Genomic DNA, 461,373 nt, shown 5'->3' on the forward strand with positions numbered 1-461,373 from the left:
AGAGCGCTCCGGCGCTGAGTGCCAGGAGGACGACCTTGGGTGTCACCGCACCGCGGCCCTGCGAGTGGCCGAGGCTGACCAGGCCGATCGCCGCGATCGCGCAGACGGCACCGACGAGGGCGATCGGGTTGGGCCGCTCTCCCATCAGCAGGCCGCCGATGACCGGAATGAAAGCCGAGGTCACGGCCGTGATCGGTGCCACGACGGACATCGCGCCGCCGGAGAGCCCGCGGTAGAGCAGGACGATGCCGCCGAGACCGGCCACGCCTGCGGCCATGCCGTAAAGGATGTCGGTGAGGTGTGGCGTACCCGGGATGATCACCAAACCGAGTGCGATTATCGGTAGGCCGAGAATCTGTGACATGACGGTCACTGTGAGTGTGCTCGACCGTTGTGTCGCCTTTCCGCCACAGAAATCGGCGGCGCCCCACACCAGGGCGGAGGTCGCAGCGAGAACAATGGCGTACACACGGAATTCGTATCACAATATTGACCGTGGGGGACAGCGTGTTAACCGACACAAAGCTCGACCGCCTCGGCACGGCCGACGAACTCAACGCGGCCGTCGCCCTGCACTGCCGCGCACTCCGGCAGTCCCGGGGCTGGTCACTCGATGAACTCGCCGGTCGATCCGGCGTCAGCAAGGGCATGCTCGTGCAGATCGAGGCCGCGCGGACCAACCCCAGCGTGGGCACGCTCGCCCGGGTCGCCGACGCCTTCGGCGTCACCGTCTCCCGGCTGCTCGAACCCGCGCAGGACCGCACGGTGCACCTCAGCGACGCCGAGGAGGCGCCGGTGCTGTGGCGCGGTGGGCGCGGCGGCACCGCCCGCCTGCTGCGCGGGCTCAGCGAGCCCGACTTCGTGGAGCTCTGGGACTGGCGGCTCGCGCCGCACGAGGAGCACGTCTCCGACGACCACCAGCCGGGTACGCGAGAGGTGCTGCACATCCTCAGCGGCGTGCTGATCGTGACGGTGGGGACGGAGGAGTACACGGTCGGCCCCGGCCAGACGATCGACTACCTCGCCGATCGGGATCACAGCTACCGCAACGACTTCGACACTCCGACCCGCTTCCTCATGCTGGTCTGCATGCCCCCGCGCGAATACGACCGCCGAGTCCGCCCACCCCTCCCCCGCTGACCCGGCCGCCTCGCGTAGCCACCAAGATCGCCGCAACTCTTCAAGAGTTGCGGCGATCGTGGGTTACAGGCTGGGGATCGCGGGTTCGAGGACCGGCTCGGGCTTGCTGCGGGAGACCTTGTCAGCGGGCTTCAGCGCCTTCGCGGAGAGCGCGACGATCAGCACCAGCACCGTGACCACGCCGAACGAGACCGTCAGCGAGCTGACGTTGGCGATGCCGCCGACGATCCCCGGTGCGGCGAGCCCGGCGCCGTAGGCGACCGTCGCCACCCCGGCGATCGCGTTGGTGCTGGAGACACTGTCGGTCGTCGAATGCCCTGCGGCGGAGAACGCCAGCGGCACCACGGTGGCGATGCCGACGCCGATCAGCACGAATCCGGCCATCGCCACGACCGGAGTCCAGGAGACGACGACGAGGACACCGCCGACGGTCCCGACCGCACCGGCGACCTGGGTGGTGCGGACCGCTCCGAACCGGCGGACCACGGCATCGCCGACGAACCGGGCGATCGTCATGGCACCGGCGAAGAAAGCGTAGGCGAGCGCACCCGCCCCCTCCCCCGCATCAAGCACCTGCACGAGGTAGAGCGCGCTCCAGTCGGCCGAGGACGCCTCGGCGAAGACCGCGGCGAACCCGACGAGGCCGATGATGAGCACCGGGCCTCTCGGCAGCGAGAAAGCGGGGCCGGACTTCTCACCGACCGGCACCTTCCGCCCGGCCGGCAGGAAGCTGCCCGCGGTCACACCGACGATGATGAGGAAGACCGCGACCGCGGTGAAATGCAGGCGGGCGTCGATCGCCCGGTGCGCCAGCAGCGCGCCGAGCCCGCCGGCGAGGAAGCCGCCGACACTCCAACCACCGTGCAGGCTCGACATGATCGGCCGCCCGAGGAGTCCCTCCACCGCGACGCCTTCGGCGTTCATCGCCATGTCGGCGGTACCCGCGCAGGCACCGGCGAACAGCATCATGACGGACAGGACGACGAGGTTCGGCGCGAACGCGGGCAGGGCGAGTGTGGCGCACCAGGCCGAGATGAGCACCTGGGTGGCGAGCCGGCCGCCCATCAGCTGCACGAGTTTCGCGGAGAACTGCATCGCGCAGAGAGCACCGATCGCGGGCATGACGAGTGCGAAACCGAGCTGCCCCGATGTCACCCCGACATGGTCGGCGATCCACGGCAGTCGGGAGGCGAAGCTGCCCGTCACCGATCCATGGACGGCAAAAATGATCAGGACCGCCCACCGAGCACGGTTAGGGTTCACGCCAGCCTCCAGGGGTACCTGCGCCTTCCGTTGAGAGAGCGCTCTATAGGACCCTAGCTCCTGGCGGATCTTCTACGTCAGGGGCCGGAAGGTGGGCTGGCCGACTCGGGTCAGGCGGAGCGTTCTTCGCGGTGGCGGGCCGAACGGCGACCGCCGGCTTGAAAGTCGCGGGGAACGATCGTCGGGTAGACCTTCTCCAGCACCGTCGCCCGTGTGATCAGCACTCGCTCGGCGGTGGGGTCGCTGGGAACCTCATACATCACGGAGAGGAGGACCTCTTCCATGATCGCGCGAAGACCCCGGGCGCCCGTGCCGCGGAGCATCGCCTGATCGGCGATGGCTTCGAGAGCGGGCTGCTCGAACTCGAGCACGACGTTGTCGAGCTCGAAGAGGCGCTGGTATTGCTTGATGAGCGCGTTGCGGGGCTCGGCGAGGATGCGCACCAGCGCCGACCGGTCCAGGCTGCGGACGCTGGTCAGCACGGGCAACCGGCCGATGAACTCGGGGATCATGCCGAACTTGAGCAGGTCCTCCGGCATCACCTGGGCGAGGACGTCGTCGTTGACCCGCTCGTTGATCGCCCGCAGGTGAGAGCCGAAGCCCAGCCCGCCGCGCCCGATCCGGGTCTCGATGATGTCTTCCAGCCCGGCGAACGCTCCGCCGACGATGAAGAGGATGTTGGTCGTGTCGATCGACACGAACTCCTGATTGGGGTGCTTGCGACCGCCCTGCGGCGGAACGTTGGCGACCGTGCCCTCAAGGATCTTCAGCAGGGCCTGCTGGACACCCTCCCCGGAGACATCACGGGTGATCGAGGGGCTGTCGGACTTGCGGGAGATCTTGTCGATCTCGTCGATGTAGACGATGCCGGTCTCGGCGCGCTTGATGTCCCAGTCGGCGGCCTGGATCAGCTTGAGGAGGATGTTCTCCACATCCTCGCCCACATAGCCCGCCTCGGTCAGCGCCGTGGCGTCCGCGATGGCGAACGGGACGTTGAGCATCCGGGCCAGGGTCTGCGCCAGGTGGGTCTTGCCGCAGCCGGTCGGACCGATCATCAGGATGTTGGACTTCGCGAGCTCCACGGGCTCACCCTCGCGGGTGCGGCCGGGGCCGGTCTCGGCCTGGATGCGCTTGTAGTGGTTGTAGACCGCCACCGCGAGCGCCTTCTTGGCCTGGTCCTGACCGATCACATATTGGTCGAGGAACTGGCAGATCTCCACCGGCTTGGGGAGCTCCTCGAAGCGGACCTCGCCGCCCTCGGCGAGCTCTTCCTCGATGATCTCGTTGCAGAGATCTATGCACTCATCGCAGATATAGACCCCTGGTCCCGCGATGAGCTTCTTGACCTGCCGCTGCGACTTGCCGCAGAACGAGCACTTGAGCAGGTCGCCGCCGTCGCCGATCCGTGCCACCTACGACTCCCCCTGCCTAGCAGCGGACAAACAGTGCCGCCCTGACGTTACCTGGTCTTGCCGTGACACGCCCGCTCTGACTTCATCGGGGCGTGTCGCCCCTCCTCCATCATCACAGCCGGGTCTGACATCCCCCGCGCCGGGGCGGTGCCGGGCGGAAACCCGCCCGGCACCCCGGCAGTCTGACACGCTCCGTCGAACCCTCGCGGGCTATTTGACGGCGGTGAGCGCGGTCTTCTTGCGGCTCACCAGAACGGTGTCGACCAAACCATAGTCCTTGGCCTCCTGGGCCGTGAGGATTTTATCACGGTCGATGTCCTTGCGGACCTGCTCAATGGGGCGACCGGAGTGGTGCGAGAGCATCGTCTCCAGGTTGGTCCGCATCCGCATGATCTCGCGCGCCTGGATCTCGATGTCGGAACCCTGGCCGTAGCCGCCCTCGGTCGCCGGCTGGTGGATGATGATCCGCGAGTTCGGCAGGGCCATCCGCTTGCCCGGCGTGCCGGCGGCGAGCAGGACCGCGGCGGCGCTGGCCGCCTGGCCCATGCAGACCGTCTGGATGTCGGGGCGAACGTACTGCATCGTGTCGTAGATCGCCGTCAGGGCCGTGAAGCTGCCGCCGGGCGAGTTGATGTACATGATGATGTCGCGCTCGGGGTCGGTCGACTCCAGGACCAGCAGCTGGGCCATGATGTCGTTGGCCGAGGCGTCGTCGACCTGCACACCCAGGAAGATGATCCGGTCCTCGAACATCTTGTTGTACGGGTTGGATTCCTTGATCCCGTACGACGTCTTCTCGACAAAGGAGGGGATGATGTAGCGGTTGTGCACCGGTTCGAAGCCATTCATGGTCGTCATCTCCCTCAGTCCTCGCTCGGCGTCGGCGAACCGCCGGTAATCACGCGGTCGATGAAGCCGTACTGCTGGCCCTCCTCGGCGGTGAACCAGCGGTCGCGGTCACCATCCTCCTCGATCTGCGCCACCGTCTGACCGGTGTGCTTGGCGATGAGGTCGATCATGAGCTTCTTGGTGTGGATCATCTGCTGCGCCTGGATCGCGATGTCGGCCGCGGTGCCACCGATGCCACCGGACGCCTGGTGCATCATGATCCGCGCGTGCTGCAGCGCGTAGCGCTTGCCCTTCGCACCGGCGCAGAGCAGCATCTGACCCATCGACGCCGCCATGCCCAGGGCAATGGTGGAGACATCGTTGGTCACATACTGCATCGTGTCGTAGATCGCCATGCCGTCGTAGACGGAACCACCCGGCGAGTTGATGTAGAGAGTGATGTCGCGCTCGGAGTCTTCGGCTGCCAGCAGGAGCAACTGGGCGCAGATGCGGTTCGCGACCTGCGTGTTGACCTCGCTGCCGAGGAAGATGATCCGGTCCTTGAGCAGCCGGTTGTAGACGCTGTCGTCTAGACCGATGCCGATCTGATCGGAGCCCCGCAGTTGCGGTGGGAGATGCAGCTCGCTCATGCCAACCCTTCTTTGCGACCGTGCCGCCGGATCACCGGGTCTGTCCCGACGCCTCCGACGTGACCACATCCTGGAAGTCGAACCTATTGCCGACCCTAACCGGTCCCACCGACGAGAGCTTCCCACCGGAGGGCGTGTTCGCTGTGAGCGCACGCTGCCCGGCGTACCCCCCGCTGGGGTTGAACATGGCGCGGGCCGCGCGTCTGCACGCGCGGCCCGGCCCGAGTCACAGCTCAGTGGTTGTGACCGGTGTGGTCTTCCTCGTCGCCGCGCAGATCGTCGAGGGTCAGGACGTTGCCGTCGGTGTCCTTCATGATCACGCGCTCCATGACCATCGCCAGCGCCTTGCCCCGGCGGACATCGCCGAAGAGAGCGCCCGCGTTGCCGGTCTGGACGAGCTGGTCGTAATACTGCTGCGGCGGCATGCCCGCCCGCTGGGCGCGGTGCACGACCTCGTGGCCGAACTCGTCGTCGGAGACCTGGACATCCTCGGCGTCGGCGAGCGCGTCGAGCACGAGCTGGATCCGCACGCCCTCGGAAGCGGCCTCGGTCAGCTCGGCGTCGATCTGCTCCTCGGTCTTCTCCTCGGCGGCGAGGTACTCCGTCAGCGAGGCGCCGATGCGCTCCAGCTCCTGGGCCATCGACTGCTTGCGGTGCTCGACCTCCTCGGCGACGACACCCTCCGGCGCCGGCACGGCGGCCGCGGCGACGATCTCCTTGAGTGCTTTGTCGCGGGCGGCGTAGAGCTGCTCGACCTTCTTGATCCGGGTGAGCCGGTCCTTGAGGTCGTTGCGCAGCTCCTCGAGCGTGTCGAACTCGCTCGCGAGGCCCGCGAACTCGTCGTCCAGCTCCGGCAGCTGCTTCTCCTTGACGGCGCGCACCGTGACGGCGACATCGGCGTCCTTGCCCGCGAACTCGCCGCCGACGAGCTGCGTCTGGAAGGTCGTCGACTCCTCGGCGCTCAGGCCGACGATCGCCTCGTCCAAGCCCTGCAGGAGCTGGCCCGAACCGACCTCGTGCGAGATGTTGCTGGCCTGGCCGCCCTCGACGTCGGTGCCGTCGACCGTGGCGTTCAGGTCGATCTGCACGTAGTCGCCGGTCTCCACGGCGCGCTCGACGCCCTTGAGCGTCGCGAAGCGCTGGCGCAGGTTGTTGAGCTGCTCATCGATCTCGTTCTCGCCGAGCGCGATCGGGTCGACCTCGACGGAGATCGCCGACAGCTCCGGAAGGACGATCTCCGGACGGACGTCGACCTCGGCGGTGAACCGCAGCGGCTGGCCGTCGGCGAACTCCGTGATGTCGACGGTCGGGCGGCCGAGCAGCTTCACGTCGTGCTCGCGCACGGCCTCGAGAATCTGCGCCGGGATCGCCTCCTCGACGGCCTCCTGCAGCACGGTGCCCCGGCCGACACGCTGGTCGATCACCTGGGACGGGATCTTGCCCTTGCGGAAACCGGGGATGTTCACCTGGTTGGCGATCTCCCGGTACGCCTTCTTGAGGCTGGGCTCCAGCTCTTCGAACGGCACCTCGATGGCGAGCCGCACGCGGGTCGGGCTCAGAGTCTCGACGGTGCTCTTCACAGGCGTACTCCTTGACGATCTTGCGGGTCGAGTGGTTGGGCGCACGAAAGGGCCCGGTCGAGTGTAGGCGAATACATGACCGGTATCTCCCATCGGGGAGGGCCATCGCCGGAGATGTCACAGGGTGATCTCTGCCGCAGCGCTCAATCGCGCGCTCTTTCGGCCGTCACACCCGGTAGAGCCACGCCGATCTGACCGATACGAAGCCCTACCGGGGCAATCGCCATTCTCCTCGGGCGATGCCCGGGACGGCCTGAAATGCGAAGAATTGTCGGGGTGGCCGGATTTGAACCGACGGCCTTCCGCTCCCAAAGCGGACGCGCTACCAAACTGCGCCACACCCCGCAACTAACCGCGCTAGCGTAGCCGAACCGTACCCGTCACCCACCGTCGCGGTCCAGGTGATTTCAGTCGGCGGGTACGCGTGGCGCGGCACCCGGTAACCCGGAGGCGCGATCGACGGGGAACCCGCTAAGCTAGGAGCCGCGCCGGGAAGCCGGCGGCACGCGGGCGTAGCTCAATGGTAGAGCTTCAGTCTTCCAAACTGACTACGCGAGTTCGATTCTCGTCGCCCGCTCCACATCGGCAATGCCCCGGCCCGGATGGGTCGGGGCATTGCGTTTCCTGCCGTCAGCTCGCCTCGATCGCAAGGTCATCGATGCCGAGCTTGCGCGCGATCGCCGAGATGGCGGGCACGACGAACGCCAGCTGGCGGTCCACGGACGCGAAGCGCTGATCCATCCCGGTGAAGCGCTCGTCCATCTTGTCGAAGCGCTGATCCACCTTGTCGAACCGCTCACTCATCTCGGCGCGCAGTTCTTCCAGGTCAGCCCGCAGGACGCGCTGGCCGCCCGAGAGATCACCGATGGCATTCGTCAGGTGGTCCAGCCGCCCTTCGATGTTCTCCAGGCGCTGAGCGGGCACTGTCACAAACACGAGTCTCCTCCCCGTTGGTTGCAGGCGCAAAGCCGCACACACCATATAACCAATACCACTACTAGTAAACCCTGTAGGGATAACTCGTTAGTTCTTGATCATGATGGACCCACTTTTGGATATTGCAGCAAAAGTTAAGGCCATATCGCTGAAACATCTGGACACACAAAACGAAGGATCGTAGGGTGTGGATCGCCAGGCATCGGCGTGCCAGGCCAGCTTCAGGACCCAAGACAACGTTGTCCGCCCGCTGACCAGGTACGCCGTAGAGCGGTGTGCTGCCAGTCGACGGCACGTTGCCCCGCTCTCACTGGAGGAAAAGTGTCTGGTCCGTCCCGACGAGCGCGCCTGCCCATCGCGGGTGCCCTCGCCTCAGTCCTCACCGCCGCGAGCCTGTGGTTGCCCGCCACCGGTGCGGCCGCCGCTCCCCCGCCGCAGGAACCCGGCGTCACCCTGCGCACCTTCGACATGCAGGTCGCCCTCAGCGCCCTCTGCACCCTCAAGCCCGCCACGACGCCCAACGTCGACAAGCTCATGTCCACGATCAACTGGACGACCGCAGCCGAGTTCGGCCAGGAGGACAACTTCATGTCCCAGGCCATCGGCAACATCAACATCCCCACCGCCGGCAGCTACACCTTCCGCCTCACCAGCGACGACGGATCCCGCCTCACCATCGACAACACCGTCGTCATCAACCACGACGGCCTCCACGGCGCCACCGCCAAAGACGGCGCCATCACCCTCACCACCGGCTACCACTCCCTCTTCGTCGAATTCTTCGAAGCCGGCGGCGGCCAGCAGCTCACCCTGCAGTGGCAGACCCCCGGCTCGACGACCTTCGTCACCGTGCCCAATTCGGTCCTGAGCACCGACTCCGGCGTCGTCCGGGTCACCGCACCCGGCCGCAAGGAGTGCGAGGCCTCCGGCGACTCACCGGGTGACGGCCTGCCGCTCACCTCGGTGCACCCGAACTTCACCCTGACCGACCTGCGGCCGAACGCGGCCTTCCAGCCCCGGGTCACCGGCATGGACTGGCTGGCCGACGGTCGACTCGTCATCTGCACCTGGGGTGGCACCAACGACTCCGGCACCTCCCAGGCCGGTGAGGTCTACATCCTCGGCAACACCGGCGGCAACACCACGCCGGGAGCCGTCACCACCAAGCGGATCGGCAGCGCCCTCAAGGAGCCGATGGGCCTCAAGATCGTCGACGGCGTCGTCTACGTCTCCGAGAAGGGCAAGCTCACCCGGCTCGTCGACACCAACGGCGACGAGGTCGCCGACCAGTACCAGACGGTCGCCACCTGGCCCTACGGCGGCGCGTTCCACGAGTTCGCCTTCGGCCTGCTCTACGAGGCCGGGTACTTCTACGTGAACCTCTCCGTCGGGATCGACTACGGCGGCAACACGACGAACCCGCAGCTGGTCGCGAACCGCGGCACCACGATCAAGGTGAACAAGGACACCGGTGCCTTCACCTACGTCGCCGGCGGCCTGCGGACCCCGCACGGCATCGGCTGGGGACCCGAGGGCGGCATCTTCGTCACCGACAACCAGGGCGGCTGGCAGCCCGCGTCGAAGCTGGTCCACATCAAGCAGGGCCGCTTCTTCAACCACTACCTCAACCCGGCCGGCCCGTTCGACAACGCACCGGTGACCCCGCCGGTGATCTGGCTGCCGCAGAACGAGATCGGCAACTCGCCGAGCACCCCGCTCTACATGCCCAGCGGCCTCTACGCCGGGCAGTTCCTCATCGGTGACGTCACCTACGGCGGCCTCCAGCGGAGCTACGTCGAGAAGATCAACGGCGAGTACCAGGGTGCCCTCTTCCGCCTCACCCAGGGTCTGGAGGGCGGCGTCTCCGAGGTCGGCCTCGGACCGGACGGCGCGGTCTACGTCGGCGGCATCGGCGGCGGCGGCAACTGGGGCCAGACCGGCAAGCTCAACTGGGGCCTGCAGAAGCTGACCCCGAACGGCAACAACGTCTTCGACATGCTGGCGATGCGGGCTCAGCCCAACGGGTTCGAGATCGAGTACACCCAGCCGGTCTCGGCCGCGACGGCCACCGCGCTCGCCTCGAAGTACCGGGTGAAGCAGTGGCGCTATGTCCCGACGGCGGCATACGGCGGTCCGAAGATCGACGAGGAGACCCTGACGGTCTCGTCGGCGACGCTCTCGGCCGACGGCAAGAAGGTCACCCTGGTGATCAACGGCCTCAAGGCCGGCCGGGTCGTGCACATCCGCTCGCCCAAGCCGTTCTCCTCCAGCAACGGCCAGTCGCTGTGGAGCACCGAGGTCTGGTACACGCTCAACGCCATCCCCGGGCAGGCCGTCTCGACCAACCTCGCGCTCGGCAAGCCCGCGACCGCCGACAGCTCCTGCGCCACCTCCGAGGGCCCCGCGAAGGCGGTCAACGGCACCGCCAACGGCGGCAACGCGGACAAGTGGTGCTCGACGGGTGCCACCAAGTGGCTCCAGGTCGACCTCGGCTCCAACCAGAGCGTCAACAAGTTCGTCGTCCAGCACGCGGGTGCGGGTGGTGAGGACGCCGGGTGGAACACCCGGGACTTCAACATCCAGACCAGCACCAACGGCACCTCCTGGACGACGGCGGCGACGGTCACGGCGAATACGGCGAACATCACCACGCACAACATCACCGCCGTCTCCGCCCGGTACCTCCGCCTCAACGTCACCAACGGTGGTACGACCGGCAACGCCGCAGCCCGCATCTACGAGTTCGAGGCCTACGGGGCGACGGCACCGCCGCCCACGAACCTCGCGCTGGGCAAGGCAGCCTCGGCCGACAGCTCCTGCGGCACGACGGAGGGCCCGGAAAAGGCCGTCAACGGCAGCACGAGCGGCGGCAACGCCGACAAGTGGTGCTCGCTCGGTGCCACCAAGTGGCTCCAGGTCGACCTCGGCTCCAGCCAGACCGTGAGCCAGGTCGTCGTGAAGCACGCCGGATCGGGTGGTGAGAACGCCGCCTGGAACACGCGTGACTTCAACATCCAGACCAGCACCAACGGCACCTCCTGGACGACGGCGGCGACAGTCACCGCCAACACGGCGAACACCACCACGCACAACATCACCGCCGTCTCCGCCCGGTACCTCCGCCTCAACGTCACGACACCCAGCAGTGACGGCAACGGGGCGGCCCGGATCTACGAGTTCGAGGCGTACGGCACCGCCACCACCCCGACCCGGGTCGTGTTGTTCGACGGCACCAACATGAACAACTTCGTGGGTTCCGGCGGCGGCGCGGTCACCTGGCCGGTCAGCGGCGGCAGTGTCGAGGTGCTCGGCGGCGACATCAAGAGCCGCCAGGCCTTCGGCGACTTCAAGCTGCACATCGAGTTCTGGCTGCCCAACCTGCCGATCGACGTGACCGGGCAGCAGCGGGCCAACAGCGGGATCTACCTGCAGGACCGCTACGAGCTCCAGGTGCTGGACTCGTTCGGGGACACCACCCCGGCCAACAACGAGGCCGGTGCCATCTACGAGAAGCTGGCCCCGATCGTCAACGCCGCGACCGCCCCGGAGACGTGGCAGACCTATGAGGTGACCTTCCGCGCAGCCCGTTTCAACGCCTCCGGCGTCAAGACGGAGAACGCCCGGGTCACCATCTACTGGAACGGCGTAATGATCCACAACAACGCCGAGATCAACGGTTCCACCGGCAACGGTGCGGCGGAGGGGCCCTCCGTGGGCCCGTTCCGCCTGCAGGACCACGGCGACCCCGGCGCCAACGTGCGCTACCGCAACATCTGGGTCGAGCCGGCCGTCTAGCCCGACCGTCTGTCAGGGGCGGTGCGCGTCAGCGCACCGCCCCTGACTTTTGTTGCAGGTTTCGCGGCGTGTCCAGCATTAAAATTCAGGGTGGGAAAAGATTGGTCCTCCGGCCGGTGGAGCCCTTAGTGACCAGCGAGTAGTCTTCGCGAACGCCCTATGTGACCGACACGGTCCGCACGGTGATCGGGAGGATCCGGTATGAGGTCAGGCGCGGCTCGCGCAGCTTCTCTGCGCCGTTCGGTGGAGCTGTTCCAGGGGTTCCGCCGCGAGCAGTCAGACCCCGACTACTTCTACGCCCTGCTGGCGGCCGACTCGGTGCAGCAGCTCTCCGGCTATGTCGACCTGCCCGGACGGGTGGTGCTCGACGTCGGCGGCGGCGCCGGCTACTTCGCCGACGCGTTCCGAGGCGCCGGGGCGGCGTACTTCGGAATCGATCCCGACGTGGGCGAGCTGACCGCGCGGGGTGAGGCCGACGGCGGGATGCTCCGGGCGAGCGGCACCGAGCTGCCGATCCGCACTGGCTCGGTGGATGTCTGCTACTCGTCCAACGTGCTGGAGCACGTCCGGGAGCCGGAGCGGATGATGGCGGAGATGGCCCGGGTCACCAAGCCCGGCGGCATCGTCTTCGTCTCGTTCACGCCGTGGCTCTCCCCCTGGGGCGGCCACGAGACCTCACCGTGGCACTTCCTCGGCGGTGACTACGCGCGGCGGCGCTACCGCAGGCGGATGGGGAAGGAGCCGAAGAACGTCTTCGGCGAGAGCCTCTTCGCCGCGCGGGCCGGGGCGGCGATCCGCTGGGCCCGGCGCAGCGCGATCGTGGACGTGGTGCACATCCTGCCCCGATATCACCCCTGGTGGGCGCAGTGGATCGCACTGGTCCCGGGTGCCCGGGAGATCCTGTCCTGGAATGTGGTTCTGGTGCTGCGGCGCCGCGCGGTCGAGGCGGACGGCGCATGACCGTCGAAAGGATCACCCCCCGTCTGGTACGCCCACCCGGCCCCTCCCGGACCGTCCGCGCCCTGCGCGTGGTCGCGGTCTGCATGGGCCTGACGGCGCTGGCGTTCCGCCAGGACCCGGGTTGGATGACGCCCGACACGAAGATCGACCTGACCATCGACCCGTTCGGTTTCCTGACCCGCGCACTTCAGCTCTGGGAGCCCGCGGGCAACTTCGGCCAGCTCCAGAACCAGGCCTACGGGTACCTGTGGCCGATGGGGCCCTTCTACGCCCTCGGTGACACGCTCGGCCTGCCCGCCTGGGTGATCCAGCGGCTGTGGTGGGCGCTGCTGCTCTGCGTGGCGTTCACCGGCGTGGTCCGCCTCGCCGGCCGGCTGAACCTCGGTACGCCGGGCAGCCGGATCATCGCCGGGGTCGCCTTCGCGCTCTCCGTCCGGACCCTCACCGAGCTGGGCGGGATCTCGATCGAGGCGTGGCCGGGCGCGGTGGCACCGTGGGTGCTGGTGCCGCTCGTCGGCCTCCGCCACGGCCTCCCAGTACGCCGGCAGGTGGCTCTCTCCGCGCTCGCGGTCGCCTGCGCCGGTGGCGTGAACGCGACAGCCGTCATCGCCGTCGTGCCGCTCGCCGTGCTGTGGCTGTGGACCGTCAACCCGGTGCGGCGACGGATCGGCGCCCTGGTCGGCTGGGGCGCCTGCGTCGCGCTCGCCACCGCGTGGTGGACGCTGCCGCTGCTGCTGCTCGGCCGGTACGCACCGCCGTTCCTGGACTTCATCGAGACCGCAGCGGTCACGACAGAGGTCACCGACCTGCAGACCATGCTCCGCGGCGCCTCGCACTGGCAGGCGTACTTCACCGACATCTATGGACCGGTGTGGCCCGCCGGCCGCCGGCTGGGCACCGAGCCGCTGCTGGTCGCCGCGTCCGCCGTGGTGGCGGCGCTCGGCCTCGCCGGGCTTTCGCGCCGGGGCATGCCGCACCGGCGCTTCCTGATCACCGGAGTGCTGCTCGGCCTGGCGCTGGTCGGCTTCGGGCACGTCGCGCTCTTCGACGGCGGCTTCGCCGAGTTCCAGCGCAGCCTGCTCGACGGCCCCGCCGTGGCACTGCGCAACGTGCACAAGTTCGACGTGATCATCCGCTTGCCGCTCGCCCTGGGCCTGGCGCACCTGCTCGGCGTCTTCGCCCGGGCCGGGCTCCGGCACCGCTCACCGGCGCGGGCGCTGCTCGCCCGGCTGCGGTGGGTCGGCGTCACGGTGACGGCGATCGTCGCGATCCTCGGCGTGAGCGCGCCCGCGCTCGCCGGTGGCCTGGTGGCCCGCGGCACCTACATCTCGGTGCCCGCCTACTGGCGGCAGGCGGGTGCGTGGCTCGACCAGCACCTCGACAAGGACCGTGTCCTGATCATCCCGGGCGCCCGCTTCGGCGACTACCGCTGGGGCAGCACGGGTGACGAGGTCATCCAGACGATGACCCGGGGCCGGTGGGGTGTCCGCAACGTCATCCCGCTCGCCCCGCCCGGCACCATCCGGCTGCTGGACTCCATCGAGACCGCTCTCGCCACCGGCACGGGCTCCGACGGGCTCGCCGACCTGCTCGCCCGCTCCGGCGTGCGCTATCTGCTGGTCCGCGCCGACAGCGACTACGGCAAGGGCGGCGGAGTCGCCCCGATGATCGTCCGCGACGCGTTGAACCGCTCCCCCGGGCTCACCTCGGTCGCGGAGTTCGGTCCGCAGGTCGGCACCGAGGGCAAGCTCTCGGATCACGCGCTGAGCGGCCCGGTGCCCGCGCTGGAGATCTTCCGGGTGGATCGGGCCACCTCGCCCGTGGTCGCCTACGACACCTCGGCCGTGACCACGGTCGTCGGCGGTCCCGAATCACTGCTGCCACTCGCGGCGTCGGGGCGCCTGCCGACCGGGCCGACCGTCCTCGCGGGCGACGCGCCGGCCGGGCTGCGGACCGGCGCCACGGTCGTCACCGACGGCATGCGCCGCCGCGAGGTCAACTTCGGCACCGCCCGGGACAACCAGTCGCCCACGCTCACCGCGACGCAGTCGTTGCGAGGCACCGGGCCCGCTCCCGACTACCTCCCGGCATGGGCGTCGAAGTGGATGACGACCGCGCAGTACAGCGGCGTCTCCGCCGTGGTGGCGTCGAGCAGTTGGGCCGACTCGCAGGCGACCATGGGCAGCCGACCGGAGCACCAGCCCTTCGCCGCGGTCGACGGTGATCCGGCCACCTCCTGGCGTACGGTTCCGGGCAACCCGGCCGTCGGCCAGTGGTTGGAGCTGCGGTTCACCGGCCCGCGTACGGTCTCCCAGGTCACGGTGCACTTCGACTTCGGTGCCGAGGCGCTGCCGACCCGGATCACCATCGATGCCGGCGCCGAGCGGGCCCTCGTGGACAGCTTCGCACCCATGGTCACCGTGAAGATGCCGGGCAATCTCGCCACCACCAAGGTCCGGATTCTGATCAACGCGGCCGTTCCCCGGCCGGGTGGGATGGGCGGGGTGGGCATCTCCGAGGTGGAGATCCCCGGGGTCGAGGTGGAGCGGACCCTGCTGGTCCCGCAGGCACCGGCGACGGATTCCCCCGTGGGCATGCTCTTCACCGCCGCACCGGCCACCGCCTCCTGTTTCTTCACCGCGACGGGACCGCAGTGCGACCCGCAGCGGGTCCGGACCTCGGAGGACGGCACCACGATCGACCGCACGGCGTCGCTCGCCGAGACCGGTGACTACACGCGGGCGGTCTGGGCCCGGCCCCGGCCCGGAGCAGCGCTCGATCAGGCGCTCAGCCCGAGCCCGCTGCACCAGGTGAGCGCATCGTCGACCGCCTCGGCCGACCCGGCGGCGAGCGTCTGGGCCACGATCGACGGCGACATCAACACGGCCTGGTACCCCACGCTCGCCGACGAACACCCCTGGCTGCGGCTCAACTGGCCGGAGGCGCGAAAGATCACCGGGATCCGGCTGAACCTGCCGGATACGGTCGCCGCGAGTCGGCCCTGGGGCGTCCAGGTCGTCGGGGACGGCGGTCTGCGCGAAGGGGTCGTGGACTCCAACGGCGTGGTCAACTTCGCCCAGCCGATGACGACCGACGAGATCACCGTCTTCTTCCTCGGCGACCTCGCGGCATACTCCCGCAATCCCTATCTCAACACCGTCGAGCGGCTGCCGGTCGCCGTCAGCGAGCTGGTCGCCCTGCCGGACGAGCCCCGCCCGCTGCCCGATCCCGACCAGGTCGTCAAGCTGCCCTGCGGCAGCGGACCGACCCTGAACATCGACGGTGCGAAGTGGCGGACGTCGCTCACCGCCACCCGGCGGGAGCTGCGCGAGCTGCGGGAGGTGCCGGCCGCCTTCTGCGACAAGGAGGACCCGGGCACGATCACCCTCGCCACCGGCGACGTGCATCTGCGGGCGACCGCCAGCACGCTGAGCACGCCGGTCCGGGTCGCCCTGGACCCGGTGCCGGAGCGCACGAGCATCGACGCCGCCGACACCGGCGGGTCGCCGATCCGGATCGACCGCTGGGGCAGCGCGGAGCGGCGGCTCGACATCGCGGCGACGGGCAACGAGCGCATCCTCGCCGTCCGAGAGAACAGCAACCCCGGCTGGCAGGCCACGGTCAACGGCCAGGCGCTGCAGCCGATCGTCGTCGACGGCTGGCAGCAGGGCTGGGTCCTACCAGCCGGTGCCGGTGGAGCCGTGGTGCTCAGCTTCGCGCCGGAGCGCACCTTCCGCAACGCGCTCCTGCTCGGGGCCGGGCTGCTGGTGCTGGTCGTGGTGATCGCCGTACTGCCGGGGCGGAACCGAGGCGCGACCCACAAACCGGCCGGCCGTGCTCGGCGCCGCTTCACCGGTCGGCTGGTACCACTGCTCCTGGGCGGGCTGGCCCTGATCGGGTTCGGCGGGCCGATCGGCGGTGCCATGGCGCTCGGTGGCGTACTGCTCGCCCTCGTGGTGCGCATGCTGGCGGAGCGGCTGCCAGCTGACGACCGGCGCCGCCTCCACCGCGCCGCTCGCCTGCTGTGGCTGCTGCCACCAGCCATGTTCCTGCTGGGACACTGGCTCGCCGAGGGCGTGGTCTTCCGCCACACGGCGGCGGCGCCACAGCTGGTGACGCTCGCGGCGCTGACGGGGCTGTGGATCTCCGCCTGCTGGCCGGGCCGCCCGACGCGACCGGCCGACATTCCGGCCCCAGTTCACGATCGGCCGCTCCACGCCATACCAGCTCATCGCGGCGAGTAGCAGGGCCAGCACCATCGTCATCGCGAACATGGTGAGCGGGTCACGGCCGAACTGCGGCACCCCGCTCACCACCTCGATGATGTGCATGGCGAGCGGGTGCCAGAGGAAGAGACCGAAGGAGACCGTGCCGAGCCAGCGCATCGGCATGCTGCTGAGGAAGCCGTGCAGGCTGGTGCCCCGGCCGAACGCCACGGGCACCAGCAGGCACGAGGCCATCGTCATGTAGAGCAGCAGGCGGACGGCGTACTCGCTGCCGGTGGCGATGCCGATGCCGCCCTGCGGGCCCGCGATCGGGGTGGCGGTGAGGGCGAAGAGCCCCACGGTGAATCCGATGCAGGCCCAGGGCGCGGAGGCGAGGTCGTCCAGCAGCGCCCAGCGCCGCGGCGCCGTCCCGGTGTTCAGCGCGACGTGGGCGGTGGCGAGGGCCATGCCGACGCCGAAGCTCCCGGCGTGGCTGGGGAACCACAGCGGGTGTACGAAGATGTTGAGCTGCCCGTAGCCCAGTGCGAGTGCCCAGGCGACGGTGACCGGCACCAGCAGCAGGCAGATCGCGACCGTGCGGGCGGGCCGCCACCGCTTGCCCAGCGCCAGAATCGCGAAGAACGGCAGGAAGAGGTAGAAGACGACCTCGACGGTGAGGCTCCAGGCCTGGCCGATGCCGGGCATGAGCCCGCCCTGGCTGTAGAACTGCGTGAACGTGAAGTGCTGCACCCAGGTCTGCCAGGGCACCTGCCCGGGTGCGAGGAAGAGGAAGCAGGCCACGACCACCAGCCAGTACGCCGGGATGATCCGCAGCGACCGCCGCCAGAAGTGCCGGCCGAGGGTGGGTGCCGGGGTGCCCGTCGCGCGGGCGTGTGCGTAGGGCCGGAAGAGCACGAAGCCGGAGAGCACGAAGAAGACGCTGACGAAGACTTCGAGCCGCGAGAACCAGTAACCCCAGTAGGGCATGCCGACGGCGCCGGTGGCGAAGGTGACGTGCCCGGCCACGACCGCGGTCGCGCCGACGCCCCGCAGCGCGTCGAGGGTCGGCATCCGGGGCGCGCCGGCGGGCCTGGCTGACACGACGGAGGTCATGGGGATCCCTAAAGGGGTGTGAGGGCGGACGGGGCTCAGAACGGGTCGTAGGGGCCCGCGTGGCCCAGCGCTGCGGCGACGGGACGCAACCGTAGCCGCAGCAGCACCTTCAGCACGAAGTTCCGCGCGAACCACGGCACCTCGCGCAGGATCCGGGCCCGGTCGCGCAGGGTCGGCGCCCCCAGCCGGAAACGCGCCAGCGAACCGGCCCGGTCGAGGTAGATGTAGCGGCCGGTGGGCAGGATCCGCACGGTGACACCGAGCGTGACGCCGATCGAGGAGAAGCAGTCGTGCACCAGGATCTCGCCGCCGGGCTGCATGGAACGCGACCAGCGCAGGTCGTCGGAGAAGGTCCAGTAGTCGTGCTTGCCGTCGATGTAGAGCAGGTCGATGCCCTCGGTCCAGACCGGGCGCAGCCTGGTGCTGTACTCCGGCCGCAGGGTCACCACGTCGGCGAGCCGGTGCCGGGCGATGTTGGCCTCGAACCGGTCCCGGGTCGGGGTGCCGCCGAAGAGCCGGCCCTCCACGAAGGGGTCGATCGCGGTGACCCGCGCGCCGACCTGCCGTGCCGCGGCGCCGAGCACGACCGTGGAGCGGCCCTGGTGGCTGCCGATCTCGACGATGTGCGCGCCGGCGGGCTGCCGCAGGGCGGCCTCGTAGAGCGACAGGCCCTGCGCCCGCGTCAGCCAGCCCGGGATCTCCTCCGCCTCGGCCCAGACCTCGGCGAAGCCGGCCGCCTCGACCGCGTCGCCGCTCTGCACCGAACTGTCCTTCGCAACCATGGCAATCCGTTCACTCCGACCGGTCGGACCGGCCCGATGGCGGTTCCGCGTGCCAGGATCCTAATGCAGAAACGTGCGAACATCTCAGGTCCGTTCGGCGGTTTTCCCAGGTGGATCAGCGTTACTCACCGGTTGCCCTGACCAGCGACGTTGCGCCTCACGCTGGCTCGGCCGCCGAGATCGCCTGCTTGCGGACGGCCCAGACCCGCCACCAGCCACCAGCCAGGATGGCCGCCGTGCTGCCGACCGCCGTGCACATCGCCGCGACGACGATGCTCGTGATCCCCGGGTGCGGCAGCAGCGAGACCACCACCGCGAACCCGATCACCGCCGCCCACAGCGGTGCGGCCGGAGCCCGGACCCCGCTGGCGACCTCCGCGTTGGTCAGCACGAAGACCAGGGCGTAGAGCGCACCGGTCACCGCGAAGGCCCAGGCGTACCCGGAGAGGTGGGTGTATGCGGGGCCGCCCGCCAGCCGCAGCGCCAGCGGACCGGCGAGGGCGGCTGCGGCCACCAGCACGGCCCCGATGGCGGCGACGCCCAGCATCGCCGCGCCGCGAGCGCCCTTCACCCGCTTGGCGAGGTAGGGCAGCGCCATGATGGTGATCATCTGCGGTGCCCAGATCGCACCTTTGGAGAGCACGGTGAGCACGGCGTAATCGGCCGCCTCGGCAGCGGGCAGGAGCCGGCGGGCGGCGATCAGGTCGGCGTAGGAGAGGACGAACATGACCAGCGTGGCGCTGCTCGCCGCGATGAGGTCGCGACCGGCGCCGACGACGGACGACGGGATGATCCGGGTGGCCGTACGCGGCATGAGCAGGCCGATCAGGCCCGACGCGACGACCGAGACCACCGCACCGAGCACCAGGCAGCCGATCAGGCCCAGGCCGAACATCAGGCCGACGATGACGCCGCCGCAGCGGGCGGTGGCGAGCAGCAGCATCCCGGCGGCGACCCGGCGGAAGCGCATCTCCCCCTGCAGCCGGCCCAGCCACGCGCTGCTGGCGATGACCGGAGCGGTGATCACGGCGGCGAGCAGCAGCGAGGCCCAGGGCAAGTGCAGCAGGTGCGCCAGGAGCGGGGTGGACAGGATCAGCAGGCCCGCCGCGGCGGCCACGGTGATCAGGACGAGCCGGCCGAGCCGGTGCACGCCGCCGAAGCGGGCGAGGTGCATCGCGACCGCGGTCTGCAGGCCCAGGGCGGGCACGCCGGCGATCGCCGAGATCGCCATGACCGAGGCGAGGGCGCCGAACGCGTCCGCGTCGAGCCGTCGCGCCCCGAGCAGGAGCACCAGGTAGCCGAGGAGGTTGCCGAGCACGGAGGCGACCGCGACGACGGCTCCCGCCAGGCCGAGCCTGGAGATCCGGTCGCGCCACCGCCTGTCGGCCATCTGCGTCCTTACTCGGCTGCTCGGCGTGCATGACGCGTACAGTTCGACGCTGTCTCACCGGCGAGGGGGTTCGGGGTAATGCGGCACAGAGTAGCGCTCCATCTCGCCGCCGTCACGATGGCGATTCTGGTCTTCGCGCCGCTGCTCGCGCCGGGCTACGTCTTGAGCTACGACATGAACTTCGTGCCTGACCAGCCGATGCGGTGGGACCTGCTGGCTCCCGTCGACACCGCTCCCCGGGCGGTCCCGCTCGACGCCGCGGTGTCGCTCGCCAATCTGGTCCTGCCCGGCTGGCTGCTGCAGCGCGTGGTGCTGGTCGGCATCGTCTGGGCGGCGGTGGTGGGCGCGGGGCGGCTCGTGCCGGGGCGACGGCTCGCCACCGTGCTGATCGCGGGCGTCTGCTACGGGTGGACCCCGTTTCTCGCCGAGCGCCTCCTGATCGGGCAGTGGGGGCTGCTGCTCGCCTACGCGGCACTGCCGTGGCTGGTCCGGGCGGCGCTGGGGGTGCGGCAGGCGTACCCGTCTGGTGAAGATCTGTCGCTGCCGCAGGGGCGGCGGGCGATGGCGGGGCTCCTGCTCGCCGCCGGGGTGAGCGCGCTGACCCCGACGGGCGGGCTGATCGCGGCGGCCGTCTGCCTGGTCCTGCTCATCGGCGCACCGTGGCGGCGCTTCGCCGCCGTCGCCGCGGGCCTCGCCGTTCTCAACTCGCCCTGGCTGGTGGCGGCGCTCACGACCGGCGCGGGCACCCGGTCGGACCCGGACGGGGTGGCCGCCTTCGCGGCGCGGGCGGAGAACTGGTCCGGGCCGCTGGGCGCCCTGCTCGCCACCGGCGGCATCTGGAACGCGGACACCACCCCGGCCAGTCGCGGCTCGGTCGCGGCCCCGCTCGTCACGCTCGCGCTGCTGGTCCTGGCAGCAGGGGGGTACGCCGTCCTGCGCCGCCGTCTGCCCGAGCACGCGGGGACCCGGCTGGGCGTGATCGGCCTGGCCGGTCTCGTCATCGCCGCCCTGGCGACGGTCCCGCCGGGCGCCGCCCTGCTGCGATGGCTGATCGACTGGGCGCCGGGTGCCGGGCTGCTGCGGGACGGCCAGAAGTTCGTCCTCCCCTATGCCCTGCTGCTCGCCCTCTGCGTGGCCCTCGGCGCGGAGCGGCTCGCCGCGCGCATCGGCGAGCTGCCGGGACGGGTGGCGCTCGCCGGGGTGCTGCTGCTGCCGGTGGTCGGGATGGCGGACCTGGCCTACGGCGCCTCGGGTGCCCTGCGACCGGTGCACTACCCGGCCGACTGGGCGGCGGTCGAGTCGATCCTCGATGCGCAGAGCGGCGAGGTGCTGTCCCTGCCGCTGTCGGAGTACCGCCGCTACCCGTGGAACCGGGGCCGGGTGGTGATCGACCCCGCGCCGCGGTACCTGCCCCTGCCGGTGCTCACCGACGACGTGCTGGTCGTCGGCCCGATCGTGGTCGCCGGGGAGAATCCGCGGCTGGCCGAGGTCCGCCGCTCCATCGGCGCCGGGGAGCCGCTCGCCGCGACCGGCATCCGCTGGCTGCTGGTGCAGCACCGCCCCGCCGGCGACACCGGTGTCGCCGGCTCGGTGCTGTCCGGTCTGGAGCTGCGCTACGCGGGCGAATACCTCACCCTCTACCGCAATCCGCAGGGCGGCGCGGCGGCGTCGGGGCCCGGCGCGGGTCTGCCGGTCATCGCCGCCGAAGCCGCCGCGCTGGCGGTGCTGGCGATCTCGGCCGCCGCGCTCGCGTGGCCCGGGCGTCGGCGGCGGACGGCCGAAGAGCGGCGGGCGTGACGGTACGGTTGGCCATTTTCCACGGGCCTACCAAGTGGTAACGTGCGCCGCACGCACGAAACCATCGAGGGGAGACATTGGCATGGGCCGCTGGATACCTACTCTGCTGTTGACTGCCGTCGTCGCCGTCGCGCTGGGGGTCGTCGGGCTCACCGCTGTCCCCGGACTGGTCGCCGCGACATCTGCCGACGCGGCGAACTCGGCCGACGCGAAGGACGCCGCTGCGCCGGAAGGCTACGGCGTCCGCTGAGAGAACCGGCCCGGTGCGCAAGCGCCGGGCCGGTCATCAGCACTGCCACGTTGTGCAGCAAAGCGTGGCTATTTAGCTGCGCGAAGCCACGCTTTGCTGCACAACGTGACTCAGGCGCTCGTGACGGGCGCCGTCTCCGTGAGGCGCCTCGGCTCGGCCTGCGGGGCGAGGAGCGCCGCGAACCGGGTTCCCGATGTCTGCCAGGTGAACGACTTCGCGTGCAGCTCCGCGTCGGCACCCATGGCGAGCCGGCGGTCGTCGTCGGTCATCAGCTGCCGCACCAGCTCGATGAAGTGCGCCTCGTCTGTGGCGAGCAGGCCGGTGGAGCGGTCGACGAGCGCCTCGGTGACTCCCCCGGCGTCGGCGAAGGCGACGGTCGGCGTACGCCGTGCGCCGGCCTCGACGATGGTGAGCCCCCAGCCCTCCTTCAACGACGGGGTCAGCGCCACCCAGGCCTCGCTGAGGAGCCGGTGCTTCTCGTCCTCGGTGATGAACCCGGCGAACCGCACCGCGTCCGCGATGCCCAGCTCCACCGCGAGCTGCCGCAGGTTCGGCTCCCACCAGCCCTTGCCCGCCACGGTCAGCCGCAACCCGGGCAGACCGGGGCGCAGCGCGGCGACCGTCCGCAGGGCGATCTCGACCCGCTTGTGCGGCACGAGCCGGCCCAGCACCACCAGGTGGGGCTCGGGGTCGCGGTCGTGGACGGCATCCGGCACCGGCGGCGTGCCGTTGTGGACGATCGAGATCCGGTCCGCGTCCACCCCGAGCTCGGTGAGCTCGCCAGCGGTCGCCGCCGAGACGGTGACGTAGCGGCAGTCCCGGTAGACCCTGATCGCCAGCTTCGACTCGACCCACCAGCCGAACTTCGCGCCGAGGCGGCCGAGCACGACCGGCCACTGCTCCCGGTGGACGTGGTGGACCAGCGCCACGACGGGCCTGCGCGCGTAGGCGGCCGACAGGAAGGGCAGGCCGTTGCCCACGTCGACGATGGCGTCCGGCCGTCCCAGCGCGCGCCGGGAGAGCGGACCGACGCCGAGTGCGCCCGCGAGGTAGGTCAGGGCGGCCATGGCGTAGACGGTCTTGCGGCCGCCGCGGCGCACGATCTCAACCCCCTCGGGGGTACGCTGCCGCGCCGGAGCGGCATCGTGCGCGGCACACAGAATCGTGACCCGGTGACCCCTCGCCACGAGCTCTCCGGCGATCCGCTCGACGTAGACCTCAGACCCGCCACCCTCCGGATTGAGCGTGTCTCTCCAGTTGAGAAACAATATGTGGCGATCGATGCGACCCGTGGTCTGCACGCGCACCCCTACTCGTGAGTACGGCGGATGGTTGAGTCACCTTATGGCAGGTGAGAATGGCTCGCAATGGTCCGAGCGATCCCTGGCCGAAACGGTGGTTTTACACGATCCTTACAGGGGGTCGCGCAGAAGTTAACCGGGTAGTAACCTGCCGCCATCCTTTGTTTTCGATGGACCAGATCAAGTGGGCTACAGGTGTGGGGAGGACTACCGTGAAGCACCGCGTCATCGGCGTCGTATTGTTCGGTTTCGGCGTCCTGCTATTGGTTCTGGCGGTGGGACTGCCGGTGTACGTCGCGCCCGCCGTCGCAAAGCTTCCGTACGATTTGGACAAATCGACTTCGGTGGCCGAGGCGCAGAACGCGACGTTTCCGAAGGTGACCGCAGGCAAGATGGAGCTGCGGACCGGCCTGCTCCGCTCGACCACCAACGTCGTGCCGCAGGCCAAGCTGACCGAGGAGCGGTCCGACCAGCTCAAGGGCGACGCGGTCATCTGGGACGTCTACGGCATCGCCGTGGCCGGCTCCGACGGTGCGAAGGTCACCGAGTCCACGACCGAGCTGGCACTGGACCGGGTCTCGGGTGCCGCCTATGACTGGCCCGACGCCTGGGTCGACGAGGACAACCTCGGCAAGGGCAACGCCGAGAAGATCAAGTTCGTCGGGCACAGCTACAAGCTCCCGTTCGGCACCGAGAAGAAGGACTACCCCTTCTGGGACGCCGAGCTGCGCGCCGCCAACCCGATCAAGTTCAAGGGTGTCGAGGCGGTCGGCGGCCTGGAGGTCTACCGCTTCGAGCAGACGATCGACCTGCAGAAGATCTCCATGTCCGACGCCGCGAAGGGCCTGGTCATCAGCACCTTCACCCCCGGCGCCACCGGCGGCGACCTGTATTACAGCAACACCCGCACGATCTGGGTGGAGCCGGTCACCGGCCAGTTCCTGAACGTGCGGGAGGTACGCCACCAGGAGTTCCGGTCCGACACGGGTGTCACCAAGACCCTCCTGGACGCGGACTTCAACTACACGCAGGCGACGATCGACAAGGCCGTCGAAGGTGCGGGCGCCAACAGCTCGAAGATCAACCTGTTGAAGGTCTACGCGCCCATCGGCCTCGGCATCCTCGGACTGCTGCTGCTCGGCTTCGGACTGCTGCTCGTCGCGCGGACCCCACGGACGTCGCGGCACGGCGTCGACGCCGCCTGAGTACATACCGCGGAAGGGGGCGGTGTGCCGTGCGCACACCGCCCCCTTTCCTCGCTCAGTAGATCGGGTTCCAGCCGTCGTTCCCGGCCAGGTACGCCTGCGGGGTCAACGCCGCCGCCTGCGCCGAGCTGAGCTGGGGCCGGTCGACGCCGATCACGGAACCGGGACCGGTGTTGGCGTGTTCGAAGAAGCGCGCGTCCCGCCACGAGAAGCCGGACATGTCCGTCCACGGCGCGTCGAGGATGTGCGCGCCCAGCGTCGAGTCGCGGAAGACGACCTGCGCGATGGCGTTGACGTCGCCGCCGGGGTGCCACGGCCGGCCGAGGTAGACCGACTTCGCCGCTGCGGGGCTCGTCAGCGTGCAGTGCGTGAAGAGGTAGCCGTAGGGATTCGCGATCGAGGTCGAGGCGGCCGTCACGTAGCCGTTGTTCGACGACGATCCCCGGTCCAGTGACTTGATCTCGCACCGGTCGAAGACCCCGGTGCCGCGGCCGAAGATGAAGTCGACATCACCCTCCACATAGCACTGCCGGAAGTATGCCCGGCCGACGACATCCACGCTGGAGCTGTTGTGGTAGAGCGTGTCCTGGTTGCCGAGGAAGCGCACGTTGTCGAAGACGAGCCGGTCCGCCCTGGTCAGCACCGCGACCGCCTGCTTGTTGGCGATCTCCGGATGCCCGGCCTCGTCGAAGGTGTTGGCGAAGGTCAGGTTCCTGGCGGTGAAGCCGTCGCCGTCGATCGTCACCGAGGCGCTGCCCGACGTGCCGTAGGTCCCGCCCTCGGGCTTCGTGGTGCCGTTGGCCCGGTCGTAGCTGATCACCACGTCCGCCGGGCCCGCACCGAGGCCGAGGAAGGTGAGGTAGGTGCGGTCCGACGGGATCGTCACCGGCTCGTGATAGGTGCCGGGCTTGATCGCGATGACCCACGGCGTCGTCCGGTTCGCCGGTGCGGAGTCGACCGCGGCCTGGACCGTGGTGTGCGTACCCGAGCCGTCCTTCGCGACCACGGCCGACGACGCGGGCGGGACGCTCGGTGACGGGCTCGGCGGGATCGAGGCCGAGGCCGAAGGCGAGGCGGGGGGCGACGGCGAGGCCGAGCCGGAGGCCGGCGCGGAGGGTGAGGGTGTGACGCCCGTCGTCACGATGACGTCGTCGAATCTGGCTGTGGCATAACCGGTCTGTACTCCGATCCGTCCGGACGCGGCCGCGGTGCTGGTGCCCGTGGCGAAGAGGGTGCCGTTGAGGTAGCCCCGCACGGTGGTGCCGGAGACCTCGACCCCGACCTGGTACCACTCGCCGAGGGTGATGCTGCGGCTCAGGCTGCCGAGCACGGTGACGGTGCCGCTGCGCACGGCCTGCAGCTCCACGAGATTGCCCGAGCGCAGCGCGACCCGGTAGAAGGTGGTCGAACCCGCCGCGCGGGCGAGCACGGCCACGAACCCGCCGGAGCCGAAGCTGAGCGGCTTGACCCGGGCCTGGACCGTGTAGGCGGTCCAGCTCGCCGTGCCCGCGAAGAGCCGGGCGCTGTCGGTGTCCACCTTGGACTGGGTGAGCGCGTTGGAGCCGTCGGCGACGACGCTCCAGGCGCCGCCGGACTTCGACCAGCCGGCGGTGTCGCCGTCGGTGAAGTCGTCGCCGAAGAGCGTCGCGGCGTAAGCCGAGCGGCCGGTGAGGAGGCCGATCGCGGCGATCAGCACGACGGTGAGGACGGTCGCGAGCAGCGCGGCGATCGCCGGGCGATGGCGGCCCGGCGTGGGCGCGCCGGGGCGGGGAGCGGGGACGGTGTCCATGGGCGAAGACCCTCCGTTGGGTATGGACCACTGATGCGGAAAGCGCTTTCCGCATCAGGACGCTAGCCAGGTCAGCCATCCTTGTCAATATGAGGAGCCGCATGTGACCGGCGGATCCGCCGGCTCGGCACCCGACGGCGGAAGGCACGCAATTTAGGCCCGCACCAGGTGTCGGGCCGGAAGGTCGGCTGACGCCAAACCGTCATGATGCCGAAAGACGATCCTGCAACCGCTGTCGATCAGGGTGCGTGTATAGGCCAGATCGCCCGAGACCTCGGGCCCGACAGCTGGGAGCAAGCACAATGTTCAAGCACGGTTCGCGGCGCATCGGTGTCGCCGTCCTGGCGCTGGCCGCCGCAGGTGCTCTCAGCGCCTGCGACCCGGCGGCGGACCCGGCCCCCGCCGCGAGCACCCCACCGTCGGCGGCCTCGACGGCGAGCCCCGCGAAGACGTCGACACCGCAGGTGCTCGGCCCCGACGGCTACGGTGCCCTGAAGCTCGGGATGACACCGGCACAGGCCGACGCGACGGGGCTCGCGGCACCGTTCACCGGGATCTCCGACGGCTGCGGTCGTGTCTCCCACCTGATCGGTTCGCCGACGGCCGACGGCACCGCGGGCTCCGTCTACCACTCCGGCAAGCTCGGCGTCGCCGCGATCTACGCCGTCCCCGGAGTCAAGACGCCCGAGGGGGTCCAGCTCGGCACGACCTTCGCGGAGCTGAAGAAGGCCTACCCCTCGTGGAAGGCGGTCGACGGCGACACCGAGGACGGCCGGGGCTACGTCAAGGTGCCGGGCAGCACCAACGCCAACTACCGGATCGTCGTCTCCGGCGGCACGGTGAGCGAGCTCGACATCCAGTTCGTGAACCAGGACTGCTACGAGTAAGCGGTGATCACCCAGATCCCCGTGGGCAGATGATAGGCGGTCCCGTCGGCTCGGAAGCGTTCGAGCAGGCGGGACGTGCCGTTTCTCGCCGCTGCCCGGGCGGCCGGATCACCGGACCGGTAAGCCGCTCCGGCCGGACCGAGCTCGATCAGCCACTCGGCGACCACCTCCGCGGGCTCCGTGGCGATCAGGGTGACGTCGTGTGCGCGTACCCCCGGGTCGGCGAAGCCGGAGGCGGCCAGGACGCGGCGCACCCGGCTCTCGTCGGCGAAGGCGAACGGGCCGGGCTCGTCGCCGAGCGGGAGCGGCGGCAGCGGCCCGACGTGCGGCGCCGCACCGAGCAGCGCTGCCGCGAGCCACGGGGTCGACGCGCTGTCGCGGAAGACCGTCGCGGCGAGCCGGCCGCCCGGTCGCAGCGAGCGCCGGATGGTGGCGCACCCCGCGACCGGGTCGGCGAGCAGCATCAGCGCCATCCGTGAGAAGGCACCGTCGAAGGGCGCACCCGGAACCGCACCGACCGTCTCGATGTCGGCGGCGTGGAAGGTGAGGCCCGGGAAACGGCCCCGGGCCGCGCCGATCAGCGCCGCCGACAGGTCCAGGCCGACCGCCTCCCCGGTCGGCGAAACGGCGAGTGCGAGCTCGGCCGTGGTGCCACCGGCCGCGCAGCCGACATCGAGGATCCGCTCGCCGGGCACCGGATTCAGCGCCGCCATCGCGGCGGCGCCGAGCGGGCGCCCGGCGCTGTCGTGCCGCTCGGCGTGCCGGATCCACCCCGGCGCCGCCGCGTCCCAGAACTCGGCGTTGCGGGCCCGCAGGGCGTCGGTGGCGGCCATCAGAACGGCATCTCCGCGCCGTCCACGGTGTAGGACCGGAATCCGGCGGCCTTGCTCGCGTCGAAGCCGTCGCCCTGAGCGGCGAGCCCGGCGGCCCGCATCAGGCGCTCGCTCTGGAAGCGGCGGAAGGCGGCCTCGTTCTCCCAGACGTTGATGATGCGCCAGCCCTCCTCGGACGGGCCGGAGACGTGCGCCAGGAGACCCGGCGGCCGATCGGGGCCGAGGTGCTGCTCGACCAGGCGGTACTCCCCTTCGCTGACGTTGGGCATCTCCTGCATGACGGCGAACGGCATGGCAACCACCTTTTTCATTAGAGCACTACTCTATCTAATAGAGCACTACACTCCTGCCATGGTTGTCAAGCGGCAGTACGACGCGACGCGACGCCAGGAACAGGCGAGACTGACCAGACGCGCGATCCTCTCGGCAGCCGGGAAGCTCTTCGTCGACCCCGGCTACGCGGCCACTCCCCTGACCGCCGTCGCCGCCGAGGCGGGAGTCTCGGTGCAGACCGTCTACGCGATCTTCGGCAACAAGCGGCAGCTCCTCTCCGACCTCGTCGACGTGACGATCGCCGGGGACGACGAGGCGGTGGCGCTGCCCGACCGGGCGTTCGTCGTCGAGATCAACGCACTCGCCGACCCGGTGGCGAAGCTGACCCGCTACGCCGAGCACCTCGCCGAGATCCACGCCCGGCAGGCCGACATGATGATCGCGCTCGCGGGTGCGGCGACCGCCGAGCCGGACGCGGCGGCGATCTTCCAGAAGAACGCCGACGACCGGCGGCGCGGGATGACGATGTTCGCCGCGGAGCTCGCGTCGACCGGCCGGCTGCGCGCCGATCACGACGTCGAGAGCGCCGCCGACGTGCTCTGGCTCGCCATGGACGTGATCAATTACGACTGGCTGGTGCGGCAGCGGGGCTGGCCCGTCGAGCGCTACCGGCGGTGGTATGTCGAGACCGTCGCCGCCGCACTTCTGAATGCGGGTTGAGCGCGGCTCTGCGCGGTGGGGATGCGCAAGCTTGGAGGATGGCGCACCCCCACCGAGTCTCACCAATGTCCGTCGCTTTCACGCGATATCGGCGAGGCTATTCACCTCATGAATATCACGCCGCGACGGCATCGTGCCTCGCTGACTGGACAGTCTGCGAGAACCGTCCGGCCAGCCCCTGCGTCGGGGAGAACACAGGCATTGCCGCCTGGGAATGCAGCATTTCCATGGCCATTGCGCACCACGGTGAAGTCAGCCTATGGACGGCCACTCCCCGCGACAAGATCAATGACGGAACTGTCATTTTTGAGAGCCTCGGCCACGATCTCCTCGTCGGCCGAAGAGCGCATTATCGGGAACCGAAGAGTGACAATTGTTCCGGCACCCGGACGACCACGGAAGTGGAGCGATCCGCCCCACGCGCCCACGACGGTGCGGACCATCACCAGGCCCAGCCCGGTGCCCGACAGCTCCTGGCGCGATGTCGGCATCGCCGCTGTCAGCGCCTCCGCGTCCCGAGCCGTCAGGCCCACGCCCGTGTCGGCGATCTCGATCGTCCACGTCGTCTCGTCGACCGTACCGGTGATCCGAATGGCGTCGCCCGGCTCGGTGAAGCGGACCGCGTTGTCCAGCAGGCAGTCCAGCATCGCCTCGAGGCGGTCGCGGTTGGCGAGCACCTCGCCGCCGTCGCAGGTCACACTCCAGCGCCGGTCCGCGGCGGGGGTCCATCGGCGTACGACCCGGGTCAGCTCGGCGTCGAGGTGGACGGGCTGCCGGGCGTACTCCGCGTCGAGCTGGATCAGCGTGACGAGGCGCTGGGTGATCTGGGCCAGCTTGTCGAGCTCCTCCAGCACGATCGCGGTGTCCTCGGCGACCGTCTCGTCGTCGATCCGGTTGCGCACCAACTCGGTGTAGCCCCGGGCGATGGTGATCGGCGTACGCAGCTCGTGGGACACCTGGCGCACCATCACCTGACGGCTCTCGCTGCGCCGCCGGTCGTTCTCGGCGATCGCCGCCAGCTCCGCCAAGGCCATGTGCCGCCGCCGGAGATAGGCGGCGATGACCGCGGTGAGCGCCACGCTGAGCGGCACCTCGGCGAGCTCGGGCCAGTCGATCCAGCCGTTCGAGGCGTGGTGCACCATGATCGCGCCGGTGACGGCGGCGGTGACGCCGACCATCACCACCATCTCGACCGGCCGCCAGACGGTGAAGCCGTAGACGAGGGAGATGCCGATCCAGATCAGGTGGAACGGAATCGTCTCGCGGCCGGGCAGCAGGTACATCGCGATGGCGCAGACCGTCGCACCGGTCGCCCAGACGGCGCGGATGATCCAGCTAGTCAACGTTGAAGCGGTAGCCAACATTTCGCACCGTCTCGATCCGATCGGGGTGGTCGAGCTTGGCGCGCAGCCGCCGGACGGAGACGTCCACGACGTTGCTGCCCGGGTCGAAGCTCATCTCCCACACGTCCTCGAGCAGCTCCGCCCGGCTGCACGGGCGCCCCGCGCGCTGCATCAGGTGGCACAGGAGCATGAACTCGCGGTAGGAGAGGTTGACGAGCCGACCGCCGACCTCGGCGCGGTGCAGCCGCAGGTCGAGCCGGACCGGTCCGACGATGAGCACGTCGTTGGCGGGGCCGGGCGCGCGGACCCGGATGCGGGACCGGACCCGGGCGATCAGCTCGGCGATGGCGAAGGGCTTGCCGAGGAAGTCGGCGGCGCCCGCCTCCAGGCAGGCGACCCGGGTGGCGATCTCCGGCACCGCCGAGAGCACCAGGACGCGCTGCTCGGGCCGCTGCTCCAGCAGCCGCTGCAGAACGACGGTGCCGTCCATGCCCGGCAGCATCAGATCCAGGATGACCAGGTCGAACCCGCCCGCGAGCGCCGCGTCCAGCCCGCTCGGACCGGTCGCGGCCCGATCGAGGTGGTAGCCCTCGTCGGAGAGGGTGCGCGCGATGAGCCGGGCGATCCGGTCGTCGTCCTCGATCAGGAGGAGGCGGGCGGTCCGGGTCGTCTCGGCACGGGGCTCGGTCATGGTCTCGATCAGCCCATGATTGCCCGGCGATCGGGCAAACGGAAGGGCCGGGACCCTGTGATCCAGGATCCCGGCCCGCCAGTGCCGTCGAGCAGTGGTCAGCAGTCCGTCGGCTGAGGCCGGCGAACCACGATGCCGCTGTTCACCACGGTGACACCCGGCACGGTGGAGGCGACCATCTCACTGGTCACGGTGCCGGCGCCCGGAAGGATCCCGCGCAGCTTGACCGTGTAGGAGACGCTCGCACCCGGCGTCGGGTCGGTGCTGGTGACGACGAGGTCCTCCGTGGGGAGCACACCCGCCGGCAGCTGGGCACCGCCGCCGCCGTTCTCGTTCTCCGCGCCGACCAGGAACGGGTAACCCGAGGGGTCAGCCGGCAGGTTGGACGGGTCGTAGGTGAAGGAGATGTCCTGCACCCCGTTGGTCCCGATCCAGATCTGGAAGGTACGCGCGTCGGTCGCGCCGCAGCAGACGTTGACGTCCCACTGCAGAACGAGCCAGGTGTTGACGCCGTCAGTCAGCGTCGCCGCCCGGATGCCGTCCGCACCGTCACCGGTGAGGTCGGTCCAGAACGGCGCGAGGACGTTGTTCGGCCGGGCCGTGTCCGGGATCGTCGTCAGCGAACAGCAGTTGTTGTCCTCGGCCGTACCGCCACCGACCACGGCGTAGCCGTTGGAGTCGATGCCGATCGTGTCATAGGACTTGCCGTTGAAGACGAAGGACGGAACGGTGTAGTTGACGATGTCCTCGTCGCCGATCGGGTCCGGCGCGATGCCGAACAACTGCAGCGGCAGATAGCCCGCCGGAGTGACTCCGGGTGCGATCGACGGGACACCGGCGGTTGCACCGGCGAGGGCGACGTTGGACTTCTTCACCGTCCACGGGTTCTGCACGGTCGCCCCGGTCGCCCCGGTGACCAGCAGGTTGGCGTCAACCGTGGTCTTCAGGTCGGCCGTGGCGTCACCGAACGAGTTGTTCGTCGCGGTGACCGTGCAGGTGGCCTGGCCCAGCCAGGCAACGCTGGCGGGGGCACAGTCCTGGGCGAGGCTGACGCTGCCCTGCTTGGGCACGAAGGCGACCGGCAGGTGCAGCTTCGGCAGGCCGGCCCGCGACGGGGTCAGCTTGATCTCACCGAAGTACTGGCCCGTCGTCGCCGTCGAGCTGACGGTGATCTTCAGCGCCACGGAGGCACCCGGCGCCAGCGTGAAGCTGGTCGGGGACACCGTGATCTTGCTGTTCGCCGGCGCGGTCGTCGTCACCTTGTAGGTCTGCGACTTCGTGGTGACGTTCTTCGCCGTGCGGACCGTGGCGACGCGACCCGGCAGGACCGGGATGTTCACCGACGGCAGGTTGAGGTTGACGGCGTTCAGCGGGTCGTTGCCGAGCGCGAACATGCGCGCGGCGGACTCGTCGAACGTCAGACCCGGGTCATCGGCCACCGTCAGGTCGACCCGGCCGGAGCCGTAGTCGAACGGGTCGGCGGGGGTGACCGTGTCCTCCTTGACGACCGACTGCTTCGCAGTGGTCATCAGGGCGGACTTGATCTGGCCGGGCGTCCACGTCGGGTGCAGCGCCTTGAGCAGCGCGGCGGAGCCCGTGATGTGCGGCGCCGACATCGAGGTTCCGGCGATCGCCTGGAAGTACTCGCCGCTCGGGCCGGAGGTGTTGTCCTCGGGCGTCGGCGTCAGACCCGCGAGGATCTGCACACCGGGACCGGTGATGTCCGGCTTGATGCCGAACCCGCCGGGTCCGCGAGACGAGAACGACGCCATCACGTCAGCCTGCCCGTTGTGCTTGACGCCCGCGGTGAAGCTGGCGGTGAAGCTCGGGTGGGCCGTCGCGAAGGCCTTGAACGCCGTGCCGTCGGCGAGGTGCACCGTCGGCACCCAGTGGTTGTCGGTCTCCGTGTCGGCGAGGGTCGGGTTGTACAGGATCATGCCTGCCGCGCCGCCCTGCTTGACGTTGAAGCCCTTCTCCACGCGACCGTTGCCGCCACGCTGGCAGGCGACGATCTTGCCGGCGAAGATGCCCGGCGCTGCGGGTGCGTTGCACAGGTTGTTGCTGTACGGCGCAGCCGAGGAGAGAACCACGGGCAGCGGGCCTGCACCCGCGGTGATCGACGCGCCGGTGAGCACCAGCGAGTCGGCACCGCTGTTGAGCGTGAGCGTCGAGAGGAACTCACGCGTCTGGGTCGACGCGGCCACGGTGGTCACCCAGGGCGACACGTGGTCGGTCGTGGCCGCACCGGGGCCGGAGTTGCCGGCCGAGGCCGAGACGAACACGCCGGCGGCGTACGCGTCCAGGAAGGCCAACTCGGTCGAGTCGGTGTAGGGGTTGCTACCGCCCGAGATCGAGTAGTTGATGACGGAGACGCCGTCCTTGACCGCCTGCTGAACAGCAGCCGTCAGGTCCGACGCGTAACCGCCGTTGGCGCCCAGGGCCTTGTAGACCGAGACCCAGGCTCCGGGGGCGATGCCGTTCAGCGGCCCCCGCTCCACGCCGAAGACGGGCGCCGTCGCCAGGACGTTGCCGGCCGACGTCGACGCGGTGTGCGTGCCGTGGCCGTTGCTGTCGCGGGCGGTGGTGCCGTACATGTCCGGCGGGTTGATGATGTTGTAGGTGTTCAGGAACGCCGCACCGCCGATGAGCTTCTTGCCGCAGACGAAGACGTCGGCGGCGGGAGTCAGCGGGTTGTCACCGAAGTCGCAGGTGCGGGGCGTTCCGTCGGCCTTCGCCGGCGGCGTCGACAGGTTCCCCAGGTCCTTGAACGAGGGGTGCTCCGGCCAGGCGCCGCTGTCGATGATGCCGACGATGACGCCCTTGCCCGCGTTGGACTTGCCGCCCAGCACGGGGTAGAGCGTGTCGGCACCGATGAAGGAGCTGCTGGAGTCCGTGAGGGGCTTGCGGACGTCGTCCTTCTGGATCGCCGTCACCCCCGGGATCTTCAGCAGGTCAGCGATCTTGTTGGCCGGGACCACGGTGGCGACGCCGCCGTAGACCGTCCGAAGCCGCTGGGACACCTTCGCGTTCGGCACCTGCTTGGTCAACGCCTTGATGAAGGCGTCTTCCTTCTGCGCGAGGTACCCCTCGTACTTCTTCTCAGCCGTGTCGCCCGAGAGCTTGCGTCCCGTCACCGTCGGGCTCGTCGCGGCGTAGCCGCTGATCCCGCCGGCGTAAGTGGCAACCGAGTCGACGTCGAGCTTGACGACGATGGCCACGGATGTGGAGTCGGAACGTCCCAGGAGCGAGGGGTCGGTCTGCGCGAGCCTGCTGCTCGGCGTCTTGTCCCCCGTGTAGCGGCTGGTCGCCGCCACCTTGTTGGCCTTGAAGGGCGTGGCCGATGGTGCCGCTGAGCTCGGACTCACGAGCGTCGCGCTCGCCAGCGGCGTGACTAGGGCTACCGCGAAGGCAGCACCCAGCCATCTGGTTGGTCTCATCCGGACCCCTTTCTAGGGTATGAAAGGGCCGAAATGCGGCGTCGTAAGGCCTAATCCTCCACAGTAGACCCCACGGGATGGCAGTCGGCTTGGCCTGATCGTTACATGAGTCGATAGCCGCGCACCAGGGCCGAAGCGGACCGGATCCCTGGTCGAACATCTGATTGACCATTGGCCGGAAACGATCTCAGGACCCATCCGGTATTAGATCTATACATCTAAATTAGGTCGCACTAACCTCAGGGCCATCCCCACCTGAGGAGGCACCCCTTGAACCGACTCCACCGAGCCATCGTGGCCGGTGCCACCGGAATCGCCGCCGTCGTCGCGACCGTCACGGTCAGCGGCATCGGCGGCGCGCACGCCGAGACGACACTGCGCCTGCTCGCCCTGCCGGGCGAGTCCGAGCAGGTCCGGCTCACCACCACCGGCACGTTCCAGCTCAGCGCCGACAGCGGCCGCACCTGGAGCCGCGCACTCCCCGCGCCCACCCACATCCAGCTCCGGTCCCGCACCTTCGACCCGCTCTCCGCGTCCGGCGCCGGGCTCGCGGGCACCCTCACGGGTGCGAAGAGCGCATACATAGTCCAGTTCGCCGCCGCACCGCTCGACAGCCAGCGGCGCGACCTGGCGCGGTTGGGCGTACGCCTCGGGGCCTATCTGCCCGACGCGGCCTATGTCGCGCGGATGTCCACCGCGACCCGGGAAAAGGTCGCGGCCCTGCCCTACATCCGCTGGGTCGGCGGCTATGAGCCGACCGACCGGCTCGCCCCCGAGGCGAAGCCCGGCCGGCTGCGGATCTCGCTCGTCAATCGGGACCTCGCCGACCAGGCCGCGGTCATCAACCGGATCGAGGCGCTCGGCGGCACGGTGCACCTCGCCTCGGCGAGCAAGGGCCTGATCGAGGCGACGCTCACCGCGAAGCAGCTCGCGGCGGTCGCCGACTTCGGCGAGGTGCTCGCGATCGACGCGTGGTCGGCGCCGCAGACCGACATGAACCTCGCCCGGCAGGACGGCGGCGCCGACGCCATCGAGGCCGCACGCGGCTATCGCGGCCAGGGCGTCCGCGGCGAGGTGATGGACGGCGGCCTGCGCGTCACGCACCAGGAGTTCGCCGCCCGGCCGCCGCTGGTGCACGGCGGCAACAGCACCGACACCAGCCACGGCACCTCGACATACGGCCAGATCTTCGCGCAGGGCGTGGTCGCGCTCAACCGGGGCATGCTGCCCGAGGCGCAGGGCATGATCGCGGCCTACAGCGTCGTGACCGACCGCTACGCGCACACCGCGCAGCTCGTCAACCCGAGCCTCAACTACCGGGCCGTCTTCCAGAGCAACAGCTGGGGCGACGCGCTCACCACGAGCTACACCACCGTCTCCGCCAACCTCGACGACATCGTCTTCGACCACGACATCCTGATCTGCCAGTCCCAGAGCAACAACGGCAACCGCAGCTCGCGGCCGCAGGCGTGGTCCAAGAACGTCGTCTCCGTCGGCGGGCAGTACCACAAGAACACGCTGTCGCGTACCGACGACGCCTGGAGCGCGGGCGCCAGCATCGGTCCGGCGGCCGACGGCCGCCTCAAGCCCGACCTCTCCAACTACTACGACCAGATCAACACCACGTCGAGCACCAGCAACACGTCCTACACCAGCACTTTCGGGGGTACGAGCGGCGCCACCCCGATCACGTGCGGCAACTTCGGCCTGCTCTTCCAGATGTGGGCCGACGGCGTCTTCGCCGGCGCACCGGGGCAGAACCGCGACGTCTTCACCACCCGCCCGCACGCCGCCACCGCGAAGGCCTTGATGATCAATCAGGCCAACCAGTACACGTTCAGCGGCACCGCCGCCGACCTGACCCGGGTGCACCAGGGCTGGGGCACGGCGAGCGTCGGCAACCTCTACACCCAGGCCCAGGCGAACGGCTGGAGCCTGCCGATCCTGGTCAACGAGACCGATCTGCTGACGGTCGGCCAGAAGAAGACCTACACCGTCACCACCGACGGCACCCAGCCGTTGAAGGCCACCCTCGTCTACACCGACCCGGCCGGTTCGCCCTCGGCGGCGAAGGCTCAGGTCAACGACCTGACGCTGAAGGCGACCGCGCCCAACGGAACCGTCTACTGGGGCAACAACGGCCTCAACGCGGGCAACTGGTCGACCTCGGGCGGTGTCGCCAACACCGTCGACACGGTGGAGAACGTCTTCGTCCAGAGCCCCACCCCGGGCACCTGGACGATCGAGGTCTCCGCCGACACGGTCGGCAGCGACGGGCACGTCGAGACCACCGCCAGCGACGTCGACTACGCGCTGGTCGTCACCGCCAAGGTGGGTACGCCGCCGAGCACCTCGCCGAGCCCGACGGCCTCCACCAGCCCGTCCCCCGCACCCAAGAAGTTCACCAACGACACGGACTTCGCGATCGCCGACAACGCGACGATCGAGAGCCCGATCACGGTGACCGGCGTCGCGGGCAACGCACCCGCCACCCTGAAGGTGGACGTCAACATCACCCACACCTACATCGGTGACCTCGTGGTGACCCTGGTGGCTCCGGACGGCAGCCTCTACGTGCTGCACAACCGCACCGGGGGCAGCGCCGACAACATCGTCACGAGCTACACCGTCAACGCCTCCACCGAAGTCGCCAACGGGACGTGGAAGCTCCGCGTCGCCGATGCGGCATCAGCCGACACCGGAACGCTCAACACCTGGTCATTGACCTTCTGACCGGGCGGGCCGCTCGCGACACACCCGGGGTCGCGAGCGGTCCACAATGGACTTGACCATGCTCCGCAAGCGCAGCGCGTGACCGCACGAGACGAGAAATAATCGGGGCAAATCGTCGATAGCATCATGCACAGCGCAATCTAAAAGGAGCTGGGTATGACGTATGACCCGTCGACACCGACGACACCGGAGCTTCTGCGGTTCACCGCAACGACTGTCGACGGGACTCCCTTCGACGCCGCGACTCTGGTGGGCAAGCCCGCTGTGCTGTGGTTCTGGGCAGCCTGGTGCCCCAAGTGCCGAGCCGCCGCAGACGAGGTAGTCGCCGTCGCACACGACTATGCGGGCAAAGTCAATGTGATCGGAGTGGCCGGACTCGGCAGCGGCAACGCCGGTATGCAGAAGTTCATCGCCGACATGGGCCTCATCGAGCTCACCCACGTCGCCGACGACCTCGGCATGGTGCGCACCCGGTTCGGGATGACGCCGCAGGTGGACTTCGTCCTCCTCGACGCCGAAGGCGTTCTCGTCCACAAGAGCGCCTTCGTCCCGGCCGAGTTCCGCGCCCTCGTCGCAGCGCTCGCCAACTGACGATGCCGTCCGACCCTTCCTACCCGATGGCGGTGGCGGCCGGGGCGCTGGCGACGGTCAACCCGTGCGGCTTCGCGTTGCTTGCGGCGTACGCGTCGCTGGTCGTCCTCGGCGACGACGCGACGGCGCGCCCCGCGCCGCTCACCGCGGTCGCTCGCGCCCTGACCATGACCACGGCGATGACGCTCGGCTTCGTCACCGCGTTCGGCGCTTTCGCGCTGCTCGCCGAGCCGGTGGCGACGTGGATCGCCGAGCGGCTGCCGTGGCTGACCATCGGCACCGGGGTGGTCCTGGTGCTGCTCGGCGCCTGGGTGATAAGCGGTCGTGACCTGCCCTCTCCTGCCCCGCGACGGCGACACGCACCGCCGCTGCGGGGCAGGTTCGGACCCATGTACGCCTTCGGGCTCACCTATGCCATCGCATCGGTGAGCTGCGCGGTCAACCCATTCCTGGGGATGGTCAGGGACCGGCCGGCAGTGACCGGGTTCGGCCTGTTCCTGGCCTATGCGGCGGGGATCTCGCTGGTCGCGGCGACGATCTCCGTCGGGGTGGGCCTCATCCGGCACTCCACGGTGCCGCTGGTGCGGCGTCTCGCACCCACGCTGTTTCGGGCGGCGGGGGTCATGCTGATCGTGCCGGGCGGATACGTCGCCTGGTTCGGCTGGTACGAGATCCGGGTCGGCGGCGGGACCGTCGCCGACCCGGTCATCAACCTCGGGACCGCCGCCCAATCATGGCTCGCCACCGGTATCGACACGCTGGGACCGCTCGCCCTCGTCGCCACCTGCACATTGATGATCTCCATCGCCCTCGCGGCCCACCACCTTCGCCGCGCCACCTGACGTTCTCCTCTCCCCGCTTCGTGGTCCGGGCGTCCCTCTCCGACGCCCGGGCCACGAAGTCCATGCTCCGATAGGGTCGTGGGGTGCTGAGAGCTGCAGACGACACCGACCGCGACCTCGTCCTCGGGTGGCGCAACCACCCCCAGGTCCGCGGGGTCAGCCTGACCACCCACGAGATCACCCCCACCGAGCACGCGGCCTGGTGGAGCGCGGTCGCCGCCGACAGCCTGCGCCAGCTGCTGATCTTCGAGTGGGAGGGCGCGCCCGCAGGCGTCGTCATCTTCGACCGGCGCCGGGAGGCCGAGCGCGGCGTGATCTGGGGCTTCTACCTCGACATCGACGGGCTGACGGCACGCGAAGCGCTCATGCCGGCGTGGATCGGGCTGGAGCGCGACGCCATCGATTACGCGTTCGACGTGCTCGGTGCACAGACGCTCGGTGGCGAGACGCTGGCTTCCAATGTGCCGGTGCTGCAGCTGCACAAGCGGTTCGGGTTCACGGTGACGGAGAGCTACCCGACGACGATCAACGGCGAGGCGACCGAGGTCCTGTGGACCAGCCTGAACGTCGCCAACCGCAAGCCTTCGCGCCGCTGAATCGCGGCTCCTGCGGCTTCACGCTCGCAAGATCACGTCCGGTTCGGGGAAGTAGACGTGATCCAGGCTCATGATCACGTCTGCTTCCCCGAACCAGACGTGATCACTCCCGGTGCCCGCGCCCAGCGCGAGCGAAGCGAGGCGCGTGCGATCTCACGCAACCCTCGAGCCGCCTCTCCGCGCGCACATCGATTCAAGATCGCACCATCTTTGGGGAAGAAGGCCTGATCAAGGTGCTTGATCAGGCCTTCTTCCCCAAAGATGGTGCGATCACTGTGCGGGTGCCGCACCTCGTGCCATTCGTCCGCTCGCGGGTCCGCGCATCAGCGCGGGCTCGGCGGTGATCGCGCACGTTCCGGGAAATTAGCCCTACCACCGCGCAAGGTCGTGCTGATTCCCGGAAGTAAGCCCTACCGACACACCCCAAGGGGACTATTTCCCGGAAATAGAACGATCTTGCGCGATTTCGGGAGCCCTGGCCGGCAGCGGGAGCCCACTTCTAGCCCTCAGGGCTAGCGGCGGGGCGCGGCCACCACCCCGGCGCAGTCACCGCCGCGGCGCAGCCACTCCCCCGAGGCCCAGCCACCACCTGGGCCAAGCCACTATCCGGCCCAGCCACTACCGGAGCGCAGCCACCGCCGGGGGCGCAGTCACCGCCGGGAACGCAGCTACCGCTGGATTCGCAGCCACCGCCGGGGGCGCAGCCACCGCCGAGGACGCAGCCACCGCCGGATTCGCCGTAGCGCAAGCGCGTTAAGCCGCGAAACGCGCACCTCGGACCGTCATGCGTGTGATGATCGCGGATCTAGGCGGCGAGAGACCACCAGGGCGAGCCCGCTGCGCCATGATCTGCGATCAACCAGCCGGGTACGCGAGATCCTGGCATCAAGGGCACCGATGTCGAGCGGCGCTCCGTCAGGTGGTGATCGTTACCAGGCGGGTGAACTCGCGGGAGAGGTCGTAGCCGTCCCAGATACCCGCGAAGGCCAACGCCTGCCCGAACGGCACCATCCGGTCGACGCCCCGCCCGGCCACCGCACGCGCGAACCCCGTCAGCTCCTGCGCGTCGAAACCGAAGTGGCTCAGCGTCTGGTCCTTGCGCCGGATCAGCGGCACCAGGTCTGCCAACTGGGCGACGTTCGCGAACGCGAAGACCCCGGTCCCGAGCCAGTGCCGGGGCATCGCACCCGGACCGGTCAGCTCGACATCGGTGACCTCGTTGCCGTGGAAGGTGATCCGATCGGCGGCGCCGTCAGCGGCGAGCCCATAGACGCCGACCCGCTTCTCCACGGCCATCGCCGCGTCGAGCGCGGGCTCCGACCGGTCCCGCAGCGTCTTCTCGACGAGCGAGACCAGCTCGACCCGCACCGCGTCGGCGCCCGCCGGGTCACCCACGAGGAACACGGCCCGAGGCGACGCGCAGGCGGCCTGGTCGAACCAGTAGACGTCGTTGACGAGCCCTTCCGCAGCCAGCGCCCGGGTCCGGGCATCGGCAGCCTGCCATCCGGCGATGGAGACGACGGCGAACGAGGTCCGGTCGGGGAAGGTGACATCACGCGCGGCGGCGGCGAGCGGATGGCGGCGGATCTCGTGCACGGTCCGGTCGCCGCCCCAGATGACCCGCAGGTCGCAGGCGCGGCTGAGGGCTGCGGTGATCTCGTCGTCTCGCCCGTACGTGATCATGCGCTGGGTCTGGGCGATCGCCGGGTGCGCATCGGTGTCGTTGAGCGCGTCGAGGATCGCCGTCGCGGCACCGGCCGAGCGGGCGGAGACCCGGATGACGTTGGCGTTGCCCGCGAGCGCCGAGAGCGCCCAGGAGTAGACGAAGATCGTGTCGACGTTGGCCGGGGGCACGTGGAAGACGAGGCCGCGGGGCATGACGAGGGCGTCGGGGGTCGCCGCCTGCAGTCGCTCGACGGTCCGCCGCAGCTCCGCCTTGCGCAGGAAGAAGCCCAGCGAGGCGAGCTCGGGGAAGCGCCGGGCGAGCGACGGAGCGAGCAGCTTGCGGGACATGCCGAGCAGGAACTCGACGACCCGCTCGTCGCCGACGGTGAGGCGACCGTCGACGGGTTCGTCGGTGAGCGAGGCGAGCAGCGAATCGATCTCGACCGGCTCGCCGACCGGGTAGCGGAGGTCTACCTTCATGCGGCACCGCCGGTGAACGTGTCGCTGCAGCCGCGTGCCTCGGCGCGGGGCAGACGGCCGAGGATGCGCAGGCGCTTGCCCGGCCAGGGTCCGTCGTCGATCCCGTCGATCACGCCGAGGTCCTCGGTGAGCAGCACGTGCCCCGGGTACGAGGTCGGCAGCGTGCTGATCACCTCGATCAGACCGGGCGTGCCGATCGGCTGCTCCTCCCAGGTCACGGGGTCGCGGATGATGACATCGGCGAAGTCGGGGCAGTAGAGCGAGCCGCCCTCGGGGCCCTCCAGGAAGACCGTGCCGATCTGCTCGACCATGCCGTAGAAGTTGTAGACCTGGGTCAGGCCGGTGTCCTCGGCCAGGCGGCGGCGGAACTCCGCGTTGTCGACGGCCCGGTCGATCAGCTTCTTCCAGCCGCCGGAGTGGATCAGCAGGCCGTTGCTGAGGTCGAGCCCGTTGTCGCGAGCGGCTTCGTAAAGGTAGAGCCAGACCATGAACGTGAAGCCGAAGACGAGGAAGGGCGCGTCACCGTGCTTGGCGAGGAAGGTCTTGAGCGCCTCGACATCCGGCTCGCCGTTCTCATCGAGCAGGTAGACGTGGTCGCGACCGAAGTTGATCAGCCCGAGCATGCCCGCGCCCCGGGCGCTGAACTCGCGGCGGTTGCTCACCACGGCCCGGCTGTCGACGATCAGCATCGGCAGCCGCTTGGGGCCGAGCACGGTCTGCAGCGTGTTGGACAGGGCCTTGGTCTGCGCGGCGGCGGCGGTGCGGTCCAGGTAGATCCGGCTCACGTCACCCGTGGTGCCGCTCGACGTGAGGGTCTTGACCACCTCGTCGTCGGGGATGCTCTTGAGCGAGTGCGTCTTGAACATGCGCACCGGCAGCCAGGGCAGGTCGCGCAGGTCGGCATAGGGTCCGCCGGTGGCGTCGACGGCGCCGACGATGCGGTCGTAGGGAGCGCAGGCGGCCCGGTGGTGCGTGACGAGGTCGTTGAGGGCCGGCAGGAGCTGTGCTTCCTTCTCCGACTGGCTGAGCGTGAAGACACTCATCGCATTTCCTCCAACGCCCGATAATCGATCTTGCCGCTCGACATCAGTGGTAGCTCGGCGATGCCCCGCACGTCCAGCCCCGAGGAGTGGATGCCGAGCTGTTCGGCCAGGTCACGCTTGACCGCCGCCGGGTGATCTGTGTCGAGGGTCTCCACGAAGACGATGAGGCGGTCGTCCCCGGCGATCGCCGCGACCGGCACGTCACCGGCGAGCATCCGCTCCACGTCGTCGAGGTTGACCCGGACGCCGAAGACCTTGCCGAGCCGCTTCACCCGGCCGGTGATCCACAGGTAGCCGTCGTCGTCGAGGCGCCCGAGGTCGCCGGTGCGCAGCACGCCGCCGAGTTCGTCCGGCTTGGCGAGATCCTCGGCCTGCTCCGCGTAGCCCATCATCACGTTGGGCCCCTCGAAGACGACCTCGTCGTCGTCTATCCGCAGCTTGCCGCCGGGCAGCGCCGGTCCGGCCGAACCGAGCTTCTCCGCGAGCATCTCCGACGGCAGGATCGTCATCCGCGCGGTCGCCTCGGTCTGCCCGTACATGACGAACATCTTGCCGCCCACCTCCGCCATCCGCTGGCGGAAATCAGCCACAAGCTCCGTACGCAGCCGCCCGCCGGCCTGGGTGAGCGTCCGCAGCGTCGGGTGCTTCGCCGGGGTGAAGCGGAGCCGCTTGAGCATCTCGTACTGGTAGGGCACGGCGGCGAGGCTCGTGACACCGAAGCGGCCGAGGTCGGTCCAGAACTCGCGCTCCATGAAGGTGCGCTCGGTCAGCACGACCGTCGCCCCGCTCACCAGGTGCGAATTGAGCACCGAGAGGCCATAGGTGTAGAAGAGCGGCAGCGTCGTCATCGCCACGTCATCGGGGCCGAGCCCGAGTCCCTCGGCGATGGCGCGGGCATTGGCGTCGACCGCCGACGAGGAGAGCCGGACCAGCTTGGGGCTGCCCGTCGAGCCCGACGTGGTCAGCAGCAGCGCCAGCTCCGGGTCGGGCATCACGGTCGCCGGGCGGTGCCAGGCCGGCAGGCCGAGGTGCGTGCCGGCGGCGTACCCCGATGGGGGTGGGGCATCGACCCCGACGACGAGTGACGGCGCGAAGCGCTCGATGATCTCGGCGCGCGCGACATCGGCCTGCGGGTCGATGAGCGCGACCGGCCGCCGCGCCGCGAGCGCGCCCAGGTAGGCGAGGACCGCGTCGACCGTGGTCGGCATCGGCAGCAGGATCAGTCCGGCCTCGCCGCGCGTCGCGTCGGCGGCGGCTTCGATCCGCGCGCGCAGCCCGTCCCCGCCCAGCTCAGCGCCGCTCGCTGCGTCGATCAACTTCGCATTCGGGTGTACGCCGAGAGTCACCGCACCACGCCCCCGTCGACCCCGAGCACCTGCCCGGTGATGAAGGACGCCTGGTCGGAGAGGAGGAACGCGACGGCGCTCGCCACGTCACCGGCGTCCCCGAGGCGCCGCAGCGGTGTCGCCGCGACCGTCTCGGCCTGGCCCGCCTCGTCGAGGCTGCCCAGCATGTCGGTGGCGATGAAGCCCGGCGCGACGGCGTTGACCCGGATGCCCGCGGGCCCGAGCTCCTTCGCCGCCGAGAGGGTCAGCCCGATCACGGCGGCTTTCGTCGCGGCGTAAACGGCCTGACCGGCGCCGCCGACCCGGCCCATCACCGAGGCGGTGAGCACGACGGCCGGGCGCTCGCCGCGGCGCAGCAGCTTCACCGAGTGCTGCAGGGTGTGCACGGCACCGACCGCGTTGACGTCGAAGAGGCGCTGGGTGACGGCGTCCGAGGTCATCCCGAGCATGCCCGCCTCATGCTGCCCGGCATTGACGACCAGGGCGTCGAGGCGGCGGTAGGCGTCAAAGACCGCTCGCGCGAGAGCCTTCGCCGTCGCGGGGTCGCCGATGTCGCCGCCGAGGGCGAGGGTCGGCACGCCGTGCCGGTCCGCGAGCTCAGCCGCGACGGGCTCGGCCCGCTCGGCGGTGCTGGCGTGCACGGCGACCGCGTAACCGTCGGCCGCGAGGCGCTCGGCGATGGCCCGGCCGATGCCCCGGGAGGCACCCGTCACCAGGGCGACGCGGCGCGTCTCAGGCGACTGCGACACCGTACTTGCCCACGATCTCCCGAGCCTTGGCGAACGAGCTCATGTCGATCACGTCGTCGGTGTCGATCATGATGTCGAACTCGTCCTCGATCGCAGCGATCAGGGACATGTGTGCCAGGGAGTCCCACTTCTCGATGCCGCGGTATTCCAGCGTGTCCACGTCGGCATCGGCGGGCAGCTCCAGCGCGGTGCGGAAAACACCGCGTAGACGGTCGAGCTCCATGATCGAATGCCCCTTCTCGGCAGATCACAGCCTGTTGACGGCTGGCCGGTGGCCGAGTCTATCCGAGTATGTAAGCTGCCAAACCATGCGGATGCTCGGTGTGATCCAGGCCCGAATGGGCTCGACCCGCCTCCCCGGCAAGGTGCTGCACCCACTGGCCGGACGTACTGTGCTGTCGCGCGTCGTCCGCGCCGCACAGGAGAGCGGCGCGGTGGATGAGCTGGTCGTGGCCACCACCACCGAGATCACCGATGATCCGGTTGTCGCCGAGTGCGACGCCCTCGGCATCGCGGTGCACCGGGGTCCCGTCGACGACGTGCTGAGCCGCTTCCTCGGCGCGCTGGACAAGCACCCCGCCGATGCTGTGATGCGCTTCACCGCCGACTGCCCGTGGCTCGACCCCGAGATCATCAGCCTCGTGGCGCAGGTCTTCCGCAGCGTCCCCGGGCTCGACTACATCACCACCTCGATCACCCGGACGCTGCCGCGCGGGCTCGATGTCGAGGTGATCCGGGCCGACACGCTGCGCTCGCTCGACGGCCGCGCCAACGAATACCACCGCACCCACGTGACCTCGTATGTCTACACCCACCCGGAGGAGTTCCGGCTCTTCGGCATGACGCTGCTGCCGGACCGCTCGCACCTGCGCCTCACGCTGGACACGCCGGAGGACTGGGAGGTCATGCACGCGATCGCGGCCAACTTCGGCGACACGACCATGGCGATCTCGAAGCTCACCGAGTGGCTCGACGAGCACCCGGAGATCGCCTCCATCAACGCCGAGGTGGAGCAGAAACCCCTCCACGTCGGCTGAGCGCGGTGGTCAGCGCCCTAGCCGGCGCCGTTGAGCCACTTCCAGGCGTCGACGATCCACTGGACGCGCTGCAGGAAGCCGAAGCCCACCACCGCGAAGTAGCCACCGATGATCGCGTGCGACACCCAGGCCGAACGCCGCACCCGGTTGAACGTGCGCTCCAGCACCACCAGCCCGAGCAACCGGCACAGCGCGAAGAGGAAGACGCCCACCACCAGGGCGACCACCAGCGCGAGCGCGGCCACCGCGAGGTCGCCGTCGATCCCGGAGACGGCCCAGATCAGCCAGCAGAACGACAGGATCCCGGCGCCGATCGCGCTCCACCGGCTGCCCTTGCGGAGCTGGCGCAGGCGGGAGCGGAGCGGGATCTCCGGCTGCTTGAGGCCGCTGCGGCTCTGGATCGCCGAGCCGCCGATGTCGGTCGCGGTGGAATCACCGGCCTCGAAGGTCAGGGTGGGCTCGCGCTCGGCGCCGACCTGGGCCTTGCCCGGCTGGAACTCCCGCCGACCCTGCGCGGGGATCGGCGGCCCGGCCGATCCGTCGTGACGAACGGTCGCCTGGTCCTGCGGGCGATAGCCGGAGATGTCGAGGGTCTTGTCAGGCCACTGATTCTCGGTCACATCGGACAGCGTAGTGCGTGACTGCGACACCCCTGTCCGCATACCCTCGGAGCATGGAGCCTCATCACCGCCTCGGCGACGAGCGCGACGCCGAGCGCGGACTGCGCGGGCTGGTCGGTGCCGGATCGACGCAGGTCAGCGTCTCGGCCGCCATGCGCGCCCGCGATGCGGCGCGTCCCACGGCGGAGGACCTGGCCAGGGCCGAGGAGGAGCTGGTCATCGTCCGCCGCCACTGGGTCCCCCGCGAGGAGCTGCCGCGGCGGTGATCGCGCACCTTCCCGGAGGCTGAGCCTCCGCAGGCACCCTGAGGGGACTGTTTGCGGGAAGGTGCGCGATCACACCGCAAGCACTACGGCAGCTCGGGCAGCTCGCCCGACTTCTCGTAAGCGGTGACCTGGTTGATGCGGCGGGCATGGCGCTCGCTGCCGGAGAACGGGGTGACCAGGAAGGCCTCCACGATCGCCGTCGCCTCGTCGATCGTGTGCTGGCGAGCACCGATCCCGACCACGTTGGCGTCGTTGTGCTGGCGGCAGAGCTGGGCGATCTCCGTCGACCAGGCGAGCGCCGCCCGCACCCCGGCCACCTTGTTGGCGGCGATCTGCTCACCGTTGCCGGAGCCGCCGATCACGATGCCGAGGCTGCCGGGATCGGCGACGACGCGGGCGCCGGTGTGCAGGCAGAAGGACGGGTAGTCGTCCTCCGGGTCGAAGGCGTGCGGACCGACGTCGGTCACCTCATAACCGAGGTTGGCCAAATGCCCCGCGAGGTGCACCTTCAGCTCATAACCGGCGTGGTCGGATCCCAGGTAGACGCGCATGGTCGCCAGTCTCGCAGCCCGCTACAGCTCGACCGCGACCAGGCCCGCCCGGGCCTTCGGCGTGAACCAGGTGCTCTTGCGCGGCAGCTTCAACCGGGCCAGGTTGACCGCGACGAAGTCGTCGACGGTGACCGGCGCGATGAGGATGGCGAGCTCGGCCCGGCCCGCGTCGACCTCGCCCGCGAGCCAGCTCGCCGGGTAGTCGCCGCCGACATAGGTGATCCGCTTGTCGCCCGGGTCGAGGCCGAGCTGCTCACCGAAGAGCTGCTTCTCCACGAGCGCGTGGTCGAGGTTCTCCACCGACGAGGCGCCCTCGACCCGGGGCAGCTCGACGGTCCAGTAGCCGCGGTCACCGGCGTACACCCCGATGGAGCCGCCGGTGGCGGGGACCGTGACGGGGCCGCTCGCCTCGGCCACGACGGCGCCGGCCTGCTGGAGGCCTTCGATCAGGTCCGCGACGGGCGTGGTCAGCTCGTGCACCAGGCGGTTGTAGGGCTGGATCGCGACCGACCCGGGGGTGGTCACGACCGCGAGGAAGCGCGGCAGGTCGCCGGTCTGCGCGGCGAGGCTGCGGTGGTTGCCGTCGGCGACGACCAGGTCGCCCCCGCCGGCCAGCGCGCGCAGCTCGGCGCCGTCGGTCACGGGCCAGATCTCGTGGGTACGCCCAGCCGGGTCCACGTCCACCGAGAAGGGCGCACCGGCGCCGGCGCAGGCGGCGTCGAGGGCCGCGTGCAGCTCGTCACCGCGACCGGTCTGCAGCAGCAGCACGGGCGAGAGCAGGTGTCCGGTCGCCTGGAACAGCGCGACGCGCTCGCGCACCTTGGCGATGAAGACATCCTCGTTGCGGATGACGAGACCGGGCTCGTCGGCGCTGGTGGAGATCTGGTCGGTGTCGACGAGGCACCACAGGCCGAAGCCCTGCGCGCCGTCCGGACCGGTGATGCGGTAGAGCACCACCACGTCGTCGGACTCGGCGTAGGCACCGGCGGCCTTGGCGGCGGCGAGACGCTCCACGGCGGCGGGAAGCGCATCGGTGAAGCTCAGCCCCAACGAATCGGGTGCCTTGTGCGGCATCTCCACGCCGAGTGCGCTGAGCGGGCTCTCGGCGATGAGAGCGGTGATCTCGGCGTCGTCGGCGAACTCGTCGTAGTTCTGCGCGCCGGTGACGCTGCGACCAGTGCGCGGGTCAACCGTGGAGAGCCAGGCCTTGGGGATCGGATGCACGACCGTCATGGGTGCTGACGCTACGAGATCGCCGTCAGACCGACGCAAGCACCCTGTCCGGAGTCCGCCACGTGGGCTGGGCGGGGATCTCCATCCGCAGAGCCGGGCGCTCGTGGCGGTGCCGTCCCTCACGGAGCGAGACCGCGCTGACGGCGGGCCCGAGATATTCGTTGTCGTCGGCGGCCCGGGAGACGGTGAAGCGCGCGGTGCCCACACACTCCACCGTCATCTCGATCGGTGCCACCATCAACCAGGGTGCGTTGTTCGTCTCAGCCACGTCTGGTGCAACGATCCGGAGGCCTCGACGGCTGTGCACCTACTCGAAGATGGGTCCGAGAGTCCTGGAGCGCTTGAGTTCATAGAAGCCGGGCGTCGCCGCCACCAGCAGAACACCGTCCCAGAGCAGCCCGGCGGCCTCACCCTTGGGCGCCGGGGTAACGACCGGCCCGAAGAAGGCGACGGGCGAGCCGTCGGGGCCGGGCGCGTGGATGACCGGGGTGCCGACATCGGTGCCGACCGGCTTCATCCCGGCGTCGTGGCTGGCCCGCAGCGCCTGGTCGTAATCGGTGGAGTCCGCGGCCTCGGCGAGCGACGGGTCGAGCCCGACCTCCTCCAGCGCGCTGCGCAGCAGCGCGTCGCTGGTCTTCTCCTTGCCGAGGTGGATGCGGGTGCCGATCGCGGTGTAAAGGTCGCGGAGCACCTCGTCACCGTGCTTCTCGGCGGCGGCGATGCAGACCCGGACCGGACCCCACGCGGTGTCCAGCAGCGCGCGGTAGCTCTCCGGCAGGTCCCGACCCTCGTTGAGCACGGCGAGACTCATGACGCGGTAGTTCACCTGGACGGGTCGAACCTTCTCGACTTCAAGCAACCATCGGGACGTCATCCAAGCCCAAGGGCACAACGGATCGAAATACATATCGACAGAATTCACGATTGCCTCCGGAGCTGCGGGTGCTAACGTCCGAAGTCAACGTCGGGCCTTACCGATCTCATCGCAAAACGTGAGGCTGGCCACAACAACATATCCGCACAGAGCGTGGCACACTGCGCCTGAAGCGACACAGATGACAAAGGAGTTACTCCGTGGCTGGAGTGCGCAATCTAACCCAGGCCGAGGCGGCTGAGCGGGCTCGCCTGCTCGACGTGCGGTCCTACGACATCACTGTCGACCTGACCGACGGCTCCGGGAACCCCGGCGACGGCACGTTTCGAACGGTGACCGAAGTCATCTTCGACTGCACCGAACCCGGTGCGAGCACGTTCATCGAGGTCGCGGCACACGGCATCCGCTCAGCGGTGCTGAACGGCTCGCCCGTGGATCTCAGCGAGTGGGCCGCCGACCGCGGGCTCCCGCTGACCGGGCTGGCCGAGCACAACACCCTCGTCGTCGACGCGGACTACGACTTCTCCAACTCCGGCCAGGGCCTGCATCGCGCGGTCGACCCGGTGGACAAGGAGGTCTACCTCTACAGCCAGTTCGAGACGCAGGACGCGCAGAAGGTCTACGCCTGCTTCGACCAGCCCGACCTCAAGTCGCTCTACACGTGGCACGTGACCGCTCCGGGCCACTGGCGGGTCGTCTCCAACTCGGAGATCGAGCGCACGGAGAAGACCGAGAGCAGCGCGCAGGTCGTGCACTTCGCGCAGTCGGTGCGGATGAGCACCTACATCACCGCGCTCTGCGCCGGGCCCTACCACGAGGTCCGCGAAACCCACGACGGCATCGACCTCGGCCTCTTCGTGCGGCAGAGCATGGCGAAGTACCTCGACGCCGACGACATCTTCCTCATCACCAAGCAGGGCTTCGACTTCTTCCACGCCCAGTTCGGCGTGCGCTACCCCCTGCCGAAGTACGACCAGCTCTTCGTACCGGAGTTCAACGCGGGCGCGATGGAGAACTTCGGCTGCGTCACCAACGCCGAGCAGCACTACATCTTCCGCTCCCCGGTGACCGACTTCGAGTACGAGCAGCGCGCCAACACCATCCTCCACGAGATGGCGCACATGTGGTTCGGCGACCTCGTGACGATGACCTGGTGGGACGACCTCTGGCTCAACGAGAGCTTCGCCGAGTGGGCGTCGCACTGGGCCAACACCGAGGCCACCCGCTTCGGCGACGCGTGGACGACCTTCCTCTCGGTACGCAAGAACTGGGGCTACCGCCAGGACCAGCTCTCCAGCACCCACCCCGTCTACTGCGAAATGGAGGACGTGGCGGCGGTCGAGGTCAACTTCGACGGCATCACCTACGCCAAGGGCGCCAGCGTCATCAAGCAGCTCGTGGCGTACGTCGGCATCGACGCCTTCGTCCAGGGCCTGCGGCAGTATTTCGCGAAGCACGCCTTCAGCAACGCGACCTTCGGCGACCTGCTCACCGAGCTCTCCGCCGCCTCCGGGCGCGAACTGTCCGACTACGCCAACCAGTGGCTCTCCACCGCACAGGTCAACACGCTGCGCCCGGTGATCGAGATCGGCGAGGACGGCACCTACTCCTCCGTCGTCGTCGAGCAGACCGCACCCGAGAGCCACCCGACCCTGCGGCGCCACCGCATCGGCGTCGGCCTCTACGACCTGGTCGGCTCCGAGCTGATCCGCCGCGAGGTCCACTTCGTCGACATCGCCGGTCCCTCGACGGTGCTCTCGGAGTTGGCCGGATCCCGCGCCGCCGATGTACTGCTCCTCAACGACGAGGACCACTCCTACACCAAGCTGCGGCTCGACGAGCGGTCCATGGCGACCGTCATCGACCACATCGACGGCTTCGACTCCTCGCTCGCCCGGGCCCTGTGCTGGTCCGCCGCGTGGGACATGGTCCGCGACGGCGAGCTGTCGGCCCGGGACTACGTCGCGCTGATCGTCTCCGGCCTGCCCGCCGAGACCGACATCAACCTCGTCACCGCCACGCTGATCCAGGCCCGGTTCGCCGTCAGCACCTTCGCCGAGCCGAGCTGGCAGCCGACCGGTTGGAAGCTGCTCGCCGAGGCCGCCAAGCGGACCATGGAGGCGGCGCCGCCCGCGAGCGGCTTCCAGCTCGCCTGGGCCCGGACCTTCGCCTCGGCCGCCCGCAGCGACGAGGAGCTCGCGGTCGTCCGGGGCTGGCTCGACGGCGTCGGCGTACCCGAGGGCCTCTCGGTGATCAGCGACTTCCGCTGGCACCTCGTCGAGGTGCTCGCCGCCGAGGGCAAGATCGACGGTGAGTTCATCGCCGCCGAACACGCGAGCGACCAGACCGCCGCCGGTGACCGCGAGGCGGCGCTGGCGACCGCGCTGCTGCCGACCGCCGAGGGCAAGGCCGCCGTCTGGGCCGAGATCACCAACTCGGACCAAACCCCCAACTGGCGGCTGCGGGCCCTGCTGATGGGCTTCCACCACTCGTCTCAGCTCGAGGTGACCGAGCCTTATGTGGACCGGTTCTTCGAGGTGGCGGCCCGGATCTGGGCGGAGCAGGACAGCGAGCCGGCACAGGAGTTCATGGTGCTCGGGTACCCCCGCTTCCACATCTCCGACGAGCGGATCGCGCTCGCCGACGCGTGGCTGGCGCAGGAGGGGCACCCTGCCTCGCTGCGGCGCCTGATCGCCGAGGGCCGCGACGCCGTGGTCCGAGCAGTAGCCGCCCGCGCCTGCGACACCGCAGCGGCCTGATCTGTTCATAGGGCGGGCGCCTTTCGGGGTGCCCGCCCTTTCCCGTGTGCGCTGCTAGCTGCGCGCCGCGGGCTGCGCGCCGCGGGCGGCGGGCGGCGGGCGGCGGGCGGCGGGCATGATCGCGTTATTTCCCGGAAACCGGCCTCTCAACAGGTCCGCGAGGGGACTACTTCCCGGAAACAACGCGATCATGCGCCACATGAAGGGGCAGTGCGCGCCCGGCACGGACAGGAAGCTGGCGGTCCGATGTACCCACAGGGCGCGCCCAACCCACCCAACCCGGCCATGATCGCGCCGCTTCCCGGAAACCGGCCCCTCAACAGGTCCACGAGGGGACTACTTCCCGGAAACTGCGCGATCACACGCCGCATGAGCCATGATGCACGCGCAGCACGGACGCCCAGCGTGCGGTCTGGCATACCCCCGCAGGGCACACCAAGCCTGCCCAGCCCGACCATGATCGCGTTCCTTCCCGGAAGCCGGCCCCTCAACAGGTGCCCGAGGGGACAATTTCCCGGAACAACGCGATCATGCGCCGCACGAAGGGCGGCGCACGCCCGGCACGGACAGGAAACGGGCGGCCTGACGCACCCCGCAGAGCTCGCCCAACCCGGCCATGATCGCGCCGCTTCCCGGAAACCGGCCCCTCAACAGGCCCGCGAGGGGACTACTTCCCGGAAACAACGCGATCACGCGCGGCATAGCGAGCAGCGCACCGGCACCAGCGCGGAAGAGCGCACCGTCCGCGTACATGCCCAGGGAGCGCCCACCCACCTGGGGCGAACTTGCAAGCGGCCCCCTCCGGAAATACCCGGAGGGGGCCGCTTTCACGATGTCTGAGCGACGTGGCGCGCTCAGTCCTGGTGTTTGCCGGCGAAGTTGGTGAGCTGCGCGATGCCCGAGATGAGCCCGCCCGCCAGGTCGCCCCCGGCGAAAGCCGCCGCCATGGAGAGCGCGGCGAGCTTGCTGTCGCGGTCGCGGATGCGGCGCCGTGCGTGGTCGCCGGTCACGATCTCCAGCTGGCGCTGGTTGGGCGAGACCGCGATGAGCACGGAGTCGTCCGGGGAGGCCAGGTCGGCGTGGAGCTTCTCGGCGTCGGCGCGGACCTGCTCGGTGAGGTCACCGACGTAGACACTGAAGGTGAGGCCGGTGCTGCTGTCGGCGAGGCGGAGGGCCTCGTCGAGACGGAGCAGCTGCCGGGTGGTGAAGGGACTGTCCGGGGTGTCGTCACCAGCGGTCACTTGCGCCTCCCGTCCTGCCCTCGACGACCACGGCGGTCGGCGTCTCTGCCGTCGCCGCCCCGGTCACGGCCGCGTGGTCGTGGTCGTGCCCCGCGGTCAGCTCATGTGCACCGGCGGTGGCCGGTGCCGCGGTGAACCACACCGGCTTGAAGTCATACGGCCGTCCTGGCCGGTAACGCTTTGCTCGCCGACTTCCGCCGACGAGGATCAGTCCCGCCACGATGATGATCACCGCGGCCGGTATCCCCGCATAAACGAGGACCGTCTGTGCAATAGACAACGTCAACGCCCCCAAGGCGTCTCGCCCGACTCGGAACAACTAAACGCTAACGCCATCGTCGGTCACCCCAGGTCGCGGGGTGCTGAGTTTCACCAATTGCCACGCGGAAGCGGTGCACTCTGAGAGGATCCCAACAGGACGGTATGCGTCATTTAAGACGATACGTCCACAGGATCGAACTGAAGGGGTACCCATGCGGGCGTACAAGATCGCAACCAGGATCGCCGCCGCCGCCCTCGCGGCGGGAGGCTCCACGTTGCTCTTCGGGGCCGCTCCGGCCCGCGCCGACACCGTCTTTATCGAGGTCAACCCCTCGACGATCAACGCGGGCTTCTCCGTATCCCTCCGGGCGAGCTGCGGCTCCACCGTGAATCCCGCCACGGCCAAATCGGACGCGTTCGGCGTGATCACCCTTATGGCCGAGAAGAACTTCCTGATCGGTACGGCGACCATCCCCTCGGATACCAAGCCGCACGGCTATCCGGTCAAGCTGACCTGTGCGAGCGGGAGTACTGCGATCACCACGCTCTGGGTGATCAACCCGACCAAGCCCACCAAGGGGCCCAACACCGGTGGCGGCGCGCTCGCCCACCAGGGCAACGGACCGCTCGTGCTCGGCGGCAGCATCGCGGCGATCTGCGCGGGGCTGGGACTCGGAATCGTCACGCTGCGGCGCAGGCGCTCGGCGTACGAGGCATAAATGCCCCGCGACGAGCCGCCGCTCGGGGTGGCCCCCGTGCTGCGCGGGCCGCGCCGGGGCGGATTCACCGGGGTCCTCGCGGCGGTGCTGCTCATCGCCGGGATCTTCGGCGCCGGGATCGGCCTCGGCCAGGCGACCGGGACGCTGCACCTGCCGTCGTTCTTCGGCGGATCCGGCTCGAAGGCGCCGCCCGGGAAGTTCCCGGTGCTCGGGCCGAGCAAGCCGCTGCGCATCATCATCCCGTCGATCGGCGTCCGCGCGCCGATCCACAGCGTCGGGCTCGATGCCGCGGGAACGATCGCGGTCCCGGCGGTCACGCTCCGCAACGAAGCAGGTTGGTACGAGCAGGGCCCCACTCCGGGACAGTACGGACCGGCGATCATGGTGGGCCACGTCGACACGAAGGACAAGCCGGCCGTCTTCGCCCGTCTCGGGGAGCTGAAGGCCGGCGCCCGGATCGAGATCACCCGCCGGGATCGACAGGTGACGGTCTTCGAGGTCAACTCGGTCGAGTGGTTCGGCAAGACCAACATCCCGACCAAGCGCATCTACGACGACTACAGCCGCCCCGGCCTGCGCCTCATCACCTGCGGTGGCAGATGGGTAGGCGGCGAACTCGGCTACGCCAGCAACGTCGTCGTCTTCGCCAGCCTCGTCTCCACCCACAAGGCCTGATTTCAAGATCGGCGCAACTCTTCAAGAGTTGGTCCTAAACGGCGGCGGCCAACCAGTCGGACCAGCGGGGGTCGGGGGTCCGGTGACCGAGGACCCGCCAGGCGGCGCCCTTCGGTGCGGCCGGCTGGACGGGCAGGCGCCAGCCCATCTCGGCGACGCTCTTGTCACCCTTGCTGTGATTGCACCGGGCACAGGCTGCGACGACGTTCTCCCAGTGGTGCGGGCCGCCCTTGGACCGGGGAATGACGTGGTCGATCGTCTCGGCTGGCCCGGAGCAGTAGACACAGCGTCCGCCGTCGCGGGCGAAGATGGCCCGGCGGGACAGGCCGACGTGCCCCCGGTAGGGGACGCGGACATAGCGGGAGAGCCGGATGACGAGGGGAACGGCGATCTCCCGGCGGGAGCTGTGCAGGACGCCTTCGCCGTCGGCGACGCAGACGGCCTTCCCCGACAGGATCAGGATGGCGGCTCGGCGCACCGAGACGACACACAACGGCTCGTAGGTCGTGTTGAGAATGAGAGCGACCGAGCTGGTCGTGTGTCGTATGTCAGGCATCGCCGTTATCCTCTCTCGCAGCTCCACCTAAAGTGGGGCCCTGTGACAATCGTGGCCGACAGATGTGCTAAACGCACTAGCTTTTCGGTCCTTGAGCGCAAAAATTCACCAAGAGCCCTTGCAGTCGGGTATTCGCCCTGCTATATCCGTTCGTGCGGCAAAAGCGCCGAATGATCCGCTCGACTAGTCAAAACGCCACCCGATGGGGTAGTAACGACCGGTGATCACCGCACTCCTCGCCCTCGCACCAGATCCCGCCCCGTCGACGACCGCCGGTGCCGCCTGTCTCGACGACAAGGTCTGCAGCTGGTTCGACCAGGTCACCGGCATCACCTGGCTCGCCGAGAGCAGCCTCTACGTGGTGATCAAGCCGCTGCGGGTGGCGCTCATCGTGATCCTGGCGCTCGTCGTCCGGCACCTGCTCATCCGCACGATCAATCGGATGATCAACGGGGCGGCCGAGGGTCGCGTACCCACGATGCTCCGGCCTTTGAAGGAGCGCGTGCCTCGCGCGGTCACGCAGAGCGGGACCGCGATCTACCCGGAGCGCCGCCGCCAGCGGGCGGAGGCGATCGGCTCGGTGCTGCGCAGCATCACCACCGTCATGGTCTTCACCATCGCCGGCCTGCTCGTCGTCGGCGAGTTCGGTGTCAACCTGACCCCGCTCATCGCGGGCCTCGGCATCTTCGGCGCGGCGCTCGGCTTCGGCGCGCAGTCGCTCGTGAAGGACCTGCTGGCGGGCCTGTTCATGCTGCTGGAAGACCAGTACGGCGTGGGCGACTCCATCGACGTCGGTGAGGCGAGCGGCGTGGTCGAGGCGGTGGGCCTGCGTACGGTGACGGTCCGCGACTCCCGCGGCGTCATCTGGTATGTCCGCAATGGCGAGATCATCCGGGTCGGCAACAAGAGCCAGGGCTGGGCGGTCGTCAACGTCGACATCCCGGTCGGCTTCGCCGGGGTCGAAGAGGTGACCCGGGTGCTGCGGGGCGCGGCCGAGACCTTCGCCGCGGACACCGATTACCACGACGACTTCCTGGACCCGCCGCACGTCGTGGGCGTGGAGGAGATCACCGTCGACGGCGCCATCGTCCGGGTGACCGCACGGACCACGACCGAGGCTCAGCCCAGGGTCGCCCGCGAACTGCGGCGGCGCCTCACCGACGCGCTGGAGTCCTCGGGAGCGGCCGACGGCATGGGCGGAGCCAAGCGCGGTCTGCGTACGGCGAGGCCGCCGGCGGACGAGGACACGATCTAGGCCATCCGCCCGTCGGGCAACCGGGGTTATCCACAGGGACTAGCGATAACTCCGCCGATCGGGCAGAATTCTCCAACGAGCATCACGGCATTGCCGTCGTTTGTCGCAATGCGACAGGATGACGGGTCAACGACACCGATGTCGCGAACACATGGAGGACCCGGCGGTGTCCCACTCCCCCCATCCCGACCAGGGGAAACTCTCTGGTCAGAGTGGCACCAAGGAGCGTCCGGCAACATTTGGCGAAGTCTTCGCCAGTAGGGAGTTTCGCGCGCTTTTCGCGGCGAACCTCATCTCCTGGGTGGGTGATTACATCGCCAAGGTCGCCGTCAGCGCCCTCGTGTTTCAGCAGACCAATTCGGCCGCACTCGCCGCGGCCGCATTCGCGCTGACCTACCTGCCTTGGTTGGTCGCAGGACCGCTGCTGGCAACGCTTGCCGAGCGCTATCCATATCGCAATGTGATGATCATTTGCGACCTCGCGCGGATGGCGATGATCGGCATTGTCGCGATCCCCGGAATCCCGCTGCCGATCATGCTCGTGCTGCTGTTCCTGACCGCCCTGGCCAACCCGCCGGCTCAGGCCGCCAAGTCGGCCCTGATCCCCCAGGTGCTCACCGGGGACAAGCTCGTCGTGGGACTCTCGCTGCAGCTCACCGCCGGGCAGGCGGCCCAGGTCCTCGGCTACCTGAGCGGCGGCCTCGCCGCGGCCTACAGCCTGCGCGGCGGGCTGGTCTTCGACGCCGGGACGTTCGCGCTCTCGGCCCTGCTGCTCTGGCGCTTCGTCAAGCTGCGCCCCGCCGCCAACACCGAGCGCCGCAACCTGATCCGCGAGACCGGCGACGGTTTCCGGCTCGTCTTCGGCACGCCCGCCCTGCGGGCCATCGCCATCCTGGTCTTCTCCGCGATGCTCTTCGCGACGCTGCCGGAGGGCCTGGCCGCACCGTGGTCGAGCATGCTCTACCCGGGTGAGCAGCAGACGCAGAGCTTCGCGCAGGGCTTGATCATGCTCGCCAACCCGCTGGGCTACGTGGCGGGCGGCCTCATCGTCGGCCGGCTCGTCCCGCCCACGGTGCGGCGGCGGCTCATCCGGCCCTTCGCGGTGGCGGTTCCGCTGGCGCTCGTGCCCGGCCTGCTCGAGCCCGAACTCGTCGGGGTCTGCGTGATGGCGTTCGCCTGCGGGTTCGCCGTCGCGGCGATGGTGCCGGCCGCGAGCGGCTTCTTCGCCCAGGTGGTTCCCGACGGCTACCGGGCCCGCGCGTTCGGCGTGATGCAGATGGGCCTGCAGCTCAGCCAGGGCGCCGGGATCTTCGTCGTCGGCGTCCTCGCCGATCAGGCGTCGCTGCCCCGGGTCGTCGGCTGGTGGAGCATCTTCGGCGTCGGCCTGACCCTGATCGCGGTGGCCCTCTGGCCTCGCCGGGAGCGGTTCGAGGACGCTGTGGCGTCCGTCGCCTCACGCTCAGGCGTCCCCACCCACGCATAGTGGCAGAATTGGTCGGGTGACTAACCCCGATCCGACCACGCTCTTCGAACGCTTCGGCGGCGAGCCGACCTTTCGCAAGATCGTCGAGGTCTTCTACGCGGGGGTCGCCGACGATCCGCTGCTCCGCCCGATGTACCCGGAGGCCGACCTCGGCCCGGCGGCCGAGCGGTTCACCCTCTTCCTCATTCAGTACTGGGGCGGCCCCAAGACCTATTCGGAGGAGCGCGGTCACCCGCGGCTGCGGATGCGTCACGCGCCCTTCCAGGTCGACGTAGCGGCCCGGGACGCGTGGCTGAAGCACATGAGGGTGGCTGTCGACTCGGTCGACCTCACCGACGAGATGCGCACGATGCTCTGGGACTACCTCGTCAACGCGGCGGATTTCATGGTCAACAGCTAGCTCCGGCCGGTTCGAGCCCAGCGGGCCGCGTTCGTCGTTGAGCATGACGTGACCCGTCGCATCATGCTCGCGATCGCTCTCGCCGCGACGCTCGTCGTCGGCATCAGCCCGGCCGGTGCCGCGCCCGCGCTGGGGCGTGTCGTCAGCGAGAACCCCGTCGACTGGACGCCGCACATTCTCGACGGCTCGGTCTGGGCGATGACGGTCGTCGGCGACACCGTCGTCGTGGGCGGCGACTTCACGACGGTGAGCTCCAGCGACGGCTACACCGAGTTCGACCGGTGGTTCCTGATGGCGTTCAGCCTCTCCACCGGCGCGGTCACCAGGTTCGCGCCGTGGATCGACGGCCCCGTCTACGCCCTCACCCCCGGACCGGACGGCACGGTGCTCGTCGGCGGCGACTTCACCGAGGTCGAGGGGGTCCCCGCCCGCAGCCTCGCCCGGCTCGATGTCGCCACCGGCCGCGTCGTACCCGGCTTCACCGCGTCGCTGCGCGATGGAGATGTCCGCGCCCTGGCGGCGGGCGGCCAGTGGCTCTATGTGGGCGGGAGATTCGACACCATCGGGGGTACGCCGAGAGCAGCCCTCGCCCGCGTCGACATCCGGACCGGCGCGGTGGACCGGGGCTTCGATGCCGAACTCGACGCACCGGAGCTGGACCGGGTGAAGGTCGAGGACGTGGCGGTCTCCCCCGACGGCAAGCGGATGATCGCGGCCGGGGCACTGATGGACGCGATGGGCGAATACCGCCCGCAGCTGGCGATGTTCGACATCTCGGCGCCGACGGTGAAGCTCGCCGATTGGTACAGCTACGTCTACGAGCCGAAGTGCCGCAAGGGTTTCGACACCTACCTGCGGGCGGTGGACTTCTCCCCCGACGGCAGCTACTTCGTGGCGGTCTCGACGGGCCGGATGTCGAAGAGTGGGCTGCTCTGCGACACGGCCGCCCGCTTCGAGACCTACGGCAGCAACCCGCACCGCCCGACCTGGGTCAACTACACCGGCGGCGATTCGCTCTACGCCGTGGCGGTGACCGGCTCGGCGGTCTATGTCGGGGGCCACCAGCGCTGGCTGGACAACCCTTACGGGCACGAGTCGGCCGGGCCCGGCGCGGTCTCCCGCCCCGGCATCTCCGCGATCGATCCGAAGTCGGGTCGCGCCCTGGACTGGAACCCCACCCGCAGCCGGGGTCAGGGCCTACGCGCCTTCGCGGTCACCCCGAGAGGCCTCCTGGTCGGTTCCGACACCGACCGCCTGGCCACCGAATACCACGGCCGCGTAGGCCTCTTCCCGCCCGCATGACTCGCGTTCCGACAACAATTCCCGTTGATCAAGGGAAGACTCGCCATATCGACTGCCCGATATGCGGCGAGTCTTCCCTTGATCAACGGTCCGAGAAGGTTTACAGGAGAGCTGCTTCGCTGTGGAGCCATTCGACGAAGGCGGTCGCCACCGCTGCACCGCAGTCGACGAGTTCGACGACGAGCGCATCGTGAGCACCGGCTCGGAGCGGGACCTGCGTCTCGGCGTAGATCGGCAACTCACCGCGGAGGGTGGGGTCGCCGACATATGCCTTGGCGAATCTGTGCAGGTGGTTCCACTCGTTGACGGCCCGGTAGGCCCGATCGGCGAACTCGAACGCCACCGTGGCATGGGGCCTTGCGCGGATGACGAGGATCTCGTCCTCCGGCCCCTCCATCGTGAAGAGCACCGCATGGCGCTCCCACATGGCGAGCAGGTTGCCGTCTCCGTCGGAAAGGTAGCGGATGTCGAGCATATCCAGCGCCGTCCCGATCCGATCAAGCGTGACTCCGGCCGGCTCGTAGCCTCGGGACGCCATCGGAATTTTGTCTAATGTGGATAAATCATCGGGAACGCGAAGCCCTCCCAGTGTCGATCCCGAGCCATGATTTCGCGACTTGATGCCGTCCGCCTGCCCCTGCCCCCCCGGACGCCATGACCACCACGCCATCGCACTTCCCCTCGCTGACTGAACGTCTGCGCTGCCTTGAGGTCTTCGCACCGGGCGTATCGCTGCTCTACGGATCCGGGCGACTACCTTCCGTGTGACCTGAGGCTGAACGTTACCTTTACGGATGGATTCTGGCAGCCCCCAAATGGCCTCGTCCAGCCGTTTGGTCAATCTGCCGTCAGCCGAAAAGATTAGCCCTATAGCTCAGCTAGGGGAAGAGATGGGAAGCAAACTCGGCGCAGAAGGCCTGTACCAGGCAGTTCCGTTGCCGGTTGCGAGGCCGATCCAGCTGCCGACGGCGAGCACAGCAACCTCACCAATGTCATTAACCGGTAGAAATCCCATCCGAACCACCGCCTGAACCAACCGCTGCGGCACCTCGACCACTTTCCCGTCCACTGTAGAGGTTACGTAGACGGCGACGTGATCGAGGAGGGCGTCGCGCAGGGCACGGGCCCCGACGGCCTTGCCGTCCACACCGGACTCCGTCGCCTGGCGCAGCGTCGCGGCTGCCGCGTCGGCGAGACGGCGTACCAGCGAGGCGGGCAGGACCTCGACGGCGGCCGCACGCGCGGGCGGAAGCTGCCACCGCCACTCGTGGTCGCGCCGGGGGCCCTCGACGCGGGACAGGAGGTCCTCAGCGCGCACCGTGAGGTCCTGGGGCTCGTCGCTGTCGACGTCGCGGCAGACGAGCGTGCCCCACGGCAGCATCGCGTAGACGGTGACGCGGCCCGGCTCACCCGGCCGCAGCCGGACCAGCGCCTGCCGGTCCAGCCGGGTGAGACGGGCGAGGAAGACCTCGGCGTTGGCGTCGCTCAGCTGGACCACAGCGACAGGAACCTCTGCTCCTCGGCCGTCAGGCGCCTCGGCCGGCCCTTCGCGAGGTCGAACGGGACGAGAATCGACCGGGCCCGGCTCGCGAGCACGTCGCCGTCGAACATCTCGTAGGCGACCGTGAAGCGGCTGACCCGCATCTCCTCGACCCACAGCTCGATCCGGACCGGATCGCCGTAGTCGATCGGGCGGAGGTAGTCGATCTCGTGGCGGGAGATGACGACCCCCTCCTCGAAGGAGTCGAAGCCCGCCTCCTTCGCCCCGACGAAGATCAGGGCAACGCGCGCCTCCTCATAGAGCGTGAGGAAGCGCGCGTTGTTGACGTGCCCGTAAGCATCGAGATCCGACCAGCGGAGCCCGCAGTTGTAGACGAACCGACTAGTCACGCGTCAATTTCCGGTAGGTCACGCTGTGCGGACGGGCGGCCTCCTGGCCGAGCCGATCGATCTTGTTCTTCTCGTACGAGTCGAAGTTGCCCTCGAACCAGAACCACTTCGACGGCTCCTCCTCGGTGCCCTCCCAGGCGAGGATGTGCGTCGACACCCGGTCGAGGAACATCCGGTCGTGGGAGATGACCACGGCGCAGCCGGGGAACTCCAGCAGGGCGTTCTCCAGGCTGGAGAGGGTCTCCACGTCGAGGTCGTTGGTGGGCTCGTCGAGCAGCAGCACGTTGCCGCCGATCTTGAGCGTCAGCGCCAGGTTGAGGCGGTTGCGCTCACCGCCGGAGAGCACGTTGACCGGCTTCTGCTGGTCCGGCCCGCGGAAGCCGAAGGCCGCCACGTAGGCGCGCGACGGCATCTCGACCTTGCCGACCATCAGGTAGTCGAGGCCGTCGGAGACGACCTCCCAGACCGTCTTGGAGCTCTGCAGACCGGCCCGGGACTGGTCGACGTAGGAGAGCGTCACCGTCTCGCCGACCCGGACCGCACCGGCGTCCGGCTTCTCCAGCCCGACGATCGTCTTGAAGAGGGTGGTCTTGCCGACGCCGTTGGGGCCGATGATGCCGACGATGCCGTTGCGCGGGAGGCTGAAGCTCAGGTTGTCGATGAGCACCCGGTCGCCGAAGCCCTTGCGCAGGTCCTTCGCCTCGATCACCGTGTTGCCCAGGCGCGGGCCCGGCGGGATCTGGATCTCGTCGAAGTCGAGCTTGCGGGTCTTCTCCGCCTCGGCCGCCATCTCCTCGTAGCGCTCCAGACGCGAGCGGGACTTGGTCTGGCGGGCCTTGGCGTTGGAGCGCACCCACTCGAGCTCGTCGGTGAGGCGCTTCTTCATCTTGGCGTCCTTGCGGCCCTCGACCGCGAGGCGGGCGGCCTTCTTCTCCAGGTAGGTGGAGTAGTTGCCCTCGTAGGGGTAGGCGCGGCCGCGGTCGAGCTCGAGGATCCACTCGGCGACGTTGTCGAGGAAGTACCGGTCGTGGGTGATCGCGATCACCGTGCCGGGGTACTTCGCGAGGTGCTGCTCCAGCCAGAGCACGCTCTCGGCGTCGAGGTGGTTGGTGGGCTCGTCGAGCAGGAGCAGGTCGGGCTGCTCGAGCAGCAGCTTGCAGAGCGCGACGCGGCGCTTCTCGCCACCGGAGAGCGGTGCGGTCTCGGCGTCCGCCGGCGGGCAGCGCAGCGCGTCCATCGCCTGGAAGAGCTTCGAGTCGAGGTCCCACGCGTCGGCGTGGTCGAGCTCCTCCTGGAGCTGACCCATCTCGTTCATCAGCTCGTCGGAGTAGTCGGTCGCCATCAGCTCGGCGATCTCGTTGAACCGGGCGAGCTTCGCCTTGGTCCCCGCGACGGCGAGCTCGATGTTCTCCAGAACGGTCTTCGTCTCGTCCAGCCGGGGCTCCTGAGCCACCATGCCGACGGTGTAGCCGGGCATGAGGCGGGCCTCGCCGTTGCTGACCATGTCGAGCCCGGCCATGATCTTCAGCAGGCTGGACTTACCGGCGCCGTTCGGGCCCACCACACCGATCTTGACTCCGGGCAGGAACGACAGGGTCACATTGTCAAGAACGACCTTGTCGCCGTGCGCCTTGCGCGCCTTCTCCAGGGTGTAGATGTACTGAGCCACGCAGGTCCCCATCTCGGTGTAGTGAAGCTTCAATTCTCCCAGGTGCCCTCGGCGCGGCTGCGCGGGGGCAGCCTGTGAACTTTCGCACGAAATGCTGACGCTTGGCCTGCCCGTGGTGGGAGGCTGGCGTCATCAACGCCGTCGTACGGGCGCCACGCGGCCCGCGACGGACAACCGGGGACCGCATCCGAGCGGCCTCGAGTCAACCGAATGGGAGACAGCGATGTCCCTGCCATCCGACACCGTGACCAGCCTCTACGGCGGCCCGGCGACCAAGCGGGTCCGCGCGCACCATCTGCTCGCCGCCAAGGAGCGCGGCGAGCGCTGGGCGATGCTCACCTCTTATGACCAGTACACGGCGGCCCTCTTCGATCAGGCCGGGATCCCGGTGCTGCTCGTGGGCGACTCCGCCGCCAACAACGTCTTCGGCTACGAGACGACCCTGCCGGTCACCGTCGACGAGCTGCTGCCGCTCGTCCGGGCCGTCACGAAGGCCACTCAGCGCGCGCTCGTCGTCGGCGACCTGCCCTTCGGCTCCTACGAGGAGTCGCCGACGCAGGCGCTGCGCACCGCCGTCCGCTTCCTCAAGGAGGGCGGCTGCCACGCGGTGAAGCTGGAGGGCGGCAAGCGCAGTGCCGCCGCGATCGAGGCGATCACCAACGCCGGCATCCCGGTCATGGCCCACATCGGCTTCACCCCGCAGAGCGAGCACCAGCTCGGCGGTTACCGCGTGCAGGGCCGCGGCGACGCAGCACAGTCGATTGTGGACGACGCGATCGCCGTCGCCGAGGCGGGCGCCTTCTCCGTCGTGCTGGAGATGGTCCCGGGCGAGGTCGCCAAGAAGATCACCCACGATCTGGCGATCCCCACGATCGGCATCGGCGCCGGCGTCGACTGCGACGCCCAGGTGCTCGTCTGGCAGGACATGGCCGGGCTCCGGCAGGGCGCCGCGCCGCGCTTCGTCAAGCGCTACGCCGACCTCGCGGGCACCTTGACGGCGGCGGCTCAAAGCTTCGCCGAAGAGGTACGCGACGGAGCCTTCCCGGCCGCCGAGCACACCTTCTAGAGCGGTTTGATCGCGTCTGATTCGGTGCAGCAGACGTAATCACACTTCATGATTACGTCTGCTGCACCGAATCACGTGTGATCTCTAAGCTGCGACGACCTCGAAACGCACCGTTCGCTTCAGCGGATCCGCCTCCGTCAAGCGCACCTGGACCCGCTCCCCGATCGCCTTCGCGCCCGTGCACCGCGCCCGCACCGGCGGTGCGTCGATGGCGATCTGACCCTCGTCGAGGATGACGGCGTCGAAGACCTCCCCGATCCGGTCGTGCAGCAGCACGGCCTCGGTGAGGTCCACGGCGCCCCGCTCGGCTGCCGAGACGGCGCGACCGGTCTCCGCCATCACCTCCGGCAGCTTCGGCAGCGCCTCGCGGCACCACGGGGGCACCTCGCGCCCCTCGTAGAGCGCCAGGGCGGCCTCGGTGGCGTACCGGTCGGCGAGACGGCGCAGCGGGGCCGTGACGTGCGCGTAGGAGGATGCCACCCCGCCGTGGTCGGGCTGTTCCGGCGGAGCGCCGTCGAAGGCGGTGTAGCCCGCGCCCCGCATCGTCTCCTGGGCCTGGTCGACGAAGGCTGCCCCCTGCGGCGTGCCGGGGTCGAGCGCGGCGATGACCTGCCCGACGGTCGCACCCTGCGGCCACGCGATCCCCAGCCCGACGGCCGCCTTGCGCAGCTCCTCGACCGCCTCGGCTGCCGGGTAGGGCATCGTCCGCAGCAGGCCGATCCCGCCGTCGAGCATGATCCGAGCCGCCGAGACCCCGGTGAGCAGGGAGATCTGGGCGTTCCACTCCTCGACCGGCACGGGTGCGCGGAGCACGAGCTGCCAGCCGTCGCCGTCGGGCTCGACCTCCTGCTCGGGCGAGGGCAGGCTGATCGCGCCCCGGGCGAGGCCGCGGGCGACGAGCAGCGGGCCGATCGTCGGCAGCAGGGCGATGGAGTCGTGGACCTTGCCGGCGTCGACATCCGCCTGAACGCCGACATAGCTGAGCTTGGCGCGGCTGCGGACCCGGGCCCGCTCGACGTGCACGGCTGTGGTGGCACCGTCGGCGCCGAGGTCGATGGTCCAGACGACGGCGGCTCGCTCCTGGTCCGGCAGGAGGCTGACGGCGCCCTCGCTGAGGGTCGTCGGGTGCAGCGGCACGTTGCCGTCGGGCAGGTAGACGGTCTGACCGCGCTGCCAGGTGTCGGCCTCCAGCGGTCCGCCGGGGCGGACGAAGGCCGCCACGTCGGCGATGGCGTAGTGGACCCGGAATCCGCCGCCGGGGCGGGCCAGGAGCAGCACCGCCTGGTCGAGGTCCATCGAGCCGGCCGGGTCGATCGTGACGAACGGGAGGTCCGTGCGATCGAGCTTCGGCAGGGGGAGCTTGGCCGCCTCGTCGGCTTCCCGCTGCGCCGCGGGTGAGAACTGCTCGGGCAGTCTCAGCTCGCGGCGCAGCGGTCCAAAGTCGATGGCGGGGGCGAGTACGCGTCGGGTCACCACGGGTCCATTCCTACCAGTCGGCGGCTCCGACGCGTACTGCTACGCCTTTCGGGTGGTCGCCTTCTTCATGGCGGTCTTCTTCATCGTCGCCTTCTTGGCCGGGGCGCTCTTCGCCGCGGTCTTCTTGGCTGCGGTGACCTTGCTGGTGGCGGCCTTGCGGCTCGGAGCCTTGGTGGCGGCCTTCTTGGCGGCGACCTTCTTCGCGGCGGTCTTCTTGACCGCCGTCGACTTCGCCGCTGTCGTCTTCTTGGCAGCCGTGGCGAGGGTCTTCTTGGCCGGAGCCTTCTTGGCCACGGTCTTCTTCGCCGCAGTCGCCGTCGTCTTCTTCGCCGCGGTGGTGGTCTTCTTGACCGCCGCCGTGGTGGTGGCCTTGCGCGTCGTCGACTTCGTGGCCGCGGCCACCGTCTTCTTCGCCGGGGCCTTCTTCGCGACCGTCGTCGTCTTCTTCGCCGCCGTCTTCTTCACCGCCGAGGCACGGCTCGCGGGAGCCTTCTTCGCCGCGCTCTTCTTGGCGGGAGCGGTCTTGGTGGCCGTCGCGGTCTTCCTGGCCGTGGTGGTCTTCTTCGCTGCCACGGTCTTCTTCGCCGCGACGGTCTTCTTGACTGCGGCCTTCTTCGCCGGGGTCGCCTTGCTGGCGGCCTTTGTGGCCGTCCGGGTGGTGGCCTTCTTGGTAACGGCCATCGTCTCCTCCTTCAAGGATGTGTCCGACAGGCCCTTCGCCCGGTACGGACGCCGCGCAGCTTCGGCACTGTTGGACATACCGCTGCTGCTCATGACATCACTCTGCACCATAGAGAAGGATTTGTGCGACTAATTCGTCAAAAAGGGAGATGACTTCCATAATAGACCCCCCACACCTCCCGGCCCCTAAGGCGTTCAAACACGCTTGCGGCACCCTCTGCGGACCGCGTAGCGTTCGCACGCCTGAAGGGGGAGAAGAGTGGCAAAGCTCAACCAGATCATCGCCGTGGAGAAGGGCGTCAAGAGCAGGTCTTTTCAGGATCTGACCGATGCGCATCACACGGTGCAGAAGACCGCTCTGCTCACCGGAATCTCGCGCGTCTATCAGCCCAAGGACGAGGAGGGCGAGCAGCTGCCGCCCGAGTCGACCAAGGTGCAGATCCGCGCCGAGGACGTGCTGCGGCAGATGGCGACCACCCTCACCCGGCTCTTCGACGTGACCGCCACCAAGGACTCGGCCAACTGCACGGCCAAGGCGGACGTCACGATCGACGGCACCGTGCTCCTGCGCGATGTGCCCGTGACCTACCTGCTCTTCCTGGAGAAGCAGCTCACCGATCTGCGTACCTTCGTCAAGAAGCTGCCGGTGCTCGACGCCGCGGAGAGCTGGACCTTCAACGACTCGGCGGACTGCTGGTCGACGGAGCCGGTGCGCACCATCCGCACCAAGAAGGTGCCGCGCAACCACGTCAAGGCCGAGGCGACGGAGAAGCACCCGGCGCAGGTCGAGGTCTATTACGAGGACATCCCCGTCGGCTACTGGACGACGCTGAAGTTCTCCGGCTCCCTGCCCGCCAAGCGGGTCACGGAGCTGCTGGACCGCATCGAGAAGCTCCAGGCGGCGGTGAAGTTCTCCCGCGAGGAGGCCAATAACGCCGAGGTCACCGACGTCCACGTCGGGGACAAGGTTTTCGGCTATCTGTTCGGATAGCCGGGCAATGCCACCCCGCGGATCTCCATAGGGAGACCGTCGGGGCGGACAAGAGCACCAAGCTGAAACTGAGGTTCAGCCTGACTCACGCGGTCCAGTGGAGGTTCGAGCCCTCCTCCCGTCACTTTCCCGGCGGGGTAGCCCAATTGGCAGAGGCGCCGCGGTAAGACTCAGACTCTCGCTCCAGCTTCAGTATTCGCCACCGAACGCCAGGTCGACCGAGCGCTGACGGGGACGGTCGGATGCCAGTTCGAATCTGGTCAGCCGCTCCATCATGCGGCCGTAGTTTAACGGTAAAACCCGACGTCATAAGGGATGATCGGCGCTCTTCAAATGTGCTGGCGTGCGCAATTGGGTGGCAAAATGGGGCCCGGGGAATGGATACTTCCCCGGGTCCCACCAAGCTTCGTTTCCGGCGCGCTCAGCCCATCCAGGAGAACGTCGCCGGGTCCGGGCCGATCCGGCCGCCCGAGTCGAGGCCGTCGATCGCGGCGATCTGGTCCGCGCTGAGCTCGAAGTCGAAGACGTCGAAGTTCTCCGCGATCCGCGACGGGGTGACCGACTTCGGGATGACGATGTTGCCGATCTGCAGGTGCCAGCGCACGGTCACCTGTGCCGGCGTACGCCCCACGGCCGCCGCGATCTCCGCCAGCACCGGGTCGTTGAGCAGGCCCTTGCCCTGCCCCAGCGGGCTCCACGCCTCGGTGTGGATGCCATGCTCGGCGTGGAACACCCGCAGCTCACGCTGGGCGAACCGCGGGTGCAGCTCGATCTGGTTGACCGCCGGCACGATCCCGGTCTCGCCGATGAGCCGCTGCAGCGCCTCGACCGTGAAGTTGGAGACGCCGATCGCGCGCACCCTGCCGTCGGCGTAGAGCTTCTCCAGCGCCTTCCACGCCTCCACGTAGCGGTCCTGGCTCGGCACCGGCCAGTGGATCAGGTAGAGGTCGAGCACGTCGAGGCCCAGCTTGCCCAGGCTCGTGTCGAAGGCGCGCAGGGCGTCGTCGTAGGCGTGCTCGTTGTTCCAGAGCTTCGTGGTGATGAAGAGCTCCTCGCGCGGCACACCGCTCTTCGCGATGGCCCGCCCGACGCCGTCCTCGTTGAAGTAGAGCTTCGCGGTGTCGATGCTGCGGTAACCGACCTCGATCGCGGTCGTCACCGCCTGCTCGGCGATGTCGTCCTCGACCTGCCAGACACCGAAGCCGAGCTGCGGCATCGAGACCCCGTTGTTCAGGGTGACGTTCATTTTCATCCCCATCTTGTCGACTGACGGGCTCAACCGCGCTTGCGCCGCCGAAGTAGCGCTACGGCGAGCCCGATTATCAGCAACCCCGCAGCGGCGATGCCCATTCCGGCCAGCCCGCTCCGATTCGCCGCCCGCACCGCCACGACCTCTCCAGAAGCTGCCGGGCCGTCGCCGGTCCGACTGGGTGAAGGCCTGGGGGGTACGCCATAACGCGCGATCACGGTCCCCCCGGCCGGTTGGTCGCTGACGGTGAGGAAGCCGTCCCCGTCGACCGGGTAGGCGATCGACTCCCCCTGCGCCTCGTTGGGCAGCGCGGTGATCCGGGGCTTCCCCGTGGTGATCGCGGTCAGCACGTCGGTGGTCACATCCCACTCGAACGCGTCGGCATAGGTACGCAGGGCCACCCGGCTCCCGTCGGCGGTCTGGGCGGCTCCGGTGACGGTTCTGCGGCCGATCGAGTCGAAGGGGTTCGGGGTGAGGGTGGACGGGAGGCGTACCTCCCCGATCTTGTGAAGCGGGACGCCCTGCGCGGTCTTGGCCCGCGGCTTCTCGGCCGGAGCGTAGAGCGAGGCCGGACCGCCGAGCTCCTTCGTGACGATGATCGGGGAGCCGTCCCGCTCCAGCAGCAGCGCCTCGGCGTCGTGCGGCCCGTCGGGGTAGGTGAAGCGGTAGATGACCGGGGTCCTGCCGCCCGGGGCGAGCCGCCACAGCGCGATCGTGGTCCGCCGGGTGGCCGCGTTGAAGTTGTCCCCCACGTCGGCGATCCAGAGGGTTCCGTCTGCCGCCATGGCGAGGTCCTCGGGGTCCCGCGCCGAGGTGGGGTAGCCGACGGTCCGGGTGACCTTGCACGCCCGGTCCAGGAAGAAGATCTTGATGTCGCTCGGGTCCCAGTTGCTGTCGTTGATCGCGACATAGCCCGTGGCCGTGGCGACGAGCCCGGACAGTTCGCTCACCCGGCTGTCCTTCACGGTGCAGACGGCGACGGGTACCTCGTCTCCCTCAGCCGCGCCCGCAGGTGCTCCCGCCAGCACGAACGCGCTCACCACAGCCACAAACCGCACCAGACCCCACACGCCGCCCAGCATATGGCGCACCCCATCCCGCCGTGGGATTCACGCCACAGATCGCCAAGATCGCCGCAACTCTTCAAGAGTTGGTCCTAACGCGTTAGGACCAACTCTTGAAGAGTTGCGGCGATCTTGGACAGCGAACGGACGAAGAGCTAGGCGATCGACTGCCACCAGCCGTCGATCGGGGGTGGATCCGCGGCGTCGACGCGCTCGCCGGGCTTCGGCACCGCCATCGTCACGCCCCGGGCCTTCGCCTCGGCCCACAGCCGGTCCGGCGGCTCGCTCCACGAGTGCAGGGCCAGGTTGAAGGTCGCCCAGTGAACCGGGATCAGCAGCCCGCCGACGAGCTCCAGGTGCGCCTGGATCGCCTCCTCGGGGAACATGTGGATGTCCGGCCACGCCTTGTCATAGGCACCGATCTGCATCAGCGTCACGTCGAACGGGCCGTACTTGGCGCCGATCTCGGCGTAACCGGCGAAATACCCCGAGTCGCCCGTGTAGAAGACCCGGCGGTTCTTGCCGGCGATCACCCACGAGCTCCACAGCGTGCCGTTGCGGGTCAGCCCCCGACCCGAGAAGTGCTGCGCCTCGGTCGCGACCAGGTGCAGTCCGGCGATGTCGACGCTCTCGGCCCAGTCCAGCTCGATGATCCGGTGTGCCGGAACGCCCCAGCGGTGCAGGTGCGCACCGACGCCCAGCGGCACCAGGAACGGCGCGGTCTGGTTGACCGTGAGCGCCTTCACCGTCGCCATGTCCAGGTGGTCGTAGTGGTCGTGCGAGATGAGGATCGCGTCGAGCGGCGGGATCTCCTCCAGCGCCACCGGGACCGGGTGCAGCCGTTTCGGGCCGACCTTCCCCGACGGGGAGCACCGATCGCTCCAGATGGGGTCGATCAGGACCCGGGCACCCTCCAGCTCGACGAGGACCGACGCGTGCCCGTACCAGGTGATGTGCAGCGAGTCGGGCGACTGGCCGGCACCGAACCGGGGCGGAACGACCGGGACCCGGCCGGTGGGCTCGCGCCGCTGCCCGCCGAGGAGGAACTCCCGCATCGTCTTGGCGTCGGGCATCGCCACGCGCGTGGTGGCGGTGTTGTGGAAGGTGCCGTCCCGGTATTGGGGAGATCGGCGAACCCGGTCCGGGCTGGGACGGGCGCCCATGGCGGCGGGGATGTCACGGAAGGCCCATGCCGCCGCACCGACCGCCGCGGCCGCCACCGCCAGGAGGCCGACAGTTTTTGCCTGCATGATGGAGAGTATGTATGCCGTAACGGACCGAGGCGACTCATGACCGGTATTCGCCATTTCACGGCCGGCGCAATCGTCCTCGACGACCGTGATCGGGTACTGCTCATCCACCACAACCGGATCGACCAGTGGCTCTACCCCGGCGGTCACCTGGAGCCCGACGAGGACCCGGCCGAGGCGGCGCTGCGCGAAGTGCGCGAGGAGACCGGCATCGAGGCGGAGATCATCGGGCCGGAGCCGTTCCGTCACCCGTCCGTGCGCTCCATCCCGGTCCCGTTCGCGATCATCGAGATGCCGATCCCCAGCCATCGCGGCGGCCCGCAGAACCACATCGACTTCGTCTTCGTCTGCCGACCGGTCGGCGGGAGCCTGCACGCCCAGCTCGAAGAGGTGGGCGCCGCCCGCTGGACCCCGATCGCCGAGCTGCCCTCCCTCGACGCGGTCGACGACCTGGTGGCGATCGTCACCGCCGCCACCAGGTGGTCCGCCCGGTACGCCTGACCCGCCCTGGGCCACGTTTTGCAGCAAAGCGTGGCCATTTCGCGCCGCGAGGCCACGCTTTGCTGCGAAGCGTGGCGGGCCTCGGGTGCGTGCCCGACGAGGGCCTGACGCCGGGCACGGCGCGAGCGCGGGCCGCCAGGGCTGGGATGGCGGGGGCGCTAAGCTCGGCGGATGCTCATCCTGCTGCCGCCGTCGGAGGGTAAGGCCGCTCCCGGCGAGGGTTCGCCGATCAAGCTGGGCGACCTCTCCCTTCCGAAGCTGCGGCCCGCGCGGCGGCAGGTCTTCGACGCGCTGATCGCGCTCTGCCGCCCCCGCGACGACGAGCCCGCCCGCGCGGTCCTCGGACTCAGCCCCGGCCAGCGCGACGAGGTCCGGCTCAACGCGGGCCTGCGCAAGGCCGCCGCGATGCCGGCCGGCTCGGTCTACACGGGGGTCGTCTACGACGCGCTGGAGCTGAGCTCGCTGCCACCGGCGGCGCTGGCGCAGGCCGAGCGCTCGATCCTGATCTCCTCCGGCCTCTGGGGCGCGGTCCGGATCACCGATCTGATCCCGCCCTACCGCTGCCCGATCGGCGTCAACCTCCCCGGCGTCGGGCCGCTGGGGTCCTTCTGGCGCCAGGCCATGTCGGGGGTCATGGCGAAGACCGCGGCCGCCGGGCTGGTCCTCGATCTGCGATCCAGCGGGTACGCCACCATGTGGCAACCCGTACCCGCGGCCGCCGCCCAGGTCGCCGCTGTCCGGGTGCTGCACGAGCGGACGGTCGACGGCGTGACGAAGCGGTCGGTGGTGAGCCACTTCAACAAGGCGACCAAGGGCAGGCTCGTCCGGGACCTGCTCATCGCCGGTGTCGAGCCGACGACACCGCAGGACCTGATCGCGGCGCTCCGCGACCTCAAGCACACGGTCGAGGCCACGACACCGTCTGCCGGCAAGCCCTGGCTGATCGACCTCGTCGTCCCCGAGCTGTAGCCGCCCACCCCAAGATCGCCGCAACTCTTCAAGAGTTGCGGCGATCTTGGGGTCAGACCGAGAGCGGGAGGCTGCTCTGGAAGGTGACGCTGACCTGGCCGTAGGTGAAGCCGAGGTGCTCGTTGAGGCGCCGCATGTCGTCGTTGCCCCGCTGGGTCCAGGTGTAGATCTCGCGGATGCCGTGCTCGGCGGCCCACCACAGCGTCTGCCGCTTCAGCGTCGAGGCGACGCCGCGTCCGCGCCACGACCGCAGGCAGGCGGTGAAGCCCTGCTCGGCCCGGTCGGGTGCGTCCTCGTCGAGCATGAGCGAGGCGAGCCCGATCACCGCGCCGTCCACGACGGCGACGAAGGTCGCCTCCGGCGCGTTGATCCAGTCCCGCTCCCACTCGTCCAGCGAGACCTGCATCGGCGAGGTGACGGCCATGTCCTGCACCGCCTCGACGGCGACCTGGTGATAGGCCTGCGGCCACAGCTCGGGCCGGTCGGCGATGCTGACGATCTCGAAGCCGGGGTGCGGCAGCGGCGCGGGCTCGACGCCGACGGCTCTCACCTGCTCGACCTGCCGATCGACCTCGACGAAGCCGAACCTGACGGCGAACCCGGCCGACTCCGGCTCGTCGACGAGCGCCGCGACCGCCGGGTAGCCGAGCCCGCCGACGTGGTCGACGAGCGCGCGGAGCAGCGCCGTCCCGACTCCCCGCCGCCGGAATCCGGGCAGCACGCGGGGCGCGATCGAGGCCCGTCCGGCGAGGTCGGAACGGGCGGCGATGCCGTGCCCGGCGACGACGCCGTCGATCTCGGCGAGGATCATCAGCCGGTCCGGCCGGTTCATGGATCTGATCTCGGCGACGCTCGGCACCCGCTCGCCGGGGAGCAGAGTCAGCTTCACCTGCCGCCACTGCTCGATGTCTTCGTCGGTCCCGACGGTTCGCAAGGTCACCACGCGCCCACCGTAACCAGGCTCGCAACCAGTTTTAGCGGTCGCTCTCCACGTTGACGGCGGCCGCGAGCGCATACATCGAGGAGGTGAAGAGCCGCCGGGAAATGCCCTCGTACTCCGCCCGCACCGCCTCGTCGTCGAACCCCGCGTCGTTCCACGAACCCATCCCGCCGAAGACATTCGCGCGCGTCGCGAGCGCCAGCAGCCGTCGGCGCTCCAGGCTCACGCCGTGGTCCGGCACCATGTCCGGGTACGCCAGCAACGGCCGCTCCGCCACCCCCTGCGCGAGTGCCTCGGCGAAGACGCAGCCCCAGGGATTCATGCCGTGCGCACCCGCGAACGCCGCCGCCTCCTCGACAGCGGACCTCAGCTCCAACCACGTCGCACCGAACGGCGGGCAGTAGGCCCACATCGCCGTCGGCTCGCCCGAGTAGGTCACCAGCCACGGCGTGGCACTCGTCCGGTCGCCGACCTCCCAACCGGCCCGCCACAGCTCGCTGCCCCGCTGGGTCTGCACGAGGAGCCCGATCGGCAGCCCGCCGACGAACCCGATCCGGTGATGCCACGGCAGGCTCGGGTCCTCCGGTGGATCGGCGAAGTCCGGCATGACCACCTGGATCCGGCTCGCACCGTCGCGCGACAGGTAGGAAAGCCACGAAGCCACATCGCCGCAGGCCTCGGTGACCCCGTCGAACCGGACCGCGCCGACGTGCTGGAAGGTCGAATTGCCGTGCAGCGTCGGCGGCTCGACGCGATCTGCCTCGGCCAACCACACCGAGCCGTGCAGGGCGAGGGCGATCAGTTGCGCAAGCGTCCCGTCCATCGCCCGCAGCCTACCGCCGCTCCCGAACCCCGTCCGCCCCGATATTTCGGCCCCCGCTCTCCCCCTCCCCCTCACGTTGTGCAGCAAAGCGTGGCCATTCTCGCGTCGGAGGCCACGCTTTGCTGCAAAACGTGACGAGGGGGTGCTGGTCAGACTTGGAGCAACGGTTCACTGTGGAGGGTCACTGCTCGCATCGCGCCGTCGGCGAATCGATAGCGGACCAGCTCGACGGCGTTCAGGGTCGTCTCGCCGAGGACCAGATCGCGTCGTTCGTCACACCACGTCACCAGGGCGGCGATGTCGACGGGGGCGGCGAAGTGGAGGACGTTGCAGTACCAGATGTCGCGGTAACGGTCCTCGACATCCGTCAAGCCCCGCCGGGACAGGGCCTCGCCGACACGGCGGTAGAGGTCATCGAGCGCCCCGCCGACCGGGTGCACGTGGACGGCGATTCCCTGCGGGTGCGGGCTTACCGTCCTGACCGTCGCCCGGAACGCCGGGACCTGCGAGGCGGCCTCGTGGAGCGATTCGGCGTACCCGTCGAGGTCGGGGTTGTCGCGGTAGGGCTGCAGCGCGCGGAGCGAGACGTGCAGGAGGGCCGGACCGTGTGCCCAGTGACCGCCGCCGGCGACGATGCCGGCCGCGGCGGCGAAGGATGCGAGGGTGTCGAGCATCGCCGGGTCGGGGCGGAGCAGCATCGAGACACCCCAGCGGGGCCGCCCTTCGGCGGGTGGGAGCTCCACCGCCGTGTCGCCCGTGAGCAGCGCGGCGCGGCCCTTCTCGACCACGGCCAGGTGATCAACCATCCGGACATCATGCCGGGCTGGTCGGCTCCTCGCCGACCCTGCGCCAGTACTGCCGCTTCTTCTCGTCGCGGACCACGACACCCAGCCTGATCAGCTCGCGGCGCAGCTCGGCGGCATCGCCCGGCTTGTCCTTCTCGATCGCGGCCGCCCGTGCACTGAGGACCGCGTTGGCATTGCCGGGCAGGTCAGGGGTGCCCTCCACCCAGAGGCGATAATCCCCCGCATGCGGGTCGGCGTCGAGCCACGGGTAACCGTGCGCGACCAGGGCGGCCCTGATCCGCTGAGCGCTGAGGTCGCCGCTGGCGGAGGCCAGCTCCTCGCCCTCGCGGCCGAGCAGGCTGAGGCGCTTGCCGTCGACGAAGACCGCCGCGATGCGCGATCGCGGAACGGTGCTGGACTCGTCGCCGCGCTTGACAATGAGCTGCTCGCGGTCGGCCGAGACGATGACGTAGTCGTCCTCGGCGAGGAAGATGAAGACGACGCCCACGATGGCGCCGAGGATGAGGCTGACGATCGTGGCCTGCGGCTCGGCGAGCGAGTCGAGGAGCTTGAGCGGCCCCTGGAAGGGGAACCACGGCAGGTCGGCCGCCCACCCCGCGAGCGCCTTGAGCAGCCAGCCCGCACCGGCTCCCACCAGCGGAAAGCCGATCCAGACGAAGGCTCGCTCGGCGGCGCTCGGCCCGACGATGGTCCTGTCTCCCGGCTGCATCAAGCCTCCCCTGAGCTCGTGACGACGCTCAGCCTAATGCCGGGGTGCGACAGGAGAGAGCGACGGACGAGTCGATCTCTACGCCGGATTCTGTCCGCCGCGGGCCGAAGCCCACGACGAGGCGGTCATCCATCTCGGCGAGCCGTCGCCGACTCGCTCTAGCGACCTACCCGCAGGCTCGGGCGGGCAGCCCTCCTCCCGCGCCTTTTCGGCACGGGTGCACCTGCGCAGAGCCCGAAGGCCCCTTTTGGTCTTGCTCCGGGCGGGGTTTACCTAGCCATCCCGGTCACCCGGGATGCTGGTGGGCTCTTACCCCACCGTTTCACCCTTACCAGGACTACCAGCCTGGCGGTCTGTTCTCTGTGGCACTGTCCCGCGGGTCGCCCCGGGTTGCCGTTAACAACCACCCTGCCCTGTGGAGTCCGGACGTTCCTCGGCAGCGGCCGAGACCGCTGACGCGACCGCCCGATCCACTCGTCCGTCGCGCCCGAAATGCTACCGGTAGCGCCGCGCCCCGCCCGCGCCGCACACGGTGATCACACCTTCTTTGCGGAAAACGGGCTGATCAAGCCCCAAGATCACACCATCTTCAGCAAAAACGGTGTGATCACTGCCGCGCGGCGGCGCGAGGTCCGCGCGAGCACGGGCGAAACCCCTCGGCGGTACGATCAGCCGCGATGGACCTCTCCGGCGCAGCACTCCTGGTGGCGGCAGGTGTCGGGGCCGGCACGGTCAACGCCATCGCGGGCGGTGGCTCCCTGATGACCTTCCCCGCCCTGGTCGCGGTGGGCCTGCCACCGGTCGCCGCCAACGTCACCAACTCGATCGCGATCAGCCCCGGCTACCTCGCCAGCGTGGCGGGCAGCCACCGGGACCTCGCCGAGGAACGCACCCGCACCCTGCGGCTCATCCCGACCGTCATCGTCGGGACCGGCATCGGCTGTGCCCTGCTCCTGCTCACCCCGGCCGAGGCCTTCGAGAAGGTCGTTCCCTTCCTCGTCATCGGCGCCGCGGTCCTCCTCGCGCTCCAGGAGAAGATCAAGGCGAGGGTCGGCCATCCGCATCAGCTGTCCCACCGGACCCTCGCGACACACGCGATGGTGGGAGTTAGTTGTATCTATGGGGGGTACTTCGGCGCCGCGCTCGGCGTGATCCTGATGGCGCTCCTCGGTCTCGTCGTGGCGGCGCCGCTGCGGCGGATCAATGCCATGAAATATGTGATCACCGCAGTGTCCGGATTGACTACTGTGGCGATATTCGCGGTCGGCGGACCGGTGGACTGGGTGGCCGTCGCGGTGCTCGCACCGGCGGCGATGCTGGGCGGTTTCCTGGGTGCCAGGGTGGCCCGCAGGCTGCCCGCACGGGTCCTCCGAGTGGCCATAGTGATCTTTGCGATCATGATCGGGATAATCCTTTTCATAAAAGCCAACTAAGCTGGCAAGATGCCGACCTTCGCCTCGTACGACGGAACCCAGCTCGCCTACCGGATTGAGGGCGAGGGGGAACCACTCATCTGTGTCCCCGGCGGACCCGGACGGGCGGGTGTTTATCTGGGCAACCTCGGCGGCCTGGACGCCCATCGCCAACTCATCATCCTGGACAATCGGGGCACCGGTGACTCCGAGGTGCCGGCCGACCCCAGCACCTACCGCTGCGACAAGCTGCCGCTGGACATCGAGGCGCTCCGCGAGCACCTGGGCCTGGAGACGATCGACCTCCTCGGCCACTCCGCCGGCGCCCAGGTCGCGGTGCTCTACGCCACGGCGTACCCGGAGCGGGTTTCCCGGCTCGTGCTCGTGACCGGCGCGCACCGGACCGTGGGCGTCGCGATCGACGGTGCCTACCTCGCCACCTGCCAGGCGCGCGCCACGGCCGACACCGGCTATGTGCGCGCGTTCAAGTCGCTGCTCTCGTGGCGCGACGCCAAGACCTACGACGAGGGCACGCCGTTCCGCAAGGCGGCCACCCCGCTGCTCTACGGACCGTGGACCGAGGCGGCGAAGGCGCACTTCGCCGGTGAGGACGCGGAGTTCAGCCGCGCCGCCAACTTCGGCTACGGCAACGGCATCGCGCTCAACACGGTCGCGATCCGGCTGGCGCTGTCGAAGTTCGGAGTGCCGACGCTGGTCTACGCCGGTGAGCTCGACCCGGGCCCCACGGTGTCCGAGGCGACCTCGGTCGGCAAGTGCTTCCCCAACTCCCGTCTCGTCGTCCAGCCGGGCGCCGGGCATTTCCCCTGGGTCGACGACCCCGAGTTCTTCGCGGCCTCGGTCTCCCAGTTCCTCGCGGCCAAGTCGGCCTCGCTGCAGTCCAGCCGCCCGTAAGGCGGCCCGCCGACCGCCAGCCGGTCGGCAGGCCACCCGGAGTCCGCGCCCTTGCGGCTCAAGCGTGCACCGAGCCGCGCGGGGTGTCGGAGTCGACGAAGTAGTCGGCGGTCGTCGTGGCATCACGACCGTCGGCGATTTTCGCTGCCCGCAGCACTACGGTGGCGAGCGCGGCGACGACCAGGTTGACCACGACGGCGATCAGCCCAGCATAGACGGTCATCTTCGTGTCGAAGCCCAGTTCCGACAACGGGAAGGCCGAGCCGGCGAAGTGCGCCTTGCCGGTGACGGGGTTGGCGACCTGGTAGAGCATCCACATCCCGAAGCCCATGCCCGCGATCCACCCGGCGATGAGCGCGCCCCGGTGGAACCACCGGGTGAAGAGCCCCAGCGCGACCGACGGCAGCGTCTGCAGGATGATCACACCGCCGATGAGCTGCAGGTCGATGGAGAACTGCGGGTCGAGCAGGATGATGCAGGCGAGCGCGCCGACCTTCACCACGAGCGAAGCGATCTTGCTGACCTTCGCCTCCTGCGCGGGCGTGGCGTCCTTGCGGAGGTATTCGCGGTAGATGTTGCGGGTGAAGAGGTTCGCCGCCGCGATCGACATGATCGCCGCCGGGACCAGCGCGCCGATGCCGATCGCCGCGAACGCGACCCCGGCGAACCAGTCCGGGAACTGCCCGTCGAAGAGCTGCGGCACGATCGTGTTGGTGTCGACCGAGCCCGGCGTCGCGCCCGGCAGCGGCTTGACCTTCGCCGCGACCGCGGCATAGCCCAGCAGCGCGAGCAGGCCCAGGAGCAGGGAGTACGCGGGCAGCGCCGACATGTTGCGCTTGAGCACGTCCCGGTTGCGGGAGGCGAGCACGCCGGTGACCGAGTGCGGGTAGAGGAAGAGGGCGAGTGCCGATCCGAGCGCCAGTGAGACGTACTGGAGCTGGTTGTTGGCGTTGAGCAGCAGCCCGTCGGAGGGTGACGGCGACGCGGCGAACTTCGCCTCGGCGGCACCGAAGATCGAGCCCCAGCCGCCGAGCTTCGCCGGGAGCCAGAAGATCGCCACCAGGATCACGACGTAGATCAGCCCGTCCTTGACGAAGGCGATCAGCGCCGGTGCCCGCAGCCCGGACTGGTAGGTGTATGCGGCGAGGATGGCGAAGGCGATGATGATCGGCGCGTGCCGGGCGAGCGTCGAGGTGCCGGTGACGCCCATCGTCTTGAGCACCGCCTCGATGCCGACGAGCTGCAGCGCGATGTAGGGCATCGTCGCCACTATCCCGGTGATCGCGACGATCAGCGCGAGCGTGGGCGAGCCGAAGCGGGCCCGGACGAAGTCGGCGGGCGTGACGAGCCCGTGCTTGTGCGAGACCGACCAGAGCCGGATCAGCACGAGGAAGACCATCGGATAGATGATCACCGTGTACGGCACGGCGAAGAAGCCCATCGCGCCCGCCCCGAAGATCAGCGCGGGTACGGCGACGAACGTGTACGCCGTGTAGAGGTCGCCGCCGATGAGGAACCAGGTCACCCACGAGCCGAAGTTGCGCCCACCCAGACCCCATTCGTCCAGGTGAGCCATGGTCTGCGGGCGCCGCCACCGGGACGCGACGAAGCCCATCGCGCTGACACCCGCGAAGAGCACGGTGAAGATGATGATCTCGGTGAGATGATCGCGCCACATGGCCTACCCCCGCCGCTTCGTGACCTGGTAGACGAGGGTGGTGACCGAGACGCCGAGCACGATGTAGGCGAGCTGCAGCCAGTAGAAGCGCGGGAAGCCGAACAGGTCCGGCGGGATGGAGTTGAAGAGGATCGGGATCAGCGGCACGACGATCGGGATCACCAGCAGCCAGTGCCACGGGCTGCGATCAGTCCTGAGCGTGGGATCAACCATGGCGCGCAGGATATGCACGATTAGTCCACCTGATCGGCTGATCGGCGGCTATACGCGCTTAACGGTCTGCTTACTGCGCCAAACGGCTGATATGAGCGGTGTCATTGACGGTGCGGACCGCCACGCCGCCGTCGGCGTAGAGATCCACAATGGAGATTCCGGCGGGCTCCAGGTAGAGCCGGTGCAGCAGCGCGTCACCGGCCGCCAGCGCATCGCGCAGGATCAGCTTGATCGGCGACACGTGCGAAACCACCACCACGACCTTCCCCGGGTACGCGCTGCGCAGGCTCGCCACGGCACCCCGCACCCGCTTGCCCACCTGCTGAAACGACTCCCCCTTGGGCGGCGCGACAGCGGTGGAGTCGAGCCACTTCTGCAACTCCACCGGGAAGTCGGACCGCACCTCGGCGAAGGTCAGCCCCTCCCAGGCACCGAAGTCGCACTCGATCAGGTGCGGCTCGACCGTCACCTCGACGCCACCGCAGGCTGCCGCGATCGCCTCGGCGGTCTGCCGGCAGCGCCCCAGCGGCGAGGAGACCACGGCGGCCACCTCGCCGAAGGTGGAGATACGGGCGGCGGCCGCACCCGCCTGGGCTTCGCCCGCCTCGCTCAGCGGTACGTCACCGCGCCCGCTGTAGCGCTTCTGCGCGGTCAGCGGCGTCTCGCCGTGGCGGACCAGGATCAGCCGGGTCGGCGCGTCCGTACGCGGCTCCCAGGACGATCCGGGACGCGGGGCCGGGTGCTGCACGGCCGGGGCCGTCGTCACCGCGGTGCCCGCATCCATCGCCCGGTTGGCGAGCGCGTCCGCGTGCCGGTTCTCCTCCCTGGGGATCCACTGGTAGCGGACGGAGTCGAATCTGCGTACCAACGCTGCCGCCTGAGCCGCGAGCGGCCGCAAGCCGGGGTGCTTGATCTGCCACCGACCGGCCATCTGCTCCACCACGAGCTTGGAGTCCATCCGCACCTCGACCCGGCTGGCGCCGAGCTCCGCCGCGGCCTCCAGCCCGGCGATGAGCCCGGAGTACTCCGCGACGTTGTTCGTCGCGAACCCGAGTGCCTGGGACCGCTCCGCGAGCACCGTGCCGGTGGTCGCGTCCTTGACCACGGCGCCGTAGCCCGCCATCCCCGGATTCCCCCGCGCACCGCCGTCGGCCTCGATGACGACGTTGAGTCCGGGCACTACAGGCCGCTCTCGCTGGTGCGGATCATGATCCGGCTGCACTCCTCGCAGCGCACGATCTCGTCGGGCGCGGCGGCCCGGAGCCGGGCCTTCTCCGAGCCGGAGACATCGAGGCGGCAGCCACCACAGCGGCCGCCCTGCAGCAGGGCGGCACCGATGCCGCCGGACGAGTCCCGGATCCGGGTGTAGAGCGCGACCAGGTCGGCCGGGAGGTCCGCCGCGAGGGGTCCCCGGCCGGCGGCCTTGAACTCCTCCTCCTTGGCGATCTCGGCGAGCGTCTGGTCCCGCTTGAGCTCGGTCGCCTCCCGCTTGGCGAGGGTGGCGTCGCGGCGAGCGGTGATCTCCTCGAACGTCGCCTGCGCCGCCTCCCGCTTCTCCATCAGCTCCAGCTCGCTGTCCTCCAGGTCGGACTGGCGACGCTTGAGGCTGACCACCTCGTGCTGGAGCGCGGTGAGCTCGCGGGCTGGGCCGGTGCCCGCGTCGATGCGCTGCTGGTCCTTGGCGAGGCGCATGCGCACGGTGTCGACATCGCGCTCGATCCGGGTGATGTCGCGGTCCAGGTCGTCGACGTCCACCTGCGCGCGGACCCGCTCGTCGGAGAGGGCGGAGATCTCCCGCGCGAGTGCGGCGAGCTCGGCGAGCTCGGGCAGGTTCTTGCGGCGGTGCGCGAGCTGTGCCAGCGCGGTGTCCAACGCCTGCAGGTCGAGCAGGCGACGCTGAGCTTCTGGTTCGGCCTTCACGCTGGTATCCCCTCCGAAATAGCGGTTGTGCTGGGCTCGTGGAGCGTCCACGCGTCGGTGCACTGCCGCGAGACGATCGTCTCAACTCCGAGCCGCTCGTGCAGCATCGCCCCGAGCCGGGGCAGCCAGGGCCACTCGGTGGCCCAGTGCGCCGCCTCGACGAGGGCCGGGCCGCCGTCGGCGATGTGCTCGCTCGCGTAGTGGTGCTTGATGTCGCTGGTGATCACGGCGTCGGCGCCGGCACTCGCCGCCGCGGCGAGCTCGTCCGAGCCCGAACCGCCCAACACCGCCACCCTGCTGATGATTTTGTCCGGATCGCCGGCCGTGCGCACTCCCCACGCGGTCGCGGGCAGGACCCGTGCGGCGAGCCGGGTCAGCTCGGCCAGGGTCATCGGCACGGGCAGCATGCCAACCCTACCGAGCCCGATGTCGGGACGGCCCGGCCGGGGCGCCACGGGAACGGTCCCGATCAGCCCGAAGCACTCCGCGAGGGCCTCGTTGACCCCGTCGGCCGCGATGTCGGCGTTGGTGTGCGCCACGTGCAACGCGATCCCGGCCCGGATCAATTCCTGCACCACCCGCCCCTTGTAGGAGGTGGCAGCGACGGAGGTCACCCCGCCGAAGAGCAGCGGATGGTGCGCGATCATCAGCTGAGCGCCGCACTCGACGGCCTCGGCGACCGTCTCCGGCACCACGTCCATCACGCAGAGCACCCGCTGCACGGGCGCCGAAGGCTCGCCCACCACCAGCCCCACGGCGTCCCAGGAGGCAGCCCACTGCGGCGGGTACCACTCGTCCATCACACCGACGACATCACCGACCGTCCACGTCACGCGCAGACCTTACCGGTCGTGCTCGCCCAAATTCGCGTTGATCAAGGGAAGACTCGCCATCTCGGGGATCCGATTTGCGGCGAGTCTTCCCTTGATCAACGCGAATTTTCTGGGTGGGTCAGGCGGCCTGGCGTTTGCGGAGGGTCTCGATCGCGAGGTGCCAGGGGAAGAGGCTCAGGTGTCGGTCACCGGTCGTGGGGGCGAAGGGAGGCATGATGTCGTCGCCCCACAGCACGTCCACGCCCCAGGTGCGCAGCTTCGCCAGGTTTTCGCCGAAGGCCGGGTGGGCCGCCATGGCGCTGTTGGTGAAGGGCATCACCACCACCGGCGTACCCTTGCCGATCGCCTCGACCACCAGGCCCAGCGCCAGGGTGTCGGCGATGCCCGCACCCAGCTTGTTGACCGTGTTGACCGTCGCCGGTGCCACGATCATCGCGTCGGCGGGTGGCAGCACGTCCGGGTCGCCGGGGTTCTTGTACTGGCTGCGGACCGGGTGGCCGGTCTGCGCGGCGAGGCGGGGCAGGTCGATGAACTTGCGGCCGTCGGGGCTCGCCACGACGCAGACGGTCCACTGCTGCTCGTGCGCGAGGTCGACGAGGGTGCCGACATCACGGGCGAGCGGTGAACCGCAGACGATCACGTAGACGACCATCCGTCACACCCCGACACCCATCTGCTCGGCGAGTTCCGAGATCGAGTTGGAGGGCGTGCCGTTCGTACGCCGGAGCACGTCACTGAGGACCTCGTGCGCGATGGGCCGGCAGCGGATCTCGGCGGGTGCCAGCCGATCGCCCTCCAGCAGCATCTCCCCCGCGCGCTCCAGGTCGCCGACCTGGGCGAAACCGCGGGCCATGTCGAGGAAGTGGTGTGCCCGCCGCTCGGGCATCAGCCCGGCGAATCCGGCCGGGTCGATGTGCTGCTCATGGGTGAGGATCGCGACGCCGCCCTCGCCCAGCTCGACCGCGGCGGCGGCCCGGTGGAGCTGCACGTTGGTCGGGCCGAAGCAGGTCCAGTAGTGGTTCTTGTCCTCGCCGACCTGCTCGGCCGCCTCGGAGGCGCCGCTGAGCAGGTCGCGCATCGTGGCGCTGTCACCGATCCGGGACGCGGCCATCGCGCCCTGGAGCAGCAGCAGGCCGTAGACGGAGAGCTGCTCCGGCGTGGTGGTGCCGGTGCCGGGGGCGAGCCGGTTGGCGATGTTGACGGTCACCTCCAGCGCGGGGCGGGCCCGGCCGAGCGCGAGCAGCGAGGTGCCGATGCGGTGCGTGGCGATGCCAGCGAGGAGCTGGTCGCCGGCGCGCTGCGAGACGGCGATCGACCGGTCGGCGGCGAGCCAGGCGAGTTCGAGCTCGCCGAGCTTGCGCAGCACCGACGAGGAGATCTGGTAGACCTGCCCGAGCAGGTGCGCCGCGTCGCGCGCGTCGTCGCCCGCGGAGTAGGCCGCGTCGGCCGCCTGTGCGTCGCGCAGCAGCTTCGGCAGGGCACGCGCGAGCATGCCGTAGCGCGCGTGCTGGAAGGTCTGCCAGGCGTGCCCGACGGACTTGCGCATCTCGTCCATGGGCGGCGGCTCGGGCGGGGCGTAGAAGAAGGCGGAGATCTGGTCGTAGCGTTCCAGCGCCGCCCGGATCTCGGCCACCTCGATCTGGTCGATGCAGTTGACGCTCTCGACGCGCCGGTCCGGGTCCTTGCCCATGAGCAGTTGCACGTCGAGCGAGAGCACGTCGGCGATCTCATAGACCACGGAAAATTTGTCGAGGCGGCGGACTCCGCGCTCGACCTTGTCGACCCAGCTCTTCGACTTGCCCAGGCGGTCGGCGAAAACCTGCTGGGACATCTTCCGCCGGTTGCGCCAGTAGGCGACCCGGCGGCCGATAGGCAGCTCATCCATGCGCTCGACCTCCCCTGGGGGTGAAGGTTTGGGATCGTCGCACAATCTGTGCGCTGACCCTACCTCCGAGAATCGATATTTTCGATGCAAGTTGCACAGCCGTTGTCCTGAGCAACGACATCACCCCGTCGGGGTAACGGGTGATGTCGATGCCTTATATCGACCGTGGCAACAAGGGGGTTCGATCGTCATGCATTGGGGCTTTGACCGACAACTGACCAGGCTACGTCTGAGGACGGCCGCGCTGCGATTCGCAGACCACGGCTGGAGCGTGACACCCGGTGCCTGGCTGGCCGGTGATCGCTTCGACTGCATGCGCGCCGACTGTGCGACCCAGGCCTGCCATCCCGCACGTGCCGATTGGGCCGAATCGGCGACCACGAACGAGGCACACATCCACACCTGGTGGCGCGACGAGCCGCACAGCGTCCTGCTCGCGACCGGCGAGAGCGTCGACGTCATCGAGGTCTCCGCCCTGCTCGGGTCGCGCGCGGTGCGCGGCCCGGCGGCCGGGCCCGGTGAGGCCTCCGCGGTGGGCATGGCCCGCGGGCCCGTCGCGGTGACGCCGACCGGACGCTGGATGTTCCTGGTACGCCCGGGAGCCACCCTCCGACCGTCGCTGGAGCGGGAGTGCGACATCCTGCTGCACCAGGCGGGTTCCTGGGTGCCGCTGCCGCCGACGAGGCTGCGCCGGGGTCCCGTGCGGTGGGAGGTGGCGCCCACGGCGGTGGAGTGGATGCTGCCCGACCCCGAGGCGGTGCAGAGCGCGCTCGTCACCGCGATGATCTCGCTGGATGCGGCGGTCCTGGACGCCGGCGGCTTCGCCGAGCCGACCCCGCTGCACGCGGCACGAGTCGTCGCCCGCGTCCGCCCGATGCCGGTCTCGCGCATCTCCACAGTGGAAGGGCTGCGGCAGGCTGCCTGATTGTCGGGATTCATCACATACGCCAATATCCGACCGTCTCTGCGGTCGTTTGTCGGAGTATCGAAGGAGTCCATCATGACACCACACACCGTATGGCCCCGTTCGTGCAGCGTCGATTCCCTGATCGAGGTAGTTCTGTCCGCCCGGGCAGGCACCAGACCGATCGGTTCCCGGCCCGCGGGCTCCCGCCCGACCGGCTCCCGCCCACCGGCCACCCAGCGCCCGATCCGCTTCCTGTAGAAGAAGCCGCAACTCTTCAAGAGTTGGTGCTAAGGCCTGGCGGCCTGAAGCACCAACTCTTGAAGAGTTGCGGCTTTGGGGTCAGTTCATCGGAGCGGGACGTCGAGCCAGGAGGGACCGCTGAAGGTGGCGGCGCTGAGCAGCGAGTTCTCGTCGAGGTAGTAGCCGTCCTCGCCGTCGATGACGAGGGCGAGCTTGTGTCCGGCCGGAACGTCCCAGCTCACCGCGGGCAGCTTCAGGTCCAGCGTGCGCGCCGAGCCCGGTGTCGCGTCGAGCCACGAGATCGGCGCCTGGGTGATCAGCTCACCCGTACCGGCCCAGTCCACGTCGTAGAGGTAGGCGACCACGGTCCCCTTCGACTGGTTGGGCGTGAGCCGCAGGTGCAGGCTCGGGATACCCCGGACCTTCTGCGTGCTGCCGTAGCCGCCCGAGATCCAGACCCCCGCGTCGAGCCGGTTGACGGCCGGGATCCACGCCGTCGGGGCGATCCCGGTCAGTGCCTGCAAGCCGTTGGAGAGCAGGATGACGCCGCCCTTGGCGACGGTGTCCGAGCTGAGCCCGGTCCGCCGGGACCAGCCGGTCGCCGGGGTGCCACCGAGGTCACCCGTACCGTCCCACCAGTGGACCTCGCCGAGCCCCAGCCGGGAGGTGCTGGTCGCGGCCGCGGACCACGTCGGGTAGGACTCGGTGGCGCCGCCGGTCATCGAGCGGAGCACGACCGGCGCCTCGGTGTCGATGCCGTTGGCGACGCCCTGCAGGTAGCGGTCGAACCAGCGCCGGGTGGAGGTCCAGACGTGGTTGTCGAGCCCGATCAGGCCGGTCAGCTCCGGGATCGCGTGATCGCCGGGCGCGAACTCCAGCCGCTTCGGCCCGGTGAGGCCGCCGTAGAAGTCGACGAGCTGGTTGGGCGGGAAGATCGAGTCGCCGTACCCGTTGGCGAGCAGGACCGCCGGGGCGCTGGCGTTGAGCCCGGCGAGGTAGGTCCCGGCGGAGCGGATCCGGGCGAAGTCCTTGACCGCGCCGATGTTGCGGTTGGCGAAGAAGTCGCCGATCCGGGCGTCGAACTCGGGGCTCGTGTCGCCGAGCAGGGCGGCCGAGCCGACGAGCAGGCCGGACGACTGCAACCGCCGGGTGTCGCCGCCGTAGAGCGAGCCGACCAGATCGGACCAGCCGGAGAGCGCGGCGACGGCCCGGACCCGGCTGTCCTTGGCGGCGGTGATCAGGCTGATCCCGGCCCCGTAGGAGACACCGGCCATGCCGACGCGGGCGGCGTCGGCGGTGGTGTTGGCGATGGCCCAGTCGATCACGCGGGAGGCGTCCGCGATGTCCTTCGGGCCGGCGGTGTCGATCTCGCCACCGGAGCTCCACCAGCCGCGCGGGGTGTAGGAGACGACGGTGTAGCCGCCCTCGGCGAGCTTCGTCGCCTGGACGACGTACTCCAGGTCGTTGAGGGCCCAGCTGGACGGGAAGACGATCGCGGGGTGGCGGCCGGGGGTGGTCGGCTCGATGACGTTCGCCTTCAGGACGACGCTGTCGCTGGTGGTGATGTCGATGAAGCGGAAGCCGGTGGTGGGAGCGGCGTGAGCGGGTCCACTCAGGAACGTCGCGCCGAGCACGAGCCCGGCAGCGAGCGCCAGGGATCTGCGCATGGAAACCTCGTTTCAGGACGGTAACCGAAGTTACTGAGAGGTAACCATGCAGTGAGTCAGATCACAATACCCACAAGTAACATTTGTCACACCGAATACACCGAGGCGCAACTCTTCAAGAGTTGGTGCTTCAGGCCGCCGGGCCTTGACACCAACTCTTGAAGAGTTGCGCCGGTCGTGGACGACGTGATGGCGGGCCCCGAAACGCGGGCCCGCCATCACAGGGTCGTGCAGGAGCTAGACCCGGACGGTCCAGCCGAACGGGTCTTCGGCGCGTCCCCACTGGATGTCCATCAGGGACTGACGCAGCTCAGCAGTGATCGGGCCGGTGCCGCCATCACCGACGGTGAACTCCCCGTCGTGCGAGCGCACCGTGCCGATCGGCGTCAGCACCGCGGCCGTGCCGCACGCGAACGCCTCCACGATCCGGCCGCTGAGCGAACCGACCCGCCACTCGTCGATGCTGACCGGGCGCTCGGTGACCGTGCGCCCGCTCGCCTCGGCGAGCTTGATGAGCGAGTCCCGGGTGATGCCAGGCAGGATCGATCCATTGAGCGCCGGCGTCACCAGCGAGCCGTCGTCGAGGACGAAGAAGATGTTCATCCCGCCGAGCTCGTCGATGTATTTCCGCTCCACGGCATCGAGGAACACCGACTGATCGCAGCCGTGCTCGGTCGCCTGGGCCTGCGCGGCGAGCGACGCGGCGTAGTTGCCGCCGCACTTCGCCGCACCCGTGCCGCCCGGTGCCGCCCGGGTGAAGTCGCTCGACACCCAGATCGTCACGGGCTTGACGCCCTTGGCGAAGTAGGCGCCGACCGGCGAGGCGATCACCACGAAGAGGTACTCCTGGGACGGGCGCACACCGAGGAAGGCCTCGCTGGCGTACTGGAAGGGCCGCAGGTAGAGGCTGCCCTCCGTGCTCGTCGGGATCCACTGCCGATCGGCCTTGACCAGCTCTTTGACAGCGCCCAGGAAGAGCCCTTCGGGCAGTGTGGCCATCGACATCCGCTCCGCCGACGTGACGAAGCGCTGTGCGTTGGCCTGGGGGCGGAAGAGGCCCACCCCGCCGTCGGCCAACGCGTACGCCTTCAAGCCCTCGAAGATCTCCTGGCCGTAGTGCAGCACCGCAGACGCCGGGTCCATCGGGATCGGGCCCCTGGCCTCGACCCTCGCGTCATACCAGCCCTTACCCTCGGCGTATCGAATTGTGACCATATGGTCGGTGAAGATCCGTCCAAAACCGGGGTTGGCCATGAGCGCGGAGCGCTCGGCCTCTGATACCGGCGAGGGATTTTGACGAATCTCGAAGTCGAGGTTGTCACCGCCGCTCATCGCGCAGCCTCCATCGTTCGCTGGGTCTCGCTGAAACTTACCGCTAACGGTCGTTCAATAGCAGACCCGGGCGGCGGGAGATCGTCCCGGCCGCGGCCGGGACCGCGAACTACGACAGGGCTACAGCTACCCGGTCGCCCACCTCGTGAGTGACGATCTGCTGGCCGGGGGCACGGTTGGCCAGCTCGTGGGCCACCGCCTCCTCCACGCGCGCAGCGGCCTCGGGGTGACCGAGGTGGTCCAGGCAGAGTGCGACCGAGAGAATCGCCGCCACGGGGTCGGCGATGCCCTTTCCGGCGATGTCCGGCGCCGAGCCGTGCACGGGCTCGAACATCGACGGGTACGCCCGCGTCGGGTTGATGCAGCCGCTCGCCGCCAGCCCGATGCCACCGGTGACGGCGGCGGCGATATCGGTCAGGATGTCGCCGAACAGGTTGTCCGTGACGATCACGTCGTACCGCTGGGGGTTGGTGACGAGGAACATCGACGCGGCGTCGACGTGCTGGTACTCGGTTTCGACGTCGGGGAACTCGGCCGCGACGTCGGCGAAGGTGCGGGCCCAGAGGCCGCCCGCGTGGGTCAGCACATTGGTCTTGTGGACCATGGTGACCTTGCGGCGGGGACGCGCCGTCGCCCGGGTGAAGGCGTCGCGGATGACCCGCTCCACGCCGTGCCGGGTGTTGAGGCTCTCCTCGGTGGCGATCTCCGCCGGGGTGCCCCGGTGCAGCCCGCCGCCGGCACCGGCGTAGAGGCCCTCGGTGCCCTCGCGGACCACGACGAAGTCGATCTCGCCGGGCTTGATGTTGGCGAGCGGGCCGACGGTGCCGGGCCACAGCTTCGACGGGCGCAGGTTGACGAACTGGTCGAAGTCGAAGCGCAGCTTCAGCAGCAGGCCCCGCTCGAGCACGCCCGGCGGCACGGTCGGGTCGCCGACGGCACCGAGCAGGATCGCGTCGTGACCGGCGAGCTCGTCGCGCACGCTGTCGGGGAAGACCTCCCCGGTCCGGTGGTAACGTGCCGCACCCAGGTCGTAGTGCTCGGTCTCAACGCCCGGAAGCACCGCGTCCAGGACCTTCAGGCCCTCCGCGACGACCTCGGTCCCGATCCCGTCTCCTGCGACTACGGCGATGCGCGTCACGTCACGTCCCTTCGTCAAACCGTGTTTCCTGTCTACCGAACGTTAAGGCATCGTCCTAGCTAGCGGTACGCCCGGTCCACATAATGGAATGCCAACCGGGACAGCGCGGCTTGCCAGGATGAAGCACACTTGCTGACCATGAAGATCCCCGCAGGCCGCTCCGCAGCACGCGCCTGGAGAGCCCTGCCCGCCGACGTCCGTGAGCAGGCGATCGCTCTGGGGCGCGCCGGGCAACCCCACCCCGATCCGGCGATCCGGCGCATCATCGTCGACCACCTGGCCCACGGAGCCGCACCGAAGCGCGCCCTGGGCAGCACGATGGGCCTCGTCTTCAGCCTCAGCAGCCTCAGCATCATCGCGCCGTTCCGGTACAGCGCGCTCCGCCTCGTGGTCATCGCGGTGATGCTCATCGCCGTCGTGGCCATCATCGTCGTGGTCACCCGCTGGGGTCGGCTGCGCTACCTGGGCCCGAACGTCAGGGCGGTGGCGCTGGCGACACCCGCGCCCGCAGGACCGCTGATCCTGGTCCGGTCGACCGACTCCCTGGTCCAGGGCGCGGTCTTCCTCATCCTCCCGCTGGTGGCGTTCTGGCCGCCGGTGCTGGTCATGGGCCGGGAGGCGGCCCATGACGACGACGCCGCCACCTGGGTGGTCCACGCCGTCTTCACAGCGCTGGTCGCCGCCGTCGTCGTCACGATGATCGCCGGGGTCGTCGGCTACTTCGCGCTCGCGCTCGGCCCCGCAGGCGCGCGGCGCCAGCTCGGCGTGATCGACGCCGACGGCATCCGCATCCACCACCTGCGGCTCACCGTGCCGTGGCGGGACGTACGGAAGATCAACGGCAACGACGAGGACGGCGTGACCGGGCTCGGGATCTGGCTGGCCGATCCGGCGAGGACGCTGGCGACGGCCGAGCTGAGCCCGCTGCGACGCCGGATCTTCCTGCGCAGCGCGCCGGAGACTGGCTGGCTGCGGCTGCCCGCCGCACCCGTGACCGGCCCGGAAGGCACATCGACCGTCGTCCTGGCGATCGCGATGCACCGGGACCACCTCAACCAGCACGTGGAGGTTGCCGTATGACTGCTACCTGGCGGTCCCTGCCCGCCGCGACGCGCGCCGAGGCCCGGTCGCTCGCCGCGCGCGGTCTCCCCCACCCGGACCCCGCCGTCCAGGCCGCCGTCGCCGCACGGCACGCCCGCCTGGCCGACTCCTTCGCGCGCACCCGGCTGATCGCGTCGTTCTCCACACTGCTGGTGCTGCCCTGGTCCTTCCTGATCGAGGTCAGCACCACGACGCTCCTCATCATGCTGGGCCAGTTCCTGGTGGTGCTCGCGCTGACGATCGCCCAGCCCATCGGGCAGCTGCGATACCTGGCATCCGGACGGCTCTCGGCACCCAACATCTACGCCCTGGCCTGGGCCGCCGCCGCGGACCGACCGGCACAACCGCGGGAGTTCGGCCGGCCGCGGCGGCGGTTCGTCATGTGGCTCACGATCTCGGGTTCCCCGGTGATCATCGGCGCCGCGCTCACCGTCGCCATCGTGGTCGGCCTGGTCAGGGGCGACTGGCCGGGATGGCTCCTCGGTGCGTTGGCGCTGGTGCTCGTACTCATCGCGATGTTGATTTTGTGGGGCTGGCGGCTGACCCGGCGGATGGACCCGCGCGTCGCCGTGCGTCTCACCGCGAGCGGCATCCACCTGCCGGACAACCCGCTCACGCTGGCGTGGTCGGAGGTGGTCCGAGTGCACGCGGCACCGCAGGCGCCCGCACCGTGGCGCGGCATCGCCGGGCTCGCGATCCTGCTGCGCGATCCGGAGGCGGTCGGCGCGCGGCTGCCCGGCCGGCTGGTGCGCGGCGTCTCCCGGTGGGCGATGCGCCGGCAGCACGGCTGGGTCGTCGTCCAGGACACGATGCTCGGCGCGCCGGTGGCGGAGGTCGTCGCCGCGGCGATGGCGCTGCACCGAGCGGCGCTGGCCGAACAGCAGACAGCCGGGACTCGGCAAGCCCCGGCTGTCTGATCATGCTGGAGAAATGAGGTGAGTCACCCGAAGACGCACCTGATGTCCACTCGGGACACTATCCGGATACGACACGGAGCGCAAGCGTTAGATCACCCTGCGAAGTCGCGCCTCGGTAGGGCAACGCTCAATGCGAGCATGGCTCATGATGTCGGGCGTGACCTTGCCCAGCAGCCTGCACGCGGAGCGCACCTGGCTGCGCCGGTACCCGACCTGGCTCTTCTTCGTCTGCTTCATCATCGCCTACTGGTTGAACCGGCAGGATTCGTCGCTGAGCTTCCCGGTCCTGCTCGCCGGCGTCGGTGTCGCCGTCGGTCAGGCGGTGCTGGAGTTGCGCTACGACCGGCACGTCCGCGACGCCGCGCCCCAGCTCATCGCGCACGTCCTGGCCGCGCCGATCACCACCCCGCTCCGGGTACGCCGTTCCGCGCCCTCGGTCATCGCCAACCTCTTCCAGATCAGCCTCGCCGGCTGGATCGGCCTGGGCATCCCCGAGGTCGTCGCCGAGCTGAGGACGCACCGGTCGGCGGGCGCGGCCGGCATCCTGATGACCGCGACCATGGTGATCGTCCTCGTCGCGATGACCCTCATCGTGCTGGGGCTGGCCTGGTCGGCGCTGCGCCGGATCGTCCGGACGGTCACCGGCCGGGCACTGCTGGAGATCGACGAGGCGGGTATCCGCATCGACGACCTCGACCTCACCGTGGCCTGGACGGAGATCGACGGGATCTACTGCTTCCGCCTGGATCGGCTCAACCCCGGCCTCGCCCTGCGCCTGATCGACCCGGTCACGACGCTGGCGCGGAGCACGCGGTGGCCGCTGCCGCGACGCACCCGGCCGAGGCTCAGGACCGACTCGAACGGCTGGCTCCTCATCCCCGACAACGAGCTGCGCGAACCGCTCGCCGACGTGCTCGGCGCCGCGATCACCCAGCACCGGGCCGCGACCTCGTGACGCGAAGCGGCCCGGGAGAGGATCTCCCGGGCCGCTTCGCGTCACTTCGATGATCAGTCGTCGGTGAGGTCGACCGTCGCGGCGGCCGTGGCACCGATCGAGGCGGCGGCCTGCTGGAGCAGCTCGGCCGAGATGCCGGTGTCGACGGTGAGCGTCATCAGCGCCTCGCCGCCCGCGGCCCGCCGGGCCACCTGCATGGCACCGATGTTGACGCCGGCCTGGCCGAGGAAGGTGCCGACGGTGCCGACGATGCCCGGACGATCCGCGTAGCGGAAGAAGATCAGCACGCCCACGGCCTCGATCTCGAGGTCGAAGTCGTCCACAGAGGTCAGCTTGACGTGGTCACGGCCGCCGCTGTTGACGACCGTGCCGGCGACGGTGACGACGCGGCCGCTGGGCTTGGCGCCCCGGACCGTGACGAGGTTCTGGTGGACGCCCACCTCGGCGGAGGTGATCAGCTCGACCTCGACGCCGCGGTCGGCGGCGATGAGCGGCGCGTTGACATAGGTCACCTGCTCCTCGACGATCGAGGCGAAGAGCCCCTTCGTCGCGGCGAGCTTCAGAACCGAGACGTCGTGAGCGACGATGTCGCCCTTGACCTCGACCGTCACCGAGGCGGCGACGCCACCGGCGACACCGGTGAAGACCTTGCCCAGCTTCTCCGCGAGCGGGAGCAGCGGGCGCACCTCCTCGGCGACGACGCCACCGGCCTGCACGTTGACCGCGTCGGGCACGAACTCGCCCTGCAGGGCGAGCTTGACGCTCTTGGCGACCGCGAGACCGGCCTTGTCCTGCGCCTCGTGGGTCGAGGCGCCCAGGTGCGGTGTGGCGACGACGTTGTCGAACTTGAACAGCGGCGAGTCGGTGCACGGCTCCTTGAGGTAGACGTCGATGCCGGCACCGCCGACCCGGCCGTCTTCCAGCGCGTCGGCGAGCGCCTGCTCGTCGATGAGGCCGCCGCGGGCGGCGTTGACGATCCGCACACCCGGCTTGACGATCTTCAGCTCGTTGGCGCCGATCAGGCCCACGGTCTCCGGGGTCTTCGGCAGGTGGATCGAGATGAAGTCCGACTCGCGGAGCAGCTCCTCCAGCCCGACCAGGCGAACGCCGAGCTGGGCCGCACGGGCCGGCTGCACATAGGGGTCGTAGGCGATCAGGCGCGTGCCGAACGCCGCGATGCGCTGCGCGAAGAGCACGCCGATGCGGCCGAGGCCGACCACGCCGACCGTCTTGCCCTGCAGCTCGACACCCGTGTATTTCGAGCGCTTCCACTCGCCGTTCTTCAGCGCGGACGAGGCGCTCGCCGTGTTGCGGGCGACGGCGAGGAGCAGCGCGATCGCCTGCTCGGCGGCGGAGACGATGTTGGAGGTCGGCGCGTTGACGACCATGACGCCCTTGGCCGTGGCGGCTGCGGCGTCGACGTTGTCCAGGCCGACTCCGGCCCGAGCGACCACCTTGAGACGTGGCGCGGCGGCGATGGCCTCCGCGTCGATCTGCGTGGCGCTCCGAACGATCACCGCGTCGGCCTCGGCGAGCGCCGCGAGGAGCGCGGGCCGGTCGGTGCCGTCGACGTGACGCACATCGAAGTCATTGGCGAGAACGTCGAGCGCGGCCGGAGCGAGCTCTTCTGCGATCAGTACGACGGGAGTCACTGCTTGCCTCACGGATGGGTGTGGGATCCTCGCCGATCGCGAACGCGAACGGCGCGAGTGGGGTGAGTCCGCCCGGTCCGCCGCATCGCGCTCGGGCTCTCCCGGCGATCCTACGACTGCGGGTGCCAAAACGGACGTCCGGCCGCACCGTGACCGTGCTCACGTTATTGCTGGTCATCGCACCCAACGCGCAAGGTTGATCGACTCGTTGTTGCAGGTGCTCAGGCCCCCTCCGCCCGGGGTCACGTCGTGCTGCGAAGCGTGCCCTCGCCCCGTGAGATGGGCACGCTCTGCAGCACGATCGAGCCGTCATCCGGTGACCGGCGAGGCGCCCGGCGACGCCCGGTGCGGCCTTGGCGCGAGGCGGCGAGCGACGGCCTCCATACAGAGCCGGGCCGTGCGCGGGGGGTCACCCCGGCACGGCCCGGCGAACCTGACCGCCGTTGTCAGCGGATCAGGCGTTTTCTATGGGAGGAGAGGAATCAGGCGGTTTCGGTGATCGGCCGGTCGACCCAGCTCATCATGCCCCGCAGCTGACGGCCCACCTGCTCGATCGGGTGGTCCTCGCCCTGCTGCTGCAGCTTGGTGAAGTTGGGGCGGCCCGCGTCGTCCTCGGCGATCCACTCACGAGCGAATTCGCCGGACTGGATCTCCGACAGGATCTTGCGCATCTCGTCCTTGACCCGGGCGTCGATGACGCGGGGGCCGCGGGTGACATCGCCGTATTCGGCGGTGTCGGAGACGCTGTAGCGCATGCGGGCGATGCCGCCCTCGTACATGAGGTCGACGATGAGCTTCAGCTCGTGCAGGCACTCGAAGTAGGCGACCTCGGGGGTGTAACCCGCCTCGGTCAGCACCTCGAAACCGGTCTGGACCAGCGCCGCGGCGCCGCCGCAGAGGACGGCCTGCTCGCCGAAGAGGTCGGTCTCCGTCTCCTCCTTGAAGGTGGTCCGGATGACACCCGCGCGGGTGCCGCCGATCGCCTTCGCGTAGGACAGGGCCAGGGCGAGGGCGCCACCGGTGGCGTCCTGCTCGACGGCGACGAGGGCGGGCACGCCCTTGCCGTCGACATACTGCCGGCGCACCAGGTGACCCGGGCCCTTCGGCGCGACCATCGCCACGTCGACATCGGCCGGCGGCTTGATGAGCTCGAAGCGGATGTTGAGACCGTGCCCGAAGAAGAGCGCCTTGCCGGCGGTCAGGTTGGGCTCGATCGACTCGGCGTAGATCTTCCGCTGTGCGGTGTCCGGCGCGAGGATCATGATGACGTCGGCCTCAGCCGCCGCCTCGAAGGGGGTGACGACCCGCAGGCCCTGCTCGGCGGCCTTGGGCCGGCTCTTCGAGCCCTCGGGCAGACCGACCCGCACGTCGACGCCGGAGTCCCGCAGGCTCAGCGCGTGCGCGTGCCCCTGGCTGCCATAACCGATCACCGCGACCTTGCGGCCCGCGATCACCGAAAGGTCGGCGTCGTCGTCGTAGTAAACCTCGGTCACTTCATCTTTCCTTCCAACAAGGCGGCGCGGGGCCACGCCGGTAAGTCTGGCGAATATACGTAGGGGCTACCGCACCCTGGGATAAACTGTCCCAGGATGTGGAAACTAGGCGGCAACCCGGAGGGCCGGGACGGCGGTGATGGAGCGGGAGCCTCGACCGATCGCGACCATGCCCGACTGCACCATCTCCTTGATGCCGTAAGGCTCCAGATCGCGGATCAGCGCGTCCAGCTTCTCCGGCGTACCCGTGGCCTCGATCGTCAGGGCGTCCGGTGCCACGTCGACGACGCGAGCGCGGAAGAGCTGCACGGTCTCCAGCACCTGCGACCGGATCGCCCGATCGGCACGCACCTTGACCAGCAGCAACTCGCGCTGCACCGCCGCGCTCTGCTCCAGCTCGACGATCTTCAGTACGTTGATCAGCTTGTTGAGCTGCTTGGTCACCTGCTCCAGTGGCTGATCGTCGGCGTTGACGACGATCGTGATGCGCGACACCTCGGGGTGCTCGGTCTCGCCCACCGCCAGCGAATCTATGTTGAAGCCGCGCCGGGAGAAGAGTCCCGAGACCCGGGCCAGGACACCCGGCTTGTTCTCCACCAGGACAGACAGGGTGTGCTTCGCCATCACAGGTCATCCTCGTCAAAGATCGGGCGCACGTTGCGCGCGAACATGATCTCGTCGTTGCTCGTCCCGGCAGCGACCATCGGCCACACCATCGCGTCCGGGCCGACGACGAACTCGACGACCACCGGGGCGTCGTTGATCGCCATCGCCGCCTCGATCACGCCGTCGACGTCGGCGGCCGACTCGCAGCGCATGCCCACGCAGCCCAGCGCCTCGGCGAGCTTGACGAAGTCGGGGATGCGGTGCTTGTGCGTACCCAGGTCGGTGTTGGAGTAGCGCTCCTGGTAGAAGAGCGTCTGCCACTGCCGGACCATGCCCAGGTTGCCGTTGTTGATGATCGCGACCTTGATCGGGATGCCCTCCAGGGCGCAGGTGGCGAGCTCCTGGTTGGTCATCTGGAAACAGCCGTCGCCGTCGATCGCCCAGACCACCGTGTCGGGCCGGCCGACCTTGGCGCCCATCGCGGCCGGCACCGCGTAGCCCATCGTGCCGAGCCCGCCCGAGTTGAGCCAGGTGTTGGGCTTCTCGAACTTGATGAACTGGCTCGCCCACATCTGGTGCTGGCCGACGCCCGCGACATAGATCGAGTCGGGACCGGCGATCGCGCCGATCCGCGAGATCACGTAATGCGGGGAGAGGGTGCCGTCGGCCGACTCGTCCCAGCCCAGCGGGTAGGTCGTGCGCAGCTCGTCGAGCTGGGACCACCACTCGGCGAGGCGGGCGCGGGCAGTGTCGTCGAAGGCGGCGAGCGCGGTCACCAGCTCCTCGATGACGTGCTTGGCGTCGCCGACGATCGGCACGTCGGCCGCGCGGTTCTTGCCGATCTCGGCCGGGTCGATGTCGGCGTGGACGATCTGCGCCTCGGGGGCGAAGGACTCGAGCTTGCCGGTCACCCGGTCGTCGAAGCGGGCGCCGAGCGCCACGATCAGGTCCGCCTTCTGCAGCCCGTAGACCGCGGCGACCGTGCCGTGCATGCCGGGCATCCCGAGGTGCTGCGGGTGCGAGTCGGGGAAGGCGCCGAGGGCCATCAGCGTGGTGACGACGGGCGCTCCGGTCAGCTCGGCGAGCTGCTTGAGCGCCTCGGTCGCACCGGCCTTCAGCACGCCGCCGCCGACATAGAGCACCGGGCGCTTCGCGGCGGTGATCAGCCGGGCGGCCTCGCGGATCTGCTTGCCGTGCGGGTGCAGCGTGGGCCGGTAGCCCGGCAGCTCCAGCGTCGGCGGCCAGGAGAAGGTCGTCTGCGCGGTCAGCACGTCCTTGGGGATGTCGACGAGCACCGGCCCGGGACGCCCGGTGCCGGCGAGGTGGAAGGCCTCGGCCAGGATGCGCGGGATCTCCTCCGGCGTCTGCACCAGGTAGTTGTGCTTCGTGATCGGCAGGGTGATGCCCTGGATGTCCGCCTCCTGGAAGGCGTCCGTGCCGATCGACGGCCGGGGCACCTGGCCGGTGATGGCGACGAGCGGGACCGAGTCCATGTAGGCGTCGGCGATCGGCGTGACGAGGTTGGTCGCACCCGGACCGGAGGTGGCGAGGCACACACCGACCCGGCCGGTCGCCTGTGCGTAACCGGTCGCGGCGTGGCCGGCGCCCTGCTCGTGGCGGACCAGGATGTGGCGGACGGTCGAATCGAAGATCGGGTCGTAGGCCGGGAGGATCGCGCCACCCGGAATGCCGAACATCACGTCTACGCCGAGAGCCTCCAGCGACTTGACCAGGCTCTGAGCGCCGGTCACCGGAATCGGTGCGGCCTGAGGCGTGGTAGCCGCAGCTGTGGCGGGTCGGTGGGCTGGCGAGCGCTGTGCGAGCGTCTCGGGTGTGGGCCTGGTCATTGTTGGGTCACGCCTCCCGGTGTGGCGGCTTCATCAGGACAATAAAAAAGCCCTCGTGCAGGATGCACGGGGCCAGCGCACTCTCAACTGCGGAGAGTGCGCTCAGGTAAGTACTCGGTGAAGCCGGGTCGACATGTTCCTAAGCCTTGCGCATCTCACGCGCTGAGTCAACTTCTCTCACTGTTTGAGACGGCGGAGTCTTGATCGCAGCTCGGGGCACTGCGTCCAGGCCACGACCGGGCGGGCACGCCGCGAGCATCGCCTCGAAGTGCTCGGCCGGGACGCCCCAGCCGAAGAGGCTCCCCTGCCCGAGGTGGCACCCGGCCCGCTCCACCGTCGCCCGCTGCGCGGGGTCGCCGATGCCCTCGGCGATGACCTCCAGGCCGAGCCGCTGACCGAGGCGGACGACGACGTCGACCATCGGGCCGACGTGGCCCTGGGAGTTGACGGCCGGCTCGGCGACGAGGGCGTGGTCGATCTTGAGGATGTCGACCGGCAGGTGCCGGAGCTGGCCCAGCGAGGAGTAACCGGCGCCGAAGTCGTCGAGCGCGATCCGCGTACCCATGGCTCGCAGCGCGACGAGACGGGCCTTCAGCTCGTCGAGGTCTTCCGCCACGGCCTGCTCGGTGACCTCGAGGACCAGCCGCGACGCCGGTACGCGATGGGCGCGCAGGATCTCCGCGACGCGCGTCACGTACTCCTGGGGGTGCAGCTCCCGTGGCGATACGTTGACGGAGACCCAGACGTCGTGGCCCTCCTGGAGCCAGGCGCCGAGCTGCCGGCAGGCCTGGTGCAGCACCCAGGTGCCGAGCTGCTCGATGAGGCCGGTCTCCTCGGCGATCGGGATGAACTCGTCCGGGTTGATCTTGCCGAGGGTGCGGTTGTGCCAGCGCAGCAGCGCCTCCGCGCCGACCGGGCGCACCAGCGGGAAGGCGACCACCGGCTGGAAGACGAGGGTCAGCTCGTCGCGCTCGATGGCACCGCGCAGCTCGTGCTCGACATCGGTCCGCCGCCGCAGCCAGGTGTCGTATGCCTCGTCGTACTCCTCGACCCGGCTCTTGCCCCGCTGCTTGGCGAAGCGCAGTGCCAGGTCGGCGTTGCGCATGAGCTGCGGCACGTCGCTCGCGGACGCGCACCCGGCGAGGCCGAGGCTGGCGGTGAGGAAGACCTCGCCCTGGCGGGCCTGGTAGGGCTTGGAGAGCACGCCGAGCAGCCGGTCCGCGATCGCCTGCGACTCCGGCGGGCGGGCCCACATCAGCACCGCGAACTCGTCGCCGCCGAGCCGGGCCGCGAGGTCGCCGGGGCGCACGTTGGCCCGCAGCCGGTGCGCGACCTCCACCAGGACGTCGTCGCCGACATCGTGGCCGCGCATGTCGTTGATGTTCTTGAACCCGTCGAGGTCGATCGCGAGCAGCGTGCACGGCGGCCCGCCCACAGCGTCCTCGTAGAGGGTGCGCAGCAGGCCGCGGCGGTTGGCGAGGCCGGTGAGCGGGTCGGTGTGCGCGAGCTCCCGGAAGTGGCGCTCGCTCTCCTCCAGCCGGTCGGCATAGCGCTTGATGTCGATGAAGCCCAGGTACTGCCGGCTCACCAGCAGCAGACCGGTGATCATGCCCGCGGCGATCGTCGGCAGGTCGAGGCTGCCCTCATTGCCCGCCTGGTAGGCCACGGCCGCCAGGATCGCGAGCACCGGCGCGAGACCGGTGGCGAGGCCCGAGCCGGGCGTCGGCAGGCTCACCTCGGCCGGGCGCTCCCGGAACCGCGGCCGGAAGGCGAGCAGCCCGACGCCGAGCGGCAGCCCGATGCCACCCGCGACGACGGCCCACAGCTCGCCGTAGCAGATTCCGGCGGCGAGCCCGGCGTCGGCGAGCGCGATGACCGCGATCGCGACGGAGGCCCGGCGGATCGGCCCACGCGGCGCCGGAACCCGGAAGAAGAGGACGAGAGTCAGGCCGACCAGCAGCGGTGTCGCGGCACTCGCGAACGCGACCGGCCAGCATCCCGGCGGCGCGGGCGGGCTCTGGAACATCGGCGCGGGATGGATCAGCAGGACCCACGAGGCGATGAAGATCGCCATGCCGCCGGTCAGCCCGTCGATGAGGTGGCGGGGCTTGGTGCCGGGAGCGTCGCCGACGCCGGGCAGGTTGAGCAGGCCGATGGCGAACAGCGGCAGGCTCGCCAGGACGCTCAGCGCGATCGGCCCGGCGACGAACATGCGCAGGTGGGCGTCGTCGTCCCAGCCCGACGGCCGACCGGCCGCGACGAGGAGTCCGAGGAGCGGTCCGGCCAGGGCCACCACGACTCCGACTGCGAGCAGCCGGGGACCGCGGGAGGACCGGCCACTGGCGCGGACCGCCCACCAGAGGGACCAGGCGCTGGGTAGCGCGACAACACCACTCACCGTTGCGGCGATAGCGAGTCCCGAGGGGAGGAGCACGTTGAACACTTTGCCCTACCAGGGAGATCGTTTGCGGACACGAAGTGCGATCTCGGACAACAAGTCAGAGACAGTTAGCTGACAGTTCAATCACACGAGGTCCGATCACCTTAGTCCCGAGCAGTGGACGTGGCGCCTGTCTGATGCAGGGTTTTCACCGGGCGGTGGCAGACTTGGCACATGCCTGAGCTGCGATCGAGGACCTCCACTCACGGTCGGACGATGGCCGGGGCCCGCGCGCTGTGGCGCGCGACCGGCATGACCGACAACGACTTCGGTAAGCCGATCATCGCGATCGCCAACAGCTTCACCCAGTTCGTGCCTGGTCACGTGCACCTCAAAGACCTGGGCGGGCTCGTGGCGGAGTCGATTTTCGAGGCGGGCGGGATCGGCCGCGAGTTCAACACGATCGCCGTCGACGACGGCATCGCGATGGGCCACGGCGGCATGCTCTACTCCCTGCCGAGCCGCGAGCTCATCGCCGACGCCGTCGAGTACATGGTCAACGCGCACTGCGCCGACGCGCTCGTCTGCATCTCCAACTGCGACAAGATCACGCCGGGCATGCTGCTCGCCGCGCTGCGCCTCAACATCCCCACGGTCTTCGTCTCCGGCGGCCCGATGGAGGCCGGCAAGACCATCGCGGTCGACGGCGTCGTGCACGCGAAGCTCGACCTGATCGACGCGATGATCGCCGCCTCCGACGAGAGCGTCTCCGACGCCAAGCTCGGCGAGATCGAGCGGTCGGCCTGCCCGACCTGCGGCTCGTGTTCGGGCATGTTCACCGCCAACTCGATGAACTGCCTCACCGAGGCGATCGGCCTGGCCCTGCCCGGCAACGGCTCCACGCTCGCGACGCACGCCGCCCGCAAGCAGCTCTTCGAGCGCGCGGGCACGATCATCGTGGACCTGTGCAAGCGCTACTACGAGGGCGATGACGCATCCGTGCTGCCCCGGGCGATCGCCTCCCGCGAGGCCTTCGCCAACGCGGTCGCGCTCGATGTCGCGATGGGCGGCTCCACCAACACCGTGCTGCACCTGCTCGCCGCCGCCCGCGAGGCGGAGCTCGACTTCACCGTCTCCGACATCGACGCGATCTCGCGCAAGGTGCCGTGCCTGGCGAAGGTCGCGCCCAACTCGCCGAAATACCACATGGAGGACGTGCACCGGGCCGGCGGCATCCCCGCCCTGCTCGGCGAGCTCGACCGCGGCGGCCTGCTGCACCGCGACGTGCACTCCATCCACTCCCCCGACCTCACGTCGTGGCTCGCGGACTGGGACGTGCGCAGCGGCCGGTCCCTGCCGGAGGCGGCCGAGCTCTTCCACGCCGCGCCCGGCGGTGTCCGCACGACGCAGCCCTTCTCCACCGAGAACCGCTGGTCCACACTGGACCTCGACGGTGCCGAGGGCTGCATCCGCGACGTCGCCCACGCCTACTCCGCCGACGGCGGGCTCGCCGTGCTGCACGGCAACCTCGCCGAGGACGGCTGCGTGGTCAAGACCGCCGGCGTCAGCGACGACAACCTCGTCTTCACCGGCCCCGCGAAGGTCTTCGAGTCGCAGGACACCGCGGTCGAGGGCATCCTCGCCGGCAAGATCGTCGCCGGTGACGTGGTGGTCATCCGCTACGAGGGCCCCAAGGGCGGGCCGGGCATGCAGGAGATGCTCTACCCCACGTCGTTCCTCAAGGGACGCGGCCTCGGCAAGCTCTGCGCGCTCATCACCGACGGCCGCTTCTCCGGCGGCACCTCGGGCCTCTCCATCGGGCACGTCTCCCCCGAGGCGGCCGGTGGCGGGCTCATCGCGCTCGTCGAGGAGGGCGACCTGATCGCCATCGACATCCCGAAGCGCTCCATCGTGCTGCAGGTCTCCCCCGAGGAGCTGGAGGCCCGGCGGATCGCGCAGGAGAAGCGCGACAAGCCCTACACCCCGGTGGATCGCGAGCGGGTCGTCAGCGCAGCGCTGCGCGCTTACGCCTCCATGACCACCTCGGCCAGCGACGGCGCCTACCGCCGCGTCCCCGAATAACCCCTCAGCGGGTACGCCGAAGCATGATCGCGCTGTTTCCCGCAAACCTGGCGTTCCCGTCGGTGGGGAGGCCGTTGTTCCCCGGAAACAGCGCGATCACGATCTCGGCTACTCGGCGCGGATGTAATCCACGTCGAAGTCGCCGGGGCTGATGTAGATGAGCAGCCCGTGCACCTCGGCCAGGTCCGCCTGGGTGCACGACACGTCGTTGAAGAGATCGATCTGCAGCGTCGCGGCGGTGCCCTGGTTGACCCAGGTCCAGCTGCCCTGGCACCAGGCCCAGCCGGGTCCGACCTGCAGGGCCACCGTCGACGACGTTCCCGCCGCCGGTCCGGCGCTCACGTCGTACTTCAGATAGGTCTTGCCCGAGAGATTGAGCGGCTCGGTGAAGGTCGTGCCGAACCAGCCGCCGTCCGCCGCCGCGACATGCAGTCCGGCCGTGCCGTGGGTGTGGAAGCCGGTGGTCGGGGTGAGGGTGCCCGCGTTCTGCTGCCAGTTGCCGGGCGCCCAGGAACCGATGCCCGCCTCGAAGGAGTCGACGACGATCGCGGCGGTCGGATCGGGCTTGACCGTGACGACGAGGTCGGCGACGTTGGAGGTGCGTCCCGCGGCATCCCGGACCGTGTAGTGCGCGACAGCCTTGCCAACGAAACCGCTGGTCGGGGTGAAGGCGACGGAGCCGTTCGCCGCGACGGCGAAGGTGCCGCCGGTCGCCCCGGTGACCGCGAGCGTGGCGGGTTGGAGATGGGTGCGGTAGGCGATGTCGTTGGCGAGCGGCGTCAACGTCACCGCGGTGTCGAACTTGGTGACCGCCGTGTCGTGGTCGGCGACGGGCGGGCGGCTGGACTGGCCGTGCCGCAATTCGTCACCGGCGTTGCCGATGGTGAGGCAGACGGGGCTCGGGCAGTAGACGGTGAATCCGTCGTAGTCCGGGTAGAGGGCGCCGTCGTCCTGCACCCCGGAGAGGATCCAGTAGAGGAACCCGTTGCCGCCGGCCTTGCGGACCGCCTCGGTCCAGTCGCGGTAGATGACGTTGCGCTGCGCCTTGTCCTTGATGCCGAACTCGCCGACGACGACCGCCTTGCCGAGCCGGCGGGCCTTCTGGATGTGCGAGGTGATCCACTCGGTGCCCCAGGCCGGGGTCTTGCCCCAGCCGTCGGGGTAGAGGTGCAGCGAGGCGATGTCGACCGCCGGGAGCCGGGTGAGCGCCTCGTAGTCCATGCCCGGGCCGCAGTTGGTGGTCCAGTCGTCGGTGCCGGGGTTGTCGCAGGTGAAGCCCTCGTCGCCGACGCCGACCAGGTGCTTGGAGTCGATCGACTTGACGTGGCGGGTCAGCTGGTCGGCCCAGGCGGTGGTGACGGCGGGCGTGCACGACGCCGAGGTCGGGTAGACGCCGGAGCCCTGGCAGCGCGGCTCGTTGGCGAGTTCCCAGGCCATGATGGTCGGGTCGTCCTTGTACTTCACGCCGGTCAGGGTGTTGACGCGGTTGAGCAGGTGGGTGATCCAGTCGGCGTACCAGCCCTTGATCACGGGGTCGGCGTAGAAGTCGTCGTGGTGGGAGCCGCCGCGCCAGCGTACGTACTGGTCCATGCCGCCGAAGTCGCTCCAGTTGTTGGTGAAGGGGATGACGAGCTTCACCCCCGCCCGGCGCGCGGCGTAGAGGACGTAGTCGAGGCGCTCCAGGCCGTCCGCTCCATCGTTGTACGCCGGCGAGCTGCCGTTCCAGTACTGGAAGTAGACGCCCTCCTGCTTGCCCGCGATCGAGTTGCTGCCGTCGGCGTTGCCGATGTCGAGCCAGCCCCAGGTGCGGATGACGTTGAAGTCAGCCGCCGCGGCGTCGGCGAAGACGTCGTCGACCATCGCGCGCGACTTGTACATCAGGTAGTAGTTGTTGCTCCCGGCGACGCGGAACTCCTCGCTGCCGAGCTTGAGGTGGGTGCCGGTGCGGGTGACGAAGCCGTGCGCCCCGCCAGCCTGAGCCGGTGCCGCCGGGACCGCGAGGATGCCGAGCATCGCTGCCACGATCGCTGCGATCGTGGAGGGGCGTCGATGACGGTTCATGACTGCCTTTCGTAAGGGGCTTAACCGATTAAGCCCCTCACGCTATGAAGCAGTTTCAAATCTGTCAATGGGCGTCCCGTGAGCACCAACTGTTGAAGAGTTGCGGCGATCTCGGTCTCACGGCCCAGCCACCTGTCACGTTTTGCAGCAAAGCGTGGCCTCCGACGCGAGGATGGCCACGCTTTGCTGCAAAACGTGACCGGGCCGGAAGCACGGCGCGGCGGGGCGGATGGGGCCGGCGCGAGCAGGCCGGGGCTAGCCGAGCAGGGCGTAGACGGTGGTGGCATGGGCGGCGAGGCGGCCGTCGGCATGCATCGTGATGTCGGCGAAGGCGAGCGTGCGGCCGACCTTGCTGACCGTGGCGGTGATCAGCACGTCGGACTCCATCACCGGACGCTGGAAGGTCGTCGCGAGCTGGACCGTGGTCATGTCCACATAGGAACCACGGACGGCGCAGATCGCGAGCACCGTCGCGGTGTCGGCGGCGGCCATCAGGGCCTGGCCGCTGATCGCGCCGCCGTGCCGGGTCAGCCGGTCCGACCAGGGCAACCGCAGCACCGCCGAGGGCGCCTCGATCTCCTCGACGACCAGGCCCAGCTCCTGCACCCACGGCGCGAAGTTGGTGGTCAGCAGCTTCTTACCGTCAGCGGCAGAGAACGTCACGCCCCGTAGCGTAACGCCCGCCCCCGCTATTGGCTGGAAGTTGGACCTCCATAGGGGACTCCCCTCCCCGATATCGCGCAAGATCGTGTTGTTTCACGGAAACAGGCCCCTCGGAGTGCGCCGGTAGGGCTTGTTTCCGGGAAACAGCTCGATCTTGAGCGATTACCACCGAGCCCGCGACCCGCAGCAGCTCAGCCGAAGCGGCCGTTGACGTAGTCGGCGGTGCGGGAGTCGCGGGGGGCGTCGAAGATCTCCGTCGTCGGGCCGTGCTCGACGATGAAGCCGGGCGTACCCTGCTCGGCCAGGAAGAACGCGCAGCGGTCCGAGACGCGGGCGGCCTGCTGCATGTTGTGGGTCACGATCACGATGGTGACCTCGGCCTTCAGCTCCGCCATCGTCTCCTCGATGCGCCGGGTGGAGGTCGGGTCGAGCGCCGAGCAGGGCTCGTCCATCAGCAGCACCCGGGGCCGGACCGCCAGCGACCTGGCGATGCAGAGCCGCTGCTGCTGGCCGCCGGAGAGCGCGCCACCGGGCTTGCGCAGCCGGTCCTTGACCTCCTTCCAGAGGCCCGCCTTGGTGAGGCACTCCTCCACGAGGCCGTCCTTCTGGTCGCGGCCCGCGCGCAGGCCGGTGAGCTTGAGACCGGCCACGACGTTGTCGTAGATCGACATCGCCGGGAACGGGTTGGGCTTCTGGAAGACCATCCCGATCTGCCGCCGCGCGTCGGTGAGGCGGCGGCGGGCGGCGTAGATGTCCTCGCCGTCGAGGAGCACCTCGCCCGCGAGGCTCGCCGATCCGACCAGCTCGTGCATCCGGTTGAGGATGCGCAGGAAGGTCGACTTGCCGCAGCCCGACGGTCCGATCAGGGCGGTGACCCGCCCGGCCGGCATCTGCAGCCAGACCCGGTCGAGCACCTTGTGCTCGCCGAACCACGCGGAGACGGCTCGGGCTTCGAGCCCGCCGGGCAGGGTCGATCCCTCGGTGAACGCCACCGGCAGCGCGTCGATCGTCACGGTCTCATCCCTTCGACATCACATCAGGTTGGGGAGCAGGTAGGCGGCCCGGTCGGCGACGGCGATGCCCAGGCCGATCAGGATCGGCGCGCCCGCCAGCCAGGCCTGCCGGCGGCCCCAGCGCATCCGGGCCCACATCATCGCCCCGGCGATGAGCAGCAGCGCCTGTCCGAAAAGGACGATGCCGATCCACTCGTCGGGGTCGCCCGCGAGCGCCTTCTCCGAGCCGGCCAGCATCGCCGGGGTGACCGCGCGGCGCGGCGTCGGCTGGACCCTGCTGATCAGCTCGGCGTCGACCCGGACCAAGCCGGACGGGAAGAAGGCGGGTCCGTCGGCGGTGAGCAGGGTCAGCCGCCCCTGACCGGCGGTGAGTGCCGGTGGCGCCGGATCACCGGCGAAGCGGACGCCGAGGACCCGGTAGTCGTGCGCCGTCGGCCCCTGCCCCGTGTAGACCTGGAAGACATCGCCCCGGATCAGTCCGGTGAGGTCCGCGAAGGGACCGCCGAAGGCGGCGCGGCGGCCCATGATGACGCTCGTACCCGACTGGCCGGGCAGGACCGTGTCACGCCGGTGGCCGGGGCCGGAGGCGAGCACCCCGGCCGTCGTGCCCTCGAAGACCACCTCGCGCAGGCCGAGCTGCGGAATCTGCAGCACCGCGACCGGGCGGCCGAGCGCGAGCAGCCGGCCGCCCTCGTCGACCGGGCCAACGGGGGCGGTGGCGTTGGCGAACTCCTTGCGCACGTCGGCGTAGGCGACCTTCTGATCGCGGGCGTGCTGCAACCGGCCCATCAGGACGAGGTTGGCGAGAAAGCCCAGCAGCAGCGCGGCGACGATCGTCAGCGCGAGCCCGGGCAGGTAGCTCCACCTAGTCAAAGGTCAGCCCGCCCGGCTTGCGGCGGTAGAGCACTACCCCGCCGAGCAGCGCCACCAGCGCGGTCACGCCGATGACGATGATCCATACGTTCGCCGTGCTGATCGCCGCACCGGCCGCCTGCTTCGGGTCGCCCGAGGCCGCGGGCGCCACCGGCACCTCGGGCAGGGCCGCGGCGCCGTCGTCGGTCGCGGTCGGGTCCGGCGTCGGCGGCAGCGAGGGCCGCACACCCAGGAAGGTGTACGCCGTGGGCGACCCGAACCGCACCCTCCCGCTGAAGTCGCCGAGGCTCGTGCCCGGCAGCAGCCGTTGCACACAGCTGACCCGGAGTTCGTACTCCCCCGTCAGGCGTACGGGTGGGTTCTGGCGGCCCGCGAAGGACTGGAAGGTGTCGAGCAGCGGCACGATGAGCCCGCCGGACGAGGTCTTCGAATACTGCGTGATCGGGCTGTTGATCTGCACGGTCTGCCCTGCCGCCGGGAAGCCCTTCCCGAACATCCGGGTGATGATGTTGGTGCCGCCGGGGCAGGGTCCCGAGGTCACCACGTTGTTGCGGCTGGTGTCGACGCCGTCGAAGGGGTCGACGTAGAGGGAGCCGACCGTCGCGGCGGAGGCGGGGCTCGGCAGGGTGATCACGAGTACCGCGGCGGCGAACAGCACCCGCAGAATCGTCCTGGTCATGCGGTGCGCTCCTTCAGCTTCGTGACACGGCGGTTGCCCCGGCGCACGACGATGGTGACGCCGAGCGCGATGAGCAGCGCGAGGATCAGTGCGAGCAGGGTCCACGGGATCGCCCAGAAGGTCGCCTTGGCGCTCACCGGGAAGAGCTTGGGGTCCTTGTCGCCGGGCATCGCCACCGGATCGACGGTGATCGTCGCGCTCGTCCGCAGGGCCGGGAGGATGCCCTTGACCGGCACGACCACGTCGTAGGAGTTGCCCGGCAGCAGCTCGGGCAGCGGCTTGTCGCCGGGGCGCAGCGAGGTGCCGAAGAGGTTGCCGAGGCGGACGGCCTGCTTGCCCGCGAGGCGGACGTTGCCGACGTTGCGGACCGTATACCGGATCGTCAGGCCGCCCCGGCCGAACGGGTTGAGCGTGCCGAGGTAGTCCATCGAGACGTTCTCCAGCTTGAGCTCCGGCTTCAGCTCGCCCGCGACCCGCAGGTAGACGCGGATGCCGGTGCGCTGGTCGACCGTGATCACGTTGCCGGAGGCGTCCTTGACCTGGGTGGAGACCGAGGCGACGATGCCGCCGACGTGGTCGCCGGGCGTGACGATCGTCGGCACCGCGAGCGAGAAGGGCACGATCGCCGTGCCGCGCGCGGGAACCGTGATCTCGTTGCGGGCCAGCTTGATCCAGGAACCGGCGTCCTTCGGCGTCTCCGAGCGCGCCAGCAGGTCGAAACCGCCGGTCGCGGTGTTGAAGGCGTCCGAGGCGTAGAGCTTGAACGCGACCGGCTTCTCGCTGTAGTTGAGCACCGCGACGAAATCGGCGACACCGGCACCGGGCGTCGCGCTGTAAGCCAGGTAGGGGCGCTGATCCGGCTTCTTCGCCGTCGCGGCCTGCACACCGAAGGTCAGCTTGTCGTCGGCGAGGGCGGACCCCGCGAGCGTGCCGGCGGCGTACCCCCCGATGGTTGTGGCGGGCGCGCCCAGCGCGGGCGCTGCGGGAGTCAACGCGGTGAGCAGGCAGAGGGCCGCGGCCGCGCGGAGGATCGTGCGTGTCATGGGACTGCCGTTTCCGAGTCGTGGGATGAGAGGAGGTGGTGGAGCGGCCTGGCCTGCCGCCCCACCACCGGTGTGCTCGGCTAGATGACGGTGAGCGTCAGCGTCGCCGTGTAGGTGCCGGGCAGCGTCGAGGTCGGGGCGTTGAGCGCCAGCGACGCACCGAGGTGCGCCGTGCCCAGGCCGAGGCCGACGGCGAGGGTCCGAGAGACCTTGAGGCCCTCGGTGGAGGCGGCGCCGGGGGCGACACCGTGAGCGGCGGCGACCGTGGCACCGGGCGTCACCGTCTGAGCTGTGGCCTTGTCGATCAGGGTCGGACCCCAGCCCAGGTTGGCTCCGTTGATCGTGTTGGAGCCGCTGGAGAGGAAGTCCGTGACCTGGCCCGAGACGTTCCAGCCGAAGTTGCCCGCGCGGGTGTCCGTGATGGTTACCGGCTTGAGCTGGCCCGAGGTCACGAGCAGGTCACCCGCGGTGTTGAGCGTCGGCGACGCGAGCACCACGGAGCTGTCGGCCACGCTGATCACCAGGGCACCGGCTTCGACCGTCGTGGTGATGGTCTCCGAGGCCGTGGCCCCGGTGAAGGCGGTGATGGTGTAGTCGATCGCGGCCGACGTCGACGCCGTGAACGACGCCGGGTTGGCCGGGGTGAATGCCGCCACCAGCGAGTGCGAACCCAGCGCCAGCGTGCTGACGGTGAGGGTCGCGGTGCCGCCGGAGACGGCGACGGTGCCGAGCGCGGTCGCGCCGTCCAGGAACTGCACGGAGCCGGCCGCGGTCGGGGAGACCGTCACGGTGAGGGCCACGTTGCCGTACTGCTGGGAGGAGCTGGCCGGGCTGACCGCCAGAGCGGTCGTGGTCGGGGTGGCCGGACCGTTGACGACGAAGGTCTTGGGAGCCGAGGTCGAAGCCTCGAAGTTCCCGGTTCCCGTGAAGACCGCCGTCAGCGAGTGGCTGCCCGCCGTGAGCGCCGAGGTGGAGATCGACGCGGTGCCACCCGAAACCGGGCTGGTGCCCAGCGAGGCGGCGCCGTCGAAGAACTGCACCGAACCCGTCGCGGCGGCCGGAGCGACCGTCGCGGTGAGGGTCACGGACGTGCCGACGCTGACCGGACCGGCGGGCGTGGTGGCCAGCGTGGTCGTGGTCGGCGTGGTGGTCGGGTCGGTCGACTGGTAAGCGGTGTTGGAGGTGAACCACACCGAACCGACGAAGTCGCCCAGGCTCGTGCCCGGGGCCAGCGGCGCGATGCAGCTGATCACGATGTCGTACTTGCCGGCGAAGACGACCGGGGGGCTCTGCAGGTTGCCAAAGGCCCGGAACGTGTCAGCCAGCGGTACGACCAGCCCACCGGCGGCGTTCACCGAGTAGCTGGAGATCGGGGAGTTGTTGCGGACGGTCTGGGCGGTGGTGAACCCAGCGCCGGTGATCCGTCCGATGATGTTGGTCCCGGCCGGGCATGCGGCCGAGGTGTTCACCGTCGCCGGCGTGTTGTCGGTGCCCGTCGCCGGAGTCACCGTCAGGGTGCCGACCACGGCCGCACTCGCCGGAGCGGCGCTGAGGAGCAGGGAGCCGGTCATGGCCATCCCTGCTACGACAGCGACCCCGAGGGAACGCTTGAACGTCGAGAACATGAGCGCTCCTTAGGAGTGTGCGGACGTGTCGCCGCAGTTGGGGTTCGGCGCGAAGCCGTACTGCTGGATGATCGCGGACTGCTGGCAGATGAGAGATCCAGAGCCCACGAAGACCGTCGAGTAGGGCGCGTTGCCGATCTGCGACGTCGGGATGACGTTGTAGACGTTGCGGGTGAGCGGCACCGAGGTGTTCATGGTCAGCGGCGTGATGCCGTTGATGACACCGAGGACCGCGCGACCGCGGATGTCGGTCAGGGTTCCGGACGCCTGCGCGACGTACTGCGCGATGGAGAACGGGACGAGCGACGAACCGGTGAGAACCCGGCCGTCGTGCTCCTGGATCGGCTGGCCGCTCAGCGTCCCGTTCACGATGCACGGGTAGACGCCGCTGTTGACCTGGGCATCGGTGATGCCGATGATCCCCAGCCAGAACGACCGGGTGCCCGAACCAGCCTGGGGCAGAACCGGGGTGATGCCGCCGATCTCGCACTTGTAGATCGACTTCAGCTCGTCGAGCGTCAGGTTGCGCGGGATGGCGCTGTCGCCGGTGATGGCGAAGGTGACAGCGTCGACCGCGAACGGAACGTAGGTGATGCTCGGCGTGCTGGCGGTGAGGGTCAGGCTGGACGACCGTGCGTACTGCAGGCAGCCGTTGCCCGCCCCACCGTTGGCCTGCAGGGACGTGAGCAGGGCGGTCCGCCCGGCACCCGACCCGTTGGGGCGGTTGATGGTGCAGCCCGGCGTGGTGGCCGGGTCCTTCGTGGTGACCTGCGCGGAACCGTTGGCGTCGTAAGACCCGAGGACCTTGGTGCCACCGATGGTGACGTTGTTGGCGATCGCGTTCATGACGCCTTCGGTGGTGTCGGATCCGACACCCGCGAGCTGGCGGTACTGTGGCGCACCCGACGGGTCCGCCGAAGCGGGAGCTGCCGCGAGGATCGCGACGAGGCTCACGCCGAGCGCCATGATGACGCGCGCCCGCTTGGTAGCCCGTAGGTCTCGACGGAGGGCTTCAGGCCAGCGTTCGGTGGTGTGGACGTTCACGGTGTTGTACCCTCCACGTTGGTTGGGTGACATACATCCGGGACGGTCATCCCGGATCTGACCACCGAAGACGTGCCAGTCGACGGTGGGCCTTGCTTCACTGCTCTCCCCTCCCCGATTGCCGGAGGAGAATCGGCCCGGCACATGCCGCCAGGCCCCCGAGGACGAGCAACCACAGGACGATGCTTCTGATCGAGCCGACAGGCTCGTCGGGCGTCGTCTGTGCGACCACCACGGACTCGGTGCTCAGGTTCGGGCTCGGCAGCGCGAAGGGCGGGGAGAACCCCGGCGTCGCGGACTGGTTGCCCGATGTGTTGCCGTTGTTGCCGTTGCCGCCGTTCGGTCCCGGACTCGCCGACGGTCCCCCGGCCAGCGCCGACGCCACCGCCCTCGTCCTGGCCCGCAACGCCTCCGGCAGCGGCGCGTAACCGAGCGGAAGCTGCCCGATCGAGAAGCCCGGCGTCTGCCCGGCCCCCGCCGCGAAGCGCAGGAAGGTCGCGTAGTCGCGCTTCTGCTTCGCGGTCAGCGCCGCGGGCGCGGTCGCCGCATAGGTCACGGTTGTCAGGGGGTACGCCGCCGCGACGCGCCTGGGCGGATCGGGCTCCAGCACCCCGCCGACGGGGTTCGTCCGCATCGCCTCGACCCCGGCCAGGAGTGCCGCCGTCGTCGGTCCGACGAACTGGCCGGCCGCGTTGCGCAGCTTCGCCGTCGGCATGCCGTAGCGGGTCGCCGTCGCGGCGTCCATCAGCGCCATGAGCTGCCGGGAGCCGCTGGGCTGCGTCGGGTTCTTACGCCACACCGGCGGGAACGCCTCGGTGTCGGACTGCGCGTGGCCCAGCGGTTCACCACGGCTCGCCGCCCTGGCCGCATCGTGCATGTCGTCGGCGTAGGGGTAGGCGTCGAGTGTGCACAGTGGAGAGAGCCGCTCGTCGAGGATCACGCAGGCCAGGTCGGCCTTGGGGTAGTCGTCGACCGGCGGCGTGGGGATGACGAAGTTGGAGTTGATCCGCATCCCCCACTCGTCCGGGTGCCCGGTGAGGAAGGCGCTCGCCTCCTCGTCGGCCATGAGCCAGGCCCAGAGCTGCCCGTTGGCGTCGGAGAGCCCGATCGGCAGCACGATGTCGGCGATACCCGGCAGGGACAGGTTGGCGAAGGTCGGGTTGAGCGCCTTGAAGTCGGGGTCCCGCGTCATGTCCGACGGGTTGTTCGCCACCTGGGTCGCGCGCGGGTCGACCACGGCCTGCCGGTAGGACTGGGTGATCAGCTTCGCCACCAGGCGCGGCGTCAGGTTCAGCTCGTTGATCCGCTGGCCGTTGCGCGCCTTCACCTCCGGCGGCGCGTCGCCCCGGGACTGGCTGTCGATGTTGAAAGCGATCGTCAACCCGGTGAGCGCGATCGGCGCGTAGACGGGCGGCCGGGCGCTCGGCACGTCGGCGGTCGGCAGCGGACGGGTGAGGAAGACGAGCCCGGGGTCGGCGGTGACGAGCCGGGCCCGGGCGATGTCGTCCGAGGTCTGCGAGTAACCGAAGATCGCGCCACCGGCCTGCTGGCACAGGGAGGGCTGCCAGCGGCTGACCGCCTCGGCCGCGATCTCCTGCCCCATCACCGGGCGCTCGGCGGCGCCGAGCGGGCAGACCAGACCCAGCGGCAGGAAGGTGAGCGGCACGACGATCCGGTTGTTCCAGTTGGTCTGTGACAGCGGCGACGACTCCTGCCGGCTCGTGTTGGAGCCGGAACGCGCCGAGCCGTCGACCTCCGTGCGACCGCGCGGCACGATGACGAGCCAGCACGGGCGGCCGACCGTCTTGCCGCCGCGCACCACCGCCTCGCCGCAGCCCAGGCCCGGTGCCTCGCGGCCGGTCTGCATCTCGAAGAACTCCTGGCCGGTGCCGTCGGCCCGGGTCAGTCCGAAGGGCGCCTCGTTGGTCGTGTTGCCGTCGAAGAGGTCGTTGGACTGCCGGTCACCGGCGACGACCTTGCCCGTCACGGACCGGAACGGCACATACTCGGCGGTGATCGTCTCGGCCGGGTCGACGAGGCCGCGGCCATAGCGGACCTGCCGCGACGCCACCCAGGGACCGCCCCGGCCGTCGCCGGCGAGCCCGCCGAACTGGCACTGCTCCCGCGTCGGCCCGCTCGGGGCGTCGCCCCAGCACTGCATGATCTGGATGAAGTCGACGCCGAAGAGGCCGCTGCCGGGTGCGGTGGTCGCCGCGCCGCTCCACGAGACGGCGACCACCTGGTTCGTGAGGTTCTTCGTCTGGGCCACGGTGATCGAGAGGTCCGCGGCGGCACCTCGGCCGCGCACGACCAGCGGGGACGGGCCGCCATCGGCGGGCACCGGATCCGTCGGAGGCGGGATCGCGCCGACGGCGGCGGCTGTGGGCAGGGCCAGCACGAGCATGGATACCGCCACGGCAAGCAGGCTGTTACGACGCTTCGACATGTCAGAACCGCCGATCCGTGTTGTTGCGGTTGGCGAGGGCGCGGCCGATCAGCGGCGGGCCGAGGATGATCCCGAGCAGCAGGAAGACCGCGACGAGCATCAGCGTGTTCGTCTCGTCCCAGCCCGTCTCGGCGGGCAGCGCGACGGGTACGCCGAGGACCTCACCGTCGCCGCCGCCGTTGTCACCGCCGACGGGCAGACCCGTGTCGGGGTCGATCTGCGGTGCGCCGGTCGTCGTTCCGGGGACCGGCGAGGCGGTGCCGGTCGGTGCCGTGGAGGCGGTCGGGTTCGCCGTACCAGTGGGGACGGGCTGCTGGGGGACGGTGCCACCCGTACCCGTCGCGCATTGGCTTGATCCGACCTTGTCGCACGCGGCCGGTTGCGGCGTGTCCCGCGCGAGCACGTTGGTGCCGTCGGAGGAGAAGGTCGGGTTGTTGCACTTGGAGATGTCGATGGTCTTGGTGCTCGTGCCGGGGATGCGCGCGACCTGGGTGAGACCCGCCTGGACCAGGTTCTTCGGCAGCGGCGAGTAGCCGATGACCGAGACGTTGCGCTGCCCCTCGCAGAGGAAGTAGTAGGCGAAGTCGCGCAGCGTCTGACCCTTCGCCGTGTTGAAGGAGCCCTCGACCGCCCTCGGTACGATCATGTAGCTGTAGCTGGACAGCGGGTAGGCGCGGGCGTCGTTGCTGCGGTAGACGCCCTCCAGCCGCTGCGTCAGGTCGGTCGAGTCGATCGTCGCCCCGAGCAGCCCGACGGCGACGTTGCGGGCCGTCGGCTCGATGAAGTAGTCGCTCTTGTTGCGCAGCTTGACGACCGGGAAGCGGCTCTCCACGGCGTAGGAGTACTCGACATAGGTGATCGCGCCCTCGCTCTGCGCCTGCTTCACATAGGACGCGACACCGATCGAGCCGGAGGACGCGACGAAGGCGCCCTGCGGGGTCGGCAGCGGGTAGTAGGAGGTCAGCCCGCACGGCACCGACCGGCCCACCTGGCCGCAGTAGTCGTTCCAGAGGGAGCCGTATTCGCTGCTCATCCACTTGGTGAACTGCGCGGTCGTGCCCGAGCCGTCGGAGCGGACCACCGGCACGATCTTCTTGGCGGGCAGCGTCAGGTTGGGGTTGTCGGCCGCGATCGCCGGGTCGTCCCACTTCGTGATCTTGCCAGTGAAGATCTTCACGACGACGTCGCCGGACAGGCGCAGGTTCGTCACCCGCTTCGTGCCGATCTTCAGGTTGTACATGAACGCGGTGCCGCCGGCGACGATCGGCATGTACGCGTACTGGCGGGCCGGCGGCGGGTCCTGCACGTTGCGGTCGGCGAGGCCGTAGGGGATCTCCGAGACCGCGAAGTCGACGGTGCCGTTGCGGAACTGGGAGCGCCCGTCCGAGGAGCCGGTCGGCGCGTAGCTGATCGTCATGCCGTACTGGCGGACGTTGGTGCGCCACTGGTCCAGCGCGTTGAAGCTCCACGTCGAGCCGGCACCGCTGATCGCCACGTAGGCCGCCGCGTGCGCGGGGACCGGCAGCCCGGCGACGAGGAAGAGCACGGCCACCAGCGCGGCGACCCTTCTCAGGATGAACATCAGACGTGCTCCTTGATCTCGGCTGCCGGCTCGGCCCGTGCGGCGTCGCTGTCGGTGTGAGCGGCCGGCGCGGCTCCGGTGCGGTCGGCGCGGTCGGCGCGGTCGGCGAAACGCTCGGCGTCGCGCAGGGATCGCAGCACCCGGCGGTGCTCCTGGCGGCGGGTGAGCTGACCCGGTGCCCGGCCGCCGAGCATGCGGGCGACGACGAAGAGCACCAGCACCACGACCATCAGCAGCGCCGCGGCACCGAAGGCCCGCGCGTGCATCACTTCCTGCGGAAACTTGATGTAGTTGAACGTCGCCAGCGGCAGCGAGGTCATCGGCTGGTCCAGCGGGTTGAGGTTGAGGCTGGACGCGAAGCCCGCCGTCAGCAGCACCGGTGAGGTCTCGCCCACCCCGCGTGCCGTACCGAGGATGATCGCGGTCGTGAGCCCCGAGCGCGCCGTCGGCAGCGTCACGTGCCACACCGTGCGCCACTGCCCCGACCCCAGCGCGTAAGACGCCTCCTTCAACGTCCCCGGCACCAGCCGCAGCACCACGTCCGAGGCGCGGATGATGATCGGCAGCATCATCAGGCCGATCGCGAGCGCCGCGGCGAGACCAGATTTCGGGATGCCGAGGCCGATGATGAGGGTGGCGTAGATGAACAGGCCCGCCACGATCGACGGCAGTGCGGTCATCGCCTCGACGATGGTGCGGACGAACCGGCTGAACCGGCCCGGGATCTCGTTGAGGAAGACCGCGCAGAGCAGGCCCAGCGGCACGGTGATCGCGAGCGCGATGCCGGCCTGGATCAGCGTGCCCGCCACCGCGTGCAGCATGCCGCCCTCGTCGAGGCCCTGCTCGGAGGAGGCCCGGCTCATGTCCTCGGTGAAGAAGTTGAGGTGCGCCAGGGCGTGCCAGCCGTTGATGAAGGTGTATACGACCACGAAGCCCAGCGCCAGCAGCACCGTCGCGGCGAGCCCGTGCACCGCCACCGAGGCGATCCGGTCCCGGACGGCCGGGCCGCGCTCGTCGAAGAAGACGAGCGTGGCGTAGAAGCCGAGGAAGATCACCCAGGCGATCACGACGAACCCGACCACCCCGGTGAAGGGCGCGAACTCGGTGTAGATCAGCCAGCTCAGGCTCAGCGCACCCGTGATCGCGCCGAGCAGCGCCCAGATGTCGGACGAGCGCAGGGTGGTGGTGTTGCGGCGTACCTCGGGGACGGCGTGCTGCTGCGACATCACTCGCTCACCGCCCCGGAGCGGCTGCGGGCCACGATCGTCGAGGCGAGGAAGTTGACGACGAGCGTCATCAGGAACAGCGCCAGACCGGCCGCCATCAGCGCCGAGATCCCCATCTCGGTGGAGTCGCCGTAGCGCAGGGCGATCAGCGCGGAGACCGAGTTGGCGCCCTTCTCCAGGATGTGCGGCTGGATCGAGAAGACCGGCGAGATGATCAGGACGACCGCGATCGTCTCGCCCAGCGCCCGGCCGAGGCCGAGCATCGTGCCACCGATCATGGCGCCCCGACCGAAGGGCAGCACCACCGTGCGGATCATGCCCCAGCGGGTCGCACCCAGCGCGAACGCGCCCTCGCGCTCGCCGAGCGGTGCCTGGGTGAACGCCTCCCGCATCACCGAGCAGGCGATCGGCGTCACCATCATCGCCACCACGATCCCGGCGATGAAGGTCGACGAGGTGAAGACCGTGTCGGTCTCCAGCGGATTGCCGAACTCGTAGTTGTCGACGTGCAGGAACGGGATCCAGCCCAGGTAGGTCGCGATCCAGCGGGAGAGGTCGAGGACCTTCCACTGTAGAAAGATCATCCCCCAGATGCCGTAGACGACGCTCGGCACCGCCGCCATCAGGTCGACCATGCTGATCAGCCAGCCCTTGACCCGGCGGGGGGCGTACTCGGAGATGTAGAGGGCCGTGCCCACCGAGAGCGGCAGCGCGAACGCGATCGCGACCGCCGCGATCATCACGGAGCCCGCGAGGACCGCCGCGATGCCGAAGCCGCCGCCGTCCGGCTCCCACGACTGCGTGGTGATGAACGACCAGCCCTGCTTGCCCAGCGCCTGCCAGGCGCGGTAGAGCAGGAAGGCGCCGACGAGCAGCATCAGCACCAGCACCGTCGTGCCACCGGCCCGGGCGAGACCGCGGAAGCCGCGATCGCCGGGATTGAGCCCGGCACTGGGGCGCCACGGCGCATCGGACGGCTCCGGGCGGTCGATCACGGCTGCGGCGTGCCGTCCGACCTTGGGCTCGGGATCGGTCATCGGAGTGCCCGCCGGGTCAGAACGGAGGTCATCGCGGAGTGCGACCGGGCCGAGCGGGTCTCCATCGTGATCGCCTGGTCGCCGACCTGCGCGGTCGGCACGGCCATCAGGAAGGTCTTCAGGCTCGACTGGCACTCCCGCTCGCGCTGGTAGTGCCGCCCCCGGATCGCGAGGGTCACCGAATCCAGGCTGACCCGCCAGGTCCACTGGCCGCGCTCCGGGTCGACACCCGCCTCCGGCCTTATCCGTTCGAAACCGCTTCGCAACAGCTCCACGGCGGCCCGACAGGCCACAAATGTGGGGTACGCACCAGCGCCCCGCCCGATCTCACGATTGTTGGACCAGATGAGCCGCCAAATAAACTGTTCGGCGGATCGCGCATAGACCTTTTCGTCGAGCGAATCATCTGATACAAATGCATCACTAGCGGATCGGGCCATGAAGAGAAACCGCGGCGTCGACACTCGTCCCTCCCTGGATGCAGCGAGTGGTTCGCCGTAACCAGGCAGTAATTTCCAGGGCCCACGCAAAGCAGCGGACATGCGCACGCTAAGGCGAGACTGCGCCGAAGTGAATAATTCGAAGCCTATAAATAGTGCGTGGCAGTCCCGGATGTATCAGATCCCGTTAACACCGGCGTAATCGTCAAACTAGACGTACCGGTTGCTTATGCTCCGCCCGCAACGGACGGCAGCACCTGAATCTCCGCATCAGCCCCGACGGCTGTCGTGAGCCCGCCCGTGTAACGGCACTCCTCACCGTCCACATAGATGTTGACGAAGCGACGGAGCTCCCCGCGCTCGTCACGCAATCGACGGCCGAGCTTCGGCCACTGCTCATCCACGGCGTCGAGCACCTCGGCGAGCGTGCCCGATGCGTCGAGGCTCAGCGTCGCGGCGTCACCGGCCTCCGCCCGCAGCGCACCCGGCACCAGCAGGGTGACCGTCACAGCCGGACCGCCTTGACGTTGAAGACGGTCGGCAGGTGCGCCGCGACGAGGTGCCAGCTGTCGCCACCGTCGCCGCTGGCGAAGACCTCGCCCGCCTTGGAGCCGACGAAGAGCCCGTCACCCCCGTCGTGGCAGAGCGCATCGCGCAGCACCACCGGGTAGTAGGGGTCGGCCGGCAGACCGCCGGTCAACGCCGCCCAGGAGGCACCGGCGTCCTCGGAGCGGAAGACCCGGAACCGCCGGTCGACCGGCACCCGCCGGCTCTCCGACTGCAACGGGAAGCTGTAGATCACGCCGGGCCTCGTCGGGTGCGCCACGATGGCGAAGCCGAAGTCGCTGGGCAAGCCCGCGGCGATCGAGGTCCAGGTGACGCCCCCGTCGTCGGAGCGGTAGACGCCGTTGTGGTTCTGCAGGTAGAGCCGCTCCGGATCGCCGCAGTCGCGGGCGACCTTGTGCACGCACTGGCCGAACTCGGGGAACCGGTCCGGGGAGAAGGTCACCTGCACGCCGGTGTTGGTCGGGCGCCAGGAGCCGCCGCCGTCGTCGGTCTGATAGACGCCGCCCGTGGACATCGCCACCAGCACCCGCTGCGGATCGACCGGGTGCGGCAGGATCGTGTGGATCGCCTGGCCGCCGAAACCCTCGCCCCACTGGGTCCGGTGCGGGTGCTCCCACAGCGGCTTGACCAGCTCGAACGACTCGCCGCCATCGGCCGAGCGGAAGAGCGCGGAGGGCTGGGTGCCCGCATAGACCGTCGTGCCCGCCGAGGCGAACTGCCACACCTGGCGCAGGGCGGTGTCGGCGTCGGCCGGGAAGCGAATCGGCGCGTGCTCCGGCTCGTGCCAGCTCGCACCCAGGTCGTCGCTGCTCGCGACGCTCGGGCCGAAGTGGGAGCTGGTGATGTCGGCGAGCAGGCGGAGGCCCTGCGGCTGCTGGTGCACGCCGATCCCGTAGACCGTGCACTCCGGGAAGTGCGGGGCGCTCACGTGCCACGTCGCGTAGTCGTCGGAACGCGCCAGGAAGAGCCCTTTAGCGGTGCCGATCATCAGCAGAACGGACATGTCCACCTCCATCGCCTCTCAGTGGGGAGTATGCCGCTCCCCCCTGACAATGCAACCGCAAACGGCGGCCTGGCGGCGGGTTATGGGAGGATGGGCGGCGTGCAGAGCTCCGCGGTCATCCACTTCCGCCACAACACCGCCATGGCGATCGCCGGCCTGATCGTCGCGCTCGCCGCGATCTACCCGGCCGCCGATCTGGGCTGGGCGGGCTTGCCGCTCATTCTCGTGCCGCTCGCGTTCGCCGTCTGGGCCTGGCGTTCCGGCACCGACGCCGACGCCGACGGGCTGCGGGTGCGCGCGCTCCTCGGCAGCCGCGCCATCACGTGGTCCCAGGTCGCCGCCCTCGTCCCCGACGAGCGGGGCCGGGTGCTCGCGGCGCTCACCAACGGCAGCGCCGTGCCGCTCACCGCCGTCGTCGTGACCGACCTGCCGCGCCTCGTCGCCGCGAGCGGTCAGCCGCTGGCCGACACCGACACCGACACCGACGCGGTCCCCGCCCGCTAGCCCTCTTAGGGGCAACTCTTGAAGAGTTGCGACGATCTTGGGTTCATGATCCGGCCATCTCTGCTGAAGACGGCCGGATCATGGCGTTATCAAGCGGCTCAGTAGTCGCCGACGACCTGATTGATCAGCGGCTCGCCCGCGATGTGGCGGCGGAGTTGGACGCCGGCCAGGCGATAGGCCCGGCCGAAGAGGCCGTGGACCGAGCCGGCCGTGTGCGGGGTGATCAGCGTGTTCGGGGTGGTCCAGAGGGGGTGGCCCGGCGGGAGCGGCTCGGGGTCGGTCACATCCATCGCCGCGCGCAGGCGACCGCTCGACAGCTCCGCCACCAGGGCATCCGTCTGGACGACCGGTCCGCGGGCGGCGTTGACGAGCAGTGCTCCGTCGGGCATCGCGGCGAGGAACTTCTCGTCGACGAGGCCGCGCGTCTCCGAGGTGAGCGGGACGATGAGGATGACGATGTCGGCCGACGGGAGCAGATGGGGCAGGTCGTCGACGCCGTGTACGCCAGGGCGGGCCGACCGGGCCACCTCGGTGATCGTCACCTCGAAGGGCGCCAGCCGGGCTGCCGTGGCCCGACCGATCGAGCCCGCGCCGACGATGAGGACCCGCTTGCCTGCGAGCTCGTCCGTCGGGAGCAGCTCGGCACTGGCCCAGCGACCCTCGCCCTGTGCCCGGGCGGCGTCGTCGAAACGGCGCAGCGACGACAGGACCGCGGTGAGGATCCACTCGGAGGTCGGCGAGTCGTGCACGCCCCGGGCGTCGTGCAGGGTCACCCCGGCCGGAATCCGTCCCAGCCACGCGTCGGCACCGGCCGACAGCAGCTGGATGACCCGCAGATCCGGCATACCGGCGGCGAGGCCGACGACATCGCCCGAACCCAGGAACGGCGGGACCCAGAAGGTCACCCCGGCGGGGTCCGACGGTGGTGGGGCGGCCGGGTCGGCGTACACCTCGATATCGATCTCGGCCGGCAGCGGGCCGATATGCGCGAGTCCCTGCTCATGGGCTATCCAGACCTTCACGATCAATGACGATATCCCGTCGCGGGCGCGAAGGCGCTAGCGTGTGTCGGGTGCGACGCAGCCTCCCCCTCATCCTGACCGCGCTGATGGCCACCACGGCGGCCTGTTCGGCGACCGACACGCCGGCCCCGGCAGTCACCTCCGCGCCCGCGCCGACCACTCCGGCGGCAATCCCCTCCGCCAGTGGCGCGCGCGGGATCACGACCGTCGCGGAAGGGCTCGCGGTGCCGTGGGCCATCGGCTTCCTGCCCGATGGTTCGGCGCTCGTCACCGAGCGGGACAGCAAGCGGCTGCTGCAGATCGCGCCGGGCGGGAAGCCCACCGAGGTCGCGGTGATCGACGAGGCGGACGCCAACGGCGAGGGCGGCCTGATGGGCGTCGCGGTGTCGCCGAAGTACGCCGAGGACAAGTCGATCTTCCTTTACTACACGACCGGCACGGACAACCGCGTCTCCCGGCTGCGCCTCGGTGAGCGGCCGCAGCCGATCGTCACCGGCATCCCGATCTCGGGCATCCACAACGGCGGACGGCTCGCCTTCGGACCGGACGGCTACCTCTACGCCACCACCGGCGACGCCTCGCAGCGCGGCAACTCCCAGAACCTGAAGAGCCTCGGCGGCAAGATCCTGCGGATGACGCCGGACGGCAAGCCCGCGCCCGGCAACCCCTTCCCCGACTCGCTGGTCTGGTCCTACGGCCACCGCAACGTGCAGGGCATCGCCTGGAGCCCCGAGGGGCAGCTCTTCGCCACCGAGTTCGGCCAGAACACCTGGGACGAGGTCAACCGGATCGAGCCCGGCAAGAACTACGGCTGGCCGGTCGTCGAGGGCATCAGCAAGGACAGCCGCTACGTCAACCCGATCGCGCAGTGGACCACCGCCGAGGCCTCCTGCTCCGGCGCCGCGATGGTCGGGCACACCTTCGTCGCCGCCTGCCTGCGCGGCTCCCGGCTGTGGCTGCTGGACATCTCCACCACCGGCGAGCTCGTCGGCAAGCCGCGCGCCATCCTCACCGGCACCTACGGACGGATCCGTTCCGCCGCCACGGCTCCCGACGGATCGCTCTGGATCGGCACCTCGAACCAGGACGGCCGCGGCAAGCCCGCCGCCACCGACGACCGGATCCTGCGTCTCAACAACTACCTGTGACCGCGATTTGAGTGGTAGGACGCCGTGACAGCAGGACATGATGGGCCTATGCGAGTCCGTTGGCTGAGCTCTGCGGTCTGGACCGGCCACCCGAGGATCGGCCGCGCGCTGGCGCTGCTCGCCGTGACCATCGCGGGCGTCGTCATCGGCGTGCTGCTCGGCGGCCACACCTCGTCCGACGTGGGGCCGTTCCGCGCGACGATGACGATCACACCGACCCTCACCGGGGACACGGAGGTCGACATCCCGCCGCTCGGCGCGCTACTGCTCGACAGCCACGACGGTCCGGCGCACCTCACCGTGCGGCTCGACGCCCTCGACCGGGCCCGGACCCAGGCACTCATCACCGACCCGGCGGGCATCAGCCGGGCCAGCCAGAACGCCGTCACCGACGTCAGTTCGGGGCTGGTCCGGCTCGTCCTGAAGACGACCGGCATGGCGGTCGTCTGCACGATGATCCTGGCCGCTCTGATCTTCCGGCGGATCCGGCAGGTGGCGATCACGGGCCTCCTCGCGGTCGCGGTCGTCGGGGCCACCGTCGGCTCGGCAGCGCTCACGCTGCATCGCGACGCGCTCTCCCAACCCCGCTATGACGGCCTGCTCGCCTACGCACCGACCGTCGTGGGCGACGCCAAGAAGATCGCGGACAACTACGGCGCGTACGCCGATCAGCTCCAGAAGATGGTCGGCAACGTCTCCAAGCTCTACGCCAGCGTCTCCCGCCTGCCCGTCTTCGAGCCCGCGCCAGGCACCACCCGGGTGCTCCACATCTCCGACATGCACCTCAACCCGACCGCGTGGGAGGTCGTCCGCACCGTCGTCGAACAGTTCCAGATCGACGTCGTCGTCGACACCGGCGACATCACCGACTGGGGCAGCCAACCCGAGCGCAACTACGTCGCCTCGATCGCCCTGCTCGGCGTGCCCTACGTCTTCGTCCGCGGCAACCACGACTCGGAGGCGACCGCGCTCGCCGTGGCGGGCCAGCCCAACGCGATCGTCCTGGAGAACGGCATCGTCACCGTCGGCGGCATCACCTTCGCCGGCATCGGTGATCCGCGCTTCACCCCGGACAAGCAGTCCAACGCGAGCGACTCGATCGACTCCGAGGAGACGATCGACGAGGTCACCGGCGTGGGCAAGCAGCTGGCCGAGACGATCGACAAGCAGCTGACGAAGATCAATGTGGCGCTGGTGCACGACCCGCTCTCGGCCGAACCGCTGATCGGTCACTGCCCGCTGATCCTCGCCGGGCACCGGCACGAGCGTTCGGTGACGACGAAGACGAATGCCGACGGCAAGACCTCGATGGTGATGGTCCAGGGCTCGACGGGCGGTGCCGGGCTACGCGGTCTGGAATCCGCCGAGCCGCTGCCGCTGGCGATGTCGGTGCTCTACTTCGACGACCAGCACACCCTCCAGGCATACGACGACATCCGCGTCGGCGGCACCGGCCTGGCCCAGGTGAGCCTGGAACGAAAGCTCGTCCTCCCCCCGGTCCTAGCCACTCCCACTCCCACCGCCACCCGCTAAATTCGCGTTGATCAAGGGAAGACTCGCCGCATATCGGACACCCCCGATGGTGAGTCTTCCCTTGATCAACGCGAATTTTCAGCGGCGGTGGGTCAGGTCAGTGGTCTCGGCGGGCTCTCGATAGGGAGATGAGGAAGGCGCCTGCGGCCAGCAGCAGTCCGGCCAGCAGCAGCCAGCGGGCGATCGGGCCGCCGGTGACGGGCAGCGGCGGCGCGGGCGGCGGCATCGTCGGCGGCGCTGGCGCCACGGAGGGCGGCGGACCGGTCGGGCTGGGCGTCGCGGATGCGCTGGACGAGGGAGCGAGCGAGCCGTTCATCGATCGTGACGGGCTGGGTGATGCGCTCGCGGAGACCGATGCGCTCGGGGAAGGGGGCGCGGTGGCCGAGCTGCTCGGCGACGCCGAGGGACTCACGGAAGAGCTCGGTGACGCCGAAACAGACGGCGAAACTGACGGCGAGACAGACGCCGAAACAGACGGCGAGACGGACGGCGAGACAGACGGCGACGGGCTCGCCGAAGCGGAGGGCGACGCTGACGGGCTCACCAGCGGCGGTCCGCAGGTCACCGACGTGATGATCACCTCACCCACCCCGGGCGGGTCAGCGGTGAAGGTGAAGTGGACCGCGTTCACCGTCATCCCGCCCCCGGCCAGCGGAGTCTGCTCGTTGAGGATCAGCGTCCCGATCGGACTGCCGCCGAGCATCAGGTTGATCGTCGTGTTCGGCGCGGGATTCGCCGGAATGGGCACGCCGACACCGCCGATCGTCACATCGAGCGACGCGATGGCGACCTGCGGCGTGACCTGGCCGGCCGCGTAGGAGCAGACCGCCTGCGTCGAGCCGTTGGTGATGAGGACCGGCCCGGGGAAGGACGCGTTCACGTTGGCCGCGTTGGCCTGGGCCAGCGACGACTGGCTGATCGGGTCGCTCTGGGTGATCGACTGCATCGCACCGGTCGATCCGCCCGCGAAGATCAGCGACTGGGTCGACTCGTTGCCGGCGGCACCGCTGGCATAAGGCACCGGGCCGACGGCGGCCCCGCCGACCGTGATGAGCAGTCCGTAGGCTTCCGGTACTGCGGGCGCGGCCCAGGCGGGCCCGGTGAGCGTCATGGCGGTCATGCCGAGGGCGACGGCGGAAACGAGCGCGGCCCCTGCGGCCACAGCGATCTTGCGCAGCATGCACGCACGTTATTGCACCGACATACCAGACAAACAAGACACGCCCGGCGTACCTCGCTCAAGACGAGGACACCGGGCGCGCTGTGAGCGGGTTACTGCAGGCGAGAGATGATCAGCTCGCGCACGGCTGCGGCATCCGCCTGGCCGCGCGTGGCCTTCATGACAGCCCCGATGAGTACGCCGGCCGCCTCCACCTTGCCGTCGCGGATCTTGTCGGCGATCGCCGGGTTGGCGGCGATGGCGTCGTCGACGGCCTTGGTCAGCGCGCCGGTGTCGGAGACGACCTCGATGCCCCGAGCCGCCATGACCTGGATCGGACCGCCCTCACCCGCGATGACGCCCTCCAGCACCTGGCGGGCGAGCTTGTCGGTGAGCTTGCCGTCGTCGACCAGCTTCTGCAGCTCGGCGACGTGTGCCGGGGTCACGCCGACCTCGGCGAGCTCGCCGCCGGTCTCGTTGGTACGCCGGGACAGCTCACCGAGCCACCACTTGCGGGCGGCGTCGGGGGTGGTGCCCGCGGCGATGGTCGCCTCGATCAGCTCGACGGCACCGGCGTTGACGACGGACTGCATCTCCAGGTCGCTGATGTCCCAGGCGGCGCGCAGGCGCTCGCGGTGCACCCGGGGCGGCTCGGGGAGGGCCGCCTTGAGCTGCGCGACCCACTCGGCGTCGGGCGCGAGCGGCACCAGGTCGGGCTCGGGGAAGTAGCGGTAGTCCGTCGCCTCCTCCTTGGACCGTCCCGACGTGGTGTCGCCGGTGTCCTCGTGGAAGTGGCGCGTCTCCTGCGTGATCCGGCCGCCCGAGGAGAGGACGGAGGCCTGGCGGATCACCTCGGACCGCACGGCGCGCTCGACGCTGCGCAGGCTGTTGACGTTCTTCGTCTCGGTGCGGGTGCCCCACTCGGCGCCGGGCCGGTTGAGCGAGGTGTTGACGTCGCAGCGCATCGAGCCCTGCTCCATCCGCACGTCGGAGACGCCGAGGGTGCGGATCACGTCGCGCAGCTCCGCGACGTATGCCTTCGCCACCGCCGGTGCCAGCGCACCGGTGCCGACGACCGGGCGGGTCACGATCTCGACCAGAGGGATGCCGGCCCGGTTGTAGTCAACGAGGGACTGCGTCGCGCCGTGGATGCGACCGGTCGCGCCGCCGAGGTGCAGCGTCTTGCCGGTGTCCTCCTCCAGGTGCACCCGCTCGATCTCGACGCGCACCGTCTTGCCGTCGACCTCGACATCGAGGTAGCCGTCGACACAGAGGGGCTCGTCATACTGCGAGGTCTGGAAGTTCTTCGGCATGTCCGGGTAGAAGTAGTTCTTCCGGGCGAAGCGGCACCAGCTCGCGATGGAGCAGTTGAGCGCGAGGCCGATCCGGATCGTCGCCTCGATCGCCGCCTTGTTGGCGACCGGCAGCGCACCCGGCAGGCCCAGGCAGACCGGGCAGACCTGGGTGTTGGGCTCGGCGCCGAACTCGGTGGGGCAACCGCAGAACATCTTGGTATTGGTGCCCAGCTCGACGTGCGTCTCCAGGCCGATCACCGGCTCGAACACGGCGATGGCGTCCTCGTATGCGGGCAGCACGGCGGTGCTCATCGGGCACTCCTTCGTCAGAACAGACTTCAAATTGTGTCAAAAGCCGAGACGGCGCAGGAGCTTGGGGTCGCGCTGCCACTCCTTGGCGACGCGGACGTGGAGATCCAGGTAGACCTTGGTGCCGACGAGCTGCTCGATGTCGACCCGCGCCTTGGAGCCGACATCGCGCAGCCGCGACGCACCCGCCCCGATGACGATCGCCTTCTGGCTCGTGCGCTCCACGTAGATGTCGGCGAAGATCTTGGTCAGGTTGCCCTCGGGAATGATCTCCTCGACGAGCACCGCGATCGAGTGCGGCAGCTCGTCGCGGACGCCCTCGAGCGCCGCCTCCCGGATCATCTCCGCGATCAGCACGTGCTCGGGCTCGTCGGTGAGCATGTCGTCCGGGTAGAGCTGCGGCGAGCGCGGCAGATATTTCAGCATCACATCGACGAGCATGTCGAGCTGGTCGCCCGCGACGGCGCTCACCGGCACGATGTCGGCGAAGTCGCCGAGCCGGCTCACCGCGAGCAGCTGCTCCGCGAGGGCCTGCTTGCCGACGAGGTCGGTCTTGGTCACGACCGCGATCACCTTCGCCTTGAGCTCGGAGATCTCGGCGGTGATGAACTTGTCACCCTTGCCGACCGGCTCGTCGGCCGGGATGCAGAGGCCGATGACGTCGACCTCGCTCCAGGTCGAGCGGACGAGGTCGTTGAGGCGCTCGCCGAGCAGCGTCTTGGGCCGGTGCATTCCCGGCGTGTCGACGAGCACGAGCTGGGAGTCGGGCTTGTGCAGCACACCTCGGATGACGTGCCGGGTGGTCTGCGGTTTGCTCGACGTGATCGCGATCTTCTGTCCGATGATCGCGTTGGTCAGGGTGGACTTGCCGGCATTGGGTCGCCCGACGAAGCAGGCGAATCCGGCACGGTACGGCAGATCAGGCACGCACTCACGCTACTCGGCGGTGATGGTGGCGAACGGGCGGCCTGCTGGGGTGGCGAGATGCACGGGTGCCGAGGGGGCGATATCGCGTACCGCCGAATGGCCTGAAGCGTCCAGGGCCGACGCCTCGGTGACCACCGCCGCGGCCTCGAGCGTCGTCGCGCCGGCGGCGACCGCGGCCGCGACCGCGAGCTGCAGCGCGCCGATGCCGAAGGACGGCTGCGCGATCGTCACGCCCGTGTAGGTGCGGCCGTCGCCGTCACGCACGGCCGCGCCCTCCAGCGCGCCGATCCGGGCGCGGGCCTGGCGGGCCATCGTCACCAGCTTCGCGTCCTCGGCGACCAGCTCAATCTCGGACATCGGCGAGCTCCTTCTGCGGCGGCTCCACGAGCACGGTGTCAATGCGATTGCGCCGTCCGGTGGCGCCCTCCGCGGTCAGCGTCAGGCCGCCGACGGTCGCGGTCGCACCCGGGATGGGTACGCGACCGAGCGCCTGCGCCAGCAGTCCGGCGACCGTCTCCACCTCGTCGGCGGGGAGCTCCACGTCGAAGATCTCACCGAGGTCCTCGATCGGCAGCCGCGCCGAGACCCGGACCCGGCCCTGCTCCAGGTGCTCGATCGGCGGTCGTTCCACGTCGTATTCGTCGGTGATCTCGCCGACGATCTCCTCGAGGATGTCCTCGATCGCGATCAGGCCGGCCGTGCCGCCGTATTCGTCGATGACCACGGCGATGTGGGTGCGCGCGGCCTGCATCTCCGAGAGCAGGTCGTCGACCGGCTTGGACTCGGGCACGAAGACCGCCTCGCGCATGACCCTCGTCACCACGACCTTGTCGTCATAACCGCCGGTCAGCGAGCGTGCGATGTCCTTGAGATAGACGATGCCGAGCACGTCGTCGATCGACTCGCCGACGACCGGGATGCGGGAGAAGCCGGACTTCAACGCGAGCGCCAACGCGTGGCGAACCGTCTTGTCGGCCTCGATCCACACCATCTCCGTCCGCGGCACCATCACCTCGCGGGCGATCGTGTCGCCGAGCGCGAAGACCGAGTTGATCATCTGACGCTCGCCGTGCTCGACGACGCCGCGCTGCTCGGCGAGGTCGACGAGCTCGCGCAGCTCCACCTGGGAGGCGAAGGGCCCCTCACGGAAGCCCTTGCCGGGGGTGAGCGCGTTGCCGAGCAGGATCAGCAGCCGGGCCAGCGGGCCGAGCGCCTTGCCCAGCCACCGCACGATCGGCGCGGCGAACCGCCCCACCGAGTAGGCATGCTGGCGACCCAGCGTCCTCGGCGCGACACCGACCACGACGAAGCAGATCAGGGTCATCGCACCGGCGGCGATCAGCGCCGAGCCCCAGCCGGCGCCGAAGGTGTCGACGGCGACGAGCGCGACCAGCACCGTCGCGGTCAGCTCGCACGCCATCCGCAGCAGGAGCAGCAGGTTGAGGTGGCGCACCACGTCGGAGGCGACGGACTGCAGCGCGGTCGCGCCGCGAGCACCCTCCTTCGCCATCTCACCGGCGCGGGCGGCCGAGACCGCGCCGAGTGCCGCCTCGGTCATCGCCACCAGCCCGGCGAGGATCACCAGCCCCGCCGCGGTCCACAACAGGGTCCCGTCAGGAAGTCCGGCCGAGGCCATCAGCTGGCTCGCCCCCGCCAACTGGAGAGGAGCTTGGCCTGCAGGCCGAACATCTCGCGCTCCTCCTCCGGCTCGGCGTGATCGAAGCCGAGCAGGTGCAGCACGCCGTGCACGGTGAGCATCTGCAGCTCGTTGCCGGTCGTGTAGTCGGGAGAGGGGACGGGTGCGGGTGCTCCGGGGAGCCGCATCCGCGGATCGTCGCTGCCGAACTGGACGGCCTGCTTCTCGGCGATCTCGGGACAGAGCACGATGTCGCCGAGGAGCGCGGGCTCGGCCCGGCCGTCGGCGGGACCGTGGTCGATCGTCTCCTCGTCCATCGGGAAGGCGAGGACGTCCGTGGGACCCTCCCCGCCCATCCAGCGATGGTTGAGCTCCGTCATGTAGTCGACGTCGACGAGCAGGACCGACAGCTCGGCGAGCGGGTTGACCCCCATCTCGTCGAGGGCGTGGCGCGCGACGGCGACGATCTCATCGGCGTCGACCTGGAAGCCCGACTCGTTGGCGATCTCTATGGACACTGGTTCCCCTGATGAAGTTAGCGACGCCGTCCGGCACGGCGCTGCGGCACGGCGTGCACGCTAGCGCCGTTGGCCTGCTCCTGCTCGTCGTCCCAGCGAGCGTACGCGTCCACGATGGCCCCGACCAAGCTGTGCCGCACCACATCGGCGCTGCTCAACTGTGAGAAGTGGACGTCCTCGACGCCCTTGAGGATCTCGCGGACGATCCGCAGCCCGCTCATCGTGCCGCCGGGCAGGTCGACCTGGGTGACGTCACCCGTGACAACGATCTTCGAGCCGAAGCCGAGCCGGGTCAGGAACATCTTCATCTGCTCGGGCGTGGTGTTCTGCGCCTCGTCGAGAATGATGAACGCGTCGTTGAGCGTGCGGCCGCGCATGTAGGCGAGCGGGGCGACCTCGATGGTGCCCTGCGTCATCAACCGGGGGATCGACTCGGGGTCGATCATGTCGTGCAGCGCGTCGTAGAGCGGCCGGAGGTAAGGATCGATCTTCTCGTTGAGTGTGCCGGGCAGGAAGCCCAGCCGCTCACCCGCCTCGACGGCGGGCCGGGTCAGGATGATCCGGGTGACCTCCTTGGCCTGCAGCGCCTGGACCGCCTTCGCCATGGCGAGGTAGGTCTTGCCGGTGCCGGCCGGGCCGATGCCGAAGTTGATCGTGTGCGCGTCGATCGCGTCCACATATCGCTTCTGGCCGATCGTCTTGGGGCGGATGGTGCGCCCGCGACGGGAGAGGATGTTGAGCGTCAACACCTCGGCCGGACGCTCGTTCTCACCGGACGTAAGCATGCCCATGCTGCGCTTCACCACATCCTCAGTCAGTGCCTCACCCTTTTGGACCAGCTCGAGCAGCTCCATGAAGAGCCTCTCGGCGAGGGCGTTGTCGGCCGGGAATCCGGAGATGATGATCTCGTTGCCGCGCACCAGGATGTCGCTGACCAGCGCCTTTTCCAACAGTCGCAGCAGCTCGTCGCGAGGACCGAGCAGGTTGACCATGTGACGCGGGTCGGGGACCGTGAGCTTGGTCTTGACCCGCTGCGGAGTGATCTCTGAAGCTGGAACCGTGTCGGTCATGGGCTGGCCCGAGGGCCTATCGCCACCTGCTCTCCACCTCGTCGCGGCGCTGACCACCACATCGTATCCGCCCGGAGACACCATGCGCGATCACGTTCTTGCCCGCCCCTTACCGCGCCGTCGCCGCGCTACCGCCCGCCGAGGTCGCCGATCAGGGATTTTCGTGCAGGCCGGCCCTCATGGCGAGCGCCGAGATCCGCTATCCGCGGTCCCGCCAAGCGGGACAAATGGGCACACCGGCGCCGGATCGTGTGCGTTCTCCGTCGCCGGGACGACGGAGAACGCACACGATCGGGAAGCCGAACACCTAGCGCGCGAGCATCGGGCCGAGCGGAGCACCGCCGACGACGTGGGCGTGCACATGGGCGACCTCCTGGCCGCCGTGCTCGCCGGTGTTGAAGATCGTCCGGAAACCGCCCTTGAGCAGGCCCTCCGCCTCGGCCACCGCCGCGACGGCCGCGAGCACCTCGCCCGCGAGCCCGGGATCGGCCACGGCGAGCTCGGCCACGTCGGCGTAGTGCGCCTTCGGGATCACCAGCACGTGCGACGAGGCCTGCGGCCGGATGTCGCGGAACGCGAGCGTGGTGGCCGTCTCGTGCACCACGGTCGAGGGGATCTCACCGGCAACGATCCGGCAGAAGAGGCAATCGGTCACCGAAGCATCTTATGGGCAGATTCCCCGGCAGCCCTACCAGCGGTCGAGCCGGGTGGCGAGCAGGGAGAGGGCCGCGACACCCGCGGTCGACGTGCGCAGAACCGTCTCCCCGAGCCGCACCGGCGTCGCTCCGGCGGCGACGAAAGCAGCCAGCTCCCGGTCGTCGATGCCACCCTCGGGGCCCACGACCAGCACGATCTCTCCCGAGTTCGGCAGGTCGACCCGGCTGAGCCGCTCGGTCGCCTCCTCGTGCAGCACGAACCCGCCGGCGAGCCGCCCGGCCGCCTGAGCTGTCGAGACATCCGGCGCACCGCCGATCACCGGTACGAAGACCCGGCGCGCCTGCTTGGCCGCCTCCCGTGCCGTTGCGACCCACTTCTCCCGGGCCTTGGCACCCCGCTCGGCCCGCCACTGCGCCACGGACCGCGACGCCGCCCAGGGCACGATCTCGTCGACGCCGACCTCGGTCATCGCCTGCACGGCGAGTTCACCGCGATCACCCTTGGCGATGCCCTGGATGACGACGAGCCGTGGATCGGGTGCCGCGACCGTCTGCCGGGTGAGGATCTGCAGCTCCAGGCTCGCCTTCGCGGTGGCGGTGGCCCGGGCCGTGGCCGAACCGCCGCGCCCGTCGGCAAGGATCAGCTCCTCACCGACCCGCAGCCGCTGGACGCTCGCGGCGTGATGCCCCTCGGGCCCGTCGAGCGTGCAGGTGTCCCCGCCGGGCAGCGCATCGACCAGGAAGAGCGGTGCACTCACCGACTCAGTGGCCGTTGAACGCGTTGCGGATGCTGGTGAAGAAGCCGCCCTGCTTGGACAGCTCGGCCATCTCCTCGCCCCTGGCCTTGGCGAAGTCCCTCAGCATGCGTTCCTGGTCGGCGTCGAGCTTCGTGGGAGTCCGCACATCCAGGTGGACGAAGAGGTCGCCCCGGCCGGTGCCGCGCAGGTGCGGAACGCCCCGGCCCTTGACGCGCAGCGTGGAGCCCGGCTGGGTGCCCGACTTCACGTCGAGCGCCTCCTCGTTGTCGAGCGTCTTGATGGTGAGCCGGGTGCCGAGGGCTGCGGCGGTCATCGGGACCGTCACCTTGCAGTGCAGGTCGTCGCCCTTGCGGGCGTACACGTCGTGGGGTCGCTCGTGGATCTCGACGTACAGGTCGCCGGGCTGGCCGCCGCCGGGGCCGACCTCGCCCTGCTGGGCCAGGCGGATGCGCATGCCGTCCTCGACCCCGGACGGGATCTTGACGGTGAGCGAGCGGCGGGTGCGGACCCGGCCGTCACCGGCACAGGTGGCGCAGGGGTGCGGGATCGTCGTGCCGTAGCCCTGGCAGGCGGCGCAGGGGCGGGAGGAGACGACCTGGCCGAGGAAGGTGCGCTGCACCGACTGCACCTCGCCCTTGCCGTGGCAGATGTCGCACTGGGCCAGGTGGGTGCCGGCGGCGGTGCCCGCACCGGCGCAGGTGGCGCAGAGCACGGCGGTGTCGACGGTGATCGGCGCCTCGACGCCGAAGGCGGTCTCGTGCAGGTCGAGGTCGAGCCGGATGATCGCGTCGGCGCCGGGGCGGGTCCGCGGGCGCGGCCCGCGCGACGAGGTGCCGCCGAAGAAGGCGTCCATGATGTCCTGGAAGCCGACGAAGGGCCCACCGGGACCGCCGGGGCCGCCCATGCCGCCGCCGCCCGGGGCGAGCGGGTCGCCGCCGAGGTCGACCATCTGCCGCTTCTGGTCGTCGGAGAGGACCTCGTAGGCCGCGTTGATCTCCTTGAACTTCTCCTGCGAGGAGGGGTCCGGGTTGACGTCCGGATGGTACTGCCGGGCGAGCTTGCGGTAAGCGCGCTTGATGTCATCGGCCGTGGCGTCTTTGGGGACGCCGAGAATGCCGTAGTAGTCCTTAGCCACGAAGATCCTCTGTCGCAATATCGCAGGTCGCAGGTCGCTGTCGTTAGTGCTGTGCCAGCAGATCGCCGACGTAGCGTGCCACGGCGCGAACCGTGGCGATGGTGCCCGGATAGTCCATGCGGGTCGGGCCGAGCACGCCCAGGCCCCCGACGACGGTGTCCCCAGGACCGTAGCCGGTGCTGACTATCGAGGTGGCACGGAGATCGACGAACTCGTTCTCGTCGCCGATCCGCACGCGTGGTGCCATCTCCTGCTCGCCGATGAGCTTGAGCAGGATGACCTCCTCCTCCAGCGCCTCGAGCACGGGGCGCAGGGAGCCGGCGAAGTCCAGGATGCCACCCCGGGTGAGGTTGGCGGTGCCGGCGAGCGCGATGCGCTCCTCGCCGCGCTCGACCAATGTCTCCAGCAGCACCGTGGCGAGCACGGTCATGCTCGCCGAGAGGTGCGCGGGCACCTCGTCCAGGAGGGCCTGGACCAGCGGCGGCGCCGCCGAGAGCTGCTTGCCGCCGAGCTTGGCGTTGACCAGCCCGCGCAGCTCGGAGACGTCCTCGGGCGGGATCGGTGTGGGCAGCTCGAGCTGGCGCTGCTCCACCCGGCCGGTATCGGTGATCATGACGACCATCACCCGGGTGGTGCTGATCGGCACCAGCTCCAGGTGCCGGACGCTCGACCGGGAGAGTGACGGATATTGCACGACGGCGACCTGACGGGTGAGCTGCGCGAGCAGCCGGACCGTCCGATGCACGACATCATCGAGGTCGAGGGCGCCCATCAGGAATCGCTCGATCGCCCGGCGCTCGGCCGGCGAGAGCGGCTTGACCCGGGAGAGTCGATCGACGAAGAGGCGGTAGCCGCGGTCGGTCGGAACCCGGCCGGCGCTGGTGTGGGGCTGGCGGATATAGCCCTCCTCCTCCAGCACGGCCATGTCGTTTCGCACGGTCGCGGGAGAAACGCCCAGGCTGTGGCGCTCGACCAGGGACTTGCTGCCGACCGGCTCCTGCGTGGCGACGTAGTCCTCCACGATGGCGCGCAGGACGTCCAGCTTGCGATCGTCTAGACCCACACCGACTCCCTCCGCACGGATGACTGGCACTCTCGCTGAGCGAGTGCCAGTCTACTGGGGCGACGGTTCAGTGGCGACGGCAGGATTTTGATCACCATTCAACTCGGAAATGTCGGCTTTCCGTCAAGAGTGTTGTGTGGCGCTGGATGATCCATCGTCCTACCCTGACCGGCATGAGTGATACCCCCACCCCTCCGGGGCAGCCGGACCCGAATTCGCAGCCGCCGTCGGCGCCGTCGTTCGAAACCCCCCCGGCATACTCGGCGCCCTCCGCGCCGTTGGGCAACGCCGCCCCGTCGGGCTACGCCAACAGCGATGAGAAGACGTGGGCTCTCGTGGCCCACTTCGGCGGTGCCGCCGGCGCCGTCATCGGCAGTGGTGCGGGCGGCTGGGTCGCCCCGCTGATCGCGCTGCTCGCCAAGGGCAACGAGTCCCCCACGGTCCGCGCGCACGCGGTCGCCGCGCTGAACTTCCAGATCCTGGTCAGCATCATCGCGATCGTGAGCTGGATCCTGGTCTGCATCGTGATCGGCTTCGTCGGCGTCATCGCCGCCGTCATCGGTGGCGCGCTCTTCGGCATCCTCGCGGGTGTCAAGGCCAACGAAGGCGCGTTCTACAAGTACCCGATGTCCATCTCCCTGGTGAAGTGACTTACGCCAGAACCTCGCGGATAACCGCGTCGGCAAGGAGTCGGCCGCGCAGCGTCAGAGCTGCGCGGCCGTTCTTGTGCGCGGTCTCGTCGAGCAGGCCGTCGGCGAGCGCCTGTGCCACGGCGGCCGCGTCACGGATGGCGGTCAGGGGCATCCCCTCGGCCAGGCGCAGGCGCAGCATCACGTCCTCGACATAGCGGTCCTCGTCGGTGAGCAGCTCCCGGGCGTGGCCGGGCGAGACGCCGTCGTTGATGCGGTCGGCGTACGCGGCGGGGCGCTTCACGTTCCACCACCGGACGCCGCCGACGTGGCTGTGCGCGCCCGGCCCGATCCCCCACCAGTCGCCGCCGCGCCAGTAGAGCAGGTTGTGCTTGCACTGCCCGGCGGGTGTGGTCGCCCAGTTGGAGACCTCGTACCAGGAGAAGCCGGCGGCGCTGAGAGCCCGGTCGGCGGCGAGGTATCGGTCGGCCGCGACATCGTCGCTCGGCATCGGCAGGTCGCCCCGGCGCACCTGCTTCGCCAGGCGGGTGCCGTCCTCCACGATCAGGGAATAGGCACTCACGTGGTCGACTCCGGCGGCGATCGCGGAGGCGAGGGAGGCGGCGAAGTCGGCGGGGGTCTCGGTCGGCGTACCGTAGATCAAATCAAGATTGACATGCGCGAACCCGGCTTCGCGCGCCTCGGCCGCCGCGGCCCGCGCCCGGCCCGGCGTGTGGTTTCGCTCCAATATCTTGAGTACGCCCACCGCCGTCGACTGCATCCCCAGCGAGATCCGGGTGAACCCGGCCTGCCGCAGCCGCCGCAGCGAGGTGGCGTTGACCGACTCCGGATTCGCCTCCGTCGTGATCTCGGCGCCCCGAGCCAGCCCGAAGGCGTCCCCGACCGCGTCGAGCATCCGGGCGAGATCGTCGGCCGGGAGCAGGGTCGGCGTGCCGCCGCCGATGAAGACCGTCTGCACCTCGGGTGCCGAGCCGCCCAGCACCCGCTTGGCGAACGCGATCTCCTTCAGCGCCGCGCTCACATAGTCGCTCTGATCGAGCCCGCTCTCGCTCGGCGTGTAGGTGTTGAAGTCGCAGTAGCCGCAGCGGCTGGCGCAGAACGGCACGTGCAGATAGAAGCCGAAGCCCTTCCGACCCACGTCGGCGAGCGCGGCGTCGGGCAGCGCGCCGTCGGCCGGAACGGGCTCGCCCTCGGGAAGGTCTCCTGGCATACCACTAGTCTGCCCTGGTGACCTCAAATAGCGACCAGGCGGCCCGATTCGTTACGGTGACCAGCGCCCACGGCGTGACGACGATCACCCTCGACAGCCCGGCGAACCGCAACGCGCTCTCCATCGCGCTCATGACGCAACTGCTGGCGGCGCTCGACGAGGCGACCGCCGACGAGGCCTGCCGAGTGATCCAGCTCGATCACACGGGCCCGGTCTTCTGCTCCGGCGCGGACCTCAAGGAGACCCTCGCGTCGACCTCGGGTGGCGTACCGGTGCCGGTGTCGATGCTCGGCGATGTGCTCCTCGCTGTCGCCCAGTGCCCCAAGCCGGTGCTCGCGGTCGTCCGCGGACCGGCTCGCGCGGGCGGGCTGGGCCTGATCGCCGCCGCCGACCTCGCGATCTGCACCGATGAGGCGACCTTCGCCTTCTCCGAGGTGCGCCTGGGCGTCGTACCAGCGGTGATCTCAGCCACCGTCCTCCCCCGCCTGACTCCGCGCGCGGCGGCGGAGCTCTTCCTCACCGGCGACGTCTTCACCGGCCGCCGGGCCGCCGAGATCGGGCTGGTCACCGCATCCGTGCCGGGAGCTGAGCTGGACGAGGCGGCCGAGCGGCTGCGCGACTCGCTGCGGCGCGGCGGGCCGCAGGCGTTGCGCGCCACCAAGGAACTGCTGCGCGTCGACGGGCTGGCGGAGCGACTCGCCGCGCTGACCGAGCTCTCGGTCGCGTTCTTCGGCTCCGACGAGGGCCGGGAGGGCGTCGCTGCGATCCGCGAGAAGCGCAATCCGGCATGGGTGAGCCAAGGCCACTAAACTGACGCCGTGGTGGCGAAACGGCGCAAGGGTGCGGGCACGGTCTTCCTCGTGGTGGTCGCCCTCCTCGTCGCCGGTGGTTTCGCCGCCTATCTCGCCGGCCGCGATGGTGCCAAGCTGCCATTCCCACTGCCCAAGCTGTCCGGGTGCGTCGTCACGGCGGCCAACGACACGGGTCGCGACTCCTGGGCGCTCGACGTGACCCAGATGGCCAACGCGGCCACGATCGCCGCCGTCGGCATCCGCAAGAAGGTCCCCGACAAGGCGATCATCGTGGCGCTCGCCACCGCCCTGCAGGAGTCCAAGCTCGAAAACCTCGGCGGCGGCGACCGCGACTCCGTCGGTCTCTTCCAGCAGCGGCCCAGCCAGGGCTGGGGGACGGCGCAGCAGATCAGCGATCCGCGTTACGCCTCGACGAAGTTCTACAACGCGCTCGCCAAGGTGAAGGGCTGGGAGAAGCTCCGGGTCACCGAGGCGGCGCAGAAGGTGCAGCGCTCGGCCTTCCCCGAGGCGTACCAGAAGTGGGAGGACGAGGCCTCCGTTCTCGCCATGGCCCTGCTCGGCGGTGCCAAGGGTGCCGTGAGCTGCAACCTCCCGGACGACGATCCGGTCGTCAAGGGCTCCGCCGCCGTCGACCACGTCCTCACCGCGCTCGCGGCCGACTGGGCCGGCACAGCCACCACCTCCGCCGAGCCGGGCCTGCAGGGTGTCCGCATCGCCGCCGCCGACAACAAGCGCGGCTGGCAGCTCGCCCACTGGACCGTGGCCCAGGCCGCGGAGAACGGCGTGACCCGGGTCGCCTTCGACGGCCGGGAGTGGAGTACGGAATCAGGCGAATGGCGCGAATCCCAAGCCGTTGCGTCACATGTCCTCGTCGAGGTGTTTGCCTGATCGTGCCCTGGTGGGGCCAGGGCGGCATGCTCCGGAAACGCGAGATACCATCGGCTCTCGCGTGCCTGCACCCTCTTATTGTCGTGGGCTCGACCGGACACACCCCTAGGGGAGGACATGTCGAATTCGTCTTACTACGGCGACCTGACCGGTTATGAGCCGATCAGTGAAGTCGACCGCAAGGAGTTCCACGAGCAGGGCTTCCTGCTGCTGCGCAACGTTCTGACCGAGGAGCACCGGGCGGCCCTGGAGACAGCGGTCGACCGCGTCTACGCCGAGGAGGTGGCGGCCGGCAACGACAAGAACGGCACCGTCCACCTGCTGGGCTTCCTCAACCGTGACGAGCTCTTCGGCGAGCTGCTGACGCACCCGAAGGTGCTGCCCTACATGTGGGGCCTGGCGGGGTGGAACATCTACTCCCACCACAACCACCTCGACGTCACGCCCCCGGCCAAGGAGCCGGAGAAGCCCTACTGGGGCTGGCACCAGGACGGTTACCGGCAGAACTCCGACCCCGAGACCATGGACCCCAACCTGCCTCGGCCGATGTTCTCGCTGAAGATCGCCTATGTCCTCTCCGACCTGTCGGAGAACGGCCGCGGCGCCACCAAGGTCATCCCCGGCAGCCACCTGAAGAACTCGCTGCCGCGCCCGGCCGACCTGAGCGTGCACAACCCCGACCCCGAGGGCACCGTGGAGATCACGGCGAACCCGGGTGACGCGTTCATCTTCGACCGCCGCCAGTGGCACTCCCGCTCGACGAACCTGTCGACGATCACGCGCAAGATGCTCTTCGTCGGCTACACCTACCGCTGGATCCGTCACCTGGACGCGATCGATTTCGACCCCAACGGCGAGTGGTACGCCAACCGCACCCCCGTCCAGCGCCAACTCCTGGGCGAGGCCCCCCACAGCGCGAACTACTGGGGCATCAACTGGGACGGCTACGTGGACGACGAAATCCCCCTCCGCAAGGAACTTAAGACCAGAGGCCTACTAGACCGCAACATCCCCTGGCTGAGGTAAGCCCCCAAAATTCGCGTTGATCAAGGGAAGACTCGCCGCATATCGGGCACCCGGGATGGTGAGTCTTCCCTTGATCAACGCGAATTGATACGACGGCCCCCGCGCACCGGTAGGTGTGCGGGGGCCGTCGCGGTGTTCAGGTCAGCTGCCGTTGGTGATCAGCGAACCCTTGTCACAGCCACCGAAGACGTTGGCGGGGCTGTTGATGGCCGGAGACAGACCGACGATGCCGAGGAGCGAGTCCGACGCGCAGACCTGGATCGGCACCAGGTTGACGCCGGTGTTGCTGAGCAGCGGGATGACCGCCTGCTGCTCCCGGTCCTCGATGGTGGTCATGGCGTCCGTGCAGCTGCCGACGACGGTCGTCGGCGAGTTGAAGCCGGCCGCGGCGCCCACGCCCATCACCGCGGTCGAACCGCAGGTCTGCCAGGCGAGCGCGTCGAGCGAGGAGCCGCTGAAGAGCGAGAGCAGGCTCTTCGGCCCGTGCTCGTGATCCGGCGCCGTGATCTTGGTGCTGGCGTTGTCGCAGTCACCGGTGACGGTGTTGGGGGAGTTCAGCGCCACGGTGGCACCGACGCCGCCGACGACCGTCGAACCGCAGACCTGCCACGGCGCGAGGTTGACCGAGCTGTCGTCGAAGAGCGAGATCAGGGCCGGTGCCGTGTCCTGCTTGAGCTTCACGTTGGCGTTGGTGCAGTCGCCGAGGACGGTGTTGGGCGACGAAGCGGCGACGGCCGCACCGACCCCCGCCGTCGCGGTCGAGCCGCAGAACTGCCACGGCGCCACCAGCAGCGAAGACCCGCCGAAGACGGAGAGCAGCGGCTGCACCGTGTCGTTGGCGCCCAGACCGAACGCGTTCTTGGTGACCGCCTTCGTGATCGCCTGCGCACTCGAGTTCGGCGCGGTGAGCACCGACGCGGAGCCGAGCTGGGCCGGACCGGTGGTGGGCGAGGCAGCGGCCGAGGTACCCATCGCGGCTACCGTCGCGATCGCACCGACGGCGACAGCCCCCGCCTTCTTTATCTGCATACTCACTCCTATTTGGACAGGCCGCCCCGGCTGAGCACGCGCGGATAGCCAGAGCGGTGAACACTGCACACTGCGTAACGATGCTTGATCGTTGGAGTTACTCAACGTTGTGAAATGCAGTACGGGGCGAGTCCACAAGGGACTCGCCCCGTACGGGCGTTGCCACAGACCCCGAACTAGTCGATCGTCACGTTGGCGTTGTTGCAGTTGCCGAAGACGGTGTTCGGCGACTGCAGCGAAACGCCGGCCGCGATGACTCCGCCACCGATGGTGGAGCCACAGACCTGCCACGGCGCGATGTTGACCGAGGAGTTGTCGAGCACCGAGATGAGTGCCGTCGGGTCGTCCTGGTCGATCCACACGTTGGCGTTGTTGCAGTCCGAGAGGACCGTGTTCGGCGAGCTGGCCGAGGCCGCGACGGCGATGACGCCCATGCCGGCGGTCGAGGCGCAGACCTGCCAGCTCAGCGCCTGAGCCGCACTGCCGGTGCCGACCGACAGGAAGGTCATCGGCTCGACGTCCCACGGCGCGTCCCAGCCGCCGTGACGCGAGGCAGCCGCCGGAGCGGCCTTCGTCGCACCCCAGGTGTTGTAGCCACGGGTGGTCGCCGCCTTGACGGCCGGAACCTTCCGCAGTGCGGTCGCGTTCGCGACCTCCTCGAGGCTGGCGCTCTCCTCGTGGTGGGTGTTGTAGCCGTGGTCGTGCGTGATCACGATGTTGCTGTTGTCGCAAGAGCCCAGCACCGTGTTGGGCGACTGCAGCGCGGCACCAACGGCGATGACGCCGCCACCGATGACCGAGCCACAGGACTGCCACGACGCGACGGAGACCGCCGTGTCGCTGAGAACGCTGACGACGCCCGGGATGGTGTCCTGGCTCAGCTTGATGTTGGCGTTGGCGCAGTCACCAACGACCGTGTTCGGCGAGCTGGCTGCCACGCCTGCGGCGATGACGCCCCAGCCGCCGACGCCGCCACAGGCCTGCCACGAGGCTGCGGTCAGAGCGCTGCCCGTGCCGACCGAGAGCAGCGCCTGCTGCTCCTGGTCCCACGGCGCGTCCCAGCCGCCACGAGCGGTGCCGCCGCCGAGGAACTGGCTGCCCAGCGCCCGCATGGCCTGCGCCTTGTCCGCGGTGGGGGCGTGGCCATAGGTAGTGGCGGCGGCGGGCGCACCCATTGCCGCAACGGTCGCGAGCGCGCCAACGGCGACGGCCCCGGCCTTCTTGATCTGCATTGTCACTCCTTGTGCACATAGGACCGCCCTCGACCCGGTCATATCGGACGAAAGCGGCAAACACTGCACTTTGGGTAACGATGAGTTCAGAACCCCGTTACTCTCTGCGTGATCCTTTTTTGACCGTCGCACCGGCGACCATCGCCGCCGCGTCGCGCAGGGCGCGGTCCATGGTGCGGAAGGCCATCGCGGGCGGAGCGGCGAGCGGCAGCCACGACATCTCCGACGCCTCATCCGGGTCCAGCGTGATCGTCTCCCCCGGTGCCAGGGTCGCCAGCCAGAACGAGTCCAGCACCGGCAGCAGCTCGTCCTGGTAGAGGTACTCCCCCACGTACATGCCGACGAAGTCATGCAGGACCACCGCGGCGCCGAGCTCCTCGCGGCCCTCGCGCATCGCGGCGTCGAAGGGGGCTTCGAAGCCGTCGCAGAAGCCGCCGGGCAGCTCCCAGAGGCCCCGCTGAGGCTCGCGGGCGCGCAGCAACGACAGGAAGCACCCGGCGCCGTCCAGCAGGATCAGCGAGCCCGTGGGCCTGGCGTTGAGAAACATCCAGTAACCGCAGAGCGCGCAGGAGGCCGGCAGCTCAGCCCCGACCGACCCGCCGCACCGCGAGCAGAAGTTGACCCTCACACCAACCCTATTTCTTCTTGCCCTCCGACGAGGGCGCGTCCGACGTGGAGAGAGCTGCGATGAAGGCTTCCTGCGGCACCTCGACCCGGCCGACCATCTTCATGCGCTTCTTGCCCTCTTTCTGCTTCTCGAGCAGCTTGCGCTTGCGGGAGATGTCACCGCCGTAGCACTTGGCGAGCACGTCCTTGCGGATGGCGCGGACCGTCTCGCGGGCGATCACCCGGCTGCCGATCGCGGCCTGGATCGGCACCTCGAACTGCTGCCTCGGGATGAGCTTCTGCAGCTTGGCCGCCATCGACGTGCCGTAGGCATAGGCCTTGTCCTTGTGCACGATCGCGCTGAACGCGTCGACCGCGTCGCCGTGCAGCAGGATGTCGACCTTGACCAGATCGGCCTGCTGCTCGCCGCCGACCTCGTAGTCGAGCGATGCGTAGCCCTTGGTACGGCTCTTGAGCTGGTCGAAGAAGTCGAAGATGATCTCGCCGAGGGGCATCGTGTAGCGCAGCTCCACCCGGTCGGCGGAGAGGTAGTCCATGCCGAGCAGGACGCCGCGGCGGCCCTGGCAGAGCTCCATGATCGCGCCGACGTAGTCGTTGGGCGTGAGCACCGTGGCGCGGACGGTCGGTTCGTGCACCTCGGCGATCTTGCCAACCGGGTACTCGCTCGGGTTGGTGACCGTCGCCTCCTTGCCGTCCTCCATCACCACGCGGTAGACGACGTTGGGTGCGGTGGCGATCAGGTCGAGGCCGAACTCGCGCTCCAGCCGCTCCTGGATGATCTCCAGGTGGAGCAGGCCGAGGAAGCCGACGCGGAAGCCGAAGCCGAGCGCCGCCGAGGTCTCCGGCTCATAGGTGAGCGCCGCGTCGTTGAGCTTGAGCTTGTCGAGCGCGTCGCGCAGCTCGGGATAGTCGGAGCCGTCGATCGGATAGAGCCCCGAGTAGACCATCGGCTTGGGGTCCTTGTATCCCCCCAGCGCCTCCTTGGCCGGCCGCGCGTTGATCGTCACGGTGTCGCCGACGCGGGACTGGCGCACGTCCTTCACGCCGGTGATCAGGTATCCCACCTCGCCGACGCTGATCCCCTTCGCCGACTTGACCGGCTCCGGCGAGCTCACGCCGAGTTCGAGCAGCTCGTGCACGGCGCCCGTCGACATCATCTTGATCTTGTCGCGGGGCTCGATCCGCCCGTCGATGACCCGGACATAGGTGACGACGCCGCGATAGGTGTCGTACACGGAGTCGAAGATCATCGCCCGGGTGGGGGCGTCCACGTCGCCGACCGGCGCGGGAAGCTGGCGGACGATCACGTCCAGCAGCGCATCCACGCCCATCCCGGTCTTGCCGGAGACACGCAGGCAGTCGTCGGGCTCGCAGCCGATCAGGTGGGCGAGCTCCTCGGCGTACTTCTCCGGCTGGGCGGCCGGGAGGTCGATCTTGTTGAGCACCGGGATGACGGTGAGATTGTTCTCCATCGCCAGGTAGAGGTTGGCGAGCGTCTGCGCCTCGATCCCCTGCGCGGCGTCGACGAGCAGCACGGCACCCTCGCACGCGGCGAGCGAGCGCGACACCTCATAGGTGAAGTCGACGTGGCCCGGTGTATCGATCATGTTGAGCACGGCCTGCTCGCCGGCACGTTCGCCCTCACGGATCGTCCACGGCATGCGAACGGCCTGGCTCTTGATCGTGATGCCGCGCTCGCGCTCGATGTCCATCCGGTCGAGGTACTGCGCCCGCATCTGCCGGGGGTCGACCACCCCGGTGAGCTGCAACATGCGGTCGGCCAGCGTAGATTTTCCGTGGTCGATGTGCGCGATGATGCAGAAGTTGCGGATGGCACCGGGAAAGGTGTCACCGGGCGCATACGTACCGGGCGTCGGAGGCACGGGGTGTCCGTTTCGTCGTCTTCTAACTCGTCAGGCGCGCCGTCGGCGCGACCTACATCGTCCCATAGTCTCCGGCGCGCCCTGCGGGGCTTCGGTCGCTGCGCTCCCTGCACTCCTCGTGCCAGCGCCACAGTCCCCGGCGCGTCCTGCGGGGCTTACTCCCGATATCGGTTGCCACGGCATCACCCGGTCGTCGACCCTTTCAGGCATGACGGGGATCCCTTACACGCGTACCGCCCAGCGCCCCTCGTGGGAGTCCCTGCCGCAGGCGCTGCGCGATGCCGTCACCGCGCGGCTCGGCGCCCCGGTGGTCACCGCCCGCTCGGCGGGCGGCGGCTTCACCCCCGGCTTCGCCGCAACCCTGACCACCGCGGATGGTCGCGCTCATTTCGTCAAGGCAGCGCCGCTCGACTCCGACATCTCCGGCTGGTACGCCACCGAAGCCCGCATCACCGCCGCGCTCCCGGCGAGCATCCCCACCGCCCGGCTCCGCTGGACCGCCGAGCTCGCCGATCACCGGGTCCTCTGCCTCGACGCCATCGACGGCGCGATGCCCTCGCTGCCGTGGCAGCCCGCCCAGCTCGCCGCCGCCCTCGACGCCCAAGCGGTGATCGCCGAGGCTTTCGCGGCGGTCCCGGCCGAGCTGGAGCCGCTGGTGACGACCTCGTGGGCGGAGCGGATGACCGGCACGCTGGACCGCTGGCGCGACCCGGCCGGACCACCCGCCGCCGCGCCCGCCTGGGCGCTCGCCCGAGCCGACGAGCTGGCCGAGTTGGAGGGCGTGTTCTGGAACTTCGCCACGACCGCCGCCGGGCTGATCCACTGTGATCTGCGACTCGACAATGTCGTCATCGACGCGGCCGGGAAGGCCTGGGTCTGCGACTGGAACTTCCTCACCCGCGGCCCGGCGCTCCTGGACGCGATCTCCCTGCTTCTGACCGCGGTCCCCGACCACGACGTCGACGCCCTGGTCGCCGGGGAGGATCCGGTTCTGGTGGACGGTGCACTGGTCGCGTTCTCCGGGTACTACCTGACGGCAGGCGCCCGCGAGGAGATCCCCACGTCGCCGCACGTCCGTTCCCACCAGCGCTACTACGCGGAGCTGGCGCTGAGGTGGTTGTCCGCGCGGCGCCCCTGAACTTTAATGCCGGACACGCCGCCGCAGCCTCTCGCGCTGCGCATGATCGCGTTGTTTCCGCGAAACTGTCCCCTCAACACCGAGCGGAGGGCGTTGTTTCCGGGAAGCAACGCGATCAAGCGTTCCACGCTCACCCCACCGCAGCCGCCGCGACAGGCTCGCCTACCCGGACTGCCCCCGCTGGCTTGCGCCACGGGCGGAGCGCAGCGTGCTTGATCGCGCTGTTTCCCGGAAGCAAGCCCTTCAACGCCGGGGTGAAGGGGCTGTTCCGGCAAGCAGCGCGATCAAGCACGCAAGGAGAGCGCCCCGCCACGCTCACCTGATCTGAGCGCAGCGAGCATGATCGCGTTACTTCCCGGAAGCTGGCCGGTCGGCGACGGGGTGAGGGGACTGTTTCCCGGAAACACTGTGATCATGCGCGCCGAGTAGGGTGGCCACAGGGCGGGCGCGGGGGCCGTTTTGGCTGTCCGGGGCCCGGCCTGGTAATCTGGCACGTCGCGGCTGGTGGTCAAACGCCGGCCCATTCCTAGCAATCACCCGAAACGAGCAGGACGAGGCTGTCGCGTGGCGAACATCAAGTCCCAGATCAAGCGCAACCGGCAGAACGAAAAGGCCCGGCTGCGCAACAAGTCGGTCAAGTCGTCGCTGAAGACCGCCATCCGCAAGTTCAACGAGGCTTTCGCGGCGGGCGACGCCGAGCTGGCCAACACGCTTCAGCGTGATGCCGCTCGTGCACTCGACAAGGCCGCGAGCAAGGGCGTCATTCACAAGAACCAGGCGGCCAACCGTAAGTCGGCCATCGCCAAGAAGGTCGCCACTCCCGCCTGAACAGGCATTTCGATGCCCGGGCCACGCTCAGCGTGATCCCGGGCATCGGCGTTTCCCGACGCGCCCCCGGACGGGGAGGGCTCACTCGTAGCGGTACATCGCCGACTGGCGTGCCCGCTGTGCGGGATCGAGCGCCTCCAGCGGCTCATTGCGCTGGCGGGTGGGGCGCGAGGACTCCTCGTACTCGAAGGAGTCAGGATCGGCCTCGTCCTCCCGGTAGTCGGTGACTCCGCGATCGTCGTAGGCTGCCGCGCCGTTGTCGTGCTCTCCAGCACCGCCGTCAAAGTCGTCAGCAGCATTGTCGTAGTCGGGGACGACTCGGGAGGTGACGACGACCGCACGACCGGTCGCCGAGCGGTTACGCGGAGCGCGGACCTTCGGCACCGAGGGAGTCGACGTCGAGGGAGCACCCGCACCGGCTATCACGTCGTTGATCTTCACCATCACGGCGATCGCCAGCGGCAGCACTCCCACCGCGATCCAGTCGACGAGCTCCGCCAACGCGAGCAGCACCGCGAGCGCCACCGAGCCCTCGAAGAAGAAGAAGCACATCACGCCGCTGGGCCGGATGTGCTTGAGCTTCAACACCCGAGCGTAGAGCGGCTGCTGGCGCACCGCACCGGCATTGCCCGCCGCTCGCCGTGCTGCTCGTGCCTGGGATGATCGAATCTCGCTCATCGCCCGCCTCCCGCCTTCGCTGAGGCCACCGCCACAACCGCCCGCTCCAGCGCGTATCCCCGGTCGTCCGAGGCGCCCTTGACCGCCGCGTTGCATTCGGCCGCCGCCGTCATCGCATCCACCAGGCCCTCCGGACTCCAGCCCCGGGCGACCCTCTGCGCCTTCTCCACCTTCCAGGCGGGCATGCCGAGCCCGCTGGCCAGTTGATAAGCGTTGCCTCGCCCGGCCGACGCGACCCGCGCGATCGTCCGAACACCGTCGGCCAGCGCGTCCGCGATCGGCACTGGATCGACCCCCGTCGCCAGCGCCCAACGCAAAGCTTCCAACGCTGCGGGGACGTCTCCGGCAACGGCTGCGTCGGCAACGGCGAATCCGCTCACCTCCGCGCGACCCCGGTAGTAACGCTGGACCGTCGCGATCTCGATGTGGCCATCGGTGTCCGCCATGAGCTGCGCGGCGGCTGCGGCCAGCTCGCGGAGGTCGTTGCCGACCGCGTCGAGCAGGGCTTCAGCGGCATCGCCGGAGCATTTGCCGCCGAGTCGCCGGATCTCACCGCGGATGAACTCGACCTTGTCGCCGTGGCGGGACAGCTTCGCGGCGGGCAGGACGGTGACACCGGCCTTCTGCAGTCCGTCGGCGAACGCCTTTCCCTTGACGCCGCCGGCATGGCAGACGACCAGGGTCACCTCGGGGTCCGGCGCCGCGACATAGGCCATGACGGCCGTGACCAGCTCCTTCTTGGCGTCCTGGGCGCTGCGGAGAACCGCGACCCGGCGCCCGCCGAACAGCGACGGGCTCAGCATCTCGGCCAGCTCGCCAGGGTGCGTGCTGCTCGCCTCGAACTCACGAACGTCAGCGACCGGGTCGGCGGCGCGAGCAGCGGCTGCCGTCTCCGCCACCGCACGGGCGACCAGCAGCTCCTCATCGCCGAGCACGAGGAGTAAAGCGGGGGGATTCACTGAGTAATCGTCGCACGAGGACCCGACACACCACGAGCGGTCACTCCTATGGGTCGCTGAGACCTATCCATGGGTCACCACGCCCAGTTGCCCGGTGACCAGCCGGACCACCGCGATGTCTCCGTCGAGGTCGGTCCGGACGACGCGCGCACCGGCCCTGGTGAGACGGGTGAGCAGTGCCACGTTCGGGTGCCCGTAGTCGTTGCCGGTGCCGACGCTGACCAGCGCCACTCGGGGCGCCGAGGCGTCGAGCAGCTCCGGTGACTGGAATGCCGACCCGTGATGTGCCGTCTTCAACACGTCCACCCGGCCGACCACGCCGACCAGCTCCTCCTGCTCCTCGGTCTCGGCGTCCCCGGTGAGCAGGATGCCCACCCCGGCGACCGTGGCGTGCACGACGAGGGAGTTGTTGTTGGGGTCCGATCTGGTCCCGTGCAGCGGGACGACCGGGCCGACGACCCGCAGCGTCACCTCGCCGACGGTCAGCACCTCCCCCGCCACCCCGACGCGCAGGGCGGCCCCGCCGGCCGCAGCGGCACGGGCCACCGACTCCCGGCCCTCGACCGGTTCCGGCCAGCCGGTGGTGAGCACGGCACTCACTCGGCGACCGGCGAAGACACCGGCGATGCCACCGATGTGATCGAGGTGGAAATGGCTGACTATCAGCAGCGGGACTTCGGTGATGTCGAGCGCGTCGAGGCAGCTCTCGACGGCGGCCCGGTCCGGTCCGGCGTCGATCACGATCGCCCGGCCGGGTCCGGCGGGCAGCACCAGTGCGTCACCCTGACCGACGTCACACGCGACGACCACCCATCCCTCGGGTGGCCAACCGGGTGCCAGCAACCGGATCGGCAGCGCGCCCACGACACCGGCGAGGAGCACCACAACGGCGAGGCGGCGCAGGATCCGGTGCCGGAAGCCCAGCATCGCCAGGACCGTGACACCGGCGAGGAGCAGCGCGCCCGGCGTACCGTCGGGCCACGGCACGAGGCCGCCGGGCACGTCCGCGCCGGTGCCCGCCACCAGCACCAGCCCCCAGCACGGCCACCCGCCCAGCCAGGCGACGAAGGCCGCGCCCGTCGGCCAGACCGTCGAGAGCGCCGCCGCGGCGACACCGAGCACCGTGGCCGGTGCGATCGCCATCGTGGCGATCAGGTTGGCGGGAATCGCGACGAGGCTGACCGAGGCGGAGATCGCGGCGACCACCGGCGCGCACGCCACCTGGGCCGCGGCGGGCACGGCGACCGCCTCTGCGACGGCTCGCGGCCAGCGCCGTGCCACGAGGGCATCCCGCCAGCCCGGCGCGATCAGCAGGATTCCCGCCGTCGCGCAGACACTCAGGGCGAATCCGGCATCGGCCGCGAGCTCCGGGTCGGCCACGATCAGCAGGGTGATCGTGGCGGCCAGGGCCGGTAACGCCGCCCTGTTGCGCCCGCTGGAGAGCGCTATCAGCGCCAGGCCGCCCATCACGGCAGCTCGCAGCACACTCGGTGACGGCCGAGCGAGGATGACGAAGCCGACGACACCGATGGCGCAGATCATCGCGGTCAGCGCCGGACCGGCTCGGCACCAGCGGGCGAGCAGGAGCAGCGCGCCCACCACGATCGCGACGTTGCTGCCGCTGACTGCGGTGAGGTGGGTCATTCCGGTGTCGACGAAGTCCTGCGCGACCTCCGGGGAGAGCCGCGAGACGTCACCGACCACGAGCCCGGGAAGCAGGCCGCCCGGCCGCGGATCCAGCCCCGCACAGGCCTGGCGGAGCCCTTCCCGCAACCCTCCTGCCGCCCGCTGCACCCATGGCGCCGCGCCCATCAGCATCGGTTCGGCGGAGACGGTCACGACGGCGGCGCGCAGGTCGCCTCCGCGTGCGGCACCGAGGCGACCGGTGGTACGCACCCGCTGGCCGGGCAGCAGGCCCTCCCAGCGCGGATCCGTCGCCAGCAGCAGGACACTGGCTGCGATCCGCAGCGGCGGACGGTCCGGTGGCTCGACGACGACCAGGCGCGCGGGAACGGCCCAGCTCGCCTGCCGACCCGCCGTGAGATGCGGATCGTCGGAGACGACGAGCTCCAGACCGACCGTCGCCCGGGTCGAGATCAGCTCGTGGAGCGCGGGCGAGTCGCGGGTGACGAGTCGCGCACCGGTCGCGACGGCGCCGATCACCAGACCCAACAGCGCGGCCGCGGCGATGGAATGCCAGCCGCCCGGACCCGCACCGACGGCGGGCTCCGCGCTCTCGAGTCCGCTCGGGGCGTCCGCCAACGAGCGCTCGGCGGCGTTGCTCGTCGCCGTGGGTGCAGAACGCGCACGCGGCGGCACCGGGCGCCCTGCCGGCCACCCGCCGACGGACCTTCTCCCTCTCCGCGAGGTCGTCGGCCGAGCCGCGAAGCGCCACTGCCACCAGCCGATGACGCCTGCCGAGGCACCCGCGACCCCCGCACCGGCGAAGGCGGCCCACGCGGTGCCGTGCAGCGCCGCGTAGCCGCCGATCCACGCACCCAGCGCGATCGGTGCGAGCCGCAGATCGAGCCCGCCCGTCACACCGTCACCAGCTCTTTGAGGTCGTCGAACTTGGCCTCGCCGATGCCCTCGACCTGGCGGAGATCGGTGACGCTGCGGAAGCCGCCGCGTTTGTCGCGCCAGTCGATGATCCGCTGGGCGAGGACCGGCCCGACGCCGGGCAGCCCGTCGAGCTGCGCCAGGGTGGCGAGGTTGAGGTTGACCTTGCCACCACCAGCCACACCGCCGCCTCCACCGGCCACGCCACCGCCCCCGGCGGCACCGCCCGCCGGAGCTCCCACGGTGATGAGCTCGCCGTCGACGACCTTGCGGGCGAGGTTGAGGCCGGTCAGATCGGTCCCGGGCAGCACACCACCGGCGGCGGTGATCGCGTCGGCGACCCGCGAACCGGGGGTCAGGCGAACCAGACCCGGCGTCTTGACCTTGCCGCCGACCGCGACGACGAGCGCCACGCCGACATCGGCGGGAGCGGAGGCGGCGGTCGAGAAGGAGGGTGCCGGCGCGACCGGCTGCGCCGTCGGCCTGGTCCACCAGACGAAGGCCGCCGCGCCCACCACCACGACGGCAGCCACCGCAGCCAGTGCCTTCAGCCCAGGCCTGCCCGGATCGAAAGCGCCCGGCAGCGTTGTGGCGCCGGCCGTCCCATCGGCCCCTCTCCCATGGGACGGCCGGCCGCCGTGCGGAGATCCATCGCGATCGGGGACTCCTGCTTGGCCCTGAGCACCGCGGATGCCAGAGGCACCGCCGACCACGGCGTCGAGCCGGCGGCTCACCCAGTCATCGCGTTCCACCGAATCCCGCACACCGAGGACGCTAGGCGGGGCTACCCGATGGGCGACAGCGGAGAAACACGCCGCCTGTGGACAACGGAGCTATGTGGACAACGCGAAAGATCAGGCGCTGCGGCGGTGTATCACTATTCCTGCGACGCCCGGTCCGACGTGAGCGGCGATCGTCGCGCTGATCTCCGTCACGTGCAGGTCGCGGATGCGATCGCCGAGGCGGGCGCGGATGGCGTCGACGAGGAGGGAGGCACGATCGGGTGAGTCGAGATGCTGCACGGCGACATCGACCGGAGAGTCCTTCGCCGCCAGGGCGGCGAGGTCGACGAGGCGGTCGAGGGCCTTGGCCGTGGTGCGGACCCGGTCGCAGGAGACGATCGTGCCGTCCTCCACGTGCAGGATGGGCTTGACGGCGAGCGCGGTGCCGACGAGCTTCGACGCGGCGCCGATGCGCCCGCCCTGGCGCAGGTGCTCCAGGGTGTCGACATAGAAGTAGACATCGGTCTCCGAGGCCGCGAGCTCGGCGGCCCGACGGACGGCGGCGATCTCCTGCCCGAGGGCGGCTGCCGCCTGCGCCTCGATCGCGGCGAAGCCGAGACCCATGCCCGTCGACCCCGAGTCGACCACCTCGATCGCACCGCCGACCTCCGCCGCGGCGAGGTGTGCGGCCTCGATGGTGCCGGAGAGCCGGGCGGAGATGTGCACGGAGACGATCCCGGTCGCACCGGCCTCGAAGGCTGCGCGATAGGCGGCGGCGAACTCGCCCGGGGTCGGGCGCGAGGTGGTTATCTTCGTACGCCTGTCGGCGAGTGCCTTCGCCACCCCGACAGGCGTGACGTCGATCCCCTCCCGACCGGCCTGATCGTTGATGACCACCGAGAGCGGGACGACCGTTATCGACCCATTAGCCCCGGCAGGCAGCGCAGACGTGGAGTCAGTGACCACCGCGACCGTCATGGACGACAACGTAGCCGATCAAGCCGCCCTTGCCGAGAGCACCTCCAGCGGCGTCCCAATCTGGCATATCGTCGCGAGGTCGCTGCGGACCACACCGCGCACGACGACATCGGCGCCGTCACTGAGGATCGCGCGGTCGCCGCCGAGCAATTCATAGGTCTTGGTGCCGACCTTGAGCCCCCAGCAGCCGCCCTCGACCCCGGAGAAGACCACGGTGCCGGTGAGCGTGACCTCGCCGGCCACCGGCGAAGCGGCCGAAGGCGCTGCGGTCGGCGACGACATGGAAGGCTGCGAGCTGGGTGGACCGGTCACGATGCCTCCGGTGGGGGAGGGTGATCCCGTGGCCGACGGCGATGCCTGCTGGCAGGCCGCGACCGCGAGACCGGTGATCAGGAGAGCGACGGTGCTCCGACCGAGCTTCATACCTCGCAGACTACCTCGCGGAACCGGCAAGGGCAGCGGACGGACAGCGGGGAGGCCGGCACCGGAGAGCGCCGACCTCCCGCCGACAGGAACCCTTACCGCGTCACGACGAGCTGACGGATCTGGCGCAGCAGCACCGACAGCGCCGCCAGGTCCGCCCGAATGCCGTCGAGTTCACCGATGGCGTTCCGCGTACGCTGGATCGCCGAGTCGTTGAGCTGCTCCCACTTGTCCACCCTGGTGTGCGGGTCGTCCTCCGCCGAGCCGACCGCGAGCACCTCCGTGGTGAGCGCGGCGAGTGCGGCGTAGAGGTCGTAGCGCAGCGCCATCCGGGCCAGTGTCTGCCACCGGTCCTGCCGCGGCAGCATCGAGATCTTGGTGAGCAGGTCGTCGACCCGGAACCGCTCCGACAGGACGAAGTAGACACCCGCCACCTCCTCGACCGCGCGACCGGTGGCGATCGACACCTCGACGACATCGAGCAGGCAGAAGCTGTGCAGGATCCGGGTGCCCCAGTCGGCGAGCTTCACCGGCACACCACCCTCGACGAGCCGGGCCGCGTGGGCGACGATCGCCTCCCGCTCGGCACCGAGGAAGAGGGTGTCGAGGCGTGGCATGAGCGCCGCGACGCCGGGGTGGAGCCGCTCGACCTCGCCGGGCACGTCCATCGGCGAGCGCCGGGACTGGACGAGCCACCGCGAGGCGCGGTCCATCAGCCGTCGGGCTTCCAGGTAGATCGAGGTCTGCGCCTCGGTCGGCACCTGGTTGTCGAGCTTCTCGACCTCGTGCCACAGCGCGGGCAGGTCGTAGACGTCGCGGACCACGGCGTACGAGCGCAGCACGTCGGCGGCGGTTGCTCCGGTCTCCTCGACCGTCCGGAAGACCCAGGAGATGCCGCCCCGGTTGACCGCTTCGTTGACCATGACCGTGGTGACGATCTCCCGGCGCAGCGGGTGGTTCGCCATCGCACCGGCGTAGCGTTCCCGCAGCGGCGTGGGGAAGTAGTCCCGCAGCAGGTCGAAGGTCCACGCGTCGTCGGGCAGGCTGGAGTGCAGGATCTCCTCTTCGAGGGCGATCTTGACGTATGCCATGAGGACGGCGAACTCGGGACCGGTGAGCCCCTGCCCGGCCGCACCGCGGGCGGCGAGTTCCTCGTCGGTGGGGAGCGCCTCGAGTGCCCGGTTGAGCTTGCCGGACTGCTCCAGCGAGGTGATGAGCCGCCGGTGCACGGGGAGCAGAGAGTGCGCCTGCGCGTGCGCGTTGCCGAGTGCCGTGGCCTGCAGGTAGTTGTCCCGCAGCACCAGCGCCGCGACCTCGTCGGTCATCTCGGCGAGCAGCGCGTTGCGGTCCTCGGTCGCGAGGGAGGTGTCCGACGCGAGCAGGATCTTGATGTTGACCTCGTGGTCGGAGCAGTCGACACCCGCCGAGTTGTCGATGAAGTCGGCGAAGACGTGGCCGCCCGCCTGGGCGTACTCGATGCGGCCTTTTTGGGTGAGGCCGAGGTTGCCGCCCTCGCCGACCACCCGGGCGCGCAGATGCGCGCCGTTGACGCGGATGGCGTCGTTGGCCTTGTCGCCCACGTCGGCGTGCGACTCGGCGGCGGCCTTGACGTAGGTGCCGATGCCGCCGTTCCAGAGCAGGTCGACGGGGGCGAGCAGGATCGCCTTCATCAATTCGGGCGGGCTCATCGCGTCGACCCCGGCGCCGAGGCCGAGCGCGGCCCGGACCTCGGGGCTGATCGGGATCGATTTGGCCGTCCGCGGGAAGATGCCGCCGCCGGCCGAGATGAGCGTCTTGTCGTAGTCGTCCCACGAGGAGCGGGACAGCGCGAACATGCGGCGCCGCTCGGCGATCGAGGTCGCCGCGTCGGGGGTGGGGTCGAGGAAGATGTGCCGGTGGTCGAAGGCCGCGACGAGGCGGATGTGCTCGGAGAGCAGCATGCCGTTGCCGAAGACGTCGCCGGACATGTCGCCGACGCCGACCACGGTGAAGTCCTGCGTCTGGATGTCGGTGCCGAGGTCGCGGAAGTGCCGCTTCACCGACTCCCAGGCACCCTTCGCGGTGATCCCCATCCCCTTGTGGTCATAACCGGCCGAGCCTCCGGAAGCGAACGCGTCACCGAGCCAGTGGCCGTAGGCGACGGAGATCTCGTTGGCGATGTCGCTGAAGGTCGCCGTGCCCTTGTCGGCCGCGACGACCAGGTAGGCGTCGTCGCCGTCGTGGCGCACGACATCCTTGGGCGGCACGATCTCGCCGCCGACCAGGTTGTCGGTCACGTCGAGCAGCGCCGCGATGAAGAGCCGATAGCAGGTCACGCCCTCGGCCATGAACGCGTCGCGGTCCGACGACGGCGGCGCCTGCTTGAGCACGAAACCGCCCTTCGCGCCGACCGGCACGATCACCGCGTTCTTCACCATCTGGGCCTTGACCAGGCCCAAGACCTCGGTCCGGAAGTCGTCGCGCCGGTCGGACCAGCGCAGGCCGCCGCGCGCCACCGAACCGAACCGGAGGTGTACGCCTTCGAAGCGCGGCGAATACACGAAGATCTCGTACTTCGGCCGGGGTGCGGGCAGCTCCGGGATCGCCTGCGGGTCCAGCTTGAAGGCGACGTAGGACTTGGGCCGCGAGTCGTTGCCCTTCTGATAGAAGCTGGTCCGCAGCGTCGCTTGGATCAGGGTGAGGTAGTTGCGCAGGATCCGGTCCTGGTCGAGGCTGGTCACGGCGTCGAGCTGCCGACCGATCGCCGCGACGAGCTCCTTGCTCTGCACCGACCGGTCCTCGGGCGTGAGGTCGAGACCGGGATCGAAGCGGGTCTCGAAGAGCGCGACGAGCTGCGCCGCGATCACCGGGTAGGTGACGAAGGTCGTCTCCATCGACTCCTGCGTGAAGACCGTGCCGGTCTGCCGGAGATATTTCGCGTAGGCGCGCAGCACCACGACCTGCCGCCATGTCAGACCGGCCCGGACGAGCAGCTCGTTGAAGCCGTCGACCTCCGCCTCGTCGCGCCAGGCGGCGCCGAACGCGTTCTCCACGTGCGCCCGGACACCGGTCAGCTCCCGTGCCCCCTCGGGCAGCCGCAGCCCGAAGTCGTAGAGGAAGACCCGGCCGTCGGAGCGGGACACCTCGTAGGGGCGCTCGTCGATCACCTTCACGCCGAGCGAGTGGAGCACGGGCAGGACGGAGGAGAGCATCATCGGCTCGCCGTACCGGAAGATCTTGAAACGGACGTCGGAGTCGTCCTTGCGGCGCCGGAACAGGTGCAGTTCCAGCTGTCCAGGTTCCTCCAGCAGTTCGAGTTTCGCCAGGTCCTGGACGGCCTCGTAGGCGTTGTAACCGTCCTTGTAGGTTTCCGGCAGCGCGTCGGCGTAGCGGTGGAACAGCGCCTTGCCGTGCTCGTCGCCGAGCTTGTGCGACAGCACGATCTTGAAGTCGTCGTCCCAGGAGCGGGTGGCGTCGGCGAGCAGCTCGGCGAGGCGGTCGGTGTCGATCTCCCCCGGCGGCTCGTTGGGGTCGACCCGCACGATGAAGTGTGCTCTGGCCAGCGCGGACTCGCTCACCCGGGTGGTGTAGTCGAGCCCGACGCCGTTGAGCTCGCGCAGCAGGATGTCCTGCATCGCGAGGCGGTGCGCGGTGGTGAACCGGTCGCGCGGCAGGTAGACCAGGCACGAGATGAACCGGCCGTAGGCGTCCTTGCGCAGGAACAGCCGCAGCTGCCGGCGCCCGGCCATCCGCAGCACGCCCACCGAGGCCTGGAAGAGGTCGTCGGTGCCGATCTGGAAGAGCTCGTCGCGCGGGTAGCTCTCCAGGATCTCCAGCAGGTCCTTGCCGGAGTGGCTGCGCGGGCTGAGCCCCGACCGGTCCAGGACCGCCGCGACCTTCCGCTTCACCACGGGCAGGTCCCGCACGCTGGTGCGATATGCCGCCGACGAGAAGAGTCCCAGGAAGCGGCGCTCCCCCACGACCTCGCCGTTGCCGTCGAAGATCTTGAAGCCGATGTAGTCGAGGTAGGCGGATCGGTGCACGGTGGCCCGGGAATTGGCCTTCGTGATGATCAGCAGCCGCTTCTCCAGCGCCTTGCGATAGGCCTCCGGCGTCATCGAGTCCAGCTCGCGCGGCGCGAGCTGGTCCGCCCGCAGGATCCCCAACCCCGTGCCGGGTACGGCGGTGAGCAGGTGCTCGTCGACGAGCTTGTACTCCCGGTACCCCAGGAAGGTGAAGTGGTTGTCGGCGAGCCACCGCAGCAGCTCCACCGAGTCGGTGATGTCCTTGTCCGGCACCGGCAGCACTGCGGCGGTCAGCTCGTCGGCGAGCCCCAGCGCCTGTGCGCGCATCTTCGGCCAGTCCTCGACCGCGTCGCGCACGTCGCCCAGCACCCGGCGCAGCTCGCGCTCCAGGTGCTCCGCCTCGTCGGGATCGCGGACCGGATCCACCTCCAGGCGCATCCAGCTCTCGACGAGGTCGCCGTGGATCGCGTCGTCGGGCTCGACATCGGCGCAGACCTCGGTCAGCTCGCCGCCCGCCTCGCGACGGACCACGATCACCGGGTGCACCAGCAGGTGCACGTCGAGGTTGCGCGCGCTGAGCGCGGCGGTGATCGAGTCGACCAGGAACGGCATGTCGTCGACGACGACCTCGATCGCCGTGTGGTGCCCGTCGGAGGTGAGTCCCGTGCGCAGCTTCAGCTCACCGGCGACCCGCTGCCGGGCCAGCTCACGGTGCCCGCGCGCGGCCGAGAGCAGCTCGGACGGCGAGAGGCCGACCATCTCCTCGTCGGGGGCGAAGCGCCAGAACCGGCCCACCAGGTTGGCGTCGTCGAGATTGTCCCCGGCCAGGGCGACCGCGTCCGCGACGAGCCGCTCGGTACTGGGCATCTCCTCGCCGAGGTCATCGTCGCCGTCCGCCTCGTCCATCAGCGGTTCGACGCCGTCCCACTCCGGAGAGTCCTCGCTCGTGCCCGTATGCACGACTTCGGCTCGCTCCGTCAGCTCGTCCGCACCGTTCGGTGCCATCGCTCGCGCTCCCCTCACCCACCACGCTGTGGGCTAACTGATCCGACCCCAGCCTATGACAGTCTTCCCCAGCCGCCATTGCGACCATGCGCTCATACCCTGTCGGGTCTAGGCGCCACTAACGATCGAGGGCCGAACGGGGTCGCGGTCACGCGTACCCGTGCAGCAGAATCAAAACGTGTTGAAGCGAGCAGCCGCCCTGGCGTGCACCCTGATCCTGTCCACAGCAACCCTGGTGGGGTGCTCGGACGACCCCAGCCCGGACGACCCGCTGGCGCTCTTCGCCGCAGGCTGGTCGGCGGGGCAGTTCGACAGCAAGCTCGCCTTCGCCTCGCCGACGGGCCAGGCGGTCAACCCGAGCACGGTCGCTGACGAGCTCAAGGCGTACGGCGGGACGCTGGGCAAACCTGTGGTCAAGGTCACCGGCAAGGCGACCGGCTCCGAGACCGCGGTCACCGGCCCGATCACCGTCGACTGGGCGCTGCCCGGTGGTCAGCACTGGACCTACCCCTCGCAGGTACGCCTGACGAAAGCCGGCGAGAACTGGCAGGTCGTGTGGGAGCCGAAGATCGTGCACGAGAAGCTGAACCCCGGTGACTCCTTCGCCACCCGCAGCCTCACCGCCCTGCGCGGCGACGTGATCGACGCCAAGGGCCAGCCGATCGTCAGCAAGCAGCCCGTCGTCACCGTGGGCATCGAGCCCCGGAAGGTGAAGGACCTCCCCACCCTGCTCCTGGTCCTCGACGGCGAGTTCAAGAAGGTCGGCATCACCCTCGACTTCGCCGACGTGCCGGCCCGGGTCAAGGCGGCCAAGCCGGACGGCTTCGTCGAGCTGGTGACCCTGCGCCGCCCCGCCTACATGACGATCCGCGACATCATCCAGCCGCTGGAGGGCACCGCCTTCATCGAGGGCGAGCTGCCGCTGGCGCCGAGCCGGGTCTACGCCCGCGCGCTGCTCGGCTCCGTCGGCGACGTGACCAAGGAGATGATGGACGCCGCCCCCGGCAAGTACGAGATCGGTGACCAGGTCGGCATGGGCGGCCTGCAGAAGAAGTACGACGACAGGCTGCGCGGCACCGAGGGAGCCCGGGTCGTCATCAGCCACAAGGGTGCCGACGGCGGCGTCGTCGACATCACCGCGCACGAGGTCGCGGCGGTCAACGGGAGCCCGCTGAAGCTCACCCTCGACGCGAAGACCCAGAACGCGGCCGACAAGGCGCTCGCGGGCAAGAAGGACCGGCGTACCTCCATCGTCGCGATCCGGATCAGCGACGGCCAGGTGCTGGCCGCGGCGAACGGGCCCGACGGCGGCGGGGAGAACCTGGCCTTCACCGCGCAGGTCCCGCCGGGCTCGACCTTCAAGGTCGTCTCCGCGTTCGGGCTGGTCGACAACGGATCCGTCACTCCCGACACGATCGTGGCATGCCCCAAGGAGTTCAGCGTCTCCGGCCGCGTCTTCCACAACGCGCACGACTTCGAGCTCGGTGACGTGGCCTTCCGCCTGGACATGGCGAAGTCCTGCAACACCGCCTTCGCCTCGCTCGCCCCCAAGCTCGGCCCCGACGGCCTCGCCTCTGCGGGCATGGCGCTGGGCCTGGGGACGCCGTGGGATCTGGGCGCCGATGCGTTCAGCGGCGCGGTCTCGACCGGCGGCTCCGACGTCGAGCGGGCTGCCGCGTCGTTCGGGCAGGGTACGACCGTGGTCTCGCCGATCGCGATGGCCGGTGCGGTCGCCGGGATCGCTCGGGGACAGTGGAAGCAGCCGACGCTCGTGCTCGATCCGGCTCCGGCCAAGCCCGCGCCGGATGGTGCGGCGTTGAAGCCGGCGACGGTGGACGCGCTGAAGCTGATGCTGCGCGAGGTCGTGACGATGGGGACCGGCAAGACGCTCTCGGATGTGCCGGGCGGCCCGGTGTACGGCAAGACCGGGACGGCCGAGTTCGACGGTGACCCTTCGCATACGCACGCCTGGTTCGTGGGGTGGCAGGGTGACGTGGCGTTTGCGGTGTTCGTGGAGAACGGCGGGGACAGCACGTCCAGCGCTGTGCCGTTGACCGAGGCGTTTTTGCGGGCGTTGCGCTGAGGCGTTTTTGGTCGCGCTTAGCGGTTTCTGGGGCGGCGTCACCCACTCTGGGCGGTCAGGCTTGATCCCGACGTGGGTGACGCCGCCCAGAAACCGCGTTGTGGTGGCGCACGGCTGGGAGGGTTGCGGCTTGACGGCTGATATGGACCGTTAGGAACTTCTCGTTGGTGCTGTGTTACTGCACGGCGGGGAGGGTGGCGGCTTGACTGTTGAGGAAGATCGGTAGGACCTCTTTGAGGTGGAAGAGGAGCTCTACGCCGTGGACCGAGGTGCCGGGCAGCCTTAGTGTCTTGTGGCTGGACGGGCACAGGTCGTAGAGGGTTTTGGCGTCCTCGGTGAATCCGCCCTCGCGGATGCCTGCTGCTATGAGGACTGGCATCGTGAGCGTTTTTGCTGCTGCCCTGCCGTCAACGCCTGAGTAGGTTGCCGGGGCGGAGAGGGTCACCACGCCGTCCACCGGGGGTTGGATCTGGCTGGCTGCCTGGAGGGCCATCGTTCCGCCGCGGGAGGCGCCGATGATAATCAGCTTCTTGGCGCCGGTGTTTCTGAGGTAGGTGGCGGCGGCCACGGCGTAACGCCAGGAGGTGCTGTCGCCGATGTCGATGGGGAGGGACCGGATGTTCTGGGTGGCCAGGTCCTGGGCGTAGGGGACCCATTGGCAGAGTCCTGCCTCGGCCTCGTGGAGGAGGATGACCGCAGTGTCGCCCTGGCCGATGGGGTAACCGACCGTGAGCTCGTGGTCGGGGGTTTCGAGGGTGATGAGGGTCTTCTCGCGGTCGGGACCGGCGCAATCGGCGTTGGCGGAGGCTAGCTTGGCCGTGCGGGCCTGGGCTGCGGCGTCGAAGGACGGCTCCGGGGCCGGGTTGCCGCCGCAGGCGGAGAGCGCGAGGGCGCCGAGCATCGCGGTGAGCTGGATGATCCGCTTCATATGGAGTCGACGCGTCGGGGCGGGCCGAGCGTTGTCGCTCATTAAGGCTTCTTTACTGTAACGGCTGAGAGTGTCGAGCGTTTTGTTCATACTTGTGGCGCTTACTCTGACCAACTGTGATCCATCGCCGTCGAGTTCTGGCCGCCGTGTCCGCGCTGACCGCCGCATTCACCTCTCTGCTGGCGGGGGTGCCCGCGGTGGCGGCCGAGCGGGCTTTCACGCTGCGATACAGCCACAACGCCTGGGGCAATGTGGAGCAGGCGGGCAACACGCTGATGACCTGCCCGCCGGGGCCGGCCTGCGACGCAGCGCATACCGGGACGGCCAACAACAACGGCTTCGCGATGCAGTGGGTCGATGTGGACGGCGATCCGTCGACCTTCAACTCCAGTTCGGCTCGGATCCAGGTGCCGCCGGGCGCCGAGATCGACTGGGTGGGGCTCTACTGGGGCGGCGACACCGGGACGCCCAACTCCTCCGGCCGGGCGGGCTGCGTGGACCTCACCTCCACCGGCAAGGTCACCCTGCCGCCAGATCGCACCAAGGCCAACATCGCCCGGGTGAAGGTCGGGACCGCCGCCTATGTCGACGTGACGGCCGACAGCTTCGATCTGGTGCCGAGCAGCATCGGCGGCGACGGTTTCCAGGGGTTCGCCGAGATCACCGAGCTGTTCGCGCCCTATGAGGCACCGGCGGCGCTGACCTCCGTCGACATCACCGTCGCCGATGTGCAGCTCGCGCGGGGGCTCAACTGCGGCGGCGGATGGTCGGCCGTCCTCTCCTACGAATACCCGGTCGGCCCGGATCCGCTGGTGTCGCCGAACCCGACCTACGCGCCGGACTACCGGAACATCTCGATCTTCGACGGTTTCACGCTGATCAACGGGACCACCTCGCGGTCGGTCACGCTGAGCGGCTTCGAGACCGCCTCGACGGGCCCGGTCGACGCCTGGGTGGGTGTCGTCGGCTACGAGGGCGACCGCTCCACCACCGGCGACAAGCTCCTGCTCAACGATGTGGCGATCGCCACGAACGCGGGCAGCGCCAACAACTTCTTCGACTCGGCGATCCGCGGCAAGACCTACGCCGTCCCCAGCGCCACCCTGCCCGGCGTCGGCCAGGTGGACCCGGTCTTCGAGAACAACCTGGGCGTGGACGCGGAGGCCGTGCCGGTCCCGGCGGCGATCGTGCCCAACAGCGCGACCTCGGTGAAGGCCACCTTCACCACCAACGGCGACACCTACTACCCCGGCGCCTTCATCTTCACGGCGCGGATCGTGCCGCGGCACAACTTCGTCAAGTCGGTGCAGCGGGCCGACGGGTCCGACGGCGAGTTCGACCCGGTCGGCTCGGGCGAGAAGCTGACCATGACGCTCACGCTCAAGGCGATCGGCGATCAACCCCTCAGCGGTGCGGTCGTGACCGATCCCGTCCCCGCCGGGTTCACCCCCGTGCCCAACTCGTCGACCGTCGACGGGGCACCGCAGACCGACGCGGGTGACGGCGACAAGGCCACCCTCACCGGCAAGAACTACCGCTGGACGCTGGGCGATGTGCCCGACGGCAACACCGTGATCATCAAGTTCCAGGTCATCGTGAACCCGACCGCCCCGACCGGCGAGCCGATCGTCAACCGGGCCGACCTCGCCTATCAGATCGGCGGCAACACCTTCACCGGCCAATCCCGGACGGAGGTGACGCCCGGCCCCGTCGACGTGGCGATCGCCAAGACCGCAGCACCCGTCGTCGTGCACGTCAACGGCGAGACGACCTTCACGCTGACGGTCACCAACACCGGCAAGGGCACCGCGACCGGCATCGTCGTCACCGACAAGCTGCCGGCCGGGCTCTCCCCGCTGGAGAACACACCCAGCCAGGGCACCTATGCCAAGGCGACCGGCGTGTGGACCGTCGGCACGCTCGCCGAGGGTGCGACCGCGACGCTGACGATGCAGGCCCGCGTCGACGCGCTCGGCGGGACCGGCAACACCGCGCGGATCACCGCGACCGACCAGACCGACGCCGATCCCGGCAACGACACGGCGACGGCGAGCGTGACCGGGATCAACGCCGCGCTCGTCACCGACCTGACGATCACGGAGACCGATCCGGCGCCGCCGCAGCAGCAGGGCGACACGATCACCATCACCCTCGACCCGGGCAACAACGGCCCCACCGACGCGACCGATGTCCGGGTGGTCGACACTCCCCCGGCGGGTTGGGTGCCGGTCTCGGCGACCGGTGCCGGCTGGACCTGCACGGTCAAACCCAAGCAGCTCGAGTGCCTGACCCAGCGAATCCCGGCCGGCCAGCAGGGCGAGCCGATCACGATCACGCTGCGGATCCCGGCCGACGCACCGGCGGGCACGGCCGTCAACCGCGCGGTCGTGAGCAGCGGTGTCGACGAGTCCGATCCGGACAACAACACGGCCGCGGGCAGCTTCACCCTGCCGGAGCTCCCACCGCCGCCGCCCTCGCCGTCGGGCTCGGCCGGCCCGGACATGCCCGACACCGGGCAGCCGAATGTGCCGCTCATCGCTCTCGGCGGTGCCGCCGCCCTCGTCGCGGGTGCGCTGCTCATCACGGTGACGGCGATCCGGCTACCGGGCAGGAGCCGCTGACCGGGCGTACAGTGGGGCGGGTGCGATTGATCAAATACACCCACGCCTGCGTACGCGTCGAGCACGAGGGACGCCATCTCGTCATCGATCCCGGCGTCTGGGCGGAGCCCGCAGCGCTGCAGGGGGTGAGCGACGTGCTCGTCACCCACGAGCACTTCGATCACGTCAACGCCGACACCCTCGCCGCCGCGATCAAGCTCAACCCGGTGCTGAAGGTCTACACCCATCAATCGGTCGCCGAGCAGCTCGCCGTGCTCGGGGATGCCATCGTCGCGGTGGCGCCCGGCGAGACCTTCACCGCGGCCGGATTCACCGTCCGGGTCGTCGGCGGCGAGCACGCCGAGATCTACGACGGGCTGCCCGGCTGCGCCAACATCGGGTTCATCATCGACGAGAACGTCTACCACCCCGGCGATTCGTTCTTCGTCCCGCAGGGGCAGGTGCAGACTCTGCTCGTACCCGCGAGTGCCCCTTGGTTGAAGCTCTCGGAGGCGCTGGACTTCGCGCGCGCGGTGAAGCCGGCGCGCGCGATCCCGATCCATGACGCGATGCTCAGCCAGCTCGGTCTGGACAATTTCGACCGCTGGATGGGGATGAAGGCCGACACCGAATACTCCCGGGTGCCGATCGGCGGATCCATCGAGATCTGACACGGCGGCGGCGGGGTGCACCGCACCCCGCCGCCGCTGTGGTTGTCGCGTCAGTGCAGGACCGGGCCCAGCGCGGTGATCAGCGCGTGGTCGTTGGAGTCCTGGCTGATCTCCCACACCATCGCGCCACGCAGCCCGAGCAGCTTGATGAGCGTGGTGCGCTCAGCGATCGACTTCGGGTCGGAGTAGACGATGGTGGTGGCCGTGGTGAGCGGGCCACCGTCGAGCTGGTGCGGCGCGGCCGGGTTGAAGAGCCACGGCTCACCGGCGAGGACGTTCCAGCTCTTCGTGTAGCCGAGCTTGCCCTTGCCGTCCGAGCCCAGGATCCCGGCCACATCGACCAGGTCGTGATAGGACGGCTGCGGCTTCTGATCCCACTGGATCGAGTCCGCGTTGAGGCCCGCGTTGTTGAACGGCCCGTAGAGGCCCGCGTCGGAGCGGATGTACTGGTTGCCGTAGAACGGCACCCCGACGACGATCTTCTTGGCGGGTACGCCCTGAAGCAGGTAATAGCCGACCGTGCCGAGCGTGTTCCAGGTCGGGTCACTCGCACCCGCGTCGCGCGGGTCCCACGAGAACAGCGTGTTCGGCGCGGCCTTCGTGCCGCCGGGCACGTTGTAGTCGTAGGTCATGATGTTGGCCCAGTCGAGCTGCTTCACGAAGTCCGCGAGCTCGAAGTACTTCGTGGAGCTCTTCGCCGCCGGCAGCGCCGCGGTGAGCAGGTAGTGCTTGCCCTTCTCCGCGCCGATCTGGTCCAGCTGCCTACGGAACTCCTTCGCCAGCAGCGTGGCGTTGTGCCGGTCCTCGGGACCGTAGTTGATGTTGCCGTCGGCCTTCTGGGTCGGGTACTCCCAGTCCAGGTCGATGCCGTCGAAGACACCCTCGGCGACGCCGAGGCCACCCGCGTTCTCCGGCCAGCCGCCCGTCGGGAGGTTGCCCCGGATGAAGGTGTCGATGCAGGACTTCACGAACGCCTTGCGGCGCACGTCGGTCCTCGCCACCTCGGCGAACCAGGTGGACTTGGTCCAGCCGCCGAGCGAGATCTCCACGCGGAGGTTGGGGTTGGCCGCCTTCAACTTCTTGAGCTGGTTGAAGTTGCCGTAGAGCTTCTGGTCCGGGTAGTTGTCCCCGAGCCCGTCCACCGAGTTGGTGCCGTCCCAGTAGACCTGCTGAAAATCAGCCCACGGGTCGAGCACGCTGCAACCGGGCGTCTCGGTCGCGGCATCGAAGGTGGGTACGCCGAAGGCGTACTGGATGACGTTGAGCTTGTCGACGGGGATGTCCTTGACGAAGTAACCCCGTCCGTAGACGTCCCAGTCGGCGAAGTAGGCCGAGATGACCTTCTGCGGCGCCTGGTTGGCCGAGTTCTGCGTAGCAGCGGGCGCGGCCATAGCCGGTGTCGCCGCGAACACGGTGGCTGTGGCGGCCACGGCGAGCAGAGAACGGAACATGCACGCTCCCCTTGATTGGGTGTGGGGCGGCACAGACTTGCATGCCGCAATCTGGTGTCACGGTGTCGCAGGCCACACCTATCTGTCAAGAGTCCTTACAGTTCGTTTCGTCGTTGGACACCGGTAAGCGCGTCCGCCAATCGGCGGCTGGCAAGGCGTACGGCGCCGACGTGTGCGCATTTTGCACACGAGGTGACGAGCAGCGCCGCCAGCGGTCGATCGGCGAACGCGCGAAGAAGATCGGCACCGACCTGACGGATGTGACATGGCACTTGGTAAAGGCACTCGCTCGCTGTTGGCGGCAGCGGCGATCGCGGCGGCGATCCTCGGCAGCGGTCACGTGATGGGCCGGCTGACCGCGCCGGATCCGGAGAAGAAGGTCGCTGCTCCAACGCAGTCACCCGGCAACGACTCGCCGGGATCCGGCCCCGGCCGCACGGTCACGCGGCCCAACCTTTCGCAGGTCGCCCGGATCAGCCCGATCACCGGCCCCAACCGGCCACCGCTCCCGGCGGAGCGCGGTGGCCCGTTCGGCAGCCGGAAGTCGACCGGCTTCGCCGATGTGGCGCTCACCTTCGACGACGGCCCCGATCCGGACTGGACGCCGAAGGTCCTGGAGCTGCTGCGGAAATACCAGATCAAGGCGACCTTCTGCGTCATCGGCGTCAACGTCGACGAGTTCCCGCAGGTTCTGCGCCAGATCGTGGCGGAGGGCCACACGCTCTGCAACCACTCCTACAACCACGACATCGGGCTCGGCATGCTCAGCGCGGAGTCGATCCGGGCCAACCTGGTGCGTACCAACAACGCGATCCAGCGCGCCGCACCGGGGACCCGGGTCTCCTACTACCGCCAGCCCGGCGGGGCCTGGACGCCGACGGTCGTCGCGGTCGCCAAGCAGTTGGGGATGAGTTCACTGCACTGGCGGGTCGATCCGCAGGACTGGCGCAAGCCCGGCTCGACCTATATCTCCAGCTACATCGCGGCCGATGTGACGGCGGGGGCGATCGTGCTGATGCACGACGGCGGCGGTGACCGCCGGGGCACGGTCGACGCGCTCCGCTCGCTGCTGCCCAACCTCGTCTCGCGCTTCATCCTCAGCGCCCTGCCCCCGGGCGTCGACCCGCCGCGGCTCTTCGGCATCGACCGCCCCCTCCACCCCGGCCAGGAGTAGCCCAAGATCGCCGCAACTCTTCAAGAGTTGGTCCTAACGGGGTTTTAGGACCAACTCTTGAAGAGTTGCGGCGATCTTGGCGCAAGCGCCACCGAGCGCGGATTGAAGCGCAAGCAAGGTGCGTGAGCGCAGCGAAGCGACCCAGAAACTCAGAAGAAGGCGTTGACGATCGTCGTGGCGCGGGACTCGTGCTTGGCGTAGGCGTCGGGGTACGCCGAGACCTGCACGGTCTGCGCGGCCCGGGTGACCGACATGTTCTGCCAGTCGATCTCCTTCAGTGCGTTGAAGAAGTTCCGGGCCTGGTAACGCGGGTTCATCAGGTTCTTGATCGAGCCCCAGCCGGAGCTGGTCCGCTGCTGGAAGACGCCGACGGAGTCATAGTCGACACTCGATCCCTCGTGCGGGTAGTTCAGCGACTCCGGCACCGCCTCGCTGGCGTTGTTGTAGAGGTCGCTCTCCTGCATCCCGGTCGCGACCGCGATGATCATCGCGCGCTTGGGCATGCTCATCGCGCGAGCCACCTCGACGATGATCGCCGCATTGTTCATCTGCGTCTTGTCGAGCCCGGCCACCGGCGCCGGGTTGGTCTTGACGGTCGCCTTCGGTTTGGCGGTCGGGCTCGCCGACGGGCTCACCTTCGGCGCCACCGACGCGCTCGCGGAGGGCGCGGCCGACCGGTCCAGGGACCGGTTGGCGGCGTCCGCCGCGTCCGCGCGGTCGGCCGAGACGGCCGCCAGCTCCGTGGGGGCGGGGGATCCCGACCGGGCCATCGAGGTGCCCGCTCCGGCGATCGCCAGCGCGCCCGCGAGGCCGGCCGTGACCAGTGCCTTGCGGGATGTGAGGACTTTGAAGGAGACCCGGGGGAGAGTCTGGCCTTCGGCTCGATGACGGGGGACGTCGTTCGCTTCGTGTGCTCCGTTGCCACGCATTCGCCGACTCTAGGCAGGTCAAACATGGTGTGCCCACCCCCTAGGGGTGACGGCCGTCACTATTTAGTACCACAAAAGCCACCTATCATTTCAAGCCCGGCTCATCACTAACGGTCGGCACCCCAAGATCGCCGCAACTCTTCCAGAGTTGGTCCCAAAACCCGCTAGGACCAACTCTGGAAGAGTTGCGGCGATCTTGGGTTAGCGGATGTTGCTCGTGTGGCCCAGGGAGTAGCGGCCGGGCTGGGGCCAGATCGTCAGGCCGTGCGGCCCGTCGCCGACCGGGATCCGGGCCAGCAGCTTGCCGGTCTCCGTGCTGATCGCGTAGACCTCGCCGTGGTAGCGCCCGGTCAGCCACAGGGTCTTGCCGTCGGCGGAGACGCCGCCCATGTCCGGGCTGCCGCCGCCCGGGATCCACCACTTGGTCCGGGGCTTGCGGGTCGCCAGGTCCAGCACGGTGATGCTGCCCTCGCCCCGGTTGGAGACGTAGGCGACCGAGGCGTCCCGGCTGAAGTAGATGCCGTGCGTACCCCGGCCGGTCTTGATGAAGCCGGTACGCCTCGTCGCCGTGCCGTCGAAGACGTAGACCCCGTCGGCGTGCATGTCGGCGACGAGGAACGACGTGCCGTCCGGGGTGAGCCGGGTGTCCTGGGGCATCCCGTTGATCGACGGATCCAGGTCGAACTGGCGCAGCTTCTTGCCGGTCACCGCGTCGATCGCGAGCATCCGGTTGGCGAACTCGCAGCTGAACAGCATCGTCTTGCCGTCGACCGTGTAGTCCATGTGGTTGATGCCCTCGCACTCGGGATAGTGGAAGGACTTGACCCGCTTCCACGTCACCGGGTCGTAGTAGTCGAGCCGCTGGTAGGCCTCGGCCACGACGATGGCATAGCGGCCGTCGGGGGTGAAGTAGAGGTTGTAGACGTCCTCGACGGGGATCACCTTGCGCGCCTTGCCCGTACGCGGGTCGATCGGCAGGATCGTGCCGCCCGGGATCCGGCTGCCGGTGACGAAGAGCGTGCGCATGTCGTAGGCGGGCACCACGTGCTGCGGCTCGTCCCCGCCCGGGAACCTCGCGACGATCTTGTAGGTCACCGGATCGATGACGAAGACCTCGTCGCTGTTGGTGTTGGGCACGTAGACGAGTTCCCGGTCGCTCGCCACGTCGGCACGCAGCATGCCGGCCCCGGCAGCCGCGTAGACGTTGGTCGCGGAGACGTAGGCCGGCATACCCGGATAGAGCGCCACCGGCACGGGCTGCGCGGAGGCAGCAGGAGGCACGGCCTCGGCCGCCGTGATCGACGCGGGCTGCCGGGCGCACCCGGCGAGCACCGCGCAGGCGACGGCGAACGACACCAGACCAGCTCTGACCATGCTGGCAGTCTATGAAGCAAAAGCGGATAAATAATCGCTTTCGCCGCAAAAGCAATATCTAGGCGAGGGCCTTCTCGATCGCCTCGGTGATCATCGGGTCGGCCGGGGTGACCGCCGGGTTGAACCTGGTGATGACCTCGCCGTCGCGTCCGATGAGGAACTTCTCGAAGTTCCACCGGATGTCGCCGCTGTGGCCGGTCACGTCGGCGGTGCCGACGAGCAGGTCGTAGAGCGGGTGTCGGCCGGGGCCGTTGACGTCGACCTTCTCGGTGATCGGGAAGGTCACGCCGTAGTTCACCGAGCAGAACTCGGCGATCTCGGCGTCGGTGCCGGGCTCCTGCATGCCGAACTGGTTGCACGGCACGCCGAGCACGACGAGGCCACGCTCGGCGTAGGTGTCGGCGAGCTCCTGCAGGCCCGCGTACTGCGGGGTGAGGCCGCACTGGGAGGCCACGTTGACGATCAGCACCACGCTGCCGCGGTAGGCGTCGAGGTTGGCCGGTCCGCCACCGAGGGCGTTGATCTGCACGTCGAAGACTGTCACGACGCCAACCTACCTCGCCGCAGGCCCTTGACCATCCCTTGCAGGGGTGGCGAACCCTTCAGCTCGATGCGTTTCCCGTTCTAGCGTGAGCGATGGCAACCGCCACACAAGATCTTTCGCGGCGAACGGCGCGCCGAGGCACCCCCTTGGCTGGCCAGGGCACCAACCACGAGTCGAGCCAACCGTCCGTCTCCGCTCCCATGGCGGGCCGTCCGCACAGACAGCCCGCCATGGTCTTTCTCTCCGGCGGTTTTGTCGGCACACTTCACCGGATGAGGCCTGCACCTTCCGTCCTGGGACGCGAGGAGGAGCGAGACCGTGCTCGGGAGCGCCTGCGCTCCGGTGGCGGCGTGCTCTTCTGCGGTCCCGGCGGCATCGGCAAGTCGACCCTGATGGAGTCGCTCGCCGCCGAGGCTGCCGAGGCCGGTGAGCTCGTGCTGCGCACGTGCCCCAACGCGGCCGAGGCCGGTCTGCCCTATCTCGCCCTCATCGACCTCTTCGGCGCGGTGCTGCCGGAGATCTCGGCCGGCCTCCCCGACCACCTGCGCACCGCGCTGGAGAGCGCGCTGCTGCACGCCGCGCCACCGCCCGGCACCGCCACCGACCAGCTCGCGATCCGGGTCGCCGTGGTCGAGATGCTGCGCGGGCTCGCCGCCGTGCGCCCCGTCCTGCTCGTGCTCGACGACGCCCACTGGATCGACCCGCCGAGCGCCGAGGTGCTCGCCTTCGCCGCCCGCCGCCTCGCCGGGACCCGGGTCCGGGTCCTCGCCGCCGAGCGGATGGACGAGCACGGCACGCCACGGCATGCTCAGCTCAGCCCGACGCCGGTCGCGGAGATCATGCTCTCGGCGCTGCCCGCCCCGCTCCTCAAGGAGCTGGTGCACCGCCGGATGCCGGAGACGCCGACCGGCTCGACGCTCGACCGGATCTGCGCGGCGAGCGGCGGCAACCCGCTCTACGCGCTGGAGCTGGCCCGCACGCTCGCCCATGCCGGGCCCGCCGACCGGCCCGACGACCCCCTCCCCGTCCCCGAGCGGCTGCGGCACCTGCTCGCCGACCGGCTCAGCGCCCTGCCCCCGGTGGCGGGTCCGGTGCTGCTGCTCGTCGCGGCCTCCGCCCGCCCCGGTCGCGAGCTCCTGCCGGAGAACGACCCCGGCCTCACCGCCGCCCTGCACGCGGGCATCCTGCTCGCCGAGGCCGACGGTTCGCTGCGCTTCAGCCACCCGCTCCTGGCCGAGCTGGTCTACGGCGACGCGGCACCGAGGGCTCGGCGAGCTGCGCATACGCGGCTCGCCACGCTCGTGGACGACCCGGTCGAGCGCTCCCGGCACCGGGCGCTCGCGACCACCCGCCCGGACGCGGGCCTCGCCGACGAGCTCGTCGCCGCCGCCGGGCTCGCCCGCAGCCGGGGCGCCCCCGCCATCGCGGCCGCCCTGTGCCGGTTGGCGGCGGCAAGGACACCGGACCCGACGCTCGCCGCGCGGCGGCTGCTGGAGGCGGCCGAGCACGCCTGGGCGGCCGGACTGCACGAGCAGGCCCGCGCGACCTGTGCAGCCGTGCTGCGGCGCAGCGACCCCGCCGCCCGGGTCGGTGCCAGGATGCTCCTCGTCGACCTCTCCTCGGGCCCGCTCAGCTCGATCCACTCCCTGCTCGACGCGGCCGCCGACGACGCGCAGGGCGATGTCCTGCTGATGGCCCGGGCGCACTGCATGCGCGCCGATGTCACGTTCCGGGCGATCGGCGTCGTCGGCGCGATGGACGAGGTGCGGGAGGCCGAGCGGCTGGCCCGGCTCGCGGGCGACGACGACGTGCTCATCGAGGTGCTCGCGCAGCGGGTCCAGATCGAGATCCAGGACGACACCGGCGGCGAGCTGCCCGCCCTCGCGGAGGCCCTGGAGCTGGCCGAACGCCGTCCGCTCAGCGGCGCGTCGGCGTGGATCCGGCAGGGCCACGCCGTGGTGCAGATGCGCCGGGGCGAGACGGCGGCAGCGGTCGAGACGGTCCGCCGGCTCGTCGCCGATGTGGAGCGCGCCGGACGCACCCGTGACCTGGCCCGGGTGCTCTACACGGCGAGCTCCGCATACAACCGGGCGGGCCGCTGCCGGGACTCGGCCGAGGCCGGTCGGCTCTGCGCGCTGCTCTGGAACGAGGTGGGGCTGCCACCCACCGGCAGCCTCGCCATGCGCGGCTCGGCGGAGCTCAACGCGGGCACGGTGGAGGCGGCCGTCGAGACGCTCGAAGCCGCCGTCGCGATGGGCGAGTCCTCCAAGGACCCCGAGTGGGAGGCCTACTCACTGATCTTCCTCGGCCGCGCCGAGCTGCTGCGCCGCAACTCCGCCGCCGCCGCCCGGCACCTCGGCCGGGGCCGGGAGATGCTGCACGAGCTGGGCTACTTCGACCCGACGATGATCCTGCTCCACGCCGACCTCGCCGAGGCGCTGGCGATGGAGGGCGACGTCGAGGCGGCTCGCGAGGTGATCAACGAGGCGCACTCCGCGGTGCAGCGCCAGCACCGGCACGTCATCCTGCTCGGGCTCGACCGGGTGTCGGCCCTGATCGACGGGTTCGTCGACGATCCCCGGCTCGCCGCCGACCGGCTGCGGGAGGCGATGAGCGTGGAGCACGCGTACCCCCTGGAGCTCGCGAGGTGCGCGCTCACCCTGGCCACGCTGGAGCGACGGGCCCGGCGGCGGGCGGCGGCCAGGTCCGCGCTCGCCGAGGCGATCCGGCGGTACGCCGACGCCGGCTGCACGCCCTACCTCCGCCACGCGCAGGAGGAGCTGACGAGGCTGGACGCCGCCGACAGCGGAGTCAGCGATCTGGACCGCCGCCTGGTGGAGCTGGTCCGCGACGGTGCCACCAACCGGGCGATAGCCGGTGCCCTGCACCTGTCGGTGAAGGCGGTCGAGGCCAACCTGACCAGGCTCTACCGCCGATTCGGCGTGACGAGCCGAGCCGAACTCGCCCGCGCCACCAGCACCCTCGACGCGTGACGCAGAAGGCGCAACTCTTCAAGAGTTGGTGCTAAGCGACCAGGCTTCAGCACCAACTCTTGAAGAGGTGCGCCGATCATCGACCAGCTAGGCGGCGGCGATGGCGCAGGTCACGCCGTTGAGCTTGTATCCGGTCGGTGCCGTGGTGGACGGACCGTTGCCCGTGTAGGCGGGACTCCACGACGCACCCGGCGCGAGGTTGGGCGCCCAGCCCGGTGCCTTCACCGTGAAGGTCGGTGCCGCGAAGGTCCAGGTGGCGTTCCAGCCGTTGCCGAGCGAGACCCCGGTCGGTGCCGTGAAGGTGAGCGTCCAGTTGTTGACGGCGGTCGTGCCGGTGTTGCGGACGGTGACGGTGGCGTTGAAGCCCGTCCCCCACGAGTTGTCCACCTTGTAGACGACCTGGCAGGCCCCGGTCCCGCCGGGAGACGGCGAGGTCGAGGGCGACGTGGACGCCGACGGGGAGGGTGACGGCGAGGTGGAGCGCGACGGTGACGGGGAGGCCGACGGCGAGCGGGTCACCGAGGGCGAGACCGACGGCGGGATGCCCGTCGACTTGGCAGCCATCGCCGCCGAGTGGGCACGGAAGATCGAGAGCTGCGCCGCGCCGTAGACCGTGTCGTGGCCACCGCCGCCGCTACCGTCCTTGTACCACCAGAAGCCGCTGCCGTCGCCGCCCGCCGCCTCGAACTCGGCGTAGATCTGGGTCCACCAGTTGGACCAGTCCGACTTGACGTTCCACTCGCCCATGTAGAACGGCTTGCCGACGACGTCGTGCGAGTCGCTGATCCAGGCCCGGATCAGCGTCTTCGTCTTCGGGATGTCGAGCGCCGCCCAGCTCTCGTCCGGGTATGGATGCGCCGAGGTGAAGTCGATGTACGGCGACTGGTGGATGTAGACGAACGGGTTGCCCTCGTTGCCGCCGAAACCGTAACGCGCCTCGTGCCCCTCCAGTCCCGTACCCAGAAGGTGGTTGGGGTCGATGCTCTTGACGTATGCGCCCATCTCGTCGACCCAGGCCCGCAGCGTGGCGCCGGAGGCGTTCTCCGCCGTGCTCACATCCTGGTAGCGGGGCTCGTTCATGAGCTCCCAGGCGAAGATCGTCGGGTCGTCCTTGTACTTGACCCCGCTGTAGTGGTTGGTGCGGTTGAGCGCGTAGTTCACGTAGTTCTTGTAGGAGGTGAAGCAGCCCGGGCACTGCGTCTTGTTGAAGAACTTCGCGCGGCCGGGGTGCCCGCCGGAGAGTCCCTCCCAGGCGAGCCGGGTGTCGATGCCGCCGTAGGCCTCCCAGTAGTTCTCGAAGACCGGGATGAGCATCAGGTTGTGGGCCTTCGCCGACACGATGGCGTAGTCGAAGAGCGCGAACTGCTGGTCGTTGTAGACACCCTTCGCGGTCTCGAAGCCGTGCCAGCTCTCGTGGCTGAACATCCACAGCCGCAGCACGGAGACCTTGTCGGCCTGCAGGTGGGCGAAGTGCGCGTCGATCCGCGCCTTGTCCATGTACTGCGTCTCGGTGTCGCCGTAGCTGCCACCGTAGGTGAAGACGTCGTAGGTGTTGGCACCCGCGAAGTAGTAGGGCTTGCCGTCGAAGCAGAAGTGGATGCCGCACCGCTGGGCGAACGGCGACACCGCCGCTCCGGCACGGGTGATCAGGGTCAGGCTGGCGAGCACCAGCGTGACGACGATGGCGAGGACTATCGCGACCGGGCGGAGCCCGGATCGCAGGGTCGGAGCCAGAGGGGCGTTCATAGCTCTCCTAGGTGGACGCTGAGCCGAACCGGTTAAGCATTGTGGGAGCGCTTCCAAGCTAGCCCCCAGGGCGCAACTCTTCAAGAGTCGGTGCTTCAGGCCGCCGACCCTTGACACCAACTCTTGAAGAGTTGCGTCGAAACCGGTCAGAGAACGTCGGACCGCAGCTGCGGGAACACCTTGCCGACCTTGCCGAGCAGGTAGTCGCCGTAGGTACCGGTGAAGGCCTGCAGGTCCTGGCCGTCCCAGCGGTCCCGGCCGTCGTCGCCCACCCTGGCGGCGCCCGGCAGCGGCGGCACCTCGGCGGTGAAGTCGGGGTCGAAGAAGAAGGGGAACGAGAGGCGGTCGTTGCCGCTGACGTTGCGTACGCGGTGCGGGGTCGACCGGTAGTAACCGCCCGTCAACCGGTCCAGCATGTCGCCGATGTTGCAGACGAACGTGCCCGGGATCGGCGGCGCGTCGATCCAGCCGCCCGCCGTGCGTACCTGGAGGCCGCCGTTGTCGTCCTGGGCGAGCAGGGTGAGCAGCCCGTAGTCGGTGTGCTCCCCCACGCCCCAGCCGTCGTCACCCGCGGGCGCCGGCGGGTAGTGGAAGATCCGGAACAGCACCGTCGGATCGGCGGTGTATCCGGCCGAGAAGTAGTCCGCGGGCAGGTCGAGGCTGACCGCGACTCCGCTCAGGACCGTCTGCGCCACGGCGGTCAGCCGGTCGAGGTAGTCGAGCACCGCCGGACCGAGGTCGGGCACGTCGGCCGGGAAGAGGTTGGCGCCCTGCAGCGGTCGGGTGCTCACCGCCGACTCGGTGCCGAAGTAGAGCCCCTCCTTGAGGTCCGGCCGCCCCGAGGTCAGCTCGCCGCCGACCGGGAACCAGCCCCGCCAGGCCCGGCCGCCGCGCGCCATCGAGATCTCCGCCTTGCGCTCCTCGGGCAGGGCGAAGAACTCCCGCGCGGCCTGGTCGACCCGCTTGAGCACCTCATCGGGTACGCCATGCCCGCTCACGTAGAAGAACCCGGACTCCCGGCAGGCGGCCCGAATCCCGTCAGCCGCCCCACTGGATGAGATATCGATAACCGGCAAGCTCATGCCGCCACCTCCCGCTTCCCGAGATCACCCGGTCCAAGATCGTCGCAACTCTTGAAGAGTTGGTGTTTTGCAGCGACGCCCGGCTCCGAGATGCCTAGCTCCATCGGATGGTACCGAGCCCGTTCGGACCAACTCTTCAAGAGTTGCGGCGGTCGACAAAGGGGCAGGCGACCCCTAGGGGTTACCGACCGGGATAAGGCCGGGGAAAGTCCCGATGCGGACATGGCGGACATCGCCTAACGTTGATCGCATGACGAACCTCAACCGCCCCATCAACGGCCGCATGATCGCCGGTGTCTGTGCCGGGCTCGCCCAGCGCTTCGGCTGGTCGCCTGGTCTCGTCCGGCTCCTCTTCGTCCTGTCCTGTCTGCTTCCGGGTCCCCAGGTCGTCATCTACCTGGCGCTCTGGATCATCGTGCCGAGCGAGACCAAGGTCATCAGCGGCTACGGCACCCACTGATCTCGCCGGAGCGGTGGCGGCGGCACCCAACTGCGGGCAGAGTGAATCCATGAGCTACTACTGGTGCCTGAAGCACACCCGGGTCGAGACCGATGCCGACAAGTGTCCGGAGGATCGGCTACTCGGCCCATATCCCACCCATGCCGACGCCGCCGCAGGCCTCCAGCGGGTGCACGAACGCAACGATAAGTACGACGCGGACGACGCCAGGTGGTCAAATGGATCACCGTAGGACAGCCATGTCTATTACGAGTTTGTTGCCATAGTGTGGCGGGATGCGAGTACGAGGCTACGCGCCGGCCACCCCCTGCTGGTCGGAGTATGTTGCGGCTGATCAAGGTGCCGCTACGGCGTTCTACTGTGGCCTGTTCGGCTGGTCCGCCGACGCCACCTTCACCATGAACGGGCGCGCGGTTGCCGGGCTGCGGCCCGGTGCACCCGGCCAGCCCTCCGCGTGGTTGACCTACATCGCCACCGACGATGCAGCCGCCACCGCCGACGCCGTGCAGGACGCCGGCGGTGGCGTGCTCATGCCGCCCACCGACCTCGGCCCCGCCGGCCGGGCCGCGCTGCTGCGGGACTCCGCCGGTGCCGTCTTCGGTGCCTGGCAGCACGGCACCCTCGCCGGCGCCGAGCTCAACAGCGAGCCCAACACCGTCTGCTGGTCCGAGGTCGTCACCCGCGACGGCACCCAGGCCACCGAGTTCTACGGCAAGGCGTTCGGCTGGGTCGACCGGCAGAGCGAGCTCGCGCCGGGCCTGGAGTACACGGAGTGGGTGCACGGCAGCCGGGTCGTCGGCGGGCTGAGCATCATGGACGAGCGTTACCCCGCCGATGTGCCGTCGCACTGGCGCACGACCTTCGAGGTCTCCGACTGCGCCGAGACGATGACCCGCGCGGCCGCGCTGGGCGCCACGATCCTGATGCCGCCGATGGACGTGGGTGTCGGCACCTATGCCCAGCTCCTCGACTCCCTGGGTGGCACCTTCAGCATCATCGAGGTCGTCCCGGAGCTCCGGTCCTGGTAGCAGCGATCTCCTTGACTTTTATTGGAAATCTCCTTAACTATTAAGAATCTAAATAGTTAAGGAGATTTCTATGAAGACTCTCCGCACGGCGTTAACCGCGCTCCTGGTCGGCACCGTCGCCGCCACCGCCGCGCTCGTCGCCAGCCCCGCTTACGCCGGGACCGTCACGGCCGCGTTCAGCAAGGACTCCGACTGGGGTACGGCCTACCAGGCGAAATACACGATCACCAACGGTTCCGCCGTCGCCATCTCCAGCTGGACGATCATCTTCGACCTGCCCGCCGGGCACACGATCGGCAGCTTCTGGGACGTCGCGATCACCACCAGCGGACAGCGCGTCACCGCGAAGAACAAGGGCTACAACGGCACCGTCGCGCCCAACGCGAGCGTCTCCTTCGGCTTCATCGTCAACGGCGGCTCCGGTGTGCCCACCGGCTGCACCATCAACGGCGTCGCCTGCGCAGGTGGCCCGAGCAGCCCGTCACCCAGCTCGCCCCAGTCGCCCAGCCCGACGCCGTCCGTGCCGCCGCTGCCGGTCAGCCTGCCCGTGGCGCCCTATGTGGACATGGGATCGTGGCCGACACCGTCGCTCACCGCGATGGCGAGCGCCGGCAACCTCAAGAGCTTCACGCTCGCCTTCATCACCGCCTCGGCCTGCAAGGCGATGTGGTTCAACGCCTACGACCCGCGCCAGGCATGGGCCAAGGACCAGATCGACGCGATCCGGGCGGGCGGCGGGGACGTGAAGATCTCCTTCGGGGGCGCCTCCGGTGCGGAGCTCGCGCAGGCATGCACCTCGGTCAGCGCGCTGCAGGCGGAGTACCAGGCGGTTGTCACGGCGTACAACCTGCGGTATTTGGACATGGACATCGAGGGAGCCGCAGCGGCCGAACCGGCCTCGATCGCGCGGCGCTCGGCCGCCCTGAAGGGTCTGCAGACCGCGAACCCCAACCTGAAGATCTCGCTGACCCTGCCGGTGCTGCCGGAGGGTCTCACCGCCGACGGGCTCAACGTGGTGCGCTCCGCCCGTGACGCCGGGGTCAACCTGGACCTCGTCAACATCATGGCGATGGACTACTACCGCGCCGGCGACTACGGCGACCTCGCCGTGCAGGCGGCGAACTCCACCTTCGCCCAGCTCAAGACGCTCTACCCGGGCAAGACCGACGCGCAGGTCTGGCGGATGGTCGGCATCACGCCGATGCTCGGCACCAACGACGACCAGCACATCTACAACCAGGACGACGCACGGCAGCTCGTCACCTTCGCCAAGGGCAAGCACCTGGGCCTGCTCGCCTTCTGGGAGATGACCCGCGACCGCAACGCCTGCAACGGCGCGCTCTACATGTGCACCAACATCCCGCAGACGCCCTACGAGTTCAGCAAGATCTTCGCCGGTTACACCGGCTGATCGACGGGGTGGCCGGGGTCGCTTCGGCGGATCCGGCCACCCCTGGAACCCGCTAGCTGCGCAGGCTGGTCGCGGGGGCCACCCGGCTCGCCGCCCAGGCGGGGTAGAGCCCGGCGAGCGCGCCCACGGCCAGGCCGACCAGCGGGCCGGCGGCGATGAGCGGCGGCTCCAGCACGATCAACCAGCCCTTGACGAGGGCGACGGCGACGGTGATGTTCACTCCGATGATCGTGCCCAGGACGCCGCCGGCCAGGCCGAGCAGCACGCTCTCGAAGAGGAATTGGCCGCCGACCGCCCGCCGGGACGCGCCGACCGCCCGGCGCAGGCCGATCTCCGCCCGGCGCTCCAGCACCGAGATGAGCGTGGTGTTCGAGACACCGAGAGCGCCGATGATCAGGGAGACCACCGCGAGGCCGAGGAAGAGCGCCCGGGTGTCCCCCTCCACGCCGGTCCGGAAGGTACGCAGATCCGGCGGCACGAGGGCGATCACGGCATCCGGGTCCTGCGGCGACAGGGCCAGTGGCGCCTCGTCGGCCACCTGATCGGCGGCGCCGAGACTGGTCCGGATCACCATCTCCGGCGGAGCCATCACGTCGGCCGCGCCGGGGGCGAGACACGTCTCGTAGGGCAGGATCACCGCCCCGGTCAGCCGCGTCTCCCCGGGCGGCGCCGCGTAGACACCCAGCACCGCGACCGATCGGCCGTCGATGAAGATCAGCATCGGCGCGGCCGGTCCGGCAGCGGTCTCCACGCCGAGCTCCTCAGCGGCGACGGTGTCGAGCAACGCCACCGGTTCCCGCCGCGCGCCGTGACCGTCGTCGAAGAAACGGCCGCTGACCAGGGTCGCCCCCAGCGCGGTCAGCGCACCGGGCTGCGCCGCCGCCACGGTGACCCGCTTGTTCTCGCCGCCGACCCTGACCCGGCTCGCCGACCGGTCCTGGCGGCCCGGGCAGAAGAGTCCGGCGGCGACGACGCCGTTGAGGCGGGCCACCCGCTGAGCGGTGTCGGTGACCGGCCGTGCCGCGTCCTCGCCATAGCGCATCGTCACCAGCGTCGCCCGGACCGCGTCGAACTTGTCGGAGATCGCGGCGCTGGCACTGGCGGTGACGCCGACCGTGGCCACGGTCGCCGCGATGCCGAGGCCGATGCCCGCTGCCGTCAGCATCGACCTGCTCCGACGGCCGATGACCGCGCGAGCGGCGTGGGCGAGAACGTCGATCACCGCCGTCCTCGGTCGGCGGGGCGGTTGCTCACCGGGCTTCGAGCGCACGGTCGGGAACTCGGCCGTGGGCAGATCAGCCGTAGACATGGCCGTCCACCACCTCCACCGCACGATCGGCGCGGTCCCTGACATATGACTCATGGGTCACCACGACCACGGCCCGGGAGCCGGTGACCATGCGGCGCAGCAGGTCCAGGATCGCCTCGGTGTTCTCGCTGTCCAGGTTGCCGGTCGGCTCGTCGCAGAGGAGCAGCGCGGGCTCGTGCACGATCGCCCGGGCGATCGCCACCCGCTGCTGCTCGCCCCCGGAGAGGGTGGCCGGTCGAGCACTCAGCCGGTGCCCGAGCCCGACCGTCGTCAACGCGGTGACGGCGAGGTCGCGGCGGAGCTGCCGGGGGAAGCCCTGATGGGTCAGCGGCAGCGTCACATTGGCGACGCAGTCCAGGTAGGGCACGAGGTGGAACGACTGGAAGACGAAGCCGAGCCGGGTGGCCCGCAGTGCCGTCCGGTCGCGGTCGGACAGGACGGAGGTGTCGACACCGGCGAGCATCCGGACCCCGCTGGTCGGCTCGTCGAGCAGCCCGAGGATGTTGAGCAGGGTCGACTTGCCGGAGCCGGAGGGTCCGACGATCGCCACCATCTCACCGCCGTGGATCGTCAGGTTGGCGTCTCGCAACGCCGTGACAGCCGGTGGCCCCGGGTAGGTCCGGGTCACCGACGCCAGTGCCAGCAGTGGCTCAGCCACGCGGACCGCCGGTGGCGGAGACGAGCACCTGGTCTCCTGCTGCGAGGGCGCCGCCGACCGGGCTGACCGCGACCTGCCCGACGACTGTGACCAGCACATTCACCGTCACCTCCCGGCGTTGCCCGCCGTTGGTGACCACGGTGACGGTGACGGTGCCGTCCGCAGCGGTCCACAGCGCGGAGACCGGGACGACGAGGGCACCGTCCGGGCTCTTCGCCTTCTCCACGACCACCTGCTGCGGGTCGCCGGGCGGTGCGCCGACGGAGCCGCCGACCTCGAAGATCGCGACCCGCTGACCGGCCTGTCCGAGCGGCCCCGCCGCACCGTCCGTGCCGCCGGTCGGGGGCGGGCTGTCGCGTACCTCCACCAGGCGGGTGCCCCGCTGTGACAGGGGGCCCTCGCCGAAACGCAGCGCCGTGGTCGGCGGCAACGCGCTCAGCGCTCGCTCCGTCGCGTCGTCGACCGTGACGTGCACCTGCCACGCCCCCGAGGCGAGCACGACCAGCGAGGCACCGGCGGTCGCGCCGACCGAGGCCGGGACGCTGGTCACCATCGCCGGCAGCGTCGGGACGAAGGCGATCTCGCCCGCCGGGACGACCATCCGGGTCGTCGGTGTCGTCGGCGGAGGGCTGGCCGGCGTGGTGCTCGCGCTCGCCTCGACCGGTCTGCGCACCGGTTGGTACCCGGCCGCGGTGTAGAGCTTGCGCAGGTCGGACTCGGTGCGGCCGTCGAAGACACCGGTGATCGGCGTGTTGTATCTCGCGCGCAGACCGCGCTGCAACTGCGTCACGTCCGGGCCGCGATCCCCCCGAGCGATATCCCGGTACGCCGGGAAGGCCCCCGCCAGCGCGATCACCGGTCGACCGGAGACCACGGCCAGCACCTTGCCCGCATTGACGGTGTCGCCCGCCTTGACCGGCACCTTGGTGATCACGAGCTTCGTGGCCCCCTCGACGGCCGTCGGCCCGGGAACCACCACGGTGGCGGACCGGGCCAGAACGCCGTCGAGAAGCAGCTGGTCGACGATGCGGTCGCTGGTGACGGGAGCTGTGATCATCGACCGGCTGGGCGGTGCGGCCTGCGCGGCTCGCTGGCCCGGCGTCCGAGCGGTGGTGGCGGCGATCCATGCCACGACGGTGGCGGCGACGAGCACGGCCGCTCCCCCACCGAGAGCGATCATCCTGGCTCGCGGTCGCATGGTCCTCCTTCAATCGGCGTTGGCGGGAAACCGGCGGAGCTGAGCCGCATCAGGACGCTAGCAACTGCTGAGCCTTGCCGAGTGCCGCACGCAGGGTCTCCTGATCCGCCACGAGCTGGACTTCGTGGTCGGCGAGGTACTTGTCGACCTGGGCACGGTAGGCCTGCTGCTGCGCGTCGTGGATCTTCGCCTCGCCCGAGCACGCGACATCGGCGACGGCGAGCTGGATCTCCTTGGTCAGCGCCTCGGCCTTGGGCAGGGCGGGGCCGCTGCGGGGCCAGTAGTAGCGCAGTGCCCGCTCCGTCGCCTCCTCGGGCTTGGCGAGATCGGCGGCTCCCTTGCCCTTCATACACGACGACCAGGACTTGTAGGCCTTGACCAGGGCGGGGTCCTCCTCGATCGCGGCGGCCACGGCGTTGGCGGCGTCCGGTCCGACCGTCAGCAGGCGGACATAGGTCTCCCGGTCGCCGAAGACGGTGACGATCGACTTCTCATAGCAGCCGCCGACATAGAAGCGCGCCTTCTCGCCGCTGCCCAGCGTGACGACGGTCAGCTTGCCCAGGGCCTGCTGGTACTTCTCGACATCGGCTGCGGCCATGCCGGCCTGCGGGTTCGGCTTGTTCGCGGGCCCGCTCGGGGTGGGCCGCACCGTCTCCCTGCCGAATCCGTAGCCGAAGTTCTTCGCCTCGTCGGCGGTGAGGGTGTCGTCGGAGGGGGCCACCGGGAGCGAGGAGCTCTGCTCCCAGACGAGCCCGGGCAGGTGGCGGGTGAAGCCCTTCGCCTCCATGCACTTGACGATCGCCTTGTTGGTGGCGTTGATCGCCTGGTCGGCGAGGGCGACGGTCTGCGCCAGCACGGCGGAGCCCGAGGCGGCCGCGCGAGACTGCTCGGGTCCAGCCGTGCCGCCGGGCTCGGCGGAGGTGCCGGGGTCGGTCGTGCATGCCGACACCAGGAGCAGCAGAGACAACCCTATGAGGTGCTGGGCCTTCATGACATGCCTTTCCGTCACGGAGTTGGGTTAGACGTGCGTATGGTGGTGCCACCGATCGGCGGCACCACCACCTAGCTAGTCATAACGCAGGCGAACCCGGGCGGGTTGCATTGCGAGTGGACCCTAAAGGACGACGTACCCGTTGCAGGAGTTCTTCCAGACATGGCCCTCGACATCGTTGTCGATGTCGATGTTCCCACCCAGGGTGTAGCCCTTCTTGAGGCAGCGGAAGATCGCGTTGCCCGGGGCGCCGTTGATCGTGAAGAAGACGACGTTGCCGTAGGTGCTCGTGCCGTGGTTCTCCCACGACTCCGAGCGGTTGTCCATGTAGCGGAACTGCGATGCGACCGAGCCGCCGAGGTAGTCCCACTCGTCGTCGAAGTAGCCGACGCCGCTGCCACCCCAGTTGATGTAGTCGAAGTCGCAGACGTAACCCGCGTTGCAGTCCAGGTCACCGGTGGCGTCGTACTCGCCGGCCTGGGCCGGCTGTCCGCTGATCGCCAGGACGACTGCCGCGGCGGTGCCGGCGATGGCGGCTGCGAGCTTAGTGCGCATGAACATCACTTCCCTTTCTCTATAAGGGCATTTACCATCGACCGCGCGCGTTGGACGGCGCCTGTCCGCAACGTGCGGTAGCTCTCTATCTCCCCCGCGCTGTCGCGGAGCAGGCCCTTGAGGTGTCGGGCCTGAAGTCGATCTCCAATGGTGCGCAATCGCGATTGGACGACACAGGTGGCATCGGCGGTCGCCATCGCTCGCTCGGCAGCCCATGCGGGCTCGAATTCCATCGCCGAATAGAGGGCTCTCGCCTTGTCCCGGGCATCGGTCGGATTCTCGACGGAATGACCCGCCCGCCCCATGCAGGCCCGCCATTCGGCGAGACTCGCCTTGACCTCGGGCTCGGCGAGAACCAGGGGGATCACCTCCCCGTCGATGCCGCTGAACCGGACATCGAGCGGAACCCAGCGCGCCAGGTCGCCGAAGAGCGTGCGGCGGGCGTCGGCGAGACAGCCGGTGCTGCTGGTGCTCACCTCCGCGCCATCGGCTCGCTTCACCGTCACCACGGTCTGGCGGTCGCCGAAGAAGTCCTGCGTGTAGCGCTGCTCCTGCGGCTTGGTCAGGGTCTTGGTGTATGCCTGGTTGGCGTCCGCGTAGGAGCCCTTTCCACCGGCCCGCCGTGCCGGACCCCAGCCGTATCCATCGCGCTGAGCTGCGGCGATGTCGCTGCTGCCGTAGGGCACCACCATCGGAATCCGCGCCGACGGGTCGTTGACCCAGTCCACGGTGAACTCGTGGCCGTGTGCCGCCATGCACTCGCCGGCGAGCAGCAGCTCGGCCCAGTCGATGAGCTCGCTCTCCGTGGCCCCCGCGTCGGGCAGCGTGCCGATGTGCAGCGCTCCGGACTTCGCCGCCGACGGCTGGGCTCCGCTGAACAGGTAGGCGGCGCTGCCCGCCGCCACCACCAGGACCACCGCGCAGATCGCGGTCCAGCGCCACCGGCGACTGCCCCCGCGCTGCTCGTTGTCGCCCACCGTGCCCCCTCACCAGCCGTCGACAGCCGCATCGCTGCGAACTCGATGGGCTTGGTCGAAAGCTTGCCTCCGGTGGTGCGGCCACGTAACTGGAAGGTTCCAGGGGAGGCGGGGTGGACAGTCAGATGGCGTCGTGATATGCAAATAAATACACAGACCAGCTTACGCAGCCACGGGGGAACAAGGTGCGCGATGCGGTTACGGTGGAGATTGCTGTCCAACAACTACCAGGGGGGCCCGGAAGACCGTCCACGGTCATTGGTTTGCGGAGCGGTCAATCGGCCGTTCTCGGTTGGTGCGGTTGCGGTCGTTGCCAGGGCATCCACCGCATTCCACAGGAGCACGGCATTACCGTTCGGATCACGGCGGAGCAGGACCAATGGCGACTGTGCAACCTGTCGACCATGCCCATCGTCGTCGAAGACATGGAAGATCCCGACCTCGTCATCACCATCCCGGCCGATCGGCGACTGGTCGCCGTGACGATCGAGCTGGCGCAGGTGCGGGCCCTGCATCGCGGTTTCGCCCAGCCCGCACTGAAGATCTTCGGACCGGCCCAGAGATCAGTCGATGAACCGACAGTCTGTGCCGCGCCGACACATCACTCGCCCCAACTCAACGAGGACACCCGCTACTTCGCCACGCTGGTCGCCCTGTGCGCACCACGGCTGCGGGAGAGCCCGGTCGCGACGCTGCCCACCGCGCGGGAGATCGCCGAGATGTTCACGGCGATCGGCCAGCCGACCACGCAGCGAGCGGTCGATTCACACCTGGACGCGATCCGGGCGCGGTTGAAATTGATCGGCGAGCCTCGGGAAGCGCTCGCCACCGAGGCGATCCGCTGCGGCATCGTCCGCCGCGATCACCTCGACATCTTGCCCACTCCCTGACGGCCGCCGCATCGGAGGCGAGGGGTCGACACCGCTCAGTCGAGATCCGGACCGGGCTCCACGGAGTCCGGTCCGGCGACCGGCAGCCAGAATCGGATCAGCGTGCCGTCCGACCCCGTCTGCACCCGCACCAGGTCGCAGAGCCCGTTGAGCAGCAGCAGACCCCGCCCGCTGAGGCTGTGCGGGTCGGCGAGCAGGCGCCCGGCGAGCACGTTGTGCAGCAGGCGCGGCGATTCCACCTCGCCGACGACGTAGCTCTCCTCGCGCCAGACCCGCAGCACACCGGAGCCGCCACCGTGCTCGATGGCGTTGATCGAGAGCTCGCTCACCGCTATCTGCAGCATCGCGAGGTTGTCGGCGGCGATGCCCAGATCCGTGATGAGCCGGCGGACCTCGCGCAGCCCGTCACCGTCGAAGGCGAGTGAGATCGCCACCGCGGGCGGCTTGGGCAGCTGCTGGTCGAAGAGGAGCGAGGCCTCGTCGTCGTGCGGGTACCGCGCGCTGCGGCGGACCACACCGCGCGCGTCGAGCAGTGTCGGGTGGGTCAGCTCCGCGTCGGCGATCCGGTCGGGCTGCAGGCTGTCGAGGTCATAGGGGCAGAGCACGGTCACGTCCTGCCCGGTCAGGGCCAGGTTGATCAGCATCTCGTGCTCGAAGCAGGCCGGGTACTCCAGGTCGGTGCGGTCGGCCCAGATCGGCTCGCCGATGATCCGGGCGCGTCGATCCCCCGCCTCCTGCACGAAGGCGTCCAGAACCAGCGGCAGGATGCGGCCGGGATTGCGCCCCGCGACGCTCATGTCGGCGAATCGCAGACCGGGGATCTCCTCCGGGCCCATCGCCAGGCGCAGCGCGGCGAGATTCGCCGGGGGCAGGGCGGCGAGGACGGGTTCGCCCTCGGCGAGACCCGCTTTGATGAACGGGATCAGGGAAGCGACCAGCGCATCCCGGCCCCGGTAGAAGAGGGCGGGATGGTCCAGCGTGCCTCGCACGCGAGGGTGCTTGGTCAACATGGCGTTCTTCCTCAGCCGCAAGAGGAGTTGCCTAATCCTTCCAGGCACCCGGCGCGGCGTCAGTCAGACAGGCGGCCAAGCACCCGATCGAGGTAGTCGTTGGCGAACAGGTGATCGGGATCGAGACGCTTCCGAGCGGCGAGGAAGTCTCCGAACCGGGGGTAGCGAAGGCTCAGCGACTCGGCGTCCTGATAGTGAATCTTACCCCAATGAGGACGACCCTCATATGACCGGAAAATTCGCTCAACTGCCTGAAAGTACTCATGGTGATTCTCCCGGAAATAGCGGTGAATAGCTATATATCCGGTGTCGCGACCGTGGCCGGTGGAGAGCCAGATGTCGTCGGGGGCGGCGACCCGGACCTCCAGGGGGAAGGAGATGCGCCAGCCGCGCGCGGTGATGAGCTTGTCGATCTCCCGCAAGGCATCGGTGATCGCGGCCCTGGGCAGGGCGTACTCCATCTCGCGGAAGCGTACCCGGCGCTCGGTGGTGAAGACGCCGGTCGAGATGTCGGTGAATTCGCGGTTGCCGGTGAGCCGCTGCGCCAACCGGTTGACCGGCGGGATGAGCGGCGGCACGGCACGGCCGAGGCCGCAGACGCCGGCGAAGACCCGGTTGGACATCAGGTCGTCGTCGATCCAGCGCTTCACCTTGCCCAGCGGCCGGCTCTCCGCCGAGAGCGGCAGCCGGGTGTTCGTCTTCGTCAGCGCGGTCGTCGTGTGCGGGAACCAGTAGAACTCGAAGTGGTCGGCGGCCGCGGCCCGCTCCAGGAACGATTCGAGTACGCCGTCGAGCCGCTCCGGCCGCTCCACCGCGTGCAGCTTGAACGCCGGTACGCAGCGCAGGGTGATCTCGACGAGCACCCCGAGCGCACCCAGCCCGAGCCGCGCCGCGTTGAAGAGCTCGTGATCGGCGTCGATCCGCAGCACGGACCCGTCGGCGGTCACCAGGGTCACCGCGGCGACCTGGTTGGCGAGCCCGGCGAATCTGGCGCCCGTGCCGTGCGTTCCGGTCGAGGTGGCGCCCGCGAGGGTCTGCGCGTCGATGTCGCCGAGGTTCTCCATCGCCAGCTCATAGGGTGCGAGCAGGGCCGGGACCTGGTGCAGCGCCGTGCCCGCCGCGAAGGTGGCGAGGTTGCCGTCGACCGAGATCAGACCGGAGAGCCGGGCCAACCCCAGCTGTACGCCGGGCGCGACCGCGATGCCGGTGAAGCTGTGACCGGCGCCGATCGGCTTGACCCGCAACCCGTCCCGGCGCGCGCCCGCGACCGCGGCCACCACCGCGTCCACTGTCGACGGATGCTCCACCCGGGCCGGGGTGACGCTCTCGCTGCGACCCCAGTTCTGCCACGTGCCGCTCACAGGAACGCCTTTCCCTCGCCGCGATAGGTGGCGACCGTGCCGACCACCGCATCGCCGTCCACCACATGGAGCTCGTTGGCGTGCTCGCTCAGCTCGCCCGCCTTCGTGTGCCGCAGCCACACCCGGTCACCGATGCGCAGCTTCCCTGCCGCCGCGCCGACGACGGGGGTCTGCACCTCGCCCGCCATCTCCCGGTCGACCATCGTCAGCCCCTGCGGCCAGGCGATCTGCGGCAGCCGGTCCCTCCCCGGCGGGCCCGACGCGATCCAGCCGCCGCCGAGGAGCGTCACTCGATCGGGGGCCGGGCGGCGTACCACCGGAAGGGCGAAAGCGGCGGCCGGAGCGGGAGTGAAGTGCTGGTAGTTGTCGAACAGATGCGGGCCGAACAGGCCCGAACCGGCCGCGACCTCGGTGACCGACGGGTCGGCGCTGGTGCGTTCGATGCTGCCGGTGCCGCCGCCGTTGACGAACTCCAGCGTCGTGAGCTGCGAGACCGCGTGGACGGCGGCGGTTCGCCGCTCGACCAGCTCCGCCATCGAGGAGCGCTGGATCGCCCGCACCACGCGCGCCATCAGCGGTTTCCCGGCAGGAGCGTTGCCGAGCCCGGCGATCTGCGCCTCGTAGCCCATCATGCCGACGAGTGTGAACCCCGGCCGCCCCACGATCGCCTCGGCGAGCTTGCGGGCCTGGTCGGCGGTGTGGATCGGCGAGCGCCAGACGCCGATGTGGCCCAGGACGCGGGCGTTCCAGGAGGCGTCGAGCTCGATGCAGACCCGGATCGGCTCCCGCTTGCCCGGTGCGATCGCCGCGTCGACGAGGTCGAGCTGGTCGACGGAGTCGATCATCACGGTGACCCGCTCCGCCAGCATGCCGCTGCGGCCGAGCTGCGCGTATGCGGCCCGATCGGCGCTGGGGTAACCGACCACGACGTCGTCGATCGTCCGGGCCAGCCAGATCGCCTCCGGCAGCGTGTAGGCGAGCACTCCCCGGTAACCGGGCAGCTCGAGCACCGCGTCCATCACCTCGCGGACGCGAACCGACTTGCTCGCGATCCGGATCGGGATGCCGTCGGCCCGCCGCTGCATGTCGAGCGCGTTGTGCGTCAGCGCGCCCAGGTGCAGCGCGGCGAAGACCGGGTCGAGGTGCGCGGTCGCCGCGTCCATCGCGGCCCAGTGGGCCTCGCGCCAGGGCGCTCCGCCCGGGGTGGTCAGCCTCATGCCTACCTCACCTGCTTGATGGGGAGTACGCAGGCCGCGCCCACGATCGACGTCAGCCCCGCGACGATGTAGAGCACGCCGAAGCCGCCCGCGTAGGCGACGATCAGCGCGCCGAGCAGTGGTGCCATGGCCTGCGGAAACGCCGTCGCAATGTTCATGATGCCCAGATCCTTGCCCCGCGCGGCGGGATCCGGCAGGACCTGCGTGGCGAGCGCCTGGTCGACGGAGAGGAAGCAGCCGTAACCGAGGCCGAGCAGCCCCGCGCCGACCATCGCGACGGTGAGGTCGGGGAAGAAGGCGAGCAGGATCGCGGCGGCACCCTGGCAGGCGGCGGCGATCAGCACGAAGACCTTGCGGCGACCGAGCTTGTCGGAGAGCCGGCCGAGGATGAGCGAGGCGAGCACCACGAACCCCATGTAGACCAGGGAGAGGTTGATGATCGCGGCATCCGCGTCGGCGACCTTGACGTGGTATTTCAGGAAGTAGAGCAGCAGCGTCGTGCCGAAGGCGTTGCCGAAGTTGACGAGGATGCGGCTGAGCAGGGTCCAGCCGAAGTCGGGGTACTGCCTGGGGCTGATCCACAGCGTCTGGCGTTCGGCCCGGGTGCCCTTCGGCAGGACCGCGTCGGGTGCCCAGATCACGAAGGGCGCCACGAGCACCAGCAGCAGGATCGCCATCGACCAGTAGCCGTACCGCTGGCCGATGAAGACCTCGGTGACGAGGACCAGCCCGGCGATGGTGCCCACCGCCTGCGGCGCGGAGATCCAGCCGGAGACGAAGCCGCGCTGGCCCACCGGCACCTGGTCGGAGATGGTCGCGGTGAGCGCCGCGGTCAGCACGCAGAAGCCGATCAGCGCGACGGTCCAGCAGATGCCGATCCCGATGATGCCGCTCTGCTCGCCGAGCAGGGCCAGGGCGCCCGCGAAGAGCAGCGCGCCGATGATGATCCACGGTCGCCGCCGACCGAGCCGGGACGTGGTGCGGTCGGAGAGCGCACCGGTCATCGGGTAGGCGACCAGCGCGAACATGCCCGCGATGCCGGAGACCACCCCGAACGCGATGACGTTGTCGACCCAGTCGGCCGCCTGGAGCTGCGCCTCGATCTGCTCGGGCAGCAGGAGCTGGATCGGGGTGAGCTGAGCCATCCAGATGCCGAGCCAGGCGAAGGCGAACGCGCTGATCCAACCGCCACCGACCCGCCGGACCGGCTCCGCGAAGGCGCCGCTGGGGGCTTCCTGGGGTTGCGCGACAGTGCTCATCGGGCCTCTTCGAGAGTTGTGGCGGGGTGGGGGACGGCCATGGCCGCTAGTGCTTCGGTGGCGAACTCGATCACGCTCTCGGCCTGGGCGCTGTCCCGGTCGACGAGCCAGCCCAGGGTCAGGCCGTCGCTGAGGGTGATCAGGATCCGGGCCATCTCGTCGATCGGCCGCCGCCAGGTGATCCGGTTCTGCTCGGCGACGTGCACGAGCAGACCCGCGGCGGCACGGTAGTAGGCGTCGTACTGCTGGCGGGCGGCGGCACCCAGCTCGGGGGTACGCATGGCGTACTGCACCAGCTCGAACATGGCGAGCTCCCGAAGCGGATCCTGCTCGACGAGCCGCAGGTAGGCATGGAGCCCGTCGCGGATCGTGGTGCGCAGGTCGGCACCGGTCGCCAACCCCTGGGTCGCGGCGAGGATCTCGTGGTCGATGACGAACGTGATCAGCTCGGAGATCAGCTCGTCACGCGACTTGAACGCGTAGTGGAAGCTCGCCAGCGACATCCCCGCCTCGGCGACGATCGCCCGGGTCGTGGCGGCCGCGACGCCGTGGGTGGCGATCACCCGCAGCGCGGCCTGGACCAGGGCGGATCGACGCTCCGCAGCCGGGATTCTCGCCACTCGTTCACCCCACGTTCGTAAAGTGGGTCAACTGTCCCAGTCTCTCCCCCGCCTGTCTACCCCCTTGCCGTCCAAGATCGTCGCAACTCTTGAAGAGTTGGTCCTAAAACCCCGTTAGGACCAACTCTTCAAGAGTTGCGACGATCTTGGGGCGGGCTAGAAGATCTTGGGGTGCGGGTGCCAGGGGAAGCTTGGCGGGCGGCGGGCCAGGAACGCGTCGGCGCCCTCGCGGGCCTCGCCGCTCTCGCGTACCTCGCGCATCCAGTGGGCCACCCGGTCGGCGTCGATCGAGGTGGCCGCCGCCATCGCGATGATCTCCTTGGACGCGGCCTGGCTCAGGGCCGATCGCGAGGCGAGCACCCCGGCGAACTCGTCCACCCGGGCCTCGCCCGCGATCTCGTCGATCAGGCCCCAGCGCAGCGCCCGGTCGACGCCGACGAGCTCCGCCGAGAGCAGCAGGAACCGAGCCGCCGCCGGTCCGACCGACTGGACCAGCCGGGCGGTGCTCGACGCGGGGTAGACGATGCCCAGCTTCGCGGGGGTGATGCCGAAACGCGCATCCGCCGTGGCGAAGCGGAAATCGCAGGCGAGCGCGAGCTGGCAGCCGCCGCCGACGCAGAACCCCTCGATCCGGGCGATCGTCGGCTTCGGGAAGCGGGCCAGCGCCTCCTCGGCCGCGACGGCGAGGTTGGCGTCCGGCGTATCGGCCCCGACATCGGCGAGGTTGGCGATATCCGCACCGGCGCAGAAGGTGTTGCCGTCGCCGCGCAGCACGACCACGCGTACGGCGTCCTCGACGATCAGTCCATCCAGGACTGTCGGCAGCTCGCGCCACATGTCGGCGGTCATCGCGTTGCGCTTGGCCGGGTTGGCGATGCGGACCGTCGCCACCGCACCCGCGATCTCCACATCCAGCCGCCCGGTCACGCCCACACGATAACCCGCGGTTGATCACCCCGGTCCGCGGTCACGTTTTGCAGCAAAGCGTGGCATCGCTTCGCGATATGGCCACGCTTTGCTGCAAAACGTGACCGCGGCGGGTGCGGCGGTGGGCGTACCCGGAAAAGGGGGTTTGATCTTTGGCCCGGGCGTAATCTGTCAAGGTCATCTTCGATGGACTGGGGGAGCCATGAAGCGCTTGGTTTTGACGGCCGCGTGCGCGGTCGCGCTGGTGGGAGGGGCCGCGCCGGCGTTGGCGGCGGACCCGACACCGACGCCGTTTCCGACCACATCAGCAGCAGAGGCGACACCGGCGCCCGAACCGTCCATCACGATGGATCAGAACACACGCGAGGTCTGCGCCAAGTCAGCCGCGACCGTGACCGCGGGCGTCTCGGATTTCACGACGGAGCTGGGCAAGGTCAGCTCCTCCGCGACGAACGGCGACCTGACCGGCGCCGAGCAGTCCGTCAAGAAGTCCGGCACCATCCTGATCACCCTCGCCGGCAACCTGCGCACCGACGCGCAGCAGGCACAGAACCCGCAGGTCAAGACCGCACTGGAGGATGTCGCGGCGGAGTTCCAGTCGCTCGGCGGCTCGCTCAACAGCCTGACCTCGCTGCAGACCTTCGACACCGCGCGGCTGGAGGCGCTCGCCGACCGGATGTCGAGCCTGTGCGGCAGCAAGTGAAGCACGCGTGTATCCCGCGAACCTAACCTGAACGGGTTCGCGGGAGGTGGGAGTTGGCTGTTCATGCCTGGTCGGGCGCTGCTGCGGCGATCGGCCTGGTGCTGCGTGCGGCACCGGTTCGGCTGATCACCTCGATCACGCTCGGGTTCGCCGCCGGGGCCGCGCCGATCGCCGCCTCCTGGTGCCTGAAGCGGCTGCTCGACCGGCTCGCCGCCGGGGAGACCGGCCTCGGTTGGCTGGTCGCGGGGCTCGCGGTCGCGGGACTGGGCACGGCGGCGCTGCCGCACCTCGCGTCCTTCGTGCGCAACGCGGCCAACCGGGCGACGGCGGTGCTCGCGCTCGACCGGCTCTACGCCTCGGTGGACCGCTTTCCCGGACTGGCCCGGTTCGAGACACCCTCCTTTCTGGACACGTTGCGGCTGGCGCAGTTCGCCGGCGGGGTGGCGCCCGGCCGGATCGTCGATGGCGGATTGGCGCTGCTCACGGCCGTGGTCACGGTGGTCGGCTTCCTCGGTTCGCTGCTGGTGCTGCACCCGGTCTCGGCGCTGCTCGTGCTCGCGGCGGCCGTTCCGGTGCTCCTCGCCGAGCTGGCGCTGGCTCGCCGTCGAGCGGGGATGTACTGGCGGATCGGCCCGGCGCAGCGCCGCGAGGCGTTCTATGCCTCGCTGCTCGGCGAGGTGCGGGCCGCGAAGGAGATCCGGCTCTTCGGCATCGGCGCGCTGCTGCGGTCCCGCATGATCGCCGAGCGCCGCTCCGCCGATGCCGAGCAGCACCGGCTCGACCGCCGCGAAGCCCTCACCCAGGGCGGGCTCGGCCTGACGGCCGTCGCCGTCGCCGCACTCTGCCTACTGTGGACGGTGCAGCGAGCGGCCGCCGGTTCGCTCACGGTCGGTGATGTCACGCTGGTGGTCGCGGCGATCGCGGGCGTCCAGGCGAGCCTCGCCTCCATGGCGGCCAATCTCGCGGGTACGCACGAGCAGCTCCTCCTCTTCGCCCACTACCGAGCGGTGCTGGGCGCCGAGCCCGAGCTGCCCGTCGCCGCCGAACCCCGACCGCTGCCGCCGCTGGGCCACGGGATCGAGCTGCGCGACGTGTGGTTCCGATACGACGACGACCATCCGTGGATCCTGCGCGGGGTCGACCTGACGATCCCGGCCGGTGCGAGCGTCGCCCTCGTCGGCGCCAACGGTGCGGGCAAGAGCACCCTGGTCAAGCTGCTCTGCCGCTTCTATGACCCGACCCGCGGAGCGGTGCTCTGGGACGGCGTCGACATCCGTGACGTGGACCCGGCGGAGCTGCGGCGGCGGATCGCGGCCGTCTTCCAGGACTACATGGCCTATGACCTCACCGGGGCCGAGAACATCGGGCTGGGCGAGACCGCTGCGCTCGACGACCGGCCACGGCTGGTGCTCGCCGCGCAGCGGGCGGGGGTGCACGACGCGCTCGCCGGGCTCCCGGCCGGCTACGACACGCTGCTGAGCCGGGCGTTCGATGAGGAGGGCGGGGTGGGCGTACCCCTCTCGGGTGGTCAGTGGCAGCGCGTGGCGCTGGCTCGCGCGCTGCTGCGCGACGGCGCGGAGCTGCTGATCCTCGACGAGCCCTCATCCGGGCTGGACCCCGAGTCGGAGCACGACGTGCACTCCCGGCTGCGCCGTTACCGGGCGGGACGGACCAGTCTGGACATCTCGCACCGGCTCGGTACGGCACGGGACGCCGACCTGATCGCCGTGCTCGACGACGGGGTCATCACCGAGCGGGGCGGCCACGAGGCGTTGATGGCGGCGGACGGCGCCTATGCCCGGCTCTTCCGGCTGCAGGCGGCGGGGTACCAGCTGTCGTAGAGCACCCGTCCTGGACGGACGCTCTTAGCACCAACTCTTCAAGAGTTGCGCGGATCTCGGTCTTCGGCGGGGGCGGACCCAGGTTCGGTCCGCCCCCGCCGTTGGAGCGATTTACGTGTAGCGACGGCCGCAGCCGCCGGCCCGCAGGATGCCACCGCTGCGGCAGTCGTAGTAGTAACAGCCGCCGCCGCAGAGCGTGCTGGTCCACTGGATGCTGTAGCCGCTCGGGCACACCGGCCAGTTGCACGCCGCACTCGCCTTGGCCTTCGGCACGACCAGGCTCAGGGCCTTCTCGCCCAGCGTTTCCACGAAACGGATCATGTCAGGTCACCTCCCTCGATGGGTCTTTCGCCTCGACGCTAGGGAAGGCGGGTCCAGCGGGCGTACACAAGACATTCACACACGCTGAAGGATCTGTTGAAAGAGGTGGTGCAGCCGGGGTGCCGGGTCGACGCCGAGCCCGTCGCGCAGCGCCGCCTGCGCATCGCCGAAGCAGCGCAGCGCGGCGTCGATGTCGCCGGACCGGTCGAGCGCCGTCATCAGCAGCTCCCAGGAGCGTTCCCGCGCCGGATTCTCCGTGAGCACCGCTCGCAGTGTCGCGATGGCGGCGGTGGTCCGGCCGCTGAGCAGCGCCGCCTCGGCGAGGTCCTCGACGGCGTGCAGCCGCTGCTCCTCCAGCGCGGCGAGCCAGCCCGCGAGCGGTCCGAGCCGCTCCACACCGTGCGCGGCGTCGCCGCGCCAGAGCTGCTCGGCCGCACTGAGCAGTTGGTACGCCTCGTCCGGCACATCGTCCGCCAGCGCCCGGCCGCCCCGCTCGACGAGGTCCGCCCAGATGAGATGGTCCATCGCGGTCGGCGGCGCCTGGATCGAGTAGCCGGCATCGTGGGTGACGAGCCCGATCCCCTCGTGCTCGCCGATCAGCCCGCGCAGCAGGCAGGCGTAGGTGCGCAGGTTGCCGATCGCGGAGACCGGCGGCGACTCGTCCCAGAGTGCCCGGGTGAGCCGGTCGTAGGAGAGCACGTGCCCCGGGTGCAGGAGCAGCACCGCGAGCAGCGCTCTGGCCTTGCCGCGCCGGATCGAGACGGTGCCGTGTGGATGGAGAAGATCGACGGGTCCGAGTATCCGAAACAGCAAAGCAAGCCCCCATGCCAGTTGTAAACTTTCTAAACAGAATAGGTCGACCGGGCGTCATATCCATCCACCGGTGGATGTAAATCAACGGTGAATGTCGCCTCCATACGGTGCTGTTGAGCCGTTGTGGAGGAGAAGAGCCGTGCCTTACCTGATCGCCGCCGTCGTGCTCGTCGGACTGCTCGGCCTGCTGAACCTCGTGCTCAGCGCCGGGATCATCCGGCGGCTGCGCGAGCACACCGAGCTGCTCTCGGTCCGCCTCGACGTGGCCAATGTCTTCACCCGCGCCGTCGGCGACCGGATCACACCCGCCACCGCCACCGCGACGGACGGCACGACGGTCGCCATCGGCTCGGCGGATGCCCTGGTGCTCGGGTTCTTCACCACCGACTGCGAGACGTGCCACGAGCGGTTGCCCGAGTTCGTGGCCTACGCGAAGGACTTCCCACCCGGGCGGGACGGGATCACCGCCGTCGTCGTGGGTGCGCCCGAGGAGGTCTGGGAGATGGTGGACCGGCTGGAACCGGTGGCACGGGTCATCGTCGAACCGGAGTTCGGAGCGGTGCAGACTGCGGTCGGCGTACGGGGGTTTCCGGCTCTGTGCCTCATCGGGCCGGACGGGACGATCGTGACGGCTGGCGTACGCATCTCGTCCCTTCCCGTCGGCGCGGCCGCCTGACCGGTCCGGATGGCCCGTTCGCCGGAAATTGTCGGCCGTCGGCGCGAGGATGGCCGTTATGACGACGACATTCCCGCCAGGCGCACCCAACTGGCTCGACCTCGGCACCACCGATGTCGACGGCGCCCGGGACTTCTACGGTGAGATCTTCGGCTGGACCCTGGTCGACCTCGGCCCCGAGGCGGGCGGCTACGGGTTCTTCCTGAAGGACGGCAAGCAGGTGGCGGGCATCGGCCCGGCCACCGACGCGGACCGGGGCACCTCCTGGTCGACCTACTTCGCCACCGACGACGTCGATGCGGTCGCGGCCCGGGTCGAGACCCACGGCGGCAAGGTCATCGTGCCGCCGGAGGACGTGATGGACCAGGGTCGAATGGCGGTCTTCACGGACCCGGCCGGGGCGTTCTTCTCCAGTTGGCAGCCGGCCGCGCACCACGGCGCCGAGCTCGTCGCCGCGGTCGGCGCGATGGCGTGGGTCGAGCTCTCCACGACCGACGCCGCGGCGGCAGCCGCCTTCTATCCCGCGGTCCTGCCGGCGTCGGCCCGCGACATCGAGATGGGGCCGGGCATGACATACACCCTGCTCAACGTCGATGACCACGCCGTGGCCGGGATCATGCAGGTGGAGTCGGAGGCGCCTCGCTGGGGCGTCTACTTCGACGTCGCCGACTGTGACGCCGTGGCGGACCGGGCAATCTCGCTCGGCGCGACCGAGATGCTGCGCGAGGACTCCCCCGCCGGGCGGATGGCGACCCTCGTCGACCCGCAGGGCGGCATCTTCAGCATCATCAAGAGCAATCCGGACTTCGCGCCCTAATCACAAGATCGTCGCAACTCTTCAAGAGTTGTGCTTAAGGCCTGGCGGCCTGAAGCGACAACTCTTGAAGAGTTGCGACGATCTTGGGCGCTTTAGCGCTGGTCGAGGGGGATGAAGTCGCGCACCGGGGCACCGGTGTAGACCTGCCGCGGACGGCCGATCTTGGTCGCGGAGTCACCGATCATCTCGCGCCACTGCGCGATCCAGCCGGGGAGCCGGCCGAGCGCGAAGAGCACGGTGAACATCTTGGGCGGGAAGCCCATCGCCTTGTAGATGAGGCCGGTGTAGAAGTCGACGTTCGGGTAGAGCTTGCGCGAGACGAAGAAGTCGTCGGCGAGCGCGATCTCCTCGAGCTGCATCGCGATGTCGAGCAGCGGATCGGGCTTGGCCATCCGGCCGAGGACCTCCTGCGCCATGCCCTTCACGATGGCGGCGCGCGGGTCGTAGTTCTTGTAGACCCGGTGCCCGAAGCCCATCAGCTTGATGCCGTCCTCGCGGGCCTTGACCTTGCGGACGAAGGCCGCCACGTCACCGCCGTCGAGCCGGATCTTCTCCAGCATCTCCAGCACCGCCTCGTTGGCGCCGCCGTGCAGCGGGCCGGAGAGGGCGTTGACGCCGGAGGAGACCGAGGCGAAGAGGCTGGCGTGCGCCGAGCCGACCAGGCGGACGGCGGAGGTGGAACAGTTCTGCTCATGGTCGGCGTGCAGCACGAGCAGCAGGTCCAGTGCCTTCGCCATGACCGGGTCGATCTCATAGGCAGTGGCGGGCACGCCGAAGGTCATCCGGAGGTAGTTCTCGACATAGCCGAGCGAGTTGTCCGGGTAGAGCAGCGGCTGACCGATCGACTTCTTGTACGCATACGACGCGATCGTCGGCAGCTTCGCCAGGAGCCGGACCGTGGAGATCTCGACCTGGTCGTGGTCGAACGGGTCGAGGCTGTCCTGGTAGAAGGTGCCGAGCGCGCTCACCGAGGCGGAGAGCACCGACATCGGGTGCGCGTCGCGCGGGAAGCCCTCGAAGAACCGGCGCATGTCCTCGTGCAGCAGCGTGTGCACGCGAAGCCGGTCACTGAACTCGGTGAGCTGGGCCGCGGTCGGCAGCTCGCCGTACATCAGCAGGTAGGAGACCTCGATGAACGAGGACTTCTCCGCAAGCTGCTCGATGGGGTAACCCCTGTACCGCAGGATGCCCGCGTCACCGTCGATATAGGTGATCGCGGACGTGCAGGCGGCGGTGTTGACGAAACCGGGATCATAGGTGACGAAACCGGTGTCGCTCAAGACCTTGCTGATGTCGATTCCGCCCGGGCCGTCGACCGCGGGGCGCACCGACATCGACAGGTGTGAACCAGGGGTTTCCAGGCTTACATCCGCCACGACTTCCCTCACTTTGTCGGAAGATTGATTGGGCCCAAGACTTGAGCCAACATCACGGTACGCGGAGAATCGCGGCAAGGGTCCCCGAGATCAGTGAGGTGAGCATCACCTCGGCGATCATCGGTCCGCTCGGCGACTGCCTGCGGTCCAAGGCGATCAACATGGCCTGACGTCGATGTCTGGCCCGTATCTGATGCGATTCGGCCGAGCCTCCCACACTTTCAGCGCGGCGAACCACGCCGCCGTCATCATCTCCCGTGAACGAGCGTTCGCGCACCCCACTCGGGGATGTGTCGCATACCACGTCTGCAACGTTACGTTTCGCACACGGCAGATCCCGCCAAGATCGTCGCAACTCTTGAAGAGTTGGTCCTAAAAACCCGTTAGGACCAACTCTTCAAGAGTTGCGACGATCTTGGCGGTGGCCGCCTTCGCTAGGAGGTCAGCTTGGGGAGGACGTCGCGGCCGAAGACCTCGATCCACTCGGTCTGGTTGCGGCCGACGTTGTGCAGGTAGACCCGGTCGATCCCGGCGTCGAAGAACTTCTGGATCTCCGCCCGGTGCCGGTCCGGGTCGCTGGAGATCAGCATCCGGCCCTCGAAGTCCTCCGGGCGGACCAGCTTCGCCATCTGCTCGAAGTCGAATGGCGACCGGATGTCCTGCTTCGGGAATTTCATCCCGCCGGTCGGCCACTCCGTCACCGCGTTGGCGAGGGCTTCCTCGTCCGTCGGCGCCCACGACAGGTGCAGCTGCAGGATCTTCAGACCCGGTTCGCGACCCGCCTCCTTCACGCCCGCGTCGAAACGCTTCAGCAGCCCGGTCACCTTCTCGATCGGCGCGCCCGGGGTGATGATGCCGTCGACGGTCGCACCGGCCTTCTTCGCCGTGATCGGGCCGGCCGTCGCGACGTAGATCGGCGGCGGGGTCGCCGGGAGCGTCCAGAGCCGGCACGTCTCCAGCTGGAAGAACTGCCCCCTGTGCTTCACGTCCTTGCCGGTGAAGAGCTTCTGGATGACCTCGATCGCCTCCCACATCCGGGTCAGCCGCTCGTGCGCCTCCGGCCAGTAGCCGCCGACGATGTGCTCGTTGAGCGCCTCGCCCGACCCGAGCCCCAGCCAGTGCCGGTCCGGGTACATCGCGGCGAGCGTCGCCGAGGCCTGCGCCACCATCGCCGGGTGGAACCGGAACGACGGGCAGGTCACCCCCGGCCCGAGGTCGCCTCGGGTGCGCTCCCCCATCGCCGTGAGCACGTTCCACACGAAGGGCGCGTTGCCCTGCTGCGGCACCCACGGCTGGAAGTGGTCGGCGGCCATCACGCCCTGGAACCCGGCCGCCTCCGCCTGCACCGTGTAGTCGGTGACCTCCATCGGTCCGAACTGCTCCAACATCGCGGCGTAGCCGACGTGTGCCTGACTCATCCGGTTCTCCTACCCATGTCCGTTGTTCGGATGCTATCCGTGCAGGCCCGTCCGCCGGGATGGTCTGCGACGAATTACATGAGAACCAATCGGTGATGGGACGCACAAACAAGATCGTCGCAACTCTGGAAGAGTTGCGACGATCTCGGCGTAGGCGATCCTGGCGTTACCGGCCGCAGGTGTAGGTGGGTTCGGGGTCGTAGGTCCAGGTGAACCGGTCCCGCTGGACCACCTTCCCGTCCTTGCGCAGCACCCGCCACGCGTCCTGCGTGAAGCCCTCGCTGCCCGCCGTCGCGATGCAGTCCGGTCCGGCCTTCAGCGTCTTCTCCTCGGGCTGGCGGATGTCGCGCTTGGCGCCATATTCCGTGGTCACGCTGTCGTAGACCTTCGTCGACCACATGCTCACCGTGATCGAGTCCTTGGTGTAGGACGTGTCGATCAGGATCCCGTGGTCCGTCGTGTTCTGGAACTTCAGATCCAGGTCCGGGTAGAAGATCGTCGACTCGATGACGGCCGGGTAGCGCGAGAAGTAGTAGGAGTGCGGCTTGTGCTCGATGTCCTTGAGCCCGGCGTAGTAGGCCGCGTTGAACAGCGTCGTGGTGAACTGCGATGCCCCGCCGCCCACGCCCGGTACCAGCTTGCCCTCCATGATCACCGGTGCGTCGGAGTAGCCCTCGTCATAGCCGCGTACGCCGGTGCGGCCGTTGAGGGAGAAGGTCTCGCCGGGCTGCACGATCGCGCCGTCGACCTCCTTCGCGATCTGCACGATGTTCTTGCTCCGCGCCGTGCCGAGGCCGCCGCTGAAGCGGGTGGTGAAGCTGGAGACCTGCTCACGGATGCCGAGCTTGGCCAGCTCACCGTCGGTGGTGCCCGGCTCGACGGTCTTCATCGCCGCGCGGACGGACCGAGCCGTGCCGAGCGGCAGCACCGGCAGCAGATCCTTGGCGAGCTGCGCCGCGTCGACCAGGACGCCGCCGGTGCTCGCCACCACCTTAGGCGCGCCACCGTCGGCGGAGACGCTCGCGTTCTTCGGCTGGGTCTCGACCTTCGCCAGCTCCGTGCTCAGGGCCGCGCGCAGCTTCTTCTCGTCGACGTGCGGGGTGAGCCGCCCCTCGGCATCGGCGTCGATCACGAGGCTCGCCGCGATCGCCTTCGGCGTCGCGGTCAGGGTGCCCTTGTCGGTGGTGACCGTCACCGGCCCGGCGACGGCGGGAGTGGCGAGTTCGGCGAGCAGCCGGTCCACGTCGGCGGTGGTGCTGACCGGCGCGATCTCGGTGAGCGGCACGGTCACGTCGTCGGCGCGCAGCCAGGCCGCGCGAACGGCGTCGGCGGTGCTCGCGGGATCGAGCCCGCGCCCCGCCTTCGGGTGCACGGCCGTGGGCGTGGTGCCGGCGAAGGTGATCGCGGGCATCGTCATCGCGGTGCCGACCTTGGCGGCGGCCGGCGTGAGCGCGGCCATCAGGCGGGTGCCGTCGACCCCGACGACCGGCTCGACCTCGGCGTCCCGGCCGAAGATCGAGGCGAGCGCCGTGAGCGGGTTGCGGGCCGTCGCGGCGGCCGCGTCGATCGTGGCGTCGACGTCGACGGTGAGGCCGACATCCTCGGGCTGCACCGTGGCGTTCTCGTCGGCGATGTGCACGGTCAGCGGCTTGGCGAGCCGCTCCGAGCGGGCGGCGAGCCCGGCCCGCAGCGCGTCGGCCGCCTCGGCCCGGGTCCGGCCGCCGATCTGGATGCCGAGCACGGTGACACCCCGGGGCACGTCGGCGACGTTGGCATAACCGACGGCGGCGATGCCGAGCACGAGCACGGCGGCGACACCGGCGGCCAGCCAGCGCCTGCGCGAGGAGACCGAGCGGAGCGTGGGGGCGGAGAGCAAGACGGGCACCTCATCATCGAGCGGACGGACGGCGCCCCACGCTAGCCCGACATACCCTATGAGCCCAGATTTGAGTGGCTAATGAGATATGCCTGATATTTCTGGTCCCACTGCTCCGCCCGGCTGTGGCCGATCTCTCGCCGATAGGCGACCGCCGCCGCCAGCAGCGGTAATGCGCGTTGGCGGTCGTCGCCGAGCAGGCTGAGGCCCAGCTGCCACTGGCACTCGGCCTCGCCGCCCCGGTCGCCGAGGGTCCGCAGCCCGGCCAGCGCCCGCTCCAGCGAGATCCGAGCCCGCTCCGGCTCACCCGCCGCGGCGAGGCAGGCACCCCGCGCGCGCAGCCCGGTCGCCTCGGCATGCGGAGCACCGATCTCCCGCGCGATCGCCACCGCCGCCTCGCCGTGCTTGAGCCCCTCCTGCTGCTGCCCGAGCGCCGCTGCGGCGAGCGCCAGATCGGCGAGCACCCGGGACTCCCCGTGCCGGTCGCCGAGGGCGCGGATGATGGCGAGCGAACGTTCGAGCAGGGCACCGGCGGGGAGCGGATCACCGGCCGCGAGGTGGGCGGCGCCGATGTCGGCGAGCACCGCGGCCTCGCCATAGGCGTCGCCGAGCCGTCGGGCGATGGCGAGCGCCGGCTGCAGCTCGGCCAGGCCCAGGTCCGTCTCGCCCAGGCTCACGCGGGCCCGCCCCAGGTTGCAGCGTGCCATCGCTTCACCCCGAAGATCATCCATCTGGTGTACGAGCACCAGCTGCTCCTCGTGCAGACGCAGCGCCCGGTGCGGGTCCCCGAGGAGCAGGTGGGCGTTGCCGAGATTGTTGAGCGCCCGCGCCTGCCCGGCGATGTCCCCGGCGGCACGGAGCAGGTCGAGCTGCTCGCCGAACGCGGCGATGGCCCGGCCCGCGTCGCCCAGGTCGAGGTGGAGCTGGCCGAGCCGGTTGAGCACGACACCCTGGCCCCGATCGTCGCCGAGCCGTCGGGCGGCCTCCAGCGCCCGCTCGGCGAAGGGTGCGATCTCGTGGCGCCGGTCGTAGCGCATGAACCCGATGTGGTGGTAACTCGCCGTGGCGTCCGCGACGAGCAGCCGATCCCCCTGCTCGGCACCGGCGTGCTCCGCAGCCCAGGCCCGGGCGGCGTCGAGGTGCGGGCGCTCGGTGTCGAAGGAGGCGAGCGCCGTGCCAACCGCATCCCCGCCGGACAGGTAGTCCCGCTGGATGGATTCCGCGGTCCGCAGGCACGCCTCGGCGTACCGCCACATCGCGGCCTCGACCTCCCCCGCAGCCGCCAGGTGCCCGGCCGCCAGCTCACGGACCAGGTCGTGCAGCCGCCACCGCCGCCGGATCGGGTCATAGCCGACGAGGCTGCGGCGCAGCAACAGGCGGCACGCCTCGCCGACATCACCCGGCGCCCGCACCACCTCGGCCGCGAGCTCGGAGCCGAAGTCCGCGACGAAGACGCTGAGCTGCCGGAAGACGGCCCGGGCCGGATCGTCGAGCCGGTCGTAGCTCAGGCTGAGCGAGGCCTCGATGTCGAGGTGCGCGTCGTCGGGGTCGCGCAGACGGGCCAGCGGGCGGCACCGGTCGAGCAGGGCCGCGATGTGCTCGGCGACCGGCAGCGCGGGGTCGTTGGCGAGCAGGCCGCCGCTGATCCGCAGCGCGAGCGGCAGGTAACCGCAGGCCCGGGCGATGGTGCGGGCCTGCGCATCGGAGACGCGGTCGCAGATGGTCCGCAGCATCCGGACCGCCTCGACCTCGGCGAACTGCTCCAGGTCGACCGCCCGCATGCCGGGCAGGGTGAAGCGCTGCCGGCTCGTCACCAGCAGGGCGCTGCCGGCGGGCGGGAGCAGATGGCGTACCTGGCCGGCGTCGCACGCGTCGTCGGCGACGATGAGCACCCGCTGCCCGCCCAGCACCGAGCAGTAGCGCCGCTGCAGCGTGTCGAGGTCGTCGTCGAGCCGGGCGTCCGGGGTGAGGGCGTGGATGATCTGCCGCAGCGCCTGCGCCGGTGGCAGCGGTTCGGCGCCCACCCCGTGCAGGTGCACGACGAGCTGGGCATCGGGATAGGTGTCGCGGACCCGGTTGGCGGCGAGGAGGGCGAGCTCGGTCTTGCCGATGCCCGCCATGCCGCGCAGGCCGATGATCGGCGCGTCCCGGGTGCTGCGCAGCGCCGCCAGCACGGCCTCCAGCTCCGCGGACCGCCCGACGAAGTCACCGGCGGGAGCTCGGAGCTGGCAGCGGGAGGGTGCGGGCGGCTCCGGCTGGGGCGTCAGCCACGGGCAGAGGTGCTCCCGATCGGGGTGGTAGGGCGGCAGCTCGCCGCCGAGCACCGCGAGCCGGGGATAGCCGGCCGCCACGAGCAGCTCGTCGGTCTCGTCGCGGGAGAGTGAGAGCACCCTGGCGATCTGCAGCATCGGCCGCCAGTGGCGCGGGCGGCGGACGGTCCCGTCGCGCCAGTTGTCGATCGCCGTCCGCGGGATGCCGGTGAGCTTGCTCAGGGTCTTGGAACCGACGCCGGAGCGGCGCATCACCCCGCCGAGAGCCTCACTGAGAGCCATCGGCGCCTCCCCCCGCAGCAGCGCCGAACCCGGCACGAACACCGGCATGATATCCAACTCGAACGATTTGTCGATCAACGCCGAGTTCACCACGGCAGAAGACCGCCACAACCACAAGATCGTCGCAACTCTTGAAGAGTTGGTCCTAAAACCCCCTGAGGACCAACTCTTCAAGAGTTGCGACGATCTTGTGGTGCTGGATCGGGGGCCGAGCAGGCAAGGCGCCCGGCCCCCGATCCTCCGCACCCGCCCACACCGCGGGCTATTACTGCGGTGAGCGAGGACATTCGACCGCGGCGTCCTCCTGCGTCAGGCGCCGCAATCCGGCGAGCAGGTTGTCCCCGACGATCGTGCCGATGACCACGCCGTAGACGAGGTCGGCGGGGTCGTGGATCCGGCCGCGGACCAGGCTCATGTCGACCTGGGCGATGAGTTCGGCCGCCTCGGCGTACCCGTCGATGTAGGTGATCGGCTCCTCGACCCCGAGCTGGCGCAGGGTCGCGACGACCTCGGCCACCGCGCGCCTCGCCGGGGCCGTTTCGCTGATCCGCCAGCCGCGCCGGGCGACGAGGTCGTCGACCTCCCGTTCGGCTGCGGCGATCCGCTCCTCGCTCGGGTGGTGCTCGCGCGGGCCCATGCTCATCAGCGCGTGGCCCAGGACGTTGGGCAGGTCGGGCTCGGGCTGGTCGGCCCGGGCGAGCAGCTCGCGGATCGCGGCGATCGGCAGGCGGCCGACCTCGACGAGCGCACGCACCAGCCGCAGCCGCCGCAGGTGCTCGGTGCCGTAGCGCGCCTGGTTGGCGCTGGTCAGCTCACCCGGCGGGAGCAGGTGCTCGCGCAGGTAGTACTTGATGGTCGGGACCCGGACGCCGGAGCGCTTGCTGAGTTCGGCGATGCGCATCAGCGCTTCCCCGACGCCATGGTCAGTCCGATAACGACGGCACCTATTTCGATCTTGCGTGTCGCGTTCACCGCGCCACCACCTTCCTCGGCTTTTTCGTGCCGGTACGCCGCTGGTCGCTGCGGCGCGCCGCCGATCCGGTGCCGTCGTCGGGCGACGGACCGGTCGTGCTGTCGGTGCCGGGCACCATTCCCGGCGGGACGGGCAGCGGCGGCTCGCCCATCCGGGGCCACTCCACGGTGGCGAGGAGCTGGGCGGCGTGCGCGCGCATCGCCGCGAGGTCCTGGTGCACGGCGACCCGCTTCGCGGCCAGCTCGTCGGCGACCTCGAAACCCGGCCGGTAGTCGTCGTCGCCGATCTCCCAGCTGGGCCGTTCCGGTGCGATGAGCTGGAGCGCCTCGGTCTGGCAGTCGTCGTTGTAGTAGATCGCCGCGATGTCGACGGGCATGAAGACCCGGCCGACGAAGCGCTCGCTGGGGTCATAGGGACCGTCGGCCTTCGCCACCGCGGCGGCTGCGGCGACCGGCTCGGCCACGGGCGCGGCATCGGCTTCGGAGACCGCCTCGGCGGGGTCGCCGAGCTGGTTGATCCAGGCGAGGAGGTCCTGGTCGCCGACGTTGGCGAGCTTGCCGAGGTCGGCACCCTTCGGCGTCCTGGCCGACTGCGCGGACCTGCCGGGTGCGGCGGGCTTGGCCGAACCGGTCTTCGCCGTCGCGGACCTGGCCGTCGCCTTGGCCGGCGGGGTGGCCTTGGACGTCGCCGCCCTCGCGGCGCCGGTGCTCTTGGCAGCTCCGGCGCCCTTGGACCGGGTCGCCGGCCGGCGCGGCGGCGCTTGCGCCACGGAGTCCCCGGCAGGGTCGGCCCCATCGGGCGCGGCGGACTCCGCGATGCTCTCGCGCTCGGCCACCGCCGAGATCTCCGGCCCGGTCGGGACATCGGGCACGAGCACCGGCGCCGCCACGTCGCTCGCCTCGGCGACGGCCTCCGGCCGGACCGCCTCGGCGGGCACCTCGGGCAGAGCCCGGGCGGTCTTCGCCGCGGCCTTCACCGCCTTCGCATCAGCCCCGGCTGCGGCCTTCTCTGCCTTCGCCTCAGCCTTCGCCGCGAACGCCTTGGCCTTCGCATCGGTCTTGGCAGCGACCTCCTCGGCCTTCGCGGCGACCTTCGCAGCCCTGGCTGCGGCCTTGGCCTCCGCTCTCGCGGCACGCCTGGCCCGGCGCGTCGGGGCCGCGGGCCCGACCTCTGCATCCACATCGGACGCTGCTGCGGCGCGGCGCAGTTCGAGCCAGCGCCGACGCGGCGCCTTCCCCTCGGACGCGGCCGCCGACGCCTCGTCGTCGCCGTCCGCTTCGTCGTCCACATCGGATTCGGCGTCGTACGTCTCGGGCAGGTCATCGGCCGGGGGCGACACGATCACCACATCGGCGACCTCGCCCTCGATGACCGTCTCGACAACCGTCTCGATGACCGGGGCACCGTCGCGGACCCCGGCCGGTACGCCGACGAGCTCGACGACGCCGACCACCGACCTCGACTGCTTCGCCTTCGCCTTCGCGGCCTTGACCATCTTCAGCTCGGCCCGCAGGTTGGCGGGCTCTATCCCGAGTTCGAGCTGCCGCCGGTCGATCTGCACCCGTCGCTTCCTGATGCCCAGCTCGACCAGCCAGCCCATCCGGTGCTGCCCCGGCCGCAGGTGGGTGGGGACCGCCGCCTCAGCCCACGACGTGCGCTTGAGCCGCCACACCTTCACCTTGTTGATCTCATATGCCGCCCGCAGCGCGAGGCGTTGCAGCACGCCGACGACGATGGCACCGGCACCGAAGGCCGCACCGAGTTCGGCGATGTTGAACAGGTCGGTCATGTGTGCTCAAGCTCCCTGAGTGACGACATTCGGCGCCGCGACGGGCTGCTGGGTCACGCCTGCACGCCCCGCTCGGCCGGCCGCCCGTAGAGGGCTGCTCCGACCGAGAGGAGCTGCGGCTCCTGTGACGCCCAGTAGCCCAGCGGCGCGCGCAGCAGCACAGCCTGGCGGGTAACGACCTGGTCGTTGGCCCACAGGGCGGTGACACCGTGTTCGCGGAGATAGGCGACCACGTCGGCGTGAATGCTCTCTGCCTCGGTGGCGAGCCGCTCCAGTTGCGCGATGGTCAGCACGGGAATCGCCTCCTTGATGATCGGCTGAGAGACCGGATCGTGATTGGTTCCATCGTCACTGCATCGACACCTCTGCACATCTCGGATGTTGCTCACCATGCGCATCGGATCGCTCCGCAGGAGACAGGCGAAGTCGCTGGTCACGTTCTGCAGCAAAGCGTGGCCATCTCGCTGCGCGAGGCCACGCTTTGCTGCAGAACGTGCCGGGCGCGACGCAAAACGTGCCAGGGGCGCGACCCGGGGCGCGGGCGGCGGTCAGCCGTGGGTGACCACTGCCACCGCGACCGGCTCGGGTACGCCGCGCAGCATCGTCACGAACGTCGCCACCCGCCACGGCCCGGCGCCGAGCAGCACCCAGCGCCCCGGCCCGTACGCGGCCGGCGTGATCGGGGTGGCCGGGAGCTGACCGGCCTTCTGCAACGCCTCCAGCGCGGACCAGATCCGGGTGGCCGCCACCGACAGCGACTCACCCGCCTCCGACGCGACGAGGTCGGCGAGACCGAGGTGGCGCCCGAGCAGCCCGGACCAGGCCTCGCGCCCCCGATCGATGACGGCTTCGAGATCGCAGCCGGTGGCGTGCGGTGCCGCGACGGCGAGGGTGACCCCGGCGCCGTGCGACGCGGAGACCGCCCAGCCGCCGTCGACCTCGGGCCGCCCGTCGGGGCGGTAGCGCACCGTCACCGGCCGGTCGAAGACGCGCGACAGGGCGAGCGCGGTGTTCTGCCGACGCCGGGTCGGGTCGGCGTCGGGCTCGATCGCGACCGCGCCGCCGAAGCCGATCAGCTCGGCGAGTACGCGTTGCAGATAGGGACCGAGGAGCTGCGGCACCCACGGACCGGTGCCGCTGAGCGGGCGGACCGCCTGCAGCCGCAGCCCTTCCCAGCGCTCCACGACGGTCTGTCCGGAGCGGACCTCGACGTCGTAGCGGTAGCTGTCACCGTCGCGGTGCCGCTCGACGGCGCGGAAGGTCACGAATCCGGCCCGCGCACCGGCCGGGGCCAGCCAGATCCGGTCGACCGCGGTGGGCAGCAGCGTCGCGTCGGGTACGCAGACCTGGATGCCGTGCATCACCGCGTCGCGCTGACCGGGGTCGCCGAGGAGCAGGGTCGGCGGCAGGAAGGGGCCGAACCAGTCGTCGGTGCCCTCGGGCGGCCCGGCGACGTCGGCGGCGCAGTCCCGGGCCGAGACCCGGTGGTAGCGGACCAGCCGTTGGAAGCGCCTGCCCTGGAAGAGCAGGTCGTCGTAGAGGTCCTCGGCGGGCTCCAGCGGTACCGGCGGCAGCGTGCCCGGCCCGGGCGGGATGATCGGCAGCGAGACCGGGACGGGGACCGTCGCCATCGCCGGTACGCCGGAGCGGTCGGGCAGGCGGGCCGGGGAGCCGGAGAGCCCGTAGCGCAGTCGAGCCCGGAAGTGGTCGGCCGCGAAGCCCGTCTCCTCGCTGCGGATCACCAGCTCCGCCTCGGTGCCGGTCCGGTCGACCACGGCGGCGATCCGGATCGTGGTCGAGCCGCGCCGCTTCACGATGATGGGCCGCAGGAACTCGGCGCCCTCGATGACGGGCGGGCCGGGCAGCCCGGTCACGGCGGCGCCGACCTGGGCCATCGCCTCCATCCCGAGCACGGCGGGGAAGAGCAGGTCGCCGTCGAGCAGGTGGTCGGCGAGGTAGGGGTCGGCGTCGGGGGTGAGGACCGCCTCGACGACGAGCTCCACGCCCGGGTAGTCGACGAGCACCCGGTCGAGGAAGCGCATCAGCGGCAGCTCCCGGGCCGGGAAGCGCAGCGTGGGCAGCCCCTGCGCCCGGCCGGTGACGAGCAGGACCGGTGGTACGTCGGGTGCGTCGACGATCATGCGGAGCACCTCGATGGCGTCGTCGATCGCGAGCGGCACGATGCCGTCGCGGAGCAGGGTCTCGACGACGCCGAGGCGCTCGCCCATCCCCGCGCCGGACCAGACCGACCACTCCAGGCAGACCGTGCGGCAGTCCGGGTGCGCGGCGGCGAAGCGGGTCGTCGCGTCGGCGAGCCAGTCGTTGGCGACGGCGTAGTGCGCCTCGCCGCGCAGCCCCGCCCGACCGATGATCGAACCGAACGTGACCAGCAGTTTCAGCCGGTCCGGCCGGACCGAGTCGAGCACTGCCGCGAGCCCGTCGACCTTCGGCGCCAGCGCGGCGCGGAACGCCTCGGCGGTGAGTCCCGGCAGCGTCGCCGGGATGTTGTGGCCGGCGCCGTGCAGGATCGCCGTCACCGGTCCCAGCACCGACTCGACCTCCGTCAGCGCCGCGAGCACGGCGGCCGGGTCGGTGAGGTCGGCCCGGACATAGTGGACGGTCGCACCGGCGGCCGCGAACCGCTCCAGGTTGGCGGCGAGCTCCGCGTCGGTCGCCGGGTCCGATCGGCCGAGCAGCGCCAGCCGGGCTCCGCCGCGGACGGCGAGCGCCAGCGCGCACTCGGCCGTGATCCCCTTGCCGCCACCGGTGGCGAGGAGCACGTCGGCAGCTCCGAGCCTGGCCTTCGGTCGGCGGTCCGGGCTCACCGGTCGCCAGAGCCGATGCACGGGGGTACGCCGTGAGCCGTCCCCGGCGTACCCGACATCGGCGAAGCCGGCCGTGGCCGCGACGTCGGCGACCAGTTCGGCCACGACGGCGTCGGCCGGCGCGACGTCGATGACGGTGGTCCGCACGGCGGGCGCCTCGTGGTGGAGGGTCTTGGCGAGCCCGGCGAGACCCCGCCCGTGCTGGACCAGGACGAACCGCTCGACGCCGTCCTCGAGGGCCGCGTGCGCCGCGGCGAGGGCGAGCCCCACCTGCTCCTCCCCCGCGTCGGACGGCAGGCAGAGCAGCACACCGCCGCCGAGTCCGGCGAGCGTCAGCGCCTCGTGCAGCGGAGCGGCGAGCGGGTGACCGGCGTCGGCGAAGAGCCGCCAGGCGCCCCCGGTCGGACCTTTACGCGGGGTGGGCCGGGTGGCGGGAGCGGACTCGGCGGCGAAGGCGCGCACCCAGCGGGCGGCACCGGCGACGTCGGCCCGGCCGGTGGCGCTCTCCCGCTCGTCCCGGCCGATCGCCGCGAGCGCCTCGACGAGCTCGGCCACGGTCGCGGTGGCGTAGCTCGACGTGACCTCGGGAGCGCCGAAGCCGAGCTGGGCCGCCGCCTGCGCCATCAGCTGCCCCACGGTGATGGAGCTCAGGTGCAGGTCGGCGACGAGGCGCAGGTCGGGCTGGACGACCGACAGCGGCAGCTCCACCCGCTCGGCGATGAGTCGGGAGAGCAGTTCGAGCGTGTCCCCGGCCGACGACTCCGGCCCCGTGCTGTCCATGAACGTATCCCTCCAGCGTCGCCCGCCTCGGCGCCCACCGCCCGTCGGTGACATTGAATGATCCCAATGAAACGCCCGCCCCTCGTCGCCGACAAGGCGCAGGGGCGGGCAATACCTCAGAAGTGTGACTGGATGCGCTGCCGCCAGATCTCGAACGCGGGCTCGTCGCCGTCGTCCGGGAGGGCAGCCTTCTCCATCTCCGTGATCTTGCCGGCCTCCTCCGGCGTCATGCCGCAGAGGATCCCCGTCGCGACCGGGGTGTGCTCGGTGACGAGCCCGGCATAGACCCTGGCCTGGGCACCGAAGGTGGAACCCTGCGCGAGCTGCGGCCGGTACTGCCCGGCGACGCGGCGCAACTCCGTCAGCTCCTCCTCGGTGACGCCACCGGCGTAGGTGGCGGCGAGGCCGATGCCCGCCCACAGGTCGGGCTGGCGGTCCGGCGCGAAGCGGCCGATCAGCGACGCGGCGAGGCCGGGGTTGGCGCCGGCGACGAACCACATCGCCCGGCCGATCCCCTGGTCGATCCCGCGCTGGGCGTAGTTGCCGGTGACACCGGCCGGCCAGCGCAGCGGCGGGCCGACGAGCTGCTGGTGCACGTACTGGTTGGTCTTGAAGTAGGCGTGGTAGAAGCCGTACCCGTCCATCACCAGCCAGCGCAGCAGGGGATCCGGGGCGTCCACGTTGGACCAGCAGAACCTCGGCAGCTTCGCCAGGGCCCAGCCGATCCCGACATACGCCATGTAGATGTGCGGCTCGCCGGGGCCCTCGAGGAACTGGCGTACCCGGCCGCCCCGGTTGCCCGGCATCCCGTCCAGCACCGCGAAGCCCATGCCCGCGCCCTCGAAGGCGAAGCCGCGGAACGGCCGGTCGACCGCGTCCAGCACGGCGGTCGCGGACTGCACGTCCTTCGACCGCAGGGCCGCCTCGAACCCGTCCAGGAAGGTCGCGCCGACATTCTCCAGCCGCAACCGGGTCGCCTCGTCCTTGGCGAAGAACCCGCGACGCGCCAGCGTCGTCTCGATCCTGTTAGGAGTGAAAAGACGCGTGCGCGCCTCTCGCAACAAGCTAGCCACCGCAAAACCCCCAAGCACCGCACCCAACGACCACAACCGATACACCCACGCTAAACATCGCCCAAGAGTGGATCTTCTCCGCAATTGCTCAACCAGCGCTATTCGCCCTACCGGGCGACGATGATCGACCCTTCGACCGGACCGGTGAGATTTGTCATATATTTCTCCCTGGTGCATCAGACGACCAACTACTCATTTCGTGCGCCGCACCCCCTCGTCCGGTCGGCGCCCGCAGCCCGCTCACCCGCCAATGTGGACCGTCGAACGGTCTTCGGCGCCTCATCCGTACCGTCAGGTAACCATCGACGTGTTTCTCATTCGTTATCCCCACGGACAACCATGATGACCTAGTATTGAATCAACCATTGCCGATGGAAGGTCGGGTGACGGCACGAACGGAGAAGTACTCGGACATGCACTGATGCACAATCGACTAGCTCATCGAACCAAGTTGATATTCGAACTAACGGTTCACTAGAGACAGGACAGACGGTGACTCAAGTGCCCGACGTTATCTCCGACCTGACCGCCGACGGCGACGAGATCGATCAGCTCGTCGCCAATCTGGACGACGCCGAATGGGCGCTGGAAACCCCGGCGGTCGGATGGACGATCGCCCATCAAATCGCGCATCTCGCCGCGACTTTTCGATTGGCCGGAATGGCCGCTGGACAGCCGGAGACCTTTCGTGCTGTGACCTCCCGGATGAGCGGTGACTTCGACGCCAACGTCAACGCCGCGCTCGCGGAGTTCCTCGCGGAGCCGAAGCCGGTGCTGCTCTCCCGCTTCCGGGCCGAGCGCGCCACGGCGGAGAAGGCCCTCGCCGCCGTCCCCGCGGGCGAGGTCGTCCCCTGGCTGGTCCGGCCGCTGCCGGGCCCGGTGCTCGCCGCAGCCGGGATGATGGAGCTCTTCGGGCACGGCCAGGACATCGCCGACGCGCTCGGCGTCGAGCGGACCCGCACCGACCGGCTGGGGCACCTCGTCGGCTTCGCCGTGCGGACCTGGGACTTCGGTTACCAGGCGCGCGGCATCGCCACTCCGGAGCTCGAACTCCGCTTCGAGATCACCTCGCCGTCGGGCACGCTGTGGGAGTTCGGCCCGGCCGACTCCACGCAGCGGATCAGCGGCCCCGCCGCCGACTTCTGCCTGCTCGTGACGCGCCGCCGCCACCGCGACGACCTGGCGCTCACCGCGGTCGGCGCCGAGGCCGACCGCTGGCTCGACATCGCCCAGGCCTACCGGGGACCGGCCGGACCCGGCCGCACGCCCGGCCAATTCGCCAGTCCGGGGCCGCGATAGGACAGGTCCACGACGGGAGATGACAGCCGGCGGTGGTGTCCGCGAAACACCATCGGGCCGGACCTACGAGTTCCATTCGCGACGAGTGCGGATCGACCAATACAGCAGATCTCGATTCGCATCGATCGCCGCACAACGTATCGAGCCTGGGGAATGCTATGGAAGACACCATAAAGAAGGCCGTCGGCCGAGTCATCGAGGCCATCCAGAAGGATCTCGGTGAACAGCACAGCGTGGACGAGATGGCTCGCACCGCGATGTTCAGCAAGTTCCACTTCTCTCGGATCTTTCAGCGCATCACCGGGATATCCCCCGGGCGTTTCCTGATGGTCATGCGGCTGCACCGCGCCAAGCAGTTGCTCCTGTCCACCTCGCTGAGCGTCACCGAGATCACCCATGAGGTCGGCTACACCAGCATCGGCACCTTCAGCTCGCGCTTCAGCAGCAGCGTCGGCGTCTCGCCGAGCACCTACCGGCGGCTCGGCGGCGTCACCCCGCGGGTCCCGGTCGATCACCGCTGGACGGTTCTGGAGCCCCCGGCCGCGACGATCCACGGAGAGGTACGCGCGGCCGACACGATCACGGACACCATCGGCTACGTCTTCGTGGGCCTCTTCCGCGACCCCGTGCCGCTGGGCCTGCCGGTGCGCTGCGTGATCCTGGACAGCGTCGGCCAGTTCACCCTGGAGAACGCGCCCACGGGCAGCTGGTACGTGCTCGCCTACTCCTCCATCGACGGCAACGACGCGCTCGCCGTCCCCGCGGAGCAGAACGCGTTGGTGGGTTCCTTCGGTCCGCTGACGATTCGCAATGACACCGTCTCCGTCAAAGCGGACATCCGGCTCCGGCCGATGAACGCGTTCGACCCGCCCGTCCTGCTCGCATTGCCCGATCTGTAGGAGTTTTGTTTCGCTACTGACCGTTCTGGCACTGGCCAAACCATTCCTTTTACGGGCCACCCGCATAAGATGGTTCAGTGTCGATACGAACGTACGGCCAGGACTGCTCGGTGGCCCGCTCGCTGGAGATAGTCGGCGAGCGGTGGACCATCCTCATCATCAGGAACGCGCTGCTCGGCGAATGCCGGTTCGACACGTTCCTCAACAATCTGGGACTTGCCCGCAACATCCTCACGGAGCGACTGAACACCCTGGTCGAGAGCGGCATCTTCGAGCGAGTGCCCTACCAGCAGCGACCGCTGCGGCATGAGTACAAGCTCACCCCCAAGGGTCAGGAGTTCGGCTCCGTCGTCCTGTCACTGATGCAGTGGGGCGACAAGTACCTCGCCGGCAAGGCGGGCCCACCGCGGACCACGGAGCACGTGAACTGCGGTGGGTCCACCGAGGTGCACGTCATGTGCACCAAGTGCGGCGAGTCCGTGCACCCCGGCGACGTGATCACCCACCTCGTCACCCCGCCGCCGATCACCCGGGCGGTGCGGGTCGCCACTCGCACGCGGCAACCGGCCACTCGTACCCGCCGGCGGTCGCCATAGGGATAGTTGCAGATCGATACTAATAAATTAATAGATTCGTAAGAACTTCGCAATTGACAAGAGGCAATAGGAAACGGTCGGACCAGACAATGGCGGGGCATATCCTTCTAGGAGGTCCCGATCATGGTCATTGCGGCTCCCATATCTCCACTGGCGCCCCATCCCCTACTCGTTTTCCTCGTCGGTCTCGTCGTTCTGCTCCTCCTCGCCAAGCTGCTCGGTCGGCTGGCGGAGCGCCTCGGGATGCCCGCGATCGTCGGTGAGCTCATCACCGGACTGCTGATCGGGCCGTCCCTGCTCGGCCACTTCGCCCCGCAGATCTCGGGTTGGCTGCTCCCCGCCGTGCCGGAGCAGATCCACCTCCTCGACGCGGTCGGCCAGCTCGGCGTCCTGCTCCTCGTCGGCATCACCGGTACCCACCTCGACCTCGGCATGCTGCGCCGCCAGGGCGGGACGGCGGCGCTGGTGAGCCTCTGCGGCCTGATCATCCCCCTCGGGCTCGGCATCCTGCTCGGCGCCAACCTGCCCGCCTCGGTCACGAAGGGCGGCTGGGTCTTCGCGCTCTTCCTCGGCGTCGCGATGTGCGTCTCCGCGATCCCGGTCATCGCCAAGACCCTGTCGGACATGAAGCTGCTGCACCGCAACATCGGCCAGCTCACCCTCGCGGCGGGCATGATCGACGACGCGGTCGGCTGGCTGCTGCTCTCCGTCGTCGCCGCCGCCGCCACGGTCGGCGTCAGCATGGGCAACGTGACGCTCTCGGTCGTCTACCTCGTCGGCTTCGTCATCCTCGCCGCGACGCTGGGCCGGGTGCTCGTCCGCAAGGTCATGACGGCCGCCTCGAAGTCCGAGGAGTCCGGCCCGGCCGTCGCCGCAGCCGTCATCATCGTGCTGCTCGGCGCGGTGACCACCCACTCCCTCGGCATGGAGCCGGTCTTCGGCGCCTTCGTGGCGGGCATCCTGATCACGACCTCGCCCGCCGCCCAGGTACGCCTCGCGCCGCTGCGGACCGTGGTGCTCTCCGTGCTCGCCCCGCTCTTCCTCGCCACCGCCGGCCTGCGGATGGACCTGACCGCCCTCTTCGACCCGACGATCGCCCTCACCGGTCTCGCCGTGCTCGCCGTCGCGATCATCGGCAAGTTCGCCGGCGCCTACCTGGGTGCCCGGTTGAGCAAGCTCAGCCCCTGGGAGGGGATCGCCCTCGGGGCCGGCATGAACGCGCGGGGCGTCATCGAGGTCATCGTCGCCCTCACCGGTCTGCGCCTCGGCGTCCTCAACACCGCGACCTACACGATCATCGTGCTCGTCGCCATCGTCACCTCGCTGATGGCACCGCCGCTGCTGCGCCTGTCGATGAAGCGGGTGGCGCACACCGAGGACGAGCGCCTGCGCAAGATCGATCACGACACGTGGCACGGCGTACGCGGAGGTCGCACCGAGTCGGCCACCGACGGCCCGGACCTCGTCGCACACCAGGCAGCGGCGTAGGCACAGGTGAACTCCGCCGCTCCTGGCCCGGCCGGCCAGGTGCGGCGAGTCACTTCTGCGGGTTGCGCGGATAGGTCCGGGGCAGCCCGGCCCCGAGGGGGTAGCGGTACTCGGACTCGGGCTCCGGCTCGGCGAAGTCGAACTCCTCGATCCGGCCCGGGTCGATGTTGGGGGCGTACTCGGCGGCGAGCTGGATCGCCTTGCGGGGGGAGAGATCCAGCGGGGCGAGGTCGAAGGGGCGCAGGCTCACCTGGTCCACCCCTCCGGCAGCTGGCGGGCGAGGTTGCGGACGGCGCGGTACTGCAGGGCCTTGACGGCGGACTCGTTCTTGCCCATCACACCGGCCGTCTCGGCGAGGGAGAGGCCGCGCAGGAAGCGCAGGACCATGACGTCGTGCTGGTCGGGGGCGAGGTCGTTGAGCAGACGCAGCACGGCCACGTTGTTGAGGTGCTCGGTGACCGTCTCCTCCGGCCGGGCCTCCAGGTCGCTGGAGGCGCGGGTGTCGTCGCGGCCGTCACCGCTGGCGATCTCGAAGCGGCACCGGCCCGACTTGTAGTAGTCGGCCACGATGTTGCGGGTGATGGCGAGCAGCCAGGCGCCGATGTCGGTGCCCTGCCAGGTGAAGGTGTTGATCCGCCGGAGAACGCGCACGAAAACGTCGGCCGCCAGGTCCTCCGCGATAGTAGGGTTGCCTACGCGCCGGTAGATGAACCTGAAGACCAGGCCGTGGTACTGCTCATAGAGGCCGGCGAAGGCGTTGGAGTCGCCCGCAATCGCTCGCGTCACCACATCGGGTGCGTCGAGGACGGGCGCCGTCATGACGCGGCCCGGCTGACCCGGTCGGGACCGGCTATTGACGACCGTAGCGGGCCGTCCGCGTCGAGCTCTTTCAAAGCCGCTGCCCGCGGGCCGTGCAGCCCGCTCGGCAATGCGGATCTGCTGTCGAAATCGCACATGCCGCAAGGGTCACACCCGCTGTGATACGCGGCATCTTCAATGTTGCGGTGCGGCACAACGTATTTCGTCACCCCCGCCGGGCAGGCTTCGCACGTTCGAAGATGCCCAGTGGCGACGGTCGATGTCATTGTCTGGTAGCTGGCACCGAACTATCCATTCGGGTCGCCGGCGAAATCGTCGTGCATTCAATTCATCCGTGGTGTGGCGGTTGGTGCGACGCATTGCTAGCTGACGTGAACAGGAAGGAATGGTATTGGACACCAATGCTCCGACGCGCGAACAACTGGTTCGTCGCGCCGCCGACCTCGTGCCGGTGCTCCGCAAGAACTCGGCCTGGTCCGAGGAGAACCGCCGCGTGCACGACGACGCGATCGAGGCGCTGGCCGAGGCCGGCATCTTCAAGATGCGGGCACCGAAGCGCTACGGCGGCTTCGAGTCGGACACCCGGACGCTGGTGGAGGTCGCGGCCGAGCTCGGCCGCGCCGACGGTTCCACCTCCTGGACCGCCTCGGTCTACTGGATCCCGACCTGGATGACCGGCCACTTCCCGGACCACGTCCAGGACGAGGTCTTCTCGACGCCGGACGTCCGGGTCTGCGGCACGCTGAGCCCGACGGCGATGGCGACCCCGGTCCCCGGTGGCGTCGTCGTCAACGGCAAGTGGGGCTTCATCAGCGGTGCGCTGCACGCGCACTGGCAGGAGATCGTCGCGATCCAGGTCGGGCCGGACAGCGAGCCGATGCCGATCCTGGCACTGGTCCCCATGTCGGACCTGCAGATCGTGGACGACTGGTACACCTCCGGTCTCAAGGGCACCGGCAGCGTGAGCACCGTCGCCAACGAGGTCTTCGTACCGAGCGACCGCATCCTGCCGCTCGGCGCGATCATCCAGGGCCAGGGCGCGTCGCAGGCGAACGCCGACGCGGCGATCTACCGGGCCCCGCTGCTGCCGGTCGCCTCGGCATCGTCCGTCGGGACCATGGTCGGGCTGGGCCGGGCAGCCCTGGAGGCGTTCCTGGAGCGGCTGCCGGACCGCAAGATCAGCTACACCAACTACGCGAGCCAGGGTGAGGCTCCGCTGACCCACCTGCAGGTCGCCGACGCCGCCACGAAGATCGACGAGGCGGAGTTCCACGCGTTCAGCCTGGCCGACCTCGTCGACACCAAGACGAGCACCGGCGCGCAGTGGACGCTGCAGGAGCGGGTCAAGGCCCGGGCCAGCATGGGTGCGGTGGGCCGTCGGGTGAAGGAGGCGGTCGACATCCTCGCCTCCGCCAGCGGCGGCTCGTCGATCTACAGCGACGTGCCGATCCAGCGCATCGCGCGGGACATCCAGGCGGTCAGCCTGCACGCCCTGATGCACCCGAACACCAACGCCGAGCTCTACGGCCGCGTCCTGTGCGGCCTCGAGCCGAACACGCTCTATATCTGACCTCCGCCCGATCCATCGACGGGAAGATGAACGATCATGACTGAGACCAGCACCGCCACCACCTCTGCCGACCAGCTCGCCGTCACGGCGCTCACCCAGCGGGTCATCGCCGCCTGGGCCGAGCACGACGCGAAGTCCTTCGCCGACGTCTTCACCGAGGACGGCACGATGATCCTGTCGGGCCTGTTCAAGAAGGGGCGCGACGACATCCGCCAGCACATGGCGGAGGCGTTCGCCGGGCCCTACCAGGGCACCCGGGTCACCGGCCAGCCCATCGACATCAAGTTCTTCTGCGAGGACTCCGGCGTCCTGATCACCCAGGGCGGCGTACTGGCCCCGGGTGAGTCCGAGGTCGCCGCCGAGCACGCGATCCGCGCGTCGTGGGTCGTCGTCAAGCAGGAGGGCCAGTGGCGGCTCGCCGCCTACCAGAACAGCCCGAAGGGCACCGCCGCGTAAGCGACGGGAGTCCTGAGAACGGCGACGGCGGCGGTCTGCTGGGGTGGGCCGCCGCCGTCGCGCATTCGGCGAACAGGCTTGGGGGCAGGCGCTATGGCACTCGTTTTCGTGACCGGTGGCACCGGTTTCATCGGCTCGCACTCCGTCGCGGCGCTGCACCGCGCGGGGCACCGGATCCGGCTGCTGGCCCGCCGGGAGTCGGCGGTCCGCCCGGCTCTGGAACCGCTCGGCCTCCACCCGGCCGACGTCGACGTGGTGCTCGGCGACATCACCGACGCCACGACGGTCACCCGGGCGATGACCGGCTGCGACGCGGTCCTGCACGCGGCCTCGATCTACTCCTTCGACAGCCGGGCGCACCGCCGCATGCAGTCGGTCAACGTCGACGGCACCGAGAACGTCCTCGCGGCGGCCCGCTGGATCGGCGCCGATCCCATCGTGCACGTCTCCTCCTTCGCCGCGCTGATCCCGACCCGGGGCCGCCCGCTCGACGGGAATCTGCCCGTCGGCAAGCCGCGCGAGCGCTACATGGCGACGAAGGCCGAGGCCGAGCTGATCGCCAGGCAGCACCAGAGCGACGGGGCGCCGGTGACGATCACCTACCCGATGGCGACGCTCGGGCCGCACGATCCGCACCTCGGCGACCAGTCCGCCCGGCTCCGCTCGCTGCTGCTCGGCCGACTGCCGATCTGGCCGACCGGCGGTTACCCCCTCGGCGACGTACGCGATGTCGCCGAGCTGCACGCCGACGCCATGCGACCCGGCCAGGGACCCCGCCGCCTGCTCGCGCCGGGCCGCTATGTCTCCACCTCGGACTACCTGCGCACGGCTCGATTCGTCACCGGGCACCGGCTCCCGGCGGTCTTCCTGCCGACCCCGGCGGTCCTGCCGGTCGGCCTGCTCACCCTCGCGCTCCAGCGGATCTGCCCCTGGCACATCCCCGTCGAGTACGGCGCGATCTACGCCTGCCACTGCGACGCACGCCTCGACGAGCGAACCGCACCGGCACCGTCCCGCCCGTTCGCCGAGACGATGCTCGACACGGTCCGGTGGCTCCACGAATCCGGCCACCTCACCCGCCGCGCCGCCGGCCGCGCCGCTCCCGCCTGACACCGGTCCGCCGCCCACCCGCTCGCTCCAAGATCGCCGCAACTCTTCAAGAGTTGGTCCTACAACCCCGTTAGGACCAACTCTTGAAGAGCTGCGGCGATCTTGGATGTTCATGCGCTACGGAGGGTCAGGGTGCATCTCCCCTGGACGCGGGAGGCCGGGTCGTAGTCGATCAAGGTGACCTGTTCGGCGCCCTCGCCACGCCAGCGGTCCAGTCCGTCGTGCAGGGCGGACCAGGTGCCCGTACCCGGAAGGTGTGCGGAAGCCACGACGGCGCTGGGCAGCGGCGGGTTGGTGGCCGCGAGCCGACCGCCGACCACGAGCACCGACGACCCGTCGACCGCGGGGAGCTCCGGCTCCGTGTCGGCGGTGACGGCCACGGCGACCGTGCCGAGCGTGCCCGCCCGGTCGAAGACGAGCGCGACCAGCCGGTTCTCGGCCGGCATCGGCGCCTGGCCGACCAGGGCGGGGTCGCAGAAGAACTCCTCCTGCTCCAGGATCACCACGGCGGCGCGGCCGAGGTCGTCGGCGCGGATGTACTCCGCGGCGATGCGCAGGGCGAGGAAAGGCGTCGTCACGCCGTGGTCGGCGACCGCGAAGGTGAACGGGTCGCCCGGCAGCATGTGGGCGAGGAAGCAGGCCGGCCAGTGCGGCTCCGAATCCGGCGTGCCGTGCGCGAGCACCACCAGCCCGATCGGATCGTCCGGATCGGTGAGCTCGGCGACGAGGCTCTCCACCATCGTGGTGAAGGTCGTACGCCGTCGGCCGACGAACCCCGCCGCCTGCTCCGGCATGCCGTAGGCGACCCCCAGATCGTTGAAGATCCGCAGCGCGTCGGGCCCGAAGGCCTCGTCGGCGTCGAAGCTCCTGGTGATGATCCGGGCCAGCGGCAGCGGGAATCGCCCCACCGGCACGGGATCGGTGCGAGCGGGTGCCGGTGGAACGCTTCGGTACACGGCTACTCGCCCAGCTGCTTGGCGACGTATGCGGACAGCGATCCGACCGACTCCAGGTGGTGCGGCTCCATCTCCACGACGTCGAGGCGGATGCCGAGCTCGCGTTCGATCAGGATCAGCAGCTCCAGCACGTTCGCCGAGTTGAGGCCGAGACCTGCGAAGAGCAGGGTGCGGTCGGTGAGCGTCGCGGGGTCCCGGCGCGCCATCTCGGCGATGATGCGCTTGCTGCTCTGTGCTGCGGTCTCACGGTCTGCCTGCATGCGGTCAAGCTCCATTCGAATGAACTAGTGCTGGAAGACCATCGCGGCCGTGGTGGAGCCCAGGCCCGACGCGGTCATGACGTAGTAGTCGCCCTCGCGCAGCCGGCCGGCGGCGGTCGCGGCCTGCAGCGAGAGGAAGGGGTCGGCGCCGAAGCAGTGGCCCAGGGTCCGCTGGTTGTCGAGGAAGAGCCGGTCCTTGGGCAGGCCCGACTGGAGCAGCACCCGCATCCACGACATCCGGTTGACGTTGTGCGCGAGCACCAGCGTGACGTCGTCCGCGGTCAGCCCCGCGTGCGCCAGCGCCGCGTGGATCACCTCGGCGAAGGTGGTGGTGTAGCTGCGCTGGAACTCGGCGTCCAGCTCCGGGGTGAGGAACGGGCCCTCGTGGAACTCGCCGAGCGTGCGGCTGGCGTAGCTGAGCATCCGGTCGCGTTCGCCGCCCGCGCGGACCAGGACGGCGGCGATGCCCTCCCCCATCACCGCGGAGTTCTCCACCACCTGCGCGACCGGGGTGAAGGTCTTCTCCCCGGTCAGGATCAGCGCCAGCGCGTCCGGCTCGCCGTCGGAGGCGAGCAGTCTGCCGCACGTGTCGATCGCGAGCAGCGCCGACGCGCAGGCGTGCTGCGAGAGCGAGAAGGGCAGCGCGCGTTCCAGGCCGAGCGCGAGGCACGTCTCCAGGACCGGGTTGCCCGGGTAGGGCGCGCTGCTCTGGATCGTCGGCGCGTAGACGACGTAGCGGACCAGGTGCTCGCGTCCGCGCAGCCAGGTCAGCCTGCTCGCCGCGGCGCAGAGCTGCTCGGCGAGGTTGCCGCCGGGGTCCTGGCGGATCTGCTGGAAGCCGAAGTAGCGCTCGTAGACGTCGGCGTTGTAGTCCAGGCTCAGCTTCTCGAAGAGCTCGGTGAGCGAGATGCTCCTCGGTGGGAGGTAGCTGGCGACCTCGACGACGGATGTCATGGAACCTCCCTGTGTCGGACCGCCTCGTCGGCGATCCACGTCTGGTGCGTCACGGCGAAGGGGCGGTCCCCGTCGAGGGCGACGCAAGCGGCGTGCCCCTCCGGTGCGGGCAGGTCCCGCAGCAGCCAGGTGCCGGGCAGCAGGCCCGAGGAGTCGCGTACCCGGCGGAGGTCACCGGGACCGGCGACGGCCAGGGACAGGCCGAGGGCTGCCCGGGCGCCCGCGGCCTTGACGCAGGCCTCCTTGCGCGACCACAGGCGGCGCCAGACCGCCGGCGCCTCGGGGCCGGCCGCCGCGACCAGCTCGCGCTCGGCGGGCGGGAAGTAGCGGTCGGCGAAGGCCACGGCGGGGAAGTCCGGCCGGCTGCCCTCCACGTCGACTCCGACCGGCCGCTGCGCCGAAACGGCGAGCAGCGCCAGGTCGCCGGTGTGGGAGAGGTTGAACTCGAGCCCCGCCAGGCGCGGTTTGCCCCACCGGCCGTAGCCGAAGCGCAGGCTCGACGGTTCCCGGTCCAGGTAGCCGCCGAGAATCGCCCGCACCGCCGCGTGTGACACGACGTGGCGGCGCCACCAGTCGGCCGGGGCGCGGTCCGCGGCGCGCAGCCGCTCGCGCAGACCCAGCAGGCCGTGCAGGCGCGAGACCGTCGCCGCGGTCGCGGTGAGCGGCACGGTCCAGATGTGTACGACGTCCGCAGGCGGCAACTGCACCGGCGCTCCCATCTCCCTGGACGACGTTGGACGGCGCCGGACGACGCTGACGGCACCCGGACGGTGCCGTGCCGGTGGACCAGTCTCGGCCCTGGCCCACCGGCACGGCGCCGTGCGGCGATCAGCTCGCGGTCGGGCTCGTCTGGCGCACGACGAGGCGCCACTCGCCGTCCTGCTTGGTGGTGACCCAGAGGGTGCGGGTCTGCCTGCTCGGCGCCACCTCGTCCTCGCCCTCCAGCAGGATCCCGCCCTGCGTGATGGCGACCGCCACGTCGTCCGCGATGAGGCGGATCTCGACCGGCCGGTCGGCGAGGCGGGTGCCCTTCCACCCTCCGGCGAAGGCGCCGGCCATGTAGTCGCGGATCTGGTCCCGCGTGGTGAGCTGCTCGTCGCCGACGAGCATGCTGCCGTTCTCCGTGAAGACACCGGCGAACGCGTCGGCGTCGTTGCTGTCCCAGGCCGCCGTGACCCGCAGCGGTACGGTCAGCACGGCACCCTCGACACCGTTGCTGAACTTGCCGTAGCGGCCGGCCCATTCCTTGGCCTTGGTGACGAGCTGCGCTGCATCGTTGGACATTGCGTTCTCCTCCGAGTAGGAGCCGGATTCGGGCGAACCGGCACGCGAGCCGGTCGGTCCCGCGATGGGGCTGCTGTGGTGGGACAGGAGCTTCCACACCCCGTCCTCGGCGACGATGATCCAGGTGGCACGGATCTGCCGGTCCGGTGCGATCTCCGTCTCCCCGGGCAGGATGATCCCGCCCTGGGTGACGACCATCGCGCAGTCGGCGCTGAGGAACCTGACGGCGAGCGGCCAGCCCGTGACCCGCGCGCCCTTGTAACCACCGCGGTAGCCCGCGGACATGTGGTCGTAGATCTGGCCTCGGCTGGTGAGCTGCTCGTCCCGCATCAGGAGGCTGCCGTTGTCCAGGAACACCCTGGCGAAGGCCTCCGCGTCGTTCGCCGCCCAGGCGGCTTGGATCATCTGCGGGACGGTCAGCGCCGCCTTCTCGCCACGGCTCTGGAAGGGGCCGTAGAAGTCCCGGTCCTCCTTGACGCCCGCCTTCGCGAGGAGCTGTTTGGCCGTAGCCTTGACGTTCGTTGACTTAGCCACATCTACCTCATTCGACAGTCGTTTGCGGAAGGTCCGAGGGGGCGTTACCAGCGCAGGGTGGCGCCTTCGCCCCGAGGGCTGTTCTGGTAAGCGGCGAGCTGCCACTGGCCGTCGCGCTTCACGCAGACCCAGGTCGACCGGACGGCGAGCTCCGGCTCGATCGTGGTCTCGCCCGGCGCGAGGATGCCGCCGTGGGTACGCAGCAGCGCCACGTCCTCGCCGACGAAGCGCACGTCGACGGGCTGGCCGGTGACGCCGGTGCCCTTGAAGGGGCCGGCGTAGGCGGCGGCCATGAACGACTGGATCTCGTCACGGCCCTGCTTGAACACGTCGCCCGGCAGGATCAGGATGCCGTCGTCGCTGAAGACGCTCGCGACGCCGGCCGCGTCGTTGCGCTTCCACGCGCCGACGAGCCGCAGCGGCACGCTGAGTGCCTCCTTCTCCCGCTCGGTGGTGAAGCCGCCGTAGTAGGCGTCGAGCTGTTCCTGGCTCGGTGCGGTGGTGGGCGTTGCCGTAGCGGTGGACATGGATACTGCCTCCCTTGTGAAGTGGCGAGCAGCCGAAACGTTGTCTGCCAGCCAATTCGTAGACTGATTCCATCGTCGTCCGCCGATGTCGACAGCGCCCACTCAGTACGTGCTATGCATCGATGAATATCGCTTCCGGGGGCGTCGCGCCCCGGATCAGGTCGGCCGCCTTCTCACCGATCGCGATCGCCGTGGCGTTGGGGTTGCCGCTGCCGATCGTCGGCATCACCGACGTGTCGACCACGCGCAGGCCCTCCACGCCGAAGACGCGCAGGCTCGAATCGACCACGGCACCCATGGCGCAGGTGCCCGCCGGGTGGAAGATCGAGTGGGCGTACTGGCGTACGTAGTCGCGCAGATCCGCCTCCGACTCCGAGACCGGCGGCCGGTGCAGCTCCTCGGCGTATGTCGCCATCGCGGGCTGCCGCGCGATCTCCAGGCCGATCCGGACCGCGGCGACGGCGGTCCGCAGGTCGGCCGGGTCGGCGAAGTAGTTGTGCTGGATACGCGGCTTGGCGGTCGGATCCTCCGAGCCGAGCGCCACCGAACCCCGGCTGCGCAACGTGAGCAGCACCGGCCCGGTCGAGATGGCGTGCGCGGTCGGGAAACCCAGCCCGCTGTCGACGAACATCACCGGCGCGGCGAAGAACTCGACGTCCGGCGCGGGCAGCCGGGCATCCGTGCGCAGGAATCCGCCCGCCTCGGGACCGTTGGAGGTGAGCGGCCCGCGCCCCTGCGTCATGAACTGCTCGACATACTCCGGCTGGGCCGCCGCGAGCATGCTGATCGGCTGCGAGTGCATGTAGTTCAGCGGCACCAGCACGTGGTCGGAGAGGTTCTGGCCGACCTTCGGCAGGTCCACGTGGACCGTGATGCCGAGGATGCCGAGCTCCGCCGCCGGGCCGATGCCCGAGAGCATCAGCAGCTGCGGCGAGTTGTAGACACCGGCGGCGAGGATCACCTCGCGCTCCGCCCGGATGGTGACCTCCTCCCCCAACTGCCGGCCGACGATGCCGGTGGCCCGGCCCCGCTCCAGCACCACCCGGTGCACCTGCAGGTCCGTCTCGACCGTCAGGTTGGGGCGGCCCATCGCGGGGTGCAGGAACGCGGTGGCGCTGCTCTCGCGCTTCCCGTCGCGCTGGGTGACCTGGAAAAAGCCGAATCCGTCCTGTACGGGGCCGTTGAAGTCCTCGTTGCGCGCGTAGCCCGCCTCGACCGCCGCCTCGACGAAGGCAGCCGCGGACGGGTTGTGCGCCCGCCCGTCGGCGACCGACAGCGGCCCGCCGACCCCGTGGTAGTCCGACTCCCCGCGCTCGTTGTCCTCGGAGCGCTTGAAGTAGGGCAGCAGCTCGGCGTAGCTCCACCCCGGCTGCTTCCAATTGTCGTAGTCCACGGGATTGGCCCTGGTGTAGGCCATCGCGTTCATCGAGCTCGATCCACCGAGCATCCGGCCGCGCGGCAGGAAGATCCGCCGCCGGTGCAGGAAGGGCTCCTCTGCCGTGTTGTAGTCCCAGTCGAGCTGGGTGCGGAAGAGCTTCGGGAAGGCCGCGGGTACGTGCACGTTGGGCTCGGTGTCGGCCGGACCCGCCTCGACGAGGCAGACGGTCACACCCGGGTCCTCGCTGAGCCGGGCGGCGAGCGCGCAGCCCGCCGAACCCGCGCCGACGATGACGTAGTCGTACATGTCTGCTGCTCCCTTTACACGTAGAGCGAGTTGGGCTCGAGTCCGCTGAGCACCCGGCCGTATGTCTCGAAGCCGGTCTCCGGGTGGATCAGCGCGTGCATCCCGATCACGTGGATGTCGCGGGCGATCCGCTGGATCGGTACGTCGGAGTAGATCGACGAACCGCCGCTCGCGCGGGCCAGCACGTCGATCGCCTCGGTGGCGAGCTGGCAGACCGCGCCGACGTCGAGGCGGGACCGGACGCGCTCCAGCATCGACCACTCGGCGCCGGAGGCACCCTTCTCGTCGACGAGCCTCGCCACCCGGTAGGCGTGGAACTCGGCCTCGTCGGTCTTCATCGCCGCCTCCGCCACGCGCAGGTGGGTGACGGGTGCCTCGGCCTGGCTGTCGTACGCCGTGTAGGTGATCTTCCGAGACGGGAGGCGCTCGAAGAAGGTCTCCGACGCGGCCCTCGCCAGCCCCAGCATCGTGCCGACCGAGGCGGCGGCGGCGTAGGCGGGCAGCGGCACCCGCCACACCGGCGACGCGGCGTTGAGCTCGGAGGCGTACTGCCCGGTCATGACGGCGGTCATCGACAGCACCCGCTCGGCGGGGACGAAGAGGTCGTCGGCGACGGTGGAGACGCTGCCCGACCCGCGTACGCCGGCGGTGAACCAGTCGTCGATGATCTGGAGCTGCGACATCGGCACCAGTGCCATGATCGGCTCCATGCCGCCGTCCGGGGTCGGCCGCAGCGCGAGCACCTCCTGCCACTGCGCGTGCCAGGCACCGCTGATGAAGCTCCACCGGCCGGAGAGCTTGATGCCGCCGGGAACCGGTGTCGCCATGCCGCTCGGCGTGAGGGTGCCGCAGACCCGGACATCCGGCGTCGCGAAGACCTCGTCCTGCACGTGGTCCGGGAAGAGCCCCGCCATCCAGGTCGGGATCCAGTAGACCGACGCGGTCCAGGCGGCGGAGCCGTCGCCCCGGCCGAGCTCGGCGGCGACGTCGACGAGCGTTTCGTTCGGCGACTCGTGGCCGCCGTAGCGCTTCGGCGTCCGCATCTTGAAGATGCCGGCGTCGGCGAGGCCCTCGATCACCTCGTCGTGCAGCCGCCGGTTCTCCTCCGACCACGCCGCGTGCTTCTTCAGCAGCGGAATGAGCCGGCCCGCGCTGTGTGTGAGCTTCTCACAGGTGTTCACGAGATCTCCTCGATGTCGATGGGCTTGCTGCCTGCGGCCGGGCTCATTGCGCGAAGGTGCCGTCGGGGCGCAGGCGGGAGACGATGTCGATGACCGCCGCGGTCGCCTGGCGTACCTGCTCCTCGCTGATGATCAGCGGCGGTGCCAGCACGAGGTTGTGTCCGTAGGGCCGGACGATCACCTTGTGCACGCCCCGGACCATCCCGGCGAGGGCGCCGACCTGGGTCCAGCCCATCGGCTCGCGGGTGGTCCGGCTCGTCACGATCTCCAGCGCCGCCATCGAGCCTTCGACGCGGATGTCGCCGACGGTCGGCAGGGCCGCCGCACCGGCGAGCCCGTCGCGCAGCCAGCCGGCGATCTGACCGGCCCGCTCCAGCAGCCCTTCGCGCTCGATGATGTCGATCGTGGCGAGACCGATCGCGCAGGCGACCGGGTGGCTCTGGAAGGTGTAGCCGTGGAAGAAGCCCTCCTCGCTCGCGATCACCTCGCCGATCTCGTCGCGCAGCAGCAGCGCGCCGAGCGGGGTGTAACCGCCGCCGATGCCCTTCGCCACGGTGATCATGTCCGGGTCCATGCCGCGGGTCGGTGCGTCGAACCACTGACCGGTACGCCCGAAGGCCGTCACGACCTCGTCGGCGATGAGCAGGATGCCGTTCTTGCGCAGCACCTCGCCGATGCGCGGCCAGTAATCGGCGGGCGGGGCGAGTACGCCGCCGCCGGCCATGATCGGCTCACCGATGAGGGCGGCGATGTTGCCCGCACCGATCCGCTCGATCGTCTCCTCCAGCTCGCGGACGAGGTAGTCGGTCGGGTCCGCGTCGCCGTAGAGCTCCGCTGCCCGGTAGAGGTAGGGCGGGGAGATCTTGTCGATGTCGGGCAGGTGCGGGCCGACGCCGAAGTGCATCGACGGGAAGCCGGTCAGCGTGCCGCTGCCGTAGGTGGAGCCGTGAAAGGAAGCGTGCCTGGCCAGCACCCACGTGCGGCTCGGCTCGCCCTTGCGGGTGTGGTAGAGCCGAGCCGCCTTGATCGCCGACTCGACCGCCTCGGACCCGCCGTTGGTGAAGAAGACCTTGTTGATGTCGCCGGGAGCGAGCTCCGCCAGGCGTACGGCGAGCTTGATCGCCTGGTCGTTGGAGAACTCCAGCAGGCCGGTGAAGTACTCCAGCTCCGCCATCTGCTTCGCGGCGACATCGGCGATCTCCTGGCGGCCGTGGCCGATCTGCGAGTGCCACACGCCGCCGCCGGACGCGTCGAGCAGCTCGTTGCCGCGGGCGTCCCAGACGAGGCAGCCCTTGCCCTTGACGATCACGGTGCGGTCGTGGATGTCCGACCGGTGCATCTGGTGGATGATGTGGCGCCGGTCGAGGTCTTCCAGCTCGGACGCGGTCAGATTGGTGGTGTTCAACGCTTTTCTCGTTTCTTGGGGTAGGTGGCGGAGCCGGGCTCAGATCTCGTGCGTCTGCTCGATCCGCTTCGAGAAGCCGTGCACGACGACGATCAGGCCGGCCAGCAGGTACCAGAAGTTCGTGGCGTAGAGCGACGGGATCCACCACGGGCTCACCATCGGGCCGGGGCTGTAGCTCCCCGCCGCGACCGCGACGAAGGACCAGACGCCGAAGAAGACGCCGGTGACCGCGGTCAGGTAGGCGACGAGCTTCAGCAGCCCCCGGTAGGTGCGGGCGGCGGCCCACACCCCGATGGACAGGCACGCGGTCGAGAAGGCGAGCAGCAGCCAGCCCGGCAGGCTGATCTTGATGGTGACCCACTGCAGTGCCGCGAAGGTCTGCGTGATCGCCGCCGCGAGGGTGACGTCGCCCTTGTCCGTCGCGGCGATCAGCGCCTCGCCGATGTGCGGCGAGACGAAGCCGTCGTTGATGTAGGTCACGACGTAGAGCACGGCGCCGACGGTGAGGCTGACGAAGCCGAGCAGGGTCCACCGGCGTTCACCGGCCGCACGGGCGATGATGACGAGCGACAGGGCGCCCGCGAACCACAGGACCGGTCCGACGAGGATCTGCCAGTGCGCATTCTGCCAGTTGGGGTCGTCGACCATCAGGTGCGCGAACTTGTAGAAGAACTCGTCGCTGCCGTATTTGCCCATGTGCGGGCCGATCAGCGGGTGGTGCTCACCCCCGTACATGCCGATCAGGGTCCCGGCGATCATCAACAGACCGCTGAAGACCATGAAGATCCGTTCATTGAGCCGCGACATTGGCGCTCCTTCGATTGCTGCCAGAACTGGCGTGCCGATGAAGGACAGTCCGGGTCGCGCGTTTTCAGCGAGTTGAGGCTGTGCTGAGCGAAACGGTTCGCTCCACTTCACCGATCCGTATTGAGGATTTCGGAGCGGGCCTGCCTACAGCCACTCTCTGATTGCTCAAGCTGAATGCGTCGATATTTTGGCGCGCGCCATCGCCGTACCCACTGCTTGGGCTTGATCGTGCTGTTTCCCGGAAGCTGGCCTCTCAGAGTCGTTGCGAGGGGCCAGCTTCCGGGAAACAACGCGATCAAGCCGTGCGAAGCGGTACGTGGGCGCGCGCGACTCAGCGCGCGCGGAAACACGGCGTGGGGCGGGTCCGCAGAACCCGCCGCCCCACCCGTCAAGGAGAAGCGCTAGGCCGCGCGGACGATCCGCTCCAGGATCGGCACGATGTCGGTCGGGCTCGGCGAGAGCGCGAGGTCCTGGTAGAGGCGCTGCGCGCCGCGCTGGATCGCCGGATCGGCGAGCACCCGGCTGACCTGGGCGCGGATCGTCTCCACATCGGGACGGCTCAGGTCGAGGATCTCACCGGCGCCGTGGCCCAGGACGAAGCCGCCGGTGACCGGGGCGAGGGGGTAGCGAGCGCTGCTGATCGTGCCGTCGGCGGCGGTCGACGCACCCATCTCCAGCTCGAGGAAGTCGACCACGAGCTGCGGCACACCGGCGTTGCCCGCCGTGATCATCGAGCCGAAGCCGCCGTGGTGGATGATGAGGGAGCACGTCGCCGCGAGCTGGTCGAGCGGGAAGTAGTCGACGAGGCGCACGTTGTCGGGCACCTTGTCGACGTGCTCGAGCTGCACGGCGTTGAGGGTCGCGACCACGTCGATGTCGAGCCCGCCGAGCGCCTCCAGCAGGATCGCGAGATGGCTCCAGTCGGCCGCGATGTAGGCCCGCGTCGAGACGCCGAGGGAGACCGCGACCCGGGGCCGCTCCACGGGGTAGAGCCACTCCGGCATCGGCTCCTGGGTGACGTGCGGGATCCAGCGGGTGGCGAGCATCCGCGTCTCCACCGGGAAGTTGATCGCCGGTGGCATCGGATTGATCGTCCACTCGCCGTAGAGCGTCTCCTGGGTGATCGTCACGCCATATTTCTCGGCCATCGGCCGGATCGTCTCGACGAGCGGGTTGTCCACATCGTCGCCGTCCGGGCGGCTGCCGCGCGCGGCGATCGTGTCGAGGCTCCAGCCCATGAAGTCCGGACCGGTGAAGCGGCAGTGACGCGCGCCGACGGCCTGCGCCGCGACGGCGGCACCCGGCATGCAGGGATCCCAGATGACCAGGTCCGGCTGCCAGTCCTGGAAGAACGAGACGAGGCCGTCCATCGCCGGCATCGGCGACTCGGCCGTCCCCCGGTAGGGCAGGAAGTCCCACGCCGCGACGAGCAGGAACTGGCTGAAGGTGATCCACAGCCCCAGGTCCTGCGGCGGGATGGCGAGCTCGTGGGTGATGCGGCCGACGTCGGCGCGCTCCTGCGCCCAGACCCCGCCGGGGCCGAGCGGGTAGGGCATCGCGGAGATGTCACAGAAGGGCGCGAAGGGCAGGCCCTGGCCGGTGACGGCCTCGCCGATGGAGGGGTGGGAGACGAGGTAGACCTCATGCCCGGCGGCGCGCAGCGCCCAGGCCGTGGGCACTATCGGGTAGAGGTGCGCGGCGGCGGGCCAGAGAACGAATGCAACTCGCATGAGGGCTCCTCACTAGCGGCTGTGCCGGCGCACGGCGATGACAACGAAGCACGTCGATCAGTGTAGCCAGGACCTGTAACGTTGAACATCTTCAATATTGCTGGAGGGTTTGACCAGATCAGCGGTCACATGGTCGGTCATTTGGCGCTCATTTGGGCATGGCCGCAGCGGGCTTCCCGATCCAGTGCCCGGGTCGGAAGACGCCGACGAACCGGTCCGCCGCGACCACGTCGCCCTCGACGACGAGCTCGCCCGAGGCTCGCGCGTCGGCCGGATCGCGGCTGCCGAAGATCACCGATCGCAGGGTCGGCGGCTCGGTGGTGATGACCGCGGCGGGACGCAGGCCGTCGCCCCGCGCGAGATAGAGGCAGCCGTCGGCGACCTCGGCGTGAAACCGGTCCGAGCCGAACCGCAGGTCCACCCGCACCCGCAGCTCCGGATCGGCGGCCGGGTCGAAGGTCGTCTTCAGCGCGAACATCAGGGCGTCGATGCTGAGCTCGACGAGCTTGGCCGGCATCGGCAGGCCGCTGCCCCAGCGGGCGAGGTGGATCAGCACCGGTTCGAGGCCGCGGCCGCGCTCGGTCAGCTCGTACTCGAAGGAGCCGGGCGAGGTCCGCCGGACGATCCCGGCGGTCAGCAACTCGCGAAGGCGGTGGGACAGCACGTTCTGGCTGGCGGTGGGGAGTCCGTGGTGGAGGTCGGTGAAGCGCTTCGGCCCGAAGACCAGCTCTCGCACGACCAGCAGCGCCCACCGCTCACCGATCAGATCCAGGGCGCGCGCGACCCCGCAGGGGTCGTCGTAGCTGCGCTTGCCCGACACGAAAATCCCTCATCTCGCTGAAGTACTCCTATATTAGGAGTGACCAATGTTAGTTTAGGAGAAACCGATACGAGGGGGAATCGTGAAAATGGATGATCGTGCCGCGGCAACCACGCCGCCGCAGGGCGCCATCAGCGACAACCCCCGGCTACGCACCATGTGGAAGGGATGACCCATGGCAACCTACGTGCTGATCCACGGATCCGGTGGCGACTCGGGCTACTGGCAGTTCGTGGTCCCCGAGCTCAAGGCACGCGGCCACGAGGTGGTCGCGCCGGACCTGCCGGTCGAGGACGACTCCGCCGTCCTCCAGGACTATGCCGACCACGTCGTGAAGGAGATCGGCGACCGGACCGGCCTGATCGTCGTCGCCCAGTCGCTGGCCGGCTTCATCGCGCCGATCGTCTGCGACCAGGTCCGCGCCGACCTGCTCGTCTTCGTCAACGCGATGATCCCGGCACCGGGTGAGACCGCCGGCGCCTGGTGGGGCGACACGGGAGTCGACCAGGCGCGCCACGAGGCCGATGTCGCGGCGGGGCGCGACCCCAACGCCGACTTCGACCCGGTGGCGATGTTCCTGCACGACCTCTCGCCGGAGCGGCTCGCCGTGGCGATGGCCGAGCAGCCGAAGCCCCAGTCCGACACCATCTTCGGGCAGCCCTATCCGTTGACGGAGTGGCCGGACGTGCCGACGAAGATCCTCTCCGGCACCCTGGACCGGTTCTTCCCGATCGACTTCCAGCGCCGGGTGGCGAAGGAGCGGCTCGGCATCACGCCGGACACGATCGAGAGCGGCCACCTGCCCGCGCTGGGCCACCCGGTGGAGCTCGTCGAGCAGCTGGAGAAGTACCGCGTGGAGCTCGGCAAGTAACCATCGAGCCACGTCTCCGCACGACCGCACGGGGGCCGGTCTCACCAGCAAGGTGAGGCTGGCCCCCCGGTCACAGCGCTCAATCGACTAGGTAGCCACTCCGCGCATCCTGGAGGTCGCCAATTCGGCGGCCACCTATGGACCATGGTGAGACACGGGAAGAACACATGTGCGAACGAGCAGCGTAGGTCCACTCTCATCGCCGCTGCCGCGCATCTCCTCAAGGAGGTAACGTGACGTGCTCACCACGGATGAGCCCAGCCCCACGGATCCGGTCATGAACCCCACGGCGACGGAGCGCACCGGTCTGACGACCGCGGTGGTGGCGGGCAACGAATTGCTGCGGCGGGGCATCGACGGGATGCTCCAGTCGATGCCGGAGGTCGACGGCGTCCGCGAGTGCGGTCGCGCGGAAGACCTGTGCCGCATGGTCCAGCGCGAGCGGATCGACATCGTCATCGTCGCCGCGGTGGACGCACCATGGCTGACGACCTGCCCGGATCTCGCCACCTCGGGCGCGATCGTGCTGATCCTGGTGGATCAGGCGTCCATCGAGGACCTCTCCAACTACCCCGCCGTCGCGGGCGGATTCCTCTGGCAGCCCGACCTCACCGCCGAGAGCCTGCGCGAGGCGCTGCGCCGGTGTCGCAACGGCGACGCACCGATGCCGCCCGACCTGGTCCGCGCGCTGATCGGGCGGGCCGACGCACCTTACCGCCGGTCCCGGAGCCGACCGGTCAACCTCACCAACCGCGAACAGGAGACCTTGACGCTTCTCGTCCGAGGCCTCAGCAACAAGCAGATCGCCAAGCGCCTGCAGATCTCGAGCCACGGCGCCAAGCGACTGGTGGCAAGCATCATGCTCAAGCTGGACGCTCCAAATCGGACACTCGCCGCGGTGACGGCGGTCCGCGCCGGGATCGTCGAAGCACAGTGATGTGCGGAAACGGGTTGCGATAGGACTCGTCCACAACGCTTAGGAGGACAACTGTGTCCGTAACGAACCAAGCGCAACAGACACTCGTGCGACCACCGTCCGGCGGCGGCCCCGCCATCGAGGCCGTCGATCTGGTCAAGACCTATGGCAAGGGCGACGGTGCGGTCCAGGCCGTGCGCGGCGTCAGCTTCGCCGCGCAGCCCGGGACGATCCTCGGCCTGCTCGGCCCCAACGGCGCGGGCAAGAGCACCACGGTCAAGATCCTGACGACCCTCTCGGTCGCCGACTCCGGCACGGCCACGGTCGCCGGCATCGACGTCGCCAAAAACCCCGCGGGGGTACGCCGAGCCATCGGCTACGTGCCGCAGAAGCCCTGTTTCGACCGCAACCTGACCGCGCGGGAGAACCTGACCCTGCAGGGCAAGATCTACGGCATGGGCCGGGCCGACCTGCGCCAGCGGGTCGGCGACATCCTGGAGCAGTTCAGCCTGACCGAGGCGGCCGGCCGGGTGACGACGAAGCTCTCGGGCGGCCAGCAGCGCAAGCTCGATGTCGCGCTGGCACTGATCCACCGCCCGCCGGTGCTCTTCCTCGACGAGCCCACCACGGGCCTGGACCCCGAGGCCCGGACCGAGCTGTGGGCCGCGATCGCCGGGCTCGCGAGCTCCGGCGAGCTGACGGTGCTGCTCACCACGCACTACCTGGAGGAGGCCGACCACCTCGCCGACCAGCTCGTCATCGTCGACCGGGGTGTCGTGGTCGCATCGGGTACGCCGGACGAGCTCAAGGACAGCCTCGACGGCGACACGATCCAGGTGCGGCTCGCCTCGCCGGAGAGTGCCAAGCAGGCGCACGACATCCTCACCGCGATCCCCGGCATCGACCACGGACTCGTCGACGGCACCGAGGTCCGCGCCCGCGTCGCCAACGGCGGGGCCGCCCTGCCCGGCGCGATCGCCGCCCTGGACGGTGCCGGCGTGCAGCTCGTCTCCTTCAGCGTGGCCCGCCCGTCGCTCGACCAGGTCTACCTGCGCTACGCCGGCCGTTCCTTCCAGTCCACCGACACCGACCGCAAGGAGGGGGCAGCCTGATGCTCACCACGATCGCGCACTCGACCCACCTCGCCGGCCGGTCGATGCGCATCCTGATCCGCCAGCCCGTCTACCTGTTCTTCACCCTCTTCCAGCCGATGGTCTGGCTGCTGCTCTTCAGCCAGATCTTCCAGCGGGTCACCGAGGTCCCGGGCTTCGGCGACACCGCCTACATCACGTTCCTCACCCCCGGCGTGATCGTGATGACCGCGATCATGTCGGCGAACTTCGCCGGCAACCTGTTCATCGAGGAGATGCGGACCGGCATCATGGACCGCAACCTCACCTCGCCGGTGAGCCAGGTCGGCCTGGTCAACGGCGCGCTCTCCTACTGGGCCGTCGTCATCGCGATCCAGGCGCTCATCGTCTTCGGGGTCGGCTTCCTGATGGGGGCCCGGTTCGACGGCGGGGCCCTCAGCATCGTCCTGGCGATCGTCTCAGCGATCCTGCTGGCGCTCGTCTTCGCGTCGATGTCGCTGGCGGTGGCGCTGCTCACCAAGTCGGGGGAGGCGATGATCGGCATGTCGATGTTCCTGATCCTCCCGCTCACCTTCCTCTCGTCGGTGCTGATGGCGCCGGGCCTGCTGCCCGGTTGGGTGGGCACTGTACGCAAGTTCAACCCGGTCGACTGGTCGGTGGTGGCCAGCCGCGAGGCGCTCGCCGCCAACCCGGACTGGGGGCTGGTCTTCTCCCGCATCGGCCTGCTCGCCGCGCTCGTCGTCGTGATGGCGGCGCTCGCGGTCAAGGCGTTCGGCCCCTACCGGCGTTCGGTCTGATCGGCGACACGAATTACGGCCTGCCCCGCTGTGTCGGGGCAGGCCGTAATCGTTCATACGCGGGTCACAGCACCTCGACGTGCCCCTTGGAGAGGTCGGCGAGCAGCCCCCGCGCGTCGAAGAGCAGGCTCGCCTCGGCGGCGAGCTGCTCCGGCTCGTACGCCGTGTGCTTCTGCAGCAGGATCGCCATGTCCGCCTGGCGCAGCGCGGTGCTGAGATCCTCGTGGCGCGGGACCTTCCGGCGGTCCACCGTCCACTCGTCCACGAACGGGTCGTGGAAGCTCACCGACGCCCCGTAACCGCGCAGCTCGCGGGCGACGGCGTACGCCGGTGACATGCGCAGGTCCCGGATGTCCGCCTTGTAGGTGACCCCGAGCAGCACCAGTTCACTGCCCGCGAGTTCCCGGCCCTGCGTCTGCAGCAGGTCGGCGGCGCGGTGCACCACATACCGCGGCATGTTGGCGTTGACCTGGTCGGCGGCGTCGATCAGCTTGGAGACGAAACCCGCCTCCCGCGCCTTGTAGGCGAGGTAGAGCGGATCCACCGGGATGCAGTGCCCGCCGACGCCGGGGCCCGGCTGGAAGGCCTGGAACCCGAAGGGCTTCGTGCCCGCGCACTCGATGACGTCCCAGATGTCGATGCCGAGCCGGTGGCAGAGCATCGCCATCTCGTTGACGAGTCCGATGTTGACATAGCGGTAGGTGTTCTCCAGCAGCTTCGCCATCTCCGCCTCGCGGGTGCCGCGCGCGCGGACCACCGTGTCGGTGAAGCGGCCGTAGAACTCCTCCGCCCGCTCCGTGCACGCGGGCGTGAAGCCGCCGACGATCTTCGGTGTCGTGGACATCGTGTGGACCGCGTTGCCGGGATCGATCCGCTCGGGCGAGAAGGCGAGGTTGAAGTCGACCCCCGCCTTGAGCCCGGAGACCCGCTCCAGGATCGGCAGCACGACCTCCTCGGTCGTCCCGGGATAGGAGGTGGACTCCAGCACGACGAGCATGCCGGGCAGCAGCCGGTTGGCCACGCCGGTGATCGCGCCGTAGACCGCGCCCAGGTCCGGGCCGCCGCTGCGGTCCAGCGGTGTGGGAACGCAGACCACGACCACCGGCGCCAACCCGAGTGCGGCGGGGTCCGCGCTCGGGGTGAACCCGGTCGCGAGCATCATCGCCAGGTCCTCGTCGAGCACGTCGTCGATGTGCGACCGACCGGCGATCAGATCGGCCACGACGGATTCATCGATGTCGTAGCCGACCACGGTCAGACCAGCAGCGGTCGCGTCGCGCGCGAGCGCCAGTCCTACATAGCCGAGGCCACACACTGCCATATCAGGTGTCACGTGTTACGCCCTTCCCTGCGCTCGTGGCGAGCCGCCGGCACATCCGGGCCCGCCGACTTCTCACGGGGCCGACTGCCGCCGCATGCTCACGACCTGGCCGCGTTTCTCGTCGATCTCGAACTCGGTGCCGTCCCAGACATCGGCCGGGTCGACCCGGGGCGGCAGCTCGGTGAGCCCGTTGCGGGACTCGGGCAGCCCGTCGAGCAGCCACTCGTAGTGCTCAGGAGAGACCCGGTGCGCGGCGAAGAAGCTCCGCAGGGTGGACCGGTAGAAGATCATGATCTCCGGGTAGTGCGCGAGCATGATCTCCTCGGCCAGCTTCTCGGCGAGGGTCGCGCTGTCGCTGTACGGCGCCTCGGCCATGGCGCGCAGCTTCTCGTCGGTGAGGATCTCGTCCTGGATGCTCCGGCTGGTCGCGGCCGAGAAGATCGCGCCGAGGAACCGGTCCTGGACGATCTGCCGCTCCTGCGGTCCGTGGGCGTAGAAGCGCACGGCGTTCTGGAGCATCCATCGCAACGGGAAGATCACCCGCTCCGGGAAGACGGTCTCGGCGAAGATGTCGTCGGCGTACTCCCGGAGCTCCTGCTCGATCTGGCCCTGGATGCGGGTCATGTGCACGTAGAGCCCGGTCGCCCGCTCCAGCGACGAGCTGCGCGTCTCGCCGTAGAAGACCGACTGCCGCCGCACGAAGTTGCGCACCATCTTGATGAGCCGGTCGGTCTCGGTCTCCGCGAACGCCTCCGCGGGGCCGAGCCGCAGCGTGCAGCCGACCGCCTGGAGGACACGGCCGGACTGGTAGTCGCTTCCCGTCGCGATCCGCAGTCCGGTCCGCTTGAGCTGGTGCTGGCCGCCGATGGCGAAGCTCCAGACCCGGAAGGTCTTCATCGCGTCGCTGCTGTCGGGGAAGATGACGCTCTCCGGCAGGCCCATCCCCCGGAACGACCAGTAGAGAAACAGGTCGTGCCCGATCACCGAGTGCCAGCGCCACTTCTCCTCGCGCCGCACGCCGCCGTTCTCCAGGAAGACCAGTGCGGCGTCGAAGCCCGCCACCGGCGCCTCGGCGAGCACGACGGTGCGGTCGGCGAACGCGTACGCCAGCCGCCCGGACGGATCGGCCAGCACGCCGAAGCGCCGGCCGTGCTCGTCGACCTGCGACAGCGGTACCCGCACCTCGACGCCCGCCCGGGTCGTGAGCAGCAGTTCGTCACCGAGGAGCTGCCGCTCCCAGCGGGGCAGCTCGTCGTGGCCCCGGATGCTGGACAGGTCCACCGGCACCGCCGTCACCTGCGCACCCTCGGCGTGCTGCGACAGCGCCTGCGGGTATGCGGGGGTGTAGTCCCCGAGCAGCCGCAGCGCAGCGGTGAACTTGTAGGTAAGGAAAGGCATCACGCCGTCGACCGTCGGCTGGTCGTCGAGGATGCTCGCGACGCTGCTCATCATCGCCGGGTGATAGACGGTGTCGCCGTCGGAGACCGCGATCGTCGCCGACTGCAGGCGTTCCCACCGGCGGTCACGGCGACACATCTCGTAGACGGTGGCGATGCAGGTGTCGACACCGAGCCGGGCGGCGTTGCCCGCCCCGGCCATCGCCTGGTTCATGTAGACGATGCGAGCGGCGGTGCGGTTCGCCGCGATGGCGGCCCGGACGATCTCGTCGGTGCCGTCGGTGGAGTTGTTGTCGACGGCGAGGATCACCACCCGGCCGAGCTCCACGTCCTGGTTGAGCAGCGAGTCCAGGGTCGCGGCCATGTGCGGAGCCTCGTCCATGAACTTGATGACGACGAAGATGTCCCGGCCCTCGCGGATGAGCTCGGTCACCTCCGGGAGCGGGCGGCTCTGCTCCTCGCCGAAGTAGGCCCGCCGACCGGCGAGGAACCGCTCCACGATCCGCCGCTGACCGGCGAGCACCTCCGCCCGCAGTTCGGTGCGGCCGTCATCGACGAGGCCGCGCCGCCACCGCAGCACCTGGCGCGCGTCGGCGACCTGGTCGGGCAGGAGCGGGTTGACGTCAGAGCTGTGCCCCAGGTCCAGCAGCGGGCTCTGCGTCGCCGTCTCCGGCGGCTGGCTCTGGTTGAGCTGGGTCCACCTGTAGTGGTATGGCTCCCGGCGCACTCTGTTTTCGAACGGATCCACGAGACCTTCTTCCTCAAGCGTCGGGTCACGACCGCCTCGGCCACGAGGGGAGCGCAGGAGCGGCCACCAAGAATTCTTGTGCCAATCCATCGAGGAATTGACTCCCGTATTGCCCACCGGGCGGCCAAGGGCGAGGACGTTCGGGCAGGCCAGAGCGGTCGTCGCCAGCGGACCGCCCGTTGTACCGCCGCGCTGGGCACTGTGCTGCCGCCCCCGGAACGCCAGTCTTGGTCGCGGGAGGTGTCTGATGGCGCTGGACGCGTTTACCGCAGGGGTGCTGCGGCTGATGGCGGCCGCCTACCCCGATCTCGGCGGGACGGTGACCGACGCGGTCGAGGCGCGCGAGCGTTACGGCAGCGCCCGCTACCCGGCGGGACCGGCGGTGGCGAGCGTCGTCGACCAGGTGATCCCCGGACCGCAGCGGATTCCGGTCCGGATCTACCGGCCGCTCGGCGCGGCGGCGACCGGATTGCCGGTCGTGACCTACCTGCACGGCGGCGGTTTCGTCATGTGCGACCTGGACACCCACGACAACGCCTGCCGGGCCGTCGCCGCCGGGCTACCGGCGATCGTCGTCTCGGTGGACTACCGGCTCGCGCCGGAACACCCCTTCCCGGCCGGGCCCGACGACGCCTACGCCGCCACGTGCTGGGTCGCCGATCAGGCCGCGTCGTGGGGCGGTGATCCGGCCAGGCTTATCGTGGCCGGTGACAGCGCGGGCGGCGCGCTCGCGGCGGCGACCTGCCTGCGCGCCCGCGACCTCGGCGGCCCGCCGATCAGCGCTCAGCTGCTCATCTACCCGGTGACGGACTGCCTCGCGCCCCGGCTCGACGTGGGCGACTCGCTGCTCACCTCGGCGCACATGCGCTGGTACACCGAGCAGTACCTGGCCCGGCCTGCCGATGCCGAGCACCCCTATGCGTCGCCGCTGCGGGCACCCGACCTGACCGGCCTGCCCCCGGCGGTGATCGTGACGGCCGAGCACGACCCGCTCCGGGTGGAGGGCGAGGCGTTCGCCGACGCGCTGCGCCAGGCCGGCGTCGCGGTCGTCGAGCACCACATTCCCGGACTCTTCCACGGCCTGTTCGGGCTGGGCGCGCTGGTTCCAGTCGCCCGCCAGGCGGAGGTGCTCGCCTGCACCGCCCTGCGACAGGTCATCCAACCGACCGGCAACTCGACACACCACGATTGGAAGCTCATGGAACTGCAGCCAACCACCCTCTCCGCGACGATCGGCGAAGTCATGGGAGCGGTGCTCGTGCGCAAGCCGCTCGACGCGGACGAGGACTTCTTCAACTGCGGCGGTGACTCCCTGCGCGCGATCGAGGTCCTGCAGCGCCTCGCCACCCACGAGGAGCTCGCCGATCGCCTCGGCAGCACCGACATGCAGGCGTTCCTGCTGGAGTCGATCTTCGAACACTCCTCGCCGGCCGGGCTGGCGTCGGTAGTGGCCGCGCGCGCGTGATGGCGGCCGCCCGGCCGGGATTCCCGTCGACCCCTGCGGAGGAGCCACGATGTTGACCGAGCTGTCCCGCGCCCGGGAACGCTCCCCCAAGGGCCTCGCGGTCCGCTCCATCACGCCCGACGGCGGGTGGATCGAGACCACCTGGGCGGAGCTGCACGCGGAGGCCACCGCCGCGGCTGCTCGCGCTCGGCGGGTCCCCGCCGGGCGGCCGGTGGTGGTGATCGTCGATGGTACGGCCGCCAGCATCGCCACGATCTTCGGTGTGATGGCGGCCGGAGTCGACGTCCTGCTACTTGAGGAACGCAGCTCCTATCTCAGCGACCCCGCATCGCCCGTGCACGCGCTCGACGCCCCGGTGCTCGTGGGCCCGGCCGACGCGGGCGACGGGATCGCGCGATTCGAGTCCTACGCGGACTTCCGTGAACACGGGGCCACGGCGGTGGCGGCAGGCCCGCGTACCAGCGAGATCTTGCAGTTGACCTCGGGCTCGACCGGCGTGCCGCGGATCGCGCGGCAGACCGTGCCCAACGTCCTCGTCGGCGGGGTTCTCTACCGCGAGCTGTTCGAGATGACCCCGGACGACCGGGTGCTCATCGCGGTCCCGCTGGCCCACTCCTACGGGCTCGCGGGGCTCTGCTCGGCGCTGCTCGCCGCGGCGACCGTCGTCACGATCCCCCGGTTCAGCCTGTCATCGCTGGTCACCGGTATCCGGGACGGCGCGACGATGCTGCTCGGCACGCCGCTGCTCTACCGCCTGCTGACCCCGGTGCTGGCGGCCCGGGGCCCGGCCGGACTGCGGACGGCGCTGTCGGCGGGCGGACCGATGCCCACCGACAACGTCGACGCGATCACGGCCGCGCTCGGCACCCCGGTCCGCCAGATCTACGGCACCACCGAGGCCGGACTGATCTCGTGCGTGCCCCAGGCGGCGAGCTCGTGGCCGACCGGGGCGGCGGGCTGGGCCTCACCGGGAGTCGAGCTGCGCATCGACGGCGATCCCGGCTCCGACACCGGGCGGCTGTTCGTGCGGACGCCGATGATGTTCACCGGCTACCGGGGCAGCGACGAACCCGGTGTGACCGAGGACGGGTTCTACGACACCGGCGACAACGCCAGGGTCACCGCCGACGGGCACGTCTTCGTGCTCGGACGCCGGGACAACATCGTCAACATCGGCGGGCGGAAGGTCAGCCCGCAGCGGATCGAAACGGTCCTCGCCACCCACCCGGCGGTGCGCGAGTCCTTTGTGTACGGCGTCGAACGCTCGGACCACGAGCAGGAGATGCACGCGGCGGTCGTGCTGTCGGCGCCCGTCGGCGTGGACGACCTGCTCGACCACTGCCGGACGGCGCTGGCGGCATACGAGGTGCCGCACCGCGTACACGTGCTGGATCGGTTGCCCCGCAACAGCATGGGCAAGGTCGACCGCCAGCAGCTCCTCGCCGCGACCCCATATCCCCAGCACACAGAACCTAGGAGCCTGCACATGAGCACCACAGCTGTGCCCAACACCTACGGACTCGGCGGCGTCGGCGAGACCGCCCGCTGGATGGCGGCCTCGCGGGCGCGGGAGAACCGTCGGCCGGACCGGCTGTTCGAGGACCCCTTCGCGGAGCCGCTCGCCGGACCGGACGGCCCCGGCCTGCTCACTTACTTCCACCCGCGGCACGCGTCCGAGACCGGGCAGCCCTACCTGCCGATCCGGACCCGGTGGTTCGACGACTTCCTGATGTCCAACGTCGGCGAGGGCCACCAGGTGGTCGGCCTCGCCGCCGGGCTCGACACGAGGGCCTTCCGGCTCGCCTGGCCCGCGCGGGTCACGCTGCACGAGGTCGACCAGCCGGCCGTGCTGGCATACAAGGCCGAGCGGCTGCCGAAGGCCGTCGAGCGCTGCGAGAAGCGCATCGTGGTGCCGATCAACCTGGCCGAGGACTGGGTGACGGCGCTGACCGAGTCGGGCTTCGACCCGTCGAAGCCGACGGTGTGGTTCGTCGAGGGGCTGCTCTTCTACCTGCCGGAGGAGCTCGCCGCCGAGGTGCTGCGCAAGGCGGCGTCGCTCTCGGCGCCCGGCAGCAAGATCGCTGCAGACCTGATCGGTACGGGGATCTTCAACTTCCCCTACATGCGGGAGTTCCTGCGGCGGCTGCAGGAGGCCGACAGCCCGTGGGTCTTCGGTACCGACGACCCGGCCGGATTCCTGCGCTCGACCGGGTGGAGCAACGTCCACGTCTCCGAGCCCGGCGATGCGGGGGCCAACTTCGGGCGCTGGCCGCAGGCCGCTTCGTCGAAGACGATCCCGAACCTGCCGCGGATCTTCCTGGTCAGCGCGGAGCAGGCGGGCTGACCTGCAGCACAGCACGCGGGCCCGGAAGCGTTCCTCACGCTCCCGGGCCCACCCACGTCCCCCCACCCCCCGCGCCTGCTGCCTCGCGCGGCCCCCGCCTCGCGGCCCCCTGCCCCGCGGCCCCCTGCCTCGCGCGGCCTGCGGCGAGGCTCGGCGCCCTGCCCCGCGGCCCCCTGCCCCGCGCCCCCTGCCCCGCGCGGCCTTCCCCGCGCGGCCTGCGGCGAGGCTCGGCGCCAAGATCGGCGCAACTCTTGAAGAGTTGGTCCTAAAGGCGGCGGGTGGCGGTGGGTTGAAGAGCTCGCCGACGACGAGGTGGCTGCCGGGCGGTGTGGTTTGCTCGGCGCGGCGTCCGCTTCCCCTGAAGATCACGTCAAATTCGGGGAAGCAGACGTGATCACGGCCCATGATCACGTCTGCTTCAGGGAATCCGACGCAATCACCGAGCGTGCCGCCCGCCCTCTCCGCGGTGATCAGCCCGTTTTCCCCGAAGAAGGTGTGATCAAGGGCCTTGATCACACCTTCTTCGGGGAAAACGGGCTGATCACCACCGCGAAATACCAACTCTTCAAGAGTTGGTGTAAAGGGCTAGGGCTGGTGGCGGAGGGCGTCGCGGGTCAGTTCGCGAAGGCGGGTGTAGCCGGACAGGCCCATCGTCAGCTCCAGGTCGGCGAGGAGGCTGCGCAGCACATGGGTGACGCCGAGCTGCCCGGCGTGCCCGAGGCCATAGGCGAACGGCCGCCCGATCAGCACCGCCTCCGCGCCGATCGCGAGTGCCTTGAGCGCGTCCGCGCCGGTACGGATGCCCGAGTCGAAGAGCACCGACATGCGATCGCCGACCGCGTCCACGATCTCCGGCAGCACGTCGAGGGCCGCGATCGCCCCGTCGACCTGCCGTCCGCCGTGGTTGGAGACGATGACGCCGTCGAGCCCGCACGCCGCCGCCTGCCGCGCGTCGTCGACGTGCGTCACTCCCTTGATGACGATCGGCCCGTCCCAGTGTTCGCGCAGGAAGCCGAGCTCGTCCCAGGCCCGGCCGGCGCTGCCGAGCATCCGGTCCCACTGGGCGACAGCGGCGTCGAGGTCCTCCTCGGGCGACCGGGCGAGCTGCGACCGGAAGACGGGGTCGGTGAAGAAGACCCCGATTCCGGTACCGCGCAGCATCGGCAGGTACGCCTTGTCGAGAATGGACGGCCGCCACGCCACCGACATCGTGTCCAGCGTGACCACGAGCACGGTGTAGCCGGCCGCCTTGGCACGGTTGAGCAGGCTGATCGTGAGGTCGTCGTCGTTGGGCCAGTAGAGCTGGAACCAGCGCGGTCCGGCACCGCTCGCCTCGGCGACCTCCTCGATGCCGAAGGACGACATCGTCGAGAGCACCATCGTGAGGCCGAGTTCGGCGGCGGCCCTCGCGGTCGCGAGCTCCCCTTCGGGGTGCAGGATCGACTGCACCCCGAGGGGTGCGACGAGGACGGGGGCGGGCATCGGCGTGCCCAGCACGGTCGTGGCGAGGTAGCGGGTGGTCGACTTCGTCAGCATCCGGGGCACGATGCGCCACCGGTCGAACGCCTCCCGGTTGGCGCGCATCGTCGTTCCGGCACCGGCGGGGCCGTAGACGTAGGCGAAGGGGCCGGGTCCGAGCCGCCGGCGCGCGGACTCCTCCAGCCCTTCCGGCTCCACCGTGAAGGGTGGCAACTCGCCCGCGAGACCGCGACGGAAGATCTGCTGCTGGTAGCTGGCGTATCGAGATGGCTCCATGCTCGCCATGCAACCACGACCACCAATGCATCGACCCCCGCTGACGTGCTCAAAGAGTGCCCGTCAATGGGCGCCTCGCGGCGTTGCTCGTCACCTTGTGTGCAGAGAGCGCACACGGCGGCGCCGTGCGCCTTGCCGGCCACCCATTGCCGGTCACTCTCGGCAGTCAGGACTCCTTGCGCAGCGCGTCGAGCAGCTCCCCGTAGGTCGGGCCGAGCTCCCGGAAGACGGAGGCGGTGGCGGCGTCGTCGTGCTTCATCAGCAGGAGCTGCAGCGAGCCGACGAGCTTCGCCTGCTGCTCCAGGATCGCGCCGGAGGCGGTGGCACCGGCGTCGTGGAAGAGCACCGCCGCGTCGGCGAGGCGGCGGGCACCGGCCTGCACCTGGAACTCGACGAGGTACTTGTACTGCATGTTGGTCAGCCCCGCCTCGACGAGCTCGGCGGCCCGCTGCGCGGCGGGGGCGATCTCCGGCGCCTCCAGCAGGTGGATCGCGGTCTCCATCGACCGGCGGACGGCCTCCTCCGTGGCGACCGGGCGCGCCTGGCGGAAGCCGGCCCGCACCTGGTAGGCCTCGGTCTCGTAGGCGAACGTGTCCCCCTGCCAGGCGGCGAGCAGGTCGTCGAGGGAGATCGTGACGAACGGCCAGCCGATGACGTCGTGCGCCCGCAGCAGGTCGCCCTCGACGCCGAGGCCGACGAGGACGTGGTCGGCGCCGACCGCCTGGCCCAGACCGGGGAAGTAGGGCAGCAGGCCCATCTCCAGGGGACCGACCAGCACCGGGGCGTCGTGCGAGGCCCGGCGCAGCGCGGCGACCGCCTCCTCCGCCGAGCTGTGGATGCGATCGCAGTCCCAGCCCAGCACGTCGAGGCTGCGGGCCAGGCCGAAGTCCGGGCTCCACCGCGGCGACGAGAAGAAGACGATCTCCTCGATCTCGTGGTCGGGGAAGCCGCGGCGGTGACCGCCGTCGACCTGCCCGATCGAGAATCCGAACGGCGAGCCACTCGCCACCTCGATCATCGGAGCGCCCGGCCCGGCCTCGCCGAAGATGACGGACAGCGAGTTGGCGGCGCAGTAGGGGCTGTTGCCAAGATAGCGCAGGGTCATGGTTCAAGCCTGCCATCCTAGACGTTGATCGTCACCTATATATGCAGGACAGAGCAGTTGAGAGGTAGCGCAAACAGCGAGATGTGGCGGGCGGCGGGCACACCCACAATAGGGAGCGGGGACCATTTCCTTGGCCCGGCGAGCTATGCGGAAGAGGTGGGCTAGATGGCTGGCGCTGTCGAGCGATCGGGTGTCACGACGTTTCGGGGACAGCCCGTCACGCTGCTCGGCGGTGAGGTGAAGGTCGGGACCACGGCACCGGAGTTCGCGGTCATCGGCGGGGACATGTCGACGGTCACGCTCGCCTCGTCGCGGGGCACGGTGCGCCTCATCACCAGCGTTCCCTCGCTCGACACCGAGGTGTGCAGTGTGGAGACCCGCCGCTTCAACACCGAGGCCGCGAGCCTGCCGGGCGTGACGATGCTGACCGTCTCGGTCGACCTGCCGTTCGCCCAGCGCCGCTGGTGCGACGAGGCGGCAGCCGACGCCGTGCAGGTCACCTCCGACCACCGCGACCTCTCCTTCGGCCTCGCCTACGGCGTCGCGATCAAGGAGTTGCGGCTGCTCGCCCGCGCGGTCTTCGTCGTCGACGCCGACGACACCGTGGTCTGGACCGAGTATGTCCCGGAGCTCGGCCACCACCCCGATTACACCGGCGCGCTCGCCGCCGCGCGGGCTGCGCTGCCCGGAGCCTGATCCTGATCGCTTCACGCCGCCCGGCCGACCACGACGGAAGGACGGTGCGCATGATCTCGCCGCTCGGCACCGCAGCTCAGAGCAGCTCCCTGGAGGCACTGCGCGCGCTGGGAACGGCCCGCCGCAGCGCCGTCGCGCAGCGCGTCGAGGTGCGGGGCCGGATGCAGGTACTCATCCTCACCGCACCCGAACCGCTGCGGTCGGCGCTGCGCCGCCACGACGACGGGGAGCTCATCGCCGCCTGCGCCGCGGGTCCGCCCGGCGCCGTGGCGGTGGGGACGGCGGCCGGTGCGACGCGGGTCGCCCTGCGCTTCCTCGCCCGCCGCCACCAGCAGCTCTCCGCCGAGATCACCCAGCTCGACACGCTGCTCGCGCTCTGCACCGACGGCGCCGGCTCACCCCGAAAAGCACACGCATGTGGGTACGCCGGTCGGCGTACCCACATGGTCTGTTGAATGTCGGCGCTCTCTCAGCACCAACTCTTCAAGAGTTGCGGGGATCTTGGCGGCGGCGGGGCTTGAACCAGAGGAAGGCGAAGAAGGCGAGCAGAGCCGCGCCGTCGATGACGAGCAGCGTGGCGCCGAGCGGATCGACGCCGTGCGAGTGCAGGTCCTCCGCCACGACCGCCACCTCACCGGGCGCCGCACCGGTGCCGACGCTGAAGCGCATCGAACCGGTCAGCTCCTCGCCGTCGGCGAGGGTGACGTGATAGGTCGCGGAGAAGTCGCCGCTGCCGTTGACCGTGACGGGCTGGCGCAGCAGGTCGCCGTCGCGACCCAGCTCACCGGTGTTGACCACGGTTCCTCCGCGGTCGCGGACGGTGATGTGCGACAGCCCCGGATCCGGTACGGCGGAGAGCAGCAGCTCCACCGTGGCCGGCGGGGCGGCGAGCACCGCACCGTCGGCCGGGCTGACCGAGGTGACCGTGGCCTCGACCCGGGCCTGTGGTGCGTCGGGTGCCAGGAGCAGAGTAGTCGCGACCAGGGCGGCCACCGCGGCACCAGCCACGATCACCGCCGTGAGGGTGCGTGGAGCGCGCCTCATCTCGTTCGGCCACTCACCCGAGGGCGAGCGCGCGCCGCTTGCCGTCGTAGCCGGCGCAGGTGCACGCCGCAGCGTCCTGCTCGGCCTCGTTGGGCCGCAGGTGGAAGTACATCGCGACCAGCATCGGCAGGAAGACCACCGAGTTGTAGAACAGGTGCAGCTCGACGCGCGGGAAGGCGAGCTGCAGGAAGCTCGTCGGCACCGTCGTGCCGGGGAGCAGGAAGCCGAACTGAACCTGGAGCAGCAGGAACAGGTGCTCGATGTGGTGCCAGAACTGGATGGCGAGCGCGATGGTCCACCAGGTCTTGGCCCGGCCGGTGAAGCCGGGGCGCAGCAGGAAGAGCCCGATCAGCATGATCGCCGCGTAGCCGTAGTGCATCCACTCCGACGTGACGAGCCACGGGAAGTAGAAGCCGAGCACGCCCTTGGCCTTGGGCCGGGCCCAGCCGAGCCCCCAGATCTGATAGGCCTGCACCAGGTGCTCGGCCCAGTGGGCCAGCACGATGAAGATGTAGACGCCGAGTGCCGCTCGGTGATACTTGCCGTTGAGCGATGCGATGAATCCGCCCTCGGCCTGGCGCTGTGCAGCGACCGACATGATTGCCTCCGTCCGAAAAGATGAGTTGACGACCCGGTTACCACGCTAGGTGGCGGGGCGGCCGGCCCCTTCTTGCGACGTGCTCCGCTCCGGCGGGGGCTCCGGGGGCATGCGCGACATATAGATCGATGCTAGGATGGCGACTCGCTAGATCGTAATATATAGATGGTCTACTGTGGAAGCAATCTTCCGGCGAACAAACCGTTACGCCACAACGTTTTCACTGGTGGGTCACGCGCCGATGGGAGCCCCGAGTGGCAGCGACGATCACGCAGGATCAATGGCTCGCGGTCCGCAGCTCCCTCGCCGACGCGGGCGAGCGATTCGCCAGTCTCGTCGAGACGGCACCCGATCCCAGCACCCTTGCGACAGATCGCTGGACGATCGCTGAGACCGCCGCGCACACCGCCTCCGTCGCCTGGATGTACGCCTCGGTCCTCACCACCGCCGATGCCCGCTTCCCGATGCCGGAGCTGAAGGAGCAGGTCGACCGGACCTCCGTCGACACCGTCGCGCACCTCAACGTCGCGGTGATGGAGGGCTATTACACCGAGCGCGACCAGCACGCCATCGCCGAGCGGCTCCGCTCCGACCTGGCCGTCGTGCTGAAGCAGTGCGAGCAGCTCGACCCGGCCAAGCCGATGCGCTGGATCGGCTCGGCCAACGTCCCGCTCGCCGGCATGCTCGCCCACCTGCTCAACGAGATCCTCGTGCACGGGCTCGACATCGCGAAGGCCATGGGGACCACCTGGGCGATCGACTCCGCCCAGACCGCGCACTTCTTCGAATTCTTCGTCATGAACATCGCGGGCGCCGACGCCGGGCACCTGCTCGACAACGACGAGCCGCCGAGCGACCGGCGGATCGCGGTCGAGTTCCGCTCGAAGTACACGACGGCGGTGACGCTCGTCCTCCAGCACGGGCAGCTCTCCCGGGAGGAGCCCGGCGGCCCCACCGACGTCAAGATCTCATTCGACCCGACCACCCTCGACCTGATGATGTTCGGCCGGGTCAGCCAGGCGAGCTCCGTCCTGAGCGGGAAGGTCAAGGTCTGGGGGCGCCGCCCGTGGCTGCTGCCGGTCTTCCTCAAGACCGTCCGCATGCCCAGCTGATACGCAATCTGAGAGATGTCCGGTTCTGCCCAAGGTGCCATTGTTTCTCCGAAACAGGAAACAGCATCCAGGAGTAGACACGTGACGATATCCCTTTCCGCCACCGAGCTCGAGAACCTCGACCGGCGGCATGTCATCCACCCCCACCAGCGCCCCGACCGCCAGGACCGGCGCGTCATGGTCCGCGGCCAGGGCTCGACGGTGTGGGACGCGGCCGGCCGTGACTTCCTCGACGCCCTCGGCGGCGGGATCTGGGTCGCCCAGGTCGGCCACGGCCGCACCGAGCTCGCCGAGGCGGCGAAGGAGCAGTCCCTCAGCCTCGCCCACTTCACGACGTTCTTCGAGTACACCAACGACAAGGCGGCCCGCCTCGCCGGACGCCTCGCCGCCCTGGCACCGGACCACATCAACCGGATGTACTTCACCAACTCCGGCTCCGAGGGTGTCGACACCGCGATCAAGCTGGCCCGGCTCTACCACCACCACCGGGGCGAGTCGAGCCGCACCTGGATCCTCGCCCGGCACTACGGCTACCACGGCTCCTCCTACGGCAGCGGTACGGCGACCGGCATCCCGGACATGCAGGCCGCGGTCGGCCCCAACCTGCCCAACGTCGAGAAGCTCATGCCGCCCTACGCCTACCGGGCCGAGTTCTACGGCGGGCAGGACGTCACCGACTTCCTCATCGCGGAGCTGACCGCGACGATCGAGCGCATCGGCGCCGAGAACATCGCCGCGATGATCGGCGAGCCCGTCCTCGGCGGCGGCGGCGTCATCGCTCCCCCGGCCGACTACTGGCCCCGCGTACGCGAGGTGCTCAGCAAGCACGGGATCCTGCTCATCGCCGACGAGGTCATCACGGCGTTCGGGCGGACCGGTGCCTGGTTCGACTCGGCGCAGCGGGGTATGCAGCCGGACCTCATCGTCACCGCCAAGGGCCTGACCAGCGGATACCAGCCGCTCGGCGCCGTACTCATGAGCGACGCGATCGGCGAGACCGTCCCCGCGATCGGCGGCAGCTTCTTCCACGGCCACACCTACGCCGGCCACCCGGTCGCCTGCGCCGTGGCCCTGGCCAACCTCGACATCATCGAGAGCGAGGGCCTGCTGGACCGGTCGCTGAAGATCGGTGCGGGGTTCCGCTCCGGCCTCGCCGCGGCGGCGGACCTGCCCACCGTCGGCGACGTACGCGTCGAGGGCGCCACCGTCGGCATCGAGCTCGTCACCGACAAGGCGACCCGCGAGTCGCTGCCGCCGGACCTGGCCCTCGCGGTCGCCGACGAGCTCTACTACAACCACGGCATCCTGACCCGCAACTACGGCGCGACGCTGGTCCTCTCGCCGCCGCTGGTCTTCACCGACGAGGAGACCGCCCGCACGTCGGCGGCGCTCACCGAGGTGCTGGCCCGCGTCGACATCGAGGGCTGCCGGATCGCCCCCTGCTAGGCGGCGCTTCCACCTCCGGGCGCCCGGGACGACTCGTCCCGGGCGCCCGCGCCGTCCCACCCCCTGTCACGTTGTGCAGCAAAGCGTGACGGCTACCGCTCGCCGGACAGAATCGTGAGCAGGGCGACGAGGGTGGTGGACTCGGTGATGTGGCCCTTGTCGATGAGGCGGGGCACGTCGGCGAGCGGGACCCACTCGATCCGCTCGGCCTCGAAGCCGTGCGCGGGTGGCCCGGAGTAACCGGCGGGCTCACCGCGGAAGAGGTGGTGCCGGGCGGCGAAGAGGCCGGGCATCGGCTGCATCCGCAGGATCGGGCGCATCGGCAGCCGGGGCAGCCAGCCGGTCTCCTCCTCCACCTCGCGCGCGGCCGCGGCGGCCGGGTCCTCGCCCGGCTCGACCGCGCCGCCGGGAACCTCCCAGCCCCACGTGTCGGTGATGAAGCGGTGCCGCCACAGCAGCAGCGCCCGGCCGCCCTCGACGAGGACGGCGTGGGCGCCATCGGCCGCCTCGATCAGCCGGTGGTCCAGCCGCCTGCCGTCGGGCAGTTCGACGTCGGCGGTGCGCAGACGCACCCATTGATCCTGATAGAGCGTTCGCGCCGACCGGACGGTCCACCGCATGCCTGCTCCTGTCGACCGTGGGGCGCACGGCACGCACCAGCTCCACGATCGCGTGCCATGGTTGCCCGTTGCAACCTCGATATTGTCGTCTCGATCAGCTGAGTTTCAAAATACTACTGACCTGTGCGTCTATAAATAAATATTGACCAGCCTCGCAAGACTGCCTATCGTCGTGCGTATTGGCAGCAGAAAAGCTCAGTCCCTCAAGGACATCGCTCAGCACGATCGACACCACGGCCGGGGGGCCGGCCGCGGTTGTCGTGATTCACCCGGAGATCACCGGGCGCGCCCTTCGGGGCCGACCGGGTGTCGCCTCAGATCGCACGTGCGAAGGTGCGGCGCGGCGGCACGGATGCCACGGTCTTGGGGAGCGTTGACGCGTACCACCTGATGATCTTGATTTGGTGGCGCGACTGCCGCGTGACGGCGGCAGCTCAACGCGCTCCCGGACCTGGTCGGCGGCTTTTTTTCGCCGAAACCGGGTGATGGTGATGAGTTTTGAGCCGGATCGCCGTCATACCTAATGAGTCGCACTGACGCCGTGCGGCCCGACGACGAGAGGACCGTAACAATGACGATGGTTGACGCGCCGCCCAAGGCCGGGCGGCGGGAGTGGATCGCGCTGGCCATCCTGTGCCTGCCCACTCTGCTCACGACGGTTGACATCAGCATCCTTTTCCTGGCCCTGCCGCACATCAGCGCGGACCTGGGCACCGGACCGACCGCGCAGCTCTGGGTCACGGACATCTACGGCTTCATGATCGCCGGCTTCCTGATCACGATGGGCACCCTGGGCGACCGCATCGGTCACCGCACGGTGCTCCTGTCGGGTGCCGCCGGATTCATCGTCGCGTCGCTGCTCGCGGCGTACTCGACCTCGACGCCGATGCTGTTCGTCGCCCGGGCCCTGCTCGGCATCGCCGCGGCCACGGTCATGCCGTCGGTGCTGGCGCTGATCAGCCGGATGTTCAAGGACCCGAAGCAGATGGGTGCCGCCTTCGGCATCTGGGGCTCGTCGATCATGCTCGGCGTCATCCTCGGCCCGGTCTTCGGTGGCCTGCTGCTGAACTCGTTCTGGTGGGGCTCCATGTTCCTCATGGGCATCCCGATCATGGCGCTGCTGCTCATCACGGGCCCGAAGCTGCTCCCGAGCTCGCGTAACCCGCAGGCCGCCAAGCTCGACGTGCTGAGCCTGGTGCTGTCCCTCACCGCGATCCTGCCCTTCATCTACGGACTGAAGGAGATCGCCCGCAGCGGCTGGGCCATCACGCCGCTGATCGGGATCGCGGTCGGCATCGCCTCCACCGTGCTCTTCCTGTCGCGCCAGCGCAGCCTGGCCAACCCGATGCTGGACCTGAAGCTGTTCGGCAACCCCGCCGTCAGCGCGGTCGTGATCTTCGGCCTGCTCGTCGGATTCATCCTCGGTGGCCAGGGCCTCGTGATCGCGCTCTACCTGCAGATGGTCGAGGGCCTGTCCCCGCTGCAGGTCGGTCTCTGGCTGCTGGTCCCCGCGATCGGCATGATCGTGGGCGGCAACGCCGGCCCGGCGATCGCCCGCAACGTGCGGCCCGCTTACGTCATGGCGGGCGGCGTGACGATCTCGGCGATCGGCTGCCTGCTGCTCACCCAGGTCGACCCGGCCTCCAGCATCGCGCTGGTCCTGATCGGCATGGGCATCACCTTCCTGGGCAACACCCCCGGTGGCACGCTCGGCAACTTCCTGATGATGTCGTCGGTGCCGCCGGAGAAGGCCGGCACCGCCGGTTCGCTCTCCTCGACGGGCGGTGAGCTCGGCATCGCGCTGGGCGTCGCCATCACCGGCAGCATCGCCACCGCCGTCTACCAGGGCGCCGTGACCGTTCCGGCCGGTGTCCCGGCCGAGGCGGGCGACAGCATCGCCGAGGCCACCGTCGCCGCGTCGAAGGTCGACCCGGCCCTCGCCGGACAGCTGCTCGACTCGGCGAAGGACGCCTTCACCAGCGCGCTGCACACGGTCGGCGTGGTCAACGCGGTGCTCTTCCTCGCCCTCGCCGGGCTGGTGCTGGCGAAGCTCCGCTTCGCCCCGCCGATGGGCGGCGGCGCGCCGGGCATGCCGCCGGCGGAGACGCCGATGGACGACGCCATCGAGCCGGAGAAGGTCGCGGCCAGCTAATCCCCACCAGGGCCATCACCCCCGATCGCGGACGCCGCGGTCGGGGGTGATGTGTTTCCGGGAATCGAGCTATTCGGACATACAGGGTGTTTATGGCATAATGCTCTTGTCATGGCATAGCCCGCTGTATGGAAGGACTCCACCATGGATTGGAAGCTCGAACTGGTGCCGATTCCGGTCGCCGACGTCGACCGCGCGAAGGCGTTCTACGCCGATCAGGTCGGCTTCACCGTGGACCACGACCACAACATCAACGACGAGCTGCGCATCGTCCAGCTCACGCCGCCGGGATCGGGCTGCTCGATCCTGCTGAGCAAGGGTGTCATCGACACGAAGCCCGGCTCGATCCAGAACGTGCACATCGTCGTCAACGACATCGAAACGGCCCGCGCCTCGCTCATCGAGCGAGGCGTGGACGTCAGCGAGGTGAAGAAGATGAGCCCCGAGGACGGCGGCACCTTCGTCTTCTTCAGCGACCCGGACGGCAACAGCTGGGCCGTCCAGGAGATGCGCAACCGGGTCTGACCCCGGCGGGGAGATCAGGCGGCGCCGCTGTCGGGCAGCGCCAGCCACCACGGGTTGGCCCGGGCCCACTCGATCGTCTTGGCGAGACCCTGCTCCAAGGACGTGTCGCAGCTCCAGCCGAGCTTCTCGCGGGCCTTGGTGTTGTCGGGGATGCGCCGCAGCAGGTCCTGGTACGCCGGACCGAGCTTCTCGGCCGTGTTGACCGCCACCAGGGCCTCGTCGAAACCGGTGAGCTTGGCGATCATGTTGACCGCCTCACCGACCGTGGTCTCCTGCATGTTGCCGATATTGAAGACGTCACCGACGGCATCCGGGCTCGCCGCTGCGAGCAGGGTGCCGTCGATGGCGTCGGCGATGTAGGTGAAGCTGCGGGTCTGCTGCCCCTCGTCGTAGACGACCGGTGCGAGCCCGTTGAGCGCCCGGTGCACCGTGCGACTGACCACATAGGCCGGCCGCTGCCGGGGGCCGTACGCGTTGAAGTAGCGCACCACCGTGGCGGCGAGCCCGTGCTGCCGGGCGAAGGCGAAGGTGAGGTGCTCGCTCAGCGCCTTGCTCGACGAGTAGGTCCAGCGGTCCGCCGTCGTCGGCCCGAGGACCCGGTCGTCCTCCTCCCGCCACGGCACGGCCGGGTTCTTGCCGAAGACCTCGCTCGTGCTCGCCACCACGACCCGGGTGCCGGCGACGGTGGCGAGGTCGAGCACGTTGCGGGTCCCGGTGAAGTTGATGTCGATGACGTCGAGCGGGCGGGCCAGGTACTGATCCACCCCGACGACGGCGGCGAGGTGGTAGACGACATCCACCCCGGACCGGATCACCTCGGCGAGGCGGACGGTGTCGCGGATGTCGCCCGAGACGAAGCGCGCGTGCTCGCGAGCGAGCGCCTGATCCGCCGGTGGCGCCACGCCATCGAAGATGGTCACCTCGTCGCCCTGGGCGATGAGCCGTTCCACCAGGTGGCTGCCGATGAAACCGCAGCCGCCGGTGACCACTACTCGGGACACGCTCACCGTCCGATTCCTCGATAGTTGTAACCCAGCCCGCGCAGCATCGAGATCTTCTCCTTGGAGTAGTAGGCCCGCCCGTCGAGGATCGAACACGAGTCGGCGACGGGCAGCGCGGCGAAGTCGATGGCCTCGAACTCCCGATGGTGGGCCAGGATGGCGAGGCAATCGGCACCCTTCACCGCCTCGTCGAGGGTGGCCGCGGGCAGGATGCCCAGCAGCGCCTTCGCCTGATCCGGGTCGACGAGCGGGTCGTGCGCGCGTACGGTGACGCCCGCCTTGACCAGCGCCGCGATGACACCGAGCGTCGGGGTGGCCCGCAGGTCGCCCGTGTTGTTCTTGAAGGCCAGGCCCAGCACCGCGACCGTCGCCGTGGCGGGGTCCTTTCCGGCCTCGGCGAGCTGGTCGAGGATGAGCTGCGCCGTGTAGTCGGGCATCCCCGCGTTGACCTCGCGGCCGACCCGGGTGGTGTGGATCTCCAGGCCCTTACGGCCCGCCGACTGCCAGACCATCCACGGATCCTTGGTGAGGCAGGAGCCGCCCACCCCGACGCTCGGCGTGAGGATGTTGACGTTGCCCTTGCCCTTGGGGATGGAGTTCGCCGCCGAGATGACGTCGAGCACGTCCACGTCGAAGAGCGCGCAGAACTTCGCGAGCTCGTTGGCGAGCGCGATGTTCAGGTCGATCCACCAGTTGTCGGCGAGCTTGATGATCTCGGCGGCCTCCGAGGAGTCCTGCGGGATCACGCGGACGTTGAGGGCCTGCTTCCAGAACTCCGCCGCGATCGCGGTGCACTCGGGAGTCAGGCCGCCCACGACGATGGGGAAGGTGCGCAGCTCGGCCAGGGCGGTGCCCTCGGCGAGCCGCTCCGGCGTGAAAGCCAGGTGGAAGTCGGTGCCGGCGGTCAGCCCGCTCGCCTCCAGCAGCTCGCGGACCAGGCCCTTGGTCGTCCCGGGCGGCACGGTGCTCTTCAGCACGATGAGCTGCCCGGCCCGGATGTACCTCGCCAGCGACTCCGACGCGCCCCGCAACTGGCGGTCGGCGAGTGATCCGTCGTCGTTCACCGGCGTACCGACGGCGATCAGGACCACATCGGCGGCCGAGATCGCCGCGTAGTCGGTGGTGACGCGCAGCTTGCCGCTGGCGATCACGGGAAGGATCGTCTCGCTCAGCTCGGCCTCGCGGAATCGACAGTAGCCGTTGTTCAATTCATCGATCAGGCGGGAATCGGCATCGACGCCGACGACATCCAGCCCTCGGTCGGCGAGCGTCGCGGCTATGCACGACCCGACGTATCCCAGGCCGATCACGGCGACGGTCCTGAACTCCTGCACGATTGGCTCCATTGGCTCGTCGGGGTCGTGTCGTGAGCGCTCGATCGACGTTTGCGGGCGGCGTTGGGAACGGGCCGTCATCGCCCGCCGGAGCCCAGGCGGTCAGCGACCCGCTCCATGCCCGTCGTCGCCAGGCGCAGCCGCGCGCTCCTGACACGACATCTGCGTCCATCGTTGATCTCGGCCCATCCGGTCGCATCTCCCACGTTGCGGATGGGCTGACTCACGAATCGGTTTCTCGCGAGTTGCCACAGGTCACAAGCCTCTCGGTTGCGCATTCGAGGAGGTGCGCCGGGCAATTGACGTGATCATGCTTGGCGATGTCGTCGCGTCAGGAGCGACGGCTCGCGAGCGGTAGAGGGCTGGATCATCCAAGGGCCGCAGTCATCGACGGCAGCGCCCACCGGTAGCGGCCAGGGTCGTGGACGCAGGTGGAACATCCGGTCCTTCGCTCGCCTTCCACCTGCGGAGGAGATCCATGGCCACCAGCGGCAATGTCACCGTCACGGACGCCGACTACCTGCGGCTCATCATTCACGGTACGACCGCCTTCGAGCTGCTGCGGACAGGGCTGGAGTTCGACCTCTTCGAGCGCCTGGAGAAGGCCGGCGGGATGGACCTCGCCGAGGTCGCCGCGGCGATCGGCGTCGAGGAGCAGCCCGCGCGCGTACTCCTGCTCGGGTTGACCTCCATCCTGCTGTTGGAGAAGCAGGGCGACAAGTACGTCAACAGCGCCATGGCGAAGCGGAAGCTGCTGCGCGAGGGCGAGCGCTTCCTCGGACCGCTGATCGACATCCAGGCGAAGATCATCAATGCCAGCCTCGTCGACTTCGCCGAGTCCATGCGCCAGAACACCAACGTCGGCCTGCGCCACGTCCAGGGCGAGGGCACCACCCTCTACGAGCGGCTCGTCTCCACCCCGGATCTGCAGAAGGTCTTCTACGACAACATGGGCGACGCGTCGGCACGGGCCTTCGCGCAGATCCTGGACCGCTACGACTTCTCCGGATCCCGCCGGGCGATCGACATCGGCGGCGGTGACGGGACCAACAGCCTGGAGCTGGCCCGCCGTTACCCCGAGCTGTCGGTGACCGTCTTCGACCAGGAGAGTGTCACCCGCCTCGCAGCCGACCGCATCGAGGACCCAGATCTGCGCCGCCGCGTCACCTTCCACCCCGGTGACCTCTTCGAGACCCCTCTGCCGACCGGTGCCGACACGATCCTCTTCTTCCACATCTTCGAGATCTGGTCGCTGGAGCGCAACACCGAGCTGCTGCGCAAGTGCTACGAGGCGCTGGAGCCCGGCGGGGTCTGCCTCGTCTACAACTTCGTCTCCAACGACGAGGGCACCGGCTCGATGAGCGCCGGGCTCGTCTCGCCGTACTTCCTGGCGCTCGCCTCCGGTGAGGGCATGACCTACTCCCCCAACGACATGGAGAAGTCGGTCCGCGACGCCGGGTTCACCGAGGTCGAGCGTTATCAGGACATGGGCTTCAGCCACACCCTCGTCGTCGGCCGCAAGACCGCCGCTCCGTCCGGGCGGTAACGGCGATGACCAACCCCGAACCCATCGCCATCATCGGGATGGCCTGCCGCTTCGCCGGCGGCATCGACTCTCCGGCACAGTTCTGGGAGTTGCTGCGGTCCGGCCGCGACACCATCGGCGTCCTGCCCGACCAGCGCTGGGACTGGTACGCCACCCAGGGCCGCGAGCACGCAGCCGCCGTCCGCGACGTGACCAGGAGCGGTGCCTTCCTCGACGACGTCAAGGGCTTCGACGCGGACTTCTTCGACATCACCCCGCGCGAGGCGGCCCTGATGGACCCCCAGCAGCGGATCATCCTCGAACTCTCCTGGGAGGCGTTGGAGCACGCCGGCATCCCGCCCCGCGATCTCGGCGGGACCGATACCGGCGTCTTCATCGGGGTTGGCTCGGACGACTACGGACGGCGGCTCCTGGAAGACCTGCCGTCCATCGAGGCGTGGACGGGGATCGGCGGCGCCTACTGTGCCGTCGCCAACCGCGTCTCCTACGCGCTGGACCTGCACGGGCCGAGCGTCGCGGTCGACACCGCCTGCTCGTCGTCGCTCGTCTCGATTCACCTTGCGGCACAGGCGCTGCGGGCCGGCGAGTGCCCGGTGGCGCTCGCCGGCGGCATCCTGGTGATGACCGCACCGGGACTCTCGCTCGTGCTCGACTCGGCGGGGGCCACCTCGCCCGACGGGCGCAGCAAGTCCTTCGACGCGAGCGCCGACGGCTACGGCCGGGGCGAGGGCGGCGGCGTGGTCGTGCTCAAGCGGCTCGCCGACGCCCGCCGCGACGGGGACCCCGTTCTCGCGGTGCTGCGGGGCAGCGCGGTGCACCAGGACGGGCGTACCAACGGGATCATGGCGCCCAACGGCGAGGCGCAAGCGCACCTGATGCGCCGGGCCTACGCCGCGGCCGGGATCGACCCGGCCACGGTCGGCTACGTCGAGGCGCACGGCACCGGCACCCGCGTCGGGGACCCGCTGGAGGCGGGGGCGATGACCGCGGTCTTCGCCCCCGGCCGGGCCGCCGACCAGCCGTGCCTCATCGGCTCGGTCAAGCCCAACATCGGTCACCTGGAAGCGGGTGCGGGCATCGCCGGTGTCATCAAGACGGTGCTCGCGCTGCGGCACCGGGAGATCCCGCCCAGCCTCAACTTCACCACCCCCAACCCGGCGATCCCGTGGGACACCGCCGGGTTGAAGGTCGTCACCGAGGTCACCCCGTGGCCGGAGCTCTCCGGCACCCGGCGGGCCGGTGTCTCCGGCTACGGCTACGGCGGCACCATCGCGCACGTCATCCTGGAGCAGGGCGACCCGATCCGGGTGGTCGCCGACGCGGAGGAGCCCCGATCGGCGCTCTACCCGCTCTCCGGTGCCACGCCCGCCGCGATCTCCGATTACGCGGGGAGCCTGGCGGATCTGCTCGACGCCGACGACAGCATCCGCACCTCGGACGTGGGGCACACGCTGGCGCACCGGCGTACCCACCTGGCTCATCGGGCCGCCGTCTTCGCCGCGGACCGCGACCAGCTCGTCGCGGGCCTGCGGGAGCTGGCCGCGAGCGGCGGTGCCGCGGCGACCGGCAGCGTCGTCCCGGCCGGGAAAGGGCTGGTCTGGCTCTTCTCCGGACATGGATCACAGTGGACGGGGATGGCCCGCGAGCTGCTCGCGACCGACCCGGTCTTCGCCGGGGTGATCGACGATCTGGAACCGATCTTCCTCGGGGAGCTCGGCATCTCGCCCCGGACGACGATCGGTGACGACGCGCCGCAGCCGGTCGACGTCATCCAGCCGATGATCTTCGCGGTGCAGGTGGGGCTCGCCGCCGTCTGGCGCTCCGTCGGCCTGCGGCCCGACGCGGTGATCGGCCACTCCGTTGGCGAGATCGCGGCGGCCGTCACCGGCGGCATCCTCACCCTGGAGCAGGGTGCCCGGCTCGTCTGCCGCCGGTCGCTGCTGCTGCGCGAGGTCGCCGGTCGGGGCGCCATGGCGATGGTCAGCCTGCCTCCGGCCGAGGCCGAGCAGCGCCTCGGCGACCGGCGGGACGTGGTCGTGGCGGTCGCCGCGTCGACCAGCTCCGCGGTGCTCTCCGGCGACATCGAGGCGATCCGCACGGTGAGCGAGAAGTGGGCGGCCGACGGCATCGGCGTCCGCGCGGTCGACTCGGACGTCGCCTTCCACAGCCCGCAGATGGACCCGCTCCTCGATGCTCTCGCCACCGCCGTGGCGGACCTGACACCGAGCGCCGCGGCCATCCCCGTCTACACCAGCGCGCTCCCGGATCCCCGGTCCACGGCACCGCGCGACGGCGCCTACTGGGCCACCAACCTCGGCGGGCAGGTGCGCTTCGCGCAGGCGATCACCGCCGCGGCCGAGGACGGTTACCGGCTCTTCCTGGAGGTCTCGCCGCACCCCGTCGTGGAGCACTCGGTCAACGAGACTCTCGACGAGCTCGGCATCGGCGGCACTTACGCCACGCACTCGCTGCGGCGCCGCAAGCCCGAGCGGGAGACCCTGCTCGGCAACCTCGGCCTGCTGCACTGCCACGGCGCGACGGTCGACTGGTCGGCGATCTGGCCCGAGGGCCGACTCGCCGAGCTGCCGAGGACGGCGTGGCAGCACAAGCCGCACTGGGCCGACGAGCCGGTGGGACGCTCCTTCCTCACCGAGCAGCACGATGTCGAGAGCAACACCCTGCTCGGCGGTCGGATCAACGTCCACGGCACCACCCCGGCACAGGCCTGGCTCACCTATCTGGACCGGGATTCCCGGCCCTACCCGGGCGACCACCCGGTCCGCGAGGTGGAGATCATCCCGGCGGCGGTGCTGCTCAACACCTTCGTCTCGGCCGCCGCTCGGGCCACGTCCTGGCCCGACCTGACCGATGTCACGCTGCGGGTGCCGGTCAGCGTCATGACCCCTCGATATCTGCAGGTCGTGCTCCAGGACGGCACGATCCGGCTCTCCTCCCGGATCGCCGACGACGAGGCCGACGACAAGGGCTGGGTCACCAACACCCTCGCCGCCGTCGAGCCGCACACCGGGGTGGAGTCGCTGCGGCGCATGGAGCTCGGCGCCGACGAGGAGCTCCCCGTGGACCACGTCGTGTCCCGGCTCGCCACCCTCGGCGTCGCCGCGATGGGGTTCCCCTGGACGGTGGAGCGCATCCAGCGCGGTGCGGACACACTGCTCGCGACGGTCCGCGCCGACCCGCACGCCGACGGCGAGCCCGCCAACTGGGCCTCGATCCTCGATGCCGCGCTCTCCGCGGCGTCGGTCGTCTTCCCCGGTCCGCCGATCCTGCGGATGCCCGCGCACATCCAGCGCGTCACGCTGTCGCCGGTGCCACCGGCGAGGGCCCGGATCGGCGTACGCATCGCGGGCGACGACACCGTCGACGTCGAGATCACGGACCTCTCCGGCGCTGTCGTGGGTGTGCTGTCGCGGCTTCGGTACGGCGTGCTCGACAGCGATGTCGGTGCGGTCACCAGCCCGCGCCGACTCGTCCACGAGCTCGTCTGGCGCCCCGCCGATCGGGTCGAGGCGGCACCGCCCGCGGGCATCGTGCTCGTCGGCCCGGACACCGGGCTCCTCGGCAGGCTCGCCGAACGGCTCGGCGGCGGCGGGATCGCCCATCGTGTCGTCAGGGACCCGGCCGAGCTGCAGGCGGACGAGCTCCGCAGCGACCACGCGATCGTGGTGGTGCCGAGCCTCGCCGGTGCCGCCGACGAGGCCGCCACCGCGGCGTCCTGGCTGCTGGCCCGGACCGCGCAGCGGCTCGCCGGTGCCGGGCTCGCCAACCCGGCCCGGCTCTGGTGCGTCACCCAGGGGGTGCGGGAGAGCGCCGAGGAGCGCTCGCTCGGCCACGCGGCGCTCTGGGGACTGGGCCGGATCGTCGGCGGTGAGCACCCCGAGTTCTGGGGCGGCACCGTCGACATCGGAGAGTCTCCGCTCGACGTGCCGGCGCTCATCGGGGTGCTGAGCTCCGTACGCGGCGAGGATGTCATCACCGTCCGCGAGGGCGAGCCGAGCGTGGCCCGCCTGCACCACCTCACCGGCGATCCGGTCCGGCCGCCGATGACCTGCCAGCCCGACGGCACCTATCTGATCACCGGCGGGCGGGGCGTCCTCGGTTTCGCGGTGGCGCACTGGCTGGCGGACCGGGGGGCGCGGCGGATCGTGCTCGCCGGGCGCCGGGCGCTGCCGTCCCGCGATGTCTGGGACGAGGTCACCGACCCCGGTGAGCTGGCCCAGATCTCCTCGATCCGCTCGCTGGAGCGGCTCGGCGTCACGGTCGTGACCGTCGCGGTGGACATCGCCGACGCGGCCGAGGCGAAACGGGTGCTCTCCGCCGCCGCGCTGGGACTGCCACCGATCCGGGGTGTCGTGCACGCCGCCGGCGTCCTTGACAACCGTACGCTGCAGACGCTCGACGAGGAGTCGCTGCGGACGGTGTTGCGGCCCAAGGTGACCGGCGCGCTCGTGCTGCACCGGCTCTTCCCGCCCGGCAGCCTCGACTTCCTGGTGCTCTTCTCCTCCAGCGGCCAGCTCCTGGGCCTGCCGGGCCAGGCGAGCTACGCGGCCGGGAACGCCTTCCTCGACGCGCTCGCCGCACATCGGCGGGCGGCCGGGGACACCGGCACGACGAGCTTCGGCTGGACATCGTGGCGCGGGCTGGGCATGTCCACCTCGTCGGCGGTGATCGACGCGGAGCTGGCGGCACGGGGCACCGCCGACATCAGCCTCACCGAGGCGTTCGGCGCCTGGGAGCTGGCCGAGCGCCACGACCTGAGCTACGCCGCGGTGCTGCGGGTCCTCCCGCTGGAGCCCGGCGACCGGCGCCCGCCACTGCTCAGCGAGGTGCCGGCGGATGCACCCACCGGTGCTGTCGTGACCGAATCGGCGTCCTCGCCGTGGCTCGGGCTGGACCCGCACGAGCAGCACGCCTACCTCGCCGGGGAGATCAGCAGCCAGGTCGCGGCCGAGACGAGGCTCGCCGCGGCCGAGGTCGACCCGCGACGGCCCCTGGTCGAGATGGGGATCGACTCGGTCATGACGGTCCGGATCCGGCTCGGGCTGGAGCGGCGCTTCCGGCTGCGGCTGCCCGCGACGCTCTTCTGGGACCGGCCCACGATCGAGGCGATCGCGTCACTCCTCGCGGAGCGGCTCGCCCTCAGCGCGGAGGCCGATCTCGCCGGGCAGGGAGCTTCCCGATGATCATCGACGGCGTGGTGCCCTGGCCGGAGGAGGTCGCCGACGGATACCGGAAGGCGGGCTGCTGGCAGGGCAAGCCGCTCGGCTCGCTCCTGTGGGAGTGGGCGCAGCGGTGGGGGGACCGGGTCGCCGTCGTCGACGGCGAGCACCGGCTCACCTACCTCGACCTGGCGCTGCGCGCCGACAGCCTCGCCGAGCGGTTCGCCGCTCGGGGGCTCGGCCACGGTGACACGGTCCTCGTGCAGCTCCCCAACTGCTGGGAGTTCGTCGCCGTCACGATGGCGTGCTTCCGCATCGGCGTCGTGCCGGTGATGATGCTGCCGCCGCACCGGGAGTACGAGCTGGGCTCCATCGGGACCCATGTCCGGGCGAAGGCGATCATCGTGCCCGACACCTGGAAGGGCTACGACCACCAGGACCTGGCGCACCGGGTCGCGGCGACGCTGCCCGACCCGGCCCTGGTGCTCGTGGTCGGCGACGAGGTGCACGGCGAGAGCATCGACGTGCGGGGGCTCATCGACCACGACGGCGACCCCGGTCCGCGGCGGCGGCTGCTCGACGAGTGGGCACCGGCCGGGTCGGATGTCGCGCTCTTCCTCCTGTCCGGGGGGACCACCGGCGTACCGAAGGTGATCAGCCGGACGCACGACGACTACGCGTACAACATCCGGCGGGTCGTGCGGGCGTGCGACTTCGACCTGGACACGGTCTACCTCGCCGTGCTCCCGGCCGGGCACAACTTCCCGCTCGCCAACCCCGGCATCCTCGGCGCGCTGCACGCCGGGGGCCGGGCGGTCCTGCTCCCCTCGCCCCGGCCGGAGCCCGTCTTCGCCGCGATCGAGGCTGAGCGGGTCACCGCCACGTCGGCGGTCCCGGCCGTGGCGATCACCTGGGCCGAGGCCGCCGCGAACAGCACGCGCGACCTGAGCAGCCTGCAATATGTCCACATCGGAGGATCAACGCTCGCGCCCGAGACCGCCGCGCGCATCGGTCCGGCCCTCAACTGCAAGATCCAGCAGGTGTACGGGATGGCTGAGGGCCTGATCTGCTACACCCGGACCGACGCGCCGGACGAGATCGCCCACTCGACCCAGGGCACCCCGATCAGCCCCCTCGACGAGCTGCTCGTCGTCGGGCCGGACGGCCTGGCGGTGGCCCCCGGCGAGATCGGGGAGCTGCTCACCCGGGGCCCCTACACGCCGCGCGGATATGTCGGCGTTCCGGCCCAGAACAGCGTCTCCTTCACTCCCGACGGCTGGTTCCGCACCGGTGACCTGGTGCGGATCACCGCCGAGGGCAACGTCGTCGTCAGCGGCCGGGTGAAGGACCTGATCAACCGAGGTGGCGAGAAGATCTCGGCCGGCGAGATCGAGACCCTGGTCCAGGAGCTGCCCGAGGTGGCGGAGGTGGCCGCGGTGCCGCTGCCCGATCCGATCGTCGGCGAGCGGGTCTGCGTCTTCGTCAGCCTGCACCCCGGCCGAGAGCTGACGCTGGCCGGAGTCGCCGCCGCCCTCACCGACCGGGGCGTGGCGGCATTCAAGATCCCGGAACGCCTGGAGGTACTGCCCGACCTCCCGCACACCCCCATCGGCAAGCCCGACAAGAAGGTGCTGAGCCTGCTGCTGACCGGAGGTGAGGGTCCGGCGGCAGCCCCCGGGTCGCCCTAACCGGCCGACCCCCGGAGGGCCGCCGCCGCTCTACCGCCGGCGGCCCTCCGCCCACTCCCTTCCCTCTCCATCTCCATATTCGCGTTGATCAAGGGAAGACTCACCATCCCGGGTGTCCGGTATGCGGCGAGTCTTCCCTTGATCAACGCGAATATGGAGGGGCTAACCGCGGGCGGTGAGGACTTTCGTCAGGAGACTTATGAACTCCTCGGGGTGGGTGACGTAACCTACGTGGCCGCCGGGGAAGTCCAGGATCTCGGTGCCCACCCACTCGGCCAGGACCTGGTTGGGCCAGTACGGGAAGTCGCCGCGCGAGGTGGTGCCACCGGCGAGGACGAGCTTCTCCGCCGCCGCGCACAACCGTTCCCGGTCGGGCAGGTAGGCGGGGTAGGTCCGGATCTCGTGCTCGAACCAGAACGGCTGGTTGCCACGGATCCGCTCCAGCATCTCGGCGAGCTGGTGCGGCGACTGCGCGGTGTTCTCCGGCGCCTTCGTCGGGGTGCCCATCCCCATCTTGTTGCGGAACATCTGCCGCCCCGCCTCGATCCCGGCGGCCCGGTAGACGATGTAGAGGTCCTCGTAGAAGCGCAGCCACTCCTGCGCGTCGGGCAGGATCGAGGCGAGCGGCGGCTCGTGCGCGATGAGCGTACGCAGCCGCTGCGGCGCCCGTTCCAGCATCGCCAGCGCGACGATCGCCCCGGAGCTGCTGCCGAAGGCGTGCGCCGTCGCCGCGCCCACGTGGTCGAGGAGCCGGACGGCGTCGTCGGCGTCCATCGCGACGCGGTCGGCGTCCACGAACGGCTCGTGCTGCGGGCTGCGGGAGAAGCCGCGCCGGTCATAGGTGACCACGGTGTAAGAATCGGCGAGCGCGTTCGCCACCGGCCCGAAGGGCGCCGCGTCCCCGTTACCGGTGGGGATGATCAGAAACGTGGGGCCGGACCCGCGTACCTCGAAATAGAGGCTGGCGCCCGGGACATCGAGCATGTCGGTGTTGATTCTGTGCATCGGTCCTCCAGGTCACTGCGCACGCCGTCGCATCGTCACAGCCGCAGGCGGCCACGGCACCTCTTCGATTGCCGAGGGCCGCAGCGGCCCTGCCCGGAGCGGGTGCCGCGGTGGCGAACCGGCATCCGGGGAGAAGCGGGACCCGAGTGCCAGTCAATAGGCTCCGACCCATGTTCAGATGTCGGGTTTGTGGCGGCAAGGTGCAGGAATTCGTCGACCTGGGGCGCCAACCCACGGCGAATGGATTCCTCCTGCCGGAGGAGGTCGACCGGGAGTTCTTCTTCCGGCTCGCGGTGGGCGTGTGCGAGCTCTGCACGATGGTGCAGCTCCTGGAGGAGGTGCCGCAGGACCTCCGCTACCACGGGAGTTACCGCTACCACGCGTCCGGCTCGGCGAGCCACCGCGAGCACTTCGCGGCGAACGCGCGGCGCTTCATGGCGACCGAGCTCACCGGTGCGGACCCCTTCATCGTGGAGATCGGCTGCAACGACGGCGTGATGCTCTCCACGATCGCCGCGGCGGGCGTCCGCCACCTCGGTGTCGAACCGTCGGCCAACGTGGCGGAGCTGGCCCGCGCCAAGGGCGTGACGGTGCTGAGCGAGTTCTTCGACCAGGCGACCGCGACCGCGATCCGGGCCGAGCACGGCCCCGCCGATGTCATCTTCGGTGCCAACACGATCTGCCACATCGCCCACATCGGCTCGGTCTTCCAGGGCATCGACGCGCTGCTCGGCCCGAACGGCGTCTTCATTTTCGAGGAGCCCTACCTCGGCACGATCGTCGAGGGCAACGCCTTCGACCAGATCTATGACGAGCACGTCTTCTACTTCAGCGTCACCTCGGTGCAGGCGATGGCGGAGCACTTCGGCTTCGATCTGGTCAACGCCGAGCACATCGCGATGCACGGCGGCGAGATCCGCTACACGCTGGCCCGCAAGGGTGCCCGCAAGCCGGCCGCCGCCGTCAACGAGCTGCTCGCCGACGAGCTGACCCGCAACCTCTCGGAGCCCGAGACCTTCGCCCAGTTCGGCCGCAACGTCGAGCGCATCCGGCACGACCTGCTCGCGGTCCTCAACAAGATCAAGAGCGATGGCAAAACCGTCGTCGGGTACGGCGCACCGGGCAAGAGCTCGACCGTGACGAATTACTGCGGGATCGGCACCGACCTGGTGCCCTTCGTCTGCGATTCCACCCCGGCGAAGCAGGGACACCTGGTGCCCGGCTCGCACCTGCCGGTCCGCCCGCCGACCGCCTTCGCCGACCCCTACCCCGACTACGCCCTGCTCTTCGCGTGGAACCACGCCGAGGAGATCATGGCGAAGGAGCAGGCGTTCCGCGACGCGGGCGGCGAGTGGATCCTCTTCGTCCCCGAGGTCCGCGTCCTCTGATCCCCGCGGAACGGGTGCCCCGCGGTCCTGGCGGGGCACCCGTTCGGTCAGCAGGTCTGGAGTCGGCAGGGATACCGACCACTCTGGATTTCGCGCTAGCGTTCTCGCCGTGGCCGGGCATGTCTTCATCAGCTACAGCCGGAGAGACGGCACCTACGTGCGTCGGCTCGTGGACCATCTGCGGTCCGCCGGGGTCGAGGTCTGGCTGGACGGCGACGGGATCGACTACGGCGATCGCTGGGCCACCGTCATCTCCGAGCGGGTCGACACCAGCGCGGTGTTCGTCCCGGTGATGAGCCCGGCGAGCGAGGGCTCCGAGTGGGTCGAGCGGGAGCTGGTCCGCGCTCAGGACGGCGGCCGTCCGATCATGCCGATCCTGCTGTCCGGCCGCCCGTTCTTCCGGCTCAACGCCACCCAGTTCGAAGACGTCACCGGCGACCGCATGCCGCAGGACCGGTTCGTCGCGAAGCTGCGAACGCTGGCTCCGGCGGCCGACAGCGCCCCGCAGGTGCCGGCTCGGCCGGCACCTGCGGTGACGCCGCGCCGGAGCCGGCCGAGCACCCCGACGACCACTGCCGCCCCGACCGCCGGCCGGCTCGGTGCTCGGCTGGTGTGCGGCCTCGCGCTGGCGCTGAATCTCGCCGCCGCGATCGGGCTCGGCGTCGGTCACATCCCGGTCGGCCTCAGCACGGCCTGGCTCGGTGCGGTGCTCCTCGGCGGCACGATTCTCGCGCTGACGGGCCTCCGGCATTTCGATCATGTATTTCCAGGTGTGTGGGCCGTGGCCCTCGGCCTCGTCATCCTGCTCGTGACCATCGTCCCGCCGGCGCCGTGGCCCGCGCCGACCAGCACCGGCGACATCATCGCGCGGGTCATCGGCGGGCTCGTGGCGCTGCTCGGCCTCGTCAGCGTGTGGGCGGAAGGCTTACCGCTGTGGGTGGTCTTCGACGGCGACGACCTCATCGGCCTGTGCCTCGGCGGCATCAGCGTGGCGGCCGCCGTCGCCGTGTTCATGCCGCGAGGCACCACCGAGGCGACGGTGCTCGTCCTGTTCGGCATGGTGCTGACGGTCAACCTGCGCGCCACCGGACGGACCCGGCTGCTGGTCGGATCTGCCGCACTCGTCGCAGCCGCAGGCCTGCTGACGGACCTGCTGATCGGCGGCTGGCCCGGACTCTCGGTACTGTGGCCCGGCATCGGCACCACCCTGCTGGCAACGGCTGCCATCACCCGGATGATCACCGCGCCGCTTGGAAGCGGAAGATCCGACCCTTCCCAGCCATCACGATAGGTTCTGCCGATCGATATGGCGTCAGGCGACGGCGGCGATGTCACCGTTGTCGAAGTAGATGGCCTGATGGAGGCGTCCGCCGAGCGCGGCGGCGAAGCGTGCGAGGACGTCCTGGCCGGAGATCGAACCTTGCTCGATCTGGGAGACACGGCCCTTCGTGACACCCATGCGCTCAGCAACCTGCTGCTGAGTCAGCCCACGAGCGCGGCGCAGCTCGGCCAGGCGGCGCCCGGTGACCTCGTTCAGCAGTTCCTCTTTGCCGGCTTTGACGGCTTCCTCTCCACCGGCACGCTCGACATGTTCGGCCCGGATGTCGCTCCAGCGGCTATAGCTGCTCATGGATGTCCACCTTCCTCCTCAGCACGTTCTTTCACGTAAAGCTCATAGCGCCGGTCGCAGTTCCTTGAGATTGGCCAGGACCGAGCCGCGAATGGTATCAACGAGAGGTCGCCCAAGTCCCGGCCCGGCTTCGGCGAGGGCGTCGATGGCTTGCACCACCCGCGCGTGCGAAGCGTCGTCGAGATCGGTAATCCAGTCCCGCACCTCATCGACGACGTAGATCTCCCACTGGCCACTGTCCACGAGAGCAGTATAGCGAATACTATACCTCCAGGCCTCCAGGCCTCCCGGCCTGGCGCTCACGTTGAACGCGCAAGGCGCCCCGCCGAAATCCGACGGAGCGCCTTCATCGTCCAGGCGGTTCAGATGCTGCGCTGGGCCACCCGCATCCGGGGGACCGTCGCCTCGGAAAGACGCGCGGTCACGCACTCGTGCAGCGCGTCGATGGTCCGCTCCACGTCGGCGTCCGTGAGCGCCTGGTGCATCGGGAGCAGCAGCGTACGCGCAGCAGCCTCCTCGGCCTGCGGCAACGACGCCGAGGAGCCGTATGCCGGGACCTGGTGCAGCAGCGGGTACCGGAAGGTGGTGTAGATGCCCCGTTCGTAGAGGTCACGAGCCACCTCGTCGCGAATGCCGCCCTCGAACTGCACCCAGTACATGTAGTAGGACGACTCGTGTCCGGCAGGCAGCGGCGGCGGGGTGAGCAGCCCCTCCAGCCCTTTCAGCCCCGCGTCGTAACACCCGGCGATCTCCCGTCGCCGCGCGATGAAGCCGGGCAGTCGGGAGAGCTGCACGTTGCCGATCGCGGCGAGCACGTCGTTGGTGACCGAGCGCCGGGAGAAGGACGAAACATCAAAGTCCCACCATCGGGTACGCGCCCGCATCGCCTGGTCGTAGCCGCTCTTCTGCTCCAGCCCGAAATACGCCAGCTTGGGTGCCCGGGTCGCCAGCTCGGGATCGCGGACGTAGAGCATGCCGCCGTCGACGGTGCAGAGCGTCTTGCCGTGGTCGAAGCTCCAGACGCCCATGTCCCCGAAGGTCCCGCAGGCCCTGCCATCCACGGTGGAGGCGACCGCGACGGCGGCATCCTCGATCAGCAGCACCCCCCGCGACCGGCACAGCTCGGCGATGAGCGCCACCTCCCCCGGCGAGCCCCCGTAGTGCAGGATCACCACGGCCTTCGTCCGCGGCGTGATGACCGCCTCGATGTCGGCGACGGTCGGGTTCAGCGTCCGGGGATCGACGTCGCAGAAGACGAGCCGCGCACCCCGTGACGCCACCGCGTTGCCGACGCCGACGAAGCTCGGGGTCGGCACGATCACCTCGTGCCCCGGGCCGACTCCCGCCAGCTCCATCGCGATGAAGGTCGCCTCGGTGCACGAGTTGACCGACGTCACGTGGTCGCGCCCGACGCCGATGTGCGCGGCGAACCCGGCCTCGAAGGTGCTGGTCTGCTCGCCTTTGCCGATCCAGTTGCTCGCGAAGACCTTGCCAACGGCGGCCAGCTCGCGCTCGCCGAGCGATGGTTGCATTACATTGATCATGTCGGCCATCAGGCCCTCCTTCAAAGAGCGCGGGCGTCAGCGAAGTAGCGACCGGTACGAGTGGTAGTGCAGCTGGCGTCGACCGCACGCGACGACCGAGCCGGTCCGCAGCGTCGTCGAGCCGCCCTTGGCGAGCGGACTCCACGAGGCCTCGCCCGCACCCCGGACGAAGACACCGCTCGCCTCGGCGATCACCTTGACGTCCCAGCCGTCGATCACCAGCCGGGTGTGTACCGGGGAGAGCAGCGGATCCTGCAGGCGGACCGGGCTCGCGAGATCGGCGAGGACCATCGGGTCCCGGTCCGGCAGGCTGCCCACGACGTGGTCGCGATCGAGCGGCGAGACCGTACCGTCGTCGAGCACGAGCACCCCGAGCTGCGGGCGCAGGCCCCACACCAGGGTGGCGTGGGAGTCCAGCATGGAGAGTCCGCACGCCGCGCAGTAGGCGACCCGGGGGTCGTTGAAGTGGTTCTTCTTGCAGTAGACCCCGATCACATAGCCCGGCGCGGGCGGGGTGTTCCCCAACCGGTCGACCGCGGCCTGCGCCATCGGCTCCATCATCGGCTCGGCCGCCGGGGCTGCCATCGGATCCGCGGCCGGCATCGCACGCTCCGGCATGGTCGCGGGCGGCATCCGCAGGGTCATCACGATCTGCTCCGGCCGGGCCGGGGTCGCCGTGGTCGGTTCCGCCGCCATGACCGAGTCCATCATGGACGCACTCGCCACCGGCTCGACCATCATGGGCTCAGCCATCATGGGCTCAGCCGTCATCGGCGCGGCCATCGCGACCATCGGCTCCGCCATGGTGTGCATGGGCTCCGCCATGGTGTGCATGGGCTCCACCGATAGCTCCACCGTCGTGCCCATCGAGTGGGCAGCCTCGGCGACCGCCATCGCGGAGAGCTCGGCCGAGCTGGGCATCGGGCCGAACTCCGACGCCATCGGCACGGCCGTCATGACCTGCGCCGCAGGCATCGCCGCAGGCATCGCCGCAGGCATCGCCGCGCGGGCCGGTGAGCCGTGGTCCATCCCCGCCGCCATCGAACCGTGCACCATCGCCGCGTGCACCATCGGCTCGGCCATCATCGGTGCGTGGCCGAGCGCCTCGGCCGCCATCGACGCCACCGAACCGGCATCACCCATCGCGGGCACGCCCGACATCGGCTCGCCCATCGCGGGCTCGGCCATCATCGGCTCGTGCGGCATCGAGGCGGCGGTCGGCGTACCCCCGGAAGTGCTGGACCACGTGACCTGCAGGCCGTCGCCGGCGTTGCCGAGGACCGCGCGGATCGCGTCGACCTGCTCGGTGATGTAGCGGTCGACCAGCGTCAGCGAACCGCGGCCGTCGACGCGCAGTTCGCGCCCGCCGACAGTGAGGATCAATTCCGCCGGGCCGTAGACGATCGCCGCGAAGCCGTTGCCGGTCGGGCCGAAGGCGGCGAGCGCCGGGAAGTCGGTGGTGTCACCCGAGGTGAGTACGCCGCCCAGCAGCTCGCTCCACCGCCGCCCGCCCGCCGGGGCCGACATGGCGGCCGTGGCGAGCGTGCCGACCAGCGCGCCGATGCTGGCGTGCTGGCCGGGAGTGGGTGCGCAGAGCAGGGTGAGGCCGCCGAGGCTGACCATCACCCCGTCGCCCTGGAGCCGGCTCGTCCCATCGTTTCCTGCCGTCACAGCAACCGCCCTCCGTAGAAGCGCCAACGAATGAACGGCACCCGCATCGGGCCGTTCGCGGCCAGCCAGACGACCAGCCAGACCGCCAGGAAGTGCAGGGCGAACGGGATGACCGGCGCCTCAGCGGGCAGCCCCGGCAGGAGCCCGAGATGGAGCAGCCCCCAGATGAGCAGGCCCTCGGGGAGGAAGGTGATCAGCCCGAAGAGGGTCGGCCAGTCCTTCTCCCAGCGCCACTGCATCAGGAAGTGGTAGATCGCCTCCCAGACGATGCCGAGGACCGCGACCGCGAGCAGCACGGTGAAGGTCACCTGGTAGCGGCCGGACAGCGGCCCGTCGAGCCCCAGGAAGGGGGTGATGATGAAGGTCAGCGGCGCACCGAGAATCGCGAGCAGGAATAGTCGTGTCTGGATGCGACCGGGCAACGTGGGCACCATGGCTGGCTCCCCTCCTCGTTGGTCAGATCTGGCGGCCGGTGGCCCATTTGAACCACTCGACGGTCGAACGGACGGGCCCCATGAAGTCACAGTGCCCGCGGTTGGCGAGGTCGTAGACGACCTCCTGGGCGGCGATCTGCAGCCCGAGGAAGGTGTCGACGCCCGGGAAGTAGCCGCCGTAGGTCGCCGCGCCCGAGGCGTAGATCCGGCCCTCGCCGCTCTCGGAACCCCGGAGCCGGAAGGACTGGTCCACGTCGAGGCGTCCGAGCGGATTGCGCTGCGCGCCACCGTGCTTGAGCAGGTCGCGCAGGACCGGGTGGTCCTCGATGTCGCCGTCGAGGCCGGTGCAGTCGATGACGTAGTCGACGTTCAGCTCGACCGAGTCGTGCGGCGGGCTCATCCGGGCGACGACGGAGTCGTTCTCCAGGCGGAGATCGCGGATCGTGCCGGTGTGCGCGCGGTACCACCCCGCGTTGCGGCCCTCCTCGAGCTGCTGCTGCCACTGCTCACGCCACGGTGTGGTGGTGCCGCCGATCTCGTCGTAGACGTCGATGCGGTCCTGGCCCTCCAGGTCGCCCATCCGGGCGCGCAGCTGGCCGCCCCAGACCGACTTCGGGTAGTTGAACCCCTGGTAGGCGAAGCCGTCACCGCCGGGGCGCCGGGCCCACGCGTGCGGACCGTGCGCCTGTTCGACGTAGGTGCGGAACAGGTGCAGGATCCGGGTCTGCGCGCCGCCGCGCATCCGGTCCTGGATCAGCCGGTCGAGCACCTGCGAGGCCGCGATGCCGCCACCCCGGACGAGTACGGTGCCCGGCCGCAACCGCAGCGCCTGGTAGACGTGCTCGTGCTCCTCGTAGGCGTTGACGACGTGGTGGAAGTCGTAGCGCTCGCGGAATTCCTGCAGGTCCGGCAGGAAGCGCAGACCGGGGTAACCGACGGCGAGGTGCACGTCGCGGCTGAGGTAGGCGATCGGGGCCGGTGCCGGCCGGCTCGCCGTGATCGGACCCTCGACCTGCGGCGTGATCACGGTGAAGTAGCCGCCGCCGACCCGCTTGCGCACCGCCTGGACATTGCCCTGGACGAGCATCTCCTGGTAGCGGATGCGAGCGGCCTCGCGGGCGACGCTCTCGACCACCTTGCTCAGCCGCGGCGTGTAGAAGTCGGCGAGCACCGGCTCGACGAGCACCTGCAGCAGCGGTCCGATCCGGTTCTCCTGTAGCGCCTCCTGCAGGGCGTAGGACGGGAAGCCCCACAGGTTGTCCGGACGCGACGAGGAGTCGGAGCGGATCCGGCCGTGCTCGGCGATCTGGGAGACCCGCGCCAGGTGGTGATAGACCTGCAGCGGGTGGGTCTGCCGGGACAGGACCCTGACCTCGGAGACGTCCAGCCCGCCCGCGACGCGCAGGTAGTCCGCCATCACGAACGAGCCGATTCCGCCGCCCACCGAGACGAAGGGAACCTGGCGGACCTCGATCCCCGCACCCGCGACCACACTGTCGAACCAGAGGTCCGCGTGCTCCAGCTCCGGCGGCAGTGGCAGCGAACTCTCGGCCGGCCGGTTGTCGACCGAGCCGTCCAGGTCGCTCATCTTCATCACGTCACTCACCGATCCTGAATTGGGCGCTTATCTACGGCCTTTAGATTGTCTGCCGACGGCTCCCGAGACGCTTCTTCACCGATGCGCTGAAGCCCTGGTCGACATCGTTCGCGATGCATTATCAAGCGCCGTTGAATGCGATTTCTCATTGCGCAATTGAATGTGCCCGGACCGTTTCCGGGCCGGGCACATTCAATGAGCCGATGCCTTACTTGTCCAGCTCCGCCTTGACCCGCTTGAACATCTCCTTGGCCAGCGAGTCGGAGAGGCCCCGGTCCGCCTCCATGACGAAGATCAGCGTGTCGCCGATCGCCACGAAGTTGGAGTTCTCGATTCCGGTCAGCTCGTCGTCGAGCAGCAGCTGAGCGTCCGGCGGCATCTCGAACCGGCGGACCAGCTCAGCCTCGCGGGAGCCCTCCTTGTAGGGGAACTTGCTATTGGCCTGGATGGCGTAGGTCTCGGCACCCTCGATGTCGAGGGGCTTGGTCTCGGTGAGCGACAGGTTGCCCGTCGCCTCACCCAGCAGCGTCAGCGTGCCGGTGCGGCACTTGGCTGCCTCAGCCGCGATCCGGTCCAGCAGTGCCCGGTCGGCACCGCCGGGAATGGTGACGACAACCTGGATGAAGTTGTCGTTGCGGGTCGGGTTGATCCGGCTTCCGTACTGGAGCCATCCATCAAGCGATCCCAGCGCACCCAGTGCGTCTTCCACATAGGATACGCAGCTCTTGGGCTTGAAGACCATGGTCGGAGGTGCACCGAAGGCGTTCTCCGCCGCGGCCTGCTTCAGGGTCTGCGGTCCCCGGACAAACCGCGTCTCGGGCTGGTCCGAGATCGAGACCAACACCGCCCGCTGCTGCTCCGAGGTGAGCCCACGGCCCTTCTTCTCGGTGGCGGCGGTGGCCGTGTCCGAGTTGTTGGCCGTATACACAATGGCTGCCGCGATGACGGCCACCACAGCGACCAGGGCCACACCCCAGCCGGCGAGATTGCGTCGCTTACGTCGCATGCTCCTGCTCCGATCGTCGTTGCCCACGAGGGGACTTCACTTGGTGGTGGTGTGCATCAGCACCTCCGTCAGGAGGGGTGGGTTTCAGCTGCGGAGAGCAGCCGAGACCCGGCTGTGCATCTGCTCGGTCAGCTTGTTGGCCAGGCTGAGGTCAGCCTCCTGAACGAGGATCAGGGTCTGGCCCTGCGCCACGTAGTTGGCCTGGGAGACGCACTCGATCTGGTTGTCGACGAGAAGCTGCGCGTCCGGCGGCATCTCGAAGCGGCGGACCAGGTCGTACTGCCACGAACCGGGCTCGACGTCGAAGGTCGTCCGGCCGTTGAAGGCGAGGGTCTTGGCGCCCTGAAGCTCAAGGCCCTTGCGCTCGGTGTAGGTGATGTCGCCGGAGACCCGACCGTCGAGGGTCAGGACGCCGGTCTTGCAGGTGTTGACCCGCTCACGGATCTTGTTGAGCAGGGCCTCATCGGCACCGGTCGGGATGTGGACGACAACCTGGATGAAGTTGTCGAGCCGGTTCGGACTGACCCGGCTGCCGTACTGCAGCCAGCCGTCGAGGTCACCTAGTTCGCCGACGACCTCTTCCAGGTAGGTCGCGCACGACTTCGGCTTGAAGACCATGTTGGCGGGAGCGCCGAACGCGTTGTTCGCCGCCGCCTCCTTCAGGGTCAGCGGTCCGCGGACGAACCGCGTCTCGGGCTGATCCGCCAGGTTGACGAGCACGCTTCGCATCTCCTGCGAGTTGAGCGCGCTCTTCACCACGGCCTCGGTGGTGAAGGTGTCGCCTGCCGCGTAGACGGTGCCTGCCGAGATGACGGCGGCCATCGCCACGAGCGCTATCCCCCAGCCAGCCAGCTTGCGCTGTTTGCGCATGCTTCTGTCTCCTTACTTCGCGCCCCGGTGGGGCAGCAATTCCATTGACGTGCGGTCGCACCTCAATGGCGACGCTTTATCCGAATCCGAAAGAGTGGCTCGTGGCCTATCCGGCTCCGGATACGAGAATCGTCGCCCCAGCCACTCGGACGTGCATCCTCCTGAATGCGAGCAGGGTGCATCACCGGCCCAGGCAGGGGCAACGGCGAGTAAGGGCCTTATTGCGAATGGACTATGTGCATTCAATTCCATCATTGGAATGTCGCCTGAGGCCTGGTACCGCCATCGATCGATGCGGTGATTAGATTTACTCCAGGGCACCGTGAATGGCGCCGGACGCACGCAGAACCGGCCTCTCGAGTCGCCGTCCAGCGATACGAGAGGCCGGTTGGGGAGGGTGCCGCGGGCGGGGCGCGCCCCGATGAGGATGACCGCACGATGGGAGGCGGGTGGGCGTACCCGGATGGCGCCAGGAAAACAGCCGTGGGCGGACACCCGGAGGTGCCCGCCCACGGTGACCCCCGGTCAGCTCGTGGCCGACCGGTTGCGTGACGTGCGGTTACTTGAGCGCGACCGCCCGGTCGAAGAGGGACTTCGCCAGCTTGTCGGCCTGCTCCTCGGTGCTGCCCTCGTGGACCCAGACGAAGAGGTTGTCCTTCGAGATCATCGAGTCGAAGGACTTGCACGGGGCGTCCGGGCACTGCCAGGCGCTGCGGATGAACTTCACGAGCCCGTTCTTCGGGTCGTTGAAGGTGATGAGCTGGGTGACGCCGAACGCGGTGGCGTTGGCGACGTCCGGAACCTTGCGCTCGTTGAACGCGAGCGTGCTGGAGACGATCTCACCCTTGTCCGTCGCGCTCGGCGGCCAGCCCTGGATCGTCTGGTAACCCTTGTTGCAGACCGCGACCCGGTCCCGGATCAGCTCGACCGCGTTCGGCCGGGGCGACCTCGTGACGAACATGATGAAGAGGGCGCCGTTGGCACGGGTCCCCCACTGGTACCAGCCGTCGAGCTTGTCCAGGCCACCCAGGGCCGCGAAGTAGCTGACGCAGCGCGGCATGACGACGACACCCGAGGGCTCGCCGGTGCCGGGCATCGCCCGCGCCACCGCCTCGTACATCGGCATGGTGGCGAGGACCTGGCTGCCCTCGGGGTGCTCGGTCGCCGGCGGCAGGGCGGCCTTCAGGTCCGGGAGCGCCGCGCTCGCGTGGCCCGCGTCGTCGCTGCACCCGGTGGTGAGTGCGGCCACTGCCACCATGGCCGCCATCAGGGCGACCAGCTTGTTCCGACTTGGCGTCACTCTTGCTTCTCCATTCAGTACTACGGTTCGTGCTCCTGGGCGACGCGCCCAATACATTGACGAATAGCCATGCCGAATGAGGGCAGCAGCCATCGTCAGGGGTGCGATGGGTGACGTGTTCCAGGAGCCTTACGCAGGCAACTTCGGCCTCGAATCGGCAGCTAGGGTGCCGAGGCAGAAGTCAACGTAACAGCCGCGTCCGTGCGATGGTTCTCGCCGAATGCGGTCCACAATGCCGTCGTCCCATAGAAATCTTGATGAATGTCGACGGCTTCCGGCGGGTCGGCGCATCGACGTTGGCTACGATGAGCGGGCAAAACGCCATGTAAGGCGCTGGAGTGAGGAGCGACTGAGCCCCGCCACCCGCGCCCGGAAACAGAGTGGAGCGATTCGATGACCACGACAGACGACAGCGTCGCCCTGCTGCACCGCGCACTCGATCAGACCGGCACCATCATCGCCGCGATCAAGCCCGACCAGAAGCACCTGCCGACGCCCTGCAACTCCTGGGATGTGGAGGAGCTCGTCACGCACGTCGTCGACGAGGTCCAGCGGCTCGCCGAGATGGCGGAGACCGGCAAGCGCGGCAGCGGCGACGGCGCGCCGCTGGGTGACGACTGGAGCGCGGAGTTCACCGCCGCGGCCGACTCGCTGAAGGCCGCCTGGGCCTCCCCGGGCGCCCTCGACCGCATGCACGAGCTGCCCGGCGTCGAGGTTCCGGCGGCCTGGGCCGTCGGCCAGCACCTCACCGAGATCGTCATCCACGGCTGGGACATCGCCAAGGCGACCGGCCAGTCCACCGACGACCTCGACCCGGAGGTCGGCGAGGCCGCCTTCGACTGGGGCCGGGCCAACCTGATCCCCGACTTCCGCGGTGACGAGGCCGACGGCGCGATGATCGGCCACGAGGTGCCGGTCAGCCCCGACGCCCCGCTCTACACCCGGCTCGCCGCCTTCGGCGGACGCCAGCCCTGATCCACCCATCGATGGCGCGGCGCAGGGCAAGGTGTGCCGCGCCATCCGGGTATGGCCAGGCACTCGAAGAGATGCGGCCGCATGGGCGGTCGCAGACGATGGAATCCGAATAGATCAACTTGATCGTCTTCGGGAGATCCCATGCGAGTGCTCCACACCGTTTACCCGTCGCACGCGCATTTCTGGCCGGCCGTGCCGATCCTCCAGGCGCTCCAGAGCGCGGGGCACGACGTGCGCGTCGCCTCGCACGCCCGCTTCGCCGGCTCCATCCGGGCCGCCGGGCTGACCCCGATCGCGCTCGGCGATCCCGAGGCCGAGGAGGCCCGCAGCCGCCCGGACGCCATGGCACCGGCCCGCCCCGAGCAGGTCCTCCGCTTCGCCGAAGCGCTCGGGCTCGACGACGAGGAGCGCGAGCACTGGATCGCGTACTACCAGATGCTGCTCAACGCGATCTCCGACTACATCCGCACCGACCTGCCCTACGCCGACGAGCTGATCTCCTTCGCCCGGGCATGGCAGCCCGACCTGGTGCTCTGGGACCCCATCTTCGCCTGCGGTCCGATCGTCGCGAAGCTCTGCGGCGCCGCGCACGCCCGGATGGTGCTCGGCCCCGACATCCTCACCTTCAGCTTCGACAAGCTCGCCGCCCGCAAGGCCGAGGTCGTCGCCGCCGGATTCCCGGAGAACCCGCAGCTCGACCTGCTCCGCCCGCTCGCCGAGAAGTACGGCGTGGCGGTCGACGACGAGCTCCTGTTCGGACAGTGGAGTGTGGACCCCATGCCGCGCGGGATGACCCTGCCGAGCAGCGGTGTCCGCCTGCCCGTGCGGTACGTCCCCTTCAACGGCGCCGAGACCGTGCCGGAGTGGCTCTACACCAAACCCGACCGGCCCCGCGTCGCGCTCACCCTGGGCGAGTCGGTCCGGCGTTACATCAAGGGCGACTGGGGGCGTACGCCGAAGATCTTCGAAGCCGTCGCCGACCTCGACATCGAAGTCGTCGCCACCCTCAACGAGCTGCAGATGCTGGGCATCGAGAAGATCCCGCACAACGTCAAGCCCATCGAGTGGGTGACCCTCAACCACCTCCTGCCGACCTGTGACGTCGCGATCCACCACGGCGGCATCGGTACCTGGGCGGCAGCGGTCGCGGCGAACATCCCGCAGATCGTCTGCGACACCGATGAGAGCCTGATGCTGCTGCCGGTCGAGGTCGACCCGCGCACGATGGAGGACGGGACCTACCGCATCGGTTTCGAGTTCGGCGTCAGCGAGGAGGTCGTCGCGACGGTGACGACGTGGGAGCTGCCCGGCAAGAAGCTGGAGGCGACGCCGACGTCGTCCTACATCGTCAGCAAGGGTGCCGGGGCGCGTCTCGATCACCAGAAGCAGTCGGTCGAGGAGATCCGGAAGATGATCCTCGACGTGGTGACGGAGCCTTCGTACAAGGTGGGCGCGCAGGCCGTCTACGACGACTGGCTCGCCATGCCCAGCCCGGCGGACATCATCCCGTCCCTGGAACGCCTGGTCCGCGAGCACCGCGTGGCATAGCCGGCGGGGCACGGCTTGATCGCGTTGTTTCCGGGAAACAACGCGATCAAGCCGCTCTTTAGCACCAACTCTTCAAGAGTTGCGGCGATCTTGGCGCGCGGCGTGTTCTGAGGGGTAGGGGGTGTGGAGCATCTTGAGCGCCAGCACCGCTATTGCGGCGCAGATCAGCGCGTTCACCGCCGACACCACCGTGAGGGACGCGGTGAACGCCTCCCGGGCGGCCGTGAGCAACTCCAGCGCGGCCGGACCGGGCAGACCTCCCGCCACGGAACCCGCCGCCACGAGGCCCTCCTGCACCGGACCGGCCGACACGCCGGGCGGGACGTGCAGCTCCCTGCGGTAGACGAGCATCGCGATGCTGCCCATCGCCGCTATACCGAGTGCCACCCCGAGTTCCCCGCCCGTCGAGGGCAGCGATGCCGCTGAGGCGGACCTGCCCGGGGGCACGTTGGCGAGGACCAGGCCGTTGACGAGTGGTCCTACCGGGCTCACCCCCAGGTAGGCCACGCAGAGACCGCAGACGACCACCCCCGTCGAACCCGTAGCCGGGACCCTGGTCAGCACCAACTGCCCGATCAGCGCGATCACCGCTCCACCGGCGAGGATCCGGGCCGGGTGCACCCGGCGGGCCAGCAGCGGGGTGAGGTTCATCCCGATGACGAGCGCGATCGCCGGTGGCAGCAGCCACAGTCCGGCCCGGGCCGGGGAGAGCCCCTCCACCAGCTGGAGGTGCTGCACGGCGAGGAGGCTCGTCCCGCTCTGCACACCGGCGACGAGCAGCCCGATCAGCAGTGCTCCGCTGACCAGCGGGCTGGCGAGCAGGCGCAGGTCGAGCAGGGGGAAACGGAGGCGGCGCTGGCGGCGTACAAACGTGAGGGCGAAAGCGGCGCCCAGCATGAGGGCCACGACCGGGCCGGGACGCCACCCGGCGCGGGCGAGTTCTTTGAGCCCCCACACCGCGGGCAGGATCGTCGCGAGCGAGAGCACGACGCTGGCCGGATCGAGGCGGTCCTGGCCGGCGCCGCGCACCTCGGGCAGCAGGCGCGGTCCGGTGGCGAGCAGCAGGCCGACGACCGGGAGTCCGATGAGGAAGACTGCGCCCCACCACAGGTGGCTGATCAGCACACCGCCGATGACCGGCCCGAACGCCACCCCGGCCATCATCGCCGTGGTCCACAGCGCGATCGCCGTGCTCAGCCGTCGGGAGTCGCGGAAGAGCGTCGTGATCAGCGCCAGCGTCGACGGCAGGATCGCCGCACCGGCGACGCCGAGCACCCCGCGCGCGACGATCAGCAGCTCCGGGCTCGGCGCGAAGGCGGCGAGCAGCGACGCGACGCCGAAGGTACCGGCGCCCCACAGCAGCACCCGGCGGCGGCCGAACCGGTCCCCGATCCGCCCCATCGTGATCAGCGACCCGGCCATCAGGAACGCGTAGCTGTCGGTGATCCAGAGCTGCTGCGTACCGCTCGCGCCGAGATCCGCGCTGAGGTGCGGCAACGCGAGGTAGAGCACCGTGATGTCGAGGAAGATCAGCATGGTCGGCAGCGCCAGCACGGCGAGCGCGAGGTAGGCCCGCCGATCGTCACGGCTCACGTCGTGGTCCCTCCATCACCGAAGTCCCGGCCGGAATGCCCGGCCGGGCTCCCCGCATCGTCGCTGCCGTCGCCGCCTGCGGCATCTCGTCCCGTGCGCACCCGTCCCGTGCGGCCGCGGCTGAATATTCGCGTTGATCAAGGGAAGACTCACCATCTCGGGTGTCCGATCTGCGGCGAGTCTTCCCTTGATCAACGCGAATATTCAGCCGCGCATTCGACGAGATGTCCCGGAGACCGGCTAGCGCGACCATGCATAGGCGGGATCGGCGGGCGCCACTATCGGCGGCTGACCCGCACTTCGACCGCGCCTGCCGTGCGCGGCACCCGGACCACCGGGATTCAACAGAGAAGGTGAAGCTAGTGAAGGCTGCCGTCATCCCCTCGATCAACGGTTCGTGGGAGCTGCGCGAGGTACCGACCCCGGTCCCCGGACCGGGCGAGGTCCTGATCAAGATCCACGCCTGCGGGATCTGCTTCAACGACGTGCTGGCGACGATGGGCGCGATCCCGATCGGCACCTCCCCGGCGATCACCGGCCACGAGCCGGTCGGCGAGATCGTCGAGGTCGGGCCGGGTGTCACCACCCGGCAGACCGGTGACCGCGTCGGTACGACATGGGTGCGCTCCGGCTGCGGCCGCTGCGACTACTGCCGCCTCAACCTGCCGGTGACCGGGCAGACCGGCATCAACTGCCCCGGTGCGGTGTCGACGGGCTTCTCGCACCAGGGCGGCCACGCGGAGTACCTGGTCGTCGGCGCCAACGAGACCGTACTGATCCCGAGCGGCCTCGCCTTCGACCTCGCGGCGCCGGTGCTCTGCGCGGGCTACACGGCGTGGTCGGCGCTGCGTACGGCGGCGCCGAAGCCGCACGAGCGGGTGGCGGTGCTCGGCATCGGCGGCCTCGGTCACATGGCCGTGCAGTACGCCCAGGCCTGCGGCTATGAGACCGTCGCGATCACCAGCAAGCCTGAGAAGCACGTGCTCGCCAAGGAGCTCGGCGCCGACATCGTCGTCAGCAACGGCGAGGAGCTGCGCGAGGTCGGCGGCGCCGACGTGATCCTGGTGACCGGACCGTCCTACCCGGCGGCGGCGGACTGCCTGCAGGGCCTGCGGGTCAACGGCCGGATGGTGCTCGCGGGCATCGACGGCCGGGAGGGGTTCCTGATCCCGCCGGCGCTCGCCTACCCGTTCTTCGCGCAGGGGCAGTCGATCATGGGTGCGACGCACAACGGGCTGCCGCTGCTCCAGGAGGCGCTGGAGCTGGTCGCGGACGGCAAGGTCACCCCGATGATCGAGACGTTCCCGGCCGAGCAGGTCAACGAGGCCGTCCAGAAGGTCGCCGCGGGCGAGGTCCGCTTCCGCGCGGTGGTCATCTACTGAACCGGCCGGCGCGCCCGCCGGCGTGGCGGGCGCGCTCCCGCACCCCGCCGGGCACGTTTTGCAGCAAAGCGTGGCCAAATCGCTGGGCGAGGCCACGCTTCGCTGCAAAACGTGCCCGGGGTCGCGTCCCGCCCGTGCCTGGTGGCGCACCGCGCAGCGCGGCTCAAGGCCAAGATCGCCGCAACTCTTCAAGAGTTGGTCCTAAAACCCGTTAGGACCAACTCTTGAAGAGTTGCGGCGATCTTGGGTTCGGTGATCTTGCCTAGGCGAAGGTGACCGGGAGGCTGGACAGGCGGTGCAGGACGAAGCTGGGCTTCCAGGTCAGCTCCGACACCGGCACCGCCAGCGTCACGTCCTTCAGCCTGCTGAAGAGCGTCCCGAAGGCGATCTCACCCTCCAACCGCGCGAGCGGTGCACCGAGGCAGAAGTGGATGCCGTGGCTGAAGCTCAGCAGCTGCCCGGTCGTCTCCCGGCGGATGTCGAGCCGGTGCGGGTCGGTGAAGACCGCCGGGTCGTGGTTCGCCGCCGCCGCCGAGATCACCACGTGCTCGCCCGGCTGGATCTCGAAGTCGCCGATCGTGACGGCCTCGCGGGCGAAGTGATAGGTGATGCTGGAGACCGGGCTGTCGAAGCGCAGCACCTCGTCGACCGCGCCCGGCATCAGGCTCGGATCCGCCTGCAGCGAAGCGACCGCCGCGGGGTTGCGCAGCAGCGCCAGTACGCCGTTGGCGACGAGGTTGACCGTCGTCTCGAACCCGGCGCTGAGCAGCAGCAACGCGTTGGACCGGATCTCCAGGTCGGTGAGCCGGTCGTCCTGCTCCTGCGCGGCGATCATGGCCGAGATGAGGTCGTCGCGTGGCTCGACCGTACGCCGTGCCACCAGCTCGGCGAGGTATCCGTCGAACCAGTGCCCCGCCTCGATGATCGCGTCGAAGCCGGCCGAGGCGTTGATGCCGGTGAGCGTCTCGGCGTGCCGCTCGAAGTCGACCCGGTCCTCGAAGGGCACCCCGAGCATCTCGCTGATGACCGCGATCGGCAGCGGCAGCGCGAGCGCCTGGACCAGGTCGGCCGAGCCGAGCGGGGCGATCGCGTCGATCAGCCCGTCGGTGATCTCCTGGACCCGCGGCCGCATCTTCTCCACCCGGCGGCGGGTGAACGCCTTCGAGACGAGCCGCCGCGCCCGCGCGTGGTCCGGCGGATCGGTGAAGAGCATGTGCCGCGAGAGCGGATAGGCGTCACTGGCGAGCGGGTGGTATTTGTGCAGCTCCGGCGCGGCGGCGGTGATGCTGCGGACCAGCCGGGGATCGGCGAGCGCCTCGCGCGCCTCCCGGTTGCCCGTGATCAGCACCGACGGCATGCCGTCCGGCAGCTCCACCCGGTGGATGGGAGCGGTTCCCAGCTTCTCGGCGAGGGCGAGCGGGTCGGCGTAGACCTCGCTCGTCAGTGCAACTCGATCTGCCATCAGGGAGTCCTCGCTTACCAGGAGACGGGGAGGCAGGCGACGCGCTGGACGTCGCCGTCGACATACGTCGGGATCTGGCTGGCGGGCATCGCGAGCCGCAGCGTCGGGAAACGCGTGACCAGCCCGCGGAAGGCGATCTCCAGCTCCAGCCGGGCCAGGTTGCGGCCCAGGCAGTGGTGGATGCCGTGGCTGAAGGCGAGGTGGTGCGTGGGCGGGCGGGTCACGTCGAGCTCCTGCGGGTGCGTGGTGACGCTCGGGTCGAGGTTGGCGCCCGCGAAGCTGATCAGCATGCCGTCACCGGCCTTGATCACCTCGCCGGCGATCTCGATGTCCTCGGTGGCGACCCGGGCGAGCTGCTCGACGAGGGAGACGTAGCGCAGGATCTCCTCCACGGCACCCGGGATCAGGTCGGGGTCCTCGACGAGGGTGGCGTACTGGCCGGGGTTGTCGAGGAGCGCGATCGTGCCCAGCGCGAGGAGGCTGGAGGTGGTGACCGTGCCCGCGACGAGGATCGCCTGGGCGAAGGCGATGAGCTCGGTGTGGTCCAGCTCCCCGGCGGTGACGTGCTTGGCGATCAGGTCGTCGATCAGTCCGCCGCTGCCGGGGTTCTGCTCCTTCGAGATCACGAGCTTGCCCAGGTACGCGTTGAGGCGCTCCACCGCGACGTCTGCCATCGCCGGGTCGAAGAGCTGCCGCACGATCGGCTCGAACTCCTCCCGCTCGGCGTAGGGCACACCGAGGTAGGCGCAGACCGCCCGCATCGGCACCGGTGCGGAGAACGCCGAGACGAGGTCGCCCGGCGAGCCCTGGGCCAGCAGCACGTCGAGCTGTTCGTCCACGATGGACTCCAGCTCCGGCCGCAGCACGGCGACCCGGCGGACGGTGAACTTCGGCACGAGCATCTGCCGCTGCCGGGTGTGCTCCGGCGGGTCGATGCCGAAGAGGGCACCGGCGAAACCGCCCTCCTCCACCTCGCGGGCCATCTCCCGGGTCGCCCGCATCTGGAGCAGCTTCGGGTCCATGACCGGGTAGTCCGGGAAGTCCGAGCGGTTGGAGACCCGGGGGTCCGCGAGCAGCGCCCTCGCCTCGGCCGGCCCGGTCACCATCCAGGTGCTGCGGCCGTCATAGAGGCGTACGCGGGAGATCGGACCCGCCTCCCGCAGCTGCGCGGTCCGCGCCGACGGCCGGTAGTAGCACTCCCGGGCCAGCGGGTAGTCCATCAGCTCCTCGGTCATCGGGCAGCCGCCTGGAACCCGACGTGCGCGTAGTAGTCCGCGATCGCGTGGAACGATTCCTTCGGCTCGAACCGGTAGGTCGAGTCGGGGTTGTCGAAGTCGTCCCGGATCGTCTTCACGATCGCCATGCTCGCGGTGTCGATGTCGAGCCGGGGGTCGTCGGAGTGCGGGTGGGTCGGGTGGATGAACTCCGAGACCGCGACCCCGGCCACCCCGGCCCGCTCGAAGATGTCGAACATCTTCAGGTGGTAGGCGGCCTGCGCGCTCTCGTCCCGGACGTACCCGTCGAGCACCAGCGGGACCGGCCCCGACCGGTCGACGATGTCGTAGAACCGGAACGCCCGCGACTCCGCCTCGGCATCGGTCGCCGTGCCGAACTCCGCGATGTGGATCGGCTTGCCCCACTTGCGGTAACGCCCGATCTCGGCGATGTGCTCGTCGGCCGTACGCGGCCGGTCGGCGTACTGGTACATGATCCCGATGGCGTCGAAGAGCGCCCAGTCCACCTCCTCGAAGGGTGCCGCGGAGTAGCCGAGCTGCCCGCCGAACAGGGCGCGTGCCACCGTGGCCGCCTGCTGGAGGAAGGCGTTGAGCCGGGGCGCGGCCTCCTTGAAGTCGAGGCGGCCGGTCGGCTGCAGGAGCCGGTGCGGCAGGTCGGGGTAGGCGTTCGCCATCCGCAGGTGGTACTGCTCGCCGGGGGCGATGCCGGGGGTGAAGATGAGGTGCACGGCGCCGACGGTCAGGCTGATCTTGGCACCGTCGCGGCGCAGCGACTCGGCGAGCCGGGCCGTCTCGGCGAGGTGGTCCAGGATCTCGTCCTGCGCCTGGTCGACCAGGCGGGGCTGGAGCCAGATGTGCAGGTCGGAGTCGATCGCGACGGTCGCCGCCTGCTCCAGCCGGTCCAGGTCGCTGCCGTAGAGCGTGATCGAGTTGCAGTTGAGCTGGTCGGCGATGGCCGCGATCTCCTGCTTCATCCCGCGCTTGGTCCACACGGTCCGGGAGAGCTCGCCCTGCCCGGTCGCGAAGTTGGTGCCGGTGTCATAGGCGACACCCCGGTAGGCGAGGCCCTCGGTAGCCTGCTCCATGCTTGCCCTTCTTCCTTTCTGCTGGGTACGCCTGGCGGCGTGCCCGATGGACGTGCCGGTCGGCTCGGTGGCCGTTGGCGACGGGAGAGCCGACCGCTACCAGGTCACCGGGAACTCGAAGAGCCGCTGCAGCGTCCCGTCGTTGTTGTTGCTCGGCAGCTCGTCGATCGGGAGCGCCGAACGCAGGTTGGGCATGCGCTCGACGAGCGACTTGAAGGCGATCTCCAGCTCCAGCCGGGCCAGGTTGTCCCCGGGGCAGCGGTGGATGCCGTGGCTGAAGGAGAAGCTCGGCTTCGCCGGGCGCCGGATGTCGAAGGTGTTGGGCTCCGCCGCCGAGGCCGGGTCGAAGTTGACCCCGGCACAGCTGATCAGGATGCCCTCGCCCGCCTTGATGACCTGGCCGCCGAGGTCGATGTCCTCGACCGCGACGCGGGCGAAGGCCTCGACGAGGGAGACGTACCGCAGGATCTCCTCGACCGCCTGCGGCACCAGGCCCGGGTCGGCGCGCAGCGCCTCCCACTGCTCCGGGTTGTCGAGCAGGGCGAGTGTGCCGAGGGAGATGACGTTGGTCGTGGTGTCGGTGCCCGCGACGAGCATCGCCATCGCGATGTGCACCAGCTCCAGCCGGGTCACCTCGCCCTCGTGCAGGTGCTCGGTGATGAGCAGGTCGATCAGGCCGGTCGTACCCTTGCCCGGGTTCTTCTCCTTCTTCTCGATCAGCTTCTTGAGGTAGGCGCCGAGCTCGGTCGTCGCCTCGTCGGCGAGCTCCGGGATGAAGAGCTTGTGCGCGGGGGTCTCGAACTCCTCGTGGTCCTCATAGGGGACGCCGAGCAGCAGGCTCATCACCATCGAGGGCACGGGCTGGGCGAACTGGGTGACGAGGTCGCCCGAGCGGCTGCCGTTCGCCATCATCGCGTCGAGCTTCTCGTCGACGATCCGCTGGATGTCGCCGCGCAGCAGAGCCGTCTTGCGTACGGTGAAGGGCGGCATGATCATCGAGCGCTGGCGGGTGTGCTCCGGCGGGTCGACCCCGAAGAGGACATCGGCGTAACCGCTGTCGACGACCTTCTCGAACTCCTCGTTGAGCAGCGGGTAGTTGCCGTGATACGGCCGGATCGAGACACGGCGGTAGTCGGAGAGCACGGCGCGGGCCTGCGCCGCTCCGGTCACCAGCCAGGCGGTCCGCCCGTTGTAGAGCTTCACCTTCGTCATCGGGCCGGTCTCGCCGAGCCCGACGTGCTGCGCGGAGGGCCGGTAGGGGCACTCGCGCGGGATCGGGAAGTCCGGCAGATCCGCCAGATCGGGCGGTGAAATGGTCATGGTCACCCCTTGCTCGGGAATGGGAGGCCGCTTCTGCGATCGGCACGGCACCGTTCGTCGACGCGAGGGCCGAGGACATCCTGTGGCAGCACGCCCGGCAGCTGCACCTTCTCGATTGCGGATCAACCCCGCCGACCCGGAAAACCCCAGCTGAAACACAAGATCGTCGCAACTCTTGAAGAGTTGTGGCTTCAGGCCGCCAGGCCTTGAGCACAACTCTTCAAGAGTTGCGACGATCTTGGATCGGGCAGCGCTACAGCGTGTCGGGCAGCCCGAACGCCGGGAAGAGCTTCGCGCCGAACGCCGTGATCTCGACGATCCGGCCCTCCTCGACCCGCAGCACGTCGATGTTCCACGGCCGGTAGTCGTCGTCGCCCGCGGCCCGGATGTAGTGCGCGACGGCCGGCTGCCGGTTGGCCCGGCACGGCACGCTGCGCCAGGCGCCGTGATAGGCGGGCGACTCCGGGTCGAGCACCCGGGCGAGCTGGGCGGCGACCGCGTCGCGGCCGACGAACCAGGTCGGGTTGGGCGGCATCGTGATCCGCACGTCCTCGTGCAGCAGCTCGGCGACGATGGTGGCGTCGAAGCGCTCCAGCACCGTCATGTAGCGCTGCAGCAGCGCACGCTCGGCGGTGGTCGGGTCGTCGGTCGCCGGCCACTCCAGCCGCCGCTCGGGCAGGCGCTCCTTGAGTCGGGCGCGAGCGCGCAGCGTGGCGTTGTTGACCGTGGCGACGGTGACCTCGAGCAGCTGCGCGGTCTCCAGCGCCGGCCAGCCGAGCACGTCACGCAGGATCAGCACGGCCCGTTGCTGAGGCGGCAGGTACTGGATCGCGGCGAGGAAGGCGAGCTCGATCGTCTCCTTGGCGACGACGACCACGTCCGGGTCGGCCTCGCTCGGCGCCGCCATCTCCAGCAGCTGATCCGGGTAGGGCTGCAGCCACGGGATCTCGTCCGGGACCGTCGTGGAGCTGCCACCCTGAGCGGGGATCGTGCGGTCGCTCGGCTTGCGCGGGTTGCGCTCCAGGAAGTCCAGGCAGGCGTTGGTCGCGATGCGGTAGAGCCAGGCCCGGAAGGTCGATCGGCCCTGGTAGGTCTCACGTTTGCGCCACGCGCGCAGGAAGGTCTCCTGAACCAGGTCCTCCGAGTCCTCATAGGACCCGAGCATCCGGTAGCAGTGGATCTGAAGCTCCCGGCGGTGTGCCTCGACGAGCCGGGCGAACCCCACCTCGTCAACTGTCTGCTCAACCACGCTCGGCTCGGCGCTGGCCCCGCTGCCGGTGTTGGCTTTGCTCACGAACACGCCCCACTTTCGGATGGTCACCCGCTGTGAGAGATCGATTGACGCTATCACGCTCGATGCCCCAAACAGTGTCAACTACTACCGGACACAAGGGGCGCATTCCGGGAGATGCGTCATTTCCGGTGCACCGCCACGCTGGCTGGAGTTGCCGCCCCCTCCGGGCGACGGCGACGTCACGCCGTCGCGACGCCCGCTCCATTGTGGATTTCGACCCGGGCCCGCCACGGCGTCTCGACCACACGCCATCGAATCGGGTCTCCCTGTGGTGACCCTCGTGTCAGGGAGGTAGCGGTAATGAGCCTTATCGGGGACCGCGCTGTGGTCCTTGGCGGGAGCATGGCCGGCATTCTGGCCGCCAGAGTGCTCGCCGAGTCCTATCGGGAGGTCGTGGTCATCGACCGCGACAAGGTGCTCGGGGTGCACGAGCCGCGCCGCGGCGCGCCGCACACCGTCCACGCGCACGGCCTGCACGCCCGCGGCCACCTGCTGATGGAGGAGCTCTTCCCGGGCTTCACCGACGAGCTGCGGGCCAAGGGTGTGCCCACCGGCGACCTCGGCGAGATGCGGTGGTTCTTCAACGGCCGCAAGCTCCAGCCCGCGCACACCGGCCTCATCTCGGTGACCGCGCCGCGACCGGTTCTCGAGGGGCACATCCGGACCCGGGTCGCCGCGATCGAGAATGTGCGATTCCTCGAGGAGACCGACATCAACGGGCTCGTCGCCACCGCCGACCAGTCCCGGATCGTCGGTGTCCGGATCCAGGGCCGGGACGAGGGCTCCGCCGAGGAGGTGCTCGACGCCGACCTCGTCGTCGACACGACCGGGCGCGGTTCGCGTACCCCCGCGTGGTTGGAGGAGTTCGGCTACGCGCGGCCGTTCGAGGAGCGGATCAAGGTCGGCCTCGCCTACACGACCCGGCACTACCGGATGCGGCCGGAGATGTTCAACGGCGTGCAGTCGATCAACCCGGTCGCCTCCCCCGCCCACCCGCGCGGCGCCTTCTTCGGCCACGTCGGCCCGGAGCTGGCGATCCTCTCGCTCACCGGCATCCTCGGCGACTACCCGCCGACCGACCCCGAGGGCTTCCTGGAGTTCGTCCGGTCGCTGCCCGTCCCCGACGTCTACGAGGCGGTCCGCGACGCCGAGGCGCTCGACGAGCCGGTCTCCTTCCGCTTCCCGGCGAGCGTGCGCCGCCGTTACGAGCGGCTCACCCGCTTCCCCGACCGGCTGCTCGTCATGGGCGACGCCGCGTGCAGCTTCAACCCCGTCTACGGCCAGGGCATGAGCGTCTCGGCGATCGAGGCGATGGCGCTGCGGGACCGGCTGCGGCTCGGTACCCCGCCCGCTCCGCTGGACTTCCTCGCCGACATCGCCCGGGTGATCGACGTGCCGTGGGAGATCTCGGCCGGCGGCGACCTGGACTTCCCCGGTGTCGAGGGCCGCCGCACGCTCAAGGTCCGGATGGGCAACGCCTACATCGCCCGCCTGCAGTACGCGGCGACGAAGGACCCGAAGATCACCGACGGCTACATGCGCGTCGCCGGGCTCATCGACCCGCCCACCGACCTGATGCGCCCGGCCATGCTGGTCCGGGTCCTGCGCCACGCCGTCCGCCGCCCGGCCCCGGGCGAGTCCTGGCTCGCCGCACCGCCCTCCAACAACTAAACCCCATCTGGGTACGCCAGGCACGGTCGCCCCGGACACGGGAGGCCTGCGCTCGGCGTACCCACATCGTTTTTGAAGGGCTTGCCATGACCCAACCCGAGCCGACGCGACGGAAGACCAGGCCGCTGACCGGCGACGAATACATCGAGTCGCTGCGCGACGGCCGCGAGGTCTTCCTCTACGGCGACCGCGTCAAGGACGTGACCGCGCACCCCGCCTTCCGCAACCCGGTCCGGATGACCGCGCGGCTCTACGACGCGCTGCACGACCCGGCGCAGCAGGGCGTGCTCACCGCGCCCACCGACACCGGCAGCGACGGCTTCACCCACCGCTTCTTCACCACGCCGAAGACCGTCGAGGACATGGTCGCCGACCAGCGGGCGATCGCGGCCTGGGCCCGGCTGAGCTACGGCTGGATGGGGCGCAGCCCCGACTACAAGGCGTCCTTCCTCGGCACGCTCGGCGCCAACGCCGACTTCTACGCGCCGTTCCAGGACAACGCCCGCCGGTGGTACGCCGAGTCCCAGGAGAAGGTCCTCTACTGGAACCACGCGATCGTGCACCCGCCCGTCGACCGCAACCGGCCACCGGACGAGGTCGCCGACGTCTTCATCCACGTCGAGAAGGAGACCGACGCCGGGCTCGTCGTGAGCGGGGCGAAGGTCGTCGCGACCGCCTCGGCGCTGACCCACTACAACTTCCTCGCGCACTACGGCCTGCCGGTGCGGAAGAAGGAGTTCGCGCTGGTCGCGACGGTGCCGATGGACGCGCCGGGGATGAAGCTGATCTGCCGGCAGTCCTTCACGGCGTCGGCCGCGGTGATGGGGAGCCCGTTCGACTACCCGCTCTCGTCGCGGCTGGACGAGAACGACACGATCCTCATCCTCGACAAGGTCCTCATCCCCTGGGAGAACGTCTTCATCTACGGCGACCTGGCCAAGGTGCAGTTCTTCGCCGGGCAGTCCGGGTTCACCGAGCGGTTCACCTTCCACGGGTGCACGCGCCTCGCGGTGAAACTGGAGTTCATCGCCGGGCTGCTCGCCAAGGCGCTGGAGCTGACCGGGACGGCCGACTTCCGGGGCGTCCAGAGCAGGCTGGGCGAGGTGCTCGCCTGGCGCAACCTCTTCTGGGGCCTGTCCGACGCCGCCGCGCGCAACCCGGTGCCGTGGAAGAACGGCGCGCTGCTGCCCAACCCGCAGTACGGCATGGCCTACCGCTGGTTCATGCAGGTCGGGTACCCCCGCGTCCGCGAGATCGTGATGCAGGACGTCGCGAGCGGGCTGATCTATGTGAACTCCAGCGCGGAGGACTTCGGCAACCCGGAGATCCGCCCCTACCTCGACAAGTACGTCCGGGGCTCCGGCGGCGCCGACTCGGTGCAGCGGATGAAGGTGATGAAGCTGCTCTGGGACGCGGTGGGCTCGGAGTTCGGCGGGCGGCACGAGTTGTATGAGCGCAACTACGCCGGCAACCACGAGAACACCCGGGTGGACCTGCTCAACGCGCAGATCATGGGCGGCAAGCTCGACGGTTACAAGGCGTTCGTCGACCAGTGCCTGTCCGAGTACGACCTGGACGGCTGGCGGGTCCCCGACCTCGACTCGTTCACGGCTCTCCGCCACACCACCCGAGCCAACCTCACCAACCCCTGACGCCCGCCCCTGGCACGTTTTGCAGCAAAGCGTGCCCATCTCCGCGCCGAAGGCCACGTTTTGCTGCAAAGCGTGACGGGGTGCACCCAAGATCGGCGCAACTCTTCAAGAGTTGGTCCCATCTCAGCGGCTCGTCGTTGGCGGGCCGCATCTTGTGTCACCTTATGGCTGTCTCAACGGCCGCGAGGCAGCCATAAGGTGACACAAGATGAGCGCGGATCCCTGACGCAGACAAGGACCGCCCCAACTCTTCAAGAGTTGGGGCGGTCTTGGCGCAACGCGCAACGACCTCCGGGGCGGTAGAGACTTCGCCGGCTCTACCGCTCTCCCGGAGGTCGTCACCCCGTCCATGCCCAGCACGACCAGCCCCGGCACCCCCCTGGTACGCCGAGGCGGCGGCAGCTAGGCGCGCAGCGAGCTGGACTCCGGCTCGGGACGGGAGTTCTTGAAGACCTTGCGCATGAAGCTCGGGGTCATCAGGGCGTGGATTGGGTCGACCAGACCGGCCGAGCGCATGAACGCCTCGGTGATGCTGGCGTCGTGGTGCGTCGCCATCTGCACCCGCTTCATGTAGGCGAGCAGCATCTTGAGCTTGAGCGACCGGTGGCCCTCGACATCGGGGAAGCTGAGGTTGATGCTCTCGGTCATCTCCCACGCCGGGTCGATGACGGCGGAGACGGCGGCCGCGAAGTCGACGGCCTTCGGCGCCGAACCGGTCCGCAGGGCGTCGCGCAGCCGGAGCGCCTGCAGCGCGGCGAGCGTCTGGGCCTGGGCGAAGACCGGGTTCGGGGTGCAGACCGCGTCGCCCATGATGAGCAGGCCCTCGGGCAGCTTGGTGAGCCGCTCGTAACGCCGCCGCATCGTGGTCGGGAAGCGGAAGAGCACCACGTCGTTGAGCGGCTCGGCGGCGACGATCGCCTCGTGCACCTCGGGCGCGACCAGGGTCTTCACGAAGGCGTTGAAGCCCTCCGGGTCGACCGGCGGGTGGTCGCCGAGGATGCCGTACGTGGTGAGCTCGACAGTGCCGCCGTCGGTCTTGGTGAAGATGCAGCCACGGGGGACGACCGGGTTGGCGACGCAGACGATCGAGTGGTCCGTGCCGAACGGATCGACCGAGCCGAGCTTGTAGTGGCGCGTAGCGTAGCCGAGCCCCATCTTGGTGCCCTCTTCGGCGACCCGCTCGTAGCCCAGCTCCTCCAGCCACACCGGCGAGCGCGAACCGCGGCCGGTGCAGTCGACGATGAGGTCCGCCGAGACAATCTCCTCCGAGGCGCCCTCGTCACCGTGCTTGGAGACCTTGACGCCGGTGATCCGGGTCTTGTCGGCGTTGCTGACGACGCCGGTGATGTCGAACTGCTCCATGAAGGTCACGTTGCCGAGTGCCTGGACCCGCTCGCGGAGGTGCAGCTCCATGATCGGGCGGCGGGCGGCGACGTTGGTGAGGCCGGCGCGGACCTGCTTGGCCCGCTTGCCGAGGAAATACCACCGCACGGTGCCCGAGAGGTCGGTCTGGGGACAGCCGGCGGTGATCATCTGCGCGGTGATCTCGGGGAAGAGCTCCTCCTGCGCCCGCGCGCCGGCCGCCAGCAGGCCGTTGATGTGCCGCGCCTGCGGTGCTCCGCGCCGCGCCTCGCGGACCCCGATCAGCTCATCGCGGTCGATGATGACGACATCGCGATAGAACGGCGAGAGGGCAGCGGCTGCGTACATTCCGCTGACGCTCCCACCGAGCACCACGACCCGTTCTCCAACAAGCTTGTCCACGACTATTCATCTCCTTGTGCGCGCATCAGCGTCGGCAATCAAAATTGAGGGGGGAAATAAACTCGCCCGACGCATCGTCCCAGGCAAACACGCATCTCAGCTTCTTCTGCAATGCGGGGAGATGCGTTGGTGGAAGGCGTCGTGCCCGCGCCGGAATGACGCGGGCACGACTATTTATCTGCGGCGCCGGCTCAGCTGATGAGTTCGCTGAAGAGCAGCGCCCGGAGCAGGGTCCCCCGGAAGTCATCCGCCATCGCGGCCACCGATTCTTCGACGAAGAGGTTGGTGGTGTAACCGATGCTGCCGACGATCCCGCCGTCGGGGTGCACCTCCAGGCCCCAGAGCAGGCCGTCGGGGATCTGCGACCCCATCGGTGCCGAGACCACCCGGCGCCGGATCGCGGTGAACCGCAGGTCGGCTGCGGGCTGGTCGTGCATCATGAACGGCGACTGCGTCACCTGGAAGGCGCACGCCGCGGCGTTGGCACCGAGGGCGTCGGTCATGACGTCCGGCGCCTCCTCCAGGAGCTGGCCGAACGGGATCTCGTGGGCGTAGGCCGAGAGGCACGTCTTGCGTACCCGGGAGATCACCTCGGTGAGGCCCGACGCACCCGCCACGTCGACGCGCAGCGGGACGAAGTTGTAGAACGACCCGACCGTCTCCTCCACCCAGGACGGCTGGCGGCCGGGCATGAAGGTGGGCACCACGAGGTCGGTGCGGCCCGTGGTCTCGTTGAGGTACATCAGGTAGACGGCGAGCAGCACCATGAAGGGCGAGCTGCGGGTCTCGACGGCGACCGCGTTCACCGAGCCGAGGTACTCGTCCTCGATGAGGAAGCGGTGCCAGCCGGTGACGAACGGCTCCTCGCTGCGGGTCAGGTCGGAGCGGATCGGGGTCACCTGCGCACCCCGCAGGTTGTCCCGCCAGTAGTCGCGCGAGGCCTGCAGCGCCGGGCTCTCGGCCGTGCCCTGCTGCCACTCGACGTACTCGCGGTACTGGTGCACCTCGGGCAGGACGGGCTCGGTGCCCTTGCGGCGCGCCACGTAGTAGGCGGCCACGTCGCGGATGATCCGGTGGATCGACCAGCCGTCGACGGCGGTGTGGTGCGCGATGAGGGCGAGGACGGCGCTCTCCTCGTCGAACCGGCCGAGGACGGCCTGGAGCAGCGGCATCTCGTGGATGCTGAAGCCCTCGGCCTCGATCGCGTTGAGGAAGTCCTCCTCGGCGACCTCACGGTCGCCGTCCCAGTCCAGGTCACGCACGGTCAGCGTCGGCGAGCTCGCAGGCAGGACCGTCTGGTACGGGATGCCGTCGTCGCGAACGATCACCGTGCGGAGCGACTCGTGGCGGACGACCACATCGTCGAGCGCACCCTGGAGCGCGTCGACGTCGATGGGGCCGAGGATTCGCCAGCCGCCGACGATGGTGTAACGGGAGCCGAACGGTCCCGTCTCGTCGCCGTGATCGATCATCCGCAGGAACTCCTGTTGGAGCGAGAGCGGGATGCGGCCCGAGTCCCCGAGACTCGGCGCCAGTGCTGCATCGGCCATGGTGGGTTGTCAGTTCCTTTCAGCTAGGTGCCGGGAGGGCAGCGACCAGTGCATGCCGTCAGTGGACGGCACCAGGCCGCCCTCGCGGACGGGTAGGTGTTCGTCCGCGTTCTCGCCCATCGCGGCCTGGATCTGGATCCGGGAGCCGGTCTTGACGACGGACTTGACCAGCTCGGACTGGAGCAGGTCGCGGTCCTCGCCCTCGACCAGGACGGGCTGCTCGACGAGGCCCGCGAGCTCACGGAAGGCGGGTGCTTTTTTCTCCACATAGGACTCCGGTGCGACGAGGGCATCCTCGCGGGAGGCGCCGCCGCCGACCAGCTCCACGAAGGATTCGAGCTCGGTCGCCACGTTGTTGGTGACCTTCTTCGCCTTCCAGAAGTAGGAGTCCTCGTTGTCGTGCATGTCGTAGAAGGCGACCAGGAAGTCGTGGAAGTTGGCGTACTCCCGGCGGTAGCGCGCCTCGAACTCGTCGAAGCACACCGCCTCGTCGGTGTCGCCCCGCAGCGCGGTGTTGATCGACCGCGCGGCGAGGAGGCCGCTGTAGGTGGCGAGGTGCACGCCGGAGGAGAAGACCGGGTCGATGAAGCACGCGGCGTCGCCGACGAGCATCATTCCCGGCCGCCAGAACCGGTCCTGGATGTAGGAGTAGTCCTTGCGGACGCGGATCTCGCCGTAGGGTCCGGTGCGGACCCGGCGGGCGTCGGCGAGGTATTCGGCGATGAGCGGGCACTCCTCGATGAGGCCGAGCAGCGCCTTCTCCCGATCGCCCTGCACCTTCTCCAGCGCCTCCGGCAGCACCACCACGCCGACGCTGGTCAGGTCGTCGGTGAGCGGGATGTACCAGAACCAGCCCGAGTCGAAGGCGGCCGCCAGGATGTTGCCCTGGTTCGGCGGGGCCAGCCGCTTCCCGCCGGTGAAGTAGCCGAAGAGGGCGAGGTTGCGGAAATACTCCGAGTAGTGCCGCTTGCCCACCTTGGTCTGCAGGCGGCTGTTGTTGCCGGAGGCGTCGACGACGTACGCGCTCGACACCTCCTGCTGCACGCCGTGGGCGTCCACGTAGCGCACCCCGGTCACCCGGTCGTCGGCGTCGGTCAGGACGTCGAGGACGGAGCACTGCTCGCGTACCTCGACGCCCTTTCGACGGGCGTTGTCCAGGAGGATCTGATCGAACTTCATCCGCTCCACCTGGTACGCCGTCGACGACCCACCGGAGAACTTCGGCGAGATCGAGAACGAGAACGTCCACGGCTCCGGGTTGGCCCCCCAGCGGAACGTGCCACCCCGCTTGATCATGAAGGCGGCCTTCTCCAGCTCCTCGGTGACACCGAGGAGCCGGCAGATCCCGTGCACGGTCGCCGGCAGCAGGGATTCCCCGATCTGATAGCGCGGGAACTCCTCCTTCTCCAGCAGCAGGACCCGGTGGCCCTGCATCGCCACGAGGGTGGACACGGTCGAACCGCACGGTCCCCCACCGACGACCACGAGGTCATACTCGTTCTTCACGTTGCTCTCCTACTCAGCTAGCGGAGCTCGACATCGGTCTGCGCGACCGCCCGCACCAGGTCGCCCCGGGTCAGGGCGGCGGCGATCGTCTCGATGTCGTCGGCCATGTAGCGGTCCCGGTCCAGCGTCGGTACGAGTGAGCGCACCAGCTCGTACGCGCACTTCGCGGGTGCGCTGAGCCCGTCGTAGCGACCCGAGATGTCGACCGCCTGCGCCGCGGCGAGCAGCTCCACCGCGAGGATCTTCTGGTTGTTGCCGAGAATGGTCCGGGCGTTGCGGGCGGCGATCAGGCCCATGCTGACGATGTCCTGGTTGTCGCCGTTGGAGGGGATGCTCTGCGTGCTGGCCGGGCCGATGGTCCGGTTCTCGGCGACGAGCGCGGTCGCCGGGTACTGCGCTCCCGCGAAGCCGCTGTTGAGGCCGACATCGCCGGCGACGAGGAACTCCGGCAGCCCGTAGCTGAGGTGCCGGTTGAGCAGGCGGTTGGTCCGCCGCTCGGAGATGACGCCGAGCTGGGTCAGCGCGATCATCACGAAGTCCATCGCGAACGCGATCGGCTGTCCGTGGAAGTTGGCGCCGTGGAAGATCTCCTGGCCCTCGAAGAACAGCGGGTTGTCGTTCGCCGAGTTCAGCTCGATGTTGATCTTCTCGCTGGCGTGGTAGAGGGTGTCCCTGACCGCGCCGAGCACCTGCGGGATGGCGCGCAGCGAGTACGCCTTCTGCATGTAGATGTTGGTGCGCTGGACATCCGTACCAGCCTGCTTGTCGTCCTGGATCTGCTGGCGCAGCTGCGCGTGCTCGACGGTGAGGCCGCTGCCCCGCATCAGTGCCCGCATGTTGAACGCCGTGTCGATCTGACCCGCGTGCGGACGAGCGATGTTGTGCCCCTCCGGCAGGAACGGGCTCATCGATCCGCGCAGGGTCTCGATCACCAGAGCGGTGATGATCTCCGCCTGGCGTACCTGGTCCATGGCCCGCCCGACGACGAGAGCCCCGAGGCCCGTCATCGCGGACGTGCCGTTGATGAGAGCCAGCCCCTCCTTGAACTTCAGCTCCATCGGCTCGATGCCGATCTCGCGCAGCACCGGCCCGGTCGGCGTCTTCACACCGCCACGCAGCACGTAGCCCTCGCCGATCACCGTGCTGGCGATGTGGGACAGGGGTGCCAGGTCACCGCTCGCACCCAGCGAACCCACCTCGGGGATCGCCGGCGTGATGCCGACGTTGAGGTAGAGAGCCAGGCGCTCCAGCAGCTCCGGGCGGACGGCGGAGTGGCCCTTGGCGAGCGCGTTCAGACGGGCGGCGAGAATCGCGCGCGCCTCGTCCTCGGCGAACATCGGGCCGACACCGGCACTGTGGCTGCGGACCAGGTTGGTCTGCAGCTCGGTCTCCTTCGAGGGGTCGACCAGCATGTAGATCATCTCGCCGTAGCCGGTGGTGACACCGTAGACGGGGATGCCCTGCCGAACGACCTCCTCGAACTGGATCCGGCTCGACGCGGCTTTCGCCAACGCGGTTGAGGAGACCCAGCACGGCGCACGATCCTCGGCAACCCGGCGTACGCCGGCGATGTCCAGGGTCTCGCCGTTGAAAACGACCAACTTCTCGGTCTCGTCCAGATCCAACTCACTCACTCCATGCCTTGAGTAGCAGCTCTCATGCCTGCAGGGCCTGTCTTGTGGATCATGGCGAGGCGAGCCGGAGTCCAGGCGGCGATCCGGCAAGGTCGCGAAGCGCCTGAATACCGGTGTTGTATTCAGGCGCTTCGCGGACGCCGCCGGTCGTCGGCTGGGGCCGGCGTAGCCCGTCATGATCCATGAGACAGGCCCTAGTTCCGACGTGCTGTGGTGCTGTCCCGCGCGCCCGCCGCGAGGCGTCGCCGATCCACCTTGCCGCCGACATTGCGCGGCAAGCTGCTGCTCGACGTCTGAAAGGAGACGAGCAGCATCGATGTGCCGAAACGTTTGCGCAGGTGTGTGCGCCACGCGTCGGCACCGGCCGCGTCCGCTCCGGACGGCGTGCGCCGAGGGACGACGAAGGCCACCAGTTGGATCACCAACCCGTCCGAGTCGGTGAGCGGCACCACGGCGCACTCCGCGACCGAGTCGTGCTCGGCCAGGGCCGCCTCGACATCGGCGAGCTCGACCCTGGTGCCGTAGAGCTTGACCTGCAGATCCCGCCGCCCGCGGAACTCCAGCAGGCCATCGGCCCGCCGACGGGCGAGATCCCCGGTCCGGTAGCACCGCATGCGCTCCGGATCGTTCTCGATCCGGCCCGACGACCCGCCGTCGACCGGCCGGAAGGCCCCTCCGCCCGACTCGTCGCCGATGTAGCCGCGGGCGACGAACGGGCTGCGGATGACGATCTCGCCGGTGACCCCCACCGGGCACGGTCGATCCGCTTCGTCGAGCACCAGCACCTGGCGGCCCGGGATGGACCGGCCGATCGGGACGGTCGCCGCCACGTCGCCGGTGACCTCGTGCCAGGTCGCCGCGATCGTCTCGGTCGGGCCGTAAACGTTTGCCAGCGCGATCCCCGGCAGCGCCGCCCGGAAGCCGTTGACCAGCTCCGGCGGGAGCGCCTCGCCCATCAGGACCAGGCGGCGCAGGCTGTCGGTGCGGGCCGCCGGGTCGCGGCGCTTGAACACCTTCAGCAGCTCCCGGCCGAAGCTCGGCACGGTCTGCAGGAAGGTGATCCGGCTCTCGACCAGCCAGTCGACGAACTTCTCCGGGTGCGCCCGGATCTTCTCCGGCACCGGGCAGAGCGTCGCGCCGGTGGTGAGCGCCGCGAAGACCTCGCAGAGGCTGGGGTCGTGCTCGGGCGCCGCCCACTGCGCGATCCGCGTCCCGGGGCCGACATCCAGCGAGTCGGCGAGCCACGCCACGAACTGCGTGAACGCGCCGTGCGTCTGGGCGATCCCCTTCGGCTTGCCGGTCGACCCCGACGTGTAGGCGACGTAGGCGAGCTCCTCCAGCGAGACCGGCTCGGTCGGCGGCGGCACGGGTACGGCGTCCAGCGTGGCGAGGTCGATGACGCGCCCGCCCAGCTCCTCGCCGAACCAGCGGGCCAGCTCGTCACCGGCCGGGTCGCCCTCGCGCAGCAGGCAGGCCGGGCGCAGCTCGTCGAGGACGACCCGGCCCCGCTCACCGGCGTCACCCGTGCCGAACCAGACCATGTGCGCACCGGCCCGCAGCACGCCGAGCGACGCGGCGAGCTGGCTCGGCCCCGGTGTCAGCCGGATCGCGACCGCCTTGCCGCGGGCGCCGAGCGCCGCGAGGTGACCGGCGAGCAGGGCCGCTCGGCGGTCCAGCTCGCCATAGGTGAGCTCGCCGTCGTGCCAGGAGACCGCGACCGCATCCGGCGTGACCTGCGCGATCCGGCGGAAGAGCTCATGCACCGGCTCCTCGGCGGCCGCGCCGACACCGATCTGGTTGGACGCGAGCTCCAGCGCCCGGGACCGCTCCACGCCGTCGAGCGGCAGGTCGCCGACCCTGGTGTCGGGTGCGGCGAGGGCCGCGATCAGCAGGGTGCCGAGCTGGTCGAGGAGGACCTCCGCCGCATCGGGACCGAAGTGGTCGTCGCGGAAGGCGAGCGACCCGGCGATCGAGGCGGTGAACCGCTCCACGGTCAGCGTCAGGTCGGCTGCGGCCGTACCGGTGCGCAGCTCCGCCCGGGTCACCGCGGCACCGGTGAGGCGCAGCTCGGCCTCGGGCTCGGTCGCGACGATCAGCATCGCGTCGCAGAGGGCGCCCTGCCGCGGGTCGCCGTCGCCGTTGAGTGCCCGGACGAGGTGGGTGAAGGGCAGCGCCCGGTTGTCGAAGGCCTCCCGCAGCGACTCCTCGGCCCGGCCCACCAGCTCGCGGAAGGTCGGCCCGTCGGAGAGGTCGCCGGAGATGACGAGCAGGTTGTCGAAGGGGCCGACGACCTCGGCGAAGGCCTGCGGCCGCACCGGGTAGGCGACCCCGATCGCCACCCGGTCCTCGCCGGCGAAGCGCTGCAGCAGCCCCTGGTACCCCGCGAGCAGCACCGCGAGCGGCGTCGCGCCGGAGTCGTCGCAGAGATCGGTGAGGAGATCCGCCGCGTCGGTGCCCCAGTCGAAGCGCAGCGTGCCGCAACCGCCGGTGACCGGGCGCGACGAGCGGGGACGGTCGGCGGTGAGGGCAGAGGGTGACGAGGTGAGCGCGGTGCTCCACCAGTCCCGGCGGACCGGCCGGTCGGCGTCGGCGTCGCGGCGCCAGCGGGCGTAGTCGGCGTACTGGAGGCTCGCGGGTTGGACCGTGACGCTGCTGAGCGCGACCGCCTCGGCGTAGTCGGCCGAGAGCTGAGCCAGGATGATCGAGAGCGACCGCTCGTCGGCGACGGCGCGGTGCGCGACGAGGACGAGCCGCTGCTCGGCGGTGTCGAGCCGGAGCACCGTCAGGCGCGCCAGCGGCCCGCCCGCCAGGTCCATCGGTTCGGCGGCGAGCTCGGCGCAGAGCCGGTCCGCCTGCTCGTCCCGATCGGGCCGGGCCAGGTGGCGCAGGTCGGTGACGACGAAGGACTCGACCGCCGCCTTGCCGATCTGCTGCACCGGACGGCCGTCGACCTCGACGAGCGTGCTCCGCAGGACCTCGTGCCGTTCGAGGACGGCGTCCCACGCCGCGGCGAGCGACTCCAGATCCAGGTAACCCGATGCATCGAAGCGACGGGCGATCCGATGCGCGCCCGTCTGGGTCCCGACCCGGTCCAGCAGCCACAGCCCGTCCTGCGCGCAGGAGGTAACGGCCTGACCTGCTCGAATGAGCGCCGTATCAGTCATAGTCATCTTGTCTCCCCTGCCACCGTGGCATCGTGGCACGGTCTCGACGGGGGGTGCTTCTCACGAAATGCGGTCGCCGCGTCACAGCCCGCTGCCGACGATTCGTCCACATTGGCCTGATCGCATTCGCAAGGATGCGCCCGGTGCGGCCGCTGCCGACCATTGATCGCGGGGTGCGCTGGACCGCCCGGCCACTGGGGCGGCCGGGCGGTCTGGCGGGCGGCCCCACAGTCACTTGCGGAAGGAGCACATCGCATGGCGGAGAGCGGGCTGAGCCGGTCGGCGGTCGAGCAGCATGTCGAGGGGATCTGGCGCGACATCCTGGGTATGCCGGAGGGGCGCGCCGACGCGACCTTCTTCGAGCTTCAGGGTCAGTCGATCTCAGCGGTTCGCATCGTGAACCGGATCGAGGACGAGCTCGGCATCGGCGTGGACGTGGGCCTCCTCTTCGAGGACCCCGACCTGCCCACCTTTGCGCGGGCGGTCGTCGCGATGAGCGGCACGGAGTAGGGCTGATCGATCACACACGAAGGGCGCCGGCTCGACCGGCGCCCTTCGCGGTGTCTCACGAGTCCTTCAGACCCAGGTAGTGCTGCCTGCGCTGCGGCGTCAGGTGCTCGATCGCATAGCGCAGCTCGACCCGCGGCATCGTCTTGGCGTAGTGGTCGAGGAAGTCCAGCAGCCGCTTCTGGTCGGTCTTGCCGGCCTCGCGCAGCAGCCCGCCGACCGCCTTCTGGACCAGGTCGTGGTCGTCGTGGACGAGGATCTCGGCGATCTCGAACGTGTCGTCCAGATCGCCCTTGCGGACGAAGTAGAGCGTCGCGAAGATCGCGATGCGCCGCTCCCACCAGTCCTTGGACCGCGCCAGGTCGTAGAGGACATCCCGCGGCTGGTCGTAGTCGTAGAGGTAGCCCCCGACCACGTGATGGCCGCTGAGGTCGACGAGATCCCAGCTGTTGATCCGGTCGGTCCGCCGGATGTAGAGGTCGAAGAGCTCCTTGCGGCGCGCCGCGGTCGTCTTCTTCTTGTTGAACTGCTTGCCCATGATGCTGAGGGCGCCGACCCGCACATCGTGGATCGGGCTGTCGAGCATCTTCTCGATCTCGTCGAGGTCCATGTCGACGAACTCCTTCGCCAAGGCGAAGTTGGAGCCCATCCGGACGCCCATGAAGATGTTGTCCTCGGCGTACTCGCCTTCGCCGGTCTTGAAGTATCGATGGATCTTCTCGAGTTCGACCAGCGAGGTCAGAGCTTCCAGCCGTTGTATGTACTGCTCGGCGGTGACATCCACCAACGCAAGTTACCATCCTGACTCATCGAAGATTGAGATGTTCCCGGGAGAGGCCCACTACTTCTTCCGGGCGATCGTCAGCCCGTCGGCGATCGGGAGCATCACCGCTTCCAGGCGGTCGTCGGCGGCGATCGAGGCGTTGACATCGCGGACCGTCTCGGCGCAGCGGCGCGGCAGGCCGGCCTCGGCGAGCTCCGGATCGAGCACGAAGCCGTCCTGCAGGACGTTGTCGACGATGAGCAGCCCGCCCGGGCGCAGCAGCTCCATCGCGAGCGAGCAGTAGACGGGGTAGTTCATCTTGTCGGCGTCGATGAAGACCAGGTCCGCGATCGTGTGGTCGGCGAGTTCCCGCAGCGTGCGGGCTGCTCCGCCGAGCCGGAAGTCGATGCGGTCCGCCATGCCGGCGAGCTCCCAGTGCTCCCGGGCCAGGGGGTGCCAGCGGTCGGTGACATCGCAGGTGATCACCCGGCCGCCGGGCGCCATGCCCTGCGCGAGCGCCAGCGCCGAGACCCCGGTGAAGGTGCCCACGTCGATCGCGGTGGTCGCGCCGAGGAGCCGGACCAGGATCGTCAGCAGGGTGGCCTGCTCGACCGGGACCATCATCCCGGCCGCGTCGCCGACCGCCGCGGTGCGCTCCGCCAGCATGCTGATCACCGGATCGGCCGGTGTTGACGACCGCACGAGATAGTCGCGCACGGCCGCGTCGACAGGAACGTACTTGACCTCGGTGAGTCCCGGGCTGCTCATGACCCCTCCATCGTGGCCGGCATGCGTCGCCCGTCGCGGACAGCGCCCACACCGGCCCCGCCGGACCGTGAACATCGTCGCGCCCGTTGCGACGGACGGGCATCCTCCACAGTGCTGTCCGCCGCCCACTCGCCGTCTTCCGGTCAGCACGCGGCCATCAGGGCCGCATGAACCAGTAAAAGCATTGCGGGAGATGCACCCGCAGCTCACGGTAGCGAACGCTCTGGTTCCTGGGGACGGCCTGAGAGCAACCGTCAGTCGGCCGCGCGCCCGGCCACGTTGTGCAGCAGAACGTGGCCTCGCGCAGTGAGACGGCCACGTCCTGCTGCACAACGTGACGGTCGGGCGCACGCAGCTGACGGTCGCTCTCGCAGAGAAGGAAGCGTGATAGCCGGGATGGACATGCCCACCGTGAGCACAGAGGAGAAGCCGTTGCCGGAGCAGGAGCGGGAGGCGGAGATCAGACCGCTCAACCCGGCCACCCTGGATCCGCTCGGCCGGATCTCGGCGAGCAGCGCAGCGGAGATCGGCGACGCCGCCGAGCGCGCCGCGGCGGCACTGCCCGGCTGGTCCGCCGACGCGCGGCGCCGGCACCGGGTGCTGGCGGGCTGGGCAGAGGCGATCATCGCGTACGCCGATCAGCTCGCCGCGGCCCTCGTCGCCGAGACCGGCAAGACGATCACCGAAGCCCACCGGGAGGTACGCGACAGCGCCGCCGCCCTGACCTACGCGGCGAGGATCGCGCACCGCCTCGACCGGGGCGGCGACCCCCTCGTGGCCCACCTGATCCGCGAACCGGTCGGCGTCACCTCGCTCGTCGTGTCGTGGGACTGGCCGCTCCTGCTGCTGCTGCGCGACCTGGCACCCGCCCTCGCCGCCGGTGCCACCGCGCTGATCAAACCGGCACCGCAGACGACCAACATCACCCACCGGGTGCTCGCCCTCGGCCGGGCCGCCGGGCTCCCCGAGGAGGCGGCGCAGGTGCTGGCCGGTCCCGCGAGCGCGGGGCGGGCCGCGATCGGCCACCCGGCGATCCGGACCGTGGCGTTCACCGGGTCGGCCCGGTCCGGGGCGCAGATCCTCCGCAGCGCCGGGCAGGGTGTCCGGCGGCCCGTCTTCGAGCTGGGCAGCAAGGGCACGATCATCGTCTGCGCCGACGCCGACCTGGCGGGTGCGGCACGGTCCGCCGCGGCGGGTGCGACGGTCACCGCCGGGCAGATGATGATGACCTGCATGCGGGTCCTCGTCGACCGGCGCCATCACCGGGAGATGCTGGACCGACTCACCGAGGCCTTCCGGGCGCTGCCGGTCGGGGACCCCGCGGACCCGCGGAACCGGATCGGCCCGATCGTCACGCCCGGCGCCGGTGAACTGCTCGCCGCCTACCTCTCGTCGGTCGCGATGTCGGCGACGCTCTACTCCGGCGGGCAGCGGATCCACCCCGACGCGCTGCCGGGCTATTTCCTCAGTCCGGCCGTCGTCACCGACCTGACGCTCGACTCACCGCTGATCCAGCGCGGGCTCTTCGGCCCGATCATCGCGGTGATGCCGTTCGACACGGAGCCGGACGCCGTACGCCTCGCCAACGCCACACCGTTCGGCCTGGGGCTGGGGGTGTGGACGCGCGATCCGGCCCGGGCCTGGCGATTGACCCGAGCGGTGCCTGCGGGCACCACCCGGGTCAATGGATACCGGACCGCCTATCAGTGGCTCCCCAGCAGCGGCTTCAAGGCGTCCGGCATCGGGGACGGCGCCCGGCGGTGACACCGGGGGCGTGAGGCCGCGCTTCGCGGCTGGGCCTCACGCCGCCGTCCCCCGACACGTTTTGCAGCGAAGCGTGGCCTGGGGAAGTGAGATGGCCACGCTTCGCTGCAAAACGTCACTAAAGCGCGATGGACTTGACGTGCATCGGGAGACCGCCGCGGATGCGCAGGGAGAGCATCGGCTCGGGGACCACGTGATGCGTCGGCACCGTGGTGAGCCGCAACTCCCGGGCGACCATCGCGGTCACGAAAGCGGCCTCCATCATTCCCAGGTTGTTGCCGACGCAGAAGCGCGGTCCGGCACCGAAGGGCAGGTAGGCGTACCGGGCGCGGTTGGCGGTGTTGGCGGGGTTGAACCGCTCCGGGTCGAACCGTTCGGGGTCGGGCCAGAACTTCGGGTGCCGGTGCAGCGTGTAGGAGCAGATCAAGACATCAACCCCGGCCGGTACGCGATAACCCGCGATCTCGTCGTCGGCCTGCGCCACCCGCGACAGCATCCACACCGGCGGGAAGAGCCGCATCACCTCGTTGAGCACCTGCGTCGTGTAGGGCAGCCGCAGCAGATCCTCATAGACCGGCAGCCGGTTCCCCAGGACCGTCACCGCCTCCTGGTGCAGCTTCTCCCAGACCTCCGGGTGCCGGTCGAGCATGTGGAAGGTCCAGCCCAGCGTGCTCGCCGTCGTCTCGTGCCCGGCGAGCAGCAGGGTGACCAGCTCGTCGCGCATCCGCTCCTTGGCGACCCGGGGGTCGGTCTCCTCCCGGGTGGAGAGGATGAGCCGCGACAGCGCGTCGTCGCCGAGCTCACCGGCGGCGACCCGCTCCGCCACGAGCTCGTCGACGATCCCCTGGAGCTCGGTCCGCGCCTTGCGGAAGCGGAGCTGTTTGGGCAGCGGCACCCACATCGGCACCGTACTCATCGACGACAGCTCGAACATCGCCTGGTCCTGCATCGCCTCGAAGGCGTGCCCGACCGATTCGTGCCCGCTGAGGTCGGCGTCGAGCAGGGTCCGGCCGAGGATGCCGAGGGTGAGTCCGGTCATCTCCTGGACCACGTCGATCGGTGCGCCGCCCTGGTGCGCCCGGAGCCGCTCGACCAGCCGGGCCGCCTCCTCGGCGACGGCACCGGCCTGTGCGGCGATGCGCTTGGCCTGGAAGACCGGCTGGATCACCTTGCGCTGCTTGCGCCACAGATCACCCTCGCTCGTCAGCAGGCCGTCGCCGAGGGCTCGCCGGGCGTGCACGAGCCCGATCCCCTTGTGGTAGTTCTGGCTGTTGTCGCTGAGCACGTGCTTGGCGTAGTCGGGGTGGTTGAAGAAGTAGAACGGCTTCGGGTTCATGCCGATCTTGACGGCGTCCCCGTAGGTCGCCGCCGACGTCATCATGCCCAGCCGATCGCTGTTGAGCTGCATGAGCGCGCGCAGCAGCTTCATGCCCTTGGGACCCGGCGGGTTCCGCCGGATCGTCATCTCGCTAGTCATCTCGCCACCTATCGTTGCGCGGGGAGGTCCGGGCTGAGCTGCCGGAACCGCCCGCGGAAAAAGACCACAGCGTCGGAGTCGGCTTGTTTCTCCACCGACAGCAGGGTGCCGACGAAGATGGTGTGGTCGCCGCCGTCGTAGCTGCGCCACAGGCCGCACTCGAGGTGCGCGAGCGCGCCCTCGATCAGCGGTGCGCCGGTGAGCCGACCGGGCCGCCAGTCGACGGCGTCGAACTGGGCGAGGCCCAGCGGACGCAGTCGACTGGCGAATTGCCGGGCCACCGGCTCCTGGTGCGCGGCCAGGACGGAGACGCCGAAGGTGCCGCGGGCCAGGAGGCTCGAGTGCATGACCGCGCTGTGCTCCACGCAGACCAGCACCAGCGGCGGATCGAGCGACACCGATGTGAACGAGTTGGCCGTCATGGCGTGCGGGGTCTCACCCCCCACGGTCACCACGGTCACCCCCGTCGCGAAGGTCCCGAGGGCCCGTCGCAACAGATCGGTGTCGGCCGCCGCATCGGACGGTCCGGAGTGCTCCTTCACGCGTACCTCCCTGCCGTTTTCTTTGAGCTACGCCGGCCGCGCCGCGTACGGTGCCAGCGCCCGGGCCAGCGGTTCCGGTACGCGGGCCGGAGTGGTGAGCCCGTTGGGCCCCCGCATGCAGGCGACCCGCTGCCGGCCCCGGGCGACGAGCGTCTCGCCGCCGCCCGGGTCCAGCCGGACATACTCGAAGCTGAACTCCACCTGCGTCTGCACCAGCTCGACCAGCCGCATCCGGATGGAGAGCTCGTCGAAGGCGGTGATCTCGGCGTAGAACTCGCAGTCGACCTTCAGCGTGAAGAGCTTCAGGTCGGCCTGGATGTCGGCGAGCACCTCGGGGGCCTCGTTCTTGAGGAACATCTCCCGGCAACGTCCCTGCCAGCGCAGGTAGTTGACGTAATAGACGTTGCCCACGATGTTGGTCTCCTCGAAACCGACCGTGTGCAGGTATTCGTAGTAGTTCTCCATCACGACCACCCGTCCGTGAGGATCGCGAAGACGACCTGCTCCTCGACATCGCGCAGCGTCGTCATGAGCGTCGCGATCCGCAGGGTGCCCGAGGCGAAGACCTGCCACGCGTCCTTCTGCTCCGGCACGAGCGTGACCGGCAGGTGGGACGGCAGGTCCAGCTGCTGGAGGCACTGCAGGACGGCGTCCACCCGGCTGCCCGCGGTGTCCATCTCCTCGCCGCGTTCCGCGACGATCTGCTTGAGCAGCGACGAGTGCTCGCTGAGCAGGATGTCCCAGGTCTCCGCCGGGAGCGGCGTGACCGGCCCGACGTGGCAGCCGAGCGTGCCGACCGCCGCGACGCCCAGGGTCACCCCGACCGCCTGCGACACCGCCACCGACCGGTCACCGGCGATGCCGGGCTGCCCGTCGGTGCGGTACTGCAGCTCCTGCTGACCGCCGAGTGCCCGGTGCACCGCCAGCTCGCTGCGGGCGTGGCAGTCGGCGTGGTCGTCGCTGTCCGGCTCGACCGCGACCGCGATCGAAGCACCGATCAGGTCGCCGAGCGAACGCTCCAGATAGGACCCGAGCAGTGGCGCCACCCAGGGGCCGCGCCCGTCCTTCTTGCGGACCGCCCGCAGCTGCAGGCCGTCCCAGCGCTCGACCACCTCGCCGGTCCGGGTGCGCACCGCGATGTCGTAGACATAGGTGTCACCGTCCCGGCTGCGCTCGACCGCGCAGTAGCGCAGCTCGCCCTCGGCGGCCAGTCGCGCACCGCCGGGGTGGACCCGCTCGATCCCGATCGGCAGCAGCGTCCCCTCCGGGACGCAGACCTGGTTGCCGTGCATCAGCGCGTCGCGCATGCCGGGGTCACCGAGCAGGAGCTCACCCGGCAGGTACGCCGCGAACCAGTTCCTCGCGTCGAGCGCCGCGACATCGGCGTCCACGTGTCGAGCCGCCGCCCGGTGGTAGCCCCGCAGCCGCTGGAACCGGGCACCCTGGAAGAGGGTGTCCCCGTAGAGGTCACGGGCCGGATCGAGGGCGACCATCGGCAGGTCGTCCCCGGACTGCTCCGGCGATCCCGCCGCGGGCGCACCGAGGTCGAAGCGGATCCGGGCCCGGAAGTGGTCGGCCGCGAAGCCGGTCTCCGAGCTGCGGATCACCACGTCCACGAGGTCGTCCTCGGTGACGACCGCGGCGATACGGATCGTGGTCGCGCCGTCCGGCGGGATCACGACGGGCCGGGCGAACTCGGCCCCCTCGATCACCGGCGTGTCGGTCCGCCCGGTCAGGGCGGATGCCACCTGCGTCATCGCCTCCATGCCCAGCACCGCCGGGAAGAGGAGGTTGCCGTCGAGCAGGTGGTCGGCGAGGTAGGGGTCGCTGCCGGCCGTCAGTTCGACATCGGTGACGAGCTCCACCCCGTGGTAGCGGATCAGCGGCTTGTCCACGAACCGCAGCAGCGGCAGCTCCGGCAGGTCGTGCCGCAGCGTGTCGATGCCCTGCGTGCGACCGCAGATCACCACCGCCGACGGCGCGTCCGGATCGCCGACGAGCCGGTGCAGGAGGCGTACGCCCTGGTCGAGCGTGATCGGGGTGATCCCCTCCCGCTCCAGCGACTCGACGACGGACAGGCGCTCGCCCATGCCGGCGCCGGACCAGACCGACCACTCCAGGCAGATCGCCCGGCACTCCGGGTGCTCCGCACCGAAGCGGGCCGTCGCGTCGGCCATCCAGTCGTTGGCGGTCGCGTAGTGCGCCTCGCCGCGCAGCCCCGCCCGGCCGATGATGCTGCCGAACGTGACGAGCAGCTTGAGCCGGTCGGCATCGACCGCCGCCAGCACCGCCGCGAGACCGTCGATCTTCGGGGCGAGGGCCCCGCGGAATGCCTCCATGTCGAGGCTGGTCAGCGCGGCCGGGTCGTTGCGCCCGGCACCGTGCAGCACCGCCGTGACCGGTCCGAGCTGCGCCGTCACCGAGGAGACGGCCGCCTTGATCGCCGCCGCGCTGGTGACGTCGGCCCGCAGGTAGCGGTAGTCGACCCCGGCGGCGCTGAAGCGCTCCAGGTTCGCCGCGAGCTCCGGGTCGGCGGCCGGGTCCGAGCGGCCGAGCAGGGCCAGTCGGGCACCGCTCTGCGTCGCCAGGGCCAGCGCGCACTCGGCGGTGATCCCCTTGCCGCCGCCGGTCACGAGAAGCACGTCACCGGGGTCGAGCGGTTGGCTGGTGCGGGCCGAGGTGACCGGCATCGCCCGGACCACCGGCACCCGCCGCCCACCGGCGACGTCGTAATGCGCCTCCTGGTATGCGGTGGTCGCGGCCACCTCGGCCACGACCCACGCGACCGCTTCGGGCGCCATCGGCACGTCCACCACGGTCACCCGGACCGACGGCAGCTCCAGCCGCAGCGTCTTCGCGAGCGCCGTGGCACCGCGCCCCTGCTGCACGACGACGAACCGGTCACCGGCGATGCCCGCGATCGCCGCCTTCGCACCGAGCAGCGCCAGTTCGAGCTGGGCCTCGGTGCACTCCGGCGGCAGGCAGACCAGCACGCCGGTGCCGACCTTGCCGCGTTCGAGCGCCACCCGCAGCGGCTCGGCGAGCGGGTGGTCACCGGCGGCGTAGACCCGCCAGATGCCGTTGCTCTCCGTGCCGACGACCGTCGGCAGCGGTGCCGCGTCCAGGTCGACGGCGAAGGCCCGGATGAAGGGCGCGGCACCGGCCGGGAGCAGCGGGCGGTCCATGTCGGCCGCCTGCCCCGTCCCGGCGAGCAGGTCGAGGGCGTCGGCCACCTCGCGCACCGTGGCGGTGGCGAGGCTGGTGGGCAGCCGCGAGGGCGCGACGCCGAGGCGCTGCGCCGCCTGGTTGACGACCTGCCCCACCGTGATCGAGCTCAGGTGCAGGTCGTCGAGGAGGCGGCTCTCCCCGAGCACCATGTCGAGCGGCAGCTCGGCCCGCTCGGCGGCGAGTCGGCGCAGCAGCTCCAGCGCGGGCTCGGTCGACGGCTCGCGGTTGGGTCCGGTCGCCGCCGGTCCCGCCTTCGGCTCCGCGTCCGGGATGTTGATCGACGACACCTGCTCGCACGGGCTCGCGAAGAACGAGAACTCCGCGTCGAGCTCCAGCACGCGGGAGAGTCGCGCTTCAAAAAGCGACGGGTGTACGCCCGCCGCGCCGACGACGAACGCCGCCGCCACGACGCGCAGCAGGCCGCCGATGGACTCCTCGTCGGTGTCGAGCGCCACGACGGGCACCTCCACCGACGCGCTCGCCAGGCCGCTGAGCACCTTGCCCGGCCCCACCTCGATGAAGAGGTCGGCCTCCTTCGCCGCGAGCCCCACCGCCTGCACGAAGAGGACCGGGTCGAGGATCTGCCGGTGCAGCAACTCCGCCAGGTTGGTCTGCGGAGTCAGCGCCTCGGCCGTGACCGTGGAGATGACCCGCTTGCCGACCGCCTGGAAGGGCTCCGTCATCAGGTAGGCGCCGAACGCGTCGGCGGCCTGCGAGACGAGCGGCGAGTGGAAGGCGTGCGAGACCCGCAGCAGGGTCCAGGTGAGCCCCGCCGCCTCCGCCCGGGCGCCGACCGCGCGGATCGCGTCGACCGGACCGGCGAGAACCGTCTGGTCCGGGCCGTTGTATCCGGCGATGACGACGGGGAGGTCCCCGATCAGCGTGCTCGCCGTCTCGGCGGGCCCGCCGATGCTCGCCATCGTGCCCGAGGCGCTGTGCTCGGCCATGGTCCGGCCCCGGGTGGCGGCGATGCGGAGCAGGTCCTGCCGCCCCATCGCACCCGCCCAGTGCAGCGCGGTGAGCTCGCCGAGGCTGTGGCCCACGGCCACGTCGCCGTGGATGCCGAGCCGGCCGAGGACCGCGAGGCCCGCCATCGAGCCCGTCACGATGCGCGGCTGCGCCACCTCGGTGGCGACGACATCGCCGCCGGTGGGGAGGGCCGCGGTGGCGTACACCTCGTCTGCTTCCGCGAAGCGGCGACGCAGCGCGCCGCCACCGGTACGCCGACCCGAACCCTGGCCGGGGAAGAGCAGGCCGACGCGGACCGCGTCGCCCGCGCGGCCGAAGAGCGCGCGCCCGTCGGCGGGGAAGAGCTTCGTCTCCCCGGCGGCGATCGCGGTGTCGATGCGCTGGAGCTGCCGTTCGGCGTCCTCGGGTGAGGAGGCGACGACGGCGGCCCGGTAGGGGCGACCGCCGAGCGCCCGGTGCAGCGTCGCGGCGAGGTCGCCGATCTGGGCGTAGGAGAGCTGCGGCACGAAGGCGAGCAGCTCCTGTACGCGTTCGCGCAGCTCACCGATCGTGTCGGCGTCGACCGTCAGCAGCTCGGCGTCCTGCAGCGACAGCGCGAGGGACTTGACGGGCGCGCTCATCGCGGTCCGCCTCGGCTCCCCCGGTCCCTCGATGACGATGTGCGTGTTGATGCCGCCGAAGCCCATCGCGGTGACGGCGGCCCGGACCGGGACGCCCTCCGGCCACGACTCCGCCGTCGCGAGCACCCGCAGCGCGGGGTCCTCGCCGGTGAGGAAGTCGTGCGGGTCCGGGCAGCCGATCGTGGGCGGGAGCACCTGGTGGTGCACCGCGAGGACCGCCTTGATGAGACCGGCGATGCCGGCCGCGGCCTTCGTGTGCCCGATCATCGCCTTGATGGAGCCGATGGCCGCCTTCGGGCCGTAGGGGTCCGCGGCCTTGCGGGAGAGCGTGAGCGCCTCCAGCTCGGTCGCGTCGCCGACGGCCGTGCCGGTGCCGTGGCCCTCGAAGAGGCCGACGGTCTCGATGCCGAAGCCCGCCTTGGCATAGGCCCGCTTCAGCGCGAGGCGGTAGCCGTCGACCTCGGGACGGGTGATGCCGCCCTTGCCGTCCGACGACATGCCCCAGCCAGCGACGACGGCGTAGATCTTGCGGTCCTGCGCCCGGGCGTCCTCCTCGCGCATGAGGACGACCATGCCGCAGCCCTCGCCCGGCCAGAAGCCGTTGGAGCCCCGGTCGTAGACCTTCATCTCGCCCTTGGCGAGCGCTCCGGTCTTGGCGAATCCGATGATCTCGAACGGGTCGATCGAGAGGTCGACACCGCCCGCGATCGCCACGTCCAGGTCGCCGTCGACCAGGGCGCGGCAGGCCGTGGAGACCGACAGCAGCGACGAGGAGCACGCGCCGTCGACGGTGTATCCGCCGCCCTTGAGGTCGAAGTAGTTGCAGATCCGGCCCGCGATGGTGTTGGAGAGGCCACCGGCGAGGCTGTCCTCGTCGATCGCCGGGAAGGGCGACTTGTAGGACTGCTCCAGCCCGCCGAGGAAGGTGGAGAGCTGCTCGTCGCTCCAGCCCTCCTCCCGCAGCGCAGCGGCGACGGTACGCCGGACGTACGGCCAGCGCAGCCGCATGATGTTGGCGCGGGCGAACTCACCGGTGAGGGTGTTGCCGACGACGACACCGGTCTTCTCCCGGGGCAGGTCGGCGCCCATCGGGAACCCGGCGTCGGCGAGCGCCTGTGCCGCCACGTCCAGCGCGAGCCAGTGCGTCAGGTCGGTGGAGCGGTAGGTGCTGCCGGCGACGCGGTAGCCCACCCGGTCGAACTCGTATCCCTCGATGACCGCTGCATTGCGGGCGTAGAACCGGTCGGGCGCGGCCGAGTCCGGGGAGTAGTAGTCCGACAGGCGCATCCGGACGTCCGGCAACCGCCGGAACGCCCGCCGCCCGGCGACGACGTTCTCCCAGAGCCGATCCGGCGAGTCTGCATCCGGATATCGGCACGACACACCGACGACGGCGATCCTTGTCATGCTGGCACCACCTCTCGACCACCGTTCTGCGCCACCGGGTTGCCGAGGGCAGCAGAAGACATGACGTGCAACGCCTCGCGCTCTTTACGTGCCTTCTCCGTGAAGTGCAGGGACCACAGGAAGATGCCGCGGACGAGGCAGACCGAGGCGGTGGCGAAGAAGAGGCCGTAGGGGATGCTCATACCGGTCAGGACGCCGTAGAGCCCGGCGACGCCGGCACCGAAGAGGAACTGCGAGGACGGCTTCGACGGGCTGGTGCCCGGGTCGGTGACCATGTAGTTCGAGAAGAGGACGAACGCGACGCTCGTCATCATGCCGAGGGCACCGATGATGTTGACGTCGAGCAGGATGCCGCGGACCACCGCCTGGACGACGAAGGTGAGCAGCCAGCCGAAGATCAGCCACATCCGGCCGGTCAGCTTGGCGTTGAGCAGCGTGCCCGTGGCGATGATGATCAGCGGGATCAGCCAGTCGATGACGCCGTCGACGTTCTCCGTGAAGTGGTAGGGCGGGGCGATGCTCGCCCACGGGAAGAGCACCAGGATCACGGTGATGCCGAAGTTCGACGGGTTCATGTAGTGGCGCATCCGGCCCTTGACCGGCGCCCGCAGGATCCACTTCGCGGCGATCGCGACGGTGACGCCGAACATCATGACCAGGACCCGGTCGTTGACGTAGGTCAGCATGTTCATCGCGAGGCTGGTGATGTGCGCGGGGAAGAGGAACTCGATGAAGCCCCGCTTGCCGTTGCCGAGGAAGCGCGGCGCGCGGCCCTCGGACCGGGCACCGAGGATCTCCAGGCCGATCTCGACGGTGTAGCCCGTGGCGAGGGCGATGAAGGGCCAGAGCCACGGCTGCTCGAAGCCGAGCACGGTGTAGCCGATGATGTTGAAGATCGTGATCGAGATGGCGAAACGACGCAGTGCTGTCGTGATCTTGGCGTCGTGGCGGACGGGGGTGGCGGTCTGAGTCTCGGCCATCTCCATCACCTTTCGTTGGTCGGCGTGTTTTTGGTCAGGAAGTCGAGATTCAGGTCGTGCCAGCCCGTGGTCATCGTCAGCTCCTCCTTGCGGAGCTGGCCGCCGCGTTCCCGCCAGCAGATGACGACCTTCAGCGGGCCGCTGACATCGGCACCGAGTCCGATGTGGACATCGGTGCTGCGCTTGCCCGAGTGGCCGCTGCCGCCGTCGACGCGGGAGATGAAGCGGCGTCCGTCCGCCGTCGTGACGGTGACCTGCGCGCCCACGGCGGGCGAGCCGACGACCGGCAGGGTGCCGCGCTGGACCGGGTTCGAGACCGCGGTCGGCTGGTGCGTCAGCCGCAGGCCGATGAAGGCGCCGGTGTCGGGGCTGTCGTTGTGGTAGAAGACCGGCTCGGCCCACTGCCGGGCCAGCGCGAAGTCCAGCTTGCCGTCGCCGTCCGCGTCGCCGGTGGCGATGCCCCGGGTCGGGGTGGGGATGGCGAGGCCGAGCTGATCGGCGATGTCGACGTAGGAACCGTCCGGCGACTTGGCGAAGAAGTGCATCCGCTGGCTGCCGCCGACGTCGTCACCGGCGCCCACGTTGGGCCACCAGATCGGGTGCTTGAGCAGGCCGTCGTTGGAGGTGGCGAGCTCCTGGAGCTGGGGCCAGCGGTTGACCTCGCCCTTGACGAAGCCGGTGGCCTGCGCGACGACGAGGTTGCCGCTGTTGTTGAAGTCGCCCATCTTGGCGTCCCAGCCCCAGCCGGACCAGGCGAGGTTGAGTGGCGCGCTCTCGTCGGAGAACGGGGCGTCACCCTCGGCGAACTTCGACTTCAGGTCCGCCTGGCTCTTCGCCTCGTTCATGAACATGAAGTGGCTTTCCTCGATGCCGAACGAGGTGGTGATGTTGCTGACGAACATGTCGTACATGCCGTCCTGGTTGAGGTCGCCGAAGTCGACGCCCATCCCCTTGAACGAGTCGTGGCCGATCACCTTGGACTTCGGGACGACCGCCGAGCGGCTCCCCTCGACCAGGGCGAACTCCAGGTGGCCCGGCGAGGAGCGGTTGTAGAGCAGCCGGTCCGGACCGAAGTCGTGCGCGAGGTAGAGCTCGGGCAGCAGGTCGCCGTCGAGGTCGTTGGCGGCGGCACCGAGGGCCCAGCCCTTGGAGGCCTTCTCCGGCAGCGCGTTGTCGATCAGCTTGAACTTGGCGCTCGGGCGGGCACCGGCGGTGCCGTCCTCCCAGCAGAAGAAGTAGTCCTCGCCACCGTTGAGTCCGTTGGACATGGAGTCGTTCATCGCGACGCCGGTGTCGACCGAGTCGTCGAGGACCGGGCCGTGCGGGAAGTAGTTGCCGATGAAGATGTCGACGTGGCCGTCACCGTCGAAGTCGTCGATCGCGACGGCGTTGGTGTTCCACAGCGGACCGTTGTAGGTCGCGCCGGGCGAACTCGGCACCAGCTCCACGGCCCGGTAGGTCGCGGCGGTGAGCCCGAAGGAGTTGGCCCGCGCGAGGTAGAGGATCGGCGTGCGACCCCACATGTAGACGAGCAGGTCCATCCGGCCGTCTTCGTTGAAGTCACCCGGCGCGCAGCCCATCGGGGCCATCTTGGTGCCGCTCATCGGCAGGTCGCCCGGGTTGAGTGCGAAGGATCGGTACCGGGCCTGCCCCTTGCCCGGCGCCGGCGCCACGATGGCCTGGTCGGTCCGGGGATCGGTGAGGCACAGGTCGTTGGCGAGACCGTCGCCGTCGAGGTCGTTCATCGCGATGCCGGCGCCGACCGAGGAGATCCAGGCATCGATGTGCTTGTACTCCTGGTTGACCCGGCGAATGGTCTGTTGCGGGTACCCGCCGGGCAGGTCGATGGACATCGGCGTGAACGCGTAGTGGCTCGCGATGTCCGCCCGCTCCGAGGCGGAGGCACTCGGCAGCCTGACGACGAAGAACAGACCAACGACCAGCGCTAGGCCGATGATCCCGGGTAGCTGCCTACGCAGCCAGCCATGTGTCGCTGACATGTACTCCAGACCTCCATGGGAAAACGAACTCGGCGGGGATGTCCCCGCCGCACGGTGAAGTGGGCACGCGGCCCGGGAGCCGGCTGGCTCGAGCAAGGGAGCTGTCAGTAACAGCGGTGCGGCGCCCTGTCCTGGACGATCCCGGGAGGCGAGCCAGTCGTTGAGTGGCTCGGCAACCTGGGAGACCGTTCTAGAAGATCCTTACAGGACGGTTAATGTCCGACCTACCTCTAGGATGCCTATTTAGTAGGACATATAGCGGGCAGGCGCCATCGACACGAGAGCCCTGGGCGCATGAAGGACCCTGGTCTTCGCGGTGTCGAAAACGGGTTACGGGACTCTGCGGCGGGGCTGGTGCCCGGCCAGGTCCGATGCCGGTCCGGTCAGCAGGTGCCGGTGTTGTCGGCGGCGCTGTGCTGTCCTTGAAAATGCCGGCGGATGTTGGCCCGCCAGGTCTCGTAGGTGGGGACTGCGCCGACCGTTCCGATCGGCGGCTCGGTGTCGTCGGCGAGCGCGTTCGCGGCCCGGACCGAGAGCCCGGTCAGCGCGGCGGTGGCGAGCGCGGAGTGCGGCGGCACGAACCCGCCGTGCACCCTCGCCTTCGTCGCGAAGACCGAGCCGAGGGCGAGCTCGTCGGAGTGCTCACCGGCGTGGCGCCGCAGCACCGCGAGGTCGTCGCTGCCGCCGCCGCCGGCGAAGGTCGCGGCGAGCCCCACGCCCGCCCACAGGTCCGGCTGTCTCTCCGGGGCGAATCGGCGAACCGCCGCCGCCACGTCGTCCACCGCGGCGGCATGCATAAACCACAGCGCACGGCCGATCCCCTGATCGACCGCGCGCTGGAAGTAATCGGACCGGCCCTCCCAGGCATAGGGCTCCGGGCGGCGCTGCTGCTCGATCCACCGGCTGTAGTGGAAATAGGCGAGGTCGAAGCCGTAGCCGTCGACCGCGAGCCAGCTCATCGCCGGATAATAGGGCGAGCCGGTGAGGTCCGGCATGATCTTCTTCCAGAGCACGCGGGGCAGCTTCGCCATCGCGAATCCGATGCCGATATAGGCGAGGAAGATGTGCGGCGCGCCCGGGCCGAGCAGGAGGTTGCGCGTGCGCTGGCGGCGTCCGCTGCCCATCGCGTCCAGGACCGTGAAGGCCATGGTCGCGCCCTCGTAGGCGAAGCCGCGCATGCCGACCTCCACCAGTTCGAGGCGGCGCTCGACCTCCCACTGGTCGCGGGCGTCGATCCCCCATTCGAAGCCGCAGACGACCGCCTGCGGGATCGCTTCGAGCCGTCGGGAAACCTCCGTCGGCGCAGCTGGGAAGCTGCGCCGGTCGAAGGTGACCGAGTCCAGCGATGGCGTCAGAATGAGCCTTCTCAGCGACCCGATGGCGGTGGGCATGGTTCCTCCCCGATGAGAATATTGACGACCGCCTCATCGTTATACGTTGCTCGCGGCAAAGCTTCCTTCATGCTGCGATATGGCCCGCCGACTGGGAATCGTTGCGCTCCTGCGACATCGAGACCGATCACAATGGAGCGATGTCGTCGGCGGTACCCGTCGATCCGGCCCGGTCGATCCTCGCCCAGGCGCCCACCTGGCGCGCGGCGGTGAGGCTGGACCAGGCGGCGAGCTCTATCAGCGTCCGATCGTCACGCCCGTCGCGCCGGAACTCCTCGATCACCGAGTCGTCCACCTGGTACGAGGCGAGCGCGGCGAGGAGCGCGAGCCGCCCGGCCGCCCGATCGGCCACCGGCAGCCCGGCGACCGCGTCGGCAGCCCACCCCCGGCTGATCCCCGGCGGTTGGCCGTCCCACCGGCCGAGCTCCGCGACGACGAGCTCGCGGACGGAGTCCGGGACCGAGCGCCGGCCGGCCGCATCCACAGCGGCGGCCGCCCTGGCGTACGCCGTGGCGATGTTCGCGTTGCCCGCCGCCCACCCGAGGTCGACCGGCAGCGGCGCTTCGGGCAGCAGGTCCAGCGAATCCCCGGGCTCCCGGTGGCGGCTCACGACGCCCGACATGACCTTGCCGACCACCCGCCAGATCCGGGGCCGGGCTCCGGCCGGCACCTTCGGCGGCAGCGGCGACGACTCCAGGAAGATGTTGACCATGCGGTTGATGTACTGGAAGGTCACCGCGACGCCGACGAGCTCCGGCACCTCGGCGGCGGGAGCGGGCACCGGGGTGCTGCGAGCCAGGTCGCGCTGCCCGCTGGTGCGCGCCCACCCGGCGACCCGGTGCAGGTCGGGGTCGGCGATGGCGGCCATCCTGTCGTTGATGATCGCTTCGGCGTCCCTGCTCGCGGCGAGCCCGTGCATCGTGGCACCGTGCACGTCGACGCAGTAGGGGCAGCGGTTGCCGAGCGAGACGGCGGCGGCGACCGCCTCCCGGGCACCTCGGCCGACCGCGCCGGTGGCGATGAGGGTCTCGCGCAGGATCATCCAGCAGGCGGCGAGCGCCTCGGGCGACGGCGAGTGCAGGCTGACCGGGGGTGCGAGCAGGCCGAAGTCGCGTTCGACCTGGTCGTAGACGGTGCCGACCAGCCCCGGGGCGCCCTTGATCCGGACGGGGGTGACGTGGCGGATGTGCGTCTGGGAGTTCTGGCGGGATACGCGGGCGAGCAGACCGGGCATGTGACTCTCCTTTGTCGACACTCCACCATCGCGACCGCTCGGAGTGCTTGTCAACGGCGGCGGGGGCGTGCGGACATCGAAACCGGTGACGGCCGCCGCCACACCTGCGACGGCCGTCTGCTACTCCGGTGGAGCGTTCGAGCGGGCCTCAAGGCTTGTCTTAGCTGGGCCCCCGTTGAGCCAGCTTGAGAGCCACCGGCATCGCGGCGTCCCGGGTGCTCGTACCCCCGGATGGGGTGGGGGCACCGTAGGTGACCTTGATGCCGCGCGCCTGGGCGGCGGCGACGATGCCCGGCATCGACCGCTCGGCCAGCGCCGCGATCGTCATCGCCGGGTTGACGGTGAGCGCGCCCGGCACGGCGGAGCCGTCGGTGACGAAGATGCCCGGGTGACCGCGCAGCTCGTGCCGGTCGTCGAGGGCGGAGGTGTTCGGGTCGTCACCGATGCGGCACGACGCGAGCGGGTGCACGGTGTATGCACCGACCACGTCGTTGGTCCACGGCATGACCCGCGACAGCCCGTCCTTCTCCATGATCTCGCGGACGGCGTCGTCGGAGACCTTCCAGCCGTGCAGCGTGTTCGGCGTGGGGTCGTAGCGCAGGGCGCCCCGGGCCAGCATCTGCTGCGAGATGCGGATGGCGTTGCCGGTCGGCGGCGGCGGCCCGAAGACCCCCTCGTTGTCGTCCTCGCTCATCGTGAAGGTCGTCAGCCACGACTTCCACTTCTTGAGGATCTCCTTCTTCTCGACGCCGAACCAGCTCGGGCCGACCGCATCGGGCACCTGCGCCAGGATGGTGCCGAGCCCGGGCGGGAAGTAGAGCTGCTCCAGCGAGAACCGCTCGTACTCCGGCAGCGAGCCGTCGAGGTTGTCCCAGCTCGCCACGACCGGTCCGCGACCGATCTGGTTCGCCTCGTACGCCTTCCCGTCGGCCCGGCTGAGGCCGAAGAGCTCGCGTACCTTGTCCTCGTTGACGATCGCCGTGTTGAGCCGCTCGCCGTTGCCGGAGAAGTAGCGCCCGACGGCGTGTGGCATCTTGCCGAGGAACTCCTCCGAGCGCTGCAGGATGACCGGGGTGGCCCCGGCACCGGCCGCAAGGATGATCATCTTTGCGTCGATCACGCCGCTGCCGGTGATCTCCCGGTAGTCGACGTCGTGCAGCGTGTTGTAGTGCGCCCGGTAGCTGCCGTCGGAATGCCGGGTCAGGTACTGCACCTCGGTGAGCGGCTTGATCTGCGCGCCGTGCGCCAGTGCGCCCGGCAGGTAGTTGAGCAGCAGCGACCGCTTCGCGTCGAAGCGGCAACCGGCCATCATCCAGTTGCAGTTGGTGCACTTGGCGTGCTCGACCGCGACCGGAACCGGATTCGAGGTACGCCCGGCCGCCTTGCACGCCGCCGCGAAGAGCCCGCCGGCGTAAGGAACGGTGTCCCAGTCCTGCTGCGAGATCGGCATCGACTCGGCGACCCGGTCGTACCAGGGCTCGAGCGTGTCCCGACTGATCGCTGCGGGCCACATCCGGCGGCCGATGCTGCCGTGCCGCTCGAAGACGAACCTCGGCGCCCGCGGCAGCGCGGCGAAATAGACCATGCTGCCGCCGCCGACGCAGTTTCCACTGAGGATGCTCATCCCGTCGCCGACGACGAAGTCGAACATCCGGGTATAGGTGCCGAACTTGTAGTCGTGGGTGAAGTCCTCGCCGGTCAGCCACGGTCCCCGCTCGAGCACCGTGACCTTCGCACCACCGGACGCGAGGTGGTAAGCGGCGATGGCACCGCCGAACCCGCTGCCGATGATGAGGACGTCGGTGCTCTCCACGGCGCTCATGCCGGGCTCCCCGAGGGTGTGGTGTCGGGATGCCGATCGTTGAGCTTGATGCCGTAGGAGTGCTCCGGGAAGCGCCACAGGAAGTCGGCGTCGGGCAGGGTGATGCCGAGCGCCAGCAGGCCGGGGTGGCCGGCCGCGAGCGCGTCGTGGGTGCTGATGTGAGCGGCCGTGTCATAGGCCATGTTGCTGAGCATCGTCATGCTGACCCACAGGTCCTTCTCCGGGTGGCCGGGTCCGGTGAGGATCGAGACGAGGATGGTGCGGTCCGCGAAGGGCAGCGCGACGAAGGGCGGCACGCCGCCGTCGAGGGCGATGTCCCGCTCGGCCGCGTACTCCTCCGCGTGCGCGTTGAGCGCGTCGGCGAGGTTGTCCAGCGCCGGGGCCAGGCCGCCCTCGGGTCCTCGGAGCAACTCGACGGCGCCGCAGGCGACCGCACCGCCGCCCTCCGAGGCACCCGCGACCGCGCGATCGTCGGGGCTCCGCTTCTCGCCCGGCACGATGGTGTCCGCGAACGCTTCGAGCGTCATCGTCTGCGCCCGTTCGTCGTCGGTTTCGAGTTGCACGAGCATCGCCTCCGTTGATAGACAGTAAAAATGGCCGGATATCACGGTGTTGACGCCTCGACTGCGCGAGTTTGACGCGGGTCGCGGACCGCAATTCGATATCCGACTCCGATTGATTTCCATAGTCATATAGGCGCGCTACCAGCACATCTCTGCGCATGCTTTCTGTCTTACGGCACTCGCACAGGACAGTAAAAAGCGCAAGAAAAACGCGCCTACTCGCATTTGGCAACAATTGGATTATCGCGTCATGCGATTCGCCGTCAATTCAACTCAATCGATTGATGAGTCGGTTGCGCGCCACCGCCGACGACGGACAGGCGGTGCGATCGAGGGTCGAGCAGGGGTAGCACAGCGCGCCGAACGTGCGCTCAGGTGCTAACTTGTCCGCTACCCGCGCCGGTCGACTCCCCACACCGGCAATCAGCAACAGGTTGATAGAAATATGTTGATTTCCAAGATAGGCTCGTCTATTTTCAGAGGTCAGTCATAGGTTTTGATTCAGCACTAACGCATCGCCATGGAGCTAGGGACGTTTGATGGTGAACCAGTTCAGCGATGTGTCAACGATGACGCCGACACCGCCGAGGGCACGACACCGGCTGGCGCTCGGCGTTCTCTGCGCATCGTTCCTGATGGTGATGCTGGACAGCACGATCGTCTACGTCGCGCTGCCCTCGATCCAGCAGCGACTCGTTCTCCCCACCGGTGCCGCACACTGGGTGATGTCGGCCTACCTGATCAGCTTCGGCGGACTGCTGCTGCTCGGCGGACGCCTCGCCGAACAGCTCGGACGGCGCCGCATGCTCATCACCGGAATCGCCCTCTTCACGCTCGCCTCCCTCGTCGCCGGGCTCGCCACCGCCGGTGAGGTGCTGGTGGGCGCCCGGATCGTGCAGGGCATGGGCGCGGCACTCATCGCGCCGTCGGCCCTGCCGCTGCTCGCGATGACCTTCGACGTCGGCCCCGCCCGCAACCGCGCCCTGAGCGTCTGGATGTATGTCGGCGCCTTCGGCGGCACCGCCGGGCTGCTCCTCGGCGGGCCGATCGCCGACCACCTCGGCTACCGGTGGATCTTCCTGATGAACGTGCCGGTCGGCCTCGTGCTGATGGCGCTCGCGTGGCTGCTCCTGCCGCTCGGTCGCGGCCGTCCGGGCACGCGCAGCTTCGACGTCGCGGGCGCGCTCACCGGGACCGCCGCGGCCGCGGTCCTCGTTCAAGCAGTCGCGGGTACGCCGTCAGCCGGCTGGGGCTGCCCGCAGACGATCGGGCTCCTCATCACCGGTGCCGCACTGCTCGGCGCCTTCGGGTTCATCGAGTCCCGGGCGGAGCGGCCACTCCTCCCGCTGCACATGCTGCGTACGCGGCGGCGGCTCGGCGGCATCGTCGTGCTCTTCATCGCCGGAATGGCGATCGACGGCCTGCTCTTCATCCTGACCTTCTTCGGCCAGGGCGTGCTCGGGATGTCCGCCACGAGGTACGGACTGACGATGGCGGTGGCGACGCTGGCATCGGTGGTCGGCTCCTTCGCCGGGCAGACGATCGTGCTGCGCTACGGCCTGCGTACCGTCGCCGCCACCGGCATGGCGCTCACCTGTGCCGGCTTCGTGCTGCTCACCACGATCTCCATCAACGGCACGCTGATCAGCAACTACTTCATCGGCATGGTCATCTTCGGCCTCGGGCTCGGCGCCGCCTTCGTCGCGGCACAGATCGCGATCTCGCTCGGCGCCACGGAGCCGGAGTCCGCCGCCGCCGGCGGGCTGACGGATGCGGCGTTCAGCATCGGTGCCGCCGTCGGTCTCGCGTTCGCCGCGACGGCCTTCGCCCAGCCCGACAACATCATCGCCACCGCCAACCACCTGCCCCGGCTCGGCGCCGATCACGGCCTGCACCTGACGATGGTGGTCGCGACCGGGTTCGCCCTGTTCGGTGTGGTCGCGGCCCTGGTGCTGCTGGAGCCACCCACCCGCCGCCGAAAGCTCTGACGCCGTTTCGGGTTCCGCTGCCGGATGTGGCGCGTGATCGCGTTGCTTCCGGGAAGTAGCCCCCTCGGAGGGTCTCGGTAGGGCTTGTTTCCGGGAAACAGCACGATCATGGGATGTGATGACGTCTGCTTCTCTGAATGTGACGTGATCTCCAGAGCCAGGGGGTGATGTGTTGTCGGCTCTTGGGGCTACTACAAGCTTGTAGATCTACTGATTGATACCTTAGAATCCTCGCATGTGGGTGCCCCGCAAAGCTGATCTCGTCACAGTCGCGGTCTCCGTTCTCATGGCAACCATCGGGCTCGCCGTCTCGCCGAGCCCGGCCCAGGCCGCCGCCACCACCTGCTCCCCATCCGGCGGCGGCAACTATTTCGACGGCTTCTACCACAACAATGCGACCTGGCCGCAGCACAACTGGGAAGGCGCGTCCGCCTACATCAAGGTTGCTTATCCGGGGACATGTTCCGGCGGCTTCCGACCCTGGTCAAACGCCTGGGTGATGATCGCACCCAACACCAGGCAGCCAGGAGACCCCGGATACGGGCAGGTGGGCTACGTCCGCGATGTGCGCGATCCCGGCGCGATCGAGCAGTTCCGGATCTTCGCGGAGTTCGCCAATGACCTCGATGGCGACGGAGTCGTGGACACTTCCGCAGGCAGCCTCGAATGGAAACGCGACTATTGGCAGGACGCCGTCTCGGGCACAGCCCCGGCGTTTCGGGTCCTGTGGAATCCGTCCACCGGCAACCTCGACGCGAGTTACAACGGCACCGTCTTCTCCAGCAGCCGGTTCAATCCGTTCCACTCGGCCTGGCAGCAACCGTTCTCACCGCAGTTCATGGGCGAGACCAAATATCAGACCGGCAACATGCCGGGTGTCCCGGCCGCTCGGGCCAGCTTCACGGCCCTCGGCGCGCAGCGCGTCTCCGACAACGCGTTGGTGAGCATGTCGTGCAGCATGACCGCATCCAACCAGAACACAGCGCTGTGGGGTTTGCAGGCCTTCGGCTGTACTGCGTTCGACATCTGGCAGAAGTGAGGACCGACGTGAGAAGACCATTGCTGCGGATCGCACCGCTGACGCTGCTCGCAGCCGGATTGCTGCTGGCGCCGGCCGCCGGTGTCATCGCCAGCGACATCGACAGCGTCGTCTCCTACCGCGCACCGAGCCGGTTCACCCCCGGTTGGGGCCCGGCCGACATCCCTCGGGAGGTCGTTTATCTCGACGGCGGAGCCGAAGTCCACTCCGGGCCACCGAGTGCGGACGCGCACCCGGCCATCGATGCCCTGGCAGCGGTGCGAGTGGTCGATGCCAATAGCAGCGGACACAGCTATGAGCAGCACGCCGAGGTGGCGTTGCGGATCGTGTGGTTCACGAAGGAGTACCTCTCGGGGACCCCCACTGCGTACCGTATCCAGCCCGACGAGAAGCGACTCATGTATGTCGTCCTGATACATGATCACATAGCCGGGGGTGGCGGGCGTTACCGACCAGGCCAAGCTCCTCAGGCACCCCGGCAACCCGGCGGAATAATCACCTTCGTCGACGCTCTCACCGGCGAGCTGGTCTACAGCGGAGGTCAGGTCGTCGGAGTGAAGAAGGGCACCTATCCCGGGCAGTGAGTTCGTCGGCCCCGGGCAGCAGGTGCCCGGGGCGTTTCGCAGAGCGCCCTAGGGGCGGGGCGCCGCGGAGGAGCGGACGATGTCGCCGAGCGGACGCCGGATCCGCACGTGCGTGTCGAAGCCCTTGTCGGAGTTGAGGATCGCCTGGTGCAGCCGCTGCATCGGCAGGCTCGGCTCCAGACCCAGCTCGGCGACGAGGCTCCCCCGCACCCGGTGGAACACCTCCAGCGCCTGCGCACGACGGCCGCTGAGGTGCAGCGCCCGCATGTACTGCGCGTGCAGGCCCTCGTGCAGCGGGTTCTCCACCGTGAGCGCGGCGAGTTCCGTCAACACCTCGCGGTACATTCCGAGCCGCAACTCCACGTCGACGAGGTACTCCAGGACCACGAGCCGGGACTCCTCGAACTGGCGGCGCTTCGACTCCAGCAGCCGGCCGACCGAGATGTCGACCAGTGCCGGCCCGCTCCACTGCCGCAGTGCCTCACTGAGCAGCCGGACCGCCTGCTCGTCCTCGCCCGACGAGAGCGCCTGCCGGCCCTGTGCGACGAGTGCGTGGTAACGGTGCACGTCGAGCGAGGCACCGCCCAGGCGCAGCGCGTACCCACCGGCTCTTGTCACCAGGAAGTCGCCCGAGATCTCGGCCATCGTCCGACCCGTCGCCCCGGCGAAGAGCTTCCGCAGGTTCAGGATGTAGGTCTGCATCGTCGTCATCCCGCTGGCGGGTGGGTTGTCACCCCAGAGCTCCTTCATGAGCGACGTCACGGGTACGACCTGGTCGGCGTGGACCAGCAACGCCGCGAGCACGTTGCGTACCTTGGGCGCCGTCGGCGTGCAGGACGTCGCACCGATCTGCACGGACAACGGCCCGAGCACGCTCATCTCCATCAACAATCCATCCTCGTTCTCGTTCACGGCCCTGAGCTGCTGAGCGCCGAGGGGGGTCATCGACGACATCGTCGCTGCGGGCGGAGAGGGGGCGCATCCTTCCGATTGCGGATCACTCGGACTCCCCATCGGCTGGAGTGGAATTCGACCCCGTACCGAGCCGGTGGCTCCACACTGGACGGCGATACTGGACGGCGTGCCCTTCCGCCGTCTGCGCACCCGGCGTAGCCGAGCAGACGCGACTGCTCGCACTCCGCTACACCGGGCGTTTGCCCCGCTCAGCGGGCCGCCGCTCTCCCCGGCGGAACGTTGGCGCCGGTGGCGTCGTTACTCCCGCGACGACACCGGCGCCGCCGTTGCAAGGTCCTCCACAGCCGTCACGTTTTGCAGCAAAGCGTGGCCATTTCACCGCGCGAGACCACGCTTTGCTGCAAAAAGTGACGGGGGGCGCCCGGGCCGAGCTGCATGGCGACGCGGGTGTTTGCGCAGCTCTTTGATTGTGCGGTAACAGGTGTCGGGCATTGAGCCGGATGGTCACTAGCCGCAAGACTGCTCGCATGGTTGGCAGAGGGAGAGCGGCGGTCGTCGGCGTCACGGCGGCCGCGGTCGCGCTGGGCGCCGGTGAGCTGATCGCCGTGCTCACGGATCCGAGCAGCGGTCCGGTGGTCGCGGTCGGCGGCTGGATCATCGACCACGTACCGGAGAGCGGCAAGGAACTGGCGATCACGCTGTTCGGGACCTACGACAAGGTCGCGTTGCAGATCGGGACCGTGCTCATCCTCGGTGCGATCGCGGCGGTGCTCGGCATCGCCGCCCGGCGCCGCATCGCGGTCGGGCTCGGCGGGGTCGCGGTCTTCGGCGCGGTCGGGGCACTGGCCGCCGTCAACCGGCCCAACGCCACCGGGGTCTGGGCCGTCCCGTCGCTGGTCGGGGCGGCGCTCGCGATGCTCCTGCTGCACCGGGCGCTCGCCGTGATCGCGGCGGCGCCGCAGCCGCAGGACCGGCGCCGCTTCCTCTGGATCACCGGGGTCGGCCTCGCCGCCGCCGGGCTCGCGGGCGGGCTGGGGCGCGTGCTCACCCAGCGGCCCGGGACCACCGAGGTGGCACGGAAGGCCGTCGACCTGCCGATGCCGATCAGCTCGGCCGGGCCGGTGCCGGAGAACGCGATGCCGGGCTACGTGACGCCCAACGACACGTTCTACCGGGTCGACACCGCGCTCGTCGTGCCGAAGCTCGATCCGAAGCAGTGGCGGCTGCGGGTCTTCGGGATGGTGGAGCAGGAGTTCAGCATCAGCTATGCCGAGCTGCTCGCCATGCCGATGATCGAGCGCTATGTCACGCTCTCCTGCGTCTCCAACGACGTGGGCGGGAAGCTGGTGGGCAATGCGCGCTGGCTCGGCGTACCCGTCAAGGATGTTTTGGCGCGGGCGAAGCCGCGCAAGGGCGCGGACCAGGTGGTGAGCCGGTCGTCGGACGGTTGGACCTGCGGAACGCCGACCGCCGCGCTGATGGACGGCCGCGACGCGCTGCTGGCGATCGCGATGAACGGCGAGCCGCTGCCGCTGGAGCACGGCTTCCCGGTGCGGATGGTCGTGCCGGGACTCTACGGCTATGTCAGCGCCTGCAAATGGGTGGTCGAGTGGGAGGTGACGACCTTCAAGGCGTTCGACGCCTACTGGATCCCGCGCGGCTGGGCGCAGCAGGCGCCGATCAAGACGATGTCGCGGATCGACACCCCGGACGGCCGCAAGAAGCAGAAGCCCGGCGAGATCATGATCGCGGGCGTCGCCTGGGCGCAGCAGCGCGGGATCGACAAGGTCGAGGTGAAGATCGACGACGAGCCGTGGCGCGAGGCGGAGCTGCTCGGCGTGGTCTCGATCGACACCTGGCGGCAGTGGAAGCTGAGCTGGCAGGCGACGCCGGGTGAGCACACCCTGGTCGTGCGCGCCACCGACCGCAGCGGCAAGCTGCAGATCGAGAAGGTCGAATACCTCGCCGACGACGGCGCCACCGGCTGGCACACGGTCAAGGTGTCGGTCGTCTGATCGTCCATTTACTTACTTCGAGGCAATCCCGGCGCCCTCCCGCGCGCAGACTCATGGTCATGGGAGAGAGCTGGCGCTGGGCGGCGGGGAGCTTCATGGCCGGGCTCACGCCTGCGACCAGGACCGCGCTGCTCGCGCTGGGCACACGGCGCAGCTTCCCGCGCGGTCGGCAGCTGCTGCGGGAGGGCGAGCGCACCGACCACGTCGAGGTGCTGCTGCACGGCATCGTCAAGGTGAGCGTGATCGCCGACGGCATCGACGTGCTGCTCTCGATTCGCAGCGCGGGCGACGTGATCGGCGAGATGGCCTCGCTCACCGGCCGGTCCCGGACGGCGACGGTCACCACCTGCGGTGAAGTGGTCGCGAGCTCGATCACCCACGTCAACTTCAACCGCTTCCTCGGCCGTCACCCGGACGCGGCGCTGCGGATGGCCGCCGTGATGAGCGAGCGGCTGGAGTGGGCCAACGCCCGGCGGACGGATTTCGCGGCCTACCCGGCAGAGGTGCGGCTCGGGCGGGTGCTCGCCTCGCTCGCGGGGAGCTGCGGTCGCGCCACCAGCGGCGGAACGCTGATCGACGTTCCGCTGAGCCAGCGCGAGCTCGCCACCATGGTCGGCATCGCGCAGCCGACGATGCAGAAGGCGATCCGCGAGCTCCGCGAACGCCGCCTGATCAGCACCGGCTATCGCCAGATCACCGTCGTCGACCTGCCCGGACTCGCCGCGCTCGGCCCGGACTAGCACCGGCCTGGACCAGCACCGGACCGGACCAGCGCCCGGGCTCGGACTAGCGCTCGGACCGGATCAGGAAGAGCTCGCGCTCGCGGGTGTTGCGGGTCAGGGCGGCGGCCCGCGCGAACTCGCTGCGCGCCTCCGCGTCCCGGCCGAGTCGTTCCAGCAGATCGGCGCGAACGGCGGGGAGCTGCGGATAGTTGTCGAGCGCCCCCGATGCGGCGATCGTGTCGGCGAGCTGAAGACCCTTCGCGGGCCCCTCGGCCATGCCCACCGCGACGGCGAGGTTGAGCTCGGCGACCGGCGACGGCCAGATGTAGACCAGCACCCGATAGAGCGCGACGATCCTCGGCCAGTCGGTCTCCGCCGTCGAGCGGGCCCGCGCATGGCAGGCGGCGATCTCGGCCTGGAGGACGAAGGGCCCGACGACACCCCCGATCTCCGCGGCGCGCGCCACGGCGGCGAGCCCGCGCCGGATCAGCAGCCGGTCCCAGCGGCCCCGGTCCTGGTCGCCGAGGAGGATCGGCTCGCCACCCGGGCCCTCCCGGGCTCCGAGCCGGGACGCCTGCAGCTCCATCAGCGCCACCAGCCCGATCACCTCGGACTCGGTCGGCATCAGCCCGGCGAGCAGGCGCCCCAGCCGCAGCGCCTCCTCGCAGAGGCTCGGCCGCATCCAGTCGTCCCCGGCGGTCGCCGAGTAGCCCTCGTTGAAGATCAGGTAGATGACCTCCAGGACCGAGGAGAGCCGCTGCGGCAGCTCGCCCGGCGGCGGCAGTTCGAAGGGGACCCGCTTCGCCGCGAGGGTCCGCTTGGCCCGGACGATCCGCTGCCCCGCCGTGGTGTCGGCGATGAGGAACGCCCGGGCGATCTCCTCGGTGCTGAGTCCGCCGAGCAGGCGCAGGGTGAGCGCGGTCCGCCCCTCGGTCGGCAGCACCGGGTGGCAGGCGATGAAGATCAGCCGCAGTACGTCGTCACCGACATGATCGTCGAGCGCCTCATCGATCGCGTCCTGCTCGGACTCCGGCACGATCTCCAGCTCCCGCCCCATCTCGGCGAGCTTCTCCTGATAGCGAACCCGGCGGCGGACCAGGTCGATCGCCCGGTGCTTGGCGGTCGCCATCAGCCACGGGCCGGGATCGTCGGGAATCCCGCGTGCGGGCCACTGCTCCAGCGCGATCACGAGGGTGTCCTGTGCGAGTTCCTCGGCGAGCCCGACGTCGCGGACGATCCTGGTCAGGGCCGCGATGATCCGCGGTGCCTCGATGCGCCAGACCGTCTCGACGGCTGTCGTGACGGCTCGCTGGACCGCGTGGTCAGGATCGGTAGCCGCCATGGCTACCGATCCAACCACGGCCGCCCTACTGCTGGGGAGCGAAGTCCTCCGGTCCGAAGACCTTGGAGATCACCGAGTCGCCCTCCCAGCCGGGCCAGTTGTCGCGGTGGACCTTCATGAACCGGCTGGCCCACTCGACCACCTCGTCCTTGGACCGGACCTGGTAGACCGCATAGCTGATCATCTCCTTCGCCTCGGCGAACGGGCCGTCGACGACGTTGAGCCTGCCCCCGCTGAGCTCGACCCTGGCTCCGGCCGCGCTGGGGGCGAGGCCGCCGACGTCGAGCAGGACACCGGCATTGGTCGCCTCGACGCCGAGCGCCTCGATCGCCGCCATGAGCTCGGCGGGCGGCGGACCGTCCGGCTGCTGCGCCTTGAGAATGACGAGATAACGCATGATCTGACTCCTTCTTCGGGTAGACGAACTCTATGTAGGACCAACTCTTCAAGAGTTGCGCCGATCTTGGCCGGTCCCTCGTCACGGTTTGCAGCACAGCGTGGCCATTTCGCTTCGCGAAGCCACGCTCTGCTGCAAACCGTGACGGGAGAGGCTAGAGCTGGGGGGCGGCCTGGCGGTAGGTGTGGAGGGCCACGGCTGCCAGCCAGGCGCAGACCATGATCACGGCTGCGGTGAAGGCGAGGATGCTCCAGGACGCGCCGCCGCCCGCGGCCACCGCGATGAAACCGAGGCCGAACAGGACGCCGACGATCCAAGCACTCCACGCCCAGCGGGTCTCGCCGTCGGCGGCGAAGCGCCGGGCCAGGACGAAGCAGGCCACGATCAGGCTGGTGAAACCGATGAACCCGGCGAGGAAGTGCCCCGTGCCGTGCCAGCTCATCGGTCCCGGACCCGCCGGGGTGCCGGCCGGGAAACCGTTGCCGGGGTCTGCCCGCAGGGCGCCGGCGGCGATGAGGCTGATGGCGTACACCGCGATGAGGCGGGGGGCCCACGTGCTTGCCGCGCCCGTGCCGAGCGCGCGGCGCAGGCCGATCGCGAAGGCCAGCGTCATCAGGCCGGTCAGGACGAAGTTGGCGATGTGGATCCAGCCGAGGCTGCCGTTGCTGAGCATGCTCCAGGCGTGGCGGGTGGGGTCGAAGCCCGACCGCGTGAGTGCCTCCGTGACGGAGACGACGACGTAGAACGGGCCGGCGAGGATGCCGTAGCCGAGCAGCGAGCGGGTGACCGCGATCGCGGGATCGCAGGTGGCGGTGGGTGCGGTGGTGGTCGTCATGATCGTGCCCTTCGCGCGGGAGCCGCCGTTCGCGGCCCTTCACCTCTTCCTCGAACGGCGCGACGCGGTTTCGACAGGCGATCTCAAGATTTTTTCTACGGTGCCCGAACGGCGCGCCGGGCCAGACCGGAGTCGGGCGATAAATACCGTGTATACCGATTATCAACCAGCCTGAGGATGAGCCGTGGCACGCACGCACCGATACGCCGCCGGATGGGTGGCCGCCACCCTCGTCACCGGCATCGCGCTCGTGCTGGCGCTGCCTGGCGCCGCCGCACCGCTGCCCGGCGGGCTCGGGCCCTGCATCCCGGGTGTCCTGCCCTGCCCCGCCACCGACAACGATCCCAACAACGGTCCCATCGTCGGCAACGACAACAACATCAACATTTATGTCGGCGGCGACTACTCGGTCACGGGGTCGGCGGCCGAGGCCGAGGGCAAGATCGTGGTGGTCGGCGACTTCGACCAGAACCGGACGAGCGGCGGCGGCATCTACAACGTCGGCGTGGTTGGGGTCGGTTCCCGCGTACCACCCGACCCCGGCTCGGACTACCTCACGATCGGCGGCGACGTGACGGTCGCCGGCGGGCAGACGCTCGCCGCCGACGGTGGAGTCGTCGCCTACGGCGGCACGAAGACCGGCACGATCACCGACACGTCCCGCCCGGACCCGGCGGCGATCACGCCCTATCTGGGCCTCAACACGTCGCTCCAGACCTCCTCGACCTGCTACGCCAACCCGGCCACCACGCCCGCGACCGGCACGGTCACCAACGAGTTCGGCACCGTGACCTTCACCGGCGACGGCGCCTCCGCACTCCAGGTCTTCAACGTCACCGGCGACGTCGCCGGGGCCGGTGGCGCGCAGGTCTTCATCGACTTCGCGGGCATCCCGGCCGGTGCGACCGTGCTGGTCAACCTCGTGAAGACCGGCTCGCTGACGATCGCGATCAATAACGGCTCCGCCTCGTGGAGCGCGATGCGCCGCATGATCCTGTGGAACATCCCCCGTGCGACCACGGTCAGCTTCCAGGGCACGGCGCAGTTCCAGGGCAGCGTGCTGATCGGCGACCCGGCGAGCCAGACCACGATGGGCATCCCCGGCATGAACGGCCGGTTCTTCACCACCGGCGACCTGACCCACGCCGGCACCGCCGGGACCGAGTTCCACAGCTACCCCTTCGACGGCGACCTGCCGACCTGCGCGCAGCCGACCAACTCACCCAACGCCAGCCCGACCCCACCCACGTCGCCCTCGGCGAGTGCGTCGGCTTCGGCAAGCGCTTCAGCTTCGGCAAGCGCTTCAGCTTCAGCTTCAGCTTCAGCTTCAGCTTCAGCTTCGGCTTCGGCTTCGACGAGTGCGTCGGCTTCGGCGAGCGCGGTTCCGTCCGCGAGCGGGTCGAGCCCGGCTCCGTCGTTCAACGGCTCGACGCTCGCCTCGCCGAGCGGTGGTGGTGATGGTGGTGGCGGGCTGCCGCTCACCGGGACCAGCATCGCCTGGCTCGCGGCCGTCGCCGCCGTCCTGCTCGGCGCCGGTGCCGCGCTCCTGCTGCTGGTACGCGTCCGCACCGACCGCTGACCCACAGCCCTTGCACACACTTGCACATTCAGTCGCGTTTCTTGCGTGGCCGATTACCCGCTCCGGCTGGACACAGCACGGATGCAACCGGTCACCGCCGCGCCTCGACCAGCCTGAGGACACCATCCCAAGCCGCGCCACCTGCGATGACTCAGCAACGCCGCCAGTCATAGAATTGCCACACAGCGCAAGCTGAACCAAAACTTTTGTCCAAAAATTGCGCCAGCGTATGGACTCGGCACCCGGCGCGGTCTTACTGTTCCGTGACGCCCTTCCGGAACGTCGTGGCAACACGATCGAAACTCAGCCCCCTCCCCTAGGAGCTTTCCCATGCTGCTCCGCACCGCGTTGCTGGCCGTCACGGTCGCCGCCGCGAGCGTCGCCTCGGCGGCCCCGGCCGTCGCCGCGCCAACGATCCCCACCATCCCCAGCCTGCCCGGCACCGCCCTGCCCCTGCCCAGCCTCCCGGGCGGGCCCGGCGCGGCCGTTCCCTTCACCGAGTACGAGGCGGAGAACGCCCGCACCAACGGTCAGGTGCTCGCCGCCGACCGTGCCTACACCCATCTCGCCGCCGAGGCGTCGGGCCGCCGCGCGGTCGCCCTCGACGCCGGGGAGTATGTCGAGTTCGTGCTGGCCAAGCCCGCCAACGCCGTCGACGTGCGCTTCTCCGTCGCCGACGGCACGAGCACGGTCCTCAGCATCACCGCAGCGGGCAGCCCGGCCGGTTCCCTGCCGCTGACCTCGGCGTACTCGCACGCCTACGGCAACTACCCCTTCACGAACAACCCGGCCGACGGCGGCCAGCACCACTACTTCGACGACGTGCGGACCACCTTGGGCCGCACGCTCGCCACGGGCACCAGGGTGCGCTTCACCGCCGCTGCCGCCGCCGTGGTGGACCTCGCCGACTTCGAGGCGGTCGCCCCGGCACCGCAGGCACCGGCCGGCTACCTCAGCGCCACCGACTTCGGCGCCGACCCGACCGGCGCGGCCGATGCGAGCCAGGCGCTCCAGGACGCGATCGACGCGGCGCAGGCGCAGCAGCGCGGCCTGTGGATCCCGGCGGGCACCTTCAAGGTCACCCGACACCTCGTCGTCGACCAGGTCACCGTCCGTGGCGCCGGTCCGTGGCACACGGTGCTGCACGGCTCCGGCGTCGGTGTCTTCGGCAAGGGCGCGCCCACGCCGAGCAGTGCCGTCCACCTCGCCGACTTCGCGATCTTCGGCGAGACCGCCGTCCGCGACGACTCCATCCCGGACAGCGGCCTCGGCGGCTCGCTCGGCGGCGGTTCGACGGTCGACAACCTCTGGATCGAGCACGTCAAGGTCGGCATGTGGTTCGACGGTCCGGCCGACGGCCTCACCATCGACCGGGTCCGGGTGCAGAACGTCTGGGCCGACGGCCTCAACCTGCACAACGGCGTCAGCAACACCACGGTCAAGAACACGTTCATGCGCAACACCGGTGACGACGGCATGGCGATGTGGTCCGACCAGAACGCCGACCACCACAACACCTTCACCCACAACACGGTCTCCGTACCGCTGCTCGCCAACAGCTTCGCGATCTACGGCGGGCACGACAACACGGTCAGCGACAACATCGCCGCCGACTCCGTGACCCAGGGCGGCGGCGTGCACGTCGGCAACCGCTTCGGCTCGGTGCCGCTCGCGGGGACCACGACGATCAGCGGCAACCTGCTGATCCGCGCGGGCAACCTCGTCCCCAACGAACCGACCGAGATCGCGGCGCTGTGGTTCAACGCCGCCGACGCGCCGATGACCGGGGCGATCAACGTCCGCGACACGACCATCCTGGACAGCTCGTTCGCCGCGATCCAGTTCGTCGGCAAGTCGATCACCAACGTCAGCGTGGACCGGGTCACGATCATCGGGGCGGGGACGGTAGCCGTACAACTCCAGGGACCTGGCTCGGCGACCTTCAGCCGCGTGACGGCGCTGGGGCTGCGCGGCGCCGGCGTGCACGACTGCGCCAGCGGCTTCGCCATCACCCGGGGCGCGGGCAACCTCGGCTGGTCGACGACGAAGTGCGGCTTCGCACCCGCCGGGCAGCTGGAGATCGCCCAGGCGACCGGGATCTCCTTCGGCTTCCAGCCCCTGAACACCTCGGCCACCCTGCCGATCGCGATCAGGAACCCGGGCCCGAAGCCGATCACGCTGACCGCGGTCGTCCCGCCGCGCGGCTACTCCGTCGCGAGCGGCTGCACCACGATCGCCGTCGGCGCCACCTGCACGCTGCAGATCCGGTTCGCACCGGTGACCTCGGGCAACTACGCCGGGCTGCTGACGATCCAGAGCACCTCGCCCGCCGGTCCCTACGTCGTGGGGCTCAACGGCATCGGCTACGACCCGGACGGCAACCTGGCGCTGGGCCGCGACATCACGTCGAGCTCCGAGGCGGGCTGGTGGATCTCGGCGAAGAACCTCGTCGACGGCGACGCCGGGACCTATTTCGAGAGCCTCAACGGCGCCTTCCCGCAGACCGTCACGCTCGACCTGGGCCAGACGATCTCGGTGCGGCGGGTCGTGCTGAAGCTGCCCTTCAACTGGGGCGGCCGCACCGAGACGATCGCGGTCTCGGCCGACGGCACCACGCTCGCCGGTGCCGCCGACCACTCCTTCGACCCGGACACCGGCAACGCCGTCACCATCACCTTCCCGGCCACCTCGGCCCGGAAGCTCACGCTGACCTTCACCGGCAACACCGGCTGGCCGGCGGCGCAGATCTCCGAGTTCGAGGTCTATGCCAACTGAGGAAAGGGATCGCCGCGGCTCCCACCGGAGTCGCGGCGATCCCTTTTCGCCTAGGGGAATCCCTAGTTAAACGGCCGTGGCGCTATCGGGAAATCGACTAGCCATCGATCTGCATGGTTCCTGCTGCCACCGTCATCTCCATGTTGAACGCTCACCCCCTCCCCCACCGGTCGGGCACTCCCGCCCTGCGCCGGTTCTCCCTGGTCATCGGCACCGGCGTTCTGCTCGCCGCCGGGCTCTGCGCTCCCGCCGCGGCGCAGGAGGAGCCCCCGCGGCGCAACCACGACACGGTGCGCCTCTGTGACCCGACCGGCTGCTACACGGCCTGGGGCGTGGTCGACTCCGACCATGACGGCGTCTGCGACGCCGACGAGCTGATGGCGGGCTCCGACCCGTTCGATCCCGACAGCCGCCCGCTGCTCAAGCCGGTCCTCGATCTCGCGGTCGAGCACAAGCTGCCGTCGTTCGAGAACGGCCGCGGCGTCTTCGTCGCCATGCCGGTCGAGATCGTCAAGGCGCGCGAGGAAGCCGGCCAGGACCCGCTCGGCGCCTTCCCGCTCGGCGGACGCAAGGATGCGATGACCCGGCTGGGCCTCACCATGGGCGACATCGAGACGGCAGGTCTCGACCTCGACCGGGACGGCTTCACCGTCGGCCTCGGCTCGGTCCGCGTCGACGGCGTCGCGGCCGCCCGCCGGACCCACGGCATGAACGCCTCGCTGCTCAGCGCGGGCTACACCGGCGAGGTCGCCATCGGCGCCGAGCACGGCGGAATCAAGTCCACCAAACCCATCGACGGGGGTACGGGCACCCGCACCACCTTCAACGACGGCTTCGTCAAGGAGGTCCGGCAGGACGCCGAGACGGGTGACGTCACCACCACCCGTACCAACGGCGACGGTTCGGCGGGCCCGACCACCGTCGGCCAGCACCGGGAGTCGACGGACGGCAACACGACCACTCACGAGGAGAAGAACACGACGACGGACCCGAAGACGGGCGACGTCACGAACGTCACCTACGTCAAGGATGAGACCACCCGGGGCGGCGGGACGAGCAGCACCTCGAAGAGCATCGACATCATCCGCGACGGCGACGGCAAGCAGATCGGCACCGTGACGACCACGACCGTCACCTACATCTCCCGCGACGGGGACTACGGCTCGACCACCACGGTCGTCGAGGCGTGCAGCACGGGTGGATCCTGCGAGGTGGTCGCCGCCGAGTACGAGGACTCCGACGAGTCGGTCGACGACGAGGAGTACGTCAACCCGGACGCGGACACCGCGATCGTCACCTATGACGTCGTGGAGCAGAAGCTGAAGCTGCGGGGCGCCGCCGTCAACGTCGTCCGGGGCTGGACCGCGCCGGGCTACGAGGAGCAGCCGACCAACCCGCACAACCCGGGGCTGATCGCCCTGATCGACTCCGACCTCGTCGACACCTTCCTGCTCGCCGAGCCTGCTCGGACCACGAAGGCCCAGCCGGAGACCTACCCCGGACTGCCCAGCCCGATCCTCGCGGCGCCCGGCGGTCCCGGGGGCGGGGGCTGCTCCTCCTGCAAGGGGTGACAGCCGGCCGGGATGACATCGTCGGCCCCCGCTGATGCGACACAGCGGGGGCCGACGATCGCCGCTAATGCTCCGAGCCGGAGAAGGGTTCGGTGGGCTCGCGGGGCTCCCGGGGGTCCGGCTCCGACACCTCGGTGTCCTGCTCCTGCCGGGCGGCCAGCCGCTCCTGCTCGTCACTGGCCCGCTCGGTCGCCGGGTCACTCGTGGGCGCTGCGATCTTGCCGTCTGGGCTGCTCATGGCCCCAGCCTGGCACGACCCCACCAAGATCACGAACGGAAGCGGGGATTTCCGCCGCTCACGCCCGGGCCCGGCCCGTTCGCCCGATGCCCCTCCGCACGGAGATCACATAGATTCCGGCCTCGACAGTGTTACTCACGAGGAACGGGGAATTCCTTGCGCCACCTTCGTGGTGCGGTCGTGGGAGCGCTCGCGCTCGCACTCACCGCCCTGTCTCCAGTGCCCGCGGCCCAGGCCGCGGCATCCGACACCCACGATGTCATCACCGCCGGAACACCCGGCTGGGTGCACGTCGTGGACCACTCCAACGGCAACCTGCAGTTCTCCATGCGGGGCGACGGTGGATTCTCGCTGCTGGGCTTCCCGACGGACTCGTCGGCACCCTTCCTGATGGCGGTCATCTCGCCGCCGACGGGCAGCACCCTCACCACCGGCACCTACCAGGGGCTGCGGTCGCCGGACGCGACCCACGCCGGAGTAGATGTCACGGCCGGCACCGGCTGCAACGAGTCCACGGGTTCGATGACCGTGCACGAGATCAGCCGCGACGCCGGTACGAACGCGATCACCTCGGTCGCGATCAGCTATCAGACCTCGTGCTCAGATCTGCGGGGTGAGCTGCGCTGGCACTCGACCTACGGCTTCCAGGCCGTGAGCATCAGCCCGCAATCCCTGGTCTGGGACTCGGTCAACGTCGGTGAGTCCGCCGACCGGACCGTCACCATCACGAGCATGGGAACCGAGCCGTTCGTCTTCGGCGTGTCGCACATCGTCGGCGCGGACGCGGCGTCCTTCTCGCTTCCCGGCTCCGTGTGCTTCATCGTCACGCTCAACTATGGCGAGTCCTGCAGCATCACGGTGCGGGCGAAACCGCTGAAGATCGGCGCGCAGAGCGCGTCGCTCGTCATCGATGACAACACGGCCGTGGGTCACCAGACCATCCCCATGGGCGTCTCCGGGCTCAACGGGGCCAAGGGCACCTACTACGCCGCGTTCCCGGCTCGTCTGCTGGACACGCGGACCGGCAAGGGTGCACCGAAGGCGATGGTGCAGCCGGGAGCCACCGTACGACTGCAGGTGACGGGCCGCGAGAGCGTCCCGGCGGCCGGCGTCGGTGCCGTGGTGCTCAACGTGACCGTGGTCGGCCCGACCAGCTCGGGTTACCTCACGGTCTTCCCCACCGGGGCGAGCAAGCCCACGGCGTCGTCGCTGAACTTCGCCAAGGGCAAGACCCGCGCCAACTCGGTGACGGTCGCCGTCGGGACCGACGGCAAGATCGACATCTTCAACTCGGCGGGGTCGACGCACATCCTGGTCGATGTCGCGGGCTATTACGCGAGTGACAACACGCCGCTGGTCAACGGTGCGGGCGGGCAGTTCCAGCCGACCCAGCCGCAGCGGCTCTTCGACTCGCGTTCGGCCTGGCACTCCATGCTGCCCGGCGATGCCTACGTGCTGCTGCCGGTCAACTACGGTGCCGCGATCAACTCCCACATCCGGGCGCTGGTCGTCAACATCACCGCGGTCACGCCGAAGGCCGACGGGTTCATCACGGCGTGGAGCGGGAGCTGGGGCGAGCCTCCGGCGACCTCGACGCTCAATTACGCCAAGGGCTCGGTCGTGCCGAACCAGGCGATCGTGGAGACGATCCCCTGCGACACGCTCCACTGCGGTAGCGGGGCGGGGCTTCCGTCGATCGCCGTCTACTCGCAGAAGGACACGCACCTGCTCGTCGACATCGTCGGGTTCATCGACGACGGCACGCTCGCGGACGGGCTGCGGTTCCAACCGCGTACGCCCACCCGCATCGTCGACACCCGCACGGGCCTCGGCTGGCCGTTCGCGCTCACGTCCAACGACACCGCCCTGGTGGAGACCCCGACGTCGCTCCTGCCGCCGGGGACCGAGGCGCTCGCGGTCAACGCCACCGCGGTCGCACCGACCGGCAACACCTATGTGACGCTCTGGCCGCAGTTGCCGGGCCAGAACCTTCGGCCGAACGTCAGCAACCTCAACGCCGCACCCGGGCAGACGGTCGCCAACGCGGCGATCACCCTGATCGGGCCGGACAACGGCGCGATGAGCCCACCGCGCAACGCCTTCCTGATCTACAACTTCGTGGGCACCACCCACGTCCTGGTGGATCTGGTTGGCACGTTCTGGCTCTACCCCGGAACGGCGAGTTCGCCGGCACCGGGCGCCGGAGCGGCGAAGCCGTCCCGGCCGACCCACTCGTTCGTCGCACCGCCCGCGGTGCTGCGCACGCGCTAGTGAGCAACGAAGGCGGCGGTCCGGAACGATCCGGGCCGCCGCCTTCACCGTTCGGGCGCGGTGGTCAGCCGGGCGAGGTTAGGCTGGCAGCGACGATGGCAGGCGGTGGTTCCGATGCCGGCTCCCCTTCCGACGCTGGAGCTCATACGCCGCTTCGAGCCGGTGCTGCACTTCACCGCGGGTGAGATGTTCTTCCCGATGCCCGTCGACGACTACCTGCGCCGGGCCGCCCTGTGGTCCGCCGCGCCCGGCGAGCGCCACGCCACCCTCCTCGCCGACCACGGGCAGCTCAGCACCGAGACCCTGGCGCAGCTCGCCCTCGCCCACCCGGACTCCGCGCTCTCGCTCCGCTATGCCAGGGGCGAGCTGGACCGTCGCGAGCTGCGGGCCTGGCGCCGCCACCCGGACCGGCCGACCTTCACCGGTGTCTCCCGGCTCGCCGCCGTCGGGCTGCTCGGCCGGTTCATCGACTCGGGGATGCGGCTCTCGCTGACCCTGCGCGGCAAGGTACCCGGCGGGCTCACCGCCGCGGCCCAGCAGCAGTATTCGGCGACCGTCCCGGCCCGCGACACCTATCACGCGCACGTCACCGTCGACGGCGGATACGTCGCGATCCAGTACTGGTTCCTTTACGCCATGAACGACTGGCGGTCCAGTTTCAGCGGCGTCAACGACCACGAATCCGATTGGGAGCAGGTCACCGTCTTCCTGGTCCCGCCCGACGAACCGGGTGCGCCGGTTTCGGCGTACACCCTGGCCTGGGTTGCCTTTTCGTCGCACGACGACGTCGGCGACGAGCTGCGCCGCCGGGCCGACGACCCGGACATCACCTGGGTCGACGGCACCCACCCCGTCGTCAACACGGGCGCGGGCTCGCACTCCGGGGCCTACCTGCCCGGCGATTACCTGGTCCGGGCCCAGCCACCGGCCCTGGCCAGGGTCTTCAGCACCGTGACCAGGGTCCGGTCGATCTTCTTCCCGTGGACCCGCGACCAGCCCTCCGCCGGTGTCGGCATCCCCTATGTCGACTACCGGCGCGGCGACGGCGTCCGGATCGGCCCCGGCACGGACCGGCCGTGGAACGCCGTCGTCATCGATTCGCAGACGCCCTGGGTGTGCGACTTCCGCGGCCTGTGGGGGCTGGACACCGCCGACCCCTTCGGCGGCGAGCGCGCTCCGGCCGGTCCCCGATACGAACGCACCGGCACGATCCGCGCGTCCTGGGCCGACCCGGTCGGCTGGGCGGGCCTCGACAAGGTCCCCGCCACCGCGACCGCCCGGGCCGCCGCCTCCCGGGGCCCGGATCGCCGAGCTGGACGAGACGATCGCGGACCTGGACGCGCAGATCACGGCCGCGCGCGAGGAGCTGCGCGGCACCGCTGCGGGCATCGAGGTCCTCCCGGGCACGGTCACCGCGCCCCGGCGCGGCCGCGACACCGCGGGCTCGCGCATCGCCGCGCAGGAGCAGGCGATCGCCGCGCTGCGGGCCCGACGCCGCGACACGATCAACGAGCGAGATCAACTCCGACTGGTACGCCCGGAGTCGCTCGACCGCGCACCCCACGCCCACCTGCGCCACCGGGTGGTGCCGGACGAGACGATGTCGACGGGGACGCTGCTCAAGTTCTGGGCCGGGGCGTCGCTCTCGGTGCTGCTGCTCCTGCTGGGGCTGGCGATGCTGCTGGAGCAGGGTTCGCTGCTCCTGATCTGCGTGCTGGCGGTGCTGATCGTCATGGCGGTGGAGGCACTGCTGCGGCGGCGGCTGATGGTCTTCCTGCTCGGGCTCGCCATCGTCGCCGGGGCGGGCACGCTGATCTGGCTGTTCGTCACGCACCTGCGGGTGGCGTTCGGGGTGCTCGCACTGATCGGCGCGGCGGCGATCGGGATCGCCAACCTGCGTACGCTGACCCGCCGCTAGCGCTGGTCAGGGCCGTCCGGTCAGGAGGCACGGCCGCCCCGCCAACCAGCCTGATTCGCCCGAAAAGCACGCTCGGTAGCATCTGCACCATGCGTCTTCACGTGGGCTGCGCGATGTGGAATCTCAAGTCGTGGCAGGGCCGTTTCCTGCCGCCGACGATCCCGCAGAACGAGCGGCTGCGCGCCTACGCCGACTGGTGCAACGCGGTCGAGGGCAACACGACCTTCTACGCGACGCCCGCGCGGCACACCGTGGAGTCGTGGGCCCAGCAGACCGACGACGACTTCCGGTTCGTGGTCAAGCTGCCGAAGACGATCACGCACGAGCGCCGCCTGACCGACATCGAGGGTGAGCTGCGGTCGTTCCTCTACGCCATGGAGCCGCTCGGCCACCGCGCGCAGCTCTGGGTGCAGCTGCCGGGCTCGTTCTCCCCCGCCGACACCGGCGCCCTGCCGGACTTCCTGCGTAAGCTGCCGGGCTCGCAGCGGACCGCCGTCGAGGTTCGCCACCGCGGCTTCTTCGACGATCCGGGCTCGGCGGCGCGGCTGCGGGAGGCCCTCGCCGAGACCGGGGCGGAGTGGGTCACATTCGACACCACGGCGATCTTCGCCAGCCCGCCGACCACCGATGCCGAGCGGGAGGCGTGGGAGAAGAAGCCCCGGATGCCGCGCCTGGCTGTCGCGCTGACCGACCGGCCCATCGTTCGCTACATCGGTCGCGGCGACGCGGTGGAGGCGGCCGAGGGGTGGCGGTTCTGGCTCGACACGGTCGAGGGGTGGCTGGTCGAGGGCCGCTCCCCCACGGTCTTCATCCACACCCCCGACAACACCGAGTCGCTGGGTCTCGCCCGCCGTTTCCACGAGGAGCTCCGCACCCGCCTCCCCGCCCTGGAGGAGCTCCCCGACACCACCCGCAACGAACCCCTCACCCTCTTCTGAGCATCGGCTAGCAGAGGATGAGGAGGCAGGGCTTGTAGGTGGCGGTGTACGTCGTGCTCGCCGTGGGGGCCACGATCACGTGGGTCTGCGCGCCGCCGTCCGACCAGCTCTCGAACAGGTATTTCTGCAGCACCGCCGTATACGAGCTCGGCGCGCTCACCGTGTTCGTCGAGCCCTGGATGACCTCCCGCGTGAACGGTGCCACCCCGGTGAAGGACCCCACGGTCAGGCTGACCCCGGCCGGGTTGGCGGAGAAGGTGAGCAGCACGGTCCGCGGATCCAGCCGCCGGACCACGGTGTGCGTCAGCCCCTGCGCATCGGTCGCGGTCAGCGCCAGCTCCAGATAGGACGGGAACTCGTGATCCGGCGCGAGGAACGACCCGCTCGCGACACCGGACCAGCTCTGCAGCACGTGGGTGTGGCAGGCGGACGGCGTCGAGCAGTGCTGCATCCGCAGCTGCCAGCTCAACGCCGACGCGGGCAGGTTGCCCTGCTGCGGATCGGTGGCGTGGCCGGTGAAGGTCAGCGAGTCACCGACCTTCCATGTCGTACCCGCGATGGGGGTGTCGATCGTCGCGGTCGGCGCGGCGTTGCCCGGCTGGATCGTGACGGTCTCCTCGTCGAAGGCGCCGAGCGTGTCGGTGACCCGCAGCCGAGCGGTGAAGGCACCGATCGTCGAGTAGGTGAAGCTGGGCGCGACGGCCGTGGAGTCCCAGGACCCGTTGTCGGTGAAGTCCCACTGATAGGTGAGCCGTCCCTGGTCGGCCGGGTCCGCGTCGGTGGAGGCCGAGCCGCTGAAGTTCACGGTCAGCGGCACCTGGCCGGTGACCGGGGCGGCCGCGATCTGCGCGACGGGCGGCTGGTTGGCCGGGTAGTAGCGGATCCGCCGCACCGTGCCGCCGAGGTCGACGTAGTAGAGCTCGCCGCCGGGCCCGACCGTGAGGTCCACCGGGCTCGCCGCCTGCTGCACGAAGGCCTCGATGTTGGCGGATGAGGGCAGGCCGCCGGGGGTGGCGGGCTTCATCGCCCAGATGCAGCCGCGCGAGCTGTCGGCGAAGAACAGAGCTCCCGCGTACGCCGGCGGATAGGGCCCGCCCGCGCCGGGATAGAAGGCGAGGCCGGAGACCGAGTCGCCGCCCGTCCCGCAGTTCTCGCCGGCGACGACCGCGCCGGTGTGGTTGTAGGTGAAGTAGGGCGCGGTCTGACCGGCGCCGGTGTAGAGCGTCTCGCACAGCGGCAGGTTGGCGTTGTCGTAGCTCGCCATCCGGGCGGCACCCTCGTAGCAGGGCCATCCGAAGTTGGCCGGGGTGCCGGTGGGCGTGGTGAGGCGCTCGATGTCCTCCCAGGTGTTCCAGCCGACGTCGCCGGCCCAGATCTCGCTGGTGCCGGGGCGCACGGTGAACCGGAACGGGTTGCGCAGCCCCGACGCGACGATCCGGCGGGTGTTCAGGTCGGCCGAGCCGATGTTGGCGTTGCCCGCCGCCGCCGCGCCGGTGACCGGGTCGAGGCGCAGCACGGAACCGTTGAGCTGGGTGGCGTCGCCGGTGGAGCGGGAGTCCTGGGAGCGCAGGGCGCCGCCCTCGTTCGCCGGATCCCCGCACGGGTTGGCGGGGCTGCCGAGCTGCCCGTAGTCGGTGGCGCTGAAGCTGGCGCCGTCACCGGCGGTGGCGTAGAGCTTGCCGTCGGCACCGAAGTGCAGGTCGCCGATCGAGTGCGACGGGAACTGCTGGCACCAGTCGTGGATGAGGACCTGCTCGGTGCCGGTCATGACGTTGCCGCTGGCCTGGAGCTTGGAGAGCCGTCCGGTGACGATGCAGTTGCCGCCGTTGGCACCGCCGCTGACGGTGTCGCAGTTGTCGTGCCAGTAGGGCGCGGTCTGCCCGGGCGGGGCGTCGTAGGCGTAGAGGACGTAGACCCAGGGGTCGGTCGGGAAGTTCGGAGCGAGCGCCAGGCCCAGCATGCCCCGGTCCCAGATGTTGTGGGTGTTGGCGGAGAGGTCGGCGAAGACGGTGGGGGTGGGGTCGGCGATGCTGTCGAAGACCTTGATCACACCGCCCTTCTCGGCCACGAAGACCCGCCCGTCCGCGGCGATCTCGAGGTTGGTGGGCTGGCTGAGCCCGCTGAAGACGATCTGCTCCTGGAATCCGCTGGGCACGGTCGCGGCCTGTGCGGGGGCATCCGGCCAGCTCGGCGCGGTCACGCCCAACAGCAGCAGGACGAGGAAGCCGCAGGCGGTCCGGGTGCTCCAGCGCATTGCTTCTCCTTGCTCGGCGAAGCACGCATTCTATTTATAAAGTTAAATACTTTGCTGTCAAATATCTGACACGGGTACGCGCGCTGTCACCCTTTCGAGGCGTTTGACTCCGACTGGATGAGGTATGAAATACATATTCGACCCAATTTAATAAATACTTCAATATCAACAGAATGGATGATCTAGTAATCAAGATTCATTTGCAATGACCCGATGGCCGCAAAACCGCGCAATTTCATTGATATATGTAAAGTTGTGTATATTAGACGCACGTTTTCCCGCGCATCTCGCCCTGGAAGGTTGAAATGATACGCATCGTGTTGGGCCAGAATGGTGGCCTGATGAGTGGCGCTCTGGCCAATCTCCTCTCCCTGCAGGACGGCATGAATGTGATCGCGGAGGCGTTCACGCGCGAGGACGTGGTGGCGGAAGTGAGCCGTACCCGCCCACGAATGGTGGTGCTGGACCACGACCTGCCGGGCTCGATAGATGTCGCCGACGTCTGCTATGAGGTCTGTCAGGAATCGCCGTCGAGCAGTGTGTTGATCGTCATCAAACCGCTGTTGTGCTCATCCATCCGCCGCACGCTCACCCGGCTGTCCCCACGGATCGGCATGATCGTGGCCGACTCGACACCGGCCGAACTGGTCTCGGCGGTTCGGGCGCTCGCCGACGGCCGACCGGTGATCTCCCCCGAGCTGGCCATCGCGGCGCTGGCGGCGAACGCGAACCCACTGACCCGCCGCGAGCAGGAGGTGCTGCGAGAGGCGGGGCACGGCGCGCAGTCCCGGGAGATCGCCGCGAAGCTATTTCTCAGCCCTGGCACCGTGGACAACCACGTGTCCCGGGCCATCGCCAAGACGGGGGCGCGGACGCGGTTGCAGGCCGTCCGCATCGCCGAACAGCAGGGCTGGATCTGAGCCCGGATCCGACCAGTGGCCCAGCAGCTCCCGATAGAGGGGTGAGCTGAGGAGCAGCGCATCGTGCTCTCCGGCGATCGCTCGACCGCCGTCGAGCACGAGGATCTGCCGGGCACGCAGCGCCGAGCTCATGCGGTGGGCGATGACGACGAGGGTGCCTCCCCGCCGGGCGAACGCCTCCTCGGCCTGGCGTTCGGCCCTCGGATCGAGGTGGCAGGTGGCTTCGTCGAGGATGGCGAAATCGGCGGGGCTCAGATATGCCCTGGTGAGCGCGACGAGCTGGCCTTCGCCGGCGGAGAGCCGAGCCGGTTCGAGCACGGCCGAGAGCCCGCCCAGCCGGGTGATGAGATCGGCGGCGCCGACGGCCGCGGCCGCGTGCAGGATCGTGTCGTCCTCAGCGTCCGGGCGGAGATAGGACAGGTTCTCGCTGACGGTGCCGGTGAACAGGAAGGCCTCCTGCGGGATCAGTACCCGGTCGGACGGCACCTGAACGGACCCGGTGGCGGTCTGCAGCCCGCAGAGGATGCTCGCCAGGGTCGACTTGCCGACCCCGCTCGGGCCGACGACGGCGAGGTGCCCCCCGGCGGGGACGGTGAGGTCGAGGTCGCGCAGCACCGGGTCCGCATGCGGGCCGTAGCGGAAGTTCACGGCGCGCAGCCGGATGTGATCGGCCGGCGTGGTGGGGGCCGGAGGCTTCATCGGCTCGTCCGCGTCGAGGATGCGCCGCAGCGTGATGATGAACCGCAGCCCGCTCCCGCCCAACCCGTTGATCAGCGTGCCCAGCGCCGACCGCAACCCGGACTGGACGTAGATGAGCCCGCCCAGCACCGCGCCCGCGCTCAACCCTCGGGAGATCAGCCACGGTGCCGCTGCGAGCAGGATCAGCAACGGTCCCGAACCCCCCACGGCGAACGAGAGCGAGCGCAGAATGCTCACGCGGGCGAGCGCGACCTCCGCCGCCGCCTGCGCGTCGATCGAGCGGCCGACGAACTCGGCCGCACTCGGCTCCGTCCCACCGACGAGGATGTCCCGCGCGCCGGCCAGCACCGATCCGCTGACGACGGAGAGCTCCTCGTCGCACCGCAGGTAGTCCTGCTGGCGCGCGACCGCCATGGCGAGGGTGGCGACGAAGGCGAGCAGGCCGACGAGGAAGGCCGGCATGATCAGCAGCACGATGACCGGCGCGAGCGACAGCAGGCCGATCACGGCACCGATGGTGGTGATGAGGAACGTCCGGATCACCATGACCTGGCCGGCGTAGGTGTCGCGGACCACCTCGATCTGGTGGGTGAGTCGGGCGATCGCCCCGTCGTCCGGCCGGCCGGCGATCCCCCGGCGCAGGGCACCGGAGACGACCCTGCGGACGAGGTCGTCACGGACCGGCTCGACCACGAGGCCGAGGCGGCGGTAGATCGCGCGGGTTCCCGCCGCCCCCACCGCGGAGACCGCCAGCAGCGCCAGCAGCCAGCCGACGCCGATCAGGGGGCGGTGGGCGAGGAACCCGGTGTCCACCGCCCTGGCGACGGCGAGGCCGCCGAAGACGCTGGGGAGGGCCTCGGGAATCGACCATCCGAGCAGCGGCAGCACATGCTCGCGGCGCAGCCCGCCGGCCGCGTAGCGCAGCTCCCGCCTCACCGGAAGACCTCCCGGTATGCCGGGTCCTCCCAGAGCACCCGGTGGGTGCCGGTGGCGCGTACGCGGCCGCCGTCGAGCCAGACGACCAGGTCGGCACGCGCGGCCGTGCTCAGTCGATGCGTCATGATCAGGCGGGTACGCCGCATGGCATCGTCGGTGAGCGTGTTGCTGATCTGCATCTCGGTCACCATGTCCAGGCTGGAGGTGGCATCGTCGAGGACGAGCAGCCGTTCGGCGTGCCAGGCCCGGGCGAGCCCGAGCCGCTGCCGCTCACCACCGGACATCGGTGCTTCGGCTAGCAGGGTGTCGTATGCGTGTGGCAGCTTGCCGATGAAGTCGTGCGCCCGGGTCGCCACGGCGGCCGCCGGGCCGGACGGCGCGATGGCGTCGCGGATGGTGCGGCCGACGAGCACCGGGCGGGCGAAGGCACAGCCGACCGCGGACCGCAGGTCGTCATGGGTGAGCTCGCTCAGGTCCACGCCGTCGAGCAGGATCGCCCCGCTCGACGGTTCGCGGAGCCGGGTGGCGAGTTCGGCCACGACCGACTTCCCCGCCCCTGACACACCGACGAAGGCGACCGCGGCACCGCCGGGAATGGCCAGGTCCACCTCGACCCGCACCTCGCCGACGTCCGCGGTGACGGCACGGAACTCCAGGCGTCCGGGGCCGGCCGGCAGCGGGGTCCGCCCGTAGGCGACGGCCGACCGGTCGAGAACCTCCCGCCCGCGCTGCGCACCGGCACGCGCCCGGGCGTACTGGTTGAGCAGACCGGCCACTCCGCCGAGCCCGAGGCCCATGGCGGCGTACTGGCCGGCGGCGAGGAGGTCGCCGGGGCTGATCCGGCCGTGCACCATGGCTATGCCGCCGACGATCAGGACGGCCACCTGCACGGTCGGGCCGACGACGGCGACCTGGCCGGCGCTTCTCGCCAGCACGCGCCAGCTGATCGCGCCCTGCTCGTGGAGTTCGGGGAGGGTACGCAGGATCCGGTGTTCCTCGACCGAGGCCGTTCCGGCTGCTGCCACGGTCCGCGCCCCGGCCAGGGACTCGGTGAGCCGCGCGGCGATGCCGCCCTGGATCCGCTGGTAGGCGGCGACCGCTTCACCGGTCTGGCGGGTGAAGACACGGAGCATGACGACCACGAGGGCGAGTCCGGTGAGGAAGGCGAGCACCAGCCACGGGTAGATGACGGCGAGCAGGACGACGCTGGCGATCGGCGTGATGGCGGCGAGTCCGACCAGCATCACGCTCAGCCCCAACCGGGCCGCATCGGCGGTGTTGCCGACGAGGCGGGTCACCAGGTCCCCGCTGTCGAAGGGCCGCAGCCCGGCCGGACCGATGGCGAGCAGGTGACGGATGAGCCGGTGGCGCAGCCGGGCCGTCGTCGCGGCGACGACGGCGGTGTTCGCGAAGGTGTCGATCACTCCGACGGCGACGTCGACGGCGATGATGATCGCGGTCAGGCCGAGCCAGCGGGCGGTGTCGGCACCGGTGATGACGGCGTCGACGGCACGGCCTAGGACGAGCGGAAGAGCGAGGTTGCAGGCGACGCCGACAAGCGCGGTCACCCCGAGCAGCGGAAGCCAGCCCGCCCGCCGAACGTCGTACCCCACGTAAACTCCTCATCATCCTTGCGGTCCCGGGCGCTTCGATCGCCCGGGACCGCAAGGTCTACTCACTTGTCAGTGGCAGCTGATGTCAGTGGCAGCTGACGAGGCTCAGCGAGCTGGCCGCACAGATCAGCAGGCTCGCGCTGCTCTCCACGCCGCAGCCGGTGCTGCTGCTGCTTCCGCCGCCGCCGCCACCGGTCTGGGGCAGTTCCATGCCTTGCAGGTCGAGAAGCGCCATGATTGGCTCCTTAACTCGTTGCGGTCCGCCTACGCCGGTCGGCGCGGGGGGTCTGTGAGGTGGGGTGCGAGCAGCGGCAGGTGCATGGGTCCGCTGAGCACCGATCCGGTTGCGAGCAGCACGCCGGCGGTGCCGGTCGCCACGTCCATGGAGAGCCGCATCAGCGCGTCGCCGGGGAAGGCGATTCCGCCCTGATAGGACAGTCGGTGCCAGGACAGCGCCCGCAGCTGTGCCAGGATCTCGGGGTCCTCGCTCGGCCGCGATGCGCGCGCGGCCAGGTAGAGCAGCATTCCCGCGCGGCCGCCGAAGACGCCCGGCTGCACGTAGAACCGCAGCAGTGCCGCTCCCCGGATCTGAGCGCTGGCCAGGGTGAACTGGTCGTCGTGGCGCCGGGCGAGGTAGTCGTCGAGGGCGAGGCCGACACCGACGCTGCCCATGGCGAGGTAGGGCAGGCTGCGCCAGCTCTCGTTGACCTCCAGCGTGCCGTTGTCCCGCAGGATGCATCGGCGCAGGTCCTGCCGCAGCGCCACGGCGGCGGAGTCGAGGAAGGCCGGGTCGCCGGTGCGGTCATATGCTCGCATCAGCAGCCAGGCCGGTCCCGACGAGCCGCGCATCAATCCGGCGTACGGGTTGTCGCCGCCACTCGTCTCGGGCACCGACATCTCGTCGCCGAGCCGCTCCGCGACGAGTTCTGCGGCACGTTGAGCCGCCTGTGCCAGCGCCGCATCGCCGGTGCGATCGGCGAAGTACTGAAGGTTGAGTCCGATCCCGGCGAGGCCGCCGAGCAGCTCGGAGTTGAGCTGGGCCCAGTCGTCGGACAGGCACATGTCGAGCAGGTTCAGCGCCTCCTGCCGGTGGCCCAGGTGCTCCAGGGTGAAGGCGACACCGTGCATTCCGTCATAGAGGCCGAGCATGGATCCGGACTTCGGGTCCTTCGCCCGGTCCAGCAGCCACTGCTCCCACTCCGGGAACCTCCCCGCGCCGGTGACGTCGAGCGCGTAGAGGACCCCTGCTGCGCCGTACGCCAGCCCGAGGCCGCCGCCGGTGCGGAACTGCTCGATGTCACCGGGGAATAGCCGGTCCTCGCGGTCCGGGGTGGCGGACGCGGTGATCGCCTTCACCATGCCGTCGCGCAGTTCGGTCCAGTCCGGCTCGTCCGCCGGGACGGTGGCGTCCGGCGCGATGACGGACACCGCCTTCTCCAGGTAGTCGGGTGGCACCGGGAAGTGTTCGGCGATGATGGCGCTGAAGTGGGCCGCCTTCTCCCGGGAGAGCCAGAACAGCTGGGTGATCGGGAAGAAGAGGGCCAGGCGCAGGCAGGCGAGCGCGTAGAGGTCGAGGTCGAAGCCGGTCGTGCCGCGGGGGGCGGTGAATCCCTGGTTGCCCAGCGCCGGCCGCTTCAGGTTCTCCACCGGGCTCGCGACCTCGTAGTCGAGCAGCGCGATCGTGTCGTCCGGACGGATCAGGATGTTGTAGAGGTGCAGGTCGCCGTAGACGACGCCGCGTTCGTGCATCGCCAGGATCGCCGCCTCCACCTGTCCGTAGACGTCGAGTGCCCACGCGGTGTAGTCGGCGAACTCCGCCGGGCCGGCGGCAAAGTCGATCATCGGATACTGCCGCACTATCGCCCGGTACAGCGGGCGGCCGTCGACGAACTCCATCGCCATGAACCGGTGATCGCCGACGGTGAACAGGTCGTGGGCCACCGGTACGCCGGGCACCCCGGCGAGCCGCCGGAGCATCTCGAATTCGATGTCGAGCCGGGCCACGGCGTCGGTGTTGGCACCGTCGAGGCCGGCGAAGGGGCGCCCCTCCTTGAGGACGACCTCCGCACCGGTCCTGGTGTCGCTGCCGCGGTAGACACCGCCGCCGTTGGAGAAGTGCAGAACGCTGTCGATCCGGTACGGGATGTCCGTGACGGTCACCGCGTTGCGGGCGGCGAGGTGCGGTGCGAGGAAGTCGGGCACCGTGACCCACGGCGGGATGTAGAAGACCGGGTCGCGCCGGTCGGGCACCAACTGGCCGGTGTCATCCGCGATGCCCGGTACGACCTGCCCGGACTCGGTGACGCAGTACTGGAAGGCGAAGCCGCCGTAGCGCACGTAGAGCGGACCCGAGCCCCAGCGCAGATCGCTCAGGATGTAGGGCCCCTGCTCGCCCTCGAGGAGGTCGCCGAGTTCGACCAGGATCTTCTCGCAGGTCGCCTCGTCCGGCGGGTAAATGGTGACGAGCTTTCCGCTGTAGCCGCGGTGCGCGTACTTGGAACTGCGCAACCACAACACCTGCATGGAGCGCAGGAATTTGAATTCGATACCGCGCGGAATGCAGTAGTCCCAGATTGCTTCGAGGACTCGATCCGCATTCTCCAGCGTTGCCGAGACGTGGATCTTCCAGCCCTGAAGCGGCAGGTCGAGGTCGGTCGGAGCGTAGACCAGCCAGTCATCCTGATCGCGGCGCTCCCATCCGGCCGGGGTGTCCCGGGAGTCGACCGCGAATGCCGACTTCTCAGCGGTCGCGGCATAGAGGGTGTCGTAGAAAAGCGGATCGGCCATGGCGAAGGCTTCATACCGACCATCCACTGGTACCCCATCCTCTACATCCGGTTGACCACTCGGACATATTGTTTCGGCAATGGGTCAGAATTGAGAAGTGGTGATTACCACGATAAATGGATGAGGAACCTCATCCCCTGGCCACGGGCCGTCGGCGGTCAGCACTCGCAGCCGAAGATCGGCGCCGCTGATCGCCCGGAACCTCCGGAGGATTGCGCACCTCGATACACGTGCCACGTCGGCCGGAGGTTCCCGCCGTCGATGTCGGCCCGGACGTGGTCCGTCAGGGATGGCCGACTCCGCGAGTCACGGACACGGACGGGGCCAACGGTAAGGGGACGTCGAATGACCAGCGAATGCGGGTGGCGGCCGCCACCAGCCGGGCAGCATTCACCATGCGGCCTGCCGTGACGGCCCCCGGCAGCCCGGTGGATCCGAGCGAACCGATCCTCGGCCGGCAGATCGACCGGGCCATGCGCCACCGCCTGCTCGAAGTCCTCCTGGCGGAGCTCCAACGCAGCGGTGCCGAGGCGCTGGCCGCCGGGGTGTCTCCGGAGCAGCTCTCAGCCCAGCTCGACGAGCGCATCGCCCGGCTCCGGGCACACCTCAACGACCTGCACGTGAAGTCCGCCCCCACCAGGCCCACCCGGCCGATCGGCTGCCGCATCCCGGCACAGCGTCGACCCCGGTGGTGATGGGGTCGAAGGTCCGCTGACCCTCGACCCCGCCCCGGCTAATACTTGTGGTGGAAGAACGATCCGTTCTGCGCGATCCGGCCCGGGTTCGGACCGGTGAGGTGTCCCCAGGTGCCGTAGTCGTTGCGGTTGCGGCGATCGCCCTCGTTCCACAGGTAGGAGCGCCAACCGCCGTACCCCACTGTCTGGATCTTGTCGTGCCCCAGCTTGCCGCCCGCCTTGGGGAACCAGACCAGGTGCGGCGCGAGCTTCATCCCGTAGATCGAAGACGACATCGGGACGATCTTGTCATCGGCCGAGCCGACGAGCGTCCAGTCCGTGCCCATCCGCGACTGCGGCACATACTGCAGCCACTTCAGCAGGGTGCTGCGGGGACGCATGTCCTTGCACTGCGTCGTGGCGCAGCCCAGCGCCCACTTCGTACCGGCGTGCGGTGTCGCGATCGTGACGGCGTCCTCGATGTAGAGGTAGGGCGGGAAGCCCGGCTCGCGATTGGCCGTGCCGGTCAGCGCGGCCCGCACGATGAGCCCGCCCATCGAGTGCCCCACCACGTCGACCGCGCGGCCCGGCTTGGAGAAGTTCTTGTAGACATACTGCGCGAACTCGCGGCCCAGCATCTTGACGCTGGTGTTCTTGGTGCCCTTGAAGACGGCGCTGCAGTTGTGGTCGCCGCCGTAGAAGCCCCAGGTGCGGGTGGTGTAACCGCGATCCTTGAACTCGGGGATCGTGTCACCCCAGTAGCCGACGCAGTCGCGGCCCGCGCCCGTGCGGTTGAAACCGTGGATGAAGATGACCGGCCGGTGGTTGCCGTCCGCTCGCTGCGGGCCTGCCGCCTGCGCTGCAGCGGCCGGCTTCGGCGCCGTCGGCTTGGCCGCCGCGTGGGCGGCACTCGCGCCGGCCGTGGCAGTTCCGATGCTCAGCAGGGCCGCCGTGGCGGCTGCTGTGATGAGCTTGGACCACATTCGCATGACATTGCTCCCGTGCATCAGAAGGAAGGGGGAGCGGGAGCCCCGGGTGTCCCGCCGGGCTCCATGTCACCTGTTCGAAAGCCGTGCGGCCAGGGGTGACGCCGTCCGGGACAGTCCCGGACAGGCCATGTCCGGTACGCGAACAGGGAGCCGGCGTTCGCGCCCGGCTCCCTGTCGTGGTGCTGTGTTCCAGCGGATCCGATCAGCCTGTCAGTCCCATGGCGCCCGCCGATCGATCAGCGCTCAACCGATGGCGTACGCACGGTGGATCGTCGTGGTGCCGATGTTGCCGGCGCCGTCCGCGACCTGAGCCCGCAGGCTCACGTAGCCGGAAGCCGGGTTGGTCACCGATATCGACCATTTCCCCGAGGAGTTCGTCACCGGAACCGCCTGCCAGGTCGCTCCGTCGTCAGACGATGCCCAGGCTGTCACGGTCTTCGCCGTGGCCGTCGGGTACGCCAGGTCCGACAACCACCGCTGACGGTCGAAGAAGAGCGGAATCGCTGTCGTGCTCGACGGCGCAGCACGGTTGCTCATGTCGAGCCCATCGGGACGGAACCTGGTCAGCAGCACCGGTGCGATCGTCGACATGCCCGGCTTCGCGTAGAACCGGAAGCTCGTCGTCGCCTTCGGTGACAGCAGGTCAGCCGGGTAGGTGACGTTGGGGTTGTAACGGGTCGCGGTCGACGTCAGGGTGTACCACCCCGCAGTCGCGACGGGGAAGGACTGCTGGGGATTGTCGTCGCCCCAGGACGTGCTCGTCCGGGTCGCGACGGTGGTGCCGTTCAAGCTGAGCGTGGAGACCGTCTTCACGCTCGCTTGCGCGCCCAGCTGGTACCAATCGGTGAACATGCGCTCGCCGCTGAAGATCACATTCTTGCCGGCGATGGCGGGCACGATCTGAGCCGGTCCCCAGGCTGCCCGGTTGAAGACATCGGTGACCTGTTGCCCTGTGGTGAAGGTACGCCGGTCCCACCAGAAGTCGATGCCGGACTCGCTGCGGACGAGCCAGGTGCCCGGTGTGATGTGCGCCTTGACCGTGTATGGCGGCGCGGCATTCACCAGCCCGGTATAGAGGCTGTCGGCACAGCCGACGCCGTTGCTCTGCTCCGGCTGCACGGCGAGCGTGTTGTAGGCGGCCCCGGACGGACCCTTGCGGACCTGCGCGGTGACCGTCGCGAGGCTGGAGCGGAACTTCATGATCCCGTACCTGGGCAGGCCGACCGCCTCGCCGTTGACGACGTACGCCTCCGAGTCGTCCCAGCGGCGCCAGGTGGACATGTACGCGAAGCGCAGCTCACTCGAGGTGTTGGGGATGACGAAGAACGACCCCGGCCGGTTCCACCCACCGGCGCCCATGCCGGTCCCGTTGACGCAGACCTGCCCGCTGAGCTGCTGGGTGAAGGCGGCGTCCGGGTTGTCGTCCAGCCGCACCTTCAGTGAAACGCCCGCCCGCGCGTCGATGGTGATCGCCTTGGGCGCGGTCACCGACACGATGGTGGCGGCCACGGTGTCCGTGGAGTCCCGCGAGTTCCAGATGTCCACCAGGGCCGCGTAACGCCCGGAGGGCAGCACCTTCGCCGTGCCGCTGGCGACTCGGTACTGCGCGTGGCTGCTCATGTGGACGAGCGTCACCGTCGTCGCCACCACGGCACCGTCGCGCCCCAGCGTGGTCACCTTCAGCGACGGGCTTGCAGCGGCCGACGCGGCGACGCCCATCGGAAGCAGGGCCGCCACCGCGGTGATGAGGGCGGCCGCCTGACGAAATGGATACCCCATGTGTCTCAATCCCCGAGCTTCGCTGACCATGAAGAATGCTCGGATCGTAACAACAGGAAGCCATTCACACGCTCCCGCAATGGTGCGTTCAGGCTTAGCCGAGCACCCAATAGCAGAAGAGCCGGTCGAAATCGACCGGCTCTGTTCTGTGCGCCGCCAGGGACTCGAACCCCGAACCCGCGGATTAAGAGTCCGCTGCTCTGCCAGTTGAGCTAGCGGCGCTCATTGGCAACGGAAGAAACCCTAGCATGCAGTCCCGGTGGATCTCCAATCGGTTACCCCAGCCGAACAAATAGCCATAAAAGTAGCAATTTGCCCGCACGGGCTGTCGGCCCAAGGCCACCTCACCCGCGTCGCCACGGCAGCCACGACCGCTTCCCCGTCGGTCCGGACGGACCGACCACCGAAGGCATCGAAGCCGCCAGGAACACCTCGCCCCCGATGACGTTCCCCGCCTCGGGCACCCCGGCACCCGCCACCGCCGGCATACACAGGTCGGCTTCGAACCCGGCGGTCCGCACCCGAGCAACGATGAACGACTGCCCGGTGGCGGTCACCGTCCGCAGCGAAGCCCCGAGCACGGTCCCGTTCAGCCGGGCATGCGCCTGCGCCTGATCCGGTGAGCCGAACATCCCGTAGGAGATGAAGGACTCACTCGCCATCCGCGGCGGCCACGGCATCCCCGACGACACAGCGTGCGGCGGCGGCTCCCGGTCGCTCCCGCCCGGGCTCAGCAGGCTGTCGTCCGAGGCGGCGAATGCCTCCTCGGAGGCGTACACACCGACCTGGACGCCGAGCGCGACGATGGACGCCTCGCCGGAGACCGGCCCACGCGCCTTGGCGAGGAAGGTCCGCTGCTCCAGCTCGACGGCGAGCTTCGTCATGAGCTCACCGGAGCCGTCGACCACGTCGGCGGTCGCGACCTCGTCGTTGGCGGCCCGTAGCCCGTCGAGCCGGGCACCGGGCGTACCGGCGAAGGTGGGCAGGAAGTCCACGACCTTCCTGCCCACGGTCGCGATCATCAGTCGGGCGCCGCTCGGATCCGTCCAGCGGACGACCGAGACGCCGTCCACGGTTCCCACGGGCTCGGCGGCGGCGATGGCGGACTCGACGAGCTCGGCGAATTTCTCACGATCGGGGACGGCGAGCCCCACACACTCCAGGTTCGATGCCATCCGGCGACCTTAACGATCTCCGTCCGGCTCCGCGCACTGATTTCCGAGTTCGGCGCCGACCTCCGGTCAGCGCCGCGAAGCCAGCACCGCGAACGCCAGCGCCGAAAAGCCAGCACCGCGAAGCCAGCGCAACGACGCCAGCACCGCGAAGCCAGCGCCGCGAGGGACTAGCAGGCGTTGCCGTTGGTCGCGGACGGGTTGCCGATGTAGTAGGCGCTGATCCACCCCTGCTGCTGGGTGTTGTCCTTACGCGCATGCCACCACTTGTCGTTGATACCGATTCTGCTACCCGTACGCCAGCAGTGCAGGTAGAGCTTGGACCCGGCCTGCCAGGATCCGATCGGGGAGCAGTCGAGCCACGCACCGGTCCGGTAGTTCACCCAGTCACCGGCGACCGTGGCGGTCGCGGCGCTGTAGTTGCCCCAACTCGGGTCGCAGGCGGAGGCGGAGGCCGGAGCGGCGGTGGTCGCGACGAGGGTGCCGGCGGCGAGGACGACAGCCGCGACGGCGGAGCCCATTCGAAGACGCATGACCTAGGTTCCTTTCGCAGGAGCGCAGAGAAAGCGCAGGAAGCAGGAGAAGAACGGTCGGCCGGGCCCGGCTTCGTCGCAGCCAATCACGGGGCCCAATGAATACACAAGATCATTCACAATAGATACCGCGAGGGTTTCGGGCAGCCTGCACCTGCGGGTTGACTTCCCCGCCCGACTAAGCCCAGCGATCTAAAGCCTCAGAACGAGCAGTTGACGAGGTCGCACTCCGGGGTCAGCGTCACGCCGAAGCGGTCCTGCACTCCCTCGCGAATATGCGCCGCGAACGCCATGATGTCGGCGGCCGTGGCACCACCCCGGTTGGTGATGGCGAGCGTGTGGCGGCTGGAGAGCGTGACGGCCCCGTTGCCCCACTCCGCGCCGTAACCCGGCGCGAACCCGGCCCGGTGGATGAGCCACGCGGCCGACAGCTTCGTGCCGTTGACGTCCGGGTACTGCGGGCTCTCCGCAGCCTGCGCAGGCACCTCGGCCAGCACCGGGTTGACGAAGAACGAGCCGACGCTCCAGGTGTCGTGGTCGGCCGGGTCGAGCACCATCCCCTTAGAGCGGCGCAGCTGGAGCACGTTGTCGCGGACCTCGGCCGCGTCGGCCGTCCCGCCGACCTCGACGCCGAGCCGGTTGGCGAGCTCGGCGTATTTGACGGGCGACGAACGCGTGCTGCGCCGCAGCCGATAGGTCACCTGCAGCACGACCCAGCGGTCGCTGTGCTTGAAGACCGAGTCCCGGTGCTTGCCGAAGCCGCAGCGCTCGATCGGCCAGGTCTCGATCTCCCCGGTCTCGCGGTCGAAGACGACGAGCGATTCGAGCACGTCGGAGGTGACCGTGCCGTAGGCGCCGACGTTCTGCACGGGGGTGCCGCCGACGGAGCCCGGGATGCCCGAGAGCGCCTCCAGCCCGGCCAGCCCTTCACCGAGGGTGGTCGTGACCAGGCGGTCCCAGTCCATCCCGGCGGCGGCGGTGACCCGCTCGCCGTCGATGTCGAGCTCCGCCGACGTCATCCGCAGCACCGAGCCGGCCCAGCCGACGTCACCGACGACGAGGTTGGAGCCGCCGCCGATCACCAGCAGCGGATCACCGGCGCTGCGCGTCTCGCGCAGGAGCTCGATCGCGTGCGGGGTGGTCTCGGCGGCGAGCAGTCGGCCCACCGGACCGCCCACCCGGATCGTGGTGAGGTCGGCAAAGGTGATCGTCACAGCTCGCCAGCCTACTCACGCTGCGACTCCGACCACCTGTCGGACGGTGGCAGGGTCGCTGATCATGGCGAGCATCGCGGTCGCCACGTCGCTGCGCGAGATCGACCGCCCGCGCGGCACGTTGGCGCCGACGACTCGGCGGTACCGGCCGGTCACCGGGGCGTCGAGCAGCCTCGGCGGGCGCACGATGGTCCACTCGGCGGCGCTGGCGCGGATCTCCGCCTCCATGACCGCGAGGTCGGCGTAGATGCCGCGCAGGACGGTCCGGATGAGGGGCAGCAGCAGCCATCGGTTGGCGAAGCTGTCCCCGGGCGGGGTGGGCCCGACGGGAACCGCGCTGACCACGGCGAACCGCCGCACGCCGGTCGCCTCCAGCGCCTGCAGGATCCCGTGGGTGGCGGTCGACGCCACGGTGAGGTCCTTCCGGCTGCGCGGTCCGACACCGGAGATCACCGCGTCGGCGCCGGTCAGGGCCGGTTGCAGGGCGACCGGGTCGGTGAGGCCGGCCACGGTCACGACCGTCAGGGCCGGGTGGTGGAGATCGAGTCGAGCCGCGTCGCGCACGACCGCGGTCACCGTGTGCCCGGCCTCGAGGGCCTGGGTCACGACGTGGCGGCCGATGCCGCCGGTTGCTCCGAACACCGTCAACTTCATACGAAAACCATATCGTATGAGTTTCATATTATCCAGTGGGACCGGTCCCCACGAGGCCTCCCCCATGAGGCACGATGTCGGCAGTTCCTCACGTCTTGGAGGTCTGGGGCATGCGTCGTCATCGGATACTGGCCGCACTGGTCTGCGTACCCCTCCTGATGGTCGGCGGGTGCAGCGCGGACGGCGACGCGCCGACGGCCGCGCCGACCTGGGCGGCTCCGGGCGGTTCCACCGCGCCGAGCGCGACGCCGCCCGCGCCGTTCACCCTCACGGTCTCCCCCAACGACAAGACCACCAACCTCCCGATCAGTACGGAGATCGGCACCCTCGTCACCGGCGGCTCGGTGACCTCGGTGACCCTGACCGACGCGGCGGGCAAGAAGGTGAGCGGCAAGTCGCGCGCCGACGGCACCACCTGGGTGCCGAGCAAGCCGCTGAAGTTCAACACGCGTTATTCGGCGACCGTGGTCGGGACCGGCGCCGGTGGCGAGACCGAGACGAAGACGACCTCCTTCACCACGATGAAATCGGCCGGGAGCAGGGCCGGGACCGGCCTCTACATGTTCGACGACCACGTCTACGGCGTGGCGATGCCGGTCGCGGTGGAGATCCTCAAGGATGTGCCGGTCGCGGCGCGGGCGAGCGTGCAGAAGCGCTTCTTCGTCGAGACGGACCCGCCGCAGCCCGGCGCCTGGTACTGGTTCAACGGCCGCGAGGTGCAGTACCGGCCGGTCGACTACTGGCAGCCCGGCACGAAGATCACCGTACGCATCGCGCTCGACGGCCACCCGCTCGGCAACGGCCGCTACGGCGACCGGGACCGCAGCGCCACGGCGTTCATCGCCAAGGACAAGATCGAGCTGAAGGTGACGAACAGCCCGAAGCAGATGCAGGTCTTCAAGAACGACGCGCTCATCAAGACACTGAAGGTGAGCCTCGGCAAGAAGAGCACCCCGTCGTCGAGCGGACACCTCGTGATCATGGACAAGGCCGAGTCCACGGTCTTCGACACCTTCGCCGAGCTGGGCCCGAGCGCCGGATACCGCACCACCATCAAGTACGCCCAGCGCCTCACCTGGGGTGGCGAGTTCATCCATTCGGCCCCGTGGTCGGTGGGCGATCAGGGTGTTCGCAACGTCTCACACGGCTGCGTCAATGTCTCCCCGGCCAACGCGGCCTGGCTGTACGCCCTTACCCGGATCGGCGATCCGGTGACCGTGACCGGCACCGAACGCGTGCTCAAGCCCGGCAACGGCTTCACGGTATGGGACCTGAGCTGGGCAGACATCGTCAAGGGCAGCCCGATCCCGCTCTCGGCCGACCTCGCGTCGGCGACATCGGAACTCGACACCGAGCCGTCGATCTCGCCGTCCCCGTCGGCTACGGTGGAGCCTAGCCCGGCGGCCACCCCCTCACCGCAGGCGAGCTAGGCCGCACCGGCCGCCGCTGGGGTGCAACCCGGTCTTGCCGTTAAGCGTGTTTACGGCACGATAGTTGTCCGGAGATAATCCGGACGAGACCGGGAGGGGACACATGAGCGACGACCGCCGCACACCGTCCATCAGCCGCCGCGCCGCACTGGCCGGAGCAGGCCTGGTCGGCGTTGCCAGCGTGGCGGGGCTCGCCGCGTGCTCCCCGGACGCCCCGAAGTGGGCCGAGCCGGGCAGCGGCAACTCCGACACGCCCGCGCCGCCCGCGGACCCGACCGCGGCGAGCGCGACGATCACCGCGCCCAAGCACGAGGCGAAGGACGTCCACGCCGCGATCGAGGTCGCCTTCACCCTCGCCAACGCCAGCACCGCGACGGTCGAGCTCCAGGACGCGGCGGGCACCCGCGTCTCGGGCGCGCTGCGCGCCGACGGCACGAGCTGGGTCCCCAACGCGCCGCTGAAATACAACACCACCTACACAGTCACCGTCACCGCCAACGGGGCCGACGGCAAGACCGGCACCGCCACCAGCAGCTTCACCACGATGGCGAAGCCGAGCAAGACCATCTCCGCGTCGAGCTACAGCGGCGACAAGGCGAAGGTCGGCATCGGCATGCCGCTGATGGTGAAGTTCAGCCGGTCCGTGCCGAAGGCCAAGCGCGCCGAGGTGCAGAAGCGCCTCTTCGTCGACGCGACCCCCGAGCAGGACGGCATCTGGCACTGGTTCTCCGGCAGCGAGGTGCACTTCCGGCCGAAGGAGTACTGGAAGGCCGGCACGAAGATCTCCTTCCGGGTCGCGGTCGGCGGGCTCGACATGGGCGGCGGCTACTTCGGCAAGGCCGACATCACCATCGACGACATGCTGATCGGCCCGGCGATCGTGCTCACCGCCGACAACGCGACGAAGAAGATGACCGCCACCAAGGACGGTGTCGTGCTGCGCACCATGCCGATCAGCCTCGGCAAGGCGAGCACCCCCTCGTCCAGCGGCAAGACGGTGATCATCGAGAAGTTCGTGCACACGATCTTCGACACCTTCGACGAGCTCGGCCCGGAGCTGGGCTACCGCACCCCCATCGACTACGCCCAGCGCATCACGTGGGGCGGCGAGTACATCCACTCCGCGCCCTGGTCGGTCGGCTCCCAGGGGCACCGCAACGTCTCGCACGGCTGCGTCAACGTCTCGCCGAGCAACGCGAAGTGGCTCTTCGACCTGACCCAGGTCGGCACCCCGATGATCACCAAGGGCACGGAGCGCAAGCTCAAGGCCGGCAACGGGTGGACCCACTGGAACCTGACCTGGGACGAGTACGTGAAGGGCAGCGCACTGCCGTTCAAGCCCGTCGACACCACGGCCGGCGTCGAGCCCTCCACGGAGCCCTCGACCAGCCCGTCCGCGTCGCCGAGCGCCGTCCCGAGCACCTCGCCGACGAGCGCGCCGTAAGGCGTACCCACAGGACAGGCGAAAGGCCCCGGTCAGCGTGACTGACCGGGGCCTTTCGTTTGGGGTGATCGACGGGACTTGAACCCGCGACATCCCGGACCACAACCGGGTGCTCTACCAGCTGAGCTACGACCACCATGCGCACCGTCACCGGTGCGACGACCAATGATAGCCACACCACCCGGGTCCGTGTCGACCGGGTATGCGGCTCGCCGTCTAGAGCGTCGCGGCGATCTGCCTCGCGGCGTCGATGTCGAGGCCGGGCTGCGGCACGAAGATCGTCTGGCGGTAGTAGGCCAGCTCCCGGATGCTCTCCTTGATGTCCGCGAGCGCCCGGTGGGCGAGGCCCTTCTGCGGCTGCCCGAAATAGACCCGGGGGTACCACCGGCGGCACAGCTCCTTGATCGACGAGACATCGATCATGCGGTAGTGCAGGTGGGTGTCGAGGATCTGCATGTCGCGGGCGAGGAAGCCCCGGTCGGTCGCGATGGAGTTGCCGCAGAGCGGCGCCGACTTCGGGTCCTTGACGAACTGTGTGATGTAGGCCATCACCATCTCCTCGGCCTCCGCGACGGAGACCGTGCTGGCGCGGACCTCCTCGGTGAGGCCGGACTTCTCGTGCATCGTCCGCACGACGTCGGCCATCCCGTCGAGCACCGCGTCGTCGGCGTGGATGACGACGTCGACGCCGTCACCGAGCACGTTCAAGTCGGGGTCGGTGACGAGTGCCGCCACCTCGATGAGGGCGTCGGAGGTCAGGTCCAGCCCCGTCATCTCGCAATCGACCCATACCAGGAGATCAGCCATCCGGACAGCGTACGCTCTTGCGGATGCATCCAGCGCGCCTGAAGCTCATCCAGATCGGGGCAGTCGCGGGAGTCGCCGTCGCGGCAGCCGTCGCGTTCTGGCTGCTCTTCACGTCGCAGCACTTCTTCGACCTGAAGATCTACATCTCGGCCGAGAAGTGGTGGCTCGACGGGCACGAGCTCTACGACTTCGCCCAGCCGGATGCGTTGCAGGGCGCGCTCTACTTCACCTATCCGCCGTTCGCGGCGATGCTGATGCTGCCGCTGGGGCTGCTCCCGCTGGGCGTCGCGCAGACGCTGATCACGGTCGGCACCGTCGCCGCCGTGGCGCTCACCACGTGGTGGCTGATCGTGCCGCTCGCCGATCGGCAGGGCTGGCCACGATGGACCGCCGTCGGCATCGCGATCCCGCTCGTCGTGCTGATCGAGCCGACCCGGGCGACGCTCTCCTTCGGACAGATCAACATGTGGCTCGCGGTGCTCGTCGTCGCCGACCTGCTCGTCCTGCTGCCGCGCGGTTCGCGCTTCGCCGGCGTCGGCATCGGCATCGCCACCGCGATCAAGCTCACCCCGGGCCTGTTCATCGTCTACCTGCTCGTCTCGCGCCGCTACCGCGCGGCGGCGGTCGCGGCGGGCACGACGGCCGGGGTCACGCTGCTGGCGGCCCTGATCTCGCCGAGCTCGTCGCGGGACTTCTGGTTCTCGGCGATCCTCGACCCGAGCCGGGTCGGCCGCTACGACTACACGGCCAACCAGTCGCTGATGGGCCTGCTCTCCCGGCTGATGCTGCCCGAGCAGGCGGACCGGCGGCTCTGGCTGCTCATCGCCGCCGCGGTGCTCGCCTTCGGCATGTGGCGGGCGGCGGTCGCGGGCCGGTCCGGCGACGAGGTGGCCGGGCTCGCGCTCACCGGCCTCACCGCGGGCCTGATCAGCCCGATCAGCTGGCTGCACCACCTCTACTGGTTCGTCCCCGCGCTCGTCGCGGTGCTCGGCGCCGCCGTCGTGGCGCGCGGCCGTCGCCGCGTCGCGCTCTTCGCGCTTCTCATCGGTGGGTACGCCATCACGGTGCTCGGCGTCGACACGCTCGTCGACTGGGGCTCGGAGCTGCGCCCGACCCGCGATGCCGGTGAGTTCCTGGTGCGCAACGCGTTCACGCTGCTCTCGCTGTTGCTGCTGGTCCTGCTGCCGATCCGGCGACCGTCGAATCATACGGAGATAGCGCCCGAATAGACACTCTTGTCCAATTAGTCCAACTTAGGTAAACTTTTGGACATAAGGGACGTAAGCACACCGCGCAGCTGGGTCCCGCAACACCGTTCCCCCGGTGAGGGGTGGGCCTGTCGCTCCCGTCAGGCCCACCCACTGCTATCTCGTCAGCCGCATCCGAACCGGCGCCCCCACCAGCGGCATCTCCGATGTAGGCACCTCCAGCGGCGACAGCACGACAACCACCGGCAGCTCCTCCGTCGGCGCACTCACCGCCCGCTCAGTCCGCCGCGCGACCTCCCGTACCGGCCACCCCGGCAGCCCTTCCCCCCCAAATTCGCGTTGATCAAGGGAAGACTCACCATCCCGGGTGTCCGATATGCGGCGAGTCTTCCCTTGATCAACGCGAATTAGGGGGGTGTGGGGCGGCTGGACGGTGGGGTACGCGTTGGGGGAGGCGTTGGCGGCCTTCGTCGGCCTCGTGAAGGGCTCGCGGCCGGCGTAGGGCATGTTGCCGTGGGCGGCGGCGAGGACCGGCATGCGTTCCAGCGGGGGGCCGCTCACCGCTGCGGTACCCCGGGGCGGGGCAGCCACCGCAGCCGCGGCGATGGCGACGGCCTTCGTCGGCTGGGCCGGCACCGGGGTCGGCGTGGGCGGCACGGTCTCCAGGACGTAGAGGACCGGACGGGCGCGGGGCGGCCAGGCCAGCACCGCGAAGCCGAGCAGGAGCAGCAGCGGGCCGACGACGAGCAGGCCCCACGTCGCCGAGCCGAGCCACTTCGGATCCAGCGCCGCGACGAGGGTGATGTCGCCGAGCGGCTCACCGTCAGCGGCGGTCACGACGAGCGCGACGATCTTTCCGCGCCACGATGCCGGATCGAGCCGGAGCATGTTGGAGCCCGCGCTCTTCCAGATCCCCTGCATCGACACGGGGGCCTGCGGCCGACCCGTCCCGGCGAGCGCGGTGGCGTGCAGCTCCAGCGGGCCGCGACCGAGGCGTACCTGGTCGATGCGGGTGTAACCCGCGCCGCCGAGCACCTCCGCCACGTCGGCGGGTGCCGCCACACCGACGAAGAGCTGGCGGTCGCCGGGTGCGGAGACGGTCAGCCTGGTCCGGCCGGCGCGGACGAACGGCGCGTCCCGGCGCAGCAGGGCATCGAGATCGGGCACCACCACCGCATAACCGGGTGACGCGATGGCCTGCAACGAAGCCCGGAACTCACCTTCGGAATCCCGATGCTCCATCGCATACCAACCACCGGCACCGAGGATCAATGTCGGCACTGCGATCAGCAACAGCAGCACCCCGACCAGTACGCGCAGGACTCGCATACCAGGACAACGGAGGTCCTAACGGATGGGTACGGTCGCCGTCACCGTCTCCTGATCGATCTCCGTCGTCCGAAGGGTGAACTTGAAGACCCAGTCACCGGCGACCGGCAGCGAGATCGAGCCACTGGCGTGGTTGTCCGTGATCCCGAGCATCGGTACGTCGACTCCCTCAATCCCTTGCGCCGCCTGGGTTGCGGTGACCTTCCACTCCAGCACCTTCTGCGGTCTGCCGTCGGCGGTGTATGCGTAGAGGTGGATCGTGTTCTCGCCGATCGCGGCCGGTTCGACCTGCACCTGGAGCGAGTAGAGCTTGCCGGTGATCGCTGTATTGAATCCGACTGTCACCGGAGCGGCGGAATCCGTTCGGGCGACACGAGCAGGTGTGGTCTGCACGAGCGCCGACGTGATACCGATGATGACCGCCGCGACGGCGACCTCGATCAAGACGTTGCGCCGCAGCGTCGACGGGCTGCCGGAGCGCACGACGAGGGTCCGCGATGCGAACGCCACCGCGAGCACGATCGCGACGAGACCGGCCTTGACGAGCAGCAACCGGCCGTATGTCGTGTCGACGAGCGCGCTGACCGTGCCGACCTCGATCAGCGCCTGCACGACACCGGCGAGCAGCAGCGAGCTCACCGCGAGCCCGGCCCAGCGGGACCAGACGGGCAGGATCGCGCCGAGCTCGCGATCGTCGGCGCCCCTGTTGCGCGGCAACAGGAAGAAGCCCAGCATCACCAGCCCGCCGATCCACAGCGCCATCGAGGCGAGGTGGATCGCGTCGACGACGATCGTGATGGTCGGCACCGGCGAGGCGGCCGGGTGCCCGACCAGCGGCCAGGTCGCGGCGCCCACCGCACCGAGGATGGCGAGGATCATCAGGTCGCTGCGGGCGGGTGCGTCGCGCTTGAGTGTCGCGTTCAGCACGATCGCCGAGATGACGAGTACGCCGAGGCGCAGCAGCAGCACCGTGCCGAACGTCTCCCCCAGCACGTCGGTGAGGTCCCCCGTGGTGACGCCGCCGAGCGAGGTGCCGTTCGTGTAGGGCGCCTGCAGGAAGAGCGCCGCGAGACTGGAGAACCCGACCAGGCCGAACCCGGTCCAGAGCAGCCGTCGCGGTCCCCGGCGGGACAGTCGGGCGGGCCACAGCAGGAGCAGCACGAGGGCCGGACCGGCGATGAGGGTGAGGCCGGCGTACCCGATGAATTTGTTGATCCCGATCGCCTTGGTGACGGTCGGATCGGTGCCCTGGTCGGCGGCCTTGTCCGTCGGCGGCGTCGCCGACGGCGCGCCGACCGAGAAGGTGAAGCCGCCCGCGACCGGGTGGCTGTCGGCCGAGATCACGCGGTAGGTGACGAGGTAGGTGCCGATCGGCGGGCTGTCCCGCAGGCCGATCTTGAGCACGGTGCCGTCGGCGCTGGGCGTGCCGCGATCGGCGCGCTCCCCGTCCGGACCGATGATCCTGATCTTGTCCGAGACCGGGCTGACCGGCTCGGAGAAGGTCAGGGTCACGTCGCTCGGCGCGGTCTGCACGATCGAGCCCTGCCCCGGGTTGGTCCCGAGCAGCGCGGCATGCGCAAACGCCGGTGCGGCGGGCACCAGGAGAAACGCGGAAATAAGCAGCGCGGCGACAGCTAAGAATTTCTTCACGTTCACGCCGCGACTGTACGTGGCGAACGCAGAACAGTCCCGCGTCCGAGCGCCCACAGCAGTCCCGCCTGCACCAGGGCGGCGATGTGACCGGCCTCATGGCGGAGCTGGACCTCGGCGCTGGCGATGTCGAACCCGCTGGTCAGCGTCAGGCAGGCGGCGAGCACGAAGGCGACCGGCACGAAGGCCCTGGCCCGCTCGGGCCGCCAGGCGGCGAGGGCGAAGCCGACCGCGAGCGCGATGTCGAAGGAGGCCATCTCGCGGGTGGCGTGCGGGCCGACACCCCCGTTGAAGAGCACGGGTACGGCGAGCGCGAGCTGCACGAAGGCGGCGACGCCGACCGCTATCCGCAGGATCTGCCGCCGGTTGCGGGCGGCGTCGTCGACCCGCTGCCGCCGATCGGCGTTGACCGCCGCGAGGATCGACAGGGTGAGGTCCGGGACGGCGACGGGGTGCGCACGGGCCTGCCTGGTGACCCGCTCGGCACCGGCGAGCCAGCCTCGGCACTCGGCGCAGCCGCTCAGGTGATGATCAAGCGTATCGACCGAGGTGCCGGGGTCCTCGCCGTCCAGCCGCGCGGAGAGGCCGATGCGGATCGCGTCACAGTCGTTCATGTTCCCATAGTCGCCCCCGCTCCTTGAGAAGTTCCAGCGGCCCTGGTGGAGATAGTGTGTTGACTCGTGAACGGCGGGCCGGACGACCTCGACGAGGTGACTCGTTGGGCGCTGCGCGCTCGCGACGGCGACCCGCTGGCCCAGTCCGCGTTTGTCCGGGCGACCCAGGCCGACGTCTGGCGGCTCGCCGCCGCGCTCGTCGATCCGGGCGCCGCCGACGACCTCACCCAGGACACCTACCTACGGGCATTTCGGGCACTCGATACGTTCGAGGCCCGGTCCAGCGCTCGGACCTGGCTGCTCGGGATCGCCCGGCGTACCTGCGCGGACCACCTCCGCCAGGTGATCCGGCGGCGACGGCTGGAGAACCGGCTCGCCGAGGCGGCGGCCGTCACGGGCGGCTTCGAGACCGACGCGGTCGGCCTGCACGGCGCGGCCGACCTGGTCCGGCGGCTGCCCGACGAGCGCCGCAGCGCCTTCGTGCTGACCCAGCTGCTGGGCCTGTCGTACGAGGAGGCGGCGGCCGTCGAGGACGTGCCGATCGGCACCATCCGGTCCCGCGTTGCCCGAGCACGCTCCGAACTCGTTACAGAAGTGACCAAGGCCCTGGCTGTCTGACCTGCGCATCCCCATATGCACAGGAAAGGCACAGGAACCTCGCGTGCACGACGGACGACAAAGAGAGCGTGATGCGGACCGAAAGCTCATGGTCGCGGCTTCAGCCGTGGCTCTCCACCATCATCCGGCTCGGCCTGGCGGCGGTCTTCCTGGTCGCCGGCGGGCTGAAGGTCACCGACCTGGACGGATCGGCCCGGGCGGTCAACGCCTATGAGCTGATGCCGTGGGAGGTGGCGAAGATCGTCGGTGCGGTCCAGCCGGTGCTCGAGATCGGCATCGGCCTGCTCCTGCTCCTCGGCCTCGCCACCCGGCTCGCGGCCTGGCTGGCGGCGATCTCGATGGTCGTCTTCATCGCCGGCATCAGCTCGGCCTGGGCGCGGGGCCTGTCGATCGACTGCGGCTGCTTCAGCAAGGGCGGCGCGCTGCCGGTCGGGACCAGCCCCAACTACACCTGGGACATCGTGCGCGATGTCGCATTCCTGGCCCTCGCCGTCTTCCTGATCCTGTTCCCCTCCAGCAGGTTCTCGATCGACGGCGGGTCGAAAAACACATCCACCATGGAGGAGAGCGAACGTGAGTAAGCGGGTAGAACAGCAGCGGAACGCGGCGAAGCTGATCAGGGAGCAGAAGGCCCAGGAGGCGCGCCGCAAGCGCATCGTCGCGATCTCGGCCGTCTCCGCCCTGGTCCTCGTCATCGGCGGCATGATCGGTTACGCGCTCTATCAGAGCCAGAAGCCGATCACGCACGCCACACCGGCCGGGGCGAACGCGGCGGGGACCGGCATCGTCGTCGGCAACGGCCCGGTGACGGTCGAGGTCTACCAGGACTATCTCTGCCCGGCGTGCAAGGCGTTCCACGACAGCGCCGACGACACGCTGGAGGAGATGGCGAAGTCGGACAAGATCAAGCTGGTCACGCACCCGATCGCGATCCTGGACCGGCTCTCCACCAACCAGTATTCGACCCGCAGCGCGGCGGCCTCCGGCTGCGCGTCCGACGGCGGCAAGTTCCCCGAATACTCCGACGTGCTCTACGCCAACCAGCCCGCCGAGGGCGGTGCCGGTCACACGAATGACCAGCTCATCACCTACGGCAAGGGGATCGGGCTGGGTGACGCGTTCGCCGAGTGCGTGACGAGCGAGAAGTACGAGACGTGGCCGGCCTTCACGACCGACGAGTCGGGCAGCCGGGGCGTCAACAGCACGCCATCGATCTTCGTCAACGACAAGAAGGTCACTCCGGCCAACGGGCAGAGCATCTCCGACGCCGTCTACGCGGCGATCGCGGCGGCGGGCGGACCCACCGTCAACCCCGCGTCGAGCTGACGGCAGGCTAAGGGCATGCGTTCGACACCCCTCGCCCGCCTGCTGGCCGTCCTCGCGTCAGCGGGCATCGCGCTCGGTGCCGCCGCCACACCGGCGGCGGCACACGGCGCGGACGCCCCCGACGCGACGAACTACCGCACCACCATGACCTCGATGAGTCCGGTCACGCCCGGCCTCGAGGTCAAGGTGATCGAGGCGGGGGCTCGGCTCCAGCTCACCAGTACGCTGCCCGCCAAGGTCGAGGTCCTCGGCTATGAGGGCGAGCCCTACCTGGAGGTGCGGCCGGACGGGGTCTACGAGAACGTCAACTCCCCCGCCGTCTACATCAACGCCAACCTCACCGGTGGCGTCGAGCCGCCCGCCAACGCCAACCCCACCTCGCCGCCGCAGTGGCGCAAGCTCAGCGACGACCGGGTCGCCCGCTGGCACGACCGCCGCACGCACTGGGCCTCCTTCACCCCGCCGCCCGCCGTCGCCGCCGACCCGACCGAGCCGCACCTGATCTCCGAGTGGACCGTGCCGCTGCGGATCGAACTCGCGACGATCGAGGTCAAGGGCACCCTGGCCTGGGCTCCGCCGCCCTCGCCCGTCCTCTGGTGGGCGTTGTGCGCCGTCGTCGCGCTCATCCTGGTGCCGCTGGGGCTGGTGCGGCGGCGGGTCGGCGTACCGGCGATGGGATTGATTTTGATCGTGGGTGGGGTCTCCGCGCTCGCCTATATCGGCGCGCGCGAGCTCGACGCGGGCAACAACACCTTCGGCGCCATGGTCGCCGGGATCTGGGCGACCGAGCTGTGGCCCGCGGTCGCCGGGCTCGCCGCGATCGCGGCCGGGATCTTCGCGCTGACCCGGCGGCCCGCCGCGGAGTTCGCGCTGGCCCTGGCCGGTGCGGGGCTGGCGATGTTCGGCGGTATCGTCAACGCGGCGGTCTATTTCCGCTCCGTGGCACCCGTGCCGTGGACGGACACGACGGCGCGACTCGTCGTCACCGCCGCCATCGGCATCGGCGCGGGCATCGCGGGTGCGGCGTCGCTGACGCTGCGCCGCCAGCGGCCCGCCGCAGCAGAGAAGGAAGAGGCATCCGCATGAGGCTCTCCCCAGGTGACCGGGCCCCGGAGTTCACGCTGTCCACCGCGGACGGCGGGCAACTCTCGCTCAGCGACCTCAAGGGCAAGAAGGTCATCCTGTACGCCTACCCGGCCGCCATGACACCCGGATGCACGACGCAGGCCTGCGATTTCCGCGACTCCCTCGCGTCGCTGACGGCACACGGCTACGCCGTCGTCGGCATCTCCCCCGACAAGCCCGCCAAGCTGGCGAAGTTCGTCGAGCACGACGCGATCACGTTTCCGCTCGTCTCGGACCCGGACAAGTCGGTGCTCGACGCCTATGGCGCGTTCGGCGAGAAGCAGAACTACGGCAAGACGATCATGGGTGTGATCCGGTCGACGTTCGTCATCGACGAGAACGGCGTGATCGTCGAGGCGCGCTACAACGTCAAGGCCACCGGCCACGTCGCCAAGCTCCGCCGCGAGCTCGGCATCGACTAGCTGTCACGGTGTGCGGCAGAGCGTGCCCATTCCCCCGTGGATGGGCACGCTTTGCTGCACGTTCCCGGCTCGCCCGGCTGCTCGCGGCGGCGCGGAGCTCACATGGGGCGGACCGCGGAGGACGGCATCTTCTTCTTGGCGGTGGAGGACTTCACACCGGCCGGCATGTCCGTGTGGTCGACGGTCGGCGCCGACGCCGCGTCCCGCTTGACGGCCTCGATGCCGTTCTCGGCACCGGCGCGGGCCTTGAAGCCCTCACCGCTGCTCGCGATGATCTCTCCGTTGCCGGAGCGCAGCCGCCACCGGAACTCGCCACGTACGTCCTTGAACAGCTCGAACTTCGCCATCTGGAGTCGCCACCTCTCGCGTACCGCCCATGGGCGGCTTATTCCGACCTTCTACGCAAAGGCTAGCTTTGACGGCGTAGACGGGACGGCGAAACGTGAAAGTCCATCGGGCACCCTCTCGGCGACAGGGGCGGTCAGGTAGTACAGAATGGGTTCGCAAGATTCGGGGCCGTAGCCCAATTGGCAGAGGCCTACGGTTTAGGTCCGTACCAGTGAGGGTTCGAGTCCCTCCGGCCCCACCACATGAGCAGACGTCGCCTCCAAGCTGGAGAGCCAGCACCTGCTCATCCCTTCGGATCCTTCCGTCGGCGCACGCTTGTTCACTTGATCAAGTCCCCCGTAGCGTGACCTTCTCCTGCGCACCCAGCCACCCATCGGGGGATCCTCTTGCGCGTCTTCCTTCGCGGCATGCTTGCCGTCGTCATCGTCGCGAGCTTGACGGGCTTCGTCCCCGCCGCCGCTAACGCTGCCGGACCCCCTGCCCCCTTTACCGCCCTCGTGGTGGACGGCAACGTGAACTACCCGAGCCGTCCGACACTGTCTTTCGACACCGTCAACAGTTCGATCGAGACGACCTATTACCCCGCCGCTGACGGGTTGATGATGTCGGTGGAGAGCGGCAGCCGCAGATGGAGCGCCACGGTGCGCCCTCCGGTGGGAACCACCTGGACCACCAAGACATATTCGGTGAAGCGCGCGTTCATCACGCCCGCCGATGCCTGGTTCGACGTGACCGGCGACAGTCAGGGCTGCAACGAGCAGAACGGCACGATGACCGTCCATGAGGTCGTGCGGGACGCGGAGTCCCAGCTGGTCGGCTTCGCCGCGTCGTTCGACGTGTCCTGCGAGTCGTTCCCGCACGTGGTGGTCGGTGAGATCCGCTGGAACTCCAGCGTCGGCTACATCGCGCCGGAGGTCAGCGGCGGTTTCTACTTCGCCACGCAGTCCATCGGGATCGACACGCCGCCGAAGACGGTGACCTTCACCAACCGGGGCAGCCTGCCCCTGGTCTTCGGCGCCTCCACGATGACCGGCACCGGCACCGAGGCATTCCGGATCACGACGAACACGTGCTCTCGTCGCAGCCTCGCCTATGCCGAGAGTTGCGAGGTGACCGTCATCGCGCACCCGACCTCGATGATCGACCAGACCGCCACTCTCACCATGGCGGACAACACCGTCGACGGCGACAAGCAGCTCAGCCTGATGGTCCAGGGCGCCAATACCCGCTCGTTCACGGCCAGCCCGACCTCGCTGGATTTCGGCACGGTCGTCGCATTCGAGGAGTCGCCCGAGCAGACGATCACCGTCACCGGCACGGACGTCCTGCCGGTGACCCTGACCACCGTCACGCTGGGATCGACGAAGCCCTACTCCATCACGGCGAACACCTGCGCGAACGTGACGCTCGCCAAGTTCCAGACCTGCACGATCAGGGTACGCGTCAGGGCGACGACCAGCGGCGTCCAAGACGGCTACCTGCGGATCGAGGCGAGCAACGCACCACAGAGGTATGTCCAGCTCACGGCTGTCGCCGTCGCCACGAACCCGCTGACGTTCTCCCCGCCATCCCTCGCCTTCGGCTTCGTCACCGTCGGTTCGCAGCCGGCGAAGGTGATCACCATGAAGGCGGCCGGACCCACTCCCGTCGTCGTCGGCACGGTCGCCCTCGCCGGGGCGGCGCCGTCGGCGTTCACCGTCAGCGCGGACACCTGCTCGGGCCAGACGCTCGCCGTCGGGGCGTCGTGCACCGTCACCGTCATCGCCCACCCCCCGGTCGGAGACCACAACGCGGAGCTCCGATTCCCCAACAACAGCATCGCCAATCCACGCGTCGCGGTCCTCACCGCGCAGGGGATCCCGACCACCGAGGGAACATACAAGCAGGTGAGTCCCCAGCGGATCCTGGACACCCGAACGGGATCCGGCGCACCGAAGAAGCCGATCGGCGCGGGCGCGACGCTCGGTCTGCAGGTCACCGGCCGTGGTGGAGTTCCGGCGAGCGGCGTCTCGGCGGTGGTTCTCAACGTGACCGTGGCCGCGCCGACCGCCGCGGGCTACCTCACCGTCTTCCCGTCGGGTCAGAGCCGGCCGACCGCGTCGTCGATCAATTTCGCCCGGAACTGGACCGGCGCGAACCTGGTCACCGTCGGTGTCGGGCCAGACGGCAAGGTCAACATCTTCAACTCCACCGGAGCGACGCACGTCATCGCCGACGTCCTCGGCTACTACCTCGCCAACGGTTCGACGCTCACCTCCGGTGGCGAATACCACCCCATGCTGCCGGCACGCATCTTCGATTCGCGATCGGCCTGGCAGGCGAAGCTCGCGGCGGGAGAGACGTTCGGGCTGGCGCTCAACTTCGGTGGCGACAACTGGCGGGTCCGCTCCTGGGCGGTCAACATCACCGCCGTCGCACCGGGCAAGAGCGGCTACCTCACCGCCTGGAACGGCCTGGGCAGCCCGCCACCGACCTCCTCGGTGAACTTCGGCGCCGGCAAGGTCGTGCCCAACATGGCGATCGTGCCCACGGCGGACTGCACCTTCAGCCCGGCCTGCGCGGGCATGCCCATGATCGGCATCTACAACGGATCCCCGGCCGGTGTCCACGTCATCGTCGACATCGTGGGCTACTACGACGACGGCACCGCGTACGACGGACTGCGGTTCCGGCCGCGCGCGCCGGCACGCATCGTCGACACCCGGACCGGGATCGGTACGACGAAGCTGGGCAAGGGCCAGACGAAGCAGGTGACCGCACCGGGGCAGGTCGCCGCCGACGACGCGGTCGCCCTGGTGACGAACCTGACGGCGGTCGCGCCGACCCGGGACACCTATCTCACGGTCTGGCCGAGTGGCGTGGAGCGCCCGACGGTCTCCAACATCAACCCGTCCACCGGGCAGACGGTGGCCAACTCGGCGTACGTGCTGCTCAACAATGCGAACGCATTCAGCGTCTACAACGCCGACGGCACCACCAACGCGCTGGTCGACGTGGTGGGCGAGTTCGTGGTGTGGTCGCCGCCGCCGTCACCTGCGGCAGCCGGCCTGCAACGCGGGCCACGTTTCCACCAGCCGGTGCTGCTCGGCGTACTGAACAGCCGGGGATAGTGCTCGAACGCGGTTCGCCCGGCACCGGGCGAACCGCGTCGGGGTCCTTCATCTCCACGGTGAACGAACTTGGCTCCGACGGATTTACCGAATTTTCAGCTAGCGGTTCTAGGCTCGGTTGATGCTGACCCGATTGAGAAGCGTCTGATGGCCGAGCAGACCGACATCGCGGTCGAGGCAGCCGGGCATCGCCGCTGGTGGACCGGCCGGGTCTTCATCGCATCGATCGTCGCGGCGGCGCTGGTGGCGACCGCGGTGGTCGCCTTCCGCTGGGGCTCTGCGGGCGAGCCCGACAAGGCTCCCGTCGCACAGCCCGCCGCCTCGCCGTCGGCGCCCGCGAGCCTGACCCCGGCCGAGATCTATCAGGTCCTCCTGCCGTCCGTCGTCTACATCAAGGCGACCGGCACCGAGACCGCCACCGGCACCGGCCTCGTCGTCAACGCGCAGGGCATGGTCCTGACCGCGCTGCACGTCGTCGAGGGCGCCACGACGATCGAGCTGACCTTCGCCGACGGCACCACCGCCGCCGCGACCGTCGCCGCGAAGGAGCCCGCCTCCGACATCGCCGCCCTCACCCCCGCGAAGTTCCCCGCCGTGATCGTGCCGGCGGTGCTCGGCGGCGGCGCTGCCGTCGGCGACGACGTGGTGGCGATCGGCAATCAGCTCGGCCTCGTCAACTCCACCACGAGCGGCGTCGTCTCCGGGCTGGAGCGCACCATCCCCACCGAGAGCGGCGTCGAGCTCAAGGGCCTGATCCAGTTCGACGCCGCGGTCAACCCGGGCAGTTCGGGTGGGCCGCTCGTCAACGACAAGGGCGAGACGATCGGCATCGTGGTGGCGATCGCCAATCCGTCCAAGGCAGGCACCTTCGTCGGTGTCGGCTTCGCCATGCCGATCGGCGCGGCGGTGCAGGTCGGCGCCGATCGCCCACCGCAGCTCTGACCTCGCCGACGCCAGCCCGACACTGACTATCCCCTAAGGACGGACAATGCAGCCCAACGCTCCCGCAGCGCCCGGATCGAACCCCGTGGAGCAGGTGTTCTACGAGGTCAAGAAGACCATCGTCGGGCAGGACATGCTCCTGGAGCGCCTCGTGGTCGCCCTCCTCGCGCGGGGGCACATCCTCGTCGAGGGCGTCCCCGGGCTGGCGAAGACGCTCGCCGTGAAGAGTCTCGCCGAGGCGATCGGCGGTCAGTTCCACCGGGTGCAGTTCACCCCGGACCTGGTCCCCGCCGACATCGTCGGGACCCGGATCTATCACCAGCACAGCGGTGAGTTCCAGGTCTCGCTCGGGCCGGTCTTCACCAACCTGCTGCTCGCCGACGAGATCAACCGCGCACCGGCCAAGGTGCAGAGCGCGCTGCTGGAGGTGATGCAGGAGCGCCAGGTGACGATCGGCCGGGAGACCCATAAGGTCCCCAACCCGTTCCTGGTCATGGCGACGCAGAACCCGATCGAGTCCGACGGCACCTATCCGCTGCCGGAGGCGCAGGTCGACCGCTTCATGATGAAGGTCGTCGTGGGCTATCCGAGCGCCACGGAGGAGTTCGTCGTCGTCGAGCGGGCGCTGACGCGGACCGCGGCGATCCAGGCGATCATCGATCCCGAGCACCTCATCGGGCTGCAGGGCCAGGTCGACAACGTCTACGTCGATCCGTCGCTGATCGAGTATTCGGTGCGGCTGACGACGGCCACCCGGCACCCGGAGGTCGTCGGGCTGGGCAAGCTGTCGCGCTACATCACCTACGGCGCGAGCCCGCGGGCCTCGATCAACCTGGTGCTCGCCGCCCGGGCTCTCGCGTTCGTCCGCGGACGCGACTACGCCGTGCCGCAGGACCTGACCAACCTCGTGCTCGACGTCTTCCGGCACCGGCTGGTCCTCTCCTATGAGGCGCTCGCCGACGAGGTGAGCGCCGACTCGATCCTCAGCGAGATCCTCGCCGTCACGCCCATTCCGGTTCCGGACCCCGCCCGCCGGGGCCGCTGAGCCATGACCGCGGCCTCCGACCGGTTACTGCGGCGCCTGGAGTGGCAGGTCGTCCGCCGCCTCGACGGGCGGTTGCAGGGCGCCTACCGCACGGCGTGGCGCGGTGTCGGGATCGACTTCACCGACCTGCGGGCCTATACGCCCGAGGACGACGTACGCCATATCGACTGGAACGTCTCCGCCCGGATGGACGAGACCTTCGTCCGGCAGTACACGGAGGAGCGTGATCTCACCGCCTGGCTGGTCCTGGACCGGTCGGCCTCGATGCGGGGCGGCACCGCCCGCCAGGGCAAGGACTCCGCACTCAGCGAGCTCGCCATCGTGCTGGCCAGGCTGCTGTCCCAGAACGGCAACCGGGTCGGCGCGGTCCTCTTCGACAACGACCGGCAGCGGGTGATCTCGCCGCGGACGGGACGCAGTCAGGCGCTGCGGCTCGCCCACGAGCTCGACCGGCCGGAGCCCGCCGGCGGTCCGGGGACGACCACCGACCTCGCGGCGATGCTGCGGCTCGCCGCCACCACCGCGAGCCGCCGAGGGCTCGTCTTCGTGCTCTCGGACTTCATCGGCGATCCCGGCTGGGAGCGGGCGCTGGCGATGCTGGCCCATCGCCATGAGGTGGTCACGGTCCGGATCGTCGACCCGGCCGAGCTCGACCTGCCCGACATGGGCCTCGTCTTCGTCGAGGACGCCGAGACCGGGGAGCAGATCCTCGTCGACACGAGCGATCCGCTGCTGCGGCAACGGCTGCGCGCGGAGGTCTGGTCACGCGAGGTGGCACTGACGGAGACGATGCGCCAGGCGGGGGTCACCGCGCACCGGATCACCACGGATCAGGACCTGGTGGCGGCCCTGGTCGGCATGGTCCGGCAATCGGGACGGAGATCCAGATGACGATGCTCCAACCCCTCATGGTGCTGGTCGCCGTCGTGGTCACCGGGGGCGCCGTGGTGGCGTACCTGATGTATCAGCGGCGGCGGACCGAGGTGCTGCAGGCCGCCGGGTTGCGGCTCGCCGCGCCGGGGCAGCGGGCCGCGGCCCGTCAGCACGTGCCCTACGCGCTGTTCCTGACGGCGCTGTTCCTGCTGCTGCTGGGCCTGGCCCGGCCGCAGGCGGAGCTCGATGTGCCACGGGCCGCCGGCACCGTGGTCCTCGTCTTCGACGTCTCCAACAGCATGGCCGCCGACGATGTGAAGCCGAGCCGGCTCGCCGCCGCCAAGGCCGCCGGGACCAGCTTCGTCGACGCCCAGCCCGACACGGTCGACATCGGCATCGTCATGTTCGGCCAGGACGGTCTCACGACCCAGCGGCCCACCGACGACCACACGGTCGTCAACGCCGCGATCGGTCGGCTCGCGACGAGCGGCGGCACCTCGCTGCGGCAGGCGATCATCGCCGCGCTCTCCACGATCACCGGGAAGCCGGTGAGCATGCCCAACCCCGACGGCTCCGGTCCGAAGGCGGACCTCGGTTACTGGGGCTCGGCCACGATCGTGATCTTCTCGGACGGCGGGGACACGCAGGGCGCGCAGGCGGAGATCGCCGCCGGGCTCGCGGCAGACGCGGGGGTACGCATCGAGACGGTCGGCATCGGCACGACGCGCGGCGCCACCGTGGAGGTCGACGGCTACCAGGTCGCGACGGCGCTGGACGAAGAGCTGCTGACGACCCTCGCCGAGACGACCGGCGGCTCCTACCACGCGGCGCAGGACGCGGCCGCGCTCAATGACATCCACAAGTCGATCGACCTGCGCATCACGACCCAGCCGGAGACCGTCGAGCTGACCGCGATCCTCGCGGCGGTGGCGCTGCTCCTGCTGACCATCGGTGGACTGCTGATGATTCGCTGGCACGGAAGGATCGTCTGATGTCCCTGACCTGGCCGTTGGCGCTGATCGCCCTGCTCGCCGTCCCGGCACTGCTGGCCCTGTGGTGGTGGATGAGCCGACGGCGGCGCCGGGTCGCGATCCGGGTCTCCAGCATCGCCCTGATCCGGGCCGCCCTGCCCGGCCGGTCGCTGTGGCGGCGGCGGATTCCGGTCGCCCTGTTCGTGCTGGGGCTGCTGCTGGTGGCGTTCAGCATCACCCGGCCGCAGGCGTCGATCCGGGTGCCGTCCAACTCGACGTCGGTGCTGCTCGCCTTCGACGTCTCCAGCTCGATGTGCTCGACCGACGTCGACCCCAACCGGCTCACCGTCGCCCGCGCGGCGGCCCGGGAGTTCGTCGAGGCGCAGGAGGAGGGTACGCGGATCGGGCTCGTCACCTTCTCGGGCATCGCCGGGTTGATGGTCGCGCCGACCACCGACAAGAAGGCCCTCCTCGCCGCGATCGACACCCTGCGCACGTCCCGCGGCACCGCCATCGGCCAGGGCATCCTCACCTCTATCGATGCCATCGCCGAGAGCAACACCAACGTCGCGCCGACGGGTGTCGTGCTCGACGCCCCCGAAGGCGGGCCGCCCGGCGCCATCGTCGGGTACGAGGCCGACACCATCGTGGTGCTGACCGACGGCGCCAACACGCAGGGCGTCGACCCGATCATCGCCGCCGAGCAGGCCGGTGCCCGTCGCGTCCGCATCTACACGATCGGCTTCGGCACCACCACTCCGGCGCCGATGGCCTGCTCCCCCGACCAGATCAGCGGCGGCGGCAACGGATTCCGCGGCGACCCGGGCCGGTTCGGTGGCGGTGGCAACGCCCGCAACCTGGAGATCGACGAGCCGACCCTGCAGGAGGTCGCCAAGCTCACCGGCGGCGAGTACTACCGCGCCGAGGACGCCGAGCAGCTCGTCGACGTGCTGACCGACCTGCCGAGCAACATCGTCACGCAGGAGCAGGAGGTCGAGCTCACCGTCTGGTTCGTGCTCGGCGCGGCCCTGCTGGTGCTGCTCGCGATCGTCCTGTCCCTGCGCTGGAACCGGCCCACCGCCTATCGGGTTCCCCGGCCGAGCTGATCGGAGGTCCGGTCACTCGCGGGCGGTCTCCCGCAGTGGCCGGACCCGGTCCGGCACGTCGGTCGTGCTGACGAACTCCGGGAGGAAGCTGCCCCGGTAACCGAAGATCGGGCCGAACCGGCGGTTGGCCACCGTCACCTCGATGCGCAGGCGCTCGGCGCGCTCGTCCCACCACTCGTGCACGTCGGCCGAGCCGGAGAAGGCCTGCGGCAGCGGAAAGCCGAGCAGCGCTCCGCAGATGCGCTGGCTGCCGGTGGTGATGTGGAGGCCGCCGTGGTCGTCGACACGCAGATCGAGGTCGACGGCGACGTGCTGATGCGTACCGATGAAGTCGACGACCTTGCCCCGCGCGGCGCTGTAGATCATCGTGGCGTCGAATCGGCGGGTGATGCCGCTCTGGAACGCGAAGCTCCGCACGAAGGTGACGGTCTCCCGGCCGAAGCCGTCGCGGTAGGCGTAGTTCTCGATCCGGAACGGGACATCGTCGCCCTGCTCGGGGAAGAGGATGTGCCGTGCCGTCCCGGCGTGCAGAATCGGCACCGTGTATGCCTTGCCGCGCCAGATCCGGTCCATCGTGCCGGTGCCGATGCAGGCGATGCCGTCGGCACTGTTGAAGCCGAAGCGGCGGCGCAGCAGCGGGTGCAGCCGGGCGAAGTCGGGGCCGAGCGCGCGCTCGAAGATCGAGGTCATGGTGTCTCCAGGGTGGCGAGGGCGGCCGGTGCGGTGGCCGCTCGTCGATCGAGTGGGCGGCGCAGGCAGCGCCGGGCGGCCGGTGTCACCGGCGAAGGAGGGATGAGCAGGCCCGCAGCGGCGGCGACCAGCATCGGGAGGAATCCGCCGACCAGCGCGGCGAGCACGACGGCGAGCAGCCGGACGGCCACCTCCGCGAGCGCGATGAGCAGGGTGCGCTCGGGCGGGACGCCGTGGTCGAGCCAGATCCGCAGCCGGTCGAAGGACCAGGCGGTCGCCCAGCCCATCAGCGGTCGGAACACCCGATCCGCCGACGGGCCGAGGCGACCCCAGCCCGGCGCGTAGTCGTAGCCGGTGAGGAAGCGCAGCCCGTCGGCGGTGGGCACGTAGCGCCACCACCCCGAGCCGCTGCGGATCAGCGAGAGCGGGTGGTCGCTGGCGAACCGGAGCACCGAGATCCGCGTGCCGTCCGGCCGCACCCGCTCACCGGCGGTGGTGCCGGTGCCGCGAATGGTGAGGCCGGGCAGCACGCCGGTCGCGTACTCGAAGACCTGCTGTCCCCCGTTGAACGGCAGGTAATCGATCCGCGTGAACCGGGCGTCCCAGCGCTGGTGCTGAGCCGGATCCTGGGTGGCCCGCCAGCAGTCGTCGAGCGACGCTCGCAGGGTTGTTTCCACATAAAGCACGACACACCTCCCGTTTGAGCACTCGCTCAAACGGAACTGTAGCGGCATTTAAGCGTTCGCTCAAGTCCCAACGGTTAAGGTCTTGACATGGCACAACGCGGACGATGGCTCCTGCTCCCCGCCGCAATGCTCACGCTGGCACTGATCGGCTACCGGTTCATCCCCAACGTGCAGGGGATCGGCAGCTTCATCGACACGTTCGCACCGTGGCTCGGGGTCGGCGTACCCCTGCTGGTGCTTCTCGCCCTGATCCGGCGCGCGCCGGTCGCGCTCGCCGCGGCCTGCGTGCCCGCGCTGCTCTGGGCGGTGCTCTTCGGCGGCGCGTGGCTGCCGCACGGCGGCGGCACGCCGCGGCTCACCGTCGCGACGCAGAACCTGCTCGCCGGGAACCCCGATCCGGCCGCCACCATCCGTGAGCTGGGCCGGCCCGATCTGCTCGCGCTGCAGGAGGTCACCCCCGAGGCGCGCGACGAGGTGGTCGGGGAGCTCGATGAGCGGTACCCCTACCACGCGATCACGTCGACGGTCTCGCTCTGGAGCCGTTTCCCGATCATCAGCTCGCGGCCCGTCGACACCGGTCTGGGCTGGCGGCGGGCGCTGCGGGCCGAGGTCAAGCTGCCCGGGGGGACCGCGGCGATCTACGTCGTGCACCTCGGCTCGCTGCGGCCGGGCCAGACCGAGGTCCGCGACCGCACCATCGCCGAGCTCGCCGAACGGGTCCGAGCCGACAAGGCGCAGCGGCTGCTCATCCTCGGCGACTTCAACACCGCCAGCACCGACCGGGCCTTCCGCCCGCTCACCGACCTGCTCACGGACGCGCAGTCACGGGCGGGCACGGGTCCGGGCTTCACCTGGCCCGCGGCTCTTCCGCTGGTACGCCTGGACCACATCCTCTATCGCGGCATGGACCCGGTCACGGCCGACACCCCGCGCACCCCCGGCAGCGACCACCGAGCCGCCACGGCAGCTTTCGCCTGACCCGGGTCACGTTTTGCAGCAAAGCGTGGTCATTTCGCGAATCGAGGCCACGCTTTGCTGCAAAACGTGACGGGGGTGGTCAGCGCCAGGCGGCACCGATGCCGTCGCCCGGGTACCAGTGGCGGGCCGGCTGCTCCTTGAAGGCGAGGAACCGGCGCCCGGTCGCCTCGGCGTGGCGCAGCAGGACATCGGTCTTGGTGACGTTGTCCGTGAGAACGATCGCGTCCTTCGCCAGCCGCGGCTCGACCGCCGCGAACTCGCGCCGCTCGTGTCCGGAGCTGTGGTCGCTGTCGTGCAGGAAGATGTCGACCGGCTCGGGCAGCGCGGCGAGCGCCGTCACCGAGTCGCCGATGAGCAGCTCGATCACCGACGCCCATGGCTCGGCCTTGGTGAGATAGCCGGCCTCGGGGTTGATGTCGAGCGACGTGACCCGCCCCGGATGCCCCTCGGCCGTGTTGCGCAGCAGCGCCGCGGCGATCACGCAGGTGCCGAGCCCCTTGTCGGTGCCGGTCTCCACGACGTGAGCGGGTTTGAGGGCGCGGACCATGGCATACCAGCCGGCTCTGCGCGCGTAGCGGACGCGGCGGTCGGCGAGCCCGCGCCGCGCGGACGCCGCCGTGGTGTTCTCGATGTGCTTGCGGAGCTGGTCGTCGGCTTCGAGCTCGGCCATCCACTCGCGCACGTGGCCCACCGGCACGTTGCAGACGTCGCTGACGAACCAGGCGAGGTGCTCGCGGTTGAGGGCCGTCAGGTCGTAGGTGTAGTTGTGGTGCTCGCGCGACGTGACGAGCCACCGGACCGAGGATCGGAACACCCGCAGGTCGTAGCGGGCCACCTTGATCATCCGGTACGGGAACGCGGCGAAGGGCGCCAGCCGGCTCCGTGAGATCGCCCGGCGAAACCGAAGAGCGCGTCCTGCCATATGTGTGCCTCCCCAAGCGCAGCCCCGTGTGCTGTGGCGCGATTTCTATCACGGTTGGGCGGCTTTGGGGAGTGCTGGGCGTGAATATCAGGCGAGCACGACCGGGTCGCCCAGGCTGATCACGGCCGCGGCCTGGGGATCGTCCGGAATCAGGTTGGTCGCGAAGACGAGATCGGAGTTCAGGTGGCGGTATTTGGCGAGCGTACGCAGCGGCTGCCGGGTGCGCTCGGCGCTCTCCTGATCGATCGTCGTCACGACGCAGCGCCCGCACGGCTTCGGCACCCGGAAGGTCGTGCCACCGATGCGTACCCGTCGGCCGGTGAAGCCGTCCTCGGCCCAGGCGGGGCCGCCGCTGATCACCACGTTGGGCCGGAAGCGGGTCATCGGCAGCGGGCCGAGCAGCGCCGCGTCGTCGGGGAAGTCCTGCGCGATCCAGTCGTTGAGCTGCGCGAGCGACGAAACGCTTGCGAGCAGCACGGGGTATCCGTCGGCGAAGCTGACCCGGTCGCCGGGCTCGCTGAAGGCGGGGTTGCTGGCCCGCCGGGTGGGGTCGTCGAGCCAGAACAGGCGCAGGTCGCGGCCCAGGAAGTCGGAGAGCCACCCCGAGGCGGACTTGTCGGCGAGGGCGGCGTCGAACGTGGATTTCCACACGGTGACGGCGGCGAGCTCACCGCCGATCGGGTGCGGCACCTCGATCGACTCCATCCCGGGAGCGTCGAGGACCAGCCCGTCCATCGTCAGCGAGGGCCGGACCAGCGCCAGCCGGGCCTCCTCGCGCTGGCTGACGAAGTGGTGGTCCGGGTCCGTGATGAGCCACCGCCGGTCCCCGGCGAAACCCCACGGTTCGACGGCGACCACGTCGTGGTCCAGCCGATAGCAGCCCTTGACGGGGTACGTGTGCAGCGAGCTGACGAACATGCGTTGGATCTTACGACTTGCCTGTTGAATGAAAACTTGCATACAGTCGCCGGGTGAATGTTGCGGACCTGGTACACGGAGTCAGGCTGACGCCCACCCAGCGCCGCATCGCCCGGTGCCTCGTCGAGCACGCCGGGCAGGCGGCGCACCTCACCGCTGCCGAGATCGCCGAGCTCGCGGGCGTCAGCCAGCCCTCGGTGACCCGTTTCGCGACGGCTCTCGGTTACGACGGCTTCCCCGCCCTGCGCCGCCGCCTGCGCGAGCTCGCCACCGCGGCACCGGTCCAGAACCCGGAGAACGATCTGCAGGGTGCGGTGCACACCGAGATCGCCAACCTGACCCGGCTCGCCGCCCAGCTCGGCGATCGCGGGCCGATCCTGACGGCCGCCGGGCTGCTCGCCGGGAGTCGGCCGCTGCCGGTGCTGGGGCTCCGGTCGGCCGCCCCGATCGCGTCCTACTTCGGCTACTTCGCCGCGAAGGTGCACCCTGACGTGCGCGTACTCGACGATGGGGGAAGCATGCTCGGCGACCGGCTGGAGCAGGCGCGCGGCGCCGGAGCCACCGCGCTGCTCGCCTTCGTCCTGCCCCGCTACCCGCGCGAGACGCTCGACGCGCTGCGCGACGCGCGCGACCTGGGGCTCGGGATCGTCGCGATCACCGACTCCCCGGTGAGCCCGGTGACCGAGCTCGCCGACGTCGTGCTGCCCGCTTCGGTGGGCTCAGATCTCGTGTTTGACCTGCACACCGCCCCGATGGTGCTGACGATGGTCTTGTTGCAGGCGATCTGCGACGCGATGCCGGCCGGTGTTCAGCACCGGCTGGAGGAGTTCGAGACCAGCGCGGCCCGCCGACAGATCTTTACGGAGTGAACGCATGGACATCAGAGCTGCTCGTGGCTCCACCCGCACCGCGCTCGGCTGGGGCCAGGAGGCCGCCAAGCGGATGCTGATGAACAACCTCGACCCCGAGGTCGCCGAGGCGCCCCAGGACCTCGTCGTCTACGGCGGCACCGGCAAGGCTGCGCGCGACTGGCCGAGCTTCCACGCGCTGGTCCGGACCCTGGACACGCTCGCCGACGACGAGACGATGCTGGTCCAGTCGGGCCGTCCCGTCGGCGTCTTCCGCACCCACGAGTGGGCGCCGCGCGTGCTGCTCGCCAACTCCAACCTCGTCGGCGACTGGGCCACCTGGCCCGAGTTCCGCCGGTTGGAGAAGCTCGGCCTCACCATGTACGGCCAGATGACCGCCGGGTCCTGGATCTACATCGGGACGCAGGGCATCCTGCAGGGCACCTACGAGACGTTCTCGGCCGTCGCGCAGAAGCGGTTCGGGGGGACGCTGCGGGGCACGCTGACGCTCACCGGGGGCTGCGGCGGCATGGGTGGCGCGCAGCCGCTCGCCGTCACGATGAACGAGGGCGTCTGCCTCATCGTCGACGTCTCCGAGCGCAGCCTGCGGCGCCGGGTCGAGACCCGCTACCTCGACGAGATCGCCGACGACCTCGACGACGCCGTTCGCCGGGTGACCGCCGCCAAGCGCGAGGGCCGGGCGCTCTCCGTCGGCGTCGTCGGCAACGCGGCGACGGTCTTCCCGGAGCTGCTCCGGCGCGGCGTGGAGATCGACATCGTCACCGACCAGACGAGCGCGCACGACCCGCTCGCCTACCTCCCCGAGGGGATCGACCTCGCCGACGGGCCGGATTACGCGGCGAAGAAGCCCGAGGAGTTCACCGACCGGTCCCGGGCCAGCATGGCGAAGCACGTCGAGGCGATGGTCGGCTTCCAGGACGCGGGCGCCGAGGTCTTCGACTACGGCAACTCGATCCGGGGTGAGGCGAAGCTCGGCGGGTTCGACAACGCGTTCGCGTTCCCCGGGTTCGTGCCCGCCTATATCCGGCCGCTCTTCTGCGAGGGCAAGGGGCCCTTCCGCTGGGCCGCGCTCTCCGGCGACCCCGCCGACATCCACGCCACCGACCGGGCGATCCTCGAACTCTTCCCGGAGAACGAATCCCTGCACCGCTGGATCAAGATGGCCGGGGAGCGGGTCGCCTTCCAGGGCCTGCCCGCGCGGATCTGCTGGCTGGGTTACGGCGAGCGCGACAAGGCGGGTGTCCGCTTCAACGAGATGGTCGCCGACGGCACGCTCAAGGCCCCGGTGGTGATCGGGCGCGACCACCTCGACTGCGGCAGCGTGGCGTCGCCCTACCGGGAGACGGAGTCGATGCTCGACGGCTCCGACGCGATCGCGGACTGGCCGCTGCTCAACGCACTCGTCAACACCGCTTCGGGTGCCTCGTGGGTGAGCATCCACCACGGCGGCGGCGTCGGGATCGGGCGGTCGATCCACGCCGGGCAGGTCTGCGTCGCCGACGGTACGCCGCTGGCCGGACAGAAGATCGAACGCGTGCTCACCAACGATCCCGGTATGGGCGTCATCCGGCACGTCGACGCCGGATACGACCTCGCCGAGACGGTCGCTGCGGACCTCGGCGTCCGCGTACCCATGCAGGAATCATGATCTTCCGGGAGCTGTGGGACGAGATCGCGCCGATCGGGCGCGATCCCGAGACCGGCGGCTACCTGCGCTACGCCTGGACCGAGCCGGAGCTGGAGCTGCGCTCCTGGTTCCGGTCGCAGGCGCTCGCGCGCGGCCTCACCCTGGAGGAGGACGGCAACGGCAACATCTTCGCCTGGTGGGGCGACCCGTCGGCGGGCGACGCCGTGCTCACCGGCAGCCACTTCGACTCCGTGCCGCACGGCGGTGCCTATGACGGTCCGCTCGGCATCGTCACCGCGCTGCTCGCCATCGACGACCTGCGGGCTCGCGGCAAGACGCCGTCCCGGCCGATCGGCATCGCCGCCTTCGCCGAGGAGGAGGGCTCCCGGTTCGGGCTCGCCTGCCTCGGTTCGCGGCTGCTCACCGGCGCGGTCACGCCCGAACGGGCGCTCGCGCTCACCGATCGCGACGGGCACACCCTCGCCGAGTCGCTGCTCAAGTCCGGCCACGATCCCGCCACCCTCGGCCCGCGCCCGGAGCTGCTGGGGCGCATCGGCTGCTTCGTCGAGCTCCACGTCGAGCAGGGCCGCGCGCTGATCGAGGGCGAGTGCCCGGTCGGCGTCGCGAGCGCGATCTGGCCGCACGGCCGCTGGCGCCTCGACTTCACCGGCGAGGGCAACCACGCGGGCACGACGCTCATGTCCGATCGGCACGACCCGATGCTCACCTTCGCGTTCACGGTGCTCGCCGCCAACAAGGAGGCCCGGCTGCGCGACGCGCACGCCACGATCGGCCGGGTCGAGGTGGCTCCCAACGCCACCAACGCCATCCCGCGCGAGGTCCGCGCCTGGCTCGACGCCCGCGCGGGCGAGAGCGAGGTCGTGGACGCGCTGGTCGCCGCCGTCACGGCCAAGGCTCACGAGCGGGCGACCCGGGATGGTACGCGGGTAGCCGTCACCCCCGAGTCCGTCTCCGGTGCCACGGAGTTCGACGTGGTGCTCCGCGACCGGATCGCCGCTCTCCTCGACGACGCGCCGATCCTGCCGACGGGAGCCGGGCACGATGCCGGTGTCCTCAGCGGGCACGTGCCGACGGCGATGCTCTTCGTCCGCAACCCCACCGGCATCTCCCACTCCCCCGCCGAGTCGGCCACCGACGCCGACTGCGAGGCGGGCGTGGTGAGCCTCTCCGACGTGCTGGCGGACCTCGCATGCTGATCTGGTGCGAGGCCGCCTGGCTGCCCGACGGGATCGCCCGCGAGGTGCTGATCGAGTTCGATTCGACGATCACCCGGATCGCCGTCGACGTCGTCGCGCCGCCCGGGGTCCCGCGCCGGGCCGGGTTGACGATCCCCGGTCTCGCCAACGTGCACTCGCACGCGTTCCACCGGGCGCTGCGGGGGCGTACCCACGCCGAACGCGGATCATTCTGGACGTGGCGCGAGCTGATGTACAAGGTGGCCGCCCGGCTCGACCCGGACTCGTATTTCCAGCTCGCCCGGGCCACCTACGCCGAGATGGCGCTCGCCGGGATCACCTCGGTCGGCGAGTTCCACTACCTGCACCGGGCCCCCGGCGGGGTTGCTTACCGCGACCCCAACGCGATGGCCGAGGCCCTGATCGCGGCGGCCGCCGAGGCGGGAATCCGCATCACCCTCCTGGACACGCTCTATCTCACGGCCTCCGTCGACGGAGAGCCCCTGGCGGGCCCCCAGCTCCGCTTCAGCGACGGCAGCCTCGACGCCTGGTCCGCCCGCCACGACCTCCTGCCACGTTTTGCAGCAAACGGTGGCCTCGGCGCGCGAAATGACCACGCTTTGCTGCAAAACGTGGCGGGGGACGTGGGCGGCGACCAAGATCGCCGCAACTCTTCAAGAGGTGGTCCTCAGCACCTCCGGGTCGGGGCCGCGCTGCACTCCGTGCGAGCGGTTCCGGCGGAGCTCATGCGGCCCTTCGCCGAGCGGACGGCCGGGCAGCCCGTCCACGTCCACCTCTCCGAGCAGCGCGCCGAGAACGAGGCCTGCCTCGTCGTTCACGGCTGTACGCCGACCGAGCTGCTCGACCGGCACGGCGTACTGAGCCCGCAGCTCACCGCCGTCCACGCCACCCATCTCACCCCCGCGGACATCAAGCTGCTGAGCAGCGGATATGCCTGCTTCTGCCCGACCACCGAACGGGATCTCGGCGACGGGATCGGTCCCGCCGGGGCGCTCGCCGAGGCCGGTGTCCGGCTCAACCTCGGCAGCGACAGCCACGCGGTGATCGACCTGCTGGAGGAGGCCCGCGCCCTCGAACTCCACGAGCGCCTCGCCACCGAGCGACGTGGCCACTTCGCCGCCGCCGACCTGCTCGCCGCCGCCACGGTCACCGGCCACGCCGCTCTCGGCTGGGACGACGCGGGTCACCTCGCCGTCGGTCAGCGCGCCGACCTCGTCACGCTCTCCCTGGAGTCGCCCCGGACCGCCGGGATCGACCCCGAGGGCGTCCTCTTCGCGGCGTCGGCCGCCGACATCACCCACGTCGTCGCGGACGGGCGGGAGATCGTCGCCGACGGCCGCCACGCCACGGTCGACGTACCACGCGAGCTGCGGGAGGCGATCACATGTCTCTTCTGATCACGAACATCGGCGAGCTCACCACCCATGATCCCGAGCTGGGTACGCTGCACGACGCGGCGATCGTCGTCGGCGACACGGTCCGCTGGGCCGGGCCCGCCGCGAAGGCCCCCGACGCCGACCGGGTGATCGACGCCCGGGGCGCCGCGGTGATCCCCGGGTTCGTCGACAGCCACGCCCACCTCGTCTTCGCCGGGGACCGGGCGCCTGAGTTCGCGGCCCGGATGGCGGGCGAGCCCTACACGGGTGGTGGTATCCGCACGACGATGGCCGCGACCAGGGCCGCGAGCGACGAGACGCTCCGAGCCAATGTGGAACGCCTGGTCCAGGAGTCGCTGCGCCAGGGCACCACGACAATGGAGATCAAGTCCGGCTACGGCCTCAACGTCCCCGACGAGGCCCGCTCGCTGCGGATCGCGGCGGAGTTCACGACGGAGACGACGTACCTGGGCGCGCACGTGACACCGCCCGGCATCGAGCCCGACGACTACGTGCGGCTCGTCACCGGGGAGATGCTCGATCACTGTGCGGCGCACGCGAAGTGGGTCGACGTCTTCTGCGAACGGGGCGCCTTCGACGTGGACCAGGCCAGAGCGGTGCTCACGGCCGGGATCGCGCGGGGATTGCAGCCGCGCATCCACGCCAACCAGCTCACCGAGGGGGGCGGGATCCGGCTCGCGGTCGAGCTGGGCTGCGCCAGCGCGGATCACTGCACCCACCTCAGTGCCTCCGATGTGGACGCTCTCGCCGGATCCGACACAGTGGCGACGCTGCTGCCGGGGGCGGAGTTCTCCACCCGGTCGCCCTATCCCGACGCCAGGACGTTGCTCGATGCGGGGGCCACGGTGGCGCTCGCGACGGACTGCAACCCCGGGTCGTCGTACACCTCATCGATGTCCTTCTGTCTTGCCCTCGCCGTGCGCGAGATGCGGATGACCCCGGCCGAGGCGCTCTGGGCCGCGACCGCGGGCGGCGCGCGGGCCCTGCGCCGCCCGGACATCGGCCACCTCGGCGTCGGCGCGCGGGCCGACCTCGTGATCCTCGACGCGCCCTCCGCGGTGCACCTCGCCTACCGGCCGGGGGTGCCGCTCGCTCACACGGTTCTGCACAAGGGAGTGCCGCAATGAACGTCATCGTCCAGCCCACCGGGGTCACCACCGCCGACGTGCTCGCCGTCGCACGCGGCACCGCGCAGGTGTCGATCGCCGAACAGACCGTCGCGGCGATGGCGACGAGCCGGGCCATCGTCGACGGGATCGAGCGCGACGGCCGGCCCGTCTACGGCGTCTCCACCGGCTTCGGCGCCCTCGCCAACACCTTCATCGCCCCCGAGCGCCGCGCGGAGCTCCAGCACGCGCTGATCCGCTCGCACGCGGCCGGCGCGGGCGCGCCGATGCCGCGCGAGGTGGTCCGGGCCATGATGCTGCTGCGGGTCCGCTCGCTGGCCCTGGGCTATTCGGGGGTACGCCCGATCGTCGCCCAAGCACTCGTCGACCTGCTCAACCACGACATCACGCCGTGGGTGCCCGAGCACGGCTCGCTCGGCGCCTCCGGTGACCTGGCACCGCTCGCCCACTGCGCGATGGTGATCCTCGGTGAGGGCTGGGTGCTCGGCAAGGACGGGCACCGCATGATGGGCGCCGACGCCCTGCACGCGGCCGGCCTGACGCCGATCACGCTCTCCTCCAAGGAGGGCCTCGCGTTGATCAACGGTACCGACGGCATGCTCGGCATGCTCCTGCTCGCCGTCGACGACTTCGCCCACCTGCTCGCCATGGCCGACGTGACCGCGGCGCTCTCGATCGAGGCGATGCTCGGCACCGACCGGCCCTTCCAACCCGAGTTGCACGCGATCCGCCCGCACCCGGGCCAGATGACCAGCGCCGCCAACCTGCACCGGCTGCTGCAGGGTTCGTCCATCATGGACTCGCACCGGGACGACCACGAGCACGCCGTGCAGGACGCCTACTCGATGCGGTGCGCGCCGCAGGTCGCCGGTGCCGCCCGGGACACGCTCGACTTCGCCCGGCAGGTCGCCGCCCGTGAGCTGGTCAGCCTCGCCGACAACCCGGTCGTACTCCCCGACGGCCGGGTCGAGTCGACCGGCAACTTCCACGGCGCCCCGCTCGGTTTCGCCGCCGACTTCCTCGCCATCGCCGCCGCCGAGGTCGGTGCGATCGCCGAACGCCGCGTCGACCGGCTGCTCGACGTGACCCGCTCCCGGGACCTGCCCGCCTTCCTCACGCCGGACCCGGGCGTGAACTCCGGCCTGATGATCGCGCAGTACACGGCCGCCGGCATCGTCGCCGAGAACCGCCGCCTCGCGTCACCGGCGAGCGTGGACTCGCTGCCGACGAGCGGCATGCAGGAGGACCACGTCTCGATGGGCTGGTCGGCGACGAAGAAGCTGCGCACGGTCCTGGACAACCTGACCAGCATCCTCGCCGTCGAGTTGCTGGCCGGGGTACGGGGCCTGCAGCTCCGGGCTCCGCTGGTGCCGTCGCCGTCGGGCCGCGCCTGCGTGGCGGCGGTGGCTGCCTATACGGGCGAGCCGGGACCGGACGTGTTCATGGCCCCGATCATGGAGGCCGCCCGCGCCACGATCGCCACTCCCGCCCTCCGCACCGACATCGAGTCCACCATCGGCCCCCTGTCCTGACACCCCCACCACCCGGACCCCCACGCCCACCCCGCCATCCGCTTCGCCGCCCCGCCGGCCTGGGTCGCCGGCCTGGGTCGCCTGGCTCGCCCGCCTGGCTCGCCGCACGACCCAAGATCGCCGCAACTCTTGAAGAGTTGGTGTTATCCCGTCACGTTTTGCAGCAAAGCGTGGTCATCTCCACGCCGGAGGCCACGCTTTGCTGCAAAGCGTGACCGTGAGCGGGTTGCTTCGCCGCACAGCGCCCGCTGCCGCCGCCGCCGGCGCTCGGCGCTCGGCGCTCGGCGCTCGGCGCTCGGCGCTCGGCGCTCCAAGATCACACCTTCTTCAGGGAAGTTGGCGTGATCATGGACCTTGATCACGCCAACTTTGGGGAAGATGGCGTGATCTCCACTCTCCCGACCGCAGCCAGAAACCCCTCCGCCCGCCCGCTTAGCACCAACTCTTCAAGAGTTGCGGCGATCTTGGGCGGCGCGGCGCGGACGCGGGCTACGGTCGGGTGGGCGGTACTCGTTCGGCGAGGAACTCCTCCCACGTACGCGTGCCCACCGCCGCACCGTCGAGCACCAGGTTGTGGCCCGCCCGATAGGCCCGGCCGACGGCACCCGGCAACCGGACCGGCACTGTCAACCGGCGCTTACCGCTCGCCCGCAGATAGCCGTCGAGCAGCTCACCGAAGGTGTAGATCTTCGGCCCGACGAGGTCCGGCACGAAACCGGCCGGTTCACCAAGGGCCAGCTCGACCAGGCGGGCCGCGACCTCGCTCGTCTCGACGGGCTGGAGCCGGATACCGCTCGGGACCGGCACGATCGGCGACTTCGCGAGCGCGCGTACGCCGGTGAACGCGAAGTCGTGGAACTGCGCGGCCCGCAGCGTCGTCCACGGCACACCCGATTCGGACACGATCACCTCGGCGGCCGTCTTGGCCCGGTAGTAGCCCAGGGGCAGCCGATCAGCAGCGGCGACCGAGATGAAGACGACGTGCTGCACACCCGCCCCGACCGCCGCCCGCATCAGGTTGCGGGTCGCCTCGTCGTCGCCCTTGGGGCCGCCCGCGAGGTGCAGGACGGTCTCGATCCCGTCGAGCGCGGCCTCGATCCCTTCACCCTTGAGCAGGTCGGCGGTCACATGATCGGCACCGCTACCGTGGCGGCTCAGCACTCGCACCGACCGGCCGGCGTCGCGCAGCAGCGGTACGACGAGGCGGCCGAGCTGTCCCGTGCCGCCGGTGACCAGGATGGATGTCGTCATGGCTGTCTCCCTCTCGTGTGTCTGCAGTGTTGACAGCGCGCGAGGGGGAAACGTGACACGGAGCGATGCCCGTCACACGTGCTCGGGGCGTACGCCGTAGCCGATCACCTTCGCCGGCTTGGCCTGCAGCGACGGGAACCGCTTGAGCAGCTTCACCGGCGCCGGTGCGTGCACGGCCTGATCGGTACCGAGGACGGCACCGATCACGAAGCCCTGGATCATCCGCTGGACGCGCTGCGTCACGTCGGTCGGGAAGCTCCGCCGCTTCTCCACCAGCGCCAGGTCGTCCGTGGTGATCGAGCCGTCGAGCAGCTTCGGCCCGAGCAGCCGGGCAGTCGCCACCGCGTCCTGCACCGCGAGGTTGACGCCGACCCCGCCGACCGGCGACATCGCGTGTGCGGCGTCACCGATGAGGAGGTAGCCGGGCCCGTGCCACTGCTTGAGCCGATTGACCCGGACGGTGAGCAGCTTGACGTCGTCCCAGCTCGCGATCGCGTCGACCCGATCGGCGAGCGGCGGCACGAGCTGGGCGACCTTGGCCCGGAACTCGTCGAGCCCGCCCGCCCGAACCGTCTCGAAGCCGCCCTTCGGAATGACGTAGGCGCACTGGAAGTAGTCGCCGCGATCGATGACGATCATCAGTGCACCGGCACCGACGTGCATGTCGAGCCCGGCCGGGTCCGCCTCGCCCCGCGGGACACGGAACCACAGCACGTCCATCGGCGCACCATGCTCGACGGGGGTGAGGTGCAGCGCGTTGCGTACCGCCGAGAATCGACCGTCGCACGCGACCGTGAGCGACGCGCGGACCTCGACCACGGCTCCGGCCTGGTCTTTCGCCTGGACACCGGTGACCGTGCCGTCGGCGGCGCGCAACACATCGACGACCTCGATCGAGCGCAGCAGCGTGAAGTTGGGCAGCTTCGCGGCCTCGGCGGCGAGCAGGTTGAGGAAGTCCCACTGTGGCAGAAGCATGATGTAGGGGTGCGCGCCCTTAAGCTGGGAGAAGTCCGCCACCGTGTAGGCGCCGTCGGCGAAGGTCATCCGCAGTTGGGAGGCCTTGCGACCGGGCAGCCGGGACACCTCGTCGCCGAGCCCGAGCTCATCGAGGAGGTCCAGCGTCGACGAGTGGATCGTGTCACCGCGGAAGTCGCGCAGGAAGTCGGCGTGCTTCTCCAGCACCACCACCTCGACCCCCTGACGAGCGAGGAGCAGACCGAGCACCAGCCCGGCCGGGCCGCCGCCCACGACGCAGACCTGTGCCTCCATGTGAACCTCCCCTTAATGCAACCCAAGTTGCTTTACGATGAGCATAGAGGAGTTGATGCATGAAGACCAGCATTCGACCCGGCGGCCGCAGCGCCCGGGTGCGCGCCGCCGTCATGGCCGCCACCCTGGATGAGCTGGCCAGAAACGGCTATGCCGACCTCACCGTGGAGAAGATCGCCGACCGGGCGGGTGTCAACAAGACGACCATCTATCGCCGCTGGTCCGACCTCGACGGGGTGCTCGCGGAGGTGCTCGCGGAGCTCGGCGCGACCGTGGTCGTCATCCCCGACACCGGCAGCTTCGACGGCGATCTGCGCACGCTCGGCGCGATGGTCCAGGCCGCACTCACCGACCCGCCCGTCGCCGCGCTGCTCACCGGCCTCGCGGCCGCCGCTCCCCGCAGCGCCCGCGCCGCGGCGGTCCTGCGCGACTTCTTCACCGAGCGCTACCGGCTCGCGGCCGAGATCGTGGACCGGGCAGTCGCGCGCGGCGAGCTTCCCCCCGACACCGATGGGTACGCCGTGATCGAAGCCGTCAGCGCCCCCTTCTATCACCGGTTACTGCTGACCAGGCAGCCTCTCGACGATCGCCTGACCACCCAGACGGTGCTGGCCGCGACCGCAGCCGCCCGTTCCGGCGCTTTCATCCCGCACCTCTGACTGCCGCGTTCCCTGTCACGTTTTGCAGCAAACCGTGCCCATTTTCGTGCTTGAGGCCACGCTTTGCAGCAAACCGTGCCGGCGTACCCAAGATCGCCGCAACTCTTCAAGAGTTGGTCCTATCCCCGCGCCCCGCGCCCCGCGCCCCGCGCCCCGCGCCCCGCGCCCCGCGCCCCGCGCCCCGCGCCCCGCGCCCCGCGCCCGAAGATCACACCATCTTCAGGGAAATAGGCGTGATCATGAACCAAGATCACACCTTCTTCGGGAAAGACGGCGTGATCTCCACACGCAGTGCGCAGCCCAAGCCCGACACCGCAGACCCCATAGCACCAACTCTTGAAGAGTTGCGGCGATCTTGGGCGCAGCCCGCCCACGCTTGCCCGCAGCCCGCAGCCCGCCCACGCTTGCGCGCAGTCCGTCCCACGCTTTGCAGCAAAGCGTGGCCTCAAACACGGAAATGGGCACGCTTTGCTGCAAAGCGTGCCCCGGAATCCGCCGGCTACAGAGCCTTGGCGATCACAGCCGCCAGCGCACGGAACGCCTTGCCCCGGTGGCTGATCGCGTCCTTCTCGGCCGGCTCCAGCTCGGCATTGGTCCTGGTCTGGCCCTCGGCGATGAAGATCGGGTCGTACCCGAAGCCGCCCGTGCCTCGACCGGATCGCAGCACCCGACCCGGCATCTTGCCGTGCACCAGGTGCTCGCGCAGGTCCGTGGACCCGGATGTCGGCGGCAGCACCAGCGCAGCCGCGCAGATGAACGCGCCGCCCCGGTGCTCATCCGGCACATCGCCGATCTGCCCGAGCAGCAGATCGAGATTCGCCTGGTCATCGCCGTGCCGGCCGGACCAGCGGGCGCTGAAGACACCCGGCATCCCGCTCAGCGCGTCGACGGCGAGACCGGAGTCGTCAGCGACCGTCGGCAGCCCCGTGTATCGGACTCCCTCCCGGGCCTTCATCAGCGCGTTCTCCGCGAAGGTGAGCCCCACCTCGGGCGCCTCCGGGTAGGTCTCGACATCGTCGAGCCCGACGAGTTCGACCGTGTGCAGCTCCGGTGAGGACGCCAGGATGCGGCGCAGCTCGTCGAGCTTCTTGACGTTGCGGGTGGCGAGCAGCAGACGCATCGTGATCACCTCTTCAGGTCGGTGGCGAGTGCCAGGGCCTGAGCGGTGGCGAGCTGCTGACAGCCCGCGATCCCCAGGTCCAGCAGCGCGTTTAGCTGGTCACGGTTGAAGACACCGTCCTCGCCGGTGCCCTGGACCTCGACGAACTCGCCGGTGCCCGTACAAACGATGTTCATGTCGACCTCGGCCGCGACGTCCTCGTCGTAGCAGAGGTCCAGGCGGGGTTCGCCCGCGATGATGCCGACGCTGACCGCGGCGACCGAGCGGTGCAGGGTCGTCGCGACGGTCTGCTTGCGGGTGAGCGCGTTCTTGGCGGCGAGCCACGACACGGCGTCGTGCAGCGCGACGTAGGCGCCGGTGATCGCGGCGGTCCGCGTCCCACCGTCGGCCTGGAGCACATCGCAGTCGAGCACGATGGAGTTCTCCCCCAAAGCCTTCAGATCTATGCATGCGCGCAGGCTTCGACCGATCAACCGCGAGATCTCATGGGTACGCCCGCCGACCTTGCCCTTCACCGCCTCGCGATCGTTACGCGTGGTGGTGGCCCGGGGCAGCATGGCGTATTCGCTCGTCAGCCAGCCGAGCCCCGATCCCTTGCGCCACCGCGGCACGCCCTCGGTGACGCTGGCGGTGCACAGGACCTTGGTGTTGCCGAACTCGACGAGGACCGACCCTTCGGCGTGCATCGTCCAGTTCCGAGTGATCTTCACGGGGCGCAGCTGATTCGCTTTGCGGCCATCGGGTCGGGTCATGAAGACACCTTATGTGCCGGATGTGTCAGACCTCGTAGCGGGCACCCGGACGGGCTATTTCAACCGGTCCGGCGAACGCCGAAGCTGCCGCCTCGAACGTCTCCACCTCGCTGCCCCACGCGGTGACGAGGTGCGTGAGCAGCAGCTTGCCGACGCTCGCCTTCGTCGCGACCTCGCCCGCCTCGCGACCGGTGAGGTGCAGGCCCGGCGGGTTGTCGACACCGTCGAGGTAGGAGGCCTCGCAGAGGAAGAGGTCCGCGCCGTGCGCCAGCCGCAGCAGCGAGTCGCACATCGCGGTGTCGGCGGAGTAGGTGAGCACCTTGCCCTCGTGCTCCAGCCGGACGCCGTAGGTCTCGACGGGGTGGTTGACCCGGTCGACGCTGACGGTGAAGGGCCCGATCGGGAAGCTGCCCGGCTGCAGGCCGTAGAAGGTGTAGACGTCGTCGAGCGGCCCTTCCTCGTGGCTGTAGGCCGCGGCGAGCCGCTCGGGGGCACCGGCCGGTGCGTAGACCGGCAGCGCCGGGTAGGGCCCGTCCGGTGCGTACCGCCGGACCACCACATAGGAAACCGCGTCCAGCATGTGGTCACAGTGCAGGTGGCTGAGCAGGATCGCGTCGACCGCCTTGATCCCCGCGTAGCGCTGCAGCGCCGACAGCGAGCCGGAGCCGAAGTCGATCAGCAGGCGGAACCCGTCCGCCTCGACGAGGTATGCGGAGCATGCGGCCTCCGGACCAGGAAAGCTCCCCGCACACCCCAGAACAGTGAGCCTCACGCCGTCGCCCCCACAGACATCGTGTTACCTAGCTCTCCCAGGCTGAGTTCCCCGACAAAACGCTTCGCCAGCTTGTCGAACGGTCCGACATCGCCGGTGACGCGCAGTTCGTGCCGCGGCGGCGGGGCATCGTCCGGCCTGACGATGTCCTGCTGCACCAACACGCGATAAACGTCCTTCGCCGTCTCGTCGGCGCTGGAGACCAGGGTGACCTGATCACCCATCACCAGGCTGAGCACTCCCGAGAGCAACGGGTAGTGCGTGCACCCGAGGACAAGCGTATCCACGTCGGCTCGCTGCAGGGGCTCAAGATATCCACTGGCCAGGCCCAACAGGGCGCGGCCGGAGGTGATCCCCCGCTCGACGAAGTCGACGAACTGCGGGCAGGCCACCGAGGTGATCGTGGCCTGCGGTGCAGCGGCGAAGGCGTCCTCGTAGGCGCCGCTCGCGATGGTTCCGGCCGTGCCGATCACACCGATCCTGCCGTTGCGGGTCGCCGCCACGGCCCGCCGGACGGCCGGGCGGATGACCTCCACGACCGGGATGTCATAGCGCTCCCGCACGTCCGCGAGGCACGCGGCGATCGCCGTGTTGCACGCGATCACCAGCAGCTTGACATCCTGCGCGGCGAGCTCGTCCAGGCACGCGAGCGCGTATTTGCGCACGTCAGCGAGCGGCTTGGGCCCGTAGGGCACATGCGCGGTGTCCCCGAGGTAGAGCAGGCGCTCATGCGGGAGCTGATCCAGGATTGCCCGAGCAACCGTCAGCCCGCCGACTCCCGAGTCGAAGATGCCGATCGGCGCGTCCGTCACGGAGGGCAGCCTACGCTCAAGGTGCTCGGTCCCTGAAAGGTCTGATCGAACTTGTCGCGAAAGTGACATCGCCACCTGCGAGGACGTCACCACATAGCGTTACGTGGGCCACATCCGGGCGTTGGACAGGCGTGGCTGAGACAACGTCAACCAGTGCGGTCTCGGTGGCAGAGCCCGAGCCCGGCACCACCAGGACCCTGGGCGCGCTCCCGATCGAACCGCGGACCGAACCCCGCATGACCCCCATGCCCACCGGTTCGATCGGCATTCCCGGTGAGCACGACCCCGCGCCCCAGCACGGCCGGATGCTCCTGCTCAGCGCCTGGACCGCCGTCCTGGTGCTGATCGGGCTGGTCGCCGCGGCTCGGATCTTCGCCGCCATCCTGCTCAACTCGGGGCCGAACTGGCTGGTCCCGACGAGCATCGCGATCGGGTCGTTCGGCGTGGTCGCGGCGGTCGTCGCGTTCGCCTCGATCCACCGCGCGATCTGGGCCTACTCCGCGCTGGGCGTCTCGACGGCGGCACTCGCCGCCAACCTCGCCCTCCTGCTCAACTACCTCTAGCCGCGCTCAGCTCTGGGTCGTCAGGCCCAGAGCTGGCCCTCGAGGGCGGTCTCCGCGTCGGCGAGCGTGCCGCCGTAGGCACCGGTCGACAGGTATTTCCAGCCGCCGTCGGCGACGAGGAACGCCACGTCGGCCTTGCGACCGGCCTTCACCGCCTCGTGCGCCACGGCGAGCGCCGCGTGGAAGACCGCGCCGGTCGAGAACCCCACGAACAAACCCTCAACCTCGACAAGCTGCCTGGTACGCAGAACCGCGTCCCTCGTGCCCACCGAGAACCGCCGGCTCAGCACCGACGCGTCGTAGAGCTCCGGTACGTAACCCTCATCGATGTTGCGCAGCCCGTAGACGATCTCCCCGTAGCGGGGCTCAGCAGCGATGATGTTGATGTCGGGGTTCTTCTCCCGCAGGTAGCGACCGGTGCCCATGAGCGTGCCCGTCGTACCGAGACCGGCCACGAAGTGCGTGATCGACGGCAGGTCGCGCAGCAGCTCCGGCCCGGTGGTCTCGTAGTGCGCCTGGGCGTTGGCGGCGTTGCCGTACTGGTAGAGCATCACCCAGTCGGGGTGCTCGGCGGCGATCTGCTTGGCCGTCGCGACCGCCTGGTTGGAGCCGCCGGCTGCGGGCGAGAAGATGATCTCGGCACCGTACATCCGGAGCATCTGGATCCGCTCCGACGAGACGTTCTCCGGCATCACGCAGACCAGGCGGTAACCGCGCAGCTTCGCCGCCATGGCGAGCGCGATGCCGGTGTTTCCGCTGGTGGGCTCCAGGATCGTCGCGCCGGGACGCAGGGTGCCGTCGGCCTCGGCGGCCCGGACCATGAAGAGCGCGGCCCGGTCCTTGACGCTGCCGGTGGGGTTGCGGTCCTCGAGCTTGGCCCAGATCCGCACGTCCTCGCTGGGCGAGAGCCGGGGCAGCCCGATCAGCGGGGTGTTGCCACACGTATCGAGAAGTGAATCAAACCGCGCCACGAGTTCCTCCGGCATCGAAGAAGGTCGAAGAGAGTGCGGGCCCCGATACCAGTGAACTGGCGTCGGGGCCCGCGGAAGATCAGCGACCGAGCAGCGCGGCGGCTGCGAGCAGCCCGAGCGCGCCACCGGCGACGGCCGGCAGGATGGTGACGGTGTCACCGTCGGCGAGCTTGGCGTCGAGCGAGCCGAGGAAACGCACGTCCTCGTCGTTGACGTAGATGTTGACGAACCGGTGCAGGCCGCCGTCGTCGGTGATGAGGCGGCCCCGGATGCCGGCGTAGGTGCCGTCGAGGTTGGTCAGCAGGTCGGCGAGGGTGTCGCCGGCGCCCTGGACGGCCTTGGCGCCGCCGGTGTAGGTGCGCAGGATGGTGGGGATGCGGACGTCGATAGCCATGGAAGTCTCCTAGAGGTCGAGCAGAGCGAACAGAACGATGGTCAGCTCTGGCTGCGACACTCGTAATCAACCGTGGAAGGGCTCTGCCCGAACATGTAGGACTGAACTGCGTGCTCATCGGCGGTCGCTCCCACGACCTTCACCGGCTCCTCAGTCACCACGCCGTCAAGGATACGAAATGAGCGAACTTCCGTCACATCCGGCTCGCGTGTTGAGACGAGGAGATAGTGCGCTCCCGGCTCGCCCGCGAAGGAGACGTCGGTCCGCGACGGGTACGCCTCGGTGGCGGTGTGCGAGTGATAGATGATCACCGGCTCCTCGTCCCGATCGTCCATCTCGCGCCAGACCCGGAGCTGCTCGGTCGGGTCGAAACGGTAGAACGTGGTCGAGCGCTCGATGTTGTCCATCGGAATGTGCCTGGTGGGAGCGTCGGCGCCGATCGGACCCGCGACCACGCCGCAGGCCTCGTCCGGGTGATCCCGGCGGGCATGCGCGGCGATCGCGTCCAGCATCGCGCGGTCAATGGTCAGCACGTGAGCCAGCCTATCCGTCGCGGGTGCGTGCATTTCTCAGGTGTGATTCACTCCATAACCGCGTCGAGGAGAGCTTCCTGGAGGTAACCCAGGTAGGCGTAGACGCTCAACTGGAACACGCGGGAAGAACCCGGGTCACGCAGCACGGCGTCGTCGACCTCCTCCTCCACGTCGGTGTCGTCGGTGATCTCCAGCCGCACGCCGAGCGCGAGCCGGGCGTCGTTGATCGCCCGCAGCCACGCCTCGGCCGACTCCGGATCGAGGCGAACCTCGCCGGCACCGTCGGTCGGGAGTGTCGCGAGGACCGCGCCCGCCTGATCGATCTTGCCGGTCTTGAGGTCGCCCTCGGTGAACCGCCGGTACTCGGCGGCCTCCAGCGGATCGTCGGGGTAGACGTCCGGGAAGAGGCGCCCGACCACCGGATCCTCGTGATCGAAGCCCTCGGTGAGCAGCGACACCACTTCGGAGGCGACCTTGCGCAGCACTCTGACCTCGTCGGCGGTCAGGTCGGCCACGCACTCGGCGCCCTCTCGCCGAAACATCGTCACTGGCGCGCCACCGTGGCCCAGAGGCCGTAATTGTGCAGGCGGGAAGCGTCGTACTCCATCCGCTCGCGGGCACCGCTGGTCACGACGACCCGACCCTTCGTATGCATGTCCCACATCATGATCTCGGCCTCGTCACGGCTGTAGCCGAACTCTTTCTGGAAGACAAAAACGACATACGTCATCAAATTAATCGGGTCATTATGCGCGATCGTGACCCAGGGCCGGGCGGATTCCGGCGCTTCGTCAGTCTCCTGCCGCTCAACCGGCTGGACCTGGGGAGTGGCCATGCCCCCAATCCTGCCACGGACTTCCGGAAACACAGACCCCTTGGTTACCTGTCCGTGCCCGCGAACCTCACTCGCCGCTCCTGACGCATATGGTGAGCGAGTGAAAGGATCACCAGCGCTCCTGACCGATCAGTACGAGTTGACGATGATCGGCGCCGCCCTCCGCGACGGCACGGCCCATCGGCCCTGCGTATTCGAGGCCTTCGCGCGGCGGCTGCCGCACGGGCGGCGCTACGGCGTGGTCGCCGGGACGGGCCGGCTCCTCGAAATGATCATGGACTTCCGCTTCCGCGCCGACGAGGTCGCGTGGCTGCAGGAGCAGGGCATCGTCGACGCCGAGGCCGCGCAGTGGCTCACGGCCTACCGATTCACGGGCGACATCGACGGGTACGCCGAGGGCGAACTCTTCTTCCCCGGCTCCCCGATCCTCACCGTCTCGGGCACCTTCGCCGAGTGCGTGGTCCTGGAGACGCTCATCCTCTCCGTCCTCAACCACGACGCAGCCGTGGCCGCGGCAGCCGCCCGCATGGTCACCGCCGCCCGGGGACGTCCGATCATCGAGATGGGCTCACGGCGTACCCACGAGGAAGCAGCAGTGGCCGCGGCCCGCGCGGCCTATCTCGCGGGGTTCGCCTCGACCTCCAACCTGGCGGCGGGCCTGCGCCACGGCGTGCCCACGGCGGGCACGGCGGCGCACGCCTTCACCCTGCTCCACGACGACGAGCCGACCGCCTTCGCGTCGCAGCTCGCCGCGTCGGGCACCCAGACCACCATGCTCGTCGACACCTATGACATCAGCCAGGGCATCCGCAACGCCATCGCCGCCGCCGGGCCCGGGCTGCGCGCGATCCGGATCGACTCCGGCGACCTGTCGGTGCTGGCCGCGCAGTCGCGAGCCCTCCTCGACGAGCTCGGCGCGCCCGACGTGAAGATCGTCGTCAGCGGCGATCTCGACGAGTACGCCATCGCGGCGCTCGCCGCCGAGCCCGTGGACGCCTACGGCGCCGGAACGGCCGTGGTGGTCGGATCGGGAGCACCGACCGCCGGACTCGTCTACAAGCTCGTCGAGGTGGCCGGACGGCCCGTCGTGAAGCGCTCCGAGAACAAGGCGACCGTCGGCGGGCGCAAGACCGCCGTACGCCGCCACAAACCCACCGGCACCGCGACCGAGGAGATCGTCTTCGTCCGCTCCGCCCCGACACCGGAGCCCGGCGACCGGACGCTGTCCCGCCCGCTGATCCGGGCCGGTGCCCTCGTCGACGGCCTGCCCACGCTGGAGGAGTCCCGCGAGCACCTGCGCGCCGCGCTCGTCTCCATCCCCTGGGAGGGCCTGAAGCTCTCCGTGGGCGACCCCGCCATCCCGGTGACGGTCCTCACCACCTGACCCTGCGTCACCCAAGATCGCCGCAACTCTTCAAGAGTTGGTCCTGAGGACCGCCGCCTGCTGCATACGGCGCCCGGTTCCTCTAGCACCAACTCTTGAAGAGTTGGTGCTAAACGACCGCATCAGGCGGGCGCGGGGGCGAGTGCCGGAGCCCTGCGGTAGGCGGGGAGTGCGGCGAGCACCGCGACCGCGCCGACCAGCCCGGCCACCGCGAACGCCCAACCCGGACCCGTGTGGTCGACCACGAACCCCGCGAACGGCGCCCCGATCGTCGTCCCCGCCGTCATCGCGGAGCCGAGCAGCCCGGTCGCCTCGCCCCGGGACGCGGGCGGGACCACGCGCGAGAGCGTGTCGTTCGCCGCGACCATCGCCGGTGCGCAGAGCACGCCGGACGGGATCAGCAGGAGCAGCAGCCACTGCCAGGTCGGCGCCATCCCGGCCGGGATGGTGAGCAGCCCCATCACCGCGACCAGCGTGAGCACGGAGATCGGCTTGCGGATCGCGCCGAAGACCAGCCCGCCGATGAGCGAATAGGCGCACCAGAGGGCGATCGCGACGCCGGTCCAGGTGATCGCACCGGCCTCGCGCATCATCGCGACGATCGCCAGGTCGGTGGCGCTGAGGATGAAGGTCGCCGCCGCCGAGGCGATCAGCACCGCGACGAGGCGCGGGCCGAACCAGCTCCGGCGCGGCGGCGCCACCTCGGGGATCTCCTGGCCCTCGGGCCGGGTCGCCGGGTTCATGACGAACAGCGTCGCGCCCGAGACGACCAGGCCGACCGCGAGCAGGTAGATCCCGGTGCCGGTCGAGAGCGTCGTGGCGAGCAGCACCGCGAGGGCCGGCCCGACCATGAAGGAGAGCTCGACGATCATGGAATCCAGCGCGTACGCCGGGCGTCGCTGCTCGCCGGGGACCATCGCCGCGAGCGCGATCCTGATCGTGCCGAAGATGGGGATGCAGAGGAGCCCGCCGACGAGGGCGGCCGGCACGAGCAGCTGGTAGCTCAGGTGCGGCGCCGTCGACCAGACCACGAGCTGGACGAGTGTCGTCAGCAGCATCGCCGGTCGCATGCCCCGCCGGTCGATGAGGCGGCCCATCAGCGGCGAACCGATGGCGACGCCGATGGTGTATGCGGCGGTGACGAGACCGGCCTCCGCCCACGACCGGTGCAGACCGGTGGCGACGTGCAGGGTCAGCGTCATGCCGATGGCCGTGGAGGGGATGCGCGCCAGCATCCCGATCAGCAGCAACGCGCGGACACCGGGTACGGCGAGGACCTGACGGTAAGGTGCGAGACTCATAGCACCCCTATCATGCCGGTCGGGTCCGACATCGTGGCAAGTGAATTACGATCACCGGATGACCTATGGTGTTCGCTCCTCCGTGGCCCCCCTTCGCCGTGCCGCCCTGCGCCGCCCCGCCGTCACCGGCGACTGGGCCGAGGCCGGCTGGCGGAGGCCGGACACCGAGCTCCTCCTCGCGCAGCACGAGGCGTTCGCCGAGAAGCTCACCGAGCTGGGCGTCTCCGTCGAGGTGGCGCCCGCGACGGAGGGGGAGGTCGATGCGGTCTTCGCCTACGACTCGGTCTTCGTCATCGGCGGCGGCACCGTGGTCTTCCGGTCCGCGAAGCCGTGCCGGCAGGGCGAGGCTGCGAAGCTCGCCGCCGCACTGGAGGGCTTCGGCGTGCCGACCATGGCGAGTCTCACCGCGCCGTCGGTGATGGACGGCGGCGACGTCTGCTGGATCGGCGACAACGTGGCGGTCGCCGGGCGGGGCTACCGCACCAACCAGGCGGCCCACGAGGAGCTGCGGGCCCTTCTCGCCGCCGAGGGCCAGCAGCTCTTCTCCTATGACATGCCGCATGACCAGGGGCCCGCGCACGTGCTGCACCTGATGTCGGGCATCTCCCCCGTCGCCGACGACCTCGCCGTCGTCTTCGAGCCGATCATGCCGGTGGCGCTGCTCCAGGAGCTCGCCGCACGCGAGATCACGACGATCCCCGTCGACCCCGACGAGTACGCGACGCTCGGCAGCAACGTGCTCGCCGTACACCCCGGGGTGGTTGTGATCTTCGAGGGCAACCCGAAGACGGCGGCCGCGCTCGCGAAGCACGGCGTCGAGGTGCACGAGGTCGCGGCGAGCGAGCTCGCCAAGGGCGACGGCGGCCCCACCTGCCTGACCCGCCCTCTCTGGCGCGCGTAGCCGCCAGATCGCGTTGTTTCCCGGAAAGTGGGCGAATCGCCGGGTCGGGAAGGGCCTGTTTCCGGGAAGCAACGTGATCATGCCTGGGAGCGCCCGCGCGCCTACCATGAGGGCATGGCACGAGCGCTGATCATCGTGGACGTTCAGAACGACTTCTGTGAGGGCGGTTCGCTGCCCGTCGACGGGGGGTCCGCCGTCGCGGCGGGCATCTCGGCAGCCCTGGCCAGGCCGGACGCGGGCTGGGATCATGTCGTCGCGACCCAGGATCACCACATCGATCCCGGCTCCCACTTCCAGGAGTGGCCGGTGCACTGTGTGGCGGAGACCTTCGGCGCGGAGTTCCACCCCGGGCTGGACACGGACCGCATCGAGGCGGTCTTCCGCAAGGGCGCGCACGCCGCGGCCTACTCCGGCTTCGAGGGCACCAGCGCCGGGATCGGCCTCGCCGCCTGGCTGCGCACCCACGATGTCACCGAGGTCGACGTCGTCGGCATCGCGACGGACTACTGCGTGCGCGCCACCGCGCTGGACGCGGCGGCCGAGGGCTTCACCACGACGGTCCTGACCGGGCTGACCGCCGGAGTGGCACCGGAGACCACGGCGACCGCCCTGGACGATCTCCGCACGGCCGGTGTCGCCATCGCCTGAGCCCTCGGCCCCGGCCCGGCGGCCGGCCACGCCGAACGCCCGGCCGCGGCAGCCACGCCGGCGACCTGACCGGCGCAGGCAGTCACACGGACAACAGAAAGCGGGCCTCCCGACAGTGGGAGGCCCGCTTCCGTGACGGCGTCGTCAGTGTTTCGAGCCGGAGACGGCCTTCGGTGCGGGACTGGTGTCCACCGCCAGGTGCGGGAACTTCGCGTCGAACGCGGGCCGCTCGGAGCGGATCCGCGGCATCGTGTCGAAGTTGCGCAGCGGCGGCGGGCAGCTCGTCGCCCACTCCAGCGAGGCGCCGAAGCCCCACGGGTCGTCCACCGTGACGAGGCGACCCGCCCGGTAGGACTTCCACACGTTGTAGAGGAACGGCAGCGTGGAGGCGCCCAGGATGAAGGCGCCGATCGTCGAGAACGTGTTCAGGAAGGTGAACCCGTCCTCCTTCAGGTAGTCGGCGTAGCGGCGCGGCATGCCCTGGGTGCCCAGCCAGTGCTGGACCAGGAAGGTGCCGTGGAAGCCGATCGTCGTCAGCCAGAAGTGGACCTTGCCGAGGCGCTCGTCGAGCATCCGGCCGAACATCTTCGGGAACCAGAAGTAGACCCCGGAGTAGACGGCGAAGACGATCGTGCCGAAGAGCACGTAGTGGAAGTGCGCGACCACGAAGTACGAGTCCGACACGTGGAAGTCGATCGGCGGGCTCGCGAGCAGCACGCCGGAGAGGCCGCCGAAGAGGAAGGTCACGAGGAAGCCGATGGCGAAGAGCATCGGTGTCTCGAACGTGATCTGGCCCCGCCACATCGTGCCGATCCAGTTGAAGAACTTCATGCCTGTCGGTACGGCGATGAGGAAGCTCAGGAACGAGAAGAACGGCAGCAGCACCTGGCCGGTGGCGAACATGTGGTGCGCCCAGACGCTCATCGACAGTGCCGCGATCATCAGCGTGGCGGCGACGAGGCCCTTGTAGCCGAAGATCGGCTTGCGGCTGAAGACCGGGATGACCTCGGAGATGATGCCGAAGAACGGCAACGCGACGATGTAGACCTCAGGGTGTCCGAAGAACCAGAAGAGGTGCTGCCAGAGCATCGGCCCGTTGGTCGAGGAGTCGAAGACGTGCGCCCCGAGCTTCCGGTCGGCGAGCAGCGCGAAGAGCGCGGCGGCGAGCAGCGGGAAGACCATCAGCACGAGCAGGCTGGTGACGAGGATGTTCCAGGTGAAGATCGACATCCGGAACATCGTCATACCCGGCGCGCGCAGGGTGATGATCGTGGTCACCATGTTGACGGCGCCGAGGATGGTGCCCAGACCGGAGATCGCGAGACCCGTGATCCAGAGGTCGCCACCGGGGCCGGGCGAGTTGACCGCGCTGTTCAGCGGGGCGTAGGCGAACCAGCCGAAGTCGGCGGCGCCGCCCGGCGTGATGAAACCGGTGATCGCGATCGTGCCGCCGAAGGCGTAGAGCCAGTAGGCGAAGGCGTTCAGGCGCGGGAAGCTGACGTCCGGCGCGCCGATCTGCAGCGGCACGATGAAGTTCGCGAACGCGAAGACGATCGGCGTCGCGAAGAACAGCAGCATGATCGTGCCGTGCATCGTGAAGAGCTGGTTGTACTGCTCCGGCGACAGGAACTGCATGCCCGGCTGCGCCAGCTCGCCACGCATGAGCAGCGCCATCAGGCCGCCGATCATGAAGAACACGAACGACGTGACCAGGTACATGAGCCCGATCTGCTTCGCGTCCGTGGTGCGCAGCAGCCGAGCGATCGCTGAACCCTTGGTGTTCTGGCGAACCGGCCAGGGCCGGGTCACGATCGGCTTCGGTGCGACGGTTGTCACGAGCGGCCTCCTGGGGCTGTTTGCCAGCTGCTCGGTACGCCCCCGACCCTCTCGGGCGAGTTGATCAGTCCAGGCGTACCTCGGACGCAGAATAATCCCCCGGTGGTCGACCATGACCGTGGGGTGGTGTGACTCGCCGTAGAGAGACGAGTCGGCTACTCAGAGTGCCCCTACTTGTTGCCGACACCGAGCTGGACGTTGAACCCGATCGCACCCGCGGCGAGCGCAGCCAGCACGAGCAGCACAATCCCCCAGGCGATGAGGCGATCCGCCGAGTCGAGAGCCTGCGCCGAACGCCACACCCGACGGAAGAAGCTGGCGGTCCGGGCGGGCTTGGAACCCACCGGAGCGGTCGGCTCGGTGTCGAGGTCGATGCCGACCGGCTCCTCCGGTGTGGCGGACGACACGGTCTTGAGCGCCCGGAACAGGATGACGCCCGCGCCACCGACGACCATCGCAGCGCCGAGCACGGCCATGATGAAAGCGATCCAGTTCTGGATGTCGCGCATCAGGAACTTCCTCCCCAAGATCATTCCATGAGCCACTGTCGATGCCCGACAGCCCGCACAGGCTATGCCTCAGGTCGAAATCCCGCACCCCCAGCGCACCTCCAGGCCGCGCCCCCTCCAGCGCCCCATCGTGGGTACGCCAGGAGCACGCGCCCGCAGCACCCACACCCATGATCGCGTTGTTTCCGGGAAGTAGTCCCCTCGCCTAGTGCTTGAGGGGACTACTTCCCGGAAACAACGCGATCAACGCGCCTTATTCGACCTCGTGCCATGGCATGAAGGGTGGCCCGGTCCTCCCACCGGGCCACCCTTCACCGTGCCGACCGCCCGAGGCCCTGTTGAGGAGGCGGCCGGCACGGGTCCTACAGCTCGAACCCGGCCGGGAAGGGGTCCTCGGGGTCGAGCAGGTACTGAGCGGTCCCGGTGATCCACGCCCGCCCGGTCACGGTCGGCACCACGGCAGGCCGATCACCGACCATCGTGGCTTCGACGAGGCGGCCGGTGAATCGCGTACCCAGGACGCTCTCGTTGATGAAGGGCGTGTCCAGCGGGAGGTGCCCGCGGAAGTGGAGTTGCGCCATGCGGGCGCTCGTACCCGTGCCGCAGGGCGACCGGTCCACCCAGCCCGGGTGGATGAGCGTGACCGCCCGGGCGTCGGCGCCGTCGCGACCGGGCTCGTAGGCCACGACGTGCCGGCAGTCGTCGATCGCCGGGTCGGTCGGGTGGATCGGGCGGGCCTGCTCGTTGATCGCGTCGATGATCTTCAGGCCGCGGTCGAGCAGCGCGGGCACGTTCGCCGGGGTCACCGGATGGCCGAGCGCGGCTGCGGGGAGGAAGGCGTAGAAGTTGCCGCCGTAGGCGATGTCCACGGTGAGATCGCCGACACCGGGCACGCTGAGCGGCACGTCCGTGGCGTGCAGGAACGACGGCACGTTGCGGAGCGTGACCGAGGTGGCCCGGCCGTCGGTGACCGCGACGGACGCGACGACGAGCCCGGCCGGCGTGTCGAGCCGGATCGTCGTGACCGGCTCCACGACCTCGACCATCCCGGTCTCGACCAGCACCGTCGCGACACCGATCGTGCCGTGGCCGCACATCGGCAGCCAGCCGGAGACCTCGATGAAGAGCACTCCCCAGTCGGCGTCCGGCCGGATCGGCGGCTGCAGGATCGCACCCGACATCGCCGAGTGCCCGCGCGGCTCGAACATCAGCAGCCTGCGCAGGTCATCGCGTTCGTTGACGCCGTGCAGCCGCCGCTGCGCCATCGTCTCGCCGGGGAACACGCCGATCCCACCGGTGATCACCCGCGTCGGCATGCCCTCGGTGTGCGAGTTGACCGCGTGATAGACGGCGCGGCTACGCACCCAGGGCTCGCTTCATGTCGGCCGTGACCTGCGCCGCGACGTCGTCGGGCAGGGGCAGCCTGGGCGGGCGGCAGGGTCCGCCATAGCGTCCGGCGAGGTCCATCCCCAGCTTGATCGCCTGTACGAACACCGGCCGCGAATCCCACCGATAGGCAGCGTGGACAGCGGTGTAGAGCGGGAGTGCCCGATCGAGGTCCCCGGCCCGGCACAGCTCGAAGAGCTCCACCGACTGCGTGGGCAGCGCGTTCGGGAACCCGGCGATCCAGCCGACGGCACCCTGCATGACCAGCTCCAGGAGTACGTCGTCGGCACCGGCGAGCACGTCGAGGCCGGGTGCGAGTTCACGGATCTGGTGCAGTCGGCGTACGTCGCCGGAGAACTCCTTGACCGCCACGATCAGGTCCCGGTCGTAAAGCTCGGCGAGCAGCCCCGGGACCAGGTCGACCTTCGTGTCGAAGGGGTTGTTGTAGGCGACGACGGGCAGCCCGGCAGCCGCCACGGCCTCGTAGTGCGCGATCACCTCGGGGCGGCCGGCGGCGTACCCGTTGGGGGGTAGTGACATGACCGCGTGCGCGCCTGCCGCAGCCGCCTGCTCCGCCCACCGCCTGCCCTGGTGACCGCCGTAGGCACCGACTCCCGGCACCACCGACACCCCCTCGGGCGCGGCCTCGACGACGGCGGTGACGATCCGGGCGCGCTCGTCGTCGGTGAGGGTCTGGTATTCGCCGAGCGAGCCGTTGGGCACGATGCCGTGGCAGCCGTTGCCGGCGAGCCAGGCGACGTGCTCCTGCAGCCTGTCGAAGTCGATCGAGAGGTCGTCGCGGAACGGCGTGGTGATGGCGACGAGTACGCCGTGCCAGGGCTGATGGCTCATTCGTGTCCTCCTGAGGCGAAGAGTGCGAGCGGGACCGGGACCGCGACGGGCCGGTGCTGATAAGGGGTCGGATCGGCGCCGAGCAGGTCGGCGGCGGCACCGCCGCAGAGCCGCCCCTGGCAGGCGCCCATGCCGACGCGGGTCACGAGCTTGAGCGAGCGGGGATCGTCGACACCGAGGTCCGCGACAGCCGCTCTGGCCTCGCCGAACGTCACGCCCTCGCAGCGGCAGAGGATGGTGGAGTCGGCGACGCCTGCCGTGAAGCCCGGATCGATGCGGGTGACATCGTGCAGCGCGTCGGCGAACCGGCGCAGGCTCGCGACCCTGCGGCGCAGCCGGGCCGGGATCTGAACCTCGACGCCGAGGTGGCGAGCTGCGGCGAGCCCGGCGAGGATGCCCATCGCTGCGGCCTGGTCCGCCCCACCGACCCCGGCCGCCTCGCCCGCGACGAAGACGCCCGGTGCCGTGGTGCGCTGGTCTCGTTCTACGACGACCACGCTGCCGTCGCGGGGGTCGATTCTCGTGGCGGCGCCGAGTGCGATCGCCAGCTCCACCTGCGGCGTGAAGCCGTCGCCGACGGCGAGGAGATCGACGTCGAAGGTTTTCGTCAGACCCTTCGGGGAGGATCCGACTGTCACGCGGAGGGCCCCTCCCGCCGCGTCGGCGGCGATGAGTTCATGGGAGGGGAGCAGCGTGAGGCCGTGGCGGAGCAGCAGAAACCGCAGCCAGGCGGCCTGGAGCAGGCGGCGCGGCGAGCGCGCGACGACGGGCCAGTGCCCAAACCACTTCCTGAGGGGTACGCCGTCGGCCACCGCCACGACGTGCGCACCTCCGGCGGCGAGCCCGGCAGCCGCGACCTGGAGCAGCGGGCCCCGACCGGCGACGAGGATGCGCTGGCCGCGTGGCACACCGTGCTGCTTGAGCTGGGCCTGCGCGCCGCCGACGGTGATGACGCCGGGGAGTTCCCAGCCGGGGAAGGGCACGACGCGGTCATATGCACCGGTCGCCAGGATCAGCGCGGCCGGGCGGAGCTCGGCGCCGTCCGTGAGGTGCAGGGTTCGGTCGGGCAGCGCTCGCCAGACGTCGACCCCGAGCCGGAGGTGGATGCGTTCGTGCTGCTCAGCGCGCTTGATCAGGGCTGCCGGGCGCCTGGCTCCGCCGGGGCGGGCGCCTCGGTCGACGACGACCACGTCGAGCCCCGCGTCGGCGGCGGCGATGGCGGCGCTGAGCCCGGCCGGGCCGGCACCGATGACGACGAGCCGGGCCTGCCTCTCAAGCGCATGCGGGTCGCTTCCGACTGCACCGGACCGCCGGGAGAGGCAGGGGCGCTCGCCGTCGACGACGCAGGCCTGGCAGACGCCGATGCCGCAGAAGACGCTCATGCGAAACGCCGGGGGTCGAAGGGAGCGGCGTCCATCGCCAGCGGCGCACCAGTGATCATCTGCGCGATCAGCTCGGCGGTCGCGGGCGCGAGACCGATCCCGGCGCCCTCGTGGCCGTGCGCGTGATAGAGCCCCGGCACCTCTGGATCGGGTCCGATCACCGGCAGGTGGTCGGCGGCGAAGGGACGGAACCCGTGATAGGACCTGATGATCCGCACCCCGGAGAGGAAGGGGAAGAGGGCCGCCGCGCCCCGGGCCAGCGCCGCGAGCGCGACCGGATTGGGGGCCGTGTCGAAGCCGACCCGTTCGCGGGTCGCCCCGATCAGCACCGGGCCGGCCGGGGTCGCCTCGACGACCGTCGAGGACTGGAGGTCGGCGTCGTCACTCGCGACATTCTCCAGATAGTCCGCGGAGTAGACCTTGTGCCGGATCAGCGGCGGCATCGCCTCGGTGACGAGGATGAAGCCGCGCCTGGGCGCGATCTCCTGGCCTGGGGAGAAGGGCAGTGCCCAGGCACCGGTCGCGTTGACGATCGCCCCGGCGCTCACCGGCTCACCGCTGGTGATGACACGTCCGGGTTCGATGCGCAGCGCCTCGGTCCGGGCGCGCACCACGGCACCGAGCGCTCGGGCAGCCGCGAGCATCGCCACGGTGGCACGAGCGGGCTGCACCTGCATGTCCTGGGGGTAGAAGACGCCACCGGCGAAATCCCGGGCGATCTCCGGCTCCAGCTCCGGCAGCGCGTCGGCGCCGATCAGCTCCGCGGCCACCCCGGCAGCGGCCTGCTCCCGTGCCGCCTGCGCCAGCATCGCCAGCGCGGCGTCGCTTCGCGCCACAATGAGCCCGCCCTTGAACTCCAGCTCGATGTTGATCCTCGAACCGAGTTCTTCCCCGAGGCTTCGCCACAGCTCGTTGCTGCGCAGGGCCAGTGTCAGTTCGGGACCGGGCGACTTGTCGGAGACGAGGAGGTTGCCCTCACCCGAGCCTGTCGTCCCGGCGACGAGTCCACCGCGTTCCAGCACCGTCACCCGGAGCCCCCGGCTGGCGCAGGCGAGGGCGCAGGCGGCGCCGACGATTCCCGCGCCGATCACGGCGACCTCCGTCGTGGTGGTGGACATGCCTGCGACCGTAGACGTCACGGTCAGCGCGGTCTTCGAGCTGATGTCGGATTCTGCGGGCACGATCTCCTACATTTGTCGAATGCAGCAGCTCGTGGACCAGATCGCAGACCGGATCGGCCGACCCGTGCTCGTGGAGGACCGCCGCCAGCGCGTGATCAGTTACAGCGCTCACGTCGAGCCGTTCGACGACGTGCGCCGGGACTCCATCCTGCGCCGCAGCACCACGCCGGAGGTGATCACGTTCTTCCAGTCACACTCCATCGCCCGGAGCCGGGTGCCGATCCGCACCCCGGCCGCTCCCGACCTGGGGTTGCTGCCACGGGTGTGCGTACCGGTGTGGCACGCCGAGCTGCTCCTGGGCTTCGTCTGGCTGATCGACTCGACGTCGGACCCGATCAGCGACGCGGTGATCGGCCGCCTCGGCGAGTGGGTCCAGGAGCTCGCGCTCGCCCTCTACCGGGAGAACCTGCTCGGCGAGCTGGCGGCCCGTCGGGAGGCCGACGCGTTCCGGGGCCTGATCGACCCGGCCGGGGAGGTTCGGGCACACGCCGTGGCGGCCCTCGTCGCCGACGGGTACGCGGACACCACGGTCACCGCCCTCGTCGCCGAGCACCCCGACCCGGCCGAGCTGGAGCACGCGCTCGTTGCGACCCGCCGGTGGACCGGTCAGCGGCAAGCTCTGCACCACGCCTTCCCCACCTTCGGCGTCCTGCTCCTCTTCGGCGCCACGGACCGCGGCCACGGCCGGGTCGGGTCGGGGGCCGCCGAGGTGGCGCAGCAGCTCGCCGCGCAGCTGGGTTCACGGGTCGGGGTCGGCGACCCGCGACCGACCCTGCTACTGGCTCATGAGTCAGTCAACGAAGCCCGCCAGGCCCTCGCCACCGCCGATCGGCTGCCGGGGTCCGCACCCGTCGCGCGCTGGTCGGAGCTCGGCATCTATCGAGTTCTGGCCACAGTGGACCTGTCCAATGCGCACCCCGGTGCCGCCACGCTGTTGGCCGCTCCGGTGCTGGCGGAGACGCTGGAGACCTACCTCGACCTGGCCGGCGACGCCGCCGCCACCGCAGGCCGTCTCAACCTGCACCGCACCACGCTCTACTACCGCCTGCGCCGCATCGAGGAGCTGACCGGGGCTGATCTGCGAGACGGCCTGCAGCGCCTTGGACTGCACCTTTCCCTGAAGTCAGCACGATTCCTTGTTGACTGATGATTCAGTCAACGAGTAGCCTTGGCTCTCGTGGGCATGCCGACTTGACTGACAACGGACGACGGGATCCGTCTGTCCGCGGTGCTCCGCCTGCCCGATTCCACCGTGCCTGATGCGCCCGGCACGCTCGATGATCACGTTACCTTCGGGGAAGCAGACGTGATCACGCACCAAGATCTGGTCGCTTTCCCCGAAACAGCCGTGATCACTGCGCGCACAAGCGTGATCGCTCGACGTGCCTGGACGCGAAGCATCTCCGGGCACCTGGCTTGACGACCGACGTCAACCGTCGTCTCGCCCATCGCTGAACCCAGAAGAGAGACAGTCATGTCCGGCCTCGCGGTCGTCACCGCTGCCCGCCGTTACCGCGCCCTGCTTGTCATGCCCGGCGTGGTCCGGGTGGCGCTCCCCTCCTTCATCGGTCGCATGCCCTATGGCATGACGACCCTGCTCTTCGTGCTCGCCGTCGAGCACGGCACCGGCTCCTTCACGGTCGCCGGGCTCGCGACGGGTGCTCACGCGGCGCTCACCGCCGTCACCGCGCCGTGGCTGGGCCGCCTCGCCGATCGCGGTCACGCGGCGGTGGTCCTGGCGAGTACCGGCATCGCCTACGCCGCCATGCTCACCGCGCTCATCGGCGCCCTCTGGCTGCACGCGCCCGTCGCGGTGATCCTGCTGATCGCGGGTGTCTCCGGTGCACTGAACCCGCCGATCGGCGCCGTGACCAGGGTGGTCCTGCCGGGGCTGGCGCCCAAGCAGGCGGACACGGCGTACGCATTGGACACGATCTTCGTGGAACTGACCTTTGTGGTCGGCCCGATGCTGATCGCGCTGATCACGTGGCTGAGCGGACCCTACGCCGCGGTGATCTTCACCGGCATGCTGTCGGCCGGCGGTGCCGTCGCTCTCGCCACCGCCCCCGGCCTGCGGGATCGTTACCGCGGCATCGTCACCGTGCCACTGGCCCGGGGCGAGCGCCGGGCCAAGCTCCTCACGGCGAGCATCGTCACCGTGCTGATCGTCGGTGCGCTGGAGTCCGCTGCCTACGGCGTGATCGAGGTGGCGATCCCCGCCTACGCCAGCGAGTTGGGATCGCCGTCGGCCTCGGGCGCGATCGTCGCCGCGTGGTCGTCCGGCTCGATCATCGGCGGGATCTGGTTCTCCGGACTCAATCCCACCATGCGCAAGGCGAAGCTCTTCGCGCTGCTGATGACCCTCAACACTGTCGGTTTCGCCTCGATCATGCTCGCCTCGGGCGTGACGAGTCTCGCCGCGCTGCTGCTGCTCGGCGGCCTGGTGATCGCGCCGACGACGACGATCGAGTGTGCCCTCGTCACCGCGCTCGCCCCGCACGGCCGCACGACGGAGGCCTTCACCTGGACGGGTACGGGGATCTTCGTCGGCTTCGCCGCCGGCACCTCGGTCTCCGGTTTCGTGGTCGGCCAGGGCGGCGGCCTCCTCACCACGGCGATCATCGCGACGGCACTCGTCGGGGTGGGCGCCCTGCTCGCCACCGTCATGAGCCGCCGCATCAGTGGTGACTGTGCCGTCAGTCAGCCGGTTGAGGACATCGGAGCCGTTGATGGCATACCGTATGCCGGGTGACTCGCCGCTCGGCTGAACTGCGCCTGGACGCGCTGCTGCGTACCGCCGTCGATGTGATCGTGGAACGCGGCCTCGCGCGTACCCGGACCGCCGACGTCGCCGCGGCGGCCGGCGTCAGCCCATCCCTCGTCTTCTACCACTTCGCCAACAAGGAAGCGCTGCTCGCGCAGGCGTTCGCCTACGTCGCCGAGCAGGACCTGGCCCGGATGCAGACCGTCATCGACTCGAAGGCGTCGCCGACGGAGAAGCTCGCCAAGCTGCTCAAGCAGCTCGCGCCGACCGGCCGCAGCGTCTCCTGGGCGATCTGGATCGACGGCTGGTCCGAGGCGATGCGCGTACCCGAATTGGAGAAGGTCTCCCGCCGGATGGACCTCCGCTGGAAGGAGGCCCTCACCGGGGTGATCGCCGCCGGCGTCGCCGACGGCTCCTTCACCTGCGACGACCCGGTCGGTGCGGCCTGGCGGATCAACGCGCTCATCGACGGCCTGGCGGTCCAGCTCACCGTCCACGACAAGGTCATCTCCCGCAAGCAGACCACCGAGTGGGTACGCCTCGCCACCGCCCGCGAGATCGGCATCTCCCCCAACGCCCTCGCCTAGCACCCAAGATCGCCGCAACTCTTGAAGAGTTGGTGCTATCCGGCGCGCCCAAAGCACCAACTCTTCAAGAGTTGTGCCGATCTTGGAGGCCGGTGAGAGTCGCCACCGTGAGGGCACCGAGGGTGGGGAGGTGGTAGCCGCCCTCGTGGACCGCTACCGTCGGCACTCCCAACGCCGCGATGAGCGCGCCCGTCGCCCGGTAACCATCCGACGAGACCCGCAGCGGGCTCTCCGGGTCGAGCTCAGCGGCGTCGACGCCGAGCGAGACGACCACCGCGTCCACCCCCGACGCGAAGCGGCACAGCTCCTCGACACCGGCCAACCATGCGGCGTCTCCACTGCCGGGGTCCAGGGGCAGATTCAGGTTGGCACCCGCTCCGGCACCCACCCCGGTCTCGTCGGCGAAGCCCGCGTAGTGCGGGAACCACCCGGCGCCCGGATCGACGTGCACCGACGCGTAACGTACCTCGGCCGACGAGTAAAAGATCGCCTGGGTGCCGTTGCCATGATGTGCGTCGATGTCGATGATCGCGACCCGGCGGGCTCCGGCGGCACGGAGTCCGGCCACGGCCACGGCCGCGTTGTTGAGGTAGCAGGACCCGCCGTACCCACCGGGGGTTGCGTGGTGACCGGGAGGTCGGGTGATGGCGTAGGTGACCGGTGTGCCCGCGGCGGCGAGGTCGGCGGCGGTCGCCGCGGCATCGGCCGCAGCACGGGCGGCGGCCCAGGTGTCGGGGCCGATCAGCGTCATCGTGTCGTAGCAGAAGGCACCGGCACGGGCGTGGATCGCGGTGGGCCGCCGCGCGGGAAGGCCGTCGAGCATCGCCGGGGTCGGGAAGACATAGGGTACGACGCGGTCCTGGCCCGGGTAGTCCAGGAAGCCCGCCGCCACCCACTCGTCGTAGACGCTCTCCAGATGCGTGAGCAGCTCAGGAGTGTGCACCTCCGCGAGCAGCGAGGCGCCACGGGAGGCGACGGCCGGGACCAGCGTCGCCCCGGCGGCGACCACGGCGTCGCGGATGACGGTGGCACGCTCGGGGACTTCCGTGCCGGGCGTCGAGACGCCGACCCAGATCTCCGCGCCGGGTTCGTGCCGCAGCACCTCGTCGCTCCACACCACCGGAAGATCAAGTCGCGTCATACGCCCAGCCTAGAACCCTTATGCTGCCTCCATGCCTCGCGCTGCCGATCTCGGAATCACCATAGGTACGCTGCCCAGCGGCCCGACCGGCTCCATCCTCGACGTGCCCGGAGTGGGCGTCGGCCACGCGACGGTGTGGCGCGACGAGCCCTCCCCGCCGCTGGGCCGGGGCGTCGCACGAACCGGTGTCACCGTGATCGATCCGGGCGGCAACCCGTTCCGCTCACCGATCCCGGCCGGTGGTGCCGTGCTCAACGGCGCGGGCGAGTGCACCGGCTTCCTCTCCGCGCAGGAGTGGGGCCTCGCCGAGACGCCGATCTTCCTCACCTCGACGATGCAGCTCGGCCGGGTCTATGACGCGGCCTGCGAGCTGCTCGCCGAGGAGGAGCCGGGGATCGGCGACGAGGACGTGATCATCCCGATCGTCGCCGAGTGCGACGACAGCTTCCTCAGCGAATCCCGCCGGATGCAGGTGACCAGGGACGATGTCGCCGCCGCGCTCGCTGCCGCGCGAGCGAGCGTCGGTTCGACGAGCGCTCCGGCGGAGGGGGCGGTCGGTTCGGGTACGGGCATGAGCTGCCTCGGGTTCAAGGGCGGCATCGGCACCGCGTCACGCGTCGTGCCGACCGGGCACACCGTGGGAGTGCTGCTGATGGCGAACTACGGCGAGCGGGAGCGGCTCACGATCGCCGGGCGCCCCGTCGGGCGGCTGCTCCCTCTGGCTGGGCAGCCGACGGCACCACCCGCCGGGTCGTGCATCGTGGTCGTCATCACCGACGCACCGATCGACGCAGCCGGATGTCAGCGACTCGCCCGGCGGGCCGGACTGGGCCTGGCGAGGACGGGTTCGACGGCGCACCACGCGAGCGGCGAGATCTTCGTGGCGCTCGCGACCGGCTTGCGGGCCGAGCGCGGCACGGTCTCGGCGGCGGTGGCGTTGCAGGGACGGGAGCTGGATCCGTTCTTCGCCGCCGTGGTCGAGGCGACCGAGGAGGCCGTCCTCAACTGCCTCTTCGCCGCGCCGACGGTGGTCGGCCGCTCCGGCAACACCGCCGAGGGACTGCCGGTCGACCAGGTGATCCCGCTTCTCCGCTGACGGCGGTCAGGCCACGCCCGGCCCAGATCACGCGCGGCCCAGGTCACGTTTTGCAGCAAAGCGTGGCCTCCCGCAGGGAAATGGCCACGCTTTGCTGCAAAACGGGACGACGAGCATCAGCCGGGGATCTCCCACGCGGTGAGCTTGATCGTCGGCCGACCGGCGGTGGTGAGGCTGACGACGGTGAGCACGACCATGCGCTGCTTGATCCCCTCCCGTGAGGCCTGGCTCCGCGAGGTGGCGATGCACATGACGAGATTGCGCTGGGCCGGCACCGATGCGGAGGCCGAGACCGGTGCGGTCCGGATCAGCTCCGCGCATCCGGCCGCGTCGGGTGCGGTCCCCGCCGGCACGATCGCACCGTCGACATTGTCGCCGAGATCGATATAGGGCACGCTGCTGTCGTAGCTCTGCCCCACCACGATGTCGATGGTGTCGGTGCTGCGTGGATAGGCCCGCGGTTCGTCGAGATCGATATAGGCGTCGGAGCTCTGGTTGACCGGCGGAATGAGCTGCTGGTCGGTGTATTTCGAGCTGTATACGGCGCCCGGCGCCAGGACGTCGAGCGCCGGAGCGGGGCTGGTCGGCGCGGGCGGCGACGGCGGGACCAGCACGGATGCCTTCGCGCTGGGCGAGGCGGGCGGCCCGCCCGGTGATTGCGACGCGGCCGCCGGGGTTCCGGCACCGGACCGGCTCAGCGCGATCACGGCCAGCCCGGAAGCGATCACGGCGAGCAGGAGGCTCGCCGCCGCGACGACCAGGGCCAGGCGAGCGAGTCCGTTGCCCGGCCTCGGCAGGTTCAGCGGCTGGGTCGGCGGGCTGGCGGGATTCGGCGGCTGCGCGGGGGTATCGGCCATAGCAGGAATTCTGGCGATGACGTGACGCCGAGGACATCCACCGGCTTGTCGGATATTTGCAGAACGATCGTCGATTCTGCTCACCGCCTCGGTGATGGAAAAATCTCCATGGCTCTACCACCTCCCCTTCCGCAGGAGCACTGTGTCCAGTCAACCGCTTGAGCAGGCCGCGAAGTCCCGATCTGCCCGGTGGCGCATCGCCGGTGGCGTCGTCGTCGGAGTCGCGACCGTCATCGGCACCATCGGCCAGGTCTGGCCGCTGCTCTTCCCACCGCGGCCGGAGCCCTCATCGGTGCCGAGCGGAACGGTCTCCCAGGCGGCCGCGCCGGTGAACTCGACCACGCCGACGGGGACATCCGCAGCTGCGTCCGCGCCGACCGACGGCCGCACCTACCTCAGCGATCTGCGGGCCGCCATCGGGCGCGAACGGATCGTCGCGGTGCCGAAGTCCCTGGCCGGGCAGCCCGGATTCGAGCACGCGTTCGCGGTCCGCTGTCCCTCCAACAACACCGGCGACATGATGGTCGAGGTCAGCTACGAGCTGCCGCGCGGCTCGACAAAGGTCGGCGTGACCCTCATCGGTTACCAGGACAAACCGCCGATCAACCAGCTGATCCAGCTCACCGTCTTCCCCGACGCCGCCGATCGGCTGCCGGGCGCCCCGTTCGAGGGCGAGAAGGCAGCGGTTCAGGCGGCCGTCGGAGCGTCGTCGAGCATCACGGCGAATGTCACGGACGCCTTCTACGTGCGGCTGCGGATCGAGTGCCGCCGACCTGGGGGGACTGCCGTGGTCAGCGACGCCTACGCGCTGCCCTGACCTGCCGCAGCCGACGCGAGCAGGCACGCCGCCGCGTGCTCGCCGTGCGGTGACAGCATCGGCAGCGTCGCCGTGGCGCATCGGTCCGCCACCCCCGCGCGAGCGGCAGTGCCGTCCGCGAGCGCAGGGCACCGCGGATGGAAGCGGCACCCGCTCGGGATCCGTGACGGATCCGGCGCCTCCCCACGCAGGATCACCGCAGGCCGTCCCGACTCCGGCAGCACCGAGAGCAGCGCAGCCGTGTAGGGGTGCCGAGGCGCGGCGAGCACCTCCTCGGTCAGGCCGGACTCGACGATGCGGCCGAGGTACATGACCGCGATCCGATCCGCGATGTTCCAGGCCAGCCCGAGATCATGGGTCACCACGAGCACCGAGAGCCCCAGCTCGTCGCGCAGCGAGAGCAGCAGCGCCAGGATCTCGCCCCGGACGGACGCGTCCAGCGACGAGACCGGCTCGTCCGCGATGATCATCTCCGGCTTGAGCACCAGCGCACCGGCGATGACGACGCGCTGGCGCTGCCCGCCGGAGAGCTCGTGCGGATACCTGTCGAAGAACCGCTCAGCCGGGCGCAGTCCGGCGAGCGAGAGCGCCTCGGCGACGAGCGCACGATGATCGCCGGGCACCCGGTGGATCTGCAATCCCTCGGCCACCGCCTGGTAGACGGTCCGGCGCGGGTTGAGCGCCCCGGCCGGGTCCTGCAGCACGAGCTGCGCCCGGCGCCGGAAGGCCTTGAGGTCCCGCCCGGCGTAGGAGAGCGGCTTGCCGTCAGACATGACCTGCCCCTCGACGGGCCGCGCGAGCCCGAGCAGCGCCCTGGCCAGCGTCGTCTTGCCGCTGCCGGACTCGCCGACGAGCGCCAGGATCTCGCCCCGGCCGAGGGCGAGGTCGACTCCGTCGACAGCGCGCACGGCACCGAAGCGGACGTGCAGGTTGCGCGCTTCCAGCACCGGGTTCATGCCCCTCCTCCGAGAATCAGCGGCACGTGGACGCAGGCGGCACGGCGATCGGGGCCGACCGCCCGCAGCGCGATGTCCTCGGTCGCGCACTCCGGCAGCGCCACCGCGCAGCGCGGGTGGAACGGGCAGCCGCCGGGCAGCTCACGCGGGTCGGGCGGGTCACCCGGCAGTCCCCGGGGGGCGAGCCGCGACGCCGGGTCGCCGATCACGGGGAAGGCTCCGGCGAGCGCCTTCGCATAGGGGTGCGCCGCGTCGGCGAAGAGGCGGTGGCCGGGTCCCGTCTCGACGATGCGGCCGGCGTACATGACGGCGACCGTGTCACACGACGCCGCGAGCACGGAGAGGTCGTGGCTGATCAGGAGCAGGCCCACGCCGCGCTCGCGGACGAGCTCCGCGAGCAGCGCCATCACCTGCGCCTGCACCATCACGTCCAGCGCCGTCGTGGGCTCGTCCGCGATGATCAGATCGGGTCCGCACGCCAGGGCCATCGCGATCATCACGCGCTGGCGCTGTCCCCCGGACAGTTCATGGGGGTACGCCGACCGCCGCGCCCCCGGCACCCCCACCTGTTCGAGCAGCTCCGATGCCCGCCGAAGCGCCTCGTCGCGGCGGACAGCAGGCGTGTGCAGCATGATCGGCTCGGCGATCTGCTGCCCGACGGTCCGGACGGGGTTCATCGCGTGCATCGCGCCCTGGAAGACGATCGAGGCGCCCTGCCACCGGACGGCGCGCAGCCGCCCGAAGGTCATGCCCTGCACGTCCTCCCCGCCCAGCAGGATCTCCCCGCTGATCCGGGTCGACGCGGGCAGCAGCCGCAGCACGGAGGTGGCCAGCGTCGACTTCCCGCAGCCGGACTCCCCCGCGATCCCCACGGTCTGCCCCGCCGCCACGGTGAGGCTGACTCCCCGCACCGCGGGCAGGTCCGTTCCCCGCGCCCGGTAGGTGACGTGCAGATCCTTGATCTCCAGCAGCGTCATGACAACTCCCCGCGAGGGTCGAGAACCCGTTCCAGCGCCCGGCCGCACATGTTGAAGGCGCGGACGACGAGCACCACGGCGAGGCCCGGGAACGCCACCCACCACCACGCACCGGCGCTGATCACGCCGCCGGAGTAGGCGTCGTCGAGGATGCGGCCCCACGAGACCCGCAGCGGATCGCCGAGGCCGAGGAACGAGAGCGTCGTCTCGGCGATGATCGCGATCGAGACGGTGAGGGTCGTGTTCGCGAGGACCAGCGGCATCACGTTGGGCAGGACGTGCCGGGTCATCTGGTGCCAGTGCCCGGCGCCCAGCGCTCGCGACCGTTCGAGATAGGGGCGGGCGGAGATGGCGAGCGCCTGTGCGCGTACCAATCTGGCCGTGCTGGACCACGACGTGACGCCGATGACGACGATGACCGCGACCAGGCGCGGGACCTGGGGTGGAAAGACCGTGGCCAGGACGATCGCGAGCGGGAGGTAGGGGATGATCAGGAACCACTCGGTGAGCCGGTTGAGCGCGCCGCCGGTGAAGCCGCCGAAGTGCCCGGCGCAGATGCCGATCAGCGTGCCGAGCAGCATCGACACGACCGTCGCGGCGAGACCGACGAGCAGCGTGGTCTGCGCGCCGTGGATGACCAGGGTCAGCAGCGAGCGGCCCCGGTTGTCGGTGCCGAAGAGGTAATCCAGCGACGGCGCCCCGGTCTGCGGTCCGGTCGCCTTGGTGACGCTGAGCCCGTCGGGGTCGGCGAGCAGCGGCGCGAAGATCGCGACGAGGCCGAAGAAGACCAGGATGATCAGGCCGGTGAGCCCTTCGCGGTCCTTGAGAAAAGCCCTCATGAGCGGCCCACCCTCGGGTCGAGGATGGGCACGAGCAGGTCGGCGACGAGGTTCATCAGGATCACTCCGGCCGAGAAGACGAGGAAGAGGCCCTGGAGCAGCGGCACGTCCGGCCCGCGCAGCGCGTCATAGGTGAGCCGCCCGAGGCCGGGCCAGGAGAAGACCGTCTCCACGGTGATCGCGCCGGAGATGACGAAGCCGAGGCTGAGGAAGAAGAGCGTCATCGACGGCAGCAGCGCGTTGGGCAGCGCGTGCCGCCGCAGCACCAGGGCGTCCCGCAGCCCCTTGGCCCGCGCGGTGGTGAGGTAGTCGGCGTGCCGCTCGTCCAGAATGGACGACCGCATGATCATCGAGTATTCGGCGATGTAGACGACCGTCAGCACCAGGACCGGCAGTGCCATGTGCCGCAGCAGATCGATCCAGTAGGGCAGCTCGGTCCGGCTGCTCGACATGCCGCCGTCGGCGGGCACGAAGTCGGCCTTGGCGAGCACGACGAGCAGGACCAACCCCAGCAGCCATTCGGGTACGGAGTAGAGGCTGAGCGCCGTACTCGACGTGATCTTGTCGAACCGGCTGCCGCGCCGCCACCCCTGCCGTGCGCCGAGCCAGAAGCCGATCCCCGCCGCGAGCAGCAGCGATGTGCCGGAGAGCAGCACGGTCGGCCAGATCCGGCCCGCGATGACCTCGGTGACCGGGGCATGCTGGCTCCACGAGACACCGAGGTCGCCCTGGACCAGCGATTTCACATACTTGCCGAACTGGACCCAGAGCGACTCGTCGAGCCCCATCCGCTCCCGGATCTCCCGCAGCGCACCCGGGTCGGAGTTGCGCCCCCGCGGGGCGAACGCCTTCGCCGGGTCGCCCGGGAGCATCCGGAAGAGGAAGAAGTTGACGACGACGGCGAAGAGGAGCGTGCCGAGCGCCATCCCGATCTTCGCGGCGACGCTCCTCGCAGCCTTGGTGCCTCTCATTCCACGTCGTCCAGCGAGGTGCCCCGCTTGCGCCGCATGAAGATCACGACGAACACGCCACCCGCGAGGAGCAGCACGCCGCCGACGATCGCGATCGTCACCAGGACATCCAGGCCGTCGCTCGCGTCGTCGCCACCGGTCGCGGGCTCGATGTTGCGGTAACTCCACGTGCCGAACTGGAACGCGAGCAGGCCGCCGGCCGAGGGCTGCGGGCGGAACCCGGTGAACCGGTCCGACCGGTATGCCTCGAACTGGTTGTAGTAGTAGAGCATCGAGTAGGCGACATCGTCGTAGAGCAGCTTCTGCGCCTTCTTGACGACCTCGGCGCGGGCGATCGGGTCGATGATCGTCTTCTGCTCGTCGTAGAGCTTGTCGAACTCCGGGTTGCAGTAGAAGCTGTCCGACCAGCCGGCCGAGATGTTGCCCTTGTCGATCGTCGAGCGCTGGTCGCAGGTCATCACGGAGAGCTGGAAGTCGGGGTCGGGCTCGACGACCCAGCCCCAGTCGAAGAGGTCGAACTCGCCCTTGCCGAGGACCGTGGTGAGGTTGTCCTCGCTCATGATCGAGACGTTCACCTCGATGCCGATCTCCTTGAGCCACTCGCGGATGTATTCGGCGTCCTGCTTCGAGTTCTCCGAGCTGTCGCGGGCGAAGAAGCGCAGCTTGAGCTGCTTGCCGTTCTTGGCCCGGATGCCGTCGGAACCCTTCGCCCAACCGGCCGCGTCGAGCAGCGAGTTGGCCTTGGCGAGGTCGAAGGCGCGCTCGGCGGAGCCCGGGTTCCAGTGGAACTGGCTGTAGATCGGCGGGATGACACCCGTGGCCGCCGTGCCGTGGCCGCGCAGCACCTTGTCGACGAGCACCTTGCGGTCGATCGCGGTGTCGATGGCGATCCGGACCTGCTTGTCGGTGAGGGCGGGGTGGCCGTCGCCGATCTTCTTGCCGTCGACGGTCTGCGCGCCGAGGTTGTAGCCCAGCTCCGAGAAGCCGTAGTAGGTGGCGTCGTTGACGGTCACGCCGTCGACGCCCTTGAGCGACTCGAAGACCGCGGAGCTGAGGTCCTCAGCCATGTCGATCTCGCCCTTGACCAGCGCCTGCTTCATCGGCTCGTCGTCGGCGAAGACCCGGAAGATCAGCTCGTCGAACTTCGGCGCGCCCGCCCAGTAGGACTTGTTGGCGGCGAAGCGGTACTCCACGCCCTTGCTCGCCTTGCTCAGGATGAAGGGTCCCGAGCCGACGACCTTCGTGTCGTTGGGGAAGGTGGCGACCGCCTTCGCGTCGACCTTCTCCCAGATGTGCTTGGGCAGGATCGGGATGGCGAGGCGCAGCATGATCGGCGTCGGCTCGGAGGTGGTGATGACGACGGTGTTGTCGTCGGTCTTGGAGACCTTCGTGGCTTTCGTCAGGTAGTTGCCGTACTGGCCGTTCTCCGTCTCACCGTTGATGACCCGGTTGAAGGTGTAGACGACATCCTCGGCGGTGAGGTCCCTACCGTCCGACCACTTCACACCCTTGCGCAGGTGGTAGGTCCAGGTCTTGCCGTCCGCGGAGGTGTCCCAGCTCTCGGCGAGCCCCGGCACCGGGGAGAAGTCGTTGTCGCTGCTGAAGGTGAGCGCGTCGTAGTTGAGCTGGTAGGACTCGAAGGCCGCCGCGACGACACCGACATAGGGGTTGAGCGAGTCGATGTCCTGCTTGATCCCGACGATGAAGGTCTTCTTGGCCGGTTCACCCGACGGCGTCGGTTCGGCCTGGGCGGGCAGCGCCAGCGCACCGAGCGCGGCCATCGCCACGGCGACCACCGCCGCCAGGCGTTTGACCATGCTGTTTGACTGACCAGTCAGCTTGGCAGGAGGGGTGCTGCTCATCTGCTCTCCCTTGGTGTCGGCGGACCCGGCCGGTAGGGTTCCCGTCCATGCCGCACGATCATGACTACTCCGCTAGCGCCCCACCCGTCGCCCCGGTGGAGATCACGCAGCGCGAACTGCATGGACGCCGATGGGACGACGAGTACGGGTGGATGCGCGACCACACCGATCCGCGCCTGCTCGCGTACCTCCGCGCGGAGCGCGAATACTACGACGCAGCGGCGGTCGGGCGGGAACGCCTCCGGGACGAACTGTTCCACGAGGTGGAGCAACGCCTCCTCCCGACTGATGACTCAGTCAGTTGGCGGCATGGTTCAGTTTTCTACTACACCAGGACCGTTACCGGAAGTGAGTACGGCCAGTTCTTGCGGAGACGTAACCACAGCGACTCAGGGGATGTCATCACCGACGTCGTCCTCGACGAGGCGGAGCTGGCCGGTTCGGAGGGTTATGCGGCTATCGGCGTACGCGAGCCGAGCCCGGACAACACGCTGCTCGCCTACTCGGTGGACACGACCGGCGACGAGGTCTACCGGCTGCGGTTCCGGGACCTGTCGACGCTCCACGATCTGCCGGAGGAGCTGCCCCGCACCTACTACACGGGTGCCTGGAGCGCCGACTCGCGGACGTTCTTCTACACGGTTCACGACCGGCTCTTCCGGCCCTACCAGGTGTGGCGGCACACGATCGGCACGCCGGTCGCCGCCGATGTGCTGGTCCGGCAGGAGGACGACGCCCGTTTCGAGCTCACGGTGGCGGCGACCCGCGACGGCGAGTGGATCGTGATCGAGGCGCGCAGCCGTACGACGACCGAGCACCACCTCGTACCCACGTCGGATGCCGCGGCGGACCCGATCCTGGCGCTCCCCCGGGTCGACGGCGTCGAGGCCCGCGTCGAGCACGCCGACGGCCGGCTGCTGATCACGACCAACGCCACCACCCCCGAGTTCGCGGTCTCCCTCGTGATGGCACCAACTCTTCAAGAGTTGCGGCGATCAGGGCCGGCCGCCCCGGACACCGCAGCCCCCCTCGGCCCGGCCAGCACCTCCGGCGCAACTCTTGAAGAGTTGGTGTTATCGGGGGACGGCGAGCGGGTGATCCGGTGCCATCCGCTGCGCGGCTTCGTCCTGGTGGAGCTGCGGCGGGACGGCTTTCCGCTGCTGCGGGCCGTGGACCGGCACAGCGGCACGGCGCTGGAGATCGACGCCGGGATCGCGGCCGGGACGGTCACGCTGCTGCCGCACTTCGACTGCGCGGACACGGCCGTCACGATCCGGGTCGAGTCGCTGATCGAGCCGCCGAGCTGGTGGTCCGTCGACCTCGCGACCGGCGGGCGGACGCTGCTCAAGCGCACCGAGGTCATCGGGTACGACCCGGCCGGCTATCGGACCGAGCGCCGGCACGCGACCGCACCCGACGGCACGCAGGTCCCGGTCACGCTCGCCTGGCATGCGGCCACCCCGCACGACGGTACGGCTCCGGCGCTGCTCTGGGGCTACGGCGCCTATGAGTCCTGCGACGATCCGGCCTTCGACGAGCTGCTCCCGAGCCTGCTCGACCGGGGTGTCGTCTACGCGCTGACGCATCCGCGCGGCGGCGGCGAGAACGGGCGCGGATGGTGGCTCGACGGGCACCTCGCCGCCAAGGCCAACACCTTCACCGATCACATCGCGGTCGCCGACTGGCTCGCCGAGACCGGCATCGCCGACGGGGCCCGGATCGCGTCGCGCGGGCTCTCGGCGGGCGGGCTGCTCCAGGGCGTCATCGTCAACCGTCGACCGGATCGGTGGGCTGCGATCGTCGCCGAGGTGCCGTTCGTCGACGTGGTGACCTCGATGCTCGATCCGGACATCCCGCTCACCGTCAACGAGTGGGAGGAGTGGGGCGACCCGAGGAGGCCGGACGAGTTCGCGTGGCTCTGGGCGTACTCCCCCTATGAGAACGAGCCCGACGGGCCGCGACCGGCGCTGCTGGTGACCGCGGCCCTGCACGACCCCCGCGTGATGGTCCACGAACCGGCGAAGTGGGTGGCCCGCCTCCGCGCGAGGGCGAAGCCGAGCGACGCCCCCCTCTACCTGCGCACCGAGCTGGGCGCCGGTGCCCACACCGGCCCGGCAGGCCGCTACGCCCACTTCCGCTACGAGGCGGAGATAGCCGCATTCGTCCTGACGGCGATCACCCACGCCTGACCTAAAATTCGCGTTGATCAAGGGAAGACTCGCCGCATATCGGACACCCGGGATGGTGAGTCTTCCCTTGATCAACGCGAATTAAGTCGGTCGGACGGCCGCGCGGTCAGGCCGGGCGGGGGGTGGTGCGGCGTGGGGGCGTGCGGACGGACTGGGCGGCCTTCTCGACCAGGTCCTCGCCGTCCTTCGACTCCGAGCGGAGGCGGAACGCCGTGACGATCTCCGTGATGCCGCGGAACATCGCCGCCACCGATGCCCAGACCAGCAGCAGGATCGCCTTGCGGCCGAACCCGCCGGCCGCCCAGAAGGCGATCATGATCTCGAGGATGCCGGCGATCAGGCCGAGCCACCACAGCTCGTTGACCTTGCGCGTCAGCACCGAGGTGACGATGTCGAAGGTGCCCTTGAAGAGCAGGAACCAGCCCATCAGCGAGGCGAGCGCCCAGAACGTGTTGCCCGGGTTGAAGAGGCAGATCACGCCGGTGATGACGAAGAGCACGCCGAGCGCGATGTGCAGCCAGCGCCACGAGGTGGTCACCGAGGCGATGACGAACTCGTTGACGCCCGCCGCGATGGCGACGCAGCCGAAGAGCGTCGCGACGGTCGCGATGGAGGCCGCGTTGAAACGCAAGATGATCAGCGACAGGATCAGCCACAGCACCCCGGTGATGAGAAAGACCCACCACCACTTGCCCGCCTGCCTGCCGGTTGCGGCGTCAGACATCTCATCCCCCTATCCCCGGAGCTCCACTTTGTCCGGAATATGAGTCATCCTCTCACCGAGCTGCCCCTAACAAACGATTTACGGCAACTTTCGTAATTGCCCTCTGCTGAGTTAATTATCCTCGGACACTGTTCGGGTGAAGCTTGGCCAGATCCGCGCCCTCGCACACCGGCATGCAGTGATGGCGGTGCTGCTCGCCGCCGGTGTGGCGCTGCGGGTCGCGGCGCACCTGGCCTACCCCCACGCCTTCTTCTTCCCCGACTCGCGCGGCTACGTCATGGAGTCGATGACCTGGACGCCGAGCCCGATCCGGCCCTTCGGCTACTCGGCGTTCCTCAAGCCTTTCGTGCCCGGTGACCTGATCCACGTCGCAGCCGCCCAGCACCTGCTGGCGCTGGCGCTCGCCGTCGGGATCTACGCCTACCTGATCCGGCGCTGCGTCCGGCCGTGGATCGCCGCGCTCGGCGTCGCACCGCTGCTCATCGGCCCGAGCGAGCTGATCCTGGAGCACTTCGTGCTCGCCGAGACGCTCTTCACCGCGCTGCTCGCCGCCGGGCTGATCGCCGTGACGCTGGCCCGTCGCGGTCGCGTCCTCGCCGCGGCGAGCGCCGGACTGCTGCTCGCCCTGGCGGCGCTGACCCGCAGCGTGGGGCTGCCGATCTGCCTGGTCGGCGGCGCTTACCTGCTGCTGGGACTGCGGCGGCTCGGCTGGCGTCCACTGCTCGCCTACGGGGCGGCGCTCGCGATCCCGCTCGCCGGATACCTCGCCTGGTACCACCACGAGCGCGGCGTCTACGCATTCGGCGAGTATCAGGGCCGCTTCCTCTATGCCCGGGTGATGACGATCGCCGACTGCGAGCGCCTCACCCTGCCCGAACCCGAACGCCGCCTCTGCACGCCCGACGACCCGACCCAGCGCCCCACCCGCATCGACTCCTATGTCTGGTCGCCGGACAGCCCGGCCCGCCGCTTCTACCCCGGCGTCGCGGACGACGGCACGCTCGGCTCGTTCGCCCGCCAGGTGATCACAAACCAACCAGCCGGGTACGCCGCCATGGTGCTCCGGGAGACCCTCTGGCACTTCGCCCCGGTCTGGCGCCCGCAGGATCCCGCGAACACCTGCCACGACCAGCGCTGGCTCCCCGCGATCCGGGCCGGTGTCGGCTGCGCACCGCCGTACTACCCGCCGACGGCGAACCCGGCCGACCGACCGGCGCAGCTGCCCGGGCACGCCACCGTCGCGAGCACTGCGCTGACCGGTTACGGCCGCAGCCAGCTCGCCTACGGCCCGCTCGCCGGGATGGCGCTGGTCTGGATCGTCGTCGCCACCGTGATCGGCCGCCGCCGGGGCAGCCGCGAGGCGCTGCTCTTCGGAACGGCCGGTCTCGTCCTCATCATCACCTCGGTCGCCACCAGCATGTTCGAGGTCCGTTACGCCCTGCCGGCCCTGCCGCTGATCGCCATGGGCGCCGCCCTCGCCACGCGCTTCCTCACCAGTCGAGCCGTGCCCGCACAGGTGTCACGGGCCGCACAACCCGCCGGATCGGAATCGCTGCATGGATGACCAGATCGAAGTCACCGTCCTGCTGCCCTGTCTCAACGAGGCCGAGACGCTGGAGGTCTGCGTACGAAAGGCGCTGGGCAGCCTCGCCGAGCTCGGCGTCCGGGGTGAGGTACTCGTCAGCGACAACGGCTCGACCGACGGCTCGCAGGCGATCGCCGTGGCGGCCGGGGCCCGGGTGGTGCACGCGCCGATCCCCGGCTATGGCGGCGCACTGCTCAACGGCGTCGAGCACGCCCGGGGCCGATACGTGATCATGGCGGATGCGGACGACTCCTACGACCTGGGCAACCTCGGCCCCTTCATCACCGAGCTGCGAGCGGGGCACGACGTCGTGATGGGCAACCGGTTCCGCGGCGGCATCGCCCCCGGTGCCATGCCGGCGCTGCACCGGTACCTCGGCAACCCCGTCCTCTCCTGGCTGGGCCGGGTGCTCTTCGGTCTGCGCGACGTGCGCGACTTCCACTGCGGCATGCGGGGCTTCCGGACCGATCGGCTCCGGGAGCTGCACCTGTGCATGCCGGGGATGGAGTTCGCGTCCGAGATGGTCGTGCGGGCGTCGCTCAACGGCTACGACCTGGTCGAGGTGCCGACGACGCTGCGCCCCGACGGCAGGAGCCGTCCGCCGCACCTGCGTACGTGGCGCGACGGCTGGCGGCACCTGCGCTTCCTGCTCGTCTTCGCACCCCAGCGCATCGTGGTCTGGCCCGGACTGTTCCTGCTGCTCCTGGGGCTGGCCGGGGCGGTGGCCCTGGTGCCGGGTCCGGTCCGGCTCGGTGCCGTGCGCACCGACATCAACACGCTCGTCTACGCCTGCCTGGCGATCCTCGTCGGTGCGCAGCTCGTCCTCTTCGGCGGGCTGGCGCAGCTCTACGGTCGGCATGAGGGGATCACCCGGGGTGTGCGGCTGCAGCGCTGGGTGAAGGCGCTGCGCTTCGAGCGGTGCCTGCTGACGGGACTGGGCCTGATCGCCGCGGGTGCGGTCGGCACGGCCCTGGCGCTGGGCCAGTGGGGCAGCGCGGGCTTCGGCGATCTCGATCCGACGGGGACGATCCGCATCGTGCTGCCGAGCGCGACGGCGATCGCGGTCGGCGTACTCGTCATCTTCGCCGGACTCCTCGCGAGCCTGCTCACCCTGCGCGGCATCGCCCCCGAGCACGCCGCGGCCTCCCGTCACGTTTTGCAGCAAAGCGTGGTGTAGATCGCGACCTACACCACGCTTTGCTGCAAAACGTGACGAGGGGTGGCCCCGGGCCCGACGGAGCGGTTTTCATGTTTTGGCCGGCTGGGAGCGAGCGGGCGGACATGATGGGCGAGAGGGAAAGGCCCGCGACGAAGGGAATGACCATGACTACCGCACGTGACATGATGCACCTGGGTGCCGAGTGCGTGCCCATGCACGAGAGCCTCGACCGCGCGGCGCAGATCATGCGCGACAAGCAGGTGGGCTCGCTGCCGATCTGCGGCGAGGACAACAAGCTCAAGGGCATCCTGACCGACCGCGACATCGTGATCAAGTGCATCGCCGCAGGCCACGACCCGTCCAAGATGACCGCCGGCGACCTGGCCCAGGGCAAGGCGATCTACGTCTCGGCCGACGCCGACGAGGACGAGGTCCTCGCGCTGATGGAGAAGAACAAGATCCGTCGCGTACCGGTGATCGAGGAGCACATGCTGATCGGCATGATCAGCGAGGCCGACCTGGCCCAGCACCTCACCGAGGAGAAGCTGGCCCACTTCGTCAGCGCGATAACGAAGGCGCCGCCGTCGAAGTGAGGCTGGGTGACGGCGCCCTGGTCAGCAGCGGTGGCGGATCGCTCGTCGGTGGCGGCGACGGGTCCACCGGGTCGAAGAGCGCGAGCCGGGGGTCGAGCGCCAGCAGCGTGGTCTGCGCGCCGAGCGGTGCCCGGGGCCGCGTCGCCGGCAGGGCTCCGCGTACGTCGGGCGTGTTGGTGATGTTGACCGAGATCATCGTGTATCCGGTGTAGACGACCACCGACCACAGCTCGGCGTCGGCGCCCATGAGGAATCCGGCCGCCGTGGTGGCCGGCATCTCGCGCAGGCCGTACTGCTCCATCACCTCGCCCCGATTGCCCAGGCTGCTGAGCTTGCAGAACGACAGCCGATCGCAGTGGTCGCGGTCGGGCAGCCGGGTCGAGGGCGCGATGGTGATGGTGATCGTGCCGATCCAGTTGCCGTTGAAGGTCCGGACGCTCACCGTCATCGCACCCGGTGCGACCTCGGGGTCCGGCAGCGCGGCGAGCGGCCGCGCGTCGCCCTTGTCGGCGAGCCCGAGGTTGACCCGCTGCAGGCCGACCGGGTTGACGAGGGTCAGGAAGCGCTCGGCGATCGCGCAGGAGACCTTCTCCGCGGCGATCGTCGGCAGCGGCACCGGCTGCGGCAGCGGCAGGTCGAGCACGGCGAGCCGGTCGAGGCCGTAATCGGCGAGGATCGGCAGGCTCGGCTCCGCGATGGCGGTGGGTGCCGGAGCGCCGTCCATGCAGCCGGGGACGGGCGGCACGACACCGCCCCCGCCACCCGGTCGCAGCAGCAGCAGCGCCCAGCCGATGGTCATGGTGAGGACCACCGACATCGTCGCGCCGATGATCCTGGTGCGCCGCCGCAGCCGCCGGCCGGCCACGATCAGCTCGTCGGACGCGACGCCCAGCGGCGGCTCCAGCTCCTCGGGCGGTGCGGCCCGGTGGTGGCGTCGAAGAGCGAAGAGCAAGGTCCGCTGGGTGTACGCCTCCGGCGGCTCGATGCCGATCTGCGGCCAGTGCCGGTAGAGGCGGACGAGGGTGCGCTGGACGATCCGCTCGGCGAGCTCCCAGTCCCCGCACCTCTCGTAGGCCTGCCTGCGCAGCGCCCACGCCGAGGCCGTGACGAACTCGGCGTAGTCGTCCTCCCACTGGCGCATGCGCACACATTGGCAAGTAGGACTCTATTAATCAAGCAGCTCCCAGATCGGCCGACCGGCGATCCAATCAAAGTTGGCCCCTCATGGACTTGCACGCAGGCACACCTTCGTACTCCTACCATCGCTCATGGGCACCGGTCTGGTATTCCTGATGCTCGCCGGTCTCGCCGTCGGGCCGACCTCAGCGGTGGCCGCAGCGAGCTGCTCGGGCGACTACTACCTGGTCCGCGGGACCGCCTTCATCAAGGTCGACGGCGGGTCGCGTTCCACCGTCGCGCACCTGCCGGGGCTCGTCAACGCCCTCGGATACGCCCGTGACCAGGGACTCTTCTACGGAATCTCGGGCAGCCGGATCGTCACGGTCGATCCGTCGGGCCACCTCGTCAACCGCGGCCCGGCACCGCAGGGGCTGCAGAGCGCCTATGTCGGCACGGTCGCGGGCCACAGCTGGTACCTGCGCCGCACCTATGACCTCTTCGTCGTGGAGGTGGACCCGCAGGCACCGGGCTACCTCTCGGTCACCCGCAGGGTGCAGCTCCAATCCAACCCGTCGCTCGGCGACTGGGACCGCAACCCCGGCGACGGCGACCTCTACGGCGTCGACGGCTCGGGTGGGACGGCCAAGCTGACCAGGGTGGATCCGGGCAGCGGCGCGGTCACCACGACACCGCTGCCGAGTTCGGTGTGGCACGGGACCTATGGCGCGGTCGCGATCGACAACGGGGTGCTGCACGCGCTGCTCAACCAGACCGGCCGCCTCTACCACATACCGCTGAGCAATCCGACCGCCGTGACCTGGACCGACATCGGCTTCTTCCCGGTCAACTCCGACGCCGCGAGGTGCCTGCCCGCTTCTCCGCCACCGCCGCCTCCCCCACCGCCGCCACCCAGCCCGTCCCCGTCGCCGAGCCCGTCGCGCTCACCGGCCCCGGCGCCCGCGCCGCTGCCCCCGCGCGCCGACCCGCCCGCACCCAGCCCCTCACCGAAACCCACCCCCTCACCGGTACGCCTGGAGAAGTCCACCCCTCCTCCAGCCTTTCGACCGCTGCCCAAGCCGTCGCCGAAGTTGCCGGTGACGCTGACCTTCCTCACCGCGGCGCTGATTCCGGCGATCATCGCGGCGGGGCGGGGAGCGGTCCGGATCCGCCGCCGCTGAACATCCACATAGGAGGATTTCGATGACCGGACTCATGGGGTGGATGGTCGTGGTGCTCGGCGCCGCCGCCCTCTCCACGATCGGTTTCCTGCTGGTCACCAAGTACGTGCCGGAGCGATGGCTGCTCGCGGACGCCGATGCCGCGGGCGCGCTCTACGCCACGATCGGCATGGTCTACGCGATCCTGATCGCGATCGCGGCCATCGCCGTCTGGGAGCCGCACACCGAGGCGAGCCAGACCACCGAACGGGAGGCCGCCGACATGACGGAGGCCTACTGGTCGGCGCGCGGGTTGCCGGAGCCGGCCCAGTCGGCCGTGCGGATGCTGATCACGCGCTACGTCCACGAGGTGATCGACTCGGAGTGGGCCGCGATGAAGCAGCACCACACGTCGAGCCCGGCCGCCGAGGCCGCCTTCGCGGACCTGCGCAGCCACGTCGAGTCGCTCACGCCGGTCGGCGATCGCGAGGAGGCGGCCTATGAGCAGGTCGCGGGGCGGATCGCCGACGCGGCGGACGCCCGGCGGACGAGGATCACCGTCGCCGACAAGGGCATGCTCGCGCTGCTCTGGCCGATCCTGATCGGCGGCGGGCTGATCAGCGTCGCCTTCCTCTACCTCTTCGGGATGCGGCCCAACTTCCCCAACGGACTGATGATGGCGACCGTAGGCGGAATGCTGGCATTGGTCATCCTCGTTATATACCAACTTGAATACCCGTTCAGCCGAGGTCTGAGCATCGGGCCTGAGTCGTTTCACACCATGCTGACGCAGGTCGGAGGCATGACGTAGCGCTATGTACATCCGGGCCCGCGGTCCCTACGATGGGGGCTATCGCCGCTTTTGTGGCGATTTGCCCGGAGGTGCGTTGTGGTCGTTGACCTACCCCTAGGCCGACGAATAGAGCTGGCCCGTCGGCGGCGCGGGCTCTCGCGACAAACTCTCGGCGGCCTCATCGGCCGCAGCTCCGAATGGATACGCCAGGTCGAGCGGGAGGAGCGTTCGGTGGACCGGCTCTCCGTCCTGCTCGCCCTGGCCCGCGTTCTCCGCGTCGGCGACATCGGCGGCTTCCTCGGCAGCGCCCTGCCGCAGGCGGCACCGCTGCCGCCGCCCGACACCCGAGTGGGGCCGCTCCGCGACCTGCTCTACGCACCCGCGCCCCTGCCGGTCACCGCGGCGGACCAGGACCGCCGGGCACTCGACTCGGCCACGGCAGCGTGGACGGGGTCCGAGCGCCCCTACTATGAGGCGCTGCGGCAGCTCCCGCCGATCCTCATCGAGGTGCCCGGCGACGAGCTGGCGGCGGGGGCCTACCGGCTCGCGGCGGAGGTGCTCCGCCACCTCGACGAGCTGCCGCTCTCGCTGCTCGCCGCCGAGCGGGCCGTCGCCGCCGCCCGCCGGCACGGTGAACCGCTCGGGGAGGCCGAGTCCATCCGCGGCTTCGCCGAGACGCTGCTGCGGCTGCGCCATCCCGCTCAGGCGCAGCGCCTCTGCCTCGACGCGGTCACGGCTCTGCGGGCCCGGCGACCGGAGTCCGACGCAGCCGGGGGCGATGCGCTCGGCGGGCTCTACCTGACCGCCGCCGAGGGGGCCATTGTGGACGGCGATCACGCGGCCGGCGTACACCTCATGGGAACAGCGCGACTCGCGGCCCGGCGGCCGGAGACGGAGGCCCAGGTCGTGCGGCTGACCCTGCTCCTGGGCCGGACGCGGCCCGCACTGCGGCTCGCCGAGACCGTGGATGCGGAGGCGATCGCGGGGCGGTCGGCGCGAGCGCGCCACTACATCACCGTGGCGCGCGCGCACGCCGGCGAGGACAGCCCGGAGGCGGTGGTCTTCGCGCTCGGCAAGGCGGAGATCGCGTGCGCGGAGGAGCTGCGCTTCAACACCGACGCCCGCAGCACGATCCGTGACCTGCTGGAACGACCCAATGCGCTCATCCGCGCCGACGTCCTGGCGCTCGCCGAGCGATGCGGTCTGCTGTGATATTCCACATAGGAATAAGAAGGAAAGTCCACTCTATAGAGTGCTTTTCTTGGCAATGAAACGTAAACCTGGTGAAATTTCCACCAAGTAGGGCAAGTCGTCTTACCGAGAATGGGTGGTGTTGGGCAATGTCCATCGCGGAATCTGTGGAACCGGCCGTCGAGACCGAGGCCGAGCAGGCACGGCTGAGCCTCGGCACGGCGGCGGCGCGCAACCTGGCAACGACGACGAAGTCGGTGCCGCAGATGCAGGAGATCTCGTCGCGCTGGCTGCTGCGGGTGCTCCCATGGGTGCAGGTCCAGGGCGGCGCCTACCGGGTCAACCGGCGGCTGAGCTACGCCGTCGGCGACGGCCGAGTCAGCTTCACCAGCGTCGGCGCGTCCGTCCGCGTCGTGCCGATGGAGCTCGCCGAGGTGCCCGCGCTGCGCGGGTTCAACGACGAGGGCGGCGTGCTCTCCGCACTCGCCGACCGCTTCGTCCAGCAGGAGTACGAGCCGGGACAGGTGATCGTCGAGTTCGGACACGCCGCCGACCAGCTCTACCTCATCGCCCACGGCAAGGTCAACAAGCTCGGCCAGGGTGCCTATGGCGGGCAGCACATCCTCGGCGTCCTCGCCGACGGTGACTACCTCGGCGAGCAGAGCCTCATCGACTCCGAGGGGATCTGGGAGTTCACCGTCACCGCCGTCACGGGCTGCACCGTCCTCACCCTCCCCCGCCGGGAGCTCGAGGAGATCCTGGACCGCGCGCCCGAACTGCAGGCCCACCTCGACCGCTTCCGGGCGAGCGCGGCGATCCCGCAGAACAAGCACGGCGAGGCACCGATCGAGGTCGCCGCCGGCCACATCGGCGAGCCGCACCTGCCCGGCACTTTCGTCGACTATGAGCTAGCCCCCCGGGAGTACGAGCTGAGCGTCGCGCAGACCGTGCTGCGGATCCACAGCCGCATCTCCGACCTCTACAACCACCCGATGAACCAGACGGAGCAGCAGGTCCGGCTGACCATCGAGGCGCTGCGCGAGCGCCAGGAACACGAGATGATCAACAACAAGGAGTACGGGCTGCTCCACAACGCCGACCTCAAGCAGCGCATCCACACCCGCTCCGGCCCGCCCACCCCCGACGACCTCGACGAGCTGCTCAGCCGCCGCCGCAGCACCCACGCGCTCTTCGCCCACCCGAAGGCGATCGCCGCCTTCGCCCGGGAGTGCAACCGCCGCGGGCTCTACCCCCTCGGTGCCGAGGCCAACGGCCACCACGTGCCAGCCTGGCGGGGCGTCCCGATCTACCCGTGCAACAAGATCCCGATCAGCAAGGCCGGTGAGACCTCCATCCTCGCGATGCGGATGGGCGAGACGGAGCAGGGCGTCATCGGCCTGCACCAGATCGGCCTCCCCGACGAGTACGAGCCCGGCCTCTCGGTCCGCTTCATGGGCATCAGCGAGCAGGCGATCATCTCCTACCTGGTCAGCGCGTACTTCTCGGTTGCGGTGATGGTCCCCGACGCGCTCGGCATCCTGGAAAACGTCGAGATTGGACATTACTGATGAGCTCGGGTGTCGCCGAACGGGCCGATGAGCGGACCGGACCCGCGCTGATCGCGTCGAGCCGGGCCGTCGTCGACCCGGCCCTGCGCGCCGCAGTCGACACCCTGCCGGGACCGATCCGGCTCATCTCGGGCTACCACCTCGGCTGGTGGGAGCCCGACGGCAGCGAGTGCACGGCGGGAGCGGGCAAGGCCATCCGGCCCGCCCTCGCCCTCGCCGCAGCCGAGGCGACCGGCGGCGATCCCGCAGCAGCCGTCCCGGCGGCGGTCGCCGTCGAGCTGGTGCACAACTTCTCGCTGCTGCACGACGACGTGATGGACGGTGACGCCACCCGGCGTCACCGCCCCACGGCCTGGCGGGTCTTCGGCGTCAACTCGGCGATCCTCGCCGGGGACGCGCTGCTCGGCCTCGCCATGGACATCGTCGCCGACCGCCCGGCCGCCGTGCGCAACCTCTCCCGGACCGTGCAGGACCTGCTCGCCGGGCAGGCCGAGGACCTCGCGTTCGAGCAGCGGGCCGAGGTCACCGTCGCCGAATGCGCGACCATGGCCGGACAGAAGACCGGTGCCCTGCTCGGCAGCGCCTGCTCCCTCGGCGCCCTCTTCGGAGGTGCCGAACCGGAGCTGATCCCCGCGATGCAGGCCTTCGGCAACCGCCTGGGCCTCGCCTTCCAGCACATCGACGACCTGCTCGGCATCTGGGGCGACCCCGCCCTCACCGGCAAGCCGGTCCACTCGGACCTCAGCAGCCGCAAGAAGTCGCTCCCCGTCGTCGCGGCGCTCGCCTCCGGCACCGTCTGGGCCACCCGGCTGCGGGACATCTACAGCCGGTCAGGCCCGCTCAACGCGAACGATCTCGCGCTGGCGGCGAGCCTGGTCGACCTGGCCGGGGCGCGGCGGTGGAGCCAGGAGGAGGCCGACCGCCTCTTCACCGAGGCGATCACCGAGCTGGAGCAGGTCTGCCCGGGCGACACGACCGGGCTGGCGGCGCTGGCGACCCTCATCACCCACCGGGATCACTGAGCTCCCTCCCTGAGCGCCTCGCGAGCGCGCAGGTTCCGACTCCCCCCGGCGCGCTTCGCGGGCGCGCGGCAATGCGCGGTGATCACGTCGACTTCCCTGACCAGGACGTGATCACCGCGCATTCTCGTTACGCCGCATCGCCGCATCGCCGCATCGCCGCGGCGCCGTGCCGCTGGGCCGCTGGGCAAGATCACGCCTTCTTTGGGGAAGTAGGCGTGATCAAGGGCCTTGATCACGCCTACTTCCCCAAAGAAGGCGTGATCACCAGGAGCGAGGGAGCGGCCGCCGCGATCGCTGCAATCGGCTAGCCTCAGGCTTTCCCAGACCTCTCGTCGTTAGGAAAGCGTGTGAAGCTCGGACGGGGCACACGCCTCACCGCTCTCGGAGTTCTCCCCCTGCTCGCGGTCGCGACCGCCGCCAGCGCCGGTGGAACGCCGCTCCCAGCCGCCACAACCACCACGGCCACCACAGCCATCGCAGCCACCACAGGACCCGGTCCGCTGATCGCCACCGCGCCGCCTCAGCGCACCGCGTCGCGGCCCGCGCCGAGCACCGCTTCCGTGGCGCGGGCCGAGCAGCCGGCGGCGGCTGCGCAGCCCGTGACCCGCGCCGCGGCACGGTTCGATGTGGACGGTGACGGCAGGGACGAGCTGATCCGCGGGGTCAGCCCCAGAACGCTCGGCGTGGTAGTGGTCGTGCACTACTCCAGGACGGGTCGGGACCAGGTCGTCACCGTTCCCGGCTACAGCGTCGGCCACGGCTTCACCACCGGCGACTTCAACGGCGACGGGATACAGGACCTCGCCGTCCCCGCTCAACGGATGCCCGCGCCCGGCACCTTCGAGTACGCCATCGTCGTCTTCGACGGCACCACCGGCGGTCTCGACACGGCGCACCCGCACGTCCTCGCCGATCTGCACGCGGGCAGGCTCGCCACCGGCGACCTGGACGGCGACGGCAGGGACGAACTGGTCCTCACCGACGGCGGCACCGACCCCAACCCCTCCGACGCCGTTCGCGGCTCCGTCACCGTGCTGCGCGGGTCGGCCGACGGCCCGACCAGGACCGGAGCCGTCGAGATCCAGCAGCCGGTGCCCGCTTGGCCGGGGCTCGTCGACGACTACTTCGGCGAGTCGATCGCCGTCGGCGACTACACCGGCGACGGGTACGCCGACCTCGCCGTCACCGGTTTCCGCCGAGGCACCGGTGAGCATGACCGGCACGGGCTCGTCGTGCTCATCCCCGGCTCGGCGACCGGCCCCGATCAGGCACACGCGTCGAAGATCGAGGGTGCGCTGGACGTACCCGACTCCTTGCAGATCGACCTGCTCGTGATGGCGGACCTCAACCAGGACGGGCGCGACGACCTGCTGCTCGGCCTGCCGCGACACACCGTCGGGCAGGTCGTCTACCTGCCCGGCTCGGCGACCGGGCTCGCCGTCGACGGCTGGCGGATCCTCACCCAGAACACCCCGGGCCTGCCCGGCAACCCCGACTCCGACCCGAGCAGCGACGGGTTCGGCTCCGCCATCGCGACCGGCGATGCCACCGGCGACGGGCTGCCCGATCTGCTGGTCGGGGCGATCCAGCAGAGTGCCGGGTCGGCGGAGGACGCGGGAGCCGTCTTCCTCATCCCCGGTACGCCGCAGGGGCCGACCGGCGCCGGGTCGTGGCGCTACCAGCAGCGTGCCCCGTCCAGTGGCCGACCGGACCCGCGCAACCCGGAGCCCGCCGAGAAGTTCGACTACCTCGGCTCGGCCGTCGCGTTGCTGGACCTGGACCGGACCGGGCCGCTGGAGATCCTCGCCGAGGCGAAGTTCGAGGACTTCTTCCCGACCCCCGTCGAGCTCAATGTCGGCATCTTCGTCCAGTTGGAGCTGCAGAGCACGGGCACGAGGCGCGGCGACGCCGTCCCGCCCAGCGTGGCGCTGCTGCCGGTGCGGTTCGAGCGGCCCGCCGACGTCGTCGTACCGGGGTACGAGTTCGGCTTCTTCGGTCACGGCGTGGTCAGCGGCTGACTCTCGCCCGCCCGGCAGCGTGATCACGTCGGAGTCGGGGAATCCGACGTGATCACCGCCCGCTCGTGGCGCATAGCTGATAGATCGTCAGCCTTAAATTCGTCGCTGAAAGTGGCGTCGGCGGGGTATGTATTAAAGGAGCCGATAACGGGAGGTGCATCGTGACGACGCTTCGGTTCCCCGATGAGGTGCCAGTCTCAGGTGATGTCCTGAGGAGGATCGCCGCGACCCTCGGCATCCCTGTCACGCATGTAATGATCGACTCCGACGAGCCGCAGGCCGCCAGGAGCGGCTGGGACTACGAGCGCACCGAGCAGATCGACGACCGGCGGCTGCCGGACGACGGCATCACCGGTTACGCCCTGGGCAGCCGCTGGCGAATCAGCGTGGCCTAAGCGCGCAAGATCGCGCAGCTTCCCGGAAGCAAGCCCTAACGGCACGCCCCGAAGGGACTACTTCCGCGAATAAGCACGATCTTGCGTAGTGCCAGGCGCGGCGCTGAGAGACAGAAACGCCCCGGTCGACTCGCACGAGTCCGACCAGGGCGTTATCTGTATTTCTACGGGGTGGAGACGAGGGGATTCGAACCCCTGACCCCCACACTGCCAGTGTGGTGCGCTACCAGCTGCGCCACGTCCCCGCGCACCCGGTCGCCCGGGCACTCGCAGAATATTACACCGCCCCCCACCGGGGCCCAAACTGGGTTCCTCAGTTCATCGCCGGGTCGGCCGGATAGTGCGCCACCGCCGCGAGCAGCCCGCCCTGCCGACGCCACACCATCTGCCACAGCTCCTCGGGACGCACGGCGAAGGCGTCGGACGGCAGCGACTGGCAGACGTGCCACGACCCCGCCTCGATCTCGCCCTCCAACTGCCCGGCGGTCCACCCGGCATAGCCGGCGAAGACCCGCACGGTCTCCAGCCGCTCCGTCAGCGCAGCCGGGTCCTTGGAGAGATCCACCGTACCGATCTGCCCCACCACCCGGCTGAATCCGAGGAACCCCGCCACCCCCTGCCGAGCCCGGGCGACGCAGATCGCCGAGTCCGGCTGCACAGGCCCGCCCTCGAACAGCACGGCCGGCTCGCGAGCCAGCGCGTCCCAGCCGGGCAGCACCTCGCCGACAGCGGTCCCGGTGGCCCGGTTGAGCACGACGCCGAGGGCGCCCGACTGCTCGTGCCCGAGGACCAGAACGACGCTGCGGTCGAAATTGGGGTCGCGCAGGGCCGGCGTGGCCACCAAGAGCTGTCCGGTCAGCTCCATGCGTTCGACTCCCGAGGTCATGTCTCGCACCATATCGGTCCAGACCCGCTGCCGATAAGTCCCAGTGCACGCGGCCTTTGAGCAAAAATTCGACACTCCTCCAATCCGGGCGTAATCGTTACGGCGTGGCGAACCGGGAAACAGGGATCACCTACACTGCCGCCATGCTGCTCACCGGGGCGGTCCGTGCTGATCGGCCGCTGATCGTCGTCGCGTTGCCCGAGGAAGCCGCCCACCTGCGGACGGATCTGCCGATCCTCCTGACGGGGGTCGGCAAGGTCGAGGCGGCGACGGCCGTCGCGAGCCTCCTGGCCTCGGGTCCACGCCCCAAGGAGATCATCAATCTGGGTACGGCGGGAGCGCTCCGCGCGGGTCTGACCGGCACCTTCGAGGTGAGCAAGGTCATCCAGCACGACTTCAACTCGGCGGCGCTGCTCGCCGTGACCGGACACCTCTTCGGCACCCCTCTCGAACTGGTCGGACCCGGTCTGGTGCTGGCGACCGGTGATGTCTTCGTCTCGGATCCGGTGCTGAAGGATGCCCTGGCCGAGCAGGCCGACCTGGTCGACATGGAGGGCTACGCGGTCGCCTCCGCGGCGGCGGCGCACGGGGTGCCCGTACGCATGATCAAGCATGTGAGTGACGACGCGGGCGAGGGCGCGGGCGCAAGCTGGCCCACGACGGTGGACGCGTGCGCCCGCGAACTCGCGGCGTGGCTAGCCGGTCACCCAGAGAGCGCGGCCTGAGGCGACCTCGACGATGGGTCGAGCTCCGATCGGCTTGGTGAGCGCGACGCTGGCCGGGTGGAGCTTCAGGATGGCGATGCACACTTCCCCGCTGGTCCGGACGGTGCCGCCGAGGACGATGAGGTCGTCGTACTCCTGAACCCTGGGGGTGATCTCGGAGTCGCAGGCGCCGACACCCAGGTTGAAGTCGATCGCCGTGTCGGTGGTCTTGATCAGGTCCTGCGCGGTGGCGAGGCCGCCGGGCATCCCGCCCGGCCCGAGCGGCACCTCGGGCACGGGCGTGACGGCGCCGGGGTCGACCGCCACGCGCGCGATCAGGCCCGGGTCCTCCTTCACGGTGAAGACCCAGGTGGGCACGGTTGCGATGCCCCGGCTGGTCCGCAGCTTCGCGGTGCCCGGCCGCACGGCGGTCACGGTGAGCCCGCACGTCTCGCAGCTCGGTTCACCACGATCGATCTGCTGGTACGCCGCCTCGGCGCTCACCACCGTCACCGGCAGTGTCGAGCCGTCCGGGAAGGTCACCGCGCCCTTGGCGGTCGCCGTCGGCAGCTTGATCGCCGTGCGGAATTGACCGTCCATGAAGGCGGCCTTCGCGTTGCCCGCGCCGAAGCCGGCCTCCGGTGCCAGGGTCAGCTCGCTGAGCGGGATGAACCCGGTCTTCCAGGCCGTGGCGGCGGCCGACCCGCGCCAGGCACCGGCGACGGCGTCGGCGCGGGCGGCGAAGTCGCCGGGCGGGACGGGCTCGCCCGCGTCGCCGTTCTCGACGGCGCAGGCGGAGAGGAGAAGGACTGCCATGACGAGGGGAAGGAGTCTTCGCATGGCGGTCCGACGCATCGGAGCCCGCTCAGGTTTCCCCTCCGACGTCGATGCTGTACGCCTCGTAGATCAGATCCGCCCCGTGCTGGCGGTGCCGGCCCAGGCGGTCCACGAGCCCGGTCACGGCTTCGTGCAGCCGTTGCGGGTCGTCGTCCGGCCGGGCGTCGTCGAGCGCGGCGATGAGTTCGGCGTGCTCGGTGACGAGTTCGTGGATCCCCGGCGCGAGCCGAGGCGCATCACGCAGCAGTTGGGCGTAACGCCCGGTTGGTCCCTCGGTGACCCTGATGTGGTCGAGGAGGGCTGTTCTCACATCGGCGAGCTGTGCCGCGACATCGCGGACCCAGCCCGGTCGACCTGCTGTCTGCGAGAGCGAACGGGCCAACCCGGTCGTCGCGCTAGGCAGCTCCACGGACATTGTCATGGGCACCTCCCCGGTCGCTGGGGGTTCCTCCGATGGTCCTCGCCAGCGGCCCCCCTGTCCACCCCGGCACGTTTTGCGGCAAAGCGTGGCCAAATCGCGAAGCGATGCCACGCTTTGCTGCAAAACGTGCCGGGGCTACGGGGCGGTGAGGCGTTCGGTGGCCCGGCGCTGGCGGGTGGCGGACTCGCCGAGGAAGTCGACGATCGCCGCCAGCTCGTCATCGGTGTAGCGCTCGGTGAGCTCGTGGAGTTCGCGTACCCAATCGTCGAAGAGCGGGGCGAGCTCGGCCGTGCGCCCGGCGACGAGCTCGACCAGCACGCTGCGGCCGTCGTCGGGGTTGGGGACCCGCCGGGCGAATCCCTTGCGCTCGAGCCGGTCGATCAGGCCGGTGACCGAGGCGGGCGCGAGCCCGGAACGCTCGGCGAGCTGCCGCGCGGTGAGCGGGCCGAAGCGGTCGATGAGGTCGACCGCCTTCTCCTCGGTGGCACTCATCCCCTTCAGGTCCGCGAGGGCGGTGTGGAACATCACCGCAGCGGCACTGATCTCGCGCCCCGCGACGTGCAGCCGTCCCAGCAGCTCTTCCCGCCTCGATGTCACACCGCGACAGTAGCAATCCGCTTGCCGATCGCAGCAGCCTCGAATATATTTAGTTCGTCCGAACGAAATAAATCTGGAGGTTGTCATGCGAGCACTGGTCATGGGGGCGGGGGTGGCCGGCTCGGTCGCCGCGATGGCGCTGCAGAAGGCGGGGTGGGAGCCGGTCATCTTCGAGGCGTACGCCGAGAGCGCCGGACTCGGCCACGGCGTCTTCCTCACGGTCGCGGTCAACGGGCTGGACGCGCTGCGGGCGATCGACGCGCACCACATCGTCACCTCGGCGGGCTTCCCGAGCGAGCGGATCGACTTCAGCAACGGCAGGGGCCGACGGCTGGGCAGCATCCCCCTCGGCCCGAAGCTCACCGACGGCACCGTCACACACACGATCCGGCGCTCCGACCTCTATCACGGGCTCTACCGCGAGGCAGCCGCCCGGGGCATCCCGATCGAGCACGGCAAGCGCCTCGTCCGCGCCGAGGAGCTGCCCGGCGGCGGTGTCACCGCCCACTTCGCCGACGGCACCAGCGCCACCGGCGACCTGCTGATCGGTGCCGACGGCGTCCATTCCGCCACTCGGAAGATCATCGATCCCGGAGCCCCCGACCCGCGCTACACGGGCCTCGGCAACACCGGCGGCTTCGCCCGCGTGCCCGACATCGATGCCACCCCCGGTGAGTACTCGATGATCTGGGGGCGGGAGTGCTTCTTCGGCTACACCGTCAGCCCGGACGGCGAGGTGTGGTGGTTCGCCAACCCGCCCCGGCGGCAGGAGCGCGACCGTGCCGAGTTGCGTACGCAATCGCAGGCGGAACTTCGCGCCCTGCTCCTCGACCTGCTCGCCGAGGATTCCACTCCCGGCGCCGCGATCGTCCGCGCCACGACCGACGACTTCCGCCTCACCAATCAATATGACCTGCCCCGGGTCGCCACCTGGCACAACTCGTCGATGGTGATCATCGGAGACGCCGCTCACGCGGTCTCCCCCGCCAGCGGACAGGGCTGCTCCCTCGCCGCCGAGGACGCCGTCGTGCTGGCCCAGTGCCTCCGCGACGCTCCGACCGTCGCCGCAGCCCTCGCCGGTTACGAGCAGCAGCGCCGGGACCGGGTCGAACGGGTCGTCACGTGGGGGTCCAGCATGAACAACACCAAGAAGCAGGGCCTGATCGGTCGTGCCCTCCGCGATCTGGTCCTGCCGTTGATCCTGCGCTCGGCGGACTCACCCCGCGAGATGCAGAAGATGTCCTGGCTCTTCAACCACCACATCGAGTGGGAGGCGAACCGGCTCACCCAACGGCGACCGGCCGCCAGCTGAAGCGCTCCCGCCAGGCGGTCTCCCCCGCCGCGTGCTCCCGGAACGCCGAGATCACCGCGTCGGCGTCGGCCACCTCGGTCTGCAGGTGCTCGTCGCCGTCGCGAACCTCCAGCATGTAGGCCCCGGGTGCCGCGCCGGCACGCTCACCCAACCCACCCTGCACATAGTGATCGTCGTCGAAATCCAGGATCACGAACCAGAAGTCCCCGTCCAGCTCCCGCACGGCCCGCTCGATGTGGTCCGCCGACGGATCCTCGATCGGCAGGTCCCCCGCCGAGGTCAGCTCAGGTGCGTCGATCCGCCGCAGCAACGGCGGGTTCACCACGGCCCGCAGCCGCACGTCGAAACAGGCCAGCCGATGCTTCGCCGCCAGATAGCGGACGACCGGCACCACCTTCGCGACCGGCGCGTCCCCCAACGTCACCAGCACGAACGACTTGCGATCCCCCTTGACGCCCACGCCCGGGAAATTCCGCGTCAGCTCCTCCATGAAGGCCGGCACGGAATCCGCCGCCGCACCCCCGGCGGCCCGCTTGGCCATGAAACCGGCGGCCTTCTCAGCCGCCTCCTCATGCCCGACCCGCACCGTCTCGTGCCACACAACCAGGTCCGCCACCATGCCGCCGAGTATGTCAGCCCACCCCGACACCCCACCCGAACCCCAGCAATAACACCAACTCTTCAAGAGTTGCGCCGATCTTGCCCAGCCCAGCCCAGCCCAGCCCGGCGCGGAGCGGAGCGGCCCGAGACCTACGACCGCAGGTAGGTCAGGACAGCCAGCACCCGCCGATGCTGGGAATCGTCCTCGGCATGCAGCCCCAGCTTGGAGAAGATGCTCCGCACGTGCTTCTCCACCGCCCCGTCACTGACCACGAGCGAGCGAGCGATGGCCGGATTGGACCGCCCGGCAGCCATCAACCCCAACACCTCCCGTTCCCGAGGGGTCAGCACGGCCAGCGGATCGTCCCGACGGCGCCGGACCATCAGCTGCGAAACCACCTGCGGATCGAATACCGTCCCCCCGGCCGCCACCGTCCGCAGTCCGGTAAAGAACTCATCGACATCGATGACCCGATCCTTCAGCAGGTACCCCACCCCGCCCCGGGCATCCGCCAGCAGGTCGTCCGCGTACGACACCTCGACGTACTGCGACAGGATCAGCACCGGCGCCCCCGGCACCAGGCGACGCAGCTCGACGGCGGCCCGCAACCCCTCGTCGGTGAACGACGGCGGCATCCGCACATCCACGATCGAGACGTCCGGCCGCAGAAAGGTGACGGCCTGGATCAGGCCGTCACCATCCCCCACAGCCGCGACGACCTCGCACCCGAACTCCTCCAGGAGCCGCACGAGGCCGGTCCGGATGAGGACCGCATCGTCGGCGACGACTACGCGCAAGGGATCTCCGCTCCGATGACGGTGGGCCCGCCGACCGCGGACCGCACGATGAGCTGCCCGTCGACCGCCCGCAGCCGGTCGGCGAGCCCGGCGAGGCCGTGGCCCTTGGCGACATGGGCACCGCCGACACCGTCGTCGGCGATGGTGAGCGTGAGCATGTCGCCGTTACGGGTCAGCGAGATCGTGCAGGTCTGCGCCTGGCTGTGCTTGGCGACGTTGGTGAGCGACTCGGCGACCACGAAGTAGGCGGTGTTCTCCACCGCGGCGGGGAAGCGCTCGGTGGTGCCGATGACGAGCTCGACCGGGATGGTGCAGCGTCCGGCGAGAGCGGTGAGGGCCGGGCCGAGACCGCGGTCGGTGAGGATCGGCGGCGCGATGCCCCGCGAGAGCGTACGCAGCTCGTCCAGCGTCTCCCGCGTCTGCTCGATGGCGGCGGCGAGCGTCTCCTCGGCGGCTGCCGGATCCTTCGCCACCTGCCGCTGTGCCCGCGACAGCTCCATCGCCAGGTGCACCAGGCGCTGCTGCGGCCCGTCGTGGATGTCGCGCTCGAGCCGGCGCAGCGCGTTGGCCTCGGCGGAGACGGCGGCGGCCCGGCCCTCGGCGAGATCGTCGATGCGCTCGTGCAGCTCGCCCATGCCGGTGAGCAGCGCCCGGGAGAGCCCGGCCTTGAGCAGCGCGACGAAGCGGAGCACGAAGGGCAGCGCGGCGGCGAAGGCGAGCCCGATGGCGAAGTAGAAGACGCTCGCCGCTTCGACGCTGTCGCCGAAGCCGAGGAGTTCGGGCAGGTTGTCGTTGTTGCCGGGGATGCGGTCCAGGATCCAGCCGTAGAGGGGCCAGAGCAGCCCTGCGACCGTGACCGACCACCAGACGACGGTGACGACGAAGCCGAGGATGGCGAAGGGGAAGATCAGGATGCCGTGCAGCAGGTCGAGCCACGACTGGCCGTTGGTGAGGGGGTTCACCGCCCGGCGCAGCGCGCTCGCACCGGCGGGTGCGGGTGCGTAGCGGGGACGGGCGATCGGGCGCCCCAGCACCTCCGGCAGCATCCGCCGCTCGACGTCGGCGAGGACGCGGGCGGTGAGGAGCGTGACGGCGAGGACGAAGACGCCGACGAAGATCACGAGGGTGCCGAGGCCCAGGGAGAGCCCCGTCACCATCAGGACGAACGAGATGATCCCGGTGGGGAAGCCGACGAGGAGGTAAACGCTGTCGGCACCGGCCTGGCGGAGCTGGTTTCTCATGACATCGACGCTATGGATCGCGGCGCTCGGATTCGATCCCGCGCGCTGGCATCTTCCGGTAGGGCCAGCCCTACCATCACAGCTCCCCGCGCCGGTACGCCTCGAACCGGCGCTCGGCGGCGTCCTCGTCGGCGAGGAGGTACGCGGGGGCCACGGCATCGGTCGGTGTCTCGGCCTCGACCGCGGCGACGAGCTCGGCGAGCTGCTCCGCACCGAGGTCGTGTCGGCGGAATTCGCGCAGCCCGGCGAAGCGGAAGAGCATCACGTCGGTGAAGCGGTACTCCAGCTCGTCGAAGGCGACGACGGCACCGCCGAGGCCGCGCTTGTCGCCCTTGGCCGCCACGAGGTCGGCGGCGACCGTGTCCTGCCCTCGTCGAGCCGTGGGGCGGGCGAGGTAGGGGCAGACGACGGCGGCGTAGAGCATGCAGGCCCGGTGCCCGGGTGCCTCGACGGTGGCGGCGGCGTTGCGGTAGGCGACCCCGGCATCGATCGCGTCGGCGATCGCATCGGCCTCGGCACCGCTGACGACCCGCCACACCGGGCCCTCGGCCATCGGCGTACCGCAGACGGAGCAGCGCCGCTCCACCGCGCAGAGATAGGTGCGCGCGGTGCCGGTGGCGGCGAACCTGGGCTGGTCGTCCTCCCAGGGGGTGATCGCGAGCACCGGGTAGCCGCGCTCGTCGCGCGGACGCGCGGCGACCGCGGCGGGCATCGGGATCTCGGAGACTCGCATCATCGTGAATCTAGTAGACACCGCCGGGCGCGGTTGGTCCCCACCCATGGGGTGGGGACCAACCGACATCACTTGCCGTACGCCGGGTTGACGCTGCTCAAGGCACCCAGCGGGCCCGACATCAGGGTCCCGAGAGCGCCGATCTCAGCAGCACCGACCGACTCGGCCGAGGCGATGACCGCGGTGACGTCGATCGCCGGGGCCGACTCGGCCAGCCACTGCTCGGCGACCGGGTCGAGCCGGCCGTCGGCACCGAGGACCAGCACCGTCGAGTCGAGGGTGAGCGAGATGAGGGCATCCACCGGCGAGCCGGGCTTGAGCACGACGATCCGGAAGGGCGCGCCGCCGAACGACTTCGCCAGCAGGGCGGAGGAGGCGGAGGCGTTCGCACCCGCGAGGGCGGTGACGTTGAGCTTCGGCTTGCCCGGCCAGGACGATTCGATCGCGGCCTTCGCGTCGGCGCCGACGGCGTAGACCTTCGCCTTCGCGGGCATCTTGGCCAGGATCTCCCGGGTCGCGGGCGGCATCGTCGCGCCGTCGGTGTAGAGCACCTGCTGCCCCGTGCCGAGCACGGCCGCCACGAGTTCGGAGTCCTTCGCCGAGACGACCAGAACCTGGTCGACATACTGGATCTGGGTGGCGTTGAGCCTCGCAGCCGCGCTGGCGGGGAGGTCTGTGGCGAGGATCCGTTCGGTGTCGGCGCCGAGCTTGCGAACCGCCTGCTCCGTGGCGGCGGAGATGCGGTCGGTGCCGCCGAAGATGCGGACGATGGGCTTGCCGGCATTGGTGATCTTGCCGAAGATGCGCTTCAGCTCGGCCGCCGTCCGGGGATCGAGCGCGTCCTTGCCCGTGAAGAGCACGGGTCCGTTGTCGTTGCCCGCACCGAGGGCAGCGGCGGCGTCGGTCGAGACCGCGAGGAGCGCCCCGGTCGCCTGCCCGCCCTCGCACATGCAGAAGTTCGGCGGTGCGAAGTAGGCGTGGCGGGAGACGGCGATCGCGGTCTCGATCGCGTCGGCGCCGGCGAACCGGACGATCCGGTCCCGGGGCGGCGCCAGGAAGGTCACGACGCCGGGCTTCGCCGCGACCTGCTTCGGCGGGTTGGCCTTGGTCCCGGCCGGGACCTTGGCGTCGACGGACTCGATGCCGGTCGCCGTGGAGTAGGCGACCCGCGCGCCGTCCGGCGTCCAGACCAGGTGGGTCGGCTTCGCCGTACCGAAGCTGACCTGCACGGTCTTGCCCTTGTTGGTGGTGACCGCGATCTGGCCCGCGGTGTTCACATAGGCCACGGCGGTGCCGTCGGGTGAGAGCGCCGGCTCCGAGCCCACGGCCCGCTTGCTGCTGTAGGGCTCCCGCTGGTTGCCGTCGACGACCCAGACCTCGGGACCTTTCGCCCCCTGGTGCTGGAAGGCGAGCTCACCCAGGCCGTAGCGGCCGACCGGGGTGGCGCTGGCGCTCGGCGCGGAGTTGACGTCATCCTCCTCGCCCGAGCCCACATAGGCCGCGAACTCGCCGTCGCTCTCGAAGGCGACCGAGGTGTAACCGCTCGACGGCACCGTCATCAGCCGGGACTTCTTGCCCTCCTGCGCGGCGAAGACGATGTTCTGGTCGTCCCAGACCGGCCGGGACCGCTTCACACCGCTCTTGGCCTTCTTGGTGAGCACCTTCAGGGCGCTGCCGTCGGGCTTCGCGGTGCTGACGTTGCCGTCACCGTCCACAAAGGCGATCCGGCTGCCGTCGGGCGACCAGGAGGCGTCGGTCACCGTCGTGGGGAACGTCACCTCGACCCCGCCGATCAGCACCGTCTTCGTTCCGTTGCTGACGAGCTCCGTGCCCGCCGCGAGGGTGACGCCCGGGACCGTCACCGGTCCGCTGGGCGAGCCGTCCGCCGTCGTGGGCGCGGTGTCGGTCGGCCCGCAAGCTGCGAGCACGGCCAAAGACGCGGTGAGTACGCCGGCAGTGGCGAACCGCTGCCGCGAAAGGATGCTGCGCATGTGTTTCTCCCCTGGATGTCGCTGTCGACACGACCACGCGAAGTCCTGGAGTGTAGTTGCAGAGTGCTTGGTAACGCTTAGGTCTCGGTGACAGGGAGGGGACATCTCCGATGGCACCTGTCGATGCCCGGTGACAACCACGACGCTGAATTCATGAATCTGCCGGACCTTCACGGGCTCTGTCGGCGGCGCTGGTGGCGAGCCGATCGTTGCCTCTGCGGCGTCACGTGGCCCTGCTCCTACCTGGTGCGCTGGGCGCTCGACGCGCCACCTGCCCCGACCTGTCAGCCGATGTACGGGCTGGGCATGCCCGCCAACGCGTGGTCGATGCGCAGCCGCATCGACTGATGGATCGCGAGCTCGTCCAGGCGCTCCGGGTCGACCCAGTCCACCTCGCTCGACTCCGGTGACGTGGTGAGCTCGCCACCCGTCGGCCGGGCCGCGAAACAGATCGAGAACTGCTGGCGTACCTCGCCGTCGTCGTAGCCGATCACGTGCCGGGGGTTGGTGTAGAGCCCGACGAGGCCGGTGATCTCGACCTCGATGCCGGTCTCCTCGCGTACCTCCCGGACGACCGTCTGCGCGATCGACTCTCCAATGTCGAGTCCACCGCCCGGCAGCGCCCAGAGGTCGTTGTCGGTGCGGTGGATCAGGAGCAGCTCCCCGCGCTCGTTCATGACGGCGGCGGCCGCTGCCGGGACGACACTGTTGGCCGGTGGCGCAGCCGGGTCGTTGTAGTAGTCGCGGCGGGCCATGGGCATCACTCCTTTGTCTAGTGCGGCAATCACTGCTTCAACGGCGGAAGCGACCTTGACGTTGGCACCCGTTCGGGCGTACCGGATGGCGGTCCGGGCAGATAAGAACGGCGTCAGCCCGAGAGCCGACGCCGTTTCGCCATCAATCAGCGGAGAACTACCACCTGTACCACCAGTAGGCGGCATTCTGAGCAGTTCGCACGGGGTGTGCGCCGTTGTTGACGGTGTGCCACTTCTTGTCGGTGTAGTTCCAGTAGCGCACCTTGAAGACCCCCGAAGTGATCTTGTGGATCGACTGGTGGTTCACCGGAATCGCCTTGTTCTTGTAGAAGACCACCATGTGGCCGACGTTGCGCATCGCGATCGCCGACCAGGCCGGGACCACGTAGTCGTTGTCGGCGCCGATCAGCGTCCAGTCCGTACCGATGCTCGACTGCGGGCTCGGGTAGTAGTCCATCTGCCGCAGGAAGGGCGAGTTGCGCCGCATCTCGAAGCACTGCTCGATGTTGTTGGAGCAGAAGCCGATCAGCGGTACGCCGCCGTGCGGGGTGCTCAGCGTCACGACGTCCTCGACGTAGAGCGTCCTCGGGAAGTAGGGCCACCCCTGGGAGGTGCCCGTCAGCGCAGCCCGGGCCACGAGTCCGCCCATCGAGTGAGCGATGATGTCGGCCGACCGCCCGTACCTCGTGTCCCGCTTGTAGATCGCGTTGGCGAGCTCCTCACCGATCCGGGTGATGCTGGTGTTCCGGGTCCCCTTGAAGGTGACATCGCAGTTGCGGTCGTTGGCGTAGTAGCCGAACGTGATGATCGGTCCCTTCCAGCCACCCGCCCGCAGGCCGGCCTTCGCCCGCCACCAGTAGCCCTCGCAATCCCAGCCCTTGCCGTCGACGGAGTAGCCGTGCACCAGGTAGATCGGGCGGTTGACACTGTTGGCCCGCTTGGGCTTCGCCACCGCCGCGGCGACGAGCGCGTCGATGTCGGCACCACCGGCCACCTGAACCGCGCTGCTCGCCGCTGCGGCACCGGCGGGTGCCGGGCTGCCGGGTGCGGCGCCGGCGGGGGCCGCCAGGGGCACGGTCAGGGCTGCGGTGACCACGACACCGAGCAGCCACGTCTTTCGGGACATTGAGGTTCTCCTTCGTCCGGATCGATTTCCGGACTCCAGGAGAGCCGTCACCGCACCTGTCCGACAAGGCAGAACACCGTCCGGGACAGTCCCGACCGCCCCCGAACAGCGACCGCACACCCGCACGAACGGCGGCGGGGCCGGCATCCGTGGATGCCGGCCCCGCATGTGGTGGAGGTGCCGGGAATCGAACCCGGGTCCCTCGCCGCCTTGACAGGACTTCTCCGAGCGCAGCTCACTGTGCCTCTACTCGGCCCTACCGATCACGTAAGCAAGTCGGTATGACAGGCCCAGCCGGGATTGATCTCGCCGCCGCAGCCCCCCGACAGGACCGCTTTGGCCAGCCTACTAACTGATGCCGGCGATTAGGACGTAGGCACTCCTAGGCCGACATGACTTGCCCTAGCCTCAGGCGGCGAGAGCGAAGTCAGCGCGGGTGTTAACCTTGGCGCTTATAATTTTTCGACGATGATTAACGAGACAGCGTCGACTATCCTCGGCTCGCTTCCCCTGCCGCAACGTACGCGGTCGAAACCTGTCACCCCCGAAGGGACCCACGACTTCCGTGGGCTCCCCAAGAGTATCGCCCGCCGCAGGCAGTGTCATCTCGGTATCCCCTACGACGTCGAACAGGTCTTTCCGTCGACGGTGCAGGTCTTGACGGAACCCGTACCCAGACCGAGCAGCGAGCCGCCCGAGAAGTGATAGGTGAACGCGATCTGGCCGCCCGCGGCGATCGTCTTGCTCTGTGCGTTCGGGGTGATCGTGACCGTTCCGCCGCTGATCGCGACGTTGACCAGTGCCGACGACTTGTTGCTCACCTCGGCGCCGTCGGGGATGGTCATGACGACCCGCCAGCCCTCCCGCGCCTCGGTGCCGGGGTTCTTCACCGTCGTGGTGACCTTCGCGACATAGCCGATGCCGAGCACCCCGTGCTCGGTCACGGTCGAGTAGCCCGCGGTGAGCACGATCGGCTCGCTCGGCCCCCGGGTCGGCTCCACGCTGGGAGAGGGCACCGGCCCGCCGGAGGGACCGGTCGTCGGGACCGTCCCCGAGGAGACGCCGGGCGCGGGTGAGCCGCTGACACCGGGCGCGGCCGCCGCGCCGGAGACCCACGGCGTGGGGGTGGCGCTCGGCTCGTCGCCCGGCTGCTGCGCGACGGCGGGCACCCGGGTCACGTCGACCTCGGGGATCCCGGCGATCGGGTCACCGGCCCGCGGGCGGGTCGCCCACAGGAAACCCACGAGTGCCGCGATCATCAGCCCGGTGACCAGCACGGCGAGCACGCGCCGCCCCCGGCGCCGCTCGGGCTGCTCGGGAAGCGGCTGCCGCTGCGGCAGAGCGCTCGGCTCGGCCACCACCGCTGCGGGCGGGGCATCGGGCAGGTGCCGCCGGGTCGGCAGCTTCGCGGCGCCGACGAGCTGCTGCGGGCCGCGCTGGCGGGGCATGCCCGTGTGCAGGGCCTCCACCGAACCGCCCAGGTCGACCTCACCGGCCGCGATCCGCGCCAGCATCACCGGCAAGGCCTCGGCGAAGAGCCGCTGGTAGGTCCGGCGAAGCTCCCGCCTGCGCAGGGTGCCGTTGACGCCGAGGAAGCCGGTCTGTCGCACCGAGAGACGGCACCCCTCGGGCCGCTCCTCCAGCTCCCAGGTCATGTCGGCGTGGAGCTGGTCGCCGCGCATGCGCAGGTGGAGCCGACGCGGTGCGGCGACCTCGATCAGATCCACCTCGAAGGGCCCGGTGAAACCGGCGACGCCCACGGGGTAGGCGGTGAAGGTCGCACCCTCCCGCGGCTCCATGTCCGACTGCATGAACCACTCGTCGAGGAGGCGGCGGTCCGTCAGCGAACGCCAGACCCGCTCACGCGGATGGGCCAGGTCGACATCGAGGCTGATCTCACTCACGGCCGGACTATAAGCGAGATTCTTTCCGTGTCGCGTCCTGTCTACGGCCCCTATGTGTTAGGACACCCGGATGGTTCTTTACTGACCGTAAGCACGTTGGGCTGCACACTTCCGCTCGTGAAGGTCGCCAGGAAACCGACCTTGATCGTTTGACCGGCGCCCAGCGAGCGGACCGAGACGGCGACGAGCTGGTTCGTGACCCGCTCGGCACAGCTGCGCGCCTCCCACAGTCCGTAGATGTCGAGGCCGGACGGGAAGGTCGCCCGCAGCACCCAGGTGTCGACGCTCTGCCCGCCGGTGTTGGTCACGGTGAACTCGCCCTGGAAGGCGCCGTTCCACGCGTTCTGCACCCGGAAGGCGACCGTGAGCGCGCCGGTGGAGCCCGCTTCGGTCGGCTTCGGCGAGGGTGACGGTGATGCCGCCGCCGAGGCCGACATCGAGCTCTGCGGCGTCGGCGACACCGAGGGCGAGCTCGAAGCCTCCGGCCGGGACGACCGGCGGCTCGCCGAGGGCGACGGTGCGGCCGGGCCCTGCGTGGTCGGGGGGACCGTCACCATGACATCGATCGGCACCGGTGCGCCGGTCGTCCAGGGATAGACCATCGGGCTGCCCCTGTCGCGGCCCACCAGAACCCAACCGCCGAAGACGAGGCCGATGGCGACGATCAGTCCGATCGCCGCGAGCGGCACGGGGTTGGCCCAGATCCGAGACCTCTGTGGTGCCTTCGCCGGATCGGGCGCCGACGCGGCGTCCTCCAGCTCGGCGCGATGCCGGCCCACGGCGCACTACCTCCCAGGCATGACTGTGTGTCCGTTTGACACGCGAACCATACCGGCAGGAAACAAGCCTCGACGTCAGCCGACCGACTGATACCTACCCTTGCCCTACTCGCGAATACCCTTGCTGCGACGGCCCAGTTCCCGGTTGATCTCGCGGTTGGCGTCCCGCGTGGCGAGGTCCTGCCGCTTGTCGTAGGCCTTCTTGCCCTTGGCGAGACCGATCTCGACCTTGGCCCAGCCGTCCTTGAAGTAGAGCGCGACCGGGATCATCGTCAGCCCGGACTCCCGGGTCTTGCTGATCAGCTTGACGATCTCGACGTGCTTGAGCAGCAGCTTGCGGGTCCGCCGGGGCTCGTGGTTGGTCCAGGTGCCCTGTGTGTACTCCGGGATGTGCATCGCGTGCAGGTAGATCTCGCCGTCGCGCTCCTGGGCGAACGCGTCGACCAGCGACGCCCGCCCCATCCGCAGCGACTTGACCTCGGTGCCGGTGAGGACGAGGCCGGCCTCGACCGTCTCAAGGATGGCGTAGTCGTGATAAGCCTTACGGTTCGACGAGACGACCTTGCGGCCCTTCTCCCGTGGCATGGCCACCCTCCTTCTGCTGCGGTCCGAGCCAAGGCGCACGGCGGGGCTCGATGTGCCGGCGCGCGCCTGACCGAGCAATGCTACCCATCCGGGCCGACCAGGGCGACTGAGATCAGCAGAGGCAGCCGGGCAGCCAGTTGAGCGGCTGCACCGGGTCGCCGTCGAGGCGTACCTCGAAGTGCAGGTGATCGCCGGTGGAGGCGCCCGTCGTGCCGACGCGGCCGATGAGCTGACCCCGGCGTACGCGTTGGCCGGTCTCGACGAGGATGCGCGACTGGTGGCCGTAGCACGTGCTCAGCGACTTGCCCTTGGTCGACCTGCCGTGCCGGATGCAGGTGTAGTTGCCGTAGCCGCCCATCCAGTCGGCGTAGTTGACGACACCGTCGGCCGCGGCATAGATCGGCGTACCGCCGGGTGCGGCGAGATCCGTGCCGGCGTGGAGCTGCCACACGTGGTAATAGGGGTCGTAGCGCATGCCGTAGTCGCTGGACTTCCAGGCACCCCGCACCGGCATCAGCAGGCGGGCACCGGGCTGCATCACCGGTCCCTTGGGCGGTGCGTTGGGCTTCGGCTTCTGCTTCGCCTCCCAGGCACGCAGCGCGGCAGCCACCCGGTCGGATTCGGCCTTGAGCGTGTCGTACCTGGCGAGGGTTGCCGCCCGCTCCTGATCCGCGACGGCCGCGGCCTCCTTGCGCTGCGCCACGAGCGCGACCACCTCGGCGGTCGCCGCGACGACCTCGGCCTCGGCCGCCTTCGCCTCGGCGACCCGGTTCTCCGCCTCGGCGAGGGCCTTCTCGGACCGGTCCCGGGCGAGCGTGGCCTCGTTGCTGGCGGCCTTCGCCGCGTGCCGGGCCACGATGGTCTTGTCGATCGCCTCGCGCTGCGTCTCGGCGATGCGCTGCATGTAGCCGAGCCGGCTCGCCACGTCGGTCGGGCCCCGCGCGCTCAGCAGCGAGTTGAGCTCGGCGAGCGCGCTGCCCTGGTAGACCGCCGAGGCGAAGTCGCCCACCCGGTCCCGAGCGGCGTCCACCTTGGCGGATGCGGCGTCGTAGGCGCTGTCCGCCCTCGCGAGCTCCCGGCGTGCCTCATCGACGGCCCGGTCGGCGGTCGCGGCCTGGACGCGGGCCGCGGTCACCGTGCCGTGGGCGTCGGCGACCCTGATCTCGGCGGCGGGCAGGGCGGCATTCGCGGCTCGGAACTGCGCCTGCGCCTGAACGGCCCGGGCGGTGGCGCCCTCCAGCGCGGTCCCGGCCTTCGCGAGCTGCTCCTTGACCCGCTCGTAGGCGTCCCGGGGATCCTCGGGACCCGCCCACGTCGGCTGGGCCGTGACGATCAGCGACACTGCGGCCAGAAGGGCTATTAAGCGACGCATAGCAAGACACTACCGCAATGAATGCAATAGCGGACATAAGTAACCCCAGGTCACAGACCGAAGGGCCGCATCCTCGACAGGAGGGTGCGGCCCTTCGGTGAAGCTCTGCTGCTACTTCTTGATGTAGAAGCGGAGGGTGATCCAGCCGGTGATGGCGCTGACCACGGCACCGATGCCCGCGAGCACCGGCAGCATCAGCCAGACGCTGCTCCACTTGAGCGGCGTCAGGATCTGGTTGAGGTCCTTGAGCTGCCCGTCCATCAGGAAGATCTTGCCCGCGACGAGTACGCCGAAGGCCATCAGCGCGCCGAGCACCGCGGCGAAGACCGCCTCCAGCACGAAGGGTGCCTGGATGAACCAGTTCGAGGCGCCGACGAGCTTCATCACCGACACTTCTCGGCGCTTGCTGTAAGCCGCGACCTGGATCGTGTTCGCCACGAGCAGCAGCGCCGCGATGCCCTGGATCAGCGACACGATCAGTGCCATGTTCTGGATCGACCCGAGGATGCCGAAGATCTTCTTCAGCAGTTCCTTCTGGTCGACGATCGTCGCGATGCCCGGCGAACCCTCGTAGGTCGCCTGGATCTCCTTGAACTGCTCCGGGTCCTTCAGGGTCAACCGGAACGAGCTCGGCAGCGACTCCGGGCCGATCGACTTCACCAGGTCCGGCACGTCCTGGAACTGCTCCTGGAAGCGCTGGTAGGCGATTTCCTTGCTCTCATAGAAGTAGCTCTTGACGAGGGGATCGTTCTTGATCTTGGTGTCAAGATCGGCCCGCTCCAGGTCAGGGATGTCCTTCTTGAGGAAGATCGAAACCTCGACCTTCTCGTAATAGAACGCCTTCATGTCGCCGGCCTGCTTGTAGAGGAGCAGGCTCGCGCCAAGCATGGTGAGCGACACCGCCATGGTGATGATCATGGCGACGGTCATCGTGACGTTGCGCCACAGACCGACGAACACTTCAGACAGGACATACTTCGCGCGCATCGGGGGTTTCTTTCCTTCCGGATCTCCGCGGGATTCTGACGGCCACCTCGTCGGCACGCATCAGCGCGGGGGCGCCGGGCGTGCGGGGACGATCAGCCGTAGACGCCCCGGGTCTGGTCACGCACGATCCGACCGCCCTCGATCTCGACGACGCGGCGGCGCATCTGGTTCACGATGTTGGAGTCGTGCGTCACCATCACGACCGTCGTGCCGGTCCGGTTGATCCGGTCCAGCAACCGCATGATCTCGATCGACGTGTCGGGGTCGAGGTTGCCGGTCGGCTCGTCCGCGAGCAGGATCAGCGGCCGGTTGACGAAGGCGCGCGCCACCGCCACCCGCTGCTGCTCACCACCCGAGAGCTCGTGCGGGTAACGGTGCTCCTTGCCGCCGAGGCCGACGAGCTCGAGGACCTCGGGCACGACTCGGCGGGCGACCGCCTTGGACTTGCCGATCACCTCGAGGGCGAAGGCCACGTTTTCATATGCCGTGCGGTTAGGCAGCAGCCGGAAGTCTTGGAAGACACAGCCGATGGATCGACGGAAGCTGGGGATCTTCCAGCCGCGCATCGAGCCGACGTCCTTGCCGTTCACGAGGACCTTGCCCTTGTTGGGGGCGATCTCGTGGAGCAGCAGCTTGATGATGCTGGACTTTCCCGAGCCGGACGGTCCGATGAAAAAGACGAAGTCGCCCTTCTCGATCGCGACCGACACGTCATCCAGCGACGGGCGGGACGCCTTGGGGTAGGTCTTGGTCACATGCTCAAGCCGAATCACGCGGGAGAGTCTAGCCGGTCGAACTCGATCGCCAAGTCCCCCTACTCGTCCGGGTGGCCGGGACCAGCCGCTAAGCAGCCATTTGTTGCTGCTTACGCCACCGGATGCCCGCCTCGATGAAGGGATCGAGGTCGCCGTCGAAGACCGCGGTGGGGTTCCCGGTCTCGTGCTCGGTGCGAAGATCCTTCACCATCTGGTACGGGTGGAGCACGTAGCTGCGCATCTGGTCGCCCCAGGAGCCGGACGAGTCCGTCTTCAGCCCGTCGAGCTTGGCCTGCTCCTCCTGGCGCTTGCGTTCGAGCAGCCGGGCCTGGAGCACCCGCAGCGCCGACGCCTTGTTCTGCAGCTGCGACTTCTCGTTCTGGCAGGTGACGACGATGCCGGTCGGGATGTGGGTCAGCCGCACCGCGGAGTCGGTCGTGTTGACCGACTGCCCGCCCGGACCGCTGGACCGGTAGACGTCGACCCGCATGTCGTTCTCGGGGATCTCGATGTGGTCGGTCTGCTCCACCACGGGCAGCACCTCGACACCGGCGAAGCTCGTCTGCCGACGGCCCTGGTTGTCGAAGGGGCTGATCCGGACCAGCCGGTGCGTGCCCGACTCGACCGAGAGCGTGCCGTAGGCGTAGGGAGCCTTCACCGCGAAGGTGGCGGACTTCAGACCGGCCTCCTCCGCGTAGGAGGTCTCGTAGACCTCCGTCGAGTAGCCGTGCCGCTCCGCCCATCGCAGGTACATCCGGAGCAGCATCTCGGCGAAGTCCGCGGCGTCGACGCCACCGGCACCCGCGCGGATGCTCACCACGGCCTCGCGAGGGTCGTACTCCCCCGAGAGCAGCGTGCGGACCTCGAGCTCCTCGATCGCCTTGTGCAAGATCGTGATCTCGGAGCCGACCTCGGTCAGCGAGCCGGCGTCACCCTCGGCCTCGGCGAGCTCGAGCAGGATGTGCGCGTCGTCGAGGCGGCCGCGCAGCTTCTCCAGCCTGTTGATCTCGCCGCTCGCGTAGGCGAGGCGCGAGGTGACCTCCTGAGCCCTCGCCTGATCGTCCCAGAGATCCGGCGCGGACGCCTGCTCTTCCAGTTCGGCTTTGAGTCGACGAAGGTTGTCGACGTCGAGAACACCCTCGATGTTGCGAAGGGTGGCATCGAGCTGCTTGAGCTGGTCGGCATATTCCGCAGTGGTCACGAGCCCTATTATGGCCCCACCTCCGGTGAGGCTGGCGGCGTCCCTCGGGACCCGCTGGTTCGCGACCCTCTGCGCCGTCGGCACAGCAGAATCCCGGACAGCGGCGGGACGCCGCGACGTGGGCGCCGCCCTTGATGGGCGTGGCCATAGGAGGCCTGCACCCGGATGGGTGTCGACCGGTCAAGGCGGGCGCTGGCCAGGGCGCCCGGCTTCGTCAGGCTATTTGGCCGGAGCTGTCTTGAGCCAGCTCAGGGCCGCCTTGTGATAGGAGACGGCGAACTCGAGCGCAGCCGCTCCATATTCGTCACCCTCCTTCTTCGCTTCCTTGACCTGCTCCTTCGCGAGCGCGAGGGCCTCGGCGTGGTAGTCGCCGGCCCCGGCGATCAGCTCCTTGAGCTGGGTGCCGCCGTGCTGAGCGCCGAAGGCGACGCGCAGCGCGGTGGGGTTGCGCACCAGGTCGCGGCCAGGCTCCTCGCCCAACCAGCGGCTGAACGCGCGCTTGCCCGCGGCGGTGATCGAGTAGGGCTGGCTGGCGCGGGGGCCAGGCTTGCCCATCTTGACGTAGCCCAGATCGGCCAGTGCGGGAAGCTCCCGGTAAACCTGACTCCGAGTCATGGACCAGTAGGGTCCGAGGCGCCGGTCGGCAGCAGCCATCAGCTGTCCGCCCGTCATGGGACCCTCGTGCAGCAGGCCGAGAACGGCTGCCGCGGTTGCGTTGATTCCTGCATCCGCCATGCCTCTACGCTGCCACTTTGTCGGTCCAGTGTCCACTATTTCGCATAATCCACTGTGCACTGTCTTGCAAAGACAGTCCAGGAGAGACGCGCGGAGCGTCGGCGGCCGTGGTCAGGTGTCCGTTTTATCCTCTTGACGGCGCGGAACTGGCACTCTACCCTC

At 69.7% G+C, this 461,373-nt stretch carries 398 protein-coding genes, 6 tRNA genes, 2 other RNA genes and 2 pseudogenes (1 of these 408 cut by a window edge); 147 read left to right on the forward strand and 261 right to left on the reverse strand.

Annotated features, from left to right (window positions below):
* Window positions 1-469: the 5' portion of a DMT family transporter gene (locus tag F4553_RS42440; protein WP_184836734.1), read on the reverse strand. 374 nt of this gene lie to the left of the window's left edge; only the first 469 of its 843 coding nucleotides appear in the window; the start codon lies at window positions 467-469; its stop codon lies beyond the left edge, outside the window.
* Window positions 470-507: 38 nt separating this feature from the next.
* Here F4553_RS42440 and F4553_RS15750 point away from each other — a divergent pair, with 38 nt between their 5' ends.
* Complete coding sequence (locus F4553_RS15750; protein ID WP_184836736.1) at window positions 508-1,140, forward strand: helix-turn-helix domain-containing protein; 633 nt, start codon at window positions 508-510, stop codon at window positions 1,138-1,140.
* 63 nt (window positions 1,141-1,203) lie between these two features.
* On the opposite strand, the gene F4553_RS15755 is transcribed toward F4553_RS15750, so the two are convergent.
* The 6 genes from F4553_RS15755 to F4553_RS15780 all read right to left on the reverse strand — a co-directional run bounded on the left by F4553_RS15755 (window position 1,204) and on the right by F4553_RS15780 (window position 7,218).
* Window positions 1,204-2,403: an MFS transporter gene (locus tag F4553_RS15755; protein WP_184836738.1), complete on the reverse strand. Its 1,200-nt coding sequence runs from the start codon at window positions 2,401-2,403 to the stop codon at window positions 1,204-1,206.
* 110 nt (window positions 2,404-2,513) lie between these two features.
* Window positions 2,514-3,815 carry an ATP-dependent Clp protease ATP-binding subunit ClpX gene (gene clpX / locus F4553_RS15760; RefSeq protein ID WP_184836740.1) on the reverse strand — a complete coding sequence of 434 codons (1,302 nt, stop codon included), beginning with the start codon at window positions 3,813-3,815 and terminating at the stop codon, window positions 2,514-2,516.
* Window positions 3,816-4,025: 210 nt separating this feature from the next.
* Window positions 4,026-4,673 carry an ATP-dependent Clp protease proteolytic subunit gene (locus tag F4553_RS15765; RefSeq protein WP_184836744.1) on the reverse strand — a complete coding sequence of 216 codons (648 nt, stop codon included), beginning with the start codon at window positions 4,671-4,673 and terminating at the stop codon, window positions 4,026-4,028.
* 5 nt (window positions 4,674-4,678) lie between these two features.
* Window positions 4,679-5,293 (reverse strand): ATP-dependent Clp protease proteolytic subunit, encoded by a 615-nt coding sequence (locus F4553_RS15770; RefSeq protein ID WP_184836745.1) that lies wholly within the window; start codon window positions 5,291-5,293, stop codon window positions 4,679-4,681.
* Between the two features lie 233 nt (window positions 5,294-5,526).
* Window positions 5,527-6,873, reverse strand: a complete 1,347-nt coding sequence (gene tig / locus F4553_RS15775) for a trigger factor (RefSeq protein ID WP_184836747.1) — start codon at window positions 6,871-6,873, stop codon at window positions 5,527-5,529.
* 271 nt (window positions 6,874-7,144) lie between these two features.
* Window positions 7,145-7,218, reverse strand: a tRNA-Pro gene (locus F4553_RS15780).
* A 161-nt stretch (window positions 7,219-7,379) separates the two neighbouring features.
* Here F4553_RS15780 and F4553_RS15785 point away from each other — a divergent pair.
* Window positions 7,380-7,453: transfer RNA gene (locus F4553_RS15785), tRNA-Gly, on the forward strand.
* A gap of 50 nt (window positions 7,454-7,503) precedes the next feature.
* On the opposite strand, the gene F4553_RS15790 is transcribed toward F4553_RS15785, so the two are convergent.
* Window positions 7,504-7,809 carry a hypothetical protein gene (locus F4553_RS15790; RefSeq protein ID WP_184836749.1) on the reverse strand — a complete coding sequence of 102 codons (306 nt, stop codon included), beginning with the start codon at window positions 7,807-7,809 and terminating at the stop codon, window positions 7,504-7,506.
* Window positions 7,810-8,130: 321 nt separating this feature from the next.
* Here F4553_RS15790 and F4553_RS15795 point away from each other — a divergent pair, with 321 nt between their 5' ends.
* The 3 genes from F4553_RS15795 (at window position 8,131) to F4553_RS42445 (ending at window position 16,808) form a co-directional block, all read left to right on the forward strand.
* Window positions 8,131-11,604, forward strand: a complete 3,474-nt coding sequence (locus F4553_RS15795; protein ID WP_312875223.1) for a galactose-binding domain-containing protein — start codon at window positions 8,131-8,133, stop codon at window positions 11,602-11,604.
* A gap of 201 nt (window positions 11,605-11,805) precedes the next feature.
* A complete protein-coding gene (locus F4553_RS15800) occupies window positions 11,806-12,564 on the forward strand; it encodes a class I SAM-dependent methyltransferase (protein WP_221469909.1) in 759 nt (252 codons plus the stop codon).
* Entirely contained in the window at window positions 12,561-16,808 is a 4,248-nt protein-coding gene (locus tag F4553_RS42445) for an alpha-(1->3)-arabinofuranosyltransferase (protein ID WP_184836750.1), read from the forward strand. The genes F4553_RS15800 and F4553_RS42445 overlap by 4 nt, the downstream gene beginning before the upstream one ends.
* Before the next feature lie 48 nt (window positions 16,809-16,856).
* Here F4553_RS42445 and F4553_RS42450 read toward each other — a convergent pair.
* The 3 genes and pseudogenes from F4553_RS42450 to F4553_RS15815 form a co-directional block, all read right to left on the reverse strand.
* Window positions 16,857-17,882: pseudogene (locus F4553_RS42450) on the reverse strand (acyltransferase family protein); the annotation flags it as partial.
* 35 nt (window positions 17,883-17,917) lie between these two features.
* Window positions 17,918-18,664: a class I SAM-dependent methyltransferase gene (locus F4553_RS15810; protein WP_184836752.1), complete on the reverse strand. Its 747-nt coding sequence runs from the start codon at window positions 18,662-18,664 to the stop codon at window positions 17,918-17,920.
* A gap of 157 nt (window positions 18,665-18,821) precedes the next feature.
* A complete protein-coding gene (locus tag F4553_RS15815) occupies window positions 18,822-20,054 on the reverse strand; it encodes an MATE family efflux transporter (protein WP_184836754.1) in 1,233 nt (410 codons plus the stop codon).
* Window positions 20,055-20,132: 78 nt separating this feature from the next.
* On the opposite strand from F4553_RS15815, the gene F4553_RS15820 reads away from it, so the two are divergent.
* Window positions 20,133-21,851 carry an MmpA family trehalose lipid delivery protein gene (locus F4553_RS15820; protein WP_184836755.1) on the forward strand — a complete coding sequence of 573 codons (1,719 nt, stop codon included), beginning with the start codon at window positions 20,133-20,135 and terminating at the stop codon, window positions 21,849-21,851.
* Window positions 21,852-21,960: 109 nt separating this feature from the next.
* Window positions 21,961-22,101, forward strand: coding sequence for a hypothetical protein (locus F4553_RS15825; RefSeq protein WP_184836758.1), 141 nt, complete (start codon window positions 21,961-21,963; stop codon window positions 22,099-22,101).
* Window positions 22,102-22,211: 110 nt separating this feature from the next.
* Here the strand turns inward: F4553_RS15825 and F4553_RS15830 are convergent, their stop codons facing one another.
* Window positions 22,212-23,402, reverse strand: a complete 1,191-nt coding sequence (locus tag F4553_RS15830; RefSeq protein ID WP_312875224.1) for a glycosyltransferase family 4 protein — start codon at window positions 23,400-23,402, stop codon at window positions 22,212-22,214.
* Window positions 23,403-23,572: 170 nt separating this feature from the next.
* Here F4553_RS15830 and pgfA point away from each other — a divergent pair, with 170 nt between their 5' ends.
* The gene (gene pgfA / locus F4553_RS15835) at window positions 23,573-24,607 is read left to right on the forward strand and encodes a cell envelope lipid trafficking protein PgfA (RefSeq protein WP_246466362.1); all 1,035 of its coding nucleotides are present in this window, start codon (window positions 23,573-23,575) and stop codon (window positions 24,605-24,607) included.
* 55 nt (window positions 24,608-24,662) lie between these two features.
* On the opposite strand, the gene F4553_RS15840 is transcribed toward pgfA, so the two are convergent.
* The gene (locus tag F4553_RS15840; protein ID WP_184836761.1) at window positions 24,663-26,396 is read right to left on the reverse strand and encodes a pectinesterase family protein; all 1,734 of its coding nucleotides are present in this window, start codon (window positions 26,394-26,396) and stop codon (window positions 24,663-24,665) included.
* Window positions 26,397-26,698: 302 nt separating this feature from the next.
* Between F4553_RS15840 and F4553_RS15845 the strand changes: the two genes are divergently transcribed.
* Window positions 26,699-27,283, forward strand: a complete 585-nt coding sequence (locus tag F4553_RS15845; RefSeq protein ID WP_184836762.1) for a hypothetical protein — start codon at window positions 26,699-26,701, stop codon at window positions 27,281-27,283.
* Here the strand turns inward: F4553_RS15845 and F4553_RS15850 are convergent.
* Together F4553_RS15850 and F4553_RS15855 are read right to left on the reverse strand one after the other, a co-directional pair.
* The gene (locus F4553_RS15850) at window positions 27,274-28,116 is read right to left on the reverse strand and encodes a methyltransferase domain-containing protein (RefSeq protein WP_184836764.1); all 843 of its coding nucleotides are present in this window, start codon (window positions 28,114-28,116) and stop codon (window positions 27,274-27,276) included. The two genes, F4553_RS15845 and F4553_RS15850, sit on opposite strands and share 10 nt — an antisense overlap.
* Window positions 28,116-28,409 carry a hypothetical protein gene (locus F4553_RS15855; RefSeq protein ID WP_184836767.1) on the reverse strand — a complete coding sequence of 98 codons (294 nt, stop codon included), beginning with the start codon at window positions 28,407-28,409 and terminating at the stop codon, window positions 28,116-28,118. Before F4553_RS15855 ends, F4553_RS15850 begins: the two co-directional genes overlap by 1 nt.
* 58 nt (window positions 28,410-28,467) lie before the next feature.
* Between F4553_RS15855 and F4553_RS15860 the strand changes: the two genes are divergently transcribed.
* Window positions 28,468-29,109 carry a TetR/AcrR family transcriptional regulator gene (locus F4553_RS15860; protein WP_184836770.1) on the forward strand — a complete coding sequence of 214 codons (642 nt, stop codon included), beginning with the start codon at window positions 28,468-28,470 and terminating at the stop codon, window positions 29,107-29,109.
* A 257-nt stretch (window positions 29,110-29,366) separates the two neighbouring features.
* Here F4553_RS15860 and F4553_RS15865 read toward each other — a convergent pair whose 3' ends face one another.
* From F4553_RS15865 to F4553_RS15875, 3 genes are all read right to left on the reverse strand, one after another.
* Complete coding sequence (locus tag F4553_RS15865; RefSeq protein WP_184836772.1) at window positions 29,367-30,452, reverse strand: sensor histidine kinase; 1,086 nt, start codon at window positions 30,450-30,452, stop codon at window positions 29,367-29,369.
* Window positions 30,445-31,143 (reverse strand): response regulator transcription factor, encoded by a 699-nt coding sequence (locus F4553_RS15870; protein WP_184836774.1) that lies wholly within the window; start codon window positions 31,141-31,143, stop codon window positions 30,445-30,447. Before F4553_RS15870 ends, F4553_RS15865 begins: the two co-directional genes overlap by 8 nt.
* Before the next feature lie 98 nt (window positions 31,144-31,241).
* Window positions 31,242-34,580: a S8 family serine peptidase gene (locus F4553_RS15875; RefSeq protein WP_184836776.1), complete on the reverse strand. Its 3,339-nt coding sequence runs from the start codon at window positions 34,578-34,580 to the stop codon at window positions 31,242-31,244.
* 270 nt (window positions 34,581-34,850) lie between these two features.
* Between F4553_RS15875 and F4553_RS15880 the strand changes: the two genes are divergently transcribed.
* The 4 genes from F4553_RS15880 (at window position 34,851) to F4553_RS15895 (ending at window position 39,342) form a co-directional block, all read left to right on the forward strand.
* Complete coding sequence (locus F4553_RS15880) at window positions 34,851-37,313, forward strand: proprotein convertase P-domain-containing protein (protein WP_184836778.1); 2,463 nt, start codon at window positions 34,851-34,853, stop codon at window positions 37,311-37,313.
* Between the two features lie 156 nt (window positions 37,314-37,469).
* Window positions 37,470-37,904: a redoxin domain-containing protein gene (locus F4553_RS15885; protein ID WP_184836780.1), complete on the forward strand. Its 435-nt coding sequence runs from the start codon at window positions 37,470-37,472 to the stop codon at window positions 37,902-37,904.
* A 2-nt stretch (window positions 37,905-37,906) separates the two neighbouring features.
* Window positions 37,907-38,746, forward strand: a complete 840-nt coding sequence (locus tag F4553_RS15890; protein ID WP_184836782.1) for a cytochrome c biogenesis CcdA family protein — start codon at window positions 37,907-37,909, stop codon at window positions 38,744-38,746.
* An 83-nt stretch (window positions 38,747-38,829) separates the two neighbouring features.
* Window positions 38,830-39,342 (forward strand): GNAT family N-acetyltransferase, encoded by a 513-nt coding sequence (locus F4553_RS15895; protein ID WP_184836784.1) that lies wholly within the window; start codon window positions 38,830-38,832, stop codon window positions 39,340-39,342.
* Window positions 39,343-40,257: 915 nt separating this feature from the next.
* On the opposite strand, the gene F4553_RS15900 is transcribed toward F4553_RS15895, so the two are convergent.
* The 5 genes from F4553_RS15900 to F4553_RS15920 are packed head-to-tail and all read right to left on the reverse strand — an operon-like array spanning window position 40,258 to window position 44,848.
* Window positions 40,258-41,487: an acyl-CoA reductase gene (locus tag F4553_RS15900; RefSeq protein WP_184836786.1), complete on the reverse strand. Its 1,230-nt coding sequence runs from the start codon at window positions 41,485-41,487 to the stop codon at window positions 40,258-40,260.
* The gene (locus F4553_RS15905; protein WP_184836788.1) at window positions 41,484-42,530 is read right to left on the reverse strand and encodes a LuxE/PaaK family acyltransferase; all 1,047 of its coding nucleotides are present in this window, start codon (window positions 42,528-42,530) and stop codon (window positions 41,484-41,486) included. The genes F4553_RS15900 and F4553_RS15905 overlap by 4 nt, the downstream gene beginning before the upstream one ends.
* Entirely contained in the window at window positions 42,527-43,846 is a 1,320-nt protein-coding gene (locus F4553_RS15910) for an AMP-binding protein (protein WP_221469910.1), read from the reverse strand. The genes F4553_RS15905 and F4553_RS15910 overlap by 4 nt, the downstream gene beginning before the upstream one ends.
* A gap of 26 nt (window positions 43,847-43,872) precedes the next feature.
* Entirely contained in the window at window positions 43,873-44,625 is a 753-nt protein-coding gene (locus tag F4553_RS15915; protein ID WP_184836792.1) for an SDR family NAD(P)-dependent oxidoreductase, read from the reverse strand.
* On the reverse strand, window positions 44,609-44,848 hold the full coding sequence (locus tag F4553_RS15920; protein WP_184836794.1) for an acyl carrier protein: 240 nt from the start codon (window positions 44,846-44,848) through the stop codon (window positions 44,609-44,611). The genes F4553_RS15915 and F4553_RS15920 overlap by 17 nt, the downstream gene beginning before the upstream one ends.
* 85 nt (window positions 44,849-44,933) lie before the next feature.
* Here F4553_RS15920 and F4553_RS15925 point away from each other — a divergent pair, with 85 nt between their 5' ends.
* Window positions 44,934-45,662, forward strand: a complete 729-nt coding sequence (locus F4553_RS15925) for a cytidylyltransferase domain-containing protein (protein ID WP_184836796.1) — start codon at window positions 44,934-44,936, stop codon at window positions 45,660-45,662.
* Between the two features lie 17 nt (window positions 45,663-45,679).
* On the opposite strand, the gene F4553_RS15930 is transcribed toward F4553_RS15925, so the two are convergent.
* Window positions 45,680-46,282 carry a hypothetical protein gene (locus F4553_RS15930; protein ID WP_184836797.1) on the reverse strand — a complete coding sequence of 201 codons (603 nt, stop codon included), beginning with the start codon at window positions 46,280-46,282 and terminating at the stop codon, window positions 45,680-45,682.
* A gap of 53 nt (window positions 46,283-46,335) precedes the next feature.
* Between F4553_RS15930 and F4553_RS15935 the strand changes: the two genes are divergently transcribed.
* Window positions 46,336-46,548 (forward strand): hypothetical protein, encoded by a 213-nt coding sequence (locus F4553_RS15935; protein WP_376776296.1) that lies wholly within the window; start codon window positions 46,336-46,338, stop codon window positions 46,546-46,548.
* Window positions 46,549-46,631: 83 nt separating this feature from the next.
* Here F4553_RS15935 and F4553_RS15940 read toward each other — a convergent pair whose 3' ends face one another.
* From F4553_RS15940 to F4553_RS15955, 4 genes are read right to left on the reverse strand one after another with little or no spacing between them, the layout of a single operon-like run.
* Complete coding sequence (locus F4553_RS15940; protein WP_184836798.1) at window positions 46,632-47,099, reverse strand: ribose-5-phosphate isomerase; 468 nt, start codon at window positions 47,097-47,099, stop codon at window positions 46,632-46,634.
* Window positions 47,100-47,120: 21 nt separating this feature from the next.
* Window positions 47,121-48,332 (reverse strand): DUF1015 family protein, encoded by a 1,212-nt coding sequence (locus tag F4553_RS15945; RefSeq protein WP_184836799.1) that lies wholly within the window; start codon window positions 48,330-48,332, stop codon window positions 47,121-47,123.
* 25 nt (window positions 48,333-48,357) lie between these two features.
* Window positions 48,358-48,600, reverse strand: a complete 243-nt coding sequence (locus F4553_RS15950) for a hypothetical protein (RefSeq protein ID WP_184836800.1) — start codon at window positions 48,598-48,600, stop codon at window positions 48,358-48,360.
* Between the two features lie 39 nt (window positions 48,601-48,639).
* Window positions 48,640-49,239, reverse strand: a complete 600-nt coding sequence (locus F4553_RS15955; RefSeq protein WP_184840794.1) for a mycothiol-dependent nitroreductase Rv2466c family protein — start codon at window positions 49,237-49,239, stop codon at window positions 48,640-48,642.
* A 176-nt stretch (window positions 49,240-49,415) separates the two neighbouring features.
* Here F4553_RS15955 and pepN point away from each other — a divergent pair, with 176 nt between their 5' ends.
* Complete coding sequence (gene pepN / locus F4553_RS15960; RefSeq protein WP_184836801.1) at window positions 49,416-51,965, forward strand: aminopeptidase N; 2,550 nt, start codon at window positions 49,416-49,418, stop codon at window positions 51,963-51,965.
* A gap of 854 nt (window positions 51,966-52,819) precedes the next feature.
* On the opposite strand, the gene F4553_RS15965 is transcribed toward pepN, so the two are convergent.
* Window positions 52,820-53,206: a DUF5130 family protein gene (locus tag F4553_RS15965; RefSeq protein ID WP_184836802.1), complete on the reverse strand. Its 387-nt coding sequence runs from the start codon at window positions 53,204-53,206 to the stop codon at window positions 52,820-52,822.
* Entirely contained in the window at window positions 53,193-53,438 is a 246-nt protein-coding gene (locus F4553_RS15970; protein WP_184836803.1) for a hypothetical protein, read from the reverse strand. The genes F4553_RS15965 and F4553_RS15970 overlap by 14 nt, the downstream gene beginning before the upstream one ends.
* A 241-nt stretch (window positions 53,439-53,679) precedes the next feature.
* Here F4553_RS15970 and F4553_RS15975 point away from each other — a divergent pair, with 241 nt between their 5' ends.
* Both F4553_RS15975 and F4553_RS15980 read left to right on the forward strand, forming a co-directional pair.
* Window positions 53,680-54,186 (forward strand): hypothetical protein, encoded by a 507-nt coding sequence (locus F4553_RS15975; protein ID WP_184836805.1) that lies wholly within the window; start codon window positions 53,680-53,682, stop codon window positions 54,184-54,186.
* Window positions 54,187-54,861 (forward strand): class F sortase, encoded by a 675-nt coding sequence (locus F4553_RS15980; RefSeq protein WP_184836807.1) that lies wholly within the window; start codon window positions 54,187-54,189, stop codon window positions 54,859-54,861. It begins immediately after the preceding gene.
* A 34-nt stretch (window positions 54,862-54,895) separates the two neighbouring features.
* Here the strand turns inward: F4553_RS15980 and F4553_RS15985 are convergent, their stop codons facing one another.
* Complete coding sequence (locus tag F4553_RS15985; RefSeq protein ID WP_184836809.1) at window positions 54,896-55,417, reverse strand: HNH endonuclease; 522 nt, start codon at window positions 55,415-55,417, stop codon at window positions 54,896-54,898.
* Between the two features lie 220 nt (window positions 55,418-55,637).
* Here F4553_RS15985 and F4553_RS15990 point away from each other — a divergent pair, with 220 nt between their 5' ends.
* The 4 genes from F4553_RS15990 to F4553_RS16005 all read left to right on the forward strand — a co-directional run bounded on the left by F4553_RS15990 (window position 55,638) and on the right by F4553_RS16005 (window position 59,857).
* Window positions 55,638-56,672: a mechanosensitive ion channel family protein gene (locus F4553_RS15990; protein ID WP_312875225.1), complete on the forward strand. Its 1,035-nt coding sequence runs from the start codon at window positions 55,638-55,640 to the stop codon at window positions 56,670-56,672.
* A gap of 151 nt (window positions 56,673-56,823) precedes the next feature.
* Window positions 56,824-58,155, forward strand: coding sequence for an MFS transporter (locus tag F4553_RS15995; RefSeq protein ID WP_246466366.1), 1,332 nt, complete (start codon window positions 56,824-56,826; stop codon window positions 58,153-58,155).
* A 7-nt stretch (window positions 58,156-58,162) separates the two neighbouring features.
* The gene (locus tag F4553_RS16000) at window positions 58,163-58,555 is read left to right on the forward strand and encodes a globin (RefSeq protein WP_376776271.1); all 393 of its coding nucleotides are present in this window, start codon (window positions 58,163-58,165) and stop codon (window positions 58,553-58,555) included.
* A gap of 48 nt (window positions 58,556-58,603) precedes the next feature.
* Complete coding sequence (locus F4553_RS16005) at window positions 58,604-59,857, forward strand: WD40 repeat domain-containing protein (protein WP_312875226.1); 1,254 nt, start codon at window positions 58,604-58,606, stop codon at window positions 59,855-59,857.
* A 100-nt stretch (window positions 59,858-59,957) separates the two neighbouring features.
* On the opposite strand, the gene F4553_RS16010 is transcribed toward F4553_RS16005, so the two are convergent.
* The 4 genes from F4553_RS16010 to ettA all read right to left on the reverse strand — a co-directional run bounded on the left by F4553_RS16010 (window position 59,958) and on the right by ettA (window position 63,416).
* Window positions 59,958-60,395: a type III secretion system chaperone family protein gene (locus tag F4553_RS16010; protein WP_376776220.1), complete on the reverse strand. Its 438-nt coding sequence runs from the start codon at window positions 60,393-60,395 to the stop codon at window positions 59,958-59,960.
* A gap of 336 nt (window positions 60,396-60,731) precedes the next feature.
* On the reverse strand, window positions 60,732-61,355 hold the full coding sequence (locus F4553_RS16015) for a DUF8185 domain-containing protein (protein ID WP_184836817.1): 624 nt from the start codon (window positions 61,353-61,355) through the stop codon (window positions 60,732-60,734).
* Window positions 61,343-61,747 carry an acyl-CoA thioesterase gene (locus tag F4553_RS16020; RefSeq protein ID WP_184836819.1) on the reverse strand — a complete coding sequence of 135 codons (405 nt, stop codon included), beginning with the start codon at window positions 61,745-61,747 and terminating at the stop codon, window positions 61,343-61,345. The genes F4553_RS16015 and F4553_RS16020 overlap by 13 nt, the downstream gene beginning before the upstream one ends.
* Window positions 61,740-63,416, reverse strand: coding sequence for an energy-dependent translational throttle protein EttA (gene ettA, locus F4553_RS16025; protein WP_184836821.1), 1,677 nt, complete (start codon window positions 63,414-63,416; stop codon window positions 61,740-61,742). Before ettA ends, F4553_RS16020 begins: the two co-directional genes overlap by 8 nt.
* A 223-nt stretch (window positions 63,417-63,639) precedes the next feature.
* Between ettA and panB the strand changes: the two genes are divergently transcribed.
* Entirely contained in the window at window positions 63,640-64,482 is an 843-nt protein-coding gene (gene panB / locus F4553_RS16030; protein WP_184836823.1) for a 3-methyl-2-oxobutanoate hydroxymethyltransferase, read from the forward strand.
* Between the two features lie 84 nt (window positions 64,483-64,566).
* On the opposite strand, the gene F4553_RS16035 is transcribed toward panB, so the two are convergent.
* Entirely contained in the window at window positions 64,567-65,958 is a 1,392-nt protein-coding gene (locus tag F4553_RS16035) for an RNB domain-containing ribonuclease (RefSeq protein WP_184836825.1), read from the reverse strand.
* Window positions 65,959-65,997: 39 nt separating this feature from the next.
* On the reverse strand, window positions 65,998-66,639 hold the full coding sequence (locus tag F4553_RS16040) for a hypothetical protein (protein ID WP_184836827.1): 642 nt from the start codon (window positions 66,637-66,639) through the stop codon (window positions 65,998-66,000).
* 259 nt (window positions 66,640-66,898) lie between these two features.
* Here F4553_RS16040 and F4553_RS16045 point away from each other — a divergent pair, with 259 nt between their 5' ends.
* Window positions 66,899-67,630 (forward strand): DUF7873 family protein, encoded by a 732-nt coding sequence (locus F4553_RS16045; protein ID WP_184836829.1) that lies wholly within the window; start codon window positions 66,899-66,901, stop codon window positions 67,628-67,630.
* Between the two features lie 421 nt (window positions 67,631-68,051).
* Here F4553_RS16045 and F4553_RS16050 read toward each other — a convergent pair whose 3' ends face one another.
* The 3 genes from F4553_RS16050 to F4553_RS16060 all read right to left on the reverse strand — a co-directional run bounded on the left by F4553_RS16050 (window position 68,052) and on the right by F4553_RS16060 (window position 71,193).
* On the reverse strand, window positions 68,052-68,876 hold the full coding sequence (locus tag F4553_RS16050) for an aldo/keto reductase (RefSeq protein WP_376776221.1): 825 nt from the start codon (window positions 68,874-68,876) through the stop codon (window positions 68,052-68,054).
* 29 nt (window positions 68,877-68,905) lie between these two features.
* On the reverse strand, window positions 68,906-69,949 hold the full coding sequence (locus F4553_RS16055) for an SdiA-regulated/phytase-like domain-containing protein (RefSeq protein ID WP_312875227.1): 1,044 nt from the start codon (window positions 69,947-69,949) through the stop codon (window positions 68,906-68,908).
* 149 nt (window positions 69,950-70,098) lie between these two features.
* On the reverse strand, window positions 70,099-71,193 hold the full coding sequence (locus F4553_RS16060; protein ID WP_184836833.1) for an MBL fold metallo-hydrolase: 1,095 nt from the start codon (window positions 71,191-71,193) through the stop codon (window positions 70,099-70,101).
* Between the two features lie 39 nt (window positions 71,194-71,232).
* Between F4553_RS16060 and F4553_RS16065 the strand changes: the two genes are divergently transcribed.
* Window positions 71,233-71,694: an NUDIX hydrolase gene (locus F4553_RS16065; protein ID WP_184836835.1), complete on the forward strand. Its 462-nt coding sequence runs from the start codon at window positions 71,233-71,235 to the stop codon at window positions 71,692-71,694.
* Window positions 71,695-71,865: 171 nt separating this feature from the next.
* Window positions 71,866-72,663 (forward strand): peroxide stress protein YaaA, encoded by a 798-nt coding sequence (yaaA, locus tag F4553_RS16070; protein WP_184836837.1) that lies wholly within the window; start codon window positions 71,866-71,868, stop codon window positions 72,661-72,663.
* A 52-nt stretch (window positions 72,664-72,715) separates the two neighbouring features.
* On the opposite strand, the gene F4553_RS16075 is transcribed toward yaaA, so the two are convergent.
* The 5 genes from F4553_RS16075 to rnpB form a co-directional block, all read right to left on the reverse strand.
* Complete coding sequence (locus F4553_RS16075; RefSeq protein WP_312875228.1) at window positions 72,716-73,606, reverse strand: GNAT family N-acetyltransferase; 891 nt, start codon at window positions 73,604-73,606, stop codon at window positions 72,716-72,718.
* A gap of 31 nt (window positions 73,607-73,637) precedes the next feature.
* Window positions 73,638-74,426, reverse strand: a complete 789-nt coding sequence (locus F4553_RS16080) for a hypothetical protein (RefSeq protein WP_184836841.1) — start codon at window positions 74,424-74,426, stop codon at window positions 73,638-73,640.
* A 149-nt stretch (window positions 74,427-74,575) separates the two neighbouring features.
* A complete protein-coding gene (locus F4553_RS16085; RefSeq protein WP_184836843.1) occupies window positions 74,576-75,232 on the reverse strand; it encodes a hypothetical protein in 657 nt (218 codons plus the stop codon).
* Window positions 75,233-75,239: 7 nt separating this feature from the next.
* Complete coding sequence (locus F4553_RS16090) at window positions 75,240-75,941, reverse strand: YqeB family protein (protein ID WP_184836845.1); 702 nt, start codon at window positions 75,939-75,941, stop codon at window positions 75,240-75,242.
* 63 nt (window positions 75,942-76,004) lie between these two features.
* Window positions 76,005-76,418: RNase P RNA component class A (rnpB, locus tag F4553_RS16095), an RNA gene on the reverse strand.
* Between the two features lie 200 nt (window positions 76,419-76,618).
* On the opposite strand from rnpB, the gene F4553_RS16100 reads away from it, so the two are divergent.
* Together F4553_RS16100 and F4553_RS16105 are read left to right on the forward strand one after the other, a co-directional pair.
* The gene (locus F4553_RS16100) at window positions 76,619-77,374 is read left to right on the forward strand and encodes a sulfite exporter TauE/SafE family protein (RefSeq protein WP_184836847.1); all 756 of its coding nucleotides are present in this window, start codon (window positions 76,619-76,621) and stop codon (window positions 77,372-77,374) included.
* A 9-nt stretch (window positions 77,375-77,383) separates the two neighbouring features.
* The gene (locus F4553_RS16105; RefSeq protein WP_184836849.1) at window positions 77,384-78,265 is read left to right on the forward strand and encodes an alpha/beta fold hydrolase; all 882 of its coding nucleotides are present in this window, start codon (window positions 77,384-77,386) and stop codon (window positions 78,263-78,265) included.
* Window positions 78,266-78,323: 58 nt separating this feature from the next.
* Here the strand turns inward: F4553_RS16105 and mctP are convergent, their stop codons facing one another.
* The 7 genes from mctP to F4553_RS16140 form a co-directional block, all read right to left on the reverse strand.
* Entirely contained in the window at window positions 78,324-79,943 is a 1,620-nt protein-coding gene (gene mctP, locus F4553_RS16110) for a monocarboxylate uptake permease MctP (RefSeq protein WP_184836851.1), read from the reverse strand.
* Between the two features lie 3 nt (window positions 79,944-79,946).
* Window positions 79,947-80,156 (reverse strand): DUF3311 domain-containing protein, encoded by a 210-nt coding sequence (locus tag F4553_RS16115; protein ID WP_184836853.1) that lies wholly within the window; start codon window positions 80,154-80,156, stop codon window positions 79,947-79,949.
* A 70-nt stretch (window positions 80,157-80,226) separates the two neighbouring features.
* The gene (locus F4553_RS16120) at window positions 80,227-81,279 is read right to left on the reverse strand and encodes a bifunctional RNase H/acid phosphatase (RefSeq protein WP_184840802.1); all 1,053 of its coding nucleotides are present in this window, start codon (window positions 81,277-81,279) and stop codon (window positions 80,227-80,229) included.
* Window positions 81,280-81,335: 56 nt separating this feature from the next.
* Window positions 81,336-82,076, reverse strand: coding sequence for a zinc ribbon domain-containing protein (locus tag F4553_RS16125; protein ID WP_184836855.1), 741 nt, complete (start codon window positions 82,074-82,076; stop codon window positions 81,336-81,338).
* The gene (locus tag F4553_RS16130) at window positions 82,073-82,909 is read right to left on the reverse strand and encodes a Nif3-like dinuclear metal center hexameric protein (protein WP_312875230.1); all 837 of its coding nucleotides are present in this window, start codon (window positions 82,907-82,909) and stop codon (window positions 82,073-82,075) included. The genes F4553_RS16125 and F4553_RS16130 overlap by 4 nt, the downstream gene beginning before the upstream one ends.
* 118 nt (window positions 82,910-83,027) lie before the next feature.
* A complete protein-coding gene (locus tag F4553_RS16135) occupies window positions 83,028-83,561 on the reverse strand; it encodes a flavoprotein (protein WP_184836857.1) in 534 nt (177 codons plus the stop codon).
* A 3-nt stretch (window positions 83,562-83,564) separates the two neighbouring features.
* Window positions 83,565-84,794: a helix-turn-helix domain-containing protein gene (locus F4553_RS16140; RefSeq protein WP_184836860.1), complete on the reverse strand. Its 1,230-nt coding sequence runs from the start codon at window positions 84,792-84,794 to the stop codon at window positions 83,565-83,567.
* 190 nt (window positions 84,795-84,984) lie between these two features.
* On the opposite strand from F4553_RS16140, the gene F4553_RS16145 reads away from it, so the two are divergent.
* Complete coding sequence (locus F4553_RS16145; RefSeq protein WP_184836862.1) at window positions 84,985-85,719, forward strand: bifunctional DNA primase/polymerase; 735 nt, start codon at window positions 84,985-84,987, stop codon at window positions 85,717-85,719.
* A gap of 326 nt (window positions 85,720-86,045) precedes the next feature.
* Here the strand turns inward: F4553_RS16145 and F4553_RS16150 are convergent, their stop codons facing one another.
* The 3 genes from F4553_RS16150 to F4553_RS16160 form a co-directional block, all read right to left on the reverse strand.
* Entirely contained in the window at window positions 86,046-87,608 is a 1,563-nt protein-coding gene (locus tag F4553_RS16150; protein WP_184836864.1) for a CocE/NonD family hydrolase, read from the reverse strand.
* 237 nt (window positions 87,609-87,845) lie between these two features.
* A complete protein-coding gene (locus F4553_RS16155; RefSeq protein WP_184836866.1) occupies window positions 87,846-88,940 on the reverse strand; it encodes a branched-chain amino acid aminotransferase in 1,095 nt (364 codons plus the stop codon).
* Window positions 88,941-89,049: 109 nt separating this feature from the next.
* Window positions 89,050-90,078, reverse strand: coding sequence for a 3-isopropylmalate dehydrogenase (locus tag F4553_RS16160; protein ID WP_184836868.1), 1,029 nt, complete (start codon window positions 90,076-90,078; stop codon window positions 89,050-89,052).
* Between the two features lie 138 nt (window positions 90,079-90,216).
* Between F4553_RS16160 and F4553_RS16165 the strand changes: the two genes are divergently transcribed.
* The 3 genes from F4553_RS16165 to F4553_RS16175 all read left to right on the forward strand — a co-directional run bounded on the left by F4553_RS16165 (window position 90,217) and on the right by F4553_RS16175 (window position 93,051).
* On the forward strand, window positions 90,217-91,158 hold the full coding sequence (locus F4553_RS16165) for a hypothetical protein (protein ID WP_184836870.1): 942 nt from the start codon (window positions 90,217-90,219) through the stop codon (window positions 91,156-91,158).
* Window positions 91,155-92,096, forward strand: coding sequence for a hypothetical protein (locus F4553_RS16170; protein WP_184836872.1), 942 nt, complete (start codon window positions 91,155-91,157; stop codon window positions 92,094-92,096). The genes F4553_RS16165 and F4553_RS16170 overlap by 4 nt, the downstream gene beginning before the upstream one ends.
* 157 nt (window positions 92,097-92,253) lie before the next feature.
* Window positions 92,254-93,051, forward strand: coding sequence for a hypothetical protein (locus F4553_RS16175; RefSeq protein WP_184836874.1), 798 nt, complete (start codon window positions 92,254-92,256; stop codon window positions 93,049-93,051).
* Window positions 93,052-93,104: 53 nt separating this feature from the next.
* Here the strand turns inward: F4553_RS16175 and serA are convergent, their stop codons facing one another.
* From serA to F4553_RS41015, 5 genes are all read right to left on the reverse strand, one after another.
* Window positions 93,105-94,703: a phosphoglycerate dehydrogenase gene (gene serA, locus F4553_RS16180; protein ID WP_184836876.1), complete on the reverse strand. Its 1,599-nt coding sequence runs from the start codon at window positions 94,701-94,703 to the stop codon at window positions 93,105-93,107.
* Between the two features lie 482 nt (window positions 94,704-95,185).
* Entirely contained in the window at window positions 95,186-96,196 is a 1,011-nt protein-coding gene (gene ilvC, locus F4553_RS16185; protein ID WP_184836878.1) for a ketol-acid reductoisomerase, read from the reverse strand.
* Between the two features lie 105 nt (window positions 96,197-96,301).
* Window positions 96,302-96,820 carry an acetolactate synthase small subunit gene (gene ilvN, locus F4553_RS16190; RefSeq protein ID WP_184836889.1) on the reverse strand — a complete coding sequence of 173 codons (519 nt, stop codon included), beginning with the start codon at window positions 96,818-96,820 and terminating at the stop codon, window positions 96,302-96,304.
* Window positions 96,820-98,649: an acetolactate synthase large subunit gene (locus tag F4553_RS16195; RefSeq protein WP_184836891.1), complete on the reverse strand. Its 1,830-nt coding sequence runs from the start codon at window positions 98,647-98,649 to the stop codon at window positions 96,820-96,822. Before F4553_RS16195 ends, ilvN begins: the two co-directional genes overlap by 1 nt.
* A 139-nt stretch (window positions 98,650-98,788) precedes the next feature.
* Window positions 98,789-101,047, reverse strand: coding sequence for a putative bifunctional diguanylate cyclase/phosphodiesterase (locus F4553_RS41015; RefSeq protein WP_312875231.1), 2,259 nt, complete (start codon window positions 101,045-101,047; stop codon window positions 98,789-98,791).
* A gap of 216 nt (window positions 101,048-101,263) precedes the next feature.
* Between F4553_RS41015 and ilvD the strand changes: the two genes are divergently transcribed.
* Window positions 101,264-103,111: a dihydroxy-acid dehydratase gene (ilvD, locus tag F4553_RS16205; RefSeq protein WP_184836895.1), complete on the forward strand. Its 1,848-nt coding sequence runs from the start codon at window positions 101,264-101,266 to the stop codon at window positions 103,109-103,111.
* 108 nt (window positions 103,112-103,219) lie between these two features.
* Here the strand turns inward: ilvD and F4553_RS16210 are convergent, their stop codons facing one another.
* From F4553_RS16210 to F4553_RS16280, 15 genes are all read right to left on the reverse strand, one after another.
* Window positions 103,220-105,172 (reverse strand): cellulase family glycosylhydrolase, encoded by a 1,953-nt coding sequence (locus F4553_RS16210; RefSeq protein ID WP_184836897.1) that lies wholly within the window; start codon window positions 105,170-105,172, stop codon window positions 103,220-103,222.
* 255 nt (window positions 105,173-105,427) lie between these two features.
* Complete coding sequence (locus tag F4553_RS16215) at window positions 105,428-105,835, reverse strand: PaaI family thioesterase (RefSeq protein WP_184836899.1); 408 nt, start codon at window positions 105,833-105,835, stop codon at window positions 105,428-105,430.
* 191 nt (window positions 105,836-106,026) lie between these two features.
* Window positions 106,027-106,848 (reverse strand): phosphate ABC transporter ATP-binding protein, encoded by an 822-nt coding sequence (locus F4553_RS16220; protein ID WP_446680428.1) that lies wholly within the window; start codon window positions 106,846-106,848, stop codon window positions 106,027-106,029.
* 18 nt (window positions 106,849-106,866) lie between these two features.
* Complete coding sequence (locus F4553_RS16225) at window positions 106,867-107,721, reverse strand: sortase domain-containing protein (RefSeq protein ID WP_221469914.1); 855 nt, start codon at window positions 107,719-107,721, stop codon at window positions 106,867-106,869.
* Entirely contained in the window at window positions 107,714-108,400 is a 687-nt protein-coding gene (locus tag F4553_RS16230; RefSeq protein WP_184836901.1) for an LPXTG cell wall anchor domain-containing protein, read from the reverse strand. Before F4553_RS16230 ends, F4553_RS16225 begins: the two co-directional genes overlap by 8 nt.
* Window positions 108,397-109,443, reverse strand: a complete 1,047-nt coding sequence (locus F4553_RS16235; protein WP_184836903.1) for a WxL protein peptidoglycan domain-containing protein — start codon at window positions 109,441-109,443, stop codon at window positions 108,397-108,399. Before F4553_RS16235 ends, F4553_RS16230 begins: the two co-directional genes overlap by 4 nt.
* Window positions 109,444-109,523: 80 nt before the next feature.
* A complete protein-coding gene (locus F4553_RS16240; protein ID WP_184836905.1) occupies window positions 109,524-111,068 on the reverse strand; it encodes an Ig-like domain-containing protein in 1,545 nt (514 codons plus the stop codon).
* Window positions 111,069-111,077: 9 nt separating this feature from the next.
* The gene (locus F4553_RS16245; RefSeq protein ID WP_312875232.1) at window positions 111,078-112,112 is read right to left on the reverse strand and encodes a substrate-binding domain-containing protein; all 1,035 of its coding nucleotides are present in this window, start codon (window positions 112,110-112,112) and stop codon (window positions 111,078-111,080) included.
* A gap of 97 nt (window positions 112,113-112,209) precedes the next feature.
* Window positions 112,210-114,528, reverse strand: coding sequence for a hypothetical protein (locus F4553_RS16250; protein WP_184836906.1), 2,319 nt, complete (start codon window positions 114,526-114,528; stop codon window positions 112,210-112,212).
* Between the two features lie 31 nt (window positions 114,529-114,559).
* Entirely contained in the window at window positions 114,560-116,140 is a 1,581-nt protein-coding gene (pstS, locus tag F4553_RS16255; protein WP_184836908.1) for a phosphate ABC transporter substrate-binding protein PstS, read from the reverse strand.
* A complete protein-coding gene (gene pstA, locus F4553_RS16260) occupies window positions 116,140-117,366 on the reverse strand; it encodes a phosphate ABC transporter permease PstA (protein WP_184836910.1) in 1,227 nt (408 codons plus the stop codon). Before pstA ends, pstS begins: the two co-directional genes overlap by 1 nt.
* Window positions 117,366-118,403, reverse strand: coding sequence for a phosphate ABC transporter permease subunit PstC (gene pstC / locus F4553_RS16265; protein ID WP_184836912.1), 1,038 nt, complete (start codon window positions 118,401-118,403; stop codon window positions 117,366-117,368). The genes pstA and pstC overlap by 1 nt, the downstream gene beginning before the upstream one ends.
* Complete coding sequence (locus tag F4553_RS16270) at window positions 118,400-118,678, reverse strand: hypothetical protein (RefSeq protein ID WP_184836914.1); 279 nt, start codon at window positions 118,676-118,678, stop codon at window positions 118,400-118,402. The genes pstC and F4553_RS16270 overlap by 4 nt, the downstream gene beginning before the upstream one ends.
* A gap of 392 nt (window positions 118,679-119,070) precedes the next feature.
* Window positions 119,071-119,352, reverse strand: a complete 282-nt coding sequence (locus F4553_RS16275; protein ID WP_184836916.1) for a MoaD/ThiS family protein — start codon at window positions 119,350-119,352, stop codon at window positions 119,071-119,073.
* Complete coding sequence (locus tag F4553_RS16280) at window positions 119,349-120,413, reverse strand: WD40/YVTN/BNR-like repeat-containing protein (protein ID WP_184836918.1); 1,065 nt, start codon at window positions 120,411-120,413, stop codon at window positions 119,349-119,351. Before F4553_RS16280 ends, F4553_RS16275 begins: the two co-directional genes overlap by 4 nt.
* 90 nt (window positions 120,414-120,503) lie before the next feature.
* On the opposite strand from F4553_RS16280, the gene F4553_RS16285 reads away from it, so the two are divergent.
* A complete protein-coding gene (locus F4553_RS16285; protein WP_221469915.1) occupies window positions 120,504-120,917 on the forward strand; it encodes a PH domain-containing protein in 414 nt (137 codons plus the stop codon).
* Window positions 120,918-121,015: 98 nt separating this feature from the next.
* Here the strand turns inward: F4553_RS16285 and F4553_RS16290 are convergent, their stop codons facing one another.
* Complete coding sequence (locus F4553_RS16290) at window positions 121,016-121,939, reverse strand: 2-hydroxyacid dehydrogenase (protein WP_184836922.1); 924 nt, start codon at window positions 121,937-121,939, stop codon at window positions 121,016-121,018.
* 5 nt (window positions 121,940-121,944) lie between these two features.
* Between F4553_RS16290 and F4553_RS16295 the strand changes: the two genes are divergently transcribed.
* A complete protein-coding gene (locus F4553_RS16295) occupies window positions 121,945-123,087 on the forward strand; it encodes a PQQ-dependent sugar dehydrogenase (protein ID WP_184836924.1) in 1,143 nt (380 codons plus the stop codon).
* Between the two features lie 48 nt (window positions 123,088-123,135).
* The gene (locus F4553_RS16300; protein WP_184836926.1) at window positions 123,136-124,620 is read left to right on the forward strand and encodes a metallophosphoesterase family protein; all 1,485 of its coding nucleotides are present in this window, start codon (window positions 123,136-123,138) and stop codon (window positions 124,618-124,620) included.
* 97 nt (window positions 124,621-124,717) lie between these two features.
* Here the strand turns inward: F4553_RS16300 and F4553_RS16305 are convergent, their stop codons facing one another.
* From F4553_RS16305 to hrcA, 11 genes are all read right to left on the reverse strand, one after another.
* Window positions 124,718-125,800, reverse strand: coding sequence for a hypothetical protein (locus tag F4553_RS16305; RefSeq protein WP_184836927.1), 1,083 nt, complete (start codon window positions 125,798-125,800; stop codon window positions 124,718-124,720).
* A gap of 92 nt (window positions 125,801-125,892) precedes the next feature.
* Window positions 125,893-127,386, reverse strand: a complete 1,494-nt coding sequence (gene gatB / locus F4553_RS16310) for an Asp-tRNA(Asn)/Glu-tRNA(Gln) amidotransferase subunit GatB (RefSeq protein WP_184836929.1) — start codon at window positions 127,384-127,386, stop codon at window positions 125,893-125,895.
* A gap of 36 nt (window positions 127,387-127,422) precedes the next feature.
* Window positions 127,423-128,310: a GTPase Era gene (gene era, locus F4553_RS16315; protein WP_184836931.1), complete on the reverse strand. Its 888-nt coding sequence runs from the start codon at window positions 128,308-128,310 to the stop codon at window positions 127,423-127,425.
* Window positions 128,311-128,319: 9 nt separating this feature from the next.
* Window positions 128,320-128,667: a cytidine deaminase-like protein gene (locus tag F4553_RS16320; protein WP_184836933.1), complete on the reverse strand. Its 348-nt coding sequence runs from the start codon at window positions 128,665-128,667 to the stop codon at window positions 128,320-128,322.
* Window positions 128,654-129,946: a hemolysin family protein gene (locus tag F4553_RS16325; RefSeq protein ID WP_184836935.1), complete on the reverse strand. Its 1,293-nt coding sequence runs from the start codon at window positions 129,944-129,946 to the stop codon at window positions 128,654-128,656. The genes F4553_RS16320 and F4553_RS16325 overlap by 14 nt, the downstream gene beginning before the upstream one ends.
* Window positions 129,946-130,464, reverse strand: a complete 519-nt coding sequence (ybeY, locus tag F4553_RS16330) for an rRNA maturation RNase YbeY (protein WP_184836937.1) — start codon at window positions 130,462-130,464, stop codon at window positions 129,946-129,948. Before ybeY ends, F4553_RS16325 begins: the two co-directional genes overlap by 1 nt.
* 17 nt (window positions 130,465-130,481) lie before the next feature.
* Entirely contained in the window at window positions 130,482-131,534 is a 1,053-nt protein-coding gene (locus F4553_RS16335; protein ID WP_184836939.1) for a PhoH family protein, read from the reverse strand.
* Between the two features lie 307 nt (window positions 131,535-131,841).
* Window positions 131,842-132,189, reverse strand: a complete 348-nt coding sequence (locus tag F4553_RS16340) for an HIT domain-containing protein (protein WP_184836941.1) — start codon at window positions 132,187-132,189, stop codon at window positions 131,842-131,844.
* A 33-nt stretch (window positions 132,190-132,222) separates the two neighbouring features.
* Window positions 132,223-132,948 (reverse strand): 16S rRNA (uracil(1498)-N(3))-methyltransferase, encoded by a 726-nt coding sequence (locus F4553_RS16345; RefSeq protein ID WP_184836943.1) that lies wholly within the window; start codon window positions 132,946-132,948, stop codon window positions 132,223-132,225.
* 4 nt (window positions 132,949-132,952) lie between these two features.
* A complete protein-coding gene (dnaJ, locus tag F4553_RS16350) occupies window positions 132,953-134,083 on the reverse strand; it encodes a molecular chaperone DnaJ (protein WP_184836945.1) in 1,131 nt (376 codons plus the stop codon).
* A gap of 43 nt (window positions 134,084-134,126) precedes the next feature.
* Window positions 134,127-135,146 carry a heat-inducible transcriptional repressor HrcA gene (gene hrcA, locus F4553_RS16355; RefSeq protein ID WP_184836947.1) on the reverse strand — a complete coding sequence of 340 codons (1,020 nt, stop codon included), beginning with the start codon at window positions 135,144-135,146 and terminating at the stop codon, window positions 134,127-134,129.
* 173 nt (window positions 135,147-135,319) lie between these two features.
* Between hrcA and F4553_RS16360 the strand changes: the two genes are divergently transcribed.
* Window positions 135,320-135,796 (forward strand): DUF4870 domain-containing protein, encoded by a 477-nt coding sequence (locus F4553_RS16360; protein ID WP_246466368.1) that lies wholly within the window; start codon window positions 135,320-135,322, stop codon window positions 135,794-135,796.
* 1 nt (window position 135,797) lies between these two features.
* On the opposite strand, the gene hemW is transcribed toward F4553_RS16360, so the two are convergent.
* The gene (gene hemW, locus F4553_RS16365) at window positions 135,798-137,006 is read right to left on the reverse strand and encodes a radical SAM family heme chaperone HemW (protein WP_184836951.1); all 1,209 of its coding nucleotides are present in this window, start codon (window positions 137,004-137,006) and stop codon (window positions 135,798-135,800) included.
* Window positions 137,007-137,023: 17 nt separating this feature from the next.
* On the opposite strand from hemW, the gene F4553_RS16370 reads away from it, so the two are divergent.
* The 3 genes from F4553_RS16370 to F4553_RS16380 all read left to right on the forward strand — a co-directional run bounded on the left by F4553_RS16370 (window position 137,024) and on the right by F4553_RS16380 (window position 139,732).
* Window positions 137,024-137,815 (forward strand): enoyl-CoA hydratase-related protein, encoded by a 792-nt coding sequence (locus tag F4553_RS16370; protein ID WP_312875234.1) that lies wholly within the window; start codon window positions 137,024-137,026, stop codon window positions 137,813-137,815.
* A 9-nt stretch (window positions 137,816-137,824) separates the two neighbouring features.
* A complete protein-coding gene (locus F4553_RS16375) occupies window positions 137,825-138,706 on the forward strand; it encodes a hypothetical protein (RefSeq protein ID WP_221469918.1) in 882 nt (293 codons plus the stop codon).
* A gap of 117 nt (window positions 138,707-138,823) precedes the next feature.
* Window positions 138,824-139,732, forward strand: coding sequence for a phytanoyl-CoA dioxygenase family protein (locus tag F4553_RS16380; protein WP_184836953.1), 909 nt, complete (start codon window positions 138,824-138,826; stop codon window positions 139,730-139,732).
* Between the two features lie 141 nt (window positions 139,733-139,873).
* Here the strand turns inward: F4553_RS16380 and F4553_RS16385 are convergent, their stop codons facing one another.
* From F4553_RS16385 to lepA, 4 genes are all read right to left on the reverse strand, one after another.
* The gene (locus tag F4553_RS16385; RefSeq protein ID WP_184836955.1) at window positions 139,874-140,761 is read right to left on the reverse strand and encodes a hypothetical protein; all 888 of its coding nucleotides are present in this window, start codon (window positions 140,759-140,761) and stop codon (window positions 139,874-139,876) included.
* A gap of 176 nt (window positions 140,762-140,937) precedes the next feature.
* On the reverse strand, window positions 140,938-141,993 hold the full coding sequence (locus F4553_RS16390) for a hypothetical protein (RefSeq protein WP_184836957.1): 1,056 nt from the start codon (window positions 141,991-141,993) through the stop codon (window positions 140,938-140,940).
* A 97-nt stretch (window positions 141,994-142,090) separates the two neighbouring features.
* Window positions 142,091-142,540 (reverse strand): NUDIX domain-containing protein, encoded by a 450-nt coding sequence (locus F4553_RS16395; RefSeq protein WP_184836959.1) that lies wholly within the window; start codon window positions 142,538-142,540, stop codon window positions 142,091-142,093.
* An 88-nt stretch (window positions 142,541-142,628) separates the two neighbouring features.
* On the reverse strand, window positions 142,629-144,503 hold the full coding sequence (gene lepA, locus F4553_RS16400) for a translation elongation factor 4 (RefSeq protein WP_184836961.1): 1,875 nt from the start codon (window positions 144,501-144,503) through the stop codon (window positions 142,629-142,631).
* A gap of 208 nt (window positions 144,504-144,711) precedes the next feature.
* Here lepA and F4553_RS16405 point away from each other — a divergent pair, with 208 nt between their 5' ends.
* Entirely contained in the window at window positions 144,712-145,641 is a 930-nt protein-coding gene (locus F4553_RS16405; RefSeq protein ID WP_184836963.1) for a phosphotransferase, read from the forward strand.
* Between the two features lie 564 nt (window positions 145,642-146,205).
* A complete protein-coding gene (rpsT, locus tag F4553_RS41020; RefSeq protein ID WP_184836965.1) occupies window positions 146,206-146,469 on the forward strand; it encodes a 30S ribosomal protein S20 in 264 nt (87 codons plus the stop codon).
* An 81-nt stretch (window positions 146,470-146,550) separates the two neighbouring features.
* Here the strand turns inward: rpsT and F4553_RS40155 are convergent, their stop codons facing one another.
* The 7 genes from F4553_RS40155 to F4553_RS16445 all read right to left on the reverse strand — a co-directional run bounded on the left by F4553_RS40155 (window position 146,551) and on the right by F4553_RS16445 (window position 157,797).
* Window positions 146,551-147,147, reverse strand: a complete 597-nt coding sequence (locus tag F4553_RS40155) for a hypothetical protein (RefSeq protein ID WP_221470502.1) — start codon at window positions 147,145-147,147, stop codon at window positions 146,551-146,553.
* On the reverse strand, window positions 147,144-148,106 hold the full coding sequence (gene holA, locus F4553_RS16420; RefSeq protein WP_184836967.1) for a DNA polymerase III subunit delta: 963 nt from the start codon (window positions 148,104-148,106) through the stop codon (window positions 147,144-147,146). Before holA ends, F4553_RS40155 begins: the two co-directional genes overlap by 4 nt.
* A gap of 63 nt (window positions 148,107-148,169) precedes the next feature.
* The gene (locus F4553_RS16425; protein WP_312875235.1) at window positions 148,170-150,647 is read right to left on the reverse strand and encodes a ComEC/Rec2 family competence protein; all 2,478 of its coding nucleotides are present in this window, start codon (window positions 150,645-150,647) and stop codon (window positions 148,170-148,172) included.
* On the reverse strand, window positions 150,644-151,198 hold the full coding sequence (locus F4553_RS16430; RefSeq protein WP_376776222.1) for a ComEA family DNA-binding protein: 555 nt from the start codon (window positions 151,196-151,198) through the stop codon (window positions 150,644-150,646). The genes F4553_RS16425 and F4553_RS16430 overlap by 4 nt, the downstream gene beginning before the upstream one ends.
* A 321-nt stretch (window positions 151,199-151,519) precedes the next feature.
* Entirely contained in the window at window positions 151,520-152,365 is an 846-nt protein-coding gene (locus F4553_RS16435) for a DegV family protein (RefSeq protein ID WP_184836971.1), read from the reverse strand.
* An 18-nt stretch (window positions 152,366-152,383) separates the two neighbouring features.
* Window positions 152,384-152,788, reverse strand: coding sequence for a hypothetical protein (locus F4553_RS16440; RefSeq protein ID WP_184836972.1), 405 nt, complete (start codon window positions 152,786-152,788; stop codon window positions 152,384-152,386).
* 95 nt (window positions 152,789-152,883) lie between these two features.
* Window positions 152,884-157,797 carry an NAD-glutamate dehydrogenase gene (locus tag F4553_RS16445; RefSeq protein WP_184836974.1) on the reverse strand — a complete coding sequence of 1,638 codons (4,914 nt, stop codon included), beginning with the start codon at window positions 157,795-157,797 and terminating at the stop codon, window positions 152,884-152,886.
* A 178-nt stretch (window positions 157,798-157,975) separates the two neighbouring features.
* Here F4553_RS16445 and F4553_RS16450 point away from each other — a divergent pair, with 178 nt between their 5' ends.
* Window positions 157,976-159,880 carry a penicillin-binding transpeptidase domain-containing protein gene (locus F4553_RS16450; protein WP_184836976.1) on the forward strand — a complete coding sequence of 635 codons (1,905 nt, stop codon included), beginning with the start codon at window positions 157,976-157,978 and terminating at the stop codon, window positions 159,878-159,880.
* 175 nt (window positions 159,881-160,055) lie between these two features.
* Here the strand turns inward: F4553_RS16450 and F4553_RS16455 are convergent, their stop codons facing one another.
* Window positions 160,056-160,850, reverse strand: a complete 795-nt coding sequence (locus tag F4553_RS16455; RefSeq protein ID WP_184836978.1) for an alpha/beta fold hydrolase — start codon at window positions 160,848-160,850, stop codon at window positions 160,056-160,058.
* Window positions 160,851-160,924: 74 nt separating this feature from the next.
* Between F4553_RS16455 and F4553_RS41880 the strand changes: the two genes are divergently transcribed.
* Both F4553_RS41880 and F4553_RS16465 read left to right on the forward strand, forming a co-directional pair.
* On the forward strand, window positions 160,925-163,429 hold the full coding sequence (locus tag F4553_RS41880) for a DUF11 domain-containing protein (protein ID WP_184836980.1): 2,505 nt from the start codon (window positions 160,925-160,927) through the stop codon (window positions 163,427-163,429).
* Between the two features lie 20 nt (window positions 163,430-163,449).
* Window positions 163,450-164,079, forward strand: coding sequence for an MBL fold metallo-hydrolase (locus F4553_RS16465; protein ID WP_184836982.1), 630 nt, complete (start codon window positions 163,450-163,452; stop codon window positions 164,077-164,079).
* A gap of 50 nt (window positions 164,080-164,129) precedes the next feature.
* On the opposite strand, the gene F4553_RS16470 is transcribed toward F4553_RS16465, so the two are convergent.
* Window positions 164,130-165,530: a glycoside hydrolase family 18 protein gene (locus F4553_RS16470; RefSeq protein WP_184836984.1), complete on the reverse strand. Its 1,401-nt coding sequence runs from the start codon at window positions 165,528-165,530 to the stop codon at window positions 164,130-164,132.
* Between the two features lie 265 nt (window positions 165,531-165,795).
* On the opposite strand from F4553_RS16470, the gene F4553_RS16475 reads away from it, so the two are divergent.
* Window positions 165,796-166,704 carry a polysaccharide deacetylase family protein gene (locus tag F4553_RS16475; RefSeq protein WP_184836986.1) on the forward strand — a complete coding sequence of 303 codons (909 nt, stop codon included), beginning with the start codon at window positions 165,796-165,798 and terminating at the stop codon, window positions 166,702-166,704.
* Between the two features lie 149 nt (window positions 166,705-166,853).
* Here F4553_RS16475 and F4553_RS16480 read toward each other — a convergent pair whose 3' ends face one another.
* From F4553_RS16480 to F4553_RS16490, 3 genes are all read right to left on the reverse strand, one after another.
* Entirely contained in the window at window positions 166,854-167,633 is a 780-nt protein-coding gene (locus F4553_RS16480; RefSeq protein WP_184836988.1) for a hypothetical protein, read from the reverse strand.
* 201 nt (window positions 167,634-167,834) lie between these two features.
* Window positions 167,835-169,007 carry a YncE family protein gene (locus tag F4553_RS16485; RefSeq protein ID WP_184836990.1) on the reverse strand — a complete coding sequence of 391 codons (1,173 nt, stop codon included), beginning with the start codon at window positions 169,005-169,007 and terminating at the stop codon, window positions 167,835-167,837.
* Window positions 169,008-169,065: 58 nt separating this feature from the next.
* Window positions 169,066-169,551, reverse strand: coding sequence for a glutathione peroxidase (locus F4553_RS16490; protein ID WP_184836992.1), 486 nt, complete (start codon window positions 169,549-169,551; stop codon window positions 169,066-169,068).
* A gap of 272 nt (window positions 169,552-169,823) precedes the next feature.
* Here F4553_RS16490 and F4553_RS16495 point away from each other — a divergent pair, with 272 nt between their 5' ends.
* Window positions 169,824-172,544 (forward strand): AAA family ATPase, encoded by a 2,721-nt coding sequence (locus F4553_RS16495; protein ID WP_184836994.1) that lies wholly within the window; start codon window positions 169,824-169,826, stop codon window positions 172,542-172,544.
* Between the two features lie 87 nt (window positions 172,545-172,631).
* On the opposite strand, the gene F4553_RS16500 is transcribed toward F4553_RS16495, so the two are convergent.
* Window positions 172,632-174,290, reverse strand: coding sequence for a cellulose binding domain-containing protein (locus F4553_RS16500; RefSeq protein WP_184836996.1), 1,659 nt, complete (start codon window positions 174,288-174,290; stop codon window positions 172,632-172,634).
* A gap of 146 nt (window positions 174,291-174,436) precedes the next feature.
* Window positions 174,437-175,372, reverse strand: coding sequence for an isopenicillin N synthase family dioxygenase (locus tag F4553_RS16505; RefSeq protein ID WP_184836998.1), 936 nt, complete (start codon window positions 175,370-175,372; stop codon window positions 174,437-174,439).
* 250 nt (window positions 175,373-175,622) lie between these two features.
* Between F4553_RS16505 and F4553_RS16510 the strand changes: the two genes are divergently transcribed.
* The 3 genes from F4553_RS16510 (at window position 175,623) to F4553_RS16520 (ending at window position 178,271) form a co-directional block, all read left to right on the forward strand.
* On the forward strand, window positions 175,623-175,832 hold the full coding sequence (locus F4553_RS16510) for a PspC domain-containing protein (protein WP_184837000.1): 210 nt from the start codon (window positions 175,623-175,625) through the stop codon (window positions 175,830-175,832).
* A 275-nt stretch (window positions 175,833-176,107) separates the two neighbouring features.
* Window positions 176,108-176,860 carry a VOC family protein gene (locus tag F4553_RS16515; RefSeq protein ID WP_184837002.1) on the forward strand — a complete coding sequence of 251 codons (753 nt, stop codon included), beginning with the start codon at window positions 176,108-176,110 and terminating at the stop codon, window positions 176,858-176,860.
* 70 nt (window positions 176,861-176,930) lie between these two features.
* Window positions 176,931-178,271 (forward strand): glycoside hydrolase family 18 protein, encoded by a 1,341-nt coding sequence (locus tag F4553_RS16520; RefSeq protein WP_184837004.1) that lies wholly within the window; start codon window positions 176,931-176,933, stop codon window positions 178,269-178,271.
* A 52-nt stretch (window positions 178,272-178,323) separates the two neighbouring features.
* On the opposite strand, the gene F4553_RS16525 is transcribed toward F4553_RS16520, so the two are convergent.
* The 6 genes from F4553_RS16525 to F4553_RS16550 form a co-directional block, all read right to left on the reverse strand.
* Window positions 178,324-179,580, reverse strand: a complete 1,257-nt coding sequence (locus tag F4553_RS16525; protein ID WP_184837006.1) for an ABC transporter permease — start codon at window positions 179,578-179,580, stop codon at window positions 178,324-178,326.
* Window positions 179,567-180,238, reverse strand: a complete 672-nt coding sequence (locus tag F4553_RS16530) for an ABC transporter ATP-binding protein (protein WP_312875236.1) — start codon at window positions 180,236-180,238, stop codon at window positions 179,567-179,569. The genes F4553_RS16525 and F4553_RS16530 overlap by 14 nt, the downstream gene beginning before the upstream one ends.
* Window positions 180,231-181,436, reverse strand: a complete 1,206-nt coding sequence (locus F4553_RS16535) for a peptidoglycan-binding domain-containing protein (RefSeq protein WP_184837010.1) — start codon at window positions 181,434-181,436, stop codon at window positions 180,231-180,233. Before F4553_RS16535 ends, F4553_RS16530 begins: the two co-directional genes overlap by 8 nt.
* Window positions 181,437-181,485: 49 nt before the next feature.
* On the reverse strand, window positions 181,486-182,427 hold the full coding sequence (locus F4553_RS16540; RefSeq protein WP_184837012.1) for a hypothetical protein: 942 nt from the start codon (window positions 182,425-182,427) through the stop codon (window positions 181,486-181,488).
* A 123-nt stretch (window positions 182,428-182,550) separates the two neighbouring features.
* Entirely contained in the window at window positions 182,551-182,982 is a 432-nt protein-coding gene (locus F4553_RS16545) for a hypothetical protein (protein WP_184837014.1), read from the reverse strand.
* A 5-nt stretch (window positions 182,983-182,987) separates the two neighbouring features.
* Complete coding sequence (locus F4553_RS16550) at window positions 182,988-183,959, reverse strand: hypothetical protein (RefSeq protein WP_184837016.1); 972 nt, start codon at window positions 183,957-183,959, stop codon at window positions 182,988-182,990.
* Between the two features lie 185 nt (window positions 183,960-184,144).
* Between F4553_RS16550 and F4553_RS16555 the strand changes: the two genes are divergently transcribed.
* Entirely contained in the window at window positions 184,145-184,849 is a 705-nt protein-coding gene (locus F4553_RS16555; RefSeq protein ID WP_221469919.1) for a hypothetical protein, read from the forward strand.
* A gap of 35 nt (window positions 184,850-184,884) precedes the next feature.
* Here F4553_RS16555 and F4553_RS16560 read toward each other — a convergent pair whose 3' ends face one another.
* From F4553_RS16560 to F4553_RS16585, 6 genes are all read right to left on the reverse strand, one after another.
* Complete coding sequence (locus F4553_RS16560) at window positions 184,885-185,859, reverse strand: anti-sigma factor RsbA family regulatory protein (RefSeq protein WP_184837020.1); 975 nt, start codon at window positions 185,857-185,859, stop codon at window positions 184,885-184,887.
* A 59-nt stretch (window positions 185,860-185,918) separates the two neighbouring features.
* A complete protein-coding gene (locus F4553_RS16565; protein ID WP_184837022.1) occupies window positions 185,919-187,220 on the reverse strand; it encodes a D-arabinono-1,4-lactone oxidase in 1,302 nt (433 codons plus the stop codon).
* On the reverse strand, window positions 187,217-188,437 hold the full coding sequence (locus F4553_RS16570) for an amino acid deaminase/aldolase (protein ID WP_184837023.1): 1,221 nt from the start codon (window positions 188,435-188,437) through the stop codon (window positions 187,217-187,219). The genes F4553_RS16565 and F4553_RS16570 overlap by 4 nt, the downstream gene beginning before the upstream one ends.
* A 2-nt stretch (window positions 188,438-188,439) precedes the next feature.
* Window positions 188,440-189,696, reverse strand: a complete 1,257-nt coding sequence (locus F4553_RS16575) for an MFS transporter (protein ID WP_184837025.1) — start codon at window positions 189,694-189,696, stop codon at window positions 188,440-188,442.
* Window positions 189,693-190,316 carry a TetR/AcrR family transcriptional regulator gene (locus F4553_RS16580; RefSeq protein WP_184837027.1) on the reverse strand — a complete coding sequence of 208 codons (624 nt, stop codon included), beginning with the start codon at window positions 190,314-190,316 and terminating at the stop codon, window positions 189,693-189,695. Before F4553_RS16580 ends, F4553_RS16575 begins: the two co-directional genes overlap by 4 nt.
* A gap of 156 nt (window positions 190,317-190,472) precedes the next feature.
* Window positions 190,473-191,243 (reverse strand): enoyl-CoA hydratase/isomerase family protein, encoded by a 771-nt coding sequence (locus F4553_RS16585; RefSeq protein WP_184837029.1) that lies wholly within the window; start codon window positions 191,241-191,243, stop codon window positions 190,473-190,475.
* 346 nt (window positions 191,244-191,589) lie between these two features.
* On the opposite strand from F4553_RS16585, the gene F4553_RS16590 reads away from it, so the two are divergent.
* Window positions 191,590-191,946 carry a hypothetical protein gene (locus F4553_RS16590; protein WP_184837031.1) on the forward strand — a complete coding sequence of 119 codons (357 nt, stop codon included), beginning with the start codon at window positions 191,590-191,592 and terminating at the stop codon, window positions 191,944-191,946.
* A gap of 53 nt (window positions 191,947-191,999) precedes the next feature.
* A complete protein-coding gene (locus tag F4553_RS16595; protein ID WP_184837033.1) occupies window positions 192,000-193,787 on the forward strand; it encodes an ABC transporter ATP-binding protein in 1,788 nt (595 codons plus the stop codon).
* Window positions 193,788-193,898: 111 nt separating this feature from the next.
* Here F4553_RS16595 and F4553_RS16600 read toward each other — a convergent pair whose 3' ends face one another.
* Both F4553_RS16600 and F4553_RS16605 read right to left on the reverse strand, forming a co-directional pair.
* Window positions 193,899-194,108 (reverse strand): hypothetical protein, encoded by a 210-nt coding sequence (locus tag F4553_RS16600; RefSeq protein ID WP_184837035.1) that lies wholly within the window; start codon window positions 194,106-194,108, stop codon window positions 193,899-193,901.
* Window positions 194,109-194,183: 75 nt separating this feature from the next.
* Window positions 194,184-194,921, reverse strand: a complete 738-nt coding sequence (locus F4553_RS16605; protein ID WP_184837037.1) for an AfsR/SARP family transcriptional regulator — start codon at window positions 194,919-194,921, stop codon at window positions 194,184-194,186.
* Between the two features lie 139 nt (window positions 194,922-195,060).
* Here F4553_RS16605 and F4553_RS16610 point away from each other — a divergent pair, with 139 nt between their 5' ends.
* Together F4553_RS16610 and F4553_RS16615 are read left to right on the forward strand one after the other, a co-directional pair.
* Window positions 195,061-195,597 (forward strand): thioredoxin domain-containing protein, encoded by a 537-nt coding sequence (locus tag F4553_RS16610; protein WP_184837039.1) that lies wholly within the window; start codon window positions 195,061-195,063, stop codon window positions 195,595-195,597.
* 58 nt (window positions 195,598-195,655) lie between these two features.
* Window positions 195,656-196,414, forward strand: a complete 759-nt coding sequence (locus F4553_RS16615; RefSeq protein ID WP_221469920.1) for a VOC family protein — start codon at window positions 195,656-195,658, stop codon at window positions 196,412-196,414.
* A 92-nt stretch (window positions 196,415-196,506) separates the two neighbouring features.
* Here F4553_RS16615 and F4553_RS16620 read toward each other — a convergent pair whose 3' ends face one another.
* The 9 genes from F4553_RS16620 to F4553_RS16660 form a co-directional block, all read right to left on the reverse strand.
* On the reverse strand, window positions 196,507-197,790 hold the full coding sequence (locus tag F4553_RS16620; RefSeq protein WP_184837043.1) for a citrate synthase: 1,284 nt from the start codon (window positions 197,788-197,790) through the stop codon (window positions 196,507-196,509).
* Window positions 197,791-198,224: 434 nt separating this feature from the next.
* Window positions 198,225-199,208 carry a TIGR03557 family F420-dependent LLM class oxidoreductase gene (locus F4553_RS16625; protein WP_184837046.1) on the reverse strand — a complete coding sequence of 328 codons (984 nt, stop codon included), beginning with the start codon at window positions 199,206-199,208 and terminating at the stop codon, window positions 198,225-198,227.
* Between the two features lie 166 nt (window positions 199,209-199,374).
* Window positions 199,375-201,084, reverse strand: a complete 1,710-nt coding sequence (locus tag F4553_RS16630; RefSeq protein ID WP_246466371.1) for a VanW family protein — start codon at window positions 201,082-201,084, stop codon at window positions 199,375-199,377.
* 56 nt (window positions 201,085-201,140) lie between these two features.
* On the reverse strand, window positions 201,141-203,636 hold the full coding sequence (locus F4553_RS16635; protein ID WP_184837048.1) for an ATP-binding protein: 2,496 nt from the start codon (window positions 203,634-203,636) through the stop codon (window positions 201,141-201,143).
* A 265-nt stretch (window positions 203,637-203,901) separates the two neighbouring features.
* A complete protein-coding gene (locus tag F4553_RS16640) occupies window positions 203,902-204,537 on the reverse strand; it encodes a MerR family transcriptional regulator (protein ID WP_184837050.1) in 636 nt (211 codons plus the stop codon).
* Between the two features lie 67 nt (window positions 204,538-204,604).
* A complete protein-coding gene (locus F4553_RS16645) occupies window positions 204,605-206,398 on the reverse strand; it encodes a hypothetical protein (protein ID WP_184837051.1) in 1,794 nt (597 codons plus the stop codon).
* Window positions 206,399-206,451: 53 nt separating this feature from the next.
* Window positions 206,452-206,835 carry a hypothetical protein gene (locus F4553_RS40160; RefSeq protein ID WP_221469922.1) on the reverse strand — a complete coding sequence of 128 codons (384 nt, stop codon included), beginning with the start codon at window positions 206,833-206,835 and terminating at the stop codon, window positions 206,452-206,454.
* Window positions 206,836-206,946: 111 nt separating this feature from the next.
* Window positions 206,947-210,003: an SDR family oxidoreductase gene (locus tag F4553_RS16655; RefSeq protein ID WP_184837055.1), complete on the reverse strand. Its 3,057-nt coding sequence runs from the start codon at window positions 210,001-210,003 to the stop codon at window positions 206,947-206,949.
* A gap of 116 nt (window positions 210,004-210,119) precedes the next feature.
* Window positions 210,120-211,076 carry a DUF1702 family protein gene (locus F4553_RS16660; RefSeq protein ID WP_312875238.1) on the reverse strand — a complete coding sequence of 319 codons (957 nt, stop codon included), beginning with the start codon at window positions 211,074-211,076 and terminating at the stop codon, window positions 210,120-210,122.
* A gap of 492 nt (window positions 211,077-211,568) precedes the next feature.
* On the opposite strand from F4553_RS16660, the gene F4553_RS16665 reads away from it, so the two are divergent.
* The 4 genes from F4553_RS16665 to F4553_RS16680 all read left to right on the forward strand — a co-directional run bounded on the left by F4553_RS16665 (window position 211,569) and on the right by F4553_RS16680 (window position 215,358).
* Entirely contained in the window at window positions 211,569-212,375 is an 807-nt protein-coding gene (locus F4553_RS16665) for a TIGR03084 family metal-binding protein (RefSeq protein ID WP_184837059.1), read from the forward strand.
* 158 nt (window positions 212,376-212,533) lie between these two features.
* Complete coding sequence (locus tag F4553_RS16670; RefSeq protein ID WP_184837061.1) at window positions 212,534-213,274, forward strand: helix-turn-helix domain-containing protein; 741 nt, start codon at window positions 212,534-212,536, stop codon at window positions 213,272-213,274.
* A 77-nt stretch (window positions 213,275-213,351) separates the two neighbouring features.
* Window positions 213,352-213,870 carry a winged helix-turn-helix transcriptional regulator gene (locus F4553_RS16675; RefSeq protein WP_184837062.1) on the forward strand — a complete coding sequence of 173 codons (519 nt, stop codon included), beginning with the start codon at window positions 213,352-213,354 and terminating at the stop codon, window positions 213,868-213,870.
* Window positions 213,871-213,993: 123 nt separating this feature from the next.
* Window positions 213,994-215,358, forward strand: coding sequence for a cation:proton antiporter (locus tag F4553_RS16680; protein ID WP_184837064.1), 1,365 nt, complete (start codon window positions 213,994-213,996; stop codon window positions 215,356-215,358).
* A 49-nt stretch (window positions 215,359-215,407) separates the two neighbouring features.
* Here F4553_RS16680 and F4553_RS16685 read toward each other — a convergent pair whose 3' ends face one another.
* Window positions 215,408-215,608: a hypothetical protein gene (locus F4553_RS16685; RefSeq protein ID WP_184837066.1), complete on the reverse strand. Its 201-nt coding sequence runs from the start codon at window positions 215,606-215,608 to the stop codon at window positions 215,408-215,410.
* Window positions 215,605-216,177 carry a sigma-70 family RNA polymerase sigma factor gene (locus F4553_RS16690; RefSeq protein WP_184837068.1) on the reverse strand — a complete coding sequence of 191 codons (573 nt, stop codon included), beginning with the start codon at window positions 216,175-216,177 and terminating at the stop codon, window positions 215,605-215,607. Before F4553_RS16690 ends, F4553_RS16685 begins: the two co-directional genes overlap by 4 nt.
* 385 nt (window positions 216,178-216,562) lie before the next feature.
* Between F4553_RS16690 and F4553_RS16695 the strand changes: the two genes are divergently transcribed.
* The 3 genes from F4553_RS16695 to F4553_RS16705 all read left to right on the forward strand — a co-directional run bounded on the left by F4553_RS16695 (window position 216,563) and on the right by F4553_RS16705 (window position 219,313).
* A complete protein-coding gene (locus tag F4553_RS16695; protein ID WP_184837069.1) occupies window positions 216,563-217,747 on the forward strand; it encodes an acyl-CoA dehydrogenase family protein in 1,185 nt (394 codons plus the stop codon).
* Between the two features lie 36 nt (window positions 217,748-217,783).
* Window positions 217,784-218,203 (forward strand): SgcJ/EcaC family oxidoreductase, encoded by a 420-nt coding sequence (locus tag F4553_RS16700; RefSeq protein ID WP_184837071.1) that lies wholly within the window; start codon window positions 217,784-217,786, stop codon window positions 218,201-218,203.
* 93 nt (window positions 218,204-218,296) lie between these two features.
* Window positions 218,297-219,313 (forward strand): NAD-dependent epimerase/dehydratase family protein, encoded by a 1,017-nt coding sequence (locus F4553_RS16705; protein WP_184837073.1) that lies wholly within the window; start codon window positions 218,297-218,299, stop codon window positions 219,311-219,313.
* A 110-nt stretch (window positions 219,314-219,423) separates the two neighbouring features.
* Here F4553_RS16705 and F4553_RS16710 read toward each other — a convergent pair whose 3' ends face one another.
* The 12 genes from F4553_RS16710 to F4553_RS16770 all read right to left on the reverse strand — a co-directional run bounded on the left by F4553_RS16710 (window position 219,424) and on the right by F4553_RS16770 (window position 231,455).
* A complete protein-coding gene (locus F4553_RS16710; protein ID WP_221469923.1) occupies window positions 219,424-220,221 on the reverse strand; it encodes a hypothetical protein in 798 nt (265 codons plus the stop codon).
* A 50-nt stretch (window positions 220,222-220,271) separates the two neighbouring features.
* Window positions 220,272-220,529, reverse strand: a complete 258-nt coding sequence (locus F4553_RS16715) for an acyl carrier protein (RefSeq protein WP_184837077.1) — start codon at window positions 220,527-220,529, stop codon at window positions 220,272-220,274.
* Between the two features lie 24 nt (window positions 220,530-220,553).
* Window positions 220,554-221,483 carry a 3-oxoacyl-[acyl-carrier-protein] synthase III C-terminal domain-containing protein gene (locus F4553_RS16720; RefSeq protein WP_184837079.1) on the reverse strand — a complete coding sequence of 310 codons (930 nt, stop codon included), beginning with the start codon at window positions 221,481-221,483 and terminating at the stop codon, window positions 220,554-220,556.
* Window positions 221,480-222,190, reverse strand: a complete 711-nt coding sequence (locus F4553_RS16725; RefSeq protein WP_184837081.1) for a 4'-phosphopantetheinyl transferase family protein — start codon at window positions 222,188-222,190, stop codon at window positions 221,480-221,482. The genes F4553_RS16720 and F4553_RS16725 overlap by 4 nt, the downstream gene beginning before the upstream one ends.
* Before the next feature lie 121 nt (window positions 222,191-222,311).
* Window positions 222,312-223,301, reverse strand: a complete 990-nt coding sequence (locus tag F4553_RS41030; RefSeq protein ID WP_312875239.1) for an SgcJ/EcaC family oxidoreductase — start codon at window positions 223,299-223,301, stop codon at window positions 222,312-222,314.
* A 44-nt stretch (window positions 223,302-223,345) separates the two neighbouring features.
* Entirely contained in the window at window positions 223,346-223,828 is a 483-nt protein-coding gene (locus tag F4553_RS16740) for an SgcJ/EcaC family oxidoreductase (RefSeq protein ID WP_184837082.1), read from the reverse strand.
* A gap of 112 nt (window positions 223,829-223,940) precedes the next feature.
* On the reverse strand, window positions 223,941-225,512 hold the full coding sequence (locus F4553_RS16745) for a GMC family oxidoreductase (RefSeq protein ID WP_184837084.1): 1,572 nt from the start codon (window positions 225,510-225,512) through the stop codon (window positions 223,941-223,943).
* 14 nt (window positions 225,513-225,526) lie between these two features.
* Window positions 225,527-226,693 (reverse strand): acyl-CoA dehydrogenase family protein, encoded by a 1,167-nt coding sequence (locus F4553_RS16750; RefSeq protein ID WP_312875240.1) that lies wholly within the window; start codon window positions 226,691-226,693, stop codon window positions 225,527-225,529.
* Between the two features lie 43 nt (window positions 226,694-226,736).
* The gene (locus F4553_RS16755; protein ID WP_184840822.1) at window positions 226,737-228,032 is read right to left on the reverse strand and encodes an aminotransferase family protein; all 1,296 of its coding nucleotides are present in this window, start codon (window positions 228,030-228,032) and stop codon (window positions 226,737-226,739) included.
* Window positions 228,033-228,137: 105 nt separating this feature from the next.
* Window positions 228,138-228,905: a hypothetical protein gene (locus F4553_RS16760; RefSeq protein WP_184837087.1), complete on the reverse strand. Its 768-nt coding sequence runs from the start codon at window positions 228,903-228,905 to the stop codon at window positions 228,138-228,140.
* A 401-nt stretch (window positions 228,906-229,306) separates the two neighbouring features.
* Window positions 229,307-230,635 carry a nucleotide disphospho-sugar-binding domain-containing protein gene (locus F4553_RS16765; RefSeq protein WP_184837089.1) on the reverse strand — a complete coding sequence of 443 codons (1,329 nt, stop codon included), beginning with the start codon at window positions 230,633-230,635 and terminating at the stop codon, window positions 229,307-229,309.
* Between the two features lie 148 nt (window positions 230,636-230,783).
* Window positions 230,784-231,455 (reverse strand): winged helix-turn-helix transcriptional regulator, encoded by a 672-nt coding sequence (locus F4553_RS16770; RefSeq protein ID WP_184837091.1) that lies wholly within the window; start codon window positions 231,453-231,455, stop codon window positions 230,784-230,786.
* A gap of 175 nt (window positions 231,456-231,630) precedes the next feature.
* Between F4553_RS16770 and F4553_RS16775 the strand changes: the two genes are divergently transcribed.
* The 4 genes from F4553_RS16775 to F4553_RS16790 all read left to right on the forward strand — a co-directional run bounded on the left by F4553_RS16775 (window position 231,631) and on the right by F4553_RS16790 (window position 235,130).
* Complete coding sequence (locus tag F4553_RS16775; RefSeq protein ID WP_184837093.1) at window positions 231,631-232,326, forward strand: alpha/beta fold hydrolase; 696 nt, start codon at window positions 231,631-231,633, stop codon at window positions 232,324-232,326.
* A gap of 238 nt (window positions 232,327-232,564) precedes the next feature.
* On the forward strand, window positions 232,565-233,263 hold the full coding sequence (locus F4553_RS42455) for a response regulator transcription factor (RefSeq protein ID WP_184837095.1): 699 nt from the start codon (window positions 232,565-232,567) through the stop codon (window positions 233,261-233,263).
* Between the two features lie 86 nt (window positions 233,264-233,349).
* Entirely contained in the window at window positions 233,350-234,354 is a 1,005-nt protein-coding gene (locus tag F4553_RS16785) for an ABC transporter ATP-binding protein (RefSeq protein ID WP_184837097.1), read from the forward strand.
* The gene (locus tag F4553_RS16790; protein ID WP_184837099.1) at window positions 234,354-235,130 is read left to right on the forward strand and encodes an ABC transporter permease; all 777 of its coding nucleotides are present in this window, start codon (window positions 234,354-234,356) and stop codon (window positions 235,128-235,130) included. The genes F4553_RS16785 and F4553_RS16790 overlap by 1 nt, the downstream gene beginning before the upstream one ends.
* A gap of 64 nt (window positions 235,131-235,194) precedes the next feature.
* On the opposite strand, the gene F4553_RS16795 is transcribed toward F4553_RS16790, so the two are convergent.
* On the reverse strand, window positions 235,195-236,451 hold the full coding sequence (locus F4553_RS16795) for a nucleotide sugar dehydrogenase (RefSeq protein ID WP_184840824.1): 1,257 nt from the start codon (window positions 236,449-236,451) through the stop codon (window positions 235,195-235,197).
* A 72-nt stretch (window positions 236,452-236,523) separates the two neighbouring features.
* Entirely contained in the window at window positions 236,524-238,596 is a 2,073-nt protein-coding gene (locus F4553_RS16800) for a glycosyltransferase family A protein (protein ID WP_312875241.1), read from the reverse strand.
* A 247-nt stretch (window positions 238,597-238,843) separates the two neighbouring features.
* Here F4553_RS16800 and F4553_RS16805 point away from each other — a divergent pair, with 247 nt between their 5' ends.
* The gene (locus tag F4553_RS16805; protein WP_184837103.1) at window positions 238,844-240,061 is read left to right on the forward strand and encodes an alpha/beta hydrolase fold domain-containing protein; all 1,218 of its coding nucleotides are present in this window, start codon (window positions 238,844-238,846) and stop codon (window positions 240,059-240,061) included.
* 49 nt (window positions 240,062-240,110) lie between these two features.
* Window positions 240,111-242,405 (forward strand): SAM-dependent methyltransferase, encoded by a 2,295-nt coding sequence (locus F4553_RS16810; protein WP_184837104.1) that lies wholly within the window; start codon window positions 240,111-240,113, stop codon window positions 242,403-242,405.
* A gap of 585 nt (window positions 242,406-242,990) precedes the next feature.
* Here the strand turns inward: F4553_RS16810 and F4553_RS16815 are convergent.
* Window positions 242,991-244,160, reverse strand: coding sequence for a lactate 2-monooxygenase (locus F4553_RS16815; RefSeq protein WP_184837106.1), 1,170 nt, complete (start codon window positions 244,158-244,160; stop codon window positions 242,991-242,993).
* 166 nt (window positions 244,161-244,326) lie between these two features.
* Entirely contained in the window at window positions 244,327-245,265 is a 939-nt protein-coding gene (locus F4553_RS16820; RefSeq protein ID WP_184837108.1) for a YobF C-terminal domain-containing protein, read from the reverse strand.
* A gap of 165 nt (window positions 245,266-245,430) precedes the next feature.
* Here F4553_RS16820 and tpx point away from each other — a divergent pair, with 165 nt between their 5' ends.
* Both tpx and F4553_RS16830 read left to right on the forward strand, forming a co-directional pair.
* Complete coding sequence (tpx, locus tag F4553_RS16825) at window positions 245,431-245,961, forward strand: thiol peroxidase (RefSeq protein WP_184837110.1); 531 nt, start codon at window positions 245,431-245,433, stop codon at window positions 245,959-245,961.
* Between the two features lie 50 nt (window positions 245,962-246,011).
* Window positions 246,012-246,416 carry a hypothetical protein gene (locus F4553_RS16830; protein ID WP_184837112.1) on the forward strand — a complete coding sequence of 135 codons (405 nt, stop codon included), beginning with the start codon at window positions 246,012-246,014 and terminating at the stop codon, window positions 246,414-246,416.
* A gap of 28 nt (window positions 246,417-246,444) precedes the next feature.
* On the opposite strand, the gene F4553_RS16835 is transcribed toward F4553_RS16830, so the two are convergent.
* Together F4553_RS16835 and F4553_RS16840 are read right to left on the reverse strand one after the other, a co-directional pair.
* The gene (locus F4553_RS16835; protein WP_184837114.1) at window positions 246,445-246,975 is read right to left on the reverse strand and encodes a copper resistance CopC family protein; all 531 of its coding nucleotides are present in this window, start codon (window positions 246,973-246,975) and stop codon (window positions 246,445-246,447) included.
* Window positions 246,976-247,018: 43 nt separating this feature from the next.
* Entirely contained in the window at window positions 247,019-247,603 is a 585-nt protein-coding gene (locus F4553_RS16840) for a hypothetical protein (protein ID WP_184837116.1), read from the reverse strand.
* 254 nt (window positions 247,604-247,857) lie between these two features.
* Here F4553_RS16840 and F4553_RS16845 point away from each other — a divergent pair, with 254 nt between their 5' ends.
* Together F4553_RS16845 and F4553_RS16850 are read left to right on the forward strand one after the other, a co-directional pair.
* On the forward strand, window positions 247,858-248,715 hold the full coding sequence (locus tag F4553_RS16845) for a maleylpyruvate isomerase N-terminal domain-containing protein (protein WP_221469924.1): 858 nt from the start codon (window positions 247,858-247,860) through the stop codon (window positions 248,713-248,715).
* Between the two features lie 15 nt (window positions 248,716-248,730).
* Window positions 248,731-250,161 (forward strand): aminotransferase family protein, encoded by a 1,431-nt coding sequence (locus F4553_RS16850; RefSeq protein ID WP_184837118.1) that lies wholly within the window; start codon window positions 248,731-248,733, stop codon window positions 250,159-250,161.
* A gap of 92 nt (window positions 250,162-250,253) precedes the next feature.
* On the opposite strand, the gene F4553_RS16855 is transcribed toward F4553_RS16850, so the two are convergent.
* Complete coding sequence (locus tag F4553_RS16855; RefSeq protein ID WP_184837120.1) at window positions 250,254-250,781, reverse strand: NUDIX domain-containing protein; 528 nt, start codon at window positions 250,779-250,781, stop codon at window positions 250,254-250,256.
* A gap of 571 nt (window positions 250,782-251,352) precedes the next feature.
* Between F4553_RS16855 and F4553_RS16860 the strand changes: the two genes are divergently transcribed.
* On the forward strand, window positions 251,353-252,933 hold the full coding sequence (locus F4553_RS16860; protein ID WP_184837122.1) for an MFS transporter: 1,581 nt from the start codon (window positions 251,353-251,355) through the stop codon (window positions 252,931-252,933).
* Window positions 252,934-253,077: 144 nt separating this feature from the next.
* Window positions 253,078-253,458, forward strand: a complete 381-nt coding sequence (locus F4553_RS16865) for a glyoxalase superfamily protein (protein WP_184837124.1) — start codon at window positions 253,078-253,080, stop codon at window positions 253,456-253,458.
* 14 nt (window positions 253,459-253,472) lie between these two features.
* Here the strand turns inward: F4553_RS16865 and F4553_RS16870 are convergent, their stop codons facing one another.
* On the reverse strand, window positions 253,473-254,465 hold the full coding sequence (locus F4553_RS16870; protein WP_184837126.1) for an NAD-dependent epimerase/dehydratase family protein: 993 nt from the start codon (window positions 254,463-254,465) through the stop codon (window positions 253,473-253,475).
* Window positions 254,462-255,793 carry a nucleotide sugar dehydrogenase gene (locus F4553_RS16875; RefSeq protein WP_312875242.1) on the reverse strand — a complete coding sequence of 444 codons (1,332 nt, stop codon included), beginning with the start codon at window positions 255,791-255,793 and terminating at the stop codon, window positions 254,462-254,464. The genes F4553_RS16870 and F4553_RS16875 overlap by 4 nt, the downstream gene beginning before the upstream one ends.
* 478 nt (window positions 255,794-256,271) lie before the next feature.
* Here F4553_RS16875 and F4553_RS16880 point away from each other — a divergent pair, with 478 nt between their 5' ends.
* The 3 genes from F4553_RS16880 to F4553_RS16890 are packed head-to-tail and all read left to right on the forward strand — an operon-like array spanning window position 256,272 to window position 264,204.
* The gene (locus tag F4553_RS16880; RefSeq protein ID WP_184837130.1) at window positions 256,272-257,339 is read left to right on the forward strand and encodes a methyltransferase; all 1,068 of its coding nucleotides are present in this window, start codon (window positions 256,272-256,274) and stop codon (window positions 257,337-257,339) included.
* Between the two features lie 5 nt (window positions 257,340-257,344).
* The gene (locus F4553_RS16885; protein ID WP_184837132.1) at window positions 257,345-262,540 is read left to right on the forward strand and encodes a type I polyketide synthase; all 5,196 of its coding nucleotides are present in this window, start codon (window positions 257,345-257,347) and stop codon (window positions 262,538-262,540) included.
* On the forward strand, window positions 262,537-264,204 hold the full coding sequence (locus F4553_RS16890; RefSeq protein ID WP_184837134.1) for a (2,3-dihydroxybenzoyl)adenylate synthase: 1,668 nt from the start codon (window positions 262,537-262,539) through the stop codon (window positions 264,202-264,204). Before F4553_RS16885 ends, F4553_RS16890 begins: the two co-directional genes overlap by 4 nt.
* Before the next feature lie 162 nt (window positions 264,205-264,366).
* On the opposite strand, the gene F4553_RS16895 is transcribed toward F4553_RS16890, so the two are convergent.
* Entirely contained in the window at window positions 264,367-265,209 is an 843-nt protein-coding gene (locus F4553_RS16895) for an alpha/beta hydrolase (protein WP_184837136.1), read from the reverse strand.
* 170 nt (window positions 265,210-265,379) lie between these two features.
* Here F4553_RS16895 and F4553_RS16900 point away from each other — a divergent pair, with 170 nt between their 5' ends.
* Together F4553_RS16900 and F4553_RS16905 are read left to right on the forward strand one after the other, a co-directional pair.
* Window positions 265,380-266,597, forward strand: a complete 1,218-nt coding sequence (locus F4553_RS16900; protein ID WP_184837138.1) for a class I SAM-dependent methyltransferase — start codon at window positions 265,380-265,382, stop codon at window positions 266,595-266,597.
* A 109-nt stretch (window positions 266,598-266,706) separates the two neighbouring features.
* On the forward strand, window positions 266,707-267,888 hold the full coding sequence (locus F4553_RS16905) for a toll/interleukin-1 receptor domain-containing protein (RefSeq protein ID WP_184837140.1): 1,182 nt from the start codon (window positions 266,707-266,709) through the stop codon (window positions 267,886-267,888).
* Window positions 267,889-267,909: 21 nt separating this feature from the next.
* Here the strand turns inward: F4553_RS16905 and F4553_RS16910 are convergent, their stop codons facing one another.
* The 9 genes and pseudogenes from F4553_RS16910 to F4553_RS16950 all read right to left on the reverse strand — a co-directional run bounded on the left by F4553_RS16910 (window position 267,910) and on the right by F4553_RS16950 (window position 276,649).
* Window positions 267,910-268,227, reverse strand: coding sequence for a helix-turn-helix domain-containing protein (locus F4553_RS16910; RefSeq protein ID WP_184837141.1), 318 nt, complete (start codon window positions 268,225-268,227; stop codon window positions 267,910-267,912).
* A gap of 51 nt (window positions 268,228-268,278) precedes the next feature.
* A pseudogene (locus tag F4553_RS16915) lies at window positions 268,279-268,470 on the reverse strand (type II toxin-antitoxin system RelE/ParE family toxin); the annotation flags it as partial.
* A gap of 119 nt (window positions 268,471-268,589) precedes the next feature.
* Window positions 268,590-269,780 (reverse strand): DegT/DnrJ/EryC1/StrS family aminotransferase, encoded by a 1,191-nt coding sequence (locus tag F4553_RS16920; protein WP_184837145.1) that lies wholly within the window; start codon window positions 269,778-269,780, stop codon window positions 268,590-268,592.
* Window positions 269,781-269,807: 27 nt separating this feature from the next.
* Window positions 269,808-271,442 carry an FHA domain-containing protein gene (locus F4553_RS16925; RefSeq protein WP_184837147.1) on the reverse strand — a complete coding sequence of 545 codons (1,635 nt, stop codon included), beginning with the start codon at window positions 271,440-271,442 and terminating at the stop codon, window positions 269,808-269,810.
* The gene (locus tag F4553_RS16930; RefSeq protein WP_184837149.1) at window positions 271,439-271,876 is read right to left on the reverse strand and encodes a hypothetical protein; all 438 of its coding nucleotides are present in this window, start codon (window positions 271,874-271,876) and stop codon (window positions 271,439-271,441) included. Before F4553_RS16930 ends, F4553_RS16925 begins: the two co-directional genes overlap by 4 nt.
* Window positions 271,877-271,898: 22 nt before the next feature.
* On the reverse strand, window positions 271,899-273,482 hold the full coding sequence (locus F4553_RS16935; protein WP_221469925.1) for an FAD/NAD(P)-binding protein: 1,584 nt from the start codon (window positions 273,480-273,482) through the stop codon (window positions 271,899-271,901).
* Between the two features lie 199 nt (window positions 273,483-273,681).
* A complete protein-coding gene (locus F4553_RS16940; RefSeq protein WP_184837151.1) occupies window positions 273,682-274,479 on the reverse strand; it encodes a hypothetical protein in 798 nt (265 codons plus the stop codon).
* Window positions 274,480-274,563: 84 nt separating this feature from the next.
* Window positions 274,564-275,349: a hypothetical protein gene (locus F4553_RS16945; protein WP_184837153.1), complete on the reverse strand. Its 786-nt coding sequence runs from the start codon at window positions 275,347-275,349 to the stop codon at window positions 274,564-274,566.
* A 559-nt stretch (window positions 275,350-275,908) separates the two neighbouring features.
* Entirely contained in the window at window positions 275,909-276,649 is a 741-nt protein-coding gene (locus F4553_RS16950) for a hypothetical protein (RefSeq protein ID WP_184837154.1), read from the reverse strand.
* A gap of 393 nt (window positions 276,650-277,042) precedes the next feature.
* Here F4553_RS16950 and F4553_RS16955 point away from each other — a divergent pair, with 393 nt between their 5' ends.
* The gene (locus tag F4553_RS16955; RefSeq protein ID WP_184837156.1) at window positions 277,043-277,624 is read left to right on the forward strand and encodes a TIGR03086 family metal-binding protein; all 582 of its coding nucleotides are present in this window, start codon (window positions 277,043-277,045) and stop codon (window positions 277,622-277,624) included.
* A gap of 141 nt (window positions 277,625-277,765) precedes the next feature.
* Window positions 277,766-279,172 (forward strand): nucleotide disphospho-sugar-binding domain-containing protein, encoded by a 1,407-nt coding sequence (locus F4553_RS16960; protein ID WP_184837158.1) that lies wholly within the window; start codon window positions 277,766-277,768, stop codon window positions 279,170-279,172.
* 72 nt (window positions 279,173-279,244) lie between these two features.
* Here the strand turns inward: F4553_RS16960 and F4553_RS16965 are convergent, their stop codons facing one another.
* A complete protein-coding gene (locus tag F4553_RS16965; protein WP_312875243.1) occupies window positions 279,245-280,765 on the reverse strand; it encodes an MFS transporter in 1,521 nt (506 codons plus the stop codon).
* 362 nt (window positions 280,766-281,127) lie between these two features.
* Between F4553_RS16965 and F4553_RS16970 the strand changes: the two genes are divergently transcribed.
* Complete coding sequence (locus tag F4553_RS16970; protein ID WP_184837160.1) at window positions 281,128-282,147, forward strand: alcohol dehydrogenase catalytic domain-containing protein; 1,020 nt, start codon at window positions 281,128-281,130, stop codon at window positions 282,145-282,147.
* Window positions 282,148-282,409: 262 nt separating this feature from the next.
* Here F4553_RS16970 and F4553_RS16975 read toward each other — a convergent pair whose 3' ends face one another.
* The 5 genes from F4553_RS16975 to F4553_RS16995 all read right to left on the reverse strand — a co-directional run bounded on the left by F4553_RS16975 (window position 282,410) and on the right by F4553_RS16995 (window position 288,543).
* Window positions 282,410-283,609 carry a cytochrome P450 family protein gene (locus F4553_RS16975; RefSeq protein WP_184837162.1) on the reverse strand — a complete coding sequence of 400 codons (1,200 nt, stop codon included), beginning with the start codon at window positions 283,607-283,609 and terminating at the stop codon, window positions 282,410-282,412.
* Window positions 283,610-283,623: 14 nt separating this feature from the next.
* Entirely contained in the window at window positions 283,624-284,844 is a 1,221-nt protein-coding gene (locus F4553_RS16980) for a cytochrome P450 (protein ID WP_184837164.1), read from the reverse strand.
* Entirely contained in the window at window positions 284,841-285,929 is a 1,089-nt protein-coding gene (locus tag F4553_RS16985) for a glycoside hydrolase family 113 protein (RefSeq protein ID WP_184837166.1), read from the reverse strand. The genes F4553_RS16980 and F4553_RS16985 overlap by 4 nt, the downstream gene beginning before the upstream one ends.
* Window positions 285,930-286,025: 96 nt before the next feature.
* A complete protein-coding gene (locus F4553_RS16990; protein WP_184837167.1) occupies window positions 286,026-287,249 on the reverse strand; it encodes a cytochrome P450 in 1,224 nt (407 codons plus the stop codon).
* A gap of 253 nt (window positions 287,250-287,502) precedes the next feature.
* The gene (locus F4553_RS16995) at window positions 287,503-288,543 is read right to left on the reverse strand and encodes a sigma-70 family RNA polymerase sigma factor (RefSeq protein WP_312875244.1); all 1,041 of its coding nucleotides are present in this window, start codon (window positions 288,541-288,543) and stop codon (window positions 287,503-287,505) included.
* A 300-nt stretch (window positions 288,544-288,843) separates the two neighbouring features.
* On the opposite strand from F4553_RS16995, the gene F4553_RS17000 reads away from it, so the two are divergent.
* Window positions 288,844-290,214, forward strand: coding sequence for an FAD-dependent oxidoreductase (locus F4553_RS17000; protein ID WP_184837169.1), 1,371 nt, complete (start codon window positions 288,844-288,846; stop codon window positions 290,212-290,214).
* Between the two features lie 86 nt (window positions 290,215-290,300).
* Window positions 290,301-291,866 carry a 4-hydroxyphenylacetate 3-hydroxylase N-terminal domain-containing protein gene (locus F4553_RS17005; protein ID WP_184837171.1) on the forward strand — a complete coding sequence of 522 codons (1,566 nt, stop codon included), beginning with the start codon at window positions 290,301-290,303 and terminating at the stop codon, window positions 291,864-291,866.
* 402 nt (window positions 291,867-292,268) lie between these two features.
* Here F4553_RS17005 and F4553_RS17010 read toward each other — a convergent pair whose 3' ends face one another.
* From F4553_RS17010 to F4553_RS17030, 5 genes are all read right to left on the reverse strand, one after another.
* Complete coding sequence (locus tag F4553_RS17010) at window positions 292,269-293,630, reverse strand: NAD(P)/FAD-dependent oxidoreductase (protein WP_312875245.1); 1,362 nt, start codon at window positions 293,628-293,630, stop codon at window positions 292,269-292,271.
* A 191-nt stretch (window positions 293,631-293,821) separates the two neighbouring features.
* Window positions 293,822-295,180, reverse strand: a complete 1,359-nt coding sequence (locus F4553_RS17015) for a condensation domain-containing protein (RefSeq protein WP_184837173.1) — start codon at window positions 295,178-295,180, stop codon at window positions 293,822-293,824.
* Between the two features lie 9 nt (window positions 295,181-295,189).
* Window positions 295,190-296,686 carry a tryptophan 7-halogenase gene (locus F4553_RS17020; protein WP_184837175.1) on the reverse strand — a complete coding sequence of 499 codons (1,497 nt, stop codon included), beginning with the start codon at window positions 296,684-296,686 and terminating at the stop codon, window positions 295,190-295,192.
* 17 nt (window positions 296,687-296,703) lie between these two features.
* Complete coding sequence (gene cmdF, locus F4553_RS17025; protein WP_246466381.1) at window positions 296,704-298,311, reverse strand: tyrosine 2,3-aminomutase; 1,608 nt, start codon at window positions 298,309-298,311, stop codon at window positions 296,704-296,706.
* A gap of 203 nt (window positions 298,312-298,514) precedes the next feature.
* Window positions 298,515-301,490: a non-ribosomal peptide synthetase gene (locus tag F4553_RS17030; RefSeq protein ID WP_184837179.1), complete on the reverse strand. Its 2,976-nt coding sequence runs from the start codon at window positions 301,488-301,490 to the stop codon at window positions 298,515-298,517.
* Between the two features lie 249 nt (window positions 301,491-301,739).
* Here F4553_RS17030 and F4553_RS17035 point away from each other — a divergent pair, with 249 nt between their 5' ends.
* Entirely contained in the window at window positions 301,740-301,994 is a 255-nt protein-coding gene (locus tag F4553_RS17035) for a phosphopantetheine-binding protein (protein ID WP_184837181.1), read from the forward strand.
* A 55-nt stretch (window positions 301,995-302,049) separates the two neighbouring features.
* Here the strand turns inward: F4553_RS17035 and F4553_RS17040 are convergent, their stop codons facing one another.
* Entirely contained in the window at window positions 302,050-302,778 is a 729-nt protein-coding gene (locus F4553_RS17040; protein WP_184837183.1) for a DNA alkylation repair protein, read from the reverse strand.
* 54 nt (window positions 302,779-302,832) lie between these two features.
* Window positions 302,833-303,522 (reverse strand): O-methyltransferase, encoded by a 690-nt coding sequence (locus tag F4553_RS17045; RefSeq protein ID WP_184837186.1) that lies wholly within the window; start codon window positions 303,520-303,522, stop codon window positions 302,833-302,835.
* Between the two features lie 411 nt (window positions 303,523-303,933).
* Between F4553_RS17045 and F4553_RS17050 the strand changes: the two genes are divergently transcribed.
* Window positions 303,934-305,286 carry an aldehyde dehydrogenase family protein gene (locus F4553_RS17050; RefSeq protein ID WP_184837188.1) on the forward strand — a complete coding sequence of 451 codons (1,353 nt, stop codon included), beginning with the start codon at window positions 303,934-303,936 and terminating at the stop codon, window positions 305,284-305,286.
* 118 nt (window positions 305,287-305,404) lie between these two features.
* Here the strand turns inward: F4553_RS17050 and F4553_RS17055 are convergent, their stop codons facing one another.
* From F4553_RS17055 to F4553_RS17100, 10 genes are all read right to left on the reverse strand, one after another.
* Window positions 305,405-306,763, reverse strand: a complete 1,359-nt coding sequence (locus F4553_RS17055) for a cytochrome P450 (protein ID WP_184837189.1) — start codon at window positions 306,761-306,763, stop codon at window positions 305,405-305,407.
* Window positions 306,764-306,771: 8 nt separating this feature from the next.
* Complete coding sequence (locus F4553_RS17060; RefSeq protein WP_184837191.1) at window positions 306,772-307,305, reverse strand: flavin reductase family protein; 534 nt, start codon at window positions 307,303-307,305, stop codon at window positions 306,772-306,774.
* 27 nt (window positions 307,306-307,332) lie between these two features.
* On the reverse strand, window positions 307,333-307,770 hold the full coding sequence (locus F4553_RS17065; RefSeq protein ID WP_184837193.1) for an acyl-CoA thioesterase: 438 nt from the start codon (window positions 307,768-307,770) through the stop codon (window positions 307,333-307,335).
* The gene (locus tag F4553_RS17070) at window positions 307,770-313,529 is read right to left on the reverse strand and encodes a type I polyketide synthase (protein WP_184837195.1); all 5,760 of its coding nucleotides are present in this window, start codon (window positions 313,527-313,529) and stop codon (window positions 307,770-307,772) included. Before F4553_RS17070 ends, F4553_RS17065 begins: the two co-directional genes overlap by 1 nt.
* Entirely contained in the window at window positions 313,526-314,509 is a 984-nt protein-coding gene (locus tag F4553_RS17075) for an RnfABCDGE type electron transport complex subunit D (protein ID WP_221469927.1), read from the reverse strand. Before F4553_RS17075 ends, F4553_RS17070 begins: the two co-directional genes overlap by 4 nt.
* A gap of 5 nt (window positions 314,510-314,514) precedes the next feature.
* Complete coding sequence (locus F4553_RS17080; RefSeq protein ID WP_184837197.1) at window positions 314,515-316,509, reverse strand: CRTAC1 family protein; 1,995 nt, start codon at window positions 316,507-316,509, stop codon at window positions 314,515-314,517.
* A gap of 383 nt (window positions 316,510-316,892) precedes the next feature.
* Entirely contained in the window at window positions 316,893-317,900 is a 1,008-nt protein-coding gene (locus F4553_RS17085; RefSeq protein WP_184837199.1) for a DUF1702 family protein, read from the reverse strand.
* A gap of 127 nt (window positions 317,901-318,027) precedes the next feature.
* Window positions 318,028-319,134, reverse strand: a complete 1,107-nt coding sequence (locus F4553_RS17090) for a carboxymuconolactone decarboxylase family protein (protein ID WP_184837202.1) — start codon at window positions 319,132-319,134, stop codon at window positions 318,028-318,030.
* A 160-nt stretch (window positions 319,135-319,294) separates the two neighbouring features.
* The gene (locus tag F4553_RS17095; protein WP_184837204.1) at window positions 319,295-320,956 is read right to left on the reverse strand and encodes an FAD-dependent oxidoreductase; all 1,662 of its coding nucleotides are present in this window, start codon (window positions 320,954-320,956) and stop codon (window positions 319,295-319,297) included.
* The gene (locus F4553_RS17100; protein WP_221470256.1) at window positions 320,953-321,483 is read right to left on the reverse strand and encodes a DUF5987 family protein; all 531 of its coding nucleotides are present in this window, start codon (window positions 321,481-321,483) and stop codon (window positions 320,953-320,955) included. The genes F4553_RS17095 and F4553_RS17100 overlap by 4 nt, the downstream gene beginning before the upstream one ends.
* A 605-nt stretch (window positions 321,484-322,088) precedes the next feature.
* On the opposite strand from F4553_RS17100, the gene F4553_RS17105 reads away from it, so the two are divergent.
* The 3 genes from F4553_RS17105 (at window position 322,089) to F4553_RS17115 (ending at window position 325,130) form a co-directional block, all read left to right on the forward strand.
* Window positions 322,089-323,507 carry an MFS transporter gene (locus tag F4553_RS17105; RefSeq protein ID WP_184837208.1) on the forward strand — a complete coding sequence of 473 codons (1,419 nt, stop codon included), beginning with the start codon at window positions 322,089-322,091 and terminating at the stop codon, window positions 323,505-323,507.
* Window positions 323,508-323,742: 235 nt separating this feature from the next.
* On the forward strand, window positions 323,743-324,546 hold the full coding sequence (locus F4553_RS17110; protein WP_184837210.1) for a hypothetical protein: 804 nt from the start codon (window positions 323,743-323,745) through the stop codon (window positions 324,544-324,546).
* Between the two features lie 8 nt (window positions 324,547-324,554).
* Window positions 324,555-325,130 (forward strand): hypothetical protein, encoded by a 576-nt coding sequence (locus F4553_RS17115; RefSeq protein WP_184837212.1) that lies wholly within the window; start codon window positions 324,555-324,557, stop codon window positions 325,128-325,130.
* Between the two features lie 48 nt (window positions 325,131-325,178).
* On the opposite strand, the gene F4553_RS17120 is transcribed toward F4553_RS17115, so the two are convergent.
* Window positions 325,179-326,075 carry an AfsR/SARP family transcriptional regulator gene (locus F4553_RS17120; protein ID WP_221469928.1) on the reverse strand — a complete coding sequence of 299 codons (897 nt, stop codon included), beginning with the start codon at window positions 326,073-326,075 and terminating at the stop codon, window positions 325,179-325,181.
* 497 nt (window positions 326,076-326,572) lie between these two features.
* Between F4553_RS17120 and F4553_RS17125 the strand changes: the two genes are divergently transcribed.
* The gene (locus tag F4553_RS17125; protein ID WP_184837214.1) at window positions 326,573-328,060 is read left to right on the forward strand and encodes a molybdopterin-dependent oxidoreductase; all 1,488 of its coding nucleotides are present in this window, start codon (window positions 326,573-326,575) and stop codon (window positions 328,058-328,060) included.
* 59 nt (window positions 328,061-328,119) lie between these two features.
* Window positions 328,120-328,800 (forward strand): Crp/Fnr family transcriptional regulator, encoded by a 681-nt coding sequence (locus F4553_RS17130; RefSeq protein ID WP_246466384.1) that lies wholly within the window; start codon window positions 328,120-328,122, stop codon window positions 328,798-328,800.
* A 46-nt stretch (window positions 328,801-328,846) separates the two neighbouring features.
* On the opposite strand, the gene F4553_RS17135 is transcribed toward F4553_RS17130, so the two are convergent.
* The 3 genes from F4553_RS17135 to F4553_RS17145 form a co-directional block, all read right to left on the reverse strand.
* A complete protein-coding gene (locus tag F4553_RS17135) occupies window positions 328,847-330,124 on the reverse strand; it encodes an RNA polymerase sigma factor (RefSeq protein ID WP_184837219.1) in 1,278 nt (425 codons plus the stop codon).
* 25 nt (window positions 330,125-330,149) lie between these two features.
* Window positions 330,150-330,521: a YciI family protein gene (locus tag F4553_RS17140; protein WP_184837221.1), complete on the reverse strand. Its 372-nt coding sequence runs from the start codon at window positions 330,519-330,521 to the stop codon at window positions 330,150-330,152.
* Window positions 330,522-330,675: 154 nt separating this feature from the next.
* Window positions 330,676-331,356, reverse strand: a complete 681-nt coding sequence (locus F4553_RS17145; protein WP_184837222.1) for a DUF998 domain-containing protein — start codon at window positions 331,354-331,356, stop codon at window positions 330,676-330,678.
* On the opposite strand from F4553_RS17145, the gene F4553_RS17150 reads away from it, so the two are divergent.
* The 4 genes from F4553_RS17150 to F4553_RS17165 all read left to right on the forward strand — a co-directional run bounded on the left by F4553_RS17150 (window position 331,355) and on the right by F4553_RS17165 (window position 337,281).
* Complete coding sequence (locus F4553_RS17150) at window positions 331,355-331,531, forward strand: hypothetical protein (protein ID WP_184837224.1); 177 nt, start codon at window positions 331,355-331,357, stop codon at window positions 331,529-331,531. The two genes, F4553_RS17145 and F4553_RS17150, sit on opposite strands and share 2 nt — an antisense overlap.
* Before the next feature lie 9 nt (window positions 331,532-331,540).
* Window positions 331,541-332,935, forward strand: a complete 1,395-nt coding sequence (locus F4553_RS17155; RefSeq protein ID WP_221469929.1) for a choice-of-anchor A family protein — start codon at window positions 331,541-331,543, stop codon at window positions 332,933-332,935.
* Between the two features lie 330 nt (window positions 332,936-333,265).
* A complete protein-coding gene (locus F4553_RS17160) occupies window positions 333,266-335,710 on the forward strand; it encodes a discoidin domain-containing protein (protein WP_184837226.1) in 2,445 nt (814 codons plus the stop codon).
* Between the two features lie 140 nt (window positions 335,711-335,850).
* Complete coding sequence (locus F4553_RS17165; RefSeq protein WP_184837228.1) at window positions 335,851-337,281, forward strand: hypothetical protein; 1,431 nt, start codon at window positions 335,851-335,853, stop codon at window positions 337,279-337,281.
* A gap of 64 nt (window positions 337,282-337,345) precedes the next feature.
* Here the strand turns inward: F4553_RS17165 and F4553_RS17170 are convergent, their stop codons facing one another.
* Window positions 337,346-337,519, reverse strand: a complete 174-nt coding sequence (locus F4553_RS17170; protein WP_184837230.1) for a hypothetical protein — start codon at window positions 337,517-337,519, stop codon at window positions 337,346-337,348.
* 180 nt (window positions 337,520-337,699) lie between these two features.
* Here F4553_RS17170 and F4553_RS17175 point away from each other — a divergent pair, with 180 nt between their 5' ends.
* On the forward strand, window positions 337,700-339,790 hold the full coding sequence (locus F4553_RS17175) for a choice-of-anchor D domain-containing protein (RefSeq protein WP_184837232.1): 2,091 nt from the start codon (window positions 337,700-337,702) through the stop codon (window positions 339,788-339,790).
* 78 nt (window positions 339,791-339,868) lie between these two features.
* Here F4553_RS17175 and F4553_RS17180 read toward each other — a convergent pair whose 3' ends face one another.
* Window positions 339,869-340,639 carry a hypothetical protein gene (locus F4553_RS17180; protein WP_221469930.1) on the reverse strand — a complete coding sequence of 257 codons (771 nt, stop codon included), beginning with the start codon at window positions 340,637-340,639 and terminating at the stop codon, window positions 339,869-339,871.
* A gap of 172 nt (window positions 340,640-340,811) precedes the next feature.
* Between F4553_RS17180 and F4553_RS17185 the strand changes: the two genes are divergently transcribed.
* Window positions 340,812-341,708 carry a hypothetical protein gene (locus F4553_RS17185; RefSeq protein ID WP_184837236.1) on the forward strand — a complete coding sequence of 299 codons (897 nt, stop codon included), beginning with the start codon at window positions 340,812-340,814 and terminating at the stop codon, window positions 341,706-341,708.
* Between the two features lie 89 nt (window positions 341,709-341,797).
* On the forward strand, window positions 341,798-342,646 hold the full coding sequence (locus F4553_RS17190; RefSeq protein ID WP_184837238.1) for a DUF72 domain-containing protein: 849 nt from the start codon (window positions 341,798-341,800) through the stop codon (window positions 342,644-342,646).
* 7 nt (window positions 342,647-342,653) lie between these two features.
* Here F4553_RS17190 and F4553_RS17195 read toward each other — a convergent pair whose 3' ends face one another.
* Window positions 342,654-344,900 (reverse strand): PQQ-dependent sugar dehydrogenase, encoded by a 2,247-nt coding sequence (locus tag F4553_RS17195; RefSeq protein WP_184837240.1) that lies wholly within the window; start codon window positions 344,898-344,900, stop codon window positions 342,654-342,656.
* Between the two features lie 305 nt (window positions 344,901-345,205).
* Here F4553_RS17195 and F4553_RS17200 point away from each other — a divergent pair, with 305 nt between their 5' ends.
* Window positions 345,206-345,820 (forward strand): response regulator transcription factor, encoded by a 615-nt coding sequence (locus tag F4553_RS17200; RefSeq protein WP_184837242.1) that lies wholly within the window; start codon window positions 345,206-345,208, stop codon window positions 345,818-345,820.
* Here F4553_RS17200 and F4553_RS17205 read toward each other — a convergent pair.
* The 4 genes from F4553_RS17205 to lanKC all read right to left on the reverse strand — a co-directional run bounded on the left by F4553_RS17205 (window position 345,707) and on the right by lanKC (window position 351,855).
* Window positions 345,707-347,455: an ATP-binding cassette domain-containing protein gene (locus F4553_RS17205; RefSeq protein ID WP_184837243.1), complete on the reverse strand. Its 1,749-nt coding sequence runs from the start codon at window positions 347,453-347,455 to the stop codon at window positions 345,707-345,709. The two genes, F4553_RS17200 and F4553_RS17205, sit on opposite strands and share 114 nt — an antisense overlap.
* Window positions 347,452-349,068 (reverse strand): ABC transporter ATP-binding protein, encoded by a 1,617-nt coding sequence (locus tag F4553_RS17210; RefSeq protein WP_184837245.1) that lies wholly within the window; start codon window positions 349,066-349,068, stop codon window positions 347,452-347,454. The genes F4553_RS17205 and F4553_RS17210 overlap by 4 nt, the downstream gene beginning before the upstream one ends.
* 85 nt (window positions 349,069-349,153) lie before the next feature.
* A complete protein-coding gene (locus tag F4553_RS17215; protein ID WP_184837247.1) occupies window positions 349,154-349,303 on the reverse strand; it encodes a SapB/AmfS family lanthipeptide in 150 nt (49 codons plus the stop codon).
* Window positions 349,304-349,332: 29 nt separating this feature from the next.
* The gene (lanKC, locus tag F4553_RS17220) at window positions 349,333-351,855 is read right to left on the reverse strand and encodes a class III lanthionine synthetase LanKC (protein WP_221469931.1); all 2,523 of its coding nucleotides are present in this window, start codon (window positions 351,853-351,855) and stop codon (window positions 349,333-349,335) included.
* Between the two features lie 395 nt (window positions 351,856-352,250).
* Here lanKC and F4553_RS17225 point away from each other — a divergent pair, with 395 nt between their 5' ends.
* Window positions 352,251-352,550, forward strand: coding sequence for a hypothetical protein (locus tag F4553_RS17225; protein ID WP_184837251.1), 300 nt, complete (start codon window positions 352,251-352,253; stop codon window positions 352,548-352,550).
* Between the two features lie 38 nt (window positions 352,551-352,588).
* Here the strand turns inward: F4553_RS17225 and F4553_RS17230 are convergent, their stop codons facing one another.
* The 7 genes from F4553_RS17230 to F4553_RS17260 form a co-directional block, all read right to left on the reverse strand.
* Complete coding sequence (locus F4553_RS17230) at window positions 352,589-353,518, reverse strand: alpha/beta hydrolase (RefSeq protein ID WP_184837253.1); 930 nt, start codon at window positions 353,516-353,518, stop codon at window positions 352,589-352,591.
* A 243-nt stretch (window positions 353,519-353,761) separates the two neighbouring features.
* On the reverse strand, window positions 353,762-355,297 hold the full coding sequence (locus F4553_RS17235) for a hypothetical protein (RefSeq protein WP_184837255.1): 1,536 nt from the start codon (window positions 355,295-355,297) through the stop codon (window positions 353,762-353,764).
* A gap of 149 nt (window positions 355,298-355,446) precedes the next feature.
* Window positions 355,447-355,519: transfer RNA gene (locus F4553_RS17240), tRNA-Lys, on the reverse strand.
* A gap of 122 nt (window positions 355,520-355,641) precedes the next feature.
* Window positions 355,642-356,472 carry a hypothetical protein gene (locus F4553_RS17245; RefSeq protein WP_184837257.1) on the reverse strand — a complete coding sequence of 277 codons (831 nt, stop codon included), beginning with the start codon at window positions 356,470-356,472 and terminating at the stop codon, window positions 355,642-355,644.
* A gap of 167 nt (window positions 356,473-356,639) precedes the next feature.
* Window positions 356,640-357,002, reverse strand: a complete 363-nt coding sequence (locus F4553_RS17250; RefSeq protein ID WP_184837258.1) for an SH3 domain-containing protein — start codon at window positions 357,000-357,002, stop codon at window positions 356,640-356,642.
* Between the two features lie 200 nt (window positions 357,003-357,202).
* Window positions 357,203-358,216, reverse strand: coding sequence for a UDP-N-acetylmuramate dehydrogenase (locus tag F4553_RS17255; protein WP_184837260.1), 1,014 nt, complete (start codon window positions 358,214-358,216; stop codon window positions 357,203-357,205).
* A 15-nt stretch (window positions 358,217-358,231) separates the two neighbouring features.
* Window positions 358,232-358,870 (reverse strand): NAD(P)-dependent oxidoreductase, encoded by a 639-nt coding sequence (locus F4553_RS17260; RefSeq protein ID WP_184837262.1) that lies wholly within the window; start codon window positions 358,868-358,870, stop codon window positions 358,232-358,234.
* Window positions 358,871-359,028: 158 nt separating this feature from the next.
* On the opposite strand from F4553_RS17260, the gene F4553_RS17265 reads away from it, so the two are divergent.
* Together F4553_RS17265 and F4553_RS17270 are read left to right on the forward strand one after the other, a co-directional pair.
* The gene (locus F4553_RS17265; protein WP_376776273.1) at window positions 359,029-360,300 is read left to right on the forward strand and encodes a L,D-transpeptidase; all 1,272 of its coding nucleotides are present in this window, start codon (window positions 359,029-359,031) and stop codon (window positions 360,298-360,300) included.
* A 103-nt stretch (window positions 360,301-360,403) separates the two neighbouring features.
* On the forward strand, window positions 360,404-361,744 hold the full coding sequence (locus tag F4553_RS17270; protein ID WP_184837266.1) for a L,D-transpeptidase: 1,341 nt from the start codon (window positions 360,404-360,406) through the stop codon (window positions 361,742-361,744).
* A gap of 60 nt (window positions 361,745-361,804) precedes the next feature.
* Here the strand turns inward: F4553_RS17270 and F4553_RS17275 are convergent.
* Window positions 361,805-361,880, reverse strand: a tRNA-His gene (locus F4553_RS17275).
* 80 nt (window positions 361,881-361,960) lie between these two features.
* Entirely contained in the window at window positions 361,961-362,551 is a 591-nt protein-coding gene (gene orn / locus F4553_RS17280; RefSeq protein WP_184837268.1) for an oligoribonuclease, read from the reverse strand.
* A 23-nt stretch (window positions 362,552-362,574) separates the two neighbouring features.
* On the opposite strand from orn, the gene F4553_RS17285 reads away from it, so the two are divergent.
* Window positions 362,575-363,780, forward strand: coding sequence for a glycosyltransferase 87 family protein (locus F4553_RS17285; RefSeq protein WP_184837270.1), 1,206 nt, complete (start codon window positions 362,575-362,577; stop codon window positions 363,778-363,780).
* 135 nt (window positions 363,781-363,915) lie between these two features.
* Here F4553_RS17285 and F4553_RS17290 read toward each other — a convergent pair whose 3' ends face one another.
* The 3 genes from F4553_RS17290 to F4553_RS17300 are packed head-to-tail and all read right to left on the reverse strand — an operon-like array spanning window position 363,916 to window position 367,352.
* The gene (locus F4553_RS17290; protein WP_184837273.1) at window positions 363,916-365,088 is read right to left on the reverse strand and encodes a hypothetical protein; all 1,173 of its coding nucleotides are present in this window, start codon (window positions 365,086-365,088) and stop codon (window positions 363,916-363,918) included.
* A gap of 18 nt (window positions 365,089-365,106) precedes the next feature.
* Window positions 365,107-366,738 carry a copper resistance CopC/CopD family protein gene (locus F4553_RS17295; protein WP_312875246.1) on the reverse strand — a complete coding sequence of 544 codons (1,632 nt, stop codon included), beginning with the start codon at window positions 366,736-366,738 and terminating at the stop codon, window positions 365,107-365,109.
* 2 nt (window positions 366,739-366,740) lie between these two features.
* Complete coding sequence (locus F4553_RS17300; protein ID WP_184837278.1) at window positions 366,741-367,352, reverse strand: zf-HC2 domain-containing protein; 612 nt, start codon at window positions 367,350-367,352, stop codon at window positions 366,741-366,743.
* A 66-nt stretch (window positions 367,353-367,418) separates the two neighbouring features.
* Here F4553_RS17300 and F4553_RS17305 point away from each other — a divergent pair, with 66 nt between their 5' ends.
* From F4553_RS17305 to bcp, 5 genes are all read left to right on the forward strand, one after another.
* Complete coding sequence (locus F4553_RS17305; RefSeq protein WP_312875247.1) at window positions 367,419-367,970, forward strand: sigma-70 family RNA polymerase sigma factor; 552 nt, start codon at window positions 367,419-367,421, stop codon at window positions 367,968-367,970.
* 71 nt (window positions 367,971-368,041) lie between these two features.
* Window positions 368,042-368,551, forward strand: coding sequence for a MauE/DoxX family redox-associated membrane protein (locus F4553_RS17310; protein ID WP_184837280.1), 510 nt, complete (start codon window positions 368,042-368,044; stop codon window positions 368,549-368,551).
* Complete coding sequence (locus F4553_RS17315) at window positions 368,544-369,296, forward strand: DsbA family protein (protein WP_184837282.1); 753 nt, start codon at window positions 368,544-368,546, stop codon at window positions 369,294-369,296. Before F4553_RS17310 ends, F4553_RS17315 begins: the two co-directional genes overlap by 8 nt.
* A gap of 15 nt (window positions 369,297-369,311) precedes the next feature.
* Window positions 369,312-370,382, forward strand: coding sequence for a hypothetical protein (locus tag F4553_RS17320; protein ID WP_184837284.1), 1,071 nt, complete (start codon window positions 369,312-369,314; stop codon window positions 370,380-370,382).
* Window positions 370,379-370,843 (forward strand): thioredoxin-dependent thiol peroxidase, encoded by a 465-nt coding sequence (bcp, locus tag F4553_RS17325; RefSeq protein ID WP_184837286.1) that lies wholly within the window; start codon window positions 370,379-370,381, stop codon window positions 370,841-370,843. The genes F4553_RS17320 and bcp overlap by 4 nt, the downstream gene beginning before the upstream one ends.
* A 98-nt stretch (window positions 370,844-370,941) precedes the next feature.
* Here the strand turns inward: bcp and F4553_RS17330 are convergent, their stop codons facing one another.
* Window positions 370,942-371,190 carry a YegP family protein gene (locus F4553_RS17330; protein ID WP_184837288.1) on the reverse strand — a complete coding sequence of 83 codons (249 nt, stop codon included), beginning with the start codon at window positions 371,188-371,190 and terminating at the stop codon, window positions 370,942-370,944.
* 165 nt (window positions 371,191-371,355) lie between these two features.
* Between F4553_RS17330 and F4553_RS17335 the strand changes: the two genes are divergently transcribed.
* From F4553_RS17335 to F4553_RS17365, 7 genes are all read left to right on the forward strand, one after another.
* A tRNA-Leu gene (locus F4553_RS17335) sits at window positions 371,356-371,432 on the forward strand.
* Window positions 371,433-371,598: 166 nt separating this feature from the next.
* Entirely contained in the window at window positions 371,599-374,301 is a 2,703-nt protein-coding gene (locus F4553_RS17340; protein WP_184837290.1) for a choice-of-anchor D domain-containing protein, read from the forward strand.
* A gap of 147 nt (window positions 374,302-374,448) precedes the next feature.
* On the forward strand, window positions 374,449-375,243 hold the full coding sequence (locus F4553_RS17345; RefSeq protein WP_184837291.1) for a S1C family serine protease: 795 nt from the start codon (window positions 374,449-374,451) through the stop codon (window positions 375,241-375,243).
* Between the two features lie 46 nt (window positions 375,244-375,289).
* Entirely contained in the window at window positions 375,290-376,288 is a 999-nt protein-coding gene (locus F4553_RS17350; protein ID WP_184837293.1) for an AAA family ATPase, read from the forward strand.
* A gap of 3 nt (window positions 376,289-376,291) precedes the next feature.
* Entirely contained in the window at window positions 376,292-377,179 is an 888-nt protein-coding gene (locus F4553_RS17355; protein ID WP_184837295.1) for a DUF58 domain-containing protein, read from the forward strand.
* Entirely contained in the window at window positions 377,176-378,153 is a 978-nt protein-coding gene (locus tag F4553_RS17360; RefSeq protein ID WP_184837297.1) for a VWA domain-containing protein, read from the forward strand. Before F4553_RS17355 ends, F4553_RS17360 begins: the two co-directional genes overlap by 4 nt.
* Window positions 378,153-379,238, forward strand: coding sequence for a VWA domain-containing protein (locus F4553_RS17365; RefSeq protein WP_184837299.1), 1,086 nt, complete (start codon window positions 378,153-378,155; stop codon window positions 379,236-379,238). Before F4553_RS17360 ends, F4553_RS17365 begins: the two co-directional genes overlap by 1 nt.
* 12 nt (window positions 379,239-379,250) lie before the next feature.
* Here the strand turns inward: F4553_RS17365 and F4553_RS17370 are convergent, their stop codons facing one another.
* Window positions 379,251-379,928 (reverse strand): DUF4166 domain-containing protein, encoded by a 678-nt coding sequence (locus F4553_RS17370; RefSeq protein ID WP_184837301.1) that lies wholly within the window; start codon window positions 379,926-379,928, stop codon window positions 379,251-379,253.
* On the reverse strand, window positions 379,925-380,614 hold the full coding sequence (locus F4553_RS17375; protein WP_312875248.1) for a hypothetical protein: 690 nt from the start codon (window positions 380,612-380,614) through the stop codon (window positions 379,925-379,927). The genes F4553_RS17370 and F4553_RS17375 overlap by 4 nt, the downstream gene beginning before the upstream one ends.
* Window positions 380,615-380,701: 87 nt before the next feature.
* On the opposite strand from F4553_RS17375, the gene F4553_RS17380 reads away from it, so the two are divergent.
* A complete protein-coding gene (locus F4553_RS17380) occupies window positions 380,702-381,592 on the forward strand; it encodes an endonuclease/exonuclease/phosphatase family protein (RefSeq protein ID WP_184837305.1) in 891 nt (296 codons plus the stop codon).
* A gap of 79 nt (window positions 381,593-381,671) precedes the next feature.
* Here F4553_RS17380 and F4553_RS17385 read toward each other — a convergent pair whose 3' ends face one another.
* Window positions 381,672-382,514: a class I SAM-dependent methyltransferase gene (locus tag F4553_RS17385; protein ID WP_184837307.1), complete on the reverse strand. Its 843-nt coding sequence runs from the start codon at window positions 382,512-382,514 to the stop codon at window positions 381,672-381,674.
* Window positions 382,515-382,601: 87 nt separating this feature from the next.
* On the reverse strand, window positions 382,602-383,432 hold the full coding sequence (locus F4553_RS17390; protein WP_184837309.1) for an MOSC domain-containing protein: 831 nt from the start codon (window positions 383,430-383,432) through the stop codon (window positions 382,602-382,604).
* 53 nt (window positions 383,433-383,485) lie between these two features.
* On the opposite strand from F4553_RS17390, the gene F4553_RS17395 reads away from it, so the two are divergent.
* Genes F4553_RS17395 through hutH form a run of 6 tightly spaced genes read left to right on the forward strand, consistent with a single transcriptional unit; the run spans window position 383,486 to window position 391,201 of the window.
* Entirely contained in the window at window positions 383,486-384,301 is an 816-nt protein-coding gene (locus F4553_RS17395) for a MurR/RpiR family transcriptional regulator (RefSeq protein WP_184837311.1), read from the forward strand.
* 4 nt (window positions 384,302-384,305) lie between these two features.
* Window positions 384,306-385,949, forward strand: a complete 1,644-nt coding sequence (gene hutU, locus F4553_RS17400) for a urocanate hydratase (RefSeq protein ID WP_184837313.1) — start codon at window positions 384,306-384,308, stop codon at window positions 385,947-385,949.
* Window positions 385,946-387,145: an allantoate amidohydrolase gene (locus F4553_RS17405; RefSeq protein ID WP_184837315.1), complete on the forward strand. Its 1,200-nt coding sequence runs from the start codon at window positions 385,946-385,948 to the stop codon at window positions 387,143-387,145. The genes hutU and F4553_RS17405 overlap by 4 nt, the downstream gene beginning before the upstream one ends.
* A complete protein-coding gene (locus tag F4553_RS17410; protein WP_184837317.1) occupies window positions 387,139-388,542 on the forward strand; it encodes a formimidoylglutamate deiminase in 1,404 nt (467 codons plus the stop codon). Before F4553_RS17405 ends, F4553_RS17410 begins: the two co-directional genes overlap by 7 nt.
* On the forward strand, window positions 388,530-389,669 hold the full coding sequence (gene hutI / locus F4553_RS17415; protein ID WP_184837319.1) for an imidazolonepropionase: 1,140 nt from the start codon (window positions 388,530-388,532) through the stop codon (window positions 389,667-389,669). Before F4553_RS17410 ends, hutI begins: the two co-directional genes overlap by 13 nt.
* Window positions 389,666-391,201 (forward strand): histidine ammonia-lyase, encoded by a 1,536-nt coding sequence (hutH, locus tag F4553_RS17420; RefSeq protein WP_184837321.1) that lies wholly within the window; start codon window positions 389,666-389,668, stop codon window positions 391,199-391,201. The genes hutI and hutH overlap by 4 nt, the downstream gene beginning before the upstream one ends.
* A 489-nt stretch (window positions 391,202-391,690) precedes the next feature.
* Here the strand turns inward: hutH and F4553_RS17425 are convergent, their stop codons facing one another.
* Window positions 391,691-392,452, reverse strand: a complete 762-nt coding sequence (locus F4553_RS17425) for an SDR family oxidoreductase (protein WP_184837324.1) — start codon at window positions 392,450-392,452, stop codon at window positions 391,691-391,693.
* Between the two features lie 72 nt (window positions 392,453-392,524).
* Window positions 392,525-393,721 carry an FAD-dependent oxidoreductase gene (locus tag F4553_RS17430; RefSeq protein WP_184837326.1) on the reverse strand — a complete coding sequence of 399 codons (1,197 nt, stop codon included), beginning with the start codon at window positions 393,719-393,721 and terminating at the stop codon, window positions 392,525-392,527.
* A gap of 59 nt (window positions 393,722-393,780) precedes the next feature.
* Here F4553_RS17430 and F4553_RS17435 point away from each other — a divergent pair, with 59 nt between their 5' ends.
* Window positions 393,781-394,380 (forward strand): TetR/AcrR family transcriptional regulator, encoded by a 600-nt coding sequence (locus tag F4553_RS17435; protein WP_184837328.1) that lies wholly within the window; start codon window positions 393,781-393,783, stop codon window positions 394,378-394,380.
* Window positions 394,381-394,879: 499 nt separating this feature from the next.
* Here F4553_RS17435 and rdgB read toward each other — a convergent pair whose 3' ends face one another.
* Genes rdgB through murI form a run of 4 tightly spaced genes read right to left on the reverse strand, consistent with a single transcriptional unit; the run spans window position 394,880 to window position 397,836 of the window.
* On the reverse strand, window positions 394,880-395,500 hold the full coding sequence (gene rdgB, locus F4553_RS17440; protein ID WP_184837330.1) for an RdgB/HAM1 family non-canonical purine NTP pyrophosphatase: 621 nt from the start codon (window positions 395,498-395,500) through the stop codon (window positions 394,880-394,882).
* A gap of 5 nt (window positions 395,501-395,505) precedes the next feature.
* Complete coding sequence (gene rph / locus F4553_RS17445) at window positions 395,506-396,252, reverse strand: ribonuclease PH (protein ID WP_184837332.1); 747 nt, start codon at window positions 396,250-396,252, stop codon at window positions 395,506-395,508.
* Between the two features lie 25 nt (window positions 396,253-396,277).
* Window positions 396,278-397,024, reverse strand: a complete 747-nt coding sequence (locus tag F4553_RS17450; protein ID WP_184837334.1) for an MBL fold metallo-hydrolase — start codon at window positions 397,022-397,024, stop codon at window positions 396,278-396,280.
* Window positions 397,021-397,836 (reverse strand): glutamate racemase, encoded by an 816-nt coding sequence (gene murI / locus F4553_RS17455; RefSeq protein ID WP_184837336.1) that lies wholly within the window; start codon window positions 397,834-397,836, stop codon window positions 397,021-397,023. The genes F4553_RS17450 and murI overlap by 4 nt, the downstream gene beginning before the upstream one ends.
* 164 nt (window positions 397,837-398,000) lie before the next feature.
* On the opposite strand from murI, the gene F4553_RS17460 reads away from it, so the two are divergent.
* Window positions 398,001-398,399: a hypothetical protein gene (locus F4553_RS17460; RefSeq protein ID WP_221469932.1), complete on the forward strand. Its 399-nt coding sequence runs from the start codon at window positions 398,001-398,003 to the stop codon at window positions 398,397-398,399.
* 20 nt (window positions 398,400-398,419) lie between these two features.
* Here the strand turns inward: F4553_RS17460 and F4553_RS17465 are convergent, their stop codons facing one another.
* The 5 genes from F4553_RS17465 to clpS form a co-directional block, all read right to left on the reverse strand.
* Window positions 398,420-399,370 (reverse strand): PLP-dependent cysteine synthase family protein, encoded by a 951-nt coding sequence (locus F4553_RS17465; protein WP_184837340.1) that lies wholly within the window; start codon window positions 399,368-399,370, stop codon window positions 398,420-398,422.
* Between the two features lie 79 nt (window positions 399,371-399,449).
* Window positions 399,450-399,764, reverse strand: coding sequence for a MoaD/ThiS family protein (locus F4553_RS17470; protein WP_184837342.1), 315 nt, complete (start codon window positions 399,762-399,764; stop codon window positions 399,450-399,452).
* 41 nt (window positions 399,765-399,805) lie between these two features.
* On the reverse strand, window positions 399,806-400,297 hold the full coding sequence (locus F4553_RS17475; protein ID WP_184837344.1) for a M67 family metallopeptidase: 492 nt from the start codon (window positions 400,295-400,297) through the stop codon (window positions 399,806-399,808).
* Window positions 400,298-400,344: 47 nt separating this feature from the next.
* Window positions 400,345-400,866: a DUF2017 domain-containing protein gene (locus F4553_RS17480; protein WP_184840842.1), complete on the reverse strand. Its 522-nt coding sequence runs from the start codon at window positions 400,864-400,866 to the stop codon at window positions 400,345-400,347.
* A complete protein-coding gene (clpS, locus tag F4553_RS17485) occupies window positions 400,842-401,132 on the reverse strand; it encodes an ATP-dependent Clp protease adapter ClpS (RefSeq protein WP_184837346.1) in 291 nt (96 codons plus the stop codon). Before clpS ends, F4553_RS17480 begins: the two co-directional genes overlap by 25 nt.
* A 100-nt stretch (window positions 401,133-401,232) precedes the next feature.
* Here clpS and F4553_RS17490 point away from each other — a divergent pair, with 100 nt between their 5' ends.
* Window positions 401,233-402,516, forward strand: a complete 1,284-nt coding sequence (locus tag F4553_RS17490; protein ID WP_312875249.1) for a nicotinate phosphoribosyltransferase — start codon at window positions 401,233-401,235, stop codon at window positions 402,514-402,516.
* Between the two features lie 122 nt (window positions 402,517-402,638).
* Here F4553_RS17490 and F4553_RS17495 read toward each other — a convergent pair whose 3' ends face one another.
* Window positions 402,639-403,817, reverse strand: coding sequence for an MFS transporter (locus tag F4553_RS17495; RefSeq protein WP_184837350.1), 1,179 nt, complete (start codon window positions 403,815-403,817; stop codon window positions 402,639-402,641).
* Between the two features lie 58 nt (window positions 403,818-403,875).
* On the opposite strand from F4553_RS17495, the gene F4553_RS17500 reads away from it, so the two are divergent.
* Window positions 403,876-404,718, forward strand: coding sequence for a dimethylarginine dimethylaminohydrolase family protein (locus F4553_RS17500; RefSeq protein WP_184837352.1), 843 nt, complete (start codon window positions 403,876-403,878; stop codon window positions 404,716-404,718).
* 114 nt (window positions 404,719-404,832) lie between these two features.
* On the forward strand, window positions 404,833-405,366 hold the full coding sequence (locus F4553_RS17505) for an isochorismatase family protein (RefSeq protein WP_184837354.1): 534 nt from the start codon (window positions 404,833-404,835) through the stop codon (window positions 405,364-405,366).
* A gap of 144 nt (window positions 405,367-405,510) precedes the next feature.
* Here F4553_RS17505 and ctaD read toward each other — a convergent pair whose 3' ends face one another.
* The 6 genes from ctaD to F4553_RS17535 form a co-directional block, all read right to left on the reverse strand.
* Window positions 405,511-407,202, reverse strand: a complete 1,692-nt coding sequence (ctaD, locus tag F4553_RS17510) for an aa3-type cytochrome oxidase subunit I (protein WP_184837356.1) — start codon at window positions 407,200-407,202, stop codon at window positions 405,511-405,513.
* Window positions 407,203-407,372: 170 nt separating this feature from the next.
* Window positions 407,373-407,711 (reverse strand): hypothetical protein, encoded by a 339-nt coding sequence (locus F4553_RS17515; RefSeq protein ID WP_184837358.1) that lies wholly within the window; start codon window positions 407,709-407,711, stop codon window positions 407,373-407,375.
* A 362-nt stretch (window positions 407,712-408,073) separates the two neighbouring features.
* Window positions 408,074-409,075, reverse strand: coding sequence for a proline racemase family protein (locus tag F4553_RS17520; RefSeq protein WP_184837360.1), 1,002 nt, complete (start codon window positions 409,073-409,075; stop codon window positions 408,074-408,076).
* The gene (locus tag F4553_RS17525) at window positions 409,068-409,949 is read right to left on the reverse strand and encodes a dihydrodipicolinate synthase family protein (protein ID WP_184837363.1); all 882 of its coding nucleotides are present in this window, start codon (window positions 409,947-409,949) and stop codon (window positions 409,068-409,070) included. The genes F4553_RS17520 and F4553_RS17525 overlap by 8 nt, the downstream gene beginning before the upstream one ends.
* Window positions 409,946-411,331 carry an FAD/NAD(P)-dependent oxidoreductase gene (locus tag F4553_RS17530; protein WP_184837365.1) on the reverse strand — a complete coding sequence of 462 codons (1,386 nt, stop codon included), beginning with the start codon at window positions 411,329-411,331 and terminating at the stop codon, window positions 409,946-409,948. Before F4553_RS17530 ends, F4553_RS17525 begins: the two co-directional genes overlap by 4 nt.
* Window positions 411,328-412,449 carry an NAD(P)/FAD-dependent oxidoreductase gene (locus F4553_RS17535; protein ID WP_184837367.1) on the reverse strand — a complete coding sequence of 374 codons (1,122 nt, stop codon included), beginning with the start codon at window positions 412,447-412,449 and terminating at the stop codon, window positions 411,328-411,330. Before F4553_RS17535 ends, F4553_RS17530 begins: the two co-directional genes overlap by 4 nt.
* Between F4553_RS17535 and F4553_RS17540 the strand changes: the two genes are divergently transcribed.
* The 3 genes from F4553_RS17540 to F4553_RS17550 all read left to right on the forward strand — a co-directional run bounded on the left by F4553_RS17540 (window position 412,448) and on the right by F4553_RS17550 (window position 415,863).
* A complete protein-coding gene (locus tag F4553_RS17540) occupies window positions 412,448-413,659 on the forward strand; it encodes a PucR family transcriptional regulator (RefSeq protein ID WP_184837369.1) in 1,212 nt (403 codons plus the stop codon). The genes F4553_RS17535 and F4553_RS17540 overlap by 2 nt on opposite strands.
* Window positions 413,660-413,986: 327 nt before the next feature.
* Complete coding sequence (locus F4553_RS17545; RefSeq protein ID WP_184837370.1) at window positions 413,987-415,264, forward strand: MFS transporter; 1,278 nt, start codon at window positions 413,987-413,989, stop codon at window positions 415,262-415,264.
* On the forward strand, window positions 415,261-415,863 hold the full coding sequence (locus tag F4553_RS17550) for a TetR/AcrR family transcriptional regulator (RefSeq protein WP_184837372.1): 603 nt from the start codon (window positions 415,261-415,263) through the stop codon (window positions 415,861-415,863). Before F4553_RS17545 ends, F4553_RS17550 begins: the two co-directional genes overlap by 4 nt.
* Before the next feature lie 64 nt (window positions 415,864-415,927).
* On the opposite strand, the gene F4553_RS17555 is transcribed toward F4553_RS17550, so the two are convergent.
* The gene (locus F4553_RS17555) at window positions 415,928-417,004 is read right to left on the reverse strand and encodes an arginase family protein (RefSeq protein WP_184837374.1); all 1,077 of its coding nucleotides are present in this window, start codon (window positions 417,002-417,004) and stop codon (window positions 415,928-415,930) included.
* Window positions 417,005-417,035: 31 nt separating this feature from the next.
* Here F4553_RS17555 and F4553_RS17560 point away from each other — a divergent pair, with 31 nt between their 5' ends.
* Window positions 417,036-418,100 (forward strand): P1 family peptidase, encoded by a 1,065-nt coding sequence (locus F4553_RS17560; RefSeq protein WP_184837375.1) that lies wholly within the window; start codon window positions 417,036-417,038, stop codon window positions 418,098-418,100.
* A 116-nt stretch (window positions 418,101-418,216) separates the two neighbouring features.
* Here F4553_RS17560 and F4553_RS17565 read toward each other — a convergent pair whose 3' ends face one another.
* The gene (locus F4553_RS17565; RefSeq protein ID WP_184837377.1) at window positions 418,217-418,957 is read right to left on the reverse strand and encodes a hypothetical protein; all 741 of its coding nucleotides are present in this window, start codon (window positions 418,955-418,957) and stop codon (window positions 418,217-418,219) included.
* Window positions 418,958-419,099: 142 nt separating this feature from the next.
* Here F4553_RS17565 and F4553_RS17570 point away from each other — a divergent pair, with 142 nt between their 5' ends.
* Window positions 419,100-419,774, forward strand: a complete 675-nt coding sequence (locus F4553_RS17570; protein WP_184837379.1) for a hypothetical protein — start codon at window positions 419,100-419,102, stop codon at window positions 419,772-419,774.
* Here the strand turns inward: F4553_RS17570 and F4553_RS17575 are convergent.
* Genes F4553_RS17575 through F4553_RS17595 form a run of 5 tightly spaced genes read right to left on the reverse strand, consistent with a single transcriptional unit; the run spans window position 419,759 to window position 425,334 of the window.
* The gene (locus F4553_RS17575) at window positions 419,759-420,730 is read right to left on the reverse strand and encodes an ABC transporter ATP-binding protein (RefSeq protein WP_184837381.1); all 972 of its coding nucleotides are present in this window, start codon (window positions 420,728-420,730) and stop codon (window positions 419,759-419,761) included. The genes F4553_RS17570 and F4553_RS17575 overlap by 16 nt on opposite strands.
* The gene (locus F4553_RS17580) at window positions 420,727-421,707 is read right to left on the reverse strand and encodes an ABC transporter ATP-binding protein (protein WP_184837383.1); all 981 of its coding nucleotides are present in this window, start codon (window positions 421,705-421,707) and stop codon (window positions 420,727-420,729) included. The genes F4553_RS17575 and F4553_RS17580 overlap by 4 nt, the downstream gene beginning before the upstream one ends.
* On the reverse strand, window positions 421,704-422,546 hold the full coding sequence (locus F4553_RS17585) for an ABC transporter permease (protein ID WP_184837385.1): 843 nt from the start codon (window positions 422,544-422,546) through the stop codon (window positions 421,704-421,706). The genes F4553_RS17580 and F4553_RS17585 overlap by 4 nt, the downstream gene beginning before the upstream one ends.
* Window positions 422,543-423,517: an ABC transporter permease gene (locus F4553_RS17590; protein ID WP_184837387.1), complete on the reverse strand. Its 975-nt coding sequence runs from the start codon at window positions 423,515-423,517 to the stop codon at window positions 422,543-422,545. Before F4553_RS17590 ends, F4553_RS17585 begins: the two co-directional genes overlap by 4 nt.
* Complete coding sequence (locus F4553_RS17595; protein ID WP_184837388.1) at window positions 423,514-425,334, reverse strand: ABC transporter substrate-binding protein; 1,821 nt, start codon at window positions 425,332-425,334, stop codon at window positions 423,514-423,516. Before F4553_RS17595 ends, F4553_RS17590 begins: the two co-directional genes overlap by 4 nt.
* Before the next feature lie 92 nt (window positions 425,335-425,426).
* Here F4553_RS17595 and F4553_RS17600 point away from each other — a divergent pair, with 92 nt between their 5' ends.
* The gene (locus F4553_RS17600) at window positions 425,427-427,568 is read left to right on the forward strand and encodes a S9 family peptidase (RefSeq protein ID WP_184837390.1); all 2,142 of its coding nucleotides are present in this window, start codon (window positions 425,427-425,429) and stop codon (window positions 427,566-427,568) included.
* A gap of 106 nt (window positions 427,569-427,674) precedes the next feature.
* Here the strand turns inward: F4553_RS17600 and F4553_RS17605 are convergent, their stop codons facing one another.
* Window positions 427,675-428,292 carry an HdeD family acid-resistance protein gene (locus F4553_RS17605; protein WP_184837392.1) on the reverse strand — a complete coding sequence of 206 codons (618 nt, stop codon included), beginning with the start codon at window positions 428,290-428,292 and terminating at the stop codon, window positions 427,675-427,677.
* Between the two features lie 136 nt (window positions 428,293-428,428).
* Between F4553_RS17605 and F4553_RS17610 the strand changes: the two genes are divergently transcribed.
* The 3 genes from F4553_RS17610 to F4553_RS17620 all read left to right on the forward strand — a co-directional run bounded on the left by F4553_RS17610 (window position 428,429) and on the right by F4553_RS17620 (window position 431,629).
* Window positions 428,429-429,856, forward strand: a complete 1,428-nt coding sequence (locus F4553_RS17610; protein ID WP_184837394.1) for a hypothetical protein — start codon at window positions 428,429-428,431, stop codon at window positions 429,854-429,856.
* Window positions 429,849-431,054, forward strand: coding sequence for a glycosyltransferase family 2 protein (locus F4553_RS17615; protein WP_184837396.1), 1,206 nt, complete (start codon window positions 429,849-429,851; stop codon window positions 431,052-431,054). The genes F4553_RS17610 and F4553_RS17615 overlap by 8 nt, the downstream gene beginning before the upstream one ends.
* A 146-nt stretch (window positions 431,055-431,200) precedes the next feature.
* On the forward strand, window positions 431,201-431,629 hold the full coding sequence (locus tag F4553_RS17620) for a CBS domain-containing protein (RefSeq protein ID WP_184837398.1): 429 nt from the start codon (window positions 431,201-431,203) through the stop codon (window positions 431,627-431,629).
* On the opposite strand, the gene F4553_RS17625 is transcribed toward F4553_RS17620, so the two are convergent.
* Window positions 431,595-432,770 (reverse strand): RNA polymerase sigma factor, encoded by a 1,176-nt coding sequence (locus tag F4553_RS17625; RefSeq protein WP_184837400.1) that lies wholly within the window; start codon window positions 432,768-432,770, stop codon window positions 431,595-431,597. The genes F4553_RS17620 and F4553_RS17625 overlap by 35 nt on opposite strands.
* Before the next feature lie 127 nt (window positions 432,771-432,897).
* Here F4553_RS17625 and F4553_RS17630 point away from each other — a divergent pair, with 127 nt between their 5' ends.
* The 8 genes from F4553_RS17630 to F4553_RS17665 all read left to right on the forward strand — a co-directional run bounded on the left by F4553_RS17630 (window position 432,898) and on the right by F4553_RS17665 (window position 440,892).
* Window positions 432,898-433,926 carry a DUF6923 family protein gene (locus F4553_RS17630; RefSeq protein ID WP_184841287.1) on the forward strand — a complete coding sequence of 343 codons (1,029 nt, stop codon included), beginning with the start codon at window positions 432,898-432,900 and terminating at the stop codon, window positions 433,924-433,926.
* A 22-nt stretch (window positions 433,927-433,948) separates the two neighbouring features.
* Window positions 433,949-434,716, forward strand: a complete 768-nt coding sequence (locus F4553_RS17635) for a bestrophin-like domain (protein ID WP_184837402.1) — start codon at window positions 433,949-433,951, stop codon at window positions 434,714-434,716.
* Window positions 434,717-434,794: 78 nt separating this feature from the next.
* Complete coding sequence (locus tag F4553_RS17640; RefSeq protein ID WP_184837404.1) at window positions 434,795-435,910, forward strand: helix-turn-helix domain-containing protein; 1,116 nt, start codon at window positions 434,795-434,797, stop codon at window positions 435,908-435,910.
* 128 nt (window positions 435,911-436,038) lie between these two features.
* A complete protein-coding gene (locus tag F4553_RS17645) occupies window positions 436,039-437,457 on the forward strand; it encodes a family 2B encapsulin nanocompartment shell protein (protein WP_184837406.1) in 1,419 nt (472 codons plus the stop codon).
* Window positions 437,457-438,479 (forward strand): family 2 encapsulin nanocompartment cargo protein polyprenyl transferase, encoded by a 1,023-nt coding sequence (locus F4553_RS17650; RefSeq protein ID WP_184837408.1) that lies wholly within the window; start codon window positions 437,457-437,459, stop codon window positions 438,477-438,479. The genes F4553_RS17645 and F4553_RS17650 overlap by 1 nt, the downstream gene beginning before the upstream one ends.
* Before the next feature lie 71 nt (window positions 438,480-438,550).
* Window positions 438,551-438,787: a hypothetical protein gene (locus tag F4553_RS17655; RefSeq protein WP_184837410.1), complete on the forward strand. Its 237-nt coding sequence runs from the start codon at window positions 438,551-438,553 to the stop codon at window positions 438,785-438,787.
* Between the two features lie 39 nt (window positions 438,788-438,826).
* Window positions 438,827-440,497, forward strand: a complete 1,671-nt coding sequence (locus tag F4553_RS17660; RefSeq protein WP_184837412.1) for a VCBS repeat-containing protein — start codon at window positions 438,827-438,829, stop codon at window positions 440,495-440,497.
* A 161-nt stretch (window positions 440,498-440,658) separates the two neighbouring features.
* A complete protein-coding gene (locus tag F4553_RS17665) occupies window positions 440,659-440,892 on the forward strand; it encodes a hypothetical protein (protein WP_184837414.1) in 234 nt (77 codons plus the stop codon).
* Window positions 440,893-441,064: 172 nt separating this feature from the next.
* Here the strand turns inward: F4553_RS17665 and F4553_RS17670 are convergent.
* Together F4553_RS17670 and F4553_RS17675 are read right to left on the reverse strand one after the other, a co-directional pair.
* Window positions 441,065-441,137 (reverse strand) — tRNA-Ala (locus F4553_RS17670).
* 68 nt (window positions 441,138-441,205) lie between these two features.
* Window positions 441,206-441,778, reverse strand: coding sequence for a YqgE/AlgH family protein (locus tag F4553_RS17675; protein WP_246466388.1), 573 nt, complete (start codon window positions 441,776-441,778; stop codon window positions 441,206-441,208).
* Between the two features lie 143 nt (window positions 441,779-441,921).
* On the opposite strand from F4553_RS17675, the gene F4553_RS17680 reads away from it, so the two are divergent.
* Entirely contained in the window at window positions 441,922-442,503 is a 582-nt protein-coding gene (locus F4553_RS17680) for a nucleosidase (protein ID WP_184837416.1), read from the forward strand.
* Here F4553_RS17680 and F4553_RS17685 read toward each other — a convergent pair.
* The 3 genes from F4553_RS17685 to F4553_RS17695 all read right to left on the reverse strand — a co-directional run bounded on the left by F4553_RS17685 (window position 442,474) and on the right by F4553_RS17695 (window position 444,337).
* Window positions 442,474-443,298 (reverse strand): hypothetical protein, encoded by an 825-nt coding sequence (locus F4553_RS17685; protein WP_184837418.1) that lies wholly within the window; start codon window positions 443,296-443,298, stop codon window positions 442,474-442,476. The two genes, F4553_RS17680 and F4553_RS17685, sit on opposite strands and share 30 nt — an antisense overlap.
* Window positions 443,299-443,347: 49 nt before the next feature.
* Window positions 443,348-443,740 carry a hypothetical protein gene (locus tag F4553_RS17690; RefSeq protein WP_184837420.1) on the reverse strand — a complete coding sequence of 131 codons (393 nt, stop codon included), beginning with the start codon at window positions 443,738-443,740 and terminating at the stop codon, window positions 443,348-443,350.
* Window positions 443,741-443,875: 135 nt separating this feature from the next.
* Window positions 443,876-444,337 (reverse strand): MarR family winged helix-turn-helix transcriptional regulator, encoded by a 462-nt coding sequence (locus F4553_RS17695; protein ID WP_221469936.1) that lies wholly within the window; start codon window positions 444,335-444,337, stop codon window positions 443,876-443,878.
* Window positions 444,338-444,422: 85 nt separating this feature from the next.
* On the opposite strand from F4553_RS17695, the gene F4553_RS17700 reads away from it, so the two are divergent.
* On the forward strand, window positions 444,423-445,649 hold the full coding sequence (locus F4553_RS17700; protein WP_184837424.1) for an FAD-dependent oxidoreductase: 1,227 nt from the start codon (window positions 444,423-444,425) through the stop codon (window positions 445,647-445,649).
* Here the strand turns inward: F4553_RS17700 and F4553_RS17705 are convergent.
* From F4553_RS17705 to F4553_RS17780, 16 genes are all read right to left on the reverse strand, one after another.
* Window positions 445,621-446,268 (reverse strand): hypothetical protein, encoded by a 648-nt coding sequence (locus F4553_RS17705; RefSeq protein WP_184837426.1) that lies wholly within the window; start codon window positions 446,266-446,268, stop codon window positions 445,621-445,623. The two genes, F4553_RS17700 and F4553_RS17705, sit on opposite strands and share 29 nt — an antisense overlap.
* 131 nt (window positions 446,269-446,399) lie before the next feature.
* On the reverse strand, window positions 446,400-447,047 hold the full coding sequence (locus F4553_RS17710; RefSeq protein ID WP_184837428.1) for a response regulator transcription factor: 648 nt from the start codon (window positions 447,045-447,047) through the stop codon (window positions 446,400-446,402).
* Window positions 447,038-448,288: a sensor histidine kinase gene (locus F4553_RS17715; RefSeq protein ID WP_184837430.1), complete on the reverse strand. Its 1,251-nt coding sequence runs from the start codon at window positions 448,286-448,288 to the stop codon at window positions 447,038-447,040. The genes F4553_RS17710 and F4553_RS17715 overlap by 10 nt, the downstream gene beginning before the upstream one ends.
* A 76-nt stretch (window positions 448,289-448,364) precedes the next feature.
* The gene (locus F4553_RS17720; RefSeq protein WP_184837432.1) at window positions 448,365-449,021 is read right to left on the reverse strand and encodes a hypothetical protein; all 657 of its coding nucleotides are present in this window, start codon (window positions 449,019-449,021) and stop codon (window positions 448,365-448,367) included.
* 68 nt (window positions 449,022-449,089) lie between these two features.
* Window positions 449,090-451,012 (reverse strand): cell wall-binding repeat-containing protein, encoded by a 1,923-nt coding sequence (locus tag F4553_RS17725; RefSeq protein ID WP_184837434.1) that lies wholly within the window; start codon window positions 451,010-451,012, stop codon window positions 449,090-449,092.
* Between the two features lie 284 nt (window positions 451,013-451,296).
* Entirely contained in the window at window positions 451,297-451,767 is a 471-nt protein-coding gene (locus tag F4553_RS17730; RefSeq protein WP_184837436.1) for an NUDIX hydrolase, read from the reverse strand.
* Window positions 451,768-451,924: 157 nt separating this feature from the next.
* The gene (locus F4553_RS17735) at window positions 451,925-452,893 is read right to left on the reverse strand and encodes an esterase/lipase family protein (protein ID WP_184837438.1); all 969 of its coding nucleotides are present in this window, start codon (window positions 452,891-452,893) and stop codon (window positions 451,925-451,927) included.
* Between the two features lie 169 nt (window positions 452,894-453,062).
* Window positions 453,063-453,439, reverse strand: a transfer-messenger RNA (tmRNA) gene (gene ssrA, locus F4553_RS17740).
* Between the two features lie 71 nt (window positions 453,440-453,510).
* Window positions 453,511-454,797, reverse strand: coding sequence for an SRPBCC domain-containing protein (locus F4553_RS17745; protein WP_184837440.1), 1,287 nt, complete (start codon window positions 454,795-454,797; stop codon window positions 453,511-453,513).
* 50 nt (window positions 454,798-454,847) lie between these two features.
* Complete coding sequence (locus tag F4553_RS42460; RefSeq protein ID WP_184837442.1) at window positions 454,848-455,576, reverse strand: cellulose binding domain-containing protein; 729 nt, start codon at window positions 455,574-455,576, stop codon at window positions 454,848-454,850.
* A gap of 105 nt (window positions 455,577-455,681) precedes the next feature.
* On the reverse strand, window positions 455,682-456,161 hold the full coding sequence (gene smpB, locus F4553_RS17755) for an SsrA-binding protein SmpB (RefSeq protein ID WP_184837444.1): 480 nt from the start codon (window positions 456,159-456,161) through the stop codon (window positions 455,682-455,684).
* A 112-nt stretch (window positions 456,162-456,273) separates the two neighbouring features.
* Window positions 456,274-457,533, reverse strand: coding sequence for a M23 family metallopeptidase (locus tag F4553_RS17760; protein ID WP_184837446.1), 1,260 nt, complete (start codon window positions 457,531-457,533; stop codon window positions 456,274-456,276).
* 111 nt (window positions 457,534-457,644) lie between these two features.
* Window positions 457,645-458,520 (reverse strand): permease-like cell division protein FtsX, encoded by an 876-nt coding sequence (gene ftsX, locus F4553_RS17765; RefSeq protein ID WP_184837448.1) that lies wholly within the window; start codon window positions 458,518-458,520, stop codon window positions 457,645-457,647.
* 92 nt (window positions 458,521-458,612) lie between these two features.
* The gene (ftsE, locus tag F4553_RS17770) at window positions 458,613-459,293 is read right to left on the reverse strand and encodes a cell division ATP-binding protein FtsE (protein WP_184837450.1); all 681 of its coding nucleotides are present in this window, start codon (window positions 459,291-459,293) and stop codon (window positions 458,613-458,615) included.
* Between the two features lie 70 nt (window positions 459,294-459,363).
* Window positions 459,364-460,476, reverse strand: coding sequence for a peptide chain release factor 2 (gene prfB, locus F4553_RS17775; RefSeq protein WP_184837452.1), 1,113 nt, complete (start codon window positions 460,474-460,476; stop codon window positions 459,364-459,366).
* Between the two features lie 219 nt (window positions 460,477-460,695).
* Window positions 460,696-461,211 (reverse strand): PadR family transcriptional regulator, encoded by a 516-nt coding sequence (locus tag F4553_RS17780; RefSeq protein ID WP_184837454.1) that lies wholly within the window; start codon window positions 461,209-461,211, stop codon window positions 460,696-460,698.
* Window positions 461,212-461,373: the final 162 nt, after the last annotated feature.

It is taken from the genome of Allocatelliglobosispora scoriae (genome assembly GCF_014204945.1).
In the GTDB taxonomy this organism is placed as follows: Bacteria; Actinomycetota; Actinomycetes; order Mycobacteriales; family Micromonosporaceae; genus Allocatelliglobosispora; species Allocatelliglobosispora scoriae.

Excerpts from the sequence above, each read along its gene's own strand:
- F4553_RS16390 (WP_184836957.1), bottom strand. The coding sequence starts at position 141,993 with ATGCAGATCAAGAAGGCCGGGGCCGTCGCCGTTGGCGCGCTCGCGACC.
- F4553_RS42445 (WP_184836750.1), top strand. The coding sequence starts at position 12,561 with ATGACCGTCGAAAGGATCACCCCCCGTCTGGTACGCCCACCCGGCCCC.
- F4553_RS16820 (WP_184837108.1), bottom strand. The coding sequence starts at position 245,265 with ATGACCCTGCGCTATCTTGGCAACAGCCCCTACTGCGCCGCCAACTCG.
- F4553_RS16910 (WP_184837141.1), bottom strand. The coding sequence starts at position 268,227 with ATGAGCAGCTATAGCCGCTGGAGCGACATCCGGGCCGAACATGTCGAG.
- F4553_RS17095 (WP_184837204.1), bottom strand. The coding sequence starts at position 320,956 with ATGAGCGCCGTGGAGAGCACCGACGTCCTCATCATCGGCAGCGGGTTC.
- F4553_RS16155 (WP_184836866.1), bottom strand. The coding sequence starts at position 88,940 with ATGAGCGGCGGTGACAACCTCGACTTCGAGATTCGTCAAAATCCCTCG.
- F4553_RS16830 (WP_184837112.1), top strand. The coding sequence starts at position 246,012 with ATGATCTCGCCGCTCGGCACCGCAGCTCAGAGCAGCTCCCTGGAGGCA.
- F4553_RS15855 (WP_184836767.1), bottom strand. The coding sequence starts at position 28,409 with ATGCCGTTCGCCGTCATGCAGGAGATGCCCAACGTCAGCGAAGGGGAG.
- pstA (WP_184836910.1), bottom strand. The coding sequence starts at position 117,366 with ATGTCGCAGCAGCACGCCGTCCCCGAGGTACGCCGCAACACCACCACC.
- F4553_RS16560 (WP_184837020.1), bottom strand. The coding sequence starts at position 185,859 with ATGTTGACCAAGCACCCTCGCGTGCGAGGCACGCTGGACCATCCCGCC.
- F4553_RS15870 (WP_184836774.1), bottom strand. The coding sequence starts at position 31,143 with ATGACCGAGCCCCGTGCCGAGACGACCCGGACCGCCCGCCTCCTCCTG.
- F4553_RS15935 (WP_376776296.1), top strand. The coding sequence starts at position 46,336 with ATGGAGCCTCATCACCGCCTCGGCGACGAGCGCGACGCCGAGCGCGGA.
- F4553_RS17650 (WP_184837408.1), top strand. The coding sequence starts at position 437,457 with ATGAGCTCGGGTGTCGCCGAACGGGCCGATGAGCGGACCGGACCCGCG.
- F4553_RS16955 (WP_184837156.1), top strand. The coding sequence starts at position 277,043 with ATGACCACGACAGACGACAGCGTCGCCCTGCTGCACCGCGCACTCGAT.
- F4553_RS16505 (WP_184836998.1), bottom strand. The coding sequence starts at position 175,372 with ATGAGCTTGCCGGTTATCGATATCTCATCCAGTGGGGCGGCTGACGGG.
- F4553_RS15885 (WP_184836780.1), top strand. The coding sequence starts at position 37,470 with ATGACGTATGACCCGTCGACACCGACGACACCGGAGCTTCTGCGGTTC.
- F4553_RS17105 (WP_184837208.1), top strand. The coding sequence starts at position 322,089 with ATGACGCCGACACCGCCGAGGGCACGACACCGGCTGGCGCTCGGCGTT.
- F4553_RS16295 (WP_184836924.1), top strand. The coding sequence starts at position 121,945 with ATGACGATATCCCGTCGCGGGCGCGAAGGCGCTAGCGTGTGTCGGGTG.
- F4553_RS17470 (WP_184837342.1), bottom strand. The coding sequence starts at position 399,764 with ATGGCTATCGACGTCCGCATCCCCACCATCCTGCGCACCTACACCGGC.
- F4553_RS17110 (WP_184837210.1), top strand. The coding sequence starts at position 323,743 with ATGTGGGTGCCCCGCAAAGCTGATCTCGTCACAGTCGCGGTCTCCGTT.
- F4553_RS16395 (WP_184836959.1), bottom strand. The coding sequence starts at position 142,540 with ATGTTTCTCAACGCCAGGCCCACGGGCTCGCTGATCCTGCTGGACGGC.
- F4553_RS17200 (WP_184837242.1), top strand. The coding sequence starts at position 345,206 with ATGATACGCATCGTGTTGGGCCAGAATGGTGGCCTGATGAGTGGCGCT.
- F4553_RS16320 (WP_184836933.1), bottom strand. The coding sequence starts at position 128,667 with ATGTCCGAGATTGAGCTGGTCGCCGAGGACGCGAAGCTGGTGACGATG.
- F4553_RS17525 (WP_184837363.1), bottom strand. The coding sequence starts at position 409,949 with ATGAGCCATCAGCCCTGGCACGGCGTACTCGTCGCCATCACCACGCCG.
- F4553_RS17235 (WP_184837255.1), bottom strand. The coding sequence starts at position 355,297 with ATGGGGTATCCATTTCGTCAGGCGGCCGCCCTCATCACCGCGGTGGCG.
- F4553_RS16570 (WP_184837023.1), bottom strand. The coding sequence starts at position 188,437 with ATGAGGCTGACCACCCCGGGCGGAGCGCCCTGGCGCGAGGCCCACTGG.
- F4553_RS16695 (WP_184837069.1), top strand. The coding sequence starts at position 216,563 with ATGGTATTGGACACCAATGCTCCGACGCGCGAACAACTGGTTCGTCGC.
- F4553_RS16050 (WP_376776221.1), bottom strand. The coding sequence starts at position 68,876 with ATGAACGTCACCCTGAACAACGGGGTCTCGATGCCGCAGCTCGGCTTC.
- F4553_RS17495 (WP_184837350.1), bottom strand. The coding sequence starts at position 403,817 with ATGAGTCTCGCACCTTACCGTCAGGTCCTCGCCGTACCCGGTGTCCGC.
- F4553_RS16480 (WP_184836988.1), bottom strand. The coding sequence starts at position 167,633 with ATGCGTGGCAACGGAGCACACGAAGCGAACGACGTCCCCCGTCATCGA.
- F4553_RS17100 (WP_221470256.1), bottom strand. The coding sequence starts at position 321,483 with ATGACGCTCGAAGCGTTCGCGGACACCATCGTGCCGGGCGAGAAGCGG.
- F4553_RS16385 (WP_184836955.1), bottom strand. The coding sequence starts at position 140,761 with ATGCAGATAAAGAAGGCGGGGGCTGTCGCCGTCGGTGCGATCGCGACG.
- F4553_RS16865 (WP_184837124.1), top strand. The coding sequence starts at position 253,078 with ATGGATTGGAAGCTCGAACTGGTGCCGATTCCGGTCGCCGACGTCGAC.
- F4553_RS17515 (WP_184837358.1), bottom strand. The coding sequence starts at position 407,711 with ATGCGCGACATCCAGAACTGGATCGCTTTCATCATGGCCGTGCTCGGC.
- F4553_RS16720 (WP_184837079.1), bottom strand. The coding sequence starts at position 221,483 with ATGACATCCGTCGTCGAGGTCGCCAGCTACCTCCCACCGAGGAGCATC.
- F4553_RS16895 (WP_184837136.1), bottom strand. The coding sequence starts at position 265,209 with ATGCACAGAATCAACACCGACATGCTCGATGTCCCGGGCGCCAGCCTC.
- F4553_RS16230 (WP_184836901.1), bottom strand. The coding sequence starts at position 108,400 with ATGACCAGGACGATTCTGCGGGTGCTGTTCGCCGCCGCGGTACTCGTG.
- F4553_RS16120 (WP_184840802.1), bottom strand. The coding sequence starts at position 81,279 with ATGGCGGGCTACGGCGCCGTGGTCAAGGACGCGACCACCGGCACGGTG.
- F4553_RS16500 (WP_184836996.1), bottom strand. The coding sequence starts at position 174,290 with ATGAACGCCCCTCTGGCTCCGACCCTGCGATCCGGGCTCCGCCCGGTC.
- F4553_RS17310 (WP_184837280.1), top strand. The coding sequence starts at position 368,042 with ATGCGGACCGAAAGCTCATGGTCGCGGCTTCAGCCGTGGCTCTCCACC.
- F4553_RS17385 (WP_184837307.1), bottom strand. The coding sequence starts at position 382,514 with ATGGCAGGACGCGCTCTTCGGTTTCGCCGGGCGATCTCACGGAGCCGG.
- F4553_RS17760 (WP_184837446.1), bottom strand. The coding sequence starts at position 457,533 with ATGCGTCGCTTAATAGCCCTTCTGGCCGCAGTGTCGCTGATCGTCACG.
- F4553_RS17230 (WP_184837253.1), bottom strand. The coding sequence starts at position 353,518 with ATGCGAATGTGGTCCAAGCTCATCACAGCAGCCGCCACGGCGGCCCTG.
- F4553_RS16520 (WP_184837004.1), top strand. The coding sequence starts at position 176,931 with ATGAAGACTCTCCGCACGGCGTTAACCGCGCTCCTGGTCGGCACCGTC.
- hutI (WP_184837319.1), top strand. The coding sequence starts at position 388,530 with ATGTCTCTTCTGATCACGAACATCGGCGAGCTCACCACCCATGATCCC.
- F4553_RS16325 (WP_184836935.1), bottom strand. The coding sequence starts at position 129,946 with ATGGCCTCGGCCGGACTTCCTGACGGGACCCTGTTGTGGACCGCGGCG.
- F4553_RS17540 (WP_184837369.1), top strand. The coding sequence starts at position 412,448 with ATGCCTGCGACCGTAGACGTCACGGTCAGCGCGGTCTTCGAGCTGATG.
- F4553_RS40155 (WP_221470502.1), bottom strand. The coding sequence starts at position 147,147 with ATGAGCGAGATTCGATCATCCCAGGCACGAGCAGCACGGCGAGCGGCG.
- F4553_RS16740 (WP_184837082.1), bottom strand. The coding sequence starts at position 223,828 with ATGTCCACCGCTACGGCAACGCCCACCACCGCACCGAGCCAGGAACAG.
- F4553_RS17390 (WP_184837309.1), bottom strand. The coding sequence starts at position 383,432 with ATGTTCGTCAGCTCGCTGCACACGTACCCCGTCAAGGGCTGCTATCGG.
- F4553_RS16625 (WP_184837046.1), bottom strand. The coding sequence starts at position 199,208 with ATGAGTCAGGCACACGTCGGCTACGCCGCGATGTTGGAGCAGTTCGGA.
- F4553_RS16920 (WP_184837145.1), bottom strand. The coding sequence starts at position 269,780 with ATGGCCGACATGATCAATGTAATGCAACCATCGCTCGGCGAGCGCGAG.
- F4553_RS17620 (WP_184837398.1), top strand. The coding sequence starts at position 431,201 with ATGACTACCGCACGTGACATGATGCACCTGGGTGCCGAGTGCGTGCCC.
- F4553_RS17145 (WP_184837222.1), bottom strand. The coding sequence starts at position 331,356 with ATGACGACCACCACCGCACCCACCGCCACCTGCGATCCCGCGATCGCG.
- F4553_RS16080 (WP_184836841.1), bottom strand. The coding sequence starts at position 74,426 with ATGGACGGGACGCTTGCGCAACTGATCGCCCTCGCCCTGCACGGCTCG.
- F4553_RS17260 (WP_184837262.1), bottom strand. The coding sequence starts at position 358,870 with ATGAAGTTGACGGTGTTCGGAGCAACCGGCGGCATCGGCCGCCACGTC.
- F4553_RS17435 (WP_184837328.1), top strand. The coding sequence starts at position 393,781 with ATGAAGACCAGCATTCGACCCGGCGGCCGCAGCGCCCGGGTGCGCGCC.
- F4553_RS15765 (WP_184836744.1), bottom strand. The coding sequence starts at position 4,673 with ATGACGACCATGAATGGCTTCGAACCGGTGCACAACCGCTACATCATC.
- F4553_RS16600 (WP_184837035.1), bottom strand. The coding sequence starts at position 194,108 with ATGATCCGTTTCGTGGAAACGCTGGGCGAGAAGGCCCTGAGCCTGGTC.
- F4553_RS16445 (WP_184836974.1), bottom strand. The coding sequence starts at position 157,797 with ATGGCACCGAACGGTGCGGACGAGCTGACGGAGCGAGCCGAAGTCGTG.
- F4553_RS17030 (WP_184837179.1), bottom strand. The coding sequence starts at position 301,490 with ATGACTATGACTGATACGGCGCTCATTCGAGCAGGTCAGGCCGTTACC.
- F4553_RS15770 (WP_184836745.1), bottom strand. The coding sequence starts at position 5,293 with ATGAGCGAGCTGCATCTCCCACCGCAACTGCGGGGCTCCGATCAGATC.
- F4553_RS16145 (WP_184836862.1), top strand. The coding sequence starts at position 84,985 with ATGCATTGGGGCTTTGACCGACAACTGACCAGGCTACGTCTGAGGACG.
- F4553_RS16880 (WP_184837130.1), top strand. The coding sequence starts at position 256,272 with ATGGCCACCAGCGGCAATGTCACCGTCACGGACGCCGACTACCTGCGG.
- F4553_RS15800 (WP_221469909.1), top strand. The coding sequence starts at position 11,806 with ATGAGGTCAGGCGCGGCTCGCGCAGCTTCTCTGCGCCGTTCGGTGGAG.
- tpx (WP_184837110.1), top strand. The coding sequence starts at position 245,431 with ATGGCTGGCGCTGTCGAGCGATCGGGTGTCACGACGTTTCGGGGACAG.
- F4553_RS17215 (WP_184837247.1), bottom strand. The coding sequence starts at position 349,303 with ATGGCGCTTCTCGACCTGCAAGGCATGGAACTGCCCCAGACCGGTGGC.
- F4553_RS17630 (WP_184841287.1), top strand. The coding sequence starts at position 432,898 with ATGGGCACCGGTCTGGTATTCCTGATGCTCGCCGGTCTCGCCGTCGGG.
- F4553_RS15820 (WP_184836755.1), top strand. The coding sequence starts at position 20,133 with ATGCGGCACAGAGTAGCGCTCCATCTCGCCGCCGTCACGATGGCGATT.
- F4553_RS16100 (WP_184836847.1), top strand. The coding sequence starts at position 76,619 with ATGGACCTCTCCGGCGCAGCACTCCTGGTGGCGGCAGGTGTCGGGGCC.
- F4553_RS16690 (WP_184837068.1), bottom strand. The coding sequence starts at position 216,177 with ATGACGGCGCCCGTCCTCGACGCACCCGATGTGGTGACGCGAGCGATT.
- smpB (WP_184837444.1), bottom strand. The coding sequence starts at position 456,161 with ATGCCACGGGAGAAGGGCCGCAAGGTCGTCTCGTCGAACCGTAAGGCT.
- F4553_RS17370 (WP_184837301.1), bottom strand. The coding sequence starts at position 379,928 with ATGACCTCGATCTTCGAGCGCGCGCTCGGCCCCGACTTCGCCCGGCTG.
- F4553_RS17350 (WP_184837293.1), top strand. The coding sequence starts at position 375,290 with ATGCAGCCCAACGCTCCCGCAGCGCCCGGATCGAACCCCGTGGAGCAG.
- F4553_RS16960 (WP_184837158.1), top strand. The coding sequence starts at position 277,766 with ATGCGAGTGCTCCACACCGTTTACCCGTCGCACGCGCATTTCTGGCCG.
- F4553_RS16285 (WP_221469915.1), top strand. The coding sequence starts at position 120,504 with ATGGGCGGCGTGCAGAGCTCCGCGGTCATCCACTTCCGCCACAACACC.
- F4553_RS17530 (WP_184837365.1), bottom strand. The coding sequence starts at position 411,331 with ATGAGCGTCTTCTGCGGCATCGGCGTCTGCCAGGCCTGCGTCGTCGAC.
- F4553_RS17070 (WP_184837195.1), bottom strand. The coding sequence starts at position 313,529 with ATGACAAGGATCGCCGTCGTCGGTGTGTCGTGCCGATATCCGGATGCA.
- F4553_RS16115 (WP_184836853.1), bottom strand. The coding sequence starts at position 80,156 with ATGGTTGATCCCACGCTCAGGACTGATCGCAGCCCGTGGCACTGGCTG.
- clpS (WP_184837346.1), bottom strand. The coding sequence starts at position 401,132 with ATGGCCACTCCCCAGGTCCAGCCGGTTGAGCGGCAGGAGACTGACGAA.
- F4553_RS15860 (WP_184836770.1), top strand. The coding sequence starts at position 28,468 with ATGGTTGTCAAGCGGCAGTACGACGCGACGCGACGCCAGGAACAGGCG.
- F4553_RS16140 (WP_184836860.1), bottom strand. The coding sequence starts at position 84,794 with ATGGATGAGCTGCCTATCGGCCGCCGGGTCGCCTACTGGCGCAACCGG.
- F4553_RS15945 (WP_184836799.1), bottom strand. The coding sequence starts at position 48,332 with ATGACGGTCGTGCATCCGATCCCCAAGGCCTGGCTCTCCACGGTTGAC.
- F4553_RS17425 (WP_184837324.1), bottom strand. The coding sequence starts at position 392,452 with ATGACGACATCCATCCTGGTCACCGGCGGCACGGGACAGCTCGGCCGC.
- F4553_RS15980 (WP_184836807.1), top strand. The coding sequence starts at position 54,187 with ATGCCCCGCGACGAGCCGCCGCTCGGGGTGGCCCCCGTGCTGCGCGGG.
- F4553_RS15900 (WP_184836786.1), bottom strand. The coding sequence starts at position 41,487 with ATGAAGGTAGACCTCCGCTACCCGGTCGGCGAGCCGGTCGAGATCGAT.
- F4553_RS16090 (WP_184836845.1), bottom strand. The coding sequence starts at position 75,941 with ATGCAGCCGGGAGACAGGACCATCGTCGGGCCGAGCGCCGCCGAGCGA.
- F4553_RS16645 (WP_184837051.1), bottom strand. The coding sequence starts at position 206,398 with ATGACCGACCTGTTCAACATCGCCGAACTCGGTGCGGCCTTCGGTGCC.
- F4553_RS17090 (WP_184837202.1), bottom strand. The coding sequence starts at position 319,134 with ATGCCCGGTCTGCTCGCCCGCGTATCCCGCCAGAACTCCCAGACGCAC.
- F4553_RS15845 (WP_184836762.1), top strand. The coding sequence starts at position 26,699 with ATGTTCAAGCACGGTTCGCGGCGCATCGGTGTCGCCGTCCTGGCGCTG.
- hutH (WP_184837321.1), top strand. The coding sequence starts at position 389,666 with ATGAACGTCATCGTCCAGCCCACCGGGGTCACCACCGCCGACGTGCTC.
- F4553_RS17615 (WP_184837396.1), top strand. The coding sequence starts at position 429,849 with ATGGATGACCAGATCGAAGTCACCGTCCTGCTGCCCTGTCTCAACGAG.
- F4553_RS16765 (WP_184837089.1), bottom strand. The coding sequence starts at position 230,635 with ATGCGAGTTGCATTCGTTCTCTGGCCCGCCGCCGCGCACCTCTACCCG.
- F4553_RS16755 (WP_184840822.1), bottom strand. The coding sequence starts at position 228,032 with ATGCACCGGTCGGACATCCACGACCGCACCGTGATCGTCAAGGGCAAG.
- F4553_RS17045 (WP_184837186.1), bottom strand. The coding sequence starts at position 303,522 with ATGAGCAGCCCGGGACTCACCGAGGTCAAGTACGTTCCTGTCGACGCG.
- F4553_RS17005 (WP_184837171.1), top strand. The coding sequence starts at position 290,301 with ATGACCCAACCCGAGCCGACGCGACGGAAGACCAGGCCGCTGACCGGC.
- F4553_RS17585 (WP_184837385.1), bottom strand. The coding sequence starts at position 422,546 with ATGAGGGCTTTTCTCAAGGACCGCGAAGGGCTCACCGGCCTGATCATC.
- F4553_RS16805 (WP_184837103.1), top strand. The coding sequence starts at position 238,844 with ATGGCGCTGGACGCGTTTACCGCAGGGGTGCTGCGGCTGATGGCGGCC.
- pstC (WP_184836912.1), bottom strand. The coding sequence starts at position 118,403 with ATGACCGATCCCGAGCCCAAGGTCGGACGGCACGCCGCAGCCGTGATC.
- F4553_RS17320 (WP_184837284.1), top strand. The coding sequence starts at position 369,312 with ATGCGTTCGACACCCCTCGCCCGCCTGCTGGCCGTCCTCGCGTCAGCG.
- F4553_RS16700 (WP_184837071.1), top strand. The coding sequence starts at position 217,784 with ATGACTGAGACCAGCACCGCCACCACCTCTGCCGACCAGCTCGCCGTC.
- F4553_RS17635 (WP_184837402.1), top strand. The coding sequence starts at position 433,949 with ATGACCGGACTCATGGGGTGGATGGTCGTGGTGCTCGGCGCCGCCGCC.
- F4553_RS16885 (WP_184837132.1), top strand. The coding sequence starts at position 257,345 with ATGACCAACCCCGAACCCATCGCCATCATCGGGATGGCCTGCCGCTTC.
- F4553_RS17225 (WP_184837251.1), top strand. The coding sequence starts at position 352,251 with ATGCGGCCTGCCGTGACGGCCCCCGGCAGCCCGGTGGATCCGAGCGAA.
- F4553_RS17365 (WP_184837299.1), top strand. The coding sequence starts at position 378,153 with ATGTCCCTGACCTGGCCGTTGGCGCTGATCGCCCTGCTCGCCGTCCCG.
- F4553_RS16470 (WP_184836984.1), bottom strand. The coding sequence starts at position 165,530 with ATGTTCCGTTCTCTGCTCGCCGTGGCCGCCACAGCCACCGTGTTCGCG.
- F4553_RS17535 (WP_184837367.1), bottom strand. The coding sequence starts at position 412,449 with ATGTCCACCACCACGACGGAGGTCGCCGTGATCGGCGCGGGAATCGTC.
- F4553_RS16655 (WP_184837055.1), bottom strand. The coding sequence starts at position 210,003 with ATGGACAGCACGGGGCCGGAGTCGTCGGCCGGGGACACGCTCGAACTG.
- F4553_RS16085 (WP_184836843.1), bottom strand. The coding sequence starts at position 75,232 with ATGGTTGATCACCTGGCCGTGGTCGAGAAGGGCCGCGCCGCGCTGCTC.
- F4553_RS16060 (WP_184836833.1), bottom strand. The coding sequence starts at position 71,193 with ATGCAGGCAAAAACTGTCGGCCTCCTGGCGGTGGCGGCCGCGGCGGTC.
- F4553_RS17580 (WP_184837383.1), bottom strand. The coding sequence starts at position 421,707 with ATGACGCTGCTGGAGATCAAGGATCTGCACGTCACCTACCGGGCGCGG.
- ftsX (WP_184837448.1), bottom strand. The coding sequence starts at position 458,520 with ATGCGCGCGAAGTATGTCCTGTCTGAAGTGTTCGTCGGTCTGTGGCGC.
- F4553_RS15810 (WP_184836752.1), bottom strand. The coding sequence starts at position 18,664 with ATGGTTGCGAAGGACAGTTCGGTGCAGAGCGGCGACGCGGTCGAGGCG.
- F4553_RS16165 (WP_184836870.1), top strand. The coding sequence starts at position 90,217 with ATGAAGATCCCCGCAGGCCGCTCCGCAGCACGCGCCTGGAGAGCCCTG.
- F4553_RS17245 (WP_184837257.1), bottom strand. The coding sequence starts at position 356,472 with ATGGCATCGAACCTGGAGTGTGTGGGGCTCGCCGTCCCCGATCGTGAG.
- F4553_RS17410 (WP_184837317.1), top strand. The coding sequence starts at position 387,139 with ATGCTGATCTGGTGCGAGGCCGCCTGGCTGCCCGACGGGATCGCCCGC.
- rdgB (WP_184837330.1), bottom strand. The coding sequence starts at position 395,500 with ATGCGTCTGCTGCTCGCCACCCGCAACGTCAAGAAGCTCGACGAGCTG.
- F4553_RS16335 (WP_184836939.1), bottom strand. The coding sequence starts at position 131,534 with ATGACCGACACGGTTCCAGCTTCAGAGATCACTCCGCAGCGGGTCAAG.
- F4553_RS17725 (WP_184837434.1), bottom strand. The coding sequence starts at position 451,012 with ATGCGCAGCATCCTTTCGCGGCAGCGGTTCGCCACTGCCGGCGTACTC.
- F4553_RS15925 (WP_184836796.1), top strand. The coding sequence starts at position 44,934 with ATGCGGATGCTCGGTGTGATCCAGGCCCGAATGGGCTCGACCCGCCTC.
- F4553_RS16495 (WP_184836994.1), top strand. The coding sequence starts at position 169,824 with ATGAGGCCTGCACCTTCCGTCCTGGGACGCGAGGAGGAGCGAGACCGT.
- ilvN (WP_184836889.1), bottom strand. The coding sequence starts at position 96,820 with ATGGCGAAGCACACCCTGTCTGTCCTGGTGGAGAACAAGCCGGGTGTC.
- F4553_RS17590 (WP_184837387.1), bottom strand. The coding sequence starts at position 423,517 with ATGAGAGGCACCAAGGCTGCGAGGAGCGTCGCCGCGAAGATCGGGATG.
- F4553_RS17340 (WP_184837290.1), top strand. The coding sequence starts at position 371,599 with ATGCTTGCCGTCGTCATCGTCGCGAGCTTGACGGGCTTCGTCCCCGCC.
- F4553_RS17330 (WP_184837288.1), bottom strand. The coding sequence starts at position 371,190 with ATGGCGAAGTTCGAGCTGTTCAAGGACGTACGTGGCGAGTTCCGGTGG.
- F4553_RS17560 (WP_184837375.1), top strand. The coding sequence starts at position 417,036 with ATGCCTCGCGCTGCCGATCTCGGAATCACCATAGGTACGCTGCCCAGC.
- F4553_RS17355 (WP_184837295.1), top strand. The coding sequence starts at position 376,292 with ATGACCGCGGCCTCCGACCGGTTACTGCGGCGCCTGGAGTGGCAGGTC.
- F4553_RS17140 (WP_184837221.1), bottom strand. The coding sequence starts at position 330,521 with ATGCGTTATCTCGTCATTCTCAAGGCGCAGCAGCCGGACGGTCCGCCG.
- F4553_RS17675 (WP_246466388.1), bottom strand. The coding sequence starts at position 441,778 with ATGACCTCGGGAGTCGAACGCATGGAGCTGACCGGACAGCTCTTGGTG.
- F4553_RS16065 (WP_184836835.1), top strand. The coding sequence starts at position 71,233 with ATGACCGGTATTCGCCATTTCACGGCCGGCGCAATCGTCCTCGACGAC.
- F4553_RS15850 (WP_184836764.1), bottom strand. The coding sequence starts at position 28,116 with ATGGCCGCCACCGACGCCCTGCGGGCCCGCAACGCCGAGTTCTGGGAC.
- bcp (WP_184837286.1), top strand. The coding sequence starts at position 370,379 with ATGAGGCTCTCCCCAGGTGACCGGGCCCCGGAGTTCACGCTGTCCACC.
- F4553_RS16670 (WP_184837061.1), top strand. The coding sequence starts at position 212,534 with ATGGAAGACACCATAAAGAAGGCCGTCGGCCGAGTCATCGAGGCCATC.
- yaaA (WP_184836837.1), top strand. The coding sequence starts at position 71,866 with ATGCTCATCCTGCTGCCGCCGTCGGAGGGTAAGGCCGCTCCCGGCGAG.
- F4553_RS17055 (WP_184837189.1), bottom strand. The coding sequence starts at position 306,763 with ATGACTAGCGAGATGACGATCCGGCGGAACCCGCCGGGTCCCAAGGGC.
- orn (WP_184837268.1), bottom strand. The coding sequence starts at position 362,551 with ATGGCTGATCTCCTGGTATGGGTCGATTGCGAGATGACGGGGCTGGAC.
- F4553_RS17015 (WP_184837173.1), bottom strand. The coding sequence starts at position 295,180 with ATGGCCGATGCAGCACTGGCGCCGAGTCTCGGGGACTCGGGCCGCATC.
- F4553_RS16860 (WP_184837122.1), top strand. The coding sequence starts at position 251,353 with ATGACGATGGTTGACGCGCCGCCCAAGGCCGGGCGGCGGGAGTGGATC.
- F4553_RS17080 (WP_184837197.1), bottom strand. The coding sequence starts at position 316,509 with ATGTCAGCGACACATGGCTGGCTGCGTAGGCAGCTACCCGGGATCATC.
- F4553_RS16945 (WP_184837153.1), bottom strand. The coding sequence starts at position 275,349 with ATGCGCAAACAGCGCAAGCTGGCTGGCTGGGGGATAGCGCTCGTGGCG.
- F4553_RS17780 (WP_184837454.1), bottom strand. The coding sequence starts at position 461,211 with ATGGCGGATGCAGGAATCAACGCAACCGCGGCAGCCGTTCTCGGCCTG.
- F4553_RS16475 (WP_184836986.1), top strand. The coding sequence starts at position 165,796 with ATGGCACTTGGTAAAGGCACTCGCTCGCTGTTGGCGGCAGCGGCGATC.
- F4553_RS17085 (WP_184837199.1), bottom strand. The coding sequence starts at position 317,900 with ATGCCCACCGCCATCGGGTCGCTGAGAAGGCTCATTCTGACGCCATCG.
- F4553_RS16775 (WP_184837093.1), top strand. The coding sequence starts at position 231,631 with ATGGCAACCTACGTGCTGATCCACGGATCCGGTGGCGACTCGGGCTAC.
- F4553_RS16195 (WP_184836891.1), bottom strand. The coding sequence starts at position 98,649 with ATGACCAGGCCCACACCCGAGACGCTCGCACAGCGCTCGCCAGCCCAC.
- F4553_RS16590 (WP_184837031.1), top strand. The coding sequence starts at position 191,590 with ATGGATCAGAACACACGCGAGGTCTGCGCCAAGTCAGCCGCGACCGTG.
- F4553_RS17405 (WP_184837315.1), top strand. The coding sequence starts at position 385,946 with ATGATCTTCCGGGAGCTGTGGGACGAGATCGCGCCGATCGGGCGCGAT.
- F4553_RS17545 (WP_184837370.1), top strand. The coding sequence starts at position 413,987 with ATGTCCGGCCTCGCGGTCGTCACCGCTGCCCGCCGTTACCGCGCCCTG.
- F4553_RS17360 (WP_184837297.1), top strand. The coding sequence starts at position 377,176 with ATGACGATGCTCCAACCCCTCATGGTGCTGGTCGCCGTCGTGGTCACC.
- F4553_RS16540 (WP_184837012.1), bottom strand. The coding sequence starts at position 182,427 with ATGAAGGCCCAGCACCTCATAGGGTTGTCTCTGCTGCTCCTGGTGTCG.
- F4553_RS17565 (WP_184837377.1), bottom strand. The coding sequence starts at position 418,957 with ATGGCCGATACCCCCGCGCAGCCGCCGAATCCCGCCAGCCCGCCGACC.
- F4553_RS15995 (WP_246466366.1), top strand. The coding sequence starts at position 56,824 with ATGGAGGACCCGGCGGTGTCCCACTCCCCCCATCCCGACCAGGGGAAA.
- F4553_RS17505 (WP_184837354.1), top strand. The coding sequence starts at position 404,833 with ATGGCACGAGCGCTGATCATCGTGGACGTTCAGAACGACTTCTGTGAG.
- F4553_RS16840 (WP_184837116.1), bottom strand. The coding sequence starts at position 247,603 with ATGTCGGTCGCTGCACAGCGCCAGGCCGAGGGCGGATTCATCGCATCG.
- F4553_RS16105 (WP_184836849.1), top strand. The coding sequence starts at position 77,384 with ATGCCGACCTTCGCCTCGTACGACGGAACCCAGCTCGCCTACCGGATT.
- F4553_RS17000 (WP_184837169.1), top strand. The coding sequence starts at position 288,844 with ATGAGCCTTATCGGGGACCGCGCTGTGGTCCTTGGCGGGAGCATGGCC.
- F4553_RS16760 (WP_184837087.1), bottom strand. The coding sequence starts at position 228,905 with ATGTCGCGGCTCAATGAACGGATCTTCATGGTCTTCAGCGGTCTGTTG.
- F4553_RS17500 (WP_184837352.1), top strand. The coding sequence starts at position 403,876 with ATGACCTATGGTGTTCGCTCCTCCGTGGCCCCCCTTCGCCGTGCCGCC.
- F4553_RS16235 (WP_184836903.1), bottom strand. The coding sequence starts at position 109,443 with ATGACACGCACGATCCTCCGCGCGGCCGCGGCCCTCTGCCTGCTCACC.
- F4553_RS17645 (WP_184837406.1), top strand. The coding sequence starts at position 436,039 with ATGTCCATCGCGGAATCTGTGGAACCGGCCGTCGAGACCGAGGCCGAG.
- F4553_RS15815 (WP_184836754.1), bottom strand. The coding sequence starts at position 20,054 with ATGGCCGACAGGCGGTGGCGCGACCGGATCTCCAGGCTCGGCCTGGCG.
- F4553_RS17135 (WP_184837219.1), bottom strand. The coding sequence starts at position 330,124 with ATGGCGGCTACCGATCCTGACCACGCGGTCCAGCGAGCCGTCACGACA.
- F4553_RS17035 (WP_184837181.1), top strand. The coding sequence starts at position 301,740 with ATGGCGGAGAGCGGGCTGAGCCGGTCGGCGGTCGAGCAGCATGTCGAG.
- F4553_RS17555 (WP_184837374.1), bottom strand. The coding sequence starts at position 417,004 with ATGACGCGACTTGATCTTCCGGTGGTGTGGAGCGACGAGGTGCTGCGG.
- F4553_RS16280 (WP_184836918.1), bottom strand. The coding sequence starts at position 120,413 with ATGTCCGTTCTGCTGATGATCGGCACCGCTAAAGGGCTCTTCCTGGCG.
- F4553_RS16440 (WP_184836972.1), bottom strand. The coding sequence starts at position 152,788 with ATGAAGCTCGGTCGGAGCACCGTCGCTCTCCTGATCACCGGTCTCGCG.
- F4553_RS16170 (WP_184836872.1), top strand. The coding sequence starts at position 91,155 with ATGACTGCTACCTGGCGGTCCCTGCCCGCCGCGACGCGCGCCGAGGCC.
- F4553_RS15920 (WP_184836794.1), bottom strand. The coding sequence starts at position 44,848 with ATGGAGCTCGACCGTCTACGCGGTGTTTTCCGCACCGCGCTGGAGCTG.
- F4553_RS15940 (WP_184836798.1), bottom strand. The coding sequence starts at position 47,099 with ATGCGCGTCTACCTGGGATCCGACCACGCCGGTTATGAGCTGAAGGTG.
- F4553_RS16210 (WP_184836897.1), bottom strand. The coding sequence starts at position 105,172 with ATGAACCGTCATCGACGCCCCTCCACGATCGCAGCGATCGTGGCAGCG.
- F4553_RS17160 (WP_184837226.1), top strand. The coding sequence starts at position 333,266 with ATGCTGCTCCGCACCGCGTTGCTGGCCGTCACGGTCGCCGCCGCGAGC.
- F4553_RS17195 (WP_184837240.1), bottom strand. The coding sequence starts at position 344,900 with ATGCGCTGGAGCACCCGGACCGCCTGCGGCTTCCTCGTCCTGCTGCTG.
- F4553_RS17625 (WP_184837400.1), bottom strand. The coding sequence starts at position 432,770 with ATGCGCCAGTGGGAGGACGACTACGCCGAGTTCGTCACGGCCTCGGCG.
- F4553_RS16040 (WP_184836827.1), bottom strand. The coding sequence starts at position 66,639 with ATGGCCGTTACCAAGAAGGCCACCACCCGGACGGCCACAAAGGCCGCC.
- F4553_RS16635 (WP_184837048.1), bottom strand. The coding sequence starts at position 203,636 with ATGGCTCTCAGTGAGGCTCTCGGCGGGGTGATGCGCCGCTCCGGCGTC.
- F4553_RS15955 (WP_184840794.1), bottom strand. The coding sequence starts at position 49,239 with ATGTATTTCGATCCGTTGTGCCCTTGGGCTTGGATGACGTCCCGATGG.
- F4553_RS16435 (WP_184836971.1), bottom strand. The coding sequence starts at position 152,365 with ATGACGGTCGCGGTGGTCACTGACTCCACGTCTGCGCTGCCTGCCGGG.
- F4553_RS15875 (WP_184836776.1), bottom strand. The coding sequence starts at position 34,580 with ATGAGACCAACCAGATGGCTGGGTGCTGCCTTCGCGGTAGCCCTAGTC.
- F4553_RS17575 (WP_184837381.1), bottom strand. The coding sequence starts at position 420,730 with ATGAACCCGGTGCTGGAAGCGCGCAACCTGCACGTCCGCTTCGGTGCC.
- F4553_RS17345 (WP_184837291.1), top strand. The coding sequence starts at position 374,449 with ATGGCCGAGCAGACCGACATCGCGGTCGAGGCAGCCGGGCATCGCCGC.
- F4553_RS16545 (WP_184837014.1), bottom strand. The coding sequence starts at position 182,982 with ATGCGCACTAAGCTCGCAGCCGCCATCGCCGGCACCGCCGCGGCAGTC.
- F4553_RS17605 (WP_184837392.1), bottom strand. The coding sequence starts at position 428,292 with ATGTCTGACGCCGCAACCGGCAGGCAGGCGGGCAAGTGGTGGTGGGTC.
- F4553_RS16715 (WP_184837077.1), bottom strand. The coding sequence starts at position 220,529 with ATGCAGGCAGACCGTGAGACCGCAGCACAGAGCAGCAAGCGCATCATC.
- hemW (WP_184836951.1), bottom strand. The coding sequence starts at position 137,006 with ATGCCAGGAGACCTTCCCGAGGGCGAGCCCGTTCCGGCCGACGGCGCG.
- F4553_RS16535 (WP_184837010.1), bottom strand. The coding sequence starts at position 181,436 with ATGCGACCGCGAGCCAGGATGATCGCTCTCGGTGGGGGAGCGGCCGTG.
- F4553_RS17265 (WP_376776273.1), top strand. The coding sequence starts at position 359,029 with ATGGTCGGCGGGTGCAGCGCGGACGGCGACGCGCCGACGGCCGCGCCG.
- F4553_RS17165 (WP_184837228.1), top strand. The coding sequence starts at position 335,851 with ATGTTGAACGCTCACCCCCTCCCCCACCGGTCGGGCACTCCCGCCCTG.
- F4553_RS17185 (WP_184837236.1), top strand. The coding sequence starts at position 340,812 with ATGTCGACTACCGGCGCGGCGACGGCGTCCGGATCGGCCCCGGCACGG.
- F4553_RS17600 (WP_184837390.1), top strand. The coding sequence starts at position 425,427 with ATGCCGCACGATCATGACTACTCCGCTAGCGCCCCACCCGTCGCCCCG.
- F4553_RS16510 (WP_184837000.1), top strand. The coding sequence starts at position 175,623 with ATGACGAACCTCAACCGCCCCATCAACGGCCGCATGATCGCCGGTGTC.
- F4553_RS16455 (WP_184836978.1), bottom strand. The coding sequence starts at position 160,850 with ATGAGCGACAACGCTCGGCCCGCCCCGACGCGTCGACTCCATATGAAG.
- F4553_RS16930 (WP_184837149.1), bottom strand. The coding sequence starts at position 271,876 with ATGGTGCCCACGTTGCCCGGTCGCATCCAGACACGACTATTCCTGCTC.
- F4553_RS17730 (WP_184837436.1), bottom strand. The coding sequence starts at position 451,767 with ATGGCCCGCCGCGACTACTACAACGACCCGGCTGCGCCACCGGCCAAC.
- F4553_RS16485 (WP_184836990.1), bottom strand. The coding sequence starts at position 169,007 with ATGGTCAGAGCTGGTCTGGTGTCGTTCGCCGTCGCCTGCGCGGTGCTC.
- F4553_RS16680 (WP_184837064.1), top strand. The coding sequence starts at position 213,994 with ATGGTCATTGCGGCTCCCATATCTCCACTGGCGCCCCATCCCCTACTC.
- F4553_RS15975 (WP_184836805.1), top strand. The coding sequence starts at position 53,680 with ATGCGGGCGTACAAGATCGCAACCAGGATCGCCGCCGCCGCCCTCGCG.
- F4553_RS17595 (WP_184837388.1), bottom strand. The coding sequence starts at position 425,334 with ATGGTCAAACGCCTGGCGGCGGTGGTCGCCGTGGCGATGGCCGCGCTC.
- F4553_RS17125 (WP_184837214.1), top strand. The coding sequence starts at position 326,573 with ATGGTTGGCAGAGGGAGAGCGGCGGTCGTCGGCGTCACGGCGGCCGCG.
- F4553_RS17065 (WP_184837193.1), bottom strand. The coding sequence starts at position 307,770 with ATGGAGAACTACTACGAATACCTGCACACGGTCGGTTTCGAGGAGACC.
- F4553_RS17250 (WP_184837258.1), bottom strand. The coding sequence starts at position 357,002 with ATGCGTCTTCGAATGGGCTCCGCCGTCGCGGCTGTCGTCCTCGCCGCC.
- F4553_RS16985 (WP_184837166.1), bottom strand. The coding sequence starts at position 285,929 with ATGGAGCAGGCTACCGAGGGCCTCGCCTACCGGGGTGTCGCCTATGAC.
- F4553_RS16305 (WP_184836927.1), bottom strand. The coding sequence starts at position 125,800 with ATGCTGCGCAAGATCGCTGTGGCCGCAGGGGCCGCGCTCGTTTCCGCC.
- F4553_RS16615 (WP_221469920.1), top strand. The coding sequence starts at position 195,656 with ATGACGACGACATTCCCGCCAGGCGCACCCAACTGGCTCGACCTCGGC.
- F4553_RS17290 (WP_184837273.1), bottom strand. The coding sequence starts at position 365,088 with ATGCGAGTCCTGCGCGTACTGGTCGGGGTGCTGCTGTTGCTGATCGCA.
- F4553_RS15840 (WP_184836761.1), bottom strand. The coding sequence starts at position 26,396 with ATGGACACCGTCCCCGCTCCCCGCCCCGGCGCGCCCACGCCGGGCCGC.
- F4553_RS15905 (WP_184836788.1), bottom strand. The coding sequence starts at position 42,530 with ATGAGTGTCTTCACGCTCAGCCAGTCGGAGAAGGAAGCACAGCTCCTG.
- F4553_RS17130 (WP_246466384.1), top strand. The coding sequence starts at position 328,120 with ATGGGAGAGAGCTGGCGCTGGGCGGCGGGGAGCTTCATGGCCGGGCTC.
- F4553_RS16890 (WP_184837134.1), top strand. The coding sequence starts at position 262,537 with ATGATCATCGACGGCGTGGTGCCCTGGCCGGAGGAGGTCGCCGACGGA.
- pstS (WP_184836908.1), bottom strand. The coding sequence starts at position 116,140 with ATGTTCATCCTGAGAAGGGTCGCCGCGCTGGTGGCCGTGCTCTTCCTC.
- F4553_RS17690 (WP_184837420.1), bottom strand. The coding sequence starts at position 443,740 with ATGACAATGTCCGTGGAGCTGCCTAGCGCGACGACCGGGTTGGCCCGT.
- F4553_RS16135 (WP_184836857.1), bottom strand. The coding sequence starts at position 83,561 with ATGGTCGTCTACGTGATCGTCTGCGGTTCACCGCTCGCCCGTGATGTC.
- F4553_RS16850 (WP_184837118.1), top strand. The coding sequence starts at position 248,731 with ATGTCCGGTTCTGCCCAAGGTGCCATTGTTTCTCCGAAACAGGAAACA.
- F4553_RS16705 (WP_184837073.1), top strand. The coding sequence starts at position 218,297 with ATGGCACTCGTTTTCGTGACCGGTGGCACCGGTTTCATCGGCTCGCAC.
- F4553_RS17075 (WP_221469927.1), bottom strand. The coding sequence starts at position 314,509 with ATGGCCGAGACTCAGACCGCCACCCCCGTCCGCCACGACGCCAAGATC.
- F4553_RS16900 (WP_184837138.1), top strand. The coding sequence starts at position 265,380 with ATGTTCAGATGTCGGGTTTGTGGCGGCAAGGTGCAGGAATTCGTCGAC.
- F4553_RS16745 (WP_184837084.1), bottom strand. The coding sequence starts at position 225,512 with ATGTACGACTACGTCATCGTCGGCGCGGGTTCGGCGGGCTGCGCGCTC.
- F4553_RS16980 (WP_184837164.1), bottom strand. The coding sequence starts at position 284,844 with ATGACCGAGGAGCTGATGGACTACCCGCTGGCCCGGGAGTGCTACTAC.
- panB (WP_184836823.1), top strand. The coding sequence starts at position 63,640 with ATGTCCCTGCCATCCGACACCGTGACCAGCCTCTACGGCGGCCCGGCG.
- F4553_RS17270 (WP_184837266.1), top strand. The coding sequence starts at position 360,404 with ATGAGCGACGACCGCCGCACACCGTCCATCAGCCGCCGCGCCGCACTG.
- lanKC (WP_221469931.1), bottom strand. The coding sequence starts at position 351,855 with ATGGCCGATCCGCTTTTCTACGACACCCTCTATGCCGCGACCGCTGAG.
- gatB (WP_184836929.1), bottom strand. The coding sequence starts at position 127,386 with ATGAGCACCGCCGTGCTGCCCGCATACGAGGACGCCATCGCCGTGTTC.
- F4553_RS17685 (WP_184837418.1), bottom strand. The coding sequence starts at position 443,298 with ATGGCAGTCCTTCTCCTCTCCGCCTGCGCCGTCGAGAACGGCGACGCG.
- F4553_RS16990 (WP_184837167.1), bottom strand. The coding sequence starts at position 287,249 with ATGACCATTTCACCGCCCGATCTGGCGGATCTGCCGGACTTCCCGATC.
- F4553_RS16640 (WP_184837050.1), bottom strand. The coding sequence starts at position 204,537 with ATGCGCATCGCCGAACTCAGCAAGCGCTCCGGCGTCCGGGTCCCGACC.
- F4553_RS16300 (WP_184836926.1), top strand. The coding sequence starts at position 123,136 with ATGCGAGTCCGTTGGCTGAGCTCTGCGGTCTGGACCGGCCACCCGAGG.
- F4553_RS16855 (WP_184837120.1), bottom strand. The coding sequence starts at position 250,781 with ATGCGGTGGACCGTCCGGTCGGCGCGAACGCTCTATCAGGATCAATGG.
- F4553_RS16515 (WP_184837002.1), top strand. The coding sequence starts at position 176,108 with ATGCGAGTACGAGGCTACGCGCCGGCCACCCCCTGCTGGTCGGAGTAT.
- F4553_RS17430 (WP_184837326.1), bottom strand. The coding sequence starts at position 393,721 with ATGGAGGCACAGGTCTGCGTCGTGGGCGGCGGCCCGGCCGGGCTGGTG.
- F4553_RS16940 (WP_184837151.1), bottom strand. The coding sequence starts at position 274,479 with ATGCGACGTAAGCGACGCAATCTCGCCGGCTGGGGTGTGGCCCTGGTC.
- F4553_RS17285 (WP_184837270.1), top strand. The coding sequence starts at position 362,575 with ATGCATCCAGCGCGCCTGAAGCTCATCCAGATCGGGGCAGTCGCGGGA.
- pgfA (WP_246466362.1), top strand. The coding sequence starts at position 23,573 with ATGGACCAGATCAAGTGGGCTACAGGTGTGGGGAGGACTACCGTGAAG.
- F4553_RS16150 (WP_184836864.1), bottom strand. The coding sequence starts at position 87,608 with ATGCGCAGATCCCTGGCGCTCGCTGCCGGGCTCGTGCTCGGCGCGACG.
- F4553_RS16975 (WP_184837162.1), bottom strand. The coding sequence starts at position 283,609 with ATGGCAGATCGAGTTGCACTGACGAGCGAGGTCTACGCCGACCCGCTC.
- F4553_RS17655 (WP_184837410.1), top strand. The coding sequence starts at position 438,551 with ATGCGCGGTGATCACGTCGACTTCCCTGACCAGGACGTGATCACCGCG.
- F4553_RS17700 (WP_184837424.1), top strand. The coding sequence starts at position 444,423 with ATGCGAGCACTGGTCATGGGGGCGGGGGTGGCCGGCTCGGTCGCCGCG.
- F4553_RS16575 (WP_184837025.1), bottom strand. The coding sequence starts at position 189,696 with ATGAGCACTGTCGCGCAACCCCAGGAAGCCCCCAGCGGCGCCTTCGCG.
- ilvD (WP_184836895.1), top strand. The coding sequence starts at position 101,264 with ATGCCTGAGCTGCGATCGAGGACCTCCACTCACGGTCGGACGATGGCC.
- F4553_RS16010 (WP_376776220.1), bottom strand. The coding sequence starts at position 60,395 with ATGGCGTCCCGAGGCTACGAGCCGGCCGGAGTCACGCTTGATCGGATC.
- F4553_RS17190 (WP_184837238.1), top strand. The coding sequence starts at position 341,798 with ATGCGTCTTCACGTGGGCTGCGCGATGTGGAATCTCAAGTCGTGGCAG.
- F4553_RS16405 (WP_184836963.1), top strand. The coding sequence starts at position 144,712 with ATGACGGGGATCCCTTACACGCGTACCGCCCAGCGCCCCTCGTGGGAG.
- F4553_RS16525 (WP_184837006.1), bottom strand. The coding sequence starts at position 179,580 with ATGTCTACGGCTGATCTGCCCACGGCCGAGTTCCCGACCGTGCGCTCG.
- F4553_RS17300 (WP_184837278.1), bottom strand. The coding sequence starts at position 367,352 with ATGAACGACTGTGACGCGATCCGCATCGGCCTCTCCGCGCGGCTGGAC.
- F4553_RS17705 (WP_184837426.1), bottom strand. The coding sequence starts at position 446,268 with ATGGTGGCGGACCTGGTTGTGTGGCACGAGACGGTGCGGGTCGGGCAT.
- F4553_RS17120 (WP_221469928.1), bottom strand. The coding sequence starts at position 326,075 with ATGACCCCCCTCGGCGCTCAGCAGCTCAGGGCCGTGAACGAGAACGAG.
- F4553_RS17150 (WP_184837224.1), top strand. The coding sequence starts at position 331,355 with ATGATCGTGCCCTTCGCGCGGGAGCCGCCGTTCGCGGCCCTTCACCTC.
- F4553_RS16380 (WP_184836953.1), top strand. The coding sequence starts at position 138,824 with ATGTCGAATTCGTCTTACTACGGCGACCTGACCGGTTATGAGCCGATC.
- F4553_RS16360 (WP_246466368.1), top strand. The coding sequence starts at position 135,320 with ATGAGTGATACCCCCACCCCTCCGGGGCAGCCGGACCCGAATTCGCAG.
- F4553_RS16240 (WP_184836905.1), bottom strand. The coding sequence starts at position 111,068 with ATGTTCTCGACGTTCAAGCGTTCCCTCGGGGTCGCTGTCGTAGCAGGG.
- F4553_RS15985 (WP_184836809.1), bottom strand. The coding sequence starts at position 55,417 with ATGCCTGACATACGACACACGACCAGCTCGGTCGCTCTCATTCTCAAC.
- F4553_RS17735 (WP_184837438.1), bottom strand. The coding sequence starts at position 452,893 with ATGTCCCGAAAGACGTGGCTGCTCGGTGTCGTGGTCACCGCAGCCCTG.
- F4553_RS16795 (WP_184840824.1), bottom strand. The coding sequence starts at position 236,451 with ATGGCAGTGTGTGGCCTCGGCTATGTAGGACTGGCGCTCGCGCGCGAC.
- F4553_RS16815 (WP_184837106.1), bottom strand. The coding sequence starts at position 244,160 with ATGGAGCCATCTCGATACGCCAGCTACCAGCAGCAGATCTTCCGTCGC.
- F4553_RS17680 (WP_184837416.1), top strand. The coding sequence starts at position 441,922 with ATGCTGCTCACCGGGGCGGTCCGTGCTGATCGGCCGCTGATCGTCGTC.
- F4553_RS16810 (WP_184837104.1), top strand. The coding sequence starts at position 240,111 with ATGTTGACCGAGCTGTCCCGCGCCCGGGAACGCTCCCCCAAGGGCCTC.
- rph (WP_184837332.1), bottom strand. The coding sequence starts at position 396,252 with ATGACCCGACCCGATGGCCGCAAAGCGAATCAGCTGCGCCCCGTGAAG.
- F4553_RS17380 (WP_184837305.1), top strand. The coding sequence starts at position 380,702 with ATGGCACAACGCGGACGATGGCTCCTGCTCCCCGCCGCAATGCTCACG.
- F4553_RS17170 (WP_184837230.1), bottom strand. The coding sequence starts at position 337,519 with ATGAGCAGCCCAGACGGCAAGATCGCAGCGCCCACGAGTGACCCGGCG.
- F4553_RS16790 (WP_184837099.1), top strand. The coding sequence starts at position 234,354 with ATGCTCACCACGATCGCGCACTCGACCCACCTCGCCGGCCGGTCGATG.
- hutU (WP_184837313.1), top strand. The coding sequence starts at position 384,306 with ATGGACATCAGAGCTGCTCGTGGCTCCACCCGCACCGCGCTCGGCTGG.
- F4553_RS17720 (WP_184837432.1), bottom strand. The coding sequence starts at position 449,021 with ATGCGAGTCTCCGAGATCCCGATGCCCGCCGCGGTCGCCGCGCGTCCG.
- mctP (WP_184836851.1), bottom strand. The coding sequence starts at position 79,943 with ATGTGGCGCGATCATCTCACCGAGATCATCATCTTCACCGTGCTCTTC.
- F4553_RS15890 (WP_184836782.1), top strand. The coding sequence starts at position 37,907 with ATGCCGTCCGACCCTTCCTACCCGATGGCGGTGGCGGCCGGGGCGCTG.
- F4553_RS17715 (WP_184837430.1), bottom strand. The coding sequence starts at position 448,288 with ATGAGAAACCAGCTCCGCCAGGCCGGTGCCGACAGCGTTTACCTCCTC.